Below are 461,373 nucleotides of genomic sequence, written 5' to 3'. Positions count from 1 at the left end.
ACGCCTTTCCTTCCGTGACCGAAGTGCAATAGGGTGCGCCCGCTCATTATGAAGAGGAATTGTCATGTTTCGCTGGGGTGTTCTGTCTACTGCCAAAATTGGTGTTACTGCGGTTATTCCCGCTATTTGCGATGCGGAAAATTCTGTCCTGTCAGCCATTGCCAGCCGTGACTTGGCGAGGGCACGCGCGGTCGCGGATCGTTTTGGCGCTCTCCATGCCTTCGGCTCCTATGAAGAAATGCTCGCCTCAAAGGATATTGATGGCGTCTATATTCCCTTGCCAACGTCGCAGCATGTCGAATGGTCGTTAAAGGCGGCAGAAGCCGGCAAGCATGTCCTGTGCGAAAAGCCGATTTCGTTGCATGCCGACCAGATTGCTGCCTTGCAGCGCGCCCGCGATACACACGGCGTCTTGATCTCGGAAGCCTTCATGATCACCTATCATCCGCAATGGTTGAAGGTGCGTGAGCTGGTGCAGGGCGGCGCCATCGGAGCCTTGCGTCAGGTTCAGGCCGCTTTCACCTATTTCAACAAGGATGCGGGTAACATGCGTAACCAGCTGTCGCTGGGCGGCGGTGCCTTGCCCGATATTGGCGTCTATCCCACTGTCGCCACGCGTTTTGTTACCGGCAAGGAACCGCTTCGCGTTGCCGCAACAGTCGAGCGGGATCCGGATTTTGGCACGGACCGCTATGCCAGCGTCCGCGCCGATTTTGATGGTTTCGAATTGAGCTTCTATGTCGGAACCCAGCTTGCCGCCCGGCAGTCTATCGTTTTCCACGGTGACAAGGGTTACATCGAGATACTGGCACCTTTCAACACGGGCAAGTATGACCATGCGAAGGTTTCATTGCATAACGCCGCGCATGATGGCGCACAGGAGTTCAACTTCGGCGGTGTCAACCACTATAGGTTGCAGGTCGAGGCATTTGCCCGCGAAGCTCAAGGCGAAAAGGCTGGCGTGTTTTCGCTGGAAGATTCGGTGCGGAATCAAAAGCTCATTGATGCCGTTTATCGGTCTGATGAGAGCGGCCAATGGGAAACGGTCTGACGACTCTGGCATGTCACCACGTAAAACGGGCTAAAAACCCCTTTTTATGTGTCTTTTTGGGCGATTAAGGGTGTAAATTGCATTGCTTCTTACTTGCATGGCAATTTAGCCCTTCTTATATAGCCCTCAACACTGTAAGGAACTGCCCGCCCCGGCAGCCCTGATTTTGTTAAACCCCTAGGGGCTGCCCGTATGGAATGCTCGGCAGAGGTCCCGGCAGCCTGCTGAATGGAGAAGAGTAATGGCTAAAGTTATCGGTATTGATCTGGGTACGACCAATTCCTGCGTTTCCGTCATGGACGGCAAGAGCGCGAAGGTCATCGAGAATGCAGAAGGTGCACGTACAACGCCTTCGATCATCGCTTTCACGGATAGTGATGAGCGCCTTGCTGGCCAGCCGGCCAAGCGTCAGGCTGTAACAAATCCGGAAGGAACCGTTTTTGCGGTCAAGCGTCTTATCGGCCGCCGCTATGAAGACCCGACTGTTGCCAAGGACAAGAAGCTTGTTCCTTATGAAATTGTCAAGGGCGACAATGGCGACGCTTGGGTAGAAGTCCACAAGAAGAAGTATTCACCTTCACAGATCTCTGCGATGATCCTGCAGAAGATGAAGGAAACAGCCGAAGCCTATCTGGGCGAAAAGGTTGAAAAGGCCGTTATTACTGTTCCGGCTTACTTTAATGATGCCCAGCGTCAGGCAACCAAGGATGCAGGCAAAATTGCCGGTCTTGAAGTCCTGCGTATTATCAATGAGCCGACTGCTGCTGCTCTGGCCTATGGCCTCGACAAGAAGGAAGGCAAGACCATTGCCGTCTACGATCTTGGTGGTGGTACATTCGACGTGTCCGTTCTGGAAATCGGCGATGGTGTCTTCGAAGTGAAGTCCACCAATGGCGATACATTCCTTGGCGGTGAAGATTTCGACATGCGTCTGGTCGAGTATTTCGCAGCCGAGTTCAAGAAAGAACAGGGCATCGACCTGAAGAACGACAAGCTTGCTCTGCAGCGCCTTAAAGAAGCTGCCGAAAAGGCCAAGATTGAGCTTTCCTCATCGCAGCAGACTGAAATCAACCTGCCATTCATCACGGCAGATGCTTCCGGTCCAAAGCACTTGACCATGAAGCTGTCACGCTCGAAGTTCGAAAGCCTCGTTGACGATCTGGTCCAGCGCACGGTTGAGCCATGCAAGGCCGCGCTCAAGGATGCAGGCCTCAAGGCTGGCGAAATCGATGAAGTGGTTCTCGTCGGCGGTATGACCCGCATGTCGAAGATCCAGGAAATCGTTAAAGCCTTCTTTGGCAAGGAACCACACAAGGGTGTGAATCCGGACGAAGTTGTTGCCATGGGTGCGGCCATTCAGGCTGGCGTTCTGCAGGGCGACGTTAAAGACGTTCTTCTGCTCGACGTAACACCATTGTCACTCGGCATCGAAACACTTGGCGGCGTGTTCACACGCCTGATCGAGCGCAACACGACGATCCCGACCAAGAAGTCGCAGACTTTCTCCACGGCCGAAGACAATCAGTCTGCCGTGACGATCCGCGTCTTCCAGGGCGAGCGTGAAATGGCTGCCGACAACAAGTCGCTTGGTCAGTTCGATCTGGTTGGTATTCCGCCAGCACCACGTGGCATTCCGCAGATCGAGGTCGGTTTCGACATTGATGCCAACGGTATCGTCAACGTTTCGGCCAAGGACAAGGGCACCGGCAAGGAACATCAGATCCGTATTCAGGCATCGGGTGGTCTTTCCGACGCCGATATCGAGAAGATGGTCAAGGATGCCGAAGCCAATGCCGAGAGCGACAAGAAGCGCCGCGATGCTGTTGAGTCGAAGAACCAGGCTGAAGCTCTGATCCATTCGACTGAAAAGTCGCTGAAGGATTATGGCGACAAGGTTTCGGCTGAAGACAAGGGCTCGATCGAGACCGCTCTTGCCGAGCTGAAGACTGCTGTTGAAGGCGATGACGCTGAAGACATCAAGGCCAAGACACAGACGCTTGCCGAAGTTTCGATGAAACTTGGTCAGGCAATGTACGAAGCCTCACAGGCTGCCGAAGCTGGCGAAGGCGCAGAAGCCGACGCAACAGCCAAAGCGGATGATGATGTTGTCGATGCCGATTTCGAAGAGATCGACGAAGACGGCAAGAAGAAGTCTGCCTGATCTTAACGCTTAGCATTCAACGAAAAGCCCGGCCACCCAGCCGGGCTTTTGACTTTTAGTCATCTACCCGTTTGGGATTTCCAAAAAGCAGCGCTGGCCGAGCGTAGAAATGTGCCACACAAACGCGATAATCGGTAAATATGCGCCATTTCCTTAGAATCAATGTAAGTTAACTATGGCATTTACGGGCGTGAACACCTAAATACCGCTCTTAAACGAGCTTCTACGGAAGTGCTTGCGATCCCATGGAACGAGTATTTGGATGAAGGCTGACTATTACGAAACCCTCGGCGTAGGCAAAGGCGCTGATGAGAAAGAGCTGAAGAGCGCTTTCCGTAAACTGGCAATGCAATTCCACCCTGACAAGAATCCGGGCGATGCCAATGCCGAGCACAAGTTCAAGGAAATCGGCGAAGCCTATGAAACGCTGAAAGACCCGCAAAAGCGCGCGGCCTATGATCGCTTCGGTCACGCTGCCTTTGAAAATGGCGGCATGGGCGGCGGCGGATTTGGCGGCAGCAGCGGCGGTTTCGCTGATATATTCGAAGATATTTTTGGCGAGATGATGGGCGGCGGGCGTCAACGCCGTTCCGGTGGACGCGAACGCGGTGCAGATCTGCGCTACAATATGGAAATCACGCTCGAAGAAGCCTATGCCGGCAAGACGGCGCAAATCCATGTGCCGACCTCCATTACGTGCGACGAATGCTCGGGCAGTGGTGCCAAGCCAGGCACACAGCCGGTTACCTGCGGCACCTGTAGCGGTTCCGGCCGTGTGCGTGCGGCTCAGGGTTTCTTTTCCATTGAGCGCACCTGTCCGACCTGTCACGGTCGCGGCCAGATCATCAAAGATCCATGCCCGAAATGCAGCGGTCAGGGACGCATCACCGAAGAGCGTTCGCTCTCGGTCAATATTCCAGCCGGTATCGAAGACGGAACACGCATTCGCCTCACGGGTGAAGGCGAGGCCGGTCTGCGCGGTGGTCCATCGGGCGATCTGTATATTTTCCTGTCGCTGAAGCCGCATGAATTCTTCCAGCGCGATGGCGCCGATCTTTATTGCAAAGTCCCGATCTCAATGACAACGGCTGCGCTTGGCGGCCAGTTCGAGGTGGCGACACTGGATGGCACCCAAACGCGCGTCAAGATTCCGGAAGGCACGCAGAACGCCAAGCAGTTCCGCCTGAAAGGCAAGGGCATGCCGGTTCTACGGCAGCCCGCCATGGGCGACCTTTATATTCAGATCGCGATTGAAACCCCACAAAACCTCAACAAGAAGCAGCGTGAATTGCTGGAGGAATTCGAACGTGTTTCTTCGCAGGACAATAGCCCGCAATCGACTGGATTCTTTTCGCGGATGAAGGATTTCTTTGAGGGATTGAGCGAGTAGTTTCTTGATGTTTTTGCAAGCCGCAGCCTTGCGTCTACCATCAGTTGCATCATAAATTGCTCTTGCTGCGACGGAGGAATGGCATGTCACGACCACTGGGCAAGAAGTTTGCCGAAAAATTCGGCGAGGAAATCCGCTTCTTCAAGGGTTGGATGCATGGCCCCAAGGCGGTCGGATCGATTTTGCCGACGAGTTCCGTCACTGCCCGCCGCATGGCAAGTGTCATCAATCCCCATTCCGGCCTCCCCGTGCTGGAGCTCGGTCCGGGAACGGGTGTCATCACCAAAGCCATTTTGCAGCGTGGCGTCGAGCCATCCAACCTCTACAGTGTTGAGTATTCGGCAGATTTTGCCGAACATTTGCGCGAAGATTTTCCTGGCGTGAACATCATTGAAGGCGACGCTTTCGACCTGGATAAAACACTCGGGGATAAGCGGGATCAGAAGTTTGATTCTGTTATTTCGGCGGTCCCCATGCTGAACTTTCCTGTTGGCGATCGCGTAAAGATCATCGAAGATCTTTTGCGCCGTATCCCGCACGGTCGTCCTGTGGTTCAAATTACCTATGGCCCCATGTCGCCGATTCCGGCCGGACGCGGCAATTACAAGGTAGAGCATCTCGATTTCATTATCCGCAATGTGCCGCCTGCGCGTCTGTGGGTCTATCGCCGCGCCGATTAGGTTCTTTCCTGTTGGCCGTTTCTGTGCGATTGGAATACGATCAATAGAAAAGGTGATTTGTCATGACGAATGCGGCTTTGCGCGAGCGCCTGATCGTTGGCCTCGATGTGCCCACAATTGAAGCGGCCAACGAGGTTGTCAGCGAACTTGGAGATACGGTGGTTTTCTATAAAATCGGCTATCAGCTGGCTTTTGCCGGCGGATTGGATTTTGCGTCCGATCTGGTGAGGTCCGGCAAGAAAGTCTTTCTGGATATGAAGCTCCTTGATATCGACAATACCGTTGCCAAAGGCGTCGAGAACATTGTCAAAATGGGCGTATCGATGCTCACGCTCCATGCCTATCCGAAGGCCATGAGAGCCGCCGTTGAAGCGGCGCAGGGGTCGAATCTTTGCCTTCTTGGCGTGACTGTTCTGACTTCGATGGACGGGCAGGATTTGCTTGATGCCGGTTATGCGGATAGTCCGGAAGCCCTCGTTCTGAAGCGCGCCAAACAGGCCGCCGATGCCGGCATGGGCGGAATTGTCTGTTCAGCTGCCGAAGCGTCCGGCGTACGCAAGGTTGTCGGGCCAAAACTCAATATCGTGACGCCCGGTATAAGACCAGCGGGTTCTGAAGTTGGAGACCAGAAGCGGGTGATGACGCCCGGGGATGCACTTCGTGCGGGGGCTACACATCTGGTGGTTGCGCGTCCGATTGTTGCTGCACAAGACCGGCGTAAAGCGGCCGAATTGATCCTGAGCGAAATGGCAAACGGATTTGCGCCGGCCTGAGCTAAAGAAAATTTCAACCTGTAAGAGCAATTCAATTGCAGAAGGTAGAGTAATCATGGCCAAGGGATATTGGATAGCGCGCGTCGATGTTCGGGATGCAGAACGGTATAAGGATTATGTTTCGACGGCAAAACCAGCTTTTGAAAAGTTCGGCGCTCATTTTCTCGCGCGGGGTGGTCCATTTCATACATTGGAAGGTCAGGCCCGTGGGCGCAATGTCGTGATTGAATTCCCCTCAGTTCAGGCAGCATTGGATTGTTATAATTCGCCTGAATATCAGGCGGCTAAGGCAATTCGGCAAAGTGTGGCAGACGCAGAAATGTTGATTGTCGAGGGTGCTTGATTATTTAGAGAATGATTTCAATGGCTTGAGGCGTCATTTAAGGTAAGGCATTTTTATCTGGCCTTATCCGTTTGTTGCATTGCAATATTGTCAAAACCGGATAGGGTCACTGACCAATCAAGAACTTTTTCACCTGTGAGTGCGATGTTCTTTGGGTTGCATTTGTGTTGATCGATCGGACGGTGGAATGTTTTACCAGCTTTATGAACTCAACCATGCCGCGCTTCAGCCATATCGCGCTCTGGCTGACGCCACCAAGTTGTTCTACGACAACCCGTTGAATCCATTATCACAAACGGTTCTTGGACGATCCATCACTGCTGGCTGCGAGCTGTTTGAACGCACCACCAGAGCCTATGCAAAACCCGAATTCAACCTTCCAACCACTGTCGTGGATGGCGTTGAAACGGACATTCGCGAGAAAATCGTCTGGTCGAAGCCGTTCTGCAATGTGATTCATTTCAAGCGTTCGCTGCCGGCAAAACGAGTTCCAGATCCCAAGATTCTCATCGTGGCTCCGATGTCTGGTCACTATGCGACTTTGTTGCGTGGCACGGTTGAGGCGCTGCTTCCCGATGCCGAGGTGTACATTACCGATTGGGTTGATGCGCGTAGCGTTCCTTTGAGCCAGGGTTCTTTTGACCTTGATGACTATATCGATTATGTCATTGAAATGCTTCATGCATTGGGCGAGGATACGCATGTTGTTGCTGTCTGCCAGCCCTCTGTTCCGGTGCTTGCTGCTGTGGCAGTCATGGAAGCCAATGACGATCAGTTTGCACCGTCCAGCATGACACTCATGGGCGGGCCAATCGACACGCGAAAGAATCCAACAGCAGTGAACAAGCTTGCCGAAGAAAAAGGCATCGACTGGTTCCGCGAAAATGTAATCATGTCTGTTCCATGGCCCCATGCCGGGTTCATGCGTGATGTATATCCGGGATTCTTGCAGCTTTCGGGGTTCATGAGCATGAATCTCGACCGGCACATTACTGCTCATAAAGAATTCTTTGTGCATTTGATCAAGGAAGATGGCGATTCGGCAGACAAGCATCGCGAATTCTATGATGAATATCTTGCGGTGATGGATCTGACAGCCGAGTTTTATTTGCAGACTGTCGATACAGTCTTCGTGCGTCACGCCTTGCCCAAGGGAGAAATGACGCATCGAAGCCAGCTGGTTGATCCATCTGCCATCCGCAATGTTGCGCTGTTGACCGTGGAAGGTGAAAACGACGATATCTCCGGCGTTGGCCAGACGAAGGCTGCACAAACCCTTTGCGTGAATATTCCTGATAATATGCGCATGCACTATCTGCAGCCAAAAGTCGGACATTACGGCGTTTTCAATGGGTCAAGATTCCGCGCTGAAATTGCCCCGCGGATTGTCAAATTCGTTAACGAACACGCGCAGGCCAAACGTCAATCAAACGTAACGCCGATCACTCGACGCGCTTGATACCGACGATACCTAATCCCTGATCTTCTGATATGGGTCCCCTATTTTGCCGTTGGGGACTAGTTCGATCAGTCGTGACTCGCCTCAGCCTCTCTTAGACTAAGGTCGGATTGACACTCCATACCGGGCGGAAATAGACAAAACCAATATCTAATCGTTTTAAATCGCCTTGGGAGGGCTCAAATTCACCCGGCCCTTCGGGTTTCCGGCTGACGGTCAACCACTTTGTCAGGCAGCTTCGTCCGATGGAACCACATCGACCTCGCCACCTTCCGCGTGGATTGTCTCGTCATCCGATAAACAGAATGGCTCTATATAAACAAAATTTGCTCTAGCGGTGCTGCAATCGCCCGCGTGTTTCATACGCTTTTTTACAAAACATTTCATGAAAATTCATTTGGGAGGGACCATGTTTTTCAAACGCACATTTGTCGCCATGCTTCTTGGCACGACCATGCTTTCCGGCTGTAAGGGTGAATCGGATAAAAAGCATGTCGATAAATCCGCCAAGACCCCCAGCGTGTCGCAAGGCACCTTCGATGCAGTGAAAACAAAGCTTGACCAGTTGCAAAGCACGAACAAGAAACGTGATGCGCAACTGGCTGCCGCCCAAACGAAATGGCTTGGCATTGTGGCGAAGCTGGAAGCGCGAATTGCTGCTGCCGAAACCGGCCTGAGTGATTTCAGGGCTATGAACCTTGCAGCGCTCAAGAGCGACATTGCCGAATTGAAGTCAAAGATGCAGGCTGCAGAAAGCAGCATTGCCGCGCTGCAAGGTCTGCAAGCTCAATTGACTGCTCTTGCAAGCAATATTGACCAGCTGAAGACAACGGCCCTGTCACCAGAAGAGCTTGCCAAGGTCAAGGATCTGGATACGCGGTACAAAACACTCAGCGATGACCTTACAAAAGCATTGGCGACGAAAGGTGATATCACCAGTCTGGCCAAGCTGGAAGCTGACATCAAGGCACTGGAATCCAAGGCAGCCAGCAAGGCGCAATTTGATGCAGCACATAAAACCATCGACGCCAAGCTGGCGCAGCTGGCAGCAGCGTCAAAGGCAGGTGATCTTTCGCGGCAAGCGCTCGAGAAGCGGCTTGGCAAGCTTGCAGTGGACCTCAAGCCGTTCCTGCCGGAGGTGCGTGAGGACATTGCCGGTCTGACGCAATTTGTGAATCCGTTTATTGGGACGAAAGATGCAGACGTGGCCGCTTGGCCGAAGCATTCCGGCAATGTCAACCCGGGTGCTCAAACACCGTTCGGCATGGTCAGTTTCGGGCCGGATACCAGGGGCAGTGGTCAACCTTGGGGCTACGGCTCTGGTGGTTATAATTACACAGACAGATCAATCGAACACTTCAGCATGACACATCTGAACGGCCCCGGCTGTCGCGGTCAGGGTGGCGTTGCGATCATGCCGGGCACTGATACAGTCGACTTCAAGCTTCAAGCAGCTGGCTACTCGCACACAAACGAAATGGCAGAACCGGGCTTCTACAAGGTTGCCTTCGATAACAACATTGTCAGCGAGCTGACGGCAACAACACGCACTGGAATGGCGCGCTTCACTTGGCCGGATGCAACCAAGGCGGTATTGGTCATTGATTCAAAACAATCCAACGGGATGAAAGTTGCTGCTGGAGGCGAAAATGGCTCAAGCATCGAACTATCTGCAGACTACAAATCCGTATCAGGCAAATCCGTTGTTGGTGCCTTTTGTGACGGGACCTGGCTCAAGCCGGTTTATTTTTACGCCACCTTTGACAAGCCGCTCAAGACAGCATCATCTTCTGTCGACAATGGCGCCGTGCGTTTGCATTTTGATCTGACGGATGCGGGCAAGACCGCGAATATAAAGATTGGCATTTCCTCAGTCAGTGTTGAAAACGCCAAGCTGAATTTGGAGACCGAAAACAAGGACATATCGTTTGATGCGCTCAAAGAACAGGCTTCAGCCGAGTGGAATCAGCGCCTGAATACAATCCAGCTTGATCTTGCCAAACCGGAGGAACTTGCCAAATTTTCTGACGCCAAAGTCAAAGTCGCCAAGACCAATCTGACAAAGTTCTACACCGCCCTTTATCGCGTCTATAGTGGTCCGACTGTCTATAGCGATGTGAATGGCGACTATCGCAGCATGAAACAACCAAAGCCTTTTCCTGCAAAAGGCTCATTGCCGGTTCGAGCAACGGAGAATGTTTCCAATTATAAGTTCAAGCTGAATGGCAAGGATATCGGGTACAAAACCCATTATTCCGGCTTCTCAATGTGGGATACGTACCGCTCGCAAGCGCAGCTGATTGCTCTTGTCGCTCCAAATGAGGCCAGCGAGATGATGCAGTCTCTTGTTGCGGATGCAAAGCAGTGCGGAGCGCTTCCGCACTGGGTGGATGGCAGCGATGATACAATTCCCATGCAAAGTGACCATGCTCCCAACATTGTGACTGGCTCCTATATGTTTGGCGCTCGCAATTTCGACATCGAATCCATGCGTGCTTTCATGAAGCAATCTGCTTTCAAGGATGACAGCGCCTGTAATGATAAATTGAGCGTTGGACGGAATGATGACGGGCCCGTTTTGCCGACTTACAAGCAGCTTGGTTATGTTCCGGCTGGGTTCCCGGCGAAGGATCCATGGTATGTCGGCTCTGCTACCATTGAGATGGTCACGTCAGACCGTTCTATTGGCGCCTTTTTGAAAGCATTGCCGACCGCAGCAGCAGATAAGGCTGAGATCGATGAGCTGCTTGCGGGCGTTGGCGGCAAAGCAGCCCGTTCCTCCAACTGGATAAATCTGTTCGACGATACGAAGAAAGAGCTCCGCGCAAAAGATGCCAAGGGTAATTGGGCCGATTCGGGTAAGTTCTTCCATGAAGGAACCAAAGAGCACTACCTCTGGGCTTTTGCGCATGACTGGACCGCATTGATTGAAAAACTCGGCGGCAAGAGTGCCGCGCTCGACAGGTTGAACAAGCTCTTTGCCTTTAAGGATTTCACAGGAACTGAGCCTACGGGCACCCAGCTCAATAGCGGTGAAGGCGGAAAAACATTCTATATTGGCAATGAGCCCTCATTCCAGACGCCATGGGCATACAATTGGGCTGGCTCACCGAAACATGCTCAATATGTCATTCCTGTCATCATGAACAAAAACTTCTCGACCAATCCCGGCGGCTTGCCCGGCAATGACGATATGGGCGCTACATCGACCTGGTATGTTCTCGCTGCGCTCGGCCTCTACCCTGTTATTCCTTCCGAAGCCGGATTTGCAGTTTCGACCCCACAGTTCTCCGGGATCAATCTCTGGTTGGGCAATGGCAAGAAATTGCGCATTGAAACCGACCAGCGGGCATTGCTCGACGATGTTCGCTACGTAAAAGAGATGAAGTTGGGTGATGCGGTCTATTCTGGCACATGGCTGCCACTGGAAAAGATCGCCAAGGGCGGCAAGCTGAGCTTCGCGCTCTCCAAGCTGACCACGGACTGGGGTGCCGCACCGGAATTGACGCCGCCGTCAGGGCCCAGTGCGGATTACGGCAAGGCGACAGCCAAACCGCTGCCCGGCCCGCAGATAATTCAATAAGGAGGAAAGGGCCGCTTGCGAAGCGGCCCTTTTCATTTCCATCAAAGACTGAAGTCGTTTGCCGACCAATCATGGTCCGTTTCGTTGACCGCAATGATCAAATCCGCGATGCCATCGCCGTCGCTGTCAGCCTCAATGTGCAGATAATGCGTATCGCTCGCCTGCTCCGGCACAACGATCCGTAACTCGCCTGCGGTACCAGAAAAGTCGCTCTCGCCTATGAAATGGTAGGGTTGGTTGCCAGCGGTATTTGTATCCGCATCAAGGCGGCTGAGATCTATCCTGTCGCCCTCCGCTGCGTTGAAATCGGTGATCTGCGCGCCATGCCCGAACGTATCAAAGAGGAAAGTGTCGGCCCCGGCTCCGCCGCTCAGCCAGTCATTGCCAGCCCCACCATTCAGGATATCATTGCCATCGCCGCCATTCAGCCGGTCATCGCCTTCACCACCGTTCAGAACATCATTGCCCGACCCGCCGCGAAGGAAGTCATCGCCTGCACCGCCCAGAAGCGTATCATTGCCATCACCGCCGTCCAGCCAATCGGTGCCCGCTCCGCCATTGATCTGATCGTCACCGGCATCACCGCTGATCCGGTCATCTCCGTCGCCGCCAAACACCTTGTCATTGCCGTCGCCAGCATAGACCCAGTTTGCTGTGCCGCCGGTATGGATCTCGTCATCGCCAGCCCCGGCGTCAATCCAGTTGGTTCCTTCGCCGCCGTCGATCGCATCGTTGCCTTCACCACCATTGATGCGGTCGTCGCCATCACCACCACTCAGAATATCATCGCCAGCACCGCCGATCAGCGTGTCGTCACCAGCATCGCCGCGCATATGATCATTACCCTCGCCGCCATTGAGGTAATCATTGCCTGTGCCGCCGTCGAGCCAGTCATTACCATTGCCGCCGAGCAGCTGGTCATTGCCCTCGTCGCCGCTCAGCCTGTCATCGCCATTGCCGCCGTCGAGGATATCATTGCCATCGCCGCCATAGGCGTAGTCCTCGCCTTCGCCGCCAAGCAGCCTGTCGTCGCCTGTTCCACCGTCAAGCCAGTCATTGCCTGCGCCACCGACCAAGGTGTCATCGCCCGCACCGCCACCAAGACCGTCATCTCCGTCGAGGCCAGCCAGAACATTGTCTCCGGCATCGCCCGAAATGACATCGTTGAAAGCAGAGCCCACAACATTCTCGAAGCCGACCGCGAGCCGATCGCCTTCCGCATCTCCATGCCAGCCGCCCAGCGCACCGGAGCCGTCAAGTCCGCCGAGGCGTACCATGACCCCTTCTTTCGAACTGGCATAACCCAACGTATCGGTGCCCTCATTGCCGAACAGCAAATCCGTTCCGCTGCCGCCTTCGATGTACTCGTTGCCGCTGCCACCGAAGATTGTGTCATCGCCATCATTGCCAATGATAATCTCGTCGAGACCATTTTCCGGTTGAACATTCAAAAGGTCGAGCAGGGATTTATTGAGCGTCATGATAGTCCTCGAGCTGGAGAGTTTTTCTTCGAACAGGTTGGGTATAGTTGAGATATGAACTACAAAATTAGCTTTATTCCAACTCAATTTTTTATGACAAAGTATGTTTGAAATATAGGCACAATATATTTCAAAAGTTGAATTAAAATATATTGTGAATTTCGCTTATCATTCAACAATTGCGGTGTGGAGTAACAGACGGTACGCCATTGATTGTAACTTGCGGCCCGTTCAAAAAAATTTGGCGGTGGCCGCCGAAGACCTGTTAAAGAAGGTTTATAATCTCCCTGTCCCCCGCACTTTTTGGCACTGTCGGTTCAAAATTCCGCAGGATTCATTGAATTTGCGCGCAAAAAGAGACGAATTTGACGGCATTTTTTCGATTTTTGCGTGTGATTTGGTTGTGCTCGGTTGATATATCGCCGCCAGCAAGGCGTTTGATCCAGAATGTCTCCGCTGTTTCATCTTGACACATTGCAACCCCGCGCACGGCGAACTAATATATTAATTGACCAATTGGAGAGTTACATGGACACCCTCACTGCACCGCGGCATTTGCGCCTGCATGCCAGCGACAATGTCGTCGTTGCTGTTGATACGTTTCAGGTCGGGCAAAGCATTGAAAACGTTACCGTGACGGATCGCGTGCCGCGCGGCCATAAACTCGCTTCCCGCTTGATTGCCATGGGTGAGCCGGTGCGTAAGTTCGGGCAGATCATTGGCTCCGCTTCCAAGCAGATTGAGCCCGGCCAGTGGGTGCATGAACACAATCTTGATTATAGTGACTTCGCGCGTGAGCCGGACGCGGCCCATGCCACATCCGTTCATGGTGTCTTACCGATTGGCCAACGTGCTGTTTTTGAAGGGTTTCGCCGCGCCAATGGCCGCGCCGGTACGCGCAACTATATTGGCGTCCTGACCTCCGTAAACTGTTCTGCTTCAGTCGCGCGTTTTATAGCCGAAGCTGTGCAGAAATCCGGCATTCTTGACGACTATCCGATGATTGACGGCATCATTCCGCTGGTTCATGGCGGCGGCTGTGCTCTTGATGTCAAAGGGGAAGGCTACGAGGTTTTGAAGCGTACCCAGTGGGGCTATGCGACCAATCCCAACATTGCCGCGGTGTTGATGGTCGGCCTCGGCTGTGAAGGATTCCAGATCGGACGCTGGAAAGAAGCTTACAATATCGTCGAAAGCGACACATTCCGCAGCCTGACAATTCAAGAGGTTGGCGGTACGCGTAAAACCATGGAAGCGGGCGTAGCTGCCATACGTGATATGCTGCCGACAGCGGCAAATGTGAAGCGTGAAACCATTCCCGCATCGGAGCTCATGCTCGCATTGCAATGTGGCGGCTCCGATGGTTATTCCGGCATTACCGCCAATCCGGCCTTGGGTGCCGCTGTCGATCTTCTGGTGCAACAGGGCGGCACTGCCATCCTCTCGGAAACACCGGAGATTTACGGGGCAGAACACCTTCTGATCGAGCGCGCCTCGAACCCTGAAGCGGTCGAGCGTCTGCAATCGATCATTGCTTGGTGGGAAGATTACACTGCGCGTAACCGCATGGAAATGAACAATAATCCGTCACCCGGCAACAAGGCTGGCGGCCTGACCACCATCCTTGAAAAGTCGCTTGGCGCGGTAGCAAAGTCGGGAACGACGCCGCTGGAAGCAGTTTATGGCTATGCCGAACCTGTCACCGCGCGCGGTCTGGTTTTCATGGATACGCCCGGTTACGATCCGGTTTCCGCAACGGGTCAAGTGGCAGGTGGCGCCAACATTCTCGCTTTCACCACCGGTCGTGGTTCCGCCTATGGCTGCAAGCCGACGCCATCCATCAAGCTGGCAACCAATACCCCGATGTACACGCAAATGATCGAGGATATGGATATCAATTGCGGTGATGTCCTCGATGGCGTCTCCATAGAGGACAAGGGGCGCGAAATTTTCGAGCATATCCTGAAGATTGCTTCCGGAGAGCGCAGCAAATCCGAGGCCTTGGGCTACGGCGATGCGGAATTTGTGCCATGGCAAATCGGCGCCACCATGTAAGATTATTTTGAAAGAGAATGAGTAAATCAGGGAGCCGAGGCTCCCTTTTTATTGCGTTGGCAGTTGAGGCAAATATCAAGGACGGGTTGCTTTTCCCTGAATTAATATACTAATATGGTTATTCTTGTTTTGGGAGAAATAAGAATAATCGGTCATTTCTGGGAGGAAAATAATGATCCGAATTAATCGCAGACAAGCAATCGGGGGATTGGCTGGCATTGCCGGAATGACTGCATTGCCGCGCTTTTCTTTTGCGCAATCACTATCTTTGCCGTCTTCACCTGTCGCACTGAACATCATTGATGTGGCTGGTAATCTGCAGCTAACACAGGCCGCAATCGAGAAGTTTGCCAAGGAAAATCCGTCACTTATATCGAAAGTGATTTTCTCGCGCGCGCCGTCACCGGAGCTTCCAGCCAAGCTCAAGGCACAGCAAAGTGCAAACAGGGTTGATATTGATCTGGTGCTGACAGGCCCCGGCGCTATGTCAGATGGCATTACACAAGGGCTATGGATTGATGTCTGGACGAGATATCCGGACCTTTTGCCGAAAGCCGATGAAATCTATCATGAGAAGGCTCTCATGATGCAAAAGAACTTCGGCCAGAACGAAGGTGTGGCTGTCGTCTATTCGCCTTCCGGCCCATTATTTGAATATGCGCCTGATCGCGTCAAAACCGTACCGAAGAATGCGGATGAACTGCTTGCCTGGGTCAAGGCAAATCCCGGTCGCTTCTGTTACGCTCGACCGGTCAATTCTGGTCCCGGCTGGACCTTTCTGATGGCCATGCCCTACATTCTCGGCGATAAGGACCCAAGCGATCCCATCAATGGCTGGGAGAAGACATGGACCTATCTGAAAGAACTCGACCAAGGCATTGACTATTATCCACCCGGCACCACTGCGACCATGAAGGAATTCGCCGAAGGTACGCGCGATATGATCGTGTCCACTTTTGGCTGGGACATAAATCCGCGTGTTCTTGGCGTGGTTCCCAAAGAAGCAGAAACCTTTGCGCTGGATGGAACCCATTGGGTTCCCGACACGCAGTTCATGTGTATTCCGCGTGGCGTTGCTGACGACAAAGTGGCTGTGTTGTTGAAACTCATGTCCTATATGCTCGAACCGGCGCAGCAGGCCTATACCTATGACAAAGGCTACTTCTATCCAGGTCCCGCAGTGAAGGACGTTCCCCTCACTTTGGCCCCGCAGGAAAGCCAGGATGTTATCGCCGAGTTTGGCCGTCCTGCCTATGAGGATATGATTGCCAAGTATCCGGTGGAGGCCCCCTTGAAGCCGCAATTGCTTGTTGCAGCATTCGAAAAATGGGATCGCGAAGTTGGTGCCAACAAGACGAACAAGTAGCAGGTATAATCATGCGATTTGCCGTCATTGGCATTGATCATCGTCATATCTACCATATGATCAATGGTTTGATTGAAGCTGGCGCTGAGTGCGCCGGTTTCGTTTCACAAACGTCAGACAGGAAAATTCTCGAGGGCATCGAAGAGCGTTTTCCAAACCTGAAATCCGTGCCCGATGGCCGGGTTTTTATCGATGATCCATCGATTGATATAATCGTCACAGCCGCAGTGCCGAATGAGCGTGCAGCGATTGCCATTACGGCCATGAAGGCTGGCAAAGATGTGATGTCGGACAAGCCGGGGATCACCGATTACGCGCAGCTTGCAGAGGTTGAAAAGGTCGTAGCCGAAACGGGACGCATATTCTCCATCTGTTTTTCGGAGCGTTTTGTTGTCCCTGCGACCGGAATTGCCCAGAAGCTGATTGATGAGGGTTCCATCGGGCGTGTGATCCAGACTATCGGTCTCGGGCCGCATAGGTTGAACCGCGTCATTCGCCCCGATTGGTTCTTTGATCCCAACTTCTATGGCGGTATTCTCGTCGATATTGCCTCGCACCAGATCGATCAGTTCTTGACCTATACAGGGTCGGATAATGCGCAGATCATATCGAGTGCAATAGGCCATTTTGGTGCCGACGATATTCCAGCATTTCAGGATTTTGGCGAAGTTTTACTGCGTAGTGACCACGCAACCGGCTATGTACGCGTGGATTGGTTTACTGCCGATGGGCTTTCCACATGGGGCGATGGCAGGCTGATCATTCTTGGCACAGAAGGTACGATCGAGCTGCGCAAATACGTCGATATTGCCGGTCGCGACGGGACAGATCACGTGTTTCTCGTCAACAGCGAGGGCACAAAACATATAGATGCCAGCAAGGAACCGATCACCTACTTCAGAACCTTTCTGACGGATGTCCGCGACCGCAGCGAAACCACGATGAAGCAAAGCCACGCTTTTACCGTCAGCAGATTGGCGCTTGAAGCACAGAAACGCGCGACCGTCCTTGTGGATCGTCCAGCGTTCCGACCGCTGGAGAACAAGCAATGAAAAAGCCCGGCCTTGCGATCATTGGCCTTGGACCGGCGGCGCTGCCCCATGCAAAAAGCCTTGTCGATCTTCGGGATAAGGTAGATGTGGTATGGGCTGCCAGCAGGACAAGGGAGCGGACGGAAGAGTTCTCGGGGGCTTTCCCCTTTCCGGTGACTACCGATGTTGATGCTGCCATCGCTGATGCTTCTGTGGACATTTTGCTGGTGTTGACACCCGCCAATGCCCACCTTGAAATCGCCGAGAAGGGTTTTGCTGCTGGTAAGCATGTGCTGCTGGAAAAGCCTTTGGACATTACATTGCAGCGCGCAGAGCAGATTGTTTCGTCCGGTCGTGTTAGTGGACGAACATTCGGCGTTGTGCTGCAACACAGGTTCAGATTCGCCAGCATCAGGCTGCGCAAAGCGCTGGAAGAAAAGAGTCTTGGTGAAATCCAGGCTGCGTCGCTGCGTGTGCCTTGGTGGCGGCCACAGAGCTACTATGATGAGGGCGGAAGAGGCACCTTCGCACGCGATGGGGGAGGCGTCCTGCTATCGCAGGCAATCCATGCATTGGATCTGTTCCGTTCACTTCTTCCTGTCAGCAAAGTCGTGGCCTCCCAGGTACGAACCACGTCGCTGCATTGCATGGAATCGGAAGATCATGTGACGTCGTTAATGACATTGGCCAATGGCGCTCCAGCATCTCTTCTGGCCACGACAGCAGCCTATCCTGGTTTCCCCGAGACACTGGAAATTATCGGTTCGCTCGGTTCTGCTCATCTTGTGGGTGGTGCCTTGAAGCTTTCATGGCTGGACGGGTGCGAGGAAATTGTCGAGGCAGAAGGCAAGTCCGGCAGTGGCGCCAATATCATGGATTTTCCGCATGATGCACATCGGGCGCTCATTGCCGATTTTCTGGAGGCAGTTGCCGAAAACCGCGATCCACTGGTAACGGGTGAGGAAGCCTTGGCAACGCAAAAGCTGATTGCAGATATCATTCGCGCTGATCCGTCCAATACCCAGCCAGTTTTTGAAGCAGTTTAAAAAATGAAAACCCCGCCGGATTGCTCCGGCGGGGTTTCTTGCATGCGTAAAATCAAGCCGTTGTCTGTTGTGTCTTGGCGCGGGCCACGATCTGCGTCGGGTTGACAAAGCGCAAGGCGATAAGCAACCAGACCAGCGTCGTGACCATATAGACGACAGCCATGGCATCAATTGACTGCACAGCGCGCACGCCGGACGCAAACACCGAGTAATAGAGCGCGACGACAAGCGTCTGGCTGGTTGGTCCGGCAGTCAGGAAGGTCAGCTCAAACATGGCCACTGTACGCACCAGCACCAGCAGCAGCGCCGCGAGTATGCCGGGCAGGAGCATTGGCAAAAGCACATATCTGAACAACTGGAATGTACCGGCACCAAATACCCTTGCGGCGGCCTCAACCTTCGGATCGATCTGTTCGATGAAGGGGATCATTACGAGGATGACGAAGGGCACTGTCGGCACCAGATTGGCGAGAACAACGCCCCAGAACGTCCCGCCTACACCCGCTTGGTAGAGGACCGTAGCGAGTGGGATGCCGAAAGTGATCGGTGGCACCAACAGAGGCAGCAGGAACAAAAGCATGATCAGTTTTTTGCCTGGAAAGTTTCGGCGCGCCAGTGCATAGGCAGCCGTCACACCGAGAAGACCTGAGAGCGCCACCACGGTGAAGACAATCTGGAATGTAACAATCAGCACATCGCTAAGCTGGAACTCCGACCATGCGGTGAAATACCATTTTGTCGTCCAGCCGGCGGGCAACCAGGTGCCGAGCCAGCGCGTGCCGAAAGACGATATGATGACTGTCGCGATCATCGCCAGAAGATTGATGATGAAGAAGGCAACCACCGCCCAAACGGCAGTGATCCAGAGCTTTGCTCCAATGGTCGTATCACGGATCATCGTCAGCCCTTTCCGCCAGCGGTCGAGCCGCGATAGAACAAGTTACGAATAGAGAGCAGCGAGACGACGATCAGCAACTGGACGGCTGCCATGATCATCGCAATGGCCGATGCCATTGAATAGTCATACTGCTCGAAAGCCGCCTGATAGGCTGCAATGGATATGACGCGGGTAGGTCCGGCCGGTGCGCCCAGCAAAACGGCGGAAGGGAAGACCGCGAAAGCCTGCACAAATGACAGACAGAATGCGATCGTAAGACCGGGGACCAGCAGGGGCCACATCACATAGCGAAAACGCTGCCAGCTTTTTGCACCATGGGTGGCAGCCGCCTGCTCCAGAGCGGGGTCGATACCCGAAACATAGGAGAGGGTTAGCAGGAAGGTAAACGGAAAGCCTGTGATGATCAGTGAGGCGAAAACGCCCCAGTAATTATTGGTCAGCTTTACCGGACCGTCGATCATGCCAATCAGCATCAATGTACGGCTGAACCAACCCTGTGGGCCGAGGTAGTTCAACAATCCTTCAGCGACAAGCACTGTACCAAGCGTGACGGGTAAAACCAGAATTGTCGTGAGTAAACGCTGATGGGTCATCAGCCGCACGCGGAAGGCAACCGGCAGGGCTATGGCAATGCTGATCAGCGTGACAGGCACTGCGAGCCAAAGCGTTGTCAGAATCGTGTCATAGAGAAACGGATCCGAGAAAAATTTCTGATAATTGGCAAACATGCCTCCCTCTTTGGGTTCAAAGGACAGGATGAGGCCGTAAATGAAGGGATAGATGAACACTGCCAGCAGGAAGATAACCGCAGGCAATACCAGCAAGGTCACACCATCAATCCCGCGCAGAGCAAGCCGCTGACGCAGTGATGGATGACTGTCGAAAGGCGTTGAGGTTACGCTGGTCATGGCATTCATGCCGCAAAAGCCAGCGCACGCGCCGGATCAACTGAAAGCCAGATAGAGCTGCCAAGGGCCGCTGTCTGTGGGGCATGAAACACAAGCTCAAGCCCTTCTGCCGTGCGAGCTGTGCCAACGAACTCACGACCACGATATTCGATGGTCTCGACCATAGCTTCGACGGTCGTCCCGGATTTCGTCCCGGCGATGACATCATCGGCACGAGCGGCAACAACTGCCGTATCGCCAACCTTCAAACTATTCCGAGCTATTCCGGAAAGGGTCGAACTACCAACGGCAATGCTGGTTTTATCGCCATCAATTGCAACGACTTTGCCCGTGAGACGATTGCGGTATCCCATGAATTCAGCCACGTCCAAATGGTCAGGCCGTTCATAAAGATCGCTTGGCACACCAACCTGACGGATCTCGCCGTCACGCAGCACGACAACGCGATCAGCAAGCGATAAAGCCTCATCCTGATCATGCGTTACATAAATGGTTGTTGCGCCTAGCTGATTGTGAATACGGCGGATCTCAGCACGCATTTCAAGGCGCAGCTTCGCATCAAGATTTGAAAGCGGCTCATCCATCAGCACCAATGGCGGTTCGATGACAATGGCACGGGCAATGGCCACGCGCTGCTGCTGACCACCGGAAAGCTGGCCGGGTAATTTATGGCCCTGACCTTGCAGTCGGACCAGGTTCAATGCCTCTTCAACGCGCTTCTCGGCCTCAGCCTTGGGCACACGGCGCATCTTCAAACCAAAGCCAATATTCTGCCGAACAGTCATATGTGGAAAAAGCGCGTAATTCTGGAATACCATGCCAAAACCGCGATCCTCCGGCTTCAAAGTGTCAATACGCTTATTGTCAATGAAGATGCCACCACCTGTTGTGGATAGCAGGCCGGCAATACAGTTTAGCGCTGTTGATTTGCCGCAGCCGGAGGGACCAAGCAAAGCGATGAACTCGCCCTTTCGGATCGAGAGAGACACATTCTTAAGCGCATTGTGCGAACCAAAGGCACGGCTCATCCGGTCAAGACGGATTTCGTTGAATGGGGATGACGCAAGCAGCATCGATTACCTCATAATTACAAGCCATCCGGTTCAACCGGATGGCTCAATGTTCGGATAAGGATCAGGACTTTTTGGCTGCGACTTCTTCGTCCCAGCGGCGGAAGGCCACGACCATCGATGATGGTTCGAGCGGGATTTCAACCGGGTTATTGGCGATCCAGTCAGCATATTCTGGACGTCCGAACTCAGCAATGGCGTCCTGGCTTTCCTGAGGCGCCATGGTGATTGGGACATCCTTCACCGCAGGACCCGGATAGAAATAACCTTGATCATAGGTGAATGCCTGTTGCTCTGGTGTAAGCAGGAAGCTCATCAGATCAAGCAGAACAGCAAGCTTCTCATCGGCAATACCTTTTGGCACGCACATGTAATGCGCATCAGCGACCCAATGGAAACCCTTCAACGGTGCAACAGCGGCTTCCTTCGGGACAACGCCCAGAACACGTGGGTTAATATCCCAGCCAGTGGTGGAAACGGTCATATCACGCGTCCCTTCACCCAGTTCCTTCATCAAGGCGCCCGTGCCGGTTGGGTAGTATTCAACGTATTTGTTCAACTCCTTAAGATAGGCCCATGTCTTGTCCCAGCCATTGACCGGATCACGTGGATCGGTGTCGCCAAGCAGGTAGGGCAGACCCATCAAGAATGTGCGGCCGGGGCCGGAATTTGCAGGGCGGGCATAGATGAACTTGTTCGGATTTTCCTTTGCCCAGTCCAGCAGTTCCTCGGCTGTCGTCGGAACTTTCTTCACGCGTTCCGGCATGTATTCGAGGAGCGGTCCAGAGGGATAATAGGTTACAATAACGCCGTGGTCTTTGCCCAAGGCAAGCATACGGTGGGCGGGTTCGAGATAGATCGCTGCCAGATCAGGCAAAGAAGCTGAATGATCCGGTAAAAGCTTGACCCATAAATCCTGATCAAGGCCCGCCGAAAGGGCGTCTGTACCGGTCAAAACAAGATCGATATCAAGCCTGTTGGCAGCCTGCTGCGCCTTGATTTTCCCCGGAAGTTCTGGAGCTGGCGCTTTTGTGAAAGTGATCCTGGAGACCAGTTCCGGTTTTGCCTTGGCGTAGTTTTCGATGGCCGTTTGCGTTAGTGCGAGATTGCCCGCTACGTCCGCAATGTTCAATGTGATGGGTGAACTTGGCAAAGCCAATTTGGATTGAGCAAAAAGACGTGTTGCCGGCAAAGTAGCAACCGCCGCCATTCCGGCAATGGCTTGCCTGCGTGTAATGCGGATCATGATTTCCTCCCTTTTTGATTCCCGTCGCCCTCTTTTCGGACAAAGCCAGCTTCCCTTCTGGCTGATACCGTCTAATATATTAATCTATCAGATCGAGATAGCAAGGCTTTTTCGTCTTAGTCTATTTGAGTAACCGTTTCAGCCGCGCCCTGTTGCATCAGCTTTCCAAGCTGGACCTTTACCGTTTTCACAAATGTTCTATTTTGCGGGAGATCCCTGCCGAATATCTGCTCCATCCCCATAAGCGAACTCAGCAGTTCATCAGCATTGTTCTTGTTCGCTGCGCGCTTCTTGAGTTCGGTCGCAAGCGGATCACGAACGTCAATTTCATTGCCCTTTTCGTCCATGCCAGTGACGTATCGCATCCACGCAGCAACGCCGAGAGCAAGACGATCAAACGGCAAGCCGGTCTCGATACACTTGCGAATGGTATTCAAAAGACGTTGAGGGAGCTTCTGCGAGCCGTCCATCGCAATCTGCCATGTGCGATGCCTGAGAGCAGGATTGCGAAAACGCTCACGCAGTTGCACTTTGTAGGCCGCCAGATCGAAACCCGGCAGCGGTGGAAGCGTAGGGGAGATTTCCTCATCCATCATGGCTTCGACAAGCTCGCTGAATCCCGGAGCCTTCATGACGTCTGAGACAGTTTCACGGCCTGCCAGATAGCCAAGGTATGCGAGCGTTGAATGGCTGCCATTCAGGAGCCGAAGCTTCATCAGTTCAAAAGCATCCACATTTTTGACAAAGGTAACGCCAAACTTTTCCCAAGCTGGCCGGCCCGCCGGGAAATGATCCTCGATAACCCATTGCGTGAAGGGTTCAGTCATGATCGGCCACGCATCAATAAGGCCCGTCGCTTGCACAGTCAGTGCCCGGTCAGCTTCTGTGGTAGCTGGAACAATGCGATCAACCATTGTCGATGGGAAAGCCACATTCTCGCTTATGTAGTTTGCAAGGTCAGAATCCCGAAGTTCGGCAAACCGCGTCACGACACGTCGCAGCGTTTCGCCATTAGCGGGAAGATTATCACAAGATAGAAGCGTAAAAGGTTCCGTCCCATTGGCGCGACGACGGGAGATGGCTTCAACGATGAAACCGATCGCTGATTTCGGCGCAGCCGGGTTGGCAAGATCGTGAACAATGTCCGGATGAGTTTCATCGAGTGCCGCGGAAGCCGGCGAATAGCAGTAACCTTTTTCAGTCACGGTGAGCGAGACAATCCGGACTGTCGCAGCAATCATTGCGTCGAGGACGGCGCTGGGATTTTCAGGTGCGACTATCAAATCCTTGATGCTTCCGATCACGCGGAAGCTGTCACCATCTCCGCTGCGTGTTGCCACGGTATAAAGCCCGTCCTGCGGCGCTAAAGCATCACGCGTATCACCACTGCGCAAAGACACGCCGAGAATACCCCAGCTATCATCACCGCTTGCCAGTACGCTATCCGTATAAACGGCCTGATGCGCACGATGAAACGCGCCAATGCCAAGATGAACTATGCCAATTTTTGTCTGGCTTCGATCATATCCGGGGCGTGCAACATCCTTTGACAAGTCTGAAAGTGTATTGTTGGAAAGGTGTGCTGGTTCGGTCATTTTTTTGCAGTTTCTTTCAATTCAAAGCTTGTAGGCTTGCTTTGCCAGGCGGTAGGCCAGGTCATGGGCTATTTCATGCGCCTCATCTTCATCCAATCGATGATCGGCAACTAGCCGCGCGAGAAATGCGCAATCAACGCGCCGCGCCATATCGTGACGTGCCGGGATGGAAAGATAGGCTCGCGTATCATCGTTGAAGCCAACAGTATTGTAAAAACCAGCAGTTTCCGTCGTCAGTTCACGAAACCTGCGCATCCCTTCAGGACTGTCATGAAACCACCATGCGGGTCCGAGCCGAAGGGCAGGATAATGGCCCGCCAAAGGTGCAAGTTCACGGCTGTAACTTGTCTCATCCAGCGTAAACAGAATGAGTGCCAGGCGGGTGTCATTGCCGAATGCATTCAGTAACGGCTTCAATTCCTCCACATAGCCGGTCGCTCGGGGAATATCAGCGCCCTTGTCCATACCAAAACGCTCGAACACCGCAGCGTTGTGGTTTCGATATGAGCCAGGATGAATCTGCATCACAAGCCCGTCTTCAGTGCTCATGCGCGCCATTTCGGTCAGCATTTGGGCTCGGAAAAGATCGGCATCCGCCGATGACGCACCTTTCAGTACGCGCTCGAACAATGCGGAAGCTTCAGACGTCGAAAGATTGGCTGTACGCGCATTCGGATGACCGTGATCTGTCGACGTTGCACCGCGCTTCTTGAAGTAAGCTCGCCTAATGCGATGCGCTTCAAGGTAACCTTGATAATCAAGCTTCGTCCCAGCGAGCGCAGTAAAGCCTTCGACATTGCTTCGGAAATCCAGGCGTGATGCGTCGATCACGGCGTCAGGGCGATAGGCTGGCACCACGCGGCCATCCCAACCGGACGCCAGTATCGCATCATGTGCAACCAGCTCGTCTGTAGCGGCATCTGTCGTGGAAATGGCTTCAATGCCGAACTGCTTGTAAAGGGCGCGCGGGCGCATGGAGGGATCAGCCAGTCGATCGGCAATTTTGTCATAAAGCCTGTCTGCATTTTTTTCCGTAAGGCGCTCCTCAATGCCGAATACGGTTTCGAGTGCATGCTCGAACCAGAGTCGCGATGGCGTACCTCGAAACAGATAGAAATGCTTGGCAAACAAACGCCATATTTTGCGTCCGTCGGTTTCGACCGGCCCGCCATCATGCCTCGGCACGCCAAGGTCCTCCAGCTTGATACCTTGCGAGTAAAGCATGCGGAAAATATAATGATCAGGCTTCACGAAGAGACTGGCCGGATCTGGGAAAGCCTCATCCTTGGCATACCATGACGGGTCCGTATGACCATGCGGCGATATGATTGGCAGCTGCTCCACGGCATCAAACAAGCGTCGTGCAATCGCACGCGCATCAGATTCGATGGGGAATAGTCTGTCGGGGTGAAGTGCCATGGAAGTGTTCCTCGCCGTCGCTCAATTGGGGTGAACGATGATCTTGGCGAAGAGTAAATAATAATATATTAGTATGTCAACAGCGCGTGATTGCGTTATATCGCCGGATAACAATGCCATTGGACTATGAATTTTTGTGGAATTCCATCATTCAATGAGACTGATTGTCGGGGACAGATGGAAATGGAGTGCTGAAATGACAGCAGATAATTTCGGGGGGAAGGCTGCGGAACATGCATCGCCAGCTGCAGAATCCAAGCCTGATCGCACCGCTGAAGGTGCGCGATCCAGTTCGCGGGGCGCTCCTGCAGGACGCATGACGACTGCAATGGCTATATACCGCGAACTTCACGCAGCGATCGTAGCTATGGAAATGACGCCGGGCACGGCACTTAATGAGAAGGTGTTGACGGAGCGTTTCGGCGTGAGCCGCACACCTGTCCGCGAAGCATTGATCCGTCTCGTCGAAGACGGACTTGTCGATGTGTTTCCGCAATCGGGAACTTTCGTTGCTCGCATTCCTGTGGCCTTGATCCCGCAAGCAGTCATCATCCGGCAGGCGCTTGAAGGCGCTACGGTTGAACGCGCTGCGGCCATGGCCACAGCCAAGGACGTTGAATGGCTGGATGAGATTCTCGCCCGCCAGCATTTCTTTGCAGACCGGCAGAATATGAGCGCATTCCACGAAGCTGATGAAGCCTTTCACGAGGCCATTGCAGGAATATCCGGGCATCCCGGTATCTGGCATTATCTGAAACCCGTTAAAGTCCAGATTGATCGGGCGCGGCGTATGACGCTACCGGGTCTGGGCCGGATGAACCATGTTCTTTCCGAACACAAGATTATTCGCGACGCGATTGAAAGTCATGACGTTCCCGCCGCTTGTGCGGCAATGAAGCAGCATTTGAATGCCGTCATTCCCGATATTGAAACATTGAGAAAAAGCCACCCGGGATCATTTGTCTGATCCGCGGCTGAAATAGGAAATTTGACGGAGGAATAATGCGTCAGGCATGGAGATGGTTTGGACCCAAGGCCGGGGTCTCGCTGGATAATGTGCGTCAGGCAGGGGCGACCGATATCGTATCAGCCCTGCATGAGGTGCCTATCGGCGAGGCTTGGACAACAGATCAGGTTCATGCCCGCAAATCATTGATTGAATCGACGCCATCGGACCGAACGCCGCTCACCTGGTCTGTCGTGGAAAGCATTCCAATTCCTGATGCTGTAAAGCGCCTTGGCGGGGCAGCAAAGCATGAGATTGCCGCGTGGATCGCCAGCATGGAGGCGCTCAGCGCCAATGACATCAAAGTCATTTGCTACAATTTCATGCCAGTCGTGGATTGGTGCCGTACAGACCTTGATTACGTGACGCCAACAGGTTCGACGGCCATGCGCTTCGATCACAACAGCTTTGCGGTCTTTGATCTGCATATTCTCCAGCGCAATGGTGCCGAGAATGACTATTCTGCTGCAGATCGTGAAATTGCCAGCGATCTTTACGAAGCTATGGGCGCGCAGGAGATTTCTGATCTGACTCGTAATATTGCGAGCGCACTTCCAGGTTCGACCACGGAGCCGCTTACCATTCCAGCGTTCCGCGACAAGCTTGAGGCCTATTCCGGCATTGATGCTCCGCGTTTGCGCAAGCATCTGATCGAGTTTCTTGAAGCGGTTACACCTGTTGCCGACGATCTCGGCGTGAAGCTCACCTTGCATCCGGATGATCCGCCCCGCTCGTTGTTTGGCTTGCCGCGTATTGCTTCGACGGAAGCGGATTATGCAGCCTTGTTTGATGCCGTTCCTTCTGCTGCAAATGGCATGTGTTTTTGTACAGGGAGCCTCGGCGTGCGCGCCGACAATGATCTGCCAAAGATTGCCCGGCGCTTTGCCTCGCGCATCCACTTCTCCCATTTACGGGCAACAACGCGCGAGGGAGACGGGCGCAGTTTCCACGAAGCTGCCCATCTGGAAGGCGACGTCGATATGGTCGCGGTTTTGCGCGAGTTGCTTGCCGAAGATAGCAAGCGTGCCAAATCGGACAGTATCATTTTCCGCTCTGACCATGGCCACCGCATGCTTGACGATCTAAATAAAGAGGTCACCCCCGGCTATCCGGCCATCGGCCGTTTACGAGGCCTGGCTGAGCTGCGTGGTATTATTTACGCTCTCGACCCAAGCGCACTCGCTTAACTCCGATCGCTTTTTGAACTTTCGGTAACCCCGGTTCGTCTCGAGCCGGGGTTTTCTACGTCGAAAGATTTAACCGCTCTTAATCCTTTTGGGACTCTTGCAACCGATGATTGATAATACATTTAAGAACTCGATCACAATTCACCACATTGTTGCCATAGTTCAGAAAGTGTGGAGGCATATCTTAACGATTGTCAAGCAACCTTGATCACGTTTTGAATCACAATAAGACAAGTTTTTTTAGTAACTTGGCCTTTCTGTCCTGTTAGACTCAAATATTCTTTTAAATCGAGACACCCCGTCGCCACATTTCTGCAAAATAGAAGGGGAAATTCATCCGCGCCGCGATCTACTTGCCCCAGATCATTCCAATGCGTGTTTCTTCATCAGGCGTTTCTGCCGTGGGCCGTTTAAAGTGCGACTTTATTTATGATCTCTTTTGCAAGTATCCGTACGGTACTCGTCACCTCCATTGTTCTTTTGATGTTTGGTGCGGCTTCCGCAAATGCTGCATGCGGTGGCGCTTCCTGGTATGCGCTCCATTCCAAAACCGCCTCTGGCGAACGCATGAACCCCGCCGCTCTCACCGCCGCTCATCGCACCCTGCCTTTCGGCTCCAAGGTAAAAGTAACCAACCAGCGCAACGGCAAATCCATCGTGGTTCGTATTAATGATCGTGGCCCATTCATTAAAGGCCGCGTGATCGACCTTTCAAAGGCTGCTGCAAATCGTTTGGGCTTTGTCAGTGCAGGTCACACGAAAATCTGCATGGCTCGCCTCTGAAGAATAGCAGCAACAATCTCGGCATTGACCTTGATCGTTGAACGTGACATCGCCATGTGAACATTCGCGTTATAATCGAGGGCGTTCCATGGCACTGAAAGTCGCGGTCCAGATGGACCATATCAATTCTATCCGCATTGCGGGTGATACGTCCTTTGCACTTTGTCTTGAAGCGCAAAACCGCGGTCACAGCCTTTATCACTATACGCCTGACCGACTGAGCATGCGCGATGGTGTTGTTTCAGCACGACTCGAAGAACTGAGTGTCCGCGATGTCGAGGGCGATCATTTTACCCTTGGCGAACAGATATCCCGCGATCTGTCGGAGATGGATGTTGTGTTGTTGCGGCAAGATCCGCCCTTCGACATGAACTACATTACAACGACCCATATGCTAGAGCGCATTCATCCGAAGACACTTGTCGTCAACGATCCTGCCTGGGTGCGAAACAGCCCGGAAAAAATATTCGTTACCGAGTTTCCCGATCTTATGCCGGAAACACTTATCACCAAAGACCCGCAGGAAATCATCGCGTTCCGTAGAGAGTTTGGCGACATCATTCTCAAGCCACTTTATGGCAATGGTGGCGCGGGCGTATTTCACCTTGCTGATGGTGACCGCAATCTGACGTCGCTGTTGGAAATGTTCGGCCAGATGTTCCGCGAACCTTTTATCGCCCAGCGCTACCTCAAGGATGTCCGTGCCGGCGACAAGCGCATTATCCTGATCGATGGTGAGCCCGTCGGAGCTATCAATCGCGTTCCTTCTGAAACCGATGCACGCTCCAACATGCATGTTGGCGGTCGCGCCGAAAAGACGGATCTGACAGATCGTGAACGTGAGATTTGCGCCCGCATCGGCCCTTCATTACGGGAACGAGGTTTCATTCTCGTTGGGATCGATGTCATTGGCGACTACATGACTGAGATCAACGTCACTTCTCCCACGGGTATAAGGGAAGTCAAAAAGTTCGGCGGTGCCGATATTGCAGCCCTGTTCTGGGATGCAGTCGAAGCCAAGCGGCGATAAAACTCGCCTGTTCACTCAATGTTCTTGTCATCCGGGATGAAACGTGCTGATGTAAAAACATTAGCACTTTTTCATTTTGGATTACGATATTTTCAAGGAACATTGCATGGTTACCCGTGTTCGTACGGTCGCCTTTCAGGGGATTGAGGCCCAACCCGTCGACGTGCAGGTGATGATCGCCCCCGGCAAAATGGGCATGCATATTGTTGGCCTCCCGGACAAGGCAGTTGCCGAAAGCCGCGAGCGCGTACAGGCGGCTTTGCATGCATCCGGGCTTTCGATGCCCGTAAAGAAAGTCACGATAAACCTTGCTCCGGCAGATCTGCCCAAAGAAGGCAGTCATTACGACCTGCCAATTGCGGTAGGGCTTATGGCGGGCCTTGGAGCCATTCCGGCCGATGCGCTGCAATCCTATGTCGTGCTCGGCGAGCTTTCACTTGATGGCACAATAACGCATGTCGCAGGCGTCCTACCCGCTGCCATCGCAGCAAACCGGCAGGATAAGGGTCTCATATGTCCGGCCCCTTGTGGTCCAGAGGCGGCATGGGCTGGTTCGGAGATCGATATATTGGCACCGCGCAGCCTGATTGCCTTGGCTAATCACTTTCGCGGCACGCAGGTTTTATCCCGTCCCGAGCCCGCGATGCAGGCCAATGCAACAGGTCTCCCTGATCTGGCCGAAATAAGGGGGCAGGAAAGCGCCCGGCGTGCTTTGGAGGTCGCTGCTGCCGGTGGGCACAATATACTCATGTCGGGACCTCCAGGGTCGGGGAAATCCATGTTGGCGCAACGGCTTCCCTCAATCCTTCCGCCCTTATTGCCGCGTGAACTGCTGGATGTGTCAATGATCGCTTCCATCGCAGGCGAGTTGATGGGCGGCAAGCTGACCGATAGACGCCCCTTCAGGGCACCGCATCATTCTGCATCCATGGCGGCGATGGTTGGTGGAGGGATACGGGCAAGGCCTGGAGAAGTATCGCTCGCGCATCGCGGCGTGTTATTTCTCGACGAGTTTCCTGAGTTCACCCCGCAAGTGCTGGACTCATTGCGGCAACCCTTGGAGACTGGCGAATGCATGATTGCGCGGGCCAATCATCGCATATCCTATCCGGCGCAAATCCAGCTCGTTGCAGCCATGAATCCGTGCAAATGCGGCATGGCCAACGAGCCCGGACACCGTTGCGCAAGAGGCCCGAGATGCCGGGAGGATTACCAGGCTCGGATTTCAGGCCCACTACTGGACCGGATTGATATAAGGATTGATGTTCCCCCGGTAAGTGCTGCTGATCTTATCAAGCCCTCAGCCTCTGAGAGCAGCGCAGTGGTGGCGCAACGTGTAGCGCGGGCACGAACCATACAAAAGCTGCGTTTCGAGCAGTTCGGGGTCTCGGGAACGACGACCAATGCGCAATGCTCGGTTTCCATGATCGAGCAAATTGCTCAACCCGACAAAGAAGGCGTCGCGCTGCTTCACCAAGCCAGCGAGCAGATGAAGTTTTCAGCAAGAGCCTATCACAGGGTTCTGAAGGTGGCGCGGACTCTGGCTGATCTGGAAGGGCGAGAAACAGTCGGCCGCATCCATCTTGCCGAGGCTATTTCATACAGGATGCGCGCCGAAACGGTGAACAGCGCGTCATGAAGGCATAGGAGTTATTGATGGCAAATTGGTATACCGCTGATCCCCATTTCGGTCATGAAAACATTCTTCGATTTTGCCAGCGGCCTTTTCGCTCCACCAGCGAAATGGATGCGGCAATATTGGCCAATTATGCGCAATGGGTAATGCCAGATGATGAATTCTGGATCATTGGAGATTTCAGCCATGGTCGGCAGAAGGATAAGGAAGGCTACTTGAAATTGCTGTTTGAACGAGTCCCGGGCAAGAAGCATCTTATCGCCGGCAATCATGACAACAGACAGGTGAAAACACTCGGCTGGGCATCCGTTTCCGAATTGATTGAGCTCAAGGATGGCGAGCAGAGCCTAACCTTGTGTCACTATCCGATGATTACCTGGAACCACGCGCGACGCGGCGCACTTCAGCTGTTCGGGCATGTCCACCAGCACTGGCAGGGCTCACGTAACAGTATCAATGTTGGTGTCGATGTTTGGAATTTCATGCCGGTCAATATTGGTATGATCAAGCAGCGTGCCAAGGATTTACCCGTAAACCAGCATTGGCATCAGGTTGAATGTAATGCCGACATTTTTGGCTAAACGCTCTTACTGAACCGAACCGACCAGAATGTTGCTTGGTGCTTCGATGCTGACCCAACGGCCAGTATTATTGGAGGCTTGGCGTTTCAGGTAGGTGTAGTCGGTTTCCGACCAGTTCTTCACACCGTCGACAAGGTTGTCGAGGATAAAGTCGCCTTGATTAGTACGCACAGTCAAAACGGCATGGCCTTCGCCATCGGGCTTGCGAACAACAGTTATCAAGAGGTTGGCAGGTGAAATGCCCGCTTCCATCAGGTCACGACGCTTCAAAAGAACATAGTCCTCGCAATCGCCGACCGCATCCGGATAGGCCCAAAATTCTTCAACGCCATAGATTTCCATGTCGGTCAGCGGTTTGATTTTCTGGTTGTCATTGCTGTTGACGCTGACAATGAGCTGCCAGAAATCATGATTCATCGTTTCCGGCATCACGTTTCGGCTCTTTATGGAGCATTCTGCAGGAAGCCTTTTGCAGAACTCATAGTGACCGATTGGTTGTGATGTCATTCCGCCTGTCAGCATGAAAGGCTCAGCGGCGGATGCTGGATTTGTAGAAAATGCAGCAGCGAAAAACGCAAGGGCAAGGCCCAGGGATTTCATGTTTTTGAGTGCTGCGAACATTCTTTGCTCCAAACCCGACGACTGGTCGTTAACAAAACGTTAATGTCGGAGTGGACCATGAGTCAATCACAATGGCGCCACGATCCCGCCATTGTTAATATATGGTTAAAATTTGAACTTTCGCACTACCGCAATAGGAATGATGCCATTTCCGGGATTTGTAGGCCTGACCTATCAAAGGAAAGTATGTTGACAATGCCGAAGTGGTCGGTGCCTTGATCTTTAAGCAATTGATATAAAATGAGTTTTTTGAGCTTCCCCTAAGCGCGGAATGATGCAAACCGATCAGCTCTTGGTTTCCCATGCCTACATCTTATGGATTAGAGCAAATTTTGTTTATATAGAGCCAATTCTGTTTCTCGGATGACGAGACAGTCCACGCGGAAGGTAGCGAGGCCGATGTGGTTCCATCGGACGAAGCTGCCTGACAAAGTGGTTGGCCGTCAGCCGGAAACCCGAAGGGCCGGGTGAATTCTGGCCAATTCCATCGGGCTTCAGTCTCGTCCGATGGATAAACATCGCCCTCGCTAAATCCCTTGATCTTGTCCACGAATTCCCTCCGGCAGAATGACTCTATATAAACAAAACTTGCTCTAGCTTACGAGCCATCAAAGTTTAAACGAAGATCCCGCTGGCATCGGCTTTCAGACAAAGGATGCGTGCAGCACCCTTTGCCTGTTCCGAATATTATAGCCGAAGCCCTATCAATTAACGGAAAGGACGTCTCCCGTACGACGATCAACGCTAACTTCAATATGACGACCACGGTGATCAAGGCCTTCGAGGCCAAAGCGTTCCTTTGATGCCGCGAACTGACTATTCCAGCGCGAAGGAACCGGTTTTGACCTCGCCAGCCCTATGGTAGGTGTTGATGACCACGCCCGTAGTGGAAGCCTTCGAGCTAGCCAGAGTCAGTGCACCGGGCTTCGCGTCGGCATTGAAGAAGGCTTTTCCTTTGCCGAGCAAAAGCGGGAAAACCCACAGATTAAGCTCGTCAATGAGATTATGAGCCAGCAGTGTATGTACGAGTTGGCTGCTGCCTTGGATGAGCAAATCCGGGCCGTCGGATTGGCCGAGCTTACGAACCGCATCGGCTACATCGTCATCGAGCGCAACTGTGTTCTCCCAATTGAGCGTATCCGGCGAGGAAGTCGCAACATATTTCGTTGCTGCGTTGAATTTATCGCCAATAAGATCGCCTTTTTTGACGCGCGGCCAGTGCGCGGCAAATATATCATAAGTCTTGCGACCGAGAAGCAGATCGAAAGGCGTATGCATGGCTTTGTCCATGACCTTGCCCATGATTTCGTCCCAGTAATGAAATGTCCAGCCGCCATATTTGAAGCCGCCATCCATATCCTCCTCTGGGCCGCCCGGTGCCTGCATGATGCCGTCAAGTGATAGGAATGCTGTTGCGATGATCTTTCTCATTTCGATGCTCCTTGCTTTAATTGTTATGCAACGAGGACGAACAAACCTTGCTTCTCCCGACATGGCTTTGGATTTTTCTAAAAATTGATTTGGACAATCCTCCTGCCAGTCCGATGCAAGGATGAGGGCTGGGCGGAGCAGACTCATTCTACGAGACATCTCATCCACATCCACATCCACATCCACAGCTACAGCTTCGTAAGGATCACCAGTTTTGCGATGATCAGAACGTCAAGAGCGCAGTCATAACTGGAGCTGTGTTCGGCCCTTCAAGTCGCGGCGGAAGTCTGACGGAGACATGCCGGCAATATTGCGGAATGATTTGTTGAATGCACTCAATGAGCCGAAGCCGCTCTCCATGGCCACCTGTAACACGTTGGCTTCTTGTCTGAGCAGCATTGCCTGTGCATAGGAAAGCCGCAACAGAGTGACATAATTGTTCAGCGTCATGCCTGTCGATTTCTTGAAAACGCTCATTGCATATTTCGGATGCAGATTCACCGAGACAGCGATGTCAACGGAGTCAATATCCTCCAGGAAGTTGGCGGCTATGAAATCGCACATGCGGCTCACCGCACGGGCCGATTGCTGGCTGGATGAAGTCTCGGCCGTTTCATACGGCTGTTCGGGGACCATTCGATAGGGTTCAAAGCAAATCCGCTCAATCCGAAGCAGTAACTCGCTGACCGCATGCTCTTCCTTGGACCGATTGCCGGAGCGTGCATATTGAAACCATCGCGCAAAGTTCTCTTTGTCGGCCGTGTCAGTTACGGAGGTTACCAATGTTCGCCCCTGCATCAATTGGCCCGGCACTGCTTCGGGCAAGTGCATTCGAAAAAAATGCACAAGCGGCAGATGTGCACCGGCATAGATCGCATCGTCGGATGAATCATCCATTTGATGGGGTTGTCCGCCCCAGAACAGGCACATATCGCCAGCATTGAGACGAATCGAATGATCATTCATTCGGTAGTGAACTGTGCCGCTAACAATGTAGTTGACTTCCACCTGTGCATGCCAATGCGGCATAGTCATAATTGCAGGGTGGTTGTAAAACATCTGCAACGAAGTTGGCATTCCCTCGACGCTGCTTGCACCTGGATGATAAACCGGCTTTTCCCCCATCTTACTTTCCGCCCAGTTCATATGTCTTTTTTGGGAGACAGGCGCTCCCTTGCCGCTAGTGTAGTCACGTTTGCAAAGAGCGAGCAATTGAAAAGGGGAGGAATTTCAATGCGCTTCAAATCTTTTGGCGTGACGGCAATTGTCACGATACTTGGCTTCAGCACCGCGCCAGCATTGGCGCAATCGGGTAATATATCGGTTTGGGCATGGAATGTGGCGGCTTCATCGCTGAAGCTGATCCTCAAGGATTTCAACGAGAAATTCCCTGACATAAAAGTTGATGTGCAGGATCTTGGAAACGATCAGGTCTTCGACAAGACGCTGGCTGCATGTGCTGCGGGTGGTGCGGGGCTTCCGGATATAGTGCAAATTGAAAATTTTGAAGCTGAAATAATCTGGAATCGCTTTCCCGATTGCTTCAGCAATCTCAAGGATCTTGGTTATACAGCCGAGATTCAGGCAAAATTCCCGGAATTCAAACGGACTGAACTGGAAATCGGCGATGTCGCCTATGCCATGCCCTGGGATTCGGGGCCGGTAGCCGTTTTTTATCGCCGGGACTTTTATGAAAAAGCCGGTGTTGACCCGACGTCAATCAAGAGCTGGGATGATTTTATTGCTGCGGGCAAGAAAGTGGCCGCAGCAAATCCTGGCGTTGCTATGGCACAGGCCGATTTCAACGGCGACAGTGAATGGTTCCGAATGCTCTCCAACGAGCAGAGCTGCGGGTATTTTTCTACCGACGGCCAGTCGATTACGATCAATCAACCGGCATGTGTGGCGGCGCTGGAAAAGCTGAAAGAGATGAAGAGTGCCGGTACGCTGACTGCTGGCAATTGGAATGAAAAAGTTCAATCCAGCACGGCAGGAACGGTCGCAAGCCAGCTCTACGGCGGCTGGTACGAAGGCTCCATTCGGTCCAATTCTCCTAAGCTGGAAGGCAAATGGGGCGTCTATCCCATGCCCAGCCTGACGGCTGATGGCCCGCATGCTGCAAATTTGGGCGGGTCGGCGCTCGCCATCAGCAGTGCTTCGGAGAACAAGGAGGCCGCATGGGCCTATCTGAACTATGCGCTTGGGACCAATGAGGGGCAGATAGCCATGCTCAAGGGCTACGGTCTGGTGCCGTCACTGCTAAATGCAGCGGATGATCCTTTCATATCGGAACCCCAACCCTATTGGGGCGGGCAGGCAATCTGGTCTGAGATTCTGGCCACACTCCCCAAAATTGTGCCCAGTCGTGGCACGGCATTCCAGGGGGACGCCGACAGTATATATAAGGCAACTCAAACCAAATATTTTGAGGGCGGGTATCCAGACGCAAAGACGGCGCTGGACGATGCGGCAAATCAGATTGCATCGGCGACAGGCCTTCCGATCGCAGAATAATCCTCATAGGCCGGGCAGGCGACAAGCCTTTCCGCTTGTCGGCTTGCTTTACACGTCAAGGAGGAGAAACGATGCAGTTGCGAAACCGCGCCGCCTATGGGTTCCTGGCGCCCTACCTGTTGATCTTCGCCGTTTTCTGGATATGGCCTATCATCAGTTCATTCTGGATGTCATTTCACAACACGCGCATCAATCCCTGGGTCTTCAATCCCGGCATGAACTGGGGACGGCTGTTCGCCGATCCGGCCTTTTATAACGCGCTGAAGAACACGATGATCATCCTCGTTATTCAGGTGCCGGTGATGATCACGCTCGCCACGATCATAGCCGTTCTTCTCAATTCACCTCTCCTGAAAGCCAGGGGTCTTTTTCGCTTTGCCTTCTTTGCGCCAGTGGTCGTGGGGGAGGTTGCCTATGCAGCTGTGTTCCGGCTCATGTTCAACCTTGACTTCGGCATCATCAACAAGCTGCTGAACAAGGTCGGTATCCCCGCCATATCATGGTTTGCCGAAACTCCCTTCGCCATGGCCTTGCTGATTATTGCCGTGACCTGGCGTTGGGCGGGATACAACGCCATTATCATTTTATCCGGGCTTCAATCAATTCCCGAAGATGTCTACGAGGCAGCAACGCTTGATCGGGTAAGCAAGCTCAGGCAGTTCATTTATGTCACCCTGCCCCTGCTAAAACCCGTGATTTTGTTTTGTGTGGTTCTGTCGATCATCGGTTCCATGCAGCTCTTTACCGAGCCGTTTCTGATCACCAATAGAGGGGGGCCCGGCGGCGGCACCGAGACGCTTGGCCTGTTCCTTTACCGGCAAGGCTTCGCTTCGCTGAACTTCGGCTACGCTTCGGCCATTGCCTATACGATGGCAGCGCTGGCGATCCTGATCTCCCTTTTGAACCTCTGGCTGGGACGCGAACCGAAATGAGATCACAATCCAGATCCACCCTCATCCGCGTCCTTTCGCTGCATGCATTGCTTATCCCATTGGCCATTATCTGGTTGTTTCCGCTATGGATGATGCTTGTCTTCGCGACGATGCCTGATCATGGCATTTTCAGCCCCAGCATCGAGTTTTTGCCTTCAACGCATTTTTTGGAAAATGTGGCCAATCTACAGGCGGACACGAATTTCGTCCGAGCGTTAGGCATCTCTATCGGCGTTGCTCTGGTTTATACGCTCCTGTCAGTTCTGCTGACGTCCATGGCCGGGTGGGCGCTTGCCCGATATCACTTTCTGGGAAAGTCAATCGTGATCGCCATCATTCTGGGCACGATCACATTGCCTTATTTTGTCGTGATCATCCCGCAATTCATAATGGTGGCGCGCGAATTCAAAATGGCGAACACATGGGCCGCGCTCATCGTGCCACCCCTGTTCAACTCGCTTGGCGTTCTTTTCATGCGGCAATCCTTTTCGATGATGCCCGCAGAATTATTCGACGCTGCCCGCGTTGAAGGCGTCAAGGAATGGCAGATTTTCCTGCGTATCGCATTGCCCCTGGCACGGCCGACGATGGCGGCCCTTGCGATCATTCTTTTCCTTGCGTCATGGAACAATTATCTCTGGCCGCTTTTGATCAATTCGAGGCCGGACATGATGACGGCGCCGGTGGCGCTTGGAACGCTGATCGGCCTTACCAAGGTTTCTTGGGGAGGCATCATGGCGGGTGCGGTCCTGCTTACCGTGCCTATCCTCGTCATCTTCATTTTATTGCAGCGCCACTTCATCGCCGGCATTGCCGCCGGCGCGATCAAGTAACCGGAGACCGCCGCATGGCTGAACTTTCCCTCAAGAATGTTGTCAAACGTTTTGGTACATATGAAATTATACGCAATGCCAGCCTTGATGTGGCCGATGGCGAGTTCGTGGTTTTCGTCGGCCCGTCCGGGTGCGGTAAGTCTACCCTGTTGCGCATGATCGCCGGGCTTGAAACCATAACGGACGGAGAAATTCACATTGGCGGTACAGTCGTCAATGACGTGGAGCCTGCCGATCGTGGCATTGCCATGGTATTCCAGTCCTATGCGCTCTACCCGCATATGACTGTGGAAGAGAATTTGGCTTTTGGACTGCGTATGACGGGAAATCCGAAGAGTGATACCGAGCGCCGGGTCCAGCGTGTTGCCGATATTCTGCAAATCAGGGAGTTGTTGAACCGGCGGCCAAGACAACTTTCGGGCGGTCAGCGTCAGCGCGTTGCCATTGGCCGGGCCATCGTGCGTGAACCGCAAGTGTTTCTATTCGACGAGCCTCTCTCCAATCTTGATGCGGAATTAAGGGTGCAAATGCGCGTGGAGATCTCTAGGCTTCACAAGGAACTGGGGGCGACCATGATCTATGTCACCCACGATCAAACCGAAGCGATGACTTTGGCTGACAAAATCGTCGTGTTGCGCGGTGGCAATATTGAGCAAATAGGTGCGCCGCTCGACCTCTATGACAACCCGGCAAACCAGTTTGTGGCCGGTTTTATTGGCTCACCCAAAATGAATTTCATGCGCGGAGAGGTTGTCGAAGTGCAGGCCCAAAAGATCACCGTCGCCCTGTTAAATCAGGGAAATGTACGGATCACGCTGCCGGTTGAAAGTTTCGAACCCCGTATCGGCGAGAACGTAACGCTTGGCGTTCGTCCCGAACATTTTTTCAAAGCGGGGCAAGGCGATGCGGATCTGACCATCAAGATCGATGTCGCCGAACATCTCGGCAATACCAGCTACGTCTACGCCAATGTGCGTAGTGGTGAACAAATCATCATCGAACGCGAGGAATCCCGCGATGAAAGCAATCGCGACACTCTCACGATTGCCATCAGGACAAGTAGTACTTTCCTGTTCGACAGTACCGGCAACAGGATTCGCTAGAGGGTCGTATCAAAAAGTGAAATCCCGGTTTTGGGATAATCCGATGCGAAAACAAAAAGTTAAAACCCTCGAGACACTGCGATCTAAAGCCTTTTCCTCCCACCCAACTCCCAAGACCAAATCCGTCAAACTCCCAAGGAAGACCTATCATGAATGATACAACACCGATCCGCTGGGGTATTATCGGCCCAGGCACCATTGCCCGGACGTTTGCTGATGGCATTGCCCATTCCCGCACTGGCCAACTCAACGCCATAGCCTCGCGCAATCCCGACAATCCATCGCTTGCGGCTCACTTTCCCGGGGCTCGCATTATCAATGGTTACGAGGCTCTGCTGACTGAACCCGACATCGATGCGATCTACATTGCAACGCCTCATACGGCGCACGCTGAATGGGCGATCAAGGCATTGCGTGCCGGAAAAAATGTGCTCGTCGAAAAGCCGATAGGCCTGAGCGCCTTCGAGGCAGAAGCCATTTTTCATGAGGCAAGAAAGGCAGGCAGGTTTGCGGGCGAAGCGTTCATGTATCGCTTCCATCCACAAACCCGCAGACTGATCGAACTTATCAAAAGCGGCGTCATTGGGGATCTTCGCATCATACGGTCAAGTTTCGGATTCAATATGGGCAGTGTGCAACCGGAACATCGTCTTTTCGCCAACACGGCCGCTGGTGGCGGCATACTTGATGTGGGCGGTTATCCGGTTTCAATGGCTCGGCTGATTGCAGGAAGTGCGGAGGGGAAGGATTTCCTTGAGCCTGAAGTCGTGTCCGGGGCGGGCTATCTTGGTGAGACTGGCGTTGACGAATGGGCCTCCGCCATCCTTAAGTTTCCCAACGGCGTGATTGCTGAAGTCTCCTGCTCGATCATGGCCAATCAGGACAATACGCTTCGCATTATCGGTTCGCAGGGTAGGATTGAAGTCAAGGATTTCTGGTATGCGTCTGGTCACAATGGCGGCACTGGCAAGCTGGAATTGTTCAAGTCCGACGGGACGCATGAAACGATCGAGATAGAAGAGGATCGCTGGCTTTATTCGTTCGAAGTAGATGCGGTGGGCGAAGCCATCCGCGAACAACAGCAGGAATTTTCCGCCCCCGGCATGACATGGGCCGATTCCGTCGGCAATTTGCGGGTGCTTGATCAGTGGCGGGCTGCAATCGGTCTCGAATACACGGTCGAGAAAGCCGCCTCCCGCACTAAAACCATTTCAGGTGATGTGCTCAGGCCCGGCAATATCATACTGAAACGGACAATAGCAGGTCTCGAAAAACCTCTGTCCATTGTCGCGCTCGGCTTCGAGTTCTTCCCGAATTTTGCGGCGGGATCGCTGACCCTCGATGCCTATTATGCGGCCGGGGGAAACCTTTTTGATACGGCTTATATTTACGCCAACGGCAAGACCGAGGAAATTTTCGGCGACTGGCACACCAGCCGCGGCATTCCGAGGCAGGAGATCGTTCTGATAGGGAAGGGCGCGCATTCTCCACTCTGCTATCCGGACATGATCGGCAAGCAATTATCCCGCTCGCTCGACCGGCTCAAAACGGACCATGTGGATGTCTATTTCATGCACCGCGACAATACGGACATTCCGGTTGGAGAATTTGTCGACGCGATGGATGCCGAGGTAAGGGCAGGACGTATTCGCGGTCCCTTTGGTGGTTCGAATTGGACTCGCGAACGAATGAGCGAAGCCATTGCCTATGCCGAAAAGACCGGCAAGACCGCGCCAGCGGCCTTGTCGAACAATTTTTCGCTGGCTGAAATGCTGGAACCGATTTGGGCTGGCTGTGTGGCAGCATCGGACCATCAATGGAAAGCGTGGCTTGATGCCACGCAGATCCCCAATTTTGCCTGGTCCAGTCAGGGTCGCGGCTTCTTCACCGAGCGAGCGGGCCGCGACAAGCGGGACGACGAAGAGCTTGTGCGGGTGTGGTATTCGGACAAGAATTTCGGTCGGCGCGAAAGGGCATATGAACTGGCCAAAAAACTCGGCCGCAATCCCATCCACATTGCGCTCGCCTATGTGCTCGCGCAACCCTTTCCCGTTATTCCATTGATCGGGCCCCGCAATCTCAGTGAACTGGAAGACAGCCTGTCGGCCCTCAATATAGAATTGACACCGGATGAGGTTAAATGGCTCGAAGGATAAATGCTTGGCTTAGTGAGTCGGCTGGATGGGCAGATAGTCCTCCGGTCGATCCAGCTTATGAATACAAGCAATCGGATGCTTCAAAAATTTCGGCGCAGTTTCAGATGCAAAGCAACAAAAAAGCCCGCTGGTGCGGGCTTTTTGCTGACATATGCGAACGTTTGAGAACGCCTGCATACAAATAACTGGTGCCCAGAAGAGGACTCGAACCTCCACGCCTTGCGGCACACGGACCTGAACCGTGCGCGTCTACCAATTCCGCCATCTGGGCAGCGCGTTTCATCTAAGGGGCGCTCAAGAGTCTGTCAATGCATATATTGGCCAATATCAGGCATTCATTGTTAAATTGAATGCACGACAAGAGCAGAAACATAATACATGATTCCCGAGCGCTGTTGCATGGTCAAGCGGCCAAATCGCTAAGCCGCTTGAACTATCACCCTGCCAGCACTTCCTTTGACGCAATCGTCGAGTCGGCATTGAGCTTGTAGACAATCGGCACGCCTGTGGCGAGTTCCTGCGCTACGATCTCTTCGCCTGTCAGCCCGTCGAGTGCCATGATGAGCGCGCGCAACGAATTGCCATGAGCGGCCACCAGAACGGTTTCACCGCGTAGGACATGAGGTTGAATCTCGTGAAGATAATAGGGCCAGACGCGTGCACCAGTGTCGCGCAGGCTCTCGCCGCCAGGTGGTGGTACGTCATAGGAACGGCGCCAGATATGCACCTGATCCTCACCCCATTTGGCGCGGGCATCATCCTTGTTAAGACCTGAGAGATCGCCATAATCGCGTTCGTTCAGCGCCTGATCGCGGATGGTCTGAAGACCGGTCTGGCCGACCTCCTCGAGGATATGTTGCAGGGTGTTTTGAGCGCGCGACAGGACAGAAGTATAAGCAATGTCGAATTTCAGACCCTTGGCCTTCAAGCGCTTGCCTGCGTCCTTGGCTTCCTCATGGCCGAGTTCAGTCAGAGCCGGGTCACGCCAGCCTGTGAAAAGATTTTTCAAATTCCATTCGCTCTGGCCGTGGCGCACGAGGACGAGGGTTCCGGACATTCTGAAGACTCCTTTAAAGCTGAAATTATTCGCTGAGGCCAAGCACATCGAGCATGGAGTAAAGGCCGGGTTTGCGGCCTTTACCCCAAAGTGCAGCCTTGATTGCGCCGCGCGCAAAGATGGTGCGGTCTTCCGCATGGTGAGATAGCGTGATGCGTTCGCCTTCACCCGCAAGAATGACAGAATGATCGCCGACAACCGAGCCGCCGCGCAGGGTGGCGAAACCAATCGTCCCGGCCTCACGCGGCCCGGTATATCCGTCGCGCACGCGAACACTGTGCTGACTGAGGCCGATTTCCCGGCCATCGGCAGCGGCTTCTCCCAGCAATAGAGCAGTACCCGATGGTGCATCGACCTTGTGTTTATGGTGCATTTCGAGAATCTCGATATCGAAATCGTCACCCAGCGCCTTTGCCGCCTGCTTGACCAGAACGCCGAGCAGATTGACACCAAGACTCATATTGCCGGATTTTATCACGACTGCATGGCGCGCTGCCGCTTCGATCTTGGCATTATCCTCGGCAGAGCAACCCGTTGTGCCAATCACATGGACGATACGCGCCTGTGCAGCCAGCTCGGCAAATTCGATGCTCGCAGCAGGTGCCGTAAAATCAAGGACGCCTTCAACGCCGACAAAGACAGAAAGCGCATCATCGGTAATCGGAACACCAAGATGACCTAATCCGGCAAGTTCACCCGCATCCTGTCCTATGTGAGGCGAATCGGAGCGCTCTATAGCGCCGGCAAGCACTGCCCCCGGTGTCGCGCGTATGAGGCGGATCAGTGTCTGACCCATGCGCCCGCCAGCACCGGTGACGGCAAGCTTCATCGGATTTTCTGCGCTCATTCCGTTCGTCCCGTGAGTTCGGCAGACTTGTCTTCACCCATAGAGATGATGGGTGAATCATCCTTGCCTTGCAATTGATAGAAGCGCGCATAAACGCCATTTGGTCGGGCAAGCAAGCTTTCGTGCACCCCTTCTTCCACGACGCGCCCTGCCTCCATGACGACAATGTGGTCCGCATTGACAATGGTCGAAAGACGATGGGCAATGACGATGGTTGTGCGGCCCTGCATGCTACGTTCAAGAGCCTGCTGTACGCGCTTTTCCGATTCGTTATCGAGCGCTGACGTTGCTTCGTCGAGCAGAAGAATGGAAGCATTGCGAACGATTGCGCGCGCAATAGACAAGCGCTGGCGTTGGCCTCCGGAAAGGGTAATGCCATTCTCGCCGACTTCGGTGCCGTAGCTTTGTGGCTGCTTGATAATGAACTCATCGGCATTAGCGAGTTTGGCTGCCTCGATGACCTCTTCGTCGGTCGCATCCGGTCGTCCGTAGCGAATATTGTCGGCAATCGTCCCTTCAAAAAGATAGGGCTGCTGCGAAACATAGGCGATGGACTGACGCAGCGACCGCTTGCTGACATGAGCAATATCCTGGCCATCAATCAAAATGCGTCCGCCATCAATATCATAAAAGCGCTGAACAAGACCAATCAATGTCGATTTGCCGGCACCGGACGCACCGACAATTGCGGTGGTCTTGCCTGCCTCTGCGGTGAAGCTGACATTGTGCAACACTGGAATGCCATTGCCATAGCTGAAACTGACATCGTCGAACTGCACTTCGCCCTGGGGAACAGTAATTGGTAGGGCCCCGATACTATCCGCTTGACGCGGTTCGATGTCGAGAATTTCATAAATCATGCGGGCATTAACGAGGGAGCGCTCAAGCCCGACCTGCACACGGGCGAGACGACGTACAGGGTCATAGGCAAACAAAACTGCTGTAATAAAGGCAAACATCGCACCGGGTGGAGCTGCGTGGTAGACTGCCCGGTATCCTGTGTAAGCAATCATTGATGAAATCGCGATGCCAGCGATAAGTTCGGTAATCGGCGACAGTCTTTCTGATAAGCGTGAAATTTTGTTCCCCCGCTCTTCGGCCCGAAAGATAAGGTTACTTACCTTGCTGCGCAATTGCTCTTCCATCGTGAATGCTTTGACGATAGCGATTCCTTGCGTTGCTTCTTGCATTGCCCCCAAAAGACGTGAGTTCAAGGTCACGGATTCTCTATGGATCACACGTAAGCGATTGGTCAGATAGCGTACAGTCAGGATGACGGGAGGACCAATGAGAAGCGCAAAAAGTGACAATAGCGGATCAAGATAGATCATGCTGCCAATCATCGCAATCAATGTAGGAATATCTTTGCCTATCGTGGTGACCACAATATCAAGAAGTTCGCGCACGCCCCCAATGTTCTGATTGATGCGAGCTGCAAGTTGGGCCGAACGCGTATCCTGATAAAAATCTAGACCTAATTTCATTAGATGGTCAAAAATCCGGTGCTGATAGCGGGCAACGATATTATTGCCTACCTTTGCCATTGCTACACCTTGAACGTAAGAAGCAGCACCGCGAATGACGAAGGCAGCCAGAACACCAAGACTGATCGGTAGGATCAGGTCCGCATTACGTTCATAGTAAATCTTGTTGATAATATCCTTGAAGACGATGGCAATGAAAGCCATAGAACCAGCGGTTGCAAGCATAGCGGGTACCGCGAGTGCATAAGTGGGAAGCTGATCCCGAAAATTTTCACCGAAGACCCTGCCAATGACGCGCCTGGCTTCAGCCGTGTCGATTTTCTTCTTTTTCTTGTTGGGTACACCATTCATGACAGGCGGCAACTCGCTGGTACTAAAACATCAGGCAAATGTCCTTTTGCAGGAATTTTTGCCACGTGATCCTGTCCCTATAGCGTTATTGCTTCGCCTTGCCTATGGGTTTAGGCCCGTTTGACTGAATGCGGCGGGCAAGTGTTGCCGTGATGCCCCAGACCAGTGCGATGGGCTGCTGTCAGTTCTGGCGCCAGCGACGACCCTCCGTTGCAACGCCGAAACGGGCCGGTGTGCGAGCAAATGCAGACAGGCCACTTAAAGCCGCCAGAGGATGCGTGATGATGTAGACGGGCGTTTCTCGCAATATTTGTTGATGCGGGGCCTTGTCCTCAAAAGCTTCGCGGAAGGCCGGGTCTTTCAGCGGCTCTACGATCCTTTGAACGATACCCCCGGCGAGATATACGCCGCCGCGTGCCATGAAGGTCAGAGCGAAATCACCGGCCAAACGGCCGAGATAGGTGACGAACAGCGCCAGTGTTTCCTTCGCTTCCGGAGATTCGCCGGAAAGGCCAGCCGCAGTGATGTCAGCAGGCGTATCCAGCGTCGGCTCGGTTCCGCCAACTTTGCAAATGGCGCGATAGATGTTCTGTAGTCCGCGCCCGCAAAGCAGTTGTTCGCCGGAAATACGGCCATCAATATGCTCGATATGGGGAAAAAGCTCGAGATCGCGTTCAGTACGCGGACCCATATCCACATGGCCACCTTCGCCGGGAACAGGAACCCAGCTGGCACGTGAACGAACCATGCCCGCAACCCCGAGACCAGTGCCGGGTCCAAGCACCGCGCGGCTGCCGTGTGGATCGCCCTCACCGCCACCGAGCTTTTCAAGATGCTTAGGCTCAAGCGAGACAACAGCAAGCGCCTGCGCCTCGAAATCATTGATGACGGTAATGTCTGACAGGCCAAGTGTCTCCATCATCTGGCGCGGTTTGACGACCCAGGCGCAATTGGTCAGGTCGATTTCATCGCCTTCTACCGGACCTGCAATGGCAAGCACTGCGGAACGTGGCTGAATCGAGGTGTGATCGAGAATGGCGTTCTGGATTGCATCGTCAATGGTTGGAAAATCGGCAGTTTGCAGAACCGGAAATTCCTTCGGTTCGGCATAGGCATCGACAAGAATTGCGAAGCGTGCATTGGTGCCACCGATATCACCGACCAGAATCGGAAACTTCATAATGTGGTCGATATCTGCCTGTGTAACCATTATCGCTTTCCTGTCTCAAGTATCACTTGTGCCTTTATCCATCCGATCGGACAAATGGCGCATCAATGTATTGTCGGCCGCATCATCACGCAGCAAGCCTCTTTTTTGCACGAGAATCTCTGCTGTTGCCCGGTTCAGTGCCATCGGAATATCGTAAACGCTGGCCAGTCGCATAAGTGCTTTTACATCGACATCATGTGGCAAGGGTGACAATGGGTCGACAAAGAATATAAGCCCGTCAATCCGTCCTTCTGCAATCAATGCACCGATCTGCTGGTCACCGCCAAGCGGTCCGCTTTTGACTCGGGCGATTGTCAGCGAAGGACACGCTTCCTGTATCAATCCACCTGTGGTGCCGGTCGCGACAATGTCACATGGCGCAAGCAAGGCTTCATAGTTGCGTGCAAACGCCACCATGTCGTCCTTCTTCTGATCATGGGCAATCAACGCGAGGCGGAATGGCTGTGTCATCAAAACTCTTTTTCGGGTGGGCCCTAAATCGATTGAAACTCTATAGACAATTCACACCGGCGTGAAAAGGGCAGAGCACAAAAAGACCTTACGGCTTTTGACCGGGAATCGGAATATCTTCCGGAAAGTCCTGACTTGTATCGGCAGATGCCTGCGGAACATTTGCTCCGACGCCAAGCGTGACCTCTTCAACGGATTTCGGACCCGGTGCAGTCAAGATCTGGGCGCAAAGCTTGGGAAGGTCCGAGAGCATCATCACTTTGGGTTTAACCGGATTCTTGGGGGGAGGCGCCTTCTTCCAAGGCTCATCGGTAAACCACCAGGCCAAAGACTTGCCGCAACCATCATCCGTTCCTGTTGGTTCCTGCGCTTTGCATTGCGGCGATCCGGGTTGGCATTTTATCCTTACATGGAAATGATAATAATGCCCCCAATATGGGCGTATTTTATTCAGCCAGCTACGATCGCCCTGCACGCTGTCACACAGCTTCTTCTTGATACCAGGATGAACAAAGATTCGCTCGACTTCTGGATAATTCGCGGCACGTTTCAAAAGGGCAGTGCGACTTGTACTCCATTTATCGGGGTCAACGAACAGCGTGTCACCTTGAAGCATGGATTTGGCCTCTACCGTCTCGCGCTCCTGGTTGGTCAAGCGGCGTTCCGGCATCGGTGTCAGCCAGATATCGGCATCAAGCCCTACCTGATGTGAAGCATGACCGGTCAACATGGGACCACCGCGCGGCTGCGAAATATCGCCGACCAGAAGGCCGGGCCAGCCATCCTTGCTGGAGGCATCGCGTGCCAACCGCTCCAGCAGGGCGATCATGCGTGGATGACCCCAGTTGCGGTTTCGCGACAGGCGCATGACCTGCCATGCTGGTCCGTCCACGGGCAATGCAACACCGCCTGCAAGGCAGCCTTTAGCGTAAAAACCGGTCGATTGCGGTGCTCCGAGACTGGGCAATGATTGCGTGCCGAACAGGCGTTTGGCAGGCCCGTCTTCGGCCAGAGCATTGAGCGTGGCTGTCAACGAGATCAATAGGCCAACAGCAAAACGGAGCAGAGTTTTCGATGTCATTTTTGTTGTCCAATAGATGAGAAGCAAAATCGCGTCGATCATCCGAGCTTTATGATGGCAAGATTCGCACGGAACCCGCAATATGGAAACAACTATAGGTTTGATTCGGTGGGGTCCACATTATGAGAGCAGTCATTTTCGAGCAGTTTGGACAGCTGCCCCGCGTGCAGAACGTTATGGATCCCGAACCTGCTGCAAGCGGCGTGGTGGTCAAGATTGAAGCGACCGGCCTCTGTCGCAGCGATTGGCATGGCTGGATGGGGCACGATGCGGATATTGTTCTTCCGCATGTGCCGGGCCATGAGCTTGCGGGCACAATTGAAGCTATTGGCAAGCATGTTACAGGATGGAAAATCGGTCAGCGAGTAACGGTGCCATTTGTCGGCGGTTGCGGACATTGTTTCGAGTGCAATTCCGGTAATCACCAAGTGTGCGAAAGTCAATTTCAGCCGGGCTTCACCGCGTGGGGCTCCTTTGCTGAATATGTCGCGCTCGACTACGCTGATACGAATCTTGTCGCTCTGCCTGATTCACTGGACTTTGCTACGGCGGCAAGTCTTGGTTGCCGATTTGTGACGTCGTTCCGCGCCATTGTCGACCAAGCGAAGGTAAAGCCAGGAGAGTGGGTGGCGGTACATGGATGCGGCGGGGTGGGCCTCTCCGCAATTATGATCGCCACTGCAATGGGCGCTAATGTGGTTGCAATCGATTTGGCTGAAGAAAAGCTTGCCTTTGCCCGAGAACTAGGAGCCGTTGCTACCGTCAACGGACGCGAAACCCGGGACATAATCGGAGCCGTCAGAGAGATCACCAAGGGCGGTGTCCACGTTTCCATCGACGCGCTGGGACACCCTTCTACCTGCTTTAACTCAATCGCCAATCTGCGTCGACGTGGTCGCCATGTCCAGGTGGGGCTGATGCTTGGCGACCATGCACATTCACCCATCCCCATGGACAAGGTCATTGCGCATGAGCTGGAGATATATGGAAGCCACGGCATGCAGGCATTTCGCTATAGCGCTTTGATGGCCATGCTGGAGATGGGCAAGCTGAAGCCAGAGAGATTGATCGGCAGGGAAATCACATTGGATGATGCGCCCGCGGCCCTTATGGCGATGGACCGCTTCGAGGGCACGGGAATTAACGTGATTACGAGCTTTCAGTAGATGCCCGCCAGCTGCCGTCACGCCACATGGCCGCGAAGGCAGTGCCATAGTCGGGATAGCGAAATGAGAAGCCTAAAGACTTGATCCGCTTGTTCGAGACACGCTTGTTCTCGCCATAAAATGAGCGCGCCATTGGCGTCAGTTGTGCCGTTTCAAAGTCGGACTCTTCCGGAGGCTCGATTCCCATCAACTCGGCGGCATAGGCGACGACATCCTGTGGCGGAGCTGGCTCATCATCCGTGATGTTGAATATGCCGCCTTGATTATGCGTGCTGAGGAATTGTAGCGCACCAGCTATATCATCCACATGGATACGGTTGAAAACCTGTCCGGTTTTATTGAGTCGCCGCGCCGTCCCATTGGTGAGATTGACAAAAGCGTTACGGCCCGGCCCATAAATTCCTGAAAGCCGCAATATTGCCAGCGGAACGCCGCGTTCATCTGCCAAAGCCTGCCAGCTTTGTTCTGCATTAACACGCTCCACCGAGCGCGCAGAAACCGGGCTGCAAGGCGTTGTTTCATCAACCCAAGCGCCGGCATGATTGCCATAGACGCCGACTGTCGACAGATAGCCGATCCATTGCAGCTTTGGCATGGCGCGGCGGATCGTGTCTCCGAAAAGTGCAACCACGGGATCGCCGGTTTTTGCCGGAGAGGTTGAAATAACCAGATGGGTGATGGTTTCCAGCGCGTCTGCAATCTCCTGCGACGCATGGGTGCCGTGGAATAGAAAAGCTGTAATTCCTTCCTTCTCCAGCGCAGCTAATTTTGCGCTATCGCGCGTCGTCCCGCCAATAAATTCGGCTACGGAACCAATTGATCTGGCAAAGGCGCGAGCCGAATAACCGGCACCAAACAGGAAAATCTTCATAGTTGATTGTTCACGCCATTGTGCCATTCGGTCAAGACTGTCGCGTCATTTTCTTCCACCGCATGAGACAGCCGGAGCTTCGAAAAGCTCTCTGCGTTCAGGAGCTGACTCAAAGCCCACACCGCGGACCCACGCACAAGTGGCGAAGTATCGGATAGATGTTGCTTTATCGGGTCTACCAAATCCGGATCATCCGAATTACCGCAGGCGTTCAGTACATTTCGCAAAAAGCGATCACGACCTATGCGCTTTATCGGCGAACCGGAGAACAGGATTCTGAATGCGGCATCATCCAAGGTTAACAGGTAGGCCAGAGAAGGCGAGCGAAGGTCGTCGCGAGCACGCAGCTTGGCCTCTCTGGCGGTTTCGGCAAATTTGTTCCACGGACATACGGCTAGGCAATCATCGCAACCATAGATGCGGTTGCCCATTGCCTTGCGAAACTCACGTGCAATCGGCTCTTTATGCTCGATAGTAAGGTAGGAAATGCAGCGCCGCGCATCGAGCTGGTAGGGCGCAGGGAAAGCCGAGGTCGGACAGGCGTCGAGACAGGCGCGACATGAGCCGCAGTGATCGTGCTCTTTGGTGTCGGAAGGCAGCTCGGCTGTTGTGAAAATGGTGCCGAGAAAGAGCCAGGACCCATGTGCCCGGCTGACAAGATTGGTGTGTTTGCCTTGCCAGCCAAGCCCCGCAGCTTCTGCCAGGGGCTTTTCCATGACGGGTGCCGTATCAACGAACACTTTGAGATCTTCCCCGGCAGCCCGCGAGGCAAAGCGACTGGCCACCCCTTTCAGCTTACCTTTTATGATGTCGTGATAGTCGCGGTTCTGAGCATAGACGGAGATCGCTGCCTTGTCTTTTTGCTCAAGAATCGCCAGCGGGTCGCTGTCGGGGCCATAATTCATGGCGAGCACGATGATTGAGCGAACTTCCGGCCACAAAGCTTGCGGGCTACCACGACGTTCTTCCGTATCCAGCATCCATTCCATGGTGGCATGACGTCCAAGCGCCAGATAGGCGCGTAGGCGCTCTTCAGCCTGTGGAATTGAGTCCGGGCTGGTAATGGCGACGACGTCGAAGCCTGCAGCCCGTGACTCATCGATAATAAATTGCTTAAGCCGCTCTTGCTGATTTGGGTTCATTTGCATGATAACCGTGCATAAGAACTTAAATACCCAAGAAGATCAAAAATCCAGATCACCATAGTGCGATGCAGGCGGCAGGCCGCGCACACGGTCCGCGAGAAGCGGACGGAAGGAGGGGCGGGACTTCATTCGTGTGTACCAATCGCGTGCCGCGCGATACTCGGCCCACTTCACTTCGCCAAGATAATCGAGGATTGAGATCGAGGCGGCGGCAGCCATGTCTGCATAGGTTGGTGCAGGCCCGGCAAGCCAATTGCGTGTGGCGGTCAACCAGTCAATATATCTCATATGCTGGGTAATATTAGCTCGCGCCGCGCGGATAGCAGCGCTGTCGGGCGCGCCTCCTCCCTGTTCGGCTGTCATGTGCAACTTGAAGATGCGTTCGCGCGCCATATGCCGCGTCACTTCATTCTCAAACTTGCTGAGGAACCAATCAACCAGTCGGCGTACTTCAGCGCGATTGAGAGAATCTTCAGGGAACAAACGGCGGCTGCGTTTTAATGCGCCACGTGTTTCATCAATATATTCGGCAATCACTGATGCGCCTGCTACCGGCACATCACCTTCTGCAAGCAATACGGGCAATGTACCGGCTGGATTGAGCGACAGGAACTCCTTCCGGCGCGCCCAGCTATTTTCCTCAATCAGCTGTACCTCAATATCATATTCATTGAGGATCAGCCGCGTATATCGCGAGCCGGTGGACATGGGGTGATGAAAAAGCGTCAACATGGCGGATATTCTAAATCTTTCGAACTGGCATTTTGCGGGTCGGCATCGTATTGCAGGCGCGGCGGGCTTTGGGCCAATGCTATAGGCGCAACGGCGGCATGAGACAAGTAAACACGATTTAACGGACAGTTGGTTCTCGCGGGATAATTTCTTAAACGAGAATCGGCTAAGACAAAAATTGTGCAGTGTATTCAATTGTTGCGGTGCCCTTTTGGCGGGGCAGGACCCGCAGCACGGGTTAAGAAAGCGGTAAGCATAAACATGGAAACTCAGACGATCGTTGAAGCGCTTTTCTTGGGATTGCTGGAAGGTCTTACCGAATTCATTCCCGTATCTTCAACCGGGCATCTCTTGCTTGCTGGCCATTTTCTTGGTTTTGAATCCAATGGAAAAACCTTCGAGGTGCTGATCCAGCTTGGTGCAATCCTCGCCATTCTGACCGTTTATTTCGGGCGCCTTCTGAAAATAGCGCGTGATCTGCCCAATGATCCGAAAGCCAGACGTTTTGTAACCGGCGTGCTGATCGCATTTCTACCAGCCGTTGTCATTGGGGTTCTCGCCCACGGGCTGATCAAGGCAGTCCTGTTTGAATCGCCAATGCTGATCTGTACCATGCTGATACTGGGCGGGCTTATCCTTCTCTGGGTGGACAGACTTGACCTGAAGCCGCGTTATACGGATGCGATGGATTTTCCCTTGCCGCTCTATTTCAAGATCGGCCTCTTCCAGTGCTTTGCCATGATCCCCGGAACATCGCGTTCAGGCTCGACAATTGTTGGAGCTTTGCTGTTCGGGGCAGACAAGCGTTCGGCGGCTGAATTCTCGTTCTTTCTGGCCATGCCCACCATGGCAGGTGCCTTTGCCTTGGACCTTTTCAAGAACCGCAATATTCTGACTTTCGATGACATGACATTGATAGGGGTTGGCTTCATCGCAGCCTTCATATCCGCCGTGCTGGTGGTGCGCTATCTGTTGGGTTACGTATCCCGTCACGGCTACGGGCTTTTCGCCTGGTGGCGGCTTGTGGTGGGTACGGTGGGGCTCGTCGCGCTCATCCTGATGCGGTAAGCCACGCCGATCCCAATATCCACCAAGGTGTCGAGAGTCGTTCTTGTTTAAAATTGAAGCAGTTCTGGTGGCTAAGCCCTTCGGCCTTCCCCACAAACTCCCTCCGGCAGAACGATGTTATCCAAGCAAGGCTCTGATCAGGCGGATTTCTGGCTGGAGTACTGACCTTGCGCGCGGAAGCGCCAAAGGTAGGATGGTAAAATCGTCTCGATGGTCTGTGGACGAATGCCAAGACCTTCAAGCGTGCGCCCTTCTGTCTTTGCTTGTTCGGAAACGATATTGTCATTTCTAAGCTGGATAACCTGATCGGAAGTGATCATCGGCTTTGGCAAAAGGCCAAGGATTGCCCCTTGTATGGATGCGACCCAGAACGGGATGGACAGAAATACCCGCTTGCGGCCAATGACGCGAAGCATTTCTTCCATGCACTGGCGGAAAGTCAGAACTTCCCCGCCGCCCAGTTCGTAAACTGTGCCCTGCTGCAAAGCGCCGTCGACGGAACGCGCGATCACCTCGGCTACATCGCCGACATAGACTGGCTGAAACTTTGTATGGCCACCACCGATCAATGGCAGGAATGGCGAGATACGTGCCATCGCAGCAAACTTGTTGAAGAAACCATCCTCTGGCCCAAAAATAACTGACGGACGGATAATATATGCCTCCGGCAGAATTTTCCGGACGGCCTCTTCAGCGCGCCCTTTTGTATTTGCATATGCGGACTGCGATTGCGAATTCGCGCCCAGCGCCGACATATGCGTTAGAGGAACACCCGCCGCACGGGCAGCTTCTGCAACAGCGCGTGCGCCAAAGTCATGCACAGTGCTGAAGCGCTGGCTGCCACCCTCATAAAGTATGCCGACCAAATTGATAACATGGTCAGAACCGGCCACCGCGCGGTCCACCGACCAGCGATAACGCAGATTGGCCTGAACTGCCTGAATTTGACCGACGCCACCCAATGGCTGCAAATGAAAAGCAAGATCAGGTCGCCGGACGGCAACCCGGACCCGATAACCGCGTTTGGCGAGAGCACGAACCACATGACGACCGACAAAGCCAGAGCCCCCAAAAACAGTAACCAGTTTTGGTTTGGTGATTGTCATTGAACTCTCCTGAGCAGTCAAAACGTACAACAATTATTGGTATGCTGTTTAATGCGTTTCGATGTCGACGCAAAGGCCTGTTGTCTCACGAATTTCGCGGCGCGTTGCCGCGCTTGCGTCATTTACATAATCATGCCGACATACGCAGCATGATTTCAGCGTTTAAATGAATGCGCTCGTTGGCTGGTAGCAATGTTTTGGTATCGCGTGTTTCACCGAGTTTCTGAAACATAAGCTCGACTGCCAATCGGCCGATTTCTTTATTGTTTTGCGCAACGGTTGTTAGTGGTGGTGACATATAGCGGGCAAAGGGTTGGTCGTCATGGCCCGCCAACCGAAGATCGTCATTCTGTCGTCGGCCAATCCTCAGCCCAGCTTGATATGCTGCAGCGGAAACGCCCGCCGCTATGCGGTCATTACCGCACAGTACTGTCTTGGTGGGAAAAGACCCGTCTCGCAGGATGCGGACAGTTGTATCAAAAGCAAATTTCTCGAGGTTCCATGTTGTCTCTTCATCCACCGGCACGAAAAGGGGCTCCAAGCCGAGATCGTTCATTGCTTCAGTGTAGGCGTTCTTGCGGTCTTGCACATTGCTGTTAAGCGGTGGCAGGCTGAAATAACAGGGAGCATCGCCTGATCTTGTCAGATAGTCCACGATGAGCTTGACGCTCTGTCTATTGTCTGTTCCCACAAAGGGGGATGTGTCATCCAGTGGCGAGTCAATATACACAAGAGGTACTGACTCAGCGGCTTTTGTCAGCTTTTCATGATGCGAAAGCATGCCAAGCGGGCCTATAATAACTCCAGCTACATTCATGGACTGAAATGTTTCAAGGGCACGTTGCTCAAGCTCCGGGCGCCCTTCGGAACTTTGTACAAAAACCATATAGCCGGCCAATCCCGCCAAATCCTGTATGCGACGTGTCAGTGACATGTAGAACGGGTCGTTGGAATTTGGCACGATTACGCCGAGAATGTGTGTTCGTCGATTGGTCGCAAAAATGTTCGGTTTATAGCCAGAGCTAAGAAGCGCAGCTTCGATAGTATCGCGAGTGCTTTTGCGGACAGATGACGGATCGTTGAAGTATTTCGATACTGTAGGGCGCGACACGCCCGCAAATTCGGAAAATTCTTCCATAGTTTTGATGTCTTTAGGCATCGGTAAATTCCTTGTGGGCTACGGGCAATCTGAAAAACGATTGCAAGCGCAGCCCTGATAAATGAATGAATTCTAAACTATGCAATTTTTAGCTGCACAAATATTCGTAAAAGTTGAAATGATGCGTATAGCGATTTGATGTTAATTTGTTATAAATTCGGGGTTAACTCATTGAATACCAAAAAATCAGATAGATAGTTTCTCGTCTGGTTAATGCACGTATCTGAACCAATAGGTTTTAGTAATCCATGATGGCGTAAATTTCTAGCCGCCAGTTTCGATATTTTGAAGTACAGAAATCAAAATAGCCGAACCTACAAGGTTGCTTTGTTATGTAGGGGACCTAGGGTCCTGACCCGAGAAACAGAATTGGCTCTATATAAACAAAACTTGCTCTAGCATGCCAATATAAAGGCCGTGTCGCTAACATGGAGATTGCCAGATGGAAGGTGCCATTCCAAATCCGGAAGTATTCACACATGTCCGCGTCATTATCGGCATTGTTCTTGGCCTCAGTGTCTCGCGCCTGCTCACTGGTGTTGCTCGGATAATCCAGCATCCGCAGCATAGGAATATCTATGTTATTCACTTGGGCTGGGTATTTTTTACTCTGCTCACGGTCGTGCATTTCTGGTGGTTTGAATTCTATCTTCACCAACTGATGCTATGGAAGTTTGAAGCATATCTCTTCGTTATCTTTTTTGCCAGCTTACATTTTCTGGCATGTGCCATGCTGTTTCCGGACAGTATGGAGGGCTATGACGGATACGAAGATTACTTCATGTCCCGCAGGGGCTGGTTTTTCGGCATCATGATATCGATCTTCATTTTCGATTTTATCGATACGGCAATGAAGGGGGCCAGCCACTTCCGCTCCCTTGGGCCGGAGTATCCCTTGCGCAATCTGGCGCTGATCGGATTGCTCAGTGCCGGGATTTACTTCAGCAACCGAAAAGCGCGGTTTGCGATTCTGGTTGCGGCGCTGATCATTCAAGTGGCTTTCATTTTAGTTCAGTTTGACACGATCTAAGACCCAAGGCTCAGGCAACAAAAAACCCGCCGGCGTACCGGCGGGTTCATTGCTAAAATCCAGATAGTGGACTTAGTTCTTTTCGCGGTTCTTCAGGGCTGCGCCGAGAATGTCGCCAAGCGAAGCGCCGGAGTCTGTCGAACCGTACTGGGCAACAGCTTCCTTTTCTTCAGCGATTTCAAGCGCCTTGATGGAAACCTGCAGCTTGCGGGTCTTCTTGTCGAAAGCGATGACGCGTGCGTCTGCCTTCTGACCGACAGTGAAGCGCTCTGGACGCTGTTCGTCGCGGTCACGGGACAGATCAGCGCGGCGGATGAAGGTGTCAAGATCGTGATCGACCAGACGCACTTCAAGGCCACCATCGGTGATCGCCGTAACTTCCACGGTTACAACGGCATTCTTGCGTAGTTCACCCGAAGTTGCTGCTTCGCCGACCTTGTCGCCGGTAAGCTGCTTGATGCCAAGCGAGATGCGCTCTTTCTCAACGTCAACATCGAGAACCTGCGCCTTGACCATGTCACCCTTGTTGTACTCTTCGATGACCTGTTCGCCTGGACGATTCCAGTCGAGGTCGGAGAGGTGAACCATGCCGTCAACATCGCCATCGAGGCCAATGAACAGGCCGAATTCGGTCTTGTTCTTGACTTCGCCTTCGACGATTGTGCCGACAGGGAACTTGTCTGCAAAGGTCGTCCAAGGATTGTCGAGTGTCTGCTTGAGGCCGAGGGAGATGCGGCGCTTGACCGGATCCACTTCGAGAACAACGACTTCGACTTCCTGTGTGGTCGAGAGCAGCTTGCCCGGATGCACGTTCTTCTTTGTCCAGGACATTTCGGAAACGTGGATAAGGCCTTCGATGCCTGGCTCGATTTCAACGAATGCACCGTAGTCGGTGATGTTGGTAACCGTACCAGAGATCTTTTTGCCGATCGGGTACTTCGCACCGATACCATCCCAAGGGTCGCTTTCGAGCTGCTTCATGCCGAGCGAAATACGATGTGTTTCCTGGTTGATACGGATGATCTGAACCTTGACCGTCTGGCCGATGGTCAGGATCTCCGATGGATGGTTCACACGGCGCCATGCCATGTCGGTCACATGCAGCAGACCGTCAATGCCGCCGAGATCAACGAACGCACCATAATCGGTGATGTTCTTGACAACGCCTTCAACAACCTGACCCTCTTCGAGGTTCTGGACGATTTCAGAACGCTGTTCTGCACGGCTCTCTTCGAGAACTGTACGACGCGATACAACGATATTGCCGCGACGCTTGTCCATCTTGAGGATTTCGAAGGGCTGCGGATTGTGCATAAGTGGAGTAACGTCGCGGATCGGACGGATGTCGACCTGCGAGCGTGGCAGGAAGGCGACGGCGCCGTCGAGATCGACAGTGAAACCACCCTTGACCTGATTGAAGATCACACCATCGACACGTTCGCCGCGGTTGAACTTCTCTTCCAGGCGAACCCAGCTCTCTTCGCGGCGTGCTTTCTCGCGCGACAGAACAGCTTCACCCAGCGCATTCTCAATGCGCTCAACATAAACTTCAACGATATCGCCTGGCTTAAGCGAGCCGTCCTTGGCTTTCGCACCGAATTCCTTCAGCGGAACGCGGCCTTCAACCTTGAGACCGGCGTCGATGATCGCCATGTCTTTTTCGATGGCAACAACACGGCCCTTTACAACATAACCTTCTGCAAGATCGTTGGTGGCAAAGGACTCGGCGAGAAGAGCTTCGAAATCTTCGCGCGATGGATTGGCTTGAGACATATATACTCCTGATGTACCCGGCTTTCCGCTTTGGGAAAGGTTTTTGGGCACAGGCACCGGTGGTTCGAGTTACGGATCATTCACATGCCAACCCACCCTATGAGGGCAATCCGGTGCGAGGGCTGGCTGCAAATGTATTACTTGGTATTACGGGCTTCCCGCGCCAAGGCCTGATCAATCAGAGTTTTGGCATTAAGAAACGCGGTCTCTATATCCATTTCTGTCGTATCAAGCAAGTGCGCGTCCGCTGCGGGCTTCAACGGAGAGTCTGTACGTCCCATGTCACGCTCATCGCGGCGGATAAGATCATCGAGAATATCTTGATAGTTTGCGTCTTTGCCGCTGGCCTTGATCTCGTCGTAGCGCCGCTGCGCCCGTGCTTCCGGCGAGGCAGTAATATAGAGTTTCACAGGTGCATCGGGGCATACCACGGTGCCGATATCACGACCATCCAATACCGCGCCTGGCGTCAACAATGCAAATCCCTGCTGTGCGGTGACAAGTGCCCGGCGTACGGCCGGCATGACGGCAACTTTTGATGCCGCCTCACCAACATCATGTGCAGACAAAATCGCACGATCGAGCTTTGACAGATCGACAGACCGTGCAGCTTTTTCAGCCAGAAATTCATCGTCAAGCGGCATATCCTGATCCAGCAGTGCCTTGGCCACCGCGCGATAGGTGAGGCCTGTATCCAGATGATGATATCCATAAAATTCGGCAAGTCGTCGTGCAAGCGTACCTTTGCCCGAAGCGGCCGGACCATCAATGGCGATTGTGAAATGTTTTGGCGGCGATAATTCGAGTTCATCCTTGTCGAAGAACCACTGCCAAAGCGCAAAGAGCAGATAGGCTGCGGCAAGGACCAGCGTGATAAGCGGCGTAATGCCAATAGTTACAAAAGCAAAGCCACCAAGGGTCGTCATCATCGATTCCAGCCACTCAGGCAGAGTGGAAGCCAGATTTTGCAGCAATGTATCGATTGCGAGAATCAGCAGGAGCTGGAAAACAAACAGCCAGAACAACAGTGCAAACAGCCCGAAGCGAACTTTGAGGCCGATGCGCTCGATAGCGTAGGGGATAGCCGTGATAGCAATCGATGCCAGCAGGAAATACATCAGCTCGTTATCCTGTTGCCTGTAAAGAACCCTATACCGTAACCGGCTATCGACCCAATTGCTGGTGGCAGCAGGAGAAACTGGTAAGGCACCCACTCGCTCGCGTCCGCAGCATCGGAGATGTTCCACGCATAGAGGAAGATGAGCAGTAAAGGAAGAACGATACGAAAAATCGTGCAGCTTATACCCGGCCAATGCTGATCCGACCTGCTGGCAAGCGTGCCAGTATGGGCACTCTTTGCGGCCCACACGATGAATGGGATACTGGACATTCCATAAAGCCCATATGCGGTAATGGCCGAGAAAAATGGATTCATTGAGTCATCATATTGGCGTAGCAAGTTCGGCGATCTCTGCACCCATGCCGACCATCATCGCCATAAATTCAGGGAAACTTGTCGCAATCATGGTCGAATCATCGACGGTAACCGGTTTTTCCGAAACCAATCCCATGACAAGGAAGCTCATTGCGATGCGATGATCAAGGTGGGTTTCCACTATACCGCCGCCGATCATCTTGCCGTCCGGGCGTCCACGCACACTCAGTGTTTCGGTACCTTCCGTGCAATCGACGCCATTGACCTTCAAGCCATTGGCCACGGCAGAAAGCCGATCCGACTCCTTCACGCGCAATTCTTCCAGACCGTTCATCATGGTTTCACCGCTGGCAAAACTCGCGGCGACAGCCAGTACCGGATACTCATCAATCATCGACGGCGCGCGATCTGCCGGTACATTGACACCTCTCAGCTCGGAATACTTCACCCGCAGGTCAGCGACATCCTCGCCCCCTGCAAGCCTGGCATTCATGGTTTCAATATTCGCGCCCATTTCCTGCAAGGTCAGAATCAGCCCCGTGCGGGTCGGGTTCATCAAAACGTTGCGGATGGTGACATCCGAGCCGGGAACCAGCAGAGCAGCGACCAGCGGAAAAGCCGTTGATGAAGGATCACCTGGAACGTCTATTGTCTGGCCGGTCAACGTGCCTTGGCCTTCAATATGTATATGGCGCACATTGTCCTTATCCGTTTCCACTGAGAGATTTGCTCCGAAACCTTGCAGCATCTTTTCTGTATGGTCGCGGGTCATCACCGGCTCGATCACTGTCGTTATGCCTGGTGTGTTCAGGCCAGCGAGCAAAACAGCTGATTTCACTTGCGCCGAAGCCATGGGAACGCGGTAAGTGATGGGAGCTGCGACTCTCGGACCGCGCAAGGTCAGCGGCATTCGGTCGCCATCGGCGGCGGAAACCTGAACGCCCATCTCGCGTAGAGGATTGAGCACGCGGCCCATCGGCCGCTTCGACAGGGACGCGTCGCCTGTAAATGTGGTTTCCATGGCATAGGTGCCAACAAGGCCCATGGTGAGACGTGCGCCGGTGCCGGCATTGCCGAAGTCCAGAGGCGCTTCAGGTTGCAGCAGGCAGCCATTGCCCGTTCCCTTGATAATCCAGACATCACCCTGTTTGGCAATTGTCGCACCCATGGCCTGCATGGCCCGACCCGTGTTAATGACATCCTCACCCTCGAGCAGACCGGTAATGCGTGTCTCGCCCGAGGCCAGGCCACCAAACATGAAAGAGCGGTGCGAGATCGATTTGTCGCCGGGAATACGGATATCGCCTGAAAGAGCGTTTGAACGGCGGGATATTGCGGGCTTTTGCGGCAAATCGTGGGACATGATAAGGGTCAATCGCGATAAAATGGAGTGGGCGGGGAAAACTTGGTAGGCCGAGCACCTCCTAACACAGCTTGGTTCTGCGGTCATCTTGCAAATTCAATCCTCGCGCAGTGCTTTTTCGCTTTGACAAATGCGACGAATTGCGTTTATGGGACCACGAATTTTTTTATGAGGGGCGGCCGGAAAAACCGCGTCTTCAGGAAACAAGCGTATAATCCCAAAAATCAGTTCGATTTTGGATAAGGATTATGCGCCAACACAAAGTGTTATTGCGTGCACGTGCATCCCTGGAGCACATGGCGCAATAATTGTCAGCCGGCAAGCGCAGCAAGACGAGGCAGAACGTGGTTAATCCAAAACTTGGCACCAAGCGTGTTGACCCGGAAACCGGGCAGAAATTTTATGACCTGAACCGCGATCCGATTGTTTCGCCGTTTACAGGCAAGACCTATCCTCTCAGCTATTTTGAGACGACAGTCTCTGCCCGGGAGGAAGAGGAAGAAGTAGAAACTGAAGAGCTGGATGTAGCACTGGAGAAGCCGGAATTCGTGGCTCTCGAAGAAGCTGATGGCGACACCGACAGTGATGTTCCGGATTTGGGCGATGACGTCGAAGTCGATGATTCGGACGATGACGATACATTTCTCGCGACCGACGAAGAAGATGAGGATGACGACGTCACCGACATTCTTGGCGGCGGCATTGGCGACGACGACGAGAATTGATTCCAGAAATAAGTTCCGTTCGCCGAGAAATAAGCGGCGAACGGGGCTTGATCTTCGCGTGAGCGGAAGCTAATAACCCGCCATCTTCGGATAGCGAAAGCAAGGTTACCAGACCTTGTTGAAAACAAAGCCGGTTTACCGGCGCGGCTCAATGGGCCGATTGGAATGGGGCCATAGCTCAGCTGGGAGAGCGCTTGCATGGCATGCAAGAGGTCAGCGGTTCGATCCCGCTTGGCTCCACCATTACACACTTATGTGGTTGATATCCCTAAAAACTATTTGATTTCAATACCCTAGTTTGGCAAGTTGGTACACCAGAGTGGTACACAAAGTGCGGGCGGGCATTGTCTAGGAAAGCAGAGAACCTACAGCTTAGGGGAAGCGTTTATTGGTTCCGGTTGCGAGTTCCAGATGAACTGCGACCGTTGGTAGGCAAGATTGAAATCAAGAAATCCCTCAAGACAGGCGACTTGAAAGAAGCAAAGCTTAAAGCGCGCTATGAACGCGTTGCGCTCGATGCCGAGTGGGAATCGTTGAGGGCCAAGCTGAGATTGAAGCGCGACTATCGCTTATCTGACCGTGAAATCCATTATCTCGTATCCCGATGGTTCGTTGAGGAAGAGAAAAAGAACAGTCATTCGACCGATTCCTATCTATCAAGTGAAGACGCGCGCTACGACTATGCGATGTCTACATCGTCAGAAAATGTAGCTCCGGCTGCATATCAAGCTGCGAAAACAATACTCGCCGCGCAAGGCCTCGAATTCGATCCGTCATCAGAGGATGGAAATCGCCTACAAAGAATCCTCCAGCCCGCCGTCATAGAAATCGCAAAGCGAGATTTCCAACGGAGTATACCGGGTGCGCAGGTGAGCCTCGACCCTCAGTTTACCTCGCTATCGGCCCAGACAGATTTGCACCCGGTTGCAAAATTTACCTTGAAGAATTTAATGGAAGCGTTTCGAAGTGACTCTACGAGAGCACCGCTGGTCGGAAAGTCGGCAAAGAAGCGGGATGCGCAATGGGAAGTGATCAAGGAGTTCTTTGCCCAAGACACGCCAATCGACCTTATCGATCGGCAGCGCGTGCGGGAATTCATGGCGCTTTTAGCGAAGTTACCGAGCAACGCTGCGAAGCATTTTCCCGACGCTACAATTTTTGAAGCTGCTGAATTGGGTGCAGACAAGAAGTTGCCTGTTCTCTCGATCGACACAGCAAACGGATATTTGCGGCAGATCGGCGCTCTATTTCGTTTTGCAGTGGAAGAAGGATTCGTCGTATCGGACCCGACCAGCGGTTTGTTGTTCCGTGGCGAGAAAGTGCGGGCTAAAGACCGTCGAGACCCCTTTACAGTAGATGATCTCACAAAGATATTTGACGCTCCCATATATACCGGGTGCGTGGATGATGAATATGGATATGCCAAGCCGGGCCCCAACAAACCTCGGCGCGGAAGGTTTTGGATACCGCTCATCTCTTTGTACTCTGGAATGCGTCTCAACGAAATCTGTCAGTTGACTCTTGATGATTTCGTTGTCGAAGACGGTGTAGACGTCATCTTGATTCGTGGTGATGATGACGGAGAAACCAAGCGCGTCAAAACCGCAGCCGGACATCGTTTTATACCCGTACACAATGAACTTCGTTCTATTGGCCTCCTCCGTTATGTAGCTACTCGCCGAAAAAAGGGTCTAACGAACGCGCCGTTGTTTCCTGAGTTGCCGCTCGGCTCAACCGGGTACCGATCGGACCCGTTTTCCAAATATTTCGCTCGGTTCTTGGACGCTGTAGAGATCAAAGATAAGAAGAAGGTCTTCCATTCTTTTAGACATTCATACCGAGACGCGTTGCGTGAGGCCGACATATCGACTGAAAAAGTTCGTGCGCTTGGCGGGTGGTCAGGGAAAAACACTGAGGATCACTATGGCAGCGGGCTTCGGGCCGGTACTCTCGCTGATGCGATCAAGGACGTCCGTTACCCAAACCTCGATCTTTCTCACTTGTACCAGTCGGAAATCTGATCTGTTGTGGTTGAAACTTTGCACCCGGTTGCAAAATTTTCCAGCTTCAAAGCAAGAAAATCGTTCTGGAGGTGAGTCCCTTCCTCCCAATTCTCCTAAACTCTACAGAACGTTGTTGGCTCACGATTCGTTCGAAACGGGGGGAACGAAACGCAGCTGATTCTGAGGATCAAATGCTCCACGTGCATAAAGGCTGAAAAACACCAACCAGAGTGCCGCCCACAAGTCTGGGAAAGATGCTAACTGGTTAGAAAATACGATAATTCCGGGGTGACAAATATGGCGCCGCCCCCGTGACAGATATGTCACCCCTCCCGTGACAAATCTGTCACCCCATTAAAGAACAATCTTTCTTAGAACATTCTCTTAAAGAACAAGGTACTGACGCACCCGGCAAGCCGGATGGTCAGCACACAGAAGATGGCTTTTCTGTTTCTCCATTTGCCCATCAGACCCCGGACATAGATGTCCTCTCCCCCCGGACAGAAATGTCCTCCCCCCCCCGGACAAAAGTGTCCGGACATTAAAGAGGATTTCTTTCAAGTTGATCTTTCTAAGTTAAAAGGTACTGACACACCCGGCAAGCCGGATGGTCAGCAGACAGAAAACGATTTCTCTGTTTCGCCGGTAATAACTCGCCACCGCAGAGACCGCTTGCCCGGAAAGACGAAAGAGATTCCCCGGTTTAGGTGGTGAACAATCGTGCACCCCCCTAGTGCACGATTGTTCACCCCCCCAGTGCACGATTGTTCACCCCATTAAAGAACAATCTTTCTTAGAACATTCTCTTAAAGAACAAGAGACGCGTTCGCCCGGTAAACCGGACGACGCGACACGGGTTGAAGAAACTCTCTTCCCGGAAGTGGTAACTCGCCATCGCCAGAGACCGCTTGCCCGGAAAGAAGACAGAAATCACCGTTTGCACCAACCTATTTCTGCCGTTGATGGGAGTGGTCCAAACCAGTGAGGGACGATTGATGATGGATATGCCTCTAAAACCGCCATATCCGCCCACCAGAGCGGTTTTATGGTATCGGACCTAGTGGGATAGCTATTAGCAAATATTTTGTCCCCACGGGGCTGTAATCTGTGGTGAGCTTAAGTGGGGGCCACAATGCGAACCGAGCCTACGTTCGGTTAATATGGTAATTGATTAAAAAAGTACTGTTGACGAAGAGAGTGTATATTACAAATTGCTTTAGGTCTATTTTGTTCTGCCCGAGGACCTGAGTAATATTCTAAAACTAATGGAAGTTTTTTAAAGTACTATTTACCAGACCTTGCCACTCGGCTATCTTAGTGCGGGTATGATCCTAATGTCTGGTCGGCGAATTTCATCGTCTCGCGGGGGGGGGTAATTCTGACATTTGGGACGTGTTTTGAAGTGCGGAAATTGCATCCGGTTGCAAAACTCTTTGAAGCAAAAACTTCCGAGTACAGCCGACCACGAACTTCTACCTCAAATTAGACTTGTGGTGGAGCGGCTCAGCTCCAGCATGGGCTGACCGAAAAGCAAACAGTTAAACGCTGCGGACAAAGAGAGTGATCATGGCACAAGGTTTACAAGTTTGGGACGCGAGCGGTAAATTGGTCTTCGACACGAATGATCGCGCCGGTCGTATTTTGTTTCGACGCGCTGCGAGTTCTGTCCTGACTGGATCGGCAATTTTCCCGCCGGGAACTAAACCTTGGGTAGTGGCTGTTCGCTGGCTCAACGGCGCGCCTTACCACTATATGGGAATATCTGGAATCCCTGACATGACCGTAGCAACCAGCGGACAAACCGTATCTTGGTCAATTGTCGCTGATGGATATCAATATGAGATGATTGTGGGGTGCTTCTGATGGTGGCAGGAATCCAAGTTATTAATGACAGCGGTATTTACCAAATCGATGACCTATCTCGCCATTATCATTTGAGAGAAAAAACGGGCGGGGGAATGGGTGCGGATAAATGGGCGGCCACGTTCGGTGCAAATATTGGTCAGGACACTGCCCGTTTTGTCGGTCGCGATAACATATTCACATTTCAGGACGCAGCAAACATCCCTCGTACTGTGCATGGGGCGGGTATGGATATCTTCGACGCATCAGGGGTATGCAAGTTCTCCTCAAATGCTGCGCCGCTTATCCTTTTAGACTCCCTTGACGTAGATGTCAGTTCCAAAAACTTTATCAAAGGCTACTCCGGCGTAACAAAAATCGCCGCTTGCATAGTTAATGGCGGCGCGAGTCTTCAGTTTGTCAAAACCGGCGACACAGAACCGGGGTGGGGCTTCTACAGTGCTATCATGACCAGCACTGCCGTTTCTATCAGCGGCAACACGCTGACTGTTTCGAAACATGAATATACATATGGCGAAGAGATGTATCTCAACAATCCAGCGCATGTGACTAATCCTATGCGGTGCCAGTTACTTGTTGCAAATGTTTCTCCACTGTAGGTCCGGAACGTCCAAGCGGTTGTAGGGATCAGCAAAGCTAGCTTTAATGGCCTGAGCAACCGAATTCACCTCGCCTTCTGTGGGGCAGCGAATGCCATCGCAAGGCTGGGCGAGGTGAGACTCAAAGTAAAGACAAAGCGGTAAGTGACCGAGGTAACCGCATTCATTTTGCAGGTCATGTTCGCAAGCTGGCGCATGATTAGATTTTGCAACGGGTTGCAAAATAAAAACAATAATACTAAGCAATATTTTAGATCGTACAATTTCAAGCCATATACACTCTCTTGGTCAACAGTATAGACCCAAACTGTACTTAATTGATATTGATAATATTTTGTGCATATGGTATTATTGCCCAATACGCAAATGTAGCGGGATTGGAAATCATGCTAACTGTTCCCACCAACATTGTTTCAATGGACCGCTCAACGCGTTCCGAATCAGGCAACAGCAGCGACTTAAATCCCCGAAGAAATCCTAAGTTTCAACAGGAGATCATGCGGGCGTTCAACCGAGAATGGCGCGCACATTTGTCGCTTGCCGAGTTCGGTGTGCTATCCTTTATACTCGATTGCACCGTGAATTGGGGTCTCGCCGACCGCCGGTTCTCCTACCGCTTCATGGAAAGCGGCGATAATCTCACTTGCGGTACCGGTGTCAAAAAGCGAACCCTTATCGACACGATTGCGGCTCTTGAGGCCAAGGGTTTTATCGTTGCTGACCGTACCGATACGCGCAAAGGCCTACTCATCACACCAAACACCAACTGGACCCCGGATGACCAAATGCTCCCCGTGTCTGAAAGACTGAAAAACGAGCGGCCGGATGTCGCCCACAAGTCCGGGAAAGGCGATAACTGGATCGAAACCCCCGATAATTCGCTATTAGGTGGTGCGAAAAATCACACCCCTCCGGTGCGAAAAATCGCACCCCCCCGGTGTCAAAATTCGCACCCCATTAAAGAGGAACTTCTTAGAGAAGAACTTTTTAAAGAGGAAGAAAGTCTCCGGTCAGCCTTCGGCCAACCGGCCTCGGTTTCAGAGGGAGAATTTTTTCCAGAAGTGGTAACTCGCCACCGTCAGAGACCGCTTGCCCGGATAGATGAAAGAAATCCCCCCATTGCGCGGCCCCCCCTTTCGACGCCGCACTGTACTACCTCGGCAAACCCGGAACGCCAACTTTTGCAACCGGGTGCAATTATGAACACTTTCCGCCGTGCTTTCGAGATCGAGAACAAGAACGAGAATACTAACGGAGCTCTGTTCCAACCGTGGTCACGGAAGGAGATGGGGATGTTGAAATCCTCAATACTGTCTCGATGGAATGGTACGCCGGAAGAATGCCATGAAATGTTTGAGTGGATCGTTCGCGACTGGTTCACAATCCGTCGCCGTGTGTTTGGCTGGATGAAGCGCCCCGCCTGCCCGGAAGTTCCAGATATCATGTTCATTGTCCGCCACCGCCCCCGCCTTATGTCGGCGTATGCTGGTAAGAAACTCGACGAATGGGTAGAACATGCTCCTAGCGTCGGAGATCGACGTATTCGTCAGCTGTTCATCAAAGGTAAAACCCGCGAGGAAATTCTGCTAGCCGTTGCAGAAGAGCATTACACCGCCAAGATGCGTGAAGAAAATGCCAAGGCCAAGGCCGAGGCGGGCAGAGCCTTCCGAACCGCCCTACTTATGCAGAAGAACGCCGAAAGCATGCAACGGCGAGGCATTCATCCAGGGTCGGATGTAGCCAAACAGATGCGCGCCGCCGAAGCACTGGCAAACGCCCCGGTCTGCACGGACCAACCGCTTCCGAGCTACGACACACGGATAACACCCTATTTCCGAGAAGACTAAGTCCACGTCGGATACGGAATTGACCAAAGCCGTTCATCGAGAAGTTGCCAAGTCCACCGCAATGCATCGATGTCCAGTTCCTCAAAATCACGTTTAGAAACCGAAAGGAAAATCATTATGGAATCCCGACTTCACATCGTCGTTCCTTTGGAGTGTGTACATCGAATTGATGAGGCGGTTCTTGTGCGCCGTAAGCGGACCGGGAGGGCAGTCTCACGAAACGCAACGATCAATGAGCTTTTAGTTATAGCTCTCGATGTTGTTGAGCAGCAGAAGCAGTCAGCTGAAAATTTCAAGGACGATCAGAGGGGATGAACAGTATCTGGTCTCGAAACATAGTTTGTAACGCTGGGCTCTGGGCTAGCAATGGTGTGACGTCAGGAATTGTGACATGAAAGTCACTATTGTGGTGCTCTCTGATACTAGCAAACCCTGCAATCCATACGTGAGCGCTGCACTGCCCGTGAGAAGCACAGCGATTGACGATACTGGCGATCATGCGAGCACGGCGCAGCAGAGCGACCATACAGAGAAGGCTTTCGATATCAGCTTGCTCTTTCTGGCTCTTGCCCTTTTTTCTCCCTTAGCTGTGCCAATTCTTTGTTACTTGGCTTGGCTTCATTTCACGGGATCGTTTCAGCAGATGACAGTCGCAGACATTTGGGTATGGGTAGCACCCCTGTATGCAATGATTGCTGCTTTAACGATAGTGGCTACTCCGGTGATTGAGCGCGGCATCATTCGCGTTTCTCGCGCCGTATCTCCGGAGAAGAAACCAGAATGAAGAGCATATAACATATAGAATATAAAACGTTTTTTTAAATAATGTCTTTACACACTTCGGCAGGCAGGTAATCTCCGGTTTGATGTTGTGAGCGCTCGATAGAGACCCCGGCGCATTAAAAATGGGGTTGTCTTTAAAATTAGTGGGAGAAACTACTGAATGACTTCGGCGATTCTGACATCATCTTATGCAATATCCGGGCTTTTCTATTTTACCTTGATGTGCAGGTTCTCATCCAACGTTGTAGTGGACGATATGATCAATGCGTTGGTTTATCCCCGTCTCGACGCTCGTAGCCTTTCGGCGCTCGTGATGATGACTGTCTTTTTGGTATTCTGGCCTGCATTTTTTATTGGCTCGTGGATTTACGTGCATCTTGTTCGCAGGGGAAAGCACTAAAATTCCCACCGGTTGCAAAAATTGACCAGTGACGCTTTTACCGAGATTTGCAACCAGTTTCAAAATAGCGCCTGTGCCGGACACTTCTTTAATTTCTCGACCCTTCAGTGTCATCATTGACAGATGATGGTCCTCTGGTTGAAGAAGGAACCGGTGCAATACGCAATGCGCTGGGGTGTGGAAACCTCAATGGTTCGGTCGGTGCCAACCGGAATGGTGCCAACTCCTTGACCTATGGTCGGGGAGCCTGCGGCGTATGCAACAGGTTCTCCGAACTAAAGGCCGTAGGACCGTAACCATTCGGTTTCCAACTCCCCGATCACCAAGATCAGGAGGCAAATTTGCGGGGGCGTACCGCGAGCGATTGCCTAGGGGAAAAATAAATGAGTGTACCTCAGCTATTTATCGTTTTGTCTTTACTGTTGGGCTTCGTTTCGCCGAGTTATGCGATGGACATTCGCTGGCCTACGGAAAGAGAGGTAAATTCAGTTGCTCAGGCCATCAACAACAACTTTGCTGATCCTTACTCCATAAGGGATGCTGAGATATCCCAGATTTTGGTGGTTAACAGCGAGGGCGGGTTCATCTGTATTCTTGCCAATGCGAAAAATCGCATGGGTGGTTACGATGGCAAGCGCTACAGCATCGCCGGACTCTACGCGGATGGCAGATCAACAGTGATACAACCAGCAACTAAAGACGAGGCCGCTAGCTGCGGAATGCTGTCCTTCCGAGCGTTTGCCGAGCTTTACCAATGAAATTTGCAACCGGGTGCAAAATCGACAGTAGCACCTTGGACGGGGGGAGACCGATTAAATGAATAAAACTCTATCGATGATCATAATCATCGCTTCAACGTCTACGAGTTTTGCGGCTGATCAACCGTTCGTTGGCAATTGGGCCGGAGAGATTACGACCTGTGCCGATCCGTTTCGCATTACCGCCAAAACCTATGCGCCTCCCATGTCTGGAAAGGCACTCAGAATTAAAAAGATCGAACGCGATGGAAAGTTCTGGTCGGTCCAGTTGGCGGACGGTTATCGCTTTACACTTTTCGATGTGAAGAAGAATACGCTCACATGGCATTCACCTGCCAGTGGAGACACATTTGACCTTAAACGGTGTAAATAACTCGACTTCCAATCGCTGCCAACTCCTTAACCTATGGTGGGAGCTTACTTCGCGTGCACACTGGCGGGCATCTAACAAGTCGAATAGGTACTTTGATATGGACTAGTCGAATGGCTCACTTGCGTTTCATAGTGGCACTCATGATCATGCTTCTTCCAAAACAAGTTTACTCTCAGGTGGAATCAAACTTTCCTACAGCAGCGGAAATGAACGCGAAGGCTGACGACGAAAATATACGCTGGCCGACAGTAGCCGAGGTTAAAGCCGTCGCTCGGGGTATTCGCGGCAGCTTTTACGATCCCTACTCTATACGAGACGCCGAGATATCCAAGTGGCTCAACAACAATACGGGTAGATTCATATGCGTTCGGGCAAACGCTAAGAACCGAATGGGAGCCTACTCAGGCAAACAATACATCCTTGCCCACGTCTCTATAGACGGAATTTTGTCTGGTATGATTCAGGCAGGGAATGACGAGTTGCGTATTTGCGAAATTCTGCCCTACCGTGCCTTCAAAGAAGTTGCTCAATAGGTAGTAAACCGTTTTCGATTTTACAGGCCAGATATCAACGCACCTTATTATACGCTTGGTTTATGCGTGAAATTTGCAACCGGTTGCAAATCTGAGGAACGGAAACTACCAGATTTAAAGAATTAACAGCCGAGAGCGGAATGGTGGCCTTTGCAATTGGCCGTGAGTAGTGAACTTAGAAGAGCTAACACCCGCTCGCCCGCCCTCGTTCTTAGCCATTGGCCATGTGGGTCATCTTAGCTGGGTCTGCAAATGTACTTGTAGATGTGGCAAGTGCTATTAACGCGCTCTCGATGGTGCCTAATGATCTTACCAAGAGAAAAATACTCTTCTTAGCGTGAATAATCAAAACTTACCGATCGCCAAGGCGCAGATTTTGATAGTCTAAAGATAAACGCAGTGAGTGGAGACTAATATTTGCGATTCTTAGCCGATGGACCACCAATTCCCGACGATCTCCTTCTGGCCAGAGATCAGGGCCGCGTAATTTTCTTCTGCGGGGCGGGAGTATCAAGGGCGCGCGCGAACCTACCTGATTTCTTTGGCTTGGCTCGTACGGTAGTTTCCAAGCTTGGTGTTGATCTCAATAGCCCAGCCTACAAGCTTATCCAAGAAGCTCAAGAAATAGACCGACGCGTTGGCATTTCCGGTGTTATATCGGCCGACCGTGTTTTCGGTCTCTTAGAAAGAGACTTTGCATCGCGTGACATTGAGGAGGCGGTAGCTTCAGCGTTGAAGCCGCCTACTGATTGCGATCTGACAGCACACAGGATTTTGCTCGACTTGGCAACAACGCCTGAAGGCAAGGTGCAATTGGTCACTACCAATTTCGATAGATTGTTTGACGATTGTGGGCGAGAAATTCAGGCATGGCAACCGCCGAGGTTGCCGGACCCTCTGCGGCCTAACGAGGTCAATGGAATAGTTTATCTGCATGGTCGATCCACGCCGGTTTATGATGGCGCTGAAGGCGATGGCTTTGTTCTCTCTAGTTCCGAATTTGGGCGTGCATATCTATCGGACGGATGGGCAACGAAGTTCATTCAGGAAATACTTAGAAAATATGTCGTTGTGTTTGTCGGGTATACCGCTGACGATCCGCCCGTTCAATATCTCCTTGAAGCTTTGCGAAGAGCTTCAGGGAAGCTTGAGAACGCTTATGCTTTTCAGTCCGGGGACCACGACGACGCTGCTGCACGATGGCGGCACAAAGGTGTTGAAGCTATCCCGTATGGTCCCGATAACAAGCACGCTGCTTTGTGGCAATCCCTTGAGGCGTGGGCAGAGCGTGCACGAAATCCTGAGGCCTGGTATGCAAAGGTTATTGGCGCATCCAAGAAGGGACCGGCAGCTATTCAACCCCATGAGCGGGGTCAGGTGGCACATGTTGTTTCAACCTATGAAGGTGTGAAGAGGTTCTCCGCCAACGAGATTCTACCATCTGCTGAATGGTTATGTGTGTTCGACAAATATCGCCGATTTGCGAGGCCGGGCAATTCAGGTTCGTTTGGTCGCAAGGGCACCTATGTTGATCCGTTCGATCTATACGGCCTCGATTCAGACACTCCGCCCACGAAGCCTGATCCTGAAGATCATTATGCTAAGCGCGAGGTGCCGTTAGATGCTTGGGATGCCTTCGAACTTAATCGCCTCGATCGATCACCGATCCGCGATGATAATCTTGCGGCGCTTCGCGGACATTGGGCTAACAATTCTCCACGTCTTGTCCCGCGAATAGGGCAGCTCGGAGTATGGCTCGCAAAAGTCTGCGACCAGCCCGCCGCCGTCTGGTGGGCTGCTCATCAGCTGTCACTGCATCAGAGCATTCAAGAATACGTCTCATGGGAGCTAGAGAGAAGCAATCGGCCAATCCGTCAGGATATTCGTAAGGCTTGGCGGTGGCTTTTCGAGGCTTGGAACCACGTCGAAGATTTCAATAGAGATTGGTATTCTTTGCAAACTGTCATTAAAGCAGATGGATGGAGCAGCGCTATCGTTCGGCGGTTTGGAGAAGTACTTCGACCTCGCTTTTCGGCGGAACCCGATTTCTGGGGTGGCCCAACGCCGCCTGCACTGGGGGTCGATGAAGAGGACGGCAGCCGCTTGCTGCGGACGGACGTCAAATATCCTGAAACGCACGAAGCAATTACGGTTCCAAACCAGTGGTGTGCGGCTATCGTTAAAGTCCTACGACAGAATCTTGAGCTGGCTCTTGCCCTTGAGTACGAAATTGGTGGCTATGGCCTTAGCAGTATAAGCCCAATAGTGCAGGACAGCACCGAAGGCGCTGACTATCATCAAATGCATGGGCTTTCCGCTGCAGTTATTCGATTTGCGGAGCTTTTCACGCAACTGGTCAAAATCAATAAATCAGCCGCTAAGCATGAGTTTTTATCGTGGCCTATTGACGATGACGCCATCTTTTCGCGACTACGAATATGGGCATCAAGAGAGCGGAGCATTGTTTCGGATGATGATTTCGGACAAGTCATAGCGTCTTTGAGCGATGCTGCATTCTGGGATAGCTATCATCAGCGAGACCTTTTGCTGATCATTGCAGGGCGATGGAAGAAGCTCAGCGGAGCGTCCCGCAGATTGATCGAACAAAAGCTGGTGAGGGGTCCAAAGCGTTGGCGGCGAGAGAAGATTGCGGCCTTTGAAAGCAGGAGAGCTTGGTCAATTCTGAGTCGGGTTCAGTGGCTTCAAAACTCAGGATGCAAGCTTTCTTCCGCCACCCGTGGGCAAGCAAAGCTACTCCGTACTGCTGTACCCGACTGGAAAGAGGACTATGGGGCGAAGGCTGCTGATTCGCTGGAAGGTCGTACAGGATGGGTAAGGACGAACACCAACCATGAGGAACTGGCAGACACCCCCCTTTCGCGGGTTTTACTGCAAGCCAAGGAACATAGCGGTCGATCACACGATTTTCTTGTCGAAAATGATCCCTTTGCCGGTTTCGCCGTAGAACACCCCGCGCGTGCTTTTTCTGCACTGACCTATGTAGCTAAGCGAGGGGACTTTCCAGAGTGGGCATGGCGGCGATTCCTCAATTCAGAGGCGCGGAAGACTGACGAGGCACGATTGGTCTGGTTAATCGCGGAGCGACTAGCTCGCTATCCTAATGAGCAACTTGCCACGATCCTCCGCCCTGCGACCGGTTGGCTTCGGGTTGCCAGTGCGAAACTGAACATAGAGTGCCTTCCTGTTTTCGACCGCATTTTAACGAAGCTGATCGGCGTTCTTCGTGAATCGCCGAGCGAGGGGCGTTCGGGTATCGTGCGCGGTTCCAATGAGCCAGATTGGACTATGGAAGCGATCAATTCTCCTACGGGGAAGATCGCGGAGGCGCTTTTTAACGATCCCCGCAAGGACAATCTGAATCGAAAACAAGGCTTTCCTTCCGAATGGCTCGCTCACGCTAAGGATCTGTTGGCACTCTCCGACGATTTGCGAAGACACTCGCTGGTAATCTTTTTTCACAGTCTCAACTGGTTTTTCGCTGTCGATCCGAAATGGACAGAGGAACACTTGTTGCCCGCGCTTCGTAGTAACGACAATGACCGCGATGCAGCATGGTCGGGCTTCTTGTGGGGGGCGAGCACTCCAAATCAAGAACTCTATATGCGGCTCAAGAATGACATGCTGGAGTTCGCCGCTAATCCTCTTCCATCGCGCCGCTCATATGTTGAAACTATTGCAGGTATGATCTTAGCCGGGTGGGGGAGTGTCGACGATGATACTGGCGAGCGTTGCATTTCCAATGAAGAGATGCGGAGCTTGCTCTTAACGGTTGATGATGAATTTCGATCACGGGTGCTCTGGCAGGCTCAACAATGGTCTGATGCGAACGAAAACTCACATGAGCGATGGGAAGGACAGCTTTCCGAACTGCTTCAAATTTGGCCACGCCATTTGTCAGCCAGATCGCCCAATACATCGGCTCGCCTTTGCGAGTTGGCTTTCTCTAGCGGCGATCAATTTCCTACAATATCTACATTGGTTTTGCCGCTCTTGAGCAAAATCGAGCGAGACCATCTAATGTTGCCAGAACTGCGTCGTTCCGGAGATAACATAGTAGACCGGTACCCTGAACAGGCGCTGGCGCTCCTTCATGCGGTTCTGCCGGATAATGCGTTGGCTTGGCCTTACGGTATGGAAGTAATATTGCAACGAATCGGGAAAGCCAACACCGTGCTGAACACCGATGATCGGCTAATTTCTCTGAAGCGCCGATGGGACGCAAGGTGATGAACAACGCAACTTCAAAAACCACCTTTATCTGTTTTCCCATAAGACCTCGCTCCATTGAAACAAGGCGATCTACGTTTTAGGTGTCCCACATAAATAAGCTTTGCGTTTTGGTACGCATTGTACCATTGTATCTATAATGTAGTGGAGCAGAGTGGAGAAGTTATGAGCGCAATTGTTGGGTATGCCCGAACCTCAACCGCGGAACAGATCGCTGGGCTCGAATCGCAGCGGCGTGATCTGGAAGCGGCCGGAGTGGTAAAGTTGTTTTCTGAACGAGTTTCGTCGGTAGCACATCGTGAAGAGCTTCAGCGTGCCCTTGATTATATCCGAGAGGGCGATGTGTTCGTCGTCACCAAGCTGGATCGCTTGGCCCGGTCAGTAGCTGATCTTCTCACGATCCAGAAGATCATTGATGAGAAGAGCGCTTCCCTACGCATACTTAATCTTAATTTGGATACCACAACACCCACCGGAAAGCTCATGATTAATATGTTGGGAAGCATCGCCCAGTTTGAGCGGGAATTGATGCTGGAACGACAGCGGGAAGGGATTGCCAAGGCAAAGGCGGAAGGTAAGTACAAAGGGCGCGCGCCGACTGCTCGCGCAAAATCCGATGCTGTGCTTGATCTAGTCCGTGAAGGTATCGGTCCGGTTGAGATCGCCCGGCGGCTGGGCATCGGGCGGTCTTCCGTTTACCGGATTCTAGATGCGGCTGGTGAGGTCACGCCATATAGAGCAGCTTGAGTAGCGGTTGCGACGTTGAAAATGCGAAAAGCTCCCAATCGATACGGATTTTCCCATGAGGAGCGGGAAGGTGATAGCAGCTTCATTGGCTGCTAATCGAATAAGGGCCATTCACCTTGGGCAACCCAAAACGGGCGGGACTATTGGGGAAACTACTGACCTTGGAACCCCACCCAGTCAGTCAATCGATTCACTTTGCACTCCATGCCGTTCTCACGTCGCGAGGAATGTGGCCATGGTCAACCGATACACGTAGTGGAAGATGATGAATGTTTGCGCGGCATCGACCGACTTATGGTCAAGACATGGCCGCTGTGCTCAGCGATGCCATTTGACCTTTTGGCGGAGTATGGATTTTGAATCCGGTTGCAAAATCGCGCTGCAACAAAAAAACGTATCTTCCGTGACTCAATCGGCCCAAGGTCAAGCATTACTCGTTCGCCAATCTTGGAAATGCATTTGTAAATGCGGCGCGCACCTCTGCAAAACGAATAGCGTCGAGTTCCTTCCGGCATTTAACGTTGTTCATCACGATGTAACCCGCCATACGGATCTCATCAGCAAGAGCTTTCTCCATGGCGGCTACCAGGTCTCTCCGGAAATCATGCTCCTCACGAGTTTCCGCGGTGGACTCCGCTTCGAGCGGTCCGAGCGCAACTAGGCGGAATCCACAATCCTCAGGGGTGCTGTATGAGCACAAAGGTATTTTCGCAACATGTTGCTGTTCTTGGCGAAGCCGAGGTGTTGCCCCATCCTGTTGAAAGGGGATTGCGCATTTGTCGACGAACTGTCGCCTGTTCGACCCACATAAAAAAGTGGCGGCCCATGGGGGGGAGTAACCTCCCAGACATACAGCCAGAAGCCGCGTTGCAAGAAGTGTCCCGTGAAGCTGAGTTCATAAACGTTCATGCCGCGCTTGCATCCGCGATTTCTGCACTAAACCGGTCGCTCAATGATTGGTGCAGCGTCTGGATAATCTCGAACCTAGGATGTTCCACGAAGGCGTTGATGTTATAATCGAGGCAGACAGCCAGATCCTTCATTGATACGTAGTCACGGTGAATCAGGTTCACCTCGATCTCTTGCTCTAATGTAGAATATTGGAGCTCGTCTTGGTTCGCGCTGTCGAGCAGAAAACGCCCGTACATTTCAGAGATGACAGGCTGCATGTGATTTTCGATGTTGCGAACCTCTCGCATCATATCGGCAATTTCGGCGTCAATAGCTGCGCGATCATTAAAGAACACGGTCCCACTTGGATGGGCGATCTTGTTCCTGCGCTTAATGAACTTGGAGAACTCTCCGATCTGTTCGTTGGCGCACCCAAGGAGCTTCAAGAACCGAAATATCTGTGATTCTTTGAGCTGCTCATAAAACAGGAAGGGATTGGCTGCGCTCAGCAACTTCATTTCAGATTCACTTTGAAAGCCGATGAGCGCGCGCTTGAAATCCTGTTCACGGACGAGACGGATTTGCCAGATCGAAAAGCTCACATAGCTCATATATAGCAGATGGAAGGCGAGGCTGGCGAATTCGAATTTTCCACCCTCGTAGTTCGTTCGAAACGCGTCCCAAAGAAAGGCAATATATTCGCCTTCAGACTGCGTCCCATAAGAGACCGGCATAAAACCGCTGAGCTCGAGCGCTTCATCCATCTTTTCAGCCCCCGGCCTCAACGGCGTCGCCATCATCCCAAGCACGCGAAACGGTAACTTCGATATTGCGATGCTCTTCGGCAATTCTGTAGTTTAGTCTCTCTATCTCCTCTTGATAGCCTCCAATCTCAGCTATTATCTGCCTTTGTACATCGAGTGGTGGCAGCGGAATTTCGAAGTTTTCAACAAAGGTCCTCGGAACTCGCTGTAATCCGCCTGTGCCCGTCATTTGTGCGATGGCCTTCTCCCTAAAATAGGGGTGCATCACGCAAAAATATATCCATTCGGGAAGGGTTCCTTCCTTACATCGCAAGACATAAAACTCGCTGGAACCGAAACCGATGCCGTTGCTTAATCCTCTGGCGATGCCCGCCTTGCCATTTTCAAAGCAAGGGGTGACCTTTGCCAGAAGAACATCACCATCTTCGAAATAGGTGTAGCTTGCCGAGACTTCCGACAATAACTTCTCATCGCTGGGTTTGAACGAGATCTCATGCTCGTTCAGGTCTGCCATTGGTACAAATGAAACAAGGGTATCGGGGCTCACTCCGTCCAGCTGGTTTTTGCGAGGATTAATCGTGCAGATGTCGCCCAAGCGCATCAATGGATACTTGTGATTTCGAGCGCCATTCTCCCTATATCGCTCCCCGCTCAGATTGAAATCACCGTTCGCGGCGAGCTTATCCTTCTGTACAACAAAACCGAACTCAGGCTGGTAGTTGTCTAGCGTTTCCTGAGCACGAGCGCGACGAAGGTATTCGACAATTTCGGCATGTGCCTGCGGAAGATCATCATTTTCGCTTATGCGGCGTTGGGCCCCAAGGCTGAATCCATCGTTCTCGATCTTGAAGAAAGCAATCGTGTCAGTCTTCTTTGCAAGCGCCTTGTCGAGGATGAGGATCGATGTCTTGACGTTGGAATAAGGATTGAAAACCCCAGCAGGCAGCGAAATCACCGCAACGAGCGAGTCTTCAACCAGCATCTTGCGCAGTTGAGCATAGGCGGACTGGCTCTGAAAGATAATACCTTCTGGCACAATAATGCCCGCTCTGCCGCTTGGCGTCAGATGTTCGGCCATATAGTCAACAAACAGAACTTCGCTGCGTTTTGACTGAACCGAGAAGCGATTGTGCGGCTTGATTCCACCCTTCGGCGACATGAATGGCGGATTTGCCAGAATGACGTCGGCGTATTCATTCCATTTCTCGTCAGATGTCAGCGTGTCGTATTCGTCGATATGCGGGTCGGCCAGATCATGAAGATAAAGGTTTACCAGTGATAGGCGCACCATGTCCGGGGAAATGTCATAGCCTTTGAGGTTCTGAGCCAACTTCCCGCGTTGGTCAGGGGTCAATGTTGAGTGGCCTTGCGCATCGGTATTGGCACCGAGAATATGCTTGTACGAAGATATTAGGAAACCCGCCGTACCGCACGCTGGATCGAGTATGGTCTCATTTTTTTTAGGATCGACAATTTTGACAATGAAATCAATGATGTGACGCGGCGTGCGGAATTGCCCAGCGTCGCCTTGAGACCCAAGAACCGACAATAGGTACTCGAATGCATCACCCAGCCGCTCGGAATGATCATACGTGAACTCATCGATGATCTTGAGGAAGCTCTTTAACGTTTCCGGGTCACGATACGGCAGATATGCGTTCTTGAAGATGTCTCGGAAGAGCGGCGGAATGCCGGGATTCTCGGGCATCTTCCCGATCGCCTCGGCATAAAGGTTCAACGTTTCGAATCCGCCTAAACCCGACCTCATGAGTTGAGCCCAACCATATCGGACATAGTCTCCGGAGAAGAATTTGCGCTGCCCACCCAACTCCTCGGCGTCCGCGTCCATGTCGTCCATAAACTTGTAGATCAACGCGATGGTGATTTGCTCGACCTGAGATTTCGGATCCGGCACCTTGCCGACGAGAATATCGCGAGCGGTATCAATGCGGCGCTTGGTATCGGAGTCGAGCATAGTAATCCTTTTAGGCTGCAAACTGATTCAGGGACACGTAGTCCTTGATGTATTCGGGAATGAGGGTGCGATATTTCGCGGGCACGGCGCGCAGATCACGCGCCGAGAAAACCGCGTTAGTGGCAAGATCTGTAAAGTGCTTACTATCAATGATGTGCCGGACCCGGTCGCTGGTCGCATATGCTTTGAAGTAGTTTTTTATCGCGAGGATAGACTCTGCCTCATCGGGCTTAGCGTCCGCAACGAATTTTGCAAACTCCTCTTCTAGTAACTCATCTTTGGATTTGAAGCGCGGTATGAGCCCGAACACCTTTTCCAGAATTTCACGCATAGAGATGCGGCGATCTACAGCGGCCGCGCGCCGAAGTTTGTCCAGCGTGTAGTACTCAGTGGGTTTGTCGAGGACTTCGCGATTCACGTATTCGATAACGCGATCCCATTCACCTGATTCTACGGCATGAGCAATTTCCTTATTCTCGCGCACGGTGTCTTCAAATCGTTGGAAGATCATGCGATCGATCTTCATGCCGTCGAGGCCGATTACTTCCTCTTTGATTGATGAAATGATGTCGGCGCCGAGGTGGTCGTAAGAGCCAACCGGTTCGGAGATACCACCGCCCGTGGTCTCGCCTTCATCCTCTCTCAGGACCTTCGGTTTTGGCAACTTAATAACTTGGTCGTAGTCGAAATGATCCTCAAAGTAATCACAATTGGCGAAGAAGTCGAAGAGTTTGAACTTTGTCTTGTGCGGCGCTGCGACGCTGGCCCTTGCCGCATCGTCAAAAAGCTGCTCGCGGAAGTCATGCTTGCGGGTGCCGCGCCCCTTGATTTGAATGAAATCGGTCGGTGAGAATATCGGTCTAAATAGGCCTAGATTGAGAATGTCGGGGCAGTCGTAACCGGTCGTCATCATGCCAACTGTCACGCATACGCGAGCCTTGCTGGTCCGATAGGTCGGGAGAATATTGCCAGAGCCAAGCAGGTTGTTGTTGGTGAAGTTGATCGTAAGTCTCTGTGCATCGGCGACTTGTGATGTGACCTGCGCAGCGAAATCGGACTGATACTTTCCGGGGAACATCAGGTCCGCCATTTGGTTAAGTATTTGCGTTAGCTTGGCGGCATGGTTCTGGCTAACGGCAAACAAGATTGATTTGCCGATCTCGCCGCTGATCGGGTCACGGAGTGCGTTTTCAAGAAAAGTCTTACAAAAGAGCTGATTGGTGGAGTCTGCAAAGAAGCGTTTCTCGAACTCGCGTTGCTTAAAGGTCTGTTCCTGATCTTCACCCTCCTCATCGGTGAAGGTAACGACGAAGCCCTGTTCGGAAAGCAGCTCGGTGGTGATCTCTGTTCGAGCATCGACTACGGTTGGATTAACTAGAAATTCTTCCTTCACACCATCGAGAAGTGAGTAGCGGAATGTCGGCTGCCCATCATCGCATCCGAAGGTGCGGTAGGTGTCGAGCATCATGCGCCGCTCGAATTCTCGCGGGTCCCTGGTCGTCGGTTTCGCCTTATCAAACTTCTTCAAATAATCCTTTGGCGTGGCGGTAAGGCCAAGTTTATAGCCGATGAAGAAGTCAAACACCGCACGTGCGTTGCCCCCGATCGAGCGATGCGCCTCGTCCGAGATCACGAGGTCGAAATCAGTCGGCGAGAAGAGCCGCTGGTATTTGTTATTGAACAGGAAAGACTGAACCGTACTGACGACAATTTCAGCCCGCCGCCAGTCGTCCCGGTTCTCCTTGAAGATGACCGTTTTATAGTCATTCGCAAGCATGGCGGAAAATGCCTTCTTTGCCTGATCCTCGAGCTCCAGACGGTCCACGAGGAAAAGCACCCGTTGCGCATTGCCTGTCCGCAGGAAGAGCTTGATCACAGCTGCGGCGGTTAATGTCTTGCCGGTGCCGGTAGCCATCTCGAAAAGGAAGCGGTCTTTCCCGTCCTTGACGCCGCTTTGCAAGGCGTGAACAGCCTTCTCTTGATAAGGCCTTAAGAATCGTAGTCTGTTAGCCTGAATGAAGGCGGCTCGCTCCGCCTCATTCTTCCAAGCAGCTTCGGTCGCATATGCTGGTCGCTGCGACAGGACTATGTAGTCGCTATGAACGGGCTCTGACGTCAGTCGCTTCGGATCAGGCAAGACGCGCTGATACCCGACCACCGAATGTGGGGTGGGGAACGTCGTGATCACGTAGGGATTTCCTCGCTCCAAATCCCAGAAGTAATGCAAGTTCCCGTTGGAGAGAATCACAAACCGGGAGTTTTGCGACCGCGCATATTTCCGCGCCTGTTCCTTTCCAATGAGTGGATTCTTGTCTTCAGCCTTGGCCTCAAGAACGACCAGGGGGAAGCCTTTGGAATCTAGCAATAAGAAGTCAACGAAGCCCTTTGATGCCTTCTCGAAATCGTCGCCGAGGGCGCTTAGATCGCTTTCTGTTAGTTTGACACTCGGCTCCAACTGAATGTTTGCAGGCAGCCCAGCCTCTGCAAAAAATCGCCAGCCCGACGACTCCAACATTTTGTTGATCTTTACACGCGCAGTGGCTTCCTTCATCGACGCAACTTTCCCCAACTGACCCCATGCGTGATACTTGGCCTAGTCAAGTATGTCGATGAGTCGAGGCACATTTTTCATCTGACCATGTGCGGTTCCGCAGCCCGATCAAGAAAGGGGTTTAGATCGCGTAAGCCGTGGCCCAAGCGTGGACTATAAAGCGGAAGCTAGCATCCCACACGCGATTGTAATTTGCCATTGGCCATTATTTCGTGATCGACCAGATGGCTATGCAGTCGTGCCATCTCCCGCATGCCCAGCTTTACTTGCGTAGCACGGAATCGGCGGGACTGCGGCTATGCCTCCGTAAAAGACCTTAGATTCACCAAGGAAGCATTGATTTGGTACACAACACTGGTACGCGAAAATGGGTGTTGGTGCCATATCTTATTGATTTATATACAATGTTCTAAGGGGCGTTAGTTCCCGCTTGGCTCCACCAACTCTTCAATTTACCTCAATAATGAACCTGAAGTTGGTTTCAATCGCGCAATGACGGTTGGCGCGACAAGCCATGCCGTTAGCTTGGGTTGTATCTCATCAAAATCTCGGCTGCGGTCCAATGAACGATCAAAATCCGCTTCCGCCGTTGCAGAATCAAAGCGCGAGACACTCACAAGGACATTTTCTCCAAGACGTACGGGCAAGCGGCTGAAACTGTTTTCACTGTGCTCGGAAGCCAGAAGCGCGATCCGTCTGTCGCCAGCATTGTCAAGAATGGGCGCCAGCATGGCCTCGTAGAAACCGAGAAACCCTTTTTCGGCGGGAAGCTTCAGCTTGTAGGTGGTGATTCGGAATATGCCCGCGCCTGGTTTAACTCCGTGGCTGGCAGCGCGTGTCACGGGCAACTCGAAATCCGAATCCTCACATGCAGGATGCAGCAGCAGGACATCGTCTGAATCAACCATCGTTGCATTGGCCATATGACGATGCTCGGCCCAAACCGATCCATCGTAGAATTCAGTCAGAGCTTTATGTCTTGCCCGCATATCGTCAAACCCACGGAGCCAGACGAAAGCATCAGGATCGTGCATGTCTGTCAATTGACCAATGATCTTCATGCCGCAACGCTCTTGGCCTTCAAGAAAATATTCGTCGAAAACGCCAATCAGATCGTCACGCCGGTTGGGGTGGAGCGTATAGCGTCGAAGCTCGATAATGGGACTATAATTCGATATCTTTCCCGGCTCAGTCATCATCTTCTCCAAAACAGGTCGATCATCCTGTTTAATAAAACCGGTTGTCCTGTTTTGTCAATCTGGTACTCTCACGCAAATGGGTGGATAAATACGCAGCGTGAACTCGGGAGGCAGCGGTTGCAGGTGAAAATAGCCAAGTGAGAGCTTTTGATGCAAAAAGAGAAATCAAAAAGAATCAATAATCCGCAGGCCATGCGAGCCCGGATTTTGGATGTCGCTGCCACTCTTTTTCAACAGCACGGATATAATGGCACCAGCATTCATGATGTTGTGCGGGCGGCGGCTACCACCGGAGGGGCATTACACCATCATTTCGCGACGAAGAAAGCGCTTGGCCTGGCGGTCATAGCCGAACGCGTTGCGGCAGAAGTCCGGGAAACTGCGATCAAGCCGATTTCAACAGCCGCATCAATCGGCGAGGGTGTCGCGACTTTTCTCGAAAATGTTGCCAGTGGGTTGGAGCGAAATCAGGCAGTCTCTGGCTGTCCACTCAACAATCTGGCCCTGGAGCTCTCGTTGGTCGATACAGATTTTCGCGAAGCAGTGAACGCTGTCTTCAATGAATGGCGCGAAGCTCTGGTCCTGCGGCTTAAGGCCGACAGATTGAAGATGAGTGCATTGGAGGCGCAAGATCTGGCAACGCTTATTGTCGCCAGCTATTCGGGCGCAATGGCGATGGCAAAGGCGAGTCAAAGCGCGGAACCGCTACGCGCCAGCGCCCGGCAATTGGCTTTGATTCTTGCTTGAAAAGACAACAGCGGCGAAAAGCAGAACGCCGGCAAACACAATGAATGAGCCTATGCCAACAAGTGGCTCTAAAGCTCTATTTCCCAGTGCCATGAAATAGAGCGCGGGGATCATCACGACAATCCCTACCGTGTAGACAGAAAACTGCCACATCGCCAGTTTCCCCACTGCCTTCGCGGGATTAAGCGCATAATAGATTGCAAAAATGGCGCTGCTGACCCAGCCCAGTAGATTAAGGTGAGCATGGGCGGGAAATGGGCTGTGATCGCCCGAGATTCCCATATGAAGCCCCATTATCACTCCGATCACAAAGAAAATCGTTGCGGATTTAAAAAAGAGTTGTGAAACGTTCGGCATGGTTGTTCTCCCCCGAGAATGCCAAGCAATATACTCGCAAATCAACAGTCATTCCAGACAGCCAATGGAGTGTTTCATAAGCAATTTGATCAGGAATCTGCGTCACCAAAAGCAAAAGTGGCGTTTTTATACTGGATTGAAAGTCAAAAATGGCTCAGAGCTTGGACAAAAGACTTATTGTCAGGAAACGCTTAAATGTCCTCCAGTCCTGTAACTATTGCCAACCCTCCCCAATCGTCAGCAGCACGCACCGGCATATTACTCATGCTGCTCGGTATGCTGATGTTTTCGCTCAACGACGTAATGGGAAAGTGGCTTGTCTCGACCTATTCGGTCGGGCAGGTGGTATTCATCCGCAGCATTGCCGCGCTGATCGTTTTGGCACCATTCATCTGGTTCAATGGGCCAAAAAAGATTGTGCAGCTTGATCGCCCATGGACTCAGGCGGCAAGAGTTATTCTTTCGACAGCCGAAGTTTTCGCATTTTACTTCGCAGTCATATATCTGCCCTTGGCTGACGTCATGACATATTGGCTCGCCGCACCAATCTATGTGGCCGCGATCTCTCCCTTCATTTTGAAAGAGCCGGTTGGCTGGCGCCGCTGGAGCGCTATTATCGTCGGCTTCATCGGTGTGATAATTGCGCTAGAACCATCGTCGCAGGCGCTCACGCCGCAAGCGATCATTTCAATATTTGGCAGTGTTGCTTTTGCATTCATGCTGCTGTTGGGCCGAACCTTACGCGGCACCCCCGATACGACGCTGGTGTTCTGGCAAATTATTGGCGCAGGGCTGGCGGGTCTCGCCTGGATTTGTTTTGAATGGACGTCGGTGACGATACGCGATCTTCTATTGCTCGGTCTGCTCGGGATTGTTGCCATGCTTGCGCATGTGCTGGTCAACCGGGCTTTGAAGCTTGCCGATGCAGCCACAGTAGCGCCGCTGCAATATACGCTACTCTTCTGGGCCATCCTGTTCGGCTGGATGGTATTCGGAGACGTGCCGCGCATGTCTATGCTTGTTGGCTCCGGATTCATCATCGCATCGGGTCTGTTCATCTTCTTCCGCGAACAGCAATTAAAGCGGCAAGGCCGGATCAAGCAGCCGACAGAAGCAGTCGTTGTTGGCTCAGGCGATAGTGCCTGAACCAACGAGGTCAGAGACTTTCATGGCGGAGATGGACCATTTCCGCTTCGAAGTGATTGACCGCTTTTTCAAACTTGTCGCGACAGCCAGGATTGCAGAAGCCGACGACGGCTCCATTATAGAGCGTCAGACTGTCTTCCTTGATGGGATCGCCTGACCATGGGCAGGCCGTGTTTATCGCGTCTGCGATCTTGAGTTCGGTGTGCATCGTAATCCTCCAACGGTCAGGTGTGTTCAACGTCAACTTCCGTGATCACTGAATTGGCAATGAAACATTGCTCGTGGGCTGCATGGTGCAATCCTGCTTCCGCATCATTATCCGGGGAATCTCCCGCATAGGTCACATGAGGTCTGAGGGTCACACGGCTGACATAGAGTTTGCCCTTTTCGTTCTTTGCCAGTTCGCCCTGTGCCTGATCGCGATACTCTTCAACGACAAATCCTGCTTTTGCCGCACCAGCCAGAAAGAACAGCATATGGCAACTCGAAATCGAGGCAACGAAGGCTTCCTCTGGATCGACATTTTCGGCCACAGAATATGGCAGACGGACAATATGTGGTGAAGAAGAGGCCGGTATCTCGGCCCCGCCGTCAAATTGCCAGACATGCGCCCGGCTATACTTATTGTCGGTGAAAGCAGTGCCTTCGTCTCTATTCCATAGAATAGTGGCTCCGAATGTTGTCATGATCTGATTCCCGATTTTGATCTGTGTTGTGAGAGCTTGTCAAAGCATGCCGGAATTGTCGATAAGAGATCATCGATAATAAGGATGGTGTTATGGATCTGGGTATCAAAGGAAAGCGTGCGATTGTCTGCGCGAGCTCAAAGGGGCTTGGCCGGGGCGTTGCCGAGAAATTGGCAGAAGCCGGAGTCAATCTCACATTGAACGCCCGCACGGAATCGACCTTGCGGGACACTGCGGATGAAATCGCTGGCAAGTATGGCGTCACAGTTCAGATCGTTGCGGAGGACGTAACAACGGAGGCTGGGCGTTTGGCCTTGTTGCGCGCAGAGCCGGCTGCTGACATTTTGATAAACAATGCAGGTGGCCCACCACCCGGTGTCTGGTCTGACTGGGGCGAAGAAGAGTGGTTGAAGGCGGTCAATAACAATATGCTGACGCCTATCCTGCTCATGAACGCCATTTTGCCTGGCATGATTGAACGTAAATGGGGCCGTGTCGTTAATATTACATCTGGCTCGGTGAAGGCACCGATTGCACAGCTTGGCCTGTCCAATGCGGCCCGTAGCGGCCTTACCGGCTTCGTCGCGGGAACTGCCAGACAGGTCGCACGGCACGGTGTCATCATCAATAATCTATTGCCGGGCTCTCACGACACGGACCGGACGAAAGGCTTTATCGAACGTACGGCCGCTGCCAAGAACATTTCCCTGGAAGAGGCGCGCGCAGAAGCTTATGCGGGAAACCCAACGGGGCGTTACGGCACCGCTGAGGAGTTCGGTGCCGCCGCAGCCTTCCTTTGCAGCCAGTTCTCCGGCTTTATTGTCGGGCAGAATCTTCTGCTTGATGGCGGCGCATTCAACTCAACACTGGGCTAGAGGCTTTCCGGAAATGTGGGGGGCGGTTTTTCGTGATTGAAAAACCGCTCTAAAATGCCTGCGACAGCGCATCTATTGACGGACAGGGGTGAGATATGAAAAGTCCTGCGCAATCCAATGCATCAGGAAGCAGCTATGATCCGCCATATTGTATTCTTCAGCGCCCGTAATAAAGATGATGTTGAAGCAATCGTCACCGGGCTGAAACAGCTTGGTGAAATACCGCATTCAACAGTCTTCGAGGTTACAAAGAACACAAAAGTAGATCCGGTTTCCGATGAAATCGATGTTGTCGTCTATGGCGAGTTTGAGGATGCCGCCGCCCTCGCAGCCTACAAGGCCCACCCAATATATTCGGCCACGACCGCACTGGTAAAACCGATGCGCGAGCTGCGCATCTCTGCGGATGTAGTGTCGACGCTTTAAGCTTCACCCGATATATTCTCGAGTATCGGGCAGTCGGGCCGCTGGTCGCCATGGCAATTGGCGACCAGATGATTCAGCGTGTGTTGCAGTTCACGAAGTTCAGTGATCTTGCGCTCGATCTCCTGAAGCCTGGATTGCGCCATTGATTTGACGTCAGCGCTGGCGCGATCCTTATCCTCGTATAATGCGAGCAACTGGCGGCACTCTTCCACAGAGAACCCAAGCCCCCGCGAACGTTGCAGAAAGCGGAGCTTATGCACATCGGACATTGAGTAGTCGCGATAGCCATTATCGGCCCGGTCTGGTTTTAGCAGGCCGATATCTTCATAATACCGGATTGTCTTTGCCGGTAGACCGGAGCGTTCGGAAGCGTTGCCAATATTCATGAAACCTCACAGTTTGATAGTGCGCAACCGCAACGCGTTGGTAATGACGGAAACGGAGGAAAGACTCATTGCGGCAGCCGCAATCATGGGCGACAATAAGAGCCCGAAAATCGGATAGAGCACGCCAGCGGCTACAGGTACGCCAAGCACATTATAGATGAAAGCGAAGAACAGGTTTTGCTTGATGTTGCGAATGGTGGACGTGGCAAGTGTGCGGGCACGAACAATGCCGTTCAAGTCTCCCTTGACTAAGGTAATGCCAGCGCTTTCCATTGCCACATCAGCCCCGGTTCCCATTGCAATGCCAACATCGGCGGCTGCAAGTGCAGGCGAATCATTGATGCCATCACCCGCCATGGCGACTTTCGATCCCTTGGCATGCAATTCATCGATCAACTGCTTTTTACTCTCCGGCAACATATCGGCGCGCACCTCATCAATTCCAAGCTCTTTGGCCACTGCCAGCGCGGTCACCTCATTGTCGCCTGTCGCCATGATGATGCGAAGCCCCGCTTCGTGCAGCTTGGCAATGGCCTCGGCTGTGGTTGATTTGATCGGATCGGCGACGGCAAGAACGCCAGCAGCTTTTCCGTCGACGGCAACGAACAGGGCGCTTTTGCCCGCAGCCCTCAACGTATCGGCCTGTTGGACAAGAGCAGCGATATCGACGCCGATATCCTGCATCATGGCGAGATTTCCAAGCGCAACATTACTGTTGCCAACCTTGCCCGATATGCCCTTGCCGGTGACTGCGTTGAAGTCGTTGGCATCATGAACGACCAGATCTCGTGTTTTTGCACCCTCAATAATTGCTTCGGCCAAAGTATGCTCAGACCCCTTTTCGAGGCTTGCCGCGAAGCCGAGAAGATCATTCTCGGAAATGCCGCCAGCGGTTACGATGTCAGTTAGTTTGGGTTTCCCCTCGGTCAGCGTGCCGGTTTTATCGACAATCAGCGTATCGACATTGGCAAAACGTTCCAGCGCCTCTGCATCCTTGATCAGCACGCCGGTCTGGGCACCGCGCCCCGTGGCAGTCATAATCGACATGGGTGTTGCAAGCCCAAGCGCGCAAGGGCAGGCAATGATCAGCACCGAAACGGCTGCAACCAGTCCATAGATCATACTGGGTTCGGGTCCAATGAATGCCCAGACCGCGAATGCGACCAAAGCAATGACGACCACGACAGGAACAAAATAGCCGGCGACACGGTCTGCCATACCCTGAATTGGCGCACGTGAACGTTGTGCCGACGCGACCATGCCCACGATTTGGGATAGAACAGTATCTGCGCCGACTTTTTCCGCGGTGATGAGCAAAGTGCCATTCCGGTTGAGTGTTCCGCCGGTGGCAGTGTCCTCGACGTTCTTTTCCACTGGAAGCGGCTCTCCGGTCAGCATGGATTCGTCAACTGACGAGCGGCCCTCGACGACAATGCCATCCACCGGAACGCTTTCACCCGGCCGAACCCGAAGACGATCACCCACGATCACATCATCAAGCGGAACATCTGTTTCTGTACCATCTTTTGCAACACGCCGGGCAGTCTTTGGAGCAAGATCAAGCAGAGCGCGGATTGCCGAGCCGGTACGCTCACGTGCTTTTAGTTCAAGGATTTGACCGAGGAAAACGAGCGTGACGATAACTGCCGCCGCTTCAAAATAAACGGGCACCGAACCGCCATGCACGCGGAAGGAATGCGGAAAAATATCCGGCAGAAACGTTGCAACGACACTGAACGCATAGGCGGCGCCGACGCCTATGGCGATAAGGGTCCACATGTTCGGACTGCGATGGACGAAGGACGACCAGGCGCGTTCGAAGAAAGGGATAGCAGCCCATACGACAACCGGTGTAGCCAAAGCGAACTCCAGCCAGACGGCAATCGACTCTCCGATCCATGTGCGAACCGGCAGGCCAAGCATCGGTCCCATTGTCATGAGCAAAAGCGGAATCGAACAAAGCGCGCTGATCCAAAAACGCCTGGTGAAATCGATTAGCTCTGGATTGGGGCCTTCATCGCCGGTTGGTATGCCCATTGGCTCCAGCGCCATTCCGCAGATCGGGCAAGAGCCGGGGCCATCCTTCACAATTTCCGGGTGCATGGGGCAGGTATATTGTGTTCCGGCGGGCATAGCCTTCGGGGCGGGGCGATCACCCAGATAATCTTGCGGCGCTTTTTCAAACTTTGCCATGCAACCGGCCGAGCAAAAGTAATATTTCTCGCCCTCATGCTGTAGAAAGTGCTTGGCAGTGGCGCGGTCCACAATCATTCCGCAAACAGGGTCTCGTGTAACCTCCCCGGCTGGAGGTTTTGATCCTCCGCAGCAGGAGTGTTTATGGTGGTGACTATGGTCGTGTTCCATGATGCAACTTTCGGTTAGAAACCAGATAGTACACCAAAGATAATCTTTCCAGTAACTGGAAGGTCAAGGGTAGCGATGAAATTAACGCTGTCGAGGCGAGCTATCCCAATTTCAGCCTGTTTGACTGATATTCTCATCGACCCCAAGCTGACCTGCTTCCCAGCCAAGGATTGCCCGCTTGCGGGTGAGACCCCAGTGGTAACCGGTCAAAGCGCCTGATTTCCCCACTGCCCGGTGGCAGGGCACGACAAAGGAAACAGGGTTGGCTCCCACTGCGGCGCCGACAGCGCGCGATGCCTTGGGTGATCCTATATCAGCTGCGATGTCAGAGTAAGCGACGCATTTGCCCATGGGAATTTTGAGCAGCGCTTCCCAGACGCGAAGCTGAAAGTCCGTTCCGATGGTGACGACTTTCAGCGGTTTGTCTGCCCGCCATTCTGCCGGATTGAAAACACGTGCCGCAAGGGGGCAGTCGCAGCAAGGTCTTCCACATAGGTGGCATTGGGCCAGCGAGAGGACATGTCGGCGAGAGCATCACGTTCTTTGCCAGGGTCCGCGAAGGCCAGCCCTGCCAATCCTCGATCTGTCACCATGATCAAAGCCTGACCAAAGGGCGAAATAAGAAAGCCATAGCGAATGGTAAGCCCCGCGCCGCGTGACTTGTAATCTCCGGGCGACATGCCTTCATGGGTCACGAATAAATCATGCAGGCGACCCGGCCCGGAAAGACCGGTTTCATAAGCAGTTTCCAACAGCGGCATGCCGTCATCCAGCAAGCGTCGGGCGTGATCGATTGTTACTGCCTGCAGAAAACCCTTTGGCGATAGGCCTGCCCATCGCGTGAACAGTTTTTGCAGACCAGTTGGTGATAAGCCGGTATCGCGGGCCAGTGTCTCAAGGGAAGGCTGATCGCGATAATCTTTGCTGATGCGCTCGATGATATGGCTCACAATGGCGTAATCATCGCCGCCCGGCGTAATGTCCTTTTGAAGTATGGCGTGTGGTTTCATGGTTTTGTACCTCGTTGTTGAGGCTATATGACCATTGAAAGCGCTTTGCCGCCACCCGATTCTTGCACGCCGTAGGCTACCGGCCTTTGGCGGTCGCAAGCGCTCTGTGAAAAGCGGAAGCAAAGCTTTCGCGATCATCCGGATTAAGGAACGAGCCTATAGTCAAAGCCTTGCCGCGGCTCTCGACCTGCATCGATGTAATGCCGATTTCCGAATGACGGGCCACATGGAACCGTGTCCAGAATGGGTTGAACTCATGCAACACGCTTCTGCCCGACGGCGCAACCTGCCGGACCTGCAATGCGATGCGTGAAACGCTGACTTCCTCGTGTGCACGCGCAGCTCTGTAGTTCAGGCGGAAAGCAATATAGACGAGCAGTACATCAAGACCAAAAAAACCGAATACCGGCCATGCGCCCAGCATCAGGAAGAAAATACCGGTGATAAAACTGCTCAGGCCAAGCGCGCCCATAAGCACGAGAAACCCCACCTTTCCGAGCGAGCGGTGCGGCACCAGAAGGGCGCGAAAGATTTCTTCTTCGTTGTAAGCGCCAGCGTCAATTGGGTCGATTGTATGGCTCATGGCTTGTAAGTATAGAAGGCAAATGGAAAATCCCAAGCGTAAAATTGATCAGATTAGCGTGAATGGCCCCGCATCAGCCAAGCCCCGTCGCGTGGCCGGAACGAGCTATACCGCAGCAGAGATCCATGAAATATTCCGGCGTTTTTCCGTTCAAAGACCAGAGCCAAAGGGCGAGCTTGAGCACGTCAATCCGTTTACCCTGCTCGTCGCTGTCGTTCTTTCCGCGCAGGCAACGGATGTCGGGGTAAACAAGGCAACGGGGGCACTGTTCAAAATTGCCGACACGCCCGAAAAGATGCTGGCGCTTGGTGAAGAAAAAGTCGGCGAATATATCCGTACCATTGGCCTTTGGCGCAACAAGGCAAAGAACGTCATTACCCTCTCACAAACATTGATAGATGAGTATGGCAGCGTTGTTCCCAATGACAGAGACGAATTGGTCAAATTGCCGGGTGTAGGGCGCAAGACAGCCAATGTCGTGCTTTCAATGGCTTTCGGTCAGGCGACGATGGCGGTCGATACGCATATTCTCCGCATAGGCAATCGTCTTGGTCTTGCCCCGGGCAAGACACCTGAACAGGTGGAAGACAAGCTGATGAAGATCATTCCGGCTGAATATCTTTATCATGCCCATCATTGGCTCATCCTGCATGGGCGCTACACATGCAAGGCACGCAAACCGGAATGCCCCGCCTGCATTATCGCCGATATTTGCAAGGCTGCGGAAAAGACTTCGGAAATTCCCGCACCCTTGGTTCCCCTGCCACCTCAGGTGTTTTAGAGTCTTTCTTGCTAATGCACTGCCGCCGGTGGTTCAGACTGTGCGACAGCCTTGTGCAGATGCACCATCATCGCTGCGGCAAATAAAGGTGTGAGCAGGTTCAGGATCGGAATGGCCATGAAGGCGGCGATCACCAATCCCGCCAGAAATACCGTCGTAGAGTGCTTGGATCGCAGGGCTTTCGCTTCCATTTCGGGCCGGAAACGCATAGCGGCAAACTCGAAAAATTCACGCCCGAGCAGATAACCATTCACCATGAAAAACGCGATGATGTTGATGCCGGGGATCAGCAATAGCAGCAATGCGATGAAATTGCCGATGATGACCACGCCCAGAAACTTTGCCGAAAGAATAAAAGAGCGCAACGCCGGTAAAGGCCTTCCTTTGGGATCGAGCGGGTAGTCTTCCTTTTCCACAATTTCGGCCACGTCATCAAGAAACAGACCGGCAACGATTGCCGTGACTGGCGCAATCAGCAATGCAAGTCCTAAAGCCAGCCCGAGACTTGCCAGAATGCCTGCGATAAAGCCGATCCAGCCAGCCCAGGAAGGCAGTTCCGGAATCATCTGGTCGACAAATGGCCAAGCCAGGATCTCAAAGAGTTCGCGCAGGCCAAACCACACACCCGCAAGCAGCAGGACCGTCAATCCTATGGATTTCCAAAGAACAGAGCGAAACTCCGGCCTGAACAGATGTCCAGCAGCGGCGCGGGCGCTTTCAACGATCATGGTGATGAGTGCTCCGATTGCTCTTCGATACCCGACATAGGATCGGTAACGGTTGATGACAAGGCAACAGGGCAGAGAAGGGGTGGTAAAGCGGCGGCTGACGCGCTACCAAGTGCTCCGGAATATTCACTTACAGGTGCAATCGCCGCAAAGGCCTCGCAATCCGGAGACTTCATGTCCAGCTATGATGTGCTTTGCATCGGCAATGCTATTGTCGATATCATTGCCCGCACCGATGATGATTTCATCGTGAAGAACGGCATCATCAAAAACGCAATGAACCTTATTGACGCCGATCGTGCGGAATTTCTCTATGAGCGCATGGGCCCTGCCATAGAAGCATCAGGGGGAAGTGCCGGCAATACCGCCGCCGGTATCGCCAGCCTTGGAGGCCGGGCTGCTTATTTTGGCAAGGTTGCCGATGATCAGCTTGGCCATATTTTCATTCATGATATCCGCTCGCAAGGTGTGGCGTTCGACACGCGCGTGTTGCAGGCACCCCCGCCCACGGCCAGATCCATGATCTTTGTCACGCCGGATGGCGAACGTTCGATGAATACCTATCTTGGCGCTTGCATTGAGCTTGGACCAGAGGACGTAGAAAGCTCGAAGGTTTCCGAAGCAAAGGTAACTTATTTCGAGGGTTATCTGTGGGATCCGCCCCGCGCGAAGGAAGCAATCCGGCTTTCGGCCAAAATCGCCCACGAGTATGGCCGCGAAGTTTCGATGACGCTTTCTGACCCATTCTGTGTTGACAGATACCGCGACGAGTTTCTTGATTTGATGCGTTCGGGCACTGTCGACATTGTTTTTGCCAATGAAGCCGAGTTGAAATCATTGTACCAAACGGATGATTTCGAAAAGGGCTTGGACATGATCCGTAAGGATTGCAAACTGGCTGCGATCACACGGTCCGAAAGGGGCTCGGTGGTTGTATCGGGAGACGAAACCGTCTCCGTCCCCGCAATTGAAATTGCCGAATTGGTGGATACGACGGGCGCGGGCGATCTCTACGCTGCTGGTTTCCTGTTTGGCTACACCAGCGGACGCTCATTGACTGACTGCGCAAAGCTTGGTTCGCTGACGGCCGGTCTTGTGATTCAGCAGATCGGGCCACGTCCTCAGCAAAATCTCAAGATCGCAGCAGAACAGGCGGGGTTGCTACAAAGCAATTCCAGGAAAAGTGTGTAGCGGTTTTCCGTCCGGAATTGCGTAAAGCATGAATAATTCCAGGAAAAATGCGTAGCGGTTTTTCTTCCGGAATTGCGTAAAGCATGAATTGCGGAAAATAAGCAGGGAAAGCTATTCCGAGCGGATATATCCGTCCCGTTTGAGCTCCTCATCGGTGCGCCCTGGCCTATGGTAGTTGGGCAGTGTCCAGCCGAAGTACAGTGCTCCGCCGCGCACAGCAAAAGCGGCGAGCGCCGCTACAAGGGCAGCGATCTCTGGAGCAACAGACAATTTGTACAGGAGCGTGTACGCGCTGGAGCCAGCCAATGCTGCCGTGACGTAAATCTCGCGGCGCATCAGCACGGAAGGTTCGCCTGAAACGATATCGCGCAATATTCCACCAAAAGTTGCCGTTAAAATTCCCGTTACAACTGCGATTGTGGAATCAAAGCCCAAGGCCAAGCCTTTGGCGGCACCAAGAACACTGTAGAATGCAAGACCCATCGCATCGAGCCACAGCAATAATCGATAGCGCGATTCCAATAAATTTGCCGAGAAGTAGACAATAAAGGCTGCTGCAGTGCAGACGAGTAAATTGCCGGGGTCCTGCACCCAGAACACCGGAACGCCTAAAATCAGATCGCGCAACGTGCCGCCGCCGATCCCTGTAACAGCAGCCAAAAAGACGAATGCTATGATATCAAGTTGCCGCCGAGATGCAGCGAGCGCGCCCGTGGCAGCAAACACAAACACGCCCGCATAATTGAACATCAGAATCATGGTCATGGGCAGTGCTCCTCACGCTTTACTGGCTGCAAGATACAGCACGCAGCCACCAAAATGAAAAGAGCCGCGTTCCTGCCGGAACCGCGGCTCTTTCAATCACTCAGTTTGGATCAGGCGTCTTTTTCCGCTTGCGGGTTGATTGGACCCGGCTCAGGCTGGCCTTCTGCCGCTGCCTGCTTCGGCCCACCCTTGGAAACGCCGACCAAAGCCGGGCGCAGCATACGATCACCAATGACGAAACCGGACTGCGCTACCTGCAACACAGTATTGTGTGGAACATCTGCATTTGGAATTTCGAACATGGCCTGATGGAAGTTCGGGTCGAACTTCTGACCCTGCGGTTCGATCTTCTTGACGCCGTGGCGCTCGAGCGCTGACATCAGCGAGCGTTCGGTAATTTCCACGCCCTCAGCCAGTGCCTTGAAGCCGGCATCGCCCTGGGTCAGCGCATCAGCGGGGATCGCTTCGAGAGCACGTTTCAGATTATCCGAAACCGAGAGCATGTCGCGTGCGAAGTTAGCAACCGAATAGCTGCGTGCATCATGTACGTCACGGGCTGTGCGCTTGCGCAGGTTTTCCATATCGGCAGCGAGGCGAAGCAACTGATCTTTCAGGTCACCATTTTCCGCGCGCAATTTATCCAGCTCAGCCCAGTTTTGAGCATTTGTCTCGACTTCATCTTCATTGGCCAGGGCATATTCCTCGGCCTTGCGTGATTTCAGAAAATCATCGGCAGCGCGTTTTAGCGCATCACGGTCGCGCGGATTCTTCAGATCGCGCTGATCGAGATCAGGAGTGTCGTGATTGTTCTTTTCGTCAGTCATCTATCCAGTCCGTCCTATATTCGTAAGTTGCGCTGGATATCGAGGTTTAGTGTCCGAAAATCAAGTGCAAATGGGTTATCTCAGGAGTCTTGAGACAAGTTGTGCCGTATAATCCACCATCGGGACAATACGGGCATAGTTCAACCGGGTGGGGCCGATGACACCAAGCGCACCAATGATGCGCTGTTCGGAGTCGCGGTAAGGCGCAATTACCAAAGAGGAGCCGGACAGTGAAAACAGCTTGTTTTCAGAACCGATAAAAATACGCACGCCCGGTCCCGCTTCCGCCAGATCGAGCAATTGCAGCGTGCCTTCCTTGGTTTCCAGATCATCAAAGAGATGGCGCAGACGTTCCAGATCAGCTTCGGCATGAATGGAATCGAGCAGATTGCCTCGGCCCCGAACAATCAAGCGAGCAGGCTGGCCCGCTCCGTCACCACCCCAAACAGCCAGACCTTGCTGCACCAGATGCTGCGAGAGACTATCGAGAGCCTGTTGTGTTTCATCTTTCAGACGGGCGATTTCCTGCCTTGCTTCGGTAATCGTGCGCCCCTGAATATGGGCATTGAGGAAATTGGATGCCTCAATCAATTGCGAAGGTGTGACACCGACCGGCAGATCGATAACGCGGTTTTCCACATCACCATTCTGTGTGACGAGCACTGCCAAAGCCTTGGTCGGTTCAAGCCGTACGAATTCAATATGCTTTAACGCGCCTTCCACCTTGGTCGCAAGAACAAGGCCCGCGCCACGCGACATGCCAGACAGAATCTGACTTGCCTGCGTCAGCACGTTTTCGGCGGTCTGTGCATCTCCGGCACGCACTTGTGCCTCGATCGAACTGCGCTCGGAAGAAGAAAGGTCGCCAACCTCCATGAAGGCATCGACGAAAAAACGTAGGCCAAGCTGTGTGGGCAAGCGTCCTGCGGAAATATGTGGTGCATAGACCAGACCGAGATGCTCAAGATCACTCATCACATTGCGGATCGTTGCCGGAGAAAGTGCGACCGGCAATATACGCGACAAATTGCGGGACCCGACAGGTTCACCGTCGCCCAGATAACTTTCGACAATGCGCCGGAAAATGTCGCGCGATCTCTGATCGAGCGATTGGAGTGCTTCCGGTGCGACTGCTTTGTTCATCGTGCCTCATCTATCTCATGACTGTGCCATAGATATAAGCATTGTTGCGGCAATCATCAAAGCCTTTGCTTCATTACATCATCGCGGTTAAAAGGCCGAAAGCTTTTCAACAAGAGGTCTATCCATGCGTCAGTCCAAACGAGCCCCCGACGAAATGCGCGCCATTTCCTTTGAACGTGGCATTTCCAAACATGCTGAGGGCTCGTGCCTGGTCAAGTTCGGCGATACCCATGTTCTGTGTACAGCCAGCCTTGAGGAAAAAGTGCCGGGCTGGATGCGTAATACCGGCAAGGGCTGGGTAACAGCGGAATATGGCATGCTGCCCCGTTCAACGGGTGACCGCATGCGCCGCGAGGCGTCTTCGGGCAAGCAGGGCGGCCGCACGCTTGAAATTCAGCGTTTGATTGCACGTTCCTTGCGGGCAGTCATTGATTTGCAGGCGCTGGGCGAAGTGCAGATCACCGTCGACTGCGATGTGATTCAGGCCGATGGCGGCACGCGAACTGCTGCGATCACCGGCGGCTGGGTTGCCTTGCATGAATGCCTGCGCTGGATGGAAACACGCCAGATGCTGAAGGTGGAAAAGGTTCTTAAAGACCACGTTGCTGCCATTTCATGCGGTATCTCCAATGGGACGCCCGTAATCGATCTTGATTATCTGGAAGATTCTACCGCGCAGACTGACGCCAATTTCGTCATGACCGGTAAAGGCGGCATTGTTGAGGTGCAGGGCACTGCCGAGGGTGAGCCTTTCTCGCAGGAAGAACTGCTGGCCCTGATGGATCTGGCGCGTAATGGCATTACGCGGCTGGTTTCCCTGCAGAAAATGGCCGTTAGCTAAGGGAATAACCATGCAGCCATCAGGAATTCTGGAAACAGCGCTTTATGTTGATGACGTCGAGGCCGCAGCGCAGTTCTATAGCGGTGTTCTCGGGCTTGAGTGCATTCTGCGCGCAGGGGAAGAATCTGCATTCTTCGTCTGCGGAGCAGGCGTGCTCATTGTTTTCAACGTGGAAAAGCTGCAAGAGAGACCTGCTGGTGGTCTGCCTATTCCCAAACATGGCGCCAAAGGCCCGGGCCATGTGTGTTTTCGCGCCACGCGGGATGAAATCGCTCTGTGGAAATCCCATCTGGAAAAGCATGGCATTGCAATCGAAAGTGAATTCGATTGGCCAGGCGGGGCGCACTCGCTTTATTTCCGCGACCCTTCCGGCAATTCGGTCGAGTTCGCCGAACCAAAACTATGGAATCTGAAATGAGAACACTGGAAAAGGGCAAGCTGCTGGTTGCCAGCCACAATCAGGGCAAGATCAATGAAATGATCGATCTACTTGGTCCCTTTGGCTTTGAGGTCATATCTGCCGCAGAGCTTGGTCTGCCTGAACCGGATGAGACAGGCACGACTTTCGAAGAGAACGCCTACATAAAGGCCTTTGCCGCCGCCAAAGCCACGGGGCTCGTGGCGCTTTCTGACGATTCCGGCCTGTGCGTCGACGCTTTGGGCGGCAATCCAGGCGTCTATACGGCCAACTGGGCAGAATTGCCGGATGGCAAGCGCGACTTTGCACATGGCATGCAAAGGGTCGAAACAGCGCTTCAGGAAGCGGGCGTATCCAAGACCGAAGAGCGGGCTGGCCGGTTTGTTTCCGTCATTTGCCTTGCCTGGCCCGATGGTGAGGCAAATTATTATCGCGGCGAAGTGGAAGGCGAGCTTGTCTGGCCGCCACGCGGTACGGCTGGCTTCGGCTTTGATCCCGTTTTCAAGCCCGATGGCTACGAGACGACATTCGGTGAAATGACTGCCGAGCAAAAACATGGCTGGAAACCCGGTGATTTATCGGCACTGTCCCATCGCGCACGCGCTTTTCAGCTTTTTGCCAAAGATTGTCTGGACGTTGCATGAGCCACGGCGACCATAGGTCCGAATCCGGCTTCGGGATCTATGTCCACTGGCCCTTTTGCATGGCAAAATGCCCCTATTGCGATTTCAACTCGCATGTGCGGCATCAAGCGGTAGACCAGCCACGTTTTGCAGCCGCATTTGCCCGCGAAATGGCAAGTATGCGCGAGCGCACGGGTCCACGCAAAGTCTCCAGCATATTTTTGGGTGGCGGCACGCCATCATTGATGCAGCCGGAAACCGTAGCTTCTGTTCTGAACGAGATTGCGCGCAACTGGCATGTGCCGGATGATATCGAGATTACGCTGGAGGCCAATCCAACCAGCGTGGAAGCAGATCGCTTTCGTGGTTATCGCGCTGCTGGCGTCAATCGTGTGTCCTTGGGGGTTCAGGCGCTCAATGATCCCGATCTGCGCCGTCTTGGCCGCATGCATAATGTTGACGAGGCCTTGATTGCGATCAAACTTGCGCGGGAGATATTTCCGAGGCTGTCATTCGATCTGATCTATGCAAGGCCCGACCAGACCATCGAAGCATGGCGGGAGGAACTTGCCAAAGCGATTTCCTATGCGGCAGACCATCTTTCACTTTACCAGCTGACGATCGAAGAAGGCACGCCCTTCTACAATCTTTGGAAGGCAGGCAAGCTGGTAACGCCGGATGGCGACCATGCGGCTGCGCTTTATGCAGAGACGCAAGAGGTCACAGCGCAGCATGGCCTGCCGGCCTATGAGATTTCAAACCACGCTGCCCCTGGGGCTGAATCGCAGCATAATCTCGTTTACTGGCGCTACGGCGAATATGTCGGTGTAGGTCCGGGTGCCCATGGACGTTTTATCGAAAATGGTACGCGTGCCGTAACCATCACCGAGCGTCATCCTGAAACATGGATGCAGAAGGTCGAGACGGATGGCCATGGCGTTGTTGAAGAAGAGTTCCTGACGGGCGAGCAGGAAGGCGATGAGTTCCTGCTCATGGGCCTGCGGCTTGTGGAAGGTATTGATCTTTCCCGCTACGAGCGTCTCACCGGCCACAGCGTCAAGGAAGGCCGGGTAATATCATTGGCGGAGCAGGGTCTGATCGAATATATCGGCAATAGCCGCATCCGCACCACGCCCGAAGGGGCGATTGTGCTCAATGCCGTTATCGCCGATCTTGCAGCTTGAGGATAGAGAGTGTCTGAGGCCCCACATTCTGACGACAAGGACCGCAACTACCAGATTGGCAGCTCTTCCTATCGTGCCCGGCCTCTGGAGCCTGCACTTTATATTGTGGCGACGCCTATAGGCAATCTCGGCGATATGACCCTTCGCGGTATTGAGACCTTGGCCGCTGCGGACATCATCGCTTGTGAGGATACGCGCGTCAGTCGCGTCTTGCTCGACCGTTACGGCATTTCCCGCCGTCCCTATGCCTATCACGAACATAATGCTGATATGGCTGGTCCAAAGATCATTGAGGCGCTCCTGGCCGGAAAGAGCGTTGCGCTTATTTCCGACGCGGGCACACCGCTGGTTTCAGACCCCGGCGGGCGGCTTGTTCCGGAAGCAAAAGCCGCTGGTATTCGCGTCGTGCCAATCCCTGGCGCATCCTCTGTCCTTGCAGCCTTGACTGCCTCTGGCCTGTTCAAAGATGCGTTTTATTTTGCCGGATTCCTCTCTTCCAAACAGGGTCAGCGCCGGGCAAAACTTGAGCAGTTGAAGACTTTGGATGCCGCGCTGGTCTTCTTTGAATCGCCCAATCGCGCCGCAACGACCTTGGCGGACATGGTGGAGATCTTTGGGCCGGAACGGCAAGCTTCGCTTTGCCGCGAACTCACCAAAGCCTATGAGACTGTAACCACCCTGCCTCTGAAGGAGCTTGCAGCCGAATTTGATGGCGAAGATCGTATTCGCGGCGAAGTGGTACTGGTGATCGGACCACCGCAGGAAGATGAGCATGTGGCGCGAAGCGACGATGATATTGATGCTTTGCTCAGGGCGCTAAGCCTTGAAATGTCGCCCTCCAAGGCAGCGGGAGAGGCCTCCCGCATGACCGGCCGTCCAAAGGGGGAACTCTATCAACGTCTGTTGGCGATGAAGTAGGAATGCCGATGGGCGCGAAGGACAAGCGTCATAAAGCTTACCGTCGCGGCCACTCAGCCGAACGCCTCGCTGCATTTGCTGTGGCTCTGAAAGGCTATCGGATCGTGGATCGCCGCTATCGCACAAAGCTCGGAGAAATCGATCTGATTGCGCGACGCGGCAATGTTGTCCTCATCATTGAAGTCAAAGCACGAGCAACACTCCAACAGGCAATGGATTCAGTCAATCCGCTTGCCATGCGCCGCATAGAGGCTGCGGCGGACCAATGGTTGGCCCGGCAACCGGATCATGACCGGCTGTCGCTTCGCTTCGATCTGGTTGCGATCTTGCCTTGGCGATGGCCCGTTCATGTTCCAGCTGTTTTCACCGCTTGAGCACTATTGTGCTTGCTGCACCATATGAACGATTTCCCAAACATGGCCGTCAATATCTTGAAAACTGCACCCATACATGAACCCTTCATAGTCCTGCTTGGGTTTCCATTCCTTGCCGCCAGCCGCAATCGCTTTTGCAAAAGTCTCGTCGACTTCTTCCTTGCTTGCCGCCGAAAGCGCAATAAGCACTTCTTGAGATTTCGTCGCGTCGCTAATGCCGTTATTGATGAAGTCCTTGAAGCGGTCTTCTTCCATCAACATCGCAAAAATATTCTCTTCGATAATCATGCAGGTTGTTTTCTCGTCAGAGAAGTCCGGATTGAAGCTGAACCCCAAGGCCGAAAAAAAGGCTTTTGAAGCGGCAAGGTTTTTGATTGGCAGGTTCACAAAAATCATACGCATTGGGATTATATCCTCTCCATTTGATAACTCGCTTACGAATGACGAGCGGGAATGTCAGGTCCCGACATTCATGAAGAATAAAAAACAACTTGCAATCGAATTTAAACCCGATAAAAATAGTCGTGTATCTAGGCGCCTTCCAAGCAGCGAGCCTTTGCTTTCTCGTAACCTTGGCGGGGACGATGTGAAGCAGTTGCGCATGACGCGGAAAGAGAATCCGGTTACCTCCGGTTTTTCAGAAATTATATGCTCCTGAGGTCTAGATGGCGCATTTCTGTTTCTTATAATCATGTCATTCATATCGGATAATTCCCATAGCCATTGGGATACTTCGATTCATGCCTATTCGTTCCAACCAGCTATCCGTCTTTCCCGCCTTCTTCCGTGTTCGGAACGAGGTGCTTGTGGTTGTGGGCAATGGCGAAGAGGCTCTGAACAAGGCCCGCCTTTTGACACAGACAAATGCAACCATCCGCATTGTCGCCGCAGAACCCGAACCAGAACTGGCAGCGTTTCTGCTCGCTGGCGACTACGACCATATTATAGAAGAATTTGCTCCCAAGCATTTGACCGGCGCAAAGCTGGTCTTTGTCGCCACGGGCGATGAAGATCAGGATATTGCCATCGCTGATGAAGCGCGCCGCCAGAATATTCCAGTTAATGTCGTTGACCGTCCTGATCTATGTGACTTCTACACGCCTGCCATTGTCAATCGCGCGCCTATTGCCATCGCTATCGGCTCAGAGGGCACAGGCCCGGTACTGACCCAGTTGATCCGTGCACGCATTGATGCGGCTTTCTCGCCGCGTCTCGGTGATCTGGCCCGTCTGGCCAATGCCTACCGGCCTGCCGTTGAGCGGCTGGTGAAAAAGGGACTGCCACGGCGCATTTTCTGGCGTTCATTCTTTTCGGGTGATGTAGCGGGCAATGTCTATAATAATGATCTGATTGGAGCCCACGGCGCAGCCGCAGATCTGCTGGAAAATCAGGCTTCGCCGAAGGGATATGTCTGGCTGGTTGGTGCAGGCCCCGGCGCAGAGGATCTTCTGACATTGCGTGCGCACCGCGTCCTGATGGAAGCTGATGTGATTGTTTATGATGCGCTGGTGCCGGAGGCTGTTGTTGCTATGGGCCGCCGCGATGCTACGAGATTGTCCGTTGGCAAGCGCAAGGGTTGCCATTCCAAGAGCCAAAGTCAGATCAATGATCTTCTTGTTTCGCTTGGACGCGAAGGCAAGCGCGTCGTGCGCCTGAAATCCGGCGATCCGCTGGTCTATGGCCGCGCTGGTGAGGAAATGGCCGCTCTGCGCGATGCCGGAATTTCCTTCGAGATTGTTCCGGGCATCACATCTGCTTTTGCTGCTGCCGCAGATATGCAGCTTCCGCTTACATTGCGCGGCGTCGCTTCGTCACTCGTTTTCACGACCGGCCACGATATGGCCGGGGACATACTGCCGGATTGGGCGCGCCTTGCCATCTCCGGTGCAACCATTGCGGTCTATATGGGCCGCAGTGTCGCAGCTTCCGTTGCCAATCGCCTGATTCAGGCCGGGTTGCATGCGGATACCAGCGTTGCCGTGATCGAAAATGCCGGACGTGCGGAGCGCCGCATGTTTCATGGCACATTGAAGGATTTGCCAGCACTTGAACAGCGCAGCGATCTGGCGGGGCCTGTCATGGTTATTATTGGCGATGCCGTGGCCGGTGCCGCCATCCATTTGGCGGAGCCGCTTTCCGCATCGAAGGCAACGTTTGAAAATTCCGTGGCCGAGCGCCACCTGACAGCGCAAGCTGTCTGAACCGCAAGGACGATAAGATGAGTGTCAAAGTTCTAACAGCAAACCGCCTGACCGACGGCGAAGCAGTTTGGCTTGGTGCCAATGGTGAGTGGCTGGACCATATTGATGGTGCTCTTGTGGCGCGCCATCCAGAGGCTGTGACAGCGCTCGAAGAAGTTGGTAAGGCCGCGATAAAATCCAATCTCGTCATCGACATTAACGTTATTGATGTTGAAGAGCGCGGCACGAACCTTTACCCGCTTCGCCTGCGCGAACGTATTCGCCAGCTCGGCCCGACAATCCGTCTTGATCTCGGCAAGCAGGCTGAGAAAACCAGCGCCAACGCCGCCTAATATTGAAGGTCCGCATAAATGTATCGTTACGATGAGTTTGATCACGCATTTGTCTCTGCCCGTGTCGAGCAGTTCAAGGATCAGGTTGAGCGGCGTCTTGCCGGTGAGCTGACCGAAGAGCAGTTCCGTCCGCTGCGCTTGATGAATGGTGTCTACCTTCAGCTGCATGCCTATATGCTGCGCGTTGCGATCCCCTATGGCACATTGTCAGGTCGGCAGATGCATAAATTGGCGCATATTGCGCGCCGCTATGATCGAGGCTATGGCCATTTCACCACCCGCCAGAATATCCAGTACAATTGGCCCGCCTTGAGCGACATGCCAGCGGTGCTTGACGAGTTGGCATCTGTCGAAATGCACGCTTTGCAGACATCGGGCAATTGCATCCGCAATGTCACCGCGGATCATTTTGCCGGTGCCGCCGCTGACGAAGTTACTGATCCGCGCCCCTATGCGGAGATTCTTCGGCAGTGGTCGTCCATGCATCCGGAGTTTTCCTATCTTCCGCGCAAGTTCAAGATCGCCGTAACCGGTGCTGAGCGTGATCGCGCGGCCATTCAGGTCCACGATATCGGACTTCATCTGAAAAAGAATGAAGCCGGTGAACTTGGCTTTGCCGTTTATATCGGCGGGGGCCAAGGCCGCACGCCGATGGTAGCCAAGAAGATAAGGGACTTCCTGCCGATTGAGGATTTGCTGACCTACACGACTGCAATCGTTCGTGTGTATAACCTGCATGGCCGCCGCGATAACAAGTACAAGGCGCGTATCAAGATTCTTGTACATGAAACCGGCACGGAAGAAATTACCCGTCAGGTCGAGGCCGAGTGGCAGGCGATCAAGGACACTGATCTGAAGATGCCCCAGCAGGATGTGGATGCAATCGATAATTATTTCCGCATGCCAAACCTGCCGCAGCGCCCGGAAGGCTGGTCGCAGCTTGCGGCTGCGCGCAAGGCCGATCCTTCGTTCGCACGCTGGGTCGATCAGAACGTTACGCCGCATAAAAATCCGGACTATGGCGTCGTGACCATTTCCCTAAAACCGATTGGCGGCATTCCGGGCGACGCAACCGATACGCAGATGGATCTGGTGGCGGACATTGCCGAGAAGTTCTCGAACGATGAGATCCGCGTCAGCCATGAACAAAATCTGGTTCTCCCGCATGTAGCCATTGCTGATTTGCGCATTGTCTATGATCTACTGCTGACAGATGGTTTGGCGACAGCCAATGCCGGACTGATCACGGACATTATTGCCTGCCCCGGTCTCGATTATTGTGCTTTGGCCAATGCGCGTTCCATCCCCGTAGCACAGCGCATCTCCGAACGGTTTGGCCAACCGGAGCGTCAGGCGGATATTGGCGAACTCAAGATCAAGATTTCCGGCTGCATCAATGCCTGCGGGCATCACCATGTCGGCCATATCGGTATTCTGGGCGTCGAGAAAAAAGGCGAAGAGCTCTATCAGATTTCGCTTGGCGGCTCTGGCGATGAGATTTGCACGATTGGCGATATTACCGGTCGCGGCTTCTCTTCCGAAGAAATCGTCGATGCGGTGGAAACCATTGTCGATCGCTACCTTCAGGTGCGGACGGACAAAGAGGAAAGCTTCCTTGCAACCTATCGGCGTCTGGGCGCTGCACCGTTCAAGGACGCGCTTTATAACGAGACTGCAAATGCTGCTTGAGACGAATGAACGTACTGTGGCGGATGAAGCGCGCGCGCTTCAGGCCCGCTATGGGAATCTCGAACCGGCCGATATTATCGAGCTGGCGATAGATCATTTGTTCAATGAAGAAATTGCTGTTGTCTCCTCCTTTGGCGCGGAATCCTCTGTGCTTCTGCATCTGATTGCGCAGGTGGACCGCGCCACGCCAGTTCTGTTTCTGGAAACGGGCAAACATTTTCCGGCAACCTTGCGTTATCGTGATGAGCTTGTTGGCGAGTTGGGCTTGACCGATGTTCATGACATTCATCCCTTGCAACAGAGCCTCAAGGATGAGGACCCCTATGGCGCCATGTCGATGACCAATAAGGACCGCTGCTGCTATATCCGCAAGGTGGAGCCGATGGCGCGTGCTGTGGCTCCTTACCGGGCATGGATGACAGGCCGCAAACAGTTTCAGGCATCCACGCGCAACGCATTGCCGGTGTTTGAATCGGTGGGTGAGCGCATCCGCATTAATCCGCTGGCCCAGTGGACCTCCGCTGATCTGCAGAATTATATGGCCGCCAATCACTTGCCTCCGCATCCGCTGGTGGCAGAAGGCTATCGTTCGATCGGCTGCATGCCCTGCACACAGCCGGTGAAGGAAGGTGAAGATGCGCGCTCTGGTCGTTGGGCTGGAACCGACAAGACGGAGTGCGGTATTCACCTGACGGGCCTGACCGACCAATTGAGCAATATTTCCCTGACGGATTCGAGCCTATGACTGACATTTCTGAAGAAAACACAGCCGGCGAACTATGGGGCCGCGAAGGATTTCGTGAAGACCCGTATATTGCAGCGGAAACGCTGGAAGAAACTGGCGATGCACCCGCTGTGATCCTGCCATTGGCTGTCTGGCTTGGGCTGGACGAGAGCGTTCGCAACGCAACCAACCGCAAGATTGGGGTTTCGGTTGCGCCGGGTGAAAGTATCGATCCGTTACTGCCATTGCTGGATACAATACCGCTGATTGCCTTGCAGTTTCCCGCCTTTAATGATGGCCGGTCCTACTCAAAGGCGGACATTTTGAAGAACCAGCACCAGTTCAAGGGAGAATTGCGTGCAGTGGGCGATGTGCTTATTGATCAGGTTGCCTATATGCTGCGTACCGGATTCGACACGATGAAAGTGACGCATGCCGTGACGCTGACGCGCCTTGCGGAGCACAATCTGCACGATGCGCCTGGCTATTATCAACCGGGCAGAGGGTCACACACCGTGCCGGGCGCCTATAGCTGGCGCCGCGTGCCTGGCGCTTGAAACACTAAAGTTCAATTCGGTTTGTTGGAAAGCACTTATATGTCTGAAATTATTGAAACAGATGTCGTTATCGTCGGTGCCGGGCCGGTTGGCCTCTTTGCGGTGTTCGAGCTTGGCCTGCTGGATTTGCGCGCCCATGTCATCGATATTCTTGATCGCCCGGGCGGCCAATGTGCCGAACTTTATCCGGAAAAGCCGATCTATGACATTCCGGGATTGCCGGAAGTAACCGGACAGGACCTGACCGATAACCTTCTGAAACAGATTGCTCCCTTTGATCCGCAGTTCCATTTTTCCACAATGGTGACTGCCCTTACGCGTCTTGAGGATGGCCGGTTCCGTGTAGAAACCGATGCGGATGAAGTCTTTTTGACCAAGGTCATTGTTATCGCAGCAGGCGGTGGCTCATTCCAGCCCAAGCGTCCGCCTGTCCCTGAAATCGAACATTATGAAGGCGTCAGCGTCCATTATGCCGTTCGCAAGATCGAGGTTTTCCGCGATCATGATGTTGTGATCGTTGGCGGTGGCGATTCTGCACTGGACTGGACGCTGAACCTTGAGCCAGTGGCAAAGTCCGTGACGCTGGTGCATCGTCGCCCGGAATTCCGCGCTGCTCCCGACAGTGTCAACAAGATGTGGGCGCTTGAAAAAGAAGGCCGTGTGAAGTTCCGTATGGGCCAGCTCGGTAGCCTTGAGGGTGCCGATGGCCAGATTTCCAAGGTGCTTCTCAAAGGCGGAGAAGGCGGGGAAGAAGTTCTTGCCGCCAGTCGTTTGCTGCCATTCTTTGGCCTTACGATGAAGCTAGGTCCAATCGCAGATTGGGGCCTGAACCTCGATCAAAACCTGATTGCGGTCGATACGGAGAAGTTCGAAACATCGGAGCCCGGTATTTTCGCCATTGGCGACATCAATACCTATCCGGGAAAACTGAAGCTTATTCTTTCAGGTTTCCATGAGGCGGCTTTGATGTCCCATGCAGCAAAACGCATCGTTGCTCCTGGCGAACGCATCGTTTTCCAGTATACGACGTCCTCGACATCCCTCCAGAAGAAACTGAAAGCGGCTTGAGTGTCTGATTCTCTTTACATCCATGTCACCGATCAAAAGGGCGAACGCCATACGCTGGAAGCCTTGGAAGGCTTCCGTGTCATGGAAGTCATCCGGGATTGGGGGCTCGACATCAAGGCGGAATGCGGCGGCGCTGCCGCTTGCGGCACCTGCCATTGCTATGTCGAGCAGGAATGGACCGAGAAGCTTTTTGCGCCGCTGGATGAAGAAATCGATCAGCTCGACGTGACATTTCACGTCGAGGAGAATTCACGTTTGTCATGCCAGCTGATCATGACGGAAGAACTGAATGGCCTGGAGATTACACTTGCTCCAGGCACCCAGAAGGATAGCGTAGCCGCCTGATACAGTTCTGATCGGATTGACTGGCTTGCGTGCTTCGACAAGCTCAGCATGAGGAAGAAGGCGACGCCCTCAACCCAATCGCAGCGGCCATCACACATTCTTGAGAGGTGCGACCTTCCCTCATGCTGAGCCATCCTGAGCTTGTCGAAGGGCGAAGCACGCACAGCATCAAATGTCAGCCAACAGCTGCCTAAGGCAGCGTTGCTATCCGCGAGGTCAAAAGCTCGAAGAAGCCATCAGAATCCACGTCGCGAATGTAAAAAGCATTCTTTGGGCGGTCGGTAACACCCCACCAGTCAACGACTGTCATGCCGAGCGTCAGTTCATTGGATGCATCCACTTCGACATTGCAATGACGACCGGTATAAAGTTCCGGCTTTAGCAGGTAGGCAATAACATTCGGATCGTGCAAAGGTCCGCCATCACTGCCATATTTCTCTTCATCGAAGCGTTCAAAAAACTCAAGCAGGGCGACCGAGGCATCGCCGCATTTGGTGCCCATGGCCCGGAATTGATCAATGCGTTTGGCAGTGGTCAGAGCTTGGTGTGTCACATCCAATGGCAGAATTACAACTGGAATACCTGACCGCAAGACGATTTGCGCAGCCTGTGGGTCGACATAGATGTTAAACTCGGCAGTCGGCGTTATATTGCCACCCTCAAAGAAGCCGCCGCCCATCAAGACAATCTCTTTGATCCGCGGAGCAAGTTCCGGAGCGCGCAGCAGGACATGGGCAATATTGGTTAGCGGCCCAAGCGCACAAAGCGTAACTGTTCCCGCTGGTTCGTTGCGCAAAGTCTGAACAATGAAATCGACAGCATGCTGGTCCTGCAAAGGCATGGATGGTTCAGGCAGGTCAGGGCCGTCAAGGCCGGTTTTGCCGTGAACATTCTCGGCTGTGACCAGAGGACGTATCAGCGGACGGTCAGCACCGGAAAACACATGTGCATCGGGGCGACCGGCCAATTCGGAGATTTTGCGTGCATTCACCTCGGTCAGGGCAAGCGGCACATTGCCGGCAACGGCCGTAATACCCAGCACGGCCAGTTCCGGGCAGGCAAATGCCAGAAGAATTGCGAGGGCGTCGTCCTGCCCCGGATCCGTATCGATGATGATTTTACGTGCCATTTGTCGGTTTCTCTCATGCTAGAGCAAATTTTGCTTATATAGAGCCAATTCTGTTTCTCGGATGACGAGACAACCCACGCGGAAGGTAGCGAGGTCGATGTTTATCCATCGGACGAAGCTGCCTGACAAAGTGGTTGGCCGTCAGCCGGAAACCCAAAGGGCCGGGTGAATTCGGACCAAATCCATCGGGCTTCAGTCTCGTCCGATGTATAAACATCGCCCTCGCTAAATCCCTCGACCTTGTCCACGAATTCCCTCCGGCAGAATGACTCTATATAAACAAAACTTGCTCTATGCCGTACCACTTGAAGTCTCAAGGTCGATAGACCATATCTGAGTACAGGAGCGAAATGCTGTTGAATTACGGGTTTTGCTTTAGGTCGCTTTACTAAAGGACTGCTTGGATGACGCGAATGACACCATTTTCAAGCCCATTGCTGCTTGGATTCGATTCGATGGAAAAGACGTTGGAGCGTATCGCCAAATCCGGCGACGGCTACCCGCCATATAATATCGAGCGTATCCGTTGCAATAACGATCGTGAGCAGTTGCGCATTATTCTCGCCGTGGCGGGATTTTCCAGCGACGATCTCGAAGTTACCACGGAAGATAACCAGCTGATTATTCGCGGTCGTCAGACCGAGGAAGAAACGCGTGAATATTTGCACCGTGGTATCGCGGCTCGCCAGTTCCAGCGCATATTTGTTCTTGCCGATGGAATGCGGGTCAGCAACGCCACTTTAAAGAATGGGCTACTGTCGATCGATCTCGACCGGCCTGAACCCGAACGATTGGTCAAGCGCATCAATATTGCGGTCGAAGACTGATCAGGGCTCTAACAGGGCAGGGCTCACGAGAGGCTGTCCAAAAAAGGAGGCTATTATGCAAACGAATCCTCTTACTGAACTTGAATTCTCCCGTCTCGGCGCCGGTCAGGTAGCTTATCTGCGCAAGGTGAATACCGATGATCTTGCCACCAGCTTTCCGGCCCTCCCGCCTATGGCGCCGGGCGTTGAGCTTTGGGCACTCTTTGCAGCCAATGGAGATCCTATTGTGCTTTCCGATGAACGTGAAAACGTTCTTGTCGGCGCGCAGGAGCATGAATTGCGCACGGTAATGCTGCAATAAGCAGTTCGTTATTAGCGTGGAGTCAGACTTTTACAGTCTGCTCCACGCGATCTTCCGCGCCGAAAATCTCCAGATACCGTTTAATCTCAGAAGCATCGCCGGTAGCTTTCTTCGGATTGTCCGAAAGCTTTACAGCCGGGCGGCCATTGGCGTAGCTCACCTTGCAGACAAGTGAGATTGCGTTCAATTGGTCGTTGAAGCGCGGAGCGCAATCCTCGAAATCATTGGTGAGGTTGGTGCCCCAGCCGAAGCTCATGCGAACTTTCCCATCAAAGTGGCGATAGGTTTCCTCAATTGTATCGACATCAAGGCCGTCGGAAAACACCAGCAATTTCTCGCGCGGGTCCTTGCCCTTGGCTTTCCACCAGGCAAGGATTTTCTCTCCGCCTTCAATAGGCGGGGCACTATCGGGCCGAAAACCGGTCCAGTCCGCAACCCAATCCGGCGCATCGCGCAGGAAAGCCGCCGTACCAAAAGCATCGGGCAGTACGATGAGAAGATTGCCGCCATAATAGCGGTTCCAGTCTTGAAGTACCTTATAGGGAGATGCCAGAAGTTCTTCTTTGGTTTCGCTCAAAGCTGCCAGAACCATGGGCAGTTCGTGAGCATTTGTTCCAAGCGCTTCCAGGTCATTATCCATCGCCATCAGCACATTGCTAGTGCCGGTAAACGAAGCGCCGATGCCTTCTTTCAACGCCTCAACGCACCAGCGCTGCCATAAAAATGAATGACGGCGGCGGGTGCCGAAGTCAGAGATTCTGATGTCGGGCAATTTCTGCAAGCGCTCGACTTTTGTCCACATCTTGGCTTTGGCGCGTGCATAAAGCACATCAAGCTCAAAGCGACCCAGGCGTTTCATAGCAGCGCGCGAGCGTAATTCGTTGATGATTGTAAGTGCCGGAATCTCCCACATGGTGGTGTACATCCACGGTCCGTGAAAATTGAGCTCATATTGGCCATCGCGCTTGATCAGCTCATATTCGGGCAATTGGAAATTTGCCAGCCAGCTCAAAAAATCCGGCTCGAATATCTGGTGCTTGCCGTAGAACGTGTTACCGCCAAGCCAGATCATCTCCTTTTTCGTGAAACGCACTTCCCGCGCGTGGTCAAGCTGTGCGCGTAGTTCCTGCTCATCGATCTCGTCACCGAGCCGCACCTTGGTGGTGCGGTTAATGAGTGTGAAAGTGGCATCCACCTTGGGATAAACGCCCCAAATCATCTGAAGCATCAGGAGTTTGTAAAAGTCCGTATCAAGAAGACTGCGGACGATGGGATCAAGTTTCCAGGTATGGTTGAAAACACGCCGCGCTATATCGGTTTTGGTCGCCATCGAATGCTATCCTTACGAATATGTCGCCCGCCATGTTGCACGGCAGACCACGCTCATCAAGAAGAGCGACGGAGAAACTTGCTTTCCATGGCAAAGTTGACTTGGGCCGTTCGATTAAATCTTTGTAATCTCACCGATTTGTCATTAACGGCGACATCAAAGCGCTTTATTCTCTGCAATAGATAGGGCTGTTCGCTGCGGATCGCCGTGCAACCTGTAAGAGTATGTGCTGGCTCCCTCAACGGAACCGGCTTTGGAGTGTTGGATGAAGGCCTGGAAACAAATTCTGATTGCCTTGGTGGTTCTGGCCGGTGCCGGAGCTGGCTGGTTGTACTTCTCACAAGGCTCCAATGAACTTCTCAAAAAGGCTGGCATTGATACGGCCCCGACAACAACCACCGAACCAGCCGCTGGTTCCGGCAGGCGCGGCGGCGGACAAGGATTGCCGCTTGTGATTGTGAAGACGGCAACCGAAGCAAAGATCAATGATCGGCTTTCGGCCATCGGCACGGGAAAAGCCAAAAGCTCCGTCTCTGTTACACCATTTGCAGCTGGCAGAATGACAGAAGTGCTTGCCCAGTCCGGGTCGAAAGTCATGGCGGATGATGTGATCGCCAAGCTCGATTCAGAAGCTGAAATGATCACTGCCGAAAAGGCCCGAAGCGCCCTCAAAGATGCGCAGACCAAGCTGAAACGCGCAGAAAACCTCAGTACGACCAATACAGTGTCGGCTGTTCAGGTGTCTGATGCCGAACTTGCAGTGGAAAACGCAGCATTGAATTTGCGCGAGGCAGAGTTGGCGTTGGACCGGCGTGATATTAAAGCGCCGATCAGCGGTATCGTCGGTATTCTACCAGTCAATGCAGGCAATTATGTTACCGTTTCAACACAGATAGCGACGATCGACGACCGCTCTGAGGTGCTTGTAGACTTCTGGGTGCCGGAACGCTTTGCGCCATTGATCGCCGTTGGCGCGCCGGTGTCTGCGAGCTCAATTGCGCGCCCTGGTGAAACATTTCAGGGCTCGGTAAGCGCCATTGACAGCCGGGTTGATCCTGCCAGTCGTACTTTGCATGTGCAGGCACGCATCACCAATCCAAAGGATACGCTGCGCGAAGGCATGGCTTTCCAGATATCCATTGCATTTCCGGGCGACACCTATACCGCAGTGGATCCGTTGGCGATCCAGTGGGGTACCGATGGCGCCTATGTTTGGAAGATTGCAGAAAACAAAGCGAGCCGCGTTCCGGTTCGGATTGTCCAGCGAAATGCTGCCAATGTTCTGGTAGATGCGAGCATCAAGCCGGGCGACGCGATTGTTACTGAAGGCGTCCAGTCGGTCCGCGAGGGTGGACTCGTTCATATAAAAGGACAGCCTGCACCCAAGCAAAACAGCGAAGAAGGCCCTCTTGCCTCTGCCGGCAAAGCTGGCTGAGGTCATCATGACAACACAAAACAATCTGGATACGAGCTTTACCGCCCTGTTCATCCGTCGGCCGGTCATGGCCTTGGTGCTCAATGCCTTGATTGTCGTGGCTGGCTTGGCTGCCTATTACGGCGTTGATGTACGCGAACTCCCCGATGTTGACAGACCGGTGGTCACCGTCTCCACGGATTTTGAGTCAGCCGCTGCCGAAACGGTTGACCGCGAGTTGACCTCCGCGATCGAAGGCGCTGTCTCCCGCGTCTCGGGCGTTAAATCCATCTCCTCAAGTTCGTCCTTCGGCAGCAGCCGCGTTACGGTCGAATTCAATGATGGCGTCGATCTGAATGTCGCCGCTGCCGATATGCGCGACGCCATCAGCCGCATCACCAATACGCTGCCAGAGCAGGCGGACCCGCCGCGGATTGTCAAGGCGGACGCAAATTCCGATGCGGTCATGCGGCTTGCCGTCACGTCAGACATTATGGCCGTCGAAGACATGACAGTGCTCGTCGAAGATCAGATCGAAGATGTGCTTGCCTCTGTTCCTGGTGTTGCCGATGTGCAGATTAATGGTGATCGTAACAAGATTTTCCGTATCGATATTGATCAGGGCAAGCTTGCAAGCCTTGGCATGAATGTTGCCGATATCCGTAATGCTTTAACAACCATGGCATTTGACACGCCGGCCGGTCAGCTCAACAGCAATGATCAAAGCATCGTCGTACGTGCAACTGCGCCCGTCACGACGCCAGAGGAATTCGAGAATATCATCATCAAAGGCCGGACGAAGATACGCGATGTTGCCACCGTCACACTTGGTCCCGATATCGGCACGTCAAGTTTGCGGGCCAATGGAAAGACCGGCATCGGCCTTGGAATTATCCGTCAGGCGCAATCCAATACGCTGGATATTTCCACTGGTATTCGCGCTGCAGTCGCGCAGCTTCAGCAGACCCTTCCGGAGGGTGTCGAAATCCGCGTCACCAGCGATGATGCGGACTTTATCAATGGCGCTGTTCACGAGGTGGAAATAGCACTGGCTGCTTCGGTCATTATCATCATCGCTATTATCTATCTTTTCCTGTGGGATATCCGGGCAACCTTGATTCCCGCCGTCAGCATGCCCGTTGCATTGATTGGTACAATATCGGCGATCTATCTGGCAGGCTTTTCCATCAATATTCTGACGCTTTTGGCTTTGGTGCTTGCAACGGGGCTTGTGGTGGATGACGCGATTGTTGTGCTGGAAAATATTGTCCGCCGCCGCAATCAAGGCATGGGCCCACGTGCTGCTGCAGTTCTCGGCACGCAGGAAGTGTTCTTTGCGGTCATCGCGACAACTGTCACATTGGCAGCAGTGTTTGTGCCTTTGTCTTTTCTTCCCGGCCAAACAGGCGGTCTGTTCCGAGAATTCGGCTTTGTTCTGGCCATCTGCGTGCTTCTCTCATCGGTCGTGGCGCTCACTCTTTGTCCGATGCTCGCGTCGCGTCTTTTGAGTGCAAGTGAGGCGAGCCATCAAGAAGTTGCCCATGCGCCCGGTGTGGTTGGCCGTATGGGCAATCGTCTTGGCAGCTGGTACAAGTGGTTGCTGCACGCCTGTCTTGCTGCACCCTGGATCGTGGTTGTTGCTTCCATCCTTTTCGCCGGCGCCGCATTTGGTGCATTTTCCCTGCTCAAGCAGGAACTGACACCGCCTGAAGACCGTGCGGTCGCCTTCTTGCGGATCACAGCGCCCCAAGGTGTCAGCCTTGAATATTTTAACGATAAACTGCGTCAGATCGAAACACTGATCCAACCTTTGCGCGACTCGGGAGAAATTCAGAACACGTTCTCGATTGCTGGGCAGGGGGGCAATACCAATCGCGGCTTTATGGTTCTTAGCCTTGCCAAGTGGAATGAGCGCACAAGAACGCAGCAGCAGATTGTTGCGGATGTGTCGAAGCGGGTGCGCTCTGTGCCGGGCATTCAGGTATTCGCCGCGCAACCCAACTCGCTCGGCATTCGGGGTGCTGGCAATGGTCTGCAATTTGCTGTCGTGGGTACCAGTTACGCCGAACTGGGAACGACTGCTGCCAAGATCGTTTCCGAACTGGAAAAAGATTCCAGATTCGACAGACCGCGCCTGACAAATGAGCCAACACAGCCGCAATTGGCAGTCACGATTGATCGCGAACGTGCATCGGATTTGGGCATAGATATTACTGGTTTGGCACAAGCCTTGCAGTCAGTGCTTGACGGCTACAAGATCGGTTCAGTTTACATTGAAGACCGCAGCTTCGATGTGAAGCTCGTCTCTACCACTGACCCGATCAATGATCCTACTGATCTGGAGAATGTATTTTTGCGGACGCAAGATGGCCGCTTCGTGCCCATGTCGACGATTGCGCAACTGAAAGAAGTCGCTGTGCCTCCCGCATTGACCCGTGAACAGCAGATGCGGTCGGTCGCCATCACGGCAAGCCTGTTGCCGACTTTTGCCCTTGGCGATGCTTATGCGCAAGCCCAGACAATTGCCGAGCCATTGCTTCCACCTGGATATCGTCTCATTCCTTTGGCCGAGGCTGCCACGCTTGGCGAGAATTCCTCAAGCATGCTCATCACATTCGGCTTTGCCATCCTGATCATCCTTCTGGTGCTTGCCGCGCAGTTCGAGAGCTTTATCAGTGCTGTGATTGTTATGGCGACAGTTCCGCTTGGCCTTGCCTGTGCGGTCTTTGCCATGGTGATGACCGGGACAAGCATGAATGTCTACAGCCAGATCGGACTGGTGCTGCTTGTTGGTATCATGGCGAAAAATGGTATTCTTATCGTCGAATTTGCCAATCATCTGCGCGATCAAGGCCGCAATGTGCGCCAGGCGATTGAAGAGGCAGCGACGATCCGCCTGCGTCCCGTTGTCATGACAATGCTCTGCGCAATTCTTGGCGGTGTTCCGCTGGTCCTTGCCAGCGGTGCAGGCGCGGAAGCCCGTATTGCGCTCGGTTGGGTTATCGTCGGTGGACTTGGACTGGCAACGGCTTCAACCCTGTTCCTTACACCGGTGGCTTATCTCCTTCTGGCCGGGTTCTCCAAGCCGAAGGCGGAGGAAGAGGCGAGACTTCAGCGTGAGCTACAGCAGGTCGGTGCGCGGGCACAACTGCCCGCTGAGTAAACATTTAGTCCAGTGCTCATAGACTTTGACTCTGATTGCAAGATGGCGTTGTGCGTGGTTCGACAAGCTCACCATGAGGAATGTGGTTGCTTGCAATTATAGTTGTTAGCTCGCCGAGCCTGGCTCCTTACAGTTTAGTATCTTCCTCATGGTGAGCTTGTCGAACCACGCACAGTAGGAGGTGTAGGGAGATCGACAACACCCTCATAAGAGTATGATTATTGACCATTTGATAAAAAATTTGACCTTTTGTGAAACTATGCCATTCTTTCCATAACAGAGCCGAACCAACCGGCTCATTCTGCAAATGGCGGTGATCCACGGGAACCGGACGCTGCCACAGATATGGGAGATGCCATTTCATGGGATCGATGGATTCAGGAATCCGTGACGTCAGGGCCGGACGGCTCACAAGTGGCGACTACAACGAAGTCTTTTCTGATTTGCATCCGCCACTTTCGCGGCATGAAGCCTTTGTGGAATCTGACCGCTGCTATTTCTGCTATGACGCGCCTTGCATGAATGCCTGTCCGACTGGCATCGACATACCACTTTTCATCCGCGAGATCGCGGCGGACAATCCAACTGGTTCGGCAAAGACAATTTTGAGCGAAAATATTCTTGGCGGCATGTGCGCCAGAGTGTGTCCGACGGAGACGCTTTGCGAGCAGGCCTGTGTCCGCGAGGCAGCAGAAGGAAAGCCGGTAAAAATTGGCCTGTTGCAGCGTTACGCTACCGATTATCTGATGGAAAACGGCCAGCACCCCTTCACGCGCGCTGCGCCTACCGGCAAGTCCGTTGCGGTGGTGGGTGCGGGTCCTGCGGGTCTTTCTGCTGCTCATCGTCTGGCCATGTATGGCCATGATGTAACGATTTTTGAAGCCCGCCCCAAGGCAGGCGGTCTCAACGAATATGGTATCGCCGCCTATAAAAGCGTTGATGATTTCGCCCAGAAAGAACTGGATTTCATTCTGGAAATTGGTGGTATCACCATTCAGAACGACAAGGCGCTTGGACGTGACATCAGCCTTGATGCATTGCGCGCCGGTTTTGACGCCGTTTTCCTGGGGTTGGGTCTGCCAGGCGTCAACGAGCTTGGCCTTGATGGAGAGGATGCAGCAGGCTGCATTGACGCTGTAGATTACATTTCAGTTCTGCGACAGAGTAACGACCTTTCGCAAATCGCCGTCGGGCGGGATGTTGTCGTCATCGGTGGCGGCATGACTGCCATCGACGTCGCAGTCCAGACAAAACTGCTCGGTGCAGAGAACGTTATCATTGCCTATCGGCGTGGCCCGGAAAGCATGAACGCCAGTGGGTTCGAACAGGAATTGGCGCTGAAGAGTGGCGTGATCATCCGTCATTGGTTGCAGCCGCGCGCATTGACACGCAATGAACGTGGCGAGGTTTGCGGCATCACACTCGACTACACGACAATGAATGAGGGCAAGCTGGAGACATCGGGCGAAAGCGTGACGCTGGCAAGTGATCAGATTTTCAAGGCCATCGGCCAAATGCCGGCTGAGAAAATTCTCAGCGATGCGGGAATGGCGCTTTCGCGTGGCCGTATCAGTGTTGACGAGGAGCGTCGCACATCAATTCCCGGAATCTGGGCAGGTGGCGACTGTGTTGCAGATGGTCAGGATTTGACCGTGGCAGGTGTGCAGGATGGCAAGCTTGCGGCCGAATCCATTCATCGCGCTCTGTCGATGCAGCCGGAAAAGGTCAGCGGCTTTGCTGAGGCTGTCATTGCCAGCAATTCCGAATCCGCCACCACTTCTGCGCAACACCCTGCCAATCCAGGCCACATTAACGGCTGAAGGAATCTATCATGGCTGATCTTTCATCGAATTTCCTTGGCATCAAATCTCCAAATCCATTCTGGTTGGCCTCTGCACCACCAACTGACAAGGCATATAATGTCGAGCGCGCCTTCAAGGCGGGTTGGGGTGGCGTGGTCTGGAAAACGCTTGGAGAAGAAGGACCTCCCGTCGTCAATGTCAACGGCCCGCGCTATGGCGCAATCCACGGCCCGGACCGGCGCTTGCTTGGCCTCAATAATATCGAGCTGATCACTGACCGTCCGCTTGAGGTCAACTTGCGCGAGATGACTGAGGTCAAGAAAAAGTGGCCGGACCGTGCGCTGATTGCATCGATCATGGTGCCTTGCGAGGAAGAGGCTTGGAAGGCGATTCTTCCCCGCGTTGAGGAAACCGGATGCGACGGTATCGAGTTGAATTTCGGCTGTCCGCATGGAATGTCGGAGCGTGGCATGGGCGCTGCGGTTGGTCAGGTGCCCGAGTATATCGAAATGGTGGTTCGCTGGTGCAAGCAATATACGCGCATGCCGGTCATCACCAAGCTAACGCCCAATATCACCGATGTGCGCAAGCCCGCTCGCGCTGCCAAGTCCGGCGGAACCGATGCCGTATCGCTGATCAACACGATCAATTCTATTGTTTCGGTCGATCTTGATACGTTTGCACCCAATCCTTCCATTGATGGTCGCGGCTCACATGGCGGTTATTGCGGCCCGGCGGTCAAGCCGATAGCGCTCAACATGGTTGCGGAAATTGCCCGTGATGCGGAAACGCACGGCCTTCCGATCTCCGGTATTGGCGGCATCACAACATGGCGCGACGCGGCAGAATTCATCGCTCTCGGTTGCGGTAATGTGCAGGTCTGCACTGCGGCAATGACCTATGGATTCAAGGTTGTGCAGGAAATGATTTCCGGTCTGTCTGACTGGATGGATTCACGTGGTTTCCGCTCTATTGAAGATTTCCGCGGCATGGCCGTACCCAATGTAACCGACTGGCAATATCTGAACCTGAATTACATCACCAAGGCGCAGATCGATCAGGACCTGTGCATCAAATGCGGGCGTTGCCACATCGCCTGCGAAGACACATCGCATCAGGCGATTACTTCCATGGTTGATGGCGTGCGGCATTTCGAAGTGATCGATGAGGAATGCGTCGGGTGTAACCTCTGCGTTAATGTCTGCCCCGTGGAGAACTGTATCGATATGGTGCCTATGCTTTCGGGTGTCGATCCGCGTACCAAAACACCTGTTCAGCCAGACTATGCCAACTGGACCACGCACCCCAATAATCCGATGGCAAAGGTGGCGGCGGAGTGAGAGATTAGCCGTAGTTCTATTTGAACTTATGGCAACCCAGTTTGTGCGTGGTTCGACAAGCTCACCATGAGGAAAGAAAGCAGGCTGCAAAAGAGACCGTCTGCTTCGTCTCAATCTGTCCCTGCCACTTGCAACTCCCCTCATGGTGAGCTTGTCGAACCACGCAGGAGAGCAATGCAATCGAACGCGGCATTATCTATATCAATCGCGCGGTCTGATCCCATTGAGAATAATGCTCAGCACAGCCTGTGCCGTCTGCTCGCGAAAGCCCGGGCGGCCAACCTGACTGCCCATAATGGCGCGGACCTGCACGTCAAAATCCGCATAATGCTGCGTGGTTGCCCAGATCATGAAAATAAGATGATAGGGGTCAACCGGAGCAAGTTTGCCTTCGCCCACCCAGCGCCGGATGACAACAGCTTTCTCGTCGACCAGCGGTTTCAAATGTTTGGCCAGAAAGTCGCTGATCGCCGGTGCGCCGTGCAGCACTTCGTTGGCAAACAGACGGGACGCTTCCGGGTGGCTTTCGGACATTTTGATTTTAAGCGTTATGTATTTACGCAGTTGCTCGATCGGGTCGCCCTCCGGATCGATATCGGCAAGAGGCGCAAGCCACTCTGCCAGCGTTTCCTCGAGCAGCGTTACATAAATATTCTGCTTGCGTGGAAAGTAATAAAGCAGGTTGGGCTTTGACATGCCGGCCTTGTCGGCAATCTGGTCAATTGTCGTGCCGCGAAACCCGTAGGTGGAAAAAGCATCGAGCGCCGCATCGAGGATCAGACGACGGTTTATTTCCTGAATACGGGTCGTTTTCTCCGGGGCACCATTCGTCTTCTGCTTCGCAGCTTTCGCCATCTGCCAATTACTCCACCCACCCGCGACAAAATGGCAATTCCGCTTGTCCCGGCAACGGGTTGAAATGCCTATAAAGCGCTTGACCGTCTAACTATGCTCTTCTAGCCTGCATTTTGACCAACTAGTCAAGTTTTTGGCAATTGGTTTTTGAATCCACCCAAAGGTTCAATCATTCGGGAACACAAAACAAGCGGTAATATCCGCAATCAGGAGGCTTCGTCACATGTCTAAAGCGGCACTGGGGACAAACAACATTGATGCGTTCTGGATGCCTTTCACGGCAAACCGGCAGTTCAAGCAAAATCCCCGCCTCCTCGTCAGTGCGAAAGACATGCACTACAAGTCTCAAGATGGCCGCGAAATCCTGGATGGGACTGCTGGTCTCTGGTGCTGCAATGCGGGCCACGGTCGCCCCAAGATCGTTGAAGCTGTTCAAAAGCAGGTGGCTGAGCTGGATTACGCGCCTGCTTTCCAGATGGGACATCCCAAGGCATTTGAGCTGGCTGCGCGTCTGGCCGCCATGCTGCCATCGCCGCTCGACCATGTGTTCTTCACCAATTCCGGTTCTGAATCGGTCGATACAGCGCTGAAGATTGCGCTCGCCTATCATCGTGCCAAAGGCAATGGCACCAAGGTCAAGCTGATTGGCCGCGAGCGCGGATATCATGGTGTCGGCTTTGGCGGCATTTCCGTCGGCGGCATTTCCGGTAACCGCAAGACATTCGGGAATGCATTGAGCGGCATCGACCATATCCGCCATACGCATGATCTGGCACGCAATGCCTATACACGCGGCGAGCCGGAGTATGGCGTTGAGTTTGCTGATGATCTGGAAAAGGTCATTGCCCTGCACGATGCGTCAAACATTGCAGCTGTTATCGTGGAGCCGGTAGCGGGTTCAACGGGCGTTCTCATTCCGCCAAAGGGCTATCTCAAGCGCTTGCGCGAGATTTGCACCAAGCATGACATTCTGCTGATTTTCGATGAAGTGATCACCGGCTTTGGCCGTCTCGGTGCGCCGTTCGCGGTCGATTATTTCGGTGTGGTGCCGGATTTGGTGACAACAGCCAAGGGCATCACCAGCGGTGTCATTCCGATGGGAGCTGTGTTTGCCTCTTCGGATATTTATCAGGCCTTCATGAATGGCCCCGAAAATCTGATCGAGCTTTTCCACGGCTACACCTATTCCGGCCATCCGGTTGCCTGCGCTGCGGCTCTCGCAACGCTCGACACCTATGAGGAAGAGGGCTTGCTGACCCGCGCTTCGGAACTTTCAGATTATTGGGAAAATGCTCTGCACGCGCTGAAGGGACTGCCAAATGTCATCGACATCCGCAATCTCGGATTAATCGGTGCCATCGAACTCCAGCCAATTGAAGGTGCACCGACCAAGCGCGCATTCCAGGCCTTCCTGGATGCCTATGAGAAGGGCGTGCTGATCCGCACGACCGGCGACATCATTGCGCTCTCGCCGCCTTTGACGATCAGCAAGGGCCAGATCGATCATCTGTTCGATACGCTCGCCGATGTGTTGAAGAACCTGGCATAGGGAGCAGATAAATGTCGCTGACAGGAAATCTTCGGATCAATAGCGACCGGCTCTGGGACAGCCTGATGGAAATGGCCAAGATTGGCCCGGGTCTGCGCGGCGGTAATAATCGCCAGACCCTGACCGACGAAGATGGCGAAGGGCGCCGCCTGTTCCAGTCCTGGTGCGAAAAAGCCGGTATGAGCATGGGCGTCGATACTATGGGCAACATGTTCTTCACGCGTGAAGGAACCGACCCGGACGCGCTGCCGGTCTATGTCGGCAGCCATCTCGATACACAGCCGACAGGCGGAAAATATGATGGCGTATTGGGTGTGCTCGGCGGACTGGAACTGATCCGCACACTCAATGATCTCAACATAAAGACGAAACACCCTATTGTTGTCGTCAACTGGACCAATGAGGAAGGCACGCGCTTTGCTCCGGCTATGCTGGCTTCCGGTGTATTCGCCGGTATCCATGATGAGCAGTGGGCCTATGATCGCGAAGACGCGAAGGGCAAAAAGTTCGGTGACGAACTGGAACGCATTGGCTGGAAAGGCGAGGAGAAAGTCGGCACCCGCAAGTTGCATGCGCTGTTCGAGCTGCATATTGAGCAAGGGCCAATTCTGGAAGCTGAAGGTAAGGATATTGGCGTCGTCACTCACGGTCAGGGCCTGTGGTGGTTGCAAATAACATTGACGGGTAAGGAGAGCCACACAGGCTCAACGCCAATGCCAATGCGCAAGAATGCGGGTCTTGGCATGGCACGCATTACCGAACTGGTTCACGCCGTCGCTATGGCACATCAGCCAAATGCGGTAGGGGCAATCGGCCATGTTGATGTTTATCCCAATTCCCGCAATGTCATTCCAGGCAAAGTCGTATTCACGGTCGATATTCGCTCGCCGGACCTTTCGACGCTTAACGCAATGAAGACCGAAATCGAAGCGAAGGCACCTGAGATTGCCAAGGCGCTTGGTCTCGGTATTGAGATTGAAGAGGCAGGGCATTTTGATCCTGTTACCTTCGATGAAGGTTGCGTCACTGCTGTGCGCAACGCTGCGGAGCGCCTCGGCTACACTCACCGCAATATTGTTTCCGGCGCCGGGCATGATGCCTGCTGGATCAACCGTGTTGCGCCGACGGCGATGGTGATGTGTCCTTGCGTGGATGGCCTCAGCCACAATGAGGATGAAGAGATTTCAAAGGAATGGGCTGCTGCCGGTACTGACGTTCTGTTGCATGCGGTTCTGGAGACGGCGGAGATTCAAGCCTGATCTAGCAACCAGATATGCAGCATGTTCGGCAAAAGACCAAAAAGGGGAACGAACACAATGCTTGCGAAACTGATCAAAGGCGGAACAATTATTGCCGCCGACCGCACCTATAAGGCGGATGTACTGATTGAGGGCGAAACCATCGCTGCCATCGGCACCGAACTTTCCGCCCCGGATGCCAATTGCGAAATTATTGACGCGACCGGTTGCTTTCTCATGCCCGGCGGTATCGATCCGCATACCCATCTTGAAATGCCTTTCATGGGCACCCATTCCAGCGATGATTTTGACACCGGCACCGCTGCTGCTTTAGCTGGTGGGACAACGATGGTTGTCGACTTCGTTCTCCCCGGCGAAGACGGATTGCTTGCGGCCCTACAGGACTGGTTCCAAAAGGCTGGCAAGGCGCGAACCGACTATTCCTTCCACATGGCGATAACGGGCTGGAACAAACAGGTTTTCGACGAAATGCCCAAGGTTGTCGAACGCGGCATCAACACGTTCAAGCACTTTATGGCCTATAAGGGCGCGTTGATGGTGGATGACGATGAAATGTTCGCCTCCTTCCTGCGCTGCGCCGAAATCGGTGCCATGCCGCTCGTCCATGCGGAGAATGGCGATGTGGTTGCCCATCTTCAGCAAAAGCTCCTCGCCGAAGGCAATACAGGGCCGGAGGCTCATGGCTATTCACGCCCGCCCGAAATCGAAGGTGAGGCGGCTAATCGCGCCATCATGATCGCCGATCAGGCGGGCGTGCCGCTTTATATCGTGCATGTCTCTTGCGAACAGTCCCATGAAGCGATCCGCCGCGCGCGCGCCAAGGGCATGCGTGTCTATGGCGAACCGCTGATCCAGCACCTTGTTTTGGATGAGAGCGAATATAAAAATGAGGACTGGGACTACGCCGCGCGCCGGGTCATGTCGCCGCCATTCCGAGACAAGATCAACCAGAACGGATTGTGGGCCGGTCTGGCATCGGGCAGTCTTCAGGTTGTGGCGACGGACCATTGCGCCTTTACCACCGAGCAGAAGCGTTTTGGCGTTGGGGATTTCACCAAGATCCCAAATGGTACGGGCGGCCTTGAAGACCGTATGCCCGTTCTGTGGACCAAAGGCGTGCGCACCGGCCGCCTGACGCCAAATGAGTTTGTTGCCGCGACTTCGACCAATATTGCGCAAATTCTCAATATCTATCCGCGCAAGGGTGCCATATTGCCGGGCTCTGATGCGGATATTGTCATCTGGGACCCGAATGCCACCAAGGTCATTTCGGCAAAGTCGCAGAAATCGGCTATCGACTATAATGTCTTTGAAGGCATAGAGGTGACTGGCCTGCCACGCATCACCATTTCGCGCGGAGAGATTGCCTATAAGGATGGCGAAGTGCTTGCGCCAACCGGCAGTGGTCGCTTTGTAGAGCGTGAAGCCAACCCCTCTGCCAGCCGCGCACTTTCCACTTGGAAGGAATTGACCGCACCGCGTAGAGTGGAGCGCGATCCGAAGAACATTCCGGCAGGCGTCTGATGACAGTCGTCGCGCTCCGACCCAAGGCGAAGATAATGGCTGATGCGGCGCCAAAAAATGTAATTGACGTCAAGGACCTGTCGTTAGTCTTCCAGACCAATGACGGCCCCGTCAACGCCTTGTCGAACATCGATCTTGCGGTGAACAGCGGCGAATTCGTTTCCTTCATCGGCCCTTCCGGTTGCGGCAAGACAACCCTGCTGCGCGTGATTGCCGATCTGGAACAGCCAACATCAGGCACAATATCGGTCAATGGCATGACGCCTTCGCAAGCGCGTCAGAAGCGCGCCTATGGTTATGTTTTTCAGGCTGCCGCACTTTATCCCTGGCGCACCATTGGCGGTAATATTTCCCTGCCGCTGGAAGTAATGGGCATATCCAAGGAAGAGCGCAAGGCGCGCATCGCCAAAAATCTGGAACTGGTCAATCTTGCCGGCTTCGACAAGAAGTTTCCGTGGCAATTATCGGGCGGTATGCAGCAGCGCGCATCCATTGCCCGCGCTCTGTCCTTTGATCCGGATATGTTGTTGATGGATGAGCCATTCGGCGCGTTGGATGAGATTGTGCGCGATCACCTCAACGAGCAATTGTTGAAGCTTTGGGCCAAGACACAAAAGACTGTCATCTTTGTAACGCACTCCATCCCAGAAGCGGTTTTTCTCTCAACCAAGATCGTTGTGATGAGCCCGCGGCCGGGTCGTATCCATGAGATTATCGATTGTAATCTTGGCTCCGAGCGTACGCTCGATATTCGTGAAACGCCGGAATTTCTGGAAATTGCACACCGTGTGCGGGAAGGCTTGCGGCACGGCCATTCCTATGACGAGGCGCATCTATGAAAATAGGGGGTGCCGCAAAATGATCATACGCCCCGCCCTTTTGCGTGACATGAATGAGTCTGCTGATATCATTAATAGCTGGATCGACAAGGTTGAGTGGATGCCGCGCATTCATTCCAGACAGGAAGTCGCGGATTTCTACAGGGAGATTGTTTTTATTCAGCAACAGGTTTTCGTTGCAGAACAAGACGAGCAGATCGTTGGCCTGATTGCGCTTGCTCCGGACAATTTTGTCAGCGCCCTTTATGTGCACGAGGAGCACCGCAAAAAGGGAGTAGGCAAAGCGTTGCTGGATCGTGCGAGAATGGAGGCTTCAGGGCTCATCGAGCTGTGGACCTTCGTGGCAAATCACGAGGCGCAGGCATTCTACAAACGCGAAGGATTTAGCGAGATCAGGCGAACGGATGGCGACAATGAAGAGAGTCTGCCGGATATTCTTTATCGTCTGGAACCCGTTGATGTGGGTGCAACGCTATGAACTTTATTCGGAACAGCGTTATCCCGGTAAGTACAGTACTTCTTGCCATTCTGGTACTTTGGTACGGGTTTGCAATATTCTTGAATGCGCCATTCGAGCGCGATCAGGCCGCACGCGCCAACACCACCATTTCCACGAGCCAGTTGATTGCCAATACTATGGCTCAGGAGCGGCCAGTTTTGCCCGCTCCGCACCAAGTGGCAGCGGAAATCCACAAGACCGTTTTTAATATTGCGCCCACCTCGAAGCGCAGCCTGATCTATCATGGCGGTGTCACTTTATCCTCCACGCTGCTCGGCTTTGCATTCGGCACATTGCTGGGCATTCTTCTGGCGATCGCCATTGTGCATTCGCGCACGCTGGATAAGAGCCTGATGCCATGGATCATCACCTCGCAAACCGTGCCGATCCTTGCCATTGCTCCGATGATTATCGTTGTCCTCAACGCGGTAAATATTACCGGGCTTTTGCCCAAGGCGATGATCTCGACCTATCTGTCATTCTTCCCCGTGGCTGTCGGCATGGTCAAAGGTCTGCGCTCGCCGGAAATCATGCATCTTGATCTGATGCGCACCTATAATGCGTCAAAAGCCCAAATATTCTGGAAGTTGCGCTGGCCGGCCTCCATGCCTTATCTTTTTACATCCATGAAGATTGCCGTTGCCATCAGTTTGGTCGGTGCCATTGTTGGTGAATTGCCCACCGGCGCGGTGGCGGGCATTGGCGCACGTCTTCTGGCCGGTTCCTATTATGGTCAGACCGTGCAGATATGGGCCGCCCTTATAGCGGCGGCGCTTATGGCCGCTATTCTTGTCAGCCTCATCGGGGTCATGTCGACGCTGGTTAACCGGCGTATGGGAGTGCGGTCATGAACATTTCCCGCTCGCCCTTGGCCATAGGTGCCTTTGTCCTGTCCGCGGCTTCGCTTGTACTTTCAACGGGCGCCGATGTTCAAAGCACATTGTCTTATGCAACACCGGTAGTCCTCTTTGTCGCCGCTGCTCTGGCTCTATTTGCGTCGGCCTCGGTCTCCTCCACTATTGCACTGCTCATTTTGATACATGTCACCGCCTGGTGTCTGATATCGCTCCTCGGCTCCATGGGCCCAGCAGGGGCGCTGCTCGGTTACTGGTGCATGGTTGTGTCGGCCTGGCTGCTGGCTTGGCTGACGGTCCAGCGATTGGCCAGCTTGCGTGTCTCGTCGCCGAATGCTCAGCGTTTGATCAATCTGGCATTGCCGGTCCTGTTCGGCGCGTGGCTGCTTATCCTTTGGGAGGTGGTGGTGCGCGGTTTCGGCGTTCCTGCAATCCTTCTGCCGCCGCCATCAATGATTGCCGCGCGTATAGCAGGTTCGGTGCCGACGCTCTGGGCCGACTTCCAGCAAACCTATCTGAAGGCCGCCATTGCCGGTTATGTCATGGGCTGCGGGTCGGGTTTCCTCGCCGCCATTGTCGTGGATCGGGTGCCGTTTCTCCGCAAGGGGCTTTTGCCGATTGGCAATCTGGTCGCCGCGCTGCCTGTCGTCGGCATTGCGCCGATCATGGTCATGTGGTTCGGCTCCTACTGGCAATCGAAAGCGGCAGTTGTGGTTATCATGACGTTTTTCCCCATGCTGGTGAATACAGTTGCCGGGCTTGCCGCGTCGGGCGCAATGGAACGGGATCTGATGCGTACCTATGGTTCGAGCTATGGGCAAGCGCTGCTCAAGCTGCGTCTGCCTGCGGCAATGCCGTTCATCTTCAATGCGCTGAAAATCAATTCGACACTGGCGTTGATCGGCGCGATTGTTGCCGAGTTTTTTGGCTCCCCCATTGTTGGCATGGGCTTTCGCATATCTGCCGAAGTTGGCCGCATGAATGTCGATATGGTCTGGGCGGAAATATTCGTCGCCGCCTTGGCTGGATCGCTTTCCTATGGGCTGATCACCCTTGTTGAACGTGCTGTTACCTTCTGGCATCCTTCTTACCGAACCTAAAAACTAAAAAATAAAAACAGAGGAGAACTAAAACATGAAGAAGACCATTGCACTCTCGTTGGGGCTCGCCATCAGCACCTTGATGGCTGGTTCAGCACTGGCTGCGGACAAGCTTACTCTCCAGCTCAAATGGGTCACGCAGGGACAGTTTGCCGGCTATTATGTCGCCAAGGATAAAGGCTTTTATGAAGAGGCCAATCTTGATGTCGAGATCAAGCCGGGCGGCCCGGATGTTGCGCCGCCGCAAGTCATTGCGGGCGGTGGTGCCGATGTTGTTGTCGATTGGATGCCTTCAGCGCTTGCCACGCGTGAAAAGGGTCTTCCGCTCGTCAATATTGCCCAGCCTTTCAAACGCTCCGGCATGATGCTGACCTGCCGCAAGGAAACAGGCATTACCAAGCCGGAAGATTTTAAGGGCAAGACGCTCGGTGTCTGGTTCGGCGGCAATGAATATCCGTTCCTGTCATGGATGAACCATCTCGGCCTCAAAACTGATGGCGGGCCGGAGGGCGTCACAGTGCTTAAGCAGGGCTTCAATGTTGACCCGCTGATCCAGAAGCAGGCGGACTGCATTTCCACCATGACCTATAATGAATATTGGCAGGTCATTGATGCTGGCATTCCGGAAGACCAGCTCGTTACCTTCAAATATGAAGATGAGAAGGTGGCAACTTTGGAGGACGGTCTTTACGTACTTCAGAAGAGTCTCGACGATCCGGCAATGGTCGAGAAGCTGGCCCGCTTCGTCAAGGCTTCGATGAAGGGCTGGGAATATGCCCGTGCCAATCCCGATGAAGCTGCCGAGATTGTTCTGGAGAATGACGCCAGCGGCGCCCAGACCGAGAAGCACCAGAAACGCATGGTGGCTGAAATCAACAAGCTGACGGAAGGTTCAGACGGCGTGCTGGATGTGGCGGCAGCCGAGCGCACGGTCGAAACCCTGCTTGGCGGTGGTTCCGATCCGGTAATCACCAAGAAGCCGGAAGGCGCCTGGACAACAAAGGTTATGGATGCGGTGAAGTAAAGCTCTTATCTCCCCCCTTGTGGGGGAGAAAGGGTTTTCTTGGATTTAGCTTCTTGGCTAAATCCTTAGAAAAGCCAAGAGAGGGGGCAATTAGTTAGAAATCCCCTCTCTTGTGATTTCTAGCACTTAGCAAGAGCTAAGATGCTGAAATCACGTTCTCTCCCGCAAGGGGAGAGATAATAACGTCGTGGCGCTTCACCTTCACTCCCAATGATCGGGAATCTGTCTCACAGCACCGCGCGCTGCGCTGGTTGCCATTGCGCCATAGGCGCGCAGTGCGGTCGTGACCTTACGCTTGCGCTTTTCCTCAGGCTTCCAGGCGGCTGTGCCTTTGGCTTCCATATGCGCGCGGCGATCGGCAATGACCGCATCGTCAACAGCAAGATGAATTTTGCGGTTGGGAATGTCGATATCGATGACATCGCCTTCCTGCACCAGACCGATCAACCCGCCCTCAGCCGCTTCTGGAGATACGTGACCAATGGAAAGGCCTGACGACCCACCCGAGAACCGACCATCGGTGATCAGCGCGCAAGCCTTGCCAAGCCCTTTGGATTTCAGATAGCTCGTTGGGTAAAGCATTTCCTGCATGCCGGGGCCGCCACGCGGTCCTTCATAGCGGATCAGTACGATGTCGCCCGGCTTGACGCCGCCATTCAGAATGCCAAGAACAGCCGTGTCCTGACTTTCAAAAATGCGCGCAGGACCGGAGAACTTCAGGATCGATTCATCGACGCCCGCCGTTTTAACGATACAGCCATCTTCGGCAAGATTGCCGTAAAGCACCGCCAAACCGCCATCTTTGGAATAGGCATGTTCCGCGTTGCGAATAACGCCGGTTTCGCGGTCCAGATCAACATCGGCAAAGCGGCGTTCCTGACTGAATGCAACTTGAGTGGGAACGCCTCCCGGTGCCGCCTTGAAGAAATCATGCACGGACTGGTTCTTGCTGCGCATCACATCCCAGCGATCAAGCGCCGCGCCAAGATTGGCCGCGTGCACGGAGTAAACCGAGGTATCAAGCAAGCCCGCACGATCAAGCTCGCCAAGAATGCCCATAACACCACCCGCATGATGCACGTCTTCCATATGCACATTGGCAACCGCAGGGGCCACCTTGCAAAGAACGGGCACGCGGCGCGACAGCCGGTCAATATCGCTCATGGTGAAATCGACTTCGCCCTCATGCGCCGCAGCAAGCAGATGCAGCACCGTATTGGTCGAACCGCCCATGGCAATATCAAGCGTCATGGCATTTTCAAACGCCGCAAAAGACGCGATGGAGCGTGGCAGCGCTGTTTCATCATCCTGTTCGTAGTAGCGGCGGGCCAGATCAACAATGAGGTGCCCGGCTTCCACAAACAGGCGGCGACGATCCGCGTGGGTGGCCAGCGTTGAGCCATTGCCCGGCAGGGACAGGCCCAGCGCTTCGGTCAGGCAGTTCATCGAATTGGCGGTGAACATGCCCGAGCATGAACCGCAGGTTGGGCAGGCGGAGCGCTCGATAGCCGTTACTTCTGCGTCGGAAATGCTGTCATCGGCAGCGGCCACCATGGCATCGACGAGGTCGAGTTTCTTTTCCTTGTCATCCCAGGTTACCTTGCCGGCTTCCATCGGACCGCCAGAAACAAAAACAACAGGAATGTTCAGCCGCAATGCTGCCATCAGCATGCCGGGTGTGATCTTGTCGCAATTGGAGATGCAGACCATGGCGTCGGCGCAATGGGCGTTGACCATATATTCAACGCTGTCCGCTATGATCTCGCGTGATGGCAGCGAATAAAGCATGCCGTCATGCCCCATGGCGATACCGTCATCGACAGCAATCGTGTTAAATTCCTTGGCAACACCGCCCGCGCTTTCGATTTCGCGCGCCACCAGCTGGCCAAGATCTTTCAGATGCACGTGTCCGGGCACAAATTGCGTGAAGGAGTTCACTACGGCAATAATTGGCTTGCCGAAATCTTCGTCCTTCATACCGGTTGCGCGCCAGAGGCCGCGGGCACCGGCCATATTGCGGCCATGTGTGGTTGTACGTGAACGATAGGGCGGCATTTTCAAATGATCCTGATAGTGAATTGCAAAAGAACCAATCTATAGAAAAACAGGCTCTATGGCAAAGAATGGAATTTTGTTACCCGAATGCGGTGCTTTTATTGCAAACATTACATAGGTGACATCATTATCGCATGAAACGAGACTTAATGTCTCGGTTGTCAGGCTATAATCGCTTTTGGATGCTCAAAATGCCGTGAAGGTCATAGTCGTGAGCGAGCGCGCAATACCCTGAATGTCGAGGACATTATCATTGATGAACTTGCCGACATCCTGATCTTCGGGAATGTAAATCTTCGCCAGCAGATCATAATCGCCGCTTGTCGAATAGAGTTCAGAAACGATCTCGCGCTCGAAAAGAGCAGCTGCAACTTCATAGGTTTTGCTGGGAAAGCATTGCAACTGCAGGAATACGGGTTTCATTCATACGCTCCGGAAGAACTGATTGGTTCTTCATAACCTATTTGGCTTGCAGGGATAGCGCAATCACAGGTTTTCACGCGGGTCCTTCGGATCGCCATACGGAAAACATTGTCGACTACAAACAATACAGTTGCCAATAAAAAGTGACTGCCGGGACAATCTTGGCAAACCGTCAGTTTTGTGGCGATATGGCCACAACATGCAACTCGCAGAAGTTGCCGCGTGCCTTTGCGGCTTGGCCTGAATCACCCGCCATGTTATCTTTTTCTTAAGCTAAAGAGATGAATTTTAACGATTGCAGGATATGGAGTCATCACTCCTGTTTGTTTGTGTCGTTTTGTTTGAGTTGAGGATTGTACTGGTTGATGGACTTCAAGCGCCCACAGGCCAGTTTGTTTGCCGCCGCCTTGCTGGCTTGCTCAGCCCTTGTATCGCCCGCGCACGCGTTCGAAATCTTCGGTATTCACCTGTGGGGTGAGAAAAAAGAAGATGATGCGGATTCTGTCATTGCTGATCCTCAGAAATATACTGTAGAGATCGCCAACGAAGAAAACGAAGAGGCCAAAAAGCTCGTCGAGGGTGCGTCCAGCCTTGTCGCTGACAAGGATAAGCCTGCTTCGGGTGCTGCCGGACTGCTTGCCAAAGCAAGAGGCGACTATCGCCGCATTCTTGGTGCGCTTTATGCTGACGGTCGGTACGGCGGAAATATAAGCATCAAAGTGGATGGCCGTGAGGCGAGCGATCTTCCCCCGGATACGGTTTTGCCCGATCCCGCGACTGTATCAATTTCGGTGGACCCGGGACCGCAGTTTCTTTTCGCCACTGCACGTATCAAGAATGTAGCCCCACCGCCGATTGACAAGAAAGATATTGTCGATCTGCCTGAAGAACAGGGATTTGCGGTTGGCGATATCGCCCGGTCCACCGCTATTGTGAAGGCGGAGCGTCTTGCCGTCGATGCATGGCGCGAGCAGGGCCATCCAAAGGCGAAGATCATTTCGCGCGACGTTACCGCCGATCATGACAACAGTAAGGTCGAGGCGATTATCGACGTTGATCCGGGCAGGCGGGCCTCGTTCGGACAGACGCAGGTTACCGGCGCCGAGCGTATGGACCCTGAATTTGTCGCCTTCATCACAGGTCTGGAGCCCGGGCGCGAGTATGATCCTGACGAGATAGAGCGCGCCAAAAAGCGCCTGTCACGGCTGGAGGTCTTCCGTTCGGCCCGGATCGAAGAGGCCGACGCGATTACAAGCGATGGGCTTTTGCCGATCACTGTTGCCGTGCAGGAGCAGAAACTGCGGCGCTTCGGTGTTGGCGGCAGTTATTCGACACTGGACGGCGCCGGTTTTGAAACCTATTGGCAGCACCGCAATCTTTTTGGTCGCGCCGAGCGCTTGCGCTTTGATGCCAAAATCGGCGGCATTGGGGGGCAGTCCTACGATCCGCAAGACTACAACTACCTTCTGGGTGTCAGCTTCACCAAACCTGGCGTTTGGACGCCCGACACGGATTTCATTTCCTCGTTGATCGGCGAGCGCAAGGTTCTGGATGCCTATACGCAGACGTCTGTCACTGCTGAAGCTGGCTTGACTCATATCTTCTCGGATGAGCTCTCCGGCAAATTGACGGCGAGTGTCTCCAAGTCGAAATTTGACGATGATTTCTTTGGAAGCCGTGATTTTCTGACAGTGGGTGTACTTGGCGGGCTGACCTATGACAGCCGCGATAGCAAGGTTGATCCTAAGAACGGCTATTATCTTGAAGGGCTCTTGTCGCCATTCTATGAAGTCGAATATGGCAACTTCGCCACCAAGTTTACGGCAGAAGGGCGCACCTATTACGGCTTTGGCGCCGATGATCGCTTCGTGCTTGCCGGGCGTCTGAAGCTCGGGTCGATTGTTGGCGCTGAAATCGGTGAGTTGCCGCCGGATCAATTGTTCTTTGCCGGTGGCGGCGGTTCGGTCCGTGGCTATGCCTATCGCAATATTGGTGTGAACGTGCGGCGCGATGGCGATGATTATGTGATCGGCGGGCGCTCGCTTGTCGAAAGCTCCGTCGAAGCACGCATGCGCATCACCGAGACGATCGGGGCCGTCGGCTTTGTCGATGCGGGTTACGTCGGGGAAGAATCTTTTCCGGATTTTGCCGAGCAGCTACGGCTCGGTGTTGGCGCAGGCATAAGGTACAATACCGGCCTTGGTCCGATCCGGCTTGATGTTGCCGTTCCGCTTGACCGGACCGATGACGATCCAAGTTTTGCTTTCTACGTTGGCATAGGACAGGCGTTTTGATCCGGATTCTCGCAACCCTTCTTCTGCTCCTTATCGTCGGCCCGTCCGTAGCGCAGTCGCCTGCGCCTGCAAGCGCCGAGGCAGAGAAGTCATATTTCCTCAGCTTCGTTGAAAACCAGCTATCGACGCCAAATCGCCAGATTGTGATCTCCGAGATTCAGGGCGTGCTTTCATCCGAAGCAAATATTGGCAGTATCACGGTTGCTGATCGCGAAGGTGTATGGCTGAAGATCACTAATGCCCGGATCGTCTGGAGCCGCCTCGCATTGCTGCGCGGGCGTCTGGATATCAACACGCTGGCCGCCGACAACATAGATGTCTTGCGCAAGCCGCTGCCCGACGAAGGCTTGCCTTCGCCGGAAGCGAAAGGTTTCAGCCTGCCGGAACTGCCGCTTGCGGTTATTCTTCAGGAATTGAAGATCGACCGCATTGCCTTTGGCGATACAGTTTTTGGCCTGAAATCAGAGATTTCGGTTGCGGGAAATCTGACCCTTGATGGCGGCTCGCTCGATTCCAATTTGCAGATAAAGCGTCTGGATGGTCCTGGCGGCGATTTCCAGATCAAGGCTGCCTATGCCAATGACAGTCAGCAGCTCGATCTCGACCTTTCGCTGAATGAGCCGGAAAATGGCATTCTCGCCAACCTTCTCAATATTGAAGGTCGCCCGCCGATGGTCATGGCATTGAAGGGCTCTGGCCCATTGAGCGATCTTGCCTTGCAGTTGACCCTTGATGCAGCAGGCAAGCGCGTCCTTACCGGCAATACCAAGATTGATCGTCAGGCGGACGGGCTTGGTTTCAAGACAACGCTGGATGGCGAAGTTGCCGCGCTTATTCCTCCGATATTCCGAGACTTCTTCGGCAATGAGACCGCATTGGTGGTCAACGGTGTGGTGCGTGATGCCGGTGGGTTTGCACTTGATCGCCTTAACATCAAAAGCAATGCGCTGCTCGTCGACGCCACAGGCGAAACGACAAATGACGGGTTCCTGCGTAGGCTGAAAGTCGATGCAACAATTGCCGATCCAACAGGCAAGAAGGTCATCCTGCCCGTTGCTGGCGGTCAGACCACCGTCGATAAAGCGATTTTCGCTGTTGATTTCGGCACAAATGCAAATGATTCTTGGTCCAGCACTTTGGAGGTCACCGGCCTGACGACGGAAATGTTTGCGGCCAAATCGGTCAACCTTGTCGCCAAAGGGTTGGCTGAAAATATTGATAATCCTGCGGCCCGTTCGCTGACCTATGACGTAAATGGCGACATTTCCGGCATCACCGCCAAGCGCGCGGATATTGCCGAAGCACTTGGCGACCAGATCCAGCTCAAGGTCAATGGCGACTGGAAGGCGGGTACTCCCGTCAACCTCACGCAGGCTTTGATCGCCGCCAACGGACTGAGTGCTTCGCTGTCAGGCACGATCAGCGAATTCGCCTATCGCGGGGATATTCTCGTCAAGGCTTCCAGTATCTCTCCCTTCTCGGCGCTTGCTGGCCGGGAACTGGCCGGTTCGCTGGATTTGAAGGCCAATGGTCTTGTTGAAGCGCTGACCGGCGGCTTTGATCTGATGCTGGACGGCAATGCCACCGGCATGAAGCTCGGCATTGATGCAGCCGACAAAGTGCTGGCCGGTGAAACACGGATCACCGGTGGCCTTGCACGCGGTGAAAACGGGCTGAGTGCCAAGAACTTCAAGGTCGAAAACCCGCAAACGCTGGTCACAGCCAATGGTACATTTGCCAGCGGCGCCGCCAATTTTGATTTTGGCTTCGACCTTACCGATCTGGCACTGCTTTCCGAGAAGGCCGGTGGTGCACTGAAGGTAAAGGGCAGTGCACGGGGTCAGGACAAGATCATTGCGCTTGCCTTCAATGCCGGTGTGCCGCAGGGCACATTGTCAGGACGCAAACTGACTGAAGGCGATATTTCGTTCAATGGAACATTGGTCGAGGACAATATTGACGGCAAGCTCTCCGGCCTCGCATTTCTCGATGGTATCCGCGCCGATCTTTCTACGGAAATTGCTGTGCGCAAGGATGAAAAACGCCTCAGTAACCTTCAGTTCATTGCAGGCGGAACACGTCTGCGGGGTGATGTTACGCAGGACAAAAAAGGGTTGCTGCAAGGCAATCTGACGCTGGCTTCGTCCGACATATCAACCGCTGCGGCGCTCTTCCTCGTCGAGGCGACAGGCAAGGCCGATGCGACGATTGCGCTTTCGCATGAAGACGACAAGCAAAACCTTGATGTCAAAGGACAGATCGATAGTCTGAAGGCCAACAATGTTGCCGTGGGCAAAGCAGATATTGCGCTTGTGGCGCAGGACATTTTTAACGTTCCCGCCGCCAATGGTACGGTAAGCGCAATAAATGTTTCGGCCTCCGGAATCGATATTACAGATTTTGATGCGCAGGCAGATCAGAGCGGTAAGGCTACCAATTTCACGCTCGATGCAGCGTTGAAAAACGGTGCAAAAACATCCATTGGTGGTGCTCTTGAGCCGACCGAAAAAGGCTATCTCCTGTCACTGGCAAAAGCAGAACTGACACGCGACAAGCTTGCAGCCCGTCTTGTGCAGCCCGCAGCGATCAATGTTGCCGGCAGTGACGTTTCATTCGGCGATATCATTCTTGATATTGGCAATGGCAAAGTCACAGTCAGTGGCGAAGTCGCGCAGACGCTTGATCTCGCAGTCGCAATTCAGAAGCTGCCGCTCGATATTGCCAATACAATCAAACCGGATCTTGGCCTCGGCGGAGAAATCAACGGCACCGCCAGGATCGGTGGTACGCGCGAAAAGCCGGATGTCAATTTCGACATGCAGGCGCGTGGTGTGATGGCAGCAGCGCTGAAAAAGGCAGGTCTTGAAGCGCTCAATCTCGATGCCAAAGGCACCTCGACGATGGATCAGCTGAATGTCGACGCGCATCTGACCGGGGCAAATGGACTGGATGCTTCCGCGCGGGGCTCTGTACCTCTGACGCAGGGACAACTTGGCGTTGATCTCGATCTGAAGAGCTTCCCGCTGACGACGCTCAATGGCATCGTTAAGGACCAGAACCTTGCAGGTGCCATCTCAGGCCGTGGCCGCGTCACGGGCACTTTGCAGAAGCCGAATGCGGAATTTGACCTGAAGGGCTCAAGCATTTCTGCCAAGCCCTTGCAGGAAGCCGGACTTGCCCCCTTGCAGTTGACCGCAGCGGGCCGTTTCGCCAATGAGCGCCTCTCGCTTTCCTCTGCAAAGGTTGATGGACCGCAGGGCTTTACTGTATCAGCCAGCGGGGAAGTTCCAGTGTCCGGCAATGGACTGGGCATCAATGTCACCGGCAATATTCCGCTCTCCCTGGCCAATCGCTTCCTTGCGGATCGCGGTACGCAGGCCAAGGGCAATATTGATGTCACGGCCAATGTCACCGGCAGCTTTGCTCAGCCGCAGATACGTGGCATGTTCTCCGCCAATGGCGCTGAAATCATGGACCCGGAAGCGAATCTGCGCTTGCAGCGGATTACCCTGCTTGGCAGCATGGAGGGCACGACTGTCACAATCCGCACATTGACGGCGGGGCTTTCGACTGGCGGTAGCGTCAGCGCGACCGGCACGATCTCAACCGATGCGGCTGCAAACTTCCCGGCCAATATCGACATCAAGCTCGACAAGGCACGCTACGCGGATGGCAATCTCGTTGTCGCGACCGTAACGGGCGCGCTGGGTGTTAACGGCCCTCTCACCCGCGATCCTATCATTGCCGGTAATATCAATATTGATCGCGCTGAAATCACTGTTCCGGAAAACTTTGGCGGTCCGGCAGCCGTCATTGATGTGAAGCACAAGGACCCTTCAAAAAAGGTCCAGCAAACACTCAAGCGCGCCAAGGCTGATCAGCGCGAGGTAGCAACACCGACAGCGCGGCCAAGTGTCGTGCGGCTTGATATCAACGTCACTGCTCCAAACAAAATTTTCGTACGTGGTCGAGGTCTTGATGCGGAGATTGGCGGCTCCGTTCGATTAACCGGCCCCGCAACGAATATACAGCCCGTCGGCGGTTTTGACCTCATTCGCGGACGTCTTGGCATTCTTGGTCAGCGCATTACTTTCACGGAAGGTCAGGTCACGCTGGTTGGCGATCTTGATCCTGAAATCAACTTCGTCGCCACTACGCAAAGCAGCGACATCGCTGTCAATGTGACTGTCAAAGGGCGCGTGTCGGATTTGCAGATTGTGTTCTCGTCGCAGCCGGAACTGCCGCAGGATGAAGTCATGGCGCGCCTGATCTTCAATCGCTCTATCAGCGAATTGACACCGCTGCAGATTGCGCGTCTGGCAACTGCCGCTGCTGAACTTGCCGGTGGTTCCAATTCTTCGCTGATCGATAGCCTGCGCAAGAGCACGGGGCTAGATGACCTTGATGTTATTACCGACAGCGAGGGCAATGCAGGCGTTCGTGCCGGGCGTTATATCAGGGATAATATCTATCTGGGTGTTGAGGCGGGCGCTGGTGGCAATACCAAGGGCACGATCAATCTCGACATTACGCCCAATCTGAAAGCCAAGGGTTCCGTTGGCAGCGATGGCGATTCCGGCGCGGGTCTGTTCTTCGAAAAAGATTATTAGAAGCATTTCCAGCAAAAGTGCGAAGCGGTTTTGCGTCCGGACAATGCGTGGAAAAACCTACGAAAAGGGCGGCGCAAAGCACCGCCCTCAATCAGGTTAAATCAGGCCTGTACAACCTGCTGGCGCTGTTCGCCCAGACCCTCGATACCGAGAGTAATGACATCGCCTGCCTTGAGGAACACATTCGGCTTCTGGCCAAGGCCAACGCCCGGAGGTGTGCCGGTCGAAATGATGTCGCCCGGATGCAGACTCATGAATTGCGACAGGTAGGAAACGAGGTATTTCACGCCATAGACCATCGTCGCCGATGTGCCGTCCTGGTAGCGATGGCCATTGACTTCCAGCCACATCTTCAGGTCCTGTGGGTCCTTGACTTCATCCTTGGTTACAAGCCAAGGGCCTGTCGGGCCAAACGTGTCGCAGCTCTTACCCTTGGTCCACTGACCCTGACGCTCAGCCTGGAAGGCGCGCTCGGAAACATCGTTGATCAGGCAGTAGCCCGCAACGTAGTCCATCGCCTCGTCTTCGCTGACATATTTGGCATGTTTGCCGATGACAACGCCAAGCTCGACTTCCCAGTCTGTCTTGAGCGAGGTGCGGGGGATTTCAACATCATCGTTCGGGCCAACGATTGCAGATGTTGCCTTCATGAAAATGATTGGCTCCGGCGGCACGGTCGCGCCGGTTTCCGCTGCATGGTCGGAATAGTTCAGGCCGATGCAGATGAACTTGCCGGTTCCGGCAACACATGCGCCGTAGCGTTCTACTTCAACAAGTGGAAGTGAAGCGGGGTCGATTGCAGCGAGTTTCTTCAAGCCTTCAGGTGAAATTGCTTCACCGGCAATATCCTTCACATGGCCGGAAAGATCACGGACATTGCCGTCCTTGTCGACAAGACCGGGTTTTTCCTGGCCGAACGGGCCATAACGCAAGAGTTTCATTGGTCAACTTTCTCTTCACTGGTGGGTAGTGGCCTAGTATGTAGCACGGCCACCGGAAATGTCGAATACTGCGCCGGTCGTGAATGAACATTCTTCACTGGCAATCCACGTAATCAGGGATGCAAGCTCGTCAACCTTGCCAAAACGCTGCATGGGAATCTTCGAAAGCATGTAATCGATAAACTCCGGCTTCAATTGCTGGAGGATCGGCGTATCCACTGTTGCTGGCGTTATCACATTGACGGTGATTCCATCACCGGCAAGTTCCTTGCCAAGCGATTTCGTCAATCCGATGACCGCGGCCTTTGATGCGCTATAGGCCGAGGCATTGGGGTTGCCCTCCTTGCCTGCAATGGAAGCAACATTGACGATCCGGCCATAGCCGTTCTTTTGCATAACCGGCACGACAAAGCGATTGCAGTAGAACAATCCGTGCAGATTGATTTCAAAGACGTGTTTCCATTGATCAATCGGATAGTCAGCGACCTTGGCATTAGGTCCGGCTATTCCCGCCGAGCAGACAAGCACATCAATCTTGCCGAAGGCCGATACGGTTTCCTGTGTCGCTTTCTCGACCTGATCAGGATCGGAAACGTCCAGCGATATTCCCTGTGAAGAGGCACCCAGCTTTGCTGTCGCCCCCTCGATCTTTGCTGCATCAACGTCCCACAGAGTGACCGTGCCGCCCTCCGACACGATCCGCTCTGCTGTTTTGAAACCTATGCCGGAGGCACCGCCGGTTATAACCGCGTGCCTCCCCTCATAGCGCCGTATGGAATTCGCCATGCTTCCTCCCGCTTTAAAAGTTTGACGCATTGTCCAGACGCAAAACCGCTACGCACTTTTGCTGGAAATGTTTCAGTGATTGTCGCGCGGAAGCCCCTTTGTCTGAGCAATGCGCTGGTAGCCAACGGCAGGTTTCAAAACCATGCCTTCATCAAGCTGCCCGACCATGCCGCGCTGGATTTCCTGCCATGGCGTCTGGCTTGCCGGATATTTATAGCCGCCGGCAGCAATCAGATCGTCTTTGCGCTTTTGCAATTCCTCATCGTCGATCAGAATATTTGCAGTGCCCTTGTTGAGGTCGATGCGCAGATGATCGCCGGAGCGAACGAGAGCAAGGCCGCCATTGACCGCCGCTTCGGGTGAAGCGTTAAGAATGGAGGGGGAGCCGGACGTGCCGGACTGGCGGCCATCGCCAAGACAAGGCAGCGCATGGATGCCCTTCTTCAGCAGATAGGCTGGTGGTTGCATATTGACCACTTCAGCGGCACCCGGATAGCCGATTGGGCCAGTGCCACGCATGATAAGAATGCTGTTTTCATTGAGACCAAGCGCCGGATCGTCGATCCGGTGATGATAGTCTTCCGGCCCCTCAAAGACTTCGGCAATGCCTTCAAAGGCTTCCGGATCATCAGGATTGGAAAGATAACGCTCCCGGAATTCATCGGAGATAACGCTGGTCTTCATAATGGCGCTGTCAAACAGATTGCCCTTGAGGTTGATAAACCCGGCTTTCTTTTTCAGGGGCGCGTCATAGGTCTTGATGACATCAGTGTTGAGGTTTTCCGCATGTTCGCAATTTGCGCCGATGCTTTGGCCGTTGACGGTAACAGCACCAGGGTGCGGCAGTCTTCCAGCTTTCATCAGCTCGGCAACAACGGCAGGCACGCCGCCCGCACGGTGATAATCTTCACCCAGATACTCACCGGCAGGCTGCAAGTTGACCAACAGCGGCACATCATGGCCGATTTCCTGCCAATCATCATTGTCCAGAGGAATATTGAGATGGCGCGCAATGGCATTCAGATGGATCGGCGCATTTGTAGAGCCGCCAATCGCCGAATTGATGACGATGGCATTTTCAAAGGCAGCCCGTGTCATGACATCCGAAGGCTTCAAATCTTCGCGCACCATATCGACAATGCGTTTGCCGGTGTCATAGGCAATCTGCCCGCGTTCACGGTAGGGCGCGGGGATAGCAGCGCCGCCCGGCAGTTCCATGCCAAGGGCTTCCGCCAGCGAGTTCATGGTTGTGGCAGTGCCCATCGTATTGCAATAACCGACCGATGGCGCCGACGACGAGACGATATCCATGAACTGGTCATAATTGATTTCGCCGGAAGAGAGTTTCTCGCGTGACTTCCAGACAATGGTACCGGAGCCGGTGCGCTCGCCGCGATGCCAGCCATTGAGCATTGGCCCGACTGACAGGGCGATGGCAGGAATGTTCACCGTGGCCGCACCCATCAGCATAGCCGGTGTGGTCTTGTCGCAACCAATGGTGAGTACGACACCATCAAGCGGATAACCGAACAGAACTTCTACAAGCCCGAGATAGGCGAGGTTGCGGTCGAGTGCTGCACCGGGGCGCTTGCCGGTTTCCTGAATCGGATGAACCGGAAACTCGAAAGGAATACCGCCCGCAGCAATGATGCCGTCACGCACACGCTTGGCAAGTTCAATGTGATGGCGATTACAAGGCGAAATATCCGAGCCGGTCTGGGCGATGCCGATAATAGGCTTGCCCGACTGCAGCTCGCCGCGGGTAAGGCCGTAATTCAGGTAGCGCTCCAGATAAAGCGCTGTCATCCCCGGATTGTCAGGATTGTCGAACCATTCCTGCGAGCGAAGTTTTTTCGGGGCTTTGTTGCTGGTCATTTTAAGGTAACTCCTAGGGGGACTTATTCCTTGACCGCACCGGTCATGGAAGAAACGTAATAATCGACAAAAAATGAGTAGAGGATAACAACGGGCAGCGACCCGAACAGTGCGCCCGCCATCAGTGATCCCCACTCGAAAACATCGCCTCGCACCAACTCCGTCAGCACACCGACCGGGACAGTCTTGTTCTCAGAGGATTGGATGAAGGTCAGCGCATAGATGAACTCATTCCAGGACAAAGTGAAGGCGAAAATACCCGCAGATATCAGTCCGGGCACTGCCAGCGGCAATATGACCCTGACCAGAATCTGCCAGCGTGATGCGCCATCCACCAGAGCGCTTTCCTCAAGCTCGAAAGGGATCGAGCGGAAATAGCCCATGAGCAGCCATGTGCAGAACGGGATGAGGAAGGTCGGATAGGTGAAGATCAGCGCCAGCTTGGTGTCATAGATACCGAATTTGAAGACGATCACCGCCAGCGGAATGAACAGGATCGATGGCGGCACCAGATAGGCCAGAAAGATCAAAAGACCCACCGGGCGCGATCCGGAAAAGCGCACGCGCTCAATCGCATAGGCCGCAAAGACCGATGCGGCGAGAGACAGCACGGTTGCGCAGACGGAAACCACGATCGTGTTCCACAGCCAACCCGGATAGGAGGTTTCGAAGAGCAGATATTTGATGTGGTCAAGCGTTGGTTTGACCACCCAGAACGGGCTGTAATTATTGTAATCGGTCAGCTGATTATTGGGCTTCACCGCAGTGATAGCCATCCAGTAGAACGGAAACAGCAGTACGATGATGAAAACCAGCAGCGGCAGATAAAGCACCACAATACGCCGCGGCAACCGGTTGAGATAGCTCATGCCCTGTGCTTCGTCGTTGAGCGGCTGCGGGTTTGTTTGTTCGGAAATGCTCATGATCGTTCTCCCTCCTGCTCAATCTTGTCCGCCCTGTTGCCATTTGCGGCGTTGAAGGCCGAAAAATGAGAACAGGATCGAAGCCAGAAGGAATGGAATCATGGCGACAGCAATCGCCGCGCCTTCGCCAAGTTGCCCGCCGGGAATGCCGCGCTGGAATGACAAGGTTGCCATCAGATGCGTTGCATTGACCGGGCCGCCTTTGGTCAGCACGTAGATCAGCTGGAAATCGGTGAAGGTGAAAAGCACCGAGAATGTCATCACCACAGCAATGATAGGCGTCAACATGGGCAAGGTTATAAAGCGGAAACGCTGCCAGCCCGTTGCGCCGTCCAGCGATGCTGCTTCATGCAGCGATTGCGGAATTGTTTGCAGACCGGCAAGCAGTGAGATCGCAACGAAGGGAATGCCCCGCCAGACATTGGCGGCAATCACCGAGGCGCGTGCATTGTTCGGATCACCGAGAAAATTGATCGGACCGTCGATCCAGCCAAGTTGCATCAATGACCAGGAAATAATCGAAAACTGCGCATCGTAAATCCACCAGAAGGCGAGGGCGGACAATACTGTCGGAACGACCCATGGCAGGAGGATAATGGCGCGAAAGAATGATTTGAACGGCAGATGTTCGTTAAGAATCATCGCCAGCCAGAGGCCCAGAGCGAACTTCAGGACGGATGCGATGAAAGTATAGAGAACAGTATTGTAGACAGCCATCCAGAAGACTGAATCATCGGCCAGCGCCTGATAGTTCTCGATGCCGATAAAGACACCGTCGCGGCCGATCTTTGCGTCGGTAAAGCCGAGCCAGACACCCAGCCCGAGCGGGTAAGTCAGAAAACAGATGAGGAACACTGCCGCAGGCAGCATGAAGAAAAGGCCGACCGCAGTGTTGCTGCGGGCCATAGTGCCAAAGGCAGAGTTTCGTTTTGCAGTCGGCGTCATTGTCATCGGATATCTCCGGTTGCAGAAACAAGAATGCCTTCCGCCGCGTTCGGGCGGCGGAAGGCCTGCTTTGTTAAGTGGCGTAATAGCGGTTTGCGCGCTTCTCTGCCTGTGCAATGGCGTCCTCTGCGCTCATCTGGCCTGTCACTGCTGTCGCATACATATCGACCAGCACGTAATCGGCCATAACGCCAGCCGATGCTGTTCCCAATGGCCCTGCAAAGCCATTTGGACGAAGCGTTTCGGAAGCACGCGCATAAGCTTCATGGATTGGATTGGATTTCCAAACCGGATTGTCCGCGAAGGCCTTCAAGGGTTGGCAGCAATAGGCGCTGGCTCCTTCGATCCAGGCATTCATGTTGTCAGCCTGATACATGAATTGCAGGTAGGCTTTTGCCGCTTCCGGATACTTCGTGTGCTTGAAGATCGAAATCGTCGAAGCCTGATGCAGTTCGACCGACTTGCCGACCGGGCCGATTGGCAGGTTGGTCGAGCGCATGTCTTCGGCGATATCCGCCATGGATGGATCTTTGACGGCGGCATAATAGACAGAAACGCCATTTGCCGTCAGCGACACCTGCCCTGCAAGGAAGGCACGGTTATTGTTGACGTCCTGCCAGCTTTCCGTGCCCGGAATGAAGGTCTTGTAGAGCTCCTGCGCATATTTGACCGATGCGAGGGTTTCTGGGCTGTTGAGAACAACCTTGCCGCTTTCATCGACAACCATGCCGCCATGACTCCAGAGCAGCCAGTGGGCGTAATTATTGCCGTCGCCCACTGCCTTGCCGTGCGGGAAGCCAGCCGGCGTGCCTTTCGCTTGCATGGCCTTGCACAATTCGAGGAAGCCCGCTGTGTCTTTGGGAAATTCCTGGAAGCCTGCTGCCTTCATATGGCTGTCGCGATAGACGACCGCGTTGCTGATGGCACAGAGCGGAAGCGCAATAAACTTGCCGTCACGCTTGGCATAGCCTTCAAGGCCCGCATACCAGCCGCCATGCGCGCCGCCCAGATATTCGCCAAGCTCGGTCACATCGACCAGCTTGTCCGGATATTGATGTGGGTCGTCAAACCAGCTCATCACCATGTCCGGGCCAGACCCGACATTTGCGGCAACGGCAGCTTTCGGACGAACGTCTTCCCAGCTTTCCTTGTCGACGCGCACCTGTACGCCTGTTGCCTCTGTGAATTTCTTGGTGTTTTCGAGCCATGCAGCTTCTTCTGCCGGAACGAATGGAACCCAGCGCAAGAGGCGCAGCGTTGCGCCTTCTTCCGGTTTGTAGGTCGGTGCTGCGGCTTGCGCAAAGGCAGGCGTCAGCCCGAAACGGTTGAGCCCTGCGGCAGCGACCAGTCCGGCGGATGCGCCGAGTAGATGTCTTCTATTGATGGTCATTCTTGCTCCTCCTTGGTTGTAAAAGGCCTTCAAAATGCTCCCACATTTTGGGGCCATGGCTATGTCGGTGCTTTATGACGAAGACCTGCTACCGACCGGCAGGAACCGCTTATGCTAGAGCTCTAGCTAGACCAGACGCTTGCCGGTCTCTGCATCAAAAAGATAGGTCGCTTCCGCATGGATGGAGAGACCCACTGTCTCGCCCGGCTTTGCGCTGATGCGTTGATGGAAAACGCCGGTGACGAGATCGCCGCCAACCCGCATGATCATCTGGGTTTCCGATCCTGTCGGTTCGATCACCACCACTTCGGCAGGAATGCCGCCATCGGCAATGGTCATGTGCTCGGGCCGCAAACCGTAAATCAATGCACGCCCCTTGGCGCTCTCCGGTGCCTTGGCAACAGGAAGTTCAATGCCATTATCGGTTTTGAATTTCAGTGTACTATCGGGATCGAGCTTGCCTTTGATCATATTCATGGCAGGCGAGCCGATGAAGCTGGCAACAAAAAGATTCGCTGGCTGATCATAAAGTTCAAGTGGCGCACCGATCTGCTCGACAAGCCCGTCATGCATGACGACAATCTTGTCGGCCATGGTCATGGCTTCGATCTGGTCGTGCGTGACATAGACAGTCGTGGTCTTCAGCCGCTGGTGTAGCTCCTTGATTTCGGCGCGCATGGCTACGCGCAGCTTGGCATCAAGGTTGGACAAGGGTTCATCAAACAGGAAAACCTGCGGATCGCGCACAATCGCGCGGCCCATGGCAACGCGCTGCCGCTGACCGCCGGAAAGCTGGCGTGGAAAACGGTCCAGTAGCGGTGTGAGCCCCAGGATCTCCGCAGCAGGTTTGACACGTTTTTCGATCTCGGCCTTCGAGGCGCGTTTCAGTGTCAGCGAAAAAGCCATATTGTCGGCAACAGTCATATGCGGATAAAGCGCATAATTCTGGAAGACCATGGCAATGTCGCGTTCCTTGGGCGCAAGGCCATTCACGACCTGACCGCCGATCTTGATTTCGCCTGCCGAAATATTCTCCAGCCCGGCCAGCATACGCAACAAGGTGGACTTACCGCAGCCCGATGGCCCGACAAGGATGACGAATTCGCCATCTTCGATCGTGATATCGACACCCTTGATGACGGGGTGCGTACCGAATGATTTTCGTACGTCGGCGAATTCAACCGATGCCATGCGCTCTCCTCCAGAAATTAAGTTTGGAGCACTTCTCCCAAAGTGCTGCCCTTCTGCTTTATCCGCGTCCGACCAGCGGCATTTTAGTTGCCATGATCGTCATTGTCAGTACGTTTGCGTCCAGTGGCAGGCTTGCCATATAGACAACGGCATCGCCAATATGGTGCGCCTGTATGGTTGGCTCACTGGCAATCTCGCCATTGGCCTGCATCACACCGCCAGCCATTTTCGATGTCATTTCAGTGGTAGCATTGCCAATATCGATCTGCCCGCAGGCAATGTCGAATGGCCTGCCATCCAGCGCCGTCGATTTTGTCATGCCGGTCACAGCATGTTTCGTGGCCGTGTAGGGGGCTGTATTGGGGCGCGGGGTCTGCGCTGAAATCGAGCCATTATTAATGATGCGTCCGCCTCGCGGAGATTGTGCTTTCATAAGCTTCATCGCCTGCTGGGTGCAAAGAAAGACCCCGGTCAGATTGGCGCCAACGATTGAAGTCCAGTGCTCGAAAGTCAGCTCTTCCATGGCAATGTTCGGAACATTGATACCCGCATTATTGACCAGAAGGTCCAGCCGTCCAAACTCACTTTTGATGGCTTCGAAAAGCGCTGCGACAGAATTGGGGTCGCTCACATCGGCGGTGATTGGTTTGACAGTTCCGTCTGTCTCGACAGTTAAAGCCTTCGCCGCATCGTCAAGCACGTCTTTGCGCCGTCCGGAGATGACCACCGTATAGCCAACGCCGAGCAATGCGGTCGTAATGGCCTTGCCGACACCCGTACCGCCGCCCGTTACCAGCGCGATTTTTCCTTTACCTGAATCGATCACGCTCATGCTGGAATCTTTCCGCCCAGTTCATCGTCAATATGCGCCTTGATAATGTCATCAAAGACGGTCTCCGCCTTGAAGCCAAGCTTGCTTGCTCGCGACGTATCAAAATCCGTTGCCCAACCGGAAACGATCTTCTGGATCGTTGCGTCGGGCTCGCGGCGGATGAGCTTGACGGCCTTGTCACCAGCAACGCGTTGCAGGGCGGCAATTTCTTCGCCAACAAGCGCCGAAAGGCCGGGCATGGAGAGATTGCGCCTTGGCCCGACCTGTTCGAGGTCGAGCGTTGCGGCGTGGATAAAGAAGCCGACCGCCGAACGCGGGCTGGCAAACCAGTGCCGCACGTTCTCATCGACGGGGAGAATGGCTTCCTGCCCTGATAGCGGCTCGCGCAGAATATTGGAGAAGAACCCCGACGCGGCCTTGTTCGGCTTGCCGGGGCGAATGCAGATTGTTGGCAGGCGAATGCCAATTCCGTCAAAAAAGCCTCTGCGGCTATAGTCAGAAAGCAATAGTTCCGAGATTGCTTTCTGCGTGCCATAGCTTGTCAGGGGCGTCGTGAAAAACTCGTCGCCGATCTTGTCGGGAAAGGGTGTGCCGAAAACGGCAATGGAAGAAGCGAAGATAAGACGCGGCCTGTAAGGTGCCTTGTGACCTTCGAGGCGAATGGCCTCGAAAAGCGATCGTGTGCCATCAAGATTGACCTTATAGCCCTTTTCAAAGTCCGCCTCCGCTTCGCCGGAAACGATTGCCGCAAGGTGGAAGATCATGTCCGGACGCGTTGCGATCAGCCTGTCAGCGACGCCAGGGTCTGACAAATCGGCTGCAACTGTCGCCGAAACTCCCGCGAAGGCCGCCGGAGCTACGGGCTCAAAAACGTCGACCAGCGTCAGCCTGTCTATGTCGGATCCAAGCGCGCCGGGCTCGGCAGCGATCCTGTCCAAAAGCTTGCGGCCAACCATTCCGGCTGCGCCGATCACCAAAACATGCATATGCGGTATTCCTCCCTCGAGCCCCTCCCGGGCTCAAAACAATTCCAGCAAAAATGGACACCCGGTTTTCGTCCGGAATTGTGAAACAAGCTAGCGACTGAACATTTGTATGTTAGCGCTGTCATAAAGTTATGCACACTGACTAGCGTTCATCAAGCGTTTTATGGTAGCGCTGTCATTATTCTTGGAAAATGCTCTGGATCCGAGCCCATGACCCGCAAGAGAAATGCCAGTCGAAACGCCGGTACACCGACTTTGGCCGATGTTGCACGGCTGGCTGGCATGAGTGAAATCACAGTTTCGCGCGTCGTTCGCAACCAGGGCCCGATCGCGGATGCGACGCGAACACGCGTTTTGGCCGCCATTTCCCAGCTCGGCTATATCCCCAATCGCGCTGCGGGAAGCCTCGCCTCCGCCGCTTCCACGCTGATCACGGTGCTTTTGCCCTCATTGTCTAACATTGTGTTTCCTGATGTTCTGCGCGGAATCCATACTGCTATCACCGAAACAGCGTTTCAGTCGGTCATTGGCGTCACCGATTATGATCCGTTGATTGAAGAGCGTCTTCTCCTGTCCTTTCTCGCCTGGCAGCCAGCTGCTGTGATTCTGGCCGGTTTGCATCACACGCCGACAGCGCGAAAACATCTGGAGCAGGGCCGATTCCGGGTTGCCGAGCTTATGGATATTGATGGCGATCCGGTCGATATCGCTGTTGGCATGTCGCATCATCAGGCTGGCTATGAAACCGGGCGACATCTTATCAAGCGCGGATACCGCAAATTCGGCTATGCCGGCCATATGCTGATTTCCGATGACCGGGCAAAGGCACGCTACGAAGGTCTATGCTCTGCGTTGCAGGAAGCTGGCCTTTCGCTGGCCGGCGAAATGCGTGTCCCCGGCGGTGGTTCGACAATAGCCGGGCGCGAGCTTCTGGAAAAACTGCTTGCCGCCCACCCCGATTTGGATGTTGTGATTTTCCCAAATGACGACATGGCCATGGGTGGCATTTTTTACTGCATTCATACGGGGATCATTATTAAGGAGCGGCTCGGCATCTTCGGCTTCAATGGCCTTGATATCGGTCAGGCAATGCCTCTGCCGCTATCGACCATTCTCTCCAAGCGCTTTCTTATCGGCAAGACGGCAGCAGAAAAGCTTCTGGAAAGCCGCGAGCGTCCGTCGGAGAAGACTATCATCAATACGGGTTTCGATATTATCGAGGGCGCTACGGCTTAAAATCTTTAGTTCCTACCTCTCCGTCATCCTCGGGCTCTTGACCCGAGGACCCATATTGCAGCCCAAGCATGTAGGTAGATCCTCGGGTCAAGAGCCCGAGGATGACGGAGAGGTGAAAGCGATCGTTCAAAACCCAGCGCTTTCGCTTTCCCTCCGATTGACATATTGCCGTTTTCGTTTTCGTATAGATACTACAAAAACGAAAATGAAAGCCGGTTCCATGTTTCTCACGCCCAGACATGCTGAAATTCTGGAGATGGCCAAGGAGCATGGCCGTGTCCTTGTCGATGATCTGGCGATGCATTTCAATGTCACCCCGCAGACCATCCGCAAAGACCTCAACGACCTCTGCGACCAGCGCCTTCTCAACCGTATTCATGGCGGCGCATTGTTCCCATCCGGGGTGCAAAATCTTGAATATGAGGCACGGCGGTTGATAGCAGCGGGCGAGAAGGAAGCCATAGGCAGGGCCGCTGCCGGGTTGATCCCGGACAATGCATCGCTCTTTGTCAATATAGGCACGACGACAGAGGCCGTGGGACAAGCCTTGCTGGACCGCAAAGGTCTCATGATAATCACGAATAATATAAATGTTGCCAATAGGTTGCGTATCTATCCCGATATTGAGGTGGTTATTGCCGGTGGGGTCGTGCGCGGTTCCGACGGCGGCATTGTCGGCGAAGCGGCGGTCGATTTTATTCGCCAGTTCAAGGTCGATTTCGCGGTTATAGGAACCTCTGCAATCGACAGCGACGGCGCCCTGCTGGATTTCGATTTTCGTGAGGTCAAGGTCGCGCAAGCGATTATGGCCAATGCGCGTCATGTGATTCTTGTTTCGGATTCGACCAAGTTTGAACGCACTGCACCCGTTCGCATAGGACACCTGTCGCAGGTCAACACCTTTATCACCGACCGCTGCGAAAGCGATGCGATACGTCAGATATGCAGGGATGCGGATGTCCGGTTAATCGAAACGGCCGGTTGAGATCGGCCCCTTGTGCGTTCGTTAATTGCGCGCTATAGTTCGCTTTAGTTTCGGATTGCTTTCGCAAATTCGGCATCTTGCTTTCGCATGTGCGAAGGAATAGTGCGCTGCGAAATGAGGGTGGGGAAATTGCAGGGTCAGGTTTACGATATTCTCGTTATAGGTGGCGGCATAAATGGTTGCGGCATTGCACGTGATGCCGTTGGTCGCGGCTATTCGGTTTTCCTTGCCGAGATGAACGACCTTGCCAGCGGCACCTCTTCGGGTTCAACCAAGCTCATCCATGGCGGACTGCGTTATCTCGAACATTATGAATTCCGCCTTGTGCGCGAGTCCTTGATGGAGCGTGAAGTTCTGTGGGCCTGCGCGCCGCATATTATCTGGCCGATGCGTTTTGTGCTTCCGCATCACAAGGGTCTGCGCCCGGCATGGCTGCTGCGGCTTGGCCTTTTCCTTTACGATCACATTGGTGGGCGCAAAAAGCTTCCGGTTACCCGCACGCTCGATATGACGCGGGACCCTGCGGCAAAGCCGCTGAAATCGCTTTACACGAAAGCCTTCGAATATTCCGATTGCTGGGTCAATGATGCGCGCTTCGTTGCACTCAATGCCCGAGATGCAGCCGATCGCGGTGCGGTCATCCGTACGCGGACCAAAGTTGTGAGCGCCGTCCGCGCTGCTGATCATTGGACGCTGACATTGCAGGATGCTTTTACCGGCGAACAGGAAGAAGTGCAGGCCAAGCTCGTGGTCAATGCCGCTGGCCCCTGGGTTGATGAGGTGCTGACCGGCGTTGTCGGCAATAATGACGCGCACAATGTGCGTCTGGTGCAGGGCAGCCATATCGTCGTAAAGAAAAAGTTTGATGATCCACGTGCCTACTTCTTCCAGAATACGGATGGCCGCATCATCTTCGCCATTCCCTATGAGCAGGACTTTACGCTTATTGGCACGACAGATCAGGATTATCACGGCAATCCGGCAGAGGTGAAAATCAGCGATACCGAGATTGATTATCTCTGTGCTGCGGCCAGCGAATATTTTGTCGAGCCAGTCAAACGCGAAGATGTCGTCTGGACCTATTCCGGTGTCCGCCCGCTTTATGATGACGGCGCGTCCAAGGCGCAGGAAGCAACGCGCGACTACGTGTTGAAAACCGATGCCCCCGAGGGCTGCGCGCCGATCCTGAACATTTTTGGTGGCAAGATCACGACATTCCGGCGTCTGTCCGAGCATATGCTTGAGAAAATTGAAGATCAGCTTGGCAAGCGCGGCAAGCCATGGACGGCAACCGGGACGCTACCAGGGGGTAATTTTGCGGTTACGGCTTTTGATAGCGAATTGCAGATATTGAAGTCAGATTACCCGTTCCTCGACAGCGCCCATGCGCATCGCCTTTTCCGTCTCTACGGCACGAAATCTCGTATACTGCTTGGCGATGCGAAATCCATTGATGATCTGGGTAAGCATTTCGGGTCGGATCTCTATGAGGCCGAAGTGCGCTATCAGATTGAACATGAGTGGGCACTGACAGCGCAGGATGTGCTGTGGCGCAGGACCAAGAAGGGCTTGCATCTGAGCGCAGATGAGGCCGGTGCTCTCGATAATTTCATGGAAGGCGCTGTCGACAGACGGCGCGCCATTGCTGCAGAATAAAAATACTGCTGATGCGTGCTGAAAGTGCGGGTCGGCTCTGGGAGGAGAAGTAATGCTCGAACTGCGAAATGTATCCAAAATGGTGGGCGGCAAGCTACACCTCAGCAATATATCGCTGACTTTGGAACATGCGACGCTGAATGTCCTGCTGGGTCCCACTTTGTCCGGCAAGACCAGCCTCATGCGCATTATGGCGGGCCTCGATGTGCCAACCTCCGGGTCTGTCTGGTTTGATGGTCAGAATGTGACCGGCATTCCTGTTCAGAAACGCTCGGTCGCTATGGTCTATCAGCAGTTCATCAATTATCCAGCCTTCACGGTCTATGAAAACATTGCCTCGCCAATGCGTGTTGCCGGTGCCGACAAGGCGACTATTGATCGCGAAGTGCGCAAGGCCGCAGAAATCCTCAAGCTCACACCCTATCTCGACCGCACACCGCTCAGTCTTTCCGGCGGCCAGCAACAGCGCACTGCGCTTGCGCGGGCGATCGTCAAGAATGCCAAGCTGGTTCTGCTTGATGAGCCGCTTGCCAATCTCGACTACAAGCTGCGGGAAGAGTTGCGTCAGGAATTGCCGCGCATTTTCGCCGAGTCCGGTACGATCTTCGTTTATGCCACCACCGAGCCGCATGAAGCGCTGCTGCTGGGTGGTAGCACGGCAACCCTCTCCGAAGGCCGGGTAACTCAGTTTGGCTCGACGATTGATGTTTTTCGCAAGCCGGATGATCTTGTCACGGCCCAGACCTTCGCCGATCCGCCGCTCAATACGATTGCGCTGGCCAAGTTTGGCAAGGCATTCCAGTTGGAAGGCGGCGTTACCCTGCCGATCCCTTCGCATCTGACTGATATTGCTGACGGTACCTATACGATCGGCTTCCAGCCCCATCACGTCAAGACGGTTCGCAGCAATGCTGAAGAAATTGGATTGAAGGTCCGCGTGACCGCCACTGAAATCACCGGCTCGGAAAGCTTTGTGCACCTGTCCTTTGCCGATGCGCGTTGGACCATGCTGGCGCACGGTATTCACATTCATACGCCCGATGAGGAAATCGACATTTTCATCGACCCGCGCAACCTGATGATCTTCGACGGCAGCGGCAATTCCATCCGCCGCGCTCAGAAACTGGCGGCATAGATAATGGCACGTATTGATCTGAACCATATCCGCCACGCCTACGGTCCCAATCCGAAATCGGATAAGGATTATGCGCTGCGCGAAGTCCATCATAGCTGGGAGGATGGCGGTGCCTATGCCCTGCTTGGGCCTTCCGGTTGCGGCAAGACCACGCTGCTGAACATCATTTCGGGGCTTATCCATCCTTCCCATGGACAATTGCTTTTCAACGGGCAGGACGTGACCAATCTTTCGACGCAGGAACGCAATATTGCGCAGGTGTTCCAGTTCCCGGTGATCTACGACACCATGACTGTCTATGACAATTTGGCCTTTCCCTTGCGCAATCGCGGCGTGGCGGAATCCGAGATTGACGTGAAGGTGCGCGAAACGCTGGAAATGATCGATTTGGCAAGCTGGTCGGGCAAGAAGGCCCGCGGTTTGACCGCCGATCAGAAGCAGAAGATTTCACTCGGTCGCGGCCTTGTTCGTTCAGATGTGAATGCGATCCTTTTCGATGAACCGCTGACGGTCATTGATCCGCATATGAAGTGGGTGCTGCGTTCACAGTTGAAGCAGTTGCATCAGCGTTTTGGCTATACAATGGTTTACGTCACGCATGACCAGACCGAAGCGCTGACTTTCGCTCAGAAAGTTGTCGTCATGTATGATGGCGAGATCGTGCAGATCGGTACGCCCGAAGAATTGTTCGAGCGGCCGAAACATACATTCGTTGGCTATTTTATTGGTTCACCCGGCATGAATGTCATGCCGGTGAAGCTTGCAGGCGGAACCGCACAGATTGGTGCGCATCAGATACAACTTCCTACGCCTGTCATATCTGCCGATGCAAAGAAGATCGAGCTTGGCATCCGCCCGGAATATATCCGCATCGGCCGTTCAGGCTTGCCGGTAAAGATTGCCAAAGTGGAAGATATCGGTCGGCACAAGATTGTGCGCACCCGTCTTGAGGATCAGGAGATTGCCGTCATTGTCGGCGAAGGCGAGGATATTCCTGCTGATCCGCACATCACCTTCGACCCGAAGGGCATAAATATCTATGCCGATAGCTGGCGCGTGGGAGGGTTATGATCATGCGTGAAGAACAATTCCAGCTAAGCAGTGCCAATTGTGCGTGGTTCGACGGGGCTCACCATGAGGAAGGTGGGTGGGCTGCAAAGACAGTCGTCGACATCAAAGAATATGGCCTGCAATCAACCCATCTTCCTCATGGTGAGCCCCGTCGAACCACGCACTATAAATTTGCAACGAGCGGAGCAAACTGATCATGGAAAAAACCTGGAACAACAAAGCCTGGTTCATGGTCCTGCCCGTGCTGCTGCTCGTGGCGTTCTCGGCAGTTATTCCGCTGATGACCGTTGTCAATTATTCGGTGCAGGATACGTTCGGCAATAACCAGTTCTTCTGGGCCGGCACAGAATGGTTTGCCGAAATGCTCACTTCGGAGCGCTTCCATTCGGCGCTCGGTCGCAACCTGTTCTTCTCCTTCATCATTCTCCTTATCGAAATCCCGCTGGGAATCATCATCGCGCTCAACATGCCGCGCAAGGGCTGGGGCGTGCCTGTCTGCCTCGTCCTGATGGCCTTGCCACTGCTCATTCCGTGGAATGTGGTCGGCACAATCTGGCAGGTGTTTGGGCGCGTCGATATCGGTCTGCTCGGCCATACGTTAGAGCGCCTCGGCATCAGCTATAATTACGTTCAAAATCCGATGCATGCCTGGTTCACCGTCATCATCATGGATGTCTGGCACTGGACCAGCCTTGTGGTGCTGCTGTGCTATGCCGGACTGGTGTCGATCCCCGATGCCTTTTATCAGGCGGCAAGGATTGATGGCGCATCACGCTGGGCGGTGTTCCGCTATATCCAGTTGCCAAAGATGAACCGTGTACTTCTGATTGCCGTTCTGCTGCGCTTCATGGATAGTTTCATGATCTACACCGAACCCTTCGTTGTCACCGGCGGCGGCCCCGGCAACTCGACCACTTTCCTTTCCATTGATCTGGTCAAGATGGCGGTGGGCCAGTTCGATCTTGGGCCGGCAGCAGCCATGTCGCTCATCTACTTCCTTATCATCCTCCTGATGTCATGGGTGTTCTACACCGTGATGACCAACTATGATTCGGAGCGCTGAGATGTCAGAATCTGTTGCCCGTACCGAAATCAGTGTCAGCCCTGAACAGGAAAGAATGGACAAGGCTCTCGCCCGCCGCATGCGCAAGCGCGGCGATGAGTCGAAATTCTGGTGGCTGATCCCTACACTCTACATCCTCTTCCTGATGTTGCCGATCTATTGGCTCATCAATATGAGCTTCAAGACCAACCAGGAAATTCTGGGCAGTTTCTCGCTTTGGCCGCAAGATCCGACACTGCGAAACTACGCGGTCATCTTCACTGACCCCTCATGGTACAAGGGTTATATCAACTCCATCATCTATGTGTGCATGAACACAGTGATTTCGGTGCTGGTCGCCCTGCCTGCAGCCTATGCTTTCTCGCGCTACCGCTTTCTTGGCGACAAGCATCTGTTCTTCTGGCTTTTGACAAACCGCATGGCACCGCCCGCCGTCTTCGCGCTTCCCTTCTTCCAGCTCTATTCCGCCTTTGGTCTGATTGATACGCATATTGCTGTCGCTCTGGCGCACTGCCTGTTCAATGTGCCGCTGGCCGTGTGGATTTTGGAAGGCTTCATGTCGGGCGTGCCGAAGGAAATTGACGAAACCGCCTATATTGACGGCTATTCCTTCCCGCGTTTCTTCGTGAAAATATTCGTTCCGTTGATTGCGAGCGGTATCGGTGTCGCGGCTTTCTTCTGCTTCATGTTCTCATGGGTGGAACTGCTCATCGCTCGCACGCTGACAACCACCGATGCCAAGCCCATCGCCGCCATCATGACGCGCACGGTGTCTGCGTCGGGTATGGATTGGGGCGTTCTGGCTGCCGCCGGTGTTCTGACCATCATTCCGGGCGCTATCGTGATCTACTTCGTCCGCAACTATATCGCCAAGGGCTTTGCCTTGGGGAGGGTGTAATGGAAAATACACGGCGTTGGCCTTTTGTGCTGGGTGCGGTGCTTGTCACCTACGCAATTTTAGTGGCCCTGCTTGTAATGGCTGTGCCTTTGAAGAGCGATGTGCGTGACTGGACCGGGGCGCTCGCCGCCGGCGGCTGGATGGCGTGGACGTTTCCGACAGCGCTGTTTTTCCTGACTGTCTTTGCGCTCATTACGCTTATGGCGGTCTGGGAATATGCTTCGCCGGGCGGCAATCCGCGCATCGGCATTTTGCGCTTTGAAACCACCCGCGGCGACCGGCTTTTCGTGTCGCTGCTCGGCAGCGCTTTTATTCATCTCGCCTGGCTTGGCCTTGTTGGCCCGAATGTCTGGTGGGCTCTTGCAATCTCTGCGGTCTACGCCATTGGCGTATTCCGCTTTGTCTAAAGCATCGGACCGTCCGATGCCGTAAATTGAAAGTCCGGCACCCGCCGGTCATTCAACGCATGCAAATCGCAACTCTGGGAGGACTAAAAAATGCGAACGCGAATACTAACGACAACCACAGCACTTGCGCTGCTATTGGGTGCGGGAAGTGCCTATGCGGGCATGGACGAAGCCAAGGCTTTCCTCGACAAGGAAATCGGCGACATGTCGTCCCTTGACCGGGCGGCTCAGGAAAAGGAAATGCAGTGGTTCATCGATGCTGCAAAGCCTTTCGCCGGCATGGACATCAAAGTGGTTTCGGAAACGATTACCACCCATGAATATGAGTCCAAAACCCTGGCCAAGGCCTTCACTGATATTACCGGCATCAAGATCACCCATGATCTCATTGGTGAAGGCGACGTCGTTGAGAAGCTGCAGACACAGATGCAGTCCGGCGAAAACGTCTATGATGCCTATGTCAACGACAGTGATCTTATCGGCACCCATTGGCGTTACCAGCAGGCGCGCAGCCTGACCGACTGGATGGCCAATGAAGGCAAGGACGTCACCAACCCCGATCTCGACCTTGATGATTTTATCGGCACCAAGTTCACGACCGCTCCGGACGGCAAGCTCTATCAGCTTCCGGACCAGCAGTTCGCGAATCTCTACTGGTTCCGCTATGACTGGTTCAGCGATGAAAAGAACAAGGCAGACTTCAAGGCCAAATATGGCTACGACCTCGGCGTGCCCGTCAACTGGTCTGCCTATGAAGACATTGCCGAGTTCTTCACCGGTCGCGAGATCGATGGCAAGAAAGTCTATGGTCACATGGACTATGGCAAGAAGGACCCATCGCTTGGATGGCGCTTCACCGATGCCTGGCTCTCCATGGCCGGTAATGGTGACAAGGGTCTTCCAAACGGTTTGCCTGTTGATGAATGGGGAATCAAGGTCAACGAAAAGTCACAGCCGGTCGGCTCTTGCGTTGCACGTGGCGGTGATACAAACGGTCCAGCTTCCGTCTATTCCATCCAGAAATATCTCGACTGGATGAAAGCCTATGCGCCGCCGGAAGCACAGGGAATGACCTTCTCCGAATCTGGTCCGGTTCCGGCTCAAGGCCTGATTGCGCAGCAGATGTTCTGGTACACCGCCTTTACCGCTGATGCGGTGAAAAAGGGCCTGCCGGTCGTCAATGAGGATGGCACGCCCAAATGGCGCATGGCACCTTCACCCCATGGCGTTTACTGGAAAGACGGCATGAAGCTTGGTTATCAGGATGTGGGTTCCTGGACCTTGCTGAAGTCCACACCGGATGATCGTGCCAAGGCGGCATGGCTTTATGCCCAGTTCGTTACGTCCAAGACTGTGGACGTCAAGAAGAGCCATGTTGGTCTGACCCTGATCCGCGAAAGCTCCATCCAGCATGACAGCTTCACCAAGCGTGCTCCGGAACTCGGCGGTCTGATCGAGTTCTATCGCTCGCCTGCGCGTGTGCAATGGTCGCCAACCGGCACCAATGTTCCCGACTATCCGAAGCTGGCTCAGCTTTGGTGGCAGGCAATCGGCGATGCATCCTCCGGCGCAAAGAGCGCACAGGAAGCAATGGACTCACTTTGCGCCGAGCAGGAAAAGGTCATGGAGCGGCTTGAACGCGCTGGCATTCAGGGTGATTTCGGACCGAAACTTGCTGAAGAGCACGATCTTGCCTACTGGAATGCCGATGCGGTCAAGAATGGCAACCTCGCACCCCAGCTAAAGATTGAAAACGAAAAAGAAAAGCCACAGACCATCGATTATGATGAGCTGGTCAAGAGCTGGAACAAGTAGCCTCAATTCATTGAGGGAAGAGGGCGGTGCTTCGGCGCCGCCCTTTTTTTGGGATTACAAAGATCAATGCTTTTATGGATCGCTATAGTCAGTCCGCAGACTGTCACAATCCGTAAACCTGCAAGAGGCTCTTCATACGGCTGATTGCAAGATCAGGCTGGTCCAGAACATTTGCTGCATCAGCGAGACGGAAAATATCCGCATAATGAACGATGCCGCGGGCCGATTGCATTCCGGCTGGCATGACAAAATGCGACTGGTGGCCGTTGAGCCACGCAAGAAATACCACGCCGGCTTTGTAATATTGTGTCGGGGCTTCGAAAATCTTGCGCGAGAGCGGGACTGTGGGTTCAATCACCGAACGGAATGCCTGCGTTTCGCCTTTGGCCAAGTGGGCAAGGGCGTTGGAGGCAGCCGGAGCCACTGCATCGAAAATGCCAAGCAAAGCGTGGCTGTAGCGTTCGCCATCGCCTTCGATCAGTTCCGCGTAATTGAAGTCATCGCCTGTGAAGCAAAGAACGCCTTCCGGCAGACGTTTGCGAAGTTCGATTTCCTTGGCATTGTCGAGCAACGAAATCTTGATGCCCTCAACCTTGTTCTTATTGTCATTGATGATGGCAAGCACTGTCTCCAGCGCATTGTCGAACGAGGAAGATCCCCAATAACCGGCAAGCTGCGGATCGAACATATCACCCAGCCAATGCAGTATAACTTTCTCCCGGGTTTGCCCGAGAATATTTCCATAGACAGCTCGATAATCTTCACCCGATCGAGCCACGCGGGCAAGCGCCCGACTTGCCATCATCACCGCGCGGCCACCTTCCGCCTCGACGAAATCGATCTGTGTTTCATAGGCGTCGATGACATCCTGGAGCGTTCTGGCGTTTTCAGGGGCGAGCTGGTCTGTTCCCGCGCCACAGGCAAGGTCGGCACCCGAAACGGTGCGTGACTCTGCAAGTGACCGGCGGATCAATTCGCGCGCGCCTGTCCAGTCCACGCCCATGCCGCGCTGAGCAGTATCCATCGCTTCTGCAAACTTGAAACCGAGCGACCATAGATGATGGCGAAACGCCATGGTCGCATCCCAGTCGATAGCCGGTGCGCCCCATGGGGCCACATCCCGGAGCGGATCAGACACCACATGCGCCGCCGCATATGCGATGCGATTGAACGTCGGAGGATTGGACGGGAAATTAAATGGGCTGCCCACCAGCTTGTAATTGGTGATTGCACCGTTCTGGTCTGGCAACTGCAAGGTGTGAGGCATGTCATCGCTCCCGTCGAATAAAGCACAAATATTTTGGAACGATCCAAAATACAAGGAATAAATCTGGAATGAGCGAGGTTTGCTGCAAAACTGACGGATTGCAGTGAAATACCGAATTGTTTTGGAAGAATGTCGAAAAATTCCGGTAGAATCTCCACCGACAAGGGAAGAATTGGTGTGATGGGTTGTGCAGATTATTCGCTTGATCTTTTTGGAACGTTCCAATTATATGATGCAATAATTGGAGGATGTCACTTTTGAGCCGGACCAGAACAAGCATCGTGGACATTGCGCGCGCCGCTGGCGTGTCCAAATCCACTGTGTCGCTGGTCCTCCAGAAGAGCCCGTTGGTCAGCGATGCGACCCGTGAAAAGGTCAATGCTCATATCAAGGAGCTCGGCTATATTTATAATCGCGGCGCTGCCAATCTTCGTCAGTCCAGATCGAAAATCGTTGGTATTGTTGTCAATGATTTGACCAATAGTTTCTTCGCCGAACTCGCTGTTGGCATGGATATGGTGGTTCAATCGGCCGGTTATGTTCAGTTCCTTGCCCATAGCGGTGAGAACGTTGATCGCCAGCGCGAAGTCATCGCCTCCATGCGGGAGAATGGTATTGCAGGTCTTATCCTGTCGCCAGCACGGGGGACAGAAGCGAGTGATATCAAAGACTTGGCCGATAGCGGTATTCCGGTCGTGGTAGTGGTCCGTAATCTGCCCGGCGCAAAAGTATCGACGCTTTTGTCAGATAATTATGCGGGTGCAAAAGCGGCTGTGCGCCATTTGGTCGAGTTGGGACATCGCCGGATTGCATTCATGGGCGGGTTTCAGGATACGGCAGTCTTTGGCGAGCGGCTCCGTGGATATCGCGATGCATTGCAGGATGCGGGCATCGCGGCCGAAGACAAATACATCATCCATTCTGCACCCTCTCGAGCTGGCGGGGTCATTGCATTGGAACGCCTGATGACCATTCCGGAACGTCCGACCGCAGCCTTGTGCCTCAATGATGCTGTGGCATTCGGTGTTTGCGATGGGCTGCGCGCTAATGGACTTGAGCCGGGAAAATCCTTTGCAATCATAGGCTTCGACGATGTGATTGAAGCAAAAACCGCCGTTCCAGCGCTGACGACCGTGTCCGTTGATCCTCAGGGAATGGGTCAGCGAGCGGCTCAGCTACTGCTCAAGCAAATCAATTCAGGGCAGCGCGATCAAGAGGCGGTCATGACATCAGTACGACTTGTTGTGCGCCAGAGCTGCGGCGCACCCATAAAACAACCGGAGGAAGTGGCGTGATACGTTGGGGATTGATCGGGGCGAGCACTATTGCGCATGAATGGGTGATTGATGCGATCCGGGCCAATGGCGGCGAGATTGTTTCGGTCATGAGTACCAATGCGGAGCGTGGTGCAAAATATGCCGCCGATCACGGCATTCCGCATTCTGTCACGGCCCTGGATGCGCTGTTGAACGAGCAACCCATTGATGCCGTTTATATTTCTACGACGAATGAACTGCATAAGGAGCAGGTTCTGGCTTCAGCAAAAGCGGGAAAGCATGTCCTGTGCGAGAAGCCTTTGGCGACAAGCCTGGCTGACGCGAAGGTGATGGTTGAAGCCTGCAAGGCTGCAAATGTTGTTTTCGCGACCAACCATCATTTGCGCAATGCCGCGACTCATGCAGCCATGCGCGATGCAATTGCTGCTGGCAAGATCGGCAAACCGCTGGCTGCCCGGGTATTCCATGCCGTTTATCTGCCACCGCATTTGCAGGGCTGGCGGCTTGATCGACCCGATGCCGGTGGTGGCGTCATTCTGGATATCACCGTGCACGACACGGATACGCTGCGCTATGTCTTGGGCGATGATCCGATAGAAGTCGTTGCTTTTACTCAACAAAGTGGTTTGGCAAAAGCTGATCTTGCTGATGCCGTCATGGGCACCATGCGTTTCAAGTCCGGCCTGATTGCTATGTTTCATGATGGGTTTACGACCACATATTCCGATACCGGATTTGAGGTGCACGGCACTGAAGGGTCTCTTGTTGGCCGTAACGTGATGACACAAAAGCCGGTTGGCGTTGTGACGTTGCGTAATGCTGACGGTGAAAGCGAGTTGAAGCTCGACCACAAAAATCTTTACGAAACAGGCATTGCCAAATTCAACGCGGCAATAGCTGGAAATGGCAAGCCAGCAGCAGGCGGCGAAGATGGATTGTGGTCTCTTGCCGCGGGTCTGGCGGTAGTAGAGGCTGCGAAAACCGGCACGGTCCAGCCAATTGATCCTGGTCTTTAAGAAGAACGAAAAAGAAGTATGAACAAGCACATAACCCCGGAACAGGCTGCTGAACTCATCCCCGATGAAGCCATTATCTCGGTGTCTTCATCGAGTGGTCTCGGCTGTCCGGATCTAATGCTGAAAGCGATCGGCGCACGTTTTGATGCGACGGGACATCCGCGCGATCTTACTACGCTGCACCCCATCGCGGCTGGTGACATGAGTGGTATCAAGGGTGTGGATTATATTGCCAAGAAGGGGCTTTTGAAGAAGATCATCGGAGGCTCTTATCCCTCGGGTCCTTCCACGGCCGAACCGCCCTTGATCTGGCAGATGATCGGCAATGATGAGGTTGCGGCCTATAATGTTCCATCCGGCATTCTGTTTGATATGCACCGCGAAGCAGCCGCCAAGCGTCCGGGCGTGTTGACCAAAGTCGGATTGGATACATTTGTTGATCCGGACCGGCAGGGCTGCGCCATGAACGCCTCAGCTGCAAAAGAAGCACTCGTCCGGAAGATCAATTTCGAGGGTGAGGAATGGCTGTTTTTCAAGCCCATCATCCCGCAGGTCGCCATCATCCGCGCCACGACTGCCGACGAGCGCGGCAATCTCACTTACGAGCATGAAGGAGCCTATCTTGGTGGTTTCGATCAGGCACTGGCCGTGCGCAACAATGGCGGCATCATTATCGCGCAGGTAAAGCGGATCACAAAAAGCGGGTCGTTGAAGCCGCATGATGTGCGTGTTCCCGGCATTCTGGTTGATTATATTGTTGTTGATCCGGACCAAAAACAAACAACGCAAACTGTATATGACCCCGCTATTTCCGGGGAGATTTTCCATCCGCTGGAAGATTTTGCGCTTGCCGATTTCAATATCCAAAAGGTTATTGCGCGCCGTGTTGCCAGCGAATTGGAGGCAGGCAGCGCTGTCAATCTCGGCTTTGGCATTTCGGCGAATGTGCCGCGTATTCTGCTTGAAGAAGGTCTGCACGGCGCTGTCACCTGGGTGATCGAGCAGGGTCCGGTCGGTGGCATCCCACTCCTCGATTTTGCATTCGGCTGTGCATCCAATGCGGAAGCCTTTGTCCCTTCGCCGCACCAGTTCACCTATTTTCAGGGCGCGGGCTTTGATGCCTCTCTCCTGTCCTTTCTGGAAATAGACAAGTCCGGCTCGGTCAATGTCTCAAAGCTCAGTTTTCGCCCTCATGTGACGGCGGGTGCAGGCGGCTTCGTCGACATCACTGCACGAGCCAAGAAGATCGTTTTCTCCGGCATGTTTAATGCCGGCGCTAAAGTGCACATCGAAAACGGCGGGCTTGTTATCGAGAAGGAGGGCAAGCTGAAAAAGCTTGTCAACGAAGTCGAGCACGTCACCTTTTCCGGGCGCAGGGCGATAGAACAGGGTCAGGATATCACTTACGTAACCGAACGTTGTGTCATGGTGCTGCGGCCGGAAGGAATGGTTCTCACGGAAATCGCCCCGGGGATCGATGTGCAAACGGATATTTTTGACCAATCAGAATTCCCGCTGGTTGTTGCGCGTGATCTGAAGTTGATGGACGCCCATTTGTTTTCGCCAGAGCCGTTTGGTTTGAAATTGTCTCTGAAGAAGCCAAGGACACTCCATGACTGAGCCACGTATTCACGTTTCGATTAAAGGGCACGTCGCAACCATAACCATTGCGCGACCTGAAAAACTGAATGCTCTGGACATTGGCATGCTCAAGGAGCTGAGTGCTGCTTGTGATGAGATTGAAGCAGATAATCAGGTACGTGTTGCAATCCTGACAGGGGAAGGAAAAGCGTTTTCCGCTGGCGGTGATATCAAAGCTTGGGCAGCAATGACGCCGAATGAATTCGGCCATGCCTGGGTCCGTTTTGGCCATCGTATTTTCGAGCGCCTGGCGACATTGCGGGTGCCGCTGATTGCAGCGCTCAATGGGCATGCGCTGGGTGGCGGGCTTGAGCTTGCTGCGGTAGCCGATATCCGTATTGCAGAAGCGCATATCAAGCTCGGTCTGCCGGAAACGGGCCTGGGGATGATTCCCGGCTGGTCAGGCACTCAGCGCCTCACCTTGCGCTTTGGCGCGCAAGCGGTGCGCCGCATGGCTTTGGGCGGCGAGGTTTTCAGCGCCGCTGAAGGCCTTGACCTCGGTCTGGTGGATCATGTGGTCGAAACGGGAACTGCACTCAACGCAGCGCAGATTTATGCAGAGCGGATTGCGAGGCGCGGACCTTCCGCCACCGAAGTGGCAAAGCTCATGATCGCTTCTGCCAATGGCGAAGACAATGGAACAGCGGTTGAAGCCTTGGGCTCGATCCTCGTAGCAAAGACAGCGGACCTGAAAGAAGGTGTTTCGGCATTTGCCGAAAAGCGCCCGCCCGCGTTCAAAGGAGAATGGTAATGACAGTTCTGGTGCGTCCACAAGCACTTGAGAATTTCAAGGTACGTGAATTCCAAATGTTGATTGATGGCAGGTGGACCAACGGCGCTGCTGGCGATGTCATTGAACGCAAGAGCCCGGGGCACGGTGTTGTTGTATCGCGTTATCAGGCTGGTACCAAGGCTGACGCGGAACGCGCAATCGCTGCCGCGCGTGCTGCGTTTGACACTGGCCCGTGGCCGCATATGACCGGAGCCGAGCGTTCGAATATATTGCTTAAAGCAGCGGATCTCATCGCTGCCCGTGCCGACGAACTTGCTTATCTTGATTGTATTGAATCCGGAAAACCCATCAGTCAGGCAAAAGCTGAACTGGGTGGTGCAGTTGATATCTGGCGCTATGCGGCTGCTCTTGGGCGCGATCTTCATGGGGAAAGCTACAATACGCTCGGCGAAGGAACACTTGGCGTCGTGTTGCGTGAAGCAATTGGCGTTATCTCCATTATTACACCCTGGAACTTTCCATTCCTGATCGTCAGTCAGAAATTGCCATTTGCGCTGGCTGCTGGCTGCACCGCGGTGGTGAAGCCATCGGAACTCACATCGGGTTCAACTTTGCTGCTTGGCGAAATATTGATGGAAGCAGGCGTGCCTTCAGGCGTTGTCAATATCGTTGTCGGAACAGGCCCTGAGGTCGGTGCACCCATGACGATGCACCCGCATGTTGACATGGTGTCTTTTACGGGCTCAACCGGGGTCGGCAAGCTGACCATGGCCAATGCAGCGCAGACTTTGAAAAAGGTCTCGCTGGAGCTTGGTGGAAAGAATCCCCAGATCGTGTTTCCGGACGCAAATCTGGACGATTTCATTGATGCGGCGGTCTTCGGGGCTTATTTCAATGCGGGGGAGTGCTGCAATGCCGGTTCGCGTTTGATCGTCCATCGGGATATTGCGGACGATGTTGTGGCGCGTGTCGCTGCCCTGTCGGCAAAGGTGAAAGTCGGCGATCCGCTTGATCCGCAGACCAAGGTCGGCGCCATTATCACTCCGGAACATCTAGCGAAGATCAACGATTATATTCGCACCGCAGCCTCGTCAGGAGCGGCCATCAGCCATGGTGGCGAGCTGTTGAATTTAGGCATGGGGCAATTCATGTCGCCAACAATCCTCTCCGCAGTTGAGCCGGAAATGGCTGTTGCGCGCGAGGAGGTTTTCGGTCCCGTATTGTCGGTTTTGACATTCGACACTTTGGAAGACGCGGTTCATATAGCGAATTCCATTGATTATGGTTTGTCTGCTGGGGTTTGGAGCCGCGACTTCGACACCTGTCTGAATGTGGGGCGCAGGGTGCGCGCAGGCACTGTCTGGATGAACACCTTTATGGATGGCGCATCGGAACTGCCATTTGGAGGGTATAAGCAATCCGGCCTTGGCCGGGAACTCGGGCGGCATGCCGTCGAGGACTACACAGAGACCAAGACATTGAACATGCACATAGGTAGTAGGAAAGTAGTATGGTCAGCCAGTTAAATCGATTGTAATAGCCATTCAGCATACTGTATGAATGCTCTGTACTTGGGGACATTCAGTCGGTTTTGTTGGATTTATCTCTTTTTTCTCATGGGAGGACGTAATGAAAAAGTTGATGAACACAGTTGCCGCCGCAGCCATGCTGATGGGCGTTGCAACGGCAGCTCGCGCTGCTGAAAACGTCGAGGTTCTGCACTGGTGGACATCCGGTGGCGAAGCGACGGCACTTGAGGTGCTGAAGAAGGATCTGGAAAGCAAAGGCATCAGCTGGTCTGATATGCCTGTCTCCGGCGGCGGTGGTACAGAAGCCATGACGGTTCTGCGTGCTCGCGTCACAGCCGGAAATGCTCCGACCGCTGTGCAGATGCTCGGCTTCGATATTATCGATTGGGCAAAGCAGGGCTCACTGGGCAATCTCGACGAAGTGGCGGCAAAAGAAAAGTGGGACGATGTAATCCCGACAGCCCTGCAGAAGTTCTCGAAATATGATGGTCACTGGATTGCAGCCCCCGTCAATGTGCATTCGACCAACTGGATCTGGATCAACAAGGCTGCGCTGGACAAGGCGGGCGGTAAGGAACCTGCGAATTGGGATGAGCTGATTGCTCTTCTCGACAAGTTCAAGGAGCAGGGCATTACGCCGGTCGCCCACGGCGGTCAGCCTTGGCAGGACGCAACGATTTTCGACGCTGTTGTTCTGTCGCTCGGCAATGACTTCTATAAGGCTGCATTCATTGATCTTGATCCGGCTGCGCTCGGCGGCGAGAAAATGAAGGAAGCCTTTGACCGCATGACCAAGCTGCGTAGCTATGTGGATGACAACTTCTCTGGTCGCGACTGGAATTTGGCTTCCGCAATGGTCATCGAGAACAAAGCTGGTCTTCAGTTCATGGGCGACTGGGCAAAGGGTGAATTTGTCAAAGCCAAGAAGGAGCCGGGCAAGGATTTCGTTTGCATGCGCTTCCCCGGCACTCAGGGCTCTGTGACATTCAACTCTGACCAGTTTGCGATGTTCAAAGTCAGTGAAGAAAAGGCCAAGGCGCAGCTCGTTATGGCTTCTGCAATCGAAAACCCTGTCTTCCAGTCAGCATTCAACGTGGTCAAGGGTTCTGCTCCTGCCCGTACCGATGTTCCCGATACAGACTTCGATGCTTGCGGCAAGAAGGCGATCAAGGACCTTGCTGAAGCCAACGAGGCAGGCACGCTCTATGGTTCGATGGCTCACGGACATGCCAACCCAGCAGCAGTGAAGAATGCGATTTACGACGTGGTAACGCGCCAGTTCAACGGCGATATTTCGTCGGAAGACGCTGTCAAGGAACTTGTCGCAGCTGTTGATGCTGCCAAGTAAGCCATGCATCTCTGTTCGGGGCGACACTGCCCCGAACAGTTTTCCGCAACTGCGCGGCAATGATAATAATACTTAATTGAAGGGGTGAGGCTATGGATACCCGCAGCCGCATACAGGACCTTATACCGAAGCTGGTATTGGGACCGAGCTTCCTGATCATATTGTTTTTCGTCTATGGGTTCATTGCCTATACGGGCGTTCTGTCCTTTACGGACAGCAAGATGTTGCCCTCATACGGGTTTGTCGGTTTGGAAAATTACCGCAAACTTTGGGCGCTGCCGCATTGGTGGCGGGCAATAACCAATCTTGGCATTTTCGCTTCCCTTTACATCATTGTTTGCACAGTGATTGGGCTCGGCTTGGCTATCCTGCTCGATCAGAAAATTCGCATCGAAGGTTTTCTCCGCCCGATTTATCTTTATCCGATGGCGCTATCCTTCATCGTGACCGGCGTTGCATGGAAATGGTTCCTCGATCCGGGTATCGGTCTTGAAAACACGATGCATCAATGGGGATGGGCGAGTTTTTCATTTAACTGGATCAAAGATTCAAAGATGGCAATTTACACGGTTGTCATTGCAGCTGTGTGGCAATCGTCAGGTTTTGTCATGGCTATGTTCCTTGCAGGACTCCGCGGCGTTGACAATGAAATCATCAAAGCCGCCCAGATTGATGGTGCCTCGACCGGCATGATTTACCGCCGTATTATCATTCCGCTGATGCGCCCGGTATTTCTTTCAGCCTTCGTCGTGCTCGCCCATCTTGCCATCAAGGCGTACGATCTGGTTATTGCATTGACAGGCGGCGGGCCGGGGCAGGCTACAGAATTGCCTGCAACATTCATGTATTCCTATACGTTCACCCGCAATTCCATGGGCATAGGTGCATCGTCGGCAATCATCATGTTGATCATGATCTTTTCGATCATTATTCCATATCTTTACTCTGAAATCAGGGGAGGCAACAAATGAGTGCCCCAAGCCCCGACAATGCCATCAACAGCGGGAAGCTGACGCGTGCATTGATATACACGGCGCTGTTCCTGTTCGCGTTCTATTATCTATTGCCGCTCTACGTCATGGTGGTGAACTCGCTCAAGACGCTGGATGAAATCCGGCAAGGCGGAATGTTGTCACCGCCACGCGAATGGACAATCGAGCCTTGGCTTTCCGCTTGGTCAACCGCGCAGATCGGCGTGCAGCCAACAGGTCTGCGCCCCTACTTTATCAATTCGATTATCATGGTTGTTCCAGCCGTTGCGATTTCGACAATCCTGGGTGCATTGAACGGCTACGTTCTGACAAAATGGAAGTTCCGCGGTTCGAACGTGATGTTCGGAATGCTGTTGCTCGGTTGTTTCATACCATTTCAGATCGTACTCATTCCAATGGCGCGAGTCCTTGGCATGTTAAACATGGCGGGTACCATTCAGGGCTTGATCCTCGTTCACGTCATTTATGGACTGGGATTCACAACGCTATATTTCCGCAATTATTACGAAGCGTTCCCCACGGAACTGGTGCGTGCTGCGCAGATCGATGGCGCAAGCTTCTTCCAGATATTCCGGCGCATCCTCTTGCCTTCATCTGGCCCGATCATTGTCGTTTCGGTCATTTGGCAGTTTACCAATATCTGGAATGATTTTCTTTTTGGCGCGTCGTTTTCCGGATTCGACAGCACACCCATGACGGTTGCTCTGAACAATCTCGTCAATTCATCCACGGGTGTGAAGGAATACAACGTGCATTTCGCTGGCGCCATACTCGCAGCGCTGCCAACTCTCATCGTCTACATCGTCTCCGGACGCTATTTCGTCCGCGGCCTCATGTCCGGCGCCGTGAAGGGATAAATCAATGTCATTTCTCCAAATCAAAGACCTGCATAAATCATACGGCAATGTGCCGATTCTGAAGAACATCAATATCGAGATCGATGAGGGCGGTTTTCTCGTTCTCGTCGGTCCATCCGGCTGTGGCAAATCTACTCTGCTCAATACCATTGCCGGACTTGAGCCGATTACTTCGGGTGACATATCCATCAAAGGTAAATCGATCAGCGGGTTACATCCGTCCAAGCGCGATATTGCCATGGTTTTCCAGTCCTATGCGCTTTACCCCAACATGACTGTTGGCGGTAATATTGCCTTCGGCATGGAAATTCGTGGCGTTCCCAAGCCTGAGCGCGAAAAGGCAATCAAGCAGGTCGCCGACATGCTTCAGATCGGCCACTTGTTGGATCGCAAGCCAAGCCAGCTTTCAGGCGGCCAGCGTCAGCGCGTTGCCATGGGCCGAGCGCTTGTACGCAATCCGCAAGTGTTTCTGTTTGACGAGCCTCTATCCAATCTGGATGCCAAGCTGCGTGTTGATATGCGCACGGAAATCAAGCGCCTGCATCAGCGCATGAAGACGACGATCGTTTATGTGACCCATGATCAGATCGAAGCCATGACGCTAGCTACCAAAATTGCCGTTCTGAAGGACGGAGTTTTGCAGCAGTTTGGAACGCCAGCTGAAATTTACAACAACCCGACCAATCTTTTTGTTGCAGATTTCATGGGGTCGCCCGCGATGAACCTGCTTCAAGCAAAGATTGATGGAGGAGCATCGGACCTTCATGTATCCTTGGAGCGCCCAGACGCGGCTCCATTAAGACTCCCGATTAAAAAGACAAACGCTGCGCTTGCAGCCTATGCTGGCAAGGATGTTGTATTCGGTATCCGTCCTGAAGCACTCACAGACCCGGACGGCGCGGACAGGAATGCAGCGTCTTTGGCCGAAGGCGACTGTCTGATCGAAGTGGTGGAACCCGCCGGATCGGATACTTTTGCTGTGACGAAGCTTGGCGGCAAGGAAGTAGTGGCACGTCTACGCGCAGATGCGCATATTCTGCCGGGCCAGAAAACCCAGCTCGCTTTTAATTTGGATAAAGCCGTTTTCTTCGACCCAGAATCACAACTTCGTATCGGCGCCTGACCAAAGCGCCGATGGGTCAGAGCTTATGTCAATAAATATGCAACCGCGCACAACTGCTGATATCGTCATCATAGGCTCTGGCGTGGGCGGCGCCACCATGGCGGCTGGTCTGGCGGCATCAGGTGCTGACATACTCATTCTCGAAGCAGGGGATCATCTTCCTGACCGCCCGGAAAACCGTGATCCACGGGCTATTTTCCAGAAGGGCGTCTTCCGGCCCAATGAGATTTGGTATGACGAGACAGGCAAAGCCTTCAACCCCGGCAACTACTACAATGTAGGTGGAAATTCGAAGTTCTACGGTGCAGTACTTACGCGTTACCGTGCCGAGGATTTCAAGGAAATGCAGCATATGGAGGGAGTCTCTCCTGCTTGGCCATTCTCCTACGAGGAACTGGAGCCTTGGTACTGCAAAGCGGAAGGGCTGTTTCAGGTTCGTGGCATGCTTGGCGAAGACCCGACAGAGCCGGAACACTCAAAGCTTTATGATTTCCATCCGGTACCGGATGAAGCTCCCATCCGTTTGCTTCGCCAGCGTCTCAAGAATGCGGGCGTCCATCCATTTTCTCTACCGCTTGGTATCGATATCGACACATGGCTTTCGCATGGCAAGACGCCTTGGGATGCCCATCCCAATAGCTTCAATGGAAAGATGGATGCGGAAACCACTGCTTTGGCTGCTGCGTTGAAACATGAGAATGTCCAGCTTCAGACGAACTCGCGCGTCATCCGGCTTGAAACAGCCGCTGACGGGAGGACGATCACCACTGTCCATTACGAGACTGGTGGCCAACGTTTTATGATCATGCCAAAGCTCGTCATTCTATCTGCCGGCGCAGTACAATCGGCGGTTCTGCTTTTGCGTTCTGCCAACGACGCCAACCCAACAGGGCTGGCCAATCGTACCGATCAGGTCGGGCGTAATTTCATGAACCACAACCTTTCGGCTGTTATTGGCTTTGACCCTCGCTTTAGAAATGATTCCGTTTATCAAAAGACCTTGGGCTTCAACGACTTCTATCTTTCAGACGGAAAGGGCGGGGCACCGCTGGGCAATGTTCAATTGCTTGGCCGCATTAGTGCACCCGTTCTGAAATCAGATTTGAAACACGTTCCGGAGTGGCTGCTGGAACGGTTCTGCGCTCATACGGTTGATTTTCTAGCCATGAGCGAAGATGTGCCGAAGCCGGAAAGCCGCGTTCGGATTGACGGTGACAAGATCGTTCTGGAGTGGATACGAAGCAACTGGCCCGCACATCAAAGACTGGTGGCGCAGATCAAGAGGGTGCTGCGTGCGGCGGGCTTCCCTTTGGTTATCTCCAAAGCTTTCGATCGCAAGACCCCTTCGCATCAGTGCGGAACAGTACGCATGGGGAGCGACCCAGCAGCCGCGCCACTTGATACATATTGTCGTGCCTACCAGCACCCCAACCTTTTTGTGGTTGACGCCGCGTTTCTGCCAACCTCTGCCGCGGTTAATCCCGCACTGACCATCGCTGCGCAGGCGTTGCGCGTTGCTGACCACATCGTTGCAAAGGAGCTAAATTGATGCGGCGACCGGTTGCACTTGTGACAGGGGCTCGCCGTGGCATCGGCCTCGGGATCGCCAGAGCATTGGCGTCCAAAGGATTTGATCTGGCGATTACCGATTTAGCCGCCGACAAAGCCAGCGAATCTGCGCTGGAGACATTGCGGAATATTGGTGCAAGAGCGTTTTTTATCCAAAGCGATATTGCTGATCTCTCCGCACATGCGCAAACGGTGCAAACCATTATCAGTGAGTTTGGGCAGATCGATTGTCTGGTCAACAATGCAGGAATTGGTTCAAAGGTTCGCGGTGATTTCCTGGATCTGGAACCGGCCAACTATGACGCGATCTTCGACATCAACTTGCGTGGAACCGTGTTCTTCACGCAGGCAGTCATTCGCGCGATGCTTCGGGAAAAATCGGTCGAAAAGCCGCGCTCGATTATCAATATTACATCCGTATCGGCAGCGATGTCCTCGCCCGAACGCCTTGACTATTGCATGACGAAGGCTGGCCTTGCAGCTTTCACACAAGGGTTGGCACTGAGATTGGCCGAACATGGCATCAGTGTTTTCGATGTGCGACCCGGAATTATCCGTTCTGACATGACCGCCGTCGTCACTGAAAAGTACGACAAGCTGATTTCGGGCGGATTGGTGCCGATGAAACGTTGGGGTGAGCCCGACGATCTTGGCCGTATTGCCGCTGCACTGGCAAGCGGCGACTTCAACTTCGCCACAGGCAGCGTCATCCATGCGGATGGTGCACTTTCCATAAGCAGGCTCTGATATGAAAACCTATGACTATATCATCACCGGGGCAGGGCCAGCAGGCTGTGTGCTGGCAAACCGGTTGAGCGAAGATAAAGATGTCTCGGTTCTCCTGCTTGAGGCTGGCGGGGGCGACTGGAATCCACTTTTTCACATGCCTGCTGGCTTTGCCAAAATGACGAAGGGTGTCGCCAGCTGGGGCTGGGAAACCGTGCCGCAGAAGCATATGAACAATCGCGTTCTTCGCTACACGCAGGCCAAGGTCATCGGCGGAGGTTCAAGCATCAATGCCCAGCTTTATGCGCGCGGCAATGCCACTGATTACGACCTGTGGGCCAATGAGGATGGTTGCGCAGGCTGGAGCTATCGGGACATTCTACCCTATTTTAAGAGAGCTGAAGACAATCAGCGCTTTGCCGATGATTATCACTCCTATGGCGGCCCGCTCGGCGTTTCGATGCCTGCCGCCACATTGCCGATCTGCGATGCCTATATCCGGGCAGGGCAGGAACTCGGCATCCCCTACAATCATGACTTTAACGGAAAGCAACAGGCGGGTGTAGGTTTTTATCAGCTTACGCAGCGTAATCGACGCCGTTCATCAGCGTCCATGGCTTATCTGGCACCCATTAAGAACCGCAAGAATTTGACAGTGCGTATGGGTGCGCAAGTGGCAAGAATCGTTGTCGAGGGAACGCGGGCTATTGGTGTGGAAATCATCACAGGCAAGGGACGCGAGGTGATCCGCGCAGACCGCGAAGTTCTGGTAAGTTCTGGTGCGATCGGATCGCCAAAGCTTTTGCTGCAATCGGGAATTGGCCCGGCTGACCACCTTAGAAGCACCGGCGTTTCGGTGGTGCATGATCTGCCGGGCGTCGGTGAAAATCTGCAAGATCACCTTGATCTTTTTGTCATCAGCGAATGCACTGGCGATCATACCTATGATGGCGTTGCCAAGCTGCATCGCACACTGTGGGCAGGGCTTCAATATGTACTGTTCCGTTCTGGCCCCGTGGCTTCCAGCCTCTTCGAAACGGGCGGATTCTGGTATGCGGATGCCGATGCACGTTCGCCCGATATTCAGTTTCATCTGGGGCTTGGCTCAGGCATCGAGGCGGGCGTGGAGCGCTTGAAGAATGCAGGAGTAACGCTGAATTCTGCCTATCTCCACCCGCGTTCGCGCGGAACTGTGCGCCTGCGTTCGGGAGATCCTGATGCGGCACCATTAATTGACCCCAATTACTGGAGCGATCCTCATGATCGCAAGATGTCAATTGAAGGGCTAAAGCTTGCGCGGGAGATCATGCAGCAAGCGGCACTCAAGCCATATGTCCTTGCCGAGCGCTTGCCGGGACCAAAGTACAATTCCGACGAGGAGCTTTTCGAATATGGCTGCGCCAATGCGAAGACGGATCATCATCCGGTCGGTACGTGCAAGATGGGAACGGATAGCATGGCCGTGGTTGATCTTGAACTGAAGGTGCATGACATGCAGGGGCTACGCGTTTGCGACAGCTCAATCATGCCGCGTGTTCCATCAGCAAACACCAATGCGCCGACAATCATGGTGGGGGAGAAAGGGGCTGACATGATACGCAACATGACTCCTTTGCCGCCCACTATATTTTCCAGTGAGCTTAATGCAAAACGCCCGCGGGCGCGGGTGCATGTAAGCTGAATGAATTTAGCCGGAAAGGCTCTATTGGTGTAGCCTTGTGTCGAGAAAAACGCCCGCTTCACGCGCAGCGCTGATAAAAGCTTGTCGTGCCTTGTGAGCAGGTTTCCAGCCATCGAGGGCATCCATGCATACCTGCAAAGCGCGCCGATAACCCGGCCCGCTTTTCACGGGCCAAAGACTGCGCAGGCATTCGACCGCTTCCCAAACGCTGGATACAGCCCGTTGTCCGGTTTCTCCCAGAGTAATCGTAACAGGGATGGGAAAACGCTTGTCGTTCATCACTTCCTCCATAGATAGAATCAGACGGATGATCTCCGTCAGACTGACACTTCAATGTGTCTGGAGTTCGTCGGGTTCCATGACAATTTGATGATTTTTTACCGCATCTCTGGCGGCATTGAGCCGACTTCTTCCAGGAGCCATTTCAGGAAAATTTGCATGGCTGGACGCTGCGGACGGTCATCTGGACAGGTTAGCCAATAGGCATGGTTACTCATAAAGCCATAGCCTTGCGGATTGGCAAGTTTACCCGACGCAAGCTCATCGGCAATCAAGCCACGTGGCACCAAAGCAAGACCCTGACCGGCTATTGCAGCACGAATAACGAGGGCATAATAGCCAAAGTGTGTGATACGTTCTGGAGTGAAATCCATAATGTTGTGCGCAGCAGCGAACTCGCCCCAGCGAAGGGGTGTGTGTTTGTGATCAAGAAGCGGAAATGAGCAAATATCCGCGGCAGTATGAATACCGCCATTTTTGGCTAGAAAGTGTGGTGCTCCTACAAGAGCAACCTGACGTCCGAAGAGATAATAACTGTTCTGTCCGGTCCAATTGCCTTCGCCAAACCGAAATGCCGCATCTGCCTGGTTGATCAAATCAGCTGTAGCGAAGGTAGATAACTCGACATCAATTTCGGGATGCGCATCCGCAAAGCCGGCGAAGCGGGGAATTACCCAGCGGTCTCCCATGATGGGCAGAATATGGAGCTTGATTGCATTTGGCGACGAGCCCAAAGCGGCAATGCGCAAGGTTGCGTTTTCCAGTGCGCCCAAAGCCACGCGCGCCTCGGTGATATAGATCCGGCCTGCTTCCGTAGCGGACAGGCCATAGGGCGTTCGTGTAAAAAGCGCAGTTCCGGCTATCTGTTCGAGTGTTTGAAGTTGCTTGCTGACAGCGCTCTGGGTCATATTCAGAGCCCTTGCGCAAGCCGTCGTGCTTCCTTGCTCGGCAATCATGACGATCACTTGCAACGCACGCGTAGATGGATAATTGCGGCCGGCAACCATTTCGATGGCCCCGTCAAAAGTTGATATATGGGTATTCCATTTTGGAATGGTTACGCGAAATAAATTCGTTTGTCGCGCTTAAAGCACAACCATAAGCTTCAAAATAACGAGAATAAGGGAACAAAATTATGGCTGAGCAATCCGCGCGCCTGTGGGGTGCACGTTTCAGAGCGAGTCCATCTGCAGAGCTGGCGGCACTATCAAGATCTGAAAGCAGCTATTTTCGGCTCGTGCCCTACGATATCGCTTCGTCAGCGGCCCATGCCCGTGAACTTGTTCGCGCAAACATCCTTACGGCTTCTGAAGCTGATCAAGTATGCTCTGCCTTGGAGACGATTGGAGAAGAGCATAGATCAGGAGCCATTTCTCCCTCTCCGGCCGATGAGGACATCCATACATTTCTTGAACGCGTACTGGGCGAACGCGTTGGCATATTGGGAGGAAAGCTGCGTGCGGGGCGATCCCGCAACGATCAGGCTGCCAATGATCTAAAACTATACCTCCGCGATACCGCCCGCAGGATCGGCTTTGATATGCTGATACTCCAATCTGCATTGGTCGAGCAGGCAAAGCAACATATCGAAACGGTGACCACCGGCTTTACACATCTGCAACCGGCGCAACCCGTCAGCTTCGCGCATCAACTGCTCGCGCACGCCCAAACCTTTGCCCGTGATTTTGAGCGGTTACAGGACTGGGATCGCCGTGCAGCACGCTCGCCGCTGGGTGCAGCAGCACTGGCAGGATCAGCCATTGCAATGCATCCGGAAATGTCCGCACAGGAACTTGGGTATGACGCTCCATGCGAGAATTCAATTGATGCGGTGGGCAGCCGCGATCATGTGGCCGAGTTCCTTTTTGTCATGGCAATGTTCGGCGTCCACCTGTCGCGTCTCGCCGAGGAGTTGTTTCTCTGGTCTTCACGGCAATTCCGCTGGATCGAGATGGATGATGCCTATGCAACAGGGTCTTCAATCATGCCGCAAAAGAAAAACTGCGATATTGCGGAACTGACGCGCGGTCGCGCTTCGCGTCTGATCGGCAGTTTGACGACGATGCTGGTCGCGCTGAAGGGGTTACCCTTCGCCTATAATCGTGACTTGGCCGAAGACAAACATGCAGCCTTTGATACGATTGATGCATTGGAACTGGTCGTTCCGGCCATGGCCGGACTGATCCGTACAATGCGCGTGAATGTCGACCGGATGCAGCAGCATTCTGTCGAAGGCTTCACACTGGCCACGGAAGTTGCGGACTGGCTGGCCAAAAAGGGTGTGCCATTCTCGGAAGCGCACGAAATTACAGGTGCACTCGTGCGTTATTGCGAGGACCACTCGATCGGTCTGGAGGATTTGAGTAACGACGATCTTGCTACAGTCGATACGCGGCTGCACCCGTCCATCAAGTCAGCATTGACTGCAAGAGCAGCTATCGAAGCGCGCAAAGCTTATGGCGGAACGGCACCTGACAGGGTGAAAGAACAAATCGGGCGGTTGCGTGATCTGTTGAAAGAACAACAGGAGTGGTTGAATTTTTATTCCGGTCCCAGATTTGAAAGGTAAGACACATGGCACGCGTCGATAGTACCATTTCCATTCCGCCGGCAAAGTATTCGATTGCTCACCTTCATCATCAGCCTCGGCGGCACTATGGGCGCTGGTTGGCTGCCAGCCTTATCATTCTGGCATTGGCTTTGGTTGTCAAAGCATTCGCGCAAGGGCAGATTGCATGGCCCGTCGTCGCTCAATTTTTTACAGCGCCCGCGATTCTGTCCGGGCTCTGGAACACAATCCTTATGACGATTTGTGCCATGGCGCTGGGGCTTTTCCTTGGTGTTGTCTTTGCCATCATGATCATGTCGCCGAACCCCGTGCTCAAATATGTCGCCGTGTTCTACATATGGTTTTTCCGGGGAACACCGTTGCTGTTGCAACTCCTGCTCTGGTTCAATCTTGCGCTGATTTTCCCGACATTGGGTATTCCCGGTCTGTTTGAAATGCGCACCGTGGATTTCATGACGCCCTTCATGGCGACATTGCTCGGACTTGGCATTAATCAAGGAGCCTATACTGCGGAAGTGGTGCGTGCAGGCATTCTTTCCGTAGACAATGGTCAGATCGAGGCGGCGAAAGTTATCGGAATGACCCGCCTTACCATGTTGCGCCGGATCATTCTGCCGCAGGCAATGAGGGTTATCATTCCGCCGGTTGGCAATGAAGTCATCAGCATGGTCAAGCTCACATCGGTCGCCAGCGTGATCGGTTATGCAGAAATTCTACGCAATGCGCAGTCTGTCTATTATGCAAATAACCGCGTGATGGAATTGCTGATTGTTTCTGCCATCTGGTATCTCGTCGTGGTGACCATACTTTCTATCGGGCAGCATTTGCTTGAGAAGCATTATGCGAAAAGCCAAGGCCGCCGCGACGCCAAGCGCGTGACGCCCACAGAAGCAGAGGGAGCGTAACAATGTCCTCCATGGTTGTTGCAGTCGATCTCGACAAGTTTTTTGGTGATTTTCAGGCGCTGGACAAGGTTTCGCTGGAAATCGAACATGGCGAAGTCCTGTGTATCATTGGCCCGTCTGGATCAGGCAAAAGCACATTGCTGCGTTGTATAAATCAGCTTGAACGAATTGATTCCGGTGCAATATGGATCGACAATGAGCTCATTGGTTTCAGGCAGGACGGCGACAAGCTCTACCAGCTGAATGATTCGGAAATTGCGCGACAACGGCTTTCAAGCGGCATGGTGTTTCAGCGCTTCAATCTGTTCGCACATATGACAGTGCTTGAGAACATTATTGAAGGCCCTGTCACTGTGCAAAAACGCGCCAAAAGCGTGGTCATTCCAGAAGCTATGGCGTTGCTCAAACAAGTGGGGCTGACGGACAAGAAAAGTTCCTATCCCAGCGAACTGTCAGGTGGTCAGCAGCAGCGCATCGCTATTGCCCGGGCATTGGCAATGAAACCAAAGCTCATGCTGTTTGACGAACCCACATCGGCGCTCGACCCGGAACTTGTCAGCGACGTTCTCAATGTCATGCGTGACCTGGCAAGAAGCGGAATGACCATGGTCGTTGTTACGCATGAGCTCGGCTTTGCACGCGAAGTCGCAAACCGTGTGGTGTTCATGGATCGAGGCAAGATCATTGAAAGCGGAACGCCGCAAGAGATTTTAGGTAACCCGAAAGAAAAGCGTACGCAGGATTTTATCGCAGCCGTTTTGGCTTGAAGTGTCCATAACCATAAAAGAGGAACTCAGAACATGAACAATTATACAAAGCTCGCCCTATTGGGTGCTGCCATCGCCTTCAGCCTTCCGGCAGCAGCACAGGAACTTCCGGCGCGTATCAAGGACGCTGGCAAGATCGTCATCGCAACGATGCCAAATTATCCGCCGATCACCTATAAGGACCCGGCTACAAACGAACTTCAAGGGTTCGACATTGAGCTCGGTGAAGCGATCGGCAAAGAGCTTGGCGTCAAGGTCGAGTGGCAGGAAATTGCATTTGCCCAGATGCTGCCATCCTTGCAAACAGGTCGCGTTGATCTGGCAATGGCCGGGATGAGCGACAAAAAGGCCCGTCAGGAAACTGCTGACTTTGTTGACTACATGAAATCCGGTGCACAATTCTATACTTCCAAGGCCTTGGCAGAAGAGATCAAAACGGTCGATGATCTTTGCGGAAAATCCGTCGGTGCCAGCCGCTCTACCGATTGGCCGGCACAGATTACCGCTTGGAGTGAGAAGAATTGCGTTGCAAAAGGCAAGCCTGCGATCAATGTCACAGGCACGGAAGGGTCTGCCGATGCCCGAACCCAAATCAAAAGCCAGCGTTTGCAGGCAGCCGCCCAGGGAAATGAAACCCTACCCTACAATCAGAAGCTTGAGCCCGACACCTATGTCACAATTGGCGAAGCGTTCAGCCAATCATTGGCTGGTATTCCGGTTTTGAAATCGGAACCGCAGTTGCGCGATGCAGTGAAAGTGGCGCTTGAGAAGTTGCAGGCCAATGGAACCTATGACGCTCTTCTCGACAAATATGGTCTTCAGGCCAATAAGCTGTCGCCTGTTACCATCAACATGGGCGACTAGATTTCAATTATGACATCATCAAGAATGGTCACTCGGAAATACTGTGAGTGGCCGTTCTTGTGGTCCTGGAGTTGTTGAAGTGCTGGAAGTGAGACTGTCAAACGCATCAGATCACAAAGCTCTTGCGATTTTGTTTGAAGAGATGCAAGCGCACTATGATGTGCCATGTCCACCACGAGAGACCATACTCGAAGGCCTTGCCTCAATGCCTTCCGGAACGGAAATTATGGTTGCTGCTCAGCAAGAGCTGGTAGGCTTTGCCGCGATCACGCCAGTCTATCCGGGTCCTTGTCTTGGGTCAGGCATGTTCCTCAAAGAGCTTTTCGTCTCAAGGCAATATCGTGGGTCTGGTGTCGGAAAAAGCCTGATGCAGGGGCTGGCAAGATTGGCGCTTGAGCGGGGACATGCCCGCATAGACTGGACAGCAGATCGCGACAATCCGCGTTTGCGTGCCTTTTACGAAGGATTGGGTGGGGTGCCAAAACCTGACAAATTATTCTATCGTTTTGATGGGGTAGCACTGCTAAAAGCGGCAAATGGTGGTGCTGACCACCAGTAGTGTCCAGATTCACTTTGGACGGATGATCCATCCGTAAAGTGCGCTTCCGGCGAGCAGAACACTTGTCCCGAGAAAGACTGCCCGCATACCGAAGTGACCACCGACAAACCCTCCCATCAGCGGGCCAATGACTTGGCCAACATATTGCGAGGATGTCGCGTAGCCGAGAATGTTGCCTGCAACTCTATCCGGAACGTTATGGCGGATGACGCTGGTGATACAGGGAAGAAGCCCCCCGAGCGAAAGCCCCATCAGAAATCGCAGGATGACCAGCTGCCAGCCATCGGTCACAAAAGCCTGAGGAATAAGGAGCAACGCAGATGTTCCCAGAGCTGCAACGATAACATTCCAGTGCCCGATGCGGTCCGCCAGTCTACCCAGTCTTGATGCAGACAACACGCTGCCGAGAGCCGCCGCTGACATTACAATTCCTGCAACCATGGTTACGTGGGCCGGGTTGTCTACCAATTGTGCTACATAGACTGTGATGATGGGTTCAATGGACATGGTTGCAAGCATCAAAAGCATTCCGGCCACTAGCATGACAATTACCGGGCGTTTCTCCGGAATTGCCTTCCATCCTCTGTTCTGGTTTTGCGCTTGGCTTTTAGGTGGCCGGCGTTCTTCCTTGATAAAGAGGCTCGTTGCGAGAAATGTTACAAAGATAACTCCGCCTATCAGCCAGAATGTTGCGCGGATACCAATCAAGGGGGGTAACCCGCCGCCAATCAACGGTCCGATAAGATTGCCTGCCATGATACCGGAGGCCAATGTCCCGAGAGCCCATCCTGTTCTCGCTTTCGGCGTTTGTGTGGCGACAAGGACGGTGGAGCCGGATGCGTAACCGCCGAGCAGGCCGGTGAGCAGGCGAAGAGCGATGAGATGCCAGACTTCTGTGGCCATGCCCATGAGGGACATTGCAACGGCCATGCCAAGGCTTGCCCGGATCAGCATCAGCTTGCGTCCGTAGCGATCGGCAAGGCGGCCCCACAAGGGTGCTACCAAAGCTGCGGTAAAAAATGTTGCACCATAGGCGATGCCGGACCATTGGACGATCGCAGCATGATCTGTCTCGCCCAACTGCTCTATATACAACGGCAAAAAAGGCAGGATCAGAGTCATCGCAACAATTGTTGTGAATGAGCCAAGCAGGCAGACCCACAGATTTTGCTTCCAGTAAATTGATTCCCCTGAACTGGAGCTGGTGTCTGTGTCAGTCAATTTATCCAACTATGTTCTCCGCTCTAGGTTTGCCTTGGCCCAAGACATCGCAGTTATGGCCCGGGAGGGCAACCAAGCTCAAAGCATTCAGATACTGCAAACAATCTTGATCCAAAACTGAAAGTACAACCTTGCATTGCGAGCGCCAGCGAATAGGCTCTAAGCCGACTCATGGCAAATAGCATCGAGAATGAGCTTTATGAAACTGTTCTTTTCCAGCCAGCAAATGGCTCATCAGCCCAAACAATACATGATAAATGGTCGAATTACCGATCCGCTGGAAAACCCGGCGCGTGCTCAAGCATTGATAAAGGCACTGTCCGAACTGGGACTTTCGCAACAGGCGACCGAAGATGCAGGACTCGATCCCATACTTGCCGTTCACGCCGATCACTATGTTGAGTTTTTGCAAACGGCATATGACCGATTCATGCAGCTACCCAATCATGGCCCTGAGGTCCTGCCCAATGTAAGCGCATATCAGGGTGCGGGACAGGACTATGCTGCCCGCCCGAAGCCAAGACCCATTGGCGTGCTCGGACAGGCTGGCTGGTACATTAACGGACTTTCCTGCGCCATGATGGAAAGCACCTATGTTTCGGCTTATGCCTCTGCCCAAACGGCAATTTCTGCAGCAACTGCCCTGTTGAGAGGTGAGAAAGCTGCCTTTGCACTGTGCCGCCCTCCGGGTCATCACGCCTATGCGGATCGTGCGGCGGGATTTTGCTATTTCAACAATGCGGCAATCATCGCTCAGCACTTGCGTCAGCAGCATGAGCGTGTAGCGATCATCGATTTTGATACACATCATGGCGACGGAACACAGGCAATATTCTACACGCGCGACGATGTATTTTTCGGTTCAACCCATACCGATCCATCAAATTATTATCCGCATTATATCGGCTACGCGGATGAAACCGGCGCTGGCAGCGGCCTTGCGGCAAACCTCAACCTGCCACTGGCGGAAGGAAGCAATGATGGTGCTTTCATTGAAGCCAATCGAAAGCTGGCGGCTGCGGTGGCAGATCATGGCGCGACGGCCCTTGTCATCTCTGCCGGATGGGATGCCCATCACGACGATCCGCTTTCCAAACTTGCAGTGACGACAGAGGCTTATGCCGAAATAGGAGCAATCTGGGGAGCCGTCAGCCTGCCGACCGCAATCGTACAGGAAGGTGGCTATTCGCTGAGCGCTGTGTCGGAAGCGGCGCCACGTTTTATGGCAGCCTATCAGGCTAATCGCGCACAATAACGAAAACGGTCGCTGTACCGCTCTGTTCATTTTCATCGCAGGGATAAGTTTCCTTTGCAGTATTCTCCTCCCCGTAGAGGATAGCGGGTCGGAATCCTTTGCTGCGCGCTGCCGAAAGAATGCAGGAGATTTCGACTGCGCCAGCCAAACCTTAAATTCTTCACCTTTCCTGAATAGGCATGATTATCGCTTCGACATATTGGGGAGAACTGTTCATGGCATTCAAACGTCAGCTTTTACCGGTTTTGCTTTTTCCTTTGATTTGCTCCACCGCATTGGCAGCTGTGAACGGGCCTGTAAAATCCGTCACACTTTCATCGGGCGGTCTGTCAGAAATCGTTCGCTCCGCCAATGTGGGTGATAATAGCGAGATTACGATCAATGTTCCGCTGGATCAGGTGGATGACATTCTCAAGAGCCTCATTATCAGGGATGCCAATGGCAAGGTTAAGAACCTTTCGCTGGCTGGACCCAATCCGCTGGAAGAGACGTTTCGCACACTGCCCTTTAGCGTTGATGATCTGAACTCGCTTCCCCGACTGCTGAATGCCGTCAAGGGCACTGGCATCCGCGTGTCCGGCGCGCGCGAGCTTGAAGGCAGTATTCTTGGTGTTGAGTATCAAACCGGCCAAAACGGCGCGCAGAGTGCGGTGCTTTCGATACTCACAACCAAGGGTGACATGACGACTGTCCCGCTCGACAGTTCGGTATCTGTTGAAATTTTGGACAAGACCCTGAACGGTAAGATTGCCGATGCAACTCTTGTTGCAGGCAAGGGCGCGGTGGATGGCTCCCGCACGATAAAAATCGAGCTGGACGGGCAGGGTACGCGCACCGTGGATATTTCATATGTTGTCTCTGCCCCGATCTGGAAGACCAGCTATCGGATGGTGACCGGTGAAAATGGCACGGCTCGGCTACAGGCTTGGGCCATATTCGAGAACGCTTCCGGCGAAGATTGGAGCGACGTTTCCGTGGTGCTTTCATCAGGGAAACCTGTCACGCTGAAGCAGGCACTCCACAAGCGCTACTGGAAAGATCGGGCTGAACTTGTCGTCGATACATCCGCGCAAAATCCTGCAATCGCAAGCCTTGGTGCCTCCCGCAGACAAAAGGTGACACAAGAGCAGGATGAGGCAGCGGGCTATGCAGCGCCGGCTCCAGAGATGCAGATGGCGCAAAGGCCGATCGAGATGGCCCCGGCCTCGCAGCAAACATCCATTGATGAGCAGGAGGTTACGTCCAATTTTTCCCTGCCCGGCCAGTTTGATCTGAAGAACGGCGAAACAATTTCCGTACCCTTGCTAGACAAGGAGGTGAAGGTCGAAATGGTTTCTGTCTATCAGGTCGGTCGCAGTGGCGAGCACCCGACAGCTTCCGTCATGCTTGAAAACGACAGTGGTTCCAGTTTTCCGCAAGGTATATTGACTGTCTATGACGGCAAATCCGGATATGTCGGCGATGCCCGGATCGCGGGAATGCCATCTGGCGAAAAGCGTGCCGCCAGTTTTGCCCTTGATCAAAAGGTGTCAGTGGGTACGGACACAAAACCTCAAAGGATGATCACATCGATAAAAGTGGCTGATGGGATCATCCATGCAAAAACGCTGCTGCGGGAAGTGACGATATTTACAGTGAACGGGGCAGCTGATGGTGACCGCATCGTGCTTATCGAGCAGGAAAAGCGTCCTGGCTGGACATTCAAGGCTGAAAATACCGGGGATTCCACACTGACACATGATCGTGTTCGTGTTGCCTTGAAGGCAGGTGAAACACAAAGCGTCGAAACGGTCAGAGAGCAGACCCAGGCTGAAGAATTTGCATTGTCCGATGCAGTCCCGCAGATGATCACAAACTGGGCTGATGCGGCGGAAGATCCCGAGGTCAAAGCGAAGCTGAAAGAGCTGGCCGAAGCCCGGTTAAAGCAGGTTGAAGCACAAGAGGCGCTTGATCGCGTTCAAAGAGAGTATGATCAGGTGGCTGAGTCTCAGGATCGCACCCGTGAGAATTTGCGTGCTGTACCCAATGGCGATCTTCAAAGCAGGTATCTGGCGCAAATGGGTCAGGAGGAAGACCGCCTTGGAGAATTGCGCAAGAAGCGGGATGCTGCGCAGGAGGTTATAGGAGAGTTCGACAAGAATGTTACGCGGATTATCCGTACGTTCTGAGCGATATTTTCAGTGCAAGGTTTCATATCGGGTAAGAGGAAATGGCGGAGAGAGCGGGATTCGAACCCGCGTTACGCTATTAACGTAAACACACTTTCCAGGCGTGCGCCTTCAACCACTCGGCCACCTCTCCGCAATACGTCCGGCATATGGCCGAGCGGGTTAATGATCTGCAACCGAAATGCCGGCTGCAAGAGCACCGTCAACCATCGGCTACTCATTCTTCGATCAGACACGGCGCTCTACGATGGTTAGTCGGCAGCTACCCGTGCGGCGCGCACTATAGCCAGAACAAGCACTTCTTCAACTCCTAATTCAAACTATTTTTGATTCAGAGTTGTACAACCGCATTTCCATTTCATTACAGTGGGTTAGCTGCTTTGATGTAAGCGGGAGTTCCCCTTGGGTCCATGGCGCGCAATTTGGTATATGGTCACAAGAGATCGCAATCATGTCCAGAAAAGCGATTCCGGTTTCCCGGGTTTTGCGTTAGAGGATAGAAGATCAAGCGACCCACAGCCCTTCCGGGCGAAGGGCCGCCCGCCCTGGAGAAGAATATTGCTACGTCTTGTTTGCAGGCTTTTAGCCTATATCTGCCTCAGCCTGGCTATTATTGCCGCTGTTCTTGACGCAGCCAGATCAGTTGGCGCGTCCGCCCTTGTTGTAACTTTGCTCAAAGATAGCTGGCAATCGGTTTCGGCCAGCTCGTTGGCACTTGTTGAAACAAGCATCAGAACCCATCTATACGGCATATTCTGGGATCCGTTGATGCTTTGGGTACTGGAAGCACCTACCGTTATCGTCTTCGGCCTTCTCGCCCTGTTGTTATATGCAATAGGTTACAGGCGTACGGACAGAGCAGGCAGGTTTGCTGCCCGTTGAAGCATCGTAAGGCCCATGCATCCGGAGGTAATTCAATGTCCATATTCAGTACGCTGAGCAAGAAATCCGAAATGCCAACTGCAGAACAGGCTTTGCCTGGCCGCGCATCACCAATTGCGACCGCAGAAACACATTATGTTAATGGGCGACCCTTGAAGGGGCTATGGCCGAACAATTTTCAAACCGCCATGTTCGGTATGGGGTGTTTTTGGGGGGTAGAACGGCTGTTTTGGCAGGTGCCTGGCGTCTATCTGACTGCTGCGGGCTATGCCGGTGGTATTACACCCAATCCGACCTATCAGGAAACATGCACCGGCCTCACCGGTCACAATGAGGTGGTATTGGTCGTGTTCGATCCGTCGGTTGTCTCTTATGAAGAGTTGTTGACAATGTTTTGGGAAGAACATGATCCAACTCAAGGTATGCGGCAGGGCAATGATGTCGGTACAACATACCGGTCCGGTATCTATACGTTCACACCGGAGCAGCAGGCAGCAGCCGAGGCAAGCCGCGCTGCCTACCAGAGCGCACTGACAGCCAATGGCCGTGGAACAATAACCACCGAGATCATCGAGGCTCCAGTGTTCTATTACGCAGAGGACTACCACCAGCAATATCTTGCGAAAAATCCGGGCGGTTATTGCGGACTGCGTGGAACGGGTATCTCCTGCCCTATGCCGAGCGCCAGGGCAGTAAACTGATCGGGTTCAATGCCCATAAATCCGTTTTTTGATCACTTGGCAAAATTCCGCGTGAATTTTACGTAACGGCGTGCAAGATTAGGCTTGGTGCGGCGGGTTGAATGCCTCGCCGCAATGGTCCAGGCCACAGCAGAAAGTTGTGTCCTCAAACAAAATCCAGAGGGTTGCTATCAAATGAAGCGTATTGTTCTTGGTCTTTTGGCTGCTACGGCATTGCCCCTGATATCACTTGGAGCAGCGAACGCTGCGGACGACAAGCCTGCTTTGATTTATGATCTTGGCGGCAAGTTCGATAAATCGTTCAATGAAGCTGCATTCAATGGCGCTGAGAAGTACACAGCCGATTCCGGCGTGAAGTATCGCGAATTCGAAATCCAGAATGAAGCCCAGCGCGAACAGGCACTGCGCAAATTCGCATCGGATGGCAATTCACCAATCGTCATTGCAGGCTTTTCCGCAGCCGCCGCAATTGAGAAGGTTTCTACAGAATTCCCCGATACCAAGTTTGTCATTATCGATGCAGAAGTGAAACAGCCGAATGTTCGTTCGGTCATATTCAACGATAATGAGGGTTCCTATCTTGTCGGCGTCATGGCTGCCAAAGCGTCCAAGACAGGTACTGTCAGCTTTATTGGCGGAATGGACGTTCCTTTGATCCGTAACTTTGCCTGTGGCTATGTTGGCGGTGTGAAGGCTACGAATGCAGATGCCAAAGTTATCCAGAACATGACCGGTGATACACCGGCTGCCTGGAATGATCCGTCTAAAGGCGGTGAAATTGCCAAGTCGCAGATGGATCAAGGTTCTGACGTGATCTTCGCAGCGGCTGGCGGCACCGGTATTGGTGTTCTTCAGGCTGCGGCCGATGCTGACAAGCTCGGCATTGGCGTTGATTCCAACCAGAACGGCTTGCATCCGGGCAAGGTTCTAACCTCAATGCTCAAGCGTGTTGATGTTGCCACCTATAATGCGTTCAAGGACGGTGCCGATGGCAAATTTACATCTGGCGTAAGTTATCTCGGCGTCAAAGAAGGCGGTGTGGATTATGCTGTCGACGACAACAATGCAAAGCTCCTGACGGATGATATCAAGAATGCTGTTGAAACCGCTAAGGCGGATATTATCTCCGGCAAGGTGAAGGTACACAGCTATTTCACGGACAATGCTTGCCCGTACAAATAAGCAATAACCTCGAAGTAAAGAAAGCCGCTGGTCAAATGACTGGCGGCTTTTTCAATGACTTTTTCATTATCCACATTCCGGCATTGTCATCGTACAGCTCTTCCATTTTCTGCCAGCCCATACGTTCGTAATATCTTGTCTCTGCCGTATAGAGATAAAGCTGTTCATGACCTTGTTGCTGTGCGATTTGTTCAGTTGCCTCAACCATGGCTTTGCCAACACCGATCAACCGCATCTCTGGAGTAACATACAGGCTCGCGAGCCAAGGATGTAAATGAGGATGACTTTCAAGATCGTTGTCGATGAGCAATGACAGGCCCACGGGCAGTCCGGAAACGAATCCGACCAGTGCCTTCTGGCGGCTTTCAGGATCAAGGAAACCAAGGAAGCTGTCGATAATCTCTTCCCGGCTGCGACCGTTATCGCAGCCCCACGTTACGTAGTTCCAGCGCGCACATAATGGCACGAGTTCGGGGTGGTTTTCGAGGGGCTCTATTCTTGTCATCATTTAATAATGAGGGGGTCTGGTTACGGGCGTATCTTCTGCAGTCTGCTCTTCCAAGACAAGAAAACGGTCTGTTAGTGCATCCAGCTTACGCCGCATTGCCTCAATGGTCTTCCATTGCTCGGTTAGCTGGCCCGAAAGCTCATCAATCGTGTGTTCCTGCTCGGTTACCAGGATTTCAAGCCGCGTCAGGCGGTCATTGCTCTCGGCTGTCATTCCCGTCTCCGTTCTTTCTTTTTCTGTCCCGGGTTTTTGATATTTGAACAAGTTGATGACCATTGCGTCAAGGTATGAAGAGATGATAGCGGCTGTTGAATGTTGCTTTTCTTGACTGGAAAGAAAAAATTCCCGTGCTAGGGTCTGGACCTATTAATATGATCGAAATGGCGCCTGAAACAGCAAGAAGATGCGAGGAGAAGCGCGAAGGGTGGGGTCTTTCCCCCGGCCAAGCGGTTCGACACTGCAGCTTGCAGCCGTTTCGGGGTCCGCAGGATATGGTCTTTTCGCCCGCCTACTTCGTCGCAAAGTCTTGAAAATGAACCACATTGTCTTCGCCTTTGCTCCTTGTATCCAAACGAAAAGCCTCATACCATTTCGACCAGATTAATAGGTCCGGACCCTAGGGTCTAAAGCTTCGAAAAATAACAAGAGCTGATCAACAGCGGATGGGGATATGAGCGCAGCTGCAATCGAACTTATTGGTGTGGACAAGCGTTTCGGCTCCGTTCATGCAAATCGCGATATTCATCTTGCGATAGAAAAAGGCACCATTCACGGCATCATCGGCGAAAATGGCGCTGGAAAATCGACCCTGATGTCGATCCTTTACGGATTCTATCAGGCTGATAGTGGCGAAATACGCATTAACGGCAAATCGACAAAGATCACCGACCCGAATGCTGCAATCGGGATGGGTATTGGTATGGTGCATCAGCATTTCATGCTTGTTGAAAACTTCACCGTGCTTGAAAATGTCATGCTCGGGGTGGAGGGCGCGCCATTTCTGAAGAAAGGTATTGCCAAGGTCCGTGCTGAATTGAAGCGTCTCGAGCAGGAATATGAACTTGATGTCGATCCGGATGCTTTGATTGAAGAATTGCCGGTCGGCTTGCAGCAGCGGGTGGAAATTCTCAAGGCGCTTTATCGCGGTGCCGATATTCTGGTTCTTGATGAGCCTACCGGTGTTCTGACGCCGCCGGAAGCCGATCATCTTTTCCGGATTCTCGAGCAATTGAGGGACCAAGGCAAGACCATCATTCTGATCACACATAAATTGCGTGAAATCATGGCTGCAACCGACAATGTGTCAGTCATGCGCCAGGGGTCAGTTGTCGCTACCCGCAAGACCAGCGAGACTTCGGTGGAAGAACTGGCCGAACTCATGGTCGGCAGACGCGTTTTGCTGCGCGTCCAGAAAGGCGAAGCACAGCCCGGCGAAGTAAAACTTTCCGTTGAGAACCTGACCGTACGGGACAGTCGCGGCGTGGTCATGGTGGACAATGCATCGTTCACTGTGCGGGCAGGTGAAATTGTCGGCATTGCCGGTGTGGCTGGCAATGGACAGTCGCAGCTGATTGAAACAATTGCTGGAATTCGCGCCGCTGTATCGGGCCGTGTCCTCCTTGATGGGCAACTCATTGATATCACGGGAGCCGCTGATCCTGGCGAGTTGCGTGATCGTGGTTTGGCGCATGTGCCTGAAGACCGCCATCATATGGGACTCGTTCTGGCATTCGAAGAATATGAAAACTCTATTCTGGGATATCACGACGATCCGCTTTATCTCAAAGGGCCGTTTCTTGATATTGATGCTATCAAAGCGGATGCGCGCGACAAGATAGAGAAATATGACATCCGCCCGGGCGATCCCAATCTCAAGACCGCGAATTTCTCCGGTGGCAACCAGCAGAAAATTGTCCTCGCTCGTGAGATTGAGCGCGATCCGGGCGTTCTTATTATCGGGCAGCCGACACGCGGTGTAGACGTCGGCGCAATCGAATTCATTCACAAGCGTATTATCGAGATGCGTGATGCGGGCAAAGCCGTCCTGCTCGTTTCTGTAGAACTCGATGAAATCCGCTCCCTGTCGGATCGTATCCTTGTCATGTTTGCCGGTCGCATCGTTGGAGAGCGGGATGCTGAAGCGGATGAAGGGGAACTCGGTTGCCTCATGGCAGGTGTCGAGCAGCTGGAGGCCGCCGAATGACAACACAGGCGCTGATCATTATAGACGTCCAAAATGCGATAGACGACCCAAAATGGGGCCGTCGGGGACAGCCTGAAACAGAGGCGCGGATTGGCGAACTGCTTGCAGCATGGCGTGATCGCCGCCTGCCAGTCATTCACATCCGGCATGACTCAACGGATCCGGCATCACCATATCGCCCCGGTACGCATGGCAATGATTTCAAGGATGAAGTCGCCCCGCAGATGGGCGAGCCGATTATTGATAAGCGCACGAACAATGCGTTTATAGGCACCGATTTGATGGACGTGCTTGACGAGTTGCAGGCGCGCAGCTTGGTAGTCACCGGCGTTCTTCTGGAAAATTCCGTCGATGCAACAGTCCGCATGGCTGCCAATCTCGGTTTCGAGGTAGTCGTTCCGGAGGATGCTGTCGCGAGTATTGATCGCAAAGACTATCGCGGCAAGAAATGGGTCGCCGAAGACGTGCATGCCTTGGCGCTATCTGTACTTGAAGGCGAATATGCCCGCATCACGACATCCGCACACATTATCGGAAATCTGCCATGAGCCAGCCTTTTGCAAAACTACCTGCTTGGGCAGATTATGGACTTCTTCCGCTGATCAATCTCATCGTTGCCTTCCTTGTGGCTGGTCTGGTCGTATTGCTCGTTGGTGAAAGCCCGATTGAAGCTGCGGTGCTGATGGTCAAAGGTGCTTTTGGCACAGGCGACGGCGTTGGCTATACGCTCTATTACGCAACCAACTTCATCTTTACGGGTCTTTGCGTTGCCGTGGCCTTTCATTGCGGTCTCTTCAATATTGGCGGCGAGGGCCAAGCCTATATTGGCGGTCTCGGCGTCGCATTTATCGGACTTGGCCTTGGCGATACCCTGCCTTGGTGGGTGGTCTTTCCATTGGCAATTGTGGCTTCCGGCATAGCCGGTGCCTTATGGGCGCTTATTCCCGCCTGGCTGCAAGCGCGCCGCGGTTCGCATGTTGTTATTACCACCATCATGTTCAATTTCATCGCGGCCAGCATCATGGTCTATATCGTGGTGCAAATTCTCAAGCCCATGAATATCCAATCGCCGGAAACGCGCGTTTTTGGGGAGGGTGGGCAATTGCCAAGCCTTGGATGGTTGTTGAACGCTGTTGGACTCAACATGCGCTCCGCCCCCCTCAATCTCAGCTTTCTCATTGCTTTGGTTGCGGCGTTCCTTGTCTGGGTGCTGATCTGGCGGACGAAGCTCGGTTATGAAATCCGCACAATGGGTTTTAGCCCGAAGGCGGCACGTTATGCCGGCATAAGCGAGCTGCGTATTATCATTATCGCCATGATGATTTCGGGCGCGCTGGCCGGTATGATGGCGCTGAACCCGATCATGGGAGCGCAGCACCGTTTGCAGCTCGATTTTGTTGCCGGTGCTGGTTTCGTGGGCATTGCCGTCGCGCTTATGGGGCGGTCTCATCCGGTTGGTATTGTGCTGGCGGCAATCCTTTTCGGTATGCTTTATCAGGGCGGTGCCGAAATTGCTTTCGATATGCCAAACATCTCTCGTGATATGATCGTGATCATTCAAGGTCTGGTGATCCTCTTCGCCGGAGCGCTGGAACATATGTTCCGGCCAACTTTGCAGCGGATATTCCATAGCCTTTCCTCTAAAAAGGACCAGACAGCGTCTGCTATTGCTGGAGGAGGCCAGTAATGGATAGCTTTATCACCGTTCTCCAGCTCTTCGATTCGACCATACGCCTATCGGCTCCCTTGTTGCTGGCCTGTCTGGCAGGGCTCTATTCCGAACGGGCTGGCATCTTCGATATCGGTCTTGAAGGCAAAATGCTTGCCGGCGCATTTGCAGCTGGTGCTGTTGCTACATGGTACGGCTCCGCTGGCTTTGGGCTGCTTGCAGCAATTGCCGTGTCTGTGGCTTTAGGCCTTGTGCACGGCTTTGCGTCGATCACGCACAGGGGAAACCAGATCGTTTCGGGCGTTGCGATAAATTTCATTGCGGCAGGAACGACAGTTATCCTCGGCCAGGCATGGTTTCACCAGGGCGGGCGCACGCCATCCTTGCCAAACACCGCGCGCTTCAATGCTATCAATTTGCCCGGAGCCGAAGCTTTGCGTGAAGTCCCGATCATCGGACCGATCTATTTCGAGCTGATCTCCGGCCATTCCATTGTTGTTTACCTCGCCTTTCTGTTGGTGCCTTTCACATGGTGGGTGCTCTATCGTACGCGCTTTGGCCTGCGCTTGCGCGCTGTGGGTGAAAATCCGGCGGCTGTTGACACAGCGGGTATTTCAGTTCCTTGGTTGCGTTATCGCGCTGTCATCTGTTGTGGCATTCTTTGCGGCGTGGCCGGTGCCTATCTTGCCACGGCACAGGGTGCGGGTTTCGTCAAGGATATGACTGCAGGCAAGGGCTACATTGCCCTTGCAGCTTTGATCTTCGCAAAGTGGCGACCAGTACAGGCAATGTATGCTTGCTTGCTATTCGGATTTCTCGATGCTTTGGGCATCCGTCTTCAGGGACAGACTCTGCCTCTGATCGGTGAGGTGCCGGTGCAGCTTATGCAGGCTCTCCCCTATATCCTTACGATCATTCTGCTTGCCGGGTTTATCGGTAAAGCCATTCCGCCAAAAGCTGGCGGTGTTGCCTACGTCAAGGAAAGATAGTCATGAGTACGGACCTGTTCGATGCGGCTTTTGCCGCCATGCAGAAAACCCATTCGCCTTATTCAAAGTTTCCGGTCGGTGCTGCACTGCGGACCAGTGACGGGCGAATCTATTCCGGATGCAACATCGAGGTGGTTTCCTATCCGGAAGGCTGGTGTGCCGAAACCACGGCGCTTTCACATTTTGTGATGGGTGGCGGGGGCACGATCACAGAAATTGCTGTCGTGGCCGAGAAGAAGGCAAAGTGCACCCCCTGTGGTGGTTGTCGCCAACGTTTGGCCGAGTTTGCGGGTCCCGAAACATTGCTTCACCTTTGCGATAATGAAGGGATCGTTCAGACGCTGACGATGAAAGAAATATTCCCCTTCGGTTTTGAAGCGGAAGTGCTCGGTAAAGGTGCTGCATGATCGCTCCAGCTACGAGTATGCTCATTCAAAAACTCAATGGTTTTGCCCCTCGCATTGCCTTGGTGCTTGGGTCCGGGCTGGGATCGCTTGTTGATGCCGTCGAAAACGCAATTTGTATTCCCTATTCCGAATTGCCTGGCTTTCCACATAGTGGCGTTTCAGGCCATGCGGGGGAGGTAGTTGCCGGTTATCTTTCGGGCAAGCCGATTCTGATGCTGGCGGGGCGCGCGCACTACTATGAAAAGGGTGACGCGTCTGTCATGCGCCCGGTTATAGCGGCGCTCGCTGAAATAGGCATTGAGAGCATTATTCTGACCAATGCTGCGGGCTCGATACGTCATGATCTTGCGCCGGGCAGTGTGATGCTGATTGATGACCACATCAACTATTCAGGTCTTAATCCGCTGATCGGTGAACCGTCGGACAAACGTTTTGTCGGCATGACAACAGCCTATGACCAGCAATTGAAAGATGCTTTGATTGTCGCTGCCGGTGAGGTCGGCGAGAAATTGGCGCAAGGCGTTTACATGTGGTTCTCAGGACCATCGTTTGAAACGCCCGCCGAGATTCGCATGGCAAGGACTCTTGGTGCCGATGCCGTGGGAATGTCGACGGTCCCCGAGGTCATTCTCGCGCGGTTTTATGGATTGCGCGTGGCGGCCTGTTCGGTGATCACAAATTTCGGCGCTGGAATGACCGGTGCGGAACTATCGCACGAAGAGACCAAGGATGTTGCGCCGCAAGGTGGTGCTCGTTTGCAGAAGATCATCCGTTCCCTTATTCAGGAAATAGGTTAGCCAATGGAGCTGCCGCAAGAAATCATCCGCCGCAAGCGCGACGGCGAGACATTGAGCGCAGCGAATATTACCGGCTTCGTCAATGCCATGAGCGCCGGTTCCATTACGGATGGTCAGGTTGCGGCCTTCGCCATGGCTGTATTTTTCAATGGCATGAAGCGTGAGGAAGCAGTGGCATTAACGCTTGCCATGCGCGATTCGGGGGATGTGCTGGATTGGTCGGATTTACCTGGCCCAGTTGTCGACAAGCATTCGACTGGCGGGGTTGGGGACAATGTGTCCTTGATGCTGGCACCGCTTGCAGTCGCCTGTGGGGCCTATGTCCCGATGATATCGGGCCGAGGTCTCGGTCATACCGGCGGAACGCTGGACAAGATGGATTCGATCCCCGGCTATATCAGCCAGCCAGATAACACCCTGTTCCGGAAGGTTGTTCGTGATGTCGGATGCGCCATTATCGGCCAGACCGCCAATCTTGCACCCGCAGACAAGCGGCTATATTCCATTCGTGATGTGACAGCGACGGTGGAATCCATACCGTTGATAACGGCGTCGATACTGTCGAAGAAACTTTCGGCAGGACTGAACGCGCTGGTTCTTGATGTAAAGTCTGGCAATGGTGCGTTTATGAGCAGAAACCGCGACGCGGTGGCCTTGGCGACGAGCATAGTCGAAGTGGCAAACAGTGCTGGCCTGCCAACGACAGCACTTCTGACTGATATGAATCAGCCGCTCGCTCTCGCTGCAGGCAATGCGGTTGAAGTCAGAAATGCTGTTGATTTTCTGACTGGCGCCCGCCGCAATGCGCGGTTGGAGAGCGTCACTCTCGCGCTGGTCGCGGAAATGCTCCTGTCCGCCGGACTTGCACCAAATTTGAAGTCTGCGTCAGGCAAGGTCCGTGAAGCTCTCAACAGCGGCAAGGCTGCAGAAATATTCGGGCGTATGGTTGCTGGTCTAGGTGGGCCGAAAGATTTTATCGAGAAGATGGATCATTATTTGCCCGCAGCACCCATTACACTCGAAGTAAGGGCGCCTGTAGCCGGTTTTGTTGCATCCATCGATACGCGTGCCATTGGCATTGCAGTGATAATGCTGGGTGGTGGCCGTATCCGGCCACAAGACCCGATCGACCACGCTGTCGGCATCACTGCTTTGCAGCCCATCGGGGCTAAAATGGAAAAGGGTGAGCCAATTGCGCTGGTCCATGCCCGCACACAGGACGAGGCGAATACTGCGGCGCTCGCTATCACAAAAGCTTATGGTTTTGCGGATCGCAAGCCCCGGACAGTCAATCCGGTCCTGCGCCGCATCGGTGCCTGATTACTTCGTGCCATACATGCGGTCGCCCGCATCGCCCAGACCCGGCACAATATAGCCTTTTTCATTGAGATGGCTGTCTATGGCAGCGGTAAAAACCGGTACATCCGGGTGTGCTTCGGTAAAACGCTTAATGCCTTCCGGTGCCGCCAGCAGGCAAAGGAAGCGGATATTGCTGGCACCGCGATCTTTCAGTTTCTGGATGGCAACAATGGCCGAATTGGCCGTTGCCAGCATGGGGTCGACAACGATGATAAGGCGGTTGACGATATCTTCCGGCGCTTTGAAATAATACTCGACAGGCTGCAACGTATCATGATCGCGGTATAGTCCGATATGCGCAACACGTGCCGCAGGCACAAGGTCCAGCATGCCTTCAAGCAATCCATTGCCTGCGCGCAGGATCGAAGCAAAGACCAGCTTCTTGCCTTCTATAACCGGCGACTCCATTTCAACCAGCGGAGTCTGGATCGTGATGTTTGTCAGTTGCAAATCCCGGGTTACTTCATAGCAAAGCAGCAGGGATATTTCCTTCAGCAACCGTCGAAATCCGGCGGTTGAAGTGTCCTTGTCGCGCATGATAGTTAGCTTGTGCTGAACAAGCGGGTGGGAAACGATCGTCACGCCCATGGGGATTCCTTTAAACTGAACTAGCCTAACCTTAGCTGTTGATGAGCGTGATCGCAAAGCGTGTGTGCTGGACACGCACAGTTTTGTCGCGCAACAGGCGATAGCCTTCTGCGTTTCAATATTCTATGGTTCCCGCAAATTATACAGGCAGGTAATAATATGAACCAGCAACGCACCGGTGCACACGGCGGCATGGAAACGTCCTTCGGCTTCCAGGATGTGGGCGACGGGGAAAAACAGACGCGAGTCAATGATGTTTTTCACCGGGTCGCCAAGCGCTATGACGTCATGAATGATCTGATGTCGGCCGGTCTTCATCGGGTCTGGAAAGATTCGATGATCGCATGGCTTTCTCCATCGAAAACCGCAAATTGGAAAGTGCTGGATGTCGCCGGGGGAACGGGAGACGTTGCGTTCAAAATTGTGGAGGCATCTGGTCGCAATGCGCATGCGACCGTGCTGGACATTAACGGGTCCATGCTTGGCGTTGGCCGCGATCGTGCTGCCAAAAAGGGACTGACTGATAACACTGAATTCGTCGAGGCCAATGCAGAAGAGCTTCCATTTGAAAGCAACAGGTTCGACGCCTATACGATTGCATTCGGTATTCGCAATGTGCCGCATATTGATCGCGCCCTGTCGGAAGCCTACCGCGTCTTAAAACCAGGCGGGCGCTTCCTTTGCCTGGAGTTTTCCGAAGTCGAACTGCCTGTCCTGGACAAGCTTTATGATGCCTGGTCCTTTAATGCCATTCCAAAAATTGGCAAGGCGGTAACGGGCGATGCAGACAGCTATCAATATTTGGTGGAATCCATTCGCAAGTTTCCGCGACAGTCCGATTTTGCAGACATGATCCGCAAAGCGGGCTTTGAGCGGGTTAGCTGGCGCAACTTCACCGGCGGCATTGCGGCGCTGCATTCCGGCTGGAAGTTGTGATTCTTGAATGAGTAGTTTTGCAGCAACATTTCGCCTTATGCGAGCTGGATGGATATTGACCCGTGAGGGCGTAATAGCCGCACTTCCCGCCGATGGTTTGAGTGGCATTCCCGCGTTTGGGCATAAGATCGCGGGCCTTCTCGCCCGCCGCCGCGCCCTCACTGCCCGCCGCTCCGAACGCATGTCCCGGGCAATCAACAAGCTTGGTCCGTCCTATGTAAAACTGGGCCAATTCTTGGCGACACGCCCTGATGTCGTGGGAACCGAAGTCGCTGATGATCTGGCGCTGTTGCAAGACCGGCTTGACTACTTTCCCATGGAAGCCTCAATCAAGGCGATTGAGGGATCGTTGGGCCGTTCGGTCGACGACCTCTTTGTCAATGTTGAGCCGCCAATAGCTGCAGCCTCCATTGCTCAGGTGCACCCCGCTTTCGTCAGGATAGATGAGGGAAACAAAAAGGTAGCTGTAAAGGTTGTTCGGCCCGGCGTTCGGCAACGCTTTAACAATGATCTTGAGAGCTTCTTTCTTGTTGCCCGCTGGCAGGAGCGATACGTTCCGGCAAGCCGTCGCCTGCGCCCTATTGAAGTCACGCGAACCCTCGCACAAACGACGCGTATAGAAATGGATCTGCGCCTCGAGGCTGCGGCTCTTTCGGAAATAGGTGAAAACACGAAAGACGATCCGGGTTTCCGGGTGCCAACGGTTGATTGGGAGCGTACAGGGCGCGACGTGCTCACGCTTGAGTGGATCGACGGCGTCAAGATGTCTGACGTTGAAGGGCTGCGCGCCGCTGGTCATAATCTTATCAAACTTGCCGAAACTCTGATCCAGTCATTCCTGCGTCATACGTTGCGTGATGGGTTTTTCCATGCGGACATGCATCCGGGTAATCTGTTTGTGGATGCAGCTGGCAATATCGTTGCGGTGGATTTCGGCATCACAGGTCGGCTCGGCAAGAAGGAACGCCGGTTCCTTGCCGAGATACTTTACGGCTTTATTACCCGTGATTATGTGCGGGTGGCCGAAGTGCATTTCGAGGCTGGCTATGTACCGCATCATCATGATGTTGCAAGCTTTGCGCAAGCCATTCGTGCCATCGGCGAACCTATCCACGGTCAGCCCGCCGAAACCATTTCAATGGCAAAGCTGCTGACGTTGCTGTTCGAGGTCACGGAACTCTTCGACATGGAAACCCGTCCTGAACTGGTGATGCTCCAGAAGACGATGGTCGTTGTGGAAGGCGTCGCCCGCACGCTCGATCCACATTTCAATATGTGGAAAGCGTCCGAACCTGTTGTCGGCGACTGGATAAAGCGCAATCTTGGTCCTCAGGGAATTCTTGTTGATGCGCGTGATGGCGCGCTGTCCTTGCTGCATTTAGCGCGTCAAGCCCCCGACCTGGTAGCACGTGCTGACAGGCTGTCGCTGGAATTGGACCGCATGGCTGAAAACGGACTGCGGTTTGACGATCAAACCGCCCATGCTATTGGCAAGGCCGAAGCGCGGCATACACGATCCGGACGAATTGCCCTCTGGGTGATTGCAATTTGTTTCGTCATTATCACCTATGAGCTATTATCTTGACAGAATTTGCGCTAAGTTGATTGCAATGATTGCACGCAAGCGGTCATGTTCTGTTGGAGTGCAATCAAATGGCCAGTATCACGATCCGAAATCTGGATGATGCCACCAAGGAAAATTTGCGCCTCCGAGCGGCTTTGAATGGGCGCTCCATGGAGGAGGAAGTCCGGCTTGTTCTTGGTGAACTCAATAGCGAGCCGGCACGTTTGATAGCTGTGCCCGGCGCTCTTCCCGCGGTTTCAGGATCACTTTTGGGGCGTCATGTCCTTCTTATCATTGGTGGTGGTATCGCAGCCTATAAATGCCTTGATCTGATCAGGCGTTTGCGGGAGCACGGTGCCAAAGTTCGCCCCATACTCACCAAGGCTGCTGAAGAATTTGTAACGCCTTTGTCCGTAGGCGCGCTGGCGGCGGATAAAGTATTCACCGAGCTGTTTTCGCGGGAAGACGAGCATGATGTCGGCCATATTCGCTTGTCGCGCGAGGCGGATATGATCGTTGTGGCTCCGGCAACGGCGGACCTTATGGCAAAGATGGCGCATGGTCTGGCGAATGATCTCGCCAGCGCCGTCTTGTTGGCAACCGATAAGCCCGTGCTGATTGCACCGGCGATGAACCCGAAAATGTGGGATCACGCGGCGACCCGACGCAACCGCCTTACCTTGGAAAAGGATGGCATCCGGTTCATAGGCCCAAACAAGGGCGAAATGGCAGAAAGCGGTGAAAGTGGTGCAGGGCGCATGGCGGAGCCACTGGAGATTGTTGCCGCCATCGAGAAGCATCTGGATCGCAGGCCAAAGCCACTGAGCGGCAAGACCATCATAATGACGTCCGGTCCAACACATGAGCCGATTGATCCGGTGCGCTATATCGCCAACCGTTCGTCTGGCAAACAGGGACACGCTATTGCTGCCGCTCTTGCGCGCCTTGGTGCGACGGTGCGGTTGGTTTCCGGCCCCGTTACAATTCCAGATCCCGAAGGTGTCTCCGTGGTTCACGTGGAATCCGCTCGCGAGATGCGCGATGCAGTGGAGCAACTTTTGCCTGCGGATGCTGCCATTATGGTTGCTGCGGTTGCAGACTGGCGATATGCAAATGAAGCCAATGAGAAGATAAAAAAGCAGCCGGGGGAAAAAGCACCCGCCCTGCAAATGGTGGAAAATCCGGATATACTGGCGGGGGTAGGGCATAGCAAATTGCGCCCACGGCTGGTTGTCGGCTTTGCCGCGGAAACGCAGGATCTGCTGGCCAATGCGCAGAAGAAGCTTGAGAAGAAAGGCGCTGACTGGATCGTTGCCAATGATGTGACTCATGCAAAAGGTGTGATGGGAGGCGACCGGAATGCTGTACGTATCGTAACGCATTCAGGCGTTGAAGAATGGCCGGAGATGAGCAAGGAAGAGGTAGCCGAACGTTTGGCTCAAAAGATCGCAACGGCGCTACAGGCGCTTGAGGTATGACCATTGTCATTCGTGAAGCTCGGGTCTCAGACGCGCAAAATCTTGCTGCGCTCTCCATTCAGGTATGGCTGCATACTTACGCCAAGGCTGGGGTTCGGGATGTTTTCTCCCGCTATGTGTTTGCAGAGTTTACCGCTGAGCGTTTTGCCGGAGAAATAGAGGGTCGGACAAAACAGCTATTCGTGGCTGAGGTGCAAAATCATCTCGTTGGGTATGTCCGGATCTGTTTTGAGGCAGAATGCCCCGTCCGTCATATTGCCCAGCCGGAAATAGAGACGCTCTATGTGCAGGAACATTTTGCCGGCTGCGGTGTTGGAAGTGGCCTGCTTGATCGAGCCGTGGAGGCATGTAAATCGCGCAATCATGGTCAGGCATGGCTTATGGTGAATCAGCAGAATTTGCCCGCTTACAGCTTTTATGAACGCAAATTATTTCAAAAGATCGGTACGGTTGATTTTGAGCTTGAAAGTGAACGTCACGCCAACGATGTTCTGGTAAAAGTTTTCTAGTCATTGGAATTGAGCATGACCAAATCCTCCGTCCCCGTTCTTGAAACCGAACGTTTGATCCTGCGCGGCCATCGTGAGGATGACTTCGAAATGCTGCATGAAATTTGGACCCAGCCCGCAGTCTATCAATATATTTCGGGACAGCCCTCAACGCGGGAACGCTCATGGGGTCGTCTGCTACAATATATCGGCATGTGGCATGCCATTGGCTATGGTTTCTGGGCTTTGGAGGAAAAGGCGACCGGACGCTATATCGGCGATGTTGGCTTTGCCAATTTCAACAGGGAGATTGAGCCACCCTTCGGTGATACGCCAGAAATGGGCTGGGTATTGTCACAAGCAATCCATGGCAAGGGTTATGGCAATGAGGCGCTCGAAAAGATGCTCGATTGGGGTGCAGGTTTCTTCAAGGCCGCAAGTACACGCTGCATTATCTCGCCGGATAATCTTGCATCGCGCCGGATTGCCGAGAAAAATGGTTTCCGCAAGATTGCGGAAACCACCTATACAGATGAGCCGGTCTGGCTGCACGAAAGACTGTTTGAACGCTAGAGCAATTCCAGCAAAAGTGGGAACCGGTTTTAGCAATCGGAATTGCGTAAAAACAAAGAGATAGAGCATCGAAGACGACTCCGTTTTCTCCGGAAATGCTCTAGAAGCAAATTTGCTCTAGCTACCAGCCTTCTCCCTTTTGCGATATGTGATGAATAATCTGGCAAGGGCTGGTGATCCAGAAATCCTTATGCCCCTCCGGCAATTCTTCGATCTCATCGCAGCGCACGACACCTGCTTCGGCAAGGTGCCCGGCAGCATTTCCGACATTATCTGCTGCGATTTCCAGCCACAACTCCGATTGGCTGATACCAGGTACCTTGTCGATCCAAAGCTGATTTGAGCCGAAATGAAAACCCACATAGGGCAGGTGGTTGGTTAGCGGCTTTAAGCCGAGAATATCCCTGTAGAATGCGACCGTTGCCTCATACTGGTGAGGGGGAACTTTCATCGCAATATTATGGCTTCCCTCGTAAGAAGGTCTCATGATTCTCTCTCCCTTAGGTTGCTTTTTTAATTGCCAATAAGCTGCCGATATTCCGGCTCAAGACGCTTGTGGTTCACCCAGAAACCATCGACCTGTCGCCCTTCCAGATGGGCAATCAGCACTGCCAGATGAGAGTGCCAACCAGTTGCTACACTGGCCATGGAATTCGTATTTGCAAGTCGTGTGTGCGTAACCGTCAGTTGTGTATCAGACCCAACGGCGGCAAGTTCGAATGTCACCTCTGAAGGTTCATTTGGTCCATCAGGCCAAGTGTAACTCAGGACATGGGGTGGGTCGTAGCGCGTGACTTTCCCTTTATTTTTGTGTCCCTCATATTTCAGATACTCTTCCGGAGTCGGATCTTGTGATAGCTCCGAATGATGGAAGGTCAATTCAACATCACCGCCAACAAAATTAGCAATAGGTCCCTTTGCCAGCCATTTACGCCTCTTGTCCGATTCGGTCAGATATGCCCAAACCCGCTCGACAGGACCAGGGAGAAGACGTTCGATGCGGATTGTCATTGGTGCTGTTACAACACCAAAACTATTGTTTCCAACATACTCGTTCATTTCATCCTCCTGCATTCTTGGATTCTGATGGACTATCGGGCGTGGGTTCTATCGCTGCTGCTGCATCTTCCTCGCGCAGAATTGCTTCAAGATCATCAAGCCTTGCAGTCCAGAATTTCTCATAGGTGCTCAGCCATCGTTGAGCCTGTGCAAGCCTGGCAGCTTCAAGCTGACAGATATGGGTTCTACCCTCGATACGCCGCCGCACGAGGCCGGCGCTCTCCAGAACCTTTATGTGTTTCGATGCGCCTGCCAGTGACATTTGAAAGGGCGTTGCCAAATCGCTGACCGAATGTTCGCCGGTTGTGAGTCGATGCAATATCGCCCGCCGTGTCGGGTCGGAAAGTGCATGGAATACAGCGTCGAGATGAGATGTCCGAGATTCAACCATATGGTTTAGTATCATGGCATTAGAAGTTAGTCAACCATATGGTTTAGTATTTTAAATCAAACAGATTTGTCCAAATCGAGCTTCAGGAAATGAGAAATCCGATTCCCAGCGGGTCATCGTCCTCAACGATGAATTCGGCCTTGCCGCTATAATAAGCATGCCCGGAAACGCGCGCCGTTATCGCATCGAACTGACCCGCCTTTGTGGTGGTCTCAACAAAACCTGCAAAGCGCGAGCCGACAATGCTTTCGAATATCCGGGCCGTGTCTTTTACAATCTGGCCCTTGGCATGCATTGCTGCAAGCCGGGCAGTAACACCCGAGCCCGTCGGGGAGCGGTCGAGCTGCGCGTCGGCAAAGATACAAACATTTTTCGTCGGTGCTTCATTCCACTCATCCGCACCATCGGTGAGAATTGAACCGTAAAGAAATGCCAAATCCTTGTGATCGGGATGGTCAAGCGGAACAGCTTCTTTTACTGCTTCGGTTAACGCTGTAGCAGCCTGTTTAAACGCAGAGGCGTCGTCGCGCCCAAATTCGAGACCGAATTGATGGCAATCAGCGAGAGCGTAAAAAGCGCCGCCATAGGCCACATCAAAGCTGATCTTGCCGAAGCCCGGAACGTCAACCATCTGGTCGCTTGCAAAAAGGAAGGCCGGAACACTTTGGAAGGAAACATTGCCAGACTTTCCGTCAAGCACCTCGACGGAAGCAACGACCATGCCGCAAGGGCACTCGATGCGAACGGTCGTTACCGGCTCGACCTTGGCAACGAGACCATAGTCAACGGCATAGCGGCCAAGCGCAATGATGGCATGGCCGCACATGGTAGAATAACCCTCATTATGCATGAAGAGCACAGCCAGATCGGCATCGGGAAGATCGGTTTCGACCAGTAGCGCGCCATACATATCGAAATGTCCGCGTGGCTCGAACATCAGGATTTTGCGCAGATGATCAAGCCGGTCACGGACATAAGCGCGTTTGCTGAGAATGGTTCCCGTTGGCAGTTTGGGATAGCCATCCGTAATGATGCGCAACGGCTCGCCGCCCGTGTGCATATCGATCACTTTCAAAGGATCGCTCACAGGCCAATTTCCAAAAGGACAGGAAGCTTTCGCATGTCGTCAAAGAGTATGCCGCCCGCAGCTGCCAGACCTTCGTGGTCGGCATGCTCATCGCCGCAATAGGAAAAGACGCGCATGCCCGCTGCAATTCCAGCCAGCGTTCCGGCCACACTGTCTTCGATCACGACAGCTTGACTTGGCTCATATCCCATCTGGGCCGCAGCATGGAGAAACAGGTCAGGGAACGGCTTTCCCCGCGCGACCATGGATGCACTGTAAAGCACTTCCTGAAAGTGTTCGATCAGGCCGGTTTTTCCGAGCGTGATATGCATTTTTTCCACATTGGCGGAGGATGCAACGCAATAGGCAAGGTCCGCATCCTTAACCGCAGCAATAACCGTCTCGATATGAGGAATAGCCTCGACATTCTCGAAAATAACGGGAATGGCTTGATACCACCGCTCGACAAAATCATCGCCAAGCGAATAGCCCAGCGCCTCGACCTTTTCCTGAACCGCCCGCATAGGCATGCCGGTGTACGTCCTGCGCAGTTCCGAGAAGCTTGTTTTGAAGCCGGCTTCGCCAAGCATCTTGACCAGATGGTGATTACCGACTGTTTCGGTATCAACGAGAACCCCGTCGCAATCGAAAATCACCAGATCCGGGCGAGCCATTCTAATTTTCCTTACTTGCATCCTGCGAGAAGAGCTGTTGCAGATTGCCAAATGTTACGCCTGTCGTGCCAAACTCGAACGTACCCTTGTCGAGCACCTGCCGCGCAGCATCGTGGATAGCATTGAATGAGGCTGTGGTGAGCCTTGGTCCAAGGGAAATCCGCTTCACTCCGGCTTCCGCTAGCTGGCGAACCGTTAGCGAAGCAGGGCCCAGAACGCTCAATGGTTTGGAGACGGATTTGCAAAGGATTTTTATGCTCTCAAGATCGGAAACGCCCGGAGCAAAAAGAACATCCGCACCCGCCTCCTCGAAGGCTTGAAGGCGCTTGATCGTATCATCCAGATCATTATTGCCGTGCAGAAAATTTTCGCAGCGCGCAGTAAATACAAAATCACGCTTCAAGGCGCGCGCCGCTTCCGCCGCCGCTGCAACTCTTTCGACCGCGTGAGAAAACTCATAAATGGGCTTGCCGGGGTCACCCGAAAAATCTTCGATTGAACAGCCCGCCAATCCCGCGGCTTCCGCCGCGAAGATCGTCTCAGAGGCACTGTCGGCACTGTCGCCTTTGCCCTTTTCGAGATCACCGGACACAGGAAGATCCGTGGCGGCGACAAGGTCGCGACAGTGCTGCATCATGACATCAAATGTGATGGCACCATCGGCAAGGCCGCGCGAGAAAGCAAAACCCGCGCTGCTTGTCGCCATGGCCTTGAAGCCAAGTGAAGCGAGAAACTTTGTCGTACCGGGATCCCATGGATTGGGCATCAGCAGCACATCTGGCCCTTGATGCAAGAGACGAAATGTTTTGCCTTTGTCCATGGTACCCTCCTGAATTGCTATGCAGTACCTGTTGAACCAAATCCGCCAGCGCCGCGTGACGTTTCGCTCGCGTGCTGCCGCTCTTCAATTTCGAGTTGAACCACCGGTGCAAGCACGACCTGTGCTATGCGCATTCCCCGCTCAACATAGAAATCGTCATCACCCAAATTGATGAGTATTACTTTTACCTCGCCGCGATAGTCTGAATCGATTGTTCCAGGCGTGTTGAGGCAGGTAATTCCATGTTTCAGGGCGAGGCCCGAACGAGGTCTGATTTGCGCCTCGTATCCGGCCGGGATTTCAAAAATCAACCCGCTGGGAACCAAAGCCCGCTTTCCCGGAAGCAGCAGCAACGGCCTGTCCGCAGGAACAGCGGCACGAAGGTCCATGCCAGCAGAGCCGGACGTCTCGTAGGAGGGCAGGTCCAACCCCTTCGCATGGTCGAGGCGGACCAAGCCGAGCGCAGGGTTTTTCGGGTGAGTGGAATCGATTTTCTGTGACATAAAGAGACCTTTTTCACCAGACGGCGGGCATCGTCAACTGACAAGATAAGCTGGACCCATTGTTTGCACATAATCTGCTATTATCACAGCGGCGTTCTGGCGATTCGCACAAATGCGATCACTAGCTACCGCATATTTTGTGACGAAAATCGGGTGAATCATGTGCCGTTGGGCTGCCTATCTTGGACCTGAACTTTTTCTTGAAGATGTCATTGCCTCTCCCTGTCACTCCCTGATCGCACAAAGTCATGATGCACACGAGGCCAAAACGCGTACCAATGGAGACGGTTTCGGCGTGGCTTGGTACGGTTCACGTGATGAACCGGGGCTCTACCGTGACATTCTCCCCGCATGGTCCGATCAGAATTTGCGTAGCCTCGCCCGCCAGATCAAGTCGCATCTTTTCCTGGCTCACGTGCGGGCATCGACCGGCGGAGTGACCAGCCGCATGAATTGCCATCCATTTGTCTCGGGAAAATGGAGTTTCATGCACAATGGGCAGATTGGCCATTTTGACAGGCTGCGGCGCGGTTTGGAGTCCCGTCTGGACGATTCAATCTATGCGCAGAAGCTGGGTTCGACGGACTCCGAACTCATATTTCTGCTTATGCTGCAACATGGTCTCGATCAGGATCCTGCACAGGCTCTTATTGCAACCGTCAACACTATCAAAGCTGAAGCGGCCCGTGTTGGCGTCCCGGCCTTTATCCGGCTGACAGCGGCTTTTTCCGATGGTCAGCATCTCTATGCGGTCCGGTATGCAACAGACCGTTTCGCGCCATCGCTCTATACCGCAACTCTTTCACCAAATGCAGGTCTGTGCGTGGTTTCGGAACCTCTTGATGGCGAAGCGGGCAACTGGATGCCGGTTCCGCCAAACAGTTTTGTGACTGTCAAGGATACCAGATATATCGCCATCGATCCTTTCATGATTGCAGAAGAATTCACGCCTGCGCTGGAAAGCGTCTGACCGATTGGAATTGAAGGTCGACGGGAAAGACTGGGGCTGATAGAAGGCGCCAACCTTTCCTTTAGTTTTGAGCCGTTTTATGTCTTCTGCTGACCATCCCGTTTCCAAGCGCCGTACATTCGCGATTATCGCGCATCCTGATGCCGGTAAAACGACGTTGACCGAAAAGCTGTTGCTGTTCGGCGGCGCCATTCAGCTGGCGGGTGAGGTCAAGGCAAAGAAGGACCGTATCCAAACGCGTTCCGACTGGATGAACATCGAGCGGGATCGCGGTATTTCGGTTGTGACCTCCGTCATGACATTCGAGTATAAGGATTGCATTTTCAATCTGCTCGATACGCCTGGTCACGAAGACTTTGCCGACGATACCTATCGTACCCTTACTGCGGTGGACAGTGCGGTCATGGTGATTGACGCCGCCAAAGGTATTGAAGCGCGTACGCTCAAGCTTTTCGAAGTTTGTCGCATGCGCGATATCCCGATCGTCACTTTCATCAACAAGATGGACCGTGAAAGCCGCGATCCTTATGAGATTCTTGACGAGATCGAACAGAAGCTCGCCTTGGATACGGCGCCGATCACTTGGCCAATAGGCCGGGGCAAGAGCTTCGCCGGAACCTATAATCTTCAGAATAATACGGTCCGTCAGCGCGATTCTGAAGAGACTCCGCGCCCCGTCAATGGTCCGGAATCATCCGGCGCATCGGGCCTTTTGCCCGAAAATGAGCATCAGGCGTGGATCGACGAAGTAACGCTGGCACGTGATGCCTGCAATCCATTCGATCTTAAGGCATTCCGCGAAGGCCATATGACGCCCGTCTATTTCGGCTCTGCGCTGCGCAATTACGGCGTGCGCGATCTCATCGAGGCTTTCTGTGAATTTGGGCCGAGTCCTCGTGCACAGGACGCTGATACGCGCCGGGTTGAAGCCACGGAAGAAAAGATGACGGGCTTCGTCTTCAAGATCCAAGCCAACATGGATCCCAATCACCGCGACCGCATCGCTTTTCTGCGCGTCTGTTCGGGCAAGCTTTCACGTGGCATGAAGGCAAAGCTTGTACGCACCGGCAAAACGATGGGTCTTTCTGCGCCACAATTCTTCTTTGCCCGTAGTCGCCAGATCGCTGACGAGGCATGGGCTGGTGATGTGGTCGGTATTCCGAATCATGGCACATTACGCATTGGCGACACGCTGACGGAAGGCGAGGATTTGCTTTTTCGCGGTGTTCCAAATTTTGCGCCGGAAATTCTGCGCCGCGTGCGGCTGGATGATGCGATGAAAGCCAAGAAGCTGCGCGAAGCGCTTCAACAAATGGCGGAAGAGGGCGTGGTTCAGCTCTTCCTGCCCGATGACGGTTCGCCCGCTATCGTCGGCGTCGTCGGTGCGTTGCAGATCGACGTTCTGACCGAACGTCTCAAGGTGGAATACACCTTGCCCGTAGGCTTTGAGCCTGCACGGTTTACCGTTGCACGCTGGATTTCTGCCGATGATCCTGCGGAACTGCAGCGTTTCATCAATGGTCATCGCGCTGATATCGCGCATGATCTGGACAATGATCCGGTATTCCTTGCCCAGAATTCCTTCTCGCTCTCCTATGAAGCGGAACGCTGGAAGGCGATCCGCTTCGCGGCAATCAAGGATTATCAGGTTCGCGACAAGGTGGCATGACGCAAAGGGAGACTTTAAGCCTCCCTTGTTTCTGTCAGTCCCGCAATTCGCGACGCAATATCTTGCCGACATTGCTCTTGGGCAATTCATCCCGGAATTCCACCACGCGCGGGCGCTTGTAGTTCGTCAGACGCTCGGCGCAAAATGCCTTTACAGCCTCTTCCGTCAACGTCTTGTCCTTGCGCACTATAAAGAGCTTCACGGCTTCACCCGAATGTTCATTGGCTATTGCTACAGCAGCAGCCTCAGCAATGCCCGGATGCTCCATGGCCACTTCTTCGATTTCGTTCGGGTAGACATTGAAACCGGAGACAAGGATCATATCTTTTTTGCGGTCAACAATCTTCGTGTAGCCGCGCTCATCCATATAGCCCATGTCGCCGGAGCGGAAAAAGCCATCCGCGGTCATGACCTTGGCGGTCTCGTCGGGACGATTCCAATAACCGGCCATGACCTGTGGTCCGCGAATGCAAATTTCGCCAACTTCCAGCAAGGGCAGCTCCTTGCCGTCATCATCGCGTATGGAAAAATCCGTCGATGGCATGGGCATGCCGATTGTTCCGGAGAATTCTGTCGCATTGAGGGGATTGGCAGAGGCGACAGGTGAAGTTTCGGAAAGCCCATAGCCTTCGATCATCAGGCTACCGGTTAACTCTTTCCAGCGGTCAGCAACGGGCTTTTGCATGGCCATGCCGCCGCTGAACGACATTCTGAGTTCCTTGAAGTCCAGCTTGCGAAACTCTTCATTGTTCATCAACCCGTTGAAGAGTGTGCTCAATCCCGGAAAGAAATGGAACTTGTACTTCTGAAGGACCTTGACGAATGCGGGAATATCACGCGGATTTGGAATGAGAATGTTCAGGCCACCCTGCTTGATGCCGATCATCGCATTCACTGTCAGGGCGAAAATGTGATAGAGCGGCAGAGCGCAGACATAGACAATGCTATCGGGTTTCCCCTTGAGTCTGAAGCCAACATCACACCACAGGCTCATCTGCTCGATATTGGAAAGAATATTGCTGTGAGTCAGCGTTGCGCCTTTTGAAACGCCGGTCGTGCCCCCTGTATATTGCAGAAACGCAGTGTCGGAGCTTTTGACATCAACCGGCTTGAAGGACATGGATGCGCCCTTTGCCAGTGCTGTTTTAAAAGGGATATGTCCGGGCAATGACCAAGCGGGAACCATCTTCTTTACCCGCCTTACGACGAAATTGACCAGATGACCTTTCAACCCCATCATGTCGCCCATTGCAGTTACGACAACATGCTGCACGGAGGTCCTGGTAATGACTTTCTGTAATGTGGCAGCAAAGTTTTCGAGAACAATGATGGCTTTGGCACCACTATCCTTCAACTGATGCTCCAGTTCGCGCGGCGTGTAGAGCGGGTTGACATTAACAACGATCAAACCGGCTCGCAAAATGCCGGCGATCACAATCGGATATTGCAAAACATTTGGCATCATGATCGCGACACGGTCGCCCTTGACCAATCCACGGGATTGCAGCCATGCGGCAATGGAGCGGGAGTATGCGTCGAGTTCCCCGTAGTTCATGCTTTTGCCCATGCAATCAAATGCAGGCTTGGCGCTGAACTTCTTGAAAGTATCATCGAAGAATGCGCCGAGGGATTCGTGAGGCAAACTTGAAATATCCGCAGGGACGCCCTCAGGATAATGCTTTACCCACATTTTTGGCGTTGGCATGATTGGCTTGTCAGCGGTCTTGGTTGCGGCCGCTGGTTTGCTTTCGGCAGATTTTCTGGATGCAGGCGCTTTTGCCGCGACTTTGCTGGCGGGAGCCGCTTTTGCGGCAGCTTTCGGCTTTGCCGGAGGCGCCGGTTCTTTAGCAGCTGGCGTCTTGGCTGTCTGGCTCGGTGTTTTTTCAGGAGTCTTAGCAGGCTTTGCTGCGGGTTTACTATCTGACGCCGGTTTTGATACCGCCGCGGCTTTGCTGGCGGGAGCCGCTTTTGCTACAACTTTTGGCTTTGCGGAAGGTGCGGCTTTTACAGGCGTAGGTGATTTTACAGATGCAGCTGGCGTCTTGGCTGTCTGGCTTGGTGTTTTTTCAGGAGCCTTCGCGGGCTTTGCCGCGGGTTTACCATCTGCCGCCACTTTCTTGGCTGATACGGACTGATTGCTGGCTGCAGCTTTTTTGATACTGCCGGAGGACTTCTTTGTTGCTGATGTTGCAGTCTTTTCGGTTGCGATCTTGGACGCCGCAATTTTGGACTCTGTTACCGGATTCGCCTGTTTAGCCACATTAACCTCCCAGTTAGCTTCAGCTTGGTATCTTTTCCCCTACACCATGCTACTCAACAATCTCTCCTATGGCGAGAGCCATACTGTTGCAAGCAATTACATTAACGTAAACGTAAAAAATCTCATTCACTATAATTTTAATGTAACACTCCAATTCATTCATTTGGCCACATCTCGGCACAAAGTTGCCAAGGTTCACCTCGACAAAGCACCGGCTCTTCTTCTCTCCCGAACATAAGTCTGAAACTGGATTCGCTGTGGAAACGATTACCCTTGTGCTTTTGATGCTGCTGGCGGTTGTTGTCAGCGACAGTATTGTGCGTATGCTCCCATTGCCTGTGCCGCTGCCGCTGGTTCAGATTGGTCTGGGCGCAGCCATCGCTTCGGTAGCCAGCGTCCGCGTCGAACTTGATCCCGATATTTTCTTTCTGCTGTTTTTGCCGCCTCTGCTGTTTCTGGATGGATGGCGGATACCCAAGGAAGGCTTGTTCAGAGATAAAGGCATCATTCTGGAGATGGCGCTGGGGTTGGTGGTTTTCACCGTTCTGGGCGTCGGGTTTCTGGTTCATTGGATGATTCCATCCGTGCCATTGCCGGTCGCCTTTGCGTTGGCTGCGATTGTATCGCCGACAGACCCGATTGCAGTATCAGCAATTGCCGCGCGTGTGCCTATTCCTTCCCGCATGATGCATATCCTTGAAGGCGAATCTTTGCTGAATGACGCGTCTGGACTTGTTTGCATGCGCTTTGCCATAGCCGCCATGTTAACCGGAGCATTCTCGTTCTCCGCAGCGTTTCTCACCTTCCTGTGGCTGGCATTTGCAGGTATTGCCATAGGCATTGGCGTTACGATTGGTGTCACGCGCGGCAAGGCGTTTCTTACAAAGCGCCTTGGCGAGGAAAGCGGCTCTCAGATACTCATCAGCCTGCTCATTCCCTTTGGCGCTTATCTTCTTGCCGAGCATGTTCATGCATCGGGCATTCTTGCAGCAGTCGCTGCAGGCATCACCATGAGTTACGCGGAAAGCACCAGTCAGTCGCTTGCTGTTACGCGGGTGAGGCGCGCGGCTGTATGGGATACCGCGCAATTTGCTGCCAACGGCGCCATCTTCGTTCTGCTGGGCGAGCAGCTTCCAAGCATATTTTGGGGCGCCGTCGAAAATGTTCACGCAAGTGGATATAGCTACTGGTGGCTGCCGGTTTATGTCGTGGTCATCTACGCGGCTCTGGTCGGCCTGCGCTTTTTGTGGGTATGGGCATCATGGCGCTTTGCGCTTTCGCGCCGTTCCGACGGCCAGCAAACGGGTGCCCGGCCAAGCTGGCAACTGGTAGCCACAATGTCTTTCGCTGGCGTGCGCGGTGCAATCACTCTTGCCGGTATTTTGACATTGCCGCTATTCCTGAATGACGGAAGCCTCTTTCCGGCACGCGATCTGCTTATCTTTCTGGCCGCCGGTGTCATTATTCTTTCGCTGGTGATGGCAAGTATTTGCTTGCCCAAACTGCTCAGGAACATCGATCTTCCAGCAGAAGATTCACATCAGAAGGAAGAAGATTACGCACGTATTGCCGCCGCCGAGGCCGCGATCATGGCGATTGAAAAAGCCCAGCACGATCTGGCCGCGGGACGTGCTGATGCTGATATTTTCACAGATGTCGCAACGCGTATCATGGAGCTTTACCGCAAGCGGATTGATGGCCGCATGCATCTTGGCGAAGAGCGCGAATTGACAGCCCTCAGCGAAGAGATTGAAAAGCGGTTGCGGATTACGGCACTCAAGGCGGAACGGCAGGAGATCTACCGCCTTGTCCGGGCGCGGCGGCTGGAAAGCACCATTGCAAGCCGGATGGTACGCGATATCGATATGCTGGAGGCTCGCTACGGATAATCTTGCAGGATCAGCTGTGCACCTTTTGCTCCCACCATCATTGCGGCGGCGTTGGTGTTGCCGGAAATAATGTTCGGAAATATCGAGCAATCAATGACGCGCAGACCCGATACCCCGTGAACTTTAAGGTGCGAGTCTACGACTGACCGCGATGGGTCAGGGCCCATCCGGCAGGTTGAAACAGGATGATAAACCGTTCCGCTACGCTTGCGGAAATCTTCAATCAGCGCGTCGTCGCTGTTGCAGTCCGGCCCCGGCAAAAGCTCCTCTTCAATCAGCTTGGACATGGTTGGAGTCGCCGCGATTTTTCGCAGGAATTTTACTGCATCCAGCATTTCCAGAACATCGTGTTCGGTAGAGAAAGCATTGGCGACAATGCGCGGTGCCTCGTGCGCATGGTTAGAGCGGATATGGATCGAACCCTTGCTGGTGGGGCGGCAGTTGGACAGACCGATGGAGAAGCCCGGCCACGGATCAGGTGTCAGGATAGGGCGCTCGCCATTTTTGGGCACAAGCGTTGAGAATGCCTGAAAATAGAGCTGCATGTTTGCGCGCGCTCTGGATGGGTCGGTGCGGAAAAACCCGCCGCCCTGATTCATGCTGATTGACAGCGGCCCCGTTCGTAGCAGGAGATATTCCATGCCAGCCAAGGCCTTGCCCCACCACGGGCGCAGTATCTGATTGAGCGAGGCCATGTTCGCCCGGTAAGTATAGTTGATGCCAAGATGATCCGTGAGGTTCTCGCCCACCTGCGGATTATGGTGCACAACGTCAAGGCCCAGTCCGTTTAATCTCTCTCCATCGCCAATACCCGAAAGCTCGAGCAGTTGCGGAGTATTGACAGAGCCACCGCTCAGGATGACCTCGTGCCCAGCCCTGGCAATTTCTGTTTTGCCCTTGCGGGTAAATTCAATGCCGATAGCCCGCTTTCCCTCAAAGACAATCTGCGTCGCCATTGCGTCCGTAAGCACCGTAACATTTGGCCGTCTCATCGCAGGCCGAAGGAACGCTTTCGCCGCTGACATGCGCCGGCCGCCTTTGATTGTCAGTTGGAACGGTCCTACGCCCTCCTGTGTCGCACCATTAAAGTCAGGATTATAGGAAAGGCCCGCCTCCTGTGCTGCCGCAATCATCCCATTTGCCAGCGGGTGGAAAAGTTTTGAACAATCAGTGACATGCAGTGGACCACCTTTCCCCAGACTGGTTGCCGGGCCGTCGTGATGTTCAAGGGAACGGAAGATTGGCGCCAGGTCCGCATAGCCCCAGCCCGGATTTCCAGCATCGCGCCATTCGTCGAAATCTTCCGGCGCGCCGCGCACATAAACCATCGCATTAATGGAGCTTGATCCGCCAAGCACCTTGCCGCGCGGCCAATAATCGGTATTGCCAGCCAGGCCCGCATCTGGTTCAGCGCGATACATCCAGTTGACAGATTTGTCGTAGAAGGTTTTGCCGTAGCCAAGCGGCATGGTGATGAAAAATCGCCGGTCGGATCCCCCGGCCTCAAGCACGAGAACAGAGTATCGGCCATTTTCAGAAAGCTTGTTGGCAACGACTGAGCCAGCCGATCCAGACCCGACAATGATGAAATCGTAAATGCGCATTTCTGGCTGTCCGGCGCAAGATTGCGCGCCGTCAGCATATCCGCCTTAGCCGATGCTGACCCAAACGGCTTTCCGCCATGAGCTGTGGAAATTACGACAGCTTGGATGGTTATGCGGCAGAAACAGTCTCATTGAACTTTTCAAAGAAGCGGGTGGCGATCTTGCTCGCGGTTGATGAAATCAATCTACTGCCCAATTTTGCAACCTTGCCGCCGACTTCGGCATTCACCGTGTAGATCAGGCGGGTCTCATTGCCGACCTCTACCAATGAGACATCCGCCCCGCCTTTGGCGATGCCGGCAATACTGCCCTTGCCTTCGCAGCTTATCGTGTATGAAAAAGGTGGATTGAGATTGCTCAGATAAATCGCCCCGCTAAAACGCGGTTTGATGACACCGAGGCGAACAGCAAGTGTTGCTTCAAGTTCTGTGTCGGTCACCCATTCTAATTGTTCGCAGCCCGGAATGCACGCCTTTAATATTTCCGGATTATTGAGGGCGTTCCAGACAGTTGCGCGGCTTGCGGCAATGCGTTCTTCACCCGTCAAGTCCATGTCTGGCATCCCCTGATACATCGCCCCATTTTGGGCATAGCAATCACTTATCGCGGAAAGCCAAGATATTCTACCTTTCGTCGATTGAACTGAAGCCGTTCTAGTGGCAGTTTCGCTCGACATTTTGCATGAGACAATGATTTCAGGAGATAGACTATGGCGTCAGAGCAAGCGGACAGCATCAAGCGTTCGGTTCAGGCATTGAAGGCCCATTGGAAAAGTGGCGCACCCAAGAATATGCGTGAGGCTTTCGCCGCCGATAAGAAACGTTATTCCCGCTATTCCCTTATCCTCGACGATCTGCTGCTTGATTGGTCGAAATGCCTTGTCAATGATGAAACGCTTGCACTGCTCAGCAATCTTGCCAAGGCGGCCAATGTTGAAGGCCGCCGCTCCGCCATGTTTGCGGGCGAACCGATCAACAATACTGAAGGCCGCGCCGTTCTCCACGTTGCGCTGCGCAATCGTTCCGGCAAACCCGTCAAAGTCGATGGACAAGATGTCATGCCGGGCATCAAGGACGTGCTTGATCGTATGGCTATCTTTGCGACCGGCATTCGTTCCGGCGAAATCAAGGGTGCGAAGAACAAGCCAATCGCCGATATCGTCAATATAGGTATAGGCGGGTCTGATCTTGGTCCAGCCATGGCAACGCTGGCCCTGTCCCCCTATCATGATGGACCGAAAGCCCATTTCGTTTCCAATGTGGATGGCGCGGATATTGCCGACACGCTGGCGCGGCTCGATCCGGCAACAACGCTTTTCATCATTGCGTCGAAGACCTTCACCACAATTGAAACAATCACCAATGCCAAGGCGGCCCGAAAATGGATTGCCGATGCTTTGGGCGAGAAAGCTGTTGGCAAGCATTTTGCAGCAGTCTCGACAGCTTTGGAGAAAGTGGATGCGTTCGGTATTCCGGCTGATCGTATTTTCGGATTCTGGGATTGGGTTGGTGGGCGTTATTCCATCTGGTCCGCCATTGGCCTCCCTTTGATGATTGCCATTGGCCCGGAAGATTTCGGACGGTTTCTAGATGGCGCTCACGCGATGGACGAGCATTTTCGTAAAGCGGCGCTGCCTAAGAATCTGCCGATGATGCTTGGCCTTGTCGGTTACTGGCACCGCGCCATTTCGGGCTATACAAGCCGCGCCGTGATCCCCTATGACCAGCGCCTTGCCCGTTTGCCTGCCTATCTCCAGCAGCTTGATATGGAATCGAACGGAAAGGGTGTGACTGTTGACGGAAAGCCGGTCTCAGGCCCGACAGGACCCGTTGTCTGGGGCGAGCCCGGCACCAATGGACAGCATGCATTCTTCCAGCTTTTGCATCAGGGCACCGATACGATTCCCGTTGAGTTTATCGTTGCGGCCAACGGACACGAGCCGGACCTTGATAATCAGCACCAGATGTTGCTCGCAAACTGCCTCGCGCAGTCTGAGGCTTTGATGAAAGGCCGCACGCTGGAAGAAGCCAAGGAACAATTGAGCGCCAAGGGCTTGGCGAAATCAGAAGTCAATCGCATTGCGCCGCATCGCGTTTTCACCGGTAACCGCCCATCGATAACAATCATCCATGACAAGCTGGATCCATATACATTGGGCCGTCTCATTGCGCTTTACGAACACCGCGTCTTCGTCGAAGCGCAGCTTTATGGGATTAATGCGTTCGATCAGTGGGGCGTAGAACTTGGCAAGGAACTGGCGACCGAGCTTCTCCCTGTTGTCTCCGGTGAGACCAGTGCGAAGGACAAGGACGCGTCCACGCAAGGACTCGTCGCGCACCTGCGCAAACGCCGCGAGAAATAACGATAGACTGGCATAAAGAGCAGACAACTAACCGGGAAATACACGATGAAGACCGAGACAATACAGCTGGCTGGCGATGTGCCGGGCAACAGCATCGAATTGCGCGTGTTGCGCTTTGAAGGCAATAATCGGGAGGCAAAAACTGCCTATTTGCAATCATCCCTCCATGGTTCGGAACTGCCCGGTCAGGCTGCATTGCATTTCCTCATCCCCATGCTGGAAAAAGCTGCCAAAGAAGGTCGTATCGCCGGGGATATCACTGTCGTTCCTCAGGCCAATCCGATCGGCTCTGCGCAATGGTTGGCGCACCAGCATATTGGTCGCTTCGAGTTTTTCTCCAGCACGAATTTCAATCGCTCATTTCCCCTTCTGGAGGATTTTGACACATCTTCCTTGCCAGCTACTGATGGCCCAAAGCCGCTGGCAGAGCGGTTGAAAGCCCAGCTTCTGCGTCTGGCGCTTCCGCATGAGATTGTTCTCGATCTGCATTGTGACGATGAAAGTGAAAGCTATCTCTATATCCATCAGGCTTTCTTGCCTGAGATGTATGATCTGGCGTCCGCGCTTGGCTCTACCGCCATTCTTTCATGGGACAGCACGGCTGATGCGGCGTTTGAAGAAGCCTGCGCGCATCCGGTGTTGCAACTGCCAACAGCCGATCAGAAGACCCGTGCAGTGACGACAGTGGAGTTTCGCGGCCTCAGCGACGTCAATATCGATACTGGAAAGTCCGATGCGGAAGGTCTTTATAAGTTCCTCGTTCAGCGTGGCGTGATCGTCGACACAAATGTTGCGCTGACAGTGGATTTTAACGGCCCTGTCACGCCGCTTGAAAATGTCGAGATGATACGCGCGCCGCAAGGCGGGATGATCCTGTTCCACGTTGATATCGGAGCGGAAGTGAAGGTTGGCGATAAGCTCGTTACGGTTGTAACCGTGCCGGGCGATCCCGCTGGCGACATAACACTGACTGCCCCGCAGTCTGGCCGGATTCTCACGCGCCGCGGCCATCGTTATACCCGCCGTGGCGATGACCTCCTGAAACTCCTTGGCAGCAGACGTTCTGAAAATGCCAGGCCCGGCTCGTTGGAATCCTGATGCGGACGGCACAATTCCACGAAATACGCGGTATTCTGTTCGACAAGGATGGAACACTGGTTGACTTCAACAAAACCTGGTTTGGCATCACTATGGAGCTGGCGCAAATGGCCGCCAAAGGTGACGACACCCGAGCGAAGGCTCTGGTGGAGGCCGGTGGCTATGACTGGGAGATGCAAAAGTTCCGCGGTGGCTCGGTCGTTGCTGCCGGAACCATCAATGATGTTGTCGACCTGTGGCATCCGGAACTGACGCTTGAAGAAAAACGCCAGCTTATCCGCGATTATGATGATTATACTGTGCAGGAGGGCTCTCGCCGCGCTGTCGGAATCGATGGATTGCACGTAACGCTGGAAGCGCTTGTCGCGCAGGGTTTTGTTCTCGGCATAGCAACGAATGATTCAGAGGCAGGCGCTCGCGCCACAGCTAATGCATTGGGCCTATCGCCACTCTTCTCCGCAATCATCGGATATGATTCCGTGGTGCGTGCCAAGCCTCATGCGGATCAGTTGCACCTCTTTGCATCGAGAACCGGCTTGCCGGTCGAAGCCATCGCTATGGTTGGTGACAATTCCCACGATCTGGAAATGGCCCATGCCGCAGGTGCAGGACTTGCTATCGGCGTCCTGTCGGGAAACAGCACGCTGGATGACCTTGCCCATCTGAGTGATGCTATTCTTGGTTCAATTGCAGAGCTGCCGGAGTTTCTGGAAAAGCGTGCCAAACGGGTGTCTGTGCCCGATTGATATGATGACAATGATTTGGGTGCCTGCTGCATCGGAGAATGCTATCGACTTGGATAGCTGATTTGACAGGAGAGGGCCATGGATCATCAGGATTTTGCCGCCGGGATTGCCGATATCGAAGCTGCCGCAAAAAGGTTGTCGGGGCAGCTTGTGCTGACACGGCTGATGGAATCGGAAACGCTCAACGACCGCTACAAAGCGCGCATTCTCTTCAAGCCGGAATGCCTGCAACGGACCGGCTCATTCAAATTTCGCGGTGCCTATAATCGTATCAGTCAATTTACACCGGAAGAGAGAAAGCGCGGCATCGTTGCGTTCTCTTCAGGCAATCATGCGCAAGGTGTCGCAAGTTCTGCCCGGATATTCGGCATCAAGGCGGTTATCGTCATGCCCAGCGACGCGCCCCAGGTTAAAATCGATAATACCCGGTCCTATGGTGCGGAAGTTGTCTTCTTCGACCGATATACCGAGAGCCGGGATGTGGTTGCCGCCCCTTTCATTGAAGAGCGTGGCATGGTTTTGGTGCCGCCCTATGATGATGCATCCATTATTGCAGGGCAGGGTACAATCGGGCTTGAGCTTGCCGATGAAGCCAAGGAGCGCGGTATTACATTGGATGATGTTTTCGTCCCAAGTGGCGGCGGCGGTCTCATCAGTGGCGTTTCGATTGCGGTAAAAGCACGCTCTCCCCACACGCGCATATGGGGCGTAGAGCCGGATAATTTTGACGATTTGCGCCGTTCTCTTGTGGCTGGCGAAATCCGCAGCAATGAGGTGGGGCATCGCTCAATCTGCGATGCAATTCTGACCGCCCAACCGGGTGATCTTACATTCCCGATCAACAGGCAAAACCTTGCCGGTGGGATCTCTGTCTCAGACATCGCGGTGCGTAAAGCCATGCGTGAGGCGGCAAATGATCTGAAACTGGTGGTGGAGCCCGGCGGTTCTGTTGGTCTTGCCGCTCTGGCTTCGGGCGAAGTCGACATTGAAGGCAAGACAGTGGCCGTCGTTCTTTCGGGTGGCAATGTTGATCTGGAATCATACAGCAAGCTGATCGCTACATCTTAGACCTTGGTCGTAGAGATGTAAAAGACACAGTTTTGTCATCAGTTTGTTACGCTGAACTTCTAGCCATCTGGAACGGTTCTAATCCCCAACCCCAGCCAGATAGCCAGAGGTCGCGCCATGAATGATCAAACTCCTGTTTTCAGAACCAGCCAGCTTGAAGAGAATGAAGGTCCGGGCCACAATCCGACTGAAAATCCTACAATGGGTGAACTCATTGCTGCACGTTTCTCCCGCCGTGGCTTTCTGAAAGGTTCGCTGGCCGTTTCAGCTATTGCAGCCACAGTCAGCCCTATGGCGTTGATGCTGGCTGATGATGCCCGCGCCGAGGCCAAATCTGCCTTCAGCTTTGAGGAAGTGGAAGCGGGCATTGATGAAAAACATCATGTGGCTGCCGGGTATGATGCGGATGTGCTTTTACGTTGGGGCGATGGGATTTTTGTGGATTCGCCAGAGTTTGATCCACGCAACCAGACTCCGGAAGCTCAGGCAAAGCAGTTTGGCTACAATAATGATTATGTCGGATATATCCCGATAGATGGTTCCTCCGAGCATGGTCTTCTGGTTGTTAATCATGAATACACCAATGAACATCTGATGTTCCCCGGCATCGTCAAGGTAGCCGATGGCAAGATTGAAGTCGCTCCTGCCGACAAGAAGCGGGTTGATATCGAAATGGCTGCCCACGGCGGCAGCGTTGTAGAGATCAAAAAGACCGATGGCAAATGGCAGGTCGTCAAGGATGGCAAGCTGAACCGTCGCATTACGGCCAATACGGAGATGCAATTATCCGGCCCCGTTGCCGGTCATGATCGCGTGAAAACCAATGCCGATGCATCCGGCACGAAAGTGTTCGGAACGATTAATAATTGTGCAGGCGGCGTCACGCCTTGGGGCACCTATGTGATGGCCGAAGAAAATATCCATGGCTACTTCACAGGTGAACTGCCAGCCGAGAGCAAGGAAGCTGCCAATTACAAACGGCTTGGCCTTCCGGAGGGCAGTTACGAGTGGGGCAAGTTCCATGACCGCTTTGACGTTTCGAAAGACCCCAATGAAGCCAACCGCTTCGGTTGGATTGTCGAAGTCGACGTAAATGATCCGCTGTCTGTTCCGAAGAAGCGTACCAGCATGGGCCGCTTCAAACATGAAGGTGCCGAGTCAATCGTTTCCAAAGATGGTCGGGTCGTGTTCTATCTCGGCGATGATGAGCGGTTTGATTACGTCTATAAGTTTGTAACCAGCGGCAAGTTCAATCCGGAGGATCGTGCTGCCAATCTGGACCTGCTGGATGAAGGCACGCTCTATGTTGCCAAGTTTGAAGCTGATGGCACCATTGAATGGATGCCGGTTGTGTTCGGCCAGGGTCCATTGACCGAGGCCAATGGCTTTAACAGTCAGGCAGATGTGCTGATCGAAACCCGCCGCGCAGGCGATTTGTTGGGCGCTACCAAAATGGACAGGCCGGAAGACATCCAGCCCAATGATGTCAACGGCAAGGTCTATGTCATGTTGACCAATAATACCAAACGCAAGGATGACCAGATCGACGCTGCCAATCCGCGTGCGAAAAATGCTTTTGGTCACATTATTGAAATTGCCGAGGCGGATGGCGATTTCGCCGCGACAAAGGGCAAATGGGAAATATTGCTGAAATGCGGTGACCCTTCCGTCGCCGATGTTGGCGCATCTTTCTCCACCGAGACCACAAAGAATGGCTGGTTCGGCATGCCCGACAATTGCTCTGTCGATGCTGATGGACGCCTGTGGGTTTCGACAGACGGCAACTCGCCCAAGGACACGGGTCGTACCGATGGTCTATGGGCGGTGGATACGGAAGGCGCTGCCCGCGCTACGTCGAAGCTCTTCTTCCGCGTGCCCATAGGCGCGGAAATGTGCGGTCCGCTCATGCTGCCGGATATGGCAACCATGATGGTGGCCGTGCAACACCCCGCCGATGGCGGCGAAGATTGGGAAGGCTTTGGCCGTCCGTCATACTACGAAGACCTGTCCACCCGCTGGCCGGACTTCAAGGATGATATGCCTGTGCGTCCGTCCGTTGTCGCAATCACCAAACAGGGCGGTGGCAAGATCGGCGTTTGACCGTCGCTCAGTCCGGCCAGTCGAAGGTCGGCTCACTCAAATGCCGGGCATGGTCGCGGATATCCCGCGGCCAGTCCTCGCTTAGCTCGATGAAGCGCTGATAGTTTCCAGCGTAAAGTGCGCGCGTGGCATCTTCGTAGTGCGGCTGGTTACCCGCCATTGCCAGCATGAAGCGGTCCGCGCTTTCCTGTGCCTGGCGTTTTGCCTCGCGCCCGCCATTTGCTGTTCGCGCCGCCTCCACAAGCTTGCGTAACGTAACGGAAGCGCCGCCAGGTTGCGCCGCGAGCCATTCCCAATGGCGTGGCAGAAGCGTTACCTCGCGTGCCGTAACGCCAAGCTTCGGACGGCCCGGCTTGCGCGGTTCGGCATTATCCAGCCGCGCCAATATTTCCGCTTCGCTGCCGCGCAGATCAAACTCGACCTGCCTGCCCGTTGCGTCATCGAAAACAAGAACTGCCTCGCCATTATCCTCCAGACGCTTCAGCGTCAGCGCCACTTCGGCCCGCGTTCCGCTTGTGATTTTCGTATTGCCCTGAAAGGCGGTCACTTTGTCCATAATTTCCATCCATTGTTCAAACTTTGCGTTGGATTTACCCGGATAAAACTCTGCCGTCAATATACCCGGGTAAAACTATTCGCACCGAATATCGTCTACCGCTATGGTCGCCCTTCCAAATCGCCTGAAAATGCTCTATGTGGCGCGCATGAGCACTCCACTAGATCACATCCGTAATTTCTCCATCGTCGCCCATATCGACCATGGCAAATCCACTCTTGCTGACCGCCTGATCCAATCGACAGGCGGGCTGGAGCTTCGCGACATGAAGGAGCAGGTGCTCGACTCGATGGATATCGAGCGCGAGCGCGGCATCACCATCAAGGCGCAGACCGTCCGGCTGCACTACAAGGCCAATGATGGCGAGATTTATGTCCTCAATCTGATCGACACGCCCGGCCATGTGGACTTTGCCTATGAGGTATCGCGCTCGCTATCGGCCTGCGAAGGCTCGCTGCTGGTGGTCGATGCTTCGCAGGGCGTTGAGGCGCAGACGCTGGCCAATGTCTATCAGGCCATCGACAATAATCACGAAATCGTCGTGGTGCTGAACAAGGTCGATCTTCCCGCCGCCGAGCCGGAGCGTATCCGCGAGCAGGTGGAAGATGTCATCGGCATTGATGCCAGCGAGGCGGTGCTGATTTCGGCCAAGACCGGCCTTGGCATTCCTGATGTGCTGGAAGCCATCGTCAAGCAACTGCCGCCCCCGCGCGAAGGGGATCGCACCAAGCCGCTCAAGGCCATGCTGGTTGATAGCTGGTATGACACCTATCTCGGCGTCATCGTGCTTGTGCGTATCATTGATGGCGTGCTCAAAAAGGGCCAGACCATCCGCATGATGGGCACCGGCGCGAAATATCCGGTTGAGCGCACCGGCGTGTTCACGCCGAAAATGGTTGCCGTGGACGAGCTTGGACCCGGCGAATTCGGCTTCATCACCGCTTCGATCAAGGAAGTGGCCGATACGCGCGTTGGCGATACGATCACCGAGGACAAGCGCCCGACAGATTCCATCCTGCCCGGCTTCAAGCCTGCGCAGCCTGTGGTGTTCTGCGGCCTCTTCCCCGTCGATGCGGCGGATTTTGAGGATCTGCGCGCTGCCATGGGCCGCCTGCGGCTCAATGATGCGTCCTTCTCGTTTGAGATGGAAAGCTCCGCTGCGCTGGGCTTCGGCTTCCGCTGCGGCTTCCTTGGGCTGTTGCATCTGGAGATCATTCAGGAACGGCTGGAGCGCGAGTTCAATCTTGACCTCATCGCCACCGCGCCAAGCGTTGTCTACAAGCTCAACATGACCGACGGCAAGCAGATCGAGTTGCACAATCCCGCCGATATGCCGGAAGTGATGAAGATCGCCACCATTGAGGAGCCATGGATCAGGGCAACCATCCTCACGCCCGATGATTATCTCGGCTCGATCCTCAAATTGTGTCAGGACCGCCGCGGCATCCAGATCGATCTCAACTATGTCGGCAAGCGCGCCATGGTCACCTATGACCTGCCGCTCAATGAAGTCGTGTTCGATTTCTATGACCGCTTGAAATCGATCAGCCAGGGCTATGCCTCGTTCGATTATCACCTGTCGGATTACCGCGAGGGCAATCTGGTCAAGATGTCGGTGCTGGTCAATGGCGAGCCGGTGGACGCCCTGTCGATGATGGTGCATCGCGCCGCTGCCGAAAAGCGTGGCCGCGACCTTTGCGAAAAGCTCAAGGACCTCATCCCCAAGCACATGTTCAAAATCCCGATCCAGGCGGCCATTGGCGGCACGGTGATCGCGCGCGAAACCATCTCGGCCCTGCGCAAGGATGTGACGGCAAAGTGCTATGGCGGCGACGTCTCGCGCAAGCGCAAGCTTCTGGAAAAGCAGAAGGAAGGCAAAAAGCGCATGCGCCAGTTCGGCAAGGTCGAAATTCCGCAGGAAGCCTTCATTCAGGCGCTGAAGATGAGCGACAACTAATATTGTGTTGGACGGTGGAACCGCTTTGCCGGGATCACGAACCAGTCTAAACCGGATAGCGGCCCGCCGCTATCCGCGCTCCCCTCGCGCCATTTTCCGCGCGCACAGGCCTTTGCGCCTTCTCTGTGGCTTTCTTTTCTGCGCGCTTGCCCTGTGCAGCGCCACAGCCTGCACCACGCCACGCCCAGCCCCCACGCCGGTCATTATCGACCCGCAACGCCCCGAACCCGCCACGCCGGGGATCAAGCCTTTGACTGTCGAGCAGGAAGAGTGGTAGACTCTTCATGAGATTATAATGATATTATATTTAGATAAAACTTTTCTTTTTAATAAAAAAATGACGACCTGCAATGTATTTGTAAAAATTATCACTCAATTGGAAATTGTAAATGCCAATAGATCGGTTTTCAATACTTACAGCAAACGGATATTTCCCAAAAGAATTGCCACTTTCATTTACAACAAAGGATTTTGGCCGGGACTGCCGAGAAATTCTAAAAGATTGGGCAGCCAACGGTACTATACCGGCAAATTACAAGAATCCTAAGAAACTATCAAGAGTAAAGGATTGCGAGCCAGAGATTATATCTACGCCTAAAGGAAATCATGAGAGAAGAATACTTAATATAACGCACCCTGTGCCACAGGCGATGTTGAATGCTCTGATTTCGAGAAACTGGAATACGGTGGAACAATGGTTGATGAGGTCGCAGTTTTCTTTCGATAAGACTGTAATCATTGATGGGAATGCAAGAGCTATTCCAGAGCCAATGTTTGCTGCACATCAAGCGCATAAAGAAATGATCGAGTCATTTGCGAACTGGCTCGTAAAATCGGATGTGAGCAGATTCTATCCTTCAATTTATACTCATTCCATCCCGTGGGCGGCCTACGGAAAAGAAAAAGTTAAGTCCAATTTATCAAAGTATAGCTATTCTCTAGCAGATCAAATCGATGTTCTTTTGAGAAAATGTAATAGAAACCAAACAGTCGGTATACCAATTGGCCCTGATACTTCTCGCGTAGTTGCTGATATAGTTTCCGCTTCAATTGATGTAGAGGTGGCAAAAGAAGAAGGATTAACAAAATACAATGCTGATCGCCTTCAAGACGACTGGCTCGTTGGTTGTGAATCTCTCGAACAGGCGGAGCGACGACTTTCAAAAATTATTATTGCCTATCAGGCGATGGGGCTGGATATCAATGGATCGAAGACCTCAATTCATCATATCAAGGACTTTCAACAACCCATTTGGCAAGCTCACATACTGTCACAAATAAATGGTCGTTATAATTCCCTTATAGGAACAAACCTGCATTCTTTCCTTACTTCTGCAATATCGCTACAGATCGCAAATCCCAAGGATTTTGTCTTAAAGTACGTAATAGCAATTCTTTTCAACAAAAACATTAGAAACCAAGATGTGCCATTCGTTCAGTCGTTTTTATCTAAGGCCGTTATTGTAGATCCGCGCGTGATTGCCGATTGCGCAAAGATGATTAGTAATTTTCACTTTGAGAGAAAACCCATAAATATTGACCGCATAAGAAGCAGATTCATCAGGTATGCGGAAGACGCGATCGAAACACATCGACATCATGAGGCAATATGGAGTTTAAGCCTACTTAGGTCCTTGAAAATAAATCTGAGTGATACGCGCATTCCGGATCTATCCGAGGATTTGGACAGTGCCTGTATTCGACTTATACTTTTAGATATGAAGGAGAGAGGTCAGTTTAATGTGCTTCCAACAAAGGTTTGGGAGAAAGAGATTGTTCAATCCAGCCTTTATGGTCCCGAATGGTTACTCGCATATGAAGGGGTAAGGCATGGCTGGCTCAGAGACCCAAGCAGTAAAATTCGTAATAACCCGATACTAGAACCGTTTTTTAGTCGAGATATCGTCTTCTATGATGAGAAGCGGAATTTCCTGAAGCGAAAAGCAATCTTACGCGAACGGAGAATTGCTACAAAGATTAAAAGTAATTTCTTGGGGAGTTTATTCTTTGGGTATTAAGATAATTTTGGTTAAGTGCAGTCCAACATACCAGCCATTCCAATATTGCACTGCACAATCCGCCCATCTGCGCATATCTTATGGTCAACCAAACATTGCCATAGGATCAGGCCATGAGTTTTATCTTTGATTTTGCCAAGCGTGGGCGTCGTCGCAATGATGCGGATTATCGCAATGCGCTGGCTTTGCTGAACAGCATGAGCGCCGCAGACCGCGCCGATATCGGCATCAAACAGGCGGATTTCAGCCGCATTGCCCGCGAGATGACCCGCCGCTGATCTGCTTGATGGCGGTGGTGTTGTGCGTGGTTCGCCCTTCGACAGGCTCAGGATAGCTCACCATGAGCGAGGGGGTGGCTTGCCATGAGGTGTGATGATTGGTCGAGGGGGCGGGTTAGAGATGATCGCAAAGCATCCCCCTTTCCGTCATCCTCGGTCCTCGGGTTTTAACCCGAGAATTGAACCGAGGATCCACAACTCAGTTAACGCGAAGAATCATATCCTTTAGAGCCAAGCACATAAGCAATGGATCCTCGGGTCAAGAGCCCGAGGATGACGGTGTCAGGCTTGGGTAGGGAGATGGTGCCAATACCAAGAGGTAAGCACCAAGGCGTTGCTCTTCGCATCTTCAACTTTTGTAGAATTTACATCAGCACAGTCATGAGCCCAAAGTCTCCGTGGAGGCTGAATGGCTGGCTATGTCTACATCATCACCAATCAAAAGCATGGCACGCTCTATATTGGTGTAACGTCTGATCTTCCCGGTCGCATATATCAGCACCGCGAAGGGCATACACCGGGCTTCGCATGGAAATATGGATGCACTCGACTCGTCTGGTATCAGCAATATGAGTCAATTGTGGACGCAATCCAGCGTGAGAAATCATTGAAGCGCTGGTATCGGCAGTGGAAAATCGACCTGATCGAAACGACCAATCCGGGTTGGGATGATCTTTATGCGACGCTCTCCTAAACTGCATCATCCAGTTGACTGCCCCATGTCTCGGCCCACATAGGACAATAGCCCCCTGACGCTCTCGTCCTCCTTCGTTCAGCCCCGCGCTGCCCCTCCGTCATTGTCCGGTCTCACACCCACCTCTCCGTCATCCTCCAGCCTTGCACCCGCCTCTCCGTCATCCTCGGGCTCTTGACCCGAGGATCCACCCGGACGAGGAATTCCGGGAACAGCGCGAGGGTCGTTCTGTTGCTATAGATCCTCGGGTCAAGAGCCCGAGGATGACGGAGAGGGTAGGATGAGCTTGTCGAAGGGCGCATTTGGTTTGTGCAAATCAGGCTTCCAAAAAATAATCTTCCAAAAACTTATCCAACAGCTCCTGCTCTGAACTATTCTGCTCGTGTCCTTCCCGCGGGAAACAGCTTCCGGAGCCGTTCGAAGTTTGGGGAAGGATGGGCGCCTCCGATGACGGGTTACGGACCCGCTATCCGGGGAAGTTCTGTCCAAGGGTTCCCCTGCCGTTACCAGGAACGGCGCGTGCTGGACGAGCACTTTAAGGGGCGCAAGGCGAACGCATGGCGTGCCGCAAATGGCATTTCATGATTAGCCCGAAGCCTCCCAAGCGGAACGGGCAGAATGCAAAATCGCCGGACGGGCGGTCTTCGGATCGCTTGAATTACTACAAAGACGCGCTTCGATGACCGCCCGTCTTTCCCACCACAAGCAATAGCCAGACGCGAAAGCGGGCGTGGCAAGGAAAAACCACGGAGAAAATCAGCATGGGCAAACGCAAACAATCCTGGCCAGACGATCTGGTGCCATTTTGCACATTCATACCGGAGCCGCTGCCGGAACTGCCCTTTGAGTTGCGGCCAAGACATCCGCAACAGACAGATGAGCAATATGCTGCCGATATAGATATACAAAAGCGCGCCCATCGCGGCTATGTGGTGATGCTCGCGCTGTTTCAGGGCATGGCAACGGCACTTGGCTATCATAGGACGTGCAAAAAGCCCGCCTGCCGCCGCAAGCAATGCTGCACCGGACGGCGCGATTTTTTCCCGAAAGACGACTATCCTGTCATGCTTTTTCCTCTCTGCGGCACGGTGGAGATGGCTGAGCGGGCACGCGCGGGTGTTGTCAAGGTGGGCGATATTCTGAAATCCGGTTACAACCCGCTCGTGGCGCCAGACGGCACCTTACATCCCAGCCGGAAAATGGTAGTAGAGGAGACATGACAACGAAACCGCGCATCACCATCACCTATTGTACACAATGCAGCTGGATGCTGCGCTCCGCCTGGATGGCACAGGAGCTGCTCTCCACATTCGGCGCTGATCTGGGTGAGGTGGCGCTGATCCCCGGCACGGGCGGCATTTTCGAAATTCATGTCAATGGCGACCTTATCTGGGAGCGCAAGCGCGATGGCGGCTTTCCGGAAGCCAAAGTGCTCAAGCAGAAACTGCGCGATATTGTTTGGCCGGAGCGGGACCTTGGCCATTCCGACGGGCACAAGGCGTTCAAGGGCGGGGCAGACAATGGGGTCCCCGCCAGCAACGAGCAAAGCGAGGCGCTTAAGGGCGGGGCAGACAAGTGAGTAAGCCGGAAGTTACCACGACCAAGCTGGATGATGCGGCGCGCGCGGGCTGGCTCTATTATGTCGCCGGCAATACGCAGGATGAGATTGCAGCAAAGCTTGGCGTGTCGCGCCAGTCCGCCCAGCGCATGGTGTCGCTGGCGGTTTCCGAAGGGCTGGTCAAGGTTCGGCTCGACCATCCCATTGCCCATTGTCTTGATCTGGCGGCGCAGCTGAAACAGCGCTTTGGTCTGAAAATGGCCGAAGTGGTGCCGACTGATCCGGGTTCCACATCGACCACGCTTGGCGTGGCGGATGCAGCGGCGGCGGAAATGACGCGCTGGCTGAAAATGGAAGCGCCGGTGGTTGTCGGCATTGGCACGGGGCGTACGCTGAAAGCGGCCATTGAAATGCTGTCTCCCATTGATTGTCCGCAACACAAGGTGGTTTCGTTGACGGGCAATATCGCGCCGGATGGTTCGGCTGCCTTTTACAATGTTATTTTTAATATTGCCGAAAAGGTAAAGGCGCGCAGCTTTCCCATGCCCTTGCCGGTCATCGCTTCCTCGCCGGAGGAGCGTGAATTGCTGCATAGTCAGCCGATGATCCGCTCCGTGCTGGAATTGTCGGCCAAGGCGGATGTGGCCTTCATCGGCATTGGCGATCTGGAGGATGACGCGCCGCTGTTTGTCGACGGCTTCATTTCGCGCGTTGAATTGCAGGCTTTGCGGCAGGCCGGTGCTGTGTGTGAAATCGTCGGGCGCGCCTTTGATCGCAATGGTGTGGCGATTGAAGGATTGACCAATGAGCGCGTCGCCAGCGCGCTTATTCCTTCACGCGAGACGGCCATGGTCATTGCTATCGCCAAAGGCGAAAAGAAGATGCCGGGCATTGCCGCAGCGCTCAAGGGCAATCTTATCAACGGCTTGATCACGGACGAGCGTACCGCTGAGGCTCTGCTGGCGAGCTGATTTCTCTCTTATTGTGCAGTGCAGCGACGAATTGCCCTTGACTCATTTCATCTATGTGTGAGTATTTGCCCACAACAAAAGCAATTGCTCATAACATTCGGGAGGAATGAAATGCTTAAGAGAACGCTTCTGCTCGGCGCGGTTTCCGTCGCGGCCATGGTCAGCTTCGCCCATGCGGAGACATTGACCATTGCCACGGTCAACAATGGCGACATGGTTCGCATGCAGAAACTGACCGATGATTTCACCAAGAAGAATCCGGACATTCAGCTCGAATGGGTAACGCTTGAAGAAAACATTCTTCGCCAGCGCGTCACAACCGATATCGCCACCAAGGGCGGCCAGTATGATGTGATGACCATCGGCACTTACGAAGTGCCGATCTGGGCCAAGCAGGGCTGGCTTCTGCCGCTCGATGGTCTGGGTGCGGATTATGACAAGGCCGATCTCCTGCCGTCGATCAGCGATGCCGTTTCCGTTGATGGCAAACTCTATGCCTCGCCATTCTATGGCGAAAGCGCCATGGTGATGTATCGCAAGGATCTGGCTGAGAAAGCCGGTGTGACCATTCCTGAAAAGCCGACCTGGGACCAGATTGCTGATGCTGCCAAGAAGATGACCGACAAGTCCACCGAGACTTACGGCATTTGCCTGCGCGGCAAGGCTGGTTGGGGCGAGAACATGGCCCTTCTGACGGCAACGGCAAACTCCTTCGGTGCGCGCTGGTTCGATGAAAAGTGGGTACCGCAGTTTGATCAGCCGGAATGGAAGAAGGCACTGACCTTCTATGTCGATCTGATGAAGGAAGCCGGCCCTCCTGGCGCTTCTTCGAACGGCTTTAATGAAAACCTGGCCCTGTTCCAGACCGGCAAATGCGGCATCTGGATTGACGCTACTGTTGCAGCTTCCTTCGTGACCAATCCGAAGGAATCCAAGGTTGCAGATCAGGTCGGCTACGCTCTATTCCCGACAGGCGGCTTTGAGAACCATGGCAACTGGCTTTGGGCATGGAATCTTGGCATTCCTGCCGGTACGAAAAAGGCAGAAGCAGCGCAAAAGTTCGTTTCCTGGGCGACTGACAAGGCCTATACCGAACTCGTGGCGAGCAAGGAGGGCTGGGCAAATGTTCCTCCGGGCACGCGCACTTCGCTTTATGCCAATCCGGAATATCAGAAGGCCGCCCCATTCGCCAAGATTACGCTCGAAGCCATGACGGCAGCCAATACAAGCAAGCCGACAGTCAAGCCGGTGCCTTATACGGGTGGCCAGTTTGTTGCCATTCCTGAGTTTCAGGGCCTCGGCACGGCAGTTGGTCAGCAATTCGCGGCAGCGCTTGCAGGTTCTGTAACCGTCGATCAGGCCTTGCAGAGCGCGCAGGCATTGACGACCCGCGAAATGACAAAAGGCGGTTACATCAAGTAGATCCTCCTGGCTCCGGGCGGTTTTCGGCGCGAATGCCGGGAGCCGCCCGGGCCTCCTTTGCACATTTGTTTGTTAATGATCGCTGTATTGGATCCTGACCATGGCTACGCTTCAGACACGCGCAACTGCCCGTATCATGATGTCGCCCGCCGTCATCCTCTTGCTCCTGTGGATGATCGTGCCGCTTGTCATGACGCTGTACTTTTCATTCCTGCGCTACAATCTCTTGATGCCGGGAACCGAGGAGTATGTTGGGTTTCTCAATTACCAGTACTTTCTGACTGATCCCGCTTTCTTCACTGCCCTTGGCAATACCTTGCTGCTGGTGGGTGGAACGCTGTTGATTACAGTCATTGGCGGCATTCTTCTGGCGATTGTTCTGGACCAGCCATTCTGGGGTCAGGGTATTGTCCGTCTTCTGGTCATTGCGCCATTCTTCGTCATGCCTACCGTGTCGGCGTTGGTTTGGAAGAATATGCTGATGCATCCGGTAAATGGGCTCTTTGCGTGGATCGCACGAACCTTTGGGTTCCAGCCAGTGGATTGGTTTGCTCAGGTCCCGCTGTTTTCAATCATCTTGATTGTTGCATGGCAGTGGCTGCCCTTTGCAACGCTGATCCTGTTGACTGCATTGCAATCTCTTGATGGCGAGCAGATCGAAGCGGCAGAGATGGATGGAGCTGGACCGCTATCGCGTTTCATCCATCTGGTCCTTCCGCATCTTTCACGGGCGATCACCGTCGTCGTTCTCATCCAGACGATCTTCCTACTGAGTGTTTTTGCTGAAATTCTGGTGACCACAAATGGTGGACCGGGTCTGCAGACGACCAACATTGCCTACCTCATCTATTCGCAAGCGCTCCTGCAATTTGACGTAGGTGGAGCTTCCGCTGGCGGCATCGTTGCAGTCATCCTCGCCAACATCGTTGCCTTCTTCCTCATTCGCCTCATCGGCAAGAACCTGGAGAGGTAGAATCATGGCCCGCTCGGTTACAACGCAACGGAAACTCATCTTCACAGTTCTCGGTTGGAGTATCGGATTCCTGATCTTCTTTCCGATCCTGTGGACGTTTCTGACTAGCTTCAAGACGGAAGGTACTGCTGTGGCGACGCCTCCGCAGTTCCTGTTCTTTGACTGGACGTTGGACAATTATTACGAAGTGCAGAGCCGTTCCGACTATGGCAAGCATGTCATGAACTCCATAATCATTTCGGTTGGTTCGACTCTCCTTGGCTTGGCATTGGCGATACCGGCCGCTTGGGCCATGGCGTTTTCACCAACAAAGCGCACAAAGGATGTTTTGATGTGGATGCTGTCCACCAAAATGATGCCTTCGGTCGGAGTGCTTGTGCCGCTCTATTTGATCTTCCGGGATTGGGGATTGCTCGACTCGCGTCTCGGCCTTGTCGCGGTTCTGACGATGATCAATTTGCCGATCATTGTCTGGATGCTCTACACATACTTCAAGGAAATTCCGGGCGAAATCCTTGAGGCAGCCCGTATGGATGGCGCATCGCTCATGAAAGAGATTGTCTATGTGCTGACGCCCATGGCCATTCCCGGCATTGCCTCAACAATGCTGCTCAATATCATCTTGGCATGGAACGAAGCATTCTGGACACTTAATCTGACTGCCGCAAATGCTGCGCCTCTGACAGCCTTCATCGCCTCCTACTCGAGTCCTGAAGGATTGTTCTGGGCAAAGTTGTCAGCCGCATCCACCATGGCAATCGCTCCGATCCTCATTATGGGCTGGTTCAGCCAGAAGCAATTGGTTCGCGGTTTGACCTTTGGCGCCGTCAAATAATTTCTGACCTTTGGCCGTGCCAAAAGAGATGGGAAAAATACTATGGGAAGCATAACACTCGAAAAAGTATCGAAGTCGTTCGGCACCACTTCGGTCATTCCGGAAATCGATCTTGAAATCAGTGATGGCGAATTCGTTGTCTTTGTCGGGCCCTCCGGCTGCGGAAAATCCACACTCCTTCGCATGATCGCTGGTCTTGAAGATTTGAGCGGTGGGCGCATCATCATCGATGGCAAAGATATGTCGAGCGAAGCGCCAGCCAAGCGCGGCCTGTCGATGGTGTTTCAATCCTATGCGCTCTATCCGCATATGAGTGTCTATCAGAATATAGCTTTCCCACTGAAGATGGACGGTCAGGAGAAGTCTGCGATCGACAAAAAGGTCAAGGATGCAGCGCATATCCTCAATCTGACAAACTATCTGGATCGCAGGCCCGGGCAGCTATCGGGTGGTCAACGCCAGCGTGTTGCCATTGGCCGCGCCATTGTGCGTCAGCCCAAAGCCTTTTTGTTCGATGAACCTCTGTCCAATCTTGACGCGGCCCTGCGTGGAAATATGCGCCTCGAAATCAGCGATCTGCATCATCAGCTGAAAACAACGATGATCTATGTAACGCACGATCAGGTGGAAGCCATGACCATGGCTGACAAGATTGTCGTGCTGAACGCGGGGCGCATTGAGCAGGTGGGCTCACCGTTAGAGCTCTACAAGAATCCAAAGAATGTTTTTGTAGCTGGCTTCATTGGCTCGCCGCGCATGAACCTCATAGAGGGTGCCGAAGCTGAAAAACATAATGCTGCGACCTTGGGCGTCCGGCCTGAACACGTCCAGGTATCGAAGGCGGAAGGCGCATGGAAAGGCACTGTTGGCGTAACAGAGCGTCTGGGTTCTGACACGTTCATTCATGTGCAAACTGAGGGCGTGGGGAAGATCACCGTACGCACAGATGGTGATTTCGCAACGGAACATGGGCAGTCAGTGTATCTGACGCCTGATCCTTCCCGTTTGCATCTCTTCGATGCAAACGGTCAAGCCATATAACAGGAAAGGCAGGCATTCGAAATGAGCAGGCTTGCGGGCAAGACAGCATTCATCACAGGTTCAGCACGGGGTATCGGTCGCGCGCTTGCAGAAGCTTACATTCGTGAAGGTATAGACCACGTTGTTATTGCCGACATCGATCTGGAGCGCGCTCGACAGACCGCGTCCGAGCTTGGCAGCAAAGCCCATGCAGTTCGGCTCGACGTGACCAATCAGGAATCGATTGATGCTGCAGTCGCCGAAACGGTCGAGAAGTTTGGTGGCATTGATATTCTCATCAACAATGCTGCGCTTTTCGACCTGGCGCCGATCGTCGATATTACGCGTGAGAGCTATGATAAACTGTTTGCAGTGAATTTTGCCGGAACACTTTTCACACTACAGGCCGTCGCTAAACGCATGATTGCTCGCGGCAAAGGCGGAAAGATCATCAATATGGCGAGCCAAGCAGGACGTCGTGGTGAGCCGCTTGTTGCGATCTATTGTGCAACCAAGGCGGCAGTGATCAGCCTCACCCAATCTGCCGGTCTCAACCTTATCGAGCATGGCATCAATGTGAACGCCATTGCACCGGGTGTCGTGGATGGCGAGCACTGGGAAGGAGTGGACGCCCTCTTTGCAAAATATGAGAACAGACCACGCGGGGAAAAGAAACGCCTCGTCGGCGAAGCTGTCCCATTCGGCAGAATGGGCACCGCAGATGATCTCACTGGAATGGCCGTTTTTCTCGCTTCCAGCGACAGCGATTACATTGTTGCCCAGACCTACAATGTAGATGGCGGCAACTGGTTGAGCTGAACTGCAAGCCTGCAGCAATGCGCGCTTACGGTATAAATGAAAAGAAGGGTTGATCCCGATGACTGTTAAACTTTCGCAGAACGCTTTGACCCGATTGCCGGAAAGTGTCAGCGTGCCCAGCTACAAGCAATCGGATCTGAAACCCGGGATTATCCACTTTGGTATCGGGAATTTTCATCGAGCACATCAGGCGGTCTATCTTGATGAATTGTTCAATGCGGGTACGGATCATGAATGGGGTCTGGTTGGTGCCGGGGTTCTGCCGTCTGATGAAACCATGCGTCAGAAACTCAAGGATCAGGACTGGCTTACCACTGTCGTCGAACAAGACAGTGGACATCGCAAAGCGCACGTCACCTCGGCCATGATTGATTACATTCAGCCAGGCAATGCTGCAAACATGATTGCCCGTCTTGCTGATCCGCAAATTCGTATTGTATCAATGACCATTACCGAAGGCGGTTATTTTATTGATCCGGCGTCTGGAAAGTTCAATCCGCAACATCCTGCCATTGCGGCAGATGCAGCTGATATCAAGAACCCGAAAACGGTTTTTGGCCTGATTCTGGCTGGCCTCATACGCCGTCGTAGCGAGGGTGCTCCCGCTTTTACAGTAATGTCTTGTGACAATATTCCAGGCAATGGTCACGTCACCAGTGATGCCGTTGGCGGTTTAGCGGCTCTGATTGATCCTTTGCTTGGCGATTGGGTGAAGCAAAATGTGGCTTTCCCGAATGGCATGGTGGATCGCATAACACCTGCAACAACGGATCGGGAGCGCAACTTCTTGGCATCGGAATTCGGGGTTGAGGACAATTGGCCGGTATTCTGCGAGCCGTTCAAACAATGGGTGCTTGAGGATAACTTTCCGACTGGTCGCCCCGCACTCGAAAAAGTCGGAGTGACCTTCGTCAAGGATGTTGCACCGTATGAGTTGATGAAAATCCGCATTCTCAACGGCGGACATGCGGCAATCGCTTATCCCGCAGCGTTAATGGATATCCATTTTGTGCACGAAGCGATGGAAGAGCCATTGATCCGCAACTTTCTGACAAAACTGGAACGTGAAGAGATTATTCCAGTTCTGCCGCCAGTGCCTGATATGCCTTTCGACGATTACTTCGACTTGATCGTACGGCGTTTCTCCAATCCCAAGATTGGCGATACAATTCAGCGTCTTTGTCAGGACGGTTCAAACCGTCAGCCAAAATTCATCCTGCCGACAACTGCCGACAGGTTGCAGTCAGGTGACGGCATTACCGGCCTCTCTCTCGTGTCTGCATTGTGGTGCCGGTTCTGTGCAGGAACAACCGATAGCGGTAAGCCGACTGATTATCTGGATGCCAGCGCTGAACGACTAAAGATTGAGGCTTTGAAGGCCAGGGACGACCCCAAGGCATTCCTTGCCATGACTGATATTTTTGGCGATGTAGGTACAGCACCGGTTTTCGTCGAATCATTTTCGCGTATTCTCCGGACACTCTGGGACAAAGGCGCGCGCGAAACTTTGAAACTCTATCTTGAAAATAAACTCTGATGGCAGATCCTTCGCTTGTTATTTTCGATTGCGACGGCGTTCTCGTTGACAGTGAGCCGATCTCCATAGCTGTGCTGCTGGAGATGATTGCCAAGAGTGGTGTTACCATGTCTGAGGATGATGCTTATGATCGTTTTCTCGGGCGAAGCATGGCAACGATCAGTAAGATTCTCCACGAAGACTATGGTTTCGCTGCCAGCGAGGCTGACCTGGACGAAATGCGGACCAATCTTTATTCGCGTTTTGAGCTTGATTTGCAGCCAATCCCCGGCATAGCCGATACATTGAAGCGATTGCCGCTGCCGCGCTGTGTTGCTTCGTCAAGCCAGCCGGAACGCATCCGTTTATCGCTGAGGCTGACCGGACTTATTAACCTGCTTGACCCGCATATTTTTAGCGCCACCATGGTCAAGAATGGCAAACCTGCTCCGGATCTGTTTTTGTTTGCTGCGAAGACGATGAATGTCGATCCGGCTGATTGTGTGGTGATCGAAGATAGTCCGGCGGGTATACAGGCCGCCAAAGCAGCGGGTATGCGTGTTTTCGCTTTCACGGGGGGAACGCATTCGCGTGGTGGCAGGCTGGAGTCAACGCTTGCGTCTCTTGATCCAGACCTTATATTCAACGACATGTTGCAATTGCCTGGCCTACTCGCGTCGCAGGAAGCCGTACTGAAAGTTCGTTGATGCCGCAATTTGTCTGCGCTGTAGATGTTGGTACAGGAAGCGCCCGTGCGGGCATTCTGGATATAAATGGTAACCTTCTTGGCCGCGTAGAGCACCCAATCTTAATGAATCGCCCAATGGGCGATCATGCCGAGCATGATTCAGAAGATATATGGAAATCTGTATGTATTTCCGTGCAAGGTGCGATTGCGGCGGCCAAAATTGATCCGGCAGACGTGGTGGGCCTCAGCTTCGATGCCACGTGTTCATTGGTCGTTCGCGATATGCAAGCTGAGCAGCTCACAGTCGCGACCTCTGGCGAGCAGCGCTGGGATACTATTGTCTGGCTTGACCACCGTGCTTTGGACGAAGCTGATGAATGCACAGCGACCGGCCATAAAGTCCTCGATTTTCTGGGCGGCGTCATGTCACCGGAAATGCAGACGCCGAAATTGATGTGGTTGAAGCGTCATTTGCCGACGACTTGGAACAAGGCTGGGTACTTTTTTGATCTGGCAGATTATCTGAGCTGGAAAGCAACAGGGTCATTGGCGCGCTCGCAATGCACGCTGACCTGTAAGTGGACCTATCTGGCGCACGAAAAGCAGGGCTGGCAGACGGATTATTTAGAAACAATTGGCTTGGAAGACCTGATTGAGCGTGGCAACCTCCCGGACGTTGCAAGTCCTGTGGCAACCGATCTTGGTGCACTGACAAACGAAGCTGCAACAGCATTGGGACTGACAACAAATTGCCGTGTAGGAGCTGGTCTGATCGATGCATTCGCTGGCTCACTTGGTGTCCTTGGTGGTTTTGCCGGCGATTTGTCCCAGATTGATCGCCATCTTGCACTGATAGCGGGAACGTCAAGCTGCCTGATGGCTTTATCACAAGAGCAGATATCGTTTCGAGGCGGTTGGGGCCCCTATCATGGCGTTGCACTTCCAGATGTGTGGTTGAGCGAAGGTGGCCAATCTGTAACCGGGGCCTTGCTCGATCATATTATCCGCTGGCATGGGGCCGGTGGCGAACCAAACGGTGACGTGCATAAAAAGATCACAGCGCGTATCCTGGAGCTTCGCGCAATAGAGCCGGATCTTGCAAATCGCTTGCATGTCCTGCCCGACTTTCATGGAAATCGATCACCTCTTGCCGACCCTCACGCTGTGGGCGTTATCAGCGGTCTAACATTGGATTCATCATTTGACAGCCTATGTCGCCTTTATTGGCGCACCGCTGTCGGCATTTCACTTGGCGTGCGCCATATCCTCGATGCGTTTAACGACAAGGGTTATGCTATCGATACGATGCATGTTACCGGCGGACATATTAAGAGCCCGCTGCTTATGGAGCTGTATGCTGATGCTACTGGTTGCACGGTGATAACCTCCGCCGCCGAAGATGCAGTGCTCCTCGGCACAGCGATGGTTGCTGCCAAAGCTGCAGGCATTTACTCTGATCTATCTTCGGCCTGTATTGCGATGAAGCAAGGGGGGCGCGCTCGCCAGCCTGATCCGACGGCGCGTCAACGTCTTGATCGCGACTATCGAATCTTCCTTGAAATGCACGCCCAGCGCAAAGCTTTGGATGCTTTGCATTAAGAAAGAATAGCTCTAATGCGCCGCTTCCCAGTTCTGTGCAGCGCGCGCGTCCACCTGTAGTGGAACGGAAAGCGAAATTGCCGGCATGGCCGCGTTTTCCATCACGTCGCGAATGACGGGAAGTGTTGCCTCCATCTCATCTTCGATAGTTTCGAAAACCAGTTCGTCATGCACTTGAAGCAGCATCCGCGCGGTGAGTTTCGCATCCTTCAAGGCTGCATCCATACGCACCATGGCACGGCGGATAATATCGGCTGCAGAGCCTTGAATTGGCGCGTTGATCGCTGCGCGCTCGTTAAAAGCCCGTAATTGCGGATTCGATGAGCGGATTTCCGGATAATGCGCCCGGCGCCCAAAAATGGTTTCGACATAACCGTGCTGACGGGCAAAGGCCTTCGTCGCTTCCATGTAATCCTTGATTCCCGGGAAGCGTTCGAAATAGGTCCGGATATATTGACTGGCTTCTTCGCGTGGAATGGATAGCTGATTGGCAAGGCCAAATGCGGAAATACCGTAGATAATGCCAAAGTTGATGGCCTTTGCGCGCCTGCGCACTTCCGAGGGCATGCCTTCTACAGGAACGCCGAACATTTCAGAGGCTGTCATGGCATGAATGTCGATGCCATCCGCGAAAGCCTGAGTTAGTTGGGGAATTTCCGCCACATGCGCAAGAACGCGCAGTTCGATCTGGCTGTAATCTGCGGAGATCAGCTTATTGCCTGGCGCGGCAATGAAGGCAGTGCGAATCTTGCGGCCTTCTGTGGTGCGCACAGGAATATTTTGCAGGTTCGGCTCCGACGATGACAGGCGTCCCGTCGAGGTTGCGGCCATGGCATAGGATGTATGAACCCGTTTGGTGTCAGGATGAATGTAGCCGGGGAGAGCGTCCGTATAGGTCGATTTCAGCTTGGTCAGCTGTCGCCAATCAACGATCTTGCGGGGTAGTTCGTGGCCTTCTGCGGCAAGATCTTCGAGAAGCTGTGCAGATGTTGACCATTGTCCCGTTTTTGTCTTGGAGCCTCCCGGCAGTCCCATTTTTCCGAACAATATATCGCCCATCTGCTTGGGAGAGCCGATATTGATCTTTTCGCCGGCAAGTTTGTAAATTTCTTCCTCGATGGCCGCCGCCGATTGCGCGAGATCACCCGACAGGCGAGACAGGATTTGCCGATCCACGGAAATGCCCCGCTCTTCCATACGTGCAAGAACCGAAATAAGAGGCCGCTCGAGCCGCTCATAAACCGAGGTAAGGCCGTCAGCCGCAAGCCGCGGCTTCAGCAACCGCCACAGCCGTAGCGTAACATCAGCAGCTTCCGCGGCGTACTCGGTGGCTCTGTCTATTTCAACTTTGTCAAATGTAAGCGTTGATTTACCAGACCCGACCAGGTCCTTGTAGACCAAAGGCTTATGGCCCAGCCATCGGTCGCTCAAGCTGTCCATGGTATGATGACCTTCGCCGGCATCAAGCACATAGGAAATGAGCATTGTGTCATCGACGGGATGAAGATCGATACCGTGACGATGCATGACCAGCCATTCATGCTTCATTGCATGGGCAATCTTGAGAACCGACGCGTCTTCAAGCATCGGTTTCAACAGGCGGAAAACCTCAGCCTCGGAAACCTGATGTTCAAGCAATCCGCCGCCCAGAAGATCGCCATCTCGCGACTTATGATTGATCGGGATATAGGCAGCCCGGCCTGGCCGCGTGGCGAGAGACAGACCCACAATTTCGCTCTGCATCGGATCGGCAGAAGTTGTCTGTGTATCGAAAGCCACGACGCCTGCCGCCATAGCTTCATCAATCCAGATTTGCAGTGAGGCAATGTCGCGAATGGTCGTGTAGGAACTACGATCAATTTTTGCTGACAATGCTTCGTCCGTGCGAGCCTTCACAAGATCAGCCGGTGTCGCGGAAACATTGGATGATGTGGGCTTGGTTGAGACGACGATCCGGTCTGATGAAGTTTCAACATTCTGGGGCGTACCAAAATCGGCGCTGTCCAGATCGGGGCCACGGGCTTCGGCAACAGCTTCAATCTTGAGATTAGCGGCTTCGATTTCGCTGGCATCCACGCCGGTGGCTTCTGCAGCGCGGCGAGTCAGAGAGTTAAACTCCATGGATTTGAGAAAGGCCACCAGCTTGGGTCCATCCTGTGGCTCCAGTCCAAAATCCTCAAGACCCACATCAATAGGTGTATCGGTTTTTAAGGTGACGAGCTGACGCGAGATCAAAGCCTGTTCGGCATACTGAATTATGTTCTCGCGACGCTTCTGCTGTTTGATTTCCCCGGCGCGCGCAAGCAACGTATCCAGATCGCCGAACTCCTCCAGCAACTGGGCTGCAGTTTTTGGCCCGATACCAGGAATGCCAGGGACATTATCTGTCGAGTCGCCGGTCAGCGCCTGCAGGTCGATCATTTTTTCGGGTGGCACACCCCACTTTTCGATCACCTCAGGAATGCCGATCTGCTTGTCCTTCATGCTGTCATACATAGACACCAGCGGTGTAACGAGTTGCATCAGATCCTTGTCTGACGAAATAATCGTTACTTCGGCTCCCACAGCTTCTGCCATCCGAGCATAAGTGGCGATGAGGTCGTCGGCCTCATAACCTTCCTTCTCGATACAAGGCAGATTGAAAGCTTTTGTTGCTTGCCGGATCAAACCAAATTGCGGGATCAAGTCTTCCGGCGGGGCAGAACGGTTTGCCTTGTACTCCGGATAGATTTCCTTGCGGAAGGTTGTCGACGAGTAATCGAAAATGACTGCGAAGTGCGTGGGCGTATCGCGCACAGACGTGTCTCGCGCTTCCCGCAACAGCTTCCACAACATGTTGCAAAAACCTGAAACCGCACCGACGGGCAGGCCATCCGACTTCCGCGTGAGTGGCGGAAGAGCGTGGTAGGCGCGGAAAATGTAGCCGGAGCCGTCGACGAGGAAGAGATGATCACCTTTTTTCATGGCTACAGAAATAAATGAACATAGCTAAAAAGGAAATGATGAGTTGTGTTGTTTCGAGTGACTCCTGTGGGCATCTGCTGGTTCACGCCTTTGTTACAAAGATGTAATCTTCTGTGCCCTTGAATTGCCACGGTTTACCCCCCAAATCCAGTTCATCGACGTTAGATCGATCACTGGTTTTCAAGGCTCGTCCCCCGCCTGACACCAGTGTAGCAACCTCCCATCCCCCTCTCCAGGGTGGTTGCAAATGAGTGTAGTAGTGATCTGGTCGCCTCTGGTCCCCCCGCCAAGGCGGCCATTTCTTTTATAGCGGTCCGCCCCGGGCACTTTTTTATGCCATTGGCTTGAAAATGCGGTAAGAAGAGCTCCCTTCACGAATCCCGGTCAATGAACTCAGGAAATATTATGTCAGCTCTTGAACCTGTCTTGAATGCGCTTGATACGAACCTCGACAAGAGTTTGGAGCGCCTTTTTGATCTGCTGAGAATCAAGTCCATTTCAACCGATCCGGCATTTAAAGCAGATTGCCGCAAGGCTGCTGAATGGCTTACTGCTGATCTGCAATCGATTGGTTTTGAAGCGAGTGTACGGGATACGCCGGGTCATCCGATGGTTGTTGCACACCATGCTGGCCCGAATGAAAATGCTCCGCATGTGCTTTTTTACGGCCACTATGATGTTCAGCCTGTCGATCCTCTCGAGTTGTGGGAAAATGACCCCTTTGATCCGGCAATCAAGGATGTGGGGAATGGTCGCAAAATCCTGACCGGCCGTGGTACATCAGATGACAAGGGTCAGTTGATGACCTTCGTCGAAGCCTGCCGTGCGTATAAAGAGGTACATGGTCAACTGCCGATAAAGGTCTCCATCCTGTTTGAAGGTGAAGAGGAATCCGGTTCGCCATCCCTCAAGCCATTCCTTGAATCGCACAAGAACGAGTTGAAAGCTGATTTTGCGCTCGTCTGCGACACCGGTATGTGGGATGCGCAGACGCCTGCTATTTCTGTTGGATTGCGCGGGTTGGTCGGGGAAGAGATCATTGTCAAAGCAGCTGATCGGGATTTGCATTCCGGCATGTTTGGCGGCGCGGCAGCAAATCCGATCCGTATCCTCACCAAGATTCTCGCTGATATTCACGATGAGAGTGGCGCTGTAACTATTCCAGGCTTTTACGATGGCGTTGAAGAAACACCGACGCAAATATTGCAGATGTGGGAAGGGCTTGATGCCACGCCGGAAAACTTTCTTGGCCCGGTAGGCCTATCGGTGCCGTCAGGGGAAAAAGGCCGATCGATTCTCGAACTGATATGGGCGCGTCCGACAGCTGAATTCAATGGCATAATTGGCGGTTATACAGGCCAGGGCTTCAAGACCGTCATTGCGGCGCAAGCCTCTGCAAAAGTATCATTCCGCTTGGTTCACAAGCAGAACCCCGCAAAAATCCGGGAGGCTTTCCGTGCCTTTGTTCGCTCGCGCATTCCTGCCGATTGCACGATCGAGTTCCACGAGCATGGTGGCTCTCCCGCCATTCAGCTTTCCTATGAATCGCCGCTGCTTTCCAAGGCAAAGAATGCCCTGAGTGATGAATGGCCAAACCCGGCAGTGCTGATTGCAATGGGGGGCTCAATTCCTATTGTTGGTGATTTCCAGAATATGCTCGGCATGGAATCTCTGCTTGTAGGCTACGGCCTCGAAGATGACCGGATTCATTCTCCGAATGAGAAATATGAATTGAATTCATTCCATAAAGGCCAGCGATCCTGGGCGCGCATTCTCGACGCCCTCGCGAAGTAAACAGGAAAATAATATGACCATTCGCTTTCACCGCAATGACCTACCGGACCTGAGCAATTATCAGGTTGATGCGGTTGCCATCGATACCGAAACGCTTGGCCTTAACCCGCATCGTGACCGGCTTTGTGTTGTTCAAATTTCACCTGGTGACGGTACTGCGGATGTTATCCAGATTGACAGGGGCCAGACAGTCGCCCCCAATCTGGTGAAACTGCTTGGCGACAATGCAATCACCAAGATTTTTCACTTCGGACGTTTCGACCTTGCAGTTCTATTTCATACATTCGGCATTGTGCCGAAACCTGTTTTCTGCACGAAGATCGCATCCCGGCTGATACGTACCTATACTGATCGCCATGGGTTGAAAGAGATTTGCAGTGAACTGCTGGAAATCAACCTTTCCAAACAACAGCAATCTTCAGATTGGGGTGCACCAAACCTTAGCCAGGCCCAGCTTGAATATGCTGCATCCGACGTTCTTTACCTGCACCGCCTGCGGGCCATTCTCCAGCAGCGTCTGGAGCGTGATGGGCGAGCAGAAGAGGCGATGGCTTGCTTCGAATTTCTGCCCACGCGTTCCAAACTGGATCTAATGGGATGGGACGAGCAGGACATATTTGCCCATAGCTGAGTTATCCTGCAGCTGAGGTCTGAGCTGTCTCGCTGCGTGGGGCGCGATCTATATGCGCCCACGCCGGACGTTTGAACAGGAACGCGCCATATCCGGTGATATGAATGAGGCCGTAGAGAATAACCGGGCCGACAACACCGCTTATTACCGTGAGCAGGGAAATCGTGCCAATATCAGTGATGGTTCCGCTTTTAAGCAATACAGTGCGAGCGACTGCCATAGGCAGAAAGAAGGCGAGGTACACCACGATTGAGTGAGCACCAAGCCAGCGTAGCGGCACGGTCACGAGCTTCGACGGTAGGCCTACGATTAGAGCTGAAGTTGAAACAATAGCCAGTGCTCCAGCAAAACCCGCGATCAGCGAGATAATTGGAACCGTTGCCCAACCACCAAGACCACCGGACATATAGCTCTCCTGAGGTATCCATGCATTGAATGGTGCTGTTGCGGGGTGAAAAACCAGCCAACCGTTTAAGACCGCCCATATGCCCAGTATGATTGCAGCAATAGCGGGTCTAGCCCGTAATTGCTCTGCCAGCTTGAAGATCGCCGGAGCGAATGCATATCCTGCAAAAAAATATACGTATCGGCTGCAAAACTCGTCAATAGCAAGCCATCCCGTATGGATCGGCAGGGTTTCCAAAAGTGCTGATGCTGCAAAGACCAGCCAGACATTCGTCGTCTTCAGCAATCGGGTAACAATGAAGAAGACCGGCAAAAGATATATGAACCAAAGTGTGCCAAATGGTTGCACAAATGCGAGAAAATAAGCCGACACTGCATTTGCCGCCCCGTTTTCCGCTATTATTCCCGGTGCCTTGAACACAAATTGGATGGTTAGCCAAAGCACGTAGAAATAAACAAAATGCACCACTTTCCGATCAATGTAGCGGAGCCACGAGCGATTGATCACAACGCTGAGGAACAGTCCCGAAATCAAAAAGAAGTCTGGCATCCGGAATGGCTGGGCAAATGCTACGACGGGATGCATCCATCCTTGCGCACCGATCTCATCCTCGACACCCAGAACAGAATGCATCATCACCACAAAAATGATGCAGATGCCCTTGGCAATGTCTACCCAGTCTATCCGCACCTTTTCCATCGGACTCATTCGTCATACTCCACCATACCGCTCGCCTTTCATACGCGAAGACTGAGAACAGGAAGTAAATTCGGGTGCTGTCGATGATGCAATGAGGAAAAAGCCCACAAAACAAAAAAGCCGGGCAAGAGCCCGGCGAATTGTGAACGCTAATGCGTCCAGAGGGGAACACGCAACGAGCGAAAAATGGGAGGAGAACCGCTCGTTACGCAAGGATTAAAATATAGCTGGTAAAGGAAATTTTCAAGGGCTTGCAAATAATAATCTTTTGCTATCCGGCAGGGGCAGATTGCTTTTCAAATTCCTGCATATCCTTGCACACTCCATGGCCTCGCAACTGGCAACCGCCAAGCCGGTACTGCGCTTCGGAATCGGGGGAGGGGCTGAGCCGTTTGATCGCACCGCCACCGCCACAGCCGCTAATTCCAATCACAAGAATCGTAAGTATAAGACAGCGCATTAAATCATTCCCGATGTGAAACGAAAGTTTAACGTCACCAGACGGATTTCTCAACCGTCGTCAGGCCATCATAATAGGGGACGAAATCGTCCTAAAGACGGCTTTTCCAGCAAGCGGGCAAGGTTTTCAAGTTGATCCATCGAACCGGCAAGAGTGAAGCGCTGGTATAGCCAGGGTTCGACTTCGTAAGGTGAGGCTTCAAACAGAGCAATCTTGTTAGATAGAGCTTGCGCATCGCCTGTCGGGACAAGCCATTGTGCGTAGGAGCTTGTGAGAATCTCTGCCGGACCATAGGGACAATCGGTGGATATAACAGGTGTTCCCGAAATGAGACTCTCCACCAGCACATTGGGAAAGCCCTCAAAATCGGATGAAAGCAGCAAGGCTTCAGCGCCAGCCATATAGGCGAATGGATTGTCGCGAAAGCTAAGTGCAACCACCCGGCTCTCCAACGCATATTGCCGCGCGAGGTTCATTGCTTCATCGGGCTTATCAGTCAAAAGCAAAAGCCCACGTGTTGATCCGCTGCGCTTCAACGCTTCAAATAACACGTCATGGCGCTTGGCCGTAGCAAATCGACCAACATGAATATAGTACGGTTTGGCGGGTAAATCGGAAGGCTTTTCCACTGCCAGTCTGCGTATGAGCTCAACATCGTAGCCATTGTGTACAAGCGTTGCTCTCGACGGAATGGCATCCAGTTTCACAAGATCATCAATGACACCTTGCGACACTCCGATGATTGGTTTTTCGTGATATATCCTGCGTAACAGTCGCGCCCGTCGCTGTCTTTTGCGCTTATTAGCTACACCGGCAACAAGCTCGGACGTGGCAATGTGGATCCAGTGATGGACGTTGATGAGTCCTGCTCTGGCCACAACCCGGTCAGCCGGGGTTAGCGAGGAAGAAACAAAGTCGAATGGTTGGATGTTTGAGGATTGCTTGAACCACTGCCGCAGGCGCAATGCAGATTTGACCTGCTGGATTAATCCACTTAGCCGGGCAGCTGAGCGATCCAAAACCTCAAATGTCACGCCAGCAGGAATGGTTCTTGTTTCCCCATCCACGAGTGCCAGAATGGTGACAGAGTGACCACGGCGCGCCAGCTCCCCTGCATAACGGAGCCGCGAATAGGTGACGCCGTTCGGCCCGAGATCTGCAATAATGAACAGGAAGCGCATGGTTGTCATTCCTATTGGAGTGTCACGATCGTAGGAAAAGCCCCAGCTCGGCAAATTGACGGGAATCGCGGAACGCTACGGAGTCCGGCCCGGTCAATCTCACATTTTCTTCGCTACCGAGTACCTCAACCACGTTTTTATAGACGTGCGAGCCACCATAATATTGCCCGTCAGCAACAGCGGACTGCGCAAACAACAAGGCATCACTGAAAAATTTGAAATGCAACAACGAACCGCAGACAGGAGAAAAATTACGATAGAATGGCAGTGGTTTATGAATACTGGAAGCAAATGCCATCGTCGTTTCCACATACAGAAGCGGGTATTTCATCAGCTCAACATGTTCGTTGAGAATGCGCCCGCGGGGGCCGCCGGTCAACGACACGAAACGGTTGTTCACACTCATGCAATAGCCGGACGCATCAAACATATTCGCGACTTTCCAGGGCATGATACCGCTGGAGCCATCGAATATTGCCGATGACAGTGGACCCGGTGGGTAAAAGTCAATCATGGGCGCGGGACAATGCTTAATGCCCTTTGCCTCAAGCTGTGCAATGAGCTCCGATAGAGGTTTTTCTTCGCAATTGTCATAAATGAAGTACTCGTCGCAATCGACATTCAAGTACCAGCGATGGATGCCATATAGTTTCAGAAGTTCATGTCTCCAGAGCTTCCCCCGGTCAGCTTCCTTGTAGCGTACGGGGGACTCAAACAGATCCACATCGGCTTGTTGCAGCAATATGTCCCGCGTTGAATCTGACGAATGGTCGTCAATACATAGAAAGCGGGTTACGCCGATTTTACGATAGTGAGACAAAAACGATGGCAGGAAACTTGCGCTGTTGCGCGTCAGGAAAATGAGTGGAATGTCGGTTTTCTGTAACGGGCGCATTCCAGAACCGAGAGGCAATATGGCGGCGACATGATTTTTCCGGCGTTTCAGCCGCGTCTCGATCCGCCACGAATCCAGGCGGCTCATCAGCCTTTGAAAAAGACTCCGTTTGATTGCTGGTGAGCCCTTATCGGGAAATGCCAATTTCGTTTCTGACAATGTGAAAAGCGTGTCCGGTTGCGATAATGAGTTTTATGCCAGCACGTAAAGACCATGCGCATATGCGCCGACCAATACCAACATAAAAATACTTATAATCAAGGCATTAATACCGTTCTTATGGTCACTGTGGCGAGAATGTTGATAGCAAAGACCCGCTGCCGTAACCATTAATGCAAGATAGCTTGCGCTTTCCGCGATCTCTTCTTTTATCTGCATGGAAACTGTGCCGTGCTGTGAATCACAATAGGCGCCGATGAGCAAAAAAGCTGCCGCAACGTAGAACGGCCAAGCAGACTTGCTGAAAACAAACCGCGCAATTTCGCCAACTGTGCGCCAACGAAATGTCAGATAAACACACGCAACGGCAATTATTATAATTGCTTCGTGAATACGGAATACTTTGCTGTTCATATAGGTCGTTATTGGTCCCACGCGGTCAACTTCAAGTTCACGCAGAAAAAAAACGATACAAAGCACAGCCATTCCGACCGAAAACATTCGACCAGCCTTATGCTGGAGCAACCCCGCGATAAAGAACAGGGCAGTCGCACCGGCAATATAAGCCAGCTGGAAAGTTTCAATCGCGCCTGATTCGTCCAGCGAAACGGAAACGTCGAGCGGGTCGATTGTAAATGCGAAATAACCGATGTTGATGACGAGTGCTGCGAGGAAAAGCAGCGCGAAACCCGTTGTGAACTTTGCCTGTTCCATGTCACGGACCTTATAAGACAGCTAAGCGCCGAGACCTAAAGGAAGCCGCCCACTATCGCAAGCCCCTAACGTTCTGGTTGAGAGAAGTTGTAAAAGATGAGCTAACCAAGTTGAAGCTGATACTCGTGTAACCCAGCGGCAGTTGCCCAACTCCGCCAATGATCTTGGCCGGTTCAACGTTGTTTGATTGGTTAAAAGAGTTTAACATTTCTGACGCTTAACCGCACTTTAAATCGCCGCATTTACTCTGCAACGCGTGGCTATCACTCCAGATGGCACAACGGGGCGGAATTTATACTCAATGGCACCACGCGACAAAGGCAGGCAGCGCATCGAACCCGGCTTTGGCTCCGGTCGGAGTTCAAGCGACGACATGCGTGCAGATCCGGAGGACAGGCCCGTGGCGAAACGTAAGACGAGTGCGCGCAAAGCCTCAAAGTCCAAACGTGGCGGTTCGCGCCGTAACAAAAGCAGCGGTGGATTTATCGGATTGATGCGCCGCATTGTATATTGGTCGTTCGTTTTATGCATTTGGGGCGGGATAGGTCTGGCGGGCACGGTTCTTTATTTCGCCGCCAAGATGCCTCAGACCACCACGTGGGCTATTCCCGACCGGGCACCCAACGTCAGGATCGTTTCTGTGGAAGGTGACTTGATCGCCAATCGCGGTGCTTCAGGCGGTGAAGCGCTCGGACTGCATGATATGTCACCTTACATACCAGAAGCGGTCATTGCCATTGAAGATCGCAGATTCTATTCGCATTTCGGCGTCGACCCAATTGGTTTTGCCCGGGCGATGGTAACCAATGTGATGTCCGGTCGTCTGGTACAGGGGGGCTCGACGATCACCCAGCAGCTGGCCAAAAATCTTTTCCTGTCGCCTGACCGCACCATTGAACGCAAGGTGCAAGAGGTATTGTTGGCGCTATGGCTGGAGCAGAAATATACCAAGACGCAGATTCTGGAGATGTACCTTAACCGGGTTTATCTGGGGTCTGGCTCCTATGGCGTAGCGGCGGCCTCGCACCGGTACTTCAACAAATCAGCCAAAGAAGTGACCTTGCCGGAAGCCGCGTTGCTTGCGGGCTTGCTCAAAGCGCCTTCGCGTTTGTCACCTGCGCGTGATCCAAAAGCTGCTCGGGCGCGCTCACAATTGGTGCTCGCAGCAATGCGTGAGCAGGGCATGATCGGCGTTGATGAACTGGATGTAGCAATGAAGCAACCAACAATGCGTGCTGCTTCCTATTGGTCAGGGTCCGAGCAGTATGTTGCCGACCGTGTCATGGAGGAGCTACCCAATCTTATCGGCGAAATACCAAACGATATAGTGGTCGACACCACTGTCGATCTTGGCCTGCAGAAGCTGGGAGAAGCGTCGATCCGCGATCTTATCAGTAAAAATGGCGAGAAGCTGAATGTTTCGCAAGGCGCGCTGGTCTCCGTCGATGGAACAGGCGCTGTGCGCGCGCTCATCGGTGGCTATGATTACGCCAACAGCCAGTTTGACCGGGCCAGCGAGGCGAGGCGCCAACCAGGATCAGCCTTCAAGCCTTTCGTTTATCTTTCGGCTCTGGAAAATGGGCTTACGCCGGAATCTATTCGTAACGATGCGCCGATCCGCATCGGCAAATGGACACCAGGAAATTACAACGGAAAGTATTTCGGTAAAGTGACGTTGGCCGAAGCGTTGGCCCGCTCTCTTAATTCTGTGTCGGCGCAGCTTGTCATGGAAGTGGGACCGGCAGCGGTTGTATCGACCGCTCATCGCCTCGGCATTGATTCCAGTCTTACCACAAATGCATCGTTAGCGCTCGGCACATCAGAAGTGACCCTGCTGGAATTGACAGACTCCTTTGTTCCCTTTGCAAACGGGGGGTATAAAGCGCCCGTCCACATCATTCGCCGTATCACCACAAACAGCGGTAAGCTGCTTTTTGAGTATAAGGGGCCGACACCGGATCGCGTTGTGAGCCCGCGCAATCTTAGCATGATGAATGCCATGTTGAGCCAGACCATCGAGACGGGCACTGCAACCAAGGCAAAGTTTGGCTGGCCGGCAGCAGGGAAGACTGGCACCAGCCAGAATTTCCGCGACGCCTGGTTTATTGGCTATACGTCCAATCTGACAACTGGCGTATGGTTCGGCAATGACAATGGCAAACCGACGAAGAAGATCACCGGCGGATCGCTGCCGGCAATCGCCTGGAAAGATTTCATGGTGGCAGCTCACAAAGGTGTTCCCGTGGCGCCACTTCCAGGAGACTATCGCCTCGATAAATTGATCGAAGAGGGCAATGACATCTTGCCGGATTCAGGTGTCGATCCGTCGGCTCCGACAGCGCAACTTGATCCAGGTGGGCAGACTGGACTTGGCGACCAGACCGGATCAACGAGGCCCATTCCACCGGGAAACGTTGGTGAAAACGGTCAGACAGGCCGCAAGACAACGTTATTTGACCTCATCATGGGCAATTGAACGGTCTACGATGTGATGTTCTGCCTCTTAGAGAATTAACTGGTTAGCGTCCGTTTCACGGCGATTTTCCATCCGGCAATCTTGGCCTTGCGGGTCTTCTCATCCATTTTAGGCGTAAAGCGCGTGTCTCTTTCCCATGTCTTGGAAAATTCGCGGCGGTTTGGCCAGATCCCCGCCTTGGAGCCAGCAAGCCATGCCGCACCAAGCGCTGTTGTTTCAAGAATGGTGGGTCGATCCACAGGCGCATCAAGAATGTCGGCGAGGCGTTGCATGGTCCAGTCTGAGGCAACCATACCACCATCGACGCGCAGCACAGTCTTCGTGTCGGAGGACTTCCAGTCCTTGCGCATGGCGTCAAGCAGATCTCGCGTCTGGTAGGCGACAGATTCCAGTGCGGCCCTTGCAAACTCAGCCGGGCCTGAATTTCGAGTCAGTCCATATATTGCGCCGCGCGCTTCTGCATCCCAATGCGGGGCCCCTAAGCCAACAAAAGCAGGCACGAGATAAACGTTCTGGCTCGGGTCCGCCTGATCAGCCAATTTGCCGGTTTCAGGGGCGGATCCGATGATCTTCAGCCCATCCCGCAGCCATTGCACTGCCGCACCCGCAATGAAGATCGAACCTTCCAGTGCGTAGGTCGTCTTGCCGTTGAGACGGTAGGCGATGGTTGTCAGAAGTCGGTTTTTGGAAAGAACCATATCGCTGCCCGTATTGAGCAGGGCAAAGCAGCCCGTACCATAGGTGGACTTGAACATGCCTGGTTCAAAACAGGCTTGCCCAATGGTCGCTGCATGCTGGTCACCCGCAACACCGAGAATGGGAATTGTTGCGCCAAGCAAGGATGCTTCCGCTGAACCGAAATTTGCCGCACAATCCTTGACTTCGGGCAGCATTGCACGAGGAACGCGAAGAATTTCAAGTAGCTCGTCATCCCACTCATTCGTCGCAATGTTGAAAAGCAGCGTGCGTGAGGCATTGGTGGCATCGGTCGCGTGAACCTTGCCGCCAGTCAGGCGCCAGATCAGAAAACTGTCGATTGTACCGAAAAGCAGTTCACCATTGGCTGCACGCTTGCGAGCGCCGGGCACTTTATCCAAGATCCAGGAAAGTTTGGTGCCAGAGAAATAGGGGTCGAGCAGCAAACCCGTTTTCCGGGTAAATTTCTTTTCCAGCCCTTGCTTCTTTAACTTTTGGCAAAGGGAAGCGGTTCGACGATCCTGCCAAACTATAGCGTTATGTATGGGTTTGCCCGTTGCCTTTTCCCAGACAATCACCGTTTCGCGCTGGTTGGTTATGCCTATTGCTGCAACGTCACCCGCTTGAATTTTTGCATTCTCGATTGCCACTTCACATGTGGCCAGAACAGACTGCCAAATCTCGTCAGGATCATGCTCAACCCAACCGGACTGCGGATATATCTGCGTGAACTCTTGTTGGCTTTTGCCTACAACCTTCCTGCTCTTATCAAAAATAATCGCGCGGCTTGATGTCGTGCCTTGATCAATAGCCAGTATATATCCGTTCATGCTTCCTCCCGCAGTTTTGTTCGACGTTATTGATTTAGGCCAACACTATCAATAACGGAGCGAATGTTATGCCTCGATATTCAATTGCTGATCGGCTATGGCTTCTCCAACGGAGAATTTTTCATGAGTGACAAAGAACCTCGCAAGGTCCTCGTACTGACAGGCGCAAGCCGTGGTATCGGCCACGCAACTGTTAAGCGCTTCTCGCGTGCAGGTTGGCGCGTGATTACCTGCTCTCGCCAAAGTTTTGATGACAACTGTCCTTGGCCTGCCGGTCCGGACGATCATATCAAAGTTGATCTGGCCGATCCTGCAGACGTTGATCATGCGGTTCTGGAAATCAGGCAGCGGCTTAAGGTTGAAGGCGGGATGCTGAACGCACTCGTTAATAATGCGGGTATTTCACCGAAGAATGCCTCGGGGAATCGTCTCGATTCCATTGAAACGCCGATGCAGACTTGGATGAGCGTGTTTCAAGTGAATTTCTTTGCCCCAATCATGTTGGCGCGTGGCCTGTTCAACGAACTGGAAGCTGCAAAAGGCTCTGTGGTGAATGTGACATCAATTGCAGGTAGTCGCGTACACCCATTTGCAGGAACAGCCTATGCAACATCCAAGGCAGCATTGGCTTCATTGACCCGCGAAATGGCATCGGACTTTGGTCCCCACGGTATCCGGGTCAACGCCATTGCCCCGGGCGAGATTGATACAGCGATTCTCTCTCCCGGGACTGACAAACTGGTAGAACATTTGCCGCTGCGCAGACTTGGTAAAACGGCTGAAGTCGCCGAGACGATCTTCTTTCTCTGTTCCGAGGCATCGTCTTATGTGACCGGCTCGGAAATACACATCAATGGCGGTCAACACGTCTGAGATAAAGTTGGAATAAGTTCTCAACTGAGAACTTATTCCTATTTGATAGCTTTGCCTAAATTGGCTTAAACGTAGCGATTGACGACATTTTCCAGATATTCCTGGCGGCCAGAGCGAGGTTGCGGCTGCAATCCTGCCTTTTCAACATTCTTTGCAATTTCCTCAAGCGAAAGCTTGCCTGAAAGCATTTGTTGCGCTTCCGGGTTTGACCAGCCGGCATAACGCTCATCGACAAATCCTGTCAGAACCTTGTCTTCGATCATCTTCGCAGCTGCCTTGAGCCCACGAGCGCAAGTATCCATGCCGCCAATATGGGCGATCAGCAAATCCTGCGGATCAAGGGACTGGCGCCGCAACTTGGAATCGAAATTCGTGCCGCCGGAAGTAAATCCACCGGCTTTCAGAATCTCGTAATATGCCAGTGCAACTTCCGGAACATTGTTCGGGAACTGGTCAGTATCCCAGCCGGACTGATAGTCATTGCGGTTCATATCGATCGAACCGAAGATACCCAGAGCCGTGGCAGTTGCAAGCTCGTGCTCAAACGAGTGGCCGGCAAGAATGGCATGTCCCTGCTCAAGATTGACTTTCACTTCGTTTTCGAGACCGAAGCGCTTGAGGAAACCGTAGACAGTTGCCGCGTCATAATCATACTGATGTTTTGTCGGCTCTTGCGGTTTTGGTTCAATAAGGATGGCGCCTTTGAATCCAATTTTATGCTTGTAATCGACAACCAGGCTCAGGAAACGTCCCATCTGGTCAAGCTCGCGCTTCATATCGGTGTTCAACAGCGTTTCGTAGCCCTCGCGACCGCCCCAAAGAACGTAGTTTTCGCCTTTGAGTTTCTGCGTAACGTCAATGCAGGTTTTCACCGTGGCGGCGGCATAGGCAAATACGTCTGGATCCGGATTAGTTGCTGCGCCTGACATATAACGGCGGTTGGAGAAAAGGTTGGCAGTGCCCCAGAGCAGCTTTGTTCCTGTCTTTTCCATCTTTGCGGAGAAATAGTCCGCTATTTCATGTAGCCGCTTGTTGCTTTCTGCAAGCGTATCGCCTTCCGGACGGACATCGGCATCATGGAAACAAAAATAGGGCGCACCGAGAATCGAGAACATGTCGAAGGCAACATCTGCCTTTAGCTTGGCCCCCTCCATGGTTTCATTAAACCACGGACGCTCGAATGTCTGACCACCAAACGGATCACCGCCCGGCCAGACAAAGGAATGCCAATAGGCAACCGCAAAGCGCAAGTGATCCTCAAGACGCTTTCCCAAGATCACTTCATCCGGATTGTAGAAGCGATAGGCTAGTGGATTGGTACTGTCCGGCCCCTCATATTTGACTGGTTTAACGTCGCCGAAAAATCCGCTGTTCATGACTGAACTCCTTTTAATGCTGGATAGAGATTATGATAATGATGATAGGCCGCATCGAATTGCGCGGTCAGTTTGGTTTCGGGCTCGATGGTCGAATCGGTTGTGGGCGCGATGCAAATCTCGCGTGGGTCGGCTCGTTCAGCGGCGATTAATCCAAGACGTGCTGCACCGAAAGCAGCTCCAAAATCACCATCTGCGGGCACATCGACTGGGATGTTCAGTGCTGTCGCTATGGTTTTGAGCCAATAGGTCGAGCGTGAGCCGCCGCCGACGGCCGTGACGCGTTCAAGCCTGGTTCCTGCAGCCGCCAATGCACGCAAACAATCGCGAAACGCGAAAGCCACGCCTTCCAAAACGGCTTGCGTTAACGCTGCGCGGTCACTTGCATGTTCCAACCCGTAGAATGCACCGCGGATTGAGGAGTCATTGAGTGGAGTGCGCTCACCAGACAGATAGGGAAGGAAAGTGACCCCCGATGGTTCTCGTAAATCCGTTCCGAGTTCTGCGGTGAGTTCGGCTGCATTGCGCGAGGTTATCCCCGCATACCAGTTCAAGGCATCGGTAGCCGATAGGATGACCCCCATCTGATGCCATGTATTGGGCAGCGCATGGCAGAATGTGTGCACAGCACTTTCCGGATTGGGCAAATAGGCATTGTTTGCCGCGAAAAGCACACCGGAGGTGCCCAAAGAGATGAATGCATGGCCTTCGCCAACCGTTCCCATTCCACAGGCTGATGCTGCGTTGTCTCCGGCTCCGCCAGCAACGACGACATTGCGCTCCATTCCCCAACGTGAGGCAATGTCGGGCTTTAATGTGCCGGATACCTCTGTACCTTCCACGAGCGACGGCATGTGATCGAGGCTTAGTTCTGTTGCGGCCAGTAGTTCTGGCGACCAGGCGCGCTTGCCGACATCGAGCCAAGATGTGCCCGCAGCGTCCGACATTTCTGAAACATATTCTCCAGTCAACCAAAGCCGCAGATAGTCTTTCGGCAAAAGAATATGACGGGTTTTGCCGAAGATTTCAGGCTCGTTGTTTCGCACCCAAGCCACTTTTGGCGCGGTGAATCCGGGGAAAACAATATTGCCTGTAAGCGCTCTGAACCTTGGATCGGCATCAAGTTCACTTGCCTCTTTATGGCTCCTTGTATCATTCCAAAGCATACAAGGACGTAACACCTGACCATGGCCATCAAGCAGGGTTGCGCCATGCATTTGACCCGAAAGGCCGATACCTCTTACCGCAGCAAGTTCCTTGCCATGGCTGACGCGAAGTTCTTGGACAGCAGCTTCCGTTGCTTTGATCCACTGTTCAGGGTCTTGCTCCGACCAGCCAGAATGAGGTCGCCTGACCTCTAGCGATCCATTGCCGGAAGCTATGATCCGTTGTTCACCGTCAATCAATAACGCCTTGACACCTGATGTGCCGAGATCGAGACCGAGATACATGAGATTTCTCCTGAACTATGCTGAAACTGCCCGTTTGAGCGGGGCATCGCCGGGGGCAAAGATTTGCGTATCGAGATGAAGCAGGGACGTCATCATACATCCCTGCAAAATAAGCGGGTGTTCATCCGGATAGCAGCGAATATTGAGATCTTCGGTCGCTCCCCAGCCAGATGTCCCTGAAATGATGGCACGCAAGTCCTTTTCAAGAAGATCGAAAACACCTGCACCAGGGCCAACCAGCGCAACGGGAACAGGATCAATTAAAGAAAAAAGACTACGTAGCCCTGAACCGATTGCCTGTCCTGCCTTGGCGAACGCTGCACGCTCTTTACCATCCTTTGCCCTCGCAATGTCGGCAACTTTGTTGAATTTCACCGCATCAACGCCCTGTATGGGCTGTGTTTTTTCGTCTTCCCCGGCGATATTTCTCAAGATGGCATAGTCACTGGCATAGGCTTCAATACATCCGTGCCGTCCACACCGGCAGAGCGCTCCGTTGGGGACGTGTAACATATGCCCAAATTCTGATGCGGAGGAGTAGGCGCCAACAAAGGGTTTTCCTTTGAGATAAAGCCCCATACCGATACCGTGAGAAAGCAAAATAGCGGCAAAATCTTCGGTGTAATTCTGGGGATCGATCCACCGCAGAGCTTCGGCTATCATGTTGCAATCATTGGTAACGGCTACGTCCACCGCGTAACGTCGCGAAAGGGCATCACCAAACGCAATATTGTTATCAAGCGTAATCGGAGACCAAAGCATCGCAGAGCTTGCAGCATCTGTTACGCCCTGCACACCCATTGAAATGTGGAGAAGGGGACCCGCATTCTTCGGACTGTTTTCGATTAACTCATCAAGCATTGACGAGACTGCTGCTATCAACTCCTCGGCAGTCGCTTCCAAAGTAGGTAAATGACGAAACTGTTCTGCGGTAACTTGCCCGGTGTAATCGAACAAGACAGTATGAATGAGGTTGAGCGCGAGTTCCACGGTCGCGACTGTTGCGACCTCAGGGTTTAAAGCCAATGCTATCTGGGGGCGTCCCCGCCTGGTCTCCGCTGGGTCGTTCGCCCGCTTTTCTCCAATAATACCTTCGGCAATGAGGGCCGTGGTAATGGCAGAAACAGTCGATGGGCTTAGCCCCGTATGGGCAACGATGTCAGTTCGGGACAAATGCCCGTGCTGGCGGATAGACCCCAATATAAGCCGCCGATTTTGACGGCGGACATCGTCCGGTCGCGCAATCTCATCCAGCAACAACTGACTTCCTCCCGAAATCTTTTTTTGTGCGGCGCAAAAAAATCGTTGCAATGCAATAGTTTGCGCCGTCAAAAACCAAGTTGACACGGAATTGGTTTTAAGTCACTATTTTTTTCGAGCCTCGAAATAAAGAGGTTTTATTGCTGGCCGGAGGTGAAAGTCAGCATTAAGTAGTCAACGTGCTGAAGGCACTGGGAGGGTTATCATGAAGAAATATGCGGCCGCATTGGCGGGAGCAGCGGTTCTGGCTGTCTCGTTTGCAGGACCTGTTTTCGCAAAGGACAAAATCATCGGCGTTTCTTGGTCGAACTTCCAGGAAGAGCGTTGGAAAACCGATGAAGCTGCCATCAAGAAAGCTCTCGAGGCGAATGGTGACAAATACATTTCGGCCGATGCGCAGTCGTCTGCAGCGAAGCAATTGACCGACGTGGAAAGCCTGATTGCGCAGGGCGCCAATGCTTTGATCATTCTGGCGCAGGATTCCAGTGCGATTGGTCCGGCGGTAGAAAAAGCTGTAGCCGAAGGCATTCCGGTTGTGGGTTATGATCGTTTGATCGAAAATAAAGACGCATTCTACGTCACCTTCGACAATAAAGAGGTTGGGCGTATGCAGGCTCGCGGCGTATTGGCAGTAAAGCCAGAAGGCAACTATGCCTTCATTAAGGGCAGCTCGGCAGATCCAAACGCTGATTTCCTCTTTGCCGGTGCGCAGGAAGTGCTCAAAGAAGCTATCGACTCCGGTAAAATCAAGAATGTCGGTGAGGCCTATACTGATGGCTGGCTGCCTGCTAATGCGCAGAAGAACATGGAGCAGTTTCTCACTGCCAATGACAACAAGATTGATGCTGTTGTTGCTGCCAATGACGGAACGGCTGGCGGGGCCATCGCAGCACTTCAAGCTCAAGGTCTTGCCGGCTCCGTTCCGGTTTCAGGTCAGGATGCCGATTTTGCAGCGCTTAACCGGGTTGCTCTGGGTACGCAGACTGTGACGATCTGGAAAGACTCGCGTGAGTTGGGCAAAGAAGCCGCAAACATTGCAGCAGCATTGGCTGATGGCAAGAAGATGGAAGAAATTCCAAATGTCCAGAAATTTGCTGGCGGGGTCAACAAGGTTGAGGTCAGTGCAGTGTTCCTGACACCAGTTCCGGTTACCAAGGACAATCTCGATGTTGTCATTGATGCGGGTTGGGTCACGAAAGATGTCGTTTGCCAAGGCGTAAAAGCCGATGCTGTGGCAGCTTGCAAATAATTTGATCAAGACATCCTGAAATTTGACGCCGCTGATCCTCCGGGTCGGCGGCGTTCAAACAAGATAACTGGGAGAAATTTCATGAGTGATCCGGCTATTAGCCTCGACCGCGCCCGCGCTTCTGAACTGAGTGTTGTTGCTCGCTTCTTCAAAGCAACGGAGCTCGATACGCGGCTTCTGGGTATGATAGGGGCGCTGGTGATAATCTGGCTGGCTTTCCAGTTCCTGTCGGGTGGTCAGTTTCTGACACCGCGAAATCTCTGGAATCTTTCCGTTCAGACCTCCTCAGTGGCGGTCATGGCAACGGGCATGGTTTTGATCATTGTTACGCGGAACATTGATCTGTCAGTCGGCTCAGTATTGGGTTTTGTCGGCATGATCATGGGCGTTACCCAAGCCGAATTCCTACCCAAGCTAATCGGGTTTGAACATTCAGCAACTTGGCTGATAGTGCTCGCTATTGGTATTTTGACGGGCGCGATTATCGGCGGCATTCAGGGTTTTGTGATCGCATTTATGGGCGTCCCTGCATTCATCGTAACGCTGGGCGGGCTTTTGGTCTGGCGCGGTGCTGCGTGGTGGGTTACTTCCGGCAGAACTGTTGCGCCAATGGACTCAACCTTTCGCCTCATGGGCGGTGGGCCTGATGGGGCAATCGGCGCGATGTGGAGCTGGGTCGTCGGTCTTGTCGCCTGTGTCGCCTTGGTCGCTATGATCATCAATAGCCGTCGTCAACGCAAGCGTTTCAATTTCCCGCGTCGCCCTGTCTGGGCTGAGCTATTCATAGGCTTTGTCGCTTGCGGCTTGGTGCTTGGCGTTGTCGCAATTGCTAACGCTTATTATTGGCCCATTGGGATTGTTCGCAGATATGCAGAAGCGAACAATATCGTAATCCCGGAAAGCGGCCTGTTTATTTCCCATGGTATTGCGGTGCCGGTTCTGATTGCGGTGGCCACTGGTATCATCATGACTTTCGTGACAACACGTACGCGTTTTGGCCGCTATGTGTTTGCGATGGGCGGTAATCCCGAAGCGGCCGACCTTGCAGGTATCAATACACGTTGGGTCACCATGAAAATCTTCATTATTATGGGTATTCTATGCGCGATAGCCGGAGCCATCTCGACGGCACGCCTGAATGCAGCGACCAATGCTCAAGGAACGCTCGATGAACTGTTGACGATTGCTGCTGCTGTTATCGGCGGTACGTCATTGGCTGGTGGTGTTGGCACGATTGCCGGTGCAATGATCGGCGCGCTTTTGATGCAATCGCTGAGTTCCGGGATGGTCTTGTTGGGCCTCGACACTCCATTGCAAAATATTGTTGTTGGCCTGGTTCTGGTCATAGCTGTTTGGCTTGATACAATTTATCGCCGCCGGACTGCTTGAGGGAGGAAAAAATTATGACAAACGGACAAACCGCTCTCATAGATATGGAAAACATCTCAATTGCCTTCGGTGGTATCCGTGCAGTTGATGGCGCATCGATCGATCTTTTCCCGGGGGAAGTCGTTGCTCTTCTTGGACATAATGGCGCTGGTAAATCAACATTGATCAAAATTCTGTCGGGCGCCTACAAGCGTGATAGCGGTACGATCAAGGTTAATGGTGAAGAGGCTTCGATCAGCAATCCGCGTGATGCCAAAGCCTATGGCATCGAGACAATCTACCAAACCCTTGCATTGGCGGACAATGTAGATACGGCGGCCAATCTTTATCTGGGACGCGAACTCATGACGCCGTGGGGTACGCTGGATGATGTTGCGATGGAACATAGTGCACGAGAGGTAATGGGTCGGCTTAACCCGCGCTTTCAGCGCTTTAAGGATCCGGTCAAGGCTCTTTCAGGTGGTCAACGCCAGTCTGTGGCAATCGCAAGAGCTATTCTCTTCAATGCCCGTATTCTTATCATGGACGAGCCAACCGCAGCGCTCGGTCCGCAGGAAACAGCACAGGTGGGAGAGTTGATCAAGCAGCTCAAGAGCGAAGGGATTGGCATCTTTCTCATCAGCCACGATATTCATGACGTCTTCCACCTGGCAGATCGCGTCGCGGTGATGAAGAATGGTCAGGTCGTTGGAACCGCAAAGGTCGGCGATGTGAACGAGGATGAAGTGCTCGGTATGATCATACTTGGGAAGTGTCCACCCGGAGCAATTCCCGGACCGGGCGCCGTAAATTGAAATAATGAAAAGCCCGCTGATGCGGGCTTTTCATTATAGTAAATCAGATGGCTTCAACCTGCTGAACTTCCGGAACGAAATGCTTCAGGAGATTCTGGATACCGTGTTTGAGCGTTGCAGTGGACGAGGGACAGCCAGAGCAAGCGCCTTTCATGTGCAGGAACACAGTGCCGTTTTCAAAGCCGCGAAATGTGATGTCGCCACCATCTTGAGCGACAGCGGGGCGAACACGTGTTTCCAAGAGCTCCTTGATCGTGTCGACAATCTCACTGTCGGCACTGTCGAAGAATTCGCCTTCGGTTTCACGCTGGGCATTGTCGGCAATATCGCTCGCATTTGCCATAACGGGAGCGCCGGACATGAAATGCTCCATGATGGCGCCGAGAATTGCCGGCTTCAGATGCTGCCATTCAGGCGCATCAGTCTTGGTGACAGTTACGAAATCATATCCGAAGAATACACCGGAAACGCCAGGGACAGCAAAGATCTTGGCAGCGAGAGGCGAAGCGTCACCCGCAGTTGTTGCATCACGAAAATCGGCAGTACCCTCTTCAAGCACCACCTTTCCCGGCAAGAATTTCAATGTTGCTGGATTCGGCGTGGCTTCGGTCTGGATAAACATGGCGTATCTCGCGTCCCTAGTTTAGAACTATTCAAAGAGGCATATAGGCCTTTAAACCATTCTCTTCAAGTCAAGATTATATCACGTTTTGGGGATGCCGTCAGGTGATGGCATCAATATCCTCATCAGAGAGGTTATAGGGCACGACAGTGACGGGAATGGAAAATGTTTCACGTCCGGCCAGAGACTGTACAAGCGGGCCCGGGCCATCCTTGCCAGAACCGGCAGCCAAAACCAGAATGGCGATGTCCTGGTCTTCTTCGATGAGCTTTTGAATTTCTTCTGAAGTTATGCCCTCACGAACGGCGAGTTCGGACTCTATACCGATACTTTCCCGAACACGTGCTGCAAATTTGCTGAGCGTGGAGTTTGCGGTCTCCTCGGCCTCGGCTCGCATGATGTGCTCAACACCGAGGAACGCTTGAAAATCAGCTGAGTCGATGACGAACAGAAGCAGCAACACGCCGCCAGTGGTCTTGGCACGGCGGGCTGCATAAGCAACGGCCCGCTCGCATTCGGGGGTTTCATCTATAATGGCCAGGAATTTACGGCGATGGCCAGCTTCGCGGCTGAGACGTTTTGATACCATTTGTGCAACCTGCCTTAAGCGTCGATTGTCCGCAAGTCTTGTCTAGTCCTGAAGGAAGCCAACAATATCTCGAACATTGTGCATCGTCTTTTCTGCAAGCACGCTTGCCCGCTCGCCGCCATCCTTGAGCACCTTGTCGACATAGCCGGGATCAGCAGAAATACGGCGCATCTCGTCAGCAATAGGCGAAAGCTTTTCGACAGCAAGCTCAGCCAACGCTGGCTTGAAGACAGAAAACTGCTGGCCACCAAAGTTGCGAAGTACGGTTTGTTTGTCGGTGTCGGTCAAAGCGGCATAAATGCCGACCAGGTTGTCCGCTTCCGGCCGGTCTTTCAAACCTTCGACGTCGGAGGGCAGGGGATCGGAATCAGTCTTTGCCTTCCGGATCTTCTTCGAGATTGTATCGGCGTCGTCAATAAGATTGATCCGAGATAGGTCAGACGGGTCAGACTTCGACATTTTCTTGGTGCCATCACGCAAGCTCATGAGCCGAGCGGCAGGCCCGCCGATCACGGGTTCGGTCAATGGAAAGAAGCTGGAAATGGTTTCATCGCCGGACTGTGTCTCTACCCCAAGACCAAGCTCAGCAATACGGTCGGAAAAATCAGTATTGAATTTTTGTGCGATATCACGGGTTAGTTCGAGATGTTGTTTCTGGTCTTCGCCAACAGGCACATGGGTAGCGCGGTAGACGAGAATGTCCGCAGCCATCAGATTGGGGTACACATAGAGGCCAACAGATGCATTTTCGCGATCCTTGCCAGCCTTGTCCTTGAACTGAGTCATGCGATTCAGCCAGCCCATGCGGGCGATGCAGTTGAATATCCATGCGAGTTCAGAGTGCTGCCGCACACGGCTCTGGTTGAAGACGATATGTTTTTTCGGATCAACCCCTGAAGCCAGGAAAGCAGCCGTAACTTCACGCGTGTTGCGCAAAAGTTCGGATGGTCCACCCCAGACCGAAACCGCCTGCGTTATGGCATGCTGGTCAACCACGCAATAAATGCAGTTATTGTTTTCCTGCAGTGCAACCCAACGGCGGATCGCGCCGAGATAATTGCCAAGGTGCAGATTGCCGGTTGGTTGAACACCGGAAAAAACGAGCGGTTCAAACGTGCTCATAAATCGTCCTTAATTCTTCTTTGGGCCAAGTCTGGGTGGCCATGACGTGCGGTTCTGGCAGAGGGAAGCATGGGATTCAAGCCCTACCTTTATTTGAGCTGCAACAGGTCCCATTTATTGCCGTAGAGATCCTCGAAAACTGCCACACTACCATAGGCTTCGTGTCTCGGTTCTTCGAGGAATTTCACGCCTGCATCCAGCATTTTCGTGTGGTCGCTTGAAAAGTCATCCGTATAGAGAAACAGGGCGACGCGGCCCCCTGTTTGATTTCCTACCGCTTGCTGTTGTTGCGGACCTTCGGCCTGTGCGAGCAGCAGCTTGGCACCATCATTTTCGGGCGAGACGACGACCCAGCGCTTTGTTTCCGATAGTTTCGTGTCGGTCACAACAGAAAACCCCAGCACATTTGTGTACCAGGCAATCGCCTCGTCATAGTCGTCCACGACGAGTGTGATCAGTCCAACTCCCCTGCCCATTATAATGGATTCTCCGTCGGTGGTTCAGGAGTTTTTGCCCGGCGCTTTATGTTGCGGCGGACCATGCCGAGGCTTGCGCCTCCGCTGCCAAAAGCCAACGCGAAATACAAAACCATGGACATGAGGATCAGCCCGAACACACCTGCCGCCTGAATATAAACTGGCGCCTGTATAGCAAGGTAAGGCTCAGCCCATTCGATCGCATAGGATAACGCAAGCGCCATAATGGCGGAGGCAATGATCAGCCGTGGTATGCGGGTCAAAAGCGGAATGTCTCGCCCCCAATGCCCTCTCCAGATGAGGGTGGAGAACAGGAGGATGGCATTGATCCATCCCGCCGTTACCTCAGCTGTTGCAATGCCTATTTCTGCCAAAATGGGAAAGAGTGTCAAAGCCATGGAAATATTGATTACCACTGAAACAGCGGCGAAAATCATTGGTGTTTTGGTATCCTCGCGTGCGAAAAATCCCGGAATGAATGCTTTGATCAGCACAAATGCAGGCAGGCCAAGACCATACACCGCAAGAATATTCGCAACACGGCTGGTTGATTCCGCTGTAAACTCTCCGCGTTCAAGCAAGAGCCGGATGATCGGTTCGGACATAACCAGCAGAGCAGCAGCAGCAGGCAGAGTGAGAAACAGTATGAACTCGACCGAGCGGTTTTGAAGGTTGCCCGCTTCCTTCAGATTGCCAGAGCGCAGGGCGCGGGCAAGTTCGGGTAACAGCACGGTCGCGACTGCTATGCCCACGACGCCCAGAGGAAGCTGATAGACGCGATCAGCGTTTGCCAACGAGGTAATAGCCCCTTCCTTACCCGAAGCTATATTGGTGTTGATCAGCAGGTTTATCTGCGTGATGCCGCCAGTTATTGCGGCGGGCAAAGCCAAAACCAAAAGTCGTTTGACATTGGAAGTCATACGCGGACGGCGGAAACCAATAGATATTCCGGCTTTTCGCACGGCAAACCATACGATCGCCAACTGCACCAGTCCAGCTGCCATAACGCCCCAAGAGAGGCCATAGCCGATGGTGATTCCATCATGGCCCGCATACCAGGCATAGGCAAGAACGCCGATGAGGATGATGTTCAGGAAAACAGGTGCGACTGCGGCGGCAAAATAACGATGTAGGGAATTGAGCATTCCGCCCATCATGGCTGCCAGAGACATGCACGCCAGATACGGGAACATGATGATCGCCATCGAAACCGTATTGCTGAATTTTTGCGGATCGTCGACAAAACCCGGAGCGATTACAGTTCGCACGATGAGCGGCATGGATAGCTCCATGACGATGGTCAGAACCATCAGAACGCTGAACAGAACGCCAAAGACTTCTTCAGAAAACCGCTTCGCCCCATCCATCCCATTGGCTTCGATCTCCTTGGCAAAAAGGGGAACAAAGGCTGCATTGAATGCGCCCTCCGCAAATAATCGACGGAACGTATTGGGAAACCGGAAAGCGGCGTTGAATGCATCGGCAACCGGACCGATCCCCAGAGCTGCAGCCATAAGTATTTCGCGGGTAAGACCGAAGACGCGGCTCATCAACGTTCCGGACGCAACGGTCGCAAATTTCTTGACGAGGCTCATATTATTCTGCCGTCATGAGGACGTTTTGCCGTTGAGGCTGGGCGATAATAATGTCGCCTTCGCCGAAAAGCGCGAGAAGTTTTTTGCGAATACGGCTCTGCCGGGTTGTATTGGTAATCTGATGGCCGACAAGATCGGTTACATAAAACACGTCGATAACCTTTTCGCCGAACGTCGTCACATGTGCCGAGGCGATGTCGAGAGAAAGATCAGAGATTACTCCTGTGATCTCTGACAGAACGCCCGGACGATCCAAACCTTCGACTTCAATAACCGTGAATTTGTTCGATAGTGTGTTATTGATCTCCACCCGTGGTGTGATCTTGAATGCTTTTGCGGCGCGCTTGGGTTTTGTTCGAGAGGCAAGCATCTCAGGCAGGTAGGTTTTGCCCGACAGGACGTCCTCAATCAAGCGCCCGACCCGCGTGGCGCGCCGCCGCTCATCATCGTCAGTCGCAAATTCTCGGCTGATCAGGATTGTATCGAGTGCCCGTCCATCACTGGTGGTGAAAATCTGCGCATCGACGATATTTGCGCCTGCGGCCGCGCATGCGCCTGCGATAACGGATAGAAGTCGCGGATGGTCTGGAGAAAGAACGGTAATTTCTGTGACACCCTCGAAATCATGCGTTTTCACCATTGTAGCGAGCGTCTTGCCGCTGGCGTCAGATTCCCGAATAAAGGTCGCGTGGCGCAACTGATCGGCAATGCTTACAGTCAGCAGATAGTTCTGGTAGTGAAGTGCAAGATAAGATTGGCGCTCGATCTGCGGCCATGATGAAAGCGCGTGCTCAAGCTGTGCTCTCGCATGGTCTGTGCGCTCTTTGCGCGATACTTCGGAAAAACCACCTGTTAGCATCAATTCCGTTTCGTAGAACAGGGTCCGCAACAACTGTCCTTTCCAGCCATTCCAGACACCAGGGCCAACCGCTTTGATATCGCAGATTGTAAGGATCAACAGTAACTTCATACGCTCGAGCGTTTGTACAATATCGGCAAAGTCTTCGATCGTTTTGCGGTCATTCAGGTCGCGTGACTGCGCCACCATGCTCATGGTCAGATGCTGCTCAACCAACCAGGAAACCGTTTGAGTATCGGCCTTGGAAAGCCCAAGCCGCGGACATATGCGTTTCGCGATTCGAGCTCCAGCAATGGAGTGATCTTCTGGGCGACCTTTCGCAATATCGTGCAGCAGAAGCGCGACATATATGAGATTACGGTCCTTTTTCAGCCCCGGCATGATCTGGTTAGCCAGGGGATGCTCATGTTCAAGGTCGCCGCGCTCGATTTCAGACATGACTGCGATGCATCGCAACAGATGCTCATCGACCGTATAGTGGTGATACATATTGAACTGCATCATCGCGACAACTTTACCAAAATCCGGAATGAACTTACCCAACACACCGGATTCGTTCATGCGGCGCAGGATAAGTTCCGGATCACGTTCGGAAGTCAGTATTTCCAGAAAGAGCTTGTTGGCTTCAGGATTGTCGCGCAAATCCGCTTTAATCAGGGAAAGAGAACGTGTAACCAGCTGCATTGCATCCGGATGAAATTCCAGCCCATGTTTATCAGCAAGGTGGAAAAGACGGATCAGGTTCACAGGGTCCTTGTGAAACACACCGTCATTGGCAATCGTGATGCGGTGATTGTCGACAACGAAATCCGCTGTTCCCGCGAGCTTGCGTTTTCGCCGGGAAAAAGTAAGAAAAATTCGGTTGAAACCCGGAACATGTTTCGCCTGCTCCTCTTCCAGAGCGGCACAAATGATACGCGTCAGATCGCCAACTTCTTTTGCCACGAGAAAGTAGTGTTTCATAAAGCGCTCAACATCCCGCTGTCCGGGATGCGCCGTATAGCCAAGGCGCCTTGCGATCTCGCTCTGTATATCGAAAGAAAGACGTTCTTCGGCTTTTCCCGTAAGAAAATGCATATGGCAGCGAACAGCCCATAAAAGGTCTTCGGCCTTGCGGAATATGTTGTGCTCTGCGCGCGAGAGCACGCCCAGCTTGACCAGCTCATCGCTTGTTTTGACGCGATAGTAGTATTTGGCGATCCAGAAGAGCGTGTGCAGATCGCGCTGACCGCCTTTGCCTTCCTTTACGTTCGGTTCGACAAGATAGCGTGTTGCTCCGGACTTCTTATGACGGGCATCCCGCTCTGCAAGTTTTGCTTCGATAAAGGCGGGACCGGTGCCCTCAACGACCTCTTTATCAAACCGGTCGATGAGCTTGTCGAACAGCTCTTGATTGCCGCAGATGTAGCGAGCTTCCAGAATGCTTGTGCGTATCGTCATGTCCGAAAGTGACAAGCGGACTGACTCGTCAAGGTTGCGGGTAGCATGGCCGATTTTCAGGCCGATATCCCACAGCATATAAAGAATGTATTCGACCACCTGCTCGCCCCAAGGGGTTTGTTTATAGGGCAGAAGAAATAGTAGATCGATATCGGAACCGGGAGCCAAGCCACCGCGCCCATAGCCGCCAACAGCTATGATCGTCATTTTCTCTGAAGTGGAAGGATTAACCGCAGGATATACGTGACTGGTTGCAAAATTATAAAGCGCCGTGATGATCTGATCCATCAACCAAGAGAGTCGCACGGAGCATCGTGTACCACGTGCATCTTGCATCAGCATGGTTTCAGCGCTTTTACGGCCAAGTTCCAGCGTTTGCTTGATAAGCTGCAACACATCGCTGCGCTCGACAGACGGCTTACCCTGCTTGGCTGCCGCTTTGACGAGGTCTTCAAATTGCTGATGAAGCCTGTCAGGGCTGACGATTTGTTCCAGTTTCAGGTCTGTGGCGCTCATGAACACGACTTTACAAATGATGGCCGCACGCTATAGCGCGAATTTGCATTAAACGAAACGATTACATTTTGAAGCATGCAGCAATAGGCACTAACCCGCGGTAAGGCCTTTCAGGCGGTAAAGAACCTCGAGTGCGTCGCGTGGCGTCAATTCATCGGGATTGATCGACGAAAGTGCTGAAAGGAGCGCGCTGTCTTTTCCCTGAACAGGTTTGGGAGCCTGGCGTTTGACCTCAACTGAAAACAGCGGCAAATCATCAATCAACTTATCTGCCTTGCCGGAGGTTTCTCCTGCCTCCAGTTGGTGCAGAACATCGCGTGCCCGGTTGACGACAGCCTCAGGCAGGCCGGCCAGACGCGCCACCTGAACGCCATAGGAGCGGTCGGCGGCCCCCTTTGCAACTTCATGAAGAAACACGACATCGCCATCCCATTCTTTCACCCGCATTGTTACATTGCTCAGGCGTTCAAGCTTTTCCGAAAGCGAAGTCATTTCATGGAAATGCGTTGCAAAGATTGCGCGGCATTGATTTTTCTCATGCAAATATTCAACCGCTGCCCACGCTATGGAAAGACCATCAAAAGTGGCAGTGCCGCGTCCGATCTCATCAAGGATCACAAGGGAGTGATCTGTTGCCTGGTTCAGGATCGCAGCCGTCTCAACCATTTCTACCATGAATGTGGAGCGGCCGCGCGCCAGATCATCGGATGCACCGACGCGGGAAAACAGCCGATCGACAACGCCTATATGCGCCGAACCTGCAGGTACAAACGAACCCATTTGCGCGAGAATGGCGATAAGCGCGTTCTGGCGCAGAAAAGTCGATTTACCGCCCATATTGGGTCCAGTCAGGAGCCAGATGGCTCCTTTACCAGTGATAAGCGGCGAGAGATTGCAGTCATTGGCAACGAAAGGATTCGCCGCTTGCCGTCGCAAAGATTGCTCAACCACGGGATGACGCCCTGCGACGATCTCGAAAGCCAGGCTGTCGTCAACAAGAGGACGGCAATATCCTTGTTCATCGGACAGCGCTGCCAAAGCAACGGAAACATCAAGCGTTGCCAAAGCAAGAGCACCTGCACGTATGATATCGGCATTGACGATCATCTCATTCGTCAATGCATCGAAGATGCCCAGTTCAATCGAAAGGGCGCGTTCTGCTGCATTTGCGATTTTGGTTTCAAGCTCAGCCAGCTCAGTGGTGGTGAAGCGCATAGCATTGGCGATTGTTTGGCGATGTATGAACTTGGCTTTCGCCTCATCGCTGTCCGTCATGATGGAAGCATTGTTGGCGGTTACCTCGATGAAGTAGCCCAGTACATTATTATGCTTTATTTTCAGGGACCGGATGCCGGTGGTTTCCATATAGTCAGCTTGCAGGCCAGCAATAATGCGGCGTGAGTGATCCCGCAGAGCACGCATTTCATCGAGTTCAGCGTGATACTCTGCTCGAACAAAACCACCATCACGCTTTAACAACGGCAATTCATCAGCCAAAGCCCGATCAAGATGAGCGGCAAAATCCAGAGGCAATTGGGTGAGACATTCGCGAACACGGGCAAGCTCGGGTGGCAATGCCTCACTCAAAAACAACCGGGATATCTCGGATGCAGCTTCCAAGCCGCGCGCGATAGCTCCTAGGTCTCTGGGCCCACCGCGGCCAACGGCAAGCCGGGACAAGGCGCGAGGCATATCGGGCACGCCCCGCAGCGCCGCTTGCATCAGGTCAGCGAGAGGTTGTCGGGCGAGAAAATAAGAGATGGAATCAAGTCGTTCGGCAATAGCTGCCGGGTCTGTTAATGGCGAGGTCAATCGTTCGGCCAGAAGGCGCGCCCCACCGCCCGTTGTCGTTCGGTCAATCGCGCGCAGCAAGCTCCCTTCGCGTTTGCCGGAAAGGGTGCGTAAAAGTTCAAGATTCCCTCGCGTCGCCGGATCTATGAAAAGCGAGGAACCTTCCGATTCCCGCTCGGGACGCATCAAGGGTGGGCGTTCGGCCAGCTGTGTTTTTTCGACATAGGCAATGGCGCCGGATATGGCGGAAAGTTCAGCGCGTGAAAACTGACCGAAGCCATCCAGAGTTCTGACATCAAAATAGCGCTGTATGCGATATTCTGCTGTGGCACTGTCGAATAGACTTGGCGGTTGGGGGCTGACAGCGCGGCCTATAGCGTCGAAAGTACCGCGTAATTCCGGATCATGAAAAACCGTATCAGCAACGATCAGCTCCCGAGGGTCGACACGCAATATATCCGCAAGCAGGCGCGAAGCATCCGATTCGCCTACACGGAAGGTGCCGGTCGAAATGTCGATCCAGGCAAGGGCAAACTGGGCTTTGTCAGTACCTTTGACCCGCCCGAGGGTCATCAGATAGTTCGCCTCGGATGGATCGAGAAGCTTCTCTTCAGTTATGGTTCCAGGTGTAACCAAGCGAACGACATCGCGCTTTACGACAGATTTTGAACCACGCTTCCTCGCTTCGGCGGGGTCTTCCACCTGTTCGCAAACAGCGACCCGAAAGCCTCGTGCTATGAGTTTCTGCAAATAATCATCGGCAGCATGAACCGGTACGCCGCACATGGGAATATCTTCGCCAAGGTGTTTTCCACGCTTTGTCAGCGTAATCCCAAGAGCTCTGGAAGCTTCAACGGCATCGTCGAAAAAAAGCTCGTAAAAATCGCCCATTCGATAAAACAGGAGACTGTCAGGATTGGTCGCCTTAATCTCGATATACTGCTCCATCATCGGCGTTGGACGCGCTGACGGTTCAGCTTCATAGGGGGATTGAGTTACAGATGATGGTGCCAATTCGGCCAAAACTTGTCTCCTGAGCTACAGCAGGAGCAATCTATTCGTTATCGGCAGATTTACACACCTCTGCAGAGCCAAACTGCGATATTCTCCACAGGTGATGAAAAGGTCTTAGCCGAAACGCTTCGATTCGGCCGCATAATGGCTCACATAGCGCTCGGAGATACGGCTGACAGGCAGAATGATACAGACATCCGTTGTGCCGAAATCATAATCAATAACGGCGCCATCGCCAATCATCGCACCCAAACGCAAATAACCCTTAATCAATGGCGGCATCGCAAAGAGTGCAACACGCGCATTGATGGCTTCGTTTGGAACGAGGTCCATCGGTTGATAAAGAGAGGGTAGAGCTTTAACATCCCAATCGGCTGTCGCACGGCAATTATGATGCAGAAATGATAGCGGCAGGGCATGGGCAGCGGGAACCGTTCCCTGGAAGGATGCGCATCCAAACATCACCCCAATCGAATGAAACCGGCAATAAGTCCAGATGCCTTGCCAGAGCAGCTCAACAGTACGTTTTGAGCGATATTCAGGCAGAACACAGGAACGGCCAAGTTCAAGAAAGCGCAATTCTGGCTTAGCTGCGACAAGCTGTTCGATGGAAAATTCGCTTGCTGTATAAAACCCGCCCGTCTCGAACGCTTTTTCCGAGCGCAATAGTCGATATGTTCCAACAATCTGTTTGTGCTTCGGTCCAGGAATCGCCGTGTCATAAACAAGAAGGTGATCGCAGAAGGGATCGAAGCGGTCAGCGTCTCGTTGCTCGGATGTTGCGGAACCTTTGGCACCCAATTCATCGAAGAATACTTTGAACCGTAGTTTCTGAGACGAGGCAATTTCATCTTCGGTCTGTGCAAGACAAACCTCCATCGTTCCGATGCGACCAAGCACCGAGACGATTTGTGGAGCCGTAAACGGTACGGACGTTGAATCAACCTGCGACATAATGCTTTGATCTTTAGAGATTGAAGCGGATTCAAGCAAGGTGATGTCCATATCGATTTAACCCTTGTCGGAGGTTGACCGGTAACCGTTCCCGCTCTCATTACTACGGTTTGATGACGGCAACATGACGTAAAAAGGAGGCCAAACTGATGGTGTTTTAATCAGTTAGTCTGCTTGATCGGTCCGTTTCCGCTCTTTCGCCCAAACAAAAATCTCCTCAAGTACCACCAGTGCTGCACCAACGGAAATATAAGCATCGGCGAGGTTAAAGACGGCGAATGACCAAGATGGCAGATGAAAAAGTACATAGTCGATCACGTAGCCATGAACGCTGCGATCAATGAGGTTGCCGAGGGCGCCGCCAATGATGAGAGCAAAGCCTGTGCGCGAAACCCAGCGTCCCGCACTGGTAGTCCACCAAAGGTAACTTACGAACGCTATGACGACGAGCGTAAGCCCTATGAGTGCAATGTCATGCATTCCGCTCAACATTGAGAAGGCAATGCCTTCATTATGAACGCGGAATAGCGCCAGAAAAGGCAAGAGGTCAATCTGCTGCTGGTAATCCATGCCTGTTTCGACGAAATATTTGATTATCTGATCGGTCAGGACAGCAATGACGATGATTGCAAGAAGGCTGGAAAAACGCTTGTTGCTCATAAAGGGCTTTTTCTCAGTTGGTCGTGTCAAGTTTCAGGACGTCACGCCGGATTTCAAACAGCATTACACCGGTTGCGATGGCGAGATTAAGGGAATCGGCGCGTCCCTGTTGAGGAATCCGCGCCAGCCGGTCACAGCTTGACGCTAGTTGGTCAGGCAGGCCCTGCTGCTCGTTGCCCATCAACAGGACAACCGGCTTATTGGCGTAAGGGATGGTCCGATAGTCGACAGAGCCTTTGAGATGCGTTCCAACGATCAACCCTGTGAAGTTCTTTCTCCAGGACAGAAACTCTGCCTCCGTTGCTCGAACGAGGGGAACGGCAAAAACAGATCCCATTGTTGCGCGAACCGTCTCCAGCGAGAATGGATCTGTGGTGTCGCCAATCAGGATGATGCCTTTGGCCCCTGCTGCATCGGCGGTGCGAATGATCGTGCCCAGATTTCCAGGATCCCGAACCCGATCCAGAGCCACAAAAACATCATTGCCTTGCGGGCGGATGTTGGAAAGCACGTGAAGGTTCTGCTGGAATACCCCGACCACCATTTGCGGATTGTCACGCCGGGTTATTGCCGCCATGATCTTTTCATTGACCTCCAGCACATCACCGCCCTTGGCAACCGTTCGGGCGGCAACCTGCTCGACAAGGGAGTTTCCCTTGCCCGCTTTGGAGTAAACCAAAGTCTTGATTGTCCAGCCGAGATCGAGCGCATCGATGACGAGCTTCAGTCCCTCGGCAAGAAATACCCCCTGTTGATCACGGAATTTCTTCAATGCCAGTGATCGCAAATCCTTGACGATCGGATTTGTCAGGCTGGTGACTTCCTTGACTTTGCCGGGACGGACAATGCCGCTGCCGCGATGATGGTCGTCCTGTTTATTCATGATGCGCCCCAACGGCTGAAAAGAGATGTGGAAAGGGCGCGCTGCGAGGAGCGCTCACGAAGAATGAGTTCGCCGGACTGCACTTCACCACCAAGGCCCGTGAATGTGTCCCGCATCAGCTCGTGAATGGCAAAGAAGGATGCGCGGATTGAATAGGCAGTTAATACAACCGCCAAAGGATTGGGAGTGAGGATCGAACGGCACAAATCGATCATGTCCGGGAGATTATCGAAAAGTTGCCAGACTTCTCCGTTGGGGCCGCGCCCATAGGCTGGCGGATCGAGGAGAATGATGTCGTAACCATTTCCGCGGCGTTCTTCCCGCGCAACGAATTTCATTGCGTCTTCACATATCCAGCGAATGGGTTTGCTCGACAGACCTGCCATTTCCTGATTCTCGCGTGCCCAGAGAATGGCTTTCTTTGATGCATCGACATGTGTGACTTCTGCGCCTGCCCGCGCTGCCACGAGAGAAGCAACACCCGTATAACCGAAAAGATTGAGCACTTTGACAGGACGTTTTGCATTGCGGATCAAATTATCCATATAGGCCCAATGCGTCCCCTGTTCAGGAAATACACCGACATGCCGAAATGAGGTGAAGCGGCCAAAAAACGGGATGCCTTCATAAGCAAGCGGCCAGGTTTCACCCAGCGGCACTTTGGGGAAATGCCAGCGTCCTACGCCCTCTTCATCCGTATTGCCGGTGAAAACTGCATCTGCCTTGTCCCATTCAGCCTTGCTCCATGCGGGAAGCCAGATTGCCTGACCTTCCGGGCGTACAATCCGGTATGGACCATATTGCTCCAGCTTCAAGCCATTGCCGCTATCAAGAAGCGCATAGTCTTCAGAGGGGCGCGTTTCCAGAATAAGCCCGGTCTTTTCCTGCGGACGAGCGCCGATACGGCGTGTAAGAACACGCTTGGGCGCTTGTTCTGTCCGCTGCGGTGCACGTTCCGTTTCGTCATCGGCTGAACGGTACACTTTCGCGAATTGCGGGCGGGGCTTTGTCGCGCTTTGCCGTTGTACGACGTTCTTGGAAACGTCGCCTTGCCGCTTACCACCGCTTTTCGCTTTTCTGATTTTACCGCCGGACGATTTCAAACCGTATTTTCCTTGTAACCTTTTTCAAGGTTACTACGCCATTGCCTTTTCATAGACAAGGATACCGGCAGCAAGGTCTTCAAGGGCTGCACCCACGGACTTGAAAAGGGTGATCTCATCCGCCGACTGACGGCCTTTTACCGTTCCACGTGTTAGATCGAACAAATCCCCTACGACATGGCTGGATTGGATTACGCCTGCCTTGATCGGCTGGACGATATCTCCGCCCTCTTTCAATGCACCCTCTTTCGTATCAACGAAAACACGGGCGCGTTTGACGCACTCATCGTCACTCTCCCGCATAGCTGGCGTAAAAGCGCCAATCAGATCAACGTGAGCGCCGGGTTTCAAGTGCCTGCCAAGAATCAAGGGTTCCGTAGAAAGTGTTCCCGCAGTAATGATGTCAGCCTCCGCGATTGCGGCATCCTTGTCTTTGACTGCTCTGGCATTGAATCCGCCAGCGGTCAGCTCCGCAGCAACTTTCTCGGCTCCGGCAAAATTTCTGTTCCAGATCGAGATTTCTTTGATCGGCCGTATTGCGCTGTGCGCACGGGCTAAAAAACCCGAAAGCGCTCCTGCCCCCAGAACGACGAGCTTGGCGGCGTCCTCCCGGGCGAGGTAACGTGCAGCGAGGGCGGACGCACCGGCAGTCCGCCACAATGTCAGGCGCTGGCCATCTATCAGAGCCTTTGGTTCACCGGTCTTGCCGTCCAGCAATAGGTAGACGCCCATCACAGCAGGTTTAGAGACTGCTCCATTATCCGGTGATACCGTAACAATCTTGACGCCCATATATCCCTTGGAGGAGTCGCCCAGCGCATCAAAATCAGACCATGCAGGCATAAGTAGCAACGTTGAGGCCGCTCCATCCGGGCGATCAACAGTATGATGGTGACGAACGGGCTGGATCACACCTTGGCGGAATGCCAGCTCGATTGCATTAATCATGTCGGGCCAATTCAACAGGGCATCGACCTCAGCGGGGGAGACGAGTTTCATTGGCACATTCCTTGGCAGGATTTATATAGTTAATGCAGTGAAGGAAGATTTGGCGTTGAGGCAGTTTCAGCGGTCGCTTTGCGCGCTTCCTTGCGCAACATTTCTGCTTCAAGCTTGCGTTGGCGCGCCAGTTTCCGGTGTTTGCCCTGATTGGCCCAGGTGACAAGACTGCCGATGACCAGTCCAATGATCAAAGCAGCAAACAACAAGACAAACAAAGGAGCCGAGTAAGAAAGCGCAGGATTGCCCGGGTTGAAAGGGTCAATGGTGAATAGGGCATTGCCGCGATTGGCAACCGACAACGCGACAAGAATAATCGCGATCGGTACGAGAATGAGTACGGCGACCACGCGATTAATCATATCGAAGCCTCTTTGCTTGCTTACTCATTGCGGGTTCAGCTGTTTGCATTCAGCCTGTCGCGTAATTCCTTGCCGGTTTTGAAAAACGGTACCCACTTCTCTTCAACATCAACGCTTTCACCTGTTCGCGGATTGCGTCCGCTACGGGCAGGGCGGTTCTTTACGGAAAATGCGCCGAAGCCGCGCAGCTCAACACGATTGCCCTCAGCCAGAGCATCTGTGATCTCATCAAAGATGGCGCCGACAATATTCTCTACATCGCGCTGGAATAGGTGCGGATTGCGGTTGGCAATTATTTGCACGAGCTCTGATTTGATCACAGCGAAATTCCCTTCTGGTTGTGAGATCAAGATACATAGTCAACCCGGACTATGCCACTGATCTTATATGCGAATAGCTTATTGCGCCCCCGCAGGCTTGCCGTCAACGTGCCAAACCGAAACGAGTCCGTCAAGAAACATCCTGTCGCCGGTTGCTTCATGAAGCATTCCGACACTTGTTTCGGGCAGACCCAGAAGCTTGGTAACCATTTTCATTGCGGACTGCGAGACAAGCGAACCAAAAGTTGATTTCTCAACGGGCTTCCATTCAACCACTTTAAGCTTCGCGTCCACGCCTTTGCCTATAAGCCACTCCAGAGCTTTCTCTTCGCCACCAAGCGCGTCAATGAGCTTGTTCGCGAGAGCCTGACGGCCAGTAAAGACGGAACCGTCAGCAAGTGCCAAAGCCTGTTCGTGGCTAAATTTCCGGCGATCCTCAACCAGACCAACGAACCAATTGTAAGAATCAATAATCATACGATGGATCATCGCTTTGGCTTCGTCGCTGGCAGGGTTGAAAAAATTGGGCTCTGCCTTCAGTGGGCTGGATTTAATAGTTTCGACTTTGACGCCGACCTTTGTCAAAAGTTCCGATATATCCGGGTATTGAAACAACACGCCGATCGAGCCGACAATAGATGATTGCCTCGCAACAATGTGATCTGTGCCCACCGCTATCATATATCCGGCTGAGGCGGCCAAAGTTCCAACCTGTGCGACCACAGGTTTCTTCTCCGCAACTTTGCGGACGGCTTCGTAGATTGCCTCACCGCCCGCAGTGGTTCCGCCGGGCGAATCGATAGAAATAATGACGCCTTTAACCGCGTTCGACTCTTCAACATCGTTCAAGCGCTTGAGCAGTTCTTCATCCTCAAGGATGGTTCCCTCAATTCTTATTTTCGCAATGTGTGAAACGGATTTGCTGGTATAGGCTTCCGATCCGGTAGTGAAGAGATAGACCGCAAGCAAGGCAAATGCCGCTGCCAGTAAAGCAATGATACGCCAGAAAGTCACTTTCCGCCTGAGCTTGCGCCGATCAATAATTGCGTCCGCTGTGTGGGCCATCATTTTTGTCCATTTCGCCAAACTTTGTGATACTCTTCTGCGATATCGTCTTATGGAAGTCCAGACTTTGTGGTCAATCGGTTGGCAAGAATAAGCGTATTGGCAAATTGACCTTGTAACTGGCCATCCGACCGCATACTTATTCCAGTACGCACTGCGTGGCCTCTAAGTCGCGTCTATTTCATCGAAAAATAACCATATTGGCGTTGAACTAGCTAGAAATATTATAAACGGTAACAGCAGCCAAACCCATGTCTATTGAGAAAACCGATATCAATGGTGCGCGTAATGCCGCCACAGACGCCGAGCATCATGCAACGGTTGCACGTCAGTTTGCGGCATCCGACAAGGGTTCGACAGTTTTCAAAGCTGCGGAACGCCATTCGCGTCGCGTCCGGCTGTTGAAGTTCTCTTTGCCGGTAATCGCCCTTGTTGGTGCGGCGGTTTTCTCATGGTTTACCTTCTTTTCAGCGTCAGGCGTTCCAAACAACATTGCTTTGGATGGCGCAGGTATAGAAGATGGCAAGCTTGTGATGACAAATCCGAAGCTTGATGGCTTTACCAAAGACAAGCTGCCTTACAAAATGAGCGCTGTAAGAGCCCTTCAGCAGGTTGGAAACAGCTCAGTTATATCGCTGGAAGGTATTGACGCAGAAATTCCAATCGGCAAAGAAATGCGCGCTGAGGTTAAGGCAAAGTCAGGGGTATTCGACAACGCCAACAGGCAGTTGAAACTCGACAGTGAGATAACCTTGGTGACATCAGATGGTATAACGGCTCAATTGCAATCTGCTGATATTGATATTGCCGGAAATACCATGTCGACCAATGACCCTGTGAGCGTAAAAAATCGTAATGGCAGTATTGTTGCCGACAGTATGCAGATTACCGACGGCGGTAAGGTAGTGACGTTTGAAAAGCGCGTAAGGCTTGTCATTCAACCAACAAAGCTGCAAGAAGGTGACAATGAGGTAAAATCGTCGAACTGATAACAGTCACGATCGTTACTTTGAAGAAATTTCTCGGATTAGGAGAGAAGGCGATGTCTTTCGGGGCGAAACTGATCAGGATAGCATCTGTTGCAATAAGTTTGTTGGCGTCCGTATTGGTTGTCCCTGCTATGGCGCAGCAGACTCCAGATGCAGCACCTGGCGGTATAAAGCTCTCTGGCGACCAGCCAATTCAGATCGATTCCGATAAGGTCGTGCTACATAACGATGCGGGCACTGCGACATTTACCGGAAATGTAACGGTTGTTCAGGGCGCGACGCTGTTAAAGGCGGGCGAAATGATCGTCTATTACGTCAAGGGCGGTAATAAAAATGCTGCAAACGGTGAGACCGCGCAAGCCTCGGCAGGCGTGGCGGGCGCCGGGGCACAGGACATTGATCACCTTGAAGTCAGCGGTAAGGTCTATGTGAAATCCGAAGATCAGGTTGCAACAGGTGATCGCGGCACTTTCGACATGAAGACCGAAGTGCTGGTACTGACAGGAAACAAGGTTGTTCTTTCGCAAGGGGATAATGTCGCTGTTGGCTGCAAGCTGACCGCCCAACTGAAAACGGGTGAAGCTCAGCTTGAGAGCTGCAAGAGCGGCCAGACCGGACGTGTTTCAATCGTCGTGGCGCCTAAAAACGCCCAACAGAACTAAGCCGCCGGAAGAATCGTAAGTGTCTCTCTTTTCACGCCGCTCACCCAGCAAGAATGCCGCACGGCCAAATTCCAGTGTCTCACAGGAGATGCGCCCGGCTGACCCTTCGGCTGCGGATCGCATGAAAGGCACGCTTGTCGCTCGTGGAATCACGAAAAGCTATAATGGTCGACAAGTCGTCAATGGTGTTTCATTCGGCGTTCGTTCTGGTGAGGCTGTTGGCATTCTTGGCCCGAATGGTGCCGGCAAGACAACCTGTTTTTATATGGTAACCGGACTCGTACCCGTCGACAAAGGTACGATTGAAATCGATGGGTTCGATGTCACCACAATGCCCATGTATCGGCGCTCGCGCCTTGGCATCGGATATCTGCCACAGGAAGCATCGATTTTTCGCGGGCTGTCTGTAGAAAACAACATCAAAGCCGTGCTCGAGATTGTCGAGAAAGACAGACATGCGCGCGCGCAGGAGCTGGATTCGCTTCTGGAAGAGTTTCACATCGCCCATTTGCGCAAAGCTCCGGCGATTTCACTTTCCGGTGGCGAGCGTAGACGCCTGGAGATCGCACGCGCGCTAGCGTCGCGTCCAAACTTCATGTTGCTTGACGAGCCGTTTGCCGGTGTTGATCCGATTGCTGTTGCTGATATTCAGCAACTGGTTCGGCACCTGACCGGCCGGGGTATTGGCGTATTGATCACAGACCATAATGTTCGCGAAACGCTCAAGCTGATCGACAGAGCTTATATTATACATGCTGGTCAGGTTTTGACCCATGGCCGTCCAGATGAAATAATTGCAAACCCGGATGTCCGGCGACTTTATCTTGGTGACGAGTTTAAGCTCTGATTTTGCTGATCTGGCCATCTTTGATAAAATATGTCAGTTTTTAGACCCGTTCTGGTTGAAAGTGACCTCATCACACGAGTTTTTAGAGCTTTTCAATTGACAAGCAAGGATTGGGCCACTTCTGTACAGCAGTAATTAAATTCCGTCAGGAGTAGCTGCGTATATTATGGCTCTGTCGCCAAAACTCGATCTGAGGCAAACCCAATCTCTGGTAATGACCCCATTGCTGATGCAGTCGATACGGCTGTTGCAGCTGAATCATATCGAGCTTGAGCAATTCATTGAGCAGGAAATCGAAAAAAACCCTTTATTGGAAAGGCTGGATGCGGCCGACGACAATATTTCGCTCGACGGCGTTCGTGCTAACGCCGATCACCGTTTAGATGGCAATCCAGACATACGAGACGATGGCGATGCGGAGCTCTTGTCTACGGAACCTGAGAGCCTTTGGCTGAATAGTGGCGAAGCGACCAGTTCAAGCTCAATGTCCGATACATTTGATAGTTCGCTTGAAAACATTTTTCCCGACGATCCCGGCAGCCGTGATTTCATTGCAAGTGATCTTGCTTCTCAGTGGAAGTCATCCGCTGGCGACGGTTATGTTTCATCGGGTGGGGAGAACTTCAATCTTGAGCAGGTAACTGCAGCGCCGATCAGCATGCAGGATCATATCAGGGAACAGATCATTTTCGCTTTCGAGAATGCAGAGGATCGATTGATTGCGGTTGCACTGGCGGATCAGATCGATGAAATCGGCTACTTTCGTGGCGATATTGCTGAAATCGCCGCGCAAATTGGTTCTTCTGTCGAATATATGGAGAGGTTGCTCTTCGTTCTACAGGGATTTGAGCCCGCAGGGCTGTTTGCACGCGATCTTGCGGAATGTCTGCGGCTTCAACTGCGTTCCAGAAAACGTCTCTCACCAGCAATGGATATTCTGCTTCAAAATCTTGAGCTGCTCGCAAAGCGCGATTTTCAAAGCTTGAAAAAACTATGCCGGGTCGGGGATACGGAAATCATCGATATGCTTCGGGAAGTACAGTTGCTTGACCCGAAGCCCGGCACCGCGTTTTCGTCTGGTGTGGCGGGCAGTATTGTTCCTGACGTTCAAGTTGACCAGGCGCCTGATGGCAGCTGGCGTATAGAGCTTAATTCAGAGACATTGCCCCGGGTACTGATCAATAACAGCTATTGTGCAACTATAATGAAAGCGAAAACGTCTCCCGACGAAAAGGCATTTCTTGGGGAATGTATGCACAATGCGAATTGGTTGGTGCGAAGTCTTGATCAGCGCGCTCAAACTATTCTCAAGGTTGCCACTGAGATTGTTCGCCAGCAGGAGCAGTTTCTTTTGCAGGGCGTCGCGCATCTGAAGCCTCTCAATCTGCGCAATGTTGCAGATGCAATCGGGATGCATGAGTCCACGGTCAGCCGTATCACGACAAATAAATATATGCTCACCAAGCGGGGCGTTTTTGAGCTGCGATACTTTTTCAATGCAGCCATTGCTGCCAGCGAAGGTGCCGAGCAGCATTCTTCGCAATCGGTAAGGCATCAAATCAAAGTTCTAATCGATGCTGAATCACCCGATTCAATCCTTTCGGACGATACGATCGTCGATATGTTGAAGGAACAGAATATTGATATTGCACGTCGCACTGTCGCCAAATACCGCGAAGCGATGAACATCGCTTCCTCGGTTCAACGACGTCGTGAGAAAAAAGCTGAGGCTTCCGCTGCCAAGAGCAATGTAAGGTCTGGATTCATTGCTCCACCACGTGTAGGATTGTTAGCAGTGGGCAAATGAGCTGGGCCAAAGAAGTCCGGTCAGGAGAGCGAAGCGCTGATAGTTTACGACGATGGAGTTGAAGCGCGCCTTAGGATGGAACATCAGGAAAGTGAAATGTGATTAAACATCCCCGCGATTTTGCGGGATGTCTTTGCTCGATTCGAAACAACAGTGTAGATTGGATCGGGCAATGAAATCACAATGAAGGTGAGGTACCATGAGTCTGCGTGTATCTGGAAAACATATGGACATCGGCGATGCTTTCCGCGTTAAAATTGAAGAGCGGATGGCTGAAATGGTCACCAAATATTTCGGCGGCGGGTATTCTGGCCACGTTACCGTGGAAAAACAGGGCTCCCGATTCATCGCAGATTGCCTGGTACGTCTCGACACCGGAACGGTACTTCAGGCAGCAGGCGAGGCTCAGGATCCACAATTGGCTTTCGATGCAGCCGGTGAGCGTGTTGATAAGCGGCTTCGCCGCTACAAACGCCGGTTAAAATCACATCAGGCTCCTGGATCAAACGGCGTTTTCGATGATGTTTCTTATCGCGTGATGGCACCTGTGCCTGATGAAGATGAGGATATTCCAGAGGATTATGCTCCCACTATTGTTGCAGAAACATCAATGGCATTGAGAAGCATGAGCGTTGCATCTGCGGTCGTAGAGCTCGACTTGAAAGATAGTCCTGTCGTTGTGTTCCGTAACGCTGGTAGTACGCAGGTTAATATCGTATATCGCCGCGCAGATGGGAATATTGGTTGGATCGACCCCTCAACTGTGGCCGATCAGGTCGTGTCCCGGTAAATAAAGAACAAGTTCATGGCGAGTTGAACTACCGTCCGCACTTTTAACAAGGTGCGGACGGTAACTGGAAGGAAGAGAATAATGGATCTGGGTGATCTCATTCAGCCCGACGCTGTCCTGCCCGCATTGAAAGTCAATTCCAAGAAGCAACTCTTGCAGATCATGTCGGAAAAGGCAGCCGCTTTGACCGGACTGAGCGAACGCGAGGTTTTCGATACGGTTTTGCAACGCGAGCGTCTAGGATCAACCGGTGTCGGCAATGGCATTGCCATTCCGCACGGGAAGATTAACAGCGTGAAGCGTATTGCCGGGGTTTTTGCTCAGTTGGATACCCCTGTCGATTTTGAGGCACTGGACGATCAGCCCGTCGACATTGTGTTTCTCTTGCTGGCTCCGGAGAATGCTGGCGCTGACCATTTGAAGGCCTTATCCCGGATTGCTCGCATGTTGCGCGATCCGGAGCGGATCGCCAAATTGCGTACCGCTCATGATGCCAATCTGCTTTATGATCTGTTGACTTCGCAGCCAGCCTCTAACGCGGCCTGAGATTATAACCCGGGTTTGAAGGCCGCCTTCGGGCGGCTTTTTCATTGGTTTTCAGTTTTTCGCGCATAGAGCTCAAGCCGGTGATGCACAATATCGTACCCGAGCGATTTGGCGATTTCCTCTTGCAGTTTCTCAATTTTATCTGATTTGAATTCGATGACCGCCCCGGTGTCGATGTCGATCAGATGGTCATGGTGATCGCCGTGAGCCTGTTCAAAGCGCGATGGTCCCCCGCTGAAAGCATGGCGATGTATGGCACCCATATCTTCAAGCAAATTCATCGTTCGATAGACCGTCGACAGCGAAATGCTGTCATCAATCTCGATGGCACGATGAAATATTTTCATTGCATCCGGATGATCTTCTGTTGAGCTTAAAATATCCAGAATGATACGCCGTGGCCGCGTAATACGCACGCCCGCTTTGCGCAATTCCTTCTCATATTCAGGTTTGTGATTCAAAGCATGTTTCATGACTGGAATATGCGTCAGATTGCTCTCAGTTGCAAATTTTCTCAACTGAAGAGACGTGCGCAAAATGGATCATAAACAAAAATCGCCGCCAATAAATTCCATTGGCGGCGATTTTAATGGTTCCACTATACAAATGAAGGATTAGTTCATCTGGGCACTTCAACAGTGACCTTGTGTTCGCCCGACTTCTCCATAGGGATACCACCTTCTGGTTTCATCAGCTTCTTGCCATTAACAGTGACCTTCTTGGTTCCACGTGCCAGTGGTTTGACCTCCACTGAATATGTGGCATCGCCGTTGCGCAACACAAAACTGAAGCCGCTCCATTTGGAGGGTAGGGCCGGATCAACGAACAATCTGTCGGCTTTCCGGGTAATACCCAGAATGCCTTCCGTTGCAACCCGATACATCCAGCCAGCAGAGCCCGTATACCATGTCCAGCCGCCGCGACCACGCATAGGATCAACAGAGTAAACATCCGCTGCCACAACATAGGGTTCGACACGATAGGACTCGGCCTTATCAGCATCGAGGGCGTGATTGACCGGATTAACCATGCTGAACCAGCGGTAAGCTTCATCTGCATTGCCAAGTTTGGCCATCGCCAGAATCGCCCAGGTTGCCGCGTGCGTATATTGCCCACCATTTTCGCGTACACCGATCGGATAGCTTTTGATGTAACCCGGATCGTGGCGCGATTTGTTGAATGGAGGCGTAAACAGTTTGATGATCTGTGCATCGTCGTCGACCAGGTGCGTAGCGACAGAATTCATTGCCTGCTTAGCGCGGTCAAGGTCGCCGTAACCGGAAATTACGCTCCAGGACTGGGCGATAGAGTCAATCTGGCACTCTTCACTCGTCTTTGAACCCAAAGGCGAGCCATCATCGAAATAGCCGCGGCGATACCATTCGCCGTCCCAACCATTCGCTTCCAATGATGTCCTTACGCTGTCTATATGTGCTTGCCAGCGTTTTACGCGTTCCGCATCCTTGTAGCGTTCAGCGATAGGCAACATATCACGCAAGGTGCTGATCAGGAACCAACCAAGCCAGATGCTTTCGCCCTTGCCCTCTTCACCGACACGGTTCATTCCGTCGTTCCAGTCGCCGGTTAGCATCAATGGCATACCTTTGGTGCCTGTGCGGGCAACCGCAAGATCGAGTGCTCTGGCGGCGTGCTCATAAACGCTGACAATCTCTGTTGAAATTGTCGGCTGATAGAAGGCATCATGCTCAGCGTCTTCCAGGGCGCGTCCTTCGATGAAAGCTACCTGTTCGTCAAGAACGCTCATATCGCCTGTCACAGACGTGTAATGGGCGATTGCATAGCCAAGCCAAACCACATCGTCGGAAATCTTTGTCCGCACGCCGGCTCCAGTCGTGGGAAGCCACCAATGCTGGACATCACCTTCCTTGAATTGTCGCGCTGAGACATTCAGGATTTGCTTGCGGGCAAGCGCTGGATCGAGGATGAGCATGGACAAGGTATCTTGCAACTGATCGCGGAATCCAAAAGCGCCACTGGCTTGATAAAAAGCAGAGCGCGCCCAGATGCGGCACGCCAGGCTCTGATATGGCAGCCATCGATTGACCATAACGTCGAAAGCGTCATCAGGTGTTTCGACCTGCAGCCCGTCGAGGAAATCGGCCCAGACTGCTTTGGAAGCCGACAGTGTTTCTTCGAACGTACGCGATGCATGCTCAGCAAGGATCTTGCCAGCATCGTCAGCATTCCCTGTATCGCCCATATAAAAAAGCACTTCCCTGGTCTCGCCGGGAGCAAGCGCAACATCCACCGCCAGGGCGGCACAAGGATCACCGCCAGCCTCAACGAGATTGGACAATGATTTTGCCTGAAGCACAGCCGCGGGGCGTTCCACCGAGCCAAGATTCCCGAAGAACTCGGTGCGGTCGGCCGTAATGGATTGCGGCTTCACGCTGCTTGCAAAGAAAGCCATCTGGTTGCGCCGTTCGACGCCATACGGATTTCGGGCAAACAGAACGCCTTTTTCGGAATCGTAAGACGGCACGATGAACGGGGCGGTTTTCGCACGAACATTGCCAAGCATCCACTCAACAAAACCATAGGCACGAAGCTGTTTGGATGAACCGCCATGATTTGTAATTTTCAGGCGGGAAACCCTTACCGGCCGGGCCGGATCGATCGTATGTGTCAGTTCAAGTCCGACATCGCCGTGTTTCGAAAGGAAGGTTGAATAACCTTGTCCATGGCGTGTTTCATATAGAACTGATGGGTCCCGCAAAACTGACGCCGTTGGCGCGAATGCTACATTCTTGTCGAGGTCCACAATGTAGATCGCTTCACCGGAACGGTTGATTACGGGATCATTCGACCATTGAGTCAACTGATAGTCGCGGCTGTTGCCCGACCAGGTAAAGCCCGCGCCTTCCGCCGATACATGGAAGCCGAAGCCGGGATTGGAAATTACATTGATCCATGGCTGAGGGGTGCAGGTGAGTCCAGCCAGACGCACGACATATTCGCCGCTCGCCATATCGAACCCGCCAAAGCCATTCCAGAATTGCAGACCATCTCCCGATGTCTTAGCTGATGCCTGGCTCAATAGCTGGCTGGGTGCCGGAACAACTCCACGCAGATCATCAGTATCGTTCTCGATCAACGCTCTACTCTTGATATCGGAGGCTGGGAGCGCTTCGGCATTCAGATCCGTAACACGGTTTAGCTGCTCGGAGAGCGAGCCGTTCTGAGCGTGCAGCACGATGCGGGCCGAGGCCAGAAGCGTATTGTAGCTGGCATCACTCATCTGATCCTTACGGACAGTGAAGATGTGAACGCGGGGCCCATATTGCCCGCCGCGTGCACGGCTGTTCTCGCAGATCGCTTCCAATCCGCGCTGGAAATCCTGCGCGTAGGAGAATGAGCGTTCGTTGATGACAACGACATCAACCACCAGTCCCTTTGCCCGCCAATATTCCTGCGCCTTGAGAATATTTCTCAGCGTTTCCATATCAGCTTCGTCGTCGATGCGCAGTGCAAGGATCGGAAAATCGCCTGAAATCGACATTGGCCAGAGCTCGGATTGACTGCCTAGTCCACTGGCAATGCTGCTGGAGGGCAACCGCAAGGATTTCTCCGGGTAAATCAGATTTGTCGCTACGCGCTGGAAGACCGCCGCTTCGTCAGGGTTGATACCGATATGATGCAGACGAACCTGAGACCTCGTCCAGGAGAGTGAGAACTCGCGGGCAAAGCAATCCGGATGACGGAAGCGGGCGACCACTTCTTCAAGCTCCTTGCGATCGGGTCTTACGAGTGTCCAGAATACCAGTGTGACTTTCTTGTGGGCCGGAACCCGCACACGGCAACGCAGAGAGGCGATGGGGTCCAAAACGAACCCGTGACTGCCGCTCAGAGTAACACCTTCGTCGAAGGCTGCAGGATTGTGGAGGGAGCGTCCCCGCCCAATAAATGCGCGGCGGTCGGTTTCAACCTGTACTTCACGCATCGCTCCCGAACCATCGCTGACGACGTGGGCAACATGAATGTCAGGATCGTCAGCACCGCGTTTGCGGCGGGTTGCATAAATGGCATCGCCGCGCTCGTCAATCTCGGTTTCTACGAACATTTTTGCGAAAGCCGGATGAGCAGTGTCGGTGTCATCATTGGTCAGGACCAATTCGGCATAGGACGTGACCTCGATAATACGGTCCTTTGTGCCTGTATTGGTAATGACGATACGGCGTCCTTCGCCATCGGAATCCGAGGCCACAATGGTTTCCACCGTAGAGTGGATAGTACCCGTCTCTTTAATAAACTCCGCCTTGTAATCGGTGAAAATTGTCGTGCTCTTCTCCCCGGCCTGCCGAACCGGATCGCTCGTGGCGGACCACCATTCTCCGTTTTCCATGTCACGCAGGAAAAGGAACGTACCATATCCGCTCTCAATGGGGTCGGGTTGGAATCGGGTGATTGCCAAGCCGTTCCAGCGGCTGTACCCGCCGCCGTTCGCCGTAACCATCACAGAGTAATGTCCATTCGACATCATCTGGGTCGCGCGGGATGCAGTCATTGGATTCGGAATATAACGGATTGATGCCGGTTCTTCCGAACTTTCGACAGCTTTACGCATGGGGTTGTCGGCCTTGGCCTGCAATACCGGTATTTCGCGCGGCGCCTTTTCCTGCAACAAAAGCTCTGCGGCTTCGATAACGGGATCGGCATGGAAGCGTTCCCGCATGCGGCCCTCGAAGACCACGTTATTGACCGCTACGATCGACATGCCGTGATGATGGGCCATGTAGTTTCGCACGATTGCATATTCTTCATCTTCGCGAACGCGCGATTTGGTGAAATCAACGGCATCATAGAAGCCGTATTTTCCGAGTGCTCCCATCTTGCGCAGACGGTTCAGGTTCTGCACGGCTGCCGCTGGCTGATATTGGCTTGCCATAATGCTTGCATAAGGGGCAACCACATAGTTCTTGGACAGGCCGCGTTTCAAGCCGAGCGTCGGCACACCGAAATTGGTGTACTGATAGTTCATTTCCGGATCGCGCGCATTGTAAGCGGCTTCCGAAATACCCCAAGGCAGTCCCTTGGATTCACCATAGTCGATCTGGCGCTGGACGATCAGCTTGTTGGTCTGATCAAGCATTGAGCCGAGGGGCTCTATCATGACGAGTGGCGGCATCAGATATTCAAACATCGAGCCGGACCAGGAGATAAGTGCTCCACGCCAGCCTACTGGCACCAGCAATCGCCCGAGCTTGAACCAATGATCAACAGGTATATCGCCTTTTGCAATGGCGAAAAGACTGGCCAGCCGCGCTTCGGATGCCAGAAGATCATAGCAACTTGCGTCAAGTTCATTGGTCTCGACCCGGAAACCGATGGACAGCAAGCGGCGCTCCTTCCGCTCAAGGAAGGTGAAATCAGTGTCGAAGGCCAGTTGACGGGCACGCGTGGCGAGGGAAACAAGCCTTTCACGCAAAACATCTGTGCTTTCGTGACCACCCATGGCATCGTCGGTGTGACCCTGGCAGGTCTTGACCAAAAGCAATGCCCACTCATTTGCGTCGAGACTTATCGGGGTCTCGAGTTCGCCATGCAACTCCTCGGTCAGGCGTTGAATATCGCCCGCGAACAGGGAAAGATTGATTGTCCGTAGCGATGCTGTCTCAGGCTCTTCCTTGATCGTTGTAATCGCGCGGCGGAAATTGGCCACACGCTCTTCAAGGCGGCGGCGAAGAGGCCGAAGAACGCGGCGGTCATCGGGAATTTCGGCAATCGCTTCTTCGAGGATATCACTGACATCAAGAATGCCGTCGAGTTCGCTTTGAAGATAGACAGATGGCGCTTCAGCCCATTTTTCCAAAGCTGAAGACAGAGCCACCAGGTGACCAGCAAGATTACCGCTATCCACGGCTGACACATAGAGTGGCAGCAGTGGACGGAGTGTCGTTGTCTCATACCAGTTGTAAAGATGACCACGATACTTCTCCATTTTTTCGAGCGTATCGATTGTGTCGCCAATGCGCGTCAATGTCTCGTTGAAGCTGATCCAGCCGAAATCACGTGCAGCAACAGTCGAAAGCAAATACATACCGATATTGGTTGGTGAGGTACGCGTCGCGATGACTGGATACGGATCCTCCTGGAAATTATCCGGAGGAATGAAGTTCTGTTCCTTGGTGACAAAAACATCATAATAGTGCCAGGTCCGACGGGCAAAGCGGCGCAATTCACCCTTGTCGGATGACCGGACAATCAGATCGTCCAAAGGCTTGGCGGACCGGCTGACCAGCCATGCAATAACCGGCGAGAAAAACCAGATTGCAGCAAACGGGACTGCCAGTATCCAGGCACGGCTATGTCCGGCGAGCGGCAGGATAAGTGCCACCAGCGCAACAATGACTGCCGGCCACATCAGCCGCGTATAATATTGCAAGGTGTCAGGCGAGCTTGTCTTGGCTTGCGCGGCAGCGCGCCATTCCAGAAGATTTTTGCGCGAGACAAAAAGACGATACAAGGTACGCGCAATCGCATCAGCCATCAGGCAAGCCATGTTGGCGATAAAGGTAATGCGCAGGGCGATATCCGCAGCCCCGGCAAATATGTCCGTTAAAATAGCTTGGAAATGACCTTTGAGTGAAAGGTTCATGTCTGTCGGTACAAGGTTGGTGAAAAGGATCATCGTTGGTACGATGAACATGCTGAAAATCATGAAGAACTGCCACAAGGCGGCAATGCCAGGTGGCAGCAGTGTCCAAGCTGCGATGGATGCTACAATCCAGAAAATCGGCGTCAGTGAACGACGCAGATTATCCACCATTTTCCATCGGGTAACGGCCGTAATTCCCTGCTTTGCACTGAACAGATAAGGCAACAACTGCCAGTCACCACGGGTCCAGCGGTGATGACGTGAAATATCGACATTATAGCCGGTAGGATAATCTTCAACGACCTCTACGTCGCTGACCAATGCCGCACGGGCATAACCGCCTTCGAGCAAATCGTGGCTCAGGACGGTGTTTTCAGCAATTTTGCCATCAAGGGCGAGTTCGAAGAAATCGACGTCATAAAGACCTTTGCCAGTGAAGGTGCCTTCGCCAACAACATCCTGATAGACGTCTGAAACCGCAAAGACATAGGGATCAATGCCGCGATTGACAGAAAATACACGTTGCAGGAACGAAGCGTCATCGCCAGTTGTCAGCGAGGGCGTCACACGTGGTTGTAAAATTGCGTAACCGCTTACAATACGACCGGCCTTCTGGCTGTAAATCGGACGGTTCAAAGGATGGCTAAGCTTACCGGCAAGACGGTTGACCGAGTCCGGTGTGAGGCGTGTGTCCGAATCCAGCGTCATCACAAACTTTATGTCGGTAGGGATTACTTCATTTGAGGGGAAATAGGTCGTATCCTTGTCGCCGCGCAGGAGAAGATTAAGCTCATGCAGTTTACCGCGCTTTCGCTCCCAACCCATCCAGCGATTTTCCTGAGCATTGAAAAGGCGCTTGCGATGGAGAAGGAAGAAACGTGGATTGCTCTGTGTGTAGTGATTGTTGAGCGCGGTAATTTTTTCGCGAGCGTAGTCAAGGATATCCAGATCGTCGTCGCTCTGTTCAACCTTGCTGTCGGCCCAATCGGTCAGCAGTGCGAAATAGACTTCGCCACGAGGATTGGTCAGGTAGTGAACTTCAAGGTTGCGGATGTGTTCATCAACGGAGTCGCGCGACGTGATCAATGTGGGCACGGCTACCAGTGTTTTCGCCTCCGAAGGCAAGCCGTTTTTGTACTCGAAACCAATTAGCCGTGTAGGTGGCATAAACATCGGGAGGATCCAGTTCACAAAGCCGTTGGCGGTTTCCATGGTCGGAAACACTGCCAGGATCGTAAACAGCAGAACGAGATCGCGGGGCAGGCCAGCGCGCACCAGCCAATAATTGACCACCAGCAATATGGCGATCGAGAAGATGGACGCTGGCAGCCACAGGCCACCCAGACCAAGATTGCGGTAAAAACGTACCCAACGCAAAATGAGCGTCGGTGTATAACCGCAAACGGCCTCAAGCTCGGGTCGTCCATCCCCGGCAAGATAATAGCCCACATCGCGTTTGCGCTGCTCAGGAACCCCACCTTCATCGCCGGTCTGTTCCGCACTTTTACGGGCGAGTTCAAGCGCGGCCTGCGTAATGTCGTTCTCGCTCTTGCCGGAACGACGGGCGATTTTTTCGATGGCCACGCGATAAGCATTGCGCGAATGAAAGTCGAGCGCGTCAAAATTCGAGTTTTCACGCAGCACGGCGTCGACGCCGCTGACCGTTTCAAACCATGTAATCCAGTCAACGTCGTCAATAGCTTTCAGGCTGCGAATAAGATTTCCCATTGTCACGCCGCCAGTGGACTGACGGGTGTGTTCCTGAATGATCGCATCTTCGGCATCGCTGCCGTTTTTCTCCAAGACCTCTTCCAGCCAGGCTACTGCGGCACCGGAATGCATTGCGCCGCCGCGTAGGCGATAAAGCAGATGCGTTGCAAAGGTGCTGTCACGTGCAGCAGTCGTATATTGTTCCAGCATCTGAGGCAGCGTGTCTTTTTCTGCGTTCAGTGTAATCTCGTCAGCGACACTGTTTGCAAAGGCACGCATGCGTCGTGCACGCTCGACACGCAATGACAGGCGCCTCGCGTTTTCGATCAGAATGAAGCGGACGGCAGAGGGCAGGGCCCACAATTCACCAATATGGAGGGGCTCGACGGTTTGAAAACCCTCAACAATTGCGCTGAGACTGTTCAGCGAGAATTGACTGTCCGTATGGGCGACATAGAGCCACGCAAGCGCCATGACGCGCGGTATGTTGGTCTGGTTGACGAGTGGAGGCAATTGCCTGATAAACTTCTTGGGCAGATCGCGCTCAACCTGCTGGCTGTTCTGATCAACAAGGTAATAATTGTCGAGCAGCCATTGTGCGGCCGGGGTTATCGTTTCGCCTTTACGGGCAGCGGCGTCCGAAGATCGGTAGGAATGTAAGATCAACCGTGCGTTTTCAACGGTTCTCTGCTCGAAAACCATCGGCTCATAATCAGGCAAACGGACATCTTCGCCCTTGGCTATCCTTGCTCCCAGATTCCTCAGATCGTCAGTTGACTTATAGTGTGCCCGGATCGGGTTGGGCTGGACAGAAAAAATCTGACCGACGGTTTTCTTCTGAGATGCGAACGCTGGAAAAAAGCTTAATGAGGGCATTTGCTTCGTTTCGGTTGGAAGAACAAAATCTTCGAGATTGCAATATGAGACGGCATTTTATGATCTAATCGGTTCAGTGCAATGACGCTATCATCACTTTGTCTGTTATCGATCAGTTTTGATGAAAATGAGTCAGATTGCCATAATGAATTAAGTGCGTGGGCCGGGTAGTCGGCAACAATCAATAAAATGGCTCCAAAACACCCAAGGCTAAATTGTCCGCCAAACCAAAAAGCCGGAACTTGGAAATTCCGGCTTTGCTGTGAATTTTTAGGTGGCTTTTCCAAATAGGCGCCAGTGCTTTGGTAGAAATGCAAGTGGCGAGCCGACCTTTGCTGGGTGGTCAGCCGGGATTTCAATCTCGACGCGGCTCTCGGTTCCGTTGATTTCAAGTTCGACACGACGCGTAGCGCCCACCCGGCGGCTCGCTATCACCGTCCCATTGAGGTGCATTTCAGAGCCATCGAGAAGTTCCACATCGTGAGGACGGAAATAAAGCATACCTTTTCCGTCGGCTTGCTCGCTCTTCAGATCAAGTGCCTTATCGCCAAGATGGAGCGTCCCTGATTTGACGCTCACCTCCAAGGAGCTCGACTCACCGATGAAACCATAAACGAAGGGTGAGTTGGGGCGGTCATAGACTTCATCGGGCGTGCCGACCTGTTCAATCTTGCCTTGGCTCATCACGACAACACGGTCAGCAAGTTCGAGTGCCTCATCCTGATCATGCGTAACGAAAACGGTGGTATGCTGGGTCTTGTCATGGATTTCACGCAGCCACCGGCGCAATTCCTTGCGAACCTTGGCGTCAAGTGCACCGAATGGCTCATCCAATAGCAGCACGCGCGGCTCGATAGCCATGGCGCGGGCCAAGGCGACACGCTGTCGTTGCCCGCCGGAAAGCTGCGCCGGATAGCGCTTTTCAAGTCCGGAAAGCTGGACGAGATCGAGAAGTTCGGTTGAACGCCGGCGGATTTCCTCCTTGTTGGGCCGACTGGACCCGGGCCGTACTTTCAAACCGAAGCCAACATTATCGATCACAGTCATATGACGGAACAAGGCATAGTGTTGGAAAACAAAACCGACATTGCGCTCCTGCACGGACTTTAAAGAGGCATCCTCATCACCAAAGAAGACCTTGCCTTCGGTCGGGATTTCCAGCCCGGCAATCAGGCGAAGGAGTGTTGTTTTACCCGATCCGGATGGACCGAGCAGGGCGATAAGCTCACCTGAATTTATATTCAATGATACGTCGTGCAGCGCCGGAAACCGTTCAAATTCCTTGCGTACACCACTCACTCGAACTTCCATAAATATTCCCCTTAGTGTCCGCCAGCAGCGCGAAGTTCCGCCCCATATCGAAACTCCAGCAGAGTTTTGAGAACGAGCGTCACCAGCGCGAGCAGCGCAAGCAGTGAAGCCACTGCGAAAGCAGCGACAAAGTTATATTCATTGTAGAGAATTTCCACATGCAGTGGCACCGTATTTGTCAGGCCACGAATGTGACCGGACACGACTGACACTGCACCAAACTCTCCCATAGCCCGGGCGTTGCATAAAAGGACGCCGTAGAGCAACCCCCATTTGATGTTGGGCAGGGTGACATGCGAGAAAGTCTGCCATCCATTTGCCCCCAATGACAATGCGGCCTCCTCATCGGTCGTTCCCTGATCCTGCATGAGCGGGATCAGCTCACGTGCAACGAACGGAAAGGTAACAAACACTGTTGCAAGCACGATGCCCGGTACAGCAAAGAGTACCTCTATGCCATGGGATTTCAGCCATGGTCCGAGAACGCTCTGCGATGAAAAGAGCAGAACGTAAACGAGACCGGAAATGACCGGAGACACGGAAAATGGCAAGTCGATGAGTGTCGTCAAAAAAGCCTTGCCCTTGAATTCGAATTTGGCAATGGCCCAGGCGGCAACCACGCCAAAGACAAGGTTCAACGGCACTGCAATTGCCGCAACCAGCAGGGTCAAGCGTATGGCAGCAAGCGCGTCAGCCTCAGCAAAGGCGGCAAAATAGGCTTCCGGACCTTTACGAAAAGCTTCGACAAAAACGGCAATGAGCGGCAGAAGCAGGAAGAGGCCAAGAAAGCCTAAGGCAATAGCGATAAGAACAAGTCGCGCTGTCCGGCTTTCTGTCGTGGCCGGATGCCATGCCTTGGCAGATTCGTTTGATGTCACCATGTCATGTGCCATAGCCATATCTCCTGCGGCTCCATGCTTGAATAAGATTGATCACCAGCAGCATGAGAAATGATATGGAAAGCATGATTGTCGCAATGGCTGTGGCACCCGCATAGTCAAGTTCCTCGAGCCGAATAACAATCAACAAGGGCGCAATTTCAGAGACATAGGGCAAGTTGCCAGCGATGAAGATCACAGACCCGTATTCCCCGACAGCGCGGGCGAAGGCAAGTGCAAAGCCGGTAAGGATGGCCGGTTGCAGACCGGGTAGCAATACGCGCGTTATGGTTTGAAAACGGGTCGCCCCAAGCGTCGCGGCAGCCTCTTCAACTTCTTTACGTATTTCTTCCATGACGGGCTGAACAGTGCGAACAACGAAGGGAAGACCGATGAAAATCAAAGCGATGACGATACCCAGCGGTGTGAATGCCACCTTGATACCCAAAGGATCGAGCCATTTTCCGATCCAGCCGTTTTTGGCATAGAGCGCAGTGAGCGCGATGCCAGCAACAGCCGTTGGCAAGGCGAAAGGTAGGTCGACAATGGCATCAATAATGCGGCGGCCTGGAAAGCGGTAGCGTACAAGAACCCAGGCAACGATAACGCCAAAGACGACATTGACCAGCGCGGCAACAAGCGATGTGCCAAAGCTGATTTTCAACGCATTGACTGTACGTGGGTCGATGGCAACACTGAAGAAGCCACCCCAACCCAGAGCGGCAGAGCGCCACACGAGGCCCGCCAAGGGAATAAGGACGATCAGTGCAAGGTAGGCAAGCGTGAAGCCAAGCGTCATCCCAAATCCGGGAATGATACTTGGCCTCTTGAACCCGTGTGGAGTCATATAGACACTCCATCACGGTTTGGCCGCCAACCTGTTTTTACTCGGTTGAACGTCATATTGTTATCACTTCGGTTTGTAAATCTGGTCAAATGTCCCGCCTTCCCCGAAGTGGTAGGGCTGTGCCCTGGCCCATCCACCGAAGATTGGATCATCGATCGTCACCAGTTTCAAATCCGGCAGTTTCTTCAGAAGCTCTGCGGGAACGAGGCTTGGCTCGCTCGGGCGATAAAAATGCTTGGCAGCAAGTGTCTGGCCCTCTTCCGAGTAGAGATATTGCAGATAGGCTTCCGCAGCTTTTCTCGTTCCCTTGGCATCCACATTCGCATCAACAATGGCGACAGGCGGTTCGGCAAGAATGGACTGCGGAGGCACAACAATATCAAACTTGTCGGCACCAAACTCGTTCAGTGAAAGATAGGCTTCATTCTCCCAGGCAAGGAGAACGTCACCGAGTTCGCGCTGTGCAAAGGTCGTGGTTGAGCCACGAGCGCCCGTATCGAGCACAGGAACATGTTGGAACAGCGTTGCGATATATTCCTTGATCTTGGCTTCATCCCCACCAAACTCGCCATTCGCCCATGCCCAGGCGGCAAGATAGTTCCAGCGTGCGCCACCCGAGGTCTTGGGGTTTGGCGTGATGACCTCGACGCCATGCTTGATCAGGTCACCCCAATCCTTGATTCCCTTTGGATTGCCCTTGCGCACAAGAAAGACAATCGTGGACGTGTAGGGTGCAGAGTTGTGAGGATATTCTGCTCGCCAGTCGGGATTGATTTTCTTCGTGGCCGATACAATCGCCGAAATATCGCTGTCAAGCGCGAGCGTTACAACATCGGCGCCCAAGCCATCATTTACCGCACGCGCCTGTTTACCCGAGCCACCATGCGACATCTGTATGGTAACAGTTTCCCCTGTGTCAGCTTTCCACTTGGCTGCAAAGGCCGCGTTGAAATTCTTGTAGAGTTCGCGGGTTGGATCGTAGGAAACATTTAAAAGCGTGGTGTCCGCCAAGGCGGCAGACATTGGCTGTGCCGCGACCGTTGCCATAAGGAGAACGGTCGTGAAGGCCATCGATAATCGGGAATTCTTCATGCCTGCCTCCGTGTAATTGAAACTGAAGGGTAGCAGAGCCTCTGAAAATGAGGCGTTATAAAGAATTCCTTTTACATGGCGAAAGTAGAAAACTCTACCTGATATCTATAGTCTACAGGAATAGTCGTCTATAGATTGCTTCCATTCGTTCCGTTGCAAAAAAGATAGCTGGATCTTGTCGAAACCCGGCCTTTTGCGAACGTGCTGGTTATTTGCGAACTGTTAGCTTCACAGGTGTCGCATCAGCAATTTTGACGTAGCCGATAAGTTCGACGCGCGTCGTATCTTCCTTTGGTAGTTTGATGGGCATGACAAAGATAGCTGCAGTCAACAGCGCTGTCGCTACTACGGACAATTGTCGTTCCCGACGCGAACTGATAATCATAATCTCTCCCCTTTTTTAATGATATTTCGCGCGCACAGGACGGGAAATAATATCGTCGATCGCAGACTTTGGAATGGGCAGAAGCACCTGATCCAGCTCTACGAGCGTTTCAGCAAAAGTGATTGCAGCGTTCTCGACTTCCTCGTGACGGGAAGGACATGCCATTGCATTGAGGCATGTTCGTGCCGCAACCATGTCGCAATTTTGAAGACCGGCAATAAGCCCCAGTGTCATGCATTCCTCACGGCAGACATGATGGGAACCAAAGGGAAATGTCTTCAACGGGCATAGGGCACAATGGCGCAATGTGCGAACGAAATAGGACAATTCCGACATGGCGCGATTGCCGTTACGATCACCGAGAATCTCACTGTACAGACCGTATGCCATTTCCCAGGCAATGACGGAGCCGGTTTCAAATCCGGCAGTCCAGCGGCGATACCCTTCGAGTACAAGTTTTTCTGGAGCCCGGTCGAAATAACTGCCCGTATGGTTCTGTGCTTCAGATAGACGCGGAAACATCGCGACCTCCGTCCTGCTGAACATTGCGGGTAGGGGCGAGCGATTCATTGGAGCATAGGTCGGATAATTGCCATAGAGGCCTGTCGAGACCCAAGGCAGACGACGAGCGCTGAAGTTTCAGCAAAGCGACCACGCGTTTACGTGGCAGAAAAAGACCGATCATAAGGTCCTCCAATCGAACGGGTTCAAGGCCCAGACATCAAAGGGATGTACTCATTGTACAATTGCATAAAGGCTGCTGAAAAACCGGATGTCAAATGCTAATTGTGTGAAACGTTCAAAAATATCAATAGCTTAGAATAATTCTAGGAAATTATGAGTTTTTTAGTATACAAATGTTCTGATAGCGGCAATCTTGGAAGAACTGTCCTCGTCCAAATTTTTAGGAAGAGGACAGTTTTGGCGGGATTCAGCCGGCGACGAGCAGCTTGAGCTTTTTCAAGGCTACATCCGGGTCTTCTTTGTAATCGATCGTGCTTTTCAGACGCGAATCGCGGTCAAGCAACATGATGGATGCTGTATGATCCATTGTGTAATCGCCATCCTCCGTCGGAACTTTCTTGGCGTAGATGCGCCAGCTCTTGACCAGTTTGTCGACTTCTTCGGGCTTTCCGGTAATGCCGGTTATCCGGTCGGTAAAAGCTGCCGTATAGCCCTTCATGACTTCCGGCGTGTCGCGCTCCGGATCGACGGAGATGAAGAAAACGCGTAAATCCTTGCCTTCCTCCCCCAAACTATTCAGCAGCCCGGCCATTTCGAACAAGGTAGTCGGGCAAACCTCAGGACAATGCGTAAAGCCAAAAAACAGAGCTGTTGGGTGGCCTTTGAATGCCGCCTCGGTAATAGGCGCACCATTTTGATCGATCAAATTGAATGGGGTTCCAAGTTCAACTGATTTGGATGTACTGCCCTGCCGCCCGCTCATGTAAGTAAGAACCAGAAAGATCGAAAGAGCTGCAATACCTGCCCATAGACCGTAGCGAACCAATCTCATATTCATCAATTGTGCTCCATGCTTGCAGCGTTTGCTGCGCCGACCATAAACTGAACTTCGATCTTACCCGTCTTGGTAAATTCAAGCGTGACCGGGATCATGTCACCTTCCTTCAGCGGCTTTACGATATTCATCAGCATCAAATGCAAACCACCTGGGGAGAGCTCCACTGTTTCGCCAGCGGGTATCTCAAGCCCTTCCTTCAACTGACGCATCTGCATGATATCGCCGTTCATCTTCATCTCGTGCACCTCAACACGTTCGGCGGCGGGAGTCGAACCCCCAATTAAGCGGTCAGGTTCACTGGCGGAATTGGTGATCTTGAGATAGCCGCCGCCCACTTTAGCTCCGGGCAAAGTGGCGCGGGTGAACGCATTGCTAAGGGTCAGATCTCCAACTTCTATCGGCTCCATAACGCTTTCCCACATGGCCGCAGATCCGTCATGCCCCATCTTGGAATGGTCATGAGCCTGTGCTGCGAAGGAAAGCGATGTGGCGAGAAATGCAAGTGCGGTAATTCGCAAGAGGATATTCATGGGATGTCTCCAGTTTGAATGGTTATGAGAATACGCGTTTTAATGGGGAAGGGATGCGGGTGATCAACTGATCGATAACAAGCATTGCAAGGATGGCGAAACCGGTAAGCGGAAAAGCTATGCCAAAGCCGAGAATCACCATTGTCAATGTAATGAAGATGCTGGTTTGCGAAGGCATGGGCGGCACGCCCAATCGGCCCGATGGGCGGCGTTTCCACCACATGACAATGGCCGTGACCGAAGTCAGCACTATGGCAAGACAGGTTAAGAGCATAATGATCTGGTTGGCCAGTCCCCAATATTGCCCCATATGGACCCCGACGCCAAATTCTATGACTTTTCCGCCAATGCCATAATCGGAAAACTTGATGTCAATCAAAGGCTTACCCGTATAGCGGTCATAGTGGATTGTTCGTTGCTTTGTAATGTCGTCCGGGAAAATTGCGGCCGTGTAGACGCCCTGTTTGCCTGTTGGCAAGGAGACTTCATAGCCGGGATTGATGCCCGCTTCGTTGGAGGAAGCAATGATCTGGTCAAGATTGACCCGCTTGCCCGGTAGGCTTGGTGTGGATTTCGGTACAGGGGCATTTTCCACTGTCCAGCCAGCATGGTCGACAACATCCTTTGTTGGTACGGTCGAGACCGGAACATCATCCCAAAGCCGTGTCGGATAGCCTATGCCCGCGCTGGAAAGGGCGGCATTGACCTGTCCGCCCCAATAGCTCGACCAAGGCATGCCGGAGATGGCCAGAAAGAAGATCAACGCTCCGGCCGATGCGCCGGTAACCGCATGCAGGTCTCGCCAGAACACGCGTTTGGAAGGGGTTCCGCGTACGCTGACAACGCCGCCGGTCTGTTGGCGCGGCCACCACAGGTAGAAACCCGTGACCACCAGAATAAGCGCCAGCCCTCCGACTATTTCCACCATCTTGTTGAAAACAATGCCGAAATATTTGAGGCTGTGTATTTGCCTTACAACCTGATTAAACTCCTTCACTTCAGGAACAGTTCCCAGGATAGCGCCGCTATAGGGGTTGACGAAGACCAGCGTCTTTTCAACAGACGTGCCAACAGTGACACGAACCGAATGCGAAGGGTCGGAGGGAACCCGGTAGCGAACAACTTTTGAGCCGGGTACCGCTGCTCTTGCATTCTCAGTAAGCAAGGAGGGAGCCAGGGACTCGCCCTTGGGTTCTACGATATTACGATAGGCGAAAACCGTATCGTCAATCTCGTCCTTGAACAGATAGAGCCCGCCCGTGACGGCAAGATTGATCATGAACGGAATGACCAGAAGTCCCGCGAAGAAGTGCCAGCGCCACACGGCGCGATAGAGAGATACACTGATATTGTTAGGCTTTTTGCCAGCCTCGGCAAGAACTGCCATAATTATTCCAATCGTCTGACGGCCAAAGAGATGGTCCCGCGGAGCAGGGCCATATTCAAGCGCCAAAGGCGCGTTTGGTATCAGGCGAAAGGGGGAGCTTGCGGCGGAGCGGATGGCGGATAGGCGTGCCGCGCAATGAGGGCCGCCTCCCGCTTAATCGCAAGTGACTGTAAAGGTTCAACTTTTTTACCCGAAGTCACAGGCGGGACGGGCAGTATAACCGACGAAACGAGCCGGCAGGCCTCACAGCCATTGCCATGCCAGGCGGACTTGTGATGGTCTTTTTCAGCATCGGTATCAGTCAGGCAAAGCACCGGCAATGAACCGTCGGGAAGCGTATAGGCAGACAAGTCTTCCTGTGCAGAGGCAACGGAAATCGGCTGATGGGCAAAGGCAACGAATACGAGCGCCAATGCGCAAAGCATGCGCACCGCCATCCGCCAATCGTTCCAAACCTTGCGCATTATCGCCTCGCTAGACAGTCCGACATTTTCATAGCGGCACTTTTAACGAAAAGCCATGCGGCAAAGAGGATGCAACTAACAGCAACCAAACTGCACGTTGAAATTGCAATTTTTCAGCAAAAATCGCCGATTCTTCTGCGACTTTCTCCAACTCTTTTGTGATGCCGCATGTCGCACGAACCTAGCCGAAACCAAAAGACGACGACTCAATTGCCCTGTCCACTATCCCCTAATCCCGTGCGAGGGCATCAATCGGGTTGAGACGCGCGGCTTTTCGGGCGGGCAGGAAGCCGAAGGTCAGTCCGACGATGATGGCAGTGACGCAGGCGACCATGATGGCATTGACCGAGATGATCATCGGGAAGGAACTGCCGACAGGTGCGAAAATAGCGCCGATCGTCAGGGCCAGACCGACACCGACAATTGCGCCGGTCACGGTCACAGCAGAGGCCTCAATCAGAAATTGCAGCATGATATCGATCTGGCGTGCGCCGACGGCCATGCGCAAACCAATTTCCTTTGTACGCTCGGTCACCGAAACCAGCATGATATTCATGACGCCGATACCGCCAACGACCAGGGCGATGGCTGCAATGGAGGACATGAGCAGAGAGAGAATCTTCGTCGTGTTTTCGATGGTCTTGCGCATCTGGTCACTGTTGAAAATGAAAAAATCCTTGGTGCCGTGACGCCGCTCGAGCAGCGCGACGATGGCTTTTTCGGCGGCCCCCGTATCGACATTATCCGATACACGCAAAGTGATTTCGTTCAGGCTGCCTACGCCGCTTATGCGGGTGAATAGGCTCGTATAGGGCATATAGATTTGCAGCCGCTTGTCTCCGCCCATGCCACCAGTGGATTTGGCCGCAACACCGATGACGACAACCGGAACTTCAGCCACCACAATCACCTGGCCGACAGGGTTTGCCACATTCTTGAACAATGCCTGTTTCGTATTGTCGTCGATGACCGCTTGCTGCAAGCCCATTGCCTGGCTGCGTGCATCGAAGAAACCGCCCTGCACGATCTTACGCTGGACAACCCGGAAATAATTATCCCCCACACCGTTGATGGTCGCATCGACAGAGATATTGCCAAACTGCGCTTTGCCAGTCGTCGAGACAGAAGGTGTTACACTGTCCACATAGGGTTGCGATCCCAAAGCTTCGGCATCGGCAATGACAAGGCTTTTGATTTTGGCGGCGTTCTCATCGCCCCAATCCTTGCCGGGGAAAATACTGATCGTACTGGCACCAAGACCACTGATTTCGTTCAGCACCATGCGCTGACCACCCTCGCCAAGACCAACAACCGCTACGACTGCCGCGATGCCGACAATAATGCCCAGCATGGTCAAGGCAGTGCGGGTGCGATGCGCGATCATGGAGCGCAGTGCCATGGGCAGTGCTTCCATCAGGCGGCGCATAAAACCGCTGAACCAACCGGCAGAGGCAGGCTGTTGCGTCAGTTTGGCGGTGGTGGAAACCGGCCTGTCCGGCTTGCGCTGATCGGCAATAATTGCGCCATCCTTGATTTCAATAATCCTGTCCGCATGGCCAGCAACATCCATATCATGCGTCACGATAATGATCGTATGACCGGCAGCATGAAGCTCTTTGAGAATGTCGAGAACATTTTCGCCGCTCTTGCTGTCCAGCGCGCCCGTGGGTTCATCGGCCAGGATGATTTCACCGCCATTCATCAATGCCCGCGCGATGGAAACACGCTGCTGCTGACCGCCGGAAAGCTGGTTGGGTCGATGGTCCATACGGTCGCCGAGCCCGAGCCTTTCAAGGATGGCGATAGCGCGCGACCGGCGCTGACCCTTTGGAGCGCCGGAATAGACCGCCGGTATTTCGACATTTCCAATAGCGCCAAGATCCGGCATCAGGTGATAACGCTGGAAGATGAAGCCGAAATGTTCGCGCCGCAATTCAGCAAGTTCGTCTTTTGTCAGGCCGGAAGTCTCGCGACCAGCCATGATATAGCTGCCCTTGGTCGGTTGATCCAGGCAACCAAGAATATTCATGAGGGTCGATTTACCGGAGCCGCTGGCCCCGACAATGGCGACAAATTCTCCCGCTTGTATGGTCAGATCAATAGTGTCGAGGGCAACGACGTCCTCGCTGCCTGCCGCGAAAATACGTGATAGCTGTTTGACTTCGAGCAGAGCTGCACTCATCAGGAGGGTGTCTCGCTGCTTGCGGTCTTGCTGGTGTCAGGTGTCGGGGTGCCGCCATCGATCACCACCTCATCGCCAACTTGCAGACCTTCAAGAACTTCAGCCTTGATCATGTCGGTCAAGCCGATCCTGACGAGCTTTTCTTCGGTTTTTCCATCAGCCAGTTTGACCTTGACCTTATAGCGGCCATCCGGTTGCCGGGCAGAAAGCGCCGACCAGGGAATGATTGGCTTATCCTTGATCGAGCCGATAATGATGTGGACTTGCGCCGTCATTTTCGTCCGCAAGCGCTGGTCCGGATTAGGGACGGTCAGCAAGCCGTCATAATAGATTGCCGTGCCCTTGCTGCTATCGGTCTCGACGCTGGATTTGGCATCGGTTGTGATCGATGGCGGAGCAAAGTCGATGCGCTGAAGTTCGGCTTCATATCGGGTTTGCGCATCGCCCATAATGGTGAACCAGACCTTTTGGCCGGGCTTGGTGCGCCAGACATCGGCTTCGGAAATCTTGACCTTCACATTCATTGTATCGAGCTTGGCGACGATGACGACGGTCGGGGTCGTTTGTGTGGAATTGAGTGTCTGACCCTCTTTGGTGACAACAGCAATAACAGTGCCATCAATGGGCGAGACAATGCGCGTATAGCCCAGATTGGCGGTTGCCGTTTCGACATTGACCTCGGCCTGTTCGATCTGCGCACCGAGCGAGGCGATTTCCGCCTGCAAGACAAAATAGTCTGATTCAGCCGTGTCAAAAGCCATTTGCGAAGCGGCTTTTTGTTCAAGCAATGCCGTTTGGCGTTCATAGGCAGCTTGAGCTTTTTTGAGCTGGACCTGCTTGACCTTGCGCAATGCCTGGCTGTTTGCCAGCTCTGCCTTGGCGACACGAAGGGCATTCTCCTGCGGCACGGAATCGATCTCGGCAATGCGATCACCGGCCTTCACCGGCTGACCGGATTCGACAAAAAGGGTTTTGACCTGACCGGAAACCTGCGCACCGACATTGACCATCTGCACCGGCTCCAGAGTACCCGTTGCGAGCACGGTTTCTTCAATGGAACCAAGCGCGACCGGCGCAGTGAACACGCTCTGCTCCGGTGCTTTGCCGGAGGAAAACACCTTCGCCATCAACAACCAGACGACCAGAAGCCCGACAATGGTGAAGATGACCAGTTTCAGAGCGCGGCTGCGGAAGCGGGAACGGAGTTGAGACATGTTTCTGACCTGACGGATACGCGAGTGCAATGCTGACAGCGGGATTGGCTAGAGCGCCATATTATGGCTTTTTCACATCAATCATGATGCGTGGTTAGAGTTTTCACTTATCGCCAGGCATAGGTGGCCCATAGACATTGCGCGAAAGTGACTCGCAGCAAGACTGGTGCAGCAAAGACAGGCCGCGTACAAATGACCATTTGCGTTTCTGCCCAACTGCATTATCTGAGATGTAAGAACGACAGGGATGGAATTGCAATGGCAGACGTGACGAAGACTGAGGTCCTGGAACAATTGAAGACGGTGACCGGTCCGGATTTCAACAGCAATATTGTCGAACTGGGTCTGGTTTCAGATATTTTCATTGCCGACAACAAGGTGTTCTTTTCGATCACTGTCCCTGCCGAGCGTGCGCAGGAGCTGGAGCCGCTTCGCTCCGCCGCCGAACGTGTGGTCAAGGCTATGCCCGATGTGAAGGGTGCTGTGGTTGCGCTGACCGCAGAAAAGCGCGGCGGCCCGACAAGCGATGACGCGCCGCAAGCAGGGCCTGCGCCAAGACCCGCGCAAAGACCGGCCCCGGCAGGCGCCGTGCCGCCACAGCGGGTTCCGGCCAAGGCTCCTGCCGCTGCCGGTCATGCGGGCCATGGTCATGCGGCTGCTCCGGTCAAATCCGGCGTGCCGGGCGTTGGCGCAATCATCGCCGTGGCTTCCGGCAAGGGCGGGGTCGGCAAATCCACGACTGCGGTCAATTTGGCTTTGGCCTTACAGGCCAACGGCCAGCGCGTCGGCATTCTCGATGCGGATATTTACGGGCCTTCCATGCCGCGGCTTTTGCACCTTTCCGGCAAGCCGGAAGTGGTCTCTGGCCGTGTGCTGAAACCCATGGAAGGCTATGGGTTGAAGGTCATGTCGATAGGCTTCCTCGTGGATGAGGAAACGCCGATGATCTGGCGCGGGCCGATGGTCATGTCAGCGCTGACGCAGATGCTGCGCGAGGTGCAATGGGGCGATCTTGATGTGCTGGTGGTGGACATGCCGCCCGGCACCGGCGATGCGCAATTGACCATGGCGCAGCAGGTGCCGCTTGCCGGTGCGGTGATCGTTTCAACGCCGCAGGATCTGGCGCTTATCGATGCGCGCAAGGGCCTCAACATGTTTAAAAAGGTCGATGTGCCGCTGCTCGGAATTGTCGAGAACATGAGCTACTTCATTGCGCCCGATACGGGCGCGCGCTACGATATTTTCGGCCATGGCGGCGCCCGCAAGGAGGCAGAACGCCTCGGCGTGCCTTTCCTTGGCGAAGTGCCGCTTGTCATGGAAATTCGTGAGATGTCGGATGCGGGAACGCCCGTGGTCATCAGCAATCCGGATGGTCCACAGACCAAGGTTTATCGCGAAATTGCTGCCAAGGTTTGGGACCAGTTGAAGCTGGCCAAGGGCGGACGCACCGCCCCGGCAATCGTGTTCGATTAGAGGATGGCGGCCAGTGCTTGAGCCGCCACCAATATCGGGCCTTAAAAAATATGATCCACAGGCTGGCCGAGAGCCATTGCTCCGGCATAATGGGCCTGCGGGCCCTGCTGTAGCGGATGGTAGCGCGCGCCCTGTATATCGCGGAAACGCTGTTCCAGACGATTATCCCGGTAAAACCCGCTGCCACCCGCTAATTCCATCGCCAATTCTACGGCTTTGATCGCGTGTTCGGCCACGAGAGACCGGCCGATCATGGTTTCATTGACGGTTATGGCAGAAGGGGCATTGCGTGCAGCAATGTTTACCATCCACTGATGTGCCAGTTGCGCGGCACGCAACGATGTGTCCATCCGGCCAGCGAGATTGAAACTTTGAGCATTCAAGGGTTTCTTACCCGCAAGACCAACGGCGATATCGCGCGCGCTTTCGGCAACGCCCAGATAAACCGCATAGATAAGCGGAAAGGCGATCGTCGAAATGATCTGGAACAATGGATGCCATTCGCCAGCCTTACGCGAAAGGGCGACGCCGCTATCGGCAATAAAGAGATTATCAAAAATTACATCGTTGGAACCAGTGCCGCGCATGCCCATCGCCTTCCAGGTTTCCACGATGCTGACGCCCTCGGCTTGCATGGGAGCGGCAAAATGGATGACATTGCGTGATCCGTCATCATTCTCGACAATTGCTCCTGTCATCAGAAGATTGCCCGCATTGGCGCCTGAGGTGAATATCTTTCGCGCAGAGATGCGATAGCCGCCATCGACTTTGACGGCCTTGCCAGAGCCGCCGATCCAATCGGAACCACCGCTGGAAAGCAGGATCAGTTTTTCAGCTGCAACACGTTTCAGCAGAGGTTCTACGGCCGCCAGTTTCTGGTGCTGCCAGCGCCATGCGGGAATTGCGACCTGGTGTGTATGCATGGAAAATGCCAGTGCCGTCGAAGGGCATGCATGCGCGATAATCCGCAACATCTCCGCCAGTTCCGCGACATTCGCGCCGCCGCCTCCAAGTTCAAGCGGTACGCCGATCTCGACAAGACCGGCTTCCTTGAGCAGTCTGTAATTATCGGCGACAAATGTGTCCGTCGCATCGATATGGCTGGCGCTCTCGGCGAAAGCGGATGACAATGTGCGGGCAATCTTGGCGGCAGGACTCGCGCGGGAGTTTGTTTCGGCGTTATCAACCGATGATAAAGGTGCCATGGTGTTCATAATGTTCTCCTCCTTCTTGTTTTGTAGTGAAAGCAAAATCCTCCCATTGACCGGTTTGGTCTAGTTCACGAAATGAACTAGTCCGTTTCCATGCATGATCTTTTGGAGTATCTTCAAGCAAAACAAAGTCCTGAGGGGGACGCATGGAAACGCATGGCGGATACGGCCAGTTCTGTCCGGTGTCGATGGCCTCTGAGATATTATGCTCGAGATGGACAACGCTGATTTTGCGGGAGCTTTTATGCGGCACGACGCGCTTCAATGATTTGCGCAGGGGTGTGCCGCGCATGTCTCCTGCACTTCTTTCAAAACGCCTGAAAGAACTCGAGCGCGCTGGCGTCATAGTGACGGTGCCAAATGCTGGCGGCGTTCTGGAATATCATCTTTCGCCCGCCGGAGAGGATTTGCGCCCTGTCATCATGGGGATTGGATTTTGGGGTCAACGTTGGGTGGAATCTCAGGTTTCGTTGCGCAATCTTGATCCATCGCTGCTGATGTGGGACATGCGCCGCCACCTTAATCCCAAACCATTGCCGCAGCGTCGTTGTACGATTCAGTTTCTGTACCCCGAACTTCCGCAAGCCCGGCAGAACTTTTGGCTTGTCGTTGAGGCTGGGTCTGTTGATCTGTGTGGTTTCGATCCCGGATATGACATCGATCTGCTCATCACCAGTTCATTGAAGAGCATGACGGCAATCTGGATGGGCCTTTCGCAGGTTCGCCACGAAGTGAATGCCGGTAACCTCGAATTCGATGGCGACCCGGCGGTTGCCGCCGCCATGCAGCAATGGTTGGGGCTAAGCCCGTTCGCACAGGAACCGCGCCGCGTTTCATAACGACAAATAGGCGAGGGTGATCGCAGCTGAGGCCGATTATTTTGCCAAGTAGAAGCCAGGCGAAGCGCCAGGCTGATTGCTGTTATTTAAAGAACGATTGGTTCGCTGCACTAAAGCCCGGAAAACTGATCAGTGGCACGGATCAATCGGTCAAGAATACCCGGTTCCATATAAGCGTGTCCTGCGCCTTCAATCAGATGATATTCGGCATCCGGCCACGCCTTGTGAAGCGCATAGGCATATTTGACCGGGCAGGGCATGTCATAGCGTCCCTGAACAATTACACCCGGAATACCGTGGAGCTTATAGGCGTCACGAAGCAACTGTCCCTCCTCCAGCCATGAGCCGTTCATGAAGTAATGGTTCTCCAGCCGGGCAAAGGCCAGCGCATAATGACCATCCCTGAAGCGTGCGGAATATTCAGAATCAGGAAGAAGCGTCACCGTCTCACCCTCCCAGATTGTCCATGCTTTTGCTGCTTCAAGCTGGGCAACCGGATCGCATCCAGTCAAGCGCTTGTGGTAAGCGGCAACCATGTCGCCGCGTTCCTCCTCCGGAATGGGTGCTTGAAACAGCTCCCATTTGTCCGGAAATATCTCGGAAACACCAAACTGATAGTACCAGTTGATCTCCGCTTTGGTGACCGTATAAATGCCGCGCAGGATCAGTTCACTGACATGTTCAGGGTGCTTTTCTGCATAAGCGAGGCCAAGCGTCGATCCCCACGACCCTCCGAATACCATCCATTTCTCAACACCGGCCAGCTTCCGCAAGCGCTCGATATCCTCGACAAGATGCCATGTTGTATTGGCGTTAAGGTCGGCGTGAGGGACCGACCTTCCGCAACCGCGCTGGTCGAACAGCATGACATCGTAAACATCAGGTTTGAAGAGACGGCGATGATTTGGCGATACGCCGCTACCCGGGCCGCCATGGAGAAAAACCGCTGGTTTACCGCCCCTTTTCCCCGAGCGTTCATAGTAGATGGAATGCCCGTCGCCAACATCGAGCATGCCGGTTTCATAGGGTTCTATCGGCGGATAGAGCACGCGAAGTTGTGTCATCAATACCTCTTGATGCCTTGAATATCAGGGGGTTGGAATTGAAGATTGCAGGCACAGACACGCGGCAGAGCGAACCTGCCGCAGTGCCCGTCTCTATCCTGCAAGGATTTAAGTAATCACGCTCGGTTCTTTGCGACCGGTCTGGGCCTTGATGGCGGAAAGCTCCTCGGCAGCAAGGATAAGGTCCGCAAGCGCTGCCTGCGTTTCCAGATCATGTCGCGACGGGTCTGGTTCATAGCGCTCGATATAGACGCGGATGGTAGCGCCAGAGGTGCCGGTCCCTGACAGGCGGAAAACAACGCGCGATCCGCCTTCGAACAGGATGCGGATGCCCTGATGCTCGCTGACGGATTTGTCGACCGGATCGTGATAGGCAAAATCATCCGCTGCTGCGATTTTCAGGCCCTGAACGGACGTGCCCGGCAGACTGGCGAGCTTGGCGCGTAGCGCGTCGATAACCCTGTTTGCGCTGGTCGTATCAACGCCTTCATAATCGTGGCGCGAATAATAGTTACGGCCATAGCTTGTCCAATGTTCAGCGGCGATTTCCTGAACACTCATGCGGCGAACAGCGAGTATGTTAAGCCAGAGCAGAACGGCCCAAAGTCCGTCCTTTTCGCGCACATGATTTGAACCCGTGCCGGAGCTCTCTTCGCCGCAGATGGTTGCCATGTCCGCATCCAGCAGATTGCCGAAGAACTTCCAGCCTGTCGGCGTCTCATACATGCCGATTTTCAACTTTTCCGCAACACGGTCGGCAGCACCGCTGGTTGGCATGGAGCGGGCAATGCCTTTAAGGCCAGCCTTATAGCCCGGCGCAAGATGCGCATTGGCAGCAAGCATGGCAAGCGAGTCGGAAGGAGTGATGAAAATACCCTTGCCGATGATAAGATTGCGGTCGCCGTCGCCATCGGATGCCGCACCGAAATCGGGGCCATTGGCCGACATGAGAAGGTCATAGAGTTCCTTGGCATAAACCAGATTAGGATCAGGGTGGTGGCCGCCAAAATCCGTCAGCGGCACGAAATTGAGGCAGGTGCCTTCCGGTGCGCCGAGGCGCTTTTCGAGAATTTCCTTGCCATAGGGGCCTGTCACCGCATGCATGGAATCAAAACGCAAGGTGAAGCCCGATTTGATCAGGGCACGAATGGCGTCAAAGTCGAACAAAGTTTCCATCAAGGCCGCATAATCGGCAACGGAATCGACAATCTCTACATCCATGTCGCCAAGCTTCTGCGTGCCTATCGCGTCTATATCGATGTCAGCGCTCTCGGCGATCCTGTATTCCTTGATGGTTTTCGAGATGGCGAAAATGGCTTCGGTGATCTTTTCCGGTGCGGGACCGCCATTGCCGATATTGTATTTAATGCCGAAATCTTCGGTGGGGCCGCCTGGATTATGGCTAGCCGAGAGGATCAACCCGCCAAATGCCTTGTATTTGCGAATGAGATGAGAGGCAGCCGGGGTTGAGAGGATACCGCCCTGACCCACCAGTACCCGGCCAAAACCATTGGCGGCGGCCATCTTCAGCGCGATCTGGATGACTTCGCGGTTGTAGTAGCGGCCATCTCCGCCAATCACCAGTGTCGTGCCGTCATAGCCTTCAAGGGCGTCGAATACCGACTGAATGAAATTCTCCGCATAATTGGGCTGCTGGAAAACAGGGACCTTCTTGCGAAGACCTGATGTACCGGGCTTTTGGTCATCGAATGGTTGGGTGGCAACGGTTTTAAACATATTCACTTTCCAGTTTTAGCTTAGAGCGTTTTGCGTTTTGAAGATTCAAAACGACGCTCTAAGTCTTTGTTTTACGCAATTCCGGACGGAAAACCGCTACACACTTTTCCTGGAATTTCTCTATCCGGGTTGGTCCAAGATCGACAGGTGCAATCTATGAGGCGGCAGATGATCAGGTCAACACGGCAAAATCAGGAGAGAAAAATAAAGACATATTGGAGTGTTGGTCATATTCTTGTCATCTAACAAAAAAGGCCACTCGAGAGTGACCTTTTTGCGATGTTTCGTGGTTGAGCAGAACTGTTTTATCGAACAATGACCTTGGCGCCGACCTCGGCACGATTGTAAAGGTCGATAATGTCCTGGTTCATCAGGCGAATGCAGCCGGATGACATGGCTTTTCCGATAGACCACCACTCCGGCGTGCCATGCAGGCGATAGCCCGTATCACCACCCTTGTTGAAGAGATAAAGCGCGCGGGCGCCAAGCGGATTTTGCAGCCCCGGCCTCATGCCATTGCGGAATTCAGCCAGTTCCGGCCTGCGCTTGATCATTGCGCTTGGAGGCGTCCATGTCGGCCATTCACGCTTGAGTGCAATGCGTGCCGATCCGTTCCACTCGAAACCTTCCTTGCCGACACCAATGCCGTAGCGCATGGCCTTGCCGCCGCCGAGCACGAAGTAAAGAAATTTTGTCTGTGTATCGACAATGATCGTGCCAGGCGTTTCGCCGCCATCATAGCGAACTTCCTGTCGCAGGAACTGTGGAGGAATTTTTGCACGGGGAATCGCGGGAAGGACGTAGCCTGCATCCGTGACCGAGCTGTAAGAGGCCGTTGAGTAATTAAACCCGATCGTGGAACAGCCGGCCAGTGCAGCTGCGCCCATCAGGCCAGCCGCAAGAACGATAGTTTTAAATCGCATGATCACCCCGTTGGTTGTGCGAATCCATATGCTACTTATGGTTGCCTCTTTAGCGCCATTATTGTTAAAGCTTCATTAACCGTAAAGCTTCGTTTTCCATTAACCATGGTTTTCACCTATCTATAGGTGTATTTTCCACCACATGGTTGCAAAAATGCCGATAGATTCGCCATCATGCCTATAGTCAGTCTGAGCCAGACCAATCCGCTTATCGATGGCCGCCAATCCGAAAATGCCATGCTGGTGCGCCGCGGTGTGCAGCGGCTTTTTCTGGAAATGGGCCTGGCGGTCATGCCGGAACTATCGCTGGCTTCCGGCCGGCGTGCAGATCTTGTGGCATTGTCCCGCAATGGTGAAATCTGGATTGTCGAGATAAAATCGTCCATTGAGGACTGGAAGGTGGATCGCAAATGGCCCACCTATCGCGATTACTGCGACCGGCTGTTCTTTGCTACTCATCCGGGTGTTCCAGCCGATATATTTCCCGAGGATTGCGGCTTCATTCTCTCGGATGGCTATGGCGCCGAGATTATCCGTGATGCGCCTGAGCACAAGCTGGCAGGCGCCACGCGCAAGGCAATGACGCTGCGCTTCGCCCGCGTGAGTGCCGCCCGCATGACCCTTGCCGAACTGTCAGGAATCGATCTGCCCGAAACCGATATGGAATAGGGCCGCGGCGTAAAAAAGCCCTTTACCAACAGATGGTTGCCGATATTCGCCTATCGGCAAACGCTTCCTGTCATCGCCTATGTTGTGATCACCCAGCGAATGTTCGCTGCGGAGAGAATGCGTTTTTCCGTAGGCCTAAAGGCTAATTGACGATCCCCGTATGCAATTTATGGTTACAGCGTGTTCAAAGAATACAACTGTAAGGCGTATCTGATTTTGTATTAAGTATCGGGGTTTCTTTATGGCTTTTCATACGGACGGCGCCATTTCCGGCGCGAAAATCTATTCCGTTGCGGCTTTTCGTAATCGTCTGAAAGGCAGCCTTGTTTCCACGCTGATCCTTTTGACGGCAAGCTGCCCAACCTATGCTGACAGCATTGGCAAGACAGGCGTCGGTGCTGGTAAAAGCGCGCAGGCTGGCGATGATCCTTTTATCTTCGACAGCGAGGGTCATGAAATCATATCCTTTCCCCGCGATAACAAATCGTTGGAGAGGCTGCGGAAGTATTATCCCTATCTGGGCGAGCAGGAGCTTCTCGATATTTTGAAAGTGGCTGCTGCCAGGAGCCGGGCAAAGAATCTTACCGCCAAGATTGATCTACGTCAGGCAAAGCGTGGACCTACACAGTTCCTGAGGCGGTTCACGGCGAATGTGATTGACGAGGATACGCAAGAAACGTGGAGGCAGGATATTTCGGACACGTTACTCCAACAGCGTAAAGAGCAGGTTCTCAAGGAGCTTGATCTTTGGAAATCAAAGCGTGCCCAAAATAGCGCAAACCCTCCTGATACGACCATGGATGAGAAGATTGCTGCGCTGGAGGCCAAATACGCGGAGCTTTTAACCTTCGATGCCGGATTGACCAAAACCGGCATGGGTACGCTGGTCCTTGAGGGTGTTAATAGCTATACGGGCGAAACGCGCATTGAGAATGGTTGGCTCCTCCTCGAGGATGATGGTCAGAGCGGTGTTCCTTCGCTCCGATCTCCCGTTTTTGTGCATGAGGATGGTGCATTTGGTGTCAATGGTCATGTCCAGAATCTGGTCACTATTGAAGGCTGGCTCTATGGTACGGGCACAATAGATAGTCTCCTGGTCAAGCGCGGTGGACAAGTAAGTAGTGGCAGTTCCGAGGCCCAAACAGCCCCGCTTCATGTAAGAAAAGATGCGGCATTTGAGAAAGGCAGTTTGTTAATAGTGGAGCTTTCAGCAGACTTTGCGACGAGCACTAGGCTTGATGTGGCAGGCACTGCAATTTTGAAAGGTGCTCATGTCAGTATAATGGCGGAGGATAGCGACAGCTTTATACCGGAAGATACAGCTGAAAGCCTGTTCGGAAAGAGATATGATATTTTAACGACCGGGAAGGGGGTAAATGGTCAATTTGATAAAATCGCTCCCGGCTATAATTATATTACACCGACGCTCGACTACTCAGACAAGAACAAGGTGGTCATGACGTTCGACTTCACGCCGAAAGTCAAAACCGAAAAGGCCAAGGAGCTGGAAAAGCAGCTCGCGGAAGCGGAGGCTGAAAGGGTGAAGCTTGCCGAGGAGGCTAAGCTGGCTGCGGAGGCAGAAGCCAAGGCAGTTGCAGAGGTCAAGGCACCAGCCGATGCCGTAGCTGAGACCGGAAAGAATACCGCTGAGGTTCCAAAGTCCTATCCTGTAGTCGAGGAAGCGCAACACCCTGCGGATGCGGCGGTGGAAACCAATGCTGTCGTTGATACGGGAGCGGAGGTGGCTGAAGTTGCAAAGCCTGATCCTGTGGTCGAGGAAACCGAGCGTCCTGTGGACGTAGCGATAGACAAAGGTGCTGTAGCCGAGACAGATAAGATTGTCGCTGAAGTCGCAAAGCCCGATCCTGTAGCCAAGGAAGCTGAACGCCTTGCCGAAGCGAAGGCCAAGGCAGATGCGGTGGCACAAGCCAGGCGGCTTGCCCAAGCACAAGAAAAAGCGGAAGCCGAGCGCGCGCGTCTGCAGGCCCGGCTTTTCGAGGAAAAAATGCAAGGCTTTGTTTCCGCCGATTTCTTTGCCGCTGGCGTTGAAAGCGGCAACCATAAAGGCGTGTGGCGGGCCATCCAATCACAGGGCGTCAAGGGCAACAGGCTGCTCGGTCAGGTGATTGTTTCCTCGTCTGATGCGCCCCTCAATTTCGATACGCTGTCGGGCGAGGTTCATGCGACGGTCTCCGGTGTTCTGGCCAATGACAGCCATGTCATTTCCGATGCGGCAATGGCGCGGCTTCGCCATGCCTTTGGCGGTGTAGCGGGCAAGGCACAGTCTGTCACCGCGCCATTGGCCTATGGTGCTGAGGCCAAGCCGAAGGGTAGCGAAGCTTTTGCTGCTGTTGAGCCCGCCGCAGCAAGCACGGCGCTTTGGGGTGAAGCCTATGGCTCATGGGCGCATGCGGATGGAAACGGCAATGCGTCCGGCTACAGCCGCAGCACCGGCGGTCTTGTCACCGGCATGGATGGCGTGATTGCCGATGACTGGCGCTTCGGTCTGCTTGCCGGCTATGGCAGCACATCGTTGCATGGCAATGGCAAGGCATCGGTGGATCATTATCAGCTCGGTGTCTATGGCGGCACCAGGTGGGACGCGCTCGGGCTTCGCTTTGGCGTCAATCTCGGCCAGCACGAGATCGACACCAAGCGGAGCGTAGCGTTCGGCGCGCTGCATGACGAGCATCAGGCTTCCTATGATGCGCGCTCCGTACAGGTGTTTGGCGAACTCGGCTATGCGATCAACACGGCCTATGCCGCATTCGAACCCTTTGCGGCAGCACGGCATGTGCATGTCAAGACCGATGGCTTTGGCGAAGATGGCGCGATCAGCAATTTGACCGGCGCAGGTGCAAGCACCGATCTGACGGTGACAACGCTCGGGCTGCGTGCCTCGCGCCAGTTCACCTTGAGCGAAAGCACGACACTGACGGCACGCGGCATGCTGGGCTGGACCCATGGCTTTGGCGATGTGACGCCTGAGGCCAGCCTTACCTTCAGTGGCGGTCAGGGCTTCACGGTTGAGGGTGCTGGCATGGCCAAGGATGCGGCCATCATCGAGGCCGGGCTGGACTTTGGCATCGGCAAGACCACCAGCATCGGCATCGGCTATACCGGCCAGTTCTCCAGCCAGTCGCATGACAATGCCGTCAAGGCCGATTTGAGCGTCAGGTTCTGAGATCAGGTACACAGGGCGGTAGAATGATGCCGCCCTAAGTTCTTTTATCCTGTGGCAAGAGCGCTGTGCGTCCTTCGACAAGCTCAGGATGAGGGGGTGGTTTGATTGAAAGCCGTCTTCCATGTCTCAGAATTAGACTCTCTGCTAAGCTCAACCTCCCTCATCCTGAGCTTGTCGAAGGGCGAACCACGCACAGAGATAATGCAATGAAGATCTAGCGCGGCGCGCGCTTGGCCAGAATACGCTGCAAGGTACGCCGGTGCATATTAAGCCGGCGTGCCGTCTCCGAAACATTCCGGTCGCACATTTCATAAACGCGCTGAATATGTTCCCAACGTACGCGATCTGCGGACATCGGATTTTCGGGCGGCGCCACCTTTTCGCCGGAACGCCGCGTCAGCGCTGCGAAGACTTCATCCGCATCCGCGGGTTTGGAGAGGTAGTCGATAGCGCCGAGCTTCACAGCATTGACCGCTGTCGCAATATTGCCGTAGCCGGTGAGGATCACTGCGCGCGTATCTTCGCGGCGGGCGCGAATGGCTTCGATAATGTCAAGGCCATTGCCATCACCAAGTCGCATGTCGACAACGGCATAGGCCGGGGCATGGCTTTTGACACTGGCAAGCCCGGCTTCCACCGAATCGGCGATCGCCACGGTGAAGCCGCGTGTTTCCATGGCCCGTGCAAGGCGCTGCAAGAAGGGCTTGTCATCATCAACAAGAAGAAGTGTCGGATCGTTGCCAATGGCGGCAATATCGTCCTGATCCGTATTGTCCATCAGGGTTTCCTGCTCATTTTGTAATAGTTATTGACGTTAATGGTTCGCAATGAAGAAAAAGTCAAAGGCTAGAACAAATTTTGCCGATATAGAGCTAATTCTATCCACTTGTAGCCAGTTCACTAAGCGGCCAGATGACGACGACCTCAGCACCTTGTCCCGGATCATTTCGATTGCGGAATGTGATTGTGGCCCCCGAACGCTCCAGAAGCGTTTTCGCAATAAACAGACCGAGCCCCAGACCACCACCATGTTCATTCACTTCGCGGTCGCGGCCCGTCGTATAGGGTTCTCCGATCCGGTCCAGAATCTCGGGAGCAAATCCCTTGCCATCATCGCTGACGATGATCTCGACGGTCTTGTCATTCCAGCCCCAGCTGACCCGTATGGTCTGTCTGGCGAAATCAACGGCATTCTCGACCAGATTGCCGAGGCCATAAATGATGCCGGGGTTACGGCGGATGAATGGTTCGGTGCCTTCCCCGCGCAATTTGGTCACTTCGATGCCAATGCCAAAGTTGCGGTTCGGTGCGATGACCTCCTCGATCAGCGAGGAAATCTTCAGGCGGGACATATGTTCTTCGCTGGTGGATGAAAGGCTGGTGAGACGCTTCAAAATCTCGCGGCAGCGTTGAGTCTGCGAGCGCAAAAGCTCGATATCTTCGGCGTACCGATCATCATTCTTCAGGCTGCGCTCCATCTCCTTGACGACAAGAGCGATCGTGGCAAGCGGCGTACCCAGTTCATGGGCAGCAGCGGCGGCAAGTCCATCAAGCGCCGACAGATGCTGTTCGCGCTGCAGAATCAGTTCCGTTGCTGTCAGCGCATCGGCCAGCAGGCGTGCTTCCTCCGCCACGCGATAGGCATAGACAGCCGTGAAGGCGAGGGCGGAAACCACAGAACACCAGACACCGGCGATGAGCACGAAGGGCAGTTGCATGGTCTCGCCCGGATACCAGGGCAGCGGCAGGTAAATATAGGCAAGGACAGTGGCGCAGACAGTGACAAGAAGCCCAAGCAGGATGGTTGACCACGAGGGCAGCGATGTTGCGGATATGATGACAGGAACGATCATCAGAACCGCAAACGGATTTTGCAAGCCGCCGGTCATATAGAGCAGACCCGCAACCTGCAGAATATCAAAAGCAAGCACTGGGATTGCTGCGCGCGGCTGTAGCCGGTGGTTGATCGGGTAGCGGAATGACATAAGCAGATTAAGCCATGCCGAACAGGCGATCAGGGCAAAACACACGCTGACGGGGAAGGGAAATTTCAGGTAGAGCGCGACAAACAGAACCGCCATGCTTTGGCCTGCCACCGCAAGCCAGCGCAGACGAATGAGCGTCGTCAACCGCAACCGGCGCGACAGATATGATGAGCGTATGCCGAAATCCTGAACCATGGAGGTGCTTTAGATCAAATGTGGCAAAAATGGAATTGGAGAGTTCAGCCTGTTAACTGAGGCTCGCTGTTGCAAGAATATAGTGCGTGGTTCGACGGGGCTCACCATGAGGAAGGTTGTAGCTTGCAGGGAGCCAATATCTGAGGCCTTGGCAGTTGTTGCAATTCACTACGCTCCTCATGGTGAGCCCCGTCGAACCACGCATCACATTTTTGCAAGTTCACCTTAGAAACCCTCACGTCCCCCGTGGTTTTGCCCGGGCGGTGGGCACTGCATTGGTTGGATCTTCCGGCCAGACGTGGCGGGGATAGCGGCCGCGCATATCGCTGCGAACATCAGCCCAGGAGCCTTTCCAGAAACCGGGAAGATCACGGGTTATCTGGATCGGGCGGTGCGCGGGAGACAGGAGTTCAAGCAGAAGAGGTATGGTGCCATTGGCGATAGCCGGATGCGTGGCCAGACCGAACAGCTCCTGCACCCGAACGGCGAGAACGGGCTCGCCCTCATCATAGCGGATCGGGATATTCGATCCTGTCGGAACTTCGAAATGTGTGGGTGCGAGAGTTTCGATCTTGCGTTGCAGATCATAGGGAACGGTCGAGCGCAGTCCGTCAATCAGCACATGCGCTGGAATCTGGTTGAGTTGCGCACTGCCCTTGAGGAAGGGTTTCAACCAATCGTCAAGCGTGGCAAGCAAGGCATTATCATCCATGGCAGGCCAAGGCGCGCCCAACCCCTGATGCAGCCAGGCAAGGCGGCGGCGGAGCGTCGATGCTTCCTTTGACCATGGAAGAATATCAAGCCCATGGGCTTTCACAGCGGCAATGACACCAAGGTCAGCTTCTTCGCCGGTTGGGGCGGGCATGGTCTTTTCGGACAGGGCAATGGCGCCGATCCGCGTGGCATCGCGCGCCTGAAGCGCATTGCGGGACGCATCATAAGTGACCTGCCGACCGCTGACGATCCTGTCGGCCATGGCGTCACGAATTTCTGCTTCGCTCACTTCTGCGGCGGCGAGGATGCGCGCGCGCCCGGCACGGCCTGAAAGGTCGGCCACGACGAGCCAGGGGGATTTGGCCAGCGAAGTAGTAGGATCAACTTCGCCGCCGCGCCCATTGGCCAAAGTGAACTGGCCATTGCCGCGCGATTTGGCAATGCGATCAGGATAGGCGCCGATCAGCAGGCGTCCAACGCTATCGGCTTCAGCAGCAACCATGCCAGATCCTGCCAGTCGCTTTGCAAGCCCGCGGGCACGGGTGGCGCGATCACCGCGTTCACGCTGAAAGCGGGCAAGCCGTACATCGAGATCGATATCATTGCCGCCAAGTCCGCGCTCGGTGAGTAGAACGGCAAGTTCCGCAGCCCGCAATGCCTGCCCCCTAGCCCGCGCAGTCAACACCATATGGGCGAGGCGGGCAGGCAGCGCCAGCGCACGCATTTCATTGCCCATTGGAGTGACGCGATGATCCTTGTCCAATGCGCCGAGATTTTCCAGCAAGCTCTTTGCTTCTTTAACCGCCGGAGCGGGCGGGCTATCAAGAAAGGCAAGGCTGGATGGATCGGAAACGCCCCATGCGGCGCAATCCAGCACAAGGCCGGTCAGATCAGCCTCCAGAATTTCCGGCGGAGCGAAGGCTTCGAGAGCGGCAGTCTGTTCCGCACGCCAAAGACGGATAGCAATACCCGGTTCCGTACGTCCCGCGCGCCCGGCGCGCTGATCGACGGCGGCGCGGGCAGCGCGGACAGTTTCCAGCCGCGTCAAGCCGGTTGCAGGTTCGAATTTGGGCAGGCGGGCAAGCCCGCTATCAATGACGACCCGAACGCCGTCAATGGTGATCGATGTTTCCGCAATGGAGGTGGCAAGCACCACCTTGCGCTTGCCCGGCGGTGCAGGTTTGATCGCCGCATCCTGATCGCGTCCCTCAAGCGCTCCGTAAAGCGGCACAATAAGCGTATCGGCAGGCACGCGGCCTTGCAGTGCTTCAGCCGTGCGTTCGATCTCGCGCTGACCGGGAAGAAAGGCAAGAATGCTGCCGGTCTCGTCGGCAAGCGTATCGCGTATCGCCTTGGACATGGCGTCTTCGATGCGCTCGTCAGGCTTGCGCTCACGATAGCGTATATCGATAGGAAACGAGCGCCCCTTGCTTTCAAGCACCGACACATCGCCAAGCAGCCTGGCAACGCGCGCGCCATCCAGCGTCGCGGACATGACCAGCAATTTGAGATCGGGGCGTAGGGCCGCCTGCACATCAAGCGCCAGTGCAAGGCCGAAATCCGCATCGAGGCTGCGCTCGTGAAACTCATCAAAGAGCACAGCGGCAATGTTTGTCAGATCGGGATCATCGAGGATCATCCGGGCGAACACGCCTTCGGTGACGACGAGGATGCGGGTCTTGGCAGAAACCTTGTTTTCCAGCCGCATGCGATAGCCGACAGTTGCGCCGACCTCATCGCCCAACAGACTTGCCATGCGGCTTGCTGCGGCGCGGGCCGCAAGCCGGCGCGGCTCAAGCAGGATGATCAAGCGCTCGCCCCGCCAAGGTGCACCCAGCAGATGCAGGGGAATGAGGGTGGTCTTGCCCGCACCGGGCGGCGCCACAAGCACCGCAGAATTGCCCGCAACCAGCGCCCCATCAAGCGTAGGAAAGATCTCTGTTACGGGAAGGGTTGGCAGAATGGTCACGGCATATCCGCAGGTTGGTATTGTCGTCTTTGACAATTTTTGCCGAGCTAAGTCCATTTATTTCTCATACTGGAAAACGAAATAACCAACTGCGACAAAGCGGTTTCATGACGAGAAATGTCGCCGATTTGATTGACGATCCCGCCTGTGATCCTGATAGTGAGCAAATCAACTATAGAATGCATTGGGAGAGACATATATGAAATCGCGCGCCGCCGTTGCCTGGGAAGCCAATAAGCCACTCACCATCGAAACAATCGAGATTGGCGGACCCAAGCCCGGCGAAGTTCTCGTCGAGATCATGGCGACGGGTGTCTGCCATACGGATGCTTACACTCTGTCGGGGCTGGACTCCGAAGGCAAGTTTCCGGCGATCCTTGGCCATGAGGGCGCGGGGATCGTGCGTGAAATCGGTGCTGGCGTCACCTCGCTGAAGGTCGGCGATCACGTCATTCCACTCTACACGCCCGAATGCCGCCAATGCAAAACCTGCCTGTCGCAACGGTCGAACTTGTGTACCTCCATCCGCGCCACACAGGGACAAGGCGTCATGCCAGATGGAACAAGCCGCTTTTCTTGCGATGGTGGTGAAGTTTTCCACTATATGGGCTGCTCGACCTTCTCCAACTTTACCGTTTTGCCAGAGATTGCTTTGGCAAAAGTGCGCGAGGATGCGCCGTTTGACAAGATTTGCTACATTGGTTGCGGTGTGACCACCGGCATTGGTGCCGTCATCTACACGGGCAAGGTCTGGCCCGGCGCGAATGTCGTGGTGTTCGGTCTTGGTGGCATCGGCCTCAATGTGATTCAGGGCGCGCGTATGGTCGGTGCTGACAAGATTATCGGTGTCGATATCAATCCCGGCAAGGTGGCTATGGCCAAGCAATTCGGCATGACCCATTTCGTCAATCCGAACGAAGTCGGCAATGACAAGGTGGTTTCCGCCATTCAGGATCTGACCGATGGCGGTGCGGATTTTTCCTTTGATGCAACGGGCAACACCAATGTGATGCGGCAGGCACTGGAATGCTGCCATCGCGGCTGGGGCACAAGTATCGTGATCGGCGTTGCGGAGGCCGGCAAGGAAATTTCAACACGGCCTTTCCAGCTCGTTACCGGTCGCAACTGGCGCGGCACAGCTTTTGGCGGCGCGCGTGGACGGACCGATGTGCCGAAAATCGTTGATTGGTACATGGAAGGCAAGATCGACATTGACAGCCTGATCACCCACACCATGCCCTTGCCGGAAATCAATACGGCATTTGACCTGATGCATGAGGGCAAGTCCATTCGCAGCGTCGTGACCTTCTGATGGAAGCAAGTGCCTACAAGGTCGTTCTTTCCGGCCTCGACGAACTGTCGCCGCGTGATCTTTATGCCATGCTAAAACTGCGCGTGGATGTGTTTGTCGTCGAGCAGAAATGCGCCTATCCGGAGCTTGACGGCAAGGATGTTTACGCCTTGCATCTGCGAATATTGAGCGGCAAGGAGTTGGTGGCGAGCGCGCGCATACGCAAACCGGCCAAAAGCGATCCGGCTGCGCGGATCGGGCGCGTTGTGGTTTCGCCGGAGCATCGCGGCCAGCGCCTCGGGGACAGGATCATGGTGGAGGCGATTTTGCAGTGTGAACGGCTTTATCCGGAAAGCCCGATCAAGCTTTCGGCACAAAGCCATCTGTTGCGCTTTTATGAATCATTCGGTTTTGTGCCCGTTTCGGAGGAATATCTGGAAGATGATATTCCGCATATCGATATGCAGCGCCCCGCGACTGTGACGTCCGAGTAGCGCCCCATGCACAAGCGGCATTTCCCTTTTTATATTGCCGCCATTATCGGGCTCGCGGCCCTAGGGTTGGGGTTGTGGTTTGTGCCACGCCTTGCCTATGTCGTTTCTGCAAATGCATTCTTTGTGACCTATCTGACCCTGACGGCTTTCAAAATTCCCAAATTGACGGCGGATTATCTGCGCCGCAATGCTGCCAAATCCGACGAGCCTGTATGGATCATCTTCATGGTCACATTTGGTGCTGTGTTGGTTGCGGTAGGCTCGCTATTTGTCCTGCTCAATTCAGGGCAAAACCCGCGTCCACTTCATTTCACATTGGCATTGGCCGCGGTGCCTCTCGGCTGGCTGACCATCCATATGATGACGGCTATCCATTATGCACATCTCTACTGGCAGCCGGATGAGAATGCGGAAGGAACAAAAGACAAGGCGCAAAAGCCTATCGGCGGCCTTGATTTTCCTGGCGACAAGGAACCCGGCGGGATTGAGTTCCTCTATTTTTCCTATGTCATCGGCATGACGGCACAAACGTCAGATACCGCTGTCACCAGTACAGAAATGCGCAAGATTAACCTGCTACATGCGATTGTATCGTTCTTTTTCAACACGGTACTCGTTGCCGCTGCCGTCAACGTCGCCGTTTCACTTGGTCAATAATAATAGTCACGGGAACAGCTATGGAAACGCTCTCAATCGCAAAAAGTTTTGGCGGAACACAGGGCGTTTATCGCCATCGCAGCGACGCGTGCCACTGCTATATGACATTTGCAGTATTCTTGCCGCCGCAGGCAAAGGATGGGCCGGTGCCAGTCTTGTGGTATCTGTCGGGTCTGACCTGCACGCATCAGAATGTCATGGATAAGGGGGAGTATCGACGCACAGCCTCAGAGCTTGGCATTGCGATCATCTGCCCGGACACCAGCCCTCGCGGTGAGAATGTGCCGGACGAGAAGGACAATTGGCAGTTTGGCAGCGGTGCCGGGTTTTATCTCGATGCAACGCAGGAGCCCTATGCCGAAAACTATCGCATGGCGACTTATATTGCCGAGGAATTGCCTGCGTTGATTGCTGCGAATTTTCCGGTTGATATGCAGCGCCAGAGCATTTTTGGTCACTCCATGGGTGGCCATGGGGCAATCACGTTGGCACTGAAAACTTCCGGCCGTTTCAAATCGGTTTCCGCCTTCGCGCCAATAGCCCGGCCTATGGTGGCTGGCTGGTCGCGTCCGGCTTTCGAGAAATATCTGGGCAATGACGAAATGGCATGGCGCGCCTATGACAGTGTTGCCTTGATCGAGGATGGGCATCGCCTGCCGGAATTGCTGGTCGATCAGGGGAAGGCGGATGGCTTTCTGGATGATGGTCTACGGCCGTGGCTGTTGGAAGAAGCATGTGAGAATGCGGGCATTCCGTTGACGCTGAACATGCGTGACGGTTACGACCATTCATACTTCTTCATCTCGACTTTTATGGCTGATCACATTGCTTGGCATGCGGAAAGGCTGGGTTAGTTGAGGGTGGCCGCCATCCTCGGATCGGCGGCGAATATTTCCCGGTTGAAGCCCAGACGCCGATCCTGCTGGTCGCAGATCGCCTTGACGCCATAGCTGGAGAAATGCAGCCGCCATGTCGCCATTTTCGTGGGGCGAGGCAGGGCGAAACAGGCGCATGAAAGCAAAGCAAGATTGGCGCGGCCTTCAGGATCGCGAACCGATTGGTAGCGGATCATCTGAATATCTGCCTGTTGCGCTTTGTCGGAAAGATCGAGGCAGGCGGAATAATCGCTCAAGTGAGTCCACTGCGCGGCCTGCTTCAGAAAAGGCGGCGCCATAAGATCAAGTGCTTTGGTCGTGGCATAGCGCGCTTCAAATGCGGTAAACTCCAGCGCGTTGTGCGGCCATGGCGTGCCGGGGCTTTCAGCAAAAAACAGCAGCCGGTAAAATGCAGTTTCGGCGACGGCTGTTTCAATAGCCTCGCTGGCATAAAACACGCCGGGAGAATAGCCTTCCCGCCGGAACCTTGAATTGCCGGGATATCGACCATAGCGGAAAGGTGTTGCCAGCAGATAATCGAGATGAGCGCACTCGGCAGGTAGGGGTGGCTTGGTTGCCTCCAGCTCATCCTCAAGCAAAGCCTGCTCGTCCAGCGTGTCGACAAGCTTCATCGTGGAAACGCGGTGCTGCGCTTCGACCAGACGCCAACAGGCGCCATGCAGGACGCGGGCTTCAGATCGGAGCGCGTCGGGCGTCCAGATAGGCGAGGACATGGGTGAGACCGTCAATGGTTTTGATACGGTTGAGCGGTTTGCCGCCGAGCATGGTGTTATCGGTTCTTATCCACTGGCGCGCCACAGCATCATCGCCGCCGACAATGGCATCCAGTGACCGGTAGAGACGAATGAAGAGCAGGGCAAGCTCGTAACTCTTGCCGGTGAGCGGCGAACCATCGAGACTACGCTTCAAGCGTGAAAGGCTCGGTTCCGACAGGCCGACAATGTTGGAAAGCTCCTTTGCGGTCAGTCCGAGCAATTCGGCAGAGCGCAGCAATGCCTTGGAAACAACGGTGGTCTTGGGCGTTTCTGTTTTATGTTGAACGTTGGTTCGCATGGCATGGCCTTTCATTGGAAATAAAAATACAATAAATTCCATGTGAAATCAAGCTGCGCAATAAACTAACGGCGCGGCGTCACACTCATCGGCAGACCCCCGTCCGGCTGCGTTGTCAGCTTTTGTACCGGCCATGGCTTTATCATTTCCGCCATGTCGAAACGAAAGCGATGCAGCAGCGTTGCTAAAGCTATGATTGCTTCCTGCAAGGCAAAGCTGGCACCGATACATACACGCGGACCGGCACCAAAGGGCAGATACTGAAAGCGGTCAATCTTGTCACGGTTCTCCGGGTGAAAACGCGACGGCATGAAAGCGTCCGGTTGTTCCCAATAAAGACGATGCCTGTGCACGGTCCACGGCATAACCAATACGGCGGAACCTTTAGGCAGTTTCAGGTCCTTATATTGATCGTCTTCAATCGGCTCCCGGTTGATGGAAGGCGCGGGCGGATAGAGCCGCATTGCCTCTTCGAACGCAGCGCGCGTAAAGGGTAGCGCGTCCAGCCATTCATGCGGCGGCGGCACATCGCGTTGGCCCATGAAGGCGTCGATTTCCTGCTCGATCAGATCGCGCTCCCATGGCGCTCTTGCCAGCAGATAAAGCGTCCAGCCAAGCGCCCGGGCGGTCGTTTCATGGCCTGCGCCGATGAAGGTGATAATATTGTCTTCGATCTCGGCACGCGACAGGCCATCCGGCCCTTCCGCACGCAGGAGCAGTGTCAGAAAATCGTTAGGAACCTTGTCACCTTCCTTATCCATGCGGGCTTTGCGCATTTCGATCGTATTGGCAACGATCTGGCGGAAGAAGGCGAGGGCGCGACGTCCGCGAATTTGCGTAAAGCGCGGCAGCCATTCGGGCGCGCCCAGCAGGTCAAGCGGATCAACCCGCCCCATGGTTTCAAAAAGCCGGTCGACTTCGTGCGAAAACTGGTCGGGATCGCCCGCAATCTCTCCTGAAAACAGGGTATCGGCAAGAATATCATAGGTCAGCATGGTCATGTCACGCGAGACATCGGTAATGCCGGAATTTCCATCGTAACGGCTTGCGAAATTCTCTGTCGCGCGCTTCATGCTCGTCGCAAAGCCATTGATATGGCGCGGCGTAAACACCGGGGCCATGGCTTTGCGCGAGCGCTTCCATGTATCACCCTCGGCCGTTAGTAGCCCATCGCGCAGGATCGGTCGCAGGATGCGCTGGCGCACAGCCGCCATTTTGTAGTTCTTCGCGTTATCGACGAGGACATGGCGGATGAGGCCGGGATCATTGGCAATGATCGTGTGGGCGAAAGACCAGTCGATGGAAACCCATGGCTCATTATAGGAAGGCTCACCCCACAGCTCCAGCGGATTGCGGTAAATGGTGCGGATTAACTGCAGCGTGCCGACAGGTCCAGTGCGAGGAATGGGTGCCGGGGGTGTGAATGCGGTTCTCAAACTGTCCATTACGCCTCCATATTTTCGATGTGGGGACGATTGTGCCTCATGTCCACAAATTTGACCAAGGCCGGGCGAAGACGGGTAGGTGGAAAGGCCCAAACAAGTGGTAATTTTCTTGACCTCAAATCTCCTTTGGTCTCTATTGAAGTCGGTTTCCGGCAATTTTCCAATTTGATTTCAGCATTACAAGACCAAAGTATTACACAATAATATCAAACGCTTATTCTGAACAGATTTATACTGTGAGGTTTTTAAAACATGCATTATCGTTTATGCGGGCTGACGCTCGCAGTTTTTCTTGGCGCCTGTAGCGGCGGTTCAGAGTCAGAACCTGAAGAAACCACATCATCGTTTGCGCCGCCGGTTGTGGCGGTCGAGGTCAAACCCACCACCGTCTTCACTTATGGACCTGCGGACGGCGTTCCACGCCACTCCGTTAGCGAGGAGCCGACAAGCAAGTCGCAGAAAATCAACCTGAAGGGTGTGCCGGTGCAATTTACCGCAACTGCCGGACATCTGGTGTCGACAGGTTCAATACGCGTCGGAACCGGGCTGGCATATAAAAATGCAGATGCCGCCATTTTTTATACGGCCTATACACGCGATGATTTGCCAAAAGAAAATCGGCCGGTCACATTTGTGTTTAATGGTGGACCGGGCGGCGCGTCGGCATCCCTTGATCTCAATTTTCTTGGTCCTAAAAGCTACGATGCCGACGCCTCCGAGAAAGCGGGAACTTTGCTTGTCAAGGACAATCCCAATACTCTCCTCAACAAGACGGACCTCGTTTTTGTTGATCCCGTAGGAACGGGGTATTCAGCAGCCATCTGGCCAGAAGAAAACCAGGACTTTTGGGGGTAGACAGTGATGCAAAGGTTTTGCGCAGCTTCATTACACGCTACGTTAATGCCAATAACCGCCAGAGTTCGCCAAAATATATTTATGGTGTTTCCTATGGTGGTCTGCGCGCGCCGATTATAGGGCGTTTGCTGCTGGAGAGCGGTACAAATGAATATCTTCCGGACCCGGGCAAAAAGCCTGCAAACATTCTGAGCGGCTTAATCTTGAACTCGCCCATTCTTGATAAAAAAACCGATTGCTACATCTTCTACGTTTCCTGCCATGGTGCTCTTCCAACATATGCAATGGTTAAGGCGTTTCATGACAAATCTGTCAAAAAACCAGATTTCAGAATATCGGACTTCCTGGCAAGCACCAGGGCATTTGCAGACCGCTTCAACCAACTTTACCAGACAGTCTTTAGCGGCGTTTACCAGGAAGCGCCCGATCGGGCACAATGGGACGCTTACCTCAAAAAACCAGAAGCCGCAGATTTCCTCAACAGACTTTACCAACTGACAGGGATAGGAAAACCATACAAGCCGGGCGATGACGCGGGCAACAACCCTTGGATTGCAAATCCGAATATGGATAGTAGCGACTTCACAAAGAAATTTGATCCTGCCAAGGGTACCTTGCTTATCAATGATGGGCGGTATTTTCTAGCAAAAGGCGACACCGATCCTACACTGGTAAGGAAAGACACTCCTTACGACAATATCAAACTCTATCAGGCGAATTTCATTGGTTACAAAACGCAATCAATATATATGGGTTACAATGAAACGCTTTTCGGTCGCTGGGTGTATGATCCGGATCAGCAGCTCTCAATAAAGGGCAACAGGCTGGGAAGCTCTATTCCTGATTTGACTTTCAGCATGACACTCAATCCGAAGCTGAAGGTCCTTGTTCAACACGGTTACTATGATCTCAACACGCCTTTCCATCAGTCGGAAGTCGATATTGAAAATGCAAAATTATCCTCAAGGATTCCGATAAAATTATACTCTGGCGGGCATGGGATCGGCCCTTTTGACACCGATAAGTATGAAGACGTCTTGGCTGAACTGGATGCGTTTTACGATCAACCGGCGGTGTTGAGGCTTGCTGCGTTCAACGCCGCACTGCCGGAGGCGAGGAAGCCATGAATCATGTAACGCTTTTTGCCACAGTATTTCTGTCTTCGATTGTTTTGCAGGTGACTGGATCGGCTGCGGACAATTCTGTACCGCTGTGGCAACCGCAAAGATATGGCTCGGCAATTTCAGGAAAAATTCACGACCCAACCAAAGCTCCCGTCAAGAGAACGGCTGTTCCAATCACACCCGAAACGGTGCTCGATGCTGTGGATGACCGTATCCGTGCGCTTTTCAACAGGGCAGCTGATCCCTCGACAGGTTTGGTGACCATTGCATCTGCCAGCAAGGCAGGGGTGGGATACTTCATCGATAATTTCGCGAAGATCGATCGCGATGAGGATGGCAGCCTTCGATTCAGTGAGGTCAAGGGTTTCCTGGATCCGCAGTCGCCAATAGAACGGCCGATCTCAACGGAGATACAGATCATCGAGTAGGTGGGGGCACTATTGTGGTTCGATGGTTTTGCCAATCGAGCTATCGTACGCCCAGCGGATAAAATGCACAGCGAGTGGTCGTAAAGGCCGCTCGCTGCTGCGTTTTCGCATGCTTTTCACGGCGTGAGGACAAAGATTATCCATAGTGCTGGCGCAGGTTAATGATCATCCGTGGACAGCCATGCGGCATGAATTGGAAAAACCGACAGAAATCACTATATCTAAGCATAGGTTGGGCATGATTCGCCTAATATATGCTATAAGGACAGATGCACTGTTCCTGCCTTTAGAAAAGATTGAATTTACATGAGTGAAACACCCGAGATGACAGCCGAAACCTCGCCGGAATATGGCGCGGAGTCCATCAAGGTTCTCAAGGGGTTGGATGCCGTTCGCAAGCGCCCCGGAATGTATATTGGTGATACGGATGACGGTTCCGGTCTTCACCATATGGTTTACGAAGTCGTGGACAACGCTATTGACGAGGCGCTGGCCGGTCATGCGACCCGCGTTACCGTAACGCTCAATCCCGATGGTTCGTGTACGGTCACCGACAATGGCCGCGGCATACCGACGGATATGCATTCGGAAGGCGTTTCCGCCGCCGAAGTTATTATGACCCAGCTGCATGCGGGCGGTAAGTTCGACCAAAACTCCTACAAGGTCTCCGGCGGCTTGCACGGCGTCGGTGTCTCTGTCGTCAATGCGCTGTCCGTCTGGCTGCGATTGAAGATTCGCCGTCAGGGCAAAATCCACGAGATGAGCTTTACGCATGGCGTGGCCGATAGCCCGCTGGTTGTGACCGGCGATTCTGAAGGTCTAACCGGAACGGAAGTCTCATTCCTGCCTTCGACAGAAACCTTCACCATGGTTGAGTTCGATTTCAAGACATTGGAACATCGTCTGCGCGAGCTGGCCTTCCTGAATTCCGGCGTGCGTATTCTTCTGTCTGATCATCGCCATGCTGATCCGGTTGATCTGGAACTGTTTTATGAGGGTGGTCTGACTGCCTATGTAAAATATCTCGACCGCTCCAAGAAAGAGCTTGTCGGCGAGCCGATCTATATTCGCGGTGAGCGGGACGATACCACTGTCGAAGTCGCCATGTGGTGGAATGACAGCTATCACGAGAATGTTCTGTGCTTCACCAACAACATTCCGCAGCGGGATGGCGGAACGCATTTGGCCGGTTTCCGTGGTGCGCTGACGCGCCAGATGACTGGCTATGCGGAAAGCACTGGCCAGGCCAAGAAAGCCAAAGTGTCGCTTACGGGCGATGATTGCCGCGAAGGTCTGACCGCCGTGCTTTCGGTGAAAGTGCCTGACCCGAAATTTTCCTCGCAGACCAAGGACAAGCTTGTTTCCTCGGAAGTGCGTGCTGTGGTGGAAAGCCTCGTCAATGAAGCGCTTTCGACCTGGCTTGAAGAGCACCCTACCGAAGGCAAAGTGCTGGTCGACAAGGTTATTCAGGCAGCGTCAGCCCGCGAAGCCGCGCGCAAGGCGCGCGACATCACCCGCAAGAACTCGTTGAGCATCAGCTCACTTCCGGGCAAGCTTGCCGATTGTCAGGAAAAAGATCCAGCCAAATCGGAAATCTTTATCGTCGAGGGTGACAGCGCTGGCGGTTCTGCCAAGGGCGGGCGTTCACGTCAAAATCAGGCCATTCTGCCGCTGCGCGGTAAAATCCTGAATGTGGAGCGCGTGAAGCTCGACCGCATGCTTTCATCTGACCAGATCGGTACGCTGATCCTGGCGCTGGGCACGAGCATCGGCAAGGATGAGTTTAACCCGGACAAGCTGCGTTATCACAAGATCATCATCATGACCGACGCTGACGTCGATGGTGCTCACATTCGCACATTGCTGCTGACCTTCTTCTTCCGGCAAATGCCGGAATTGATCGAGCGTGGCCATATCTATATTGCACAGCCACCGCTTTATAAGGTTTCGCGCGGTAAATCCTCGCAATATCTCAAGAATGAAATCGCCTATGAAGAATTCCTGATTGGCTCCGGTCTGGAAGAAGCCTCGTTGGAACTGGATGGTGGCGAGGTTCGTGCCGGTGGCGATCTGCGTGCGGTCATCAATGATGCGATGGCCGTTCGTCACCTTCTTCAGGGCCTGAATACGCGTTATGACCGCGCCGTTGTCGAACAGGCGACAATTGCCGGTGCGCTGAACCCGGAAGCCATTTCCGATACGGCGCGCGCGCAGTCGCTGGTGACAGAAGTCGCCGGACGCCTCGACCTTATCGCCGAAGAAACCGAAAAGGGCTGGAGCGGTCGTCTCGCAACACCCGATGATGGCGTTGATGGCTATATTTTTGAACGCTCACTGCGCGGCGTCAAGGAGACCGTAACACTGGATATGGCGTTGATTGGCTCGGCAGATGCGCGCCAGTTGGATCGCTATTCCGCGCGTCTGCATGAAATTTACTCCAAGCCGCCGGTACTTCGTCGCAAGGAAAAGTCAGATATGATAGCTGGCCCCATCTCGCTGCTCGAAGCGGTGTTCGCCGCAGGGCGCAAGGGCCTCGCATTGCAGCGCTACAAGGGGCTGGGTGAGATGAACGCCGATCAGCTTTGGGAGACCACGCTCGATCCTAATGCGCGTTCGCTGCTACAGGTGAAGGTGAATGATGCAACCGATGCCGACAGCCTGTTTTCAAGGCTGATGGGCGATGATGTCGAGCCTCGCCGCGAGTTCATTCAGGACAATGCGTTGAGCGTCGCAAATTTGGACGTTTAGATTGTTTTTTGTGGGTACAAAACAAATCTAAAGGGACCGGCAAATAGGTCATGCGTGCTTCGACAAGCTCAGCATGAGGGGATGGAGATTGGCAGGGAGCTAGTTCTGAAATATTGCAAGGCAACGTTGCAGGTCGATGTTGCAACCCGCTACTTCCCTCATGCTGAGCTTGTCGAAGCACGCACAAAATCCGTGCAAAAATCGCGGCGTCTCCTAGAGGAAGCTTGGGAAATCTGGTCACTGCTGGAGGAGGTAATCATGAGATTGTCACCTTTCATGCCTGTTGATAGCAGCATGACGCCATTTCCAAGAATTGCACAATGTGTGGGCAAATTGCCGTACAGCCTTCTATTTATACTTTTGTCTAACAACTCTCTTGAATGTTCATTGCGGGCATGATCTTTTGGCAAAATAGGCGCCGGGATATTCAACGGAATGATGACCCGTCAGCGCACCGCTTTTGATGAATTTGAACGGGAATTGAAATGCAGCCAGTCTTCGATGGTCACAACGATGTGCTTTACCGGTTGTGGAAACATTCGAAAAACGGGACAGACCCGGTTCAGGAATTCATCGAAGGCACAAGTTTAGGCCACATAGACAAGAAGCGGGCGCTGAAAGGCGGTCTGGTTGGCGGTCTCTGCGCCATCTATGTTCCCTCCGGGGATCTGGCTTTCAAGGCTCCAGATGCCAATGGCCATTATTCCACGCCACTAGCAGCGCCGCTGGAACGTGCTCCCTCGCTCGATATTGCTCTGGAGATGGCTTCAATAGCCCTGCGGTTGCAGCAGGCAGGCGGCTGGAAACTCTGCCGCAGTACAGCGGAAATCAGCGAATGCATCAATGAGGATCAATTCGCGGCAGTTCTTCACATGGAAGGTTGCGAGGCGATTGGTGCAGATTTGGCTGCACTTGATGTGTTTTACGCTGCGGGCCTGCGCTCGCTGGGCCCAGTCTGGAGCCGGAACAATATTTTCGCCCATGGCGTTCCTTTCGCCTATCCGATGGACCCGGATACAGGTCCGGGTTTAACAGGGGCAGGCGAAGAATTGGTCAAGGCCTGCAATCGTCTCGGCATTCTGATTGATCTTGCGCATATAACGGAAAAAGGCTTCTGGGATGTTGCGCGTCTCAGCGATCAACCGCTGGTGGCCAGCCATTCCAACGTACACGCACTAACGCCCGTGGCGCGCAATGTCACCGATAAACAGTTTGATGCGATCCGCGAGAGTAAAGGGCTTGTTGGACTGAATTATGCTGTGGCCATGCTGCGCCCGGATGCGCGCGAAAACGCTGATACTCCGCTGACAGATATGGTCCAGCACATTGATTATATGGTCAATCGGATGGGTATTGATTGCGTGGCACTTGGTTCTGATTTCGATGGTGCTAAAATCCCCGGTGAAATTGCCGATGCAAGCGGCAATCAGAAACTGGTCGAAGCCTTGCGCGAGGCTGGCTATGGCGAGGATGATCTTGCAAAAATCTGTCGTAAAAACTGGCTGCGTGTGCTTGGCTCGGCCTGGCACGAGCAATAAAAAGAAACAAAGGGTCCGGGACAAGCTCAAGATGCCGGCCCATAGCTCTAAACAGGGAACCAGAACAATGTTGATGACCAAGATGAACCCGAAATTTCGAATGATGCTGGGCAGTGCAGCCCTCTCGGCCATAATGCTTTCGAGCATGCCGGCCTTCGCCGAAACGCCTGCCGACACGCTGGTCGAGGCTTGGGCGATTGATGACGTTATCACACTTGATCCGGGTGAAGCTTTTGAGCTGACCATGGGCGAGATCAACGGCAATACCTATGACAAGCTGGTACGGCTCGACATCAATGATCCATCGAAGATCGTTGCCGATGTCGCCGAAAGCTGGACGGTTTCCGATGATGGCCTGACCTATACATTCAAGCTCAGGCCCAATCTGCAATTTGCTTCCGGTAATCCGCTGACCGCCGAAGACGTGGCCTATTCCTTTGAGCGCGCAGTCAAGCTCGATTTGAGCCCGGCATTCATTCTGACGCAGTTCGGTTTGAACAAGGACAATGTGACCGAAAAAGCAAAGGCGACTGACCCGTCCACTTTTGTTTTCACCGTTGACCAGTCTTACGCTCCAAGCTTCGTCTTGAACTGCCTGACATCGACAGTCGCTTCGGTTGTCGACAAGAAACTGATCTCCGAGCACATCGTCAATGACGATTTCGGCAATGCCTGGATGAAGACGAATTATGCGGGTTCCGGCCCGATGAAGATTCGCGACTGGCGCGCCAATGAGATTATCGTTCTGGAGCGCAATGACAATTATTATGGAACCAAGGCGCCTCTGGCTCGCGTCATTTATCGCCACGTCAAGGAAAGCGCGGCGCAGCGCCTTCTGCTCGAAAAAGGCGATGTCGATGTTGCCCGCAATCTTGAGCCGAACGATCTGGAACAGGTAGTCAAAAACCAGGACATCACAACCGTAAGTGCGCCAAAAGGGACACTCTATTACATCAGCCTCAACCAGAAAAATGAGAACCTTGCGAAGCCGGAAGTACGGCAGGCGTTCAAATATCTGGTGGATTATCAGGCAATCGGCGAGCAATTGATCAAGGGTGCTGGCGAAATTCATCAAACCTTCCTGCCGAAGAACATGCTGGGCGAGCTGGATGAAATGCCATTCAAGCTGGATGTGGCAAAGGCCAAGGAGTTGCTTGAAAAGGCCGGACTGAAAGATGGCTTCTCCTTCACCATGGATGTGCGCAACAATCAGCCGGTGACGGGTATTGCTGAATCAGTTCAGCAAACGCTTGCGCAGGCTGGCATCAAGATGGAGATCATCCCGGGAGATGGCAAGCAGACGCTTACAAAGTATCGCGCCCGTACGCATGATTCCTATATCGGCCAATGGGGCGTTGACTATTGGGATCCAAATTCCAATGCCGAAACCTTCACCAGCAATACGGACAATGCGGACACCGGTACCAACAAGACACTCGCATGGCGCAATGCCTGGGATGTGCCGGAACTAACCCAGGAAACCAAGGATGCCCTGCTTGAGCGTGACAATGCCAAGCGCGCAGCCATGTATCAGGACCTGCAGAAAAAAGTGCTTGAAACCAGCCCCTTTATCATCATCTTCCAGCAGACAGAGGTGGCCGGACTGCGTTCGAATATCAAGAACTTCAAGCTTGGTCCATCATTCGATACCAACTATGTTTTCAACGTAACAAAGTGATCCGGAATCTGTACCGGTGAGCACATCTGACATGCAATTGGAGGCCGGGCGCTCGGGCGCCCGGGCTTTAAACTTTGCCAGGGCCGTGGGCAGGTTTCTGCTCATCGGTGCCATCACATTTCTCGGTCTTCTGGCCGTCACATTTTTCATTGGCCGTGTCATTCCGATTGATCCGGCGCTTGCCATCGTCGGCGATCGCGCGCCTGCGCATGTCGTGGAGCGTGTCCGTGAAGAGCTCGGATTGAACCTGCCGCTGTATCAGCAGTTCTTCCTCTATTTGAAGGGCGTTCTGCAAGGTGAGTTCGGCAATTCCGTTCTGACCAGCAATCCGGTGATGACCGATATTATCCGCGTCTTTCCCGCTACATTTGAGCTGGCAACACTCGGTACTCTTATTGGTGCATTTGTGGGTGTTCCGCTTGGTGTTCTGGCCGCTGTGAAGCGCGGCACGATCCTCGATCAGATTGTCCGGGTTATCGGCCTGGTCGGCTATTCGGTGCCTGTGTTCTGGCTGGGGCTGCTTGGTCTTGTGCTGTTTTACGCCAAGCTTGGCTGGGTTTCAGGGCCGGGGCGCATCGATGTTGTCTACGAATACACCTTTACACCGATCACCGGACTTTACCTGCTCGACGCGATTTTGCAGAACAATTGGGAAGTGTTCCGCAATATTTTCAGCTTCATCATCCTGCCAGCCTCCGTTTTGGGTTATTTCTCGCTGGCCTATATCAGCCGGATGACGCGTTCTTTCATGCTCAACGAACTTGAGCAGGAATATATTGTTGCAGCGCGCGCCAAGGGCCTCTCCGAAACGCGGATTATCTGGGCCCATGCCTTGCGCAATGCGGCTGTGCCATTGCTGACTGTGATCGTGCTGTCCTTTGCCAATCTGCTTGAGGGTTCGGTGCTAACCGAAACAATCTTCTCCTGGCCCGGTCTTGGCAGCTACATTACCAATTCGCTCCAGAACGCCGACATGAATGCAGTGCTCGGCGGCACGATTATCATTGGTGCCGTATTCATCGCCATCAACCTTCTTTCCGATCTTCTGTATCGGCTACTTGACCCACGGACGCGCGCACGATGAGTGAGATCGCAAAACCAATTTCCCGCCGTGAATGGCTGATGAGCGACCGGCCGCAGTCGCGTATGCAAGCCCGTCTTGGCCGCGCCTATCTGATCTGGAGCCGCTTTGCCAGCAACAGGCTGGCTGTGATCGGTCTTGGCATTATTTTTGCTCTGGTGCTGGTGGCGATGTTTGCGCCTCAGCTTGCGCCACATTCGCCAGTTGCAGGCGACCTGCGTAATGCACGTCTATTGCCGCCCGGCGGGGACTATTGGCTTGGCACGGATGATCAGGGCCGTGATATTCTCTCGCGTCTGATCTATGGCTCGCGACTGACACTTTATGTGGTTATTCTTGTGGCGATCATTGCCGCACCGATTGGTTTGCTCGTCGGCACCATTGCCGGCTATGCCGGGGGTTGGGTGGATGCCATCCTGATGCGGCTCACCGACATTTTTCTGGCGTTTCCAAAACTTATTCTGGCTCTCGCTTTGGTGGCTGCACTGGGACCGGGTATTGAGAATGCAGTCATTGCCATAGCGGTGACCTCGTGGCCGCCCTATGCGCGTATTGCCAGAGCTGAAACGCTGACCGTGCGTAATTCTGATTATATTGCCGCTGTGCAGCTCATGGGTGCATCGCCAATCCGCATCGTGCTGCGCCACATCATGCCGCTTTGCCTTTCATCTCTGATCGTCCGTGTGACACTCGATATGGCGGGAATTATCCTGGTCGCGGCGGGACTTGGCTTCCTTGGTCTAGGTGCACAGCCGCCATTGCCTGAATGGGGCGCAATGATTGCATCGGGCCGCCGCTTCATCATGGACCAGTGGTGGGTGGCAGCCGCACCGGGTTTTGCCATTCTGATCGTCAGTCTTGGCTTTAATCTCCTTGGCGATGGCTTGCGTGATGCGCTCGATCCGCGGGGGAACAATCAATGAGTGCCTTGCTGACAGTCAAGGATCTGCGGGTCCAGTTTCCCACGCGTACCGGCGTTGTCGATGCTGTGCGTGGTGTTTCATTCACGCTGGGCCGCGAAAGGCTTGGCATTGTCGGGGAGTCCGGTTCAGGAAAGTCCCAAACCGGGCGCGCAATCATGGGGCTGACGCCGGCTCATGCGAAGATCAGCGCTGATACGTTGAATTTCGACGGGATGGACCTTCTGGATATTTCTGCGAAGGAGCGGCGCAGCCTGCGCGGCAATCGTGTCGCCATGATCCTCCAGGACCCGAAATACTCGCTTAATCCGGTCATGAGTATCGGCAGGCAGATTGTTGAGACGCTGCGGACCCATGAGAAGGTGAGCAAAGGTGAGGCACGCAAGCGCGCGCTCGATATGCTTGCTGCTGTGCAGATACGTGACCCCGAGCGGGTCTTCAAGCTGTATCCGCATGAGGTGTCGGGCGGTATGGGACAGCGCGCCATGATCGCCATGATGCTCATTACCGGGCCGGAGCTATTAATCGCAGATGAGCCGACTTCCGCTCTAGATGTGACGGTGCAGCTTGATGTGCTGCGTATCCTTGACGATCTTGTGCGGGATCGCGGCATGGGACTGATTTTCATCTCCCATGATTTGCGGCTGGTCTCATCATTCTGCGACCGCGTGATTGTCATGTATGCGGGGCGAATTGTCGAGGAGATCGCTGCGGCTGATCTGAAGAATGCCAAACATCCCTATACGCGTGGTCTCATGAATTGTATGCCGCAGATCGGCACCGACCGGCATCCGTTGCCGGTTCTTGACCGCAAGCCGGAGTGGGCCGCATGAACAATCTGCAAATGGCGGCTCTTAGCGTCGAAAATCTTGAAGTGAAGTTTGAACGCTTTCGCGCATTGCGCGGGGTCAGTCTTGACGTCCAGCAAGGCGAATCCTTTGGTCTGGTGGGCGAGTCCGGTTCAGGAAAATCAACCTTGCTGCGGGCCGTCGCGGGACTTGCGCCTGTTACAGGCGGCACGATTACAGTCAACGGCAAGACGCTGGGATCATCCCGGACAAAGGCATTTTATCGCGAAGTACAGATGGTGTTTCAGGACCCCTATGGCTCGCTGCATCCGCGCCAGACCGTGGATCGCCTGCTGTTGGAGCCATTGGTCGTGCATGGCTTTGCCGACATCGAAAAACGCATCCTGCGCGCGCTTGACGAAGTCGGTCTCGGTTCAAGCTTTCGCTTCCGCTATTCGCATCAGCTTTCCGGCGGACAGCGCCAGAGGGTCGCTATTGCCCGCGCATTGATCCTTGAGCCGTCAATCCTGCTCCTTGATGAACCCACATCAGCCCTTGATGCCTCGGTCCAAGCGGAAGTGTTGAATCTGCTTGAACAGATAAGGCGGGACAGAAAGCTGACCTTCCTGATGGTCAGCCACGATCTGGCGGTGGTCACCCATATGTGCGACCGGCTGATGGTGATGCAGAGCGGCGCAGAGGTGGAACGCCTGTCGGCGGCAGACCTTGCCCGCCATGCAGTCAAGGAAGATTACACGCGCAACCTGCTTGTGGCGAGTGAAGGCTTTGTCCGGCCCGCATAACGGCGCATTGACTTCCGCAATGCGCCGTCTCATCATGACTTCATTCCGAGGGGGGCATCGTACGATGCTGAGATGGCGCTGAGCCAAGACCCTTGAACCTGATCCGGATTATGCCGGCGTAGGAACGGGAATTGAGCAGTTATCACGCTGGTTTCGTCTCTTCGCACATATCCGGGTTTCCAGTAGAGCGCTTAACGGCGCTCTGACCTTATTAGTTTTACGCAATTCCGGACGCAAAACCGCTTCACACTTTTGCTGGAATTGCTCCATTAAATGGAGTCCGCGACGTGCCACAAGTAGATTACCGCCTGAATGCCATTGTCGATTTTGATGCTATTGGCCCTAGTAAAGATTTGGGAGCATTAGCCCTCGCAGCGGCGCGTGGTGGCGCCACGATCATCCAATATCGCGACAAGAATTCTGCAACCCGCGATATGATCAATCGTGCACGGCAGATACATGCCGCGCTCAAAGAAACTGGTGTGCCGCTACTCGTCAATGACCGGGTGGATGTTGCTCTAGCCGCTGGCGTTGAGGGTGTGCATGTGGGGCGTGAAGACATGGCGGTTGCCGATGTCCGCCGTCTGCTTGGGCCAAATGCGATTATCGGGCTGACGGTCAAGAATGAGCCGGATGCGCAAGCTGCAATCGACGGCGATATTGACTATGCCTGCATTGGCGGACTGTTTGAAACGCCCACCAAGGAAAATCTGCAACCTATCGGCTTTGATGGCTTCAAGCGCCTGGCTGCTATCATAGGCGGGGCCAAACCGCATCTGCCCATAGGCGCTATTGCCGGTATCGGATTGGAGCGCACGCCTTTCGCTATTGAAGCAGGTGCAGATGGCGTTGCGGTCATTTCCGCAATCTTCCGGCAGGATAATCCGCAAGCGGCGGCGCAAGCTTTGCGCTCCGCAGTGGATCAAGCCTTGCGGGTAAGAGAGCCAGCATGACTGCAATAGCGCTGACCATTGCCGGGTCCGATAGCGGGGGCGGGGCAGGGATTCAGGCCGATTTGAAAACCTTCTCGGCGCTGGGTGTTTATGGTGCGAGCGTCCTCACCGCTATCACCGCGCAGAACACGAATGGTGTGACCGCGATTGAAAATCTTTCGCCAGCAATCATCCGGGCGCAGATGGATGCAGTCCTCTCCGACCTCGACGTGAATGCGATCAAGATCGGCATGGTATCGACAGTCTCGACCATAGAGACAATTGCGGAAGGGCTCGATCACTGGCAACGCAAGGCCGTGTTCGACCCTGTGATGGTCGCAACAGCCGGTGACCCTTTATTGCAGCCAGCCGCAATTGATGCACTGCGGCAGCTTCTCTTGCCGCGTGCGCTGTTGCTCACTCCCAATTTGCCGGAAGCTGCCTTGCTGACAAATATGCCGATCGCCGAAGACGAAACCCAGATGGTGCGGCAGGCGGAAAAGCTGCTTGAGCTGGGTCCCTCGGCCGTGCTCATAAAGGGCGGGCATGGCAAAGGGGAATTGAGCACGGATATCCTGCTTGACGGGTCGGCGATGAAGCGGTTTTCCGCGCTGCGTATCGAAACTGTGAACGACCATGGTACGGGATGCACACTGGCCTCTGCCATTACCGCTGGCCTGGCAAAGGGAATGGCGCTGCATAGTGCCGTTTGTGAAGCCAAAGACTATCTGACGGCGGCCATGTCAGCAGGCGAAACGCTGAAAGTTGGTCGTGGGCGTGGTCCGGTTCACCACTTCCATCGCTGGTGGGCGGCATAGCGGCATCCGCGCAGTAGGAGTTTAAAGCGGTGCGGCAGCGCCCGAAGCCATGTCAGGCCGCTGCACAGGCAGCGGGACGGCGGCGGGGAACATCACGGCAGTCTCTCCTGAATAAGCGAGTTGCGTAGGCAATGCAGCGGACGTTTCGGCAGGGGCCATGGCCGTCATTGTGGTGGAGGCGGGTTCAACCGGCTTGCTCGATGGCTTCAAGCCCGTCTCTTCCAGAAGCCCTTTTTTCTTGGCCTGATAGTAATAGCCGCGAGCGTAAAGCCGCACGGCCTGATCAGGATTGTTATCGGCAACCTTGTAGGCACCGGCAAGATACTTCACGCCAAATTTGAGGTTTGTTTCTGCATCCAGCAAATCCTGTGCAGAGCCGGTATGGCCCATTCCGCGTGCTGTCGCTGGCAACATCTGCATCAGGCCCCAATAGGGGCCGTTGCGTGCCTGTGGATTGCCACGGCTTTCCCGGTGCACAACGCGGCGAACCAGCGATTCAGGCACTTCATAGGCAACGGAATATTTTGAGATCAGACTGTCGAGCGGTGTTCCGGTATCTTTGAACTCCGGTGCACTTTTTGTGCTCGCAGCAACGGCAGCGCTCGTCTTGCCCTCTGTCGCTATAACCGGACTGGCGGCAGCTTCTGCAGCAGCAACACGTGGAGATTGTTCAGGAATCGGCAATGATGCAGTCTCGGGTAGCTTGGTATCCGTCGTGGTGCATGCGCCCAAAATCAAGGCGAAGCTCAAGCAAGCAAATGTCCGAAGCGATCGTGTATCAGGCAGCATTTATCACCGGTTTGACGAAGCAACTCTTTTAACGAGTGGTTTCTCTTAGCGCGTTCGCTTCGCTTAGCGGCAATCACTTTCTGATACATAATGTAACAATGACCTTAGCCGCCTTTCACGGCGATATAAATCAAGACAAGACCGACCTGCCAAAAGTAGCTCGCAACCAGCGGTTGACTCAATCATATATATCAATGTATCACTTATATATTGGTAAGGCCAGTTTACCAGTTGCCTGGAAATGGGAAGCCGGGCGGGGAGGTTCACATGTTCGCAGCCATTCAGTCCCGTCGGCTTTACCGGCAGGTGGCAGACCAGATACGAAGCCAGATCGAACATGGTCAGCTGGGTGTCGGTGAGCGTTTGCCCGGTGAGCGTGAGCTGGCTGAGGAGCTTGGCGTTTCCCGTCCCACCATTCGTGAGGCTTTGATTGCCCTTGAGGTGGAGGGGCTCATTCACATTCGCATGGGATCGGGCGTTTACGTCGCACGGTCACCACGACCAAAGCGTCTTCAGGTTCAGGCCGAGGAACTTGAAGGGCCTTTCGAGTTGTTAAGGGCACGCGCCCTGATTGAGTGCGCGATTGCCGAAGAGGCTGCCCGCATTGTCACGCCGAAACACATAGCAGCGATGGATGATGTACTGACGCAAATGGCGCGGACATTCAACAATCCGCAAGTCTCAATAGCGCTTGACCGTACATTCCATACGACCATTGCCGGTATCATGGAAAACTCTGCGCTCGACCGCGTTGTCGGTGAACTGTTCGACCAGCGCATGACGCCTTATTTCACACGGCTGGCAAGCTATTTTGAGAGCGCGGCTTCATGGCGGGAAGCCTTTGAGGAACATCGCGCAGTTCGCGACGCCATTGCAGGTGGTGATCCTGTTCGCGCCAAGGCTGCGATGCAACATCATCTGCATCAATCGCAGTTGAGGTTTTCCAGAAGTTTTGACGAGGAGCTGGAAACGGAGAGAGGCCATTCGACAAAGGCGTCTCGACAGAAGTAACGAGAACTGAATTCAATCAGGGAGGAAACAACAATGAAACTCAAACTGGCTACACTTTTTGGCGCTGCGGCGGCCCTTGCCATTTCGGCAGTGGTTGCACAGGCGCAAACCACGCTGAAATGGGCGCATGTCTATGAAACATCCGAACCGTTTCACACCGAGTCGGTATGGGCGGCAGAAGAAATCGCCAAGCGTACCGATGGGCGTTACAAGATCGACGTTTTTCCAGCATCTCAGCTTGGCAAGGAAGCGGATATCAATCAGGGCCTGAGGCTTGGCACGGTCGATATCATTATCTCGGGTTCAAGCTTTGCTGCTCGTGATTTCAAGCCCATCGGCGTCACCTATTTCCCCTATATTTTCAGCGATTCCGACCATCTGATCGCTTATACCAAGAGTGACGTTTTCAAACGGCTTGCCGCTGGTTATGAGGAGAAAACCGGCAATCACATTACATCGGTGAGCTATTACGGTACGCGCCACACGACGGCCAACAAGCCCATCGCCAAGTGCTCGGACATGGCCGGGTTGAAAATCCGCGTTCCGGATGTTCCAGCCTATCTGGCAATGCCACGTGCCTGCGGCGCCAATACAACGCCAATCGCTTTTGCCGAGGTTTATCTGGCATTGCAGAACGGCACTGTTGAAGCTCAGGAAAACCCGCTGACGACGATTGAAGCCAAGAAGTTTTTCGAAGTTCAGAAGAACATCATTCTGACCGGTCATATTGTTGATCATCTGAACACCGTGGTTTCCAAGCAGCTCTGGTCCAGCCTTAGCGATGAAGACAAGAAAATCTTCGGCGATGTGATGCAGGAAGCTGCCGAAAAGACGACCAAGATCATTGCTGACAAGGAAAAGGAACTCGTTGCGAGCTTCAAGGAGCGTGGCCTGTCCGTTACCGAAGTTGACAAGGCTGATTTTGAAAAGACCGTTTTGGAGAAGGTGAAGTTCGAAGACTTCGGTTACGAAAAGTCCGACTGGGAAGCCATTCGCGCCATCAAGTAACACATTCAGACTGGCCGGGTAGTTTGGCTTCCCGGCCACTTTTCTTGCCCTGAGGACGGAGATAGCCATGTCCAAGGAAGTTCATACACAGATTACGGCTGAAGAGCTTGCACACTCATTCGAGGACGCGGCACCTGTCGTTAATCTATCGGAATATGCGGTTGAGGATTGGCTGACGCTCTTTGTTTTCTGGCTGATGACCGGCTGCGTTTTCCTGCAATTCTTCACCCGTTATGTTCTGAATGACAGCTACGCGTGGACGGAGGAAATCGCGATCAATTGCCTGATTGGCGTCGTGTTTCTCGGCTCTGTCATGTGTGTTCGTGTCTCGCGTCATATTCAGGTAGACGTGCTTTATCATTATATACCGGCACGCTTTGCCCGCATTCTTGCAACGTTCGTTGATCTCGTTCGCATTGGCTTCTTCGTCTACGCCGTGTGGTTGATGTGGCGCTATGTCGAGATTGTGGCTGACGAAATGATGGTGACGGTTGAACTGCCCCGCAACATCGTATTCTACGGCGTGCTCATATCCTTCGTCCTGATGCTGCTTCGTTCCATTCAGGTTTTTATCGCCAATATCCGCCGTGGCTATTCCGTTCTGGAACGTCCCGAAGAATTCCAGAGCGTTGAGGGTTGATTCATGTTGCTGCTTGTTGGTTCATTTCTACTATTGATGATTGTCGGCGTGCCGGTTGCCATTTCGATGGCGGTGGCTTCGGTCCTTTATCTCGTATTTTTTGGTGTCGCTCCGGACATTATCGTCGCCCAGCGCATGATCGCCGGTGTTGAGAGCTTCCCGCTGCTCGCCGTGCCATTCTTCATCCTCGCTGGTAATCTGATGAATTCTGCCGGTGTGACAGGCCGCATCTACTCCTTTGCGGTTTCGCTTGTGGGCTGGATGAAAGGCGGACTGGCGCAAGTGAACATTGTGGGTTCGGTGATCTTCTCCGGAATGTCTGGAACGGCGCTGGCCGATGCTGCCGGTATAGGCACAATCGAAATCAAGGCGATGAAGGATCATGGCTATCCGGTGGAAGCTGCTGTCGGTGTCACTGCGGCTTCTGCAACGCTTGGCCCCATTTTCCCGCCATCCCTGCCTTTCGTTATCTATGGCATGATGGCCAATGTTTCGATTGGCGCGCTGTTCATGGCCGGTATTGTGCCAGGCCTCGTCATGACCATATTGATGATGATTACGGTCGCCATCTTCGCCTATGTGAAACGTTGGGGCTCCGATACGCCGTTCCAGCTCAAGCATCTGCTTGAGGCGTCGCTGGAAATCGTTGTCGTCGCCTGCGTGCCTCTCTTCATCTATCTGCTCACGTTGGCAGGACTTTCTGTCAATGTATCAGTGGGTATCGTGCTTGTACTCCTGCTCGCCGCCGACTGGTATTTTGATTTTTCCGCTGTCATGGCGCTGATGACTCCCATTATCCTCATCGGTGGCATGACCATGGGCTGGTTCACGCCAACAGAGGCGGCCGTTGCCGCGGTTCTCTGGTCGTTGTTTCTGGGCTTGGTCCGCTATCGCACCATGACAATGGCGAGCCTTGCCAAAGCAAGTTTCGATACGATCGAGACCACGGCTTCCGTGCTGTTTATTGTCACGGCGGCCTCAGTTTTCGCTTGGCTGCTGACGGTCAGTCAGGCGGCGCAGCTACTGTCAGCGGCAATTCTTTCGGTTACTGACAGCAAATGGGTGTTCCTGATACTGGTCAACATACTGATGCTGTTTGTCGGTTGCTTCCTCGATACCATTGCGGCGATCACAATCCTTGTGCCGATCCTTTTGCCGCTGGTATTGGGTTTCGGTATCGACCCGGTTCACTTCGGGCTGATCATGACCCTTAACCTGATGATCGGTCTGTTGCATCCGCCGCTGGGAATGGTGCTGTTTGTGCTGTCCCGCGTCGCGAAGCTTTCCGTAGAGCGAACGACCATGGCAATCTTGCCCTGGCTGGTGCCGCTCTTTATCGCATTGATCGCCATTACCTTCATCCCGGCGATCACACTTTGGCTTCCAACCCAACTGGGCCTTATAAAATGAGTAATAAAGGTATCGCCGCAACGCTTTTTGCAGCGGAAGACCTCCGCGTCGTTGACATTGAACTTGGAGAGCTCGCGCCGAATATGGCGCGGGTCAAGTTCGGCGCTGGCGGTATATGCGGCTCTGATATGCACTACTTCCGGCATGCAAAAACCGGCGACTTTATTGTGACTTCGCCGCTCATTCTCGGCCATGAGGTTGCCGGTGAAATCATCGAGATCGGGAGCGATGTAACCGGTATCGCCGTTGGTGACCGGGTTGCGGTTAATCCGTCGCGCTGGTGCGGAACCTGCGCCTACTGTCATGAAGGTCGCCCAAACCTGTGTGAGAATATCTATTTCATGGGTTCTGCTTCCAAAACGCCGCATATGCAGGGTGGTTTCGCCAGTGTTTTTGATGCGGTGGCCGCACAATGCGTGAAAGTGCCAAATGACCTGCCATTTCAGGCCGCAGCACTGGCTGAACCGCTTGCGGTGTGCCTGCATGCGGTGCGTCGCGCCGGTCATGTAAAGGGCACCTCAACGATCATTTTCGGCTCCGGCCCAATCGGCTTGCTGACGCTGCTGGCATTGAAACATGCGGGTGCGGAATCCGTGACGATGGTTGATGTGGCGGCTGCCCCGTTGAAATTTGCCAAGGAACTCGGCGCGGACCAGATCGTTGATATTTCCGGCGGTGAAGAGAGCTTGGCAGAGGTTGCAGCGGCAACGCCATTTGACATCGCGTTTGAGATATCTGGAACTCCCGCCGGTCTGGCATCCGCCATCCGCACGGTTCGCCGTGGCGGCACAGTCGTTCAGGTCGGCAATCTTGCTGGAGGCTCCATCCCCGTGCCAGCCAATGCGATCATGTCCAAGGAACTCGATCTGATCGGCACATTCCGCTTCGGCGATGAATTCTTCGAAGCCGTGCAACTGATTGTTGAAAACAAGGTGGATGTCCTCAAGCTCGTGACAGGGGAGTATAGACTTGGCGATGCGCCAGAGGCTTTCCGCACAGCGCTCGACAGGTCACGCAGCGTTAAGGTCGTTCTGACTGCTTGATAACTGTACGACCGCTTGGCGTTGCCGTTGAAATCAGCTAACAAGGCATCTGTTCCAACCATAGTGTGCCGCGAGTATCCATGTTTTTGCATCCCGTCGTGAAATTCGCAGCTCTATTGGGTCTGACTTTAAGCGTTGCGAGCGGATGCACGACATCGACATCGCTCGACTCGGTTGGGGCGATAGCCTCAGTGCCAGTTACTGAAAAATCCGCTGCCATTGTGGTCGATGGCAGCACGGGGGCTGTGCTCTATCAGGCTGGTGCCGATCTGCCGCGTATACCGGCATCGCTTACCAAGATGATGACGCTTTACCTGACGTTCGATGCTTTGCAATCGGGCCGGATCAGCAAGCATACGCAAATCCCGGTCTCCGCCTATGCAGCTTCTCAGGTTCCCAGCAAGCTTGGCTTGAAACCCGGCAGCACCATCGATGTTGATACGGCGATCAAGGCGCTGACGGTTAAATCCGCCAACGATGTTGCCGTGGCTATGGCTGAGTATCTGGGCGGAACGGAAGAGCAATTTGCTGCCCAAATGACTGCAAAAGGGCGGCAGATCGGTCTGCGTAGAACAGTTTTCCAGAACGCGTCCGGATTGCCCGATGCACAGCAGATTACCACTGCACGGGATATGGCTTTGTTGGGACTGTCCCTGCGGAAACATTATCCGCAGCACTATCATTATTTTGGATCACAGGATTTTGTGTTCAATGGTAAAGTCATTCGTGGCCACAACCGTGTTCTGGCCCAGTTGAATGGTGCCGATGGCATAAAAACGGGATATGTCCGCGCCTCCGGCTTCAATATTGTCACGTCAATCAGTGATAATGGCCGCCAGATGGTCGCCGTCGTCATGGGCGGTGAGACTGCCAAGCTCCGAGATGCGCAGGTTGTCAGCCTGGTGAATGCCTATCTGCCGCAAGTCGCGCATAGGTAACATCTGTCAGACAGTTTCCTGGCAGGGTTGAAAAACACCTTCCTGCTGTTGCATGGTCTGCTCATCGCGACTCATTTCACGAGTTCCGGAGCGGCAGTGGAGAGACACGGATAGATGTGGTCCCATTTCGTCACGTTTCGCAGCAAGGCTTCAGCCTGGCTAACGGCAGGGCTCGGCTCATTTGCGGCATTGGGACTTGCCTTTGTCATGGGAGCTTTTGAAGCGGCTGAAAAGCCGCAGCTTCCGCAAATTACAGCCGGTCAATCAATGGAAGCGGGGAAATGGCTTATCAAGCCTCTTTCAATCCGGGTAACGGACCAGAAAGTTTACAGCACAACACCGAAGGACGGGCAAAAAGCGGTTGTGCTCGAAGTGGAGCTGACCAACCGCACGATCGAGTCCGACAGCGGCTATTATAATATTTTCCAATGGCCTGCCAATGTTGCGGAAAAAATCGCACAGCCGATGGTCTATCTGACGCGGGATGAATCCATGTCGCCAAACCTGCAACCGGGAATGCCGGAGAAAATGGCGTATGTCTGGCTCATCCCAAGTGACATCGTGGCAGGCAATGAGGTCAATCTGGCTATTGAGGCTTGGGGGTTCAAGCATCGCAATAATCTCACCGGCACCCCGGGCTGGTGGAACAAGAGCATCGTTGGTTCAGTACAGCTGCCGCTGCAAAGGGAGCAGGGCTGATGCGCCGCTTCGGGCATATTGCCATCATGCTTGTGGGGGTGGCCTTGCTATATGGCATGTGGGTGACGAAACCGCGGTATGGCGAACTTACAGGGCCGATTGCCGCCTATGGCAATATGCATGATCTGGTACATACGCGCGAATTTGACGTGACACTCAATCAGGTAAGCTTCGCCCGCGAATTGACCTATACACAGTTCGGGAAGGTAAAGGTGCTCACGACGTCCGGCCTTTGGGCTATTGCCTCGGTGGAACTGGCGGCTACAAACAAGAGTGCCGGGGTTTCGACAGCGACCTGGCAAGGGCCTACGGGTCTCAGATTCAAGCAGAGCAATCGCGTTGGCTGGTTACCCGGTCAGCCGCCTTATATGCTAGAGCCGGGCTTGCCGAAACAGGTGCAACTGGCATTTGAAATAATGCCCGATCAGGTCAATGGAGCGACATTGCTGATGTCGGCGCAAATGCTTCCTTCGCTGGATTCCGAGGCGCGGATCAAAATTGACGACTTCAAGAAGTTCAATGATGGCCAGCCACTGATCCTTGATCGTTTCGACATATCGCGTCCGCAACCGGTTGCAGGGAGTTGATGTGATGACCGTACTGGATCAGGATGCACAAAGTTCGGAGCGACGCTGGTACCGTCGCAGCCTTTGGGCTTTGATCATTATTGTTCCTGTCTCATTGTTCACCATCAGCTATGGCGACTATGTTGAAATGAGCCGTTACACCGATTTTTACCCGACGGAAGTGGCCGCGGGCGAGGTCAAGCATTATGGTGGCAGCGACTGGCAATTTTACGGGATGCGGAAAGTCGAAGAAGGAATTCGCCCCGGCTCGCTGCCTGCGGGTTCTGTTCCGGTGATTGCCAGATTTCTTGTGGAGATCGGCGATACCAATTTGCAGGAGCGATGGCTCATGTGCGCAATCCGGTTGACGGACAAGGCCGGTCGATCTTGGTCCCCCACTTCCATTCCCGGAATGCGCCTGCCCAAGGAAGGCATTCAGACATGCACATCAGCCATATTCTCAGGGGCGCAGAAAGGTACAAGACTGGTGATAGAGGAGCGTTTCCTTGTGCCGGTCGCTGTCGCGGATGAACTGCGTCCGACATTGGGTATGTATAGTGAGCGGCCCTATTATCTGAAATTTGCCCGCACAGAATAGATCAGCTTGGTTCCGCCACAAGGCTGGTGTCCGATTGAGGCGCTCTCTTCCTCATAGAAAACGCCGTTTCCAAAATTGCGGCGAGGAAACAGATGCGTAAAGGCTCCACGAGTACGCCGGTGGAGGAATCCTGCATAGGGCTGCCAAACAGGAAGACAATTGCATTGCCCACAAATTCCCAAACCCTGCCAGTTTGCGGGCCGATAATATGCGCAGCACCAAGCCATGCCCATGCCGCCACCCACTCGATAAAGCGATAGCCAAGAATGAGCGTGATGATGAGCAGAAGGCCGGAATTCAGCGTCAGTTTTACGCCATTGGCGATTGGCAGATAACGTGAGCGGTAGCCGCTGATGAAATGGTTGATAAAGTCACGGATGAATTTTGGCACGGCCTGATAGCGTTCGCCGAAACGTTCAACACGGTGGTGAACCCTCATGAGTTCTTTCTGGTCGCGGACATCATAGCCATAGACCAGCGCGACCATGACCAGCCAGATCACGGGCAAAAGCGCGTGGAAAAACAGGTTGGTGGCAATTGTGCCAAAGCTTTCCGGCACTTGTTCAACCGGGATCATGACTGCCGCATGGGCTACGGAAACGGGCTGCACAAGGGCGGCGAAAAACTGCTCAAACCAGGACCATAGCTTGCCATTGACCAATGCCTGCATCCAGCCATCCTTCCAGCGGCTGATGATGTAAAGACCAATGAAAATCCAGTTGGTCTCGCAGACCACAATGACGATTTCCCAAAAAGAGCGCTTTGTTCGTTCTTTCATGGTCTTTGCAAACCAGCGAACGAGCCAGGAGATGGCCACAGACAACAATATCCACTTGGAGTCGAGCACGTCCAGCACATTGCCATTGCCGCCAAAAGGCATCATCGACAGCGCCAGACGGGAATATTGGCGAACCGTATCACCCAGAAAACCCCATGCCGCGTAATATGCAAAGAATGGGATAAGGGCGACAGCGACAATCGTCGTCAAGCGGGAAAAACCGGAGCTGCCCCCCTCCGCCGTCTTGTCGGATTGCGCCTGGGCGGCCATGACCGAAGGCAATCCCGGGCGCACAATCTGGATCATGGAAACAGTCGTCACCAACTGTGTAAGAGCAACAAGGGTCAGCACGCCAAGTCCGGCATAATGGTTCATATAGGCCGTTCTGACAGCCAGATGCATCAGCACATGGGAAGCGGTAAGCCCCAGAAGCACCACGGCCACCAATTGGGGCCAGAAGCGCAACCAGAGCTTGAACGTCAGCTTGATGGGCAGTGCCACTTCGGCCAGCATGAAAAACCTCTTGCGAATCTCATGCTGACCATACCCATTTTTACAAGGCTGCCAAGTTTAACAGGCAGGGACGAGTATGCGGGCGGTCTCACGCTTGTCGAGCATCTGGCTCCAAAGAGTAAGGCCAAGCGCACCGAGAACCAGCAGTGAGCCAACCCAAGGCGTGGCACCAAGGCCAAGCGGCGAAGCAACGACAATGCCGCCGAGAAATGCACCACCGGCAATGCCGAGGTTGAAGGCAGCAATGTTGAGAGCCGATGCCACGTCAACTGTTTCGGGTCTGTGAACCTTGGCGAGTTGAACCACATAGAGCTGAAGGCCGGGGACATTGGAGAAGGACAAGGCGCCAAGCGCTGCCAGCGTGACCAGCGACCAGACCGGCGAAACGGCGGTAAAGGTGAAGACCGCCAGAACGATGGCCTGCAAGAGGAACATGACTGCAAGAGCCTTGACCGGGTTGCCATCTGCAACACGTCCGCCGACCATGTTGCCAACCGCAATTGACAGGCCATAGAGAACGAGGATCAGGCTGACAGTGGAATTGGCATAGCCGGTAATCTGTTCAAGAACGGGGGCGAGGAATGTGAACATCACGAAGGTTCCGCCATAGCCAAGCGCTGTCATGGCAAAGGCGAGAAGAAGGCGGCCGCTCCCCAGAACACGAATCTGGTCGATGATGCGGGCAGGGGCAGCCTTTGCGATCTTCGATGGCAATAGCAGCGCAATGGCCAAAAATGCGATGACGCCAAGCACTGTGACGGCCCAGAATGTTGCACGCCAGCCAAGTTGCTGGCCGATAAAGGTGCCAAGCGGAACGCCCGTGACGATGGCAACGGTCAGACCAAGGAACATCATGGCAATGGCTGATGCACGGCGATTGGGTGCAACCAGATCAGCGGCGATTGTTGCGCCGACCGAGAAGAACACGCCATGGGCAAATGCGCTGATGACGCGGGCGACGAGCAAAAGCTCATAGGTAGGGGAGAGGGCTGCTGCCGTGTTGCCGACGATAAACAAGGCCATGAGGCCCAGCAGCAATGGCTTGCGCTCGATACGCCCTGTAAGGGCTGTCAGTATGGGCGCGCCAAAGGTGACACCAAGCGCATAAACGCTGACAATAAGACCGGCGAGCGGCAGGGTAATATTGAGATCCGTAGCGACGGTGGGCAAAAGGCCAACAATGACGAATTCTGTCGTCCCGATGGCATAGGCGCTGATTGTCAGCGCCAGAAGTGCGAGGGGCATGATCCTATCCTTTGAATGGATGCTGCATTAAGCCAGCCCTGGAATGTCAATATTGATGGCTGGTTGGTTGCGCTCAATATGAGCCATCGCCATTCCATTGATAATGACCAGATCATGCCCAACGTTTGTGAATTAATTTCATAAATAGGTATATATGCGGCTGCGGCGCCTCCTTGGTTGAAGAGACGCCGCGTACTTATCAGGCAAGTTCAGGTGTAGGTATCAATCCCACTTCAGGGCGAGATGGCTTGGATTGACGATCCGCCCATCTGGCCTGGCAAGTGCATGCAGCGCCTGCATTTCCTCATTGGTCAGATCAAAATCAAAGATTTCGAAATTGTTGCGGGCGCGCTCTTCGCTAACAGTCTTGGAAAGCGTGACAACGCCGTCCTCCTGAATCAGCCAGCGCAGGACGATCTGCGCTTCGCTCTTGCCATGGGCTGCACCAATTTCCTTGACAACCGGATCGTCGATAACCTTGCCATCCGCCATTGCATAATAGGCGGTGATACTCATGCCGCTATCCCGCGCAGCCTTTAACACGATGCTCTGGTCAAGATAGGGATGATACTCCACCTGATTGGTGACGATGGGCGCCTTGCTCAACTTGACTGACTCAGCCATGAGGGCAGAACTGAAATTGCTGATGCCGATATTGCGGACTTTGCCCGCATCGCGCACTTCGTTAAGCGCGCCAATGCGCTCGGCCAAAGGCACATCGCTCTTGGGCCAGTGAAGAAGCAACAGGTCAACATAGTCTGTCTTGAGCTTCGAAAGGCTTTCATCAACCGATTTGATGAAATCATCATGCTTGTACTTGTCGACCCAGACCTTGATGGTCAGGAATATATCGCCGCGAGAGACGCCGGAACTTTTGATTGCATCGCCCACCTCAGCTTCATTACCATAGATCTGCGCCGTATCGATGTGTCGATAACCGAGCGTCAGAACAGCTGGAACCATGCGAAGCACATCGGCACCGGGCATGCGGAACGTGCCGAAGCCGATTGCCGGAATTTTTGCGCCATTGGCGTTTACATTGAACATTGTTTTTTCCTTTGTTGGTGGCAGCATCCAGTATCTGGCGATCCAAAACTCGATATGGGCTCAAACAATTATGATGTTAATTGCTTGTTGTTGACCAGCTGTTGTGAAAGTAATTCATAAATAGCAGCGGGACCAGATGATGGATAACAGAGCTGGAGAAATGGACGTCTTCGTGACGGCGGTTGAATTGGACAGTTTTTCTGCGGCAGGCAGAAAGCTCGGCCTCTCGCCATCGGCTGTCAGCAAGATGATCCGACGCATTGAAGATCGCCTCGGTACGCGGTTGCTGAACCGCTCGACGCGCTCCTTGCAATTGACGCCTGAAGGCGAGATTTATCGCCAACGTGCAATGCGGATCATTTCTGAAATCGAGGAAACGGAACGTATGGTCGCCTCCGGCGCATCGGTAGCGCCGCGCGGATTGCTGCGGGTAAATTCGTCAGTTGCTGTTGGCCAGTTTCTCATATTGCCGCTTATGCCGAAGTTTCTGGAACTCTATCCTGAAGTGGAGCTTGATTTTACGCTGAGTGAACGTGTGGTCGACCTGATTGGCGAGCGTGCCGATATTGCAGTTCGTGTCGGGCCGATGCGCGACTCCAATCTGAAGGCTCGCAAGTTGTGCGAAAGTCGCAAGGTCGTTGTAGCATCACCGGACTATATCGCAAGGAAAGGCAGGCCCATGCAGCCGGCCGATTTGCAGAAACACAATTGCCTGAATTTCAATTTCCGCCGAGCGTTTGAGGAATGGCCATTCAAGAATCCTGAAACCGGAGAAATAGAACGGTTGGGGATATCGGGCAATTTTCTGGCGAGCAGTGGCGCCATCGTGCGACAGATGTGTTTGGCCGGATTGGGTATTGCACGGCTCGGGTATTTTCACCTCGCCAGCGATATAGAGGCGGGCCGACTGGAGGTCATTCTGGAGGATTACAATGCCGGCGATATGGAACAGATCAACGCTGTCTTCGTCGGGCATGATTATCTGGCCACCCGCGTACGGACATTCATTGATTTCCTGGCGGAGAATATGCCGAAAACATAGGAACTAAATTTAAAGGCAACGCATTGTTGATAGCCCAATACGCAATATGGGCTGTCTTTCGTGCCGGATGCAGGCGAGTATACAGCCATGACAGAAGATGGAATGACACAAAACAATGGGGTCGCGCGGCTCAAGCAGCACGCCGATCTGGTACAGCAGCTTGTGAAGCAGGTTCCATCGGCTCTTGCCAAGCCCGGCCTGACTTTTGAACAGGTTTCCAGGCTGCATAAGGTTATTCAAAAAGGCGTTGATGATTTCAAGGAAGTGCAGGAACTGATCAATGAGCCGGGTCTTGAAGAGACCTATCAACGTGCCGCAAGCAGTCTTGCAAAAATCTGGTCACATTTATCTTCTGCGGCGGAGGCGCGAATGCAGGATTTGGCCGAAAACGATGCCGATGAACAGACGAAATAAACTTCTCTAAGCTTTGCGATTCTTGAGGTTGAGCAAATTGCCCGAAAGGATCAGCGCCGCTCCGATGGCTGTGTAAATATCGATGGTTTCGGAATAAACCAGCCAGCCGATGACGGCGGTAAGCGGCACGCGAAGAAAATCCATTGGAATGACAACGGTGGCATCGGCATAAAGCAGGGCTTTAGCCATGCAGAAATGCGAGAACGTGCCGGTGAATGCAATAATGATGACCCATGGCATGACGTGCATGCTCGGCCATTGCCACGTATGCAGTGCAGGCAAAAGGCCGATGCCGGACTGAATGACCAGCATCCAGAATATGATCTTGACCACGCTTTCTGTGCGGGTCAATGATTTGACCATGGTGAAGGAGATGCCAAAGGTGAAGGCAGCGCCAAGCACGATCAACTGACCAATTTCAATGGAGTCGATCCCCGGGCGGACAATGATTATAACGCCGACAATGCCCAGCGCTATTGTCAGAGCGCGCCAGATATTCAGCCGCTCGCCAAGAAATGCCACGGCCATGACCGCAGTCCATGCGGGTGTGGTGAACTCAATTGCGATAAGCTGCGCCAACGGGATCATCGACAGCGCCATCAACCACGCAAACTGACCGGCATAATGGGCCGTATTGCGGCCCAGATGTTGCCAGATGCGGCTTGTCTTCATCGCTCTGACACCGCCCGATGAACGGATAAGCGGATAAAGCATGGCCAGACCGATCAGCGAGCGCATTTCCATAATCTGGAAGACGTTCAGTTCTCTGGAAGCTTCGCGGCCTGAGACCGCCATCAGAATGATGGCCGCAAGCGATCCGGTCATCCAGAACGCGGCCCTGATATTCGACGGCTGCACTTCCATGGTTTTTAAGTGCGACCTTACTTTGCGTAGATGCTGGCGAAGTCGGCAAAACCTTTGACTTCAATGGGATTACCCGACGGATCGCGGAAAAACATTGTCCATTGCTCGCCCGGCTCGCCTTTGAAACGCACAACCGGGGGCATGACGAACTCTATATTTGCAGCCTTCAGCCTGTCTGCCAGCGTGTTCCAGTTGTCGAGCGCAAGTATGATTCCAAAATGCGGCATGGGGACCATGTGGTCGCCTACCTTGCCGGTATTTGTTGTCTCAAACGGTTTGCCCAGATGCAATGAAATCTGGTGGCCGAAGAAATCGAAATCGACCCAGGTTTCCGTACTGCGGCCCTCTTCGCAGCCGAGGATTTCACCATAAAAGCGACGTGCCTCATCAAGATCAGTGACATGATAGGCGAAATGGAACAAGGAGCGCATGGAAATTCCTGAAAGCATGGCGGGCGCTCGAAGCTAACAGTATGGCCCTGAACAGACAATGCAGGACAAGCACAAATGCACTTTTAACGTGCAGAACGTGGAACAAAAGTCGGCTTACGAGAGTTTCCAAAGGCTACACTCGTATCGATCCCGAAAACAGGAAAATATGTAATGTCGATTTTGATCAGTCTTTTGATCACCGTTCTGGTGATTTTTCTCGTGCTCTATCTCATCCAGATGCTGCCATTGGATGGCCGCGCCAAGCAGATTATTCAGGTTATCGTGGTGGTGATCGGTATCATCTCGCTGCTGCGCTATCTCGCAGTATTTTAAAGACCGGAGCGGGCGGGATTAATCCCGCCCATCTCAATTCCCCGTTTCGCTGAGCTGGCCTAGCACCCAGTCACGGAATGCGCGAATCTTGGGGACGTTTCTACGGGCCTCCGGATAGACCAGCCAATAGAAATGATCCGCATCGGCACCAACAATATTGAATGGCTGGATAAGCTGACCTTGTTGAATTTCGGATTGATAAAAGGCGGGGGTGAGAATTCCAACGCCCATGCCAGCCAAAACAGCTTTGCCCTCAAGGTGTTGATCGCCAAAGCGGTTGCGAGGATCGCCTTTCAGATCCGGATTATCAATTCCTGCCGACCTGAACCATAATTTCCACCAATAATCTCCAGTGTCGACAATCGGTAATTTGAGGAGATCGCTTGGAGTCTTTATCCCTCCGACCGAGGCAGCCAATGCCGGTGTCAACATGGGAGAAAATTCTGCAGCGAAAAGCTTATGGCTCGTCAGGCCCGGCCACTTTCCATTTCCGGACCTGATGGCAATGTCTGCTTGCTGCCTCGAAAAATCGATCAATTCCCGGCTTGCCTGTAGTCGCACCGCCAATTGCGGGTGTGAAAGCTGGAAAGACCCCAATCGCGGCACCAGCCAGTTGGAAGCAAAAGTCGGTATTGTATTGATGGTTAAAACGCCATCGGCATTTTCACGGGTGGCGGCAATGGCAGCCCGCATCAGCTCGAATGCTTCGCTGATTGCCGGAGATAGCCGCAGACCCACTTCCGTAAGCATGACCTGACGCGGTTTGCGCAAAAACAATTGCGCGCCAATACGCTCTTCCAACAGTTTGATTGGATAGCTGACAGCAGCCTGCGTCATGCCGAGTTCTTCGGCTGCCTTGGTAAAATTACCATGCCTTGCGGCGGCTTCGAAGACCCGAAGCGAAGATAAGGGGGGAAGTTGCATCATCTGTCTCGCATAAGCTGTCCTTATGCATACTACTTGCGGTTTTGTTGGAAAACAACGGCGGAAGAGCGCATCTTGCCTCCAACAAACGGCCATTGGCTTGTTATCAGGAGTTAAAGAGATGATCACGTCAAAGACGCATACACCACCCAAACCGGTATTTTCGTCATGGATGGATTGGATCAAAGGATCGGGAGCCGGGCACCGGACAAATACCCCCATCAACCTTGTCCATTCGGAAGAATTTTCCGACCATATGATGCGCGATATCGGGCTTCTGGATGGCCGGAATTCAAGGGGCTATAGACGCAGACATTCTATCGACGGTCGACTGGATGATAAATTCAATGGACCGCTGTAAATGGCCTATGAATCGAAATCAGCCTCGAGTTTGCGTTCGAGCGCTACAAGGTCATCGGGCAAGGGCATGCCCATGGCTTTAAGTTCGTTGAGCTGCTCACGCAGGGTTTCATGGATTTCATGGGCATCCGCTGGCCGCTTGACCATCTCTTCAACCAAAAGCGCGATCCGGGCTTTGATGTCTTCGAACGCCATAATAATTCCTTTCCACGCAATTCACGAGGGTATTGTAGCAGACTAATCGTGGCCGGAATATTGTGTATCTGAAACCTTTTCCATCCACTCCACCGAATTGCCGTCGAGTGCTTCCTGCATGGCGATATGTGTCATGAAAGTCGTTGGCCCGGCGCCGTGCCAATGCTTCTCACCTGGTGGAATCCAGATCGTATCACCCGCTTTGATCTCCCTTATTGCTTCGCCCCAAACCTGAGCAAGCCCGGAGCCGGATGTTACATGCAGTGTTTGGCCGAGCGGATGGGTGTGCCAGGCTGTACGGGCACCCGGCTCGAAACGGACAGTGACAGCGCGCAATCGCGCTGGTTCTTCCGCTTCGATAATGGGATCCTGCCAGACAGTTCCGGTAAACCAATCAGACGGAGCGCGACGTGAAGGCAGGGAACCGTTTGGCGTTATTTTCATGGTTGCAATCCTGATTGTTGTTCCGGAATTTCATTGGATGAGGGAGCGGGGCCGGGCGAGAGCTGCGCAGCAGATGCCAGAATTGAATCCAGAAAGCCGGGAAACCGCTTTTCCAAATCCGTGCGCCGCAAAGACAGCAAGCGCTTTGTACCTTCAGGGCGAACATGAATAATGCCCGCCTCACGAAGCTTGCCAATATGATAACTCAATGCTGTTTTTGATCCGAGGCTGAGAAAATAACTGCAGGTCATATTGCGCTCATCTTCGCCAAAGCGTGCGAGCATGGAGATAATTGCAAGACGTGTTTCATCACCGAGCGCCGCGAGAACGGCAGGCAATGCGATTTCTTCGGGAGCGGGATGATACAGGGCGTTCGTCATGCTTCTATCATAGCAATTGGCAGGAGAGAGTTCAATGTTCAATGATTATTGAACTTAATGCTTGACTTTGATTTCACGGCACCCAATAGTTCAACGATCATTGAACATTAGGGTACTGGCCATGGACATTCGTCTTGTTGGATTAGCACTGGGCACGTTTGCGATTGGTATTGAGGGCTTTGTCGTGGCCAGCCTTCTGCCAGAGATTGCCGGAGACACCGGCGTAACTCTCGTTCAGGCAGGGTATCTCGTTGTGACCTATGCTTTTGCCTATGCAATCGGCGCGCCGGTCATTGCCGCCCTGACAGGCGCACTGGACAGACGTCTGGTTCTGGCTGGAAGCGCATTGGTGTTTGTTCTTGGTGCATTGCTGGCCTCAATATCCCCGACATATGTTCTCCTGCTAGTCGCCCGTCTTTTGATTGCAGTCGTGGCAGGACTTTATGCTGCTACAGCGCAAGCAACAGCTGTTGCAATATCGGAGCCGCACCACCGCGCCAGAGCGATCTCTGTGGTTGTGGGAGGAACAACTCTGGCTGTGGCGTTTGGTGCGCCATTAGGTGCATTTATCAGCAGCTTCGCGGGCTGGCGCGGCACATATCTTTTCATCGCCCTGATCGGTGTTCTGGCCACGATGATTGTTTGGTTGTTACTGCCGCGTGGCCTTTATGCAGATAAAATGACACTGGCCAAGCGCCTGAGTGTCATCCGTCACCCGGGCTTGTTGCCTGCACTTTTGACGATGCTTTTTTATATGACCGGAAGCTTTGCCGTTTATACCTATATTGCAGCTGTTGCAGTGGAGGGAACAGGTCTTGCCCGCGAATATCTGCCGGTTATCCTTCTGGCATTCGGCGTTGGTGCGGCATTCGGCAATTTTCTTGGTGGGCAGCTGGCGGATCGTTTCGGCGCGACGAAGACTGTGATCACGGCCTCCATCCTCAACACGATTGCCCTGATCCTTGTCAGTTGGATCATGACCTTGCCACATGAGATCGCCGGTATTGCCCTGATCGCACATATGGTGGTCTGGGGTGTTATTGCCTGGATGTTTCCTCCAGCACAGGCAAGCCGCATATTGGCGATAGCACCGGAAAGTGCGCCGCTCGCACTGTCGCTCAATTATTCCGCGCTCTACCTGGGAGTTGCCGTTGGATCAATGATAGGCGGGTTGGTTATCGCCAATCTGGGGCTTGCCTATCTTGGTGCTATTGGCAGCATATTCTCGATGCTGGGCCTTGCCGTGATAAGGCTTGCCCGCACCGCCAGACGCGAGCAGCTGTCCATCGCCTGACGAAGGCTGGCGCTGGTACTTGTTATAGTTGCGCCCTTGCTTCCCTGAAGGAGACAAGCCTTTTGCGGTTTTCATCCCACAAAACAAGTTTCACGCAGCGTAGGCTCTCCATAATGGTAATGCGGCCAATATCGCTGAGCTCAGGATAGTCCTTCAAAACCTGCGGAAGCCGATAGCAGGGAACCTTGCTGGACAGATGATGGACATGATGAATACCGATATTGCCGGTGATCCATTGCAGGAAGCCCGGCAATATATAGTGCGAAGAACCATGCAGGGCTGCTTCATGGAACTGCCATTCCGGCGCGGATGACCAATGGGTTTCTTCGAACTGGTGCTGAACGTAAAACAGCCAGATACCGGCGGCTCCGGCAAGCGCCACAATGGGCAAATGTACCAGAAGAAACGGGCCAACGCCGACAAGCCACATCAGAAATATGGCACAGACCGCGATACCAAGATTGGTTGCCATGGTCGAAATCCACGGCGCAGCACCGGAACGCATCATGCCGAAGGGCAGCCGCTGCTTGAAGAAGAAGAGCCACACGGGCCCGACGCCGAACATGACCGCCGGGTGACGATAGAGCCGATAACCGATCCGGCCCCAACGGGACAGGGCGTGATACTCGGCAACCGTCAGCGTGGTAATGTCACCAATACCACGTTCGTCCAGATTACCCGCAGAGGCGTGATGGATAGCGTGGCTACGCCGCCAATAATCATAAGGCGTCAATGTCAGGACACCAATCACCCGACCAGTCCAGTCGTCCGTATGGCGGTGAGCAAAGAATGATCCGTGGCCGCAATCATGCTGGATCATGAATAGCCTCAACAGAAAGCCTGCAGCTGGAATGATCAGAACCAAACCCCACCAATAGCCATAATGGACGGCAGCCCAACACAAAGCCCAGAAAATGGCGAATGGAACCAGAGTGACCGCAAGTTCAAAGGCGCTGCGTCCTCTGTGCGGCTTGCGATACTGGCTGAGAATTTTAAGCCAGGGACGAGCGTCAGAGCTTGTTGCAGGGCTATCATTTTGGGGAGAGGTTGTCATTCGCTATTATATGGCCGTCCAATAAGATCACGCAAGGTGCGCTTTGAAATAAAACGTTACCGAGGCAGAACTCCCACGCCATCGAATAGTGGCAATTGGAACCGCTATTAACGTCTGGCGTTTAGGTGCATGATAGAGCAGTAAGGCCGTATGATGGCTTGTATCAGTGCGAAATCATCGTTTGACGTAAGGTTAGTGTAATGGATCCAGTGCAATTGATTGTCGTTCTAGCATTTGACCAGGGAGATGCCGGGGAACTTTTTCCGGTTGGCGAACCGCAGCAGTTCGAGACAAAAGAACGAGCTATCCGCACGGCCAAGGACCTTGCTTCGAAACATGCTGGCGTTATCGCCTGGGCCCGGGAGGCGAAACCGGACGTTGGGGAATATGGCCCTCCGGAAGTCCTGTATACAGCCGGGGAGATACTTGAACTGGAATGAATGAGGCTCGTACAGAATTTCTGGGGACACCGCGCGGAACATTTCGGCTCGAGCGTGGAGGGAAAATGATGTTCATAAAATCTCTAACTGTTACTGCGCTTATCGGTCTTTCCGGCATTGCGCTGTCCGGCTGTGTAGCAGATGACGGCGGCGGTGGTTACTATGGCGGTTCCGGCGGATATGGTTCAGTCTATACCGATGGCGGATATTATGGCAGGGACCGTTAGGACCGGCACGATCGCTATGACCGCCGGGACAGGCATTGGCGCGAAAGCAGAAGAGACCGGCACCGGGATCGAGATCGTCCACGGCGGGATGGGAAGACGATAAAAAGCCGAGACCACCCGTGGTGGAACGGCCGGATCGCCCGGATAGGCCAGGTCGGACGGAGCGACCTCTTCCTCTCGTTAGAGGGATGACTGATCACAATTGAGCAATCCATGATGTGCTCATACTTCGAGCATAGGGTCGCCAATCATCAAAAGGGGAGCATGCCGGTTTGGCTACCCTTTTCATTGGTCACTTCACGACAATGGCCTGCCGCCGCCTCACATCGTAATTCTGGTGCTGTGAATGAGGATCAATGTCCACCGGCCATCGCATAGTGACCAGACTCGGCTATAGGCGAGCTTTTCAGAGAAACTTTCACCGTAATATGTTCCGGTGATTTTTCCGAACCATGAGACTGTCGCCGCATTCTCCATGAGTCTCACGGAGCGATCCAGCATATCAATTTGATCAAGTTCAAGGATGTTTGCCCGATGGAAATCGAGATTTTCCTGCTTGTTCAGTCTACGTCCAAAAGGGTCTATCGCAACAAGACTGTCGTCAAGACATTCATCTAATGCGGCAGTATCGCCGGACAGCATCGCCTTGTGCAGACTATCCTCAAGCTGCTCAATATCGGTGATGGAGAAGTTCAAGTCGGATTCCAGTGTCATAATGAACTCTGTCGTTGGCATTCACATTGCCCATCCAGCAATAATCGAATGCCGATTAAGGACCGATGAACAACCAGGTTGGAGTTTACCCGTCGCGGGTAAGCGCCCGATAATGGCAAGCAAAGGCATGCCGACTTGCCGTACACATTGCAACATGATTCTTGAGGTTTTGTTCCATTCATTCTGTCGGCGTTATGGCCATTTTCACATGCTGGAGGAATATTGACGCGTTTGAGTAGCCAAGAAAAGTCCAGAAAGTAGCATTCTGGTCAATGGGTCATGGGTTTCACAAGGATTCATTACTTTTGATAATGGCTGATTGTGTTAGAGGTGTATGACAACATTCTGCTGCATTGAAGGGCATTCCGCATGATCGGCAATCCAACGCATCGGCAGGTTTTCCTGCTGGCGAGCGCACAGGCGCTTTTCCAAACGGTCTCTGTGCTGGTCGTGACTGTCGGTGCTTTGGCCGGCGGTCAGATCGCCTCGCGTCCGGAACTGGCGACCATGCCAATCGCGGCCATGTTCCTGGGCACGGCCGCCGTGACCTTTCCAGCGTCAATGTGGATGACACGGGTTGGTCGTCGAACCGGCTTTATCGCTGGTGCTCTGCTTGGTGTTCTTGGCGGTCTGTGCGCAGCACTCGGCATCTGGGTGGGTTCGCTGCTCCTTTTGTCGTGTGGCACTTTCCTCATCGGTGGCTACCAGTCTTTCGCGCAATTCTACCGCTTCGCTGCCAGCGAGGTGGCTGATGAAGCGTTCCGTTCGCGGGCGATCTCGCTTGTGCTCGGCGGCGGTGTCGTCGCGGCCCTGGCTGGCCCTATGCTCGCCCGCCTCGGTGGTCCGCTGCTGCAGCCAGAATATGTCGGCTCGTTTCTGATTTTGGCTCTGGTCTCTCTGGTGGCCGCTGGAGCGCTGCTCTGGCTTCGCGTCCCTAAGGCGCAGACCATCGATAGCGATACCGACAAGGGGCGGCCATGGGGGCAAATCGTTACCCAGCCAGTTTATCTTGTCGCCCTGTTCGGGGCCGTCACCGGGTATGGCATCATGATTCTCGCCATGACCGCAACACCGCTTGCCATGGCGCATCATCACCACGACCTTCCCACCACCGCAACCGTCATTCAGCTCCATGTGCTCGGCATGTTCCTGCCTTCCTTCTTCACTGGCTCGTTGATCGCCCGTTTCGGGGTGTTGCGCATTATGCTGACCGGCTTGGTTCTTTTCGCCGGCCATGTGACCATGTCATTGACAGGAACCGGCTTCGGTTCGTTCGCAGGCGCGCTCGTCCTGCTCGGAATCGGCTGGAACTTCCTCTATATCGGTGGCACGACATTGCTCACCGGCAGCTATACACCAGCTGAGAAAGGTCGTGCACAGGCGACCAATGACATGACGATTTTTGCCTGCGGGCTTGCGTCCTCAATCAGTTCAGCAGTGCTGCTCGAATTCTTCGGATGGCAGATGCTGAACATCTTGCTGCTGCCATGGATGGGCGCTGCCGCGCTGGCTTTGATCTGGCTGGGATGGAGACAGAGCAGAACTGTACAGCCAACCACTGTCGCCAGATGATCATCCCGGGCCTGTCTTCAAAGGAGAGGCATCGATGAAACGGCTATTGTGAAGCGCAATGGTACAATTGGCTGAAATGGCGCACCCGACAGGATTCGAACCTGTGACCTCTGCCTTCGGAGGGCAGCGCTCTATCCAGCTGAGCTACGGGTGCATGAGGCTGCGGAAAGCTCGCATGCGCGAAGCGGTTCTAGCCGATGCGCGCCAAGGCTTCAATGGCGAATTTTGATTAAGATCGGCATTGAAGCTTTGTGGACGTTTGTGAAGGCTGGGAAAGCGGGTGTCGATTGCCAATCAGAATGCCGCTTGCGGTTGTGCCATGGCTGTGCCGGATTATCACCGATCCGCATTTCGTGGCGATTACCGGTGAAGACTATCAGCCGACGTGGCCATGGTTACGTCCAGCCTCAGTTATCGAATGGCAGAAGGAATTCAATCTCATTCGGCCCCATGATACGAGCAGTCACGAGATCGCCTACATGGAAATGTCGTTGAAACCAGTCGGCAATCGCCTGGTTGCTTCCGACGAATCTCACTGCGCCGGTTCTATTCGCGCGACGATCAATTCGCGTAGCAATGGCCGGTGCACCATCAGAAAATCGAACGACCAAAGTCTCGTTCTCTTTGCCAAGCAATGGGCTGGCGTCTACGCCCGGATTTACGATCCCCTGATTATAATAGGTGGTTCCAAGCCGAATTGAGAACCGACCAATTTCATTGGTCAGCGCTCCATCCTGTAAAGGAAGACTACCTTCCTGTGCCGCTTCAATTTCTGCACTCTCAGTAATCACCACTCCCTTCTCACCACCGTTCCAAGCAGGAGCAAATTGTCGTATCAACGCGTCCTCTAAGCCAGCTGCAAGGTTTGATCTCGAAGCCGCCAAATTGCAGTTGGTTCGTCGGCGCGAAAGCAAGGATGAAAACCTCTACCCCCTTCTCCGCCGCCGCCCTGATCTTTTCATTACAGCGCAAATTCGTTGCTTGGGTCTTGCCAGGCCTGCAGTAACCTATCATCCTGCGCTTGAGCGATTGCGTTGTTTTTCCGATGTAGAGCACATCGGCGCCCTTACAGAACGCATAAAGCGCGTTCCCCACATCAAAAAGCGGCTTCAATCGATCTTCATCACCCACTTCAACTTCATAGGAAAGAAAGGGGTCATTTAGTTTCCACTGCGCTACTTGTTGAAAACCGATGGCGTAAAGCGCTTCAACATTTAGATCCTTATTCATTTGAACTAGCCTTCGTCACTCTGTGTAATTGCTTTGACGTAATGCACACGAAGTGCTGAACAGCAATCCGAAAAACGGCATTTTCTTGAAACCAGGAGACCGAGTTACGTAGATATATCCATCGCGACAAGGCGATTATCTTAGCCGTGTTCCGGAGTGTCGGCATCCGGTGCTGGAGCCACTACGATGAAGCTGAGATCACGGCATTGATACCTGCGGATAGTTATAGGGATGTGCCACACATGTGCCGGTAAGTGCAGTGGTCAAAAGGACGGGTTACTTCATTCACGGGCGCCAAAGCTGCTGCGCACGCCGAAAGGCAACCTTGATCAGCGGTTGCGATTAAATATCGGAAGTGCAAACTGCCTAACAGGTCGCACCTGATCCATCACAGGCCAGAGACGAGAGCAAGTTTAGCCGTCCTAGGATCGTAGACATACTCGGCGATGGTGCTGTCCTTGATCCGCTCCACGGCGTCATCGACCACGAAGCGAGGCACAAGGAACCATTCGCGCGGCACGACCGGATTGCCGAAACGATCCTTGATCTCGATGTCCAGTTGGGCCGGAGCGAAGATGCGGTGGATCAGGTTTTCGAGCTTCACGCGATTGATATTGTAGAGCGTATAGGTAGCGACTACCTCGACCTCGGCCATGAGGAAGGTTGGATCGAGCCTAGCATTGGCAAGCCGACGGGTAATATCGCCGCCTGTCACGCCGATCTTGTGCAGCACGTCCCGGTTGACGGCGACAAGCGGATGATCGGATTTGCTGCGAAGCACGTAGATGATCCCACTCGCAATATCCTCGTCGTCGCTTTCGCCGGCGAACAGCGGGCCAGCGCGCGGCTCAGTGATGCGCCGTCCTGCCTCGTCCTTGTAGAGCGCCCGCTGGAGTGACCGGCGAAGCAGATTACTTTCTGTCCCGTTGGAATAGACGACGCGCAAGCGGGCGTCGTTTTTCCCGTTCGGGGCACGGAAGGTTTCGCCGACGTCGGCGACATAGGCGACGGACCCCGAACTGTTTCCTCAAAGCCAGTGAAGGCACCGCCGACGGCAATGCGGTAGCAGTTTCGGGTAAGTTTCTCAGCAGCGCCGATCCGGATCCACAAACGTTCTCTATGGGCACGATCGACCCTAAATTGGCTCTGTTTAAAGACGTCGAACTGCCCGGCGGCGATCTCTCCTCAAGGCCGTTCAAGAAGAACGGAACGGCGCAACAGTGTCGCCTTGCGTGTATCGCAGAGGCCGCTGCATCGCCTTCACTTACATAAAACACAAAAGCGAATGTTGGCTAAAGGGAGTGATTGGGACGCGGACCTACGGTTCAGGCATGGTAACGGGAGTGAAAACGATGCAAACGTTCTCTCCAAGCTCGATCATTAGCTTGGAATAGACGTCTGTTAGCACACGCCTACGTCCCACCATTTCAAGCGTGTGAACGCGAGTTCCATAATGGGGCGTTATGCAACTCGGACGGCGGCTGAGATTCCCGCTCTATCGGCTTACGACCAACCAACTTCGGGCGCTCTCTCAGGCTTCTCCCCCGTTGCAACCTAAGATAGCGGTTTTCATCGTGTGCACTCGAACTAGATCAGGCATTGGCACCGCGCGTCGTTTGCAGGAAGATGCCTCCGAAAGGATCGAGCAACATGAACCTGCGCTTCGTTGAAACATTCCTCTGGATCGTCCGCCTAGGTAGTTTTAGTGCTGCTGCGGAGAAATTGAACACAACGCAAGCTTCAATTTCCAACCGCATAGCCACGTTGGAGCGTGAACTTGGCGTGCAGTTGTTTGATCGCGATATGCGCACGGTCAAATTAACGCCAGTCGGACAGCAGGCTGTTTCGAAAGCCGAGGACATCGTAAAGGCTGTCAGCGAGTTTCGCGAAGCCATTGCCGATCCCACAAGTCTCAAAGGTTCAGTCAGCATCGGAACCATCGATTCAATCGTGCATTCGTTTTTGCCGCGTCTCGTAGAGCGGGTTCAGGAGCGCTATCCAGGTATCGCCATTGATCTGAATGTTGATACCAGTCTCAACATGGCGCGGGAAATCGTCGAGCGGAAAATTGATCTCGCCCTGATCATGGGACCGGCGCTCGATCATGGTTTGGTCAATATCGATCTTGGCACGTATCGTTGCGTCTGGGTGGCCAGCCCGAAATACCGCTTGGCGGGCAAAAAACTTACGCTTGCCGACCTTGCAAGTTATCCATTACTGGCCTTTTCAAAAGGAAGCGTTCCTCATCATGGGCTGTTGCAGCAGTTTCGCGAAGCTGGGCTTGAGGCACCGGCGATCTCGAATTCCAACTCGCTTGCGACCATCATGCGCCTTGCCAAAGATGGTCTTGGCGTCGCGCCTCTGCCGCGCGTCATCCTGGGCGAATATGTTGACGCAGGTGCATTGGAGATTCTTGACGTCACACCGGCCTTTCATCCGCTTACCTTCCATGCGGTTTATGCCGATCATCCGGACAGTCTTCTGCCGTCGATCATTGCCCAGATGGCAGCTGAAGTATCGCTCTGCCTGGCGGACGCTTAAGCGCATACAGGCGCGACACAAGCGGCAAGCGACGAACGCATAAGAAAATTCTATAGGACTGCTCAATTATTTCGAGTTTGTCTCACCACAATATTTTGCGCACGATCCATTCATTGAAAATGGAGGAATGAGTGTGAAAGTCAGTCTAGTGCAAATGAACTCGCAGGACAGTAAGGCTGCAAATCTTGAAACAGCCGCACGTTTGATCAACGAAGCTGTTGAGAATGAGGCACCTGATCTCATCGTGTTGCCCGAATATTACGCTTTCCTTGGTGAGGGCCGGGACAATATCTATGCCAATGGTGAGACGTTTCCGGATGGCGACGGCTATCGGCTGATGTCGGGCCTGGCAGCAAAGCACAGTGTGACGATTCATGCTGGCAGCATCGTCGAACAGGATGGCAACAAATATTACAACACGACGATCGTCTTTGGCCCTGACGGTAAGGAACTCGCAAAATACCGCAAGATTCACTTGTTCGATGTGGATACGCCAGGCGGCACGGTCTACCGTGAGTCAGATACGATCAGCCGCGGCGAAGAGGTCGTCACCTACCAAGTGGGAGACACAAAGGTCGGTTGCGCCATTTGCTATGACGTGCGCTTTCCTGAACTGTTCCGCAAACTGCGCGATGAGGGTGCCGAAGTCATCGTTCTTCCCGCAGCCTTCACGCTGATGACCGGCAAGGACCATTGGGAGGTGCTTGCCCGTGCCCGCGCAATCGAAACGCAGACCTATTTCCTGGCGGTTGGGCAGACACTCTCCCACGCCGAGGGGCGCAAATGGTGCTGGGGTCACTCCATGGTCATCGACCCGTGGGGCCATGTCGTGGCGCAATGCTCAGATGGTGTTGGAACAACCAGTTCCAAACTGGACCTCGGCCACGTCACCAAGGTGCGCGGCGATGTTCCCGTTGCTCGCCACCACGTTCTTTGAGAGGTCAGACCATGTTTGAAGTCAATGAAATGCCGCGCCAGATCGATGCTGATTTGATCAAGCTCATGGAACGGGTCGAGACAGCAACGATTGGACACTTCCTGCATTCAGGGTTCATTGATCGAGAGATTCGCGCGGTTATGCCGGAAAAACGTGTTGCCGGAACCGCCGTCACCATTCGGATTCCGCATGCGGATTCGACTATCCTGCACTACCTAACCAAGATTGTCCGTCCTGGCGATTTCGTCGCTATCGAACGGTGTGGTGATGATCGCCATGCCTGCTGGGGCGGCGTTGTTACACATGCGATGAAACTGGCCGGCGTTGTCGGCGCGGTAATCGATGGTCCGGCCACGGATTTTTCGGAGATACGCAAGGTGGAAATGCCTATGTGGTGTCGTGGACCGTCACCGATAACGACCAAAATTCTGGGCTTGGAAGGAGCGATTAACGTCCCGGTTACGGTTGGCGGTCAAGTTATCAAGCCGGGCGATGCGATCATTGCCGATGAAAGTGGCGTTGTAATCCTGGCGCCATCCCAGGCGCGGGCTGCCGCTGAGAAGGCGCTCGACATGCAGGAAAACGAAATCGTGCTCCTTGATCGTCTGCGCAACGGTGAGTTTCTCCCCGACATTTCGGGAGCAACGAAAATCGTGGAGGGTCAGAAGCGCCAGGTCGCTTGATCGATAACAATCAACTCAAAAAAACAGGGAACGAGATGATGTTTGCAAAACTTTCAATGGCTGTTTCAGCACTCACAATCGCTGCGATATCCAGTGCCTCTGCCGAGACAGTGACACTGACGGCCTATAGCGGGATATTTCAGGAACATTATACCAAGGCCGTTATCGAGCCTTTCATGAAGAAATATCCCGATATCACCGTGCAGTTTTACGGTATGCCGAATTCGGCTCAGATGCTTGGCACTTTGCGTGCACAAAAGAGCAGTCCGCAAATCGACGTGGCCATTCTCGATGTGAGTGTAGCCAAGGCTGGCGCGGACGAGGGCATTTTTGACAAGATCGACGAAAGCGTCTCGCCGAACGTCAAGGACCTTTATCCTAATGCACGTGTGGAGGGTGTTGCCGGGGTTGGCGTTACCTTCGACAATCTGGTCCTGATCTACAATACGGATCAGGTCAAGCAGGTGCCAAAATCTTGGAACGTGCTTTGGGATAAGCAATATGAAGGCAAACTGATCATCCCCTCGGTCCCGGATATTCAGGGAACGACATTCACCATCATTTCGAACAAGCTCGCCGGTGGCACTGATTATAAGACTGACCTTACAGCAGGCATTGCCAAGATCGGCGAGCTTGCTCCCGGTGTTCAGACATGGGAGCCTAAGCCGGATGTCTATGCGCCTATTGCCAATGGACAGGCGGCCTTGGGCATTGGCTGGAATGCCCGCGCGCAAATTTATTCACAGACGTCTGGCGGAAAGCTGGGTGTCTCATTGCCCGATGAGGGCAGCGGGTTTCAGATCAACACGATCAACCTCGTAAAAAATGCTCCGGCCGGAGACGCGGCGAAAAAATTTATCGATTACGCGCTCAGCCCCGAAGCACAGGCAGCGTTTACCAGCGAAATGTTCTATGCGCCGACAAACTCCAAGACAGTCGTTGCCAAGGAAGCCATCGAGCGCACAGCAGCAGACGATATGGACAAGATGATAGATATCGATTGGCTGGCCGTAGCGAAGATTCGGGATAACATCACCGAGCAATGGCGCCGCCGTATCATCCCGCTCAGCCGCTAAATCCCTGTCAGCGACGAAAATTTGGAGGCTAGAATGATGCATCAAACCATCAAAGGCAGCGGCGTTGAAACTGTCAGAGATCCTTATCTTTGTCTCGAAGGCGTCAACAAGAAGTATGGCTTGGTTGAAGTCATTTCCAATTTGAACCTTGAGGTCCGGAAGGGCGAGCTCATTGCATTGCTCGGTCCATCCGGTTGTGGCAAGACGACGACGCTACGCATGATCGCTGGTCTTATCTCACCGACCGCTGGCAAGATCGCGGTCGATGGTCGCGACGTAACCCATATCGCCCCGCACAGCCGCGATATGGGACTGGTCTTTCAAAGCTATGCGCTGTTTCCACACATGACGGTGGCCAAAAACGTGGCCTTCGGCCTGGAAATGCGTGGCCTGTCGCGCGCGGAAATCAATAAAAAAGTCACCAGGGCACTTGCCATGGTCCAACTCGAACATCTTGCCGAACGAAAGCCTCGGGAACTTTCAGGCGGCCAGCAACAGCGTGTCGCATTGGCTCGCGCGCTCGTCATCGAACCATCGATACTCCTGCTTGACGAACCGCTTTCAAATCTCGATGCGAAACTGCGCGATGAGATGCGGACGCAAATCCGGGATATTCAGCAGCAACTCGGCATCACGACCGTTTTCGTGACACATGATCAAGTGGAAGCCTTGAGCATGTGTGATCGCATCGTTGTTATGAAGGGCGGGCTTATCGAGCAGGTCGGAACGCCACGTGAAATTTATGAACGTCCCGCCACACCGTTCGTGGCTTCCTTTGTCGGCAGGACAAATCGTATCAAAGGCAAGCGGAATGGTGATGACGGCATACGAATTGGATCATCGACGATCCGGTCCGCTATTTCTGCGGAGCACGGGGATGTGATGGTGATGGTGCGTCCGCATCGCATTCATATTGATTGGGATTTGGCTGGGGCAGAGCAACAAACCGAAACAGCAAACCGAATGGCTGCACCGCTCTCGAGGGTCACTTTCGTTGGCGACGTCATCCAGTATCATTTCGATGTCGATGGTTCAGATTTCATTGTTGAGCAGTCGACTATGAAGTCTCAGGCAAGCCATCGTCCAGGCGAGAAGGCAGTGCTGTCTTGGAATATCGAGGACACGCTCGTCTTCGGAGTAGATCAATGACGGCAGCAACTTTTGACCTGTCTGTCAGCGTGCAGAAGCCGTCCAGCACGGCCAGCATAGCTGTTGCCTTGCTATTGCCGATAGCATTGGTCAACGCCATCGGCTTCATGCTCCCCGTGCTCAATCTTGCAAGAATGTCTTTCAACGAAGCCCTGCCGGGTGGTGGTATCGCGGAGACGTTTACTGTCGGCAACTGGACGGGATTGCTCCAGGATAGCTTCTATATCGAACTGATCACGAATTCGATCATGGTCAGTTTGGGAATTACCTTCGCAACCCTGTTGGTGAGCTATCCCATTGCCCTATATCTTCATCGTGCGTCCGGTGCTTGGCGCACATTCTTGACGGTGCTCGTCATTTCGCCGCTTCTGACTTCTGCGGTGGTGCGGACCTATGGCTGGATCGCGCTCCTTGCCGAACAAGGCCCCGTTGCTAATGTGATTACAGCGATGGGGTTTCAGCCGCCACGGATGATGTTCAACACCACCGGTGTCGCCATTGGACTAACCGAGATCCTCATGCCCTATATGATCTTGTCGCTAATGGCCGGATTCGGTCGGCTAGACCCCAAGGTAGAGGAGGCGGCCCGAACACTTGGCGCGACACCTTTCAGGACGTTCTGGCGCGTTATCCTGCCTCTCACTCTGCCAGGCATCGCCCTTGGGTGCCTTCTTTGCTTTGTCCTTGCCATTTCCTCCTTCATTACGCCGAAGCTTATGGGTGGCGGACGGGTGTTTTTGCTGGCGACGGAAATTTACGATCAGGCAATCGTAACGTTGAACTGGCCGCTGGCTGCGACGCTGTCGATGCTGGTGCTCATCATTTTCGGAGCGGCATTGGCTGTTTATTCGCGCATCCTGCGTGTGATCGAAGGATAACGGTAATGGAAGAAAATCCCACCTCCTGGTTTATGCGTGTGACCGTGACCATCCTGTTCCTTTTTTTGCTGGCGCCGGTCCTGCTTGTATTTCCGATTTCCTTCAGCGGCGATCAGGTTCTGGCCTTTCCGCCAAGCTCGTGGTCATTGCGGTGGTATGAAGCCTTCCTTGGACACACCGTCATGATGTCGGCATTCCTGACCAGTCTTGGACTTGCGGTCGTCGTTACCAGCCTCTCGTTGATTATCGCGGTTCCTGCTTCCTATGCGATCGTCCGGTTGAAGGTCACCGGATCGGAATTCCTGTTCAACCTGTTCACCGCGCCATTGCTGTTGCCAACGATCGTTCTTGGGCTGGCCATACTGATAATTTTCGCTTCGATGGGTCTCCTGGCGACTTTCACAGGCCTTGTCATCGGTCATCTGGTGATCACGCTTCCCTATGCGTTGCGGGTGCTGTCCGTATCGCTCGGCAATCTCAATCTTTCATGCGAAGAGGCGGCTTCATCACTCGGAGCCAAACCTCTAGCCGTTTTCAGAAAGGTTACCTTGCCGATGATGACGCCGGGCATCGTCGCCGCGACCGCGCTCTGTTTCCTCGTTTCGTTTGATGAAGTGGTCATCACGCTGTTCTTGACAGGCCCGAGAATGACCACGCTGCCAGTTGAACTGTTGCATCATGTCGAGAGTCAGGCTGATCCGCTAGTAGCGAGTGTTTCGGTTCTTCTGATCCTGATGACGGTGGCAGTGGTTATGATCGTGGACCGGACAATGGGTCTGACGAAAGCCTTTATGAAATAGTGGGTTCAAACGCTTGCTGGGAGTGGCTTAAACGTGCCGTGTCCCTAACGCCCAGTCATTGAGTGATCATATTCAATTGAAATTAAAGGAGAAATTACTATGTTTTTCAATGGCTTGGGCGGTTTCGGAGGGCAGCGCTCTATCCAGCTGAGCTACGGGTGCATGAGGCTGCGGAAAGCTCGCATGCGCGAAGCGATTCGCGCTGATGCGCGCCAAGGCTTCAATGGCGAATTTTGAATTCGGCTTGGTTATCTGGTTCAGTTCGGTGCCTGAACACCGGTCGGCGACAAGGTATCGGCAAGAAGTGCTGCCTGCGGCGTGAGATCGCTGAAACGACGGGCACAGAGGCACAGAAGCCGCGTCGCCCATTCATCATTGAGGGGAACTATCCTCAACTTGCGCGAGCGAGCGGCCTTGCGGGCCGCAGCCTCAGGAACAACGGCAATTCCAACATTATCCGAAACAAGCTGGCTAACGGCTTCCGGCGTTGTGACGCGCACCCGAAAGTTCAGATGGCGTCCAAGCTGTGCTGCCCGCCGGATGATGTGTTCCTGCAGGGCGTTGCCTATGGCCAGGCCTATGAAGGGTTCCGTCACCACGTCTTCAAAGCGGATTGAGCGGGCACCGGAAGCAAATGGGGAATTGCGCGCTAGCATGATTGCGAGCCGATCAATGCAAAAGGGCCGTTGTTCAAGACTCGATAGATCCGCCCAGCTGGCAGCTATACCAAGATCGGCATAGCCATTTGCAAGCTTTTCCGCGATCCGGTGACTGGGAAATTCCTCAAGATCCACATCGATGTGAGGGTTGGCCACGAGAAAGGTCGACAGTAAATCTGGCACAAATTGCGTAGCGGCGGCTGTGTTGGCTAGCAGGCGAACACGCGCCCTGAGACCATCGGCGTGCTTGCCAAGATGTCCGGTCATAGCCTCGATCTGGTTCTGGATTGTTCGCGCGTGATGAAGGAGCGTATGGCCAGCCGAGGTGAGGGCGACGCCGCGCCGTTTCCGCTCAACGAGGGCTACACCCAGCATATCCTCCATGCCCTTGATGCGCGCACTTGCCGATGCAAGCGCCAGGCCCGAGCGTTCGGCGCCCGCAGTGATGCTGCCGCTTTCAGCGATGTGCAAAAACAATCTCAGATCGACCAGATCAAATCGCAAACCAACACCTCGTGACTTCGGCCAGGACGAAGGCTAGCCGGGGTAATTCCAGATTGTGGATTTGGCGCGGAAAGGTCAAGAGTCAGCGTGGAATACACCAGGCGAACAGGAAGTGCTTTTACATGATTGAAGTTGCCGGAAAGCTGGTCAGTATCGCAACCAGCCATGTTATCGTCTCTCCGATGATCTGGATCATCGTGGCATCGGTGTTCCTGTTGGCTGGCCTTGTAAAAGGTGTCGTCGGGATGGGCTTGCCCACCGTAGCAATGGGTCTTCTGGCAATTATCATGCCTCCCGCACAAGGTGCTGCGATCCTGATTATCCCATCCTTCATTACCAATGTATGGCAGTTGCTGGCGGGCCCATCGTTCAAGTCGCTTTTCAAGCGCCTCTGGACCATGATGGCGGGCGTTGCCGTTGGAACCATCGCCGGAAGCGGTTGGCTGACAGGCGGTCACACCGGCGTTGCGCTATCCGGCCTTGGTGCGGCTTTGACGATCTATGCAATGCTGGGATTGCTGCAAGTCAGGTTTCAGATGAGCGGGCGTTATGAAAACCTGCTCTCGCCGCTGGTCGGGCTGATAACAGGACTCGTGACAGGAGCAACCGGCGTATTCGTTATTCCGGCGGTTCCGTACCTGCAGGCGTTGATGCTGGAAAAAGAAGAGCTGATCCAGGCATTGGGTCTGTCATTCACAGTATCTACGATCGCGCTGGCTCTTGGGCTCGCGCTACATGCCGGTGATCAAATGGCACCCGTGTCGCTGCTTGGTGTCTCGGTGCTTGCGCTGATTCCCGCTTTGCTTGGCATGTTCATCGGACAAATGCTTAGAGCGCGAATGAGCGCCGAAGCATTCCGGCGTGTCTTTTTCAGCGGACTGCTCTTGCTCGGCATATATTTAGTGATCACGGCCCTGATCTAATCCACGCTACGATAGAAAAACGGTTTCAAGCATTGAACCCGAGCGAAGAACACCGCACTCTTGCCGGACAACAGTAGGAGGAGATGCAAATGCTTCAAAATCACATGAGGGTATCACCGTTCAAGGCCACGATGGTTGGTGCGGCTTTGGTGTGGACTACTTTTCCGGTGCTTGCTGCTGACAGCACATATCCGCATGCAAATGAGCCTATCGGGACTGTTGAACAGGTCTATGATGGATCGCTCCTGCCGGATTTGGCTGTCAGCACCTATCGGAACATTGACCGGCTTTTTCCAACACGCACAATCAAAGCCGGAACAAATGCGCTTGATCTGCCAAAGGCTGACAAGCAGCTTACCAATGTAAAATTCAAGTATGAGGACAAGGACTACGACCTTTACGATTTCGTGGCACTCGATAACATCACAGCCATGCTTGTTATCAAGGACGGCAAGATCGCCTTTGAGACATATCAACGCGGGAACACTGAAAAGACACGTTGGATGTCGATGTCGGTGGCAAAGTCCATCAGCTCCACCCTTGCAGGTATAGCCATCAAGGATGGGTTGATCAAAGGCTTGGACGCGCAGGTCGTGGATTACGTGCCAGAGCTGAAAGGCAGTGCCTATGATGGTGTGTCAGTCCGCGATGTTTTGATGATGTCGTCGGGCGTACAGTGGAATGAAACCTACACTGATCCAAATTCGGATCGTCGTGCGCTTTTGAGAGCGCAAATATCGCAAAAACCACGCTCGGCTGTGGAGCTGATGGCGAAACTGCCGCGCGCTGCTGAGCCTGGGACATTGCACACCTACAGCACGGGAGAAACGCAGATTCTTGGCGAGATCGTACGCGGCGCGGTGAAAAAGCCCCTTGCTGACTATCTGTCCGAGAAAATCTGGGCGCCTTTCGGAATGGAAACCGATGCGAACTGGTGGCTGGATTCGCCGGATGGAGTCGAGATTGGTGGCAGCGGGATAAGCGCGACCTTGCGCGATTATGGGCGTTTCGGCCTCTTCTTCATGAACAATGGCGTTGTTAATGGTGAATCCTTATTGCCTGAGGGCTGGGTGAAAGACGCGACGACGCCCAAGACGCTCAAAGATGGCAAAAAGCTTGATTACGGCTATATGTGGTGGACGGCATGGACAGAGCCTTCCATCAAGGACGGTGCATTTTCCGCCATCGGGATTCAGGGTCAGAATATCTATATCGACCCGGTTGAAAAGGTCGTCATTGTCACGTTTGGAGCGCAACCCAAGCCGGTTGGCAAGGAGCCGATTGATCCCAATGTATTCTTTGATGCGGTCGTTGCGGAATTGAAAAAATCCTAAGCTGAGCAGCACAGCCATATGTGTCCCGTGGAACTCTGCTGCTTTACAGTCGTTTGCGCATATGCAGAGTTCCACCGAACGCAGGAGAATCAAATGAAAATGAACCGCCGCCATATGCTCGCGCTATCTGGCGCTGCAGCCGCCACGACACTTTTTTCGCCCTCCGTTCGTGCTCAGGCTTCGATGCCCTTCAAGCAGGCTGAACTGCCCTATGAAGAAGGAGCGTTAAGTCCAGTCATTTCAGCAAGGACTGTTGGTCTGCATTATGGCAAGCATCATGCGGGTTACTTCAAGAAGCTCAACACGCTGACCGAGAAAAAGCCCTATGCGGAACTACCTCTGGAAGAAGTTATCGTGCGTGCCAAAAAGGAAAATGAAACAGCAATTTTCAACAATGCCGCACAAGCATGGAATCACAATCTGTACTGGGAGCAGTTCAAAGGTGGACCCGCTGGGGCAGAGGGTGCATTTCTGGACGCCGCGCAAAATTCATTCGGCGGCATTGACGAATTGCAAAAGCAGATCGTCGCTGAATCGGACAAGGTGTTCGGCACCGGCTGGGTGTGGTTGGTAAAGGATGGCGATAAACTAGCCGTCATTGGAATGCAGGATGCGGGCAATCCACTGGCGGATGGCAAAAAGACGCTGCTCGGTATCGATGTGTGGGAACATGCCTACTATCTCGACTATGAGAACCGGCGGGCCGAGCATGTGGCTGCGGTACTGGAAAAGCTGGTAAACTGGCAATTTGTCGGAGAGCAGTTCCAGGCTGCGTAGGCGGTTTTGCAGAAATATTGCTCCCGCCGTTTTAACAGCGGGAGCAACTGCGTTGCAGTGAAATTCAGATCAATCGATGTCGAATGATACGCCTTGAGCCAAAGGCAATGCCTTCGAATAGTTCACAGTGTTGGTTGCGCGGCGCATATAGGCCTTCCATGCATCGGACCCGGATTCGCGTCCACCGCCAGTCTCTTTTTCGCCGCCAAATGCACCGCCGATTTCAGCACCGGATGTGCCAATATTGACATTGGCAATACCGCAATCCGAGCCGTCCGGGCTGAGGAAGCGTTCGGCTTCCTGCAAATTGAGCGTGAAAATCGAGGATGACAGACCGGCGCCAACAGCATTGTGCTCGACGATAGCCTGATCGAAATCACTATACTTCATAACGTAAAGGATCGGTGCGAAGGTCTCTTCAACGACAGGTCCGGTCTGCTTTGGCATTTCGATCAGGGCAGGGCGCACATAATAGGCGTTGGCATGATCGGTTTCGACACGCGCGCCGCCAGTAACCTTGCCACCGTGGGCTACTGCCTCACTGATTGATTTCTGCATATTGTCGAATGCTGCCTTGTCGATCAACGGACCAACCAAGGAAGGTGTATCGAGCGGGCTGCCGACGGAAACGCTTTCATAGGCCTTTTTGAGACGCGGGACGAGCGTGTCATAGACGCTTTCATGCACGAACAAGCGACGGAGCGTGGTGCAACGCTGTCCAGCTGTTCCCATGGCTCCGAAGGCAATGGCGCGCAGCGCCATATCAAGATCAGCCGATGGGCAAACAATACCGGCATTGTTGCCGCCAAGCTCAAGGATTGAACGGGCAAAACGCTTGGCCAGACGCGGGCCGACTTCGCGGCCCATGCGTGTGGAGCCTGTTGCTGAAACCAGTGCCACCTTCGGATGGTCAACAAGAGCCTCGCCGATTGTACGGTCACCCATCAAAGTCTGCGCGAGCCCGGCTGGAGCATCGCCGAAACGCTTTGCGGCGCGATCAAAAATGGCTTGGCAGGCAAGGCCGGTCAGCGGTGTTTTTTCCGATGGCTTCCAGACAACGGAATCGCCGCATACGAGGGCAAGCGCCGTGTTCCACGACCAGACAGCGACTGGAAAGTTGAAGGCAGAAATAACGCCAACAACGCCGAGCGGATGCCAGGTTTCCATCATGCGATGGCCGGGACGTTCTGTTGCGATGGTCAGGCCATAGAGCTGGCGCGAAAGACCAACTGCGAAATCACAGATGTCGATCATTTCCTGGACTTCGCCCAAACCTTCAGATGGAATCTTGCCAGCTTCGATTGAAACAAGCCGACCCAGATCATTCTTGTGCGCGCGCAGCTCTTCACCGAACAGGCGAACCAGTTCGCCGCGCTTGGGTGCGGGAACAAGACGCCATTCGCGGAAGGCTGCGTCGGCAGCTTCGATTGCTTCTGCCGTATCGGCAGCGGAATGAACTGCAACATCGGCAACTTTTTCACCTGTAACCGGGCTGAATGAAGCCATTGTGCCGCCCGTATAGGCCGCCTCCGCAACGCCGAGCTTGGAAAGGAGTGTTTTTACTTCCTGAGCAATAGTCATCTTGCTACCCTTTTTATCTGTCGAATGAGCTGACCGGCTTTTATCAGTCGGTACGGATTATTGAAACGGCCTAACTGGCAAGCGCAACCGGGCGCAATTGCTGTAAACAGTCTTCGATGGAGGCGTTTTCCAGATTGGCATAATGCTCGAATTCATCAAGCACCGGAGCGCCGAGATGGAGTTCAAACTCCTGCTGGCTCGGGCTGGCCGCAAACTTCTGAGCAGTTGCATCGCCAAGGTTTGACTGGAAAATACCCGCCGCGCTAACGGGCAGAAAATCCTCATAGACGATTGGATCGAACTGAACCGCGCCCTCGCGAATAAGGTCTTCGAGGTTACTGCTCCGAGCTGTCGAATCTGCAACAGGACTATAGCGGAAATAGCCGAGTTTTTCGGTGCGGATGGTTTCCCAGTCATCGGGAAAATCTTTGAATGCGTCCGCCAACGCGTCAATATAGGCTTGCGCGTTGGAGCCATCCGCTGCAGGGCGAATGACCTCGCGTGACTTTGTCAGCAGCCGGTCATAAAGCGCGCGACCTTTTGGTGTGAGGGCAATGCCTCGCTGCTCGATTTCGCCGAAACGTGCAGTGTGGGAACCTTTCTCCCAATTGCCTTCAGCATTGATGAAGGAAACACTTTCTTCCAAAGCCTTGAAGGAGGTTTGGCGTAAAAGAATGGGACATTGGCGCGTCGGCGGACCCTCAATAACTGCTTTGGGCGAAATGCCATTGGCTGGCATCAATGTCTGCACAGCATCAATGTCAAGCGTACGCGGCGTCAAATGGTTGATGTGCGGCCCCCTGAATGAGACAACATCGGCAATCAGACGATGGGCATCATGCAAACGGCGATAAAGGTCATTGCTGACGCTTGCGTGATCGTGCCAGCGAAATGTTTCGAGTATCTCCTGGACAAAGGATGCAGCATCATCCGCATCAAGACCGCCATTTGCTTCTGCTTTTTCGAGAAGCAAAAGAGCATCGGCGGTGAATATTTGTCGGGAAGCAAGCGTCTTGCGGGCTTCCACGCGAAGGGCGGCATCTTCGATGAGATCAAGGCGCAGCAAGGAAGTGAAAACCCGGAATGGATTTATCTTCAAGGCCGCATCGCCCACCGGACGGAACGCAGTCGAATGCACGGGAACGCCGGCCTCGCTCAGGTCGTAATAGCCGACTGGATACATTCCCATGACTGCAAAGACACGGCGCAGCATAGAAAGTTCAGCGGGTGTGCCAACACGTATAGCACCATGACGTTCTTCGGAGATGCGGTCGAGCGTGTCGGTCTGCTCCAATCGCTCGGCCAGATCCGGCGAGTCGGCCAAGGTCTTTTCATTCACTTCGGCAACGAGCGACAGCAAGGTTCCATAAGCAGGAACCTCGTTGCGATACATGGAGGACATGGCCGAAGAGAAGGACGCCCGGATAGTATCCGGCGCAAGAAACGTCAATGAGTTCATAATGATCGATTCCGCATTGAATTTGGACAGCAAATCTTTTCCTGTCATGCTCAATATGGATTATACAGACTGACAGCCCCCGCGTATTACGACGATTCAAACTGGGTTGATGCGAGAAGAGAATGAAGTTAACGAGACGCCTGATCCCTGACATCGATATTCTTCAAACGTTCGAATGTGCGGCCCGCCATGGCAGTTTCACCCAGGCGGCCAAGGAGTTGAGCCTGACCCAAAGCGCCGTATCGCGGCAATTGAGCGAGCTGGAAAATCAGATCGGCGTGCTCCTGTTCGAGCGCATACGTCAGCGGGTCGTTCTTTCCGATGCGGGCCAGAAGTTTTTGCCTGAAGTCAGGCGTCTGCTCGGTTTGACGGAAGAGACAATGTTGCGCGCCATGGCTGCATCCCAGTCGGCCTCGTCATTGAGTATCGCTACATTGCCGACATTTGGCAGCCGCTGGCTCATGCCAAGGTTACCGGATTTTCTCCATGGTCACCCGGAAATGGCACTGAGTGTTGCTTCCCGCTCGCAACCCTTCGATTTTGATGAGGAGCCTTTTGATCTGGCAATCCATTATGGCCAGCCGGTCTGGGCGCATGCGACGTGTACCTATCTATGCAGCGAAATGATTGTCCCTGTGGGCAGTCCGGAATTGTGCCGTGCAAATCCGATAGATACCCCTTCAGGGCTGGCAAATTCGGCACCATTGCTGCATTTATCCACGCGACCCAAAGCCTGGGCGTCGTGGTTCGAAACGCAGCAAGCCGAAGTCGTCAGCCCCTATAAGGGGCATCGATTCGAGCATTTTTCCATGGTCATTGAAGCCGCGTTGGCAGGGCTGGGATTCGCATTGCTCCCACGCTATCTCATCGAAAAGGAACTGGAGACGGGCCGTTTGCAGGTGCTGTTTGACCAGCCATTGCAGACCGAGAACAATTATTATCTGGTGGTGCCGGAGCACAAAAAGGAGAATCCGCTGGTGCAAAGCTTCATCAGCTGGATTGCGGCTCAAGTCAGCGACCAGCAACCGGATATGTCGGTCATTCGCTGACAGCATCATGTCTTCCAGGAATTTCATTTCCGTGGGCTGAAACCCGATTTATAACGGTGATCGAAACAAGAAATTTGGCCAAACGGTGATGCTATGCTGAACGATGAACACTCGCACGGCCTATGGGAGAAAACGGCGCCTCCCGCCCCAAAAACCGAGCGCTTGCATGGCGATATTTCCGTTGATGTTGCCGTCGTCGGCGCTGGCTTTACCGGGCTTTCTGCAGCGTTGCATCTTGCTGAAGCCGGTACGAAGGCTGCGGTTGTCGATGCTGTGGAAATCGGCTTTGGCGGCTCGGGCCGCAATGTTGGTCTCGTCAATGCAGGCATGTGGGTCATGCCAAATGATCTGCCTGCTGTGCTTGGCCATCTGCATGGCGAGCGTCTGCTTGAACTCTTGGGCAATGCCCCCCAATCCGTTTTCGACCTTGTCGACAAACATCAGATCGAGTGCGAGCTGGAGCGTAAGGGCACTTTGCATTGTGCCGTGGGCAAAAGCGGAATGAAACAGCTCGAACAGCGCGCAGAACAATGGCAGGCGCGTGGCGCGGCTGTTCGTCTTCTGGATGCAGCGGAAACGGCTGCCAAGGTAGGGTCGAGCGCTTATAGTGGCTCATTGCTGGATAGTCGCGCAGGCACAATTCAGCCGCTCGGCTATGTGCGTGGCCTGGCGAAAGCTGCTCAGGCAAATGGCGTCGCGATATATACGGACACACCCGTGCATGCGACCGAACGATCCGGCTCACAATGGGCCGTGCACACGCCATCAGGCACCATTTCCGCCGACTGGGTGATCGTCGCCACCAATGCTTATACAACGTTGCCATGGCCTGCGCTCAGAGCCGAACTATTGCACCTGCCATATTTCAATTTTGCCACGACGCCATTGCCGGAAAATGTGCGTGACACGATCTTGCCTGAACGGCAGGGTGGCTGGGACACAAAGGAAATTCTCAGCTCATTCCGAATGGATCGTGCCGGGCGACTTGTTTTCGGAAGTGTCGGTGCGTTGCGCGGAACGGGAATGGCTGTTCACAAAGCTTGGGCTGCCAGATCAATCCGCAAGCTCTTTCCCCAGATCAAGGATGTCACTTTCGAAGCTGGCTGGTACGGCAAGATCGGCATGACAAGTGATAATCTTCCAAGGTTCCACACACTTGCGCCCAACATTATAAGCTTTAGCGGCTATAACGGCCGTGGCATTGCTCCGGGCACTGTTTTTGGGCGCTTGCTCGCCGAACATATTACCGGCCGCGTCAGCGAAGCCAACCTGCCGCTTCCGGTGTCTCAGCCGAAAGAGGAGGGGATGCGCGGCCTTCGGGAAGGTTATTACGAGGTAGGCGCACAATTGGCACATCTGGTCGGCAACAGGCTCTAAAACACCTGCTTGCCATTCGGCGCATGGCGACTTATCTCTATTTGATGGATAGCAAGAAGCCGGCGCGGCCAATCAAGCCAAGCGTCTCAGCAAGTATTCTGGCGGCTGTCAGAAATCGCAAGAAGCGCCCTACGTCGGGCGTAGCGCGCGTGCGCAATGATTTGCTGATTGCCTCCTACAATGTTCACAAATGCGTAGGGATAGACAAGAAATTCGACCCTGACAGGATTGCTCACGTCATAAGTGAGATCGGCGCTGACGTTATTGCCATTCAGGAAGCCGACAAGCGTTTCGGCGAGCGTACCGGATTGCTCGACCTTGCGCGCTTGCATCGTGAGAACAGCCTTGTTCCTGTGCCGGTTACATCGCTCTATCCCAAGGGGCATGGATGGCATGGCAATCTTCTTCTGTTCCGGGAGGGGGTTGTGCGCCATGTGCAGCAACTCGTATTGCCGGGGCTGGAACCTCGGGGCGCATTGGTCGTTGATATCGATCTCGTCGCTGGGCCTTTACGGATAATCGCAGCACATTTCGGACTGCTCCGGCATTCGCGCCAGCAGCAGTCAGAAGCGATTCTGAGGGCAGTGAATGCCGATCCGTCCAGGCCGACGCTTTTGATGGGCGATCTCAATGAATGGCGCGTTGGCAAGGGGTCTTCCCTGCATTTATTGTCGCCGGTCTTTGATCCTGTGCAAAATGCCGTCCCAAGCTTTCCGTCACGCTTTCCGGTATTGGCATTGGACCGGGTGCTGGGGCACCCTCATAGTCTCGTGACGACCATCGAAGTTCACGACACGCCACTGGCGCGCGTTGCCTCCGACCATCTCCCGATCAAGGCCTATGTTGATTTGAAATCGGCTGTCGCGGAAGCCGGGTTTATCAAAGATAGGGTGAGCCTAGCCAGATAATCCTGTCCAGCAGCCGTTCCCAGAACGAACGCGCGCGCAGATCCTGAAGCAGGACAGGTTTTGCAGTATCCAGAGCATTCTGAACCAATCCTTCCACCATGGATGCAAACTCGGCATCCATGACCTCAAGGTCCACCTCGAAATTCAGGCGTAGCGATCGTGGGTCAAGGTTTGATGAACCCACATAGGCCCACACGCCATCGACTGAAAGCAGCTTTGAATGATTGAAGTTGCCACTGGCGCGCCATATCCGGCAGTGACTTTTCAAAATCTGGTCGAACTGTGCCGTCATGGCGCGATCCACCAGTTTGAGATTGTTATTGGATGGAATGACGATATCAACTTCAACGCCACGTCGGGCGGCGGTGACCAATGCGCTGATGAGCTCCCGGTCCGGCAGAAAGTAAGGAGACATGATGCGAATGTGGCTCTGCGCTATAGAGAACGCGCCCATGAGCATCTTATGATTGGCCTCAAGACTGCGATCAGGGCCGGAAGGTACGGCGCGGATGAAGACCGGTTCGCCGGATCGCTTTTCCGGAGGCGCGATATGCCAGGCTTCGCCGGTCAAAGCTTCGTTTGTTGTAAAACGCCAATCTTCAGAGGCTATATGGAAAAGATCCGTGACGATGGGGCCAGTCAAGCGAAAATGCGTATCGCGCGCATTGTCCTCACCGGCGACTTCGGCTGAGAATCCTGCGCGAATGTTCATGCCGCCGGTGAAGACCACCCTGCCGTCAACAACCAGTATTTTTCGGTGAGTCCGGAGATTGGCATAGGGCAGGCGAAGGCCCATGATGATATTGCCGTTGAACACATCCACCTTGATGCCATGTTTGGAGAGATAGCCGACGATGCTCGGAATGGAATAGCGCGCCCCGACGGCATCAATCAAAACCCGGACCTCCACCCCACGTTTTGATGCAGCAATAAGTGCATCCGCAAGGCGCAAGCCAATCTTGTCGCGGTCAAAAATATACGTTTCGACAAGTATGCTTCGCCCAGCCGAGCCAACGGCTTCAAGCATGGCCCGATAGGCTTCGTCGCCGGTCTGGAGCATGGTGATGCTATTGCCGGTGGTCAGACGACAGCGGCTGACGCGATCGCCCAACGTCTTCATTGCTGCAAGACGTTTTTCGAAATGCGCCAGAATGTCTTTTTCGGCAGCATCAAAACGCAGAAAGTTGCCTTGTCCTATTTCATGCAAGAATGCGCGCTGCGACGAAATGGATGAGCGCCGTATGCGGTTGATGCCCGCAATCGCGTAAATGAGTGGGCCAATGACCGGCGAGAGGATGATAACGCCGACCCAACCAATCGCTGCGCGAACTTCCTCTTTGGTCATTGTCGCGTGCACTGCGGCGGGGACGCCAAGGACAATCGAGAGGACGAAGAAAATTTGCGGCCAGTAAGCGGGGAGGTACTCAGACATCGCGACCAAACTTCATGTCATGAAGGTGCACTGCGGCGGGATCGCCATTCGGCGAGCGATACCGGCTGATCAGGGATGCGAATTTCAAAGCTCGTTCCGGCTCCCTCATGATCACGCAACTCGATGGTTCCGCCATGGGCGCGGACAAGCTCATGAACAATGGCGAGGCCAAGACCTGTGCCGCCAGACCGCGCCGAACCCTTGAATGCAGTGAAGAGATTTTCACGCGCTTTTGCGGGCAAGCCCGGGCCGGTATCGTCTATGCCAATGATTGATGTCATGCCGATTTGTCCGGCCGTGATCGTTAGTCGCCGGACCAATGACGGATCATTGCGGGTATCTCCGAGCATAGCTTGGACAGAGTTTCGACAGAGATTGGAAATGATTCGGAAAAACTGATCCGGGTCCACATCGATCTCGAATGTTTCGGGCACGAGGTTCTTGAATTCGATGGTCGGTTTCGTCCCGGCGCTTACTTTTGCATCCAGATCGAGCATTTCTTCCACATCATTAACGAGTGCATGGAGCTTGACCCTGCGTCGTTGCGGCGGAGCTTCCTGTGTTCCACCATAGGCTAGGACAGTTTGGGAATAGTTGATGGCCCGGTCAATCGTTCGCACAAGTTTGGGAATAAAGCGCTGTATGGCTGGATCGCTCGTATTGGCGAGGTGATCGGATATCAGTTGGGCAGATGCGAGAATATTGCGCATGTCATGATTGATCTTCGAGACGGCAAGGCCTAGGTCAACCAGATGTTTCTGCTCAGAGAGGGTCCGCTGCAAGCGCTGCTGCATATCAGCAAGCTCCCGCTCCGCTATGCCCAGTTCATCCTCGCGCTTTCCAGGCACGATGATGCGTTGGGGATCGTCAGGCTGCTGCGCAAAGGCGAGCATATTATCGCTCATTCTCTGTATTGGGCGAATGAGCAGATGGCTGATGGCGAGGAAGACGAGGCTGGCCGTAATCACCGAGATAAACAGCGAGATCAGGGCAACATTGCGGGCATAGAGCAACATGGCATTGCGCAAGGGCGCATCGGATGTGAGAAGCTCGACAACCTTCCCAGTATCGCCCACCGGACCATAAACCCGGATGATGCGGTCGCCGCCATTAATGAGTTCGTCGAATGCGTCTCGAATCATGGTCACAGGATCAGTAACGGCAATATCGATGTGCTTATCGACTTTCGATGGCATATCTGACACTGCAAGCAGGCGGGATGCGCCTTTTTCCCTTAATGCAATGGCCTTTGTGCCTGTCGCCAGCAAGACATCATCCTGCACGGATTGTGGAATATCCTTGGCATCGCTGGCGGCCAAGACCACGCTTGCAGCTGCGACGGTATTGAGCCTGTCTGACAACCAGCGAATACGCATATCTGCGATGGTGGGAACGAAGATCATGATTTCAGCAAGCAGGCCGAAAAGAAGAGTAAGGCGCAGCAATTTCCCGGAAAGGCGCTTTAAGACAGGCAAACGCCTTCCCGCGCTCATTTGCGGGCTTCTTTCTGGCTTTTGCTGACTATCGACCATATAAGCTCCATTGACCCTACATGATGTAGGTCAAATGCCCATGCCATACAATAAATCACTTGTTCCTGTTTGCCTATTTTTGAATCGCCTCCGTCAATTGACTTATAGGCTTCCCGCATCTATAAGCCGCCCACGTCCGGGTTGACCGCCCCACGCGACGTTTTATCAACGGTGTATTTTTAATACGCTAACGGCGGTCCTGATATGCTCCTGTCATAGGACAGACCACAAGAAGGGCCGCACACCGCGGTATTTAACAAATGAAGCGTACTTATCAGCCATCCAAGCTTGTCCGCGCACGTCGTCACGGGTTCCGTGCCCGTATGGCAACGGCAAGCGGCCGCAAGGTTATTGCAGCGCGTCGCGCTCGCGGTCGCAAGCGGTTGTCGGCATAAGTCATTCCGCGCGATTTCGTGCGGATGGCCAAAGTTGGCACTATAGAATGAATGAGCAAAAGCCACTCCGCCTTCGCAAGAGAGCGGAGTTTTTGGCTGTCCGTAACGGGGAAAAGCGCCGCGGTGCTTATTTTCTCGTTGAAGTAAAGCAGAGGGAAGATCAGGATGGTCCAACTCGTGTAGGCTTTACGGTCACAAAAAAAAACGGAAATGCTGTTGTCCGCAACCGCATAAAACGCCGCTTGCGAGAAGCTGTGCGCGTCAATGTTGCTAATGACATGGCTGCCGGAACCGACTATGTGATCGTTGCCCGCCCTGACGCCCTGAAGGCGCCTTTTGCGGATTTGACCCGGGAACTCTCTAAACGGGTTGCCAAGAAATCAATGACCCGGCGCTCGCCCAAGCCTTGACAGGCATAATTGAACCCGGCCCGACCGGATTAGACCAAGGACTGACAATGGAAACCAACCGTAATTTCTTCATCACCATTGCCTTATCCATTGTGATCCTGACGCTTTGGCAAGTGTTCTACATGAACCCCAGAGTTGAACAGCAGCGAGAGCAAGCACAGATCGAAGCCACACGACAGGGCCAAACCCGCGTTGACGGGCAGGCTAGCGCCCCAGCGGGAACGAATCCTGACGGAACGGCCAACCTGCCATCATCGACGCCAGCCGCTCCTGGCGCAAATATTCCAGGTCAATCCCCGGAAGCGCAGACGGGATCTTTGACCCGTGCGGCAGCATTGGGGCAGACGAGCCGTGTTCAGATCGACACGCCGAGCCTGAGCGGTTCATTGAGCCTGACGGGCGCGCGCTTGGATGATTTGCAACTCAAGCAATATCACGAGACAGTCGATAACAGCTCGCCGACGATCCAGCTTCTGAGCCCCTCGCAAATGGCTGATGGCCAGTTTGTCGAAATCGGGTTTACCGGGAACGATACGACGGGTGCGGTTCCGGGGCCGACAACTGTTTGGACAGTCGAAGGCAACAACAAGCTGACGCCTGCAACGCCTGTCACACTGGCCTTTACAAACGAAAAGGGTCTGACATTCAAGCGTACGATCAGCGTCGATGACAATTACATGTTCACGGTGAAGGATGCCGTAACCAACGGAACCCAGACGCCCGTTTCACTGGCGTCCTATGGCCGTGTAACCCGCTTTTCAAAGCCCCTGCACGCCAGCACCTATGTGATTCAGGAAGGCCCTATCGCTGTGACTGGTGGCAAGCTTCTCGAGTATAAGTTTGCAGCAATTGAAGATGAAAAAGAAGTCATGCCCGAGAAAACCAACATTGGTTGGATCGGTATAACCGACAAGTACTGGGCTGCGGCGTTGGTGCCATCATCCAACAAGCCGTTTCAGGCGCGTATGTCGTACTTTGACAATGGCCGTCCGCAATATCAGAGTGATTATCTTTCCGATGCAACGACGATTGAGCCTGGCCAATCGGCAAACATCGAGAATTTGGTTTTTGCGGGTGCCAAGGAAGTCGGCAAGATCAGCGCCTATGAAAAGGAACGCAATATTCCCCAGTTCGATCTTCTTATCGATTGGGGCTGGTTCTATTTCATTACCAAGCCGATGTTCTACCTCATCGATTGGCTCTATAAGGCAATCGGCAATTTTGGCGTCGCCATTCTCGTCGTGACGGTCATTTTGAAAGCGCTTTTCTTCCCGCTTGCCAACAAGTCCTATGCTTCTATGGCGCGTATGAAAATGGTGCAGCCCAAGATGACTGAAATCCGTGAGAAATATGCGGATGACAAGGTCAAACAGCAGCAAGCCATGATGGAATTGTACAAGACCGAAAAGATCAATCCGATCGCCGGTTGTTGGCCAATTCTTATCCAGATTCCGGTGTTCTTCGCGCTCTACAAGGTACTGTACGTCACCATCGAAATGCGCCATGCGCCATTCTTCGGCTGGATTCAGGACTTGGCCGCGCCGGATCCCACATCGATCTTCAACCTCTTTGGTCTTATCCCCTGGACAGTTCCAGCATTCCTGATGATCGGAATCTGGCCGCTGATCATGGGCGTGACGATGTTCCTGCAGATGCGCATGAACCCGACACCTCCAGACCCAACACAGCAGATGATCTTCAACTGGATGCCCGTCATTTTCACATTCATGCTGGCCAGCTTCCCGGCAGGTCTGGTGATCTACTGGGCCTGGAACAACACGCTATCCATTACACAACAGGCGATCATCATGAAGCGCCAGGGCGCGAAGGTGGAGCTTTGGGACAATCTTTCGGGGCTGTTCCGTAAAAAGCCAAAACCGGCCGAATAGTCTGTCTTAGATGAAGTTTGAGAGCCCCCGGCATGACCGGGGGCTTTTTCTTTTGATGGCATTCGGTTGACAACAACCCGAATAATATTGAATGCAGTCTCCTACCGACTGCCGAAGGAACTGGAAAAGACGTGAACGAAGCGCAAAACAATATAAACAGGCTCATCGAAAAAGGCCGGATGCTCTTCGCCAAAGGATGGGTATTTATCCGCGGCGTCCCTGCCATGAAATTCCTTCCGCCTGAAGGACCGCTTGAGATCGCTTTTGCGGGACGTTCAAATGTCGGCAAATCCTCATTGATCAACGCCATAATCGGGCAAAAGGGTCTGGCACGCACATCGAACACGCCAGGGCGAACACAGGAACTGAATTATTTTGTTCCAGAAGGTCATTCGGGTGAAGATGGCGATCTGCCACCCCTCGCAGTTGTCGACATGCCGGGCTACGGCTTTGCAGAAGCGCCGAAAGAACAGGTGGATGCATGGACACGGCTTGTTTTTGATTATTTGCGAGGCCGCACCACGCTTCGGCGCGTCTATCTTTTGATAGATGCTCGCCACGGTATCAAAAAGAATGATGCTGAAGTGCTTGATCTGCTCGATAGAGCGGCAGTCTCGTACCAGATTGTGCTGACGAAGATCGACAAGATCAAACCCGCCGGTGTTCCGCGTCTGATGGATGAGACCGCATTGGCGATCAAGAAGCGCGCGGCTGCCTATCCTCATATACTGGCAACATCTTCAGAAAAAAGCTCTGGTCTGGATGAATTGCGGGCGGCAATTGCGCAGCTTCTGGAAGAGCAGGAAAACCGGTAAAAAGCCCCGCATGATCCGGGTATCCGTGGGTCATGCGGAGCAGGAATGCGCAGATGCCCGTCTGCGCATGTCTGTTGCTCGAATTACATTTTTGGCAGCAGCACCTTGTCGATGACGTGGATCACGCCGTTTGACTGATTGACATTTGCGATGGTGACATTGGCTACCGTGCCATTCTCATCGGTCAGGGTCAGCTTCTTTCCTTCATACTTTGCGGTCCACACGCAGCCGCCTACGGTCTTGACCGGATGCGCGCCCTTATCGTCATCAACCATTTTCATGATCGCCGTTGACGAGGCATTGGCCGCAACGACATGGCAGGTCAAAATCTTCGCGAGCTTGTCCTTGTTTTCAGGCTTAAGCAGCGTCTCGACAGTACCTTTTGGCAAGGCGGCAAAGGCGTCATTTGTCGGCGCAAACACTGTAAACGGGCCTTTGCCTGACAAAGTTTCGACTAGTCCGGCAGCTTTGACAGCGGCCACAAGCGTGGTGTGATCCTTGGAGTTGACTGCATTTTCGATGATATTCTTGTTTTCATACATGGCAGCGCCGCCGACCATGGGATTCTCTGCATAGGCTGCACCGGCAATAAGCATTGTCGAAAGGGCGATCAGGCCAAGTGATTTCTTTAACATGTCTCTCTCCACTGTTTGTTTCCCTCAGGTGAGGTCAAAAGGAGATACGAGAGACACTTGTTTTTAGTTTCAGAGAAAGTTTGATGAGATTAAATTTCGCGCACCTTACCCGCCGCGACGACAGCACCGGTCGGTGCTTTATTTGGTGACCCACCAAGAGGTTCCAGTGAAATGGCGAGCGTTGCCCCTTCTATCAGTTTTCCTGCATGTGATCTGTCGACAGTAAAATCGGTGAGTTGTGCCGACTTTATCAGACCAAGCGAAACGGGCGCATCGGTGCCAGCGATCAGCCAAAGTTCAAGGGAATGATCTGAAGGCAACTCGCCGCCAACGAAACTGACCTTCAAGTGATGGCTGTGCTGATTGTAGATTGCAACCGTGCGGTAGGTGCTGTCAACGGGTTCCATTGATGCAATGAGCTGTTTTTCAGGCACTGAAGGGCTGGTCAAAAGATCGCGGCCAAAGCCGATCGCAGCAAGGATAAGCGCGGCGAATGCAAAGGCTCGCCAGAAAGCAAGGTTACTGAAAAATGGGGTCGTTTGCGGGCTGACAGTTCCAAACAGCCGCCGGTCTATTAAAACCTTCATGTCAGCGGGGGGATTTACCGGTTCAAATTCCGCATTCATGCCATCAAATTGGTGCTGCCAGCGCGCAACAAGTCTGGCAAAAGGCACATCGGATTCCATTCGCCGTTCAACATTATGCTTCTCTTCTGGTGTAAGCACGCCCAGCACATATTCGGCGGCGATGAAATCATCGTTCTCCGGCGGTGTGCTATCTATTGGGCGCGCGCTCATGCTTCGAGACACTCTTTCAGTTTTAAAAGACTGCGGCGCAGCCAGGTCCTCATTGTGTTCAAGGGCACTCTATGCCTTGCCGCCAACTCTTCATAGCTATCGCCATTCAGATAGGCTCCGCGCACGGCACTTGCCCTGGCGTGATCCAGCTGACCAAGGCAATCATAGATGCGCCGCGACTCACCTGCCGCGATAGCCGATTGTTCGGGATTGGCTGAAGGCTCTGCAATATCGGACGCTTGATCGAGATCGCTTGAAACTGGTTTGCGAGCACGCAAGACATCAATGCAATGGTTTCGGGCGATCGCAACCAGCCATGAGATAGGGCTCGTGTCGGCTACCGCAAACCGGTCTGCCTTGTTCCATATCTTGACATAGATGTCCTGTAGCGCGTCTTCAGCCTCCGTTCGGTTGCTCAAGATACGCAGGCATACGCCGAAAAGTTTCGCGCTGGTGGATGAATAGAGTTCATCAAATGCGTTGCGGTCCCGAAGCGAGACACGTGTTATGAGCTGGGAGATGCCTTCAGGCGTCATACAACAGCGTTTCCAACTTTCTTCTATTTGCACCAAGTTAAATCTGTCGGACAGACTTGCTGTCAATGGCCGTCGGATAAAAACATTCGCAAATAGCCCAAATCATGTTTGCCCCATCCCGACTTTAGCGCTAAGAACCCACCGTCCTTGCAAAACTGGAGCTTACGCATCCATGTCATCCCCGACTGACGCCGACCACACCGCCGAAATTCAGGCAAGCCTGCTTTCTGCAGCCCTTCCTTATATGCAGCGCTATGAAAACAAGACTGTTGTTGTGAAATATGGCGGTCACGCCATGGGAGATGCGGCATTGGGTAAAGCCTTTGCGCGCGATATCGCCCTTTTGAAACAGTCAGGAATCAATCCAATTGTCGTCCATGGCGGCGGTCCGCAGATCGCGTCAATGCTCGCAAGAATGGGTATCGAATCGAAGTTCGAAGGCGGCTTGCGCGTAACCGATGCAAAGACGCTCGAAATCGTTGAAATGGTCCTGGCAGGGTCGATCAATAAAGAGATCGTCGCTCTGATCAATGCCGAGGGTGAATGGGCCATTGGTCTGTGCGGCAAGGACGGCAATATGGTCTTTGCCGAAAAAGCAAAGAAAACCATCATTGATCCGGACTCCAATATCGAGAAGATCGTCGATCTCGGCTTTGTGGGTGAGCCGGTTGAAATAGATCGCACCCTGCTTGATCTGCTGGCACGGTCCGAAATGATTCCGGTTATCGCGCCCGTTGCGCCGGGACGCGACGGAAATACCTACAATATCAATGCTGACACCTTTGCTGGCGCGATTGCTGGTGCCTTGGCGGCGTCCCGTCTGCTGTTCCTCACAGACGTGCCTGGCGTCCTCGACAAGAACAAGGAGCTTATCAAGGAGCTTTCCGTTGGACAGGCACGCGCGCTGATCAAGGATGGCACGATTTCTGGCGGCATGATTCCAAAGGTGGAAACCTGCATTGATGCGATCAATCGGGGCGTTGAAGGTGTCGTTATTCTCAACGGCAAGACGCCGCACTCAGTGCTGCTGGAACTGTTTACCGAACGCGGCGCTGGAACGCTCATTGTTCCCTGATCACTTTTTCAGGTGGTCAAGCGGGATTTTCTCCGGACCCTTTATGTTTTGCAAAACAAGCTGCGTGTGAACGTCGCGCACACCCTTTAGTCGCATGAGCCGGTGCATGACAAAGGCGTTGAGATCATCGACGTCCGGAACCATAACGTGCAACAGGAAGTCATGCGTGCCTGTCATGGTCCAGCAGGACGAAACTTCGTCCATCCGCTGAACTTCAGCAATGAATCGCTCCGGCGAATCGTCGCTGTGGGTATTCAGACGCACTTGAATGAATACTTCCACCATCAGACCAATGGCTTTTCGGTCAAGAATGGCAGCAAAACCTTTGATTGCCCCGCTTTCCTGCAATGCTTCGAACCTTCTGGTGCAGGGCGTTGTTGAAAGGCCGACAGACTGGGCCAGGTCCGTAACAGGGATACGGCCATTATCTTGCAGAAATCTCAGCATCTTGATTTCAAAATCATCAAATTGAGGTTCTTTCACTCAGAAATCCCTGTTTTCAATTTGGTTACCTCCAAATAGTTGCTTGGCAAGATGAATAAGTCAAATTCACCTCGAGCCTCGCTCTAATCTGTTTTTCGATACAATTGGAGGAGGAGAGCATCATGACGGTTTCGGTAGAAGCCTATGCGCGCGAATGTGCCGAGCAGGGACTGCGTGGCAATTATGCGGTTTGTCAGCCAGATTTTACTGTGGAGCAAAATTATGACTACACCGGTGAGGATCAGGAAGTTTGGCGCATTCTTTGTGAGCGCCAGACGAAGCTCACCTCAAAACTCGCTCATCAATCCTATCTCGACGGCGTTGAAGCTTTGGGACTATTGGAGCAAATTCCCGATTTTCATGAAGTCAGCGCGCGTCTGCACAAGCTCACAAATTGGGAAATTGTTGCTGTTCCCGGCCTCATTCCCATTGAGCCATTCTTTGATCATCTCGCCAATCGCCGTTTTCCGGTCACGAACTGGCTGCGCAGCAAGAAAGAACTCGATTATATCGTCGAACCCGACATGTTTCATGACTTTTTCGGCCATGTGCCGATCTTGAGCCAGCCGGTCTTTGCTGACTTCATGCAACTTTACGGTCAGAAGGGCGGCGAAGCCGTGAAAATCGGCGGGGAGCAGATGGTCTCGCGGCTTTACTGGTACACGGCAGAATTTGGCTTGATAAGGGAAGAAGGTGCGCCGCTGAAGGCATTTGGGGCTGGTTTGATGTCGTCCTTCAGCGAATTACAGTTTGCTGTGACAAGCGCTGATGCCCATCATGTTCCATTTGATCTGGAAACTGTGATGCGTACCGACTACGAAATTGACAAGTTTCAGCGGGCATACTTTGTGCTGCCGACATTTGACACGCTGAGGGATGCCTTCAGCAAGGCCGATATGCCGGCTCTGATTGCGAGATGGAAGAATGGAGAGCCGCTTGACGCCACAGCAATCTGAGGTCAGGCGGCTTCTCTTATGCCGGGCTGAATAAACACGCAATCGCGACCATTACGCTTGGCCTCATAGAGTTTGCGATCGGCTGCCTGGAAATGATCAACGACTGCGCCGCTTGATATGTCGACAATGCCGCCGATACTGACGCTGAGTCTGACACGTTCGCTATGGGGTGTTCGATAGTCCATACGGTTCACTTCCGCGCGGATGATCTCGGCAATCGCGCTCACGCGGCTGTTGTCGTTTGTTGCCAGATAAACGCCGAATTCTTCACCACCGATGCGTCCGATACCATCGTCTCGGCTAACGCATTCCGTTATGCAGCGTGCAATAGCCATCAGAGCACCATCGCCGACAAAATGGCCGTGAACGTCATTGATTTTCTTAAAATGATCGACGTCGATGATAAGCAGCGAACAGGGTTGAAGAGCCCGTACTTTGTCGAGATGATCGAAGAATGCTGCACGATTGAGCAGACCTGTCATACTGTCGCGCGAAGATTTCTCAAAGAGCTTCGCGTTTGTGGCCTCGAGCTCTTCTTTCACGCGCCGGAGCGCTTCTAAAGCACGTCTAAGCTGTTCGGATTGCCGGATTACAATGAAAGATATGATCGGCGAGATCAGCACCGGGCAAACCGTAGCAATAACGTAACCCATTACGTTCTGCATGTCGTTGGCGTGCATCATTATCCCGGTGATCAATAATGAGCATGTCACCGAGATCATTGTTATGGCCAAACATTTGAGAAGAATTCTAGACATCCAACCCCTGAAGCATGCACAATTTACTATGACGAACTCATGAAACAGCAGTTAGCGAAAAACTTAAAAATGGTCGCAGTTAAGTCTATTTTCTTCTATTGCTTCAAAGAGTGAGCAGATTCTCCAGATTTGCTGTGATGAAAAACTGAGCGGAAGCCAATCGAACATGACAAATCAGCCGGATCCTTTGAGTTTTGCCCATGTGACAGATTGGGTATTCGATCTCGACAATACCCTTTATCCGCATCATTCCAACCTGTTTTCACAGATCGACACGAAAATGACAGGTTATGTGGCCGATTTACTGAAGCTCTCACGCACAGATGCCCGTGTTATACAGAAACAGTTTTACAAGGAATATGGCACGACCCTTAAGGGATTGATGGATCGTTATGATATTGATCCAGATGATTTTCTGCAGAAAGTGCATGACATTGATTACTCCTGGCTGGTCCCTGACCCGTCATTGTCCATCGCCATTCGCCAGTTGCCCGGCCGAAAATTCATTTTTACCAATGGTGATCGAGGGCATGCGGAGCGTGCAGCCAGACAGCTTGGGGTTTTGGAAGAGTTTGACGATATTTTTGATATCGTCGCGGCCCAATTGGTTCCGAAGCCTGAACGGGCAACCTATGATCGGTTTCTCGACCAGTACACAATAGATCCCGGCAGCAGTGTCATGTTTGAAGATCTTGCACGCAATCTGATCGAGCCTAAAGCGTTAGGCATGAAAACAGTGTTGATTGTGCCGCACAATTTCGAACCGACTTTTTCCGAGATATGGGAGCGCGATCCGGGCCAAACGGATCATGTGGATTACGTCACCGATAATCTGTCGTCGTTTTTGAACGCGATCCTGCCGGGCCAGGTCAACAGGCCAGTTCCAGCTTAAGTCGATCAATGGCAGCCGCCTCAAAACAAATTGGCGGCTGTCATATGATCAGGGTAGTTCGTAAAACTTGCGAACGACATCCCACGCTTCTTCCGCTTCATCCACAAACGTAATCAGTTCGAGGTCGGAGGGGGAAACAACGCCTTGTTCTGCCAGAAAGTCGAAATTGATCGTCTTTTCCCAGAATGATTTCCCGAAAAGCAGAAATGGGATGCGCTCCATACGACCAGTCTGGATCAGCGTCAGCGCCTCGAATGTTTCGTCCATCGTCCCGAATCCGCCGGGGAAAATGGCCATTGCTTTGGCGCGCATCAGAAAATGCATCTTGCGGATCGCGAAATAGTGGAAATTGAAGCATAGGTCCGGCGTGACATAGGCATTGGGGGCCTGCTCATGCGGCAGCACAATGTTAAGGCCAATGGTCGGCGCTCCGACATCGGCGGCACCTCGATTGCCTGCTTCCATAACGCCCGGGCCGCCACCTGTCACAATAACGAATTCCCGATTATAGGTGGTCGCCGAATAGGTGGAACAGAGCTGCGCAAATTTCCGCGCCTCAGCATAATAGCGTGAATTGGCTTCCAGATTTTTCTTCTGGGTCTGGTTCTTTGCCGCCCAGGCCTCGCCTCCGGGTTCAGGAATGCGCGCGCCGCCAAACAGCACAACTGTCGAGCGGATTCCGCGTTCGGTCAAAGCCATTTCCGGCTTGAGTAATTCAAGCTGTAGCCGCACAGCACGCAATTCGCGTTTTGTCATGAAATCCGGGTCGGCGAAGGCAAGACGATAGGTGTCAGATTCGGTTTGGGCCGTTGCGGGCGCTTCGACCACACGGCGCACCGCTTCGGGAGAATGGGAAAATGGCGTCCATCCGTTTTTTTCGTCAGTATTCAATTTCACTTCTCCTTCTGCGGCGTTTATGGCGCGGGCAGACATTCAATTGGATTCCTTGTCCAACATTATGGTGCTGCGATTGACCCTCTCGCAGACTTATCTTACTAGGCCAATGATTAATTGCCCGTGTAATGGAGTGACCATAAAATGTCCAAGCCCGATCTGAGTGGCCTCGAAAAGACGATTGACAAGGCATTCGACGAACGCGATGCGATCAGCACCGAAACACGTGGTGAAATCCGTGATGCGGTCGAGACATCGTTGCTTCTCCTTGATAGTGGTGAAGCGCGCGTGGCTGAGAAACAGGCAGATGGAAACTGGAAGGTCAATCAGTGGCTTAAGAAGGCTGTCCTCCTGTCCTTCCGGCTCAATCCTATGGGCCTGATTGAAGGCGGCCCTGGCGGAGCCTCATGGTGGGACAAGGTGCCCTCCAAATTTGATGGTTGGGGTGCGACGGAGTTTGCCAAGGCTGGCATACGCACCGTACCCAATGCTATCGTCCGCCGCTCAGCCTATATTGCGCCGGGCGCAATCCTGATGCCGTCCTTTGTCAATCTGGGTGCCTATGTGGACGAGGGCACAATGGTCGATGCTTGGGCTACCGTTGGCTCGTGTGCGCAGATCGGCAAGCATGTGCACCTTTCCGGCGGTGTCGGCATTGGCGGCGTTCTGGAGCCGATGCAGGCTGGCCCGACAATCATTGAAGACAATTGCTTTATCGGTGCACGCTCGGAAGTCGTCGAAGGCTGTATTGTTCGCGAGGGCGCTGTCCTTGGCATGGGCGTATTCATCGGCAAATCGACCAAAATCGTTGATCGTGCCACGGGCGAAATCTTCTATGGTGAAGTGCCGTCCTATTCGGTTGTTGTCGCAGGGACATTGCCTGGCAAACCATTCCCTAATGGCGAGCCGGGCCCAGGTCTCTATTGCGCCGTGATCGTCAAGCGCGTCGATGAAAAGACCCGTTCAAAGACATCGATCAATGAACTTTTGCGTGATTAGAGCAATTCCAGGAAAAGTGTGTAGCGGTTTTCCGTCCGGAATTGCGTAAAAACAAAGGCTTAGGCGTCGTTTTGAATCTACCAAAACGCAAAACGCTCTAAGACCGGATTTCCTTAACTGAGTGGCTGCGGAGGGGCTTTCCCTCCGCGTGTTTGACGCAGGACAGAATCTTATTGGCAAGCGGAGCAGGCAAGTCCTTCTCCTTCGCCATTTTGGCGATTACACCTTGGAGATAATCTATCTCGGTGGGTCGTCCGCGTGAAAAGTCTTCCCACATTGAGGATCGGGCCCTTGGATCAATTGCCAGCATCTTGCGGGCGACGATGCGAAACAGAAAGTTTGGCAATCTTAAGATCCAGGGAAGAAGGGCAGGATTAATGCCCTGAAGCTTTGCCGGCCTGATATCATGCGCCTTCATGATACCAAGACCCTCACTCATCTGGTCCGCTACCAGTTGCCGCCACTTGCGGTCTGCCAATTGCTCGGCAAGCGGCAAATTGGACAGTGCATTCGGCGCATTGTTGAGGTTCATCAGCAATTTCCCCCAAAGAACACCCTCTATATCCGGATGCGCTTGCACCGATAGACCTGAGGCTGAAAGAATCACAGGCAGTTCCGTCAGCTTGTCGTCGATCAGCACCGTGCCCTGGGTGGTTCGCCTCACAGTGAGCGGTTCTTCGGAGTTGCCCGACTGAACGACATTGAACGGCACCATTCCAGAAATGACGATCATTCCTTCCGGCAAACTTCGGCGTAAAATTTCCGCATTGCTGACCCCATTCTGAAGGCTGACAATAATTGCGTCTGACGGCGCATGTTTGGCGACAAGGCCTGCCATTTCTTCCGTCGCTCCGCTTTTGACTGTGATCAGAATGATCTCGGCATTTGCAAAGGCGACTGCCGGGTCGTTGCTCAATTGGAGCTTTTGCGGTGGAATGCGTTGCTCTGTCCCATCCAGATCGATGACCTTGAGCCCCGCATCTCGAAGCCTGGCCTCAGCACGAGGTCTGGTCAGAAAACTCACCCGTCTGCCAGCCGCCGCAAGGCTTCCCCCGACATAGCAGCCGATAGACCCAGAGCCAGCGATTGCAATGCGCGATTTGTCGGAGACCATGACATACCCTTCAAGCAAAAAGCGGCACGAAATCAGTCATGTGGAGCGTGACAGGATCGTGCTTTTCCATTATCGCATTACACATGAAAACCTCTGCTGATCCAGTCCAAAACCTCGCACGGCTCATAGCCTGTCCATCTGTAACGCCCTTGGAAGGCGGAGCGCTGACGACGGTCCAATCCATACTTGCCCCGCTGGGGTTCTCGGTGGAAAGACCTGTTTTCAGCGAAGACGGAACACCGGATGTCGAGAACCTTTATGCAAGGCGCTCGGGCAACGGTCCGCATTTGATGTTCGCGGGACATACGGATGTGGTTCCCGTGGGCGATGAAGCCGCATGGACCTATCCACCGTTCTCCGCGACCATTCACAACGGCGAAATGTATGGGCGTGGGGCTGTGGACATGAAAGGCGGCATTGCCTGTTTTGCCGCGGCTGTTGCCCGTTATCTGGAGAAAAACAGCGAGCTCAAAGGCTCGATCTCATTTTTGATAACCGGCGATGAAGAGGGGCCTTCCATCAACGGCACTGGCAAATTGCTCGAATGGGCCAAGGCCAAGGGAGAAAGCTGGGACGCCGCGATCGTAGGCGAGCCAACCAATCCTGACAAACTTGGCGACATGATCAAGATTGGCCGTCGCGGTTCTCTGTCTGGCACAGTTGTGGTGCGTGGTGTTCAGGGTCACGCTGCTTATCCACATTTAGCGGATAATCCGGTTCGCGGCCTGACAATGCTTGTGGACAGCCTGCTCTACCCGGCTTTTGACAAGGGCACCAAGGATTTTCAGGCAACCAATCTCGAAGTCACAACGATTGATGTGGGGAATCCGGCAGTCAATGTCATTCCTGCCGACGCGACCGCGACGTTCAATATAAGGTTTAATGATACATGGACCGATGAAACCCTGATGGCCGATATCCACAACAGGCTCGACAGGGCCGCAGGCCGTCGCAAGCTACGCCCGGGCAGGAAGACGCCCGTAAACTACGAACTGATCTGGCGCGACCGGCCAAGTCATGTATTTTTGACGCATAATGAAAAGCTGATCGGAACGCTGACCTCATCCGTACAGGCAGTGACAGGAAAGCGTCCACAGCTCTCGACATCAGGAGGCACATCCGACGCTCGCTTCATCAAGGATTATTGTCCGGTGGTGGAGTTCGGTCTTGTTGGACAGACCATGCATATGGTTGACGAGCGCGTATCGGTGGCCGATCTTGAAACCTTAACGCAGATATACGAACGCTTCATTGCGGATTTTTTTGCGTGAACAGTTGATGAGCGACATACCGGACTGGAACGAAATACAACGCTATCTGCGAGGCGCCTGGCGCATGATGAATGGTCATGCAGATGGTCTCGAGGAGCTTGATTTTTCGGAAGACGGTTTTTGGCAGTCCTTTCATGCCATAACAATATCACTGCCGCCTCTCATCCTGGGCTGGATTGTTTTTGCCAATGATCTTGTCGCTTTGCGCCCCGAAACCGGCAGCCGACTTTCCATTATCGGGAGTGCTGCCTTTATCGATCTTGCAACTTGGATTCTGCCGCTGGTGATCCTGGCTTTTCTTGTCCGGCCACTGGGAATTACCAAGCGCTTCAGTCCGTATGTCGTTGCAACCAATTGGGGATCAGTGATCGGTGTATGGCTAACGGTGCCAGCCACGCTGGCACGAATGGTCTTTCCTGACTGGCCGGCTCTGATCGGCAGCTTGAACATGATAATTTATGCAGCGATAATGGTTTTTACCTACCGGTTGGTGCATGTCGCATTGAAGAAATCTTACCTATGGTCCGCCGGTTTCTTCGCCGCGCTCATCGTCGGATCGTTATTGATGGTGATTGTGCTTCAAGATGCTTTGGGAATCGCGATGCCGTCGGTCAGCGGATAATCTACGCCTATCAAATATAGGCCGTGCGGCGGCGCAACAGGGCCACACGCTTGCCGGTCGCGTGCTTCAAGAGCGGCGCTCACATCATCCGCATTCCATCGTCCACATCCGACTTCTTGCAGTGTTCCTGCAAAGGAACGAATTTGATTGTGAAGAAATGACCGGGCGGACGCCCTGATCTCAACGATCTCGCCAACTCGCTGAACGCTTAAGAAGTCGAGGGTTTTAACGGGGCTTTTTGACTGACACTGCGTTGCGCGAAATGTGGTGAAGTCATGTGTCCCGATGAGCCGCTGTGCTGCGACATGCATGGCTTGCGCATCCAGCGGCTTTTTCACCCACCATGCGCGATAAGCCTCAAGCGGGGCAGGTGGTCTGCGATTGACGATCCGGTAGAGATAGTGGCGGCCTGTCGCCGAAAATCGTGCATCGAACCGGGAGCTGACGAGCTCGACGTTGATAATGCTGACGGTTTCCCCGGCGAAAACAAGATGCGCATTAAGCGCTTCACGCACTTTCGAACTGCTCCAGTTCTTTGTCAGATCAACATGGGCGACCTGTGCGCTGGCATGAACGCCTGAGTCGGTACGTCCCGCTGCACCGAGAGATATGGCTTCGCCACAGAACTTGAATATCGCCTGCTCGATAGCGGCCTGAACTGTGTGACCGTTTTCCTGACGCTGCCAACCGGCATATGGCGTGCCATCATACTCGACCGTAAGCTTATAGCGGGGCATTAGAATGTGCCGTTCATGGCAGCCGTGTACCCTGCGCTATTTTAGCCCCGCGCTGAAACTCCTGCCCGTCCATGGCTTTGCCGCCCGCGCGCTGCAATGTCCGCAGGCGAACCGCGCCCTCGCCACAGGCTATGCGCAAATCATTATCCAGAACGGTCCCGGGAGCGCCTACGCCTGTCGCCAGCACCGAGCGCAAAAGTTTGACACGTTCCAGATCCCCGCCGATCTCCATTTCGCACCAGGCACCCGGAAAGGGCGCCAGACCACGAATGCGATTATGAACATCGATTGCAGGCTGGGTCCAGTCGATCCGCGTTTCCACTTTGGTGATCTTGGAGGCGTAGGTCACGCCTTCATCGGATTGCGGTGTGAGTGTCAGGCTGTCGCGCTCCAGAGCTGCAACGGCGCGTACCATCAGATCAGCACCAGCCATGCTAAGCTGGTCATGCAATTCGCCCGCTGTCATGTCAGCCGTGATGTTGATTTTCTCGACCATGGCGACCGGCCCTGTATCAAGGCCTTCGTCCATCTTCATGATCATGATGCCGGTTTCAAGGTCGCCAGCCATAATGGCACGCTGGATTGGCGCCGCTCCCCGCCAGCGTGGCAGCAGCGATGCGTGCCCATTGTAGCAACCTAGACGCGTGCCTTCGAGAATCTCCTTTGGTAAAATCAGTCCATAGGCGACAACGATCGCAACATCTGCTTTGAGGTCGATAAAAGCCTGTTGCTCGTCCGGGTCTTTCAAGCTCTTTGGTGTACGAACCTCAATGCCGAATTGCTCTGCATTGCGGTGAACCGGGGAGGGCGTCAGTTCAAGTCCACGCCTGCCCGCAGGACGCGGTGGCTGGCTGTAGACGGCAACAATTTCATGACCCTGGCCGATCAACGCATTGAGAATAGGCACGGAAAAATCCGGCGTGCCCATGAATATAATTCGCAAGCTCATCGCCTAAACCGCCAATCGGCTTGGAGGACGATCCTTGGCGAGTTTCTTGAACTTTTTCACCACCATTTCACGCTTCAGCCGCGAAATATAATCGATGAAGAGAACGCCATTCAAATGATCGATTTCATGTTGCAGGCACGTTGCCAAAAGTCCGTCGGCTTCGACTTCCTGCGGCTTCCCCTCAATATCGAAATAGGAAACGCGTACCTGCTTTGGCCGCTCGACTTCCGCATAATAGTCAGGGATGGAAAGGCAGCCTTCTTCGTAGACATTCCGCTCGTCGCTGGACCAAAGCACCTTTGGATTAACGTAAACCTGCGGCGCCTTCGGCTCATCTTCCTTGGCAAGGTCAATCACCAGCATCTGGATCGGTGCGCCGACCTGAATGGCCGCTAGACCAATGCCGGGCGCGTCATACATTGTGTCCAGCATATCGGTGGAAAATTTGCGCAAATCCGCGTCGAAACTTGCGACAGGTTTGGAAACCTGACGAAGCAGCGGATCGGGAAGGATGACGAGTGGTTTGATAGACATGACCTTCACCTAATATCTCGATTTTCAGCCGTCAATGCGGCATCAGACTCAATCATAAAAATGTTCTTGTTTTGATCTCACATTTGCCAATCGAATCGGTTATTCTTGTTCGATGGAAACTTCTATCTCTCTCAATCAAACGCTGTTTCAGCTGGGCGCCACGTCTATATCAGTAGGTGCAGTACTGTTTACGGTGGCGCTTATGACGGCTTTGGTGGTTGTTTTTGCCATTATTGCGGTCATGCGGGCAGCACGCATGCGGCTTGTTGCAGAGATACAAGCTGAGGATCGGGCCCGCGACGCGGAAGCGCGGATGGGGGAAATCCTCAAAAGCCAGTCTGAAATGCAAGGGCGCATGCAGACAATGGCCGAACTCTTCGGTTCTCGCCAGGCGGAACTTAATCAATCCATCCGGGAACGGCTTGACGGTATGACCACCCGCATCGGCCAAACCATGACGGATCAAACCAAGTCTACGCACGAAAACCTTGCCAAGTTGCAGGAGCGGCTCGCCGTCATTGATACGGCCCAGAACAATATTCAGACGCTCGCGGGGCAGGTCGTACAATTGCAGGCAATTCTGGCCAACAAGCAGACGCGCGGGGCCTTTGGTCAGGCGCGGATGGAGGCAATTATCGCCGATGGCCTGCCGCAGGGAGCTTATGAGTTTCAGGCAACACTGTCGAATGGCAGCAGGCCGGATTGCGTGGTTCGCATGCCCAACGGTGCAGCAAATCTGGTAATCGACGCCAAATTTCCTCTGGAGGCTTGGAATGCCATACGCGAATCCGAAACGCCGGAAGGCAAGAAGATTGCCGCCACCCAGTTCCGGCGCGACATCGAGATTCACATTCGCGATGTCGCGGAAAAATATCTGATCAATGGCGAGACACAGGATACCGCGTTTCTCTTTGTGCCCTCGGAATCAGTCTTTGCCGAAATTCATGAGAATTTTGAAGGGGTGATCCAGAAGGCGCATCGCTCTCGTATTGTTATCGTATCGCCATCCTTATTAATGCTGTCCATTCAGGTCATTCAGGCGGTTCTCAAAGACGTTCGCATGCGGGAACAGGCGCATTTGATTCAGGGCGAAGTGATAAGGCTGATGGAAGATGTTGGCCGTCTTGATGATCGCGTGCGCCGTCTGCAAACCCATTTCAGTCAAGCCAACAAGGATATTGATGATATTCTGGTATCCTCCGGCAAGGTGACCAAGCGCGGCCAGAAAATCGAAGCGCTGGAATTCGCCGAAGCGCCCGTCGGCGAGGCGGCCAAAGCGCCAGATCCAGCGCGCTCGGCAGCTTCGACAACTGGCCAGCTACGCTTGCGGGTGGTGGATGGTGAAGATTAGCCCTCGATGATCTTGCGGCGAACCTCCCAGGTTCCAGTCGTCTGAGGTTTGACAAAAAGGCTGATAATGTCCGGATTGGCTTTTTTCAGCGCTGCTTCGATACGTTGAACGCAGGCTTCGATTTCAGGGGCAAGCATGTGATCTTCGAATTCGACACTGAGGCCCGCCGCGATCTGTTTTGGACCCATATGGACCGTTAATACTCCATTGGCGCGTTGAACCGCCGGATCTTGGTTGGCAATATCAAGGATTTGCTGATCTACTTCAGGCAATGCTGCTTCGCCCATAAGCAATCCCTTGCTCTCGCGAGCAAGAAAAATTGCCGTCGCACCGAGAATGATCGAAATGCCGATAGAGGCAACGCCGTCCAGTTCCGGCATGCTGAACAGTTGAGCGGCGGAAATACCCAAAAGAGCGACAATAAGACCAAGCAGTGCGGCAGTATCTTCGAACAGAACAGTAAATACGCTGGGGTCTTTGCTGATCCGCACTGCTTCGACGTAACCAAGGTCGCCTTTTACGGTACGAAATTCCTTCAATGCTATGTACCAGGAGGTTCCCTCAAACAACATGGCAATGCCAAGGACAACGTAGTTGATGATAGGGCTTTCAACCGGCTCCGGATCGAGAATGTGGATCACGCCTTCGTAGAAGGACACTCCGGCACCCACCGCAAAGACCAGTAGCGCGACGATGAAACTCCAGAAATAGAGCTCGCGGCCATGGCCAAGTGGATGGCTACGGTCGGCAGGTCTGGCAGCACGGCGCAGGCCAAAGAGGAGAAGCCCTCCATTTCCGGTATCCACCAGGGAGTGGACGCCCTCGGAAAGCATGGCGGAACTGCCGGTAAAGAAAGCCGCAACGAATTTTGTAGCGGCGATCAAAAGATTGCCGACTATCGCTGCATAGATAACTTTTTTGGATCCGGCATGCGCTGTCGCCGATTGTGTTGCCATGTCTGCCCCCTGTCATTCGGAGAACGTCGAATGTTTTGTATGGTTCCAGCTTGCGTCAGCAAGTGGTCGGAATGACGCTAGAGCAAATTTTGTTTATATAGAGCCAGTTCTGTTTCACGGATGACGAGACAATCCACGCGGAAGGCAGCGAGGCCGATGTGGTTCCATCGGACGAAGCTGCCTGACAAAGTGGTTGGCCGTCAGCCGGAAACCCGAAGGGCCGGGTGAATTCGGGCCAATTCCATCGGGCTTCAGTCTCGTCCGATGGATAAACATCGCCCTCGCTAAACCCCTCGATCTTGTCCACGAATTCCCTCTGGCAGAATGACTCTATATAAACAAAACTTGCTCTAGTCCTTTTGCGTCTCATGCGCTAACTCTGCCTCAAACAGCGCAGGACATGATGACTGATTCAACAATAGAGCAGGCAATTTTTCTGGGTTTGGATACGGGCGGGACCTATACCGACGCCGTTCTCTGGTCGGAAGAACGTGGAGTTATTGCCAAGGCAAAGGCACTCACGACACGCCACGATCTGAGTGTTGGCATCTCAGGCGCGGTTGATGCCATCATTGCCGAAGCATCGGTTCATCCGGCCGACATCCGGCTTGTCTCGATGTCGACGACTCTGGCCACCAACGCCTTGGTGGAAGGTCAGGGCGGGCGTATCGCTTTGGTGATGATCGGCTTTTCGGAGGCTGATCTGGACAAGGCTGGCCTGAAAACCGCCCTTGGTGCCGATCCGGTCATTTTTATCCCGGGTGGTCATGATGTGTATGGCCGGGCCCAGCCCTTTGACCCGTCAGCTCTTGAGGAGGCGTTGCCACGGCTGAAATCCGAAGTGACGGGCTTTGCCATTTGCGCGTATTTTGCTGTACGCAATCCGGAACATGAAATTGCTGTACGCGATCTTGTGCACGAAAAAACGGGACTTCCCGCAACGTGCAGTCACGAACTATCGGCCAAATTGAATGGCCCCAAGCGCGCATTGACCACAGTGCTCAACGCCCGGCTCATCGCAATGATTGACAGGCTCATCGCTGCCACGGAAGGTTTTTTGGACCGACGCGGGATTCATGCACCTTTAATGGTCGTTCGCGGCGATGGCGCGCTTGTTTCTGCTGCGTTTGCGCGCCATAGACCTATAGAAACCATCCTTTCAGGACCGGCAGCCAGCCTTGTGGGCGCGCGACACATGACCGGCCTGGATAATGCGATCATATCGGATATTGGCGGTACGACGACCGATGTTGCAGTGCTGGATGATGGCCGTCCGCGGCTTGATCCGAATGGCGCTATTGTGGGCGGGTTCCGTACCATGGTCGAAGCCGTGGCAATACGTACCTTTGGTCTTGGCGGCGATTCGGAAGTATCGCTCGACGACAATGCCATGACGCCAAGCATCAAGCTTGGACCGAGGCGGCTTGTACCATTGGCGCTGCTCGCCGCCAATCATGGTGCAGTGGTGCTCGAGCATCTGGCCCGTCAGGTTAAAGCCGCCAATGCGGGGCGACTTGATGGACGCTTTGCCTTGCGGACAGGAGTGCCGGTGCAAATGGCGTCCGGGTTAAGTAAGGGAGAGGCCGAGCTCTATGAACGTATAACGGCCGAGCCGCAACCGCTTGACCGCTTGCTGAGCTCCTTTTCGCAGACGGCAACAATAACGCGGCTGGTTTCGCGCGGATTGGTGCATGTTTCAGGATTCACGCCGTCTGATGCCTGTCACGTTTTGGGATTGCAGAACAACTGGAACGCGGAAGCCGCACGATATGGCGCTATTCTCTATGCCAGACGCAAGGATGGAGCTGGCCGGCCATTTTGCGATACGCCGGAGGAGATTTCACGTCGTACTTATGAGGCTCTTGTCAGGCAGTCATCAGAAGTCGTTCTTGAAACGGTATTTGCTGAAGACGGACTTGAGGGGCAGGAAACAGTAGCAAGCGCACTTGTTCAGCGGGCATTGTCGGGGAAAAGTGGTATTGCCGGAATAAAATTGCAGATCGACCGGCCTCTGGTAGGACTTGGGGCGTCGGCTCCTGTCTATTATCTTGCGGTCGGGGATGAGCTTGGTGTTAGGTGCATCGTTCCGATAGACACGGATGTCGCCAACGCCTTGGGAGCAGTGGTCGGGCAGGTCCGGGTCTCGCTGGAAGCGCATATAAGCCAGCCTGTTGAAGGCCTGTACCGGGTGATGGCGGGTGAGGTCGTCAAGGATTTTCAGCTTGAGGAAGAGTCTATAGCATTTGCCGAATCGACACTGAAACGTCAGGTGCAACAACTGGCGCTCGATGCCGGAACGGACGAGCCGCAAATTACCATTGTTCGAAATATCAACGCGGCAACAGTGGAAGATCAGCGCAAATTCATCGAAGCGGTATTGATCGCCATAGCGTCAGGTCGGCCACGGATCGCGCACTGATTGATTTCAATCGATACAGATTCCAACACAGACCATTGGATAATTGACTGCAATGGCCTTGGCGTGTTCAAGGGTATTCAATGCAAATCTATAAGGACATGATCATGGGTGAACGTATCGAAATTAATGGTCTGAAAGTGGCTCCAGAACTTCACGATTTCGTTGTGAATGAAGCTATTCCCGGGACAGGCGTCGATGCGGCACAGTTTTGGTCAGGTTTTGCAAAGATCGTTGACGATCTTGCGCCGAAAAATCGTGCTTTGCTGGCAAAGCGCGATGAATTTCAGCTTAAACTTGACGCGTTCTACAAGAGCAAGCGTAACGCTGGATATTCGCTGGAGGAGTATGAAGCTTTCTTGCGTGAGATTGGTTACCTGTTGCCAGAGGGTGACAAGTTTGCCGTTTCAACAAGCAATGTCGATCCTGAAATTGCCGTGACTGCGGGGCCGCAGCTTGTCGTTCCTGTTATGAATGCCCGTTATGCGCTCAATGCCGCCAATGCGCGTTGGGGTTCGCTCTACGATGCGCTGTATGGAACAGATGCTATTTCGGACGATGGCGGCGCCGAAAAGGGGAAAGCATTCAATCCGGTCCGCGGTGCCAAGGTTATTGCTTGGGCAAAGGCATTTCTGGATGATAGCGCGCCGTTGCAAGGAGCACATTGGGCGGACATTTCCGGCTTGGCTGTTGAAAACGACAAGCTCGCGCTCAAGTCAGACAGCGCTTCCGTTTCACTTGTTGATGAAAGCCAGTTTGCTGGCTATAGCGGCGATCCAGAAAATCCCACTGCAATTCTTCTGAGCAAGAACGGATTGCATGTGGAGATTATGATCAATGCGGATCATCCAATCGGCAAGACAGACAAGGCTCATATCGCCGATGTCCTGTTGGAATCGGCCCTGACGACGATTCACGATTGCGAAGACTCCGTCGCAGCTGTCGATGCCGAGGATAAGGTGATTGTCTATCGCAATTGGCTTGGCCTTATGAACGGCGATCTTGAGGACAGCTTCGAAAAGGGCGGGAAAATTGTCACCCGCAAGCTCAATCCGGACAGGGAATATACGGGCAAGGACGGCAAGCCGCTAACGGTACCGGGCCGCTCTCTCATGCTGGTGCGCAATGTCGGGCATTTGATGACCAATCCGGCGATCCTCGACAAGGATGGCAATGAGGTGCCGGAGGGCATTATGGATGCTGCCATCACGGCCTTGGCAGCGCTCCACGACATTGGTCCAAACGGCAGGCATATGAATTCCCGTGCCGGTTCGATGTATGTGGTGAAGCCAAAAATGCATGGCCCGGAAGAGGTAGCTTTTGCGTCCGAATTGTTTGGCCGTGTTGAAGCGCTGCTGGGAATGCAGCCCAATACGATCAAGATGGGCATTATGGATGAGGAGCGCCGGACAACGGTTAATCTGAAGGAGTCCATCCGCGCTGCAAAGGAACGCGTCGTTTTCATCAATACCGGCTTCCTTGATCGCACCGGCGACGAGATCCATACCTCGATGGAAGCCGGGCCGATGATCCGTAAGGGCGACATGAAACAGGCTGCGTGGATCGGTGCCTATGAGAACTGGAATGTCGACATTGGGCTGGAATGTGGTCTTTCCGGTCATGCCCAGATCGGAAAGGGCATGTGGGCCATGCCGGATCTGATGGCGGCAATGCTTGAGCAGAAAATCGGTCACCCAAAGGCTGGTGCCAATACTGCCTGGGTGCCATCGCCAACGGCAGCAACACTGCATGCCACACATTACCACAAGGTCAATGTTGCGGAGGTTCAAGCGGCGTTGAAATCACGGGGGCGTGCAAAGCTTGGCGATATTCTATCCGTACCTGTCGTATTGCGGCCCAACTGGACGCCGGAGGATATTCAGCGCGAACTTGATAATAATGCGCAAGGCATTCTGGGTTATGTGGTACGTTGGGTCGATCAGGGTGTTGGCTGTTCCAAGGTGCCCGATATCAACAATGTCGGTTTAATGGAAGATCGAGCAACGCTGCGCATTTCCGCTCAGCATATTGCCAACTGGCTGCATCATGGCATTACCAGTGAGGCTCAGGTGCTTGAGACGATGAAGCGCATGGCAGCGGTCGTTGACAAGCAAAACGCCAATGACCCTCTTTATCAGCCGATGGCCGATAATTTTGAAAAGTCTGTGGCGTTTCAGGCGGCATGCGATCTGATTTTCAAGGGCCGCGAACAGCCCAATGGCTATACTGAACCTGTCCTGCATCGCAGACGGCTGGAGCTGAAGGCGCAGCAAGCAGAAAGCTGACGAACGCCTCGTCGTGAGTGAGCTCTTGTTTGCCGACTGATTCTTGTTTAGGCGGTAACACATGAAATTGCTTGCGCTCGATACCGCCGCCAATCTTTGTTCTGTTGCCATCCTTGATGCCGTAAGCGGCACGATGTTGGCACAGATCAGCGAAGATATTGGCAAGGGCCATGCCGAGCGGCTAATGGCAATCATTGAGCAAGCCGTTGCTGATGCTGGAATTACCATCAACGAAATTGGCAAGGTCGTCACCAGCATTGGCCCCGGATCATTTACCGGTGTGCGGGTGGGGGTTGCCACCGCGCGTGGCCTTGCTTTGGCATTGCACTGTCCGGCCATCGGTATAAGCACGCTTGCGGCCTTGGCTTATGATGCAAGGAAAGCCCTTCCGGACAGACCAATTCTGGTCGTGATTGATGCGCGTCGCGATGAGTTTTATGCGCAGTTTTTCGCGGAAGATGGCATAGCTGCCTCCGACCCAATGATTGTGCCTCTGCCCGCAATTATCGAGCGTATCGCTAATCAAGGTCAGAACCTTGTTATTGCCGGCTCAGCCTCGTCGCTGGTTAATGCGACACTGGATCGTCCGTTGGATGTCGCCTCGACCATGGCGACAGGCACGATTGACGCATTTGCACAGCTGGGGATGCAGTCACAGGATACAGCCTTGCCCAGTCCGCTTTATTTGCGGGGTCTGGATGTAAAGCCGCAACAGGGCTTCGTACTAAAAAGGCAGGTTGCCGAATGATGGGGCTGCCTTTTGATAATCTGCGCCAGCGCAGCTTTGTTATTGAAGCGCTTGCACGAGAAGATGCAGCGCGTCTTGTTCCAGTTCATGCCAGTACGTTCCGGCAGCCGTGGAATGAAGATGATTTTCATGCGCTGCTTGGCGAAGACAATGTGTTTGGTTTTGTCGCGCGTGAAGAAGGAAACCGCGCCGCCCAACCCGGCGGCTTTGTTCTTGCACGCCTTGTTCTGGATGAAGCAGAGATACTGACGATTGCCGTTGCCCCGCAATTTCAGCGCAAAGGTATCGGTCATGCCTTGATGGACGCAATATTGCGTCATTTGCACAATGCGCGTGCCAGTATGCTCTTTCTTGAGGTGGATGAGCTGAACACACCAGCGCTTGCACTATACCGCAGGCTGGGTTTCAAACAGGTGGGCAAACGGCCCGGCTATTACGAAACGCCGTCGGGACGTTCAGCAGCCTTGACAATGCGCCGCGACTTTGGACGCCGTGAAACGGGTTCTGGCCGCTAAGATGATTGAACGTTTGCGACTTATTATAACGGCAACTGTCTTTGCACTGGTCACAATCATCTTGCTGCCCGTTCAGCTCCTGTTCGTGAAGACAGGCTGGTCATTGCAGAAAAAGCTGCCAGTGCTATTTCATAGAATTGTTCGCCGTTTGCTTGGAATTCATATTCATGTCCATGGGAAAATGGCGCAAAACCGGCCATTGCTGCTTGCGGCCAATCATTCCTCATGGGCCGATATTGTTGTTCTATCGGCTGTCACGGAAGTCTCTTTCATAGCCAAGTCTCAGGTGGCGACCTGGCCATTATTCGGTCTCTTCGCCAAGTTGCAGCGGTCTGTCTTCGTAGAACGTGAGAAACGCGGCAAGACCCATGATCAGGCGAGCGAAATAGCAAGGCGCCTTGCCGATGGCGATGTCATGGTGCTGTTCGCCGAAGGCACGACGTCGGACGGTAACCGTATATTGCCTTTCAAGACGTCGCTCTTCGGAGCAGCGCAGGTCGCCATTCGTGAAACCAGCGTTGAAACAGTCACGATCCAGCCGGTTGCTATCGCCTATACGCGGGTGCACGGGCTGCCAATGGGCAGGTTCCATCGTCCGATTATCGCATGGCCCGGAGATGTGGAGCTTGGTCCCAGCCTCATCGGAATGCTTAAGGAGGGCGCCTATGATGTTGACGTCCGCTTCGGCGAGCCGGTTGTGATAGACGGCAAGTCTGACAGGAAAGCACTGGCGCGGTTGATGGAAGAACGCGTGCGGGCAATGATGCAGAGATCGCTGCAGGGGCGTGACTATATTGATCCGGAAATTGCGGTCGCTGCGAATCTCCCTGATCCGGCTATTTTCAAAGAGGCCAAAAAGCTTTAGAAGCCTCTCCCATGGACGATATCACTATTAAACATCAGCCGGACGAGACGTCGGGAGCACTTACCCATTCGCCAGCACTTGCCAATACACGCAAGGTGTATGTGAAGACCTATGGCTGTCAGATGAATGTCTATGACAGTCAGCGGATGGCCGACAGCCTTGCCGCTGAGGGTTATAGCCCTACAGACACGGCTGATGATGCCGATCTGGTGCTGATCAATACCTGTCACATCCGGGAGAAGGCTTCTGAAAAGCTTTACTCCGCGCTTGGCCGCCTGCGTAAAATGAAAGATGCGCGCGCAAAAGAGGGGCGGGAGCTGACTGTCGGGGTGGCTGGATGTGTGGCGCAAGCCGAAGGCGATGAGATTACGCGCCGCGCGCCCGTTGTCGATCTGGTTGTTGGTCCGCAAACATATCACCGATTGCCGCAAGCCCTTGCACGCGTGGCAAAAGGCGAGCGTGTCGTTGAGACCGAATATGCGATTGAAGACAAGTTCGAACATCTGCCTTCTCCTAAAAAGGAGCAGACGAGAAGCCGCGGCGTTACGGCCTTTCTCACTGTGCAGGAAGGCTGCGACAAATTCTGCACGTTCTGCGTGGTTCCCTATACGCGGGGTTCTGAGGTTTCGCGTCCTGTCGCCCAAATCCTGAAAGAAGCCGAGAAACTCGCTGATGCGGGTGTGCGTGAACTGACCCTGCTTGGGCAGAACGTCAATGCCTGGCATGGAGAAGGGCCGGGTGGCCGCGAATGGGGACTTGGCGAATTGCTTTACCGCCTCGCCGAGATACCCGGCATTGCGCGGCTACGCTATATTACCAGTCATCCTCGTGACATGGATGACGCTTTGATCAATGCGCATCGTGATCTCGATATGCTGATGCCATATCTGCATCTGCCAGTTCAGGCTGGCTCGGATCGTATTTTGAAGGCCATGAACCGCAAGCATACGGGCGATGATTACCTGCGACTGATTGAGCGGATACGCAGCGCGCGCTCCGACATTGCGCTGTCGGGTGATTTCATTGTCGGCTTTCCGGGGGAAACGGAGGAGGATTTCGAAGCGACATTGCAGTTGGTTCGAGATGTAACTTACGCGGCAGCCTATTCGTTCAAATATTCGCCGCGACCAGGTACTCCCGGTGCCGATCTGCCTGATCATATTGACGAAGCGGTCAAAGATGAGAGGTTACAACGGTTGCAGGCTTTGCTGAGTGAACAACAATATGCCTTCCAGCGCAGCCTTGTGAATCAAAGCTTTGATGTGCTGATCGAAAAGGCTGGAAGAGTGCCTGGACAGATGGTTGGACGATCTCCCTGGTTACAACCTGTAATTATCGATGTACACGGCGGCAGAATCGGCGACATTATCAATGTACGAATCATCGACACGGGAACCAACAGTCTTATCGGCGTCCGGGAGATGGTTTGAGGAACAAGTAGCGACTATATAAACAGGCAACCACTTTCCGAGGAGAGCCGTTTGAACGCCACCGAAAAGCTGAAACCCGCTCCTTCCGGAGCCTCGGACCTGGCGCATATCGTACTGACATTTGACAACAATAGACTGGCGAGTGCGCTGTTCGGCCAGTTTGACGAGAATTTGGCTCGCATTGAGAAGAAACTGGGCGTTGATGTTCGCTCCAAGGGCAATCAACTTGCCATTCGTGGTGAACCGGGAGCAACCGAGCAGGCCCGACGCACCCTGGATCAACTCTACGAACATCTGCAAAAAGGCCATGATATATCCGCATCGGATGTTGATGGTGCCTTGCGAATGGCTATCGCTGCCGACGATCAGTTGACGCTGCCCACAATGGAAAACAAGAGCAAGATGGCTGTAGCCCAAATATCGACCCGCAAGAAGACGATCTTCGCTCGCACGCCAACGCAGGACGCCTATATGCGCGCGCTTGACCGCTCGGAAATGGTTTTCGGTGTTGGACCGGCGGGTACGGGCAAAACCTATCTGGCGGTTGCCCATGCGGCGATGCTGCTGGAGCGCGGTCTGGTTGACCGCATCATCCTTTCTCGTCCGGCTGTCGAAGCTGGTGAGCGGCTCGGTTTTCTCCCCGGTGACATGAAAGAGAAGGTCGATCCTTATCTGCGTCCCCTTTATGACGCACTTTATGATATGATGCCTGCCGATAAGGTAGAGCGCGCAATCGCTGCCGGTGTTATCGAAATCGCGCCGCTGGCTTTCATGCGCGGGCGTACGCTTGCTCATTCCGCAATCATTCTGGATGAGGCGCAGAACACGACCGCCATGCAGATGAAGATGTTCCTGACCCGCCTCGGTGAGAACGGACGTATGATCATTACTGGCGATCCGAGCCAGATTGATCTGCCGCCGGGCCAGAAGTCCGGATTGGTAGAAGCGCTCAATATTCTGAGCGACGTTCAGGGTATCGTCACCGTAAAGTTTACGGATGTCGATGTGGTTCGCCATCCACTGGTTGCGGCAATTGTTCGTGCTTACGATAAGGAAGGCGCCAAGCCTAAAGCTTGACGAAGTATCTTGATCGATATCGACATATTGGTTGAAACCGATGGCTGGCCCGAGGAGGCAGTGCTATCGAACCTTGCATCAATTGCCATCGCTGCCGTCTGGTATGAACTTGCCGATGGAAACCAGCCCGACAGTGAGCTTAGCCTCGTTTTCACCGATGATGCAGCGATAAAAGAACTTAATAATGATTGGCGCGACAAGGACAAGCCAACCAATGTCTTGTCCTTTCCAGCCTTTCCGATCAAGCCGGGACAGAAACCCGGACCGATGCTCGGCGATATCGTCATTGCCCGTGAAACTGTTATACGGGAAGCGGAAGATGAAGAAAAATCTTTTGACCATCATCTCACGCATCTGATCGTCCACGGGTTTTTGCATCTTCTCGGATATGACCACGAAACAAATGATGAGGCCGAAGAGATGGAGCAGCTTGAACGCAAAATTCTTGCGCGGCTTGCAATTCCAGATCCATATGCGCTATCGGTCATAGACGATTAGAGCAAGTTTTGTTTATATAGAGTCATTCTGCCGGAGGGAATTCGTGGACAAGATCAAGGGATTTAGCGAGGCCGATGTTTATCCATCGGACGAGACTGAAGCCCGATGGAATTGGCCCGAATTCACCCAGCCCTTCGGGTTTCCGGCTGACGGCCAACCACTTTGTCAGGCAGCTTCGTCTGATGGATAAACATCGGCCTCGCTACCTTCCGCGTGGACTGTCTCGTCATCCGAGAAACAGAATTGGCTCTATATGAACAAAATTTGCTCTAATTAGATTGAGGACCATGTCTGACACGTCGCACCAAAACGACCCTGCCGCGCCCGCCAAAGGCATAAATGGGCAGGAAAGTGATGCCGAAGGGCAAAGTATCACCAGAGCGCCTGTTTCCGAAAAGCGCTCGCTCCTATCCGCAATCTTCCCATTCCTGCGCACACGCCCCGGAACGTCCCTAAGGGATGATCTTGATGCAGCGCTTGCGGAGGATCATCATGGTGATACAGCCTTTTCTCCCGAAGAGCGCGCAATGCTGCATAATATATTGCGTCTGCGGGAACTTCGGGTCGAAGATGTGATGATCCCGCGCGCTGATATCGAAGCCGTCGAAATCAGCACAAGCCTTGGCGATCTTTTGGAAATATTCGAGAAGTCCGGTCATTCCCGTATGCCGGTTTTTGCCGAAACGCTGGATGACCCGCGAGGCATGGTGCATATTCGTGATGTGGTAAATCACATCACCAAGATTTCCAGGGTGAAAGCTCCACGCAAGAGTGCACGTACAACCAAGCCGCTGACTGCCGCGAAATTTGATCTCTCGAATGTAGATCTTACCAAAACGATCGCTGAGCTGAGCTTGATGCGCACGATTCTGTTTGTGCCGCCTTCCATGCTCGCCAGTGATCTGATGGGGCGGATGCAAGCGCAGCGTATTCAGATCGCTCTTGTGATCGACGAATATGGCGGCACTGATGGTCTGGTTTCACTGGAAGACATCGTGGAGATGGTCGTCGGAGATATTGAAGACGAACATGATGATGATGAAGTGATGATCGTTGAGGATCCGGAAGGCGTGTTCATTACGGATGCTCGGGCAGATCTCGATGAAGTATCTGAAAAGATCGGCTCTGGCTTTGTTGTGGGAGAGCATGGCGAGGATGTCGATACGGTCGGTGGTCTGATCTTCTCGATTCTTGGGCGCATTCCGGTGCGCGGTGAAATGGTGCAAGCCGTTCCCGGATACGAGTTCCACATTCTGGAAGCCGATCCGCGCCGCATCCGCAAGGTTCGAATTGTTCCCTTGCGTCACGCAGAACGCAGGCCGCGCAATCCACGCCAAGGTGTTATTGAGCCACCAGCGGATGACGAATGATCTTGTGTGAATTGGTCAAGGTATGATCCGGCGTTTGATCGACAGGATCGTGCTTCTATCAGGTTGGCGGCGTTGTGGGCTGGCATTTCTTATGGGTGCTTTGGCAAGCTTTGCCTTGCCGCCATACGACTTTTTTGCCGTGGCATTCATTGCTTTGCCTGTTTTGGTCTGGCTGCTCGATGGCGCAGTCGATAATGCCGGAATGGGGCCGATACGGCGACTGATTCCCGCTGCACTAGTCGGATGGTGGTTCGGTTTCGGCTATTTTGTTTTCGGTTTATGGTGGATTGGCAATGCTTTGCTGGTCGATGCAGCGAATTTTGCCTGGGCTATACCCTTTGCAATTTTCGGTCTGCCTGCATTCCTGGCTTTTTTCTATGCTTTTGCAGCAGTGCTTGCCCGCCTCATATGGAGCGACGGGATAGGACGCATATTTGCACTCGGCTTTGGTTTCGGCGTCGCCGAATGGCTGCGATCCTTTATCCTGACCGGCTTTCCATGGAACGCGATCGGCTATGCTGCAATGCCGGCGCCGGTGTTGATGCAATCGTCGGTCATTGTGGGTTTGCTCGCAATGAACATTCTGGCGGTTATCGTGTTTGCCATGCCTGCGGTTTATAGCGCAAGGCAAGGCAGGATAGCTGGATTTGCAGTTGCCCTCATTTTGATTACCGCCCATGTCGGCTTTGGCATTTTCAGGCTCTCGACAGCGGAGATCAAACTCGACGGTCCTCACATTCGGATCGTGCAACCATCCATCTCGCAAAATCTCAAATGGGATGCGGAGGCGCGGCGCGATATCTTTGACAAATACCTCGCCATGACCGTTGAAAAGCCGGAAGAGGGGAAGACCAAACCGCAGATCATAATTTGGCCGGAAACGGCCGTTCCCTACATTCTGACAAAAACGCCGGAAGCGCTCGAGGCTATCGCGAATAATTTGGCTGACGGGCAAACGCTCTTGACTGGCGCCATTAGAATGGAAGAGCCGGGTGGGGCAGAGGCACCCCTTTATTATAATACAATTTATGCGATCAACAGCACTGGTGAAATTACCGGAGCTGCCGACAAAGTTCATCTTGTTCCATTCGGCGAATATGTGCCGCTGGAGAGTATTCTACGCAAGATTGGCGTCAGCGAAGTTGTGGAGTTGCCGGGAGGTTTCAGTGCTGCATCGACGCGTCGGTCGCTTGAAGTTGTCAGCGGCTTTTCGGTGTTGCCGCTCATATGCTATGAGGCCATCTTTCCTGGCGAAATGTCCTATCAAGGCGCCCCCGCAAATGCCATTGTCAATGTTACCAATGATGCTTGGTATGGCGACACTCCTGGCCCTTATCAGCATTTCAGGCAGGCGCAATTGCGCGCGGTGGAACAGGGGTTGCCGATGATCCGAGCCGCAAATAACGGCCTTTCAGGAGTCGTCGACCCTTACGGGCGAATCATTGACGGGCTTGCTCTTGACGCCGTAGGCGTGATCGATGCGCAACTTCCTGAGCGAGCGCAACTACCTTGGGGAGAGGGTGCTCATAAGTTTCAATTTATGGTTGTACTACTGTCGGTTTTAATTGTGGCGCTGCTGTATTTTTTGCGTGGCAGAAGGCGTGTTAGTTGACATTTTTGGTACAGCCCTATCGAATAAAGTGATATTTGGTGCGTTGTTCCATTGATGGTAAAATTCATTTTCAATTCCATTTCATATGAATGAGATTTTTATGTCTGATAATAATAAGAAGAGCCCAAACCCCGTGGATGTCCATGTTGGCGCAAGAATTAGATTGCGGCGCAATATGATAGGCCTGAGCCAGGAAAAACTTGGTGAAAGCCTTGGAATAACATTCCAGCAAATTCAAAAATATGAAAAAGGCATGAACCGTGTGGGCGCCAGTCGCCTTCAGGCAATAGCCAATGTACTCAACGTGCCGGTCACGTTCTTTTTTGATGATATGCCTGGGCAGTCAGACAAACCGCGGGGTTTTGAGGAAGAAAACGAGACGACCTATGTCGTTGGTTTTCTCAACAGTTCAGAAGGTATCCAGTTGGCGCGCGCCTTTGCAAAGATCGGCGATGCAAAAATCCGGCGGAAAGTACTCGACCTCGTTCGCACGCTTGGTCAAGAGGATGACGCGGTCTAAACCACGGCTGTTCACTTGATTATGGAGTGAAACAGGTAAAAATCCTCCCGGACCGATCCTTTTAAAAGTGAAAGCAATTGACGGAACCGCTGCGGCTTGGCAAACACTATGCAGCCAGTCGGCATATGCCTGCTGGCGTTCGTTTGCTTTCAAGAGGGGTTCCCCGTGACGCGCAGTTCTTATCTTTTTACCAGTGAGTCCGTTTCGGAAGGTCATCCGGACAAAGTCTGTGACCGTATTTCCGATGAAATCGTTGACATGATCTACAAAGAGGCGAAGAAAACAGGAGTTGATCCTTGGACTGTTCGTATTGCATGCGAAACTTTGGCGACGACGAACCGGGTAGTCATTGCCGGCGAAGTTCGGGTCCCGGATACGCTGCTTAAGAAAGATAAAAACGGCACTGTCATCAAGGATGCCAAAGGCCATCCGCTTATCAATCCTTCCAGATTCCGTGCTGCGGCCCGGCGCGCCATTCGCGATATCGGCTATGAGCAGGAGGGGTTCAACTGGAAGACGGCGAAGATTGAAGTTCTGCTGCATCCTCAATCAGCAGACATCGCCCAAGGCGTCGACAACGCAGCGGATCGTCAAGGCGAAGAAGGTGCTGGCGATCAAGGCATCATGTTTGGCTATGCGTGCCGCGAAACGCCAGATCTCATGCCTGCTCCCATTTATTATTCACACAAGATTCTGGAATTATTGGCGGCTGCCCGTCACAAGGGTGAGGGTGACGCCGGCAAGCTTGGTCCTGATGCCAAAAGCCAGGTTACCGTTCGCTACGTGGATGGTGTAGCAGCGGAAGTCACGCAAATCGTGCTTTCGACGCAGCATCTGGATACAAGTTGGGACTCAAAGAAGGTCCGCGCTGTTGTTGAGCCCTATATTCGCGAAGCTATGGGCGATCTCAAGATTGCTGCCGATTGCGTCTGGTACATTAATCCCACCGGCAAATTCGTCATTGGTGGTCCGGACGGCGACGCGGGCCTTACCGGCCGCAAAATCATCGTCGATACTTATGGCGGCGCTGCACCACATGGTGGCGGTGCGTTTTCGGGTAAGGATACGACCAAAGTTGATCGTTCTGCAGCATATGCGGCACGTTATCTTGCAAAGAATGTCGTAGCTGCCGGCTTTGCTGATCGCTGCACAATTCAGCTTTCCTATGCAATCGGTGTTGCACAACCGCTTTCGGTTTATGTTGATCTGCATGGTACAGGCAAAGTGAAAGAAAATGCCGTCGAGGAAGCGTTGCGCAAGGTTATGGACCTGTCGCCATCGGGCATTCGCAAACATCTCGATCTTAACAAGCCAATCTATGCCAAGACTTCTGCTTATGGCCATTTCGGACGTAAACCCGGCCGGGACGGATCTTTCTCCTGGGAAAAGACAGATCTTGCCAAGCAGTTGAAGACAGCATTGGCCGCTTAAGCGGCCAATGTGGATAATGGTATGACCGAGCCAAGACGAGAGCGTTCAACGGAAGCATTCTTCGGCAGAAGAAGCGGCAAGGCGCTACGCCCCTTGCAGCGTTCCATCCGAGATGAACTCCTGCCCGAACTAAAGCTCGATCTAACCTCTCCAGCACCCGGCGACCTCCGCAGTCTCTTTGCTGCCGAGGTCGATCTGGTGCGTATGGAAATTGGCTTCGGTGGGGGCGAGCACCTTTTGCATGAAGCTGCGCGCCATCCCAGATCAGGCTTCATCGGCATTGAGCCATTCGTCAACAGCATGGCGAAACTGGTTGTTGATCTTCACGACAATCCACTCGCTAACATTAGACTTTATGATGATGACGCAACGCAAGTGCTCGATTGGATGCCCGAAGCATCCCTTGACGGGATTGATCTGTTCTATCCTGATCCCTGGCCTAAGAAGAAACATTGGAAGCGGCGGTTCGTCAGCCAGAAGAATCTTGGCCGTTTTGCTCGTGTCCTGAAACCTGGTGGACGCTTTCGCTTCGCCTCGGACATCGACACCTATGTAAATTGGACGTTGCAGCATTGTCATGAACACAGCGAGTTCGATTGGCAGGCTCAAACTTCAGCTGACTGGCACACGCCCTATGAAGCATGGCCCAGCACCCGCTATGAGCAGAAAGCACATCGCGAAGGCAGGATTGGCGCTTATCTGACGTTTTTACGCCGTTAGAGCCGAGAACGATTCCATTTGGACGTTCTCCGCTCTAAGTCTCGTTGCTTGCTATTTCGCGTGACAGCTTCCTGACAGTTTTCTAGTATCATTTCAAAGATGAGGAGACCGCTGGGAGGCTGTCCATATATCTGTGCGCTAATCGTGGCAGTAATGCTTGCGCATTCTTATGAAGACAACTTCCCAATCTTCGAAGAACTGAAAAAATTGATGGCCGAGGGTCATTTTGGGAGGAGTTTACACTATGCGTAAGATGTTGCTTGCTTTTGTAGCTGCCGGAGCAATGGCTGTTTCGGGAAATGCTTTCGCCGCTGATTATAAAATCATGGCACCAGCCGCACCGGGCGGCGGTTGGGATCAAACCGCGCGCACTCTTCAGACCGTGCTTCAGGAAGAGAAAATCTCGGGCAATGTCCAGGTTGTTAATGTTGGCGGCGCAGGCGGAACGATTGGCCTCGCACAGTTTGCCAATTCAGCCAAAGGCGATCCTTCGCAGCTGATCGTTGGAGGTTACGTGATGGTCGGTGCAATTCTCACCAATGCATCGCCGGTGACACTGGATCAGGTAACGCCGATTGCACGTCTTACCGGTGAGTACGAAGCTGTGGTCGTGCCTGCTGCGTCCCCAATCAAGTCGATGGCGGACCTCGTCGAGAAGCTTAAAACTGATCCGGGAGCAGTATCCTGGGGCGGTGGCTCTGCTGGCGGTACGGACCATATTACTGCCGGTCTGTTGGCCAAGGCAGCAGGCGTCGATCCAACCAAAGTCAATTATATTGCTTTCTCCGGCGGTGGTGAGGCGCTGGCAGCCATTCTCGGTAATCAGGTAACAGTTGGAATTTCCGGTTACGGCGAATTTGAATCGCAGATCAAGTCCGGCGCTCTTCGTATTATTGGTATTTCCAGTGATACAAAGGTCGAGGGCATTGATGCGCCAACGTTTAAGGAGAGCGGCCTTGACGTTTCCATCCAGAATTGGCGCATGATTGCCGCAGCCCCTGGAATCACTGCAGAGCAGGAAGCTGCGATCAGTGCCGATATTGAGAAATTGGCCAAGTCCAAGAGCTGGCAAGAACAGTTGAAAACCAAAGGCTGGGCTGACACATATCTTGCAGGCGATGCATTCAAGGCACAGCTGGCCAAGGATACGGAAGCAACTTCCGCTATTCTGAAAGACATCGGCTTGGTAAAATGACACAACAGTCATCAAGCTTGAAAACGCGTCGCCCTGATCGGGCGGCGCTGGTCATCGCCGCCTTTTTGGCAGTTTTGGCTATCATAATAGGATACAGCACGGCCAACACCCAAGGCGGGAGCGTTACACGTATTGGCCCGGCAATCTTTCCCTATGTTATCAGCATAGCTCTGCTTGTTTTGGCGATCTGGACGGTGTTCGAGGCATTTCGCGGAGAATTCCCGAAACGTGAATCGCAAGCGCCAGGCCCAGTCTTCTGGATTGTTGGTGGGCTAGCCGCTCAGATGCTTCTTCTCAACGTCGTTGGGTTTTCCATCGCCACGGGCCTCTTGTTTGCCGCGACGGCGCGAGCCTTTGGAAAAACAAAGCTTTGGGTCACAATACCGGTGGGCGTTGTCCTTTCCTTTGTCGTCTGGACACTCTTTGCCAAGGGCCTTCAATTATCTCTGCCGGCAGGGCCGCTAGAACGCTTCTTCTTTGGGGGTTAAGTTCAATGGACACGTTTGGATTGCTGTTCCAGGGTTTCGCCGTGGCGATGGACCCCATGAACCTTCTCTACGCCCTGATTGGCGTTACGCTAGGCACGGCCGTTGGCGTCCTGCCAGGCATTGGACCGGCTTTGACGGTGGCTCTTCTCCTACCCGTAACATACAAACTGGATCCCGCCGGATCGCTTATCATGTTTGCCGGTATTTACTACGGTGGCATGTATGGCGGATCGACGACATCCATCCTATTGAATACGCCTGGTGAAAGTGCGTCCATAGTCACTGCGCTTGAAGGCAATAAGATGGCTCGGGCAGGGCGTGGCGGACCCGCACTCGCTACCGCCGCGATTGGTTCATTTGTGGCCGGTTTGATCGCAACAATCGGGCTTGCGCTGATCGCACCCTGGATTGTGAAATTCGCGTTGTCATTTGGACCGGCAGAATATTTTGCGCTTATGATCCTGGCTTTCATGACGGTTTCTGCAGCTTTTGGCGATTCTACTTTACGTGGTTTGACAGCACTGTTTATCGGCTTGGCACTTGGTCTGGTAGGTCAAGATCAGTTGACAGGACAGGCGAGGCTTGCCTTTGGCATTCCCGATTTGCTTGATGGTATCGAGGTTACAACCCTGGCAGTGGCTCTGTTCGCTATTGGTGAGACGCTGGCCGTTGCAGCATCACGCTCCACGATAAATGAAAAAATCGAAGCTGTTAAAGGCTCGGTCTGGATGACCAAGGAAGATTGGTCACGTTCCTGGAAGCCATGGTTGCGCGGAACATTTATTGGCTTCCCCATTGGCGCAATGCCTGCCGGTGGCGCCGAGATCGGTACGTTTCTTTCCTATTCAGTGGAAAAGCAACTTGCGAAAAAGCCTGAAGAGTTTGGTCACGGGGCAATCGAAGGCGTGGCAGGGCCAGAGGCTGCCAACAATGCTTCTGCCGCCGGGACACTGGTTCCACTCTTGACGCTTGGCTTGCCAACGACTGCGACCGCAGCAATCATGCTCGCAGGGTTTCAACAATTTGGACTTCAGCCTGGACCATTGCTGTTCGCCACGAGTCCGCAGCTGGTCTGGGGCCTGATTGCCAGCCTGCTGATAGCCAACTTTATGTTGCTGGTGTTGAACCTCCCGCTCATTGGTCTTTGGGTGCGCTTGCTGTCTATCCCCAAGCCTTGGCTTTATGCGGGCATTCTGGTTTTCGCTACCTTGGGTACGATAGGGGCCAACTCCGCAGTTTTTCAACTCGGATGGCTAGCCTTCTCGTTCGAACTGGCAATGCTGATACTTTTTGGATTGGCTGGTTATATTATGCGGCAATTCGGTTATCCGATTGCGCCGGTGGTGGTTGGCCTCATTCTTGGGCCGATGGCTGAAACGCAATTTCGTCGCGCTATCCAGATCAGTCAGGGTGACTTCACCGTGCTGGTCGGTTCGCCGATAGCTGTAACCTTGTTGGTTCTTGCCGTCTGTGCGGTTGTCGTACCGCTCATCATGCGTGCCCGAGGCCAAGGTAAAGTTCTTGCCTCGCTTGCAGCGAACGAAGACTGAATTCTTCATTCGCCGTCCACCGGATCAATTAGTTCCGGTGGATGGAACTGAACTGAACTGGATCAATACCAAGAGTGCGCAGGTCAGAAGCAATTGGCTGTTGGCCAGTGCGTGTAGCTGATGCAACTGCGACGGCGCTGCCGAATACATTCAGCATGCGGCCGATCCTGAAAGCTGTCGATGTCTTGTTCATTTATTCGTCCTTTCGCGTTTATATTGCGATGCAACAAAGATAGGGACGAGACGCGCGTTTGGTAAGAGCTACTTATGCAAGGCAGCTATGCGAATTGAACTATACAGGCTAAAGGAAGGCGCGTTCGCAGAAATTTGTGACAGCGCTTGAAAATGCCCTCCCGTTTCGGTATATAGAACGTATATTCTTGGTCGTTAGAACAGGGGTGGGTCCACACAGGTCCCGCTCTTTTTTGTTTCTTGGGGCCAAAACAAGGAAAATTTGTGTGACAGACGGCACCAATACAGAAGAGCAAGCTGTTTCGGCAACAGGCCAGGAAGAGCGCATTATTACAGAAACCGGCATTGACGCACGCGTTGCTTCAATTATCGAGCCGGTTCTTCAGGCTATCGGTTTCCGGCTTGTTCGGGCACGCCTTTCCGGTCTCAACGGGCTTACGCTGCAGATTATGGCTGAGCGGAATGATGGCACGATGACGGTCGAGGATTGTGAGCTTGTGAGCCGCACACTATCGCCCGTTCTTGATGTCGAAGACCCCATCGACCGAAATTATCATCTGGAAGTCTCTTCGCCCGGGATCGATCGTCCGCTGGTGCGTAAATCGGACTTCGTGGTCTGGAGCGGCCATATCGCCAAGGTTGACACTTCCGCCGTTCTTGAAGGGCGAAAGAAGTTTCGCGGCCGGATATCCAATGTCACGGATGAGTCAATAACGATCGAAAGCGATCAGGCGACCTATGGCGACAAGCCGGCTGTCGAGGTTCCATTCGAAATGATTGCCGATGCCCGTCTTGTGTTGACGGATGATCTCATTCGCGATGCGTTGCGCCGTGACAAGGATATTCGCGAAGGCCGCATACCAGAAGATAATGGTTCGGATCCTGACGAAGCGGATGCTTCGGATGAAGAGCAGAGCTAACAAACCGGATTGAATTTCATACGCCCGCAAAAGAAGCGTGGTGGTGAACCCAAGGAGAAGAAAATGGCAGTCAGTGCAAACAGGCTAGAACTTCTGCAGATCGCCGATGCGGTTGCGCGCGAGAAGTCGATTGACCGCGAGATCGTTATTGCGGCGATGGCCGATGCCATTCAAAAAGCTGCGCGCTCGCGTTATGGTCAGGAAACCAATATCCGCGCCGACATCAACGCCAAGACAGGTGAAATCAAGTTGCAGCGTCTGCTTGAAGTTGTCGAAACCGTTGAAGATCCGGTCACGCAGATCGGTATGGATGCTGCCCGTGACCGTAACCCTGATGCGCAGCCCGGCGATTTTCTTGCGGACCAATTGCCTCCAATGGATTTCGGCCGCATCGCAGCGCAATCAGCAAAACAGGTTATCGTACAGAAAGTGCGTGAAGCGGAGCGCGACCGCCAGTATGACGAATATAAGGACCGTGTTGGTGAAATCATCAATGGTAGCGTCAAGCGTGTTGAATACGGCAATGTGATCGTTGACCTTGGTCGTGGTGAAGCAATTGTTCGCCGCGACGAATTGATTCCCCGCGAAACTTTCCGCTATGGGGATCGTGTCCGCGCCTATGTTTATGATGTGCGCCGCGAACAGCGTGGACCGCAGATTTTTCTGAGCCGCACACATCCGCAATTCATGGCGAAGCTTTTCACCATGGAAGTGCCGGAAATCTATGACGGCATCATCGAAATCAAGTCGGTGGCCCGCGATCCGGGTTCGCGCGCCAAAATTGCTGTTATCTCACGTGATTCGTCGATTGATCCGGTTGGCGCCTGCGTTGGTATGCGTGGTTCACGTGTTCAGGCTGTTGTCGGTGAACTTCAGGGTGAAAAGATCGATATTATTCCTTGGTCACCAGAGCCCGCTTCCTTTATCGTCAATGCATTGCAGCCGGCAGAAGTTTCCAAGGTTGTTCTTGATGAAGATGCCGAGCGTATTGAAGTTGTTGTGCCGGATGACCAATTATCACTTGCGATTGGTCGTCGCGGTCAGAATGTCCGCTTGGCTTCGCAATTGACGGGTTGGGATATCGATATCCTCACAGAGCAGGAAGAGTCCGAGCGCCGTCAGAAAGAATTTGTCGAACGCTCCAATCTGTTCATGGAAGCGCTGGATGTTGACGAAATGGTTGGCCAGGTTCTTGCTTCCGAAGGTTTTGCCAGCGTCGAAGAAATCGCTTATGTTGATAGCGACGACATTTCCTCCATCGATGGTTTCGATGAGGATACAGCGACCGAAATTCAACAGCGTGCGCAGGAATATCTGGGTCGAATCGAAGAAGAACGCGATGCCCGCCGCAAGGAACTGGGTGTCTCGGACGAGCTTCGTGACTTACCTGGGATGACCAACGCGATTCTGGTTGCAGTCGGCGAAGATGGTGTCAAAACCGTGGAAGACTTTGCCGGGTATGCTGTTGACGAACTGACCGGATGGCGTGAACGCAAGGACGGGGAAACCGTAAATTTCCCCGGCATTTTGTCGGCATTCGACGTAAGCCGTGCAGATGCGGAACAGATGGTGCTTGCTGCCCGTTTGAAGGCTGGATGGATCACGGAAGATGATCTCGTTGCAACCGAGATCGAAGCAGACGCCGAAGAAGAGGTTGCTGGCTGAACCCAGTAGCTTGAAAATGGAAGCGGATATGAACGACAGGACGTGCATTGTCACGCGTGAAGCAGGTTCTGTCGATGACATGATCCGGTTCGTAGCTGGCCCCGATGGATCGGTTGTTGCGGACTTGAAGCACAACCTTCCCGGGCGGGGGTGCTGGGTAAAGGCCCAGCGAAGCTATATTGATGAAGCGGTGAAGCGAAAGCTTTTCCCGCGTGGCCTTAAAACTGCGGTGGTTGTTCCGGATAATTTCGGAGCGATTGTCGACCAAATGCTGGTAAAATCGGCTTTAGGAAGTTTTGGGTTGGCGCGAAAGGCCGGTGTTGTGATAACAGGGGCCGCAAAAGTGGATATCGCCATCCGCAATGGCACAGCAGGACTTGTGCTGCATGCTTTTGAAGCAGCGGAGGACGGTGTCCGAAAACTTGACCAGGCCCGTCGTTCGGTAGTTTATGCCGACGGACCTGATATACCCGCCCTTTCATTGTTCAGTAGCGATGAAATGGATTTGGCATTGGGTGGGGTTAATGTGATACATGCTGCCGTACTCAGAGGGAGGGCAGCTGCCGGACTCATGAAACGGGTCTGGATGCTACAGCATTTTCGCGTGGGTCTGGACGAGCAGACCAGCGCTAAAGCGGCAACCGCTGCGAAGGAAACGGAAACGGAATGAGCGATATAAAATCGACAGACGACAAGACGCTTGGCGTCAATAAGAAAACCCTGACCCTGAAGCGGCCCGGTATCGAACAAAGCACGGTGCGCCAGAATTTCAGCCACGGGCGGACGAAGTCTGTTGTCGTTGAAACGAAGAAGCGCAAGTTCAGCCTGCCGGACCAGAAGCCGGAGGTTGCGCCTGTTGCGCCTTCGACCCCAGCGCCAGCATCAGCGCCAGTTCAAACAACTGCTGCGCCAAAGCCTGTTGCGCCAGTGACTGCGACGCCACCTGCGCCAGCAGCGCCTCAGCCTGCTGCGACGGTTCAGCCAACGGCTGCGCCTCAGCCAACGACCGCTGCCCCTGCACCAGCGCCGCGTCCAGCGCCACCTACACCTGCATCTACTGCTGCCCCTGCCAGTAAGGCTCAGACTACAGCTACAGCAAGTCCTGCTCGCCCTGCGCCGCGGGGCGCAGGCCAGCCATCATCGCCGCAGCGTTCCGGACAGCCATATCGGTCGTCCGGCCAGCGCCCGAACGATCGTTCTGGCATGGTCTTGAATACGCTGTCGCCAGCCGAACTTGAAGCGCGCCGCAAGGCTCTCGAAGGGTCCAAGGCGCGCGATATTGAAGACCGCGCCAAGGCAGCCATTGAAGCAGCCCGCCGTGCAGAAGAAGATGCTTTGCGTGCCAAGGAGCGTGAAGAATCCGCTCGCCGCCAGGCAGAGGAAGAAGAGCGTCTGCGCAAGGAAGCTCAAGCCAAGCAGCGCGCTGAAGAGGAATCACGCAAGCGTCAACCTGAGGCCGCCGCTACGGAAGAGGCTGGCTCGAAAGCATCTGTTCGCAAGACCAATGTTGCGGAAGAAGAAGAGACACGTCGTGGTGGTCCAGCCGGCGCGCGTCGTGGCAGCAGTGCTGCACCGGCCAAGCCGGAAGTTCGCACTCCCAAGGTTGTCAAAGGTGAAGATGAACGCCGTCGCGGTAAGTTGACATTGGGCTCTGCGCTCAATGATGAAGGCCGCAGCCGTTCGCTTTCCGCCATGCGCCGCCGTCAGGAGAAATTCAAGCGCGGCATGCAGCAGGAAACACGCGAAAAAATCGCGCGTGAAGTCGTGCTGCCCGAAACCATCACGATCCAGGAGCTTGCCCAGCGTATGGCTGAGCGGTCGGTCGACGTCATCAAATATTTGATGAAAGAAGGCCAGATGATGAAGCCGGGCGATCTGATTGATGCGGATATGGCTCAGCTGATTGCCGAAGAGTTCGGACATACGGTGCGCCGCGTTGCCGAATCGGACGTTGAAGAAGGTATCTTTAACGTGCAGGACGATCAGGGTGCATTTGTATCGCGTCCGCCAGTCGTCACGATTATGGGTCACGTCGATCACGGCAAGACGTCATTGCTGGATGCTATCCGCAAGGCGAATGTTGTATCCGGTGAAGCAGGCGGGATCACTCAGCATATTGGTGCCTATCAGGTTGAGCAAAACGGCCAGAAGATCACCTTTATTGATACGCCGGGCCACGCTGCCTTTACGGCAATGCGCGCACGCGGTGCACAGGCCACCGATATTGCCATTCTGGTGGTTGCTGCTGACGATAGTGTCATGCCGCAGACGATTGAATCAATCAATCATGCCAAGGCTGCGGGCGTTCCGATCATTGTCGCCATCAACAAGATCGACAAGCCTTCCGCTGATCCGCAGAAGGTGCGTAACGGATTGCTTCAACACGAAGTTTTCGTAGAATCGATGGGTGGTGAAACGCTGGACGTTGAAGTTTCTGCGAAGACCGGCGTTGGCTTGGACAAGCTTCTTGAAACAATCCTGCTTCAGGCGGAAGTTCTGGACCTCAAGGCTGATCCGATACGTACAGCGGAAGGCGTGGTTATCGAAGCCAAGCTCGATCGCGGCCGTGGTTCAGTGGCTACTGTTCTTGTGCAGAAGGGTACTTTGCATCCAGGCGATATCATTGTTGCCGGGAGTGAATGGGGTCGTGTTCGTGCACTCATCAACGATCGCGGCGAAAACATGAAGGATGCAGGACCTGCCATGCCGGTTGAGGTTCTCGGTCTTGGCGGACCACCACAGGCTGGTGATCGCTTTGCCGTTGTCGAAAACGAAGCCAAGGCACGCGAGATTTCTGAGTATCGCACACGTCTTGCTCGTGAAAAGGCTGTGGCCAAACAGGCTGGTTCTCGTGGCTCGCTCGAACAGATGATGAGCCAGTTGCAGGTTACAGGTCTCAAGGAGTTCCCACTGCTCATCAAGGGCGATGTACAGGGCTCTATCGAAGCTATTGCCGGTGCCCTGGACAAGCTTGGTACCGAAGAAGTGCGCGCGCGCATCATTCATTCTGGCGCGGGTGGTATCACCGAAAGCGACATTGCACTGGCAGAAGCATCGAATGCAGCGATCATCGGCTTTAATGTGCGTGCCAACAAGCAGGCTCGCGATATGGCCGAGCGTGAAGGTATCGAAATTCGCTACTACAATATCATTTACGATCTCGTAGATGATGTGAAAGCAGCAATGTCGGGTCTCCTGTCTCCGGAACGCCGTGAAACCTTCATCGGCAATGCGGAAATTCTGGAAGTCTTCAATATCACGAAAGTCGGCAAGGTTGCCGGTTGCCGTGTCACGGAAGGCAAGGTCGAACGTGGTGCAGGCGTACGCCTTATCCGCGACAACGTTGTCATCCACGAAGGCAAGCTCAAGACGCTCAAGCGCTTCAAAGACGAGGTGTCCGAAGTGCCGATGGGTCAGGAATGCGGTATGGCGTTCGAAAACTACGAGGATATTCGCGCAGGTGATACGATCGAAGCTTTCCGCGTCGAACACGTTACTCGCACTCTCTAAACCCATACGTCTCGATTATTGATAACAGGATCGCCGGATCAATATCCGGCGATCTCTCGTTTGTCGGATAGGTAATAATGGCTCGTTTTGCTACCGGATCAGGTCCTTCTCAACGCCAGCTTCGCGTCAGCGAACAGGTGCGCCATGCGGTCTCACAAGTGCTGCAACGTGGTGATGTACGCGATGATATGCTGGAGAATGCCGTCATTGCGATTTCTGAAGTGCGTATGTCCCCGGATTTAAAAATCGCTACCTGTTTCGTCTCACCAGTTGGCGCGACGGATAGCGAAGGCGTCATCAGCGCCTTGAACAAACATGCCAAGTTTATTCGCGGGCGCGCAGGCACATATCTCAAATCTATGAAATATATGCCGGAATTTCGTTTTCGCATCGACACAAGCTTCGACAATTACGCGAAGATTGATGCCTTGTTACGTAAGCCGGAGGTCACACGCGATCTCGAAGACGATGATAGTGACGATGATGGCGGCGATCCAAATCCGGGCGATGCGTCGGGACATGGCGATAATTAAATGGCAAGACAGCGCAAGAAAAAGGGCCGTCCTGTATCCGGCTGGCTGATCTTTGACAAGCCGAAAGGCATGGGCTCGACCGAGGCCGTCTCCAAGATAAAATGGCTCTTCAAGGCAGAGAAAGCAGGGCATGCGGGCACGCTTGATCCGCTGGCTTCTGGCATGTTGCCAATTGCTCTTGGAGAAGCAACGAAGACTGTTCCCTATGTGATGGACGGAACAAAGATTTATCGTTTCACCGTGACATGGGGGGCGGAGCGCACGACCGATGATCTGGAAGGCGAAATCAGCGCGACATCGGACAATCGTCCAGACGAGGCGGCGATCAAGGCAGTGCTTCCAAAATATACTGGAGTGATCCAGCAGACCCCACCGAAGTTTTCGGCCATCAAGATCGCCGGTGAACGCGCCTATGATCTGGCACGCGGCGGTGAGGAGGTCGAGATTCCATCGCGTGAAGTCGAAATTGATCGGCTTGAGCTGATTGAGCGTCCCGATGAAGCCACAGCGATCTTTGAAGTTGAGTGCGGTAAGGGTACCTATGTGCGTTCGCTCGCGCGCGACATGGGCCGTGATCTTGGATGCTATGGGCATATTGCCGATCTGCGCCGAACGGAAGTTGCACCTTTCGACGAGGCCGATTTTGTAACGCTTGAAGAGCTGGAAGCAGCGCATCCCCCAGCACCCACTGAAGGGGAGGGCGATGAAGGCTCCTATGCTCGTCTCGCGGAGCGTTTCTCAGTTATGGATGCCTTCCTGATCGATACGGGTGCTGCGCTGGAAAGTCTGCCGCAAATAGCCATATCAGATGATCAGGCGCACCGGATACGCATGGGGAATCCGATTATTCTACGCGGGCGCGATGCCCCAGTGGAGGCTGATGAAGCCTGCGTTACAGCCAAAGGCAAAGTTCTTGCCATCGGCTTTATCGAGCATGGGCAGTTCAACCCAAAGCGGGTGTTTACCTCATAAATTTTGAATGCTGTTGAATTTTTAGTACGATAGTACTCTACAATAAATTTGATAATATTGCAAAAATGGTATAATCTCTTTATGAATTGGTCTGTCGTATTTTTGAATGAAGTTGTGAAAACTGAGCTTGCTGTGTTGCCGAGAGACATTAGGGCAAACTTCGAACGGATCGTTCATATGATCGAATTGGCCGGATTGCAGCAAGTGCATGAACCCTATGTCAAGCACTTGGAAGGGCCGCTTTGGGAAATGCGGATGAAGGGCAAAAGCGGAATTGCCCGTGCTGTTTATATCGCCGTGATCGGTCGACGCGTTGTCATCCTGAGGGTCTTTACAAAGAAAACCCAAAAGATACCACGCCGTGAAATTGAACTTGCTCTGAAACGGGCAAAGGAGGTTCTGTGACTCGTAAATTTATTCCTGTTGAAGAGGCATTTGCAGAATGGCGCAAGGATCCAGAGTATATCTCGGCCTATGATGCGCTTGAAGAAGAGTTTGCCCTTGCTGCAGCCCTTGTGCAGGCGCGAGCCTCAGCAGATATGACGCAGGAACAGGTCGCCAATGCCATGGGAACGACGCAGGCCGTGATTGCCCGTCTCGAGAGTGGACGTTCCATGCCGTCTACTCGTACTCTGGAGCGGTTTGCCAAAGCGACCGGCACGCGTTTACGAATTAGTTTTGAACCAGAGCAAACAGCTTAAGCTGCAAGTGAATTGTTGAGCTATAGCATCGCCAAGGCGATTCTATTTATACGAATTTCAGAATTCTTTTGAATGCTCTCGAACAAGCATGAATGCGGTAGGGTCTGATATTCAGGTAACGCGTTGCCCTATCAATTGTCATGGGCTGCAGCAAGAATCATTTGCGGCTGGTAATTCGTCACAATTTGGACTATACGGCCCACAGCTTCAGGCTTTGCCCGTCGCTTTAACTGGCCCCCGCTGGACGACATCCCGGCCGTGGGCATCCTGTTTTCCTCTTCAAAAGAAAGGATATACGATGTCGATAACCGCTGAACGCAAGCAGGCAGTGATCACTGAATATGCAACGAAGCCAGGCGATACCGGTTCTCCGGAAGTCCAGGTTGCAGTTCTGACAGAGCGCATTGTCAATTTGACCGAACATTTCAAAGACCACAAAAAGGATAACCATTCCCGTCGTGGCCTTCTCAAGCTCGTCTCGACGCGCCGCAGCCTTCTTGATTATCTCAAGAAGATTGATCAGAGCCGCTACCAGACGCTGATCGAAAAGCTCGGCCTGCGCCGCTAATAACGGATTGAAACCGGCGGTGGCATTCATGTCCCGCCGGTTTCTACTCATTCCTTCAAGGAATGAAGAATACCCATGAGACAGGTCATGGGGCAGGATTGCTGGCAACTCGGTACAGGAGTTGCAAATTGTCTTGCCCGTGATTGGTCTAAACGAAACGGAAGAAAAATGCTGCAACCAAAGGGAAGCGCGTTTTTCTCCACTCAAGGACAAGATATGTTTAATCAACACAAAGTTGAAATCGAATGGGGCGGACGTCCGCTCATTCTGGAAACCGGCAAGATTGCCCGCCAGGCTGATGGCGCGGTTCTTGCCACTTATGGCGAGACAGTCGTGCTTGCCACTATTGTTTCCGCCAAGGCACCAAAGGCAGGTCAGGACTTTTTCCCGCTGACCGTCAACTACCAGGAAAAGACCTACGCAGCCGGCAAGATTCCCGGTGGCTACTTTAAGCGCGAAGGCCGTCCGAGCGAGAACGAAACTCTGGTTTCGCGCCTGATCGACCGCCCGATCCGCCCGCTCTTTGCTGACGGCTACAAGAACGACACACAGGTCGTTCTGACCGTTATCCAGCATGATTTGGAAAACAACCCCGACATCGTATCGCTGATTGGCGCTTCCGCTGCCCTGACGCTTTCCGGCGTTCCTTTCATGGGCCCGATCGGCGGCGCACGCGTTGGTTACATCAATGGCGAATACCGTCTGAATCCGACGGTCGATGAAATGCCGGAATCAAGCCTCGATCTGATTGTCGCTGGCACAGGCGAAGCAGTTCTGATGGTTGAATCGGAAGCCAAGGAATTGGCCGAAGATGTCATGCTCGGCGCGGTCATGTTCGGTCATCGCAGCTTCCAGCCAGTGATCGATGCGATCATTAAGCTTGCTGAAGTTGCTGCAAAAGAGCCTCGCGATTTCCAGGCCGATGATGTTTCAGCGGCTGAAGCGGCTGTTCTCAAGGTTGTCGAAGCTGATCTTCGCGCAGCTTACAAGATCACTGACAAGCAGGATCGCTATAATGCAGTTGACGCTGCAAAGGCCAAGGTAAAGGCGCATTTCTTCCCGGAAGGCGTTGAAGAACCAGAATTCTCGGTTGAAGAGATCGCAACTGTATTCAAGTCGGTTCAGGCGAAGATTGTTCGCTGGAACATTCTCGACACGGGCAGCCGCATCGACGGCCGCGATCTTTCGACAGTTCGCCCCATCGTTTCGGAAGTTGGTCTTTTGCCCCGTACACACGGCTCGGCTCTGTTCACCCGCGGTGAAACACAGGCCATCGTTGTTGCAACACTGGGCACAGGCGAAGATGAGCAATATGTTGACTCACTGACCGGCATGTACAAAGAAACATTCATGCTTCACTACAATTTCCCGCCCTATTCGGTCGGTGAAACAGGTCGCATGGGTTCGCCTGGTCGTCGTGAAATCGGTCATGGCAAGCTTGCCTGGCGCGCGATCCATCCGGTTCTGCCTGCCAAGGAACAGTTCCCTTACACGCTGCGTACAGTCTCCGAGATCACTGAATCCAACGGTTCGTCCTCGATGGCGACGGTTTGCGGCACATCGCTTGCCCTTATGGATGCTGGTGTTCCACTGCTTCGTCCAGTTGCAGGTATCGCAATGGGCCTGATCCTGGAAGGCGAGAAATTCGCAGTTCTTTCCGATATTCTCGGTGACGAAGATCATCTCGGCGATATGGATTTCAAGGTAGCCGGTTCTGAAAATGGTATCACTGCCCTGCAGATGGATATCAAGATCGACGGTATCACCGAGGAGATCATGAAGGTTGCCTTGGCTCAGGCCAAGGATGGTCGTCTGCACATCCTTACCGAAATGGCGAAAGCTATCACGGAAGGCCGTTCGGAACTTGGCGAATTTGCACCGCGCATCGAAGTCATGAACATTCCGACCGACAAGATCCGTGACGTTATCGGTTCAGGTGGCAAGGTTATTCGTGAAATCGTCGAAAAGACGGGCGCGAAGATCAACATTGAAGACGATGGTACAGTCAAGATTGCATCGTCATCAGCCAAGGAAATCGAAGCTGCCCGCAAGTGGATACACTCGATTGTTGCAGAACCTGAAGTAGGCGAGATCTATGAAGGCACGGTTGTAAAGACTGCTGACTTCGGCGCATTCGTAAACTTCTTTGGTCCACGCGATGGTCTGGTTCACATTTCGCAGCTTGCTTCGGATCGTGTTGCCAAGACTTCCGATGTCGTTAAAGAAGGTCAGAAGGTCTGGGTCAAGCTCATGGGCTTTGACGAACGTGGCAAGGTTCGCCTGTCGATGAAGGTTGTCGATCAGGAAACCGGCAAGGAAATCGTGTCGGAAAAGAAGGCTCAGGAAGAAGCTGAGTAATCTTCTGATCATAGAGTAATAAAAGCGCGTCCCTGTGACGCGCTTTTTTCTTGATATACACATCTACAGATGGACTTTCCCATGACCAACGGCGCTCTCCAGACACTTTTTCTGCCTTTCGAAGATGAGATACTGCCCGTTCCCAGCAAAGGCGCGTCATGGTTGTTTCTGGGCGCGGAAGCGGATCGCGCGATTGCAGATGAGTGGAAGTCTATCCTGACCTGTCTTCAACCGTTCAAGCCAGATTACCTTGCCTTGCAAAAGGCAGGGTTTAACGCCGTCCCACGATTACAGGGCGACGAAGAATTTGATGGCGCGTTGATCTTGCTTGGCAAGCATCGCGGTCGCAATGAAGGCTGGCTGGCGCAGGCCCTCAATCTGGTGAAGGCAGGCGGCCGAATTGTCGTGTGCGGCAATAAAAAACTTGGCGTAGACAGCTTCCGCAAGACCGTTGAGAGCATTGCTCCGGTAGAGGACAGGTTGTCAAAAAATCACGCGGTAGTCTTCTGGCTCATTCGCTCGAATGAGGTAAATAGAGAGAAAATTCAATCGCTTACGCCCAATCCAACGCAGATTGAAAACCGTTTCAATACAGCGCCGGGCATGTTCTCACACACGGCTATCGACAATGGTTCAGCAATGCTGGTCAAGCATTTCGCAGGACGCATCAGCGGTCATGTGGCGGACTTTGGAGCGGGCTGGGGATATCTCGCCAGTGAGGTGTTGAAGCATCCTGAAAAGCTGAAATCTCTGGACCTGTATGAGGCCGATTTCGAAGCGCTGGAAGCTGCAAAAACCAATATTGATGGCGGTGAAACGCCGGTTAAATTTCATTGGCACGATGTGAATAGTGAAGCAATTACAGAGATTTACGATACGATCGTGATGAACCCGCCGTTCCATGCGGGCCGGAGCGCCGATCCGACCATGGGGCAGGGCTTCATTGCTACGGCTGCCAAACGGATGAAGCCCGGCGGTCGTCTGCTGCTCGTCGCAAACCGGCAAATGCCCTACGAGGCAGGCTTGAAATCACTCTTCAAGCACGTGACGCCAATCGAGGACAATGCCGGCTACAAAATCATAGAAGCCAAAAAATAACTCTACCGTACACAACTATTTTGCGTCCCAGAGTAGAGAGATTTCCGTCGTTTTCGATGAATTTACGGTGAAAATCGAACCAACATCTGAAATCTTAAGGTTTAAACAGGCAGTCTAATCTCAAATGTTAAGGCGTGCTGGAGATTATTCCTTGCCGTCATCGGATTTTTTCAGTTCTTCCAATGTAGGCATCGAGACGATATTATAACCGGAGTCCACATAGTGGATTTCGCCGGTCACGCCGCTTGATAAGTCCGACAGAAGATAAAGCGCTGAACGGCCCACATCTCCGATATCGACCGTGCGACGCAAAGGCGCGTTGCGCTGCTGATAGGAGAACATGGCGCGGGCATCGCCAATGCCGGCGCCCGCCAAAGTCCGCACAGGACCCGCAGAGATTGCATTGACGCGAATACCTTCCGGACCGTAATCCGCAGCCAGATAACGGACCATGGCCTCAAGCGCTGCCTTGGCGACACCCATGACATTGTAGTTCGGCATGACGCGCGTGGAACCGCCATAGGTCAGCGTCAGAATGGAACCGCCTTTCTTCATCAGCTTGGAAGCGCGCTGCGCGACCTCGGTGAAGGAATAGGCGGAGATGACCATTGTCCGCGAGAAGTTATCGCGGGTTGTGACGTCCGCATAACGGCCCTTCAATTGCGACTTGTCGGAAAAACCAATGGCGTGCACGATGAAATCAATCGTTCCCCATTCCTTTTCCAGCGTATCGAAAACCGCATCAACCGTTGTAATGTCTTCGACATCGCATGGGAGCAGAAATTTGGAGCCGAGTTGTTCAGCCAAAGGCGCGACACGCTTGCCAAATGCTTCACCCTGATAGGTGAAGGCCAGCTCAGCACCATTGTCGGCGAGTTCCTTGGCGATACCCCAGGCAATGGAATGGCTGTTCGCGACTCCCATAATGAGACCGCGCTTGCCCTTCATCAGATCACCCATTTTGATTCCTCAACCCTCGTAGCGCTGAAACACCAGCGACGCGTTCGTGCCGCCAAATCCGAAGGAATTGGTCAGGACTGTATTCAGTTTTACATTATCGATGCGCTTGCGCACGATTGGCATATCTTCGAATGCCGGATCGAGTTCTTCAATATTGGCGCTTTCCGCGATAAAGTCATTATTCAGCATCAGCAGTGAATAGATCGACTCGTGCACACCCGTCGCGCCCTGTGAATGGCCGGTGAGGGATTTGGTGGCAGAAATCGGCGGGCACTGATCGCCCGAGCCAAAAACCTCGCGGATAGCTTCAATTTCCTTCAGATCGCCAACAGGTGTCGAAGTGGCATGGGGATTGATATAATCGACCTTACCCTTGATGTTGGCGATAGCCATGCGCATGCAGCGTGCAGCGCCTTCGCCGCTGGGCGCCACCATATCGGCGCCATCAGAGGTCACGCCATAGCCAACGAGTTCGCCATAAATCTTGGCGCCCCGCGCTTTTGCATGTTCCAACTCTTCAAGAACAAGCACGCCTGCACCGCCGGAAATAACAAAACCATCGCGGTTCTTGTCATAGGCACGTGACGCCACAGCGGGGCGGTCGTTGAATTTTGAGGACATGGCGCCCATGCCGTCAAACAGCACGGATAGCGTCCAGTCGAGATCTTCACAGCCACCAGCAAACATCATGTCCTGCTTGCCATACTGGATCATCTCATAGGCATTGCCGACACAATGGTTGGACGTGGCGCAAGCTGAAGAGATGGAATAATTGACGCCCTTGATCTTGAACCAGGTGGCAAGGGTTGCCGATGCGGTTGAGGACATGGCTTTTGGCACTGCGAAAGGCCCAACCTTTTTGCTGGACCCGGACTCGATGGTCTTCTCAGCGGCCTCAACGATCGTCCGCGTGGAAGAGCCACCTGAACCCATGATGATGCCGGTGCGTTCATTGGAGATGTGGCTCTCGTCAAGGCCGGCATCGGCAATGGCCTGATCCATCGCGACATGATTCCAGGCAGTGCCGCCCCCGTGGAAACGCATGGCGCGCCGGTCAACCACCGTTGACGGATCGAGCGTCGGAGCGCCCTTTACCTGACTGCGAAACCCGTGTTCTGCATATTCTTCTGCAAAGACGATGCCTGATTTCGCTGTGCGAAGGGATTCGAGAACCTCCTGCACATTATTACCGATAGAGGACACAATACCCATGCCCGTCACAACCACTCGCCGCATCGCGATCTCCTTAAAGGGTATGCGCTGACCTAAGCAGCGCTTTCCTTGAACAGGCCAACCCGCAGGTCGGTTGCCTTGTAGATAGTCTCGCCATCGACCTTTAGCCAGCCATCGGCAATGCCAAGGACCAGGCGACCGCGCATTACACGCTTGAAATCGATGCCATATTCGACAAGTTTATTTTTTGGCGTAACCATTCCGGTGAATTTTACCTCGCCGGTAGATAATGCCCGGCCTTTGCCCGGCTCGCCCAGCCAGCCAAGATAAAAGCCCGTCAACTGCCACATGGCGTCAAGGCCGAGGCAGCCGGGCATAACCGGATCGCCTATGAAATGGCAAGGAAAGAACCACAGATCAGGTTTGATATCGAATTCAGCGCGGATATAGCCTTTGCCGTTTTCACCACCTGTTTCAGAAATCTCGGTAATGCGGTCGAACATCAGCATAGGCGGTGCCGGCAGTTGGGCATTGCCTTGACCGAACATCTCTCCACGGGCACAGGCCAGGAGCTCTTCGTAGCCGTAGCTTGATTTCTGTTCTGGCATTCTTTCTCCCATCGGTAACTTCAAATCTTGCGCTTGGGGCGCATGACATCCAGGCTGCAAGGACCCTATCATAGAGTATTTCCGCCTGAAAACGCTTCCTAGAGCAAACTACGCGCAAATGGAACCCTTGCTTTCATCGGAAACAGTGCGAAACTCACACAGCTGAATCCTTGGTAAAGCTCATACTATCGGCGTATTTGCTGCCTATTGATCGATTTCGCAAGACGGCATATATGAATGATGTAGCACGCTGAATAAAAATCTGTTGTGCGACTTTGGATATCAGTTAACGGAGTGGCATAAACGCCATGCATATTTCTTATGAAATCGACGCCGACGTTCCTTTACAGGAGCGCCTGCGCTTTGCAGGTCTGAGGCCCACCCGTCAGCGTATTGCTCTTGCAAATCTGATTTTCTCCAAAGGCGATCGTCATCTTTCTGCCGAAGAACTGCACGAGGAAGCGCTTGGCGCTGACGTGCCGGTTTCGCTGGCCACGGTCTACAATACGCTGCATCAGTTCACACAAGCCGGCATGTTGCGCATTCTGGCTGTTGAAGGTGCAAAGACCTATTTCGATACCAATACCTCTGACCATCATCACTTTTTCGTTGAAGGTGAAAACGAGGTCATCGATATTCCGGATGGCTCCGCGATGGTAGGGCATCTGCCACCTGTTCCCGAAGGCATGGAAATCGTCAACGTCGATATCGTCATTCGCCTGCGCAAAAAGCGCGGCTGATTTACTGTCCTCAGATTTTCAAACCTTGATCGGTGCAAGGCGGGATCGCGTCAAAGAGGCGATAGCGGAACAGACTCCAATGATTTGCAACGCGGCCCCAATTGTTTCTGCCGATGTCGGCCACCTGCCTTCAAACATGAATCCATAGGTCAGGCCAAACACAGTTTCAGCAACGATAAGCTGAGCTGACAATGCCAACGGCAATCTCCGTGATGCAACAACCCAGCACCACGTTGCGAGCCAAGAGCCCGCGAGCCCCATCAATAGTGCCCATACGATAAAGTTGTAGGTCTCAATGGTTGACACAGTGCTGGATATTTCAAAGGAAACCAATGGCAAGAGCATCAGGCTGCCGAGGGCCGCACCGATTCCCTGTAAGCCGGTCCACTGCAAAGCATCCGGAGGGTTTGCCGCACGCATAACAGAGGCATTCACCAAGCCATAGGTGATCCAGATAGCCAGCGCCGCGATTGAGGCAATAATGCCAAGCAGAATAGGATAAATATTGCTTGAGGCAGCAGCATTTATCGTTGTGATGTTGATGACACCCACACCCATTGTGATAAGGCCAAGAGGAAGGACCAGCGAAGGCCATGGTGCTGTATGGTCACGCTGATTGGCAAGAATGGCGAGTAAGACCGGCATTGTGCCGATGATGATTGGCGGTATTGCGGTGCCAGACAATATTGTTCCAAAGGCAACGCAGACGAAGTAGCCTACATGGCCGGTTGCCCCCAACAGTAATCCAATCGCAATCCGGCGGGTTGATAGTCCAACGGGCCGGAAGCGGCGTTGCATCATTAACAGGGCGCAAGCCAAGCCGAAAATGCCATAGCGCGCGATGGTTAAGTCCCATACGGAAAATGGCTCAACCACGCGCGCTGCCACGAATGTCAAACCCCATAATGCGCATGTGGTTAAACCAGCCAAAATACCAAACTGCATGAATTTCTCCTTTTAGAAATTATGCAGTGGCGATCCCATCGCTTATATGGAGGATTAAAGTTTATGCTTTAAAGTTCCTGCTGTTTTTAAGGTAAAAATTATGAAATCCCATCAATCCAAAAAATCATCTTTAGACGAAACTGACGCCCGAATTTTAACAGCTCTTGATGCGAACGCTCGTTTATCAATAAGCGAATTGGCTCGCATAGTGGGAATGTCACCGCCGAGTGTGACTGAACGTTTGCGTCGGCTTGAATCCACTGGCGTAATACGAGGGTTTTCGTTGGACATAGATCCACATGCGCTTGGATACCAGATTCGTGCGATGGTACGGATAAGACCACTCCCGGGGAAATTGCATATCGTCGAACGACTCATTCAGGAGAGACCGGAATTTATAGAATGCGACCGAATTACGGGGGATGACCCATTCCTCGCACGGCTGGTCGTTCACACAATTGAGCAGATGGACGACGTATTAAAAGCTTTTTACGATCATGCAGTAACGAGCACTGCTGTCATTAAGGGAACATCCGTTAACCGTCGGCTGCCTCCGCTCTGAAAAAGGGCTTTGCACAGGACATTTCTTCAATCATTCTGCCAAACTCACACGCCGCCGCTGTTTTGTTGCCATCGCTCCACGCGAGGACAAAGGCCGCATCGGGCAGTGGCGGCAATCCATACTGACCATCAACGATCCGCATGCCGGGTCTCACATCATCATCGGGCATGATGGTGATCGCCAGCCCTGAGAGAACAGCGGCGTGAAGGCCATGTTGGCTGGGCGACGTGAAAACAATGTGCCAATCCAAATTGGTGTCTTCAAGGGCTGAGGCGCAGGCACGTCGATGAAAACAGGGCGAGGGGGATAATGCCAACGGCAAAGATGCGCCGGGTGCCAGGCTGAAATTGTCGGCGGCCACCCAAACTTGGCGCGTTTTGCGCAGGATCGAACCGCAATCACTCCCATTTTCCTTGCAAAGTAGTACTGCCAGATCGAGCTGGCCGGCTGCAACCATGGCGGTCAAATCGAGATTAGGGCTGACATTGACGTCGAGCGTGATGGAAGGAAATGTGCGGCCGAATTGGCAAAGCAGACCGGCCAACCGATCGCCCAGGAAATTTTCCGTCACACCAAAGCGGACAACACCCGTGACGGGTGATGGATTAAAACGTTGGGACAAGCTGTCCAACATCACAATAATCTGTTTGGCACCTTGCAAAAAATCAACGCCGCTAGGGGTCAAGGTTAAAGTGCGCGTTGTGCGGTAAAGCAATGGCGTGCCAACCTGTTCTTCCAGGCGCCTTATCTGATGGCTGATCGCCGATTGCGTTAAATGCAAACGTTGCGCCGCGTGAGTAAAGCTTCCGGTATCGACGACGGCAATGAAAGCGCGCAAAAGCGGGGGATCGAAGTCGAGGTTCATTTCATGACCAATCTTAATTAATACGCGAAATTATATCATTTCTATCATGAGGCCTCTCTCGTTACAACGGCAGGCACGGGGCACTTGCTGTTTGGGCTCCTGCATCATTTAATCAGAGAGTGTTCACCCATGATCAATTCTTCCTCGGCCAAAACGCCGCTTGCTTTGGCGGCGGTCTGTCTGGCTTCACTGATGTTCGGCTTGGAAATTTCCAGTGTCCCCGTCATTCTGTCCGTTCTGGAACAGGTTTTGCATGGCAGTTTTAATGAGCTGCAATGGGTAATGACCGCCTATACGCTTGCTTGTACAGCGGTTCTGATGGCCGCTGGCACTCTGGCTGATCGGTTTGGACGCAAGCGCGTGTTTCTAATCAGTATCGTCATGTTCGGTGTAACATCACTGGTTTGTGGTTTGGCGCAAAATATGGCTGTGCTGATTGCCGCCAGATTCCTGCAAGGGATCAGTGGCGGTATAATGCTGATAGGCCATATATCGGTTCTCTCGCATTTATTTGCCGACCCTAAACAGCGCGCGCGTGCCTTTGCTGCCTGGGGCGTCATTTTTGGGATCGGCCTTGGATTTGGCCCCATTATTGGCGGGGTGATTCTGGCGCTGCTCGATTGGAAATGGGTTTTTCTGGTTCACGCGGTTGTCGCCGCTGTAACCTTTGCGCTTGCCTATGTGGGTGTGACGGAGTCTTCAGATCAGGAGGCAAAGTCGCTCGACCTTTTGGGCATGGGAACCTATTCGCTGGCCGTATTCTGCCTTGTCTTTTTCATCACACAAGGGCCGGTTACCGGATTCACCAGCACCCTTGCTTTAAGTGCAATCGGATTGTCGTTCGCCGGTCTTTTGGCATTTGTCATGATTGAAAGACGTCATCCCTATCCGATGTTTGATTTCTCGGTTTTCAAGGTGCGGAACTTTTCCGGTGCAATGTTCGGTTCCATGGGCATGAATTTCTGTTTCTGGCCATTCATGATTTATCTGCCGCTCTATTTTCAAGGCGCCCTTGGTTATAGCAATGTGGCGACAGGGCTTGCGGTGCTTGCCTATACGCTGCCAACCCTGATCATTCCGCCAATTGCCGAAAAGCTGACCCTGCGATTTGGTCCGGGTACTGTCATTCCAATGGGACTTTTCATCATTGGTCTCGGCTTTGTTTTCATGCGATTGGGATCAAGCATGGACAATGCGAGCTGGCTTACGATGCTTCCCGGTGCCGTACTTGCGGGAACGGGCCTCGGCCTGACCAATACGCCTGTTACGAACACCGCAACAGGAGCGGTGGCAAGCAACCGAGCCGGCATGGCCTCAGGGATTGATATGAGCGCGCGCCTGACCGCGCTTGCAATCAACATAGCACTGATGGGCTTTATCCTGATCAGCGGCGTTTCGGCTCATCTGCAAAGCGTTGCTCAAGAAGCGCTTTCTGGAATAACGCTCTATTTTGCGGCAGAACGCATTGCATCAGGAAATCTGGCAGCAATAGCCAGCGAGTTGCCGGGCATTCCCGCTCCTGTCATTCGTTCCGCGCTGATTCATGGCTATGGCTGGGTTCTGCTTTACGGTGCAGTTACAGTATGGATTCTGGCGCTTTGCAGTTATCTGATTTTCCGGCCAAAGCGATTGTCAGAAAAAATAGCCTCAGCCTAATCCTCGAATTTCTCGCCCGGATAGGCACCCCAAATCTCGTTCTGGCGCATCCAGCCACTTGCGCCACCGAACACCACGCGGCAGTAATCACCATTGCAATTCTTCAATGTGCCAAGAACACCCGGCTGTACTTTCGCAACAACGGGTGCCTTGTCATCTGCCCTGGCAAAGACGTTGAGCATAACGCCGTCTTTGTCCTTCTGCCAAGGCGCCGTCATGCCTGTGCGTTTGCCCGACAGCAGTGACTGGTAAACCCAGCCCTCAGTGCCTTCCGAATCGCGGATTCGCCGCCAGTTGTCATATTCCTGCACAATCTCGACCGGCAGTCCTGATTTGAGGAACAGCCATGTCACCGCATAATCGCGTCCGGGGCCAACGCGCAGATTGACACGTCCAGGCTTGAGACTGACAAAACGCGGCAGCGGCAATCCACTGGGACCGATCTGCCCGGCGGCCTCGGCTTTGGCAAACCCCGGTACGGTCAGCGGCGCTGTTGCAACAAGCGCTGCGGCAAAGCTTGCGGAAATGGCGAAGAGGTGGAATTTCTTAATCGTCAACAATATTGGTCCTTCATCGTTCCGTTCAACCATGGTGATTTTCATCTGATCGCGGAACGATCCTTGTTTTTCTTTGTCTTCTTTGTCCGGCCTTGGTAGACAGTTATTCGGGCGCGACAAGTTTCGCGCCAGAGCGGCTTAACAGCAATTGCAGTTTGCAGTGGTTTGGTTAAAGAGCTCTCAATATCGCAGGCGAAAGGGAGGGGAATATCGGTGAGCAAAAAGCCTCTGGTCGTGATTACCCGCAAATTGCCGGATCCCATCGAAACGCGTATGCGCGAACTTTTCGAAGCGCGACTGAATGTCGATGACCGGCGCTTGACCAAGGCGGAGCTGATCGAAGCGGTTTCGCAGGCCAATGTTCTCGTTCCAACCGTGACCGACCGTATTGATGAAGAGGTTATCAAGGCCGCAGGCCCGAACCTCAAGCTGATCGCCAATTTTGGCAATGGCACCGACAATATTGATGTTGTTGCCGCCGCTGCACGCGGCATTACAGTAACGAATACGCCCAACGTTTTAACCGAAGACACAGCCGATATGACCATGGCACTCATGCTGGCTGTGCCGCGGCGCCTCGTTGAGGGTGCCTCGATCCTGCTTGATGATGGAAAATGGGAAGGTTGGGGACCGACCTGGATGCTTGGCCGCCGCATCTGGGGCAAACGCCTCGGCATTGTCGGTATGGGCCGGATTGGCACGGCTGTTGCCCGGCGCGCCAAGGCCTTTGGCCTCTCGATCCATTATCACAACCGCAAACCCGTAAGCCCGAAGACCGAAGAAGAGCTAGAGGCGACCTATTGGGATAGTCTCGACCAGATGCTGGCGCGCATGGACATCATCTCGGTCAATTGCCCGTCGACACCCGCTACGTTCCATCTTCTATCTGCCCGCCGTCTCGCGCTGATGCAACCAACAGCCTTCATTGTAAACACGGCACGCGGCCAGATCATTGACGAGCAGGCGCTGATCGAGCAGCTGGATCAGGGCAAATTGTCAGGCGCCGCGCTGGACGTGTTCGAGCATGAACCGGCAGTCAATTCCAAGCTGCGCAAGCTGGCGAAAGCTGGCAAGGTGGTCATGCTGCCGCATATGGGCTCGGCGACGCTGGAGGGGCGTATCGATATGGGTGAGAAAGTCATCATCAATATTCGCACCTTTATCGATGGGCATAGGCCTCCGGATCGGGTGTTACCGCGCGACCAGTGAGAATCCGCCCTGACGGCCATCTGATGCAGTTTTTAACAAACACCCACTTCTCCGTCATCCTCGGGCTTGACCCGAGGATCTACGCAATGGTGTAATTTTACTATCGTTTCAATGTATTAGATGAACTGCGCTGGGTCCTCGGGTCAAGCCCGAGGATGACGGAGAGGTGGATGCTTTCCCGGTTATGGAGAAGTGGTGCTTTTCAGCGTGTTGAGAAGCAGGTTTTTATAAGGCTGTAATCGTACCTTTGCCGCTGATGCGAAGCTCACGCTCAACAAATCCCATAAATTCTCCGCGATCCAGCCGCAGCGCCATCGGCGTTGCATGGCCCATTTCCTGCGCGACGATAAGGCCGAGCAGGAGAATTGCGTCAGGCTCGTGCAGAATAAGGGCGGCGGGTGCGAGGCCCGCCGAGACAAGCTCCAGCAAAACGGCGGCGGCTGATGATGAGCCAATCGTGCCCGGCAGGCAAAGCACTTTGCCGGTGATCGAAACGCCATGCTGCGGGTGGCGGACATCGGCAATCAATCCGGTTTTCGGATTAACCCCGCCCCAGAAGCTGATTGGCGCGGTCAGCACCAGTGCTTCGCCTTGCGCTGCCTGTCCCTGAACCAGAATTTCCGTCCTCATGCCGGAGCACCGAAAACAGGACGGGCCAGCACAGCGCTTTCCACGCATTCGGCCATGGAGCCATAAATGACGCCATAGCCCGTATTGCCCGGTGCGTAATGCGCAAATTTGCCGGAATTGGTCATGAGTACCGCGCCGTCAATGTCCGGCAGGATCGGCGTAACCACGACGCAAGTGTCGGCGACGATGACAACGCCTGATGCTTCCAGCGACTGGCGACGGCCATTGCCCTCCAATGCGGCCAGCGCATGACGCCCGGTGCAGGCATAAAGCGGGATCTTGAGTTTGCGCCCTGCAATGAGACTTTCGAGCCGATCAAACTCCATTGCCGAAAGATGGGGGCTGCCAATGGCAACGGCATCAATGCGCTCCATGTCGCGCGCGGTGGAAAGACGTCGGCGCGAATCCGCGATCATCTCGCCGGTCACCTTGATCGTCGCTTGCGGCGCTTGATGATGGAGCGCCGTCATCAAATCAGGTGCTTCCGGCGTCACACCTGCTACATGGAACAGGCCGACTGCACCCGCTGAAGCCGACGCAGCACCGAAGGCTTTCAAAGCGTCTTCGCCTGGATGCACATGAACGCCTGCCACGACGCCAACGGCATCGCCGATCTCGCGGCCAAACAGGCTGCCAAGAATAGGCCAGGCCACTTCCGAGCGCAAAAATGCAGGATCAATTGCGCTGACATCAAAGATGATCGTGGCACGGCGATTTTCCGGCCGATGCAGGCCGTAATAGGGTGCGAAACCGGCGATGGCGCAGGCGATATCCAGAAAATCGCCATAGCGGTTGGTGCGCGCACCCAGCACCGAATTGCAGAACACGACAGCATTGGATTCACCCCATGCGACATCGCTGCCAAGGGCAGGGCGATGGCCCGCCTGATAGGGCGCGCATGTCCAGCTCGGCTCGCAGCCAAGCGTGCGATAGGCATCCATCATCCGCTGCGCCATAGCGCGCTCATGCGGGGGCAGGCGGTTTTCGGAACAGCCGGTCAGATCAAGCGAGCCGACATTGAGCGTGGCGCGGACGGCGACCTTGGCGCCGCCTTCGACAAGCTTTTCTGCAAAGAGCGTGCCGCTATCGCCGTGGTAAAGCGCGCCATCAATATGTGCCGAGGCAATCGGGATCAGCGAGGGCGCACCCATCACCCGCGCGGTGGCAGCAACAATGCGCATGGCCATGGCTGTACCTTCGCCGCGCGAACCGCTGGCGATTGCGCGTTGTTCGGCAGAAAGCTCAAGCGCCATGGGTTGATTTGGCCCTGTATTTGATCGTTTCAAAGCGCGAGGTCAGCGCATCGTAAAGCAAGAGCTTGCCGATCAGCGGCTCGCCTATGCCGGTGACAAGCTTGATAACCTCGGTTGCCTGTAATGTGCCAATGACGCCGGGCAGCACACCAAGCACGCCAGCTTCGGCGCAGGCGGGGACAAGTCCGGGCGGTGGCGGATTTGGAAACAGATCGCGGTAGGAGGGGTTCGAACGCCCATCGCTGTTGGTGAGATAGGGCATCAGCGTGGTCAGCGATCCGTCAAACCGCCCCAAAGCCGCCGAAACCAGCGGACGCTTTTGGGAGAGACACGTATCGGCCAGCAAATAGCGCGTATCGAAATTATCCGAGCCATCAACCACAATATCATAGCGGCTGACAAGATCGGCGGCATTGTCCGGCGCAATGCGCATGTCATGCACTTCGGCAATGACATGCGGGTTGATGGCAGCAATGGCGCGAGCAGCGCTTTCCCCTTTGGGCGAGCCGACCAGCTCAGTCGAATGGATGATCTGCCTTTGCAGATTGGACAGGGAAACACGATCATCGTCGACAATGCCTAGCGTTCCAATGCCTGCCGCAGCCAGATATTGCAGCACCGGCGCACCAAGCCCGCCCGCACCCACCACGAGTACGCGGGCACGCTTCAGCTTTTGCTGGCCGGGGCCGCCAATCTCGCCAAGGATGATATGGCGGGCATAGCGTTCAACTTCGGAGGAGGAAAGGGCGGTGTTCGGCTGTTCGGTCATGTTGATACTTTAGGGGATGATGAACCTGAAACCAATGCGCCGAATGATCTCTCCCTCAAGGAAAATACCTATTCGTCATCCTCGGGCTTGACCCGAGGATACACAGCGGCATTTTCATTTTTTGGCGTAGAGATAATCTTTCCCCTCCTGTCTTTGGGTCCTCGGGTCAAGCCCGAGGATGACGGAGAGGTGGTTTGGATGGAATATCACGGAGATGCTTGCAAGCATTATTGCAATCATCTCACGTTTCTTACGGTACCCCTGAGCTTGTCGAAGGGCGAACCACGCAAAACGCTTTTGCAATATATCTAAGTCAGAAACTTCAACCCACCGATACCGGCAACAATCAACCCGATACAGACCAGCCGCACTGCGGTTGCTGGCTCGCCGAAAATATACATACCAAGCAGCGCGGTGCCGACTGTGCCAATGCCGGTCCACACCGCATAGGCGCTGCCGACCGGCAGATCGCGCAGCGCAAGACCAAGCAGAACCACGCTGATGATCATGCTGCCAGCGGTGAGAATTGAGGGCGTGAGCTTCGTAAAGCCATCGGTATATTTGAGTCCGATAGCCCAGCCAATTTCGAAGAGACCGGCAATAATGAGAATAATCCAGGCCATGACGACCATCCTTTGAATTGTCGGGCCGTCCCGGATCTGTCTGATGCGCACTATCGCGTGAAGGTCGTCCTTCGTGGTTTTATTTAAGGCTGTGCCAATGAATAGACAAGACAGCCACGCGATGAGTATTTTTGGTGTTTAACATCAAGGGGAGTGAAAGGGGGTATGAATGAACTTCCCACAAGCCGTCTGAAACTATATTCTCCAGCTCAATAGCGAGGAATTCTTCGCTAGCAAGGCAAGAACCGGGGGAGAACGGATGCCTGAAACGCGTCGCAAGCTGACTACGATTTTTTCCGCTGATGTGCAGGATTATACGCGCATGATGCGCGATGACGAGGAAGGCACGCTCGATACACTCAAGCGCTACCGGGACGCGATGAGCAGGCTGATTGAGGCCCATCACGGAAGGGTCATCAACACCTGGGGCGACGGGTTGATTGCCGAGTTTTCCAGCGTTGTGGAGGCGGTGCGTGCTGCACTCGATGTGCAGACAGAGCTTGCCGGATATAATGCCGATCGCCCTGACGAGACCCGCATGCTGTTTCGCATTGGCATTAATCTGGGCGATGTGATTGCCGAAGGCGACGACATTTACGGCGATGGCGTGAATGTTGCTGCGCGTTTGCAGGCATCCGCTTCCGCTGGCGGCATCGTCATATCCAATACCGTCTATGATCAGGTGCGCAACAAATTAACGGTTGGATTTGAATGCCTCGGGCAGTTGCCGGTCAAGAATATCGAAGGCGGCGTTCTTAGTTATGCCGTGCGTATTGGCGAAGCTGCGACGCAACCGGAGCCTGTTAAGACAAACGGGCAAATCCCAACAGGTAGGACAGAACCGGCATTTAAAAGTGTCAGTGCGGGTTTGCTTGCGGTCATTGCCGCCGGATTGGTCGGCATCAATTTTCTCTCATGGGATGGCGTGTTTTGGGCGCGTTGGCCTCTTCTCGCGCTGGCGACCATTTTGGGTCTACGCTGGGCCAAAACAGCGGAACGCATGGATCGTTCTATTGCTGCTCTTGCCGTTATCGGGCTGGCGATAGCGGGCATTAATCTGTTTTCTTGGCAAGGTACTTTCTGGGCGGCATGGCCGTTGCTGGCCATAGCAATTATTGGTGGTGTTCGCTGGATCACGCGTCAGCGTCCCAGCGCTGGGAGTTGATATGCTGTCCATTGGCGGGAGGCAAAGTTCGCCCTCAATCATCCTGATCGATGAGCGTGGCCGATGGGACGGTTTTTCAAACTGAATATTCTTCCCATAACCACTTGGTAACCAAGTTTCTTCATTCTCTGTTTTTATCAGCGACTGCCATCGGGGAATGTGTTTTGTCCTCGGCCTCAATCCTGCCTTGTCAGCAGTGATTTTGCGGAGGCGCTGATAGATGTTGAGTAAAGAGTTCGGGAAGCTTGTATTATGGCGTTTGCAGTCAAGACGGCCGGGGGCACCAAGTCTCAAGCCAAAAAGGGCCGTCAGCCGGGGCGCGCGTTTTTCTCCGCAGCCATTCTTGCGGGTTTGGGGGTTGTCGGCTCGCTCGGCGCCGTTGCCGCAGTCGTCAGCCTGCAGCGCGCCTTTATTCCTCACGCTTCGGCAAGCACTGCCAGTCATATCTTCACACCCCTTTCTGCTCATCCCTTGAAGCATGCAGCCTATGACACGAACCCAAAGGCACCAAAGTTTCCGCGTGTGCCGGAGCTGAGCCAGGCAGGCTGGCAGGTCAGTGATATGGATGAAGGCTCGGTCATCGGGCAAAACGGCGAAGTCATTGTCATTACGCCGCCCAAACCGAAAGTGGTGGTGGCGGCGAAGCCGCCGCTTGACGCAGATGCCTTTGAGGCGCGGGCTGCAGGTCTTGATACGATGCAGGTTTCGTCAATCTATACGCCTGTCCGGTCTTACAGTTCTCTGGATGCACCAGCGCCAGCTGAAGTCACCGCCTTGCAGGAACCCGGCCCAGCCCTCGGTGCCTCGCCGCAGGGGCCATTCAGCCTCGTTCTGGCGGAAAGCGATGATGACATGGAAATTCCCTTGCCTGGCAGGAAGCCGAAGCGCGCGCCGCAAGTGATGGCTTATGCGCCGCAGGAAAACAGCATTCAGGATATGGCACCGAGCTACAGATCCGCTCCAGTCGTTACCGCCCGCGCCCGGACGGCGATCTACAGTATCGAGCAGAAGACTGTCTATATGCCGAATGGGGAGCGCCTCGAAGCACATTCCGGTCTGGGGCCAATGCTTGATGATCCGCGCTTCGTGCACAAGAAAATGCGTGGTGCAACGCCGCCGCATACTTACAAGCTGACCATGCGGGAGGCCTTGTTCCACGGCGTGGAAGCGATCCGCCTCAATCCGGTTGACCCAAGCAAGATTTTCGGACGCGATGGCTTGTTGGCTCACACTTACATGCTCGGCAAGCGCGGCGATTCCAACGGTTGCCTTGTGTTCAAGGATTACAAACGCTTCCTTGCCGCTTTCAAGCGGGGCGAAATTACACAGCTCGTCGTGGTCGCCCGTTTGCCGGGTGGATCCGCAAACGTTGCATCACGATAGAAGCAATTCCAGGAAAACCGCTACACTTTGCTGGAGTTGCTCTAAACGCTTTACAACTCAGTAATTTTGCATGGTTGTGGGTGCGTGCTTCGCCCTTCGGCAAGCTCAGGATAGCTCAGTATGAGGGAGGAAGCGGGTTGCAATATCCACTTTGCAACGTCCCAGAATCACGTTCCCTGCCAAACTCCAACTCCCTCATGCTGAGCTTGTCGAAGCACGCACGATCCATTTGCCGGTCGCAAGGTGCTTCAGGCGGTGTGCCCGCTTACCAGCTTACTTTTAGGCCGATATTGCCTTCGAAGACCTCGCGTTTGTCGCCATCAATATCAAACGTGTAATCAGCCACAGCGAATGCGCTGACTGACTTGTTGAAACTGTGAACGATACCACCGCCAAGCTCCAGCGACGTGGTCTCGCCTTCTGTGACAATGCTATCGCCACCGAATTTCACGCTGTCTTTGCTTTCGAATGAATGCCAGAGATTGGCCTTCACATAAGGCTGGAACAATCCGGATGAGGTCTGATAATTGCCCTGCAATCTTGCGCCAACACGCCCTGTCCAGCCATCATCGGCGTCGAAGGCAATATCGGAAAACTCGTCTTCCTGATCGTCTAGCGAGATATGCTGCCAGATGATCTGCGCCTGCGGCTCCAGCACCCAATTATCACTGAGCGCGAACGGATAACCGCCTTCCAGCGATGCTGTTATGCCATCGCCATCCACGTCAATACCGACACCACGATCAGAACGGGCGGTGCCGCTGAACCAGCTTCCCATGACAACGGCGTCGAGATACCAGTTGGTAGGGCCGATATGTGTCCAATAGGCACCGGCACTGTGGGTATCCGTATCGATCTTGCCAGTCTTCAGATTGTTCCAACCAAGTGCTTGGCCCCGAATATCGGCATCAAGCGAAGCAAAACCGTAGAAGAGCCCGGCCGTATCCTTGTGGCCGTTCTCGCTTTCATAGCGCAGAATATCGAGCCCGGCCTGTACGCCCCAAGTCGTGCCGTCAATGGTTGGAGAGACGGTGCCGCCCCAGCCTTGTTCGATATCTTCACCGAAGACGCGGGCCCATGCGGCTGAGGCGACCTCGCCGGGTGCCAGAACTTGCTGGGCACCGCGCCGCTCGTGGAATGTGCTGAGCGTTGCAAGCGCCGCCTGCCGCATTGCCGGAATCGCCGCCGAATAGGTTGGCACTTCGATTCGGTAAAGCGGCACCACATCGCCTGTAACGCGCGTAGCGCCCGGCGTTGGCGGCGTTGAGCCTGTTCCCGGCACCGGCGCAGGATTTCCTGGTATCGGCGGTGCAGGCGGCGGCGGTGTTGGCGCTGGCGCTTCGGCAGGTGGCGGAGGCGCGACCGGCGGTGCTTCACCCGGCTCTACGGGCGGTGACGGGTCGACCGGGTTTGGATCGTCCGGATTCACCGGCAAGGGTGGTGCGGGCTCTTCCTGTGGTGGCGGTGGCGGCGGAGATACCTCCGGCGCTTCCGGTTCGACGACCGGGCCCGGATCAACTGGCGAGGGTGCCGGAGCCGGAGCAGGTGGCTCCGGCGCGGTTACCAGTGTCGAGCGCAGATACCAGTTCTGTTCACTGCCATCGCTGATGCCGCCTTTGAAAAGGTAATATTCATAGGCTCCTGCCGCGACAGCACTATTAAGCGCGAATGTATCACTGGTCGTCGTTGCACCATTGACGGTTTCGACCAGAAGAATGCCGTCCTGTGTGGTGCTGGCGCCTGTGCCACCATTATTGATGACGCTGATGCCTGTGGAGCCTGATGCTGTGCCGCCGTCGATAATGAGTTTATCGGAAGCGGAACTGTCATCGCCAAGCACGGTGTCGAGAAACAGCAGTCCGCCATTGCCCATATAATTGCCAGCGATATGGAAACTGTCGCTCGTGCCGCTGCCATTGGTCAGATCAATGCGACCCGCATTGGTGACATTGACAAGCTGGCCCACCACGAAGGGTGCAACGGATGAGTTTGCGCCACCGCCGAATATGGTGCTGGTTGAATCAATCGAGAGATTGCCGGTCTGCGTGCCTGCATCGCCAAGCGTTAATGTACCATCGAAAGTAAGCTCGGTGTCATTGGTGGCAGCGATGTTTTCCCAATTTTGAAACCGCGAAATATTGTCTGCCAATACATTGTTGAAGGTGAGTGTGTCATTGCCTGCACCACCTGTGACCTGTGTCGTCGCGCCTATATTTGCGGCGGTAAGGTTGGTAAGCGCAGCAATGTCATCATCACCGCCAAGATCGATGGCTCCATAAATAATACCACCACTATCCCAGCGGAATGTATCAGTGCCGAAACTGAGAAGCACATTGCCGCCGACGCTGCCGCCTGTAACAGTAACGCTGTCCGTGCCGCCGCTCACGCTGATATTACCGCCAATCGTACCGTTGGACAGGATGATGGTGTCGTTGCCGAAACCGGCAACAAGATTGCGGTCGATGATGCCGCCGGACATATCGAACAGATTGTTATCCAGTTTCATGTTGACGCGGCCTATGCGACCGCCAGTCATGATTGCTCTGTCACCATCATCAAAGGCATCGATAATATGTCCGCCCGACATGAAGAATGTATCGAGATTGTCGCCTTGGTTGAGAGAACCGACAGAGCCGCCAGTCATATTGAAATCGTCAATACCGCTGCCCTGTTGGACATTGCCGGTAATCGTACCCGCGCCAATTGTTACAGTGTCTGCACCTGCGCCGAAAACAATGTTCCCATTGACAGTGCCGCTGCCGCCTCCCGGCATGGTAAGCGTATTGTTGCCCGTATTGTCGGTGAGGCCGGCGCTAACGCCGCTATCGCAGATATAGGTGCTGTCGCCAGCTGTCGGCGTAAGGTCGCAGGCTGCTTGCGCACCGCTGGATAAAGCGAGAAGTCCAAATGTTGATGTAGTGGAGGCAAGAAAGATGCCGGTTAGTATTTTCTTCTTCAATCTATTGGATGAAGCAGGTTTGCTGTGCAGAAATCCTCGAGCCATCTACTTCCCCCCAAGTGCGATGTAGTGAATTTGACGGGGACGTTAGGTAATACTTTAGGTGCAGACAAGTAATTTTATCAAAAGATTGCAAAATGAGTTCGGATGAAATGAGTTAAACAGCGGAAAGATGGGAATCTTCCCGCTGTTTTTTCCTGGTTTTGGCATTCAGATAGCGGTTTTGAGCTGTGCCTTCGGCTTTGCGCCAAAGGTGAGGCAGAAGGTAAAGGCCGCAATGAAGGCAATCACTCCAGAGGCAACGGAAACGTAAAAGCCGCGGCTTGCACCATATTCGTCAATTACCCAGCCTGAAAGGGAAGAGCCGAGCGCCATGCCGATCATGACGCCCGTCATTGCCCATGTAATACCTTCTGTCAGCTTCGATGCAGGGACGAGGCGTTCAATCAGGCCCATCGAGATGATGATGGTAGGGGATACGGCGGCACCTGCCAGAAAAAGAACAATGGAGAGGCCGCCAATGCCGTCGACGATCAGCAGGGGCAGCGTCGTCAACATGGCAAGGCTGATTGCCAGCAGGAATTGTTTTGCCAAGAGCATCTGCAGATTCAGAGCACCAAAGACGAGGCCAACAATGAGCGAACCTGCGGCGTAGCTCGCAAGCGCAATACCGGCGGCGGCCTTCTGGCCCTGCTCTTCGGCAAAGGCGATGGCAGTGACTTCAGCCGTACCGAACAGCGCTCCGATAGCTGCCAGTGTGACGGCTATGAGTTGAAGAGAGGGAAGACGAATGACCGAGGCACTGTCAGTGCGGTCCTGCGGATGGATGGCGGGTTCGGTGGACTTTTGTGCAATGAACAGTGCACTCCCGACAGCAAGAAACAGAGTTGCGGCGAGCGGCCCGGCCTGCGGGAAGAGAGCAACACTCAGACCAATGGCGATGATCGGGCCAACCATATAGATGACCTCATCAACCACGGATTCAAAAGCGAAGGCCGTACGCAGTTTCGGCGTGTCGCGATAGATTTCGGTCCAGCGTGCGCGGACAAGTGCAGTCATGCTGGGCATGAAACCGGCAAGCATGGCAAAAACGAACAATGTCCATGCAGGCGCGTTGTAGTGCGCTGACAGCATCAGGCCCGCAAGGGCAAGGACCGTAATCAACGAAAACACGGGAAGAATGCGGCTTTGACCGAAACGGTCAATCAGGCGCGATATTTGTGGTGCGATAAGTGCATTGGACAAGGCGAAGGTGGCAGACACGGCCCCAGCGAGCCAGTAGGTGCCGTGTGTTTGGGAAAGCATGGTGACGATACCAAGTGTAACCATGCTCAAGGGCAGGCGGGCGATGAAACCGGTGGCGGAAAAGGCGACGCTTCCTGGTGCAGCGAAAATTTCTTTGTAGGGATTTGCCATGACAGACATCCTTGGTTGAGAACCGCCATTACATACGAGGCGTATATAAATGAAATAGTTGCATACGCTGCGTATGTCAACTAATATACGTTGCGTATGTAAAAGGAAAGCAGATGGCTCATAAGCCCCGCAGTGAAATGATTGTCGAAACAAGGGCCAAACTATTGGCTGCCGCCCGGCATGCTTTTGGAACAGTAGGCTATGCGGAAGCCTCAATGGACGATTTTACCTCTTCGGCGGGGCTCACCCGAGGCGCGCTTTATCACCATTTTGGTGACAAGAAGGGATTGCTTGAAGCCGTTATCAAGCAGATTGATGCGGAGATGAATGACCGATTGATCAAGGTCAACGAGAATGCAAAGAGCCGCTGGCAGGGTTATGTCGACGAATGTGTGACCTATGTAGAAATGGCGATCGAGCCGGAAATCCAGCGCATCGTGCTGTTGGACGGACCGGCCGTTCTGGGCGACCCCGCAAACTGGCCAACGACCAATACCTGTATCCGCTCCATGACCATGAGCCTGACGCAGCTTCGTGACGAGGGGGCGATAAGAGATGTCGATCCGGAAGCTGTAGCTCGCATACTCAATGGCGCCTTAACCCACGCTTCGCTTTGGGTCGCGAATTCGACAGAGCCGGAAGCCACGTTAGGCAAAGCCGTTGAGGCGATCCGGCAATTGCTTGATGGTTTATTGCCAAAACAATCAGCGCTCGACAAAGGCGCGTAGGCGCTCCAAAGCATCATCCCATTGACGGGAAACGCCATCAAGATAGGCGCGGATATCGTTGATCGGCTCAGGCCGGAAGGCAAAATGGCTTTCTCGTCCGACCTTGGTGCTGATCACCAATCCTGCATCCTCAAGCACCTTGAGATGCTTGGTGATAGCCTGGCGGGTTATCTGCGTATCGGAAGAGAGACCAACGATTGAGCGGCTTTGGCCATCGCTGAGCTTGGTCAGCAACGACAGCCGAGTTCTATCGCCCAAAGCTGCAAATAAAGGTGCAGGATCGGAAAGCGGATTATTGTTCAACATAGGCCTTGATATTCTTTACCTGTTCTTCCCAACCGCCATCATTGGAACGCAGGGCTTCGTCACGGCGATGGTGGGGCAGAGCGCCAAATCCGGATTCAGTAACAGTCAACCGCGTTCCCTTATCTGCAGGCTGCAAGCGAAACTCGACCAAGGTCGGTGTCTCAGCCGAATAATCCACATCGGGATCAATTGCGTGCGGGTGCCATGTAAAACTGAACAGATGGGGCTCTTCCATAGCCTTGACTGTCGCATGCCATTTCACATGTTCATAGCTGGGATAAGTAATATGGCCACTGGAGACCTGGCCGAGAACGAAGGGGCCGTCAAGTTTAACACGAAACCATTCGCCAAATGCGAGATGATCAGTGAGCGCGCGCCAAACCTTTTCGATTGGCGCATTCAATTCAATATTCTTTTCGATACGATCAGACATTACGCAACCTCCTGGTTGCTTTTAATCTGGCGGATCAAGAAAAGAAATGCAACCAAAAAGTTGCAATTCTACCCGGAGTATTCAGGTAAGCCTTTCCCGATTAGTATGTTAAAATTCCGGAGCAGGCAGGGAAGCACCATGACGAAATTCTATAATGGCAACATGGTTGAATGGGGCAACGGCACAGCGACCGGCAAAATCGTCCACACATTCACGACCAGGGTGACAAGGAAAATCAAAGGCGCAGAAGTGACCCGCAATGCTTCCAAGGACGACCCCGCCTATCTGATTGAACAGAACAATGGCGATAAAGTTCTCAAAAGCGGCTCGGAGTTAAAGGCCACCCGCTAGAGCCTTTCCTGTTTGAACGGAACTACTTCTATCTAAACAGGAAAGGCTCTGGAGCTTTTTCTAAGAGCTATCATTGGTCGCCAGGCACTAAAATACTATCGGGATTGTTTCATTGGACATGGCAGGCCAACAGACTGAAAATTTGGTTCAGGCTGAACCAAATGACCCTTAACGCGTTGCTCCTTCGCGACAAAAAGGGAGCATATTATGAGCAAGAACATTTCCTATCTGGCAGAGAAGATGCGTGACATCGATATTTGCATGCTGATGACGCATACCAAAAACGGGGCAATTGCGGGTCGTCCAATGAGCAATAATCGTGATGTCGAATATGATGGCGATGCCTACTTTTTCACCTGGGACGACTCCCGCATGGTTTCGGATATCCAAGAGAACCCCAAGGTTGCCCTGACCTTTCAGGGTGAAAAGGCATTTTCCATTGCTCTCGAAGGAAAAGCAGAAATCATCAAGGACAAGAAGAAATTTGAGGAACACTGGACACCAGATCTCGATGATTGGTTCAAGGATGGTGTCGATACAAAAGGAATGGCGATGATCAAGGTTCACGCCGAGCGTGCTCATTATTGGGATGGCATGGAAGAAGGCGAGATAAAAATCTAATGCTCCGATAGAAAGCGCTGTCTCAAGCAGCGCTTTCTATGCTGCCATCATCAATCATGGTGAACTGCCAATCACGTCGCCGTGCGACACATCGAAAAACTGCGCACGGCCTTCCAGGCTTGTAAACAGTGCCTTGTCTGTGCCGGTCATAAATGCCTGGCCGCCAAGCTCTTCGATAATATCAAAAAGCGCCGCCCGGCGACCTTCATCCAGATGTGCAGCGATTTCGTCCAGAAGCAGGATCGGAGCCATCCCCGCCAGTTCACCTGTGAGGCGAGCATGGGAAAGGATCAATCCAATCAACAATGCCTTTTGTTCCCCGGTCGAGCAAAGTTCCGCAGGCATGGACTTGGGCCGGTGCCGCACCAGCAGGTCAGAGCGATGCGGACCGTCAAGCGTGCGTCCGGCAGCCCGGTCCCGCGAACGGCCATCATGCAGCGCGCGGCGAAATACTTCCTCAACATCCGTTGCGGACTCTATACCAACGCGCTGTTCCAACTCGCCTTCGAGCAGGCAATCGGCCTTGGGGAAGGGCGTATCGTCGGGCATGCGCTCGATCATGCCATTGATGAGACGCATCAATTCCGCACGCGCCGCAGCAATAGCAATGCCCAGTTCAGCCATAGGCGTCTCGATTGCATCAAGCCAGGAAGCGTTGGTGCGCTCTTCCGTAAGCAGACGGTTACGGCTTCGCATCGATTTTTCATAGTCGAGAACCCGTTTGCCATGGGCCGGGTCAATGGCAAGGACCATGCGGTCGAGAAAGCGTCGCCGGTCAGCGGCAGGGCCGGTAAACAGCCCATCCATGGCAGGAACCAACCAGAGAATGCGCGAATAGTCGAGAAGGTCGTCGGCGCTGGCAGCCGTTACGCCATTAACGCGGACGCGGCGGGCAGTATCGCCCGGTGCATTTCCAGATAGCCCCGTTCCAACATCGACCGTGCCCTCGGGCGTGTCGATAGAAGCGTGAATGGCAAAACCGTCAGTTGCATTGTTGCGGGTAACGTCGGCATAGGCCGCGCGCCGCAGACCGCGACCAGGAGACAGAAAGGATATTGCTTCAAGCAGGTTGGTTTTGCCGGCACCGTTTTCGCCCGTCAGAACCACATGCGAAGGCGCAAGCCGTAAGGACAGGCTTTCATAATTGCGGAAATTGCTGAGCTTCAGCCTGCCGATTGAAACGCGGGCTGGCTTGCCCGCGTCCATAGGGGGATCATCGGCCATGAGAACGTGTAAGGCGGCTAGACCCGCATCGGCATGAGCACATAAAGCGCATTCTCATCGCCCGTATCACGCACCAGTGTCGGCGAACCGGCATCGGCGAGCATGAAGATCGCTTCGGAACCCGTCAGCTGTGCCGTGATATCGAGGAGATATTTGGCGTTGAAACCAATCTCGATGGCATCTGAATCATAGTCAGCAGCCAGTTCATCCGTTGCGCTGCCGGAGTCCGGATTGTTAACCGTAAGCGTAACCTGACCTTCGGCAATTGTCAGCTTGACTGCACGGCCGCGTTCGCTCGAAATCGTAGAAACGCGATCAACCGCAGAGGCAAAGCTCTGCCTGTCAATTGTCAGCTTCTTGTCATTGCCCGATGGGATGACGCGCTGATAATCCGGAAATGTGCCATCGATCAGCTTGGAGGTGAGGACCACCGAGCCAATTGTGAAGCGTATTTTAGTTTCCGACAATTCAACCGTCACCACGACATCGGGATCGTCAACCAGTTTCTGCAATTCGGCCACGGTCTTGCGCGGGATGATGATGCCCGGCATGCCTTCGCTGCCAGCGGGGGCCTCAAGCTCGGCGCGGGCAAGACGATGCCCATCCGTAGCAACTGCGCGCAGCTTCAGGGCGCCGTCGCTTTCAATGGTATGGAAATAGATGCCATTGAGATAATAACGGGTTTCCTCGGTGGATATTGCAAATTGCGTGCGATCGATCAAGCCCTTGATAGCGCTCGACGGCAGCCGGAATGTATGGGTGAATGTCCCTGCTGTCAGCTCAGGAAAATCCGATTGCGGCAGACACTGGAGACGAAAGCTTGAACGACCGGAGGTGACGGCCATGGAATTGCCATCCGCATTGGTTGCGAGCATGACTTCCGCGCCATCAGGCAACTTACGCACGATATCGTAAAGAAGATGCGCCGGAACCGTGGTTGCACCAGCCTGCTCGATCTGCGCTGCAGTGGCTTCGGTCACTTCAAGGTCAAGGTCAGTGGCCTTCAGGGCCAGGCTGGCACCCTCGGCATGGAGAAGAACGTTCGACAGGATCGGAATAGTGTTGCGCCGTTCGACCACACGGTGGACATGGTTGAGCGACTTCAGAAGGTTGGAACGTTCAAGAGTTACACGCATGATAAACCGGTCTCACTGACTTTTGCCAAACTATAGTGTCTGGGTAGTGGGGAGGCATTCCCCTTAGGTCAAGCAAATTGGCAGAAAACAGACGTAAAAAGCAAGCCTGCGGGGAAGAACACGCGTTCTCGCCGCAGGCTTTCTGTTGATAAGCTGTGATAGCGCTGCTTATTGCGCCTGATCGTTGATAAGGCGCTTGAGCAGTTCAAGTTCCTGCGACAGTTTTTGATCCTTGCCAACAATATCCTCGATCTTGCGCACCGCATGAAGCACCGTTGTGTGATCACGCCCACCAAAGCGGCGGCCGATCTCTGGAAGGGAGCGCGGCGTCAGCATCTTTGCCAGATACATGGCGATCTGGCGTGGCTTGACGATGGTCCGCGTGCGCCGATTCGACAGGAGATCCTGCTTGGAAACATTGTAGTGACGCGAAACGATGCGCTGGATTTCTTCAATGCGAATGCGCTTGGCTTCACCGCCGCGCATCAGATGGCTCAAAAGTTCATCAACACGATCCACCGAAAGGTTTGGTTCGAAAGTCTGGCGGAACAGAAGCTGGTTGAATGCGCCTTCCAGCTCGCGTCCACTACCGGTAACGGAACGGGCGACGTGATCAAGAATTTCTGGCGTAATATCCAGGGACTTGTCTTCTGCCTGCGCAGCCACAAGCCGGCGCTGGAGAATTTCAAGGCGCATCGCATAGTCCGGCGAGATCATTTCAAGCGCGACACCGCCCTGAAGACGCGAACGGACGCGTGGATCAAGCGATTCCAGCTCTGATGGTGGACGGTCAGCCGCAACCACGACCTGCTTGGCGCTGTCGAGCAGCGTGTTGATGAGATGGCAGAACTCGTGCTGGATCGATTTGCCCTGCAGGAACTGCATATCATCGATGATCAAAAGGTCGATATCGCGCAACTGCTCTTTGAAAGACAAGGCATTATTGTCGCGAATGGCAGTCGCAAAGCGCCACATGAAATATTCAGCGGTGAGGTAAACAACGCGGGCGCGTTCCGGACGCTTCAATGCCTCGGCTGCAATGGCCTGCAAGAGATGAGTCTTGCCGAGGCCGACGGAAGCGTGAATGAAAAGCGGGTTGAAGCGGACAGCACTCGCGCCAGCATCAGCAATGGTGCGGGCAGCGGCAAGAGCAACGCGGTTTGGTGTGCCATCGACAAAGGTGTCGAATGTGTAGCGCGGATCCAGCGGCGAGCCAAAAATGGCGTTTTGGGCACGGTCAGTAAAATGTGCAGGCGTTTTCTTATCGGAAGCAAGATTTCCAACAGGGAATACCGGTTTTTCACGTGCGAAGCCAGACTTGTCGGCCCCAGCGCGATCTGTGCCCGAGGTTTCAGCGCGCAAGGCGCCTTCATCGCATACCGGGCGGATCGCGGCGCGGCTTGCGCTGCGGAAAACGATCTCGACCTTGAGAACCTGCTCGTCTTCTTCGCGCCATAGTGCTGCAATCATATCTGCGTAGTGATTGTTGATCCACGACCGGAGAAATGCTGTGGGGACAGACAGACGGACGATGCTCTTGGATGTCTCGTCCAGCTTCAGGCGCCCAAACCAACTCGAATAAACTTCGCTTCCCAGTTTTGCTTTCAGCTTGAGTTTTACACGTTCAAAGATCGCTTCGCCCGGATTGGTGGCTATCTCCATAGCTTTCCCCTCACTCATATGGAGCGGGACTATGGCTGCCTTTGAGCCGTTTTCCAT

At 53.5% G+C, this 461,373-nt stretch carries 424 protein-coding genes, 4 tRNA genes, 5 pseudogenes and 1 riboswitch; of the genes and pseudogenes, 252 read left to right on the top strand and 181 right to left on the bottom strand.

The annotated features are described in order from the left end of the window. Positions 1–64 precede the first annotated feature (64 nt). The 8 genes from ACYJL1_RS02165 to ACYJL1_RS02130 all read left to right on the top strand — a co-directional run bounded on the left by ACYJL1_RS02165 (position 65) and on the right by ACYJL1_RS02130 (position 11,440). Positions 65–1,051 (top strand): Gfo/Idh/MocA family protein, encoded by a 987-nt coding sequence (locus ACYJL1_RS02165; RefSeq protein WP_460896820.1) that lies wholly within the window; start codon positions 65–67, stop codon positions 1,049–1,051. 241 nt (positions 1,052–1,292) lie between these two features. Then, positions 1,293–3,212 carry a molecular chaperone DnaK gene (gene dnaK / locus ACYJL1_RS02160; RefSeq protein ID WP_460896819.1) on the top strand — a complete coding sequence of 640 codons (1,920 nt, stop codon included), beginning with the start codon at positions 1,293–1,295 and terminating at the stop codon, positions 3,210–3,212. Positions 3,213–3,474: 262 nt separating this feature from the next. Next, the gene (gene dnaJ, locus ACYJL1_RS02155) at positions 3,475–4,602 is read left to right on the top strand and encodes a molecular chaperone DnaJ (protein WP_460896818.1); all 1,128 of its coding nucleotides are present in this window, start codon (positions 3,475–3,477) and stop codon (positions 4,600–4,602) included. An 83-nt stretch (positions 4,603–4,685) separates the two neighbouring features. Further along, positions 4,686–5,282, top strand: coding sequence for a phospholipid N-methyltransferase PmtA (gene pmtA / locus ACYJL1_RS02150; protein ID WP_460896817.1), 597 nt, complete (start codon positions 4,686–4,688; stop codon positions 5,280–5,282). A 62-nt stretch (positions 5,283–5,344) separates the two neighbouring features. Next, positions 5,345–6,055, top strand: coding sequence for an orotidine-5'-phosphate decarboxylase (gene pyrF / locus ACYJL1_RS02145; RefSeq protein WP_460896816.1), 711 nt, complete (start codon positions 5,345–5,347; stop codon positions 6,053–6,055). Positions 6,056–6,110: 55 nt separating this feature from the next. After that, on the top strand, positions 6,111–6,398 hold the full coding sequence (locus ACYJL1_RS02140; protein WP_460896815.1) for a DUF1330 domain-containing protein: 288 nt from the start codon (positions 6,111–6,113) through the stop codon (positions 6,396–6,398). Positions 6,399–6,585: 187 nt separating this feature from the next. Next, on the top strand, positions 6,586–7,857 hold the full coding sequence (locus ACYJL1_RS02135) for a polyhydroxyalkanoate depolymerase (RefSeq protein WP_460896814.1): 1,272 nt from the start codon (positions 6,586–6,588) through the stop codon (positions 7,855–7,857). Positions 7,858–8,266: 409 nt separating this feature from the next. Next, positions 8,267–11,440 (top strand): GH92 family glycosyl hydrolase, encoded by a 3,174-nt coding sequence (locus ACYJL1_RS02130; RefSeq protein ID WP_460896813.1) that lies wholly within the window; start codon positions 8,267–8,269, stop codon positions 11,438–11,440. A gap of 41 nt (positions 11,441–11,481) precedes the next feature. On the opposite strand, the gene ACYJL1_RS02125 is transcribed toward ACYJL1_RS02130, so the two are convergent. After that, positions 11,482–12,921, bottom strand: a complete 1,440-nt coding sequence (locus ACYJL1_RS02125) for a calcium-binding protein (RefSeq protein ID WP_460896812.1) — start codon at positions 12,919–12,921, stop codon at positions 11,482–11,484. Positions 12,922–13,449: 528 nt separating this feature from the next. On the opposite strand from ACYJL1_RS02125, the gene ACYJL1_RS02120 reads away from it, so the two are divergent. The 4 genes from ACYJL1_RS02120 (at position 13,450) to ACYJL1_RS02105 (ending at position 18,419) form a co-directional block, all read left to right on the top strand. Beyond that, on the top strand, positions 13,450–14,976 hold the full coding sequence (locus ACYJL1_RS02120; RefSeq protein ID WP_460896811.1) for a UxaA family hydrolase: 1,527 nt from the start codon (positions 13,450–13,452) through the stop codon (positions 14,974–14,976). Between the two features lie 175 nt (positions 14,977–15,151). After that, positions 15,152–16,342 (top strand): ABC transporter substrate-binding protein, encoded by a 1,191-nt coding sequence (locus ACYJL1_RS02115; protein WP_460897908.1) that lies wholly within the window; start codon positions 15,152–15,154, stop codon positions 16,340–16,342. A gap of 8 nt (positions 16,343–16,350) precedes the next feature. Then, a complete protein-coding gene (locus ACYJL1_RS02110) occupies positions 16,351–17,394 on the top strand; it encodes a Gfo/Idh/MocA family protein (protein ID WP_460897907.1) in 1,044 nt (347 codons plus the stop codon). After that, positions 17,391–18,419 carry a Gfo/Idh/MocA family protein gene (locus ACYJL1_RS02105; protein WP_460896810.1) on the top strand — a complete coding sequence of 343 codons (1,029 nt, stop codon included), beginning with the start codon at positions 17,391–17,393 and terminating at the stop codon, positions 18,417–18,419. The genes ACYJL1_RS02110 and ACYJL1_RS02105 overlap by 4 nt, the downstream gene beginning before the upstream one ends. Positions 18,420–18,471: 52 nt before the next feature. Here the strand turns inward: ACYJL1_RS02105 and ACYJL1_RS02100 are convergent, their stop codons facing one another. From ACYJL1_RS02100 to uxaC, 6 genes are all read right to left on the bottom strand, one after another. Further along, on the bottom strand, positions 18,472–19,317 hold the full coding sequence (locus ACYJL1_RS02100; RefSeq protein WP_460896809.1) for an ABC transporter permease: 846 nt from the start codon (positions 19,315–19,317) through the stop codon (positions 18,472–18,474). Positions 19,318–19,319: 2 nt separating this feature from the next. Next, positions 19,320–20,225, bottom strand: coding sequence for an ABC transporter permease (locus tag ACYJL1_RS02095; RefSeq protein WP_460896808.1), 906 nt, complete (start codon positions 20,223–20,225; stop codon positions 19,320–19,322). A 5-nt stretch (positions 20,226–20,230) separates the two neighbouring features. Then, positions 20,231–21,298: an ABC transporter ATP-binding protein gene (locus tag ACYJL1_RS02090; RefSeq protein ID WP_460896807.1), complete on the bottom strand. Its 1,068-nt coding sequence runs from the start codon at positions 21,296–21,298 to the stop codon at positions 20,231–20,233. 61 nt (positions 21,299–21,359) lie between these two features. Further along, a complete protein-coding gene (locus tag ACYJL1_RS02085) occupies positions 21,360–22,538 on the bottom strand; it encodes an ABC transporter substrate-binding protein (protein WP_460897906.1) in 1,179 nt (392 codons plus the stop codon). 119 nt (positions 22,539–22,657) lie between these two features. Continuing rightward, positions 22,658–24,136 (bottom strand): mannitol dehydrogenase family protein, encoded by a 1,479-nt coding sequence (locus tag ACYJL1_RS02080; protein ID WP_460896806.1) that lies wholly within the window; start codon positions 24,134–24,136, stop codon positions 22,658–22,660. 21 nt (positions 24,137–24,157) lie between these two features. After that, positions 24,158–25,555, bottom strand: coding sequence for a glucuronate isomerase (gene uxaC / locus ACYJL1_RS02075; RefSeq protein ID WP_460896805.1), 1,398 nt, complete (start codon positions 25,553–25,555; stop codon positions 24,158–24,160). 196 nt (positions 25,556–25,751) lie between these two features. Between uxaC and ACYJL1_RS02070 the strand changes: the two genes are divergently transcribed. The 6 genes from ACYJL1_RS02070 (at position 25,752) to ACYJL1_RS02045 (ending at position 31,778) form a co-directional block, all read left to right on the top strand. Continuing rightward, complete coding sequence (locus tag ACYJL1_RS02070) at positions 25,752–26,522, top strand: GntR family transcriptional regulator (protein WP_460896804.1); 771 nt, start codon at positions 25,752–25,754, stop codon at positions 26,520–26,522. A gap of 35 nt (positions 26,523–26,557) precedes the next feature. Further along, positions 26,558–27,748 carry a mannonate dehydratase gene (uxuA, locus tag ACYJL1_RS02065; RefSeq protein WP_460896803.1) on the top strand — a complete coding sequence of 397 codons (1,191 nt, stop codon included), beginning with the start codon at positions 26,558–26,560 and terminating at the stop codon, positions 27,746–27,748. A 483-nt stretch (positions 27,749–28,231) separates the two neighbouring features. Then, positions 28,232–28,531, top strand: coding sequence for a septal ring lytic transglycosylase RlpA family protein (locus tag ACYJL1_RS02060; protein ID WP_460897905.1), 300 nt, complete (start codon positions 28,232–28,234; stop codon positions 28,529–28,531). A gap of 88 nt (positions 28,532–28,619) precedes the next feature. Then, positions 28,620–29,561, top strand: a complete 942-nt coding sequence (gene gshB / locus ACYJL1_RS02055) for a glutathione synthase (protein WP_460896802.1) — start codon at positions 28,620–28,622, stop codon at positions 29,559–29,561. A gap of 106 nt (positions 29,562–29,667) precedes the next feature. Then, a complete protein-coding gene (locus ACYJL1_RS02050; protein ID WP_460896801.1) occupies positions 29,668–31,200 on the top strand; it encodes a YifB family Mg chelatase-like AAA ATPase in 1,533 nt (510 codons plus the stop codon). A 17-nt stretch (positions 31,201–31,217) separates the two neighbouring features. Then, positions 31,218–31,778: a metallophosphoesterase gene (locus ACYJL1_RS02045; protein WP_460896800.1), complete on the top strand. Its 561-nt coding sequence runs from the start codon at positions 31,218–31,220 to the stop codon at positions 31,776–31,778. A gap of 6 nt (positions 31,779–31,784) precedes the next feature. Here the strand turns inward: ACYJL1_RS02045 and ACYJL1_RS02040 are convergent, their stop codons facing one another. The 4 genes from ACYJL1_RS02040 to ACYJL1_RS02025 form a co-directional block, all read right to left on the bottom strand. Further along, a complete protein-coding gene (locus ACYJL1_RS02040) occupies positions 31,785–32,399 on the bottom strand; it encodes a transglutaminase-like cysteine peptidase (RefSeq protein ID WP_460896799.1) in 615 nt (204 codons plus the stop codon). A 313-nt stretch (positions 32,400–32,712) separates the two neighbouring features. After that, the gene (locus tag ACYJL1_RS02035) at positions 32,713–32,949 is read right to left on the bottom strand and encodes a hypothetical protein (protein ID WP_460896798.1); all 237 of its coding nucleotides are present in this window, start codon (positions 32,947–32,949) and stop codon (positions 32,713–32,715) included. 266 nt (positions 32,950–33,215) lie between these two features. Then, positions 33,216–33,830 (bottom strand): dihydrofolate reductase family protein, encoded by a 615-nt coding sequence (locus ACYJL1_RS02030; protein WP_460896797.1) that lies wholly within the window; start codon positions 33,828–33,830, stop codon positions 33,216–33,218. A gap of 243 nt (positions 33,831–34,073) precedes the next feature. Further along, a complete protein-coding gene (locus tag ACYJL1_RS02025; RefSeq protein WP_460896796.1) occupies positions 34,074–34,976 on the bottom strand; it encodes a helix-turn-helix domain-containing protein in 903 nt (300 codons plus the stop codon). Between the two features lie 87 nt (positions 34,977–35,063). Between ACYJL1_RS02025 and ACYJL1_RS02020 the strand changes: the two genes are divergently transcribed. The 5 genes from ACYJL1_RS02020 (at position 35,064) to ACYJL1_RS02000 (ending at position 41,368) form a co-directional block, all read left to right on the top strand. Then, positions 35,064–36,344, top strand: a complete 1,281-nt coding sequence (locus tag ACYJL1_RS02020; RefSeq protein WP_460896795.1) for an ABC transporter substrate-binding protein — start codon at positions 35,064–35,066, stop codon at positions 36,342–36,344. Positions 36,345–36,415: 71 nt separating this feature from the next. Continuing rightward, entirely contained in the window at positions 36,416–37,276 is an 861-nt protein-coding gene (locus ACYJL1_RS02015; protein WP_460896794.1) for a carbohydrate ABC transporter permease, read from the top strand. Next, entirely contained in the window at positions 37,273–38,109 is an 837-nt protein-coding gene (locus ACYJL1_RS02010; protein ID WP_460896793.1) for a carbohydrate ABC transporter permease, read from the top strand. The genes ACYJL1_RS02015 and ACYJL1_RS02010 overlap by 4 nt, the downstream gene beginning before the upstream one ends. A 14-nt stretch (positions 38,110–38,123) precedes the next feature. Further along, entirely contained in the window at positions 38,124–39,212 is a 1,089-nt protein-coding gene (locus tag ACYJL1_RS02005; protein WP_460896792.1) for an ABC transporter ATP-binding protein, read from the top strand. A 149-nt stretch (positions 39,213–39,361) separates the two neighbouring features. Continuing rightward, positions 39,362–41,368, top strand: a complete 2,007-nt coding sequence (locus ACYJL1_RS02000) for an aldo/keto reductase (RefSeq protein ID WP_460896791.1) — start codon at positions 39,362–39,364, stop codon at positions 41,366–41,368. 186 nt (positions 41,369–41,554) lie between these two features. On the opposite strand, the gene ACYJL1_RS01995 is transcribed toward ACYJL1_RS02000, so the two are convergent. The 7 genes from ACYJL1_RS01995 to mepA form a co-directional block, all read right to left on the bottom strand. Continuing rightward, positions 41,555–41,639: transfer RNA gene (locus ACYJL1_RS01995), tRNA-Leu, on the bottom strand. A 165-nt stretch (positions 41,640–41,804) separates the two neighbouring features. Further along, positions 41,805–42,425 carry a 2,3-bisphosphoglycerate-dependent phosphoglycerate mutase gene (locus tag ACYJL1_RS01990; protein WP_115054581.1) on the bottom strand — a complete coding sequence of 207 codons (621 nt, stop codon included), beginning with the start codon at positions 42,423–42,425 and terminating at the stop codon, positions 41,805–41,807. Positions 42,426–42,450: 25 nt separating this feature from the next. Next, positions 42,451–43,272, bottom strand: coding sequence for a 4-hydroxy-tetrahydrodipicolinate reductase (gene dapB / locus ACYJL1_RS01985; protein WP_460896790.1), 822 nt, complete (start codon positions 43,270–43,272; stop codon positions 42,451–42,453). Then, complete coding sequence (locus ACYJL1_RS01980; RefSeq protein WP_460896789.1) at positions 43,269–45,107, bottom strand: ABC transporter ATP-binding protein; 1,839 nt, start codon at positions 45,105–45,107, stop codon at positions 43,269–43,271. Before ACYJL1_RS01980 ends, dapB begins: the two co-directional genes overlap by 4 nt. Positions 45,108–45,288: 181 nt before the next feature. After that, complete coding sequence (locus tag ACYJL1_RS01975; protein WP_460896788.1) at positions 45,289–46,317, bottom strand: glucokinase; 1,029 nt, start codon at positions 46,315–46,317, stop codon at positions 45,289–45,291. 15 nt (positions 46,318–46,332) lie between these two features. Continuing rightward, entirely contained in the window at positions 46,333–46,788 is a 456-nt protein-coding gene (locus tag ACYJL1_RS01970) for a methylglyoxal synthase (RefSeq protein ID WP_460896787.1), read from the bottom strand. An 88-nt stretch (positions 46,789–46,876) separates the two neighbouring features. Next, positions 46,877–47,911 carry a penicillin-insensitive murein endopeptidase gene (gene mepA / locus ACYJL1_RS01965; RefSeq protein ID WP_460896786.1) on the bottom strand — a complete coding sequence of 345 codons (1,035 nt, stop codon included), beginning with the start codon at positions 47,909–47,911 and terminating at the stop codon, positions 46,877–46,879. 80 nt (positions 47,912–47,991) lie between these two features. Here mepA and ACYJL1_RS01960 point away from each other — a divergent pair, with 80 nt between their 5' ends. Then, positions 47,992–49,035, top strand: a complete 1,044-nt coding sequence (locus tag ACYJL1_RS01960) for a zinc-dependent alcohol dehydrogenase family protein (RefSeq protein ID WP_460896785.1) — start codon at positions 47,992–47,994, stop codon at positions 49,033–49,035. On the opposite strand, the gene ACYJL1_RS01955 is transcribed toward ACYJL1_RS01960, so the two are convergent. Genes ACYJL1_RS01955 through ACYJL1_RS01945 form a run of 3 tightly spaced genes read right to left on the bottom strand, consistent with a single transcriptional unit; the run spans position 49,019 to position 51,783 of the window. Then, positions 49,019–49,906 carry an SDR family oxidoreductase gene (locus ACYJL1_RS01955; protein WP_460896784.1) on the bottom strand — a complete coding sequence of 296 codons (888 nt, stop codon included), beginning with the start codon at positions 49,904–49,906 and terminating at the stop codon, positions 49,019–49,021. The two genes, ACYJL1_RS01960 and ACYJL1_RS01955, sit on opposite strands and share 17 nt — an antisense overlap. Further along, complete coding sequence (gene queG, locus ACYJL1_RS01950) at positions 49,903–51,054, bottom strand: tRNA epoxyqueuosine(34) reductase QueG (RefSeq protein ID WP_460896783.1); 1,152 nt, start codon at positions 51,052–51,054, stop codon at positions 49,903–49,905. The genes ACYJL1_RS01955 and queG overlap by 4 nt, the downstream gene beginning before the upstream one ends. A 36-nt stretch (positions 51,055–51,090) precedes the next feature. Next, complete coding sequence (locus ACYJL1_RS01945; protein ID WP_460896782.1) at positions 51,091–51,783, bottom strand: glutathione S-transferase family protein; 693 nt, start codon at positions 51,781–51,783, stop codon at positions 51,091–51,093. 261 nt (positions 51,784–52,044) lie between these two features. Here ACYJL1_RS01945 and ACYJL1_RS01940 point away from each other — a divergent pair, with 261 nt between their 5' ends. Beyond that, positions 52,045–52,851 (top strand): undecaprenyl-diphosphate phosphatase, encoded by an 807-nt coding sequence (locus ACYJL1_RS01940; RefSeq protein ID WP_460896781.1) that lies wholly within the window; start codon positions 52,045–52,047, stop codon positions 52,849–52,851. Positions 52,852–52,988: 137 nt separating this feature from the next. On the opposite strand, the gene ACYJL1_RS01935 is transcribed toward ACYJL1_RS01940, so the two are convergent. Beyond that, positions 52,989–53,957, bottom strand: a complete 969-nt coding sequence (locus tag ACYJL1_RS01935) for a complex I NDUFA9 subunit family protein (protein WP_460896780.1) — start codon at positions 53,955–53,957, stop codon at positions 52,989–52,991. A 130-nt stretch (positions 53,958–54,087) separates the two neighbouring features. Beyond that, complete coding sequence (locus tag ACYJL1_RS01930) at positions 54,088–55,116, bottom strand: LacI family DNA-binding transcriptional regulator (RefSeq protein WP_460896779.1); 1,029 nt, start codon at positions 55,114–55,116, stop codon at positions 54,088–54,090. A 442-nt stretch (positions 55,117–55,558) separates the two neighbouring features. On the opposite strand from ACYJL1_RS01930, the gene ACYJL1_RS01925 reads away from it, so the two are divergent. After that, positions 55,559–56,146 (top strand): hypothetical protein, encoded by a 588-nt coding sequence (locus tag ACYJL1_RS01925; protein ID WP_460896778.1) that lies wholly within the window; start codon positions 55,559–55,561, stop codon positions 56,144–56,146. Positions 56,147–56,218: 72 nt separating this feature from the next. Here the strand turns inward: ACYJL1_RS01925 and rpsA are convergent, their stop codons facing one another. From rpsA to aroA, 4 genes are all read right to left on the bottom strand, one after another. Then, positions 56,219–57,919: a 30S ribosomal protein S1 gene (gene rpsA / locus ACYJL1_RS01920; RefSeq protein ID WP_460896777.1), complete on the bottom strand. Its 1,701-nt coding sequence runs from the start codon at positions 57,917–57,919 to the stop codon at positions 56,219–56,221. Between the two features lie 137 nt (positions 57,920–58,056). Then, positions 58,057–58,695 (bottom strand): (d)CMP kinase, encoded by a 639-nt coding sequence (cmk, locus tag ACYJL1_RS01915; protein ID WP_460897904.1) that lies wholly within the window; start codon positions 58,693–58,695, stop codon positions 58,057–58,059. Positions 58,696–59,036: 341 nt separating this feature from the next. Then, positions 59,037–59,354 carry a hypothetical protein gene (locus ACYJL1_RS01910; protein ID WP_460896776.1) on the bottom strand — a complete coding sequence of 106 codons (318 nt, stop codon included), beginning with the start codon at positions 59,352–59,354 and terminating at the stop codon, positions 59,037–59,039. 7 nt (positions 59,355–59,361) lie between these two features. Further along, positions 59,362–60,717, bottom strand: coding sequence for a 3-phosphoshikimate 1-carboxyvinyltransferase (gene aroA / locus ACYJL1_RS01905; RefSeq protein WP_460896775.1), 1,356 nt, complete (start codon positions 60,715–60,717; stop codon positions 59,362–59,364). A gap of 344 nt (positions 60,718–61,061) precedes the next feature. Between aroA and ACYJL1_RS01900 the strand changes: the two genes are divergently transcribed. The 7 genes from ACYJL1_RS01900 to ACYJL1_RS01870 all read left to right on the top strand — a co-directional run bounded on the left by ACYJL1_RS01900 (position 61,062) and on the right by ACYJL1_RS01870 (position 68,538). After that, positions 61,062–61,442: a TIGR02300 family protein gene (locus tag ACYJL1_RS01900; RefSeq protein WP_460896774.1), complete on the top strand. Its 381-nt coding sequence runs from the start codon at positions 61,062–61,064 to the stop codon at positions 61,440–61,442. A 167-nt stretch (positions 61,443–61,609) separates the two neighbouring features. Then, positions 61,610–61,685 (top strand) — tRNA-Ala (locus tag ACYJL1_RS01895). A gap of 101 nt (positions 61,686–61,786) precedes the next feature. Next, complete coding sequence (locus ACYJL1_RS01890; protein ID WP_460896773.1) at positions 61,787–63,463, top strand: DUF6538 domain-containing protein; 1,677 nt, start codon at positions 61,787–61,789, stop codon at positions 63,461–63,463. Positions 63,464–65,011: 1,548 nt separating this feature from the next. Then, positions 65,012–65,308, top strand: a complete 297-nt coding sequence (locus tag ACYJL1_RS01885) for a hypothetical protein (RefSeq protein WP_460896772.1) — start codon at positions 65,012–65,014, stop codon at positions 65,306–65,308. Then, positions 65,308–65,907 carry a hypothetical protein gene (locus ACYJL1_RS01880; RefSeq protein ID WP_460896771.1) on the top strand — a complete coding sequence of 200 codons (600 nt, stop codon included), beginning with the start codon at positions 65,308–65,310 and terminating at the stop codon, positions 65,905–65,907. The genes ACYJL1_RS01885 and ACYJL1_RS01880 overlap by 1 nt, the downstream gene beginning before the upstream one ends. Positions 65,908–66,293: 386 nt before the next feature. Beyond that, positions 66,294–67,754 carry a hypothetical protein gene (locus ACYJL1_RS01875; protein WP_460896770.1) on the top strand — a complete coding sequence of 487 codons (1,461 nt, stop codon included), beginning with the start codon at positions 66,294–66,296 and terminating at the stop codon, positions 67,752–67,754. Between the two features lie 391 nt (positions 67,755–68,145). Next, a complete protein-coding gene (locus tag ACYJL1_RS01870) occupies positions 68,146–68,538 on the top strand; it encodes a hypothetical protein (RefSeq protein WP_460896769.1) in 393 nt (130 codons plus the stop codon). A gap of 231 nt (positions 68,539–68,769) precedes the next feature. Here the strand turns inward: ACYJL1_RS01870 and ACYJL1_RS01865 are convergent, their stop codons facing one another. Continuing rightward, positions 68,770–69,054 carry a hypothetical protein gene (locus ACYJL1_RS01865; RefSeq protein WP_460896768.1) on the bottom strand — a complete coding sequence of 95 codons (285 nt, stop codon included), beginning with the start codon at positions 69,052–69,054 and terminating at the stop codon, positions 68,770–68,772. Between the two features lie 266 nt (positions 69,055–69,320). Here ACYJL1_RS01865 and ACYJL1_RS01860 point away from each other — a divergent pair, with 266 nt between their 5' ends. The 6 genes and pseudogenes from ACYJL1_RS01860 to ACYJL1_RS01835 all read left to right on the top strand — a co-directional run bounded on the left by ACYJL1_RS01860 (position 69,321) and on the right by ACYJL1_RS01835 (position 75,596). Continuing rightward, the gene (locus ACYJL1_RS01860; protein ID WP_460896767.1) at positions 69,321–69,695 is read left to right on the top strand and encodes a hypothetical protein; all 375 of its coding nucleotides are present in this window, start codon (positions 69,321–69,323) and stop codon (positions 69,693–69,695) included. Positions 69,696–69,753: 58 nt separating this feature from the next. After that, a complete protein-coding gene (locus tag ACYJL1_RS01855; protein ID WP_460896766.1) occupies positions 69,754–70,068 on the top strand; it encodes a hypothetical protein in 315 nt (104 codons plus the stop codon). 110 nt (positions 70,069–70,178) lie between these two features. Further along, positions 70,179–70,601: a hypothetical protein gene (locus ACYJL1_RS01850; protein WP_460896765.1), complete on the top strand. Its 423-nt coding sequence runs from the start codon at positions 70,179–70,181 to the stop codon at positions 70,599–70,601. A gap of 807 nt (positions 70,602–71,408) precedes the next feature. Further along, a pseudogene (locus ACYJL1_RS01845) lies at positions 71,409–71,768 on the top strand (SIR2 family protein); the annotation flags it as partial. A 210-nt stretch (positions 71,769–71,978) separates the two neighbouring features. Continuing rightward, entirely contained in the window at positions 71,979–74,849 is a 2,871-nt protein-coding gene (locus tag ACYJL1_RS01840; RefSeq protein ID WP_460898102.1) for a hypothetical protein, read from the top strand. A gap of 165 nt (positions 74,850–75,014) precedes the next feature. Further along, entirely contained in the window at positions 75,015–75,596 is a 582-nt protein-coding gene (locus ACYJL1_RS01835; RefSeq protein ID WP_460896764.1) for a recombinase family protein, read from the top strand. 430 nt (positions 75,597–76,026) lie between these two features. Here the strand turns inward: ACYJL1_RS01835 and ACYJL1_RS01830 are convergent, their stop codons facing one another. The 5 genes from ACYJL1_RS01830 to ACYJL1_RS01810 form a co-directional block, all read right to left on the bottom strand. Further along, on the bottom strand, positions 76,027–76,173 hold the full coding sequence (locus ACYJL1_RS01830) for a hypothetical protein (protein WP_460896763.1): 147 nt from the start codon (positions 76,171–76,173) through the stop codon (positions 76,027–76,029). A gap of 328 nt (positions 76,174–76,501) precedes the next feature. Then, a complete protein-coding gene (locus tag ACYJL1_RS01825; protein ID WP_460896762.1) occupies positions 76,502–77,251 on the bottom strand; it encodes a hypothetical protein in 750 nt (249 codons plus the stop codon). 4 nt (positions 77,252–77,255) lie between these two features. Beyond that, the gene (locus ACYJL1_RS01820) at positions 77,256–79,226 is read right to left on the bottom strand and encodes an N-6 DNA methylase (RefSeq protein ID WP_460896761.1); all 1,971 of its coding nucleotides are present in this window, start codon (positions 79,224–79,226) and stop codon (positions 77,256–77,258) included. A 10-nt stretch (positions 79,227–79,236) separates the two neighbouring features. Then, positions 79,237–81,741: a DEAD/DEAH box helicase family protein gene (locus ACYJL1_RS01815; protein ID WP_460897903.1), complete on the bottom strand. Its 2,505-nt coding sequence runs from the start codon at positions 81,739–81,741 to the stop codon at positions 79,237–79,239. Between the two features lie 488 nt (positions 81,742–82,229). Beyond that, positions 82,230–82,976: an NIPSNAP family protein gene (locus ACYJL1_RS01810; protein WP_460896760.1), complete on the bottom strand. Its 747-nt coding sequence runs from the start codon at positions 82,974–82,976 to the stop codon at positions 82,230–82,232. Between the two features lie 150 nt (positions 82,977–83,126). On the opposite strand from ACYJL1_RS01810, the gene ACYJL1_RS01805 reads away from it, so the two are divergent. Then, entirely contained in the window at positions 83,127–83,723 is a 597-nt protein-coding gene (locus tag ACYJL1_RS01805; protein WP_460896759.1) for a TetR/AcrR family transcriptional regulator, read from the top strand. On the opposite strand, the gene ACYJL1_RS01800 is transcribed toward ACYJL1_RS01805, so the two are convergent. Beyond that, entirely contained in the window at positions 83,682–84,080 is a 399-nt protein-coding gene (locus ACYJL1_RS01800) for a hypothetical protein (protein WP_460896758.1), read from the bottom strand. The genes ACYJL1_RS01805 and ACYJL1_RS01800 overlap by 42 nt on opposite strands. Before the next feature lie 195 nt (positions 84,081–84,275). Between ACYJL1_RS01800 and ACYJL1_RS01795 the strand changes: the two genes are divergently transcribed. Continuing rightward, positions 84,276–85,226: a DMT family transporter gene (locus tag ACYJL1_RS01795; protein WP_460896757.1), complete on the top strand. Its 951-nt coding sequence runs from the start codon at positions 84,276–84,278 to the stop codon at positions 85,224–85,226. Positions 85,227–85,236: 10 nt separating this feature from the next. Here ACYJL1_RS01795 and ACYJL1_RS01790 read toward each other — a convergent pair whose 3' ends face one another. Further along, the gene (locus ACYJL1_RS01790; protein ID WP_460896756.1) at positions 85,237–85,434 is read right to left on the bottom strand and encodes a glutathione S-transferase; all 198 of its coding nucleotides are present in this window, start codon (positions 85,432–85,434) and stop codon (positions 85,237–85,239) included. Positions 85,435–85,450: 16 nt separating this feature from the next. Beyond that, positions 85,451–85,912 carry an OsmC family protein gene (locus tag ACYJL1_RS01785; protein WP_460896755.1) on the bottom strand — a complete coding sequence of 154 codons (462 nt, stop codon included), beginning with the start codon at positions 85,910–85,912 and terminating at the stop codon, positions 85,451–85,453. Positions 85,913–86,004: 92 nt separating this feature from the next. Here ACYJL1_RS01785 and ACYJL1_RS01780 point away from each other — a divergent pair, with 92 nt between their 5' ends. Beyond that, positions 86,005–86,787, top strand: coding sequence for an SDR family oxidoreductase (locus ACYJL1_RS01780; RefSeq protein ID WP_460896754.1), 783 nt, complete (start codon positions 86,005–86,007; stop codon positions 86,785–86,787). A 135-nt stretch (positions 86,788–86,922) separates the two neighbouring features. Then, on the top strand, positions 86,923–87,213 hold the full coding sequence (locus tag ACYJL1_RS01775; protein WP_460896753.1) for a Dabb family protein: 291 nt from the start codon (positions 86,923–86,925) through the stop codon (positions 87,211–87,213). Here ACYJL1_RS01775 and cueR read toward each other — a convergent pair. From cueR to ACYJL1_RS01755, 4 genes and pseudogenes are all read right to left on the bottom strand, one after another. After that, on the bottom strand, positions 87,210–87,599 hold the full coding sequence (gene cueR / locus ACYJL1_RS01770) for a Cu(I)-responsive transcriptional regulator (RefSeq protein ID WP_460896752.1): 390 nt from the start codon (positions 87,597–87,599) through the stop codon (positions 87,210–87,212). The two genes, ACYJL1_RS01775 and cueR, sit on opposite strands and share 4 nt — an antisense overlap. Before the next feature lie 6 nt (positions 87,600–87,605). Beyond that, positions 87,606–89,870 (bottom strand): heavy metal translocating P-type ATPase, encoded by a 2,265-nt coding sequence (locus tag ACYJL1_RS01765; protein WP_460896751.1) that lies wholly within the window; start codon positions 89,868–89,870, stop codon positions 87,606–87,608. 204 nt (positions 89,871–90,074) lie between these two features. Beyond that, positions 90,075–90,973, bottom strand: a pseudogene (locus tag ACYJL1_RS01760) (methylated-DNA--[protein]-cysteine S-methyltransferase). A gap of 76 nt (positions 90,974–91,049) precedes the next feature. Beyond that, positions 91,050–91,556, bottom strand: coding sequence for a DUF2244 domain-containing protein (locus ACYJL1_RS01755; protein WP_460896750.1), 507 nt, complete (start codon positions 91,554–91,556; stop codon positions 91,050–91,052). Between the two features lie 22 nt (positions 91,557–91,578). On the opposite strand from ACYJL1_RS01755, the gene nth reads away from it, so the two are divergent. Further along, a complete protein-coding gene (nth, locus tag ACYJL1_RS01750) occupies positions 91,579–92,337 on the top strand; it encodes an endonuclease III (RefSeq protein WP_460896749.1) in 759 nt (252 codons plus the stop codon). An 11-nt stretch (positions 92,338–92,348) separates the two neighbouring features. Here the strand turns inward: nth and ACYJL1_RS01745 are convergent, their stop codons facing one another. Then, positions 92,349–93,065 (bottom strand): sulfate transporter family protein, encoded by a 717-nt coding sequence (locus ACYJL1_RS01745; RefSeq protein WP_460896748.1) that lies wholly within the window; start codon positions 93,063–93,065, stop codon positions 92,349–92,351. 174 nt (positions 93,066–93,239) lie between these two features. Here ACYJL1_RS01745 and ACYJL1_RS01740 point away from each other — a divergent pair, with 174 nt between their 5' ends. Continuing rightward, complete coding sequence (locus ACYJL1_RS01740; protein WP_460896747.1) at positions 93,240–94,256, top strand: adenosine kinase; 1,017 nt, start codon at positions 93,240–93,242, stop codon at positions 94,254–94,256. A 111-nt stretch (positions 94,257–94,367) separates the two neighbouring features. Here ACYJL1_RS01740 and ACYJL1_RS01735 read toward each other — a convergent pair whose 3' ends face one another. From ACYJL1_RS01735 to hrcA, 3 genes are all read right to left on the bottom strand, one after another. Continuing rightward, positions 94,368–95,021 carry a trimeric intracellular cation channel family protein gene (locus ACYJL1_RS01735; protein ID WP_460896746.1) on the bottom strand — a complete coding sequence of 218 codons (654 nt, stop codon included), beginning with the start codon at positions 95,019–95,021 and terminating at the stop codon, positions 94,368–94,370. 110 nt (positions 95,022–95,131) lie between these two features. After that, a complete protein-coding gene (grpE, locus tag ACYJL1_RS01730; RefSeq protein ID WP_460896745.1) occupies positions 95,132–95,845 on the bottom strand; it encodes a nucleotide exchange factor GrpE in 714 nt (237 codons plus the stop codon). A gap of 75 nt (positions 95,846–95,920) precedes the next feature. Further along, on the bottom strand, positions 95,921–96,988 hold the full coding sequence (hrcA, locus tag ACYJL1_RS01725; RefSeq protein ID WP_460896744.1) for a heat-inducible transcriptional repressor HrcA: 1,068 nt from the start codon (positions 96,986–96,988) through the stop codon (positions 95,921–95,923). Between the two features lie 124 nt (positions 96,989–97,112). Between hrcA and rph the strand changes: the two genes are divergently transcribed. The 6 genes from rph to ACYJL1_RS01695 are packed head-to-tail and all read left to right on the top strand — an operon-like array spanning position 97,113 to position 101,346. Then, positions 97,113–97,829, top strand: coding sequence for a ribonuclease PH (gene rph / locus ACYJL1_RS01720; RefSeq protein ID WP_460896743.1), 717 nt, complete (start codon positions 97,113–97,115; stop codon positions 97,827–97,829). A 10-nt stretch (positions 97,830–97,839) separates the two neighbouring features. Next, complete coding sequence (locus tag ACYJL1_RS01715; RefSeq protein ID WP_460896742.1) at positions 97,840–98,247, top strand: VOC family protein; 408 nt, start codon at positions 97,840–97,842, stop codon at positions 98,245–98,247. Further along, positions 98,244–98,891: an RdgB/HAM1 family non-canonical purine NTP pyrophosphatase gene (rdgB, locus tag ACYJL1_RS01710; protein WP_460896741.1), complete on the top strand. Its 648-nt coding sequence runs from the start codon at positions 98,244–98,246 to the stop codon at positions 98,889–98,891. The genes ACYJL1_RS01715 and rdgB overlap by 4 nt, the downstream gene beginning before the upstream one ends. Continuing rightward, positions 98,888–100,054, top strand: a complete 1,167-nt coding sequence (gene hemW, locus ACYJL1_RS01705; RefSeq protein WP_460896740.1) for a radical SAM family heme chaperone HemW — start codon at positions 98,888–98,890, stop codon at positions 100,052–100,054. The genes rdgB and hemW overlap by 4 nt, the downstream gene beginning before the upstream one ends. A gap of 54 nt (positions 100,055–100,108) precedes the next feature. Continuing rightward, positions 100,109–100,972: a 16S rRNA (cytidine(1402)-2'-O)-methyltransferase gene (rsmI, locus tag ACYJL1_RS01700; protein ID WP_460897902.1), complete on the top strand. Its 864-nt coding sequence runs from the start codon at positions 100,109–100,111 to the stop codon at positions 100,970–100,972. An 8-nt stretch (positions 100,973–100,980) separates the two neighbouring features. Further along, positions 100,981–101,346, top strand: a complete 366-nt coding sequence (locus tag ACYJL1_RS01695; RefSeq protein ID WP_460896739.1) for a YraN family protein — start codon at positions 100,981–100,983, stop codon at positions 101,344–101,346. A gap of 3 nt (positions 101,347–101,349) precedes the next feature. On the opposite strand, the gene ACYJL1_RS01690 is transcribed toward ACYJL1_RS01695, so the two are convergent. Beyond that, positions 101,350–101,748 (bottom strand): VOC family protein, encoded by a 399-nt coding sequence (locus tag ACYJL1_RS01690; RefSeq protein ID WP_460896738.1) that lies wholly within the window; start codon positions 101,746–101,748, stop codon positions 101,350–101,352. A gap of 338 nt (positions 101,749–102,086) precedes the next feature. Here ACYJL1_RS01690 and cysG point away from each other — a divergent pair, with 338 nt between their 5' ends. Genes cysG through ACYJL1_RS01655 form a run of 7 tightly spaced genes read left to right on the top strand, consistent with a single transcriptional unit; the run spans position 102,087 to position 108,262 of the window. Then, positions 102,087–103,547, top strand: coding sequence for a siroheme synthase CysG (gene cysG, locus ACYJL1_RS01685; RefSeq protein ID WP_460896737.1), 1,461 nt, complete (start codon positions 102,087–102,089; stop codon positions 103,545–103,547). A gap of 17 nt (positions 103,548–103,564) precedes the next feature. Beyond that, complete coding sequence (locus ACYJL1_RS01680; protein WP_460896736.1) at positions 103,565–103,879, top strand: DUF2849 domain-containing protein; 315 nt, start codon at positions 103,565–103,567, stop codon at positions 103,877–103,879. A gap of 18 nt (positions 103,880–103,897) precedes the next feature. Next, positions 103,898–105,568, top strand: a complete 1,671-nt coding sequence (locus ACYJL1_RS01675; protein WP_460896735.1) for a nitrite/sulfite reductase — start codon at positions 103,898–103,900, stop codon at positions 105,566–105,568. Continuing rightward, positions 105,558–106,313: a phosphoadenylyl-sulfate reductase gene (locus tag ACYJL1_RS01670; RefSeq protein WP_460896734.1), complete on the top strand. Its 756-nt coding sequence runs from the start codon at positions 105,558–105,560 to the stop codon at positions 106,311–106,313. The genes ACYJL1_RS01675 and ACYJL1_RS01670 overlap by 11 nt, the downstream gene beginning before the upstream one ends. After that, complete coding sequence (locus ACYJL1_RS01665; RefSeq protein WP_460896733.1) at positions 106,310–106,849, top strand: DUF934 domain-containing protein; 540 nt, start codon at positions 106,310–106,312, stop codon at positions 106,847–106,849. The genes ACYJL1_RS01670 and ACYJL1_RS01665 overlap by 4 nt, the downstream gene beginning before the upstream one ends. Before the next feature lie 39 nt (positions 106,850–106,888). Next, on the top strand, positions 106,889–107,917 hold the full coding sequence (locus ACYJL1_RS01660) for an NAD(P)/FAD-dependent oxidoreductase (RefSeq protein ID WP_460896732.1): 1,029 nt from the start codon (positions 106,889–106,891) through the stop codon (positions 107,915–107,917). Beyond that, positions 107,918–108,262, top strand: a complete 345-nt coding sequence (locus ACYJL1_RS01655) for a 2Fe-2S iron-sulfur cluster-binding protein (RefSeq protein ID WP_115054631.1) — start codon at positions 107,918–107,920, stop codon at positions 108,260–108,262. A gap of 190 nt (positions 108,263–108,452) precedes the next feature. Here ACYJL1_RS01655 and ACYJL1_RS01650 read toward each other — a convergent pair whose 3' ends face one another. Together ACYJL1_RS01650 and ACYJL1_RS01645 are read right to left on the bottom strand one after the other, a co-directional pair. Continuing rightward, the gene (locus ACYJL1_RS01650) at positions 108,453–109,391 is read right to left on the bottom strand and encodes a nucleoside hydrolase (RefSeq protein WP_460896731.1); all 939 of its coding nucleotides are present in this window, start codon (positions 109,389–109,391) and stop codon (positions 108,453–108,455) included. 101 nt (positions 109,392–109,492) lie between these two features. Continuing rightward, a complete protein-coding gene (locus ACYJL1_RS01645; RefSeq protein WP_460896730.1) occupies positions 109,493–109,639 on the bottom strand; it encodes a hypothetical protein in 147 nt (48 codons plus the stop codon). A 156-nt stretch (positions 109,640–109,795) separates the two neighbouring features. Between ACYJL1_RS01645 and ACYJL1_RS01640 the strand changes: the two genes are divergently transcribed. Both ACYJL1_RS01640 and ACYJL1_RS01635 read left to right on the top strand, forming a co-directional pair. After that, positions 109,796–110,218 carry an Hsp20 family protein gene (locus ACYJL1_RS01640; protein WP_460896729.1) on the top strand — a complete coding sequence of 141 codons (423 nt, stop codon included), beginning with the start codon at positions 109,796–109,798 and terminating at the stop codon, positions 110,216–110,218. Positions 110,219–110,273: 55 nt separating this feature from the next. Next, a complete protein-coding gene (locus ACYJL1_RS01635) occupies positions 110,274–110,519 on the top strand; it encodes a BQ00720 family protein (RefSeq protein WP_460896728.1) in 246 nt (81 codons plus the stop codon). Between the two features lie 22 nt (positions 110,520–110,541). On the opposite strand, the gene pncB is transcribed toward ACYJL1_RS01635, so the two are convergent. Then, entirely contained in the window at positions 110,542–111,849 is a 1,308-nt protein-coding gene (gene pncB, locus ACYJL1_RS01630) for a nicotinate phosphoribosyltransferase (RefSeq protein ID WP_460896727.1), read from the bottom strand. A 265-nt stretch (positions 111,850–112,114) separates the two neighbouring features. Here pncB and ACYJL1_RS01625 point away from each other — a divergent pair, with 265 nt between their 5' ends. The 4 genes from ACYJL1_RS01625 (at position 112,115) to preA (ending at position 119,568) form a co-directional block, all read left to right on the top strand. After that, positions 112,115–113,284 carry an efflux RND transporter periplasmic adaptor subunit gene (locus tag ACYJL1_RS01625; RefSeq protein ID WP_460896726.1) on the top strand — a complete coding sequence of 390 codons (1,170 nt, stop codon included), beginning with the start codon at positions 112,115–112,117 and terminating at the stop codon, positions 113,282–113,284. A gap of 7 nt (positions 113,285–113,291) precedes the next feature. Further along, the gene (locus ACYJL1_RS01620) at positions 113,292–116,426 is read left to right on the top strand and encodes an efflux RND transporter permease subunit (RefSeq protein WP_460896725.1); all 3,135 of its coding nucleotides are present in this window, start codon (positions 113,292–113,294) and stop codon (positions 116,424–116,426) included. A gap of 362 nt (positions 116,427–116,788) precedes the next feature. Continuing rightward, positions 116,789–118,246 (top strand): NAD(P)-dependent oxidoreductase, encoded by a 1,458-nt coding sequence (locus tag ACYJL1_RS01615; protein WP_460896724.1) that lies wholly within the window; start codon positions 116,789–116,791, stop codon positions 118,244–118,246. An 11-nt stretch (positions 118,247–118,257) separates the two neighbouring features. After that, complete coding sequence (preA, locus tag ACYJL1_RS01610; RefSeq protein ID WP_460896723.1) at positions 118,258–119,568, top strand: NAD-dependent dihydropyrimidine dehydrogenase subunit PreA; 1,311 nt, start codon at positions 118,258–118,260, stop codon at positions 119,566–119,568. Between the two features lie 201 nt (positions 119,569–119,769). Here preA and rutR read toward each other — a convergent pair whose 3' ends face one another. Continuing rightward, positions 119,770–120,423 carry an HTH-type transcriptional regulator RutR gene (gene rutR, locus ACYJL1_RS01605; RefSeq protein ID WP_460896722.1) on the bottom strand — a complete coding sequence of 218 codons (654 nt, stop codon included), beginning with the start codon at positions 120,421–120,423 and terminating at the stop codon, positions 119,770–119,772. A 223-nt stretch (positions 120,424–120,646) separates the two neighbouring features. Here rutR and aptA point away from each other — a divergent pair, with 223 nt between their 5' ends. The 8 genes from aptA to ACYJL1_RS01565 are packed head-to-tail and all read left to right on the top strand — an operon-like array spanning position 120,647 to position 129,071. Further along, entirely contained in the window at positions 120,647–121,972 is a 1,326-nt protein-coding gene (gene aptA, locus ACYJL1_RS01600; protein WP_460896721.1) for an omega-aminotransferase AptA, read from the top strand. 11 nt (positions 121,973–121,983) lie between these two features. After that, entirely contained in the window at positions 121,984–123,231 is a 1,248-nt protein-coding gene (locus ACYJL1_RS01595; protein WP_460896720.1) for a Zn-dependent hydrolase, read from the top strand. 57 nt (positions 123,232–123,288) lie between these two features. After that, entirely contained in the window at positions 123,289–124,755 is a 1,467-nt protein-coding gene (gene hydA, locus ACYJL1_RS01590) for a dihydropyrimidinase (RefSeq protein WP_460896719.1), read from the top strand. Between the two features lie 35 nt (positions 124,756–124,790). Beyond that, entirely contained in the window at positions 124,791–125,594 is an 804-nt protein-coding gene (locus ACYJL1_RS01585) for an ABC transporter ATP-binding protein (RefSeq protein ID WP_460896718.1), read from the top strand. Between the two features lie 19 nt (positions 125,595–125,613). Further along, a complete protein-coding gene (locus ACYJL1_RS01580) occupies positions 125,614–126,072 on the top strand; it encodes a GNAT family N-acetyltransferase (protein WP_460896717.1) in 459 nt (152 codons plus the stop codon). Beyond that, on the top strand, positions 126,069–126,944 hold the full coding sequence (locus ACYJL1_RS01575) for an ABC transporter permease (protein WP_460896716.1): 876 nt from the start codon (positions 126,069–126,071) through the stop codon (positions 126,942–126,944). The genes ACYJL1_RS01580 and ACYJL1_RS01575 overlap by 4 nt, the downstream gene beginning before the upstream one ends. After that, positions 126,941–128,047, top strand: a complete 1,107-nt coding sequence (locus tag ACYJL1_RS01570) for an ABC transporter permease (RefSeq protein ID WP_460896715.1) — start codon at positions 126,941–126,943, stop codon at positions 128,045–128,047. Before ACYJL1_RS01575 ends, ACYJL1_RS01570 begins: the two co-directional genes overlap by 4 nt. A gap of 34 nt (positions 128,048–128,081) precedes the next feature. Continuing rightward, complete coding sequence (locus ACYJL1_RS01565; RefSeq protein ID WP_460896714.1) at positions 128,082–129,071, top strand: ABC transporter substrate-binding protein; 990 nt, start codon at positions 128,082–128,084, stop codon at positions 129,069–129,071. A 201-nt stretch (positions 129,072–129,272) separates the two neighbouring features. On the opposite strand, the gene ilvD is transcribed toward ACYJL1_RS01565, so the two are convergent. Next, positions 129,273–131,126, bottom strand: coding sequence for a dihydroxy-acid dehydratase (gene ilvD / locus ACYJL1_RS01560; RefSeq protein WP_460896713.1), 1,854 nt, complete (start codon positions 131,124–131,126; stop codon positions 129,273–129,275). Between the two features lie 186 nt (positions 131,127–131,312). Continuing rightward, complete coding sequence (locus ACYJL1_RS01555; protein WP_460896712.1) at positions 131,313–131,549, bottom strand: Lrp/AsnC ligand binding domain-containing protein; 237 nt, start codon at positions 131,547–131,549, stop codon at positions 131,313–131,315. A 365-nt stretch (positions 131,550–131,914) separates the two neighbouring features. Here ACYJL1_RS01555 and ACYJL1_RS01550 point away from each other — a divergent pair, with 365 nt between their 5' ends. Both ACYJL1_RS01550 and ACYJL1_RS01545 read left to right on the top strand, forming a co-directional pair. Continuing rightward, complete coding sequence (locus tag ACYJL1_RS01550; protein ID WP_460896711.1) at positions 131,915–133,843, top strand: autotransporter assembly complex protein TamA; 1,929 nt, start codon at positions 131,915–131,917, stop codon at positions 133,841–133,843. Further along, positions 133,840–138,453, top strand: a complete 4,614-nt coding sequence (locus tag ACYJL1_RS01545) for a translocation/assembly module TamB domain-containing protein (RefSeq protein WP_460896710.1) — start codon at positions 133,840–133,842, stop codon at positions 138,451–138,453. The genes ACYJL1_RS01550 and ACYJL1_RS01545 overlap by 4 nt, the downstream gene beginning before the upstream one ends. A 101-nt stretch (positions 138,454–138,554) precedes the next feature. Here the strand turns inward: ACYJL1_RS01545 and ACYJL1_RS01540 are convergent, their stop codons facing one another. From ACYJL1_RS01540 to denD, 9 genes are all read right to left on the bottom strand, one after another. After that, positions 138,555–139,394: a fumarylacetoacetate hydrolase family protein gene (locus ACYJL1_RS01540; RefSeq protein ID WP_460896709.1), complete on the bottom strand. Its 840-nt coding sequence runs from the start codon at positions 139,392–139,394 to the stop codon at positions 138,555–138,557. 33 nt (positions 139,395–139,427) lie between these two features. After that, positions 139,428–140,180: an SDR family NAD(P)-dependent oxidoreductase gene (locus tag ACYJL1_RS01535; RefSeq protein ID WP_460896708.1), complete on the bottom strand. Its 753-nt coding sequence runs from the start codon at positions 140,178–140,180 to the stop codon at positions 139,428–139,430. A 72-nt stretch (positions 140,181–140,252) separates the two neighbouring features. Further along, positions 140,253–142,055 carry an IlvD/Edd family dehydratase gene (locus ACYJL1_RS01530; RefSeq protein ID WP_460896707.1) on the bottom strand — a complete coding sequence of 601 codons (1,803 nt, stop codon included), beginning with the start codon at positions 142,053–142,055 and terminating at the stop codon, positions 140,253–140,255. Between the two features lie 23 nt (positions 142,056–142,078). Next, complete coding sequence (locus tag ACYJL1_RS01525) at positions 142,079–142,978, bottom strand: carbohydrate ABC transporter permease (RefSeq protein WP_460896706.1); 900 nt, start codon at positions 142,976–142,978, stop codon at positions 142,079–142,081. A gap of 18 nt (positions 142,979–142,996) precedes the next feature. Continuing rightward, the gene (locus ACYJL1_RS01520) at positions 142,997–143,884 is read right to left on the bottom strand and encodes a carbohydrate ABC transporter permease (protein ID WP_460897901.1); all 888 of its coding nucleotides are present in this window, start codon (positions 143,882–143,884) and stop codon (positions 142,997–142,999) included. A 112-nt stretch (positions 143,885–143,996) separates the two neighbouring features. Further along, the gene (locus ACYJL1_RS01515; protein ID WP_460896705.1) at positions 143,997–145,313 is read right to left on the bottom strand and encodes an ABC transporter substrate-binding protein; all 1,317 of its coding nucleotides are present in this window, start codon (positions 145,311–145,313) and stop codon (positions 143,997–143,999) included. 126 nt (positions 145,314–145,439) lie between these two features. Beyond that, complete coding sequence (locus tag ACYJL1_RS01510; protein ID WP_460896704.1) at positions 145,440–146,504, bottom strand: ABC transporter ATP-binding protein; 1,065 nt, start codon at positions 146,502–146,504, stop codon at positions 145,440–145,442. A gap of 58 nt (positions 146,505–146,562) precedes the next feature. Further along, positions 146,563–147,336 (bottom strand): SDR family oxidoreductase, encoded by a 774-nt coding sequence (locus ACYJL1_RS01505; protein ID WP_460896703.1) that lies wholly within the window; start codon positions 147,334–147,336, stop codon positions 146,563–146,565. Beyond that, complete coding sequence (gene denD, locus ACYJL1_RS01500; protein ID WP_460896702.1) at positions 147,333–148,322, bottom strand: D-erythronate dehydrogenase; 990 nt, start codon at positions 148,320–148,322, stop codon at positions 147,333–147,335. Before denD ends, ACYJL1_RS01505 begins: the two co-directional genes overlap by 4 nt. A gap of 210 nt (positions 148,323–148,532) precedes the next feature. Between denD and ACYJL1_RS01495 the strand changes: the two genes are divergently transcribed. The 10 genes from ACYJL1_RS01495 to ACYJL1_RS01450 all read left to right on the top strand — a co-directional run bounded on the left by ACYJL1_RS01495 (position 148,533) and on the right by ACYJL1_RS01450 (position 158,588). Then, entirely contained in the window at positions 148,533–149,558 is a 1,026-nt protein-coding gene (locus ACYJL1_RS01495) for a LacI family DNA-binding transcriptional regulator (RefSeq protein ID WP_460896701.1), read from the top strand. A 220-nt stretch (positions 149,559–149,778) separates the two neighbouring features. After that, positions 149,779–150,543: a DeoR/GlpR family DNA-binding transcription regulator gene (locus ACYJL1_RS01490; protein ID WP_460896700.1), complete on the top strand. Its 765-nt coding sequence runs from the start codon at positions 149,779–149,781 to the stop codon at positions 150,541–150,543. Positions 150,544–150,657: 114 nt separating this feature from the next. Next, entirely contained in the window at positions 150,658–152,199 is a 1,542-nt protein-coding gene (gene glpD / locus ACYJL1_RS01485) for a glycerol-3-phosphate dehydrogenase (RefSeq protein WP_460896699.1), read from the top strand. A gap of 52 nt (positions 152,200–152,251) precedes the next feature. Continuing rightward, positions 152,252–153,334 carry an ABC transporter ATP-binding protein gene (locus ACYJL1_RS01480; RefSeq protein ID WP_460896698.1) on the top strand — a complete coding sequence of 361 codons (1,083 nt, stop codon included), beginning with the start codon at positions 152,252–152,254 and terminating at the stop codon, positions 153,332–153,334. A gap of 3 nt (positions 153,335–153,337) precedes the next feature. Then, complete coding sequence (locus ACYJL1_RS01475) at positions 153,338–154,405, top strand: ABC transporter ATP-binding protein (RefSeq protein ID WP_460896697.1); 1,068 nt, start codon at positions 153,338–153,340, stop codon at positions 154,403–154,405. 2 nt (positions 154,406–154,407) lie between these two features. Beyond that, positions 154,408–154,599: a hypothetical protein gene (locus ACYJL1_RS01470; RefSeq protein WP_460896696.1), complete on the top strand. Its 192-nt coding sequence runs from the start codon at positions 154,408–154,410 to the stop codon at positions 154,597–154,599. 2 nt (positions 154,600–154,601) lie between these two features. Further along, a complete protein-coding gene (locus ACYJL1_RS01465) occupies positions 154,602–155,468 on the top strand; it encodes a carbohydrate ABC transporter permease (RefSeq protein ID WP_460896695.1) in 867 nt (288 codons plus the stop codon). A gap of 79 nt (positions 155,469–155,547) precedes the next feature. Next, entirely contained in the window at positions 155,548–156,366 is an 819-nt protein-coding gene (locus ACYJL1_RS01460; protein ID WP_460897900.1) for a carbohydrate ABC transporter permease, read from the top strand. Continuing rightward, positions 156,366–156,773: a DUF2160 domain-containing protein gene (locus ACYJL1_RS01455; RefSeq protein ID WP_460896694.1), complete on the top strand. Its 408-nt coding sequence runs from the start codon at positions 156,366–156,368 to the stop codon at positions 156,771–156,773. The genes ACYJL1_RS01460 and ACYJL1_RS01455 overlap by 1 nt, the downstream gene beginning before the upstream one ends. 90 nt (positions 156,774–156,863) lie before the next feature. After that, complete coding sequence (locus ACYJL1_RS01450; RefSeq protein WP_460896693.1) at positions 156,864–158,588, top strand: ABC transporter substrate-binding protein; 1,725 nt, start codon at positions 156,864–156,866, stop codon at positions 158,586–158,588. 103 nt (positions 158,589–158,691) lie between these two features. Here ACYJL1_RS01450 and ACYJL1_RS01445 read toward each other — a convergent pair whose 3' ends face one another. Beyond that, on the bottom strand, positions 158,692–159,855 hold the full coding sequence (locus ACYJL1_RS01445) for a dihydrodipicolinate synthase family protein (protein WP_460896692.1): 1,164 nt from the start codon (positions 159,853–159,855) through the stop codon (positions 158,692–158,694). Positions 159,856–160,112: 257 nt separating this feature from the next. Between ACYJL1_RS01445 and ACYJL1_RS01440 the strand changes: the two genes are divergently transcribed. The 12 genes from ACYJL1_RS01440 to ACYJL1_RS01385 all read left to right on the top strand — a co-directional run bounded on the left by ACYJL1_RS01440 (position 160,113) and on the right by ACYJL1_RS01385 (position 174,347). Beyond that, positions 160,113–161,150: a LacI family DNA-binding transcriptional regulator gene (locus ACYJL1_RS01440; protein WP_460896691.1), complete on the top strand. Its 1,038-nt coding sequence runs from the start codon at positions 160,113–160,115 to the stop codon at positions 161,148–161,150. After that, positions 161,147–162,148 (top strand): Gfo/Idh/MocA family protein, encoded by a 1,002-nt coding sequence (locus ACYJL1_RS01435; RefSeq protein WP_460896690.1) that lies wholly within the window; start codon positions 161,147–161,149, stop codon positions 162,146–162,148. Before ACYJL1_RS01440 ends, ACYJL1_RS01435 begins: the two co-directional genes overlap by 4 nt. Before the next feature lie 18 nt (positions 162,149–162,166). Continuing rightward, positions 162,167–163,768 carry an acyl CoA:acetate/3-ketoacid CoA transferase gene (locus ACYJL1_RS01430; RefSeq protein ID WP_460896689.1) on the top strand — a complete coding sequence of 534 codons (1,602 nt, stop codon included), beginning with the start codon at positions 162,167–162,169 and terminating at the stop codon, positions 163,766–163,768. Continuing rightward, positions 163,761–164,540 (top strand): enoyl-CoA hydratase/isomerase family protein, encoded by a 780-nt coding sequence (locus ACYJL1_RS01425; protein WP_460896688.1) that lies wholly within the window; start codon positions 163,761–163,763, stop codon positions 164,538–164,540. The genes ACYJL1_RS01430 and ACYJL1_RS01425 overlap by 8 nt, the downstream gene beginning before the upstream one ends. Next, complete coding sequence (locus tag ACYJL1_RS01420; RefSeq protein ID WP_460896687.1) at positions 164,540–166,048, top strand: aldehyde dehydrogenase family protein; 1,509 nt, start codon at positions 164,540–164,542, stop codon at positions 166,046–166,048. The genes ACYJL1_RS01425 and ACYJL1_RS01420 overlap by 1 nt, the downstream gene beginning before the upstream one ends. A 103-nt stretch (positions 166,049–166,151) precedes the next feature. After that, positions 166,152–167,399, top strand: a complete 1,248-nt coding sequence (locus tag ACYJL1_RS01415; RefSeq protein WP_460896686.1) for an ABC transporter substrate-binding protein — start codon at positions 166,152–166,154, stop codon at positions 167,397–167,399. 92 nt (positions 167,400–167,491) lie between these two features. Continuing rightward, positions 167,492–168,370 (top strand): carbohydrate ABC transporter permease, encoded by an 879-nt coding sequence (locus ACYJL1_RS01410; protein WP_460896685.1) that lies wholly within the window; start codon positions 167,492–167,494, stop codon positions 168,368–168,370. Next, positions 168,367–169,248: a carbohydrate ABC transporter permease gene (locus ACYJL1_RS01405; RefSeq protein ID WP_460896684.1), complete on the top strand. Its 882-nt coding sequence runs from the start codon at positions 168,367–168,369 to the stop codon at positions 169,246–169,248. Before ACYJL1_RS01410 ends, ACYJL1_RS01405 begins: the two co-directional genes overlap by 4 nt. A gap of 4 nt (positions 169,249–169,252) precedes the next feature. Beyond that, positions 169,253–170,371 carry an ABC transporter ATP-binding protein gene (locus ACYJL1_RS01400; RefSeq protein ID WP_460896683.1) on the top strand — a complete coding sequence of 373 codons (1,119 nt, stop codon included), beginning with the start codon at positions 169,253–169,255 and terminating at the stop codon, positions 170,369–170,371. 25 nt (positions 170,372–170,396) lie between these two features. Further along, complete coding sequence (locus tag ACYJL1_RS01395; protein ID WP_460896682.1) at positions 170,397–171,920, top strand: GMC oxidoreductase; 1,524 nt, start codon at positions 170,397–170,399, stop codon at positions 171,918–171,920. Further along, positions 171,920–172,687: a 3-ketoacyl-ACP reductase gene (locus ACYJL1_RS01390; protein WP_460896681.1), complete on the top strand. Its 768-nt coding sequence runs from the start codon at positions 171,920–171,922 to the stop codon at positions 172,685–172,687. Before ACYJL1_RS01395 ends, ACYJL1_RS01390 begins: the two co-directional genes overlap by 1 nt. Position 172,688: 1 nt before the next feature. Further along, positions 172,689–174,347: a GMC family oxidoreductase gene (locus tag ACYJL1_RS01385; RefSeq protein WP_460896680.1), complete on the top strand. Its 1,659-nt coding sequence runs from the start codon at positions 172,689–172,691 to the stop codon at positions 174,345–174,347. A 21-nt stretch (positions 174,348–174,368) separates the two neighbouring features. Here ACYJL1_RS01385 and ACYJL1_RS01380 read toward each other — a convergent pair whose 3' ends face one another. Both ACYJL1_RS01380 and ACYJL1_RS01375 read right to left on the bottom strand, forming a co-directional pair. Beyond that, positions 174,369–174,626, bottom strand: a complete 258-nt coding sequence (locus ACYJL1_RS01380; protein ID WP_460896679.1) for a DUF982 domain-containing protein — start codon at positions 174,624–174,626, stop codon at positions 174,369–174,371. A 98-nt stretch (positions 174,627–174,724) separates the two neighbouring features. Further along, positions 174,725–175,633, bottom strand: a complete 909-nt coding sequence (locus tag ACYJL1_RS01375) for a LysR substrate-binding domain-containing protein (protein ID WP_460896678.1) — start codon at positions 175,631–175,633, stop codon at positions 174,725–174,727. A gap of 128 nt (positions 175,634–175,761) precedes the next feature. Here ACYJL1_RS01375 and argH point away from each other — a divergent pair, with 128 nt between their 5' ends. The 5 genes from argH to ACYJL1_RS01350 all read left to right on the top strand — a co-directional run bounded on the left by argH (position 175,762) and on the right by ACYJL1_RS01350 (position 180,290). Next, on the top strand, positions 175,762–177,195 hold the full coding sequence (gene argH / locus ACYJL1_RS01370) for an argininosuccinate lyase (RefSeq protein WP_460896677.1): 1,434 nt from the start codon (positions 175,762–175,764) through the stop codon (positions 177,193–177,195). Between the two features lie 5 nt (positions 177,196–177,200). Continuing rightward, on the top strand, positions 177,201–178,100 hold the full coding sequence (locus ACYJL1_RS01365; protein WP_460896676.1) for an amino acid ABC transporter permease: 900 nt from the start codon (positions 177,201–177,203) through the stop codon (positions 178,098–178,100). Between the two features lie 2 nt (positions 178,101–178,102). After that, positions 178,103–178,867: an amino acid ABC transporter ATP-binding protein gene (locus ACYJL1_RS01360; protein ID WP_460896675.1), complete on the top strand. Its 765-nt coding sequence runs from the start codon at positions 178,103–178,105 to the stop codon at positions 178,865–178,867. 33 nt (positions 178,868–178,900) lie between these two features. After that, entirely contained in the window at positions 178,901–179,731 is an 831-nt protein-coding gene (locus ACYJL1_RS01355) for an ABC transporter substrate-binding protein (protein ID WP_460896674.1), read from the top strand. A gap of 79 nt (positions 179,732–179,810) precedes the next feature. Next, a complete protein-coding gene (locus ACYJL1_RS01350; protein ID WP_460896673.1) occupies positions 179,811–180,290 on the top strand; it encodes a GNAT family N-acetyltransferase in 480 nt (159 codons plus the stop codon). 9 nt (positions 180,291–180,299) lie between these two features. Here ACYJL1_RS01350 and ACYJL1_RS01345 read toward each other — a convergent pair whose 3' ends face one another. After that, entirely contained in the window at positions 180,300–181,511 is a 1,212-nt protein-coding gene (locus ACYJL1_RS01345) for a multidrug efflux MFS transporter (protein ID WP_460897899.1), read from the bottom strand. 199 nt (positions 181,512–181,710) lie between these two features. Between ACYJL1_RS01345 and ACYJL1_RS01340 the strand changes: the two genes are divergently transcribed. After that, positions 181,711–182,766 carry a histone deacetylase family protein gene (locus ACYJL1_RS01340; protein ID WP_460896672.1) on the top strand — a complete coding sequence of 352 codons (1,056 nt, stop codon included), beginning with the start codon at positions 181,711–181,713 and terminating at the stop codon, positions 182,764–182,766. Positions 182,767–182,981: 215 nt separating this feature from the next. Beyond that, positions 182,982–184,934 (top strand): DUF4139 domain-containing protein, encoded by a 1,953-nt coding sequence (locus tag ACYJL1_RS01335; protein WP_460896671.1) that lies wholly within the window; start codon positions 182,982–182,984, stop codon positions 184,932–184,934. 42 nt (positions 184,935–184,976) lie between these two features. Here the strand turns inward: ACYJL1_RS01335 and ACYJL1_RS01330 are convergent. Then, positions 184,977–185,067: transfer RNA gene (locus ACYJL1_RS01330), tRNA-Ser, on the bottom strand. Between the two features lie 425 nt (positions 185,068–185,492). Between ACYJL1_RS01330 and ACYJL1_RS01325 the strand changes: the two genes are divergently transcribed. The 3 genes from ACYJL1_RS01325 (at position 185,493) to ACYJL1_RS01315 (ending at position 187,699) form a co-directional block, all read left to right on the top strand. Then, on the top strand, positions 185,493–185,816 hold the full coding sequence (locus tag ACYJL1_RS01325; RefSeq protein WP_460896670.1) for a hypothetical protein: 324 nt from the start codon (positions 185,493–185,495) through the stop codon (positions 185,814–185,816). Positions 185,817–185,851: 35 nt separating this feature from the next. Beyond that, positions 185,852–186,517: a peptide-methionine (S)-S-oxide reductase MsrA gene (gene msrA / locus ACYJL1_RS01320; RefSeq protein ID WP_460896669.1), complete on the top strand. Its 666-nt coding sequence runs from the start codon at positions 185,852–185,854 to the stop codon at positions 186,515–186,517. A 174-nt stretch (positions 186,518–186,691) separates the two neighbouring features. Further along, entirely contained in the window at positions 186,692–187,699 is a 1,008-nt protein-coding gene (locus ACYJL1_RS01315; protein WP_460896668.1) for a BMP family lipoprotein, read from the top strand. Positions 187,700–187,730: 31 nt separating this feature from the next. On the opposite strand, the gene ACYJL1_RS01310 is transcribed toward ACYJL1_RS01315, so the two are convergent. Both ACYJL1_RS01310 and ACYJL1_RS01305 read right to left on the bottom strand, forming a co-directional pair. After that, positions 187,731–188,207: a GNAT family N-acetyltransferase gene (locus ACYJL1_RS01310; RefSeq protein WP_460896667.1), complete on the bottom strand. Its 477-nt coding sequence runs from the start codon at positions 188,205–188,207 to the stop codon at positions 187,731–187,733. Next, on the bottom strand, positions 188,208–188,420 hold the full coding sequence (locus tag ACYJL1_RS01305; protein ID WP_460896666.1) for a SlyX family protein: 213 nt from the start codon (positions 188,418–188,420) through the stop codon (positions 188,208–188,210). Between the two features lie 457 nt (positions 188,421–188,877). Here ACYJL1_RS01305 and ACYJL1_RS01300 point away from each other — a divergent pair, with 457 nt between their 5' ends. Genes ACYJL1_RS01300 through deoA form a run of 7 tightly spaced genes read left to right on the top strand, consistent with a single transcriptional unit; the run spans position 188,878 to position 195,592 of the window. Beyond that, entirely contained in the window at positions 188,878–190,410 is a 1,533-nt protein-coding gene (locus ACYJL1_RS01300) for an ABC transporter ATP-binding protein (protein WP_460896665.1), read from the top strand. Beyond that, on the top strand, positions 190,407–190,958 hold the full coding sequence (locus ACYJL1_RS01295) for a cysteine hydrolase family protein (RefSeq protein WP_460896664.1): 552 nt from the start codon (positions 190,407–190,409) through the stop codon (positions 190,956–190,958). Before ACYJL1_RS01300 ends, ACYJL1_RS01295 begins: the two co-directional genes overlap by 4 nt. Continuing rightward, entirely contained in the window at positions 190,955–192,097 is a 1,143-nt protein-coding gene (locus ACYJL1_RS01290) for an ABC transporter permease (RefSeq protein WP_460896663.1), read from the top strand. Before ACYJL1_RS01295 ends, ACYJL1_RS01290 begins: the two co-directional genes overlap by 4 nt. After that, the gene (locus tag ACYJL1_RS01285) at positions 192,097–193,068 is read left to right on the top strand and encodes an ABC transporter permease (RefSeq protein ID WP_460896662.1); all 972 of its coding nucleotides are present in this window, start codon (positions 192,097–192,099) and stop codon (positions 193,066–193,068) included. The genes ACYJL1_RS01290 and ACYJL1_RS01285 overlap by 1 nt, the downstream gene beginning before the upstream one ends. 2 nt (positions 193,069–193,070) lie before the next feature. Continuing rightward, positions 193,071–193,475, top strand: coding sequence for a cytidine deaminase (locus ACYJL1_RS01280; RefSeq protein ID WP_460896661.1), 405 nt, complete (start codon positions 193,071–193,073; stop codon positions 193,473–193,475). Next, positions 193,472–194,272: a purine-nucleoside phosphorylase gene (locus tag ACYJL1_RS01275; RefSeq protein ID WP_460896660.1), complete on the top strand. Its 801-nt coding sequence runs from the start codon at positions 193,472–193,474 to the stop codon at positions 194,270–194,272. Before ACYJL1_RS01280 ends, ACYJL1_RS01275 begins: the two co-directional genes overlap by 4 nt. Positions 194,273–194,275: 3 nt before the next feature. After that, a complete protein-coding gene (gene deoA / locus ACYJL1_RS01270) occupies positions 194,276–195,592 on the top strand; it encodes a thymidine phosphorylase (RefSeq protein WP_460896659.1) in 1,317 nt (438 codons plus the stop codon). Here the strand turns inward: deoA and upp are convergent, their stop codons facing one another. Further along, on the bottom strand, positions 195,593–196,219 hold the full coding sequence (gene upp / locus ACYJL1_RS01265) for a uracil phosphoribosyltransferase (protein WP_115054730.1): 627 nt from the start codon (positions 196,217–196,219) through the stop codon (positions 195,593–195,595). Positions 196,220–196,378: 159 nt separating this feature from the next. Between upp and ubiE the strand changes: the two genes are divergently transcribed. The 5 genes from ubiE (at position 196,379) to ACYJL1_RS01240 (ending at position 201,258) form a co-directional block, all read left to right on the top strand. Further along, positions 196,379–197,155, top strand: coding sequence for a bifunctional demethylmenaquinone methyltransferase/2-methoxy-6-polyprenyl-1,4-benzoquinol methylase UbiE (ubiE, locus tag ACYJL1_RS01260; RefSeq protein WP_460896658.1), 777 nt, complete (start codon positions 196,379–196,381; stop codon positions 197,153–197,155). 7 nt (positions 197,156–197,162) lie between these two features. Further along, positions 197,163–198,740: a 2-polyprenylphenol 6-hydroxylase gene (ubiB, locus tag ACYJL1_RS01255; protein WP_460896657.1), complete on the top strand. Its 1,578-nt coding sequence runs from the start codon at positions 197,163–197,165 to the stop codon at positions 198,738–198,740. 68 nt (positions 198,741–198,808) lie between these two features. Continuing rightward, a complete protein-coding gene (gene coaBC / locus ACYJL1_RS01250) occupies positions 198,809–200,197 on the top strand; it encodes a bifunctional phosphopantothenoylcysteine decarboxylase/phosphopantothenate--cysteine ligase CoaBC (RefSeq protein WP_460896656.1) in 1,389 nt (462 codons plus the stop codon). Beyond that, entirely contained in the window at positions 200,194–200,706 is a 513-nt protein-coding gene (locus ACYJL1_RS01245; RefSeq protein ID WP_460896655.1) for a GNAT family N-acetyltransferase, read from the top strand. The genes coaBC and ACYJL1_RS01245 overlap by 4 nt, the downstream gene beginning before the upstream one ends. A gap of 15 nt (positions 200,707–200,721) precedes the next feature. Beyond that, positions 200,722–201,258 (top strand): GNAT family N-acetyltransferase, encoded by a 537-nt coding sequence (locus ACYJL1_RS01240; RefSeq protein WP_460896654.1) that lies wholly within the window; start codon positions 200,722–200,724, stop codon positions 201,256–201,258. 121 nt (positions 201,259–201,379) lie between these two features. Here the strand turns inward: ACYJL1_RS01240 and ACYJL1_RS01235 are convergent, their stop codons facing one another. The 7 genes from ACYJL1_RS01235 to dut form a co-directional block, all read right to left on the bottom strand. Then, positions 201,380–201,745, bottom strand: a complete 366-nt coding sequence (locus tag ACYJL1_RS01235) for a VOC family protein (RefSeq protein ID WP_460896653.1) — start codon at positions 201,743–201,745, stop codon at positions 201,380–201,382. Between the two features lie 26 nt (positions 201,746–201,771). Beyond that, positions 201,772–202,317, bottom strand: a complete 546-nt coding sequence (locus ACYJL1_RS01230; protein WP_460896652.1) for an SRPBCC family protein — start codon at positions 202,315–202,317, stop codon at positions 201,772–201,774. A 1-nt stretch (position 202,318) separates the two neighbouring features. Continuing rightward, positions 202,319–202,708: an ArsR/SmtB family transcription factor gene (locus ACYJL1_RS01225; RefSeq protein ID WP_460896651.1), complete on the bottom strand. Its 390-nt coding sequence runs from the start codon at positions 202,706–202,708 to the stop codon at positions 202,319–202,321. Positions 202,709–202,790: 82 nt separating this feature from the next. Beyond that, positions 202,791–203,768 carry a proline racemase family protein gene (locus ACYJL1_RS01220; protein WP_460897898.1) on the bottom strand — a complete coding sequence of 326 codons (978 nt, stop codon included), beginning with the start codon at positions 203,766–203,768 and terminating at the stop codon, positions 202,791–202,793. A 23-nt stretch (positions 203,769–203,791) separates the two neighbouring features. Next, positions 203,792–204,448, bottom strand: a complete 657-nt coding sequence (locus tag ACYJL1_RS01215) for an HAD family hydrolase (protein WP_460896650.1) — start codon at positions 204,446–204,448, stop codon at positions 203,792–203,794. 1 nt (position 204,449) lies between these two features. After that, complete coding sequence (locus tag ACYJL1_RS01210; protein WP_460896649.1) at positions 204,450–205,268, bottom strand: isocitrate lyase/PEP mutase family protein; 819 nt, start codon at positions 205,266–205,268, stop codon at positions 204,450–204,452. Between the two features lie 17 nt (positions 205,269–205,285). Next, the gene (gene dut / locus ACYJL1_RS01205) at positions 205,286–205,771 is read right to left on the bottom strand and encodes a dUTP diphosphatase (protein WP_460896648.1); all 486 of its coding nucleotides are present in this window, start codon (positions 205,769–205,771) and stop codon (positions 205,286–205,288) included. Between the two features lie 160 nt (positions 205,772–205,931). Here dut and ACYJL1_RS01200 point away from each other — a divergent pair, with 160 nt between their 5' ends. Both ACYJL1_RS01200 and ACYJL1_RS01195 read left to right on the top strand, forming a co-directional pair. After that, positions 205,932–206,741, top strand: coding sequence for a class II glutamine amidotransferase (locus ACYJL1_RS01200; RefSeq protein ID WP_460896647.1), 810 nt, complete (start codon positions 205,932–205,934; stop codon positions 206,739–206,741). Between the two features lie 79 nt (positions 206,742–206,820). Next, entirely contained in the window at positions 206,821–208,410 is a 1,590-nt protein-coding gene (locus tag ACYJL1_RS01195) for a peptide chain release factor 3 (protein WP_460896646.1), read from the top strand. Positions 208,411–208,444: 34 nt separating this feature from the next. Here the strand turns inward: ACYJL1_RS01195 and ACYJL1_RS01190 are convergent, their stop codons facing one another. Further along, on the bottom strand, positions 208,445–210,523 hold the full coding sequence (locus ACYJL1_RS01190; protein WP_460897897.1) for a long-chain-fatty-acid--CoA ligase: 2,079 nt from the start codon (positions 210,521–210,523) through the stop codon (positions 208,445–208,447). Between the two features lie 404 nt (positions 210,524–210,927). Between ACYJL1_RS01190 and ACYJL1_RS01185 the strand changes: the two genes are divergently transcribed. Then, a complete protein-coding gene (locus ACYJL1_RS01185) occupies positions 210,928–212,559 on the top strand; it encodes a Na+/H+ antiporter (protein ID WP_460896645.1) in 1,632 nt (543 codons plus the stop codon). On the opposite strand, the gene ACYJL1_RS01180 is transcribed toward ACYJL1_RS01185, so the two are convergent. Next, a complete protein-coding gene (locus ACYJL1_RS01180) occupies positions 212,550–214,163 on the bottom strand; it encodes a GMC family oxidoreductase (protein ID WP_460896644.1) in 1,614 nt (537 codons plus the stop codon). The two genes, ACYJL1_RS01185 and ACYJL1_RS01180, sit on opposite strands and share 10 nt — an antisense overlap. Before the next feature lie 109 nt (positions 214,164–214,272). Beyond that, positions 214,273–214,716, bottom strand: coding sequence for a CoxG family protein (locus ACYJL1_RS01175; RefSeq protein WP_460896643.1), 444 nt, complete (start codon positions 214,714–214,716; stop codon positions 214,273–214,275). Positions 214,717–214,872: 156 nt separating this feature from the next. On the opposite strand from ACYJL1_RS01175, the gene pgi reads away from it, so the two are divergent. The 5 genes from pgi to ACYJL1_RS01150 all read left to right on the top strand — a co-directional run bounded on the left by pgi (position 214,873) and on the right by ACYJL1_RS01150 (position 221,537). Next, positions 214,873–216,525, top strand: coding sequence for a glucose-6-phosphate isomerase (gene pgi, locus ACYJL1_RS01170; protein ID WP_460896642.1), 1,653 nt, complete (start codon positions 214,873–214,875; stop codon positions 216,523–216,525). A gap of 45 nt (positions 216,526–216,570) precedes the next feature. Beyond that, positions 216,571–217,623: a M14 family metallopeptidase gene (locus ACYJL1_RS01165; protein ID WP_460896641.1), complete on the top strand. Its 1,053-nt coding sequence runs from the start codon at positions 216,571–216,573 to the stop codon at positions 217,621–217,623. Further along, a complete protein-coding gene (locus ACYJL1_RS01160) occupies positions 217,623–218,369 on the top strand; it encodes an HAD family hydrolase (RefSeq protein WP_460896640.1) in 747 nt (248 codons plus the stop codon). Before ACYJL1_RS01165 ends, ACYJL1_RS01160 begins: the two co-directional genes overlap by 1 nt. A gap of 78 nt (positions 218,370–218,447) precedes the next feature. After that, a complete protein-coding gene (locus ACYJL1_RS01155) occupies positions 218,448–219,437 on the top strand; it encodes a threonine ammonia-lyase (RefSeq protein ID WP_460896639.1) in 990 nt (329 codons plus the stop codon). A 117-nt stretch (positions 219,438–219,554) separates the two neighbouring features. Further along, on the top strand, positions 219,555–221,537 hold the full coding sequence (locus tag ACYJL1_RS01150; RefSeq protein ID WP_460896638.1) for a PhoX family protein: 1,983 nt from the start codon (positions 219,555–219,557) through the stop codon (positions 221,535–221,537). A gap of 7 nt (positions 221,538–221,544) precedes the next feature. Here the strand turns inward: ACYJL1_RS01150 and ACYJL1_RS01145 are convergent, their stop codons facing one another. Next, complete coding sequence (locus ACYJL1_RS01145; RefSeq protein WP_460896637.1) at positions 221,545–222,093, bottom strand: DUF2239 family protein; 549 nt, start codon at positions 222,091–222,093, stop codon at positions 221,545–221,547. 148 nt (positions 222,094–222,241) lie between these two features. Here ACYJL1_RS01145 and lepA point away from each other — a divergent pair, with 148 nt between their 5' ends. Next, positions 222,242–224,050 carry a translation elongation factor 4 gene (gene lepA / locus ACYJL1_RS01140; protein ID WP_460897896.1) on the top strand — a complete coding sequence of 603 codons (1,809 nt, stop codon included), beginning with the start codon at positions 222,242–222,244 and terminating at the stop codon, positions 224,048–224,050. A gap of 46 nt (positions 224,051–224,096) precedes the next feature. Here the strand turns inward: lepA and ACYJL1_RS01135 are convergent, their stop codons facing one another. Beyond that, entirely contained in the window at positions 224,097–224,336 is a 240-nt protein-coding gene (locus ACYJL1_RS01135; RefSeq protein WP_460896636.1) for a hypothetical protein, read from the bottom strand. Between the two features lie 103 nt (positions 224,337–224,439). Here ACYJL1_RS01135 and ACYJL1_RS01130 point away from each other — a divergent pair, with 103 nt between their 5' ends. The 14 genes and pseudogenes from ACYJL1_RS01130 (at position 224,440) to ACYJL1_RS01065 (ending at position 238,441) form a co-directional block, all read left to right on the top strand. Beyond that, positions 224,440–226,068: an RNA-directed DNA polymerase gene (locus ACYJL1_RS01130; protein ID WP_460896635.1), complete on the top strand. Its 1,629-nt coding sequence runs from the start codon at positions 224,440–224,442 to the stop codon at positions 226,066–226,068. A gap of 113 nt (positions 226,069–226,181) precedes the next feature. Beyond that, a complete protein-coding gene (locus ACYJL1_RS01125; protein WP_163025389.1) occupies positions 226,182–226,346 on the top strand; it encodes a hypothetical protein in 165 nt (54 codons plus the stop codon). A gap of 409 nt (positions 226,347–226,755) precedes the next feature. Continuing rightward, positions 226,756–227,040 (top strand): GIY-YIG nuclease family protein, encoded by a 285-nt coding sequence (locus ACYJL1_RS01120; protein ID WP_460896634.1) that lies wholly within the window; start codon positions 226,756–226,758, stop codon positions 227,038–227,040. Positions 227,041–227,801: 761 nt separating this feature from the next. After that, positions 227,802–228,260, top strand: coding sequence for a hypothetical protein (locus ACYJL1_RS01115; protein WP_460896633.1), 459 nt, complete (start codon positions 227,802–227,804; stop codon positions 228,258–228,260). Beyond that, positions 228,257–228,529 (top strand): annotated as a pseudogene (locus tag ACYJL1_RS01110) (Rdx family protein); the annotation flags it as partial. The gene ACYJL1_RS01115 and the pseudogene ACYJL1_RS01110, both read left to right, overlap by 4 nt. 86 nt (positions 228,530–228,615) lie before the next feature. Further along, positions 228,616–229,569 carry a sugar-binding transcriptional regulator gene (locus ACYJL1_RS01105; RefSeq protein WP_460896632.1) on the top strand — a complete coding sequence of 318 codons (954 nt, stop codon included), beginning with the start codon at positions 228,616–228,618 and terminating at the stop codon, positions 229,567–229,569. 111 nt (positions 229,570–229,680) lie between these two features. Next, entirely contained in the window at positions 229,681–230,991 is a 1,311-nt protein-coding gene (locus ACYJL1_RS01100) for an ABC transporter substrate-binding protein (protein WP_460896631.1), read from the top strand. Positions 230,992–231,091: 100 nt separating this feature from the next. Then, positions 231,092–231,964 carry a carbohydrate ABC transporter permease gene (locus ACYJL1_RS01095; protein ID WP_460896630.1) on the top strand — a complete coding sequence of 291 codons (873 nt, stop codon included), beginning with the start codon at positions 231,092–231,094 and terminating at the stop codon, positions 231,962–231,964. A 4-nt stretch (positions 231,965–231,968) separates the two neighbouring features. After that, the gene (locus ACYJL1_RS01090) at positions 231,969–232,799 is read left to right on the top strand and encodes a carbohydrate ABC transporter permease (RefSeq protein WP_460896629.1); all 831 of its coding nucleotides are present in this window, start codon (positions 231,969–231,971) and stop codon (positions 232,797–232,799) included. A 42-nt stretch (positions 232,800–232,841) separates the two neighbouring features. Next, entirely contained in the window at positions 232,842–233,840 is a 999-nt protein-coding gene (locus tag ACYJL1_RS01085) for an ABC transporter ATP-binding protein (RefSeq protein ID WP_460896628.1), read from the top strand. A 21-nt stretch (positions 233,841–233,861) separates the two neighbouring features. Continuing rightward, positions 233,862–234,638, top strand: a complete 777-nt coding sequence (locus tag ACYJL1_RS01080) for an L-iditol 2-dehydrogenase (protein ID WP_460896627.1) — start codon at positions 233,862–233,864, stop codon at positions 234,636–234,638. A gap of 58 nt (positions 234,639–234,696) precedes the next feature. Continuing rightward, on the top strand, positions 234,697–236,175 hold the full coding sequence (locus tag ACYJL1_RS01075) for a mannitol dehydrogenase family protein (protein WP_460896626.1): 1,479 nt from the start codon (positions 234,697–234,699) through the stop codon (positions 236,173–236,175). Further along, on the top strand, positions 236,175–236,861 hold the full coding sequence (locus tag ACYJL1_RS01070) for an HAD family hydrolase (protein WP_460896625.1): 687 nt from the start codon (positions 236,175–236,177) through the stop codon (positions 236,859–236,861). The genes ACYJL1_RS01075 and ACYJL1_RS01070 overlap by 1 nt, the downstream gene beginning before the upstream one ends. Further along, positions 236,861–238,441, top strand: a complete 1,581-nt coding sequence (locus ACYJL1_RS01065; RefSeq protein ID WP_460896624.1) for an FGGY-family carbohydrate kinase — start codon at positions 236,861–236,863, stop codon at positions 238,439–238,441. The genes ACYJL1_RS01070 and ACYJL1_RS01065 overlap by 1 nt, the downstream gene beginning before the upstream one ends. A 12-nt stretch (positions 238,442–238,453) precedes the next feature. On the opposite strand, the gene polA is transcribed toward ACYJL1_RS01065, so the two are convergent. After that, positions 238,454–241,405, bottom strand: a complete 2,952-nt coding sequence (gene polA / locus ACYJL1_RS01060) for a DNA polymerase I (protein ID WP_460896623.1) — start codon at positions 241,403–241,405, stop codon at positions 238,454–238,456. A 405-nt stretch (positions 241,406–241,810) separates the two neighbouring features. Here polA and ACYJL1_RS01055 point away from each other — a divergent pair, with 405 nt between their 5' ends. Both ACYJL1_RS01055 and ACYJL1_RS01050 read left to right on the top strand, forming a co-directional pair. Next, a complete protein-coding gene (locus tag ACYJL1_RS01055) occupies positions 241,811–243,199 on the top strand; it encodes a M20/M25/M40 family metallo-hydrolase (RefSeq protein ID WP_460896622.1) in 1,389 nt (462 codons plus the stop codon). Between the two features lie 13 nt (positions 243,200–243,212). Then, positions 243,213–243,830, top strand: coding sequence for a ribonuclease D (locus tag ACYJL1_RS01050; protein WP_460896621.1), 618 nt, complete (start codon positions 243,213–243,215; stop codon positions 243,828–243,830). A gap of 1 nt (position 243,831) precedes the next feature. On the opposite strand, the gene ACYJL1_RS01045 is transcribed toward ACYJL1_RS01050, so the two are convergent. The 4 genes from ACYJL1_RS01045 to ACYJL1_RS01030 form a co-directional block, all read right to left on the bottom strand. Beyond that, on the bottom strand, positions 243,832–244,944 hold the full coding sequence (locus tag ACYJL1_RS01045) for an acyltransferase family protein (RefSeq protein ID WP_460896620.1): 1,113 nt from the start codon (positions 244,942–244,944) through the stop codon (positions 243,832–243,834). A gap of 519 nt (positions 244,945–245,463) precedes the next feature. Next, positions 245,464–246,576 (bottom strand): glycosyltransferase, encoded by a 1,113-nt coding sequence (locus tag ACYJL1_RS01040; RefSeq protein ID WP_460896619.1) that lies wholly within the window; start codon positions 246,574–246,576, stop codon positions 245,464–245,466. A 22-nt stretch (positions 246,577–246,598) separates the two neighbouring features. Further along, on the bottom strand, positions 246,599–247,558 hold the full coding sequence (locus ACYJL1_RS01035; RefSeq protein WP_460896618.1) for a glycosyltransferase family 2 protein: 960 nt from the start codon (positions 247,556–247,558) through the stop codon (positions 246,599–246,601). 105 nt (positions 247,559–247,663) lie between these two features. Then, positions 247,664–248,344, bottom strand: a complete 681-nt coding sequence (locus ACYJL1_RS01030; protein ID WP_460896617.1) for a hypothetical protein — start codon at positions 248,342–248,344, stop codon at positions 247,664–247,666. A gap of 301 nt (positions 248,345–248,645) precedes the next feature. Between ACYJL1_RS01030 and ACYJL1_RS01025 the strand changes: the two genes are divergently transcribed. Further along, on the top strand, positions 248,646–250,820 hold the full coding sequence (locus ACYJL1_RS01025; protein ID WP_460896616.1) for a transglycosylase domain-containing protein: 2,175 nt from the start codon (positions 248,646–248,648) through the stop codon (positions 250,818–250,820). A gap of 35 nt (positions 250,821–250,855) precedes the next feature. On the opposite strand, the gene glpK is transcribed toward ACYJL1_RS01025, so the two are convergent. Continuing rightward, positions 250,856–252,346, bottom strand: coding sequence for a glycerol kinase GlpK (gene glpK, locus ACYJL1_RS01020; protein WP_460896615.1), 1,491 nt, complete (start codon positions 252,344–252,346; stop codon positions 250,856–250,858). A 123-nt stretch (positions 252,347–252,469) separates the two neighbouring features. On the opposite strand from glpK, the gene ACYJL1_RS01015 reads away from it, so the two are divergent. Beyond that, positions 252,470–253,219: an SDR family NAD(P)-dependent oxidoreductase gene (locus ACYJL1_RS01015; protein ID WP_460896614.1), complete on the top strand. Its 750-nt coding sequence runs from the start codon at positions 252,470–252,472 to the stop codon at positions 253,217–253,219. A 65-nt stretch (positions 253,220–253,284) separates the two neighbouring features. On the opposite strand, the gene xylA is transcribed toward ACYJL1_RS01015, so the two are convergent. The 4 genes and pseudogenes from xylA to ACYJL1_RS00995 all read right to left on the bottom strand — a co-directional run. Further along, positions 253,285–254,595, bottom strand: coding sequence for a xylose isomerase (gene xylA, locus ACYJL1_RS01010; RefSeq protein WP_460896613.1), 1,311 nt, complete (start codon positions 254,593–254,595; stop codon positions 253,285–253,287). Then, on the bottom strand, positions 254,592–256,046 hold the full coding sequence (xylB, locus tag ACYJL1_RS01005) for a xylulokinase (protein WP_460896612.1): 1,455 nt from the start codon (positions 256,044–256,046) through the stop codon (positions 254,592–254,594). The genes xylA and xylB overlap by 4 nt, the downstream gene beginning before the upstream one ends. A gap of 15 nt (positions 256,047–256,061) precedes the next feature. After that, complete coding sequence (locus ACYJL1_RS01000) at positions 256,062–257,036, bottom strand: ROK family protein (RefSeq protein WP_460897895.1); 975 nt, start codon at positions 257,034–257,036, stop codon at positions 256,062–256,064. A gap of 153 nt (positions 257,037–257,189) precedes the next feature. Continuing rightward, a pseudogene (locus ACYJL1_RS00995) lies at positions 257,190–257,393 on the bottom strand (hypothetical protein); the annotation flags it as partial. Between the two features lie 118 nt (positions 257,394–257,511). Here ACYJL1_RS00995 and xylF point away from each other — a divergent pair. The 3 genes from xylF (at position 257,512) to ACYJL1_RS00980 (ending at position 260,738) form a co-directional block, all read left to right on the top strand. After that, positions 257,512–258,555, top strand: coding sequence for a D-xylose ABC transporter substrate-binding protein (gene xylF / locus ACYJL1_RS00990; protein WP_460896611.1), 1,044 nt, complete (start codon positions 257,512–257,514; stop codon positions 258,553–258,555). A gap of 81 nt (positions 258,556–258,636) precedes the next feature. Then, the gene (locus tag ACYJL1_RS00985) at positions 258,637–259,944 is read left to right on the top strand and encodes a sugar ABC transporter permease (protein ID WP_460896610.1); all 1,308 of its coding nucleotides are present in this window, start codon (positions 258,637–258,639) and stop codon (positions 259,942–259,944) included. Between the two features lie 14 nt (positions 259,945–259,958). Continuing rightward, complete coding sequence (locus ACYJL1_RS00980) at positions 259,959–260,738, top strand: ATP-binding cassette domain-containing protein (RefSeq protein ID WP_460896609.1); 780 nt, start codon at positions 259,959–259,961, stop codon at positions 260,736–260,738. 43 nt (positions 260,739–260,781) lie between these two features. Here ACYJL1_RS00980 and ACYJL1_RS00975 read toward each other — a convergent pair whose 3' ends face one another. From ACYJL1_RS00975 to sppA, 15 genes are all read right to left on the bottom strand, one after another. After that, complete coding sequence (locus ACYJL1_RS00975) at positions 260,782–261,360, bottom strand: NifU family protein (RefSeq protein ID WP_460896608.1); 579 nt, start codon at positions 261,358–261,360, stop codon at positions 260,782–260,784. Between the two features lie 100 nt (positions 261,361–261,460). After that, entirely contained in the window at positions 261,461–261,949 is a 489-nt protein-coding gene (locus tag ACYJL1_RS00970; protein WP_460896607.1) for a universal stress protein, read from the bottom strand. Positions 261,950–261,991: 42 nt separating this feature from the next. Continuing rightward, positions 261,992–263,071 carry a tryptophan--tRNA ligase gene (gene trpS, locus ACYJL1_RS00965; protein ID WP_460896606.1) on the bottom strand — a complete coding sequence of 360 codons (1,080 nt, stop codon included), beginning with the start codon at positions 263,069–263,071 and terminating at the stop codon, positions 261,992–261,994. An 89-nt stretch (positions 263,072–263,160) separates the two neighbouring features. Continuing rightward, positions 263,161–263,547 carry a VOC family protein gene (locus ACYJL1_RS00960; RefSeq protein ID WP_460896605.1) on the bottom strand — a complete coding sequence of 129 codons (387 nt, stop codon included), beginning with the start codon at positions 263,545–263,547 and terminating at the stop codon, positions 263,161–263,163. After that, positions 263,547–265,142 carry a murein biosynthesis integral membrane protein MurJ gene (gene murJ / locus ACYJL1_RS00955; protein WP_460896604.1) on the bottom strand — a complete coding sequence of 532 codons (1,596 nt, stop codon included), beginning with the start codon at positions 265,140–265,142 and terminating at the stop codon, positions 263,547–263,549. The genes ACYJL1_RS00960 and murJ overlap by 1 nt, the downstream gene beginning before the upstream one ends. A gap of 1 nt (position 265,143) precedes the next feature. Then, a complete protein-coding gene (locus ACYJL1_RS00950) occupies positions 265,144–267,957 on the bottom strand; it encodes a [protein-PII] uridylyltransferase (protein ID WP_460896603.1) in 2,814 nt (937 codons plus the stop codon). Positions 267,958–268,047: 90 nt separating this feature from the next. Continuing rightward, complete coding sequence (gene mutS / locus ACYJL1_RS00945) at positions 268,048–270,699, bottom strand: DNA mismatch repair protein MutS (protein ID WP_460897894.1); 2,652 nt, start codon at positions 270,697–270,699, stop codon at positions 268,048–268,050. 177 nt (positions 270,700–270,876) lie between these two features. Further along, positions 270,877–271,716, bottom strand: coding sequence for a l-ornithine N(alpha)-acyltransferase (gene olsB, locus ACYJL1_RS00940; RefSeq protein WP_460897893.1), 840 nt, complete (start codon positions 271,714–271,716; stop codon positions 270,877–270,879). Positions 271,717–271,881: 165 nt separating this feature from the next. Next, on the bottom strand, positions 271,882–272,376 hold the full coding sequence (gene lspA, locus ACYJL1_RS00935) for a signal peptidase II (protein ID WP_460896602.1): 495 nt from the start codon (positions 272,374–272,376) through the stop codon (positions 271,882–271,884). 13 nt (positions 272,377–272,389) lie between these two features. Next, positions 272,390–273,259, bottom strand: a complete 870-nt coding sequence (locus tag ACYJL1_RS00930; protein WP_460896601.1) for a TrmH family RNA methyltransferase — start codon at positions 273,257–273,259, stop codon at positions 272,390–272,392. Continuing rightward, the gene (locus tag ACYJL1_RS00925) at positions 273,256–274,362 is read right to left on the bottom strand and encodes a class I SAM-dependent methyltransferase (RefSeq protein ID WP_460896600.1); all 1,107 of its coding nucleotides are present in this window, start codon (positions 274,360–274,362) and stop codon (positions 273,256–273,258) included. The genes ACYJL1_RS00930 and ACYJL1_RS00925 overlap by 4 nt, the downstream gene beginning before the upstream one ends. Positions 274,363–274,395: 33 nt before the next feature. After that, on the bottom strand, positions 274,396–275,361 hold the full coding sequence (lhpI, locus tag ACYJL1_RS00920) for a bifunctional Delta(1)-pyrroline-2-carboxylate/Delta(1)-piperideine-2-carboxylate reductase (RefSeq protein WP_460896599.1): 966 nt from the start codon (positions 275,359–275,361) through the stop codon (positions 274,396–274,398). A gap of 29 nt (positions 275,362–275,390) precedes the next feature. Further along, positions 275,391–275,723 (bottom strand): LapA family protein, encoded by a 333-nt coding sequence (locus ACYJL1_RS00915; RefSeq protein WP_460896598.1) that lies wholly within the window; start codon positions 275,721–275,723, stop codon positions 275,391–275,393. Between the two features lie 35 nt (positions 275,724–275,758). Next, the gene (locus ACYJL1_RS00910; protein ID WP_115051536.1) at positions 275,759–276,043 is read right to left on the bottom strand and encodes an integration host factor subunit beta; all 285 of its coding nucleotides are present in this window, start codon (positions 276,041–276,043) and stop codon (positions 275,759–275,761) included. Positions 276,044–276,121: 78 nt separating this feature from the next. After that, positions 276,122–277,108: a signal peptide peptidase SppA gene (gene sppA, locus ACYJL1_RS00905; RefSeq protein ID WP_460897892.1), complete on the bottom strand. Its 987-nt coding sequence runs from the start codon at positions 277,106–277,108 to the stop codon at positions 276,122–276,124. A 251-nt stretch (positions 277,109–277,359) separates the two neighbouring features. On the opposite strand from sppA, the gene lptC reads away from it, so the two are divergent. From lptC to ptsN, 6 genes are all read left to right on the top strand, one after another. Then, positions 277,360–278,097, top strand: a complete 738-nt coding sequence (lptC, locus tag ACYJL1_RS00900; RefSeq protein WP_460896597.1) for an LPS export ABC transporter periplasmic protein LptC — start codon at positions 277,360–277,362, stop codon at positions 278,095–278,097. Positions 278,098–278,150: 53 nt separating this feature from the next. Beyond that, positions 278,151–278,759 carry an LptA/OstA family protein gene (locus ACYJL1_RS00895; RefSeq protein ID WP_460896596.1) on the top strand — a complete coding sequence of 203 codons (609 nt, stop codon included), beginning with the start codon at positions 278,151–278,153 and terminating at the stop codon, positions 278,757–278,759. 88 nt (positions 278,760–278,847) lie between these two features. After that, positions 278,848–279,606 carry an LPS export ABC transporter ATP-binding protein gene (lptB, locus tag ACYJL1_RS00890; protein WP_460897891.1) on the top strand — a complete coding sequence of 253 codons (759 nt, stop codon included), beginning with the start codon at positions 278,848–278,850 and terminating at the stop codon, positions 279,604–279,606. Between the two features lie 166 nt (positions 279,607–279,772). Beyond that, on the top strand, positions 279,773–281,413 hold the full coding sequence (gene rpoN, locus ACYJL1_RS00885; protein WP_460896595.1) for an RNA polymerase factor sigma-54: 1,641 nt from the start codon (positions 279,773–279,775) through the stop codon (positions 281,411–281,413). Positions 281,414–281,612: 199 nt separating this feature from the next. Next, complete coding sequence (gene hpf, locus ACYJL1_RS00880) at positions 281,613–282,203, top strand: ribosome hibernation-promoting factor, HPF/YfiA family (protein ID WP_115051531.1); 591 nt, start codon at positions 281,613–281,615, stop codon at positions 282,201–282,203. A gap of 81 nt (positions 282,204–282,284) precedes the next feature. Next, positions 282,285–282,749 carry a PTS IIA-like nitrogen regulatory protein PtsN gene (gene ptsN / locus ACYJL1_RS00875; protein ID WP_460896594.1) on the top strand — a complete coding sequence of 155 codons (465 nt, stop codon included), beginning with the start codon at positions 282,285–282,287 and terminating at the stop codon, positions 282,747–282,749. 41 nt (positions 282,750–282,790) lie between these two features. On the opposite strand, the gene ACYJL1_RS00870 is transcribed toward ptsN, so the two are convergent. The 15 genes from ACYJL1_RS00870 to ACYJL1_RS00800 form a co-directional block, all read right to left on the bottom strand. Further along, positions 282,791–283,222, bottom strand: a complete 432-nt coding sequence (locus ACYJL1_RS00870) for a Fur family transcriptional regulator (protein WP_460896593.1) — start codon at positions 283,220–283,222, stop codon at positions 282,791–282,793. 146 nt (positions 283,223–283,368) lie between these two features. Next, complete coding sequence (locus ACYJL1_RS00865) at positions 283,369–291,951, bottom strand: GH36-type glycosyl hydrolase domain-containing protein (RefSeq protein ID WP_460896592.1); 8,583 nt, start codon at positions 291,949–291,951, stop codon at positions 283,369–283,371. Between the two features lie 270 nt (positions 291,952–292,221). Next, positions 292,222–293,262, bottom strand: a complete 1,041-nt coding sequence (locus ACYJL1_RS00860; protein ID WP_460896591.1) for a sulfate/molybdate ABC transporter ATP-binding protein — start codon at positions 293,260–293,262, stop codon at positions 292,222–292,224. A gap of 11 nt (positions 293,263–293,273) precedes the next feature. Then, on the bottom strand, positions 293,274–294,161 hold the full coding sequence (gene cysW / locus ACYJL1_RS00855; RefSeq protein WP_460896590.1) for a sulfate ABC transporter permease subunit CysW: 888 nt from the start codon (positions 294,159–294,161) through the stop codon (positions 293,274–293,276). Continuing rightward, positions 294,145–294,987, bottom strand: coding sequence for a sulfate ABC transporter permease subunit CysT (gene cysT / locus ACYJL1_RS00850; RefSeq protein ID WP_460896589.1), 843 nt, complete (start codon positions 294,985–294,987; stop codon positions 294,145–294,147). The genes cysW and cysT overlap by 17 nt, the downstream gene beginning before the upstream one ends. 63 nt (positions 294,988–295,050) lie before the next feature. Continuing rightward, complete coding sequence (locus ACYJL1_RS00845; protein WP_460897890.1) at positions 295,051–296,034, bottom strand: sulfate ABC transporter substrate-binding protein; 984 nt, start codon at positions 296,032–296,034, stop codon at positions 295,051–295,053. 253 nt (positions 296,035–296,287) lie between these two features. After that, on the bottom strand, positions 296,288–296,464 hold the full coding sequence (locus ACYJL1_RS00840; protein WP_460896588.1) for a hypothetical protein: 177 nt from the start codon (positions 296,462–296,464) through the stop codon (positions 296,288–296,290). Between the two features lie 15 nt (positions 296,465–296,479). Beyond that, the gene (locus ACYJL1_RS00835; protein WP_460896587.1) at positions 296,480–296,986 is read right to left on the bottom strand and encodes a hypothetical protein; all 507 of its coding nucleotides are present in this window, start codon (positions 296,984–296,986) and stop codon (positions 296,480–296,482) included. Then, a complete protein-coding gene (locus ACYJL1_RS00830) occupies positions 296,967–297,149 on the bottom strand; it encodes a hypothetical protein (protein ID WP_460896586.1) in 183 nt (60 codons plus the stop codon). The genes ACYJL1_RS00835 and ACYJL1_RS00830 overlap by 20 nt, the downstream gene beginning before the upstream one ends. Positions 297,150–297,395: 246 nt before the next feature. Continuing rightward, positions 297,396–297,986, bottom strand: coding sequence for an SCO family protein (locus tag ACYJL1_RS00825; RefSeq protein WP_460896585.1), 591 nt, complete (start codon positions 297,984–297,986; stop codon positions 297,396–297,398). Next, a complete protein-coding gene (locus tag ACYJL1_RS00820; RefSeq protein WP_460896584.1) occupies positions 297,986–298,516 on the bottom strand; it encodes a copper chaperone PCu(A)C in 531 nt (176 codons plus the stop codon). The genes ACYJL1_RS00825 and ACYJL1_RS00820 overlap by 1 nt, the downstream gene beginning before the upstream one ends. Positions 298,517–298,538: 22 nt before the next feature. Next, positions 298,539–299,903 (bottom strand): PepSY-associated TM helix domain-containing protein, encoded by a 1,365-nt coding sequence (locus tag ACYJL1_RS00815; RefSeq protein WP_460896583.1) that lies wholly within the window; start codon positions 299,901–299,903, stop codon positions 298,539–298,541. Between the two features lie 80 nt (positions 299,904–299,983). Then, on the bottom strand, positions 299,984–300,367 hold the full coding sequence (locus ACYJL1_RS00810; protein ID WP_460896582.1) for a hypothetical protein: 384 nt from the start codon (positions 300,365–300,367) through the stop codon (positions 299,984–299,986). Between the two features lie 229 nt (positions 300,368–300,596). Next, positions 300,597–302,549 carry a MacB family efflux pump subunit gene (locus ACYJL1_RS00805; protein ID WP_460896581.1) on the bottom strand — a complete coding sequence of 651 codons (1,953 nt, stop codon included), beginning with the start codon at positions 302,547–302,549 and terminating at the stop codon, positions 300,597–300,599. After that, a complete protein-coding gene (locus tag ACYJL1_RS00800) occupies positions 302,549–303,763 on the bottom strand; it encodes an efflux RND transporter periplasmic adaptor subunit (RefSeq protein ID WP_460896580.1) in 1,215 nt (404 codons plus the stop codon). Before ACYJL1_RS00800 ends, ACYJL1_RS00805 begins: the two co-directional genes overlap by 1 nt. 258 nt (positions 303,764–304,021) lie before the next feature. On the opposite strand from ACYJL1_RS00800, the gene ACYJL1_RS00795 reads away from it, so the two are divergent. Then, the gene (locus ACYJL1_RS00795) at positions 304,022–305,236 is read left to right on the top strand and encodes an Mrp/NBP35 family ATP-binding protein (RefSeq protein WP_460896579.1); all 1,215 of its coding nucleotides are present in this window, start codon (positions 304,022–304,024) and stop codon (positions 305,234–305,236) included. 41 nt (positions 305,237–305,277) lie between these two features. Here the strand turns inward: ACYJL1_RS00795 and ACYJL1_RS00790 are convergent, their stop codons facing one another. Together ACYJL1_RS00790 and ACYJL1_RS00785 are read right to left on the bottom strand one after the other, a co-directional pair. Beyond that, entirely contained in the window at positions 305,278–306,441 is a 1,164-nt protein-coding gene (locus ACYJL1_RS00790) for an acyl-CoA dehydrogenase family protein (protein WP_460897889.1), read from the bottom strand. Next, a complete protein-coding gene (locus tag ACYJL1_RS00785) occupies positions 306,419–306,739 on the bottom strand; it encodes a hypothetical protein (RefSeq protein WP_460898101.1) in 321 nt (106 codons plus the stop codon). Before ACYJL1_RS00785 ends, ACYJL1_RS00790 begins: the two co-directional genes overlap by 23 nt. On the opposite strand from ACYJL1_RS00785, the gene ACYJL1_RS00780 reads away from it, so the two are divergent. Beyond that, positions 306,636–307,286 carry a winged helix-turn-helix transcriptional regulator gene (locus tag ACYJL1_RS00780; RefSeq protein WP_460897888.1) on the top strand — a complete coding sequence of 217 codons (651 nt, stop codon included), beginning with the start codon at positions 306,636–306,638 and terminating at the stop codon, positions 307,284–307,286. The two genes, ACYJL1_RS00785 and ACYJL1_RS00780, sit on opposite strands and share 104 nt — an antisense overlap. A gap of 110 nt (positions 307,287–307,396) precedes the next feature. On the opposite strand, the gene pip is transcribed toward ACYJL1_RS00780, so the two are convergent. The 3 genes from pip to ACYJL1_RS00765 all read right to left on the bottom strand — a co-directional run bounded on the left by pip (position 307,397) and on the right by ACYJL1_RS00765 (position 311,010). Beyond that, a complete protein-coding gene (gene pip, locus ACYJL1_RS00775) occupies positions 307,397–308,350 on the bottom strand; it encodes a prolyl aminopeptidase (protein WP_460896578.1) in 954 nt (317 codons plus the stop codon). 108 nt (positions 308,351–308,458) lie between these two features. Continuing rightward, the gene (locus ACYJL1_RS00770; protein WP_460896577.1) at positions 308,459–310,087 is read right to left on the bottom strand and encodes an alpha-D-glucose phosphate-specific phosphoglucomutase; all 1,629 of its coding nucleotides are present in this window, start codon (positions 310,085–310,087) and stop codon (positions 308,459–308,461) included. A gap of 305 nt (positions 310,088–310,392) precedes the next feature. Then, entirely contained in the window at positions 310,393–311,010 is a 618-nt protein-coding gene (locus ACYJL1_RS00765) for a L,D-transpeptidase (RefSeq protein ID WP_460896576.1), read from the bottom strand. 174 nt (positions 311,011–311,184) lie between these two features. Between ACYJL1_RS00765 and ACYJL1_RS00760 the strand changes: the two genes are divergently transcribed. Next, positions 311,185–311,679, top strand: a complete 495-nt coding sequence (locus ACYJL1_RS00760) for an MmcB family DNA repair protein (protein ID WP_460896575.1) — start codon at positions 311,185–311,187, stop codon at positions 311,677–311,679. 241 nt (positions 311,680–311,920) lie between these two features. Continuing rightward, entirely contained in the window at positions 311,921–314,863 is a 2,943-nt protein-coding gene (locus ACYJL1_RS00755) for an autotransporter domain-containing protein (RefSeq protein ID WP_460896574.1), read from the top strand. A 214-nt stretch (positions 314,864–315,077) separates the two neighbouring features. On the opposite strand, the gene ACYJL1_RS00750 is transcribed toward ACYJL1_RS00755, so the two are convergent. The 3 genes from ACYJL1_RS00750 to hrpB form a co-directional block, all read right to left on the bottom strand. Then, positions 315,078–315,641 (bottom strand): ActR/PrrA/RegA family redox response regulator transcription factor, encoded by a 564-nt coding sequence (locus tag ACYJL1_RS00750; RefSeq protein ID WP_115051510.1) that lies wholly within the window; start codon positions 315,639–315,641, stop codon positions 315,078–315,080. Between the two features lie 100 nt (positions 315,642–315,741). Next, a complete protein-coding gene (locus ACYJL1_RS00745) occupies positions 315,742–317,043 on the bottom strand; it encodes an ActS/PrrB/RegB family redox-sensitive histidine kinase (RefSeq protein WP_460896573.1) in 1,302 nt (433 codons plus the stop codon). A gap of 235 nt (positions 317,044–317,278) precedes the next feature. Next, complete coding sequence (gene hrpB / locus ACYJL1_RS00740; RefSeq protein ID WP_460896572.1) at positions 317,279–319,726, bottom strand: ATP-dependent helicase HrpB; 2,448 nt, start codon at positions 319,724–319,726, stop codon at positions 317,279–317,281. Between the two features lie 199 nt (positions 319,727–319,925). On the opposite strand from hrpB, the gene ACYJL1_RS00735 reads away from it, so the two are divergent. From ACYJL1_RS00735 to fghA, 4 genes are read left to right on the top strand one after another with little or no spacing between them, the layout of a single operon-like run. Then, a complete protein-coding gene (locus tag ACYJL1_RS00735; protein ID WP_460896571.1) occupies positions 319,926–321,038 on the top strand; it encodes an S-(hydroxymethyl)glutathione dehydrogenase/class III alcohol dehydrogenase in 1,113 nt (370 codons plus the stop codon). Further along, positions 321,038–321,511, top strand: a complete 474-nt coding sequence (locus ACYJL1_RS00730; protein ID WP_460896570.1) for a GNAT family N-acetyltransferase — start codon at positions 321,038–321,040, stop codon at positions 321,509–321,511. The genes ACYJL1_RS00735 and ACYJL1_RS00730 overlap by 1 nt, the downstream gene beginning before the upstream one ends. A 6-nt stretch (positions 321,512–321,517) precedes the next feature. Continuing rightward, positions 321,518–322,168 (top strand): DUF1345 domain-containing protein, encoded by a 651-nt coding sequence (locus ACYJL1_RS00725; protein WP_460896569.1) that lies wholly within the window; start codon positions 321,518–321,520, stop codon positions 322,166–322,168. Positions 322,169–322,188: 20 nt separating this feature from the next. After that, entirely contained in the window at positions 322,189–323,022 is an 834-nt protein-coding gene (fghA, locus tag ACYJL1_RS00720) for an S-formylglutathione hydrolase (protein WP_460896568.1), read from the top strand. On the opposite strand, the gene ACYJL1_RS00715 is transcribed toward fghA, so the two are convergent. The 3 genes from ACYJL1_RS00715 to ACYJL1_RS00705 all read right to left on the bottom strand — a co-directional run bounded on the left by ACYJL1_RS00715 (position 323,019) and on the right by ACYJL1_RS00705 (position 325,562). Beyond that, positions 323,019–323,777: an RES family NAD+ phosphorylase gene (locus tag ACYJL1_RS00715; RefSeq protein WP_460896567.1), complete on the bottom strand. Its 759-nt coding sequence runs from the start codon at positions 323,775–323,777 to the stop codon at positions 323,019–323,021. The two genes, fghA and ACYJL1_RS00715, sit on opposite strands and share 4 nt — an antisense overlap. Beyond that, positions 323,737–324,117 carry an antitoxin Xre/MbcA/ParS toxin-binding domain-containing protein gene (locus ACYJL1_RS00710; RefSeq protein ID WP_460896566.1) on the bottom strand — a complete coding sequence of 127 codons (381 nt, stop codon included), beginning with the start codon at positions 324,115–324,117 and terminating at the stop codon, positions 323,737–323,739. Before ACYJL1_RS00710 ends, ACYJL1_RS00715 begins: the two co-directional genes overlap by 41 nt. A 65-nt stretch (positions 324,118–324,182) precedes the next feature. Next, a complete protein-coding gene (locus ACYJL1_RS00705) occupies positions 324,183–325,562 on the bottom strand; it encodes a cytochrome P450 (RefSeq protein ID WP_460896565.1) in 1,380 nt (459 codons plus the stop codon). Positions 325,563–325,814: 252 nt separating this feature from the next. Between ACYJL1_RS00705 and ACYJL1_RS00700 the strand changes: the two genes are divergently transcribed. The 12 genes from ACYJL1_RS00700 (at position 325,815) to thiD (ending at position 339,275) form a co-directional block, all read left to right on the top strand. After that, positions 325,815–326,417, top strand: coding sequence for a S10 family serine carboxypeptidase-like protein (locus ACYJL1_RS00700; protein ID WP_460896564.1), 603 nt, complete (start codon positions 325,815–325,817; stop codon positions 326,415–326,417). After that, positions 326,408–327,544, top strand: a complete 1,137-nt coding sequence (locus tag ACYJL1_RS00695) for a hypothetical protein (RefSeq protein WP_460896563.1) — start codon at positions 326,408–326,410, stop codon at positions 327,542–327,544. Before ACYJL1_RS00700 ends, ACYJL1_RS00695 begins: the two co-directional genes overlap by 10 nt. After that, on the top strand, positions 327,541–327,969 hold the full coding sequence (locus ACYJL1_RS00690; RefSeq protein ID WP_460896562.1) for a hypothetical protein: 429 nt from the start codon (positions 327,541–327,543) through the stop codon (positions 327,967–327,969). Before ACYJL1_RS00695 ends, ACYJL1_RS00690 begins: the two co-directional genes overlap by 4 nt. Before the next feature lie 306 nt (positions 327,970–328,275). After that, on the top strand, positions 328,276–330,717 hold the full coding sequence (gene gyrB / locus ACYJL1_RS00685; RefSeq protein ID WP_460896561.1) for a DNA topoisomerase (ATP-hydrolyzing) subunit B: 2,442 nt from the start codon (positions 328,276–328,278) through the stop codon (positions 330,715–330,717). Between the two features lie 485 nt (positions 330,718–331,202). After that, a complete protein-coding gene (locus ACYJL1_RS00680) occupies positions 331,203–332,255 on the top strand; it encodes a dipeptidase (RefSeq protein ID WP_460896560.1) in 1,053 nt (350 codons plus the stop codon). A gap of 70 nt (positions 332,256–332,325) precedes the next feature. After that, positions 332,326–333,933 (top strand): ABC transporter substrate-binding protein, encoded by a 1,608-nt coding sequence (locus ACYJL1_RS00675; protein WP_460897887.1) that lies wholly within the window; start codon positions 332,326–332,328, stop codon positions 333,931–333,933. A gap of 31 nt (positions 333,934–333,964) precedes the next feature. After that, positions 333,965–335,017 carry an ABC transporter permease gene (locus ACYJL1_RS00670; RefSeq protein ID WP_460897886.1) on the top strand — a complete coding sequence of 351 codons (1,053 nt, stop codon included), beginning with the start codon at positions 333,965–333,967 and terminating at the stop codon, positions 335,015–335,017. Then, positions 335,014–335,937, top strand: coding sequence for a nickel transporter permease (gene nikC, locus ACYJL1_RS00665; protein WP_460896559.1), 924 nt, complete (start codon positions 335,014–335,016; stop codon positions 335,935–335,937). The genes ACYJL1_RS00670 and nikC overlap by 4 nt, the downstream gene beginning before the upstream one ends. Then, positions 335,934–336,767, top strand: a complete 834-nt coding sequence (locus ACYJL1_RS00660) for an ABC transporter ATP-binding protein (protein WP_460896558.1) — start codon at positions 335,934–335,936, stop codon at positions 336,765–336,767. The genes nikC and ACYJL1_RS00660 overlap by 4 nt, the downstream gene beginning before the upstream one ends. Further along, entirely contained in the window at positions 336,764–337,525 is a 762-nt protein-coding gene (locus ACYJL1_RS00655; protein ID WP_460896557.1) for an ABC transporter ATP-binding protein, read from the top strand. Before ACYJL1_RS00660 ends, ACYJL1_RS00655 begins: the two co-directional genes overlap by 4 nt. A gap of 38 nt (positions 337,526–337,563) precedes the next feature. Then, a riboswitch (TPP riboswitch) is annotated at positions 337,564–337,667 on the top strand. A 145-nt stretch (positions 337,668–337,812) separates the two neighbouring features. Continuing rightward, positions 337,813–338,478 (top strand): thiamine phosphate synthase, encoded by a 666-nt coding sequence (thiE, locus tag ACYJL1_RS00650; RefSeq protein ID WP_460896556.1) that lies wholly within the window; start codon positions 337,813–337,815, stop codon positions 338,476–338,478. Next, positions 338,475–339,275 carry a bifunctional hydroxymethylpyrimidine kinase/phosphomethylpyrimidine kinase gene (thiD, locus tag ACYJL1_RS00645; RefSeq protein WP_460896555.1) on the top strand — a complete coding sequence of 267 codons (801 nt, stop codon included), beginning with the start codon at positions 338,475–338,477 and terminating at the stop codon, positions 339,273–339,275. Before thiE ends, thiD begins: the two co-directional genes overlap by 4 nt. A 21-nt stretch (positions 339,276–339,296) precedes the next feature. Here thiD and ACYJL1_RS00640 read toward each other — a convergent pair whose 3' ends face one another. Beyond that, a complete protein-coding gene (locus tag ACYJL1_RS00640; RefSeq protein WP_460896554.1) occupies positions 339,297–340,025 on the bottom strand; it encodes a transglycosylase SLT domain-containing protein in 729 nt (242 codons plus the stop codon). Between the two features lie 306 nt (positions 340,026–340,331). Between ACYJL1_RS00640 and ACYJL1_RS00635 the strand changes: the two genes are divergently transcribed. The 9 genes from ACYJL1_RS00635 to ACYJL1_RS00595 all read left to right on the top strand — a co-directional run bounded on the left by ACYJL1_RS00635 (position 340,332) and on the right by ACYJL1_RS00595 (position 347,977). After that, positions 340,332–341,075, top strand: coding sequence for a FadR/GntR family transcriptional regulator (locus tag ACYJL1_RS00635; protein WP_460896553.1), 744 nt, complete (start codon positions 340,332–340,334; stop codon positions 341,073–341,075). Positions 341,076–341,108: 33 nt separating this feature from the next. After that, entirely contained in the window at positions 341,109–342,083 is a 975-nt protein-coding gene (locus tag ACYJL1_RS00630) for a sialic acid TRAP transporter substrate-binding protein SiaP (RefSeq protein WP_460896552.1), read from the top strand. A 67-nt stretch (positions 342,084–342,150) separates the two neighbouring features. Next, the gene (locus tag ACYJL1_RS00625) at positions 342,151–342,723 is read left to right on the top strand and encodes a TRAP transporter small permease (protein WP_460896551.1); all 573 of its coding nucleotides are present in this window, start codon (positions 342,151–342,153) and stop codon (positions 342,721–342,723) included. Between the two features lie 3 nt (positions 342,724–342,726). Further along, on the top strand, positions 342,727–344,133 hold the full coding sequence (locus ACYJL1_RS00620; RefSeq protein ID WP_460896550.1) for a TRAP transporter large permease: 1,407 nt from the start codon (positions 342,727–342,729) through the stop codon (positions 344,131–344,133). Next, on the top strand, positions 344,130–345,176 hold the full coding sequence (locus ACYJL1_RS00615; protein ID WP_460896549.1) for an L-idonate 5-dehydrogenase: 1,047 nt from the start codon (positions 344,130–344,132) through the stop codon (positions 345,174–345,176). Before ACYJL1_RS00620 ends, ACYJL1_RS00615 begins: the two co-directional genes overlap by 4 nt. An 80-nt stretch (positions 345,177–345,256) precedes the next feature. Next, positions 345,257–346,114, top strand: a complete 858-nt coding sequence (locus ACYJL1_RS00610) for a D-alanyl-D-alanine carboxypeptidase family protein (protein WP_460896548.1) — start codon at positions 345,257–345,259, stop codon at positions 346,112–346,114. Between the two features lie 114 nt (positions 346,115–346,228). Beyond that, the gene (locus ACYJL1_RS00605; RefSeq protein ID WP_460896547.1) at positions 346,229–346,813 is read left to right on the top strand and encodes a hypothetical protein; all 585 of its coding nucleotides are present in this window, start codon (positions 346,229–346,231) and stop codon (positions 346,811–346,813) included. After that, positions 346,813–347,400 (top strand): hypothetical protein, encoded by a 588-nt coding sequence (locus ACYJL1_RS00600; RefSeq protein WP_460896546.1) that lies wholly within the window; start codon positions 346,813–346,815, stop codon positions 347,398–347,400. Before ACYJL1_RS00605 ends, ACYJL1_RS00600 begins: the two co-directional genes overlap by 1 nt. Positions 347,401–347,404: 4 nt before the next feature. Beyond that, positions 347,405–347,977: a hypothetical protein gene (locus ACYJL1_RS00595; RefSeq protein ID WP_460896545.1), complete on the top strand. Its 573-nt coding sequence runs from the start codon at positions 347,405–347,407 to the stop codon at positions 347,975–347,977. Position 347,978: 1 nt separating this feature from the next. On the opposite strand, the gene ACYJL1_RS00590 is transcribed toward ACYJL1_RS00595, so the two are convergent. The 3 genes from ACYJL1_RS00590 to ACYJL1_RS00580 form a co-directional block, all read right to left on the bottom strand. Beyond that, positions 347,979–349,268 (bottom strand): hypothetical protein, encoded by a 1,290-nt coding sequence (locus ACYJL1_RS00590; protein ID WP_460896544.1) that lies wholly within the window; start codon positions 349,266–349,268, stop codon positions 347,979–347,981. Between the two features lie 57 nt (positions 349,269–349,325). Beyond that, entirely contained in the window at positions 349,326–350,513 is a 1,188-nt protein-coding gene (locus ACYJL1_RS00585) for an MFS transporter (protein ID WP_460896543.1), read from the bottom strand. A gap of 222 nt (positions 350,514–350,735) precedes the next feature. Beyond that, on the bottom strand, positions 350,736–351,560 hold the full coding sequence (locus ACYJL1_RS00580) for an aldo/keto reductase (protein WP_460896542.1): 825 nt from the start codon (positions 351,558–351,560) through the stop codon (positions 350,736–350,738). A 139-nt stretch (positions 351,561–351,699) separates the two neighbouring features. On the opposite strand from ACYJL1_RS00580, the gene ACYJL1_RS00575 reads away from it, so the two are divergent. Next, positions 351,700–352,602: a LysR family transcriptional regulator gene (locus tag ACYJL1_RS00575; RefSeq protein WP_460898099.1), complete on the top strand. Its 903-nt coding sequence runs from the start codon at positions 351,700–351,702 to the stop codon at positions 352,600–352,602. A 102-nt stretch (positions 352,603–352,704) separates the two neighbouring features. Next, positions 352,705–353,016, top strand: a complete 312-nt coding sequence (locus ACYJL1_RS00570) for a hypothetical protein (protein WP_460896541.1) — start codon at positions 352,705–352,707, stop codon at positions 353,014–353,016. A gap of 6 nt (positions 353,017–353,022) precedes the next feature. On the opposite strand, the gene ACYJL1_RS00565 is transcribed toward ACYJL1_RS00570, so the two are convergent. Together ACYJL1_RS00565 and ACYJL1_RS00560 are read right to left on the bottom strand one after the other, a co-directional pair. Further along, positions 353,023–353,880: a DMT family transporter gene (locus tag ACYJL1_RS00565; protein WP_460896540.1), complete on the bottom strand. Its 858-nt coding sequence runs from the start codon at positions 353,878–353,880 to the stop codon at positions 353,023–353,025. 17 nt (positions 353,881–353,897) lie between these two features. Then, positions 353,898–354,311: a VOC family protein gene (locus ACYJL1_RS00560; RefSeq protein WP_460896539.1), complete on the bottom strand. Its 414-nt coding sequence runs from the start codon at positions 354,309–354,311 to the stop codon at positions 353,898–353,900. Between the two features lie 171 nt (positions 354,312–354,482). Between ACYJL1_RS00560 and ACYJL1_RS00555 the strand changes: the two genes are divergently transcribed. After that, a complete protein-coding gene (locus ACYJL1_RS00555) occupies positions 354,483–354,644 on the top strand; it encodes a Thivi_2564 family membrane protein (RefSeq protein ID WP_115051473.1) in 162 nt (53 codons plus the stop codon). Between the two features lie 33 nt (positions 354,645–354,677). Here ACYJL1_RS00555 and ACYJL1_RS00550 read toward each other — a convergent pair whose 3' ends face one another. The 4 genes from ACYJL1_RS00550 to ACYJL1_RS00535 all read right to left on the bottom strand — a co-directional run bounded on the left by ACYJL1_RS00550 (position 354,678) and on the right by ACYJL1_RS00535 (position 356,947). After that, positions 354,678–355,568 (bottom strand): LysR substrate-binding domain-containing protein, encoded by an 891-nt coding sequence (locus ACYJL1_RS00550; RefSeq protein WP_460898098.1) that lies wholly within the window; start codon positions 355,566–355,568, stop codon positions 354,678–354,680. 366 nt (positions 355,569–355,934) lie between these two features. Then, positions 355,935–356,123, bottom strand: coding sequence for a hypothetical protein (locus tag ACYJL1_RS00545; RefSeq protein ID WP_460896538.1), 189 nt, complete (start codon positions 356,121–356,123; stop codon positions 355,935–355,937). 42 nt (positions 356,124–356,165) lie between these two features. Beyond that, a complete protein-coding gene (locus tag ACYJL1_RS00540; RefSeq protein WP_460896537.1) occupies positions 356,166–356,567 on the bottom strand; it encodes a (R)-mandelonitrile lyase in 402 nt (133 codons plus the stop codon). After that, entirely contained in the window at positions 356,564–356,947 is a 384-nt protein-coding gene (locus ACYJL1_RS00535) for an ArsR/SmtB family transcription factor (protein ID WP_460896536.1), read from the bottom strand. Before ACYJL1_RS00535 ends, ACYJL1_RS00540 begins: the two co-directional genes overlap by 4 nt. A 121-nt stretch (positions 356,948–357,068) precedes the next feature. On the opposite strand from ACYJL1_RS00535, the gene ACYJL1_RS00530 reads away from it, so the two are divergent. Next, positions 357,069–358,241 carry an MFS transporter gene (locus tag ACYJL1_RS00530; protein ID WP_460896535.1) on the top strand — a complete coding sequence of 391 codons (1,173 nt, stop codon included), beginning with the start codon at positions 357,069–357,071 and terminating at the stop codon, positions 358,239–358,241. Positions 358,242–358,263: 22 nt separating this feature from the next. Here ACYJL1_RS00530 and ACYJL1_RS00525 read toward each other — a convergent pair whose 3' ends face one another. After that, a complete protein-coding gene (locus tag ACYJL1_RS00525; RefSeq protein ID WP_460896534.1) occupies positions 358,264–359,295 on the bottom strand; it encodes a fatty acid desaturase in 1,032 nt (343 codons plus the stop codon). Between the two features lie 200 nt (positions 359,296–359,495). On the opposite strand from ACYJL1_RS00525, the gene ACYJL1_RS00520 reads away from it, so the two are divergent. After that, the gene (locus ACYJL1_RS00520; RefSeq protein ID WP_460896533.1) at positions 359,496–359,735 is read left to right on the top strand and encodes a hypothetical protein; all 240 of its coding nucleotides are present in this window, start codon (positions 359,496–359,498) and stop codon (positions 359,733–359,735) included. 65 nt (positions 359,736–359,800) lie between these two features. Further along, on the top strand, positions 359,801–359,962 hold the full coding sequence (locus tag ACYJL1_RS00515; protein WP_460896532.1) for a hypothetical protein: 162 nt from the start codon (positions 359,801–359,803) through the stop codon (positions 359,960–359,962). A 321-nt stretch (positions 359,963–360,283) separates the two neighbouring features. Here ACYJL1_RS00515 and ACYJL1_RS00510 read toward each other — a convergent pair whose 3' ends face one another. After that, positions 360,284–360,676, bottom strand: coding sequence for a nuclear transport factor 2 family protein (locus ACYJL1_RS00510; protein ID WP_460896531.1), 393 nt, complete (start codon positions 360,674–360,676; stop codon positions 360,284–360,286). A gap of 369 nt (positions 360,677–361,045) precedes the next feature. On the opposite strand from ACYJL1_RS00510, the gene ACYJL1_RS00505 reads away from it, so the two are divergent. Beyond that, complete coding sequence (locus tag ACYJL1_RS00505) at positions 361,046–362,248, top strand: MFS transporter (protein ID WP_460896530.1); 1,203 nt, start codon at positions 361,046–361,048, stop codon at positions 362,246–362,248. 77 nt (positions 362,249–362,325) lie between these two features. Here ACYJL1_RS00505 and ACYJL1_RS00500 read toward each other — a convergent pair. Continuing rightward, positions 362,326–362,402 (bottom strand) — tRNA-Arg (locus ACYJL1_RS00500). Positions 362,403–362,547: 145 nt separating this feature from the next. Here ACYJL1_RS00500 and ACYJL1_RS00495 point away from each other — a divergent pair. Continuing rightward, positions 362,548–362,949, top strand: a complete 402-nt coding sequence (locus ACYJL1_RS00495) for a hypothetical protein (protein WP_460896529.1) — start codon at positions 362,548–362,550, stop codon at positions 362,947–362,949. 100 nt (positions 362,950–363,049) lie between these two features. Here the strand turns inward: ACYJL1_RS00495 and ACYJL1_RS00490 are convergent, their stop codons facing one another. Next, on the bottom strand, positions 363,050–363,478 hold the full coding sequence (locus ACYJL1_RS00490) for a GIY-YIG nuclease family protein (protein ID WP_460896528.1): 429 nt from the start codon (positions 363,476–363,478) through the stop codon (positions 363,050–363,052). A gap of 388 nt (positions 363,479–363,866) precedes the next feature. Then, positions 363,867–364,493, bottom strand: a pseudogene (locus tag ACYJL1_RS00485) (GIY-YIG nuclease family protein); the annotation flags it as partial. Positions 364,494–365,128: 635 nt separating this feature from the next. Here ACYJL1_RS00485 and ACYJL1_RS00480 point away from each other — a divergent pair. The 7 genes from ACYJL1_RS00480 (at position 365,129) to ACYJL1_RS00450 (ending at position 371,542) form a co-directional block, all read left to right on the top strand. Further along, complete coding sequence (locus ACYJL1_RS00480; RefSeq protein WP_460896527.1) at positions 365,129–366,019, top strand: LysR family transcriptional regulator; 891 nt, start codon at positions 365,129–365,131, stop codon at positions 366,017–366,019. A gap of 133 nt (positions 366,020–366,152) precedes the next feature. Then, a complete protein-coding gene (locus ACYJL1_RS00475; protein ID WP_460896526.1) occupies positions 366,153–366,956 on the top strand; it encodes a carbon-nitrogen hydrolase family protein in 804 nt (267 codons plus the stop codon). A gap of 11 nt (positions 366,957–366,967) precedes the next feature. Further along, the gene (locus ACYJL1_RS00470; protein WP_460896525.1) at positions 366,968–367,639 is read left to right on the top strand and encodes an RraA family protein; all 672 of its coding nucleotides are present in this window, start codon (positions 366,968–366,970) and stop codon (positions 367,637–367,639) included. Positions 367,640–367,674: 35 nt separating this feature from the next. Next, on the top strand, positions 367,675–368,715 hold the full coding sequence (locus tag ACYJL1_RS00465) for an ABC transporter substrate-binding protein (RefSeq protein WP_460896524.1): 1,041 nt from the start codon (positions 367,675–367,677) through the stop codon (positions 368,713–368,715). A gap of 33 nt (positions 368,716–368,748) precedes the next feature. Beyond that, complete coding sequence (locus ACYJL1_RS00460) at positions 368,749–369,864, top strand: ABC transporter ATP-binding protein (RefSeq protein ID WP_460896523.1); 1,116 nt, start codon at positions 368,749–368,751, stop codon at positions 369,862–369,864. Continuing rightward, positions 369,861–370,742, top strand: a complete 882-nt coding sequence (locus ACYJL1_RS00455; protein ID WP_460896522.1) for an ABC transporter permease — start codon at positions 369,861–369,863, stop codon at positions 370,740–370,742. The genes ACYJL1_RS00460 and ACYJL1_RS00455 overlap by 4 nt, the downstream gene beginning before the upstream one ends. Before the next feature lie 5 nt (positions 370,743–370,747). Continuing rightward, positions 370,748–371,542, top strand: a complete 795-nt coding sequence (locus ACYJL1_RS00450) for an ABC transporter permease (protein WP_460896521.1) — start codon at positions 370,748–370,750, stop codon at positions 371,540–371,542. Between the two features lie 257 nt (positions 371,543–371,799). On the opposite strand, the gene ACYJL1_RS00445 is transcribed toward ACYJL1_RS00450, so the two are convergent. Continuing rightward, positions 371,800–372,705: a LysR substrate-binding domain-containing protein gene (locus ACYJL1_RS00445; RefSeq protein WP_460896520.1), complete on the bottom strand. Its 906-nt coding sequence runs from the start codon at positions 372,703–372,705 to the stop codon at positions 371,800–371,802. A gap of 182 nt (positions 372,706–372,887) precedes the next feature. On the opposite strand from ACYJL1_RS00445, the gene ACYJL1_RS00440 reads away from it, so the two are divergent. The 3 genes from ACYJL1_RS00440 (at position 372,888) to ACYJL1_RS00430 (ending at position 375,739) form a co-directional block, all read left to right on the top strand. Next, positions 372,888–373,628 carry a sulfite exporter TauE/SafE family protein gene (locus tag ACYJL1_RS00440; RefSeq protein ID WP_460898097.1) on the top strand — a complete coding sequence of 247 codons (741 nt, stop codon included), beginning with the start codon at positions 372,888–372,890 and terminating at the stop codon, positions 373,626–373,628. An 89-nt stretch (positions 373,629–373,717) separates the two neighbouring features. Then, on the top strand, positions 373,718–374,962 hold the full coding sequence (locus ACYJL1_RS00435) for a serine hydrolase domain-containing protein (RefSeq protein ID WP_460896519.1): 1,245 nt from the start codon (positions 373,718–373,720) through the stop codon (positions 374,960–374,962). Between the two features lie 93 nt (positions 374,963–375,055). Further along, complete coding sequence (locus ACYJL1_RS00430) at positions 375,056–375,739, top strand: superoxide dismutase (protein ID WP_460896518.1); 684 nt, start codon at positions 375,056–375,058, stop codon at positions 375,737–375,739. Between the two features lie 69 nt (positions 375,740–375,808). Here ACYJL1_RS00430 and amaB read toward each other — a convergent pair whose 3' ends face one another. After that, complete coding sequence (gene amaB, locus ACYJL1_RS00425) at positions 375,809–377,320, bottom strand: L-piperidine-6-carboxylate dehydrogenase (RefSeq protein ID WP_460896517.1); 1,512 nt, start codon at positions 377,318–377,320, stop codon at positions 375,809–375,811. Positions 377,321–377,390: 70 nt separating this feature from the next. Next, complete coding sequence (hglS, locus tag ACYJL1_RS00420) at positions 377,391–378,779, bottom strand: 2-oxoadipate dioxygenase/decarboxylase HglS (protein WP_460896516.1); 1,389 nt, start codon at positions 378,777–378,779, stop codon at positions 377,391–377,393. Between the two features lie 122 nt (positions 378,780–378,901). Between hglS and ACYJL1_RS00415 the strand changes: the two genes are divergently transcribed. The 3 genes from ACYJL1_RS00415 to ACYJL1_RS00405 all read left to right on the top strand — a co-directional run bounded on the left by ACYJL1_RS00415 (position 378,902) and on the right by ACYJL1_RS00405 (position 382,113). Next, complete coding sequence (locus ACYJL1_RS00415) at positions 378,902–379,828, top strand: LysR family transcriptional regulator (protein ID WP_460896515.1); 927 nt, start codon at positions 378,902–378,904, stop codon at positions 379,826–379,828. Positions 379,829–379,921: 93 nt separating this feature from the next. Beyond that, positions 379,922–381,205 (top strand): NAD(P)/FAD-dependent oxidoreductase, encoded by a 1,284-nt coding sequence (locus ACYJL1_RS00410; protein ID WP_460896514.1) that lies wholly within the window; start codon positions 379,922–379,924, stop codon positions 381,203–381,205. Positions 381,206–381,246: 41 nt separating this feature from the next. Further along, positions 381,247–382,113 carry an endonuclease/exonuclease/phosphatase family protein gene (locus ACYJL1_RS00405; protein WP_460898096.1) on the top strand — a complete coding sequence of 289 codons (867 nt, stop codon included), beginning with the start codon at positions 381,247–381,249 and terminating at the stop codon, positions 382,111–382,113. Here ACYJL1_RS00405 and ACYJL1_RS00400 read toward each other — a convergent pair. Together ACYJL1_RS00400 and ACYJL1_RS00395 are read right to left on the bottom strand one after the other, a co-directional pair. Then, complete coding sequence (locus ACYJL1_RS00400) at positions 382,085–383,545, bottom strand: phospholipase D-like domain-containing protein (RefSeq protein ID WP_460896513.1); 1,461 nt, start codon at positions 383,543–383,545, stop codon at positions 382,085–382,087. The two genes, ACYJL1_RS00405 and ACYJL1_RS00400, sit on opposite strands and share 29 nt — an antisense overlap. A gap of 17 nt (positions 383,546–383,562) precedes the next feature. Further along, the gene (locus ACYJL1_RS00395; RefSeq protein WP_460896512.1) at positions 383,563–385,038 is read right to left on the bottom strand and encodes a sensor histidine kinase; all 1,476 of its coding nucleotides are present in this window, start codon (positions 385,036–385,038) and stop codon (positions 383,563–383,565) included. Positions 385,039–385,337: 299 nt separating this feature from the next. Between ACYJL1_RS00395 and rpmH the strand changes: the two genes are divergently transcribed. The 4 genes from rpmH (at position 385,338) to yihA (ending at position 388,586) form a co-directional block, all read left to right on the top strand. Next, complete coding sequence (rpmH, locus tag ACYJL1_RS00390) at positions 385,338–385,472, top strand: 50S ribosomal protein L34 (protein ID WP_460896511.1); 135 nt, start codon at positions 385,338–385,340, stop codon at positions 385,470–385,472. Positions 385,473–385,519: 47 nt separating this feature from the next. After that, positions 385,520–385,882, top strand: coding sequence for a ribonuclease P protein component (gene rnpA / locus ACYJL1_RS00385; protein ID WP_460896510.1), 363 nt, complete (start codon positions 385,520–385,522; stop codon positions 385,880–385,882). A gap of 47 nt (positions 385,883–385,929) precedes the next feature. Beyond that, positions 385,930–387,771 carry a membrane protein insertase YidC gene (gene yidC, locus ACYJL1_RS00380; RefSeq protein ID WP_460896509.1) on the top strand — a complete coding sequence of 614 codons (1,842 nt, stop codon included), beginning with the start codon at positions 385,930–385,932 and terminating at the stop codon, positions 387,769–387,771. Between the two features lie 179 nt (positions 387,772–387,950). Continuing rightward, on the top strand, positions 387,951–388,586 hold the full coding sequence (gene yihA / locus ACYJL1_RS00375; protein ID WP_460898095.1) for a ribosome biogenesis GTP-binding protein YihA/YsxC: 636 nt from the start codon (positions 387,951–387,953) through the stop codon (positions 388,584–388,586). 83 nt (positions 388,587–388,669) lie between these two features. On the opposite strand, the gene ACYJL1_RS00370 is transcribed toward yihA, so the two are convergent. From ACYJL1_RS00370 to ACYJL1_RS00360, 3 genes are all read right to left on the bottom strand, one after another. Next, positions 388,670–389,221: a fasciclin domain-containing protein gene (locus ACYJL1_RS00370; protein ID WP_460896508.1), complete on the bottom strand. Its 552-nt coding sequence runs from the start codon at positions 389,219–389,221 to the stop codon at positions 388,670–388,672. Between the two features lie 89 nt (positions 389,222–389,310). Continuing rightward, positions 389,311–390,018 carry an anti-sigma factor gene (locus ACYJL1_RS00365; RefSeq protein WP_460896507.1) on the bottom strand — a complete coding sequence of 236 codons (708 nt, stop codon included), beginning with the start codon at positions 390,016–390,018 and terminating at the stop codon, positions 389,311–389,313. Then, complete coding sequence (locus ACYJL1_RS00360; protein ID WP_460896506.1) at positions 390,015–390,554, bottom strand: sigma-70 family RNA polymerase sigma factor; 540 nt, start codon at positions 390,552–390,554, stop codon at positions 390,015–390,017. The genes ACYJL1_RS00365 and ACYJL1_RS00360 overlap by 4 nt, the downstream gene beginning before the upstream one ends. 172 nt (positions 390,555–390,726) lie before the next feature. On the opposite strand from ACYJL1_RS00360, the gene argB reads away from it, so the two are divergent. Further along, the gene (gene argB / locus ACYJL1_RS00355) at positions 390,727–391,629 is read left to right on the top strand and encodes an acetylglutamate kinase (protein ID WP_460896505.1); all 903 of its coding nucleotides are present in this window, start codon (positions 390,727–390,729) and stop codon (positions 391,627–391,629) included. Here argB and ACYJL1_RS00350 read toward each other — a convergent pair whose 3' ends face one another. Then, positions 391,630–392,076 carry an Lrp/AsnC family transcriptional regulator gene (locus tag ACYJL1_RS00350; protein WP_460898094.1) on the bottom strand — a complete coding sequence of 149 codons (447 nt, stop codon included), beginning with the start codon at positions 392,074–392,076 and terminating at the stop codon, positions 391,630–391,632. It abuts the gene before it with no gap. Positions 392,077–392,234: 158 nt separating this feature from the next. Here ACYJL1_RS00350 and phhA point away from each other — a divergent pair, with 158 nt between their 5' ends. Continuing rightward, the gene (gene phhA, locus ACYJL1_RS00345; RefSeq protein ID WP_460896504.1) at positions 392,235–393,068 is read left to right on the top strand and encodes a phenylalanine 4-monooxygenase; all 834 of its coding nucleotides are present in this window, start codon (positions 392,235–392,237) and stop codon (positions 393,066–393,068) included. Positions 393,069–393,070: 2 nt separating this feature from the next. On the opposite strand, the gene ACYJL1_RS00340 is transcribed toward phhA, so the two are convergent. Beyond that, positions 393,071–393,751, bottom strand: coding sequence for a GGDEF domain-containing protein (locus ACYJL1_RS00340; protein WP_460896503.1), 681 nt, complete (start codon positions 393,749–393,751; stop codon positions 393,071–393,073). Positions 393,752–393,992: 241 nt separating this feature from the next. Between ACYJL1_RS00340 and ACYJL1_RS00335 the strand changes: the two genes are divergently transcribed. Further along, positions 393,993–394,718, top strand: a complete 726-nt coding sequence (locus ACYJL1_RS00335) for a pyrimidine 5'-nucleotidase (protein WP_460896502.1) — start codon at positions 393,993–393,995, stop codon at positions 394,716–394,718. A 48-nt stretch (positions 394,719–394,766) separates the two neighbouring features. Here ACYJL1_RS00335 and ACYJL1_RS00330 read toward each other — a convergent pair whose 3' ends face one another. Beyond that, entirely contained in the window at positions 394,767–395,609 is an 843-nt protein-coding gene (locus ACYJL1_RS00330; RefSeq protein ID WP_460896501.1) for an LOG family protein, read from the bottom strand. Positions 395,610–395,756: 147 nt separating this feature from the next. Here ACYJL1_RS00330 and dapD point away from each other — a divergent pair, with 147 nt between their 5' ends. After that, positions 395,757–396,611, top strand: coding sequence for a 2,3,4,5-tetrahydropyridine-2,6-dicarboxylate N-succinyltransferase (gene dapD, locus ACYJL1_RS00325; RefSeq protein ID WP_460896500.1), 855 nt, complete (start codon positions 395,757–395,759; stop codon positions 396,609–396,611). A 97-nt stretch (positions 396,612–396,708) separates the two neighbouring features. Here dapD and ACYJL1_RS00320 read toward each other — a convergent pair whose 3' ends face one another. Then, positions 396,709–397,725 carry a 2-dehydropantoate 2-reductase gene (locus ACYJL1_RS00320; protein WP_460896499.1) on the bottom strand — a complete coding sequence of 339 codons (1,017 nt, stop codon included), beginning with the start codon at positions 397,723–397,725 and terminating at the stop codon, positions 396,709–396,711. 83 nt (positions 397,726–397,808) lie between these two features. Here ACYJL1_RS00320 and dapE point away from each other — a divergent pair, with 83 nt between their 5' ends. Beyond that, the gene (dapE, locus tag ACYJL1_RS00315; protein WP_460898093.1) at positions 397,809–398,996 is read left to right on the top strand and encodes a succinyl-diaminopimelate desuccinylase; all 1,188 of its coding nucleotides are present in this window, start codon (positions 397,809–397,811) and stop codon (positions 398,994–398,996) included. Positions 398,997–399,003: 7 nt separating this feature from the next. After that, on the top strand, positions 399,004–399,618 hold the full coding sequence (locus tag ACYJL1_RS00310; RefSeq protein WP_460896498.1) for a hypothetical protein: 615 nt from the start codon (positions 399,004–399,006) through the stop codon (positions 399,616–399,618). On the opposite strand, the gene truA is transcribed toward ACYJL1_RS00310, so the two are convergent. Genes truA through def form a run of 3 tightly spaced genes read right to left on the bottom strand, consistent with a single transcriptional unit; the run spans position 399,576 to position 401,838 of the window. Beyond that, positions 399,576–400,355 (bottom strand): tRNA pseudouridine(38-40) synthase TruA, encoded by a 780-nt coding sequence (gene truA, locus ACYJL1_RS00305; protein ID WP_460896497.1) that lies wholly within the window; start codon positions 400,353–400,355, stop codon positions 399,576–399,578. The two genes, ACYJL1_RS00310 and truA, sit on opposite strands and share 43 nt — an antisense overlap. A 13-nt stretch (positions 400,356–400,368) precedes the next feature. Beyond that, positions 400,369–401,298: a methionyl-tRNA formyltransferase gene (fmt, locus tag ACYJL1_RS00300; RefSeq protein ID WP_460898092.1), complete on the bottom strand. Its 930-nt coding sequence runs from the start codon at positions 401,296–401,298 to the stop codon at positions 400,369–400,371. Between the two features lie 9 nt (positions 401,299–401,307). After that, entirely contained in the window at positions 401,308–401,838 is a 531-nt protein-coding gene (gene def, locus ACYJL1_RS00295) for a peptide deformylase (RefSeq protein WP_460896496.1), read from the bottom strand. A 112-nt stretch (positions 401,839–401,950) separates the two neighbouring features. On the opposite strand from def, the gene ACYJL1_RS00290 reads away from it, so the two are divergent. Continuing rightward, positions 401,951–403,189, top strand: a complete 1,239-nt coding sequence (locus ACYJL1_RS00290; protein ID WP_460896495.1) for a DNA recombination protein RmuC — start codon at positions 401,951–401,953, stop codon at positions 403,187–403,189. Here the strand turns inward: ACYJL1_RS00290 and ACYJL1_RS00285 are convergent. Further along, a complete protein-coding gene (locus ACYJL1_RS00285; RefSeq protein ID WP_460896494.1) occupies positions 403,186–404,145 on the bottom strand; it encodes a cation diffusion facilitator family transporter in 960 nt (319 codons plus the stop codon). The genes ACYJL1_RS00290 and ACYJL1_RS00285 overlap by 4 nt on opposite strands. 55 nt (positions 404,146–404,200) lie before the next feature. After that, on the bottom strand, positions 404,201–404,452 hold the full coding sequence (locus ACYJL1_RS00280) for a hypothetical protein (protein WP_460896493.1): 252 nt from the start codon (positions 404,450–404,452) through the stop codon (positions 404,201–404,203). A gap of 96 nt (positions 404,453–404,548) precedes the next feature. Here ACYJL1_RS00280 and ACYJL1_RS00275 point away from each other — a divergent pair, with 96 nt between their 5' ends. From ACYJL1_RS00275 to ACYJL1_RS00195, 17 genes are all read left to right on the top strand, one after another. Further along, on the top strand, positions 404,549–406,564 hold the full coding sequence (locus tag ACYJL1_RS00275; RefSeq protein WP_460898091.1) for a hydantoinase/oxoprolinase N-terminal domain-containing protein: 2,016 nt from the start codon (positions 404,549–404,551) through the stop codon (positions 406,562–406,564). A 104-nt stretch (positions 406,565–406,668) separates the two neighbouring features. Continuing rightward, positions 406,669–408,846 (top strand): malate synthase G, encoded by a 2,178-nt coding sequence (locus ACYJL1_RS00270; RefSeq protein WP_460898090.1) that lies wholly within the window; start codon positions 406,669–406,671, stop codon positions 408,844–408,846. Between the two features lie 61 nt (positions 408,847–408,907). After that, entirely contained in the window at positions 408,908–409,594 is a 687-nt protein-coding gene (tsaB, locus tag ACYJL1_RS00265; RefSeq protein ID WP_460896492.1) for a tRNA (adenosine(37)-N6)-threonylcarbamoyltransferase complex dimerization subunit type 1 TsaB, read from the top strand. Next, positions 409,591–410,109, top strand: a complete 519-nt coding sequence (gene rimI / locus ACYJL1_RS00260; protein ID WP_460896491.1) for a ribosomal protein S18-alanine N-acetyltransferase — start codon at positions 409,591–409,593, stop codon at positions 410,107–410,109. Before tsaB ends, rimI begins: the two co-directional genes overlap by 4 nt. Before the next feature lies 1 nt (position 410,110). After that, positions 410,111–410,974 (top strand): lyso-ornithine lipid O-acyltransferase, encoded by an 864-nt coding sequence (gene olsA, locus ACYJL1_RS00255; RefSeq protein WP_460896490.1) that lies wholly within the window; start codon positions 410,111–410,113, stop codon positions 410,972–410,974. Positions 410,975–411,096: 122 nt separating this feature from the next. Next, complete coding sequence (miaB, locus tag ACYJL1_RS00250; protein WP_460898089.1) at positions 411,097–412,404, top strand: tRNA (N6-isopentenyl adenosine(37)-C2)-methylthiotransferase MiaB; 1,308 nt, start codon at positions 411,097–411,099, stop codon at positions 412,402–412,404. A gap of 51 nt (positions 412,405–412,455) precedes the next feature. After that, on the top strand, positions 412,456–413,481 hold the full coding sequence (locus ACYJL1_RS00245; protein ID WP_460896489.1) for a PhoH family protein: 1,026 nt from the start codon (positions 412,456–412,458) through the stop codon (positions 413,479–413,481). A 9-nt stretch (positions 413,482–413,490) separates the two neighbouring features. Then, positions 413,491–413,979: an rRNA maturation RNase YbeY gene (ybeY, locus tag ACYJL1_RS00240; RefSeq protein WP_460896488.1), complete on the top strand. Its 489-nt coding sequence runs from the start codon at positions 413,491–413,493 to the stop codon at positions 413,977–413,979. A 43-nt stretch (positions 413,980–414,022) separates the two neighbouring features. Then, positions 414,023–414,169, top strand: a complete 147-nt coding sequence (locus tag ACYJL1_RS00235) for a hypothetical protein (RefSeq protein WP_460896487.1) — start codon at positions 414,023–414,025, stop codon at positions 414,167–414,169. A gap of 97 nt (positions 414,170–414,266) precedes the next feature. Next, complete coding sequence (locus ACYJL1_RS00230) at positions 414,267–415,349, top strand: hemolysin family protein (RefSeq protein WP_460896486.1); 1,083 nt, start codon at positions 414,267–414,269, stop codon at positions 415,347–415,349. 22 nt (positions 415,350–415,371) lie between these two features. After that, positions 415,372–416,961, top strand: coding sequence for an apolipoprotein N-acyltransferase (gene lnt, locus ACYJL1_RS00225; protein WP_460896485.1), 1,590 nt, complete (start codon positions 415,372–415,374; stop codon positions 416,959–416,961). A 100-nt stretch (positions 416,962–417,061) separates the two neighbouring features. After that, the gene (locus ACYJL1_RS00220) at positions 417,062–417,481 is read left to right on the top strand and encodes a helix-turn-helix domain-containing protein (protein WP_460896484.1); all 420 of its coding nucleotides are present in this window, start codon (positions 417,062–417,064) and stop codon (positions 417,479–417,481) included. Positions 417,482–417,646: 165 nt separating this feature from the next. Continuing rightward, positions 417,647–418,912 carry a methionine adenosyltransferase gene (metK, locus tag ACYJL1_RS00215; protein WP_460896483.1) on the top strand — a complete coding sequence of 422 codons (1,266 nt, stop codon included), beginning with the start codon at positions 417,647–417,649 and terminating at the stop codon, positions 418,910–418,912. A 21-nt stretch (positions 418,913–418,933) separates the two neighbouring features. Further along, entirely contained in the window at positions 418,934–419,632 is a 699-nt protein-coding gene (gene trmB / locus ACYJL1_RS00210; RefSeq protein ID WP_460896482.1) for a tRNA (guanosine(46)-N7)-methyltransferase TrmB, read from the top strand. A 244-nt stretch (positions 419,633–419,876) separates the two neighbouring features. Beyond that, on the top strand, positions 419,877–420,827 hold the full coding sequence (locus ACYJL1_RS00205) for a Bug family tripartite tricarboxylate transporter substrate binding protein (RefSeq protein ID WP_460896481.1): 951 nt from the start codon (positions 419,877–419,879) through the stop codon (positions 420,825–420,827). Beyond that, entirely contained in the window at positions 420,824–421,315 is a 492-nt protein-coding gene (locus ACYJL1_RS00200; RefSeq protein ID WP_460896480.1) for a tripartite tricarboxylate transporter TctB family protein, read from the top strand. Before ACYJL1_RS00205 ends, ACYJL1_RS00200 begins: the two co-directional genes overlap by 4 nt. 5 nt (positions 421,316–421,320) lie before the next feature. Beyond that, a complete protein-coding gene (locus ACYJL1_RS00195; protein WP_460896479.1) occupies positions 421,321–422,865 on the top strand; it encodes a tripartite tricarboxylate transporter permease in 1,545 nt (514 codons plus the stop codon). Positions 422,866–422,893: 28 nt separating this feature from the next. Here ACYJL1_RS00195 and ACYJL1_RS00190 read toward each other — a convergent pair whose 3' ends face one another. Further along, positions 422,894–423,058, bottom strand: coding sequence for a hypothetical protein (locus ACYJL1_RS00190; protein ID WP_460896478.1), 165 nt, complete (start codon positions 423,056–423,058; stop codon positions 422,894–422,896). 265 nt (positions 423,059–423,323) lie between these two features. Between ACYJL1_RS00190 and rimP the strand changes: the two genes are divergently transcribed. From rimP to ACYJL1_RS00135, 11 genes are all read left to right on the top strand, one after another. Next, positions 423,324–423,977, top strand: coding sequence for a ribosome maturation factor RimP (rimP, locus tag ACYJL1_RS00185; RefSeq protein ID WP_460896477.1), 654 nt, complete (start codon positions 423,324–423,326; stop codon positions 423,975–423,977). Between the two features lie 63 nt (positions 423,978–424,040). Beyond that, the gene (gene nusA, locus ACYJL1_RS00180; protein WP_460896476.1) at positions 424,041–425,642 is read left to right on the top strand and encodes a transcription termination factor NusA; all 1,602 of its coding nucleotides are present in this window, start codon (positions 424,041–424,043) and stop codon (positions 425,640–425,642) included. Between the two features lie 28 nt (positions 425,643–425,670). Further along, positions 425,671–426,312: an RNA-binding protein gene (locus ACYJL1_RS00175; protein ID WP_460896475.1), complete on the top strand. Its 642-nt coding sequence runs from the start codon at positions 425,671–425,673 to the stop codon at positions 426,310–426,312. Continuing rightward, the gene (gene infB, locus ACYJL1_RS00170) at positions 426,309–429,152 is read left to right on the top strand and encodes a translation initiation factor IF-2 (protein WP_460896474.1); all 2,844 of its coding nucleotides are present in this window, start codon (positions 426,309–426,311) and stop codon (positions 429,150–429,152) included. Before ACYJL1_RS00175 ends, infB begins: the two co-directional genes overlap by 4 nt. Before the next feature lie 77 nt (positions 429,153–429,229). Next, positions 429,230–429,685, top strand: coding sequence for a 30S ribosome-binding factor RbfA (rbfA, locus tag ACYJL1_RS00165; protein WP_460896473.1), 456 nt, complete (start codon positions 429,230–429,232; stop codon positions 429,683–429,685). After that, complete coding sequence (gene truB, locus ACYJL1_RS00160; RefSeq protein ID WP_460896472.1) at positions 429,686–430,657, top strand: tRNA pseudouridine(55) synthase TruB; 972 nt, start codon at positions 429,686–429,688, stop codon at positions 430,655–430,657. Between the two features lie 177 nt (positions 430,658–430,834). After that, positions 430,835–431,062 (top strand): type II toxin-antitoxin system RelE/ParE family toxin, encoded by a 228-nt coding sequence (locus ACYJL1_RS00155; protein ID WP_460896471.1) that lies wholly within the window; start codon positions 430,835–430,837, stop codon positions 431,060–431,062. Next, positions 431,059–431,358, top strand: a complete 300-nt coding sequence (locus ACYJL1_RS00150; protein WP_460896470.1) for a helix-turn-helix domain-containing protein — start codon at positions 431,059–431,061, stop codon at positions 431,356–431,358. The genes ACYJL1_RS00155 and ACYJL1_RS00150 overlap by 4 nt, the downstream gene beginning before the upstream one ends. 298 nt (positions 431,359–431,656) lie before the next feature. Next, entirely contained in the window at positions 431,657–431,926 is a 270-nt protein-coding gene (gene rpsO, locus ACYJL1_RS00145; protein WP_008122441.1) for a 30S ribosomal protein S15, read from the top strand. A 216-nt stretch (positions 431,927–432,142) separates the two neighbouring features. Continuing rightward, on the top strand, positions 432,143–434,284 hold the full coding sequence (gene pnp / locus ACYJL1_RS00140) for a polyribonucleotide nucleotidyltransferase (protein WP_460896469.1): 2,142 nt from the start codon (positions 432,143–432,145) through the stop codon (positions 434,282–434,284). An 81-nt stretch (positions 434,285–434,365) separates the two neighbouring features. Beyond that, on the top strand, positions 434,366–435,382 hold the full coding sequence (locus ACYJL1_RS00135; protein ID WP_460896468.1) for a class I SAM-dependent methyltransferase: 1,017 nt from the start codon (positions 434,366–434,368) through the stop codon (positions 435,380–435,382). Between the two features lie 144 nt (positions 435,383–435,526). Here ACYJL1_RS00135 and fabI read toward each other — a convergent pair whose 3' ends face one another. Genes fabI through fabA form a run of 3 tightly spaced genes read right to left on the bottom strand, consistent with a single transcriptional unit; the run spans position 435,527 to position 438,123 of the window. Next, the gene (fabI, locus tag ACYJL1_RS00130; protein WP_460896467.1) at positions 435,527–436,342 is read right to left on the bottom strand and encodes an enoyl-ACP reductase FabI; all 816 of its coding nucleotides are present in this window, start codon (positions 436,340–436,342) and stop codon (positions 435,527–435,529) included. A 9-nt stretch (positions 436,343–436,351) separates the two neighbouring features. Then, positions 436,352–437,578 carry a beta-ketoacyl-ACP synthase I gene (fabB, locus tag ACYJL1_RS00125; protein WP_460896466.1) on the bottom strand — a complete coding sequence of 409 codons (1,227 nt, stop codon included), beginning with the start codon at positions 437,576–437,578 and terminating at the stop codon, positions 436,352–436,354. A 29-nt stretch (positions 437,579–437,607) separates the two neighbouring features. Next, positions 437,608–438,123, bottom strand: coding sequence for a 3-hydroxyacyl-[acyl-carrier-protein] dehydratase FabA (gene fabA / locus ACYJL1_RS00120; RefSeq protein ID WP_008122449.1), 516 nt, complete (start codon positions 438,121–438,123; stop codon positions 437,608–437,610). Positions 438,124–438,431: 308 nt separating this feature from the next. Here fabA and irrA point away from each other — a divergent pair, with 308 nt between their 5' ends. Continuing rightward, positions 438,432–438,863: an iron response transcriptional regulator IrrA gene (gene irrA / locus ACYJL1_RS00115; protein ID WP_115051412.1), complete on the top strand. Its 432-nt coding sequence runs from the start codon at positions 438,432–438,434 to the stop codon at positions 438,861–438,863. An 18-nt stretch (positions 438,864–438,881) separates the two neighbouring features. Here irrA and ACYJL1_RS00110 read toward each other — a convergent pair whose 3' ends face one another. After that, entirely contained in the window at positions 438,882–439,808 is a 927-nt protein-coding gene (locus ACYJL1_RS00110) for a DMT family transporter (RefSeq protein WP_460896465.1), read from the bottom strand. 100 nt (positions 439,809–439,908) lie between these two features. Here ACYJL1_RS00110 and ACYJL1_RS00105 point away from each other — a divergent pair, with 100 nt between their 5' ends. After that, on the top strand, positions 439,909–440,370 hold the full coding sequence (locus tag ACYJL1_RS00105; protein ID WP_460896464.1) for an Lrp/AsnC family transcriptional regulator: 462 nt from the start codon (positions 439,909–439,911) through the stop codon (positions 440,368–440,370). Here ACYJL1_RS00105 and ACYJL1_RS00100 read toward each other — a convergent pair. Beyond that, a complete protein-coding gene (locus ACYJL1_RS00100; protein ID WP_460896463.1) occupies positions 440,345–441,235 on the bottom strand; it encodes a LysR family transcriptional regulator in 891 nt (296 codons plus the stop codon). The genes ACYJL1_RS00105 and ACYJL1_RS00100 overlap by 26 nt on opposite strands. A gap of 129 nt (positions 441,236–441,364) precedes the next feature. Between ACYJL1_RS00100 and ACYJL1_RS00095 the strand changes: the two genes are divergently transcribed. Further along, a complete protein-coding gene (locus ACYJL1_RS00095) occupies positions 441,365–442,891 on the top strand; it encodes an MFS transporter (protein ID WP_460896462.1) in 1,527 nt (508 codons plus the stop codon). Here the strand turns inward: ACYJL1_RS00095 and ACYJL1_RS00090 are convergent. After that, the gene (locus ACYJL1_RS00090; RefSeq protein ID WP_460896461.1) at positions 442,888–443,481 is read right to left on the bottom strand and encodes an SH3 domain-containing protein; all 594 of its coding nucleotides are present in this window, start codon (positions 443,479–443,481) and stop codon (positions 442,888–442,890) included. The genes ACYJL1_RS00095 and ACYJL1_RS00090 overlap by 4 nt on opposite strands. A 174-nt stretch (positions 443,482–443,655) precedes the next feature. Between ACYJL1_RS00090 and ACYJL1_RS00085 the strand changes: the two genes are divergently transcribed. Then, positions 443,656–444,657, top strand: a complete 1,002-nt coding sequence (locus ACYJL1_RS00085) for a 2-hydroxyacid dehydrogenase (protein WP_460898088.1) — start codon at positions 443,656–443,658, stop codon at positions 444,655–444,657. A gap of 225 nt (positions 444,658–444,882) precedes the next feature. Here ACYJL1_RS00085 and ACYJL1_RS00080 read toward each other — a convergent pair whose 3' ends face one another. From ACYJL1_RS00080 to sugE, 4 genes are all read right to left on the bottom strand, one after another. After that, positions 444,883–445,287, bottom strand: a complete 405-nt coding sequence (locus tag ACYJL1_RS00080; RefSeq protein WP_460896460.1) for an aconitase X swivel domain-containing protein — start codon at positions 445,285–445,287, stop codon at positions 444,883–444,885. Next, positions 445,284–446,540, bottom strand: a complete 1,257-nt coding sequence (locus ACYJL1_RS00075; RefSeq protein WP_460896459.1) for an aconitase X — start codon at positions 446,538–446,540, stop codon at positions 445,284–445,286. The genes ACYJL1_RS00080 and ACYJL1_RS00075 overlap by 4 nt, the downstream gene beginning before the upstream one ends. Further along, positions 446,530–447,309 (bottom strand): molybdopterin-synthase adenylyltransferase MoeB, encoded by a 780-nt coding sequence (locus ACYJL1_RS00070; protein WP_460896458.1) that lies wholly within the window; start codon positions 447,307–447,309, stop codon positions 446,530–446,532. The genes ACYJL1_RS00075 and ACYJL1_RS00070 overlap by 11 nt, the downstream gene beginning before the upstream one ends. A gap of 308 nt (positions 447,310–447,617) precedes the next feature. Continuing rightward, positions 447,618–447,932, bottom strand: coding sequence for a quaternary ammonium compound efflux SMR transporter SugE (sugE, locus tag ACYJL1_RS00065; RefSeq protein WP_460896457.1), 315 nt, complete (start codon positions 447,930–447,932; stop codon positions 447,618–447,620). A gap of 259 nt (positions 447,933–448,191) precedes the next feature. Here sugE and ACYJL1_RS00060 point away from each other — a divergent pair, with 259 nt between their 5' ends. Then, entirely contained in the window at positions 448,192–449,097 is a 906-nt protein-coding gene (locus tag ACYJL1_RS00060; protein WP_460896456.1) for an adenylate/guanylate cyclase domain-containing protein, read from the top strand. A 252-nt stretch (positions 449,098–449,349) separates the two neighbouring features. Next, positions 449,350–450,480, top strand: coding sequence for a DUF2778 domain-containing protein (locus ACYJL1_RS00055; protein ID WP_460896455.1), 1,131 nt, complete (start codon positions 449,350–449,352; stop codon positions 450,478–450,480). A 265-nt stretch (positions 450,481–450,745) separates the two neighbouring features. Here ACYJL1_RS00055 and ACYJL1_RS00050 read toward each other — a convergent pair whose 3' ends face one another. Both ACYJL1_RS00050 and ACYJL1_RS00045 read right to left on the bottom strand, forming a co-directional pair. Further along, the gene (locus ACYJL1_RS00050; protein ID WP_460896454.1) at positions 450,746–453,484 is read right to left on the bottom strand and encodes an autotransporter family protein; all 2,739 of its coding nucleotides are present in this window, start codon (positions 453,482–453,484) and stop codon (positions 450,746–450,748) included. 165 nt (positions 453,485–453,649) lie between these two features. Further along, the gene (locus ACYJL1_RS00045; RefSeq protein WP_460896453.1) at positions 453,650–454,855 is read right to left on the bottom strand and encodes an MFS transporter; all 1,206 of its coding nucleotides are present in this window, start codon (positions 454,853–454,855) and stop codon (positions 453,650–453,652) included. Between the two features lie 113 nt (positions 454,856–454,968). Between ACYJL1_RS00045 and ACYJL1_RS00040 the strand changes: the two genes are divergently transcribed. Then, positions 454,969–455,583, top strand: coding sequence for a TetR/AcrR family transcriptional regulator (locus ACYJL1_RS00040; RefSeq protein WP_460896452.1), 615 nt, complete (start codon positions 454,969–454,971; stop codon positions 455,581–455,583). Here the strand turns inward: ACYJL1_RS00040 and ACYJL1_RS00035 are convergent. Together ACYJL1_RS00035 and ACYJL1_RS00030 are read right to left on the bottom strand one after the other, a co-directional pair. Continuing rightward, positions 455,560–455,889: an ArsR/SmtB family transcription factor gene (locus ACYJL1_RS00035; RefSeq protein WP_460896451.1), complete on the bottom strand. Its 330-nt coding sequence runs from the start codon at positions 455,887–455,889 to the stop codon at positions 455,560–455,562. The genes ACYJL1_RS00040 and ACYJL1_RS00035 overlap by 24 nt on opposite strands. Then, positions 455,876–456,322, bottom strand: coding sequence for an SRPBCC family protein (locus ACYJL1_RS00030; RefSeq protein ID WP_460896450.1), 447 nt, complete (start codon positions 456,320–456,322; stop codon positions 455,876–455,878). Before ACYJL1_RS00030 ends, ACYJL1_RS00035 begins: the two co-directional genes overlap by 14 nt. Before the next feature lie 138 nt (positions 456,323–456,460). Here ACYJL1_RS00030 and ACYJL1_RS00025 point away from each other — a divergent pair, with 138 nt between their 5' ends. Together ACYJL1_RS00025 and ACYJL1_RS00020 are read left to right on the top strand one after the other, a co-directional pair. Then, entirely contained in the window at positions 456,461–456,673 is a 213-nt protein-coding gene (locus tag ACYJL1_RS00025; protein ID WP_460896449.1) for a hypervirulence associated TUDOR domain-containing protein, read from the top strand. 207 nt (positions 456,674–456,880) lie between these two features. Further along, positions 456,881–457,294, top strand: a complete 414-nt coding sequence (locus tag ACYJL1_RS00020; RefSeq protein ID WP_460896448.1) for a pyridoxamine 5'-phosphate oxidase family protein — start codon at positions 456,881–456,883, stop codon at positions 457,292–457,294. 54 nt (positions 457,295–457,348) lie between these two features. Here ACYJL1_RS00020 and recF read toward each other — a convergent pair whose 3' ends face one another. The 3 genes from recF to dnaA form a co-directional block, all read right to left on the bottom strand. After that, entirely contained in the window at positions 457,349–458,518 is a 1,170-nt protein-coding gene (gene recF / locus ACYJL1_RS00015; protein WP_460896447.1) for a DNA replication/repair protein RecF, read from the bottom strand. A gap of 17 nt (positions 458,519–458,535) precedes the next feature. Next, positions 458,536–459,654 (bottom strand): DNA polymerase III subunit beta, encoded by a 1,119-nt coding sequence (gene dnaN / locus ACYJL1_RS00010; RefSeq protein WP_460896446.1) that lies wholly within the window; start codon positions 459,652–459,654, stop codon positions 458,536–458,538. A 168-nt stretch (positions 459,655–459,822) separates the two neighbouring features. Beyond that, a complete protein-coding gene (gene dnaA, locus ACYJL1_RS00005; RefSeq protein WP_460898087.1) occupies positions 459,823–461,334 on the bottom strand; it encodes a chromosomal replication initiator protein DnaA in 1,512 nt (503 codons plus the stop codon). Positions 461,335–461,373: the final 39 nt, after the last annotated feature.

This window comes from Phyllobacterium sp. K27 (assembly GCF_054796155.1).
Note: the sequence above shows the minus strand (reverse complement) of the source record. Positions and strands in the feature narration are given on the sequence as shown.

Bases quoted from the DNA above. Each gene is read 5' to 3' on its own strand.
- ACYJL1_RS02165 (WP_460896820.1), top strand. From the start codon at position 65: ATGTTTCGCTGGGGTGTTCTGTCTACTGCCAAAATTGGTGTTACTGCG.
- dnaK (WP_460896819.1), top strand. From the start codon at position 1,293: ATGGCTAAAGTTATCGGTATTGATCTGGGTACGACCAATTCCTGCGTT.
- dnaJ (WP_460896818.1), top strand. From the start codon at position 3,475: ATGAAGGCTGACTATTACGAAACCCTCGGCGTAGGCAAAGGCGCTGAT.
- pmtA (WP_460896817.1), top strand. From the start codon at position 4,686: ATGTCACGACCACTGGGCAAGAAGTTTGCCGAAAAATTCGGCGAGGAA.
- pyrF (WP_460896816.1), top strand. From the start codon at position 5,345: ATGACGAATGCGGCTTTGCGCGAGCGCCTGATCGTTGGCCTCGATGTG.
- ACYJL1_RS02140 (WP_460896815.1), top strand. From the start codon at position 6,111: ATGGCCAAGGGATATTGGATAGCGCGCGTCGATGTTCGGGATGCAGAA.
- ACYJL1_RS02135 (WP_460896814.1), top strand. From the start codon at position 6,586: ATGTTTTACCAGCTTTATGAACTCAACCATGCCGCGCTTCAGCCATAT.
- ACYJL1_RS02130 (WP_460896813.1), top strand. From the start codon at position 8,267: ATGTTTTTCAAACGCACATTTGTCGCCATGCTTCTTGGCACGACCATG.
- ACYJL1_RS02125 (WP_460896812.1), bottom strand. From the start codon at position 12,921: ATGACGCTCAATAAATCCCTGCTCGACCTTTTGAATGTTCAACCGGAA.
- ACYJL1_RS02120 (WP_460896811.1), top strand. From the start codon at position 13,450: ATGGACACCCTCACTGCACCGCGGCATTTGCGCCTGCATGCCAGCGAC.
- ACYJL1_RS02105 (WP_460896810.1), top strand. From the start codon at position 17,391: ATGAAAAAGCCCGGCCTTGCGATCATTGGCCTTGGACCGGCGGCGCTG.
- ACYJL1_RS02100 (WP_460896809.1), bottom strand. From the start codon at position 19,317: ATGATCCGTGATACGACCATTGGAGCAAAGCTCTGGATCACTGCCGTT.
- ACYJL1_RS02095 (WP_460896808.1), bottom strand. From the start codon at position 20,225: ATGACCAGCGTAACCTCAACGCCTTTCGACAGTCATCCATCACTGCGT.
- ACYJL1_RS02090 (WP_460896807.1), bottom strand. From the start codon at position 21,298: ATGCTGCTTGCGTCATCCCCATTCAACGAAATCCGTCTTGACCGGATG.
- ACYJL1_RS02080 (WP_460896806.1), bottom strand. From the start codon at position 24,136: ATGACCGAACCAGCACACCTTTCCAACAATACACTTTCAGACTTGTCA.
- uxaC (WP_460896805.1), bottom strand. From the start codon at position 25,555: ATGGCACTTCACCCCGACAGACTATTCCCCATCGAATCTGATGCGCGT.
- ACYJL1_RS02070 (WP_460896804.1), top strand. From the start codon at position 25,752: ATGACAGCAGATAATTTCGGGGGGAAGGCTGCGGAACATGCATCGCCA.
- uxuA (WP_460896803.1), top strand. From the start codon at position 26,558: ATGCGTCAGGCATGGAGATGGTTTGGACCCAAGGCCGGGGTCTCGCTG.
- ACYJL1_RS02060 (WP_460897905.1), top strand. From the start codon at position 28,232: ATGTTTGGTGCGGCTTCCGCAAATGCTGCATGCGGTGGCGCTTCCTGG.
- gshB (WP_460896802.1), top strand. From the start codon at position 28,620: ATGGCACTGAAAGTCGCGGTCCAGATGGACCATATCAATTCTATCCGC.
- ACYJL1_RS02050 (WP_460896801.1), top strand. From the start codon at position 29,668: ATGGTTACCCGTGTTCGTACGGTCGCCTTTCAGGGGATTGAGGCCCAA.
- ACYJL1_RS02045 (WP_460896800.1), top strand. From the start codon at position 31,218: ATGGCAAATTGGTATACCGCTGATCCCCATTTCGGTCATGAAAACATT.
- ACYJL1_RS02040 (WP_460896799.1), bottom strand. From the start codon at position 32,399: ATGTTCGCAGCACTCAAAAACATGAAATCCCTGGGCCTTGCCCTTGCG.
- ACYJL1_RS02030 (WP_460896797.1), bottom strand. From the start codon at position 33,830: ATGAGAAAGATCATCGCAACAGCATTCCTATCACTTGACGGCATCATG.
- ACYJL1_RS02025 (WP_460896796.1), bottom strand. From the start codon at position 34,976: ATGAACTGGGCGGAAAGTAAGATGGGGGAAAAGCCGGTTTATCATCCA.
- ACYJL1_RS02020 (WP_460896795.1), top strand. From the start codon at position 35,064: ATGCGCTTCAAATCTTTTGGCGTGACGGCAATTGTCACGATACTTGGC.
- ACYJL1_RS02015 (WP_460896794.1), top strand. From the start codon at position 36,416: ATGCAGTTGCGAAACCGCGCCGCCTATGGGTTCCTGGCGCCCTACCTG.
- ACYJL1_RS02010 (WP_460896793.1), top strand. From the start codon at position 37,273: ATGAGATCACAATCCAGATCCACCCTCATCCGCGTCCTTTCGCTGCAT.
- ACYJL1_RS02005 (WP_460896792.1), top strand. From the start codon at position 38,124: ATGGCTGAACTTTCCCTCAAGAATGTTGTCAAACGTTTTGGTACATAT.
- ACYJL1_RS02000 (WP_460896791.1), top strand. From the start codon at position 39,362: ATGAATGATACAACACCGATCCGCTGGGGTATTATCGGCCCAGGCACC.
- ACYJL1_RS01990 (WP_115054581.1), bottom strand. From the start codon at position 42,425: ATGTCCGGAACCCTCGTCCTCGTGCGCCACGGCCAGAGCGAATGGAAT.
- dapB (WP_460896790.1), bottom strand. From the start codon at position 43,272: ATGAGCGCAGAAAATCCGATGAAGCTTGCCGTCACCGGTGCTGGCGGG.
- ACYJL1_RS01980 (WP_460896789.1), bottom strand. From the start codon at position 45,107: ATGAATGGTGTACCCAACAAGAAAAAGAAGAAAATCGACACGGCTGAA.
- ACYJL1_RS01975 (WP_460896788.1), bottom strand. From the start codon at position 46,317: ATGGTTACACAGGCAGATATCGACCACATTATGAAGTTTCCGATTCTG.
- ACYJL1_RS01970 (WP_460896787.1), bottom strand. From the start codon at position 46,788: ATGACACAGCCATTCCGCCTCGCGTTGATTGCCCATGATCAGAAGAAG.
- mepA (WP_460896786.1), bottom strand. From the start codon at position 47,911: ATGATCGACGCGATTTTGCTTCTCATCTATTGGACAACAAAAATGACA.
- ACYJL1_RS01960 (WP_460896785.1), top strand. From the start codon at position 47,992: ATGAGAGCAGTCATTTTCGAGCAGTTTGGACAGCTGCCCCGCGTGCAG.
- ACYJL1_RS01955 (WP_460896784.1), bottom strand. From the start codon at position 49,906: ATGAAGATTTTCCTGTTTGGTGCCGGTTATTCGGCTCGCGCCTTTGCC.
- queG (WP_460896783.1), bottom strand. From the start codon at position 51,054: ATGCAAATGAACCCAAATCAGCAAGAGCGGCTTAAGCAATTTATTATC.
- ACYJL1_RS01945 (WP_460896782.1), bottom strand. From the start codon at position 51,783: ATGTTGACGCTTTTTCATCACCCCATGTCCACCGGCTCGCGATATACG.
- ACYJL1_RS01940 (WP_460896781.1), top strand. From the start codon at position 52,045: ATGGAAACTCAGACGATCGTTGAAGCGCTTTTCTTGGGATTGCTGGAA.
- ACYJL1_RS01935 (WP_460896780.1), bottom strand. From the start codon at position 53,957: ATGACAATCACCAAACCAAAACTGGTTACTGTTTTTGGGGGCTCTGGC.
- ACYJL1_RS01930 (WP_460896779.1), bottom strand. From the start codon at position 55,116: ATGCCTAAAGACATCAAAACTATGGAAGAATTTTCCGAATTTGCGGGC.
- ACYJL1_RS01925 (WP_460896778.1), top strand. From the start codon at position 55,559: ATGGAAGGTGCCATTCCAAATCCGGAAGTATTCACACATGTCCGCGTC.
- rpsA (WP_460896777.1), bottom strand. From the start codon at position 57,919: ATGTCTCAAGCCAATCCATCGCGCGAAGATTTCGAAGCTCTTCTCGCC.
- ACYJL1_RS01910 (WP_460896776.1), bottom strand. From the start codon at position 59,354: ATGAATCCATTTTTCTCGGCCATTACCGCATATGGGCTTTATGGAATG.
- aroA (WP_460896775.1), bottom strand. From the start codon at position 60,717: ATGTCCCACGATTTGCCGCAAAAGCCCGCAATATCCCGCCGTTCAAAC.
- ACYJL1_RS01885 (WP_460896772.1), top strand. From the start codon at position 65,012: ATGGCACAAGGTTTACAAGTTTGGGACGCGAGCGGTAAATTGGTCTTC.
- ACYJL1_RS01880 (WP_460896771.1), top strand. From the start codon at position 65,308: ATGGTGGCAGGAATCCAAGTTATTAATGACAGCGGTATTTACCAAATC.
- ACYJL1_RS01875 (WP_460896770.1), top strand. From the start codon at position 66,294: ATGCTAACTGTTCCCACCAACATTGTTTCAATGGACCGCTCAACGCGT.
- ACYJL1_RS01870 (WP_460896769.1), top strand. From the start codon at position 68,146: ATGAAAGTCACTATTGTGGTGCTCTCTGATACTAGCAAACCCTGCAAT.
- ACYJL1_RS01865 (WP_460896768.1), bottom strand. From the start codon at position 69,054: ATGATGACACTGAAGGGTCGAGAAATTAAAGAAGTGTCCGGCACAGGC.
- ACYJL1_RS01860 (WP_460896767.1), top strand. From the start codon at position 69,321: ATGAGTGTACCTCAGCTATTTATCGTTTTGTCTTTACTGTTGGGCTTC.
- ACYJL1_RS01855 (WP_460896766.1), top strand. From the start codon at position 69,754: ATGAATAAAACTCTATCGATGATCATAATCATCGCTTCAACGTCTACG.
- ACYJL1_RS01850 (WP_460896765.1), top strand. From the start codon at position 70,179: ATGGCTCACTTGCGTTTCATAGTGGCACTCATGATCATGCTTCTTCCA.
- ACYJL1_RS01835 (WP_460896764.1), top strand. From the start codon at position 75,015: ATGAGCGCAATTGTTGGGTATGCCCGAACCTCAACCGCGGAACAGATC.
- ACYJL1_RS01830 (WP_460896763.1), bottom strand. From the start codon at position 76,173: ATGGAGAAAGCTCTTGCTGATGAGATCCGTATGGCGGGTTACATCGTG.
- ACYJL1_RS01825 (WP_460896762.1), bottom strand. From the start codon at position 77,251: ATGGATGAAGCGCTCGAGCTCAGCGGTTTTATGCCGGTCTCTTATGGG.
- ACYJL1_RS01820 (WP_460896761.1), bottom strand. From the start codon at position 79,226: ATGCTCGACTCCGATACCAAGCGCCGCATTGATACCGCTCGCGATATT.
- ACYJL1_RS01815 (WP_460897903.1), bottom strand. From the start codon at position 81,741: ATGTTGGAGTCGTCGGGCTGGCGATTTTTTGCAGAGGCTGGGCTGCCT.
- ACYJL1_RS01810 (WP_460896760.1), bottom strand. From the start codon at position 82,976: ATGATGACTGAGCCGGGAAAGATATCGAATTATAGTCCCATTATCGAG.
- ACYJL1_RS01805 (WP_460896759.1), top strand. From the start codon at position 83,127: ATGCAAAAAGAGAAATCAAAAAGAATCAATAATCCGCAGGCCATGCGA.
- ACYJL1_RS01800 (WP_460896758.1), bottom strand. From the start codon at position 84,080: ATGCCGAACGTTTCACAACTCTTTTTTAAATCCGCAACGATTTTCTTT.
- ACYJL1_RS01795 (WP_460896757.1), top strand. From the start codon at position 84,276: ATGTCCTCCAGTCCTGTAACTATTGCCAACCCTCCCCAATCGTCAGCA.
- ACYJL1_RS01790 (WP_460896756.1), bottom strand. From the start codon at position 85,434: ATGCACACCGAACTCAAGATCGCAGACGCGATAAACACGGCCTGCCCA.
- ACYJL1_RS01785 (WP_460896755.1), bottom strand. From the start codon at position 85,912: ATGACAACATTCGGAGCCACTATTCTATGGAATAGAGACGAAGGCACT.
- ACYJL1_RS01780 (WP_460896754.1), top strand. From the start codon at position 86,005: ATGGATCTGGGTATCAAAGGAAAGCGTGCGATTGTCTGCGCGAGCTCA.
- ACYJL1_RS01775 (WP_460896753.1), top strand. From the start codon at position 86,923: ATGATCCGCCATATTGTATTCTTCAGCGCCCGTAATAAAGATGATGTT.
- cueR (WP_460896752.1), bottom strand. From the start codon at position 87,599: ATGAATATTGGCAACGCTTCCGAACGCTCCGGTCTACCGGCAAAGACA.
- ACYJL1_RS01765 (WP_460896751.1), bottom strand. From the start codon at position 89,870: ATGATTGTGGACCGCGCCACTGCCAAGCACTTTCTACAGCATGAGGGC.
- ACYJL1_RS01755 (WP_460896750.1), bottom strand. From the start codon at position 91,556: ATGAGCCATACAATCGACCCAATTGACGCTGGCGCTTACAACGAAGAA.
- nth (WP_460896749.1), top strand. From the start codon at position 91,579: ATGGAAAATCCCAAGCGTAAAATTGATCAGATTAGCGTGAATGGCCCC.
- ACYJL1_RS01745 (WP_460896748.1), bottom strand. From the start codon at position 93,065: ATGATCGTTGAAAGCGCCCGCGCCGCTGCTGGACATCTGTTCAGGCCG.
- ACYJL1_RS01740 (WP_460896747.1), top strand. From the start codon at position 93,240: ATGTCCAGCTATGATGTGCTTTGCATCGGCAATGCTATTGTCGATATC.
- ACYJL1_RS01735 (WP_460896746.1), bottom strand. From the start codon at position 95,021: ATGACCATGATTCTGATGTTCAATTATGCGGGCGTGTTTGTGTTTGCT.
- grpE (WP_460896745.1), bottom strand. From the start codon at position 95,845: ATGACTGACGAAAAGAACAATCACGACACTCCTGATCTCGATCAGCGC.
- hrcA (WP_460896744.1), bottom strand. From the start codon at position 96,988: ATGAACAAAGCAGTCGCACCGGAAGCACTCCAATCGCTCGATCAGAGA.
- rph (WP_460896743.1), top strand. From the start codon at position 97,113: ATGCGTCAGTCCAAACGAGCCCCCGACGAAATGCGCGCCATTTCCTTT.
- ACYJL1_RS01715 (WP_460896742.1), top strand. From the start codon at position 97,840: ATGCAGCCATCAGGAATTCTGGAAACAGCGCTTTATGTTGATGACGTC.
- rdgB (WP_460896741.1), top strand. From the start codon at position 98,244: ATGAGAACACTGGAAAAGGGCAAGCTGCTGGTTGCCAGCCACAATCAG.
- hemW (WP_460896740.1), top strand. From the start codon at position 98,888: ATGAGCCACGGCGACCATAGGTCCGAATCCGGCTTCGGGATCTATGTC.
- ACYJL1_RS01695 (WP_460896739.1), top strand. From the start codon at position 100,981: ATGGGCGCGAAGGACAAGCGTCATAAAGCTTACCGTCGCGGCCACTCA.
- ACYJL1_RS01690 (WP_460896738.1), bottom strand. From the start codon at position 101,748: ATGCGTATGATTTTTGTGAACCTGCCAATCAAAAACCTTGCCGCTTCA.
- cysG (WP_460896737.1), top strand. From the start codon at position 102,087: ATGCCTATTCGTTCCAACCAGCTATCCGTCTTTCCCGCCTTCTTCCGT.
- ACYJL1_RS01680 (WP_460896736.1), top strand. From the start codon at position 103,565: ATGAGTGTCAAAGTTCTAACAGCAAACCGCCTGACCGACGGCGAAGCA.
- ACYJL1_RS01675 (WP_460896735.1), top strand. From the start codon at position 103,898: ATGTATCGTTACGATGAGTTTGATCACGCATTTGTCTCTGCCCGTGTC.
- ACYJL1_RS01670 (WP_460896734.1), top strand. From the start codon at position 105,558: ATGCTGCTTGAGACGAATGAACGTACTGTGGCGGATGAAGCGCGCGCG.
- ACYJL1_RS01665 (WP_460896733.1), top strand. From the start codon at position 106,310: ATGACTGACATTTCTGAAGAAAACACAGCCGGCGAACTATGGGGCCGC.
- ACYJL1_RS01660 (WP_460896732.1), top strand. From the start codon at position 106,889: ATGTCTGAAATTATTGAAACAGATGTCGTTATCGTCGGTGCCGGGCCG.
- ACYJL1_RS01650 (WP_460896731.1), bottom strand. From the start codon at position 109,391: ATGGCACGTAAAATCATCATCGATACGGATCCGGGGCAGGACGACGCC.
- ACYJL1_RS01640 (WP_460896729.1), top strand. From the start codon at position 109,796: ATGACGCGAATGACACCATTTTCAAGCCCATTGCTGCTTGGATTCGAT.
- ACYJL1_RS01635 (WP_460896728.1), top strand. From the start codon at position 110,274: ATGCAAACGAATCCTCTTACTGAACTTGAATTCTCCCGTCTCGGCGCC.
- pncB (WP_460896727.1), bottom strand. From the start codon at position 111,849: ATGGCGACCAAAACCGATATAGCGCGGCGTGTTTTCAACCATACCTGG.
- ACYJL1_RS01625 (WP_460896726.1), top strand. From the start codon at position 112,115: ATGAAGGCCTGGAAACAAATTCTGATTGCCTTGGTGGTTCTGGCCGGT.
- ACYJL1_RS01620 (WP_460896725.1), top strand. From the start codon at position 113,292: ATGACAACACAAAACAATCTGGATACGAGCTTTACCGCCCTGTTCATC.
- ACYJL1_RS01615 (WP_460896724.1), top strand. From the start codon at position 116,789: ATGGGATCGATGGATTCAGGAATCCGTGACGTCAGGGCCGGACGGCTC.
- preA (WP_460896723.1), top strand. From the start codon at position 118,258: ATGGCTGATCTTTCATCGAATTTCCTTGGCATCAAATCTCCAAATCCA.
- rutR (WP_460896722.1), bottom strand. From the start codon at position 120,423: ATGGCGAAAGCTGCGAAGCAGAAGACGAATGGTGCCCCGGAGAAAACG.
- aptA (WP_460896721.1), top strand. From the start codon at position 120,647: ATGTCTAAAGCGGCACTGGGGACAAACAACATTGATGCGTTCTGGATG.
- ACYJL1_RS01595 (WP_460896720.1), top strand. From the start codon at position 121,984: ATGTCGCTGACAGGAAATCTTCGGATCAATAGCGACCGGCTCTGGGAC.
- hydA (WP_460896719.1), top strand. From the start codon at position 123,289: ATGCTTGCGAAACTGATCAAAGGCGGAACAATTATTGCCGCCGACCGC.
- ACYJL1_RS01585 (WP_460896718.1), top strand. From the start codon at position 124,791: ATGGCTGATGCGGCGCCAAAAAATGTAATTGACGTCAAGGACCTGTCG.
- ACYJL1_RS01580 (WP_460896717.1), top strand. From the start codon at position 125,614: ATGATCATACGCCCCGCCCTTTTGCGTGACATGAATGAGTCTGCTGAT.
- ACYJL1_RS01575 (WP_460896716.1), top strand. From the start codon at position 126,069: ATGAACTTTATTCGGAACAGCGTTATCCCGGTAAGTACAGTACTTCTT.
- ACYJL1_RS01570 (WP_460896715.1), top strand. From the start codon at position 126,941: ATGAACATTTCCCGCTCGCCCTTGGCCATAGGTGCCTTTGTCCTGTCC.
- ACYJL1_RS01565 (WP_460896714.1), top strand. From the start codon at position 128,082: ATGAAGAAGACCATTGCACTCTCGTTGGGGCTCGCCATCAGCACCTTG.
- ilvD (WP_460896713.1), bottom strand. From the start codon at position 131,126: ATGCCGCCCTATCGTTCACGTACAACCACACATGGCCGCAATATGGCC.
- ACYJL1_RS01555 (WP_460896712.1), bottom strand. From the start codon at position 131,549: ATGAAACCCGTATTCCTGCAGTTGCAATGCTTTCCCAGCAAAACCTAT.
- ACYJL1_RS01550 (WP_460896711.1), top strand. From the start codon at position 131,915: ATGGACTTCAAGCGCCCACAGGCCAGTTTGTTTGCCGCCGCCTTGCTG.
- ACYJL1_RS01540 (WP_460896709.1), bottom strand. From the start codon at position 139,394: ATGAAACTCTTGCGTTATGGCCCGTTCGGCCAGGAAAAACCCGGTCTT.
- ACYJL1_RS01535 (WP_460896708.1), bottom strand. From the start codon at position 140,180: ATGGCGAATTCCATACGGCGCTATGAGGGGAGGCACGCGGTTATAACC.
- ACYJL1_RS01530 (WP_460896707.1), bottom strand. From the start codon at position 142,055: ATGACCAGCAACAAAGCCCCGAAAAAACTTCGCTCGCAGGAATGGTTC.
- ACYJL1_RS01525 (WP_460896706.1), bottom strand. From the start codon at position 142,978: ATGAGCATTTCCGAACAAACAAACCCGCAGCCGCTCAACGACGAAGCA.
- ACYJL1_RS01520 (WP_460897901.1), bottom strand. From the start codon at position 143,884: ATGGCCCGCAGCAACACTGCGGTCGGCCTTTTCTTCATGCTGCCTGCG.
- ACYJL1_RS01515 (WP_460896705.1), bottom strand. From the start codon at position 145,313: ATGACCATCAATAGAAGACATCTACTCGGCGCATCCGCCGGACTGGTC.
- ACYJL1_RS01510 (WP_460896704.1), bottom strand. From the start codon at position 146,504: ATGGCATCGGTTGAATTCGCCGACGTACGAAAATCATTCGGTACGCAC.
- ACYJL1_RS01505 (WP_460896703.1), bottom strand. From the start codon at position 147,336: ATGAGCGTGATCGATTCAGGTAAAGGAAAAATCGCGCTGGTAACGGGC.
- denD (WP_460896702.1), bottom strand. From the start codon at position 148,322: ATGCATGTTTTGGTGATCGGCGCAGCCGGAATGGTTGGCCGCAAGCTT.
- ACYJL1_RS01495 (WP_460896701.1), top strand. From the start codon at position 148,533: ATGACCCGCAAGAGAAATGCCAGTCGAAACGCCGGTACACCGACTTTG.
- ACYJL1_RS01490 (WP_460896700.1), top strand. From the start codon at position 149,779: ATGTTTCTCACGCCCAGACATGCTGAAATTCTGGAGATGGCCAAGGAG.
- glpD (WP_460896699.1), top strand. From the start codon at position 150,658: ATGAGGGTGGGGAAATTGCAGGGTCAGGTTTACGATATTCTCGTTATA.
- ACYJL1_RS01480 (WP_460896698.1), top strand. From the start codon at position 152,252: ATGCTCGAACTGCGAAATGTATCCAAAATGGTGGGCGGCAAGCTACAC.
- ACYJL1_RS01475 (WP_460896697.1), top strand. From the start codon at position 153,338: ATGGCACGTATTGATCTGAACCATATCCGCCACGCCTACGGTCCCAAT.
- ACYJL1_RS01470 (WP_460896696.1), top strand. From the start codon at position 154,408: ATGCGTGAAGAACAATTCCAGCTAAGCAGTGCCAATTGTGCGTGGTTC.
- ACYJL1_RS01465 (WP_460896695.1), top strand. From the start codon at position 154,602: ATGGAAAAAACCTGGAACAACAAAGCCTGGTTCATGGTCCTGCCCGTG.
- ACYJL1_RS01460 (WP_460897900.1), top strand. From the start codon at position 155,548: ATGCGCAAGCGCGGCGATGAGTCGAAATTCTGGTGGCTGATCCCTACA.
- ACYJL1_RS01455 (WP_460896694.1), top strand. From the start codon at position 156,366: ATGGAAAATACACGGCGTTGGCCTTTTGTGCTGGGTGCGGTGCTTGTC.
- ACYJL1_RS01450 (WP_460896693.1), top strand. From the start codon at position 156,864: ATGCGAACGCGAATACTAACGACAACCACAGCACTTGCGCTGCTATTG.
- ACYJL1_RS01445 (WP_460896692.1), bottom strand. From the start codon at position 159,855: ATGCCTCACACCTTGCAGTTGCCAGACCAGAACGGTGCAATCACCAAT.
- ACYJL1_RS01430 (WP_460896689.1), top strand. From the start codon at position 162,167: ATGAACAAGCACATAACCCCGGAACAGGCTGCTGAACTCATCCCCGAT.
- ACYJL1_RS01425 (WP_460896688.1), top strand. From the start codon at position 163,761: ATGACTGAGCCACGTATTCACGTTTCGATTAAAGGGCACGTCGCAACC.
- ACYJL1_RS01420 (WP_460896687.1), top strand. From the start codon at position 164,540: ATGACAGTTCTGGTGCGTCCACAAGCACTTGAGAATTTCAAGGTACGT.
- ACYJL1_RS01415 (WP_460896686.1), top strand. From the start codon at position 166,152: ATGAAAAAGTTGATGAACACAGTTGCCGCCGCAGCCATGCTGATGGGC.
- ACYJL1_RS01410 (WP_460896685.1), top strand. From the start codon at position 167,492: ATGGATACCCGCAGCCGCATACAGGACCTTATACCGAAGCTGGTATTG.
- ACYJL1_RS01405 (WP_460896684.1), top strand. From the start codon at position 168,367: ATGAGTGCCCCAAGCCCCGACAATGCCATCAACAGCGGGAAGCTGACG.
- ACYJL1_RS01400 (WP_460896683.1), top strand. From the start codon at position 169,253: ATGTCATTTCTCCAAATCAAAGACCTGCATAAATCATACGGCAATGTG.
- ACYJL1_RS01395 (WP_460896682.1), top strand. From the start codon at position 170,397: ATGTCAATAAATATGCAACCGCGCACAACTGCTGATATCGTCATCATA.
- ACYJL1_RS01390 (WP_460896681.1), top strand. From the start codon at position 171,920: ATGCGGCGACCGGTTGCACTTGTGACAGGGGCTCGCCGTGGCATCGGC.
- ACYJL1_RS01385 (WP_460896680.1), top strand. From the start codon at position 172,689: ATGAAAACCTATGACTATATCATCACCGGGGCAGGGCCAGCAGGCTGT.
- ACYJL1_RS01380 (WP_460896679.1), bottom strand. From the start codon at position 174,626: ATGAACGACAAGCGTTTTCCCATCCCTGTTACGATTACTCTGGGAGAA.
- ACYJL1_RS01375 (WP_460896678.1), bottom strand. From the start codon at position 175,633: ATGGTTGCCGGCCGCAATTATCCATCTACGCGTGCGTTGCAAGTGATC.
- argH (WP_460896677.1), top strand. From the start codon at position 175,762: ATGGCTGAGCAATCCGCGCGCCTGTGGGGTGCACGTTTCAGAGCGAGT.
- ACYJL1_RS01365 (WP_460896676.1), top strand. From the start codon at position 177,201: ATGGCACGCGTCGATAGTACCATTTCCATTCCGCCGGCAAAGTATTCG.
- ACYJL1_RS01360 (WP_460896675.1), top strand. From the start codon at position 178,103: ATGTCCTCCATGGTTGTTGCAGTCGATCTCGACAAGTTTTTTGGTGAT.
- ACYJL1_RS01355 (WP_460896674.1), top strand. From the start codon at position 178,901: ATGAACAATTATACAAAGCTCGCCCTATTGGGTGCTGCCATCGCCTTC.
- ACYJL1_RS01340 (WP_460896672.1), top strand. From the start codon at position 181,711: ATGAAACTGTTCTTTTCCAGCCAGCAAATGGCTCATCAGCCCAAACAA.
- ACYJL1_RS01335 (WP_460896671.1), top strand. From the start codon at position 182,982: ATGGCATTCAAACGTCAGCTTTTACCGGTTTTGCTTTTTCCTTTGATT.
- msrA (WP_460896669.1), top strand. From the start codon at position 185,852: ATGTCCATATTCAGTACGCTGAGCAAGAAATCCGAAATGCCAACTGCA.
- ACYJL1_RS01315 (WP_460896668.1), top strand. From the start codon at position 186,692: ATGAAGCGTATTGTTCTTGGTCTTTTGGCTGCTACGGCATTGCCCCTG.
- ACYJL1_RS01310 (WP_460896667.1), bottom strand. From the start codon at position 188,207: ATGATGACAAGAATAGAGCCCCTCGAAAACCACCCCGAACTCGTGCCA.
- ACYJL1_RS01305 (WP_460896666.1), bottom strand. From the start codon at position 188,420: ATGACAGCCGAGAGCAATGACCGCCTGACGCGGCTTGAAATCCTGGTA.
- ACYJL1_RS01300 (WP_460896665.1), top strand. From the start codon at position 188,878: ATGAGCGCAGCTGCAATCGAACTTATTGGTGTGGACAAGCGTTTCGGC.
- ACYJL1_RS01295 (WP_460896664.1), top strand. From the start codon at position 190,407: ATGACAACACAGGCGCTGATCATTATAGACGTCCAAAATGCGATAGAC.
- ACYJL1_RS01290 (WP_460896663.1), top strand. From the start codon at position 190,955: ATGAGCCAGCCTTTTGCAAAACTACCTGCTTGGGCAGATTATGGACTT.
- ACYJL1_RS01285 (WP_460896662.1), top strand. From the start codon at position 192,097: ATGGATAGCTTTATCACCGTTCTCCAGCTCTTCGATTCGACCATACGC.
- ACYJL1_RS01280 (WP_460896661.1), top strand. From the start codon at position 193,071: ATGAGTACGGACCTGTTCGATGCGGCTTTTGCCGCCATGCAGAAAACC.
- ACYJL1_RS01275 (WP_460896660.1), top strand. From the start codon at position 193,472: ATGATCGCTCCAGCTACGAGTATGCTCATTCAAAAACTCAATGGTTTT.
- deoA (WP_460896659.1), top strand. From the start codon at position 194,276: ATGGAGCTGCCGCAAGAAATCATCCGCCGCAAGCGCGACGGCGAGACA.
- upp (WP_115054730.1), bottom strand. From the start codon at position 196,219: ATGGGCGTGACGATCGTTTCCCACCCGCTTGTTCAGCACAAGCTAACT.
- ubiE (WP_460896658.1), top strand. From the start codon at position 196,379: ATGAACCAGCAACGCACCGGTGCACACGGCGGCATGGAAACGTCCTTC.
- ubiB (WP_460896657.1), top strand. From the start codon at position 197,163: ATGAGTAGTTTTGCAGCAACATTTCGCCTTATGCGAGCTGGATGGATA.
- coaBC (WP_460896656.1), top strand. From the start codon at position 198,809: ATGGCCAGTATCACGATCCGAAATCTGGATGATGCCACCAAGGAAAAT.
- ACYJL1_RS01245 (WP_460896655.1), top strand. From the start codon at position 200,194: ATGACCATTGTCATTCGTGAAGCTCGGGTCTCAGACGCGCAAAATCTT.
- ACYJL1_RS01240 (WP_460896654.1), top strand. From the start codon at position 200,722: ATGACCAAATCCTCCGTCCCCGTTCTTGAAACCGAACGTTTGATCCTG.
- ACYJL1_RS01235 (WP_460896653.1), bottom strand. From the start codon at position 201,745: ATGAGACCTTCTTACGAGGGAAGCCATAATATTGCGATGAAAGTTCCC.
- ACYJL1_RS01230 (WP_460896652.1), bottom strand. From the start codon at position 202,317: ATGAACGAGTATGTTGGAAACAATAGTTTTGGTGTTGTAACAGCACCA.
- ACYJL1_RS01225 (WP_460896651.1), bottom strand. From the start codon at position 202,708: ATGGTTGAATCTCGGACATCTCATCTCGACGCTGTATTCCATGCACTT.
- ACYJL1_RS01220 (WP_460897898.1), bottom strand. From the start codon at position 203,768: ATGCACACGGGCGGCGAGCCGTTGCGCATCATTACGGATGGCTATCCC.
- ACYJL1_RS01215 (WP_460896650.1), bottom strand. From the start codon at position 204,448: ATGGCTCGCCCGGATCTGGTGATTTTCGATTGCGACGGGGTTCTCGTT.
- ACYJL1_RS01210 (WP_460896649.1), bottom strand. From the start codon at position 205,268: ATGGACAAAGGCAAAACATTTCGTCTCTTGCATCAAGGGCCAGATGTG.
- dut (WP_460896648.1), bottom strand. From the start codon at position 205,771: ATGTCACAGAAAATCGATTCCACTCACCCGAAAAACCCTGCGCTCGGC.
- ACYJL1_RS01200 (WP_460896647.1), top strand. From the start codon at position 205,932: ATGTGCCGTTGGGCTGCCTATCTTGGACCTGAACTTTTTCTTGAAGAT.
- ACYJL1_RS01195 (WP_460896646.1), top strand. From the start codon at position 206,821: ATGTCTTCTGCTGACCATCCCGTTTCCAAGCGCCGTACATTCGCGATT.
- ACYJL1_RS01180 (WP_460896644.1), bottom strand. From the start codon at position 214,163: ATGCGCATTTACGATTTCATCATTGTCGGGTCTGGATCGGCTGGCTCA.
- ACYJL1_RS01175 (WP_460896643.1), bottom strand. From the start codon at position 214,716: ATGGACTTGACGGGTGAAGAACGCATTGCCGCAAGCCGCGCAACTGTC.
- pgi (WP_460896642.1), top strand. From the start codon at position 214,873: ATGGCGTCAGAGCAAGCGGACAGCATCAAGCGTTCGGTTCAGGCATTG.
- ACYJL1_RS01165 (WP_460896641.1), top strand. From the start codon at position 216,571: ATGAAGACCGAGACAATACAGCTGGCTGGCGATGTGCCGGGCAACAGC.
- ACYJL1_RS01160 (WP_460896640.1), top strand. From the start codon at position 217,623: ATGCGGACGGCACAATTCCACGAAATACGCGGTATTCTGTTCGACAAG.
- ACYJL1_RS01155 (WP_460896639.1), top strand. From the start codon at position 218,448: ATGGATCATCAGGATTTTGCCGCCGGGATTGCCGATATCGAAGCTGCC.
- ACYJL1_RS01150 (WP_460896638.1), top strand. From the start codon at position 219,555: ATGAATGATCAAACTCCTGTTTTCAGAACCAGCCAGCTTGAAGAGAAT.
- ACYJL1_RS01145 (WP_460896637.1), bottom strand. From the start codon at position 222,093: ATGGACAAAGTGACCGCCTTTCAGGGCAATACGAAAATCACAAGCGGA.
- lepA (WP_460897896.1), top strand. From the start codon at position 222,242: ATGAGCACTCCACTAGATCACATCCGTAATTTCTCCATCGTCGCCCAT.
- ACYJL1_RS01135 (WP_460896636.1), bottom strand. From the start codon at position 224,336: ATGAAGAGTCTACCACTCTTCCTGCTCGACAGTCAAAGGCTTGATCCC.
- ACYJL1_RS01130 (WP_460896635.1), top strand. From the start codon at position 224,440: ATGCCAATAGATCGGTTTTCAATACTTACAGCAAACGGATATTTCCCA.
- ACYJL1_RS01125 (WP_163025389.1), top strand. From the start codon at position 226,182: ATGAGTTTTATCTTTGATTTTGCCAAGCGTGGGCGTCGTCGCAATGAT.
- ACYJL1_RS01120 (WP_460896634.1), top strand. From the start codon at position 226,756: ATGGCTGGCTATGTCTACATCATCACCAATCAAAAGCATGGCACGCTC.
- ACYJL1_RS01115 (WP_460896633.1), top strand. From the start codon at position 227,802: ATGGGCAAACGCAAACAATCCTGGCCAGACGATCTGGTGCCATTTTGC.
- ACYJL1_RS01100 (WP_460896631.1), top strand. From the start codon at position 229,681: ATGCTTAAGAGAACGCTTCTGCTCGGCGCGGTTTCCGTCGCGGCCATG.
- ACYJL1_RS01095 (WP_460896630.1), top strand. From the start codon at position 231,092: ATGGCTACGCTTCAGACACGCGCAACTGCCCGTATCATGATGTCGCCC.
- ACYJL1_RS01090 (WP_460896629.1), top strand. From the start codon at position 231,969: ATGGCCCGCTCGGTTACAACGCAACGGAAACTCATCTTCACAGTTCTC.
- ACYJL1_RS01085 (WP_460896628.1), top strand. From the start codon at position 232,842: ATGGGAAGCATAACACTCGAAAAAGTATCGAAGTCGTTCGGCACCACT.
- ACYJL1_RS01080 (WP_460896627.1), top strand. From the start codon at position 233,862: ATGAGCAGGCTTGCGGGCAAGACAGCATTCATCACAGGTTCAGCACGG.
- ACYJL1_RS01075 (WP_460896626.1), top strand. From the start codon at position 234,697: ATGACTGTTAAACTTTCGCAGAACGCTTTGACCCGATTGCCGGAAAGT.
- ACYJL1_RS01070 (WP_460896625.1), top strand. From the start codon at position 236,175: ATGGCAGATCCTTCGCTTGTTATTTTCGATTGCGACGGCGTTCTCGTT.
- ACYJL1_RS01065 (WP_460896624.1), top strand. From the start codon at position 236,861: ATGCCGCAATTTGTCTGCGCTGTAGATGTTGGTACAGGAAGCGCCCGT.
- polA (WP_460896623.1), bottom strand. From the start codon at position 241,405: ATGAAAAAAGGTGATCATCTCTTCCTCGTCGACGGCTCCGGCTACATT.
- ACYJL1_RS01055 (WP_460896622.1), top strand. From the start codon at position 241,811: ATGTCAGCTCTTGAACCTGTCTTGAATGCGCTTGATACGAACCTCGAC.
- ACYJL1_RS01050 (WP_460896621.1), top strand. From the start codon at position 243,213: ATGACCATTCGCTTTCACCGCAATGACCTACCGGACCTGAGCAATTAT.
- ACYJL1_RS01045 (WP_460896620.1), bottom strand. From the start codon at position 244,944: ATGAGTCCGATGGAAAAGGTGCGGATAGACTGGGTAGACATTGCCAAG.
- ACYJL1_RS01040 (WP_460896619.1), bottom strand. From the start codon at position 246,576: ATGCGCTTCCTGTTCATTATTGCAGATCTCGGGCCGAACGGCGTCACC.
- ACYJL1_RS01035 (WP_460896618.1), bottom strand. From the start codon at position 247,558: ATGAGCCGCCTGGATTCGTGGCGGATCGAGACGCGGCTGAAACGCCGG.
- ACYJL1_RS01030 (WP_460896617.1), bottom strand. From the start codon at position 248,344: ATGGAACAGGCAAAGTTCACAACGGGTTTCGCGCTGCTTTTCCTCGCA.
- ACYJL1_RS01025 (WP_460896616.1), top strand. From the start codon at position 248,646: ATGGCACCACGCGACAAAGGCAGGCAGCGCATCGAACCCGGCTTTGGC.
- glpK (WP_460896615.1), bottom strand. From the start codon at position 252,346: ATGAACGGATATATACTGGCTATTGATCAAGGCACGACATCAAGCCGC.
- ACYJL1_RS01015 (WP_460896614.1), top strand. From the start codon at position 252,470: ATGAGTGACAAAGAACCTCGCAAGGTCCTCGTACTGACAGGCGCAAGC.
- xylA (WP_460896613.1), bottom strand. From the start codon at position 254,595: ATGAACAGCGGATTTTTCGGCGACGTTAAACCAGTCAAATATGAGGGG.
- xylB (WP_460896612.1), bottom strand. From the start codon at position 256,046: ATGTATCTCGGTCTCGATCTCGGCACATCAGGTGTCAAGGCGTTATTG.
- xylF (WP_460896611.1), top strand. From the start codon at position 257,512: ATGAAGAAATATGCGGCCGCATTGGCGGGAGCAGCGGTTCTGGCTGTC.
- ACYJL1_RS00985 (WP_460896610.1), top strand. From the start codon at position 258,637: ATGAGTGATCCGGCTATTAGCCTCGACCGCGCCCGCGCTTCTGAACTG.
- ACYJL1_RS00980 (WP_460896609.1), top strand. From the start codon at position 259,959: ATGACAAACGGACAAACCGCTCTCATAGATATGGAAAACATCTCAATT.
- ACYJL1_RS00975 (WP_460896608.1), bottom strand. From the start codon at position 261,360: ATGTTTATCCAGACCGAAGCCACGCCGAATCCAGCAACATTGAAATTC.
- ACYJL1_RS00970 (WP_460896607.1), bottom strand. From the start codon at position 261,949: ATGGTATCAAAACGTCTCAGCCGCGAAGCTGGCCATCGCCGTAAATTC.
- trpS (WP_460896606.1), bottom strand. From the start codon at position 263,071: ATGAGCACGTTTGAACCGCTCGTTTTTTCCGGTGTTCAACCAACCGGC.
- ACYJL1_RS00960 (WP_460896605.1), bottom strand. From the start codon at position 263,547: ATGGGCAGGGGAGTTGGACTGATCACACTCGTCGTGGACGACTATGAC.
- murJ (WP_460896604.1), bottom strand. From the start codon at position 265,142: ATGAGCCTCGTCAAGAAATTTGCGACCGTTGCGTCCGGAACGTTGATG.
- ACYJL1_RS00950 (WP_460896603.1), bottom strand. From the start codon at position 267,957: ATGAGCGCCACAGACCTGAAACTGGAACAAATCGTCAGCCCTGACAGG.
- mutS (WP_460897894.1), bottom strand. From the start codon at position 270,699: ATGATGGAGCAGTATATCGAGATTAAGGCGACCAATCCTGACAGTCTC.
- olsB (WP_460897893.1), bottom strand. From the start codon at position 271,716: ATGTCGCAGGTTGATTCAACGTCCGTACCGTTTACGGCTCCACAAATC.
- lspA (WP_460896602.1), bottom strand. From the start codon at position 272,376: ATGAGCAACAAGCGTTTTTCCAGCCTTCTTGCAATCATCGTCATTGCT.
- ACYJL1_RS00930 (WP_460896601.1), bottom strand. From the start codon at position 273,259: ATGAATAAACAGGACGACCATCATCGCGGCAGCGGCATTGTCCGTCCC.
- lhpI (WP_460896599.1), bottom strand. From the start codon at position 275,361: ATGAAACTCGTCTCCCCCGCTGAGGTCGATGCCCTGTTGAATTGGCCC.
- ACYJL1_RS00915 (WP_460896598.1), bottom strand. From the start codon at position 275,723: ATGATTAATCGCGTGGTCGCCGTACTCATTCTCGTACCGATCGCGATT.
- sppA (WP_460897892.1), bottom strand. From the start codon at position 277,108: ATGGCCCACACAGCGGACGCAATTATTGATCGGCGCAAGCTCAGGCGG.
- lptC (WP_460896597.1), top strand. From the start codon at position 277,360: ATGTCTATTGAGAAAACCGATATCAATGGTGCGCGTAATGCCGCCACA.
- ACYJL1_RS00895 (WP_460896596.1), top strand. From the start codon at position 278,151: ATGTCTTTCGGGGCGAAACTGATCAGGATAGCATCTGTTGCAATAAGT.
- lptB (WP_460897891.1), top strand. From the start codon at position 278,848: ATGCGCCCGGCTGACCCTTCGGCTGCGGATCGCATGAAAGGCACGCTT.
- rpoN (WP_460896595.1), top strand. From the start codon at position 279,773: ATGGCTCTGTCGCCAAAACTCGATCTGAGGCAAACCCAATCTCTGGTA.
- hpf (WP_115051531.1), top strand. From the start codon at position 281,613: ATGAGTCTGCGTGTATCTGGAAAACATATGGACATCGGCGATGCTTTC.
- ptsN (WP_460896594.1), top strand. From the start codon at position 282,285: ATGGATCTGGGTGATCTCATTCAGCCCGACGCTGTCCTGCCCGCATTG.
- ACYJL1_RS00870 (WP_460896593.1), bottom strand. From the start codon at position 283,222: ATGAAACATGCTTTGAATCACAAACCTGAATATGAGAAGGAATTGCGC.
- ACYJL1_RS00865 (WP_460896592.1), bottom strand. From the start codon at position 291,951: ATGCCCTCATTAAGCTTTTTTCCAGCGTTCGCATCTCAGAAGAAAACC.
- ACYJL1_RS00860 (WP_460896591.1), bottom strand. From the start codon at position 293,262: ATGGAAGTTCGAGTGAGTGGTGTACGCAAGGAATTTGAACGGTTTCCG.
- cysW (WP_460896590.1), bottom strand. From the start codon at position 294,161: ATGGCTATGGCACATGACATGGTGACATCAAACGAATCTGCCAAGGCA.
- cysT (WP_460896589.1), bottom strand. From the start codon at position 294,987: ATGACTCCACACGGGTTCAAGAGGCCAAGTATCATTCCCGGATTTGGG.
- ACYJL1_RS00845 (WP_460897890.1), bottom strand. From the start codon at position 296,034: ATGGCAACGGTCGCGGCACAGCCAATGTCTGCCGCCTTGGCGGACACC.
- ACYJL1_RS00840 (WP_460896588.1), bottom strand. From the start codon at position 296,464: ATGATTATCAGTTCGCGTCGGGAACGACAATTGTCCGTAGTAGCGACA.
- ACYJL1_RS00835 (WP_460896587.1), bottom strand. From the start codon at position 296,986: ATGTTTCCGCGTCTATCTGAAGCACAGAACCATACGGGCAGTTATTTC.
- ACYJL1_RS00830 (WP_460896586.1), bottom strand. From the start codon at position 297,149: ATGATCGGTCTTTTTCTGCCACGTAAACGCGTGGTCGCTTTGCTGAAA.
- ACYJL1_RS00825 (WP_460896585.1), bottom strand. From the start codon at position 297,986: ATGAATATGAGATTGGTTCGCTACGGTCTATGGGCAGGTATTGCAGCT.
- ACYJL1_RS00820 (WP_460896584.1), bottom strand. From the start codon at position 298,516: ATGAATATCCTCTTGCGAATTACCGCACTTGCATTTCTCGCCACATCG.
- ACYJL1_RS00815 (WP_460896583.1), bottom strand. From the start codon at position 299,903: ATGGCAGTTCTTGCCGAGGCTGGCAAAAAGCCTAACAATATCAGTGTA.
- ACYJL1_RS00810 (WP_460896582.1), bottom strand. From the start codon at position 300,367: ATGCGCAAGGTTTGGAACGATTGGCGGATGGCGGTGCGCATGCTTTGC.
- ACYJL1_RS00805 (WP_460896581.1), bottom strand. From the start codon at position 302,549: ATGAGTGCAGCTCTGCTCGAAGTCAAACAGCTATCACGTATTTTCGCG.
- ACYJL1_RS00800 (WP_460896580.1), bottom strand. From the start codon at position 303,763: ATGTCTCAACTCCGTTCCCGCTTCCGCAGCCGCGCTCTGAAACTGGTC.
- ACYJL1_RS00795 (WP_460896579.1), top strand. From the start codon at position 304,022: ATGGCAGACGTGACGAAGACTGAGGTCCTGGAACAATTGAAGACGGTG.
- ACYJL1_RS00790 (WP_460897889.1), bottom strand. From the start codon at position 306,441: ATGGCACCTTTATCATCGGTTGATAACGCCGAAACAAACTCCCGCGCG.
- ACYJL1_RS00780 (WP_460897888.1), top strand. From the start codon at position 306,636: ATGGCCTCTGAGATATTATGCTCGAGATGGACAACGCTGATTTTGCGG.
- ACYJL1_RS00785 (WP_460898101.1), bottom strand. From the start codon at position 306,739: ATGCGCGGCACACCCCTGCGCAAATCATTGAAGCGCGTCGTGCCGCAT.
- pip (WP_460896578.1), bottom strand. From the start codon at position 308,350: ATGACACAACTTCGCGTGCTCTATCCGCCGATAGAACCCTATGAAACC.
- ACYJL1_RS00770 (WP_460896577.1), bottom strand. From the start codon at position 310,087: ATGTTTAAAACCGTTGCCACCCAACCATTCGATGACCAAAAGCCCGGT.
- ACYJL1_RS00765 (WP_460896576.1), bottom strand. From the start codon at position 311,010: ATGCGATTTAAAACTATCGTTCTTGCGGCTGGCCTGATGGGCGCAGCT.
- ACYJL1_RS00760 (WP_460896575.1), top strand. From the start codon at position 311,185: ATGCCTATAGTCAGTCTGAGCCAGACCAATCCGCTTATCGATGGCCGC.
- ACYJL1_RS00755 (WP_460896574.1), top strand. From the start codon at position 311,921: ATGGCTTTTCATACGGACGGCGCCATTTCCGGCGCGAAAATCTATTCC.
- ACYJL1_RS00750 (WP_115051510.1), bottom strand. From the start codon at position 315,641: ATGGACAATACGGATCAGGACGATATTGCCGCCATTGGCAACGATCCG.
- ACYJL1_RS00745 (WP_460896573.1), bottom strand. From the start codon at position 317,043: ATGGTTCAGGATTTCGGCATACGCTCATCATATCTGTCGCGCCGGTTG.
- ACYJL1_RS00735 (WP_460896571.1), top strand. From the start codon at position 319,926: ATGAAATCGCGCGCCGCCGTTGCCTGGGAAGCCAATAAGCCACTCACC.
- ACYJL1_RS00730 (WP_460896570.1), top strand. From the start codon at position 321,038: ATGGAAGCAAGTGCCTACAAGGTCGTTCTTTCCGGCCTCGACGAACTG.
- ACYJL1_RS00725 (WP_460896569.1), top strand. From the start codon at position 321,518: ATGCACAAGCGGCATTTCCCTTTTTATATTGCCGCCATTATCGGGCTC.
- fghA (WP_460896568.1), top strand. From the start codon at position 322,189: ATGGAAACGCTCTCAATCGCAAAAAGTTTTGGCGGAACACAGGGCGTT.
- ACYJL1_RS00715 (WP_460896567.1), bottom strand. From the start codon at position 323,777: ATGTCCTCGCCTATCTGGACGCCCGACGCGCTCCGATCTGAAGCCCGC.
- ACYJL1_RS00710 (WP_460896566.1), bottom strand. From the start codon at position 324,117: ATGCGAACCAACGTTCAACATAAAACAGAAACGCCCAAGACCACCGTT.
- ACYJL1_RS00705 (WP_460896565.1), bottom strand. From the start codon at position 325,562: ATGGACAGTTTGAGAACCGCATTCACACCCCCGGCACCCATTCCTCGC.
- ACYJL1_RS00700 (WP_460896564.1), top strand. From the start codon at position 325,815: ATGCATTATCGTTTATGCGGGCTGACGCTCGCAGTTTTTCTTGGCGCC.
- ACYJL1_RS00690 (WP_460896562.1), top strand. From the start codon at position 327,541: ATGAATCATGTAACGCTTTTTGCCACAGTATTTCTGTCTTCGATTGTT.
- gyrB (WP_460896561.1), top strand. From the start codon at position 328,276: ATGAGTGAAACACCCGAGATGACAGCCGAAACCTCGCCGGAATATGGC.
- ACYJL1_RS00680 (WP_460896560.1), top strand. From the start codon at position 331,203: ATGCAGCCAGTCTTCGATGGTCACAACGATGTGCTTTACCGGTTGTGG.
- ACYJL1_RS00670 (WP_460897886.1), top strand. From the start codon at position 333,965: ATGCAATTGGAGGCCGGGCGCTCGGGCGCCCGGGCTTTAAACTTTGCC.
- nikC (WP_460896559.1), top strand. From the start codon at position 335,014: ATGAGTGAGATCGCAAAACCAATTTCCCGCCGTGAATGGCTGATGAGC.
- ACYJL1_RS00660 (WP_460896558.1), top strand. From the start codon at position 335,934: ATGAGTGCCTTGCTGACAGTCAAGGATCTGCGGGTCCAGTTTCCCACG.
- ACYJL1_RS00655 (WP_460896557.1), top strand. From the start codon at position 336,764: ATGAACAATCTGCAAATGGCGGCTCTTAGCGTCGAAAATCTTGAAGTG.
- thiD (WP_460896555.1), top strand. From the start codon at position 338,475: ATGACTGCAATAGCGCTGACCATTGCCGGGTCCGATAGCGGGGGCGGG.
- ACYJL1_RS00635 (WP_460896553.1), top strand. From the start codon at position 340,332: ATGTTCGCAGCCATTCAGTCCCGTCGGCTTTACCGGCAGGTGGCAGAC.
- ACYJL1_RS00630 (WP_460896552.1), top strand. From the start codon at position 341,109: ATGAAACTCAAACTGGCTACACTTTTTGGCGCTGCGGCGGCCCTTGCC.
- ACYJL1_RS00625 (WP_460896551.1), top strand. From the start codon at position 342,151: ATGTCCAAGGAAGTTCATACACAGATTACGGCTGAAGAGCTTGCACAC.
- ACYJL1_RS00620 (WP_460896550.1), top strand. From the start codon at position 342,727: ATGTTGCTGCTTGTTGGTTCATTTCTACTATTGATGATTGTCGGCGTG.
- ACYJL1_RS00615 (WP_460896549.1), top strand. From the start codon at position 344,130: ATGAGTAATAAAGGTATCGCCGCAACGCTTTTTGCAGCGGAAGACCTC.
- ACYJL1_RS00610 (WP_460896548.1), top strand. From the start codon at position 345,257: ATGTTTTTGCATCCCGTCGTGAAATTCGCAGCTCTATTGGGTCTGACT.
- ACYJL1_RS00605 (WP_460896547.1), top strand. From the start codon at position 346,229: ATGTGGTCCCATTTCGTCACGTTTCGCAGCAAGGCTTCAGCCTGGCTA.
- ACYJL1_RS00600 (WP_460896546.1), top strand. From the start codon at position 346,813: ATGCGCCGCTTCGGGCATATTGCCATCATGCTTGTGGGGGTGGCCTTG.
- ACYJL1_RS00595 (WP_460896545.1), top strand. From the start codon at position 347,405: ATGACCGTACTGGATCAGGATGCACAAAGTTCGGAGCGACGCTGGTAC.
- ACYJL1_RS00590 (WP_460896544.1), bottom strand. From the start codon at position 349,268: ATGCTGGCCGAAGTGGCACTGCCCATCAAGCTGACGTTCAAGCTCTGG.
- ACYJL1_RS00585 (WP_460896543.1), bottom strand. From the start codon at position 350,513: ATGCCCCTCGCACTTCTGGCGCTGACAATCAGCGCCTATGCCATCGGG.
- ACYJL1_RS00580 (WP_460896542.1), bottom strand. From the start codon at position 351,560: ATGTTCAATGTAAACGCCAATGGCGCAAAAATTCCGGCAATCGGCTTC.
- ACYJL1_RS00575 (WP_460898099.1), top strand. From the start codon at position 351,700: ATGGATAACAGAGCTGGAGAAATGGACGTCTTCGTGACGGCGGTTGAA.
- ACYJL1_RS00570 (WP_460896541.1), top strand. From the start codon at position 352,705: ATGACACAAAACAATGGGGTCGCGCGGCTCAAGCAGCACGCCGATCTG.
- ACYJL1_RS00565 (WP_460896540.1), bottom strand. From the start codon at position 353,880: ATGGAAGTGCAGCCGTCGAATATCAGGGCCGCGTTCTGGATGACCGGA.
- ACYJL1_RS00560 (WP_460896539.1), bottom strand. From the start codon at position 354,311: ATGCGCTCCTTGTTCCATTTCGCCTATCATGTCACTGATCTTGATGAG.
- ACYJL1_RS00555 (WP_115051473.1), top strand. From the start codon at position 354,483: ATGTCGATTTTGATCAGTCTTTTGATCACCGTTCTGGTGATTTTTCTC.
- ACYJL1_RS00550 (WP_460898098.1), bottom strand. From the start codon at position 355,568: ATGCAACTTCCCCCCTTATCTTCGCTTCGGGTCTTCGAAGCCGCCGCA.
- ACYJL1_RS00545 (WP_460896538.1), bottom strand. From the start codon at position 356,123: ATGGCGTTCGAAGACATCAAAGCCCGGATCGCGCTTTTGGTTGAAGAG.
- ACYJL1_RS00540 (WP_460896537.1), bottom strand. From the start codon at position 356,567: ATGAAAATAACGCCAAACGGTTCCCTGCCTTCACGTCGCGCTCCGTCT.
- ACYJL1_RS00535 (WP_460896536.1), bottom strand. From the start codon at position 356,947: ATGACGAACGCCCTGTATCATCCCGCTCCCGAAGAAATCGCATTGCCT.
- ACYJL1_RS00530 (WP_460896535.1), top strand. From the start codon at position 357,069: ATGGACATTCGTCTTGTTGGATTAGCACTGGGCACGTTTGCGATTGGT.
- ACYJL1_RS00525 (WP_460896534.1), bottom strand. From the start codon at position 359,295: ATGACAACCTCTCCCCAAAATGATAGCCCTGCAACAAGCTCTGACGCT.
- ACYJL1_RS00520 (WP_460896533.1), top strand. From the start codon at position 359,496: ATGGATCCAGTGCAATTGATTGTCGTTCTAGCATTTGACCAGGGAGAT.
- ACYJL1_RS00515 (WP_460896532.1), top strand. From the start codon at position 359,801: ATGATGTTCATAAAATCTCTAACTGTTACTGCGCTTATCGGTCTTTCC.
- ACYJL1_RS00510 (WP_460896531.1), bottom strand. From the start codon at position 360,676: ATGACACTGGAATCCGACTTGAACTTCTCCATCACCGATATTGAGCAG.
- ACYJL1_RS00505 (WP_460896530.1), top strand. From the start codon at position 361,046: ATGATCGGCAATCCAACGCATCGGCAGGTTTTCCTGCTGGCGAGCGCA.
- ACYJL1_RS00495 (WP_460896529.1), top strand. From the start codon at position 362,548: ATGCCGCTTGCGGTTGTGCCATGGCTGTGCCGGATTATCACCGATCCG.
- ACYJL1_RS00490 (WP_460896528.1), bottom strand. From the start codon at position 363,478: ATGAATAAGGATCTAAATGTTGAAGCGCTTTACGCCATCGGTTTTCAA.
- ACYJL1_RS00480 (WP_460896527.1), top strand. From the start codon at position 365,129: ATGAACCTGCGCTTCGTTGAAACATTCCTCTGGATCGTCCGCCTAGGT.
- ACYJL1_RS00470 (WP_460896525.1), top strand. From the start codon at position 366,968: ATGTTTGAAGTCAATGAAATGCCGCGCCAGATCGATGCTGATTTGATC.
- ACYJL1_RS00465 (WP_460896524.1), top strand. From the start codon at position 367,675: ATGATGTTTGCAAAACTTTCAATGGCTGTTTCAGCACTCACAATCGCT.
- ACYJL1_RS00460 (WP_460896523.1), top strand. From the start codon at position 368,749: ATGATGCATCAAACCATCAAAGGCAGCGGCGTTGAAACTGTCAGAGAT.
- ACYJL1_RS00455 (WP_460896522.1), top strand. From the start codon at position 369,861: ATGACGGCAGCAACTTTTGACCTGTCTGTCAGCGTGCAGAAGCCGTCC.
- ACYJL1_RS00450 (WP_460896521.1), top strand. From the start codon at position 370,748: ATGGAAGAAAATCCCACCTCCTGGTTTATGCGTGTGACCGTGACCATC.
- ACYJL1_RS00440 (WP_460898097.1), top strand. From the start codon at position 372,888: ATGATCTGGATCATCGTGGCATCGGTGTTCCTGTTGGCTGGCCTTGTA.
- ACYJL1_RS00435 (WP_460896519.1), top strand. From the start codon at position 373,718: ATGCTTCAAAATCACATGAGGGTATCACCGTTCAAGGCCACGATGGTT.
- ACYJL1_RS00430 (WP_460896518.1), top strand. From the start codon at position 375,056: ATGAAAATGAACCGCCGCCATATGCTCGCGCTATCTGGCGCTGCAGCC.
- amaB (WP_460896517.1), bottom strand. From the start codon at position 377,320: ATGACTATTGCTCAGGAAGTAAAAACACTCCTTTCCAAGCTCGGCGTT.
- hglS (WP_460896516.1), bottom strand. From the start codon at position 378,779: ATGAACTCATTGACGTTTCTTGCGCCGGATACTATCCGGGCGTCCTTC.
- ACYJL1_RS00415 (WP_460896515.1), top strand. From the start codon at position 378,902: ATGAAGTTAACGAGACGCCTGATCCCTGACATCGATATTCTTCAAACG.
- ACYJL1_RS00410 (WP_460896514.1), top strand. From the start codon at position 379,922: ATGCTGAACGATGAACACTCGCACGGCCTATGGGAGAAAACGGCGCCT.
- ACYJL1_RS00400 (WP_460896513.1), bottom strand. From the start codon at position 383,545: ATGTCTGAGTACCTCCCCGCTTACTGGCCGCAAATTTTCTTCGTCCTC.
- ACYJL1_RS00395 (WP_460896512.1), bottom strand. From the start codon at position 385,038: ATGAGCGCGGGAAGGCGTTTGCCTGTCTTAAAGCGCCTTTCCGGGAAA.
- rpmH (WP_460896511.1), top strand. From the start codon at position 385,338: ATGAAGCGTACTTATCAGCCATCCAAGCTTGTCCGCGCACGTCGTCAC.
- rnpA (WP_460896510.1), top strand. From the start codon at position 385,520: ATGAATGAGCAAAAGCCACTCCGCCTTCGCAAGAGAGCGGAGTTTTTG.
- yidC (WP_460896509.1), top strand. From the start codon at position 385,930: ATGGAAACCAACCGTAATTTCTTCATCACCATTGCCTTATCCATTGTG.
- yihA (WP_460898095.1), top strand. From the start codon at position 387,951: ATGCTCTTCGCCAAAGGATGGGTATTTATCCGCGGCGTCCCTGCCATG.
- ACYJL1_RS00370 (WP_460896508.1), bottom strand. From the start codon at position 389,221: ATGTTAAAGAAATCACTTGGCCTGATCGCCCTTTCGACAATGCTTATT.
- ACYJL1_RS00365 (WP_460896507.1), bottom strand. From the start codon at position 390,018: ATGAGCGCGCGCCCAATAGATAGCACACCGCCGGAGAACGATGATTTC.
- ACYJL1_RS00360 (WP_460896506.1), bottom strand. From the start codon at position 390,554: ATGACGCCTGAAGGCATCTCCCAGCTCATAACACGTGTCTCGCTTCGG.
- argB (WP_460896505.1), top strand. From the start codon at position 390,727: ATGTCATCCCCGACTGACGCCGACCACACCGCCGAAATTCAGGCAAGC.
- ACYJL1_RS00350 (WP_460898094.1), bottom strand. From the start codon at position 392,076: ATGCTGAGATTTCTGCAAGATAATGGCCGTATCCCTGTTACGGACCTG.
- phhA (WP_460896504.1), top strand. From the start codon at position 392,235: ATGACGGTTTCGGTAGAAGCCTATGCGCGCGAATGTGCCGAGCAGGGA.
- ACYJL1_RS00340 (WP_460896503.1), bottom strand. From the start codon at position 393,751: ATGATGCACGCCAACGACATGCAGAACGTAATGGGTTACGTTATTGCT.
- ACYJL1_RS00335 (WP_460896502.1), top strand. From the start codon at position 393,993: ATGACAAATCAGCCGGATCCTTTGAGTTTTGCCCATGTGACAGATTGG.
- dapD (WP_460896500.1), top strand. From the start codon at position 395,757: ATGTCCAAGCCCGATCTGAGTGGCCTCGAAAAGACGATTGACAAGGCA.
- ACYJL1_RS00320 (WP_460896499.1), bottom strand. From the start codon at position 397,725: ATGGTCTCCGACAAATCGCGCATTGCAATCGCTGGCTCTGGGTCTATC.
- dapE (WP_460898093.1), top strand. From the start codon at position 397,809: ATGAAAACCTCTGCTGATCCAGTCCAAAACCTCGCACGGCTCATAGCC.
- ACYJL1_RS00310 (WP_460896498.1), top strand. From the start codon at position 399,004: ATGAGCGACATACCGGACTGGAACGAAATACAACGCTATCTGCGAGGC.
- truA (WP_460896497.1), bottom strand. From the start codon at position 400,355: ATGCCCCGCTATAAGCTTACGGTCGAGTATGATGGCACGCCATATGCC.
- def (WP_460896496.1), bottom strand. From the start codon at position 401,838: ATGTCTATCAAACCACTCGTCATCCTTCCCGATCCGCTGCTTCGTCAG.
- ACYJL1_RS00290 (WP_460896495.1), top strand. From the start codon at position 401,951: ATGGAAACTTCTATCTCTCTCAATCAAACGCTGTTTCAGCTGGGCGCC.
- ACYJL1_RS00285 (WP_460896494.1), bottom strand. From the start codon at position 404,145: ATGGCAACACAATCGGCGACAGCGCATGCCGGATCCAAAAAAGTTATC.
- ACYJL1_RS00275 (WP_460898091.1), top strand. From the start codon at position 404,549: ATGACTGATTCAACAATAGAGCAGGCAATTTTTCTGGGTTTGGATACG.
- ACYJL1_RS00270 (WP_460898090.1), top strand. From the start codon at position 406,669: ATGGGTGAACGTATCGAAATTAATGGTCTGAAAGTGGCTCCAGAACTT.
- tsaB (WP_460896492.1), top strand. From the start codon at position 408,908: ATGAAATTGCTTGCGCTCGATACCGCCGCCAATCTTTGTTCTGTTGCC.
- rimI (WP_460896491.1), top strand. From the start codon at position 409,591: ATGATGGGGCTGCCTTTTGATAATCTGCGCCAGCGCAGCTTTGTTATT.
- olsA (WP_460896490.1), top strand. From the start codon at position 410,111: ATGATTGAACGTTTGCGACTTATTATAACGGCAACTGTCTTTGCACTG.
- miaB (WP_460898089.1), top strand. From the start codon at position 411,097: ATGAATGTCTATGACAGTCAGCGGATGGCCGACAGCCTTGCCGCTGAG.
- ACYJL1_RS00230 (WP_460896486.1), top strand. From the start codon at position 414,267: ATGTCTGACACGTCGCACCAAAACGACCCTGCCGCGCCCGCCAAAGGC.
- lnt (WP_460896485.1), top strand. From the start codon at position 415,372: ATGATCCGGCGTTTGATCGACAGGATCGTGCTTCTATCAGGTTGGCGG.
- ACYJL1_RS00220 (WP_460896484.1), top strand. From the start codon at position 417,062: ATGTCTGATAATAATAAGAAGAGCCCAAACCCCGTGGATGTCCATGTT.
- trmB (WP_460896482.1), top strand. From the start codon at position 418,934: ATGACCGAGCCAAGACGAGAGCGTTCAACGGAAGCATTCTTCGGCAGA.
- ACYJL1_RS00205 (WP_460896481.1), top strand. From the start codon at position 419,877: ATGCGTAAGATGTTGCTTGCTTTTGTAGCTGCCGGAGCAATGGCTGTT.
- ACYJL1_RS00200 (WP_460896480.1), top strand. From the start codon at position 420,824: ATGACACAACAGTCATCAAGCTTGAAAACGCGTCGCCCTGATCGGGCG.
- ACYJL1_RS00195 (WP_460896479.1), top strand. From the start codon at position 421,321: ATGGACACGTTTGGATTGCTGTTCCAGGGTTTCGCCGTGGCGATGGAC.
- ACYJL1_RS00190 (WP_460896478.1), bottom strand. From the start codon at position 423,058: ATGAACAAGACATCGACAGCTTTCAGGATCGGCCGCATGCTGAATGTA.
- nusA (WP_460896476.1), top strand. From the start codon at position 424,041: ATGGCAGTCAGTGCAAACAGGCTAGAACTTCTGCAGATCGCCGATGCG.
- ACYJL1_RS00175 (WP_460896475.1), top strand. From the start codon at position 425,671: ATGAACGACAGGACGTGCATTGTCACGCGTGAAGCAGGTTCTGTCGAT.
- infB (WP_460896474.1), top strand. From the start codon at position 426,309: ATGAGCGATATAAAATCGACAGACGACAAGACGCTTGGCGTCAATAAG.
- rbfA (WP_460896473.1), top strand. From the start codon at position 429,230: ATGGCTCGTTTTGCTACCGGATCAGGTCCTTCTCAACGCCAGCTTCGC.
- truB (WP_460896472.1), top strand. From the start codon at position 429,686: ATGGCAAGACAGCGCAAGAAAAAGGGCCGTCCTGTATCCGGCTGGCTG.
- ACYJL1_RS00155 (WP_460896471.1), top strand. From the start codon at position 430,835: ATGATCGAATTGGCCGGATTGCAGCAAGTGCATGAACCCTATGTCAAG.
- rpsO (WP_008122441.1), top strand. From the start codon at position 431,657: ATGTCGATAACCGCTGAACGCAAGCAGGCAGTGATCACTGAATATGCA.
- pnp (WP_460896469.1), top strand. From the start codon at position 432,143: ATGTTTAATCAACACAAAGTTGAAATCGAATGGGGCGGACGTCCGCTC.
- ACYJL1_RS00135 (WP_460896468.1), top strand. From the start codon at position 434,366: ATGACCAACGGCGCTCTCCAGACACTTTTTCTGCCTTTCGAAGATGAG.
- fabI (WP_460896467.1), bottom strand. From the start codon at position 436,342: ATGGGTGATCTGATGAAGGGCAAGCGCGGTCTCATTATGGGAGTCGCG.
- fabB (WP_460896466.1), bottom strand. From the start codon at position 437,578: ATGCGGCGAGTGGTTGTGACGGGCATGGGTATTGTGTCCTCTATCGGT.
- fabA (WP_008122449.1), bottom strand. From the start codon at position 438,123: ATGCCAGAACAGAAATCAAGCTACGGCTACGAAGAGCTCCTGGCCTGT.
- irrA (WP_115051412.1), top strand. From the start codon at position 438,432: ATGCATATTTCTTATGAAATCGACGCCGACGTTCCTTTACAGGAGCGC.
- ACYJL1_RS00110 (WP_460896465.1), bottom strand. From the start codon at position 439,808: ATGCAGTTTGGTATTTTGGCTGGTTTAACCACATGCGCATTATGGGGT.
- ACYJL1_RS00105 (WP_460896464.1), top strand. From the start codon at position 439,909: ATGAAATCCCATCAATCCAAAAAATCATCTTTAGACGAAACTGACGCC.
- ACYJL1_RS00100 (WP_460896463.1), bottom strand. From the start codon at position 441,235: ATGAACCTCGACTTCGATCCCCCGCTTTTGCGCGCTTTCATTGCCGTC.
- ACYJL1_RS00095 (WP_460896462.1), top strand. From the start codon at position 441,365: ATGATCAATTCTTCCTCGGCCAAAACGCCGCTTGCTTTGGCGGCGGTC.
- ACYJL1_RS00090 (WP_460896461.1), bottom strand. From the start codon at position 443,481: ATGGTTGAACGGAACGATGAAGGACCAATATTGTTGACGATTAAGAAA.
- ACYJL1_RS00080 (WP_460896460.1), bottom strand. From the start codon at position 445,287: ATGAGGACGGAAATTCTGGTTCAGGGACAGGCAGCGCAAGGCGAAGCA.
- ACYJL1_RS00075 (WP_460896459.1), bottom strand. From the start codon at position 446,540: ATGGCGCTTGAGCTTTCTGCCGAACAACGCGCAATCGCCAGCGGTTCG.
- ACYJL1_RS00070 (WP_460896458.1), bottom strand. From the start codon at position 447,309: ATGACCGAACAGCCGAACACCGCCCTTTCCTCCTCCGAAGTTGAACGC.
- sugE (WP_460896457.1), bottom strand. From the start codon at position 447,932: ATGGCCTGGATTATTCTCATTATTGCCGGTCTCTTCGAAATTGGCTGG.
- ACYJL1_RS00060 (WP_460896456.1), top strand. From the start codon at position 448,192: ATGCCTGAAACGCGTCGCAAGCTGACTACGATTTTTTCCGCTGATGTG.
- ACYJL1_RS00055 (WP_460896455.1), top strand. From the start codon at position 449,350: ATGGCGTTTGCAGTCAAGACGGCCGGGGGCACCAAGTCTCAAGCCAAA.
- ACYJL1_RS00050 (WP_460896454.1), bottom strand. From the start codon at position 453,484: ATGGCTCGAGGATTTCTGCACAGCAAACCTGCTTCATCCAATAGATTG.
- ACYJL1_RS00045 (WP_460896453.1), bottom strand. From the start codon at position 454,855: ATGGCAAATCCCTACAAAGAAATTTTCGCTGCACCAGGAAGCGTCGCC.
- ACYJL1_RS00040 (WP_460896452.1), top strand. From the start codon at position 454,969: ATGGCTCATAAGCCCCGCAGTGAAATGATTGTCGAAACAAGGGCCAAA.
- ACYJL1_RS00035 (WP_460896451.1), bottom strand. From the start codon at position 455,889: ATGTTGAACAATAATCCGCTTTCCGATCCTGCACCTTTATTTGCAGCT.
- ACYJL1_RS00030 (WP_460896450.1), bottom strand. From the start codon at position 456,322: ATGTCTGATCGTATCGAAAAGAATATTGAATTGAATGCGCCAATCGAA.
- ACYJL1_RS00025 (WP_460896449.1), top strand. From the start codon at position 456,461: ATGACGAAATTCTATAATGGCAACATGGTTGAATGGGGCAACGGCACA.
- ACYJL1_RS00020 (WP_460896448.1), top strand. From the start codon at position 456,881: ATGAGCAAGAACATTTCCTATCTGGCAGAGAAGATGCGTGACATCGAT.
- recF (WP_460896447.1), bottom strand. From the start codon at position 458,518: ATGGCCGATGATCCCCCTATGGACGCGGGCAAGCCAGCCCGCGTTTCA.
- dnaN (WP_460896446.1), bottom strand. From the start codon at position 459,654: ATGCGTGTAACTCTTGAACGTTCCAACCTTCTGAAGTCGCTCAACCAT.
- dnaA (WP_460898087.1), bottom strand. From the start codon at position 461,334: ATGAGTGAGGGGAAAGCTATGGAGATAGCCACCAATCCGGGCGAAGCG.